Here is a 461,373-nt window from a genome sequence, read left to right as displayed (position 1 = left end):
ACCGCCAAAGGCGTGAGAGCAAAGCGTCTCCGACCGACCAAGAATGGCAGGAGCACGTCGTGGACGGCGACGTCCTAAGGTTACCGGCGACCGAACCTGCGCATCTCAAGCTCAGTCCTCCAGAGGTCCTTGCGGAGGAATACGGAACATGGATGGTTGATGTCGATATCGAGCGGCGTATCGACCATTCGCGCTTCATGGACCGTCGATACCGCTGGCGAATGCCCCGGAGGCTGCGTGTAGTCGCGGCATTCCGCGCCCCGTATAAATTCGGCGATGGTGCCTATGTCGCGGCCCGCGCGACACGCGACGGGCTGCTATCGATACCGGTTCGGTCCGGGCCTTTGCCGAGCATTAGCATTCCATCAGATCACGAGGCCGTCCGCACCGCACTCACCGTTGGCCGGGATTGGGATTGGTCCTGGCGGCGGGATTACCGGGTCGATCAGGTGTGCTACGTCGCCGAACGCTCCGATGCGGGCCAGCATTTCTTCGGCACGTTCGAGTTATTCGGATCGCTCGCCACCGCGCGAATGATTCTGATGAATAGCTACTGGCGGGCTCAGTTCGAACGCCTGGGTGCAACAGACCAGCGGGCGGAAGCCCGGCATGATCAGGTTATGAGCCTGCTGGATAAGCGCCTGCGTGGCAGGGCGGCAGAAGCGGGCACCGTCGAGCATCGACGGGCGCTGGCCAACGCCATCCTTCACGTGGCGGATGCGGAGCGGTCGGTCATCCGCAACCGGTCGTGGGACCAGCTTCTAGTCGATTTCAAACCCACAGTCGATCGCTTTTGTGATGCGCATGCGGGACCTGATGGCGAGGCCGATGCCGAAGAGCGAGACGCTATCTACGAAGATCTACGCGCTTGCGTGCGCTGGATGTGCAAACGCGAGATCTTCCATCAGGGATACGAGTTGAAGTGCCCATCGTGCCTGCACCGAAACTGGTTCGGTATCGGCAGCCTGGCACCGACGATGTCGTGCCAGGTATGCAAGACGGACTTGGCCGCACCGGTCGATACGCCGTGGCAATTCCGTCTTAATGGCTTCATTCGCGACTCCTTGCAACGCCACGGGATTGGCCCGCTATTCTGGGTTCTCTCACGGTTCCAGGATGAAACCAAGGGCGCGTTCTGGTTCGAAGGCCCGATGAGCATCTACTTTGATCAAGACGCCCGCGAGAGGCACAAAGCCGATACGGACGTCGACCTCACCGTTATCCACAGCGGACGGGTGATCATGTGCGAGGCGAAACAATCGGAGCGGGGACTTCAGCAGCCGGCCAAGCTGGCAGCACACATGACGCGCCTGCGCCCCGATGTCGCCTTGATCGCGGTCATGGAGCCACCGTCAGCGGCGTTGAGTGCAAAGTTCGACATTTTTAGCGCCTGCCTGGAGGGCACTGGGATCGAGGCCAGATTATGGACCTTAGATCCGGCCCGCGATTTTGACGACGGGCCGATGTTTTAAGCCGACGACGCATTGCCCGTCGTGGCTATCGCATTGTCGACAGATCTCGTGGGCGCCGCCACCGTCGCTCATCCCGGGCGAACGCGTCTGTTCACTGGTCTGCAAGACAACCTTCGGCGAAAGCACCAGAGCGGGCAAGCGAAACTAAGGAAGTCGCAAGCATTGCGACTCGCCCCGATTACGTTGCAACCATCTAAAGCACAAAGCAGGGGAACGATGAACGAGAAATCCGTACGTCACGACGCCGGTGAGACGCCCGACATCTTGGGGTATCTCGCCCGCGCATGGGACGCTCTATGGGCGTTACGTTTAACTTCAGTGGTCCTCTTTGCCGACGTTTGGCTCGTGTGGCGCACTGGGCGAGGGCTGATTGGGTGGCACGTGCCGGCCATGGATACTTGGCTGCAGGCCGGCGGTGAAATTCTGGCGGCCGGCCTAGCATTCTGTCTGCTCATGTCGCTTGTCGTTCCCTCTGCGGCCCTCGTGCTCGAGAAACTGACCATCGCTTTTGGTGCATCCGTGCCAAACCGTGTTCCCGATACCCACAATGGATACGTGTCGGCCGAAGAGTTGCGCGACTATGCCCACCGTATGAGCGATACCATGGCATTGCAGATCGTCGACGCCCACGTGGCCCATGCCAAAACAGAGAAGCGACACGCTGAGCAGCTTGCGCAGTTGATCCTGGGCCTTATCGCCCTTGGTGCTGCTGACCTGCTGTTCGGCTTGCATAACGATATGCGCTCACTGGTCGGCGCGGTGATCTCGTTTTCGACCGTTACGAAGGTGTCTATCGCGTTGCTTGGATTGGGCGGCGCCAGACTGCTTTATGCGATTTTCCAAACATCATTTGATCCCACGGCGGTCCTCTACCGGCCGGCGGCCGAAGCGTTCGCCAAGAAGCAAAAGGATATTTACGAGCCGTTCGTAAGCCGGCCGCCGCCGTCGGCAAGCTACGTCGGCGGGCTCGGTGGTCTCACAACGGCGAATCGACCGCATGTCTCGCGTGACGCGTCAACGGAATGAAGCCATGGACCTCTACGAGAACACCGTCATCGGCAGCTTCCTTTATGGCCTCGGCCTGGAGGTCGGTGCGCAGTTAGGAACGTCCGTTTTAGTCAGTGGCGTCGATCTACTGCAGCAGACCCCGCTAGACCAGTCGTTGGGCGATCTTTTGATCAAGGCGCCACGTTACTTTCGCCTTATCGAATTCAAGCGTGCAACGAATCAAGAGATGAAAGAACACAAGAAGCTCGCAGATCTGGCGGAGATACTCTGGTGCGAGGAGCGAGCTCGCGAGTTGGTCGCGACCAGCTTCTCGATACACCACATCGTGCACATTTATCATATTGAGGCCGCTGAACGTCGCGTAGAGATACATCTAAGTGAGCGGCCGTATCTCATGGAGGGGCGACAGCATCACTGCACAATTCCCGAGCTGTGCCGTAAGACCGCTGCGACAATGCTCTCGCCGCCAGATGATCCGAGCCCGGACCTATGTGCGCACTACCTTCGGATTCTGCGCTCTCTCCACGAGGGTCCGAAGAAGCCAACCGGTGGCGGCGCCGCCTTGTTAGTAGCGGTACGCGAAGGAATCATCGAATACGCACATCTCGCCGATCTGACTGATATATGGCGAACTCACGAGGAGCTCATCAAATTGCAGGCACGCCATGAACGAACTCGCGACCATTCGACCCACATACCACCTCGCAAAAAAGAAAGAAGCGAACCGACGCCGCCAGAAAGCCCCGAGCAGGAGCGCTGACAGGACCAAACAACAGTATCGGGCTCCGACAACACGCGGATCGGCTGTTGGCCAGTCCAGGATGAACGACACAGATCAATGACAGGGATCAATGGATGAGTAAGTTGAGCTCTAAGGAGGCGAATGCGGGCCGCTTCGTCGATCAGGACGCCGGGGCATCACGCAGCGTCGGCGCCAAGCGCCCGGGCACAAATAAAACCCCATCCGGTCGTCTTTTCCCACGTCGAGAGAAGCTATTGTTCATTGAAGGACAAAATGAATTGCATCCGTCAGCTGCGCCCGCAGTGCCGGCGTTTCAGGTCGCGCTTCAGTTTATTGAGTGGCTGACTAAGTCGTGGGCGTTTCTTGGTAGCGTCGCCTTCGCTCTCTCTGCTTTGTATTTATTCGAGTTCAAGACCGTATACGCAATGCCAGTGGCGATCGTTTCAGCACCCGTGCTGGCGGCATGGCCGATGCTATTCTGTTTCGTGTTCCTGGGCACCACCGCATTGAGCGTCTGCTTGGTGAGTCCGTCCGCCGTGATGTGGGTAGGGATGGATCGGCAGGGGAGGCGATTGATCGACGGTCATCGTTCCGCTAAGGGGAGGCGGCGGTACAACCCGTTTGGAGGCGCCGATCTGGGCCGCTCGTGGCTCGCTGCGCAGTTCATCGGGGTGGGCGCGCTCCTCATTGCTATGTCCATTTACGACGAGCTGCCTACTTATGCACGATGGACGGCATGGGCCCTAGGCATTGGTGGCGTGGCTGCCGCGATCTTCGCGCTCCAAGGCGTGAGGCGACGCGCGAAGATTACCGGTCTCGGTGCCTGGCTGGTCGGCGGCGTTGCATTGTACTGCCTGTTTATCCAGTGCATATGCGCAACCGTGGTCTTCAAATTCGCGTTCTCGCTGGGCCAGCACAATCCCACAATGACAGATACCGCTCGCTGGGCTGCCGGGGTTGCCTGTTCGATGGCTGTCGTTGGCGCGCAGTATTTTGTCGCCACGAGAGTCAAGCACGGGCTTCGTTTAGAGGTACTGCAGCAAGCAGTCTTCATCTGTCTTGCCATGACTGCGATCCCGTTGATCTCGCCACCGTTCGCTGCGCGTTTGCCAGCCAAGCTCTTGCAAGAGCGGGACTTCCATGGAGGCACCTGCGTACGGCTGATCTCTTCGAGCGAGGCCGTCGTAAAGGACTGGGAGGGCATTGCCGGGGATGGCCCGAAGCTTGCCAGTCGCGACCTGGTCTACGTGGCGCAGATGGATGGTTACCAGGCCAAAGTCACGCTCGAGGGGCCTACGACGACTATCCCAGTCAAACAGGTGCGCCGCGTTGAAAGCTGTCTTCCGAACGATCAGGATACGAAGGCTAGGCAAGGAAAGTAGCCAGAGGCTCGCTGTGCGGAACGACACCCTGTATTAAGTACTTGGATGTGTCTTACCTCACTAGGCGACGAGATCTCAATGTGAGACAGAAGTCCTTGGTTCGAGGACAGCGAAAGCTGACTTCTGACACGAGAATTGCTTAGCAGTGGGGTCGGGTTGCTTGACGGCGCATATTTAGCGGCAATCTGTCGAGAATGGCGCACGAAGAGCGTTTGAATAGCGGCCTCGGGACAACCGTAGTGGCCGAAACCTCACATTTAGAGGACGTCCTGAACCGACTTTAGCGATTCACGCACACGACACTTTTGACAATCTTGTGAATTAAGCCAAATGCCAAATTGGACATAATATACATTATGCGAATAAACGAATGTGCCTCGCAGATGATCGTACCGGTGTCTCTTCCTATCGCTACCGGCGTAATTTTGTCCTCAACGGGTTAATTATGATCACGGGCCTTATGGCGGCCTCGAGGGAGATACCGCACTGCCGTTGGACGTGTCATTGGCTGCTGCGCTCCTGCAGCCATTGCTGAGCGAATCCAAGAAGATCCGGATAGCTGAGCTCTGTGTAGTCCAAGCCTGAGGCATCACACAGTGCCGGAAGCTCCGCCGCGAACAATTAGTAGGCGACAAATATCCGTTGATCGCCTGGGATCCCGGTGCGACCGGATTCCTGGGATAGCCAAGTGCGCACGATCCGTGCGAGCGCACGCGGAGAGTCCCCGTGCGCCCGCGTGTCCTGACCGGCGATGTCTGAGAGGCACTTTTGATAGGTAAATCGTTCGCGCTCGAGCACGAGCACGGATCTCGATGTGTACTTCCGCCCCGCGAGCTTCTTACAGCCGATCACGCGGCCGAGTTCAAAGGGCATATTAAATCGCGGCAACTGGTTCGTGTCGTCCAACTCGACGACAGAAATGTCATGAATGCTGTAGGCCGATTCCTTGACGAGGCGAATAATCTTATCAAGACGCACATCGCCGCCGTCGCTGGCTTCTAGCGCCGAACGTGGTCGGAATCCACAGGCTAAGATGCTGAAGACCATGCATTCGAGCAGCGGCCGGTATTCCGTCGAAAAGGGGCAATTGACGAAGACTGAGTCAGGATCAACATCCGTGTTCCGGGCCATTTCCTACTTCTTCCTGGTGCGCGTCGACAGAAGCGAACTCGCAGCAACCAATCGTACGGCCAATGAGCGCTCCGCCTTCGTGAGGCTGCTCCCCTTAATCGGAAAGGACTTCACCGGAAAACTCGCACTGCCCTTCTTAAGAGTCTGGGTCAGATCGCTACCAGCGACGGATTTCGTTGACTTGAAGAAGGTCGAATCCTGCAAGGCCTTTGATGCCTTCGACGCCGCCTTCGCGGATGTCTTCTCGTTCTTGGCCATGATCTTCTCAGTAACCCGCGGTTGTATTTGAACACTGCACTCGCATTTTTGATTCTAGATCGCTAGCGACCCACTCACCAGTAGCCGATGCTGGCGGACATAGCCCTTTTGTCGCAGGAGTTCACCTTTAGATGGCACCAATCGCCCGAATTCGCGCCTGGCAGGCCACGGCCAGTGTCACGGAAGGCGCCCTTTTTCGGCCCATCGGCGGGTCGACCAAAGACCGAGTAATCGTCCTCCCCTGCCCTGTTGGCACAGGAAATCGCGCGAATCTTCCGTGGACGGGCGAAAGTGGCCGGGCTCGACATGCCGGAACGATCAGCGGGCATTCGACGCGAATCGGTACCGCAAGCGACCTTGCCGAAAATGGCACGACGAGTGTGCAGATCCAACAAGCCGGCGGGTGGAAAACCGAACGAATGGTTTCCTATTACATGCGTCAGTCCACAGCGGGCACGCAAACGCCGTGGCAACCCCTCGCTCGTTGTCAGGGAAGCCAGTGGCGGCCGCGATGCCGCCATCAAACAGCACTGATTGATGTTTGCCTGGCTGCTGTATCTCACATTGCTCGCATCTAGTCCTTTGATTTCTTGTTCCCGGACACCCTGTTGCCACCCTTGCGAGAGTACCAACTTCATCCGGCCGAAGCGTGCGTCGACCTTTTGCTCGACGTTCGCCGTGCCCATCTAGGTAAGTGCGGGCAACCTTGTTACAGCGGTTTAGAAACTCTGCGTTTGATGTTCAGCGCAACCGCTCCAGCTTCATGACTTTGATCTCAGCATCCGGCGCGGCCTTTAAAGCCGATTCGCCAAGCGGTAATGATGTCGCAGTCAATCCTGCCTTCGGTACGTCCGGGATCGTTAGCTCATAGAAATCCGTGAACCCGTCTACGAGCTTCACTGCGACGGCAACCGGGGCCTTCATCCGAAGCTTCTGTAGGTCGAAGTCCTGTTTGATTCGTTGCCCACCGTCCGAGAGGGGCTCGATTTTCAGCACCTCGAATTGTCCGCTATTCTGCTTCGTCTGAGCCGAATAGCCCCCCACAAGGTACGCTTCCTGTAGCCCACGTCCCTCGACGATCAAGTAGAGATACCCAGCAGTGGGCGCAACACCGTTGATATCAGTAAAGTACTTCACCGTGAACGGGAGAGTATTCGGAAGCGCCGGGAGAGACATAGTGAGCTCTGCCGACGTTAGGTGAAGACACTGAATTGACTGCGTCTCTAAGCCTTTGGGCTTGCTAGTCATGGTCACGGCATTGACGCGCTTATTCAGCTCATCGCGACATCCGAGTGCTTTTTCTACTATGCCGCTTGAGATTGAACCAGCTTGGTCGAATGCAGCCTCCAACTTCTTTTGATCTGAGTCGGTTAGTCGCTGAGCAGCTTGGGATCTAAGCAACCGCCTGACTGTCTCCCGATATGCTGCGAGGTCCTCAAAAGCGACGATGTACTCTGCAAGATACCTGTTGAATATGCCGAAATCTACCGAGCCGAGTCGCGAGTCCAGCGATGTCATATTGCCCGTTGCATAAGCGATGGGAACGGAGCTTTGCACATTCAATTTCTTGACGTAGTCCTGGATAGCCGCTTTTACCTTCGGAATGTCTGCACTGCTTGTAATCAACTCGTTTAGTGCAGACATCCCTTCGCCACCAAAGCCGTACACGTGAATTTTCAGCGTACCTGTCTGAATGGCCTCCGCCAGTATCTTGGTGTATTCCGCATTGCCTCCTACGCTTGATACGCCGCTGTCAAAGCCTGCCTTCAACGAAGCTTCAATCCTCGATCGCTTGCTTTGGTCGAGGCTATAAACAGAGTAGACAACCGCGATCGATGCGCCACGAGTTTGCTGCCCAACAAATTCTGTTCCACATCGTTCGAAGAATGCGGCAGGGCTACGGGCTAACGCTTCTTTTGCTTGTGCATTGAGCTTCGGGTTGATCAATCTAAATTCACCAAACTCAGTGACGGCCCGCATGGCAAAGTGATAACTGTGCTCGTCGAACTTGAATTCATCTTCAGAAAGGAAGGATGCAGAACCTGAAAAAAAACCGTACCCCCCCGATACCGAGGCGGAGATGTTTACGAATTCGTATAGGTGCTTCCTTGACTCGATTTCGCTCGACTGGAATGAGAACCCAGCGCTGGTCGTGTACGGGCTATCTGGCTTTGGCGCCTGCTTCGTGTCGAAAGCCGTCGTTGCCCACAGGCCGCTGTAATCGATGCAGGGCAAGAATACGCGGCGTGGCTGACGTGCGTCAAAGCCTTCGCCAATGGCGAGCGCCGACCCGGGGCTGATCCTGTAGACCTCGGCCCTTACCGGAACGACCAGCGCAAGAATCATGAGGATTACATAGAAACGTCTATGGCTCATGTCCATTCCCGAATGTCTCTTGCAAGCATTTTGAGAGAGCGGTCGACCGCTCATCTTCAGTTGGAAGATAACGAAGCAAACCCGTGATGTAACCCTTCGACCACTCGCGCGCGCTCTTTATGCTTTTGTGGCCGCTGCACCCGAGCGAGGTGCGAAGTGCGCTCTGGTTATGAACTGCGGTTGGGCTTGCATACCACCCGCCTGAGGTCTTGCTAGTTGACACAAAAACGACCGACTCCACCTTGTAGTTTGGCGGCAAGCCGAAATCAAACCATTGATTCTTGTTATCAGCTGTTAATCCGTTCCCTTGCCCACACGTGACTTCGTACTCCCCGACAGCTGGATCGCGAAATTCCTTTGTCGTCGAAAGCGCTGCATACGCCCGATTGAAGCAGGCAGATATTTGTTCCTCGACAGGGCCGCGCTCACCAAACGCGTCGGAAGCAACGCTTGCGCCGCATAAGGAAATTGCAACGATCACCTGCTTCAGCTCGATAGCTTGCATGTGACTCCCCGTCGAGCCGTAAGTACTAGTCAGTGGCTAAATCTCGATTGATGCCCATAGCTGCTTGATCAAGAAAAAGAATGCTCGCGTCCTCCGTCCGCTTACATGGCTGGATACTGCCATGCGAATCACTGTGACGACGAGAAGGAGAAAACACCATCGGCCAAACGTTGTAGGTGCACTTTTGCGGCCTGCAAAGGGTGTCAGAGACATTAAGCAACATAGGGGGGAGACGCCGCCTGGTCCGATTTCTCGAATGGCGATGCAGATACAACGAATGTCTACCGTCATGAGTTCGGCGTAGGTAGATGCCATCCTTGTGGCGAGTTGCCCCGTGAGGTCGACCGAGTAGCTATCGTATGCATCCAGTTGCAAGTGAGGCGTGAGGCGCTCTGCTCCGCTTTTGAAGGTCCCAAGCTTCCAGCAACCCTATGCTGCGAATCGATAATGTTGGAAGCTTTATCCCTGCGGTAGATCTCCGTAGCTCATTTGCCGAAAGTGCTTATGGCAATTCCGGTTGAGTGTAAACAGCATGATTCAGCCATTTGAGATATACAAAAACGACGTCTCGCTAAGCTAGGCTATTTTGCTAGTGCACATATCGTTGCCCGTGCGGCATCCATAACAGTCCCTTTATTGTGAGCAACTCAAACAACAGCAATGTCGGACGTTGCCAGCACGAGCTTGGTGTCAATACGCGCAGAGTGATGAAGTTGCGGTTAGCGATAGACGCGGCTATCCACCACGTCAACACGGACATAGTTGTGAGCCGATCATGTGCCTGGATCCCGGATTTATATCGAGCTGAGTTCGCCGAGCGCCCTTCTGCGGGGAACGTTCCATGGCAATCTACAACGTCGCGGTTGTCTTGTGGCAATGGGGTCCGGTGGTCACCCCGCGCAGCAAGAGCTGGTACGAAAGCTATTTCTTCAACCAGTTCTACGGTCAGGCCGCCTATTGGCTCAAGCAGTCGGATGGCGACGTCATTCTTGACGGCCAGGTTTTCGATTGGGTAGTGGACAACGCACCGGTGCGTGACTTCTCAGCGCGCGGCGCCACGTCAAAGCTGATCGTCGACCTGATGGAGGGCGCGCATGGGGTCGATCTGACGCCTTATAACTCCATCATCGTAGTACTCGGCCTCGATGCCAGCGTGGCATCCGACGGAGGATCGTGCTCCGTCACCTCGCGTCATGCTCAGCATCACGCGCTGATCATGCGCGCTGGGGACCCGTTCGACTTCGTCTCCCATGAACTGGGCCACGGCATTGTCGGCCCGCCTCACTCCTTTACATGGAACACGGCGTTCCAGGTCTCTGGCGAGGCTCCCGGTGGCTATGGTCATCGCCACTGCATCATGAGTGCAATGGCGTACGGTTGGTTTGCCGAAGCGCGGCACAGCGCGGCGCCGCCGCTCGGGGCCCAGCTGGAGTACCAGACGCTTGGCCCGAGCATAAATGGCGTGACAGCCAACGCCCGGGGATGGATCGACACGCAAAATGTGATGCTGACCTCAGGCTTCGACGGCCAGTTCGAGATTCGCGCGCGTCAGTGGATGGGCCGCGATGCCGCGCTCGCACCACAAGGCCTGCATTTGACGCGTCCGGACGGCAATGACTACGTCATCGAGTTCTACGAGAACAGCGGATGGGACGCAGGCCTCTCGCAGCCCTATCTCATCGTCACGCAGGACAAGGGAGAGATCGCCGACCTCAGATATCCAGGCAAGCATTCCGGCACCTACCTCCGCTCTATCCCGGTGGGACCGTCCTCAGCCGGCGGGCTTGGCGCGGCGATCAACTTGCTGGGGCCGATGGGCGTCATGCCCATCGCCTATGACCCAGTCCGCCACGTCCTTCGGGTCAGGCTCGCCGACAAGGTATTGTCGGGTGGTGTCATCGCCGTGTCTGAAGGCGTCGCCAACCAGGAGAAGGTGACCGGGTCCGGTCACGTGACCTTCAAGCCGGGGGAACGCTTCTGCGTCAGCGGAGACTGGCGTTTCGACTGGATCGAGAACCGTCAGACCGTGACGATCGATGCCACGCATCCCCTGTTTTTACCGGGTTCGAGCGCGAGTTGGGCAATCGACGGGATTGCGCTCGACCCGGCCAAGACCATTCTGGCGCTGACCAAGACGGTCACGGTTCCGGACCCTAAGCTACTGAACCTGACCCAGTCGAGCCCGATCGAGATTGGCTACAAGATAGAGCCGATTCCAAACGGATCGCGACTGACACTGACCAACCGCCCTCAGGACAACAACTACAGTGTTGAGGCGACTGTCACCCTCTCGACCCAAGTGGCGAGCGGGTCGGCAACCCGCACCATCGACTTCACGGGCCGTGACTGCCGCTTTCCTCCCGAGTTCCAGGAACGCTGGTCGACCTGCATGGCGGGATTCCTCCGCAGGAAGCTGCACGATTCGCAGGTCGTAGTGGTGTTCGATCCGTCTCTCATCCACAAGGTCCCTCCGGGTGTCGAGGACGAGCTGGCCGGCTGGCTCGGCGGCCTTGCTCATCGCCTCGAGCGTGGTGATCAGGAAGGCTTCGAGCTGGCGGCGGCGATGCTTCGCCACCGCCTGCGTATGCCCGAGGCCAAGCTGCACATCGTGAAGCGCGACGAGGGTGGCACTTTCCCGCGCATGACCGAGACCATGCCGGAAATCCCGCCTGCCGCTGAGTTTCCGGTGGTCGGGAATGTGAAGCGGGGTGACACTGCCCCCTAGACCAGAGACAAGTCACGGCAGCCCTCGTGGCATATTCTGAAAACCGGGAAGATCAGGCCTGGCTTGTCGACGAGATCCCATACCGCGGCGCAGGCTTGGCATTCCCAAACTTCGGTGCTAGGGCACGTCGGCCGGCTTCCCAGCGCGTCCAGTCGTCACCGTCCTGCAGCGTGGGAATCGTCACCAGCTCGCCCTGGTCGAGGCCGGCCAGCGCTGCATCGACGAGGTCTTCGGCCGTCATCGTGCTTGCGGCTTCTTTCTGCTTGGCATAGCCGGCAACATCCCAGAATTCGGTAGCGGTTGCCGCCGGCAGGACGGTCTGGATCCGCACGCCCTTGTCGGCTAGGTCGCGCTGCAGCGCATGGCCGAAGCTCAGAACGTAGGACTTCGACGCACTGTAGACGCCGTTCAACGCCTCGACCGCAATACCGACGGCCGAGCTGATGTTGATGATCGTGCCGGAAGCTCTGGCGACGAAGGCCGGTGCCACGGTATAGGTCAGGCGGGTCAGCGCCGTGATGTTCAGGGCGATCATCCCTTCCATGGCGTCGACGTTACCGTCGAGTACCGAGGCGATTGAGCCGACGCCGGCGTTGTTCACCAAGACGGTGATGCTCTTGTCGTCGCGAAGAAGGTTCTCGATCTTCGACAGACCGGCCCTGTCGTTGAGATCAGCCGCGACCGTGCTCACCGAACGGCCTGTCTCCGCGGTCAAACGGGTGGATAGCGCATTCAGGCGATCGGCATTGCGGGCCACCAGGATCAGGTCGTAGCCGCGCTTGGCCAGTCGGTCGGCGTAGATAGCACCAATGCCGGCGGATGCGCCGGTGATCAGTGCCGTGCCTTTGGGGGATGGGGTTGAGGAGGTCATGGTCGTCTCTCTTTCAGAGTGTCCGCCCGGCGGAATGTCGGGCTAGGTAGTCATTCTTACCCTGACGCCAAACATCCTCAATGACATAGATGCAATGATTTATGCCACCGTTCCTGAGGAACTCACTTCTCCCTCCATGCGAGTCATATAAAGCTTATTTAAGAAGGGCTAAGGACAACAACCTCAGACAAAGTCCAAATCCATCCCTGCCCTACGCCCATGACGTGTTTGTTATATCTTCAACGTATTGAGTCATCACTGAGTAAGCGGTCATGCACACGGTCGGTCTCGTCGTTTACCCGGGTTTCCAGGCCCTAGGCCTCGCCGTTGCGAGCGTCTTCGAGTACACGAATCTGTTTCGTGGCGAGAAGGTGTATCAGTTCCGCCTGGTGTCTGAGGACGGCGGCCCGGTGATGAGCTCGCAGAGCTTCTCCGTCAATACGGATCGTCTAAGGGACTGGACCTACGACACGCTCATCGTGGCCGGGGACAATCACGGCGACCTCCCCTCTCCCAGCCTTGTGGACTACATGCGCCATGCACCGGAGCACGCCAGGCGTGTCGCCGCGATATGTACCGGTGGGTTCGTGCTGGCCGCAGCCGGCCTGCTCGAGGGGAAGCGCGCAACGACGCACTGGTTTCATGCACAGCAATTCAGGAAGCGGTTTCCCCATGTCCTGCTCGACGAAGATCGCATCTTTGTGGTGGATGGACAGATCTGGACATCGGCGGGCATGACTGCAGGTGTGGATCTTGCCTTGGCCATCGTCGAGAACGATTTCGGCTTGGAGACTGCCCGTACCGTTGCACGTAAGCTCGTGGTGAATCAGCGGCGAGGCGGTGGGCAGTCGCAGTTCTCGGCGCTCCTGGAACTCGACGCGAAGTCGGACCGCGTGAAGATGGCTCTGTCTTATGCCAAAGAGCATCTGCGTGATGATCTTTCAGTTGAGGTGTTGGCCGACATCGCGCGATTGAGCCCGCGCCAGTTCAGTCGAGTCTTTAGCGAAGAGACGGGCCAGTCGCCTGCCAAGGCCATCGAGCGGCTTCGTGTGGAAGCGGCTCGACTCATGATAGAAACGACACGGCACCCCATCGAAGTCATTGCACGCGAGACCGGGTTCGGTGATCGGGAACGCATGCGGCAGGCGTTCCTTCGCGCGTTCGGCCAGCCGCCACAAGCCATACAACGAACCTCTGCAGGATCCGTTCTGGCTCTGTAAACGTCACACGCGCAACCGAAGGCCGAAAACTCGGCACACACCGGGTAGTTTTCCGATGCCTGCGATTGGCGACATAAGGTCGCCAGTGTCGCGGCATCAAAGACGCGTGTCATGAGTCGCACTCTGTAGAACAATCACCCCTTAGGGTAATTGACACCACCACCCTTTACCGCGCAAATACCGAGAACCATTTTCTCGATGTCGTGTCGCTCGTCAATGACACGAACATCTTCGACTCTAGCTAAAAAACGCGACGTAGATCACGGAATACTTCAGGCGAAACACTCTCTAAACACCGCTTTGTCCCCTCCCCTCGCATCAAGTTGAACCGCGCCTGTCCCCACGAGCGCGGCGCACGCGGTAATCATGAATCTGAAACCGAGCGACCTGCCCCTCCTCGTCTCTCTCGATATGTTGCTGGAAGAGCGCAACGTGACGCGTGCCGCCTCGAGGTTGCACGTCAGTCAACCTGCTTTGTCGGCACAGCTGGTTCGCCTTCGCCGGTTGTTCAAGGATCCGCTGCTCATTCCGTCGGAAACCGGCCGCGGCATGGTGCCGACGCCCAAGGCCCAGGAAATGGCTGTCTCGCTCCGGGATGCGCTAGCCCAGCTGGGCACCCTCGCCGATCCGGTCGATTCGTTCGATCCCGCACGCGATGCCGCGATGTTTTGTGTCGGCGGATCATTCAGCGCCATCAGCACGTTCGCCAACCCATTGATCCGTTCGTTCCAGGCACAGGAGAATCGTCAGCTGCGATTGGCTTTCCGCAGCGGTAGCGAGGATGCCGATGTGCTTGCACAGTTCGAGAACGGCGAGATCGACATGCTCCTGGTACCGAACGAACAGGTGCCGCCGTCGTTGAAGACGAAGCAACTGCTGGCCGACGAATTCGTGATGCTTCAGCGCATCGGTCACCCGCGCGGCAACTACGATCTCACGATCGATGAGTATTGCTCGCTGGGACACCTCATCGTTTCCTCATCCGGCCGGATGGAGGGGTTGATGGACGTCCGGCTGAAGGAGTTGAACCGTACGCGGGACGTGCTCGTTTCGGCACCTTACGGGGACACGATCGGTTCGCTGCTTACCACGACCGACCTGGTATGTACGTTGCCACAGAGCATGATCCAGGCGGTAGGCCCCGGTGTGGAAGCGTTTGCCCTGCCCTTCGGCCAACCGAACATGTCCCTCGCCATGGCCTGGCACAGTCGCCTGGACAAACAGCCCGCGCACCGTTGGTTGCGCGACGAGCTGGTCCGCATCAGCGGCCGGCTGCGACCGCCACGTTACACGCACTCTCCTGTTTTCCCCTTTCCTTTGTTGGACCTCACACCCGATGGATACCACTGACCGATTCCTCGATCCGCTCGAGGAGAATGCGCCATGCGGCCCTAACCTGGAGTATGACCCGTCGTTTCTGACCCTGGAGAGCCTCGCTGCACCCGGGGCCGAGCGTGCGATAGGCGACACCGTCAAGCAGGCGGAGGAGCCTGATTGGCGCGAGGTCTCGCGCCAGGCCGAGCAGGTGGCCGAGCGCACGCGGGATATTCGCGTGGCCATCCATTGGGGCAATGCCCGATTGAAGACCGAGGGCTTCATTGCCTGGAGCGCTGCCGTCGGTCTTGTCGCGGACCTGCTGACGCGCTACTGGGACGATGTGCATCCCCGCCTCGACGAGGGTGACCCGATCGAACGGATCAATGCCTTGTCGGCGCTCGCCGCCATTGACGGCACCGTGGGTTATCTACGCACGGCTCCGCTGCTTCGCGCCGAGCGCATAGGTGCGTTTTCCTTGCGTGATCTGCGCTTGCTCAACGGCACGCTCAAGGCTGGCGAAGGTACAGCGGACCTCGCACTCGTGACGCAGGACATCGTGGACGCCGTGGCCCAGCACGTGGATGTCGAGCTCCTCGTGGCCACCGAGACGGCGATCGCCGATGCGCTGGGTCATGTCCGTTCGATCGGGCTGCTCTTTGCCGAACGCACGCCAGGCATGGGACCGGATCTCGATACGCTCGAGCGTGACCTGCGCGACATGGATGCGTTCCTGCGCACGCAGGTGGCGATCAGGGCACCGCAGGCGCTCGTCGCCGAGGGTCTGGATTCCGTAAGCGACGGCGCCCAGGAGACGGGCGAAACGGCAAATTCCGCGACGCGCGGCCCTGTCCGGAATACGGACGACGTGCTGCGCATGCTCGACGAGATCTGCGCGTGGTACGCGCGCAATGAGCCTTCCAGTCCGGTGCCACCGCTGTTGCGTCGTGCCAGCCGCCTGGTCGGCCTGAGCTTCGCCGATCTGTTGCGGACCCTTGCGCCGGGTGGTCTGTCGGAGTTCCAGCAGCTGTCCGGCGACGACGCAGACTAACGTAGGACCGACCAGGTCAACACAGCGGCGGCGAGCAGCACGAGCACGCCGCCGCCGAGCCACCAACGCAGGCCTTTCGCGTGCGTTTGCGACGTGCGCGTGACGGCGCGCCTCATGGGCATCGCACGGATCGTCGTCGCGCTCACTGCCGTCGCCATGCCGCCGGCAGGGCGTCGCAACGTATGCGATCCCGACCCTTCGGAAAGCAGCGCCGACTGCAGCAAGGCGCGGCGACGCTGACGATACTCGGGCGTGTCGATACGCGCCGCACTGTGCGCATCGTTCAGATGCCCCAATTCCCGATTCACCTTCGCTTCCCACGCCATCACGGGATGTCCCTCACCAGGCGGAAGCCGACATCGCGCTCCGCCGACCCGTCGCTTTCGCGTGTGCTCGTGACCGAGCAGGCGTCGGGGCCGCTGCGGTAGCTTCCTCCCCGTACGGCGAGGTCCGTGCCCTTCGTCGTCCATTCCCAGATGCCACCGACCATGTCCACCAGGCCCCACGGATTCGTCACCGCCTTGCTGCTCCACTCGTCACCACGAACGAAGCGGCCAAGGCCCGTCGTTGCCGTGCCGCAGCTCGCGCTGCTGCTATCCCAGTCACTGCCCGCATGCGCGGCCAACAGCCACTCCTCATCCGTCGGCAATCGATAGGTATACGTACTCACTTGCGACAACCAGGCGGCGTAACGACGTGCGAAAGCGACGGGGATGGAACGTGCGGGCTGCGTCGGGATCTGGCCACGGGTGATGGCACAGGTGCGCGTGGCGCGGCAGTACTGGTCCAGGTCGGCTACGGTAATCTCCGTTCGGGTCATGGCGAACGGCTTGCGACCATGCGGTATGACCACCAGCGCGGGACCGTGCGCACCGGCCGAGAAGGTGTCGAAGCATTCGCGCGCGCTGCCGGCGAGGCCACGACGCGCGCAAGGATCGACGTGGGTCGCCACGGCCGGTGTCTCCCGCAGCCGATTCACCACGTTCGCAAGCGAGCCTTCCGGCAACGCCTTCGAGGCTTTCATGGCGGCTTCCATGTCCTTCAGCCCCTCGGGATCGGCGAGCTTCACGGCGTCGACCTGCTTCCGCAGCGCCTCCTGATCCGCGACGGAGGGTACCGGTCCCTTGGCGGCCGTCATGACCGCGAGGGCCAACTGGTAGCGTGTGTTCGCCGCCGTCAGGTCCGGTCTGTCGCCCGTCGCTGCAAGGCCCGCGACCACCTTTTCCGCGGCGTCCTTCCAATGCCCGGCGCTGCACGCCGCGCGCGCTGCATCGAGCGTCGCTTTCGCGAGCAGATTGGCGGGCTCGTCGGTTGGCGTCGGTGTACCTCCGTCAATCCCACGCAACTGCTTATAGCTGTCGATGGCCTTGTCGAAATCGCCGGCGGCGGAGGCCTGGCGCAAGGATTCCAGGCGTGCCGCCCGCTCCGCTTCATGCAACTCGGCCGGCGTATGATCGGGCGCCGCTGCGGTCGCGGCCGCATCGGCCAACTTCAGCTTCAACTCCGGGTTGGCCAGTAGTCGGCTCGAGGGATCGATCGTACGAATCGTCGTCAGGATCGCGGGAACGTCGTCCGTGCCGGTGCCGGTGAGGCGGTTAGCGAGGATGGCCTGGCTCAAACGTGTATCGAGGCGATTGAGTGCTTCGTCGCGTTCACGCGCGACTTCCTCGTGACGACGATCGAGCTTCGGCGCGAACGTCTTCAGCTGCGCGCGCAGGGCGAACACATTCTGTGCCCCGGCGTAATCATAACGTCCCTGCGACGGGTCCCAGCGCGAAGCCAGAAGCCGGACCAGGAAGCCGTCGATGGCATCGGCGCCGTCGACCACGACGTGCCGCCGCTCATCGTTGTCGAGCGCGGCGAGCGCTACACGGACATCGTCCTCGCTTCGGAAGCCATCGACCTGGGCGGGCGCGAAGCGACGGAGCGTATCCGCCATGTGGCGACGCCCCACCTCCAACGACCCGAACCACGTGCCGGCGGCTGCGATGACGACCAGGCCCGCGCTCGCGAGGAGCCACGGTGTTGCCCGCTCACGCCAGCGCCGGCGGCGCAGGCCAGACATCACGGCGCCGATATCGCTGCTGCGCTTCTCCGCGGTGAAGGCAATGGCGTCGACCAAGGCCTTGTACTGCCGCTTGTCGAGTCCTGGCACGGCTGGCGGTCGACGACCGGCTGACATCGCCTCCTCGGCATTCTGCTTATCGAAGGGGTGGCGTCCCGTCAGTAATTCGAAGACCACGCAGGCGAATGCATAGATGTCGTCCGAGGGAGTCGGTGCCTTGCCCTGAAGCATCTCGAGGCTGGCATAGGCAGGGGTCATGGCGCCAAGCGTGCCGGCGTCGAACACCGTGCGGTCGTCCTTGTGCTCCGCGCCAATCTTGCCGGCCCGCGCAATGCCGAAGTCGAAGACCTTCGCCATCCCGGTCGGCGTCACCATTACATTGCCCGGCTTGAAATCGGAATGCACGATCCCCGCGCCATGTGCGCGCACGAGTGCCTCGCCCATGTCGGCGATCAACGGCCACGCCTCATGAAACGGCATGCCGTCGCGTGCCTTCGTGCGGATGAGCGTGCGCAGATCCTGGCCTTCGACGTACTCCATGGTCATGAAGACGTTGGTGCCGTCCTTGTCGAAGTCGTATACCCGTACGATGTGGTCGTTGCCGAGATGTTGTGCGCGCCGCGACTCGCGCTGCAAGGCAATCAGCGCGTCCGGATGTTTGCGGAACTCGTCGTTGAGCACCTTGACGGCCACGTAGGGATCGCGGTCGCGCGCTTCCACTTTTCGCTCGTCGCGGGCGAGATAGACCACGCCCATGCCGCCACGGCCGAGCTCCCGCTCCATGAAAAAGCGGCCCTTGAGCAGGCTACCGATGCCGATGCGCTCACCCTGCGCCATGTCGGCCATGTGCCGCCAGGTGTCGCCGGTGCCCTGGGATGACGAGCCGGTGGCCGTCCCCTCCCCCGCTCGCACGTGTAAGGGCTTGAACACGGTCGCATCGCCGTCGTTATCGGCGTCGCCATGATTGGCATCAGCCTCGGACGCTCCCGTCTTCACAGGCAGGACCCGGGTTTCTTCGTCGCTCGGTTGTTTCATCGCTGCGTTTCCTTAAACGGTTCCAGCCTCACGGCGACCGCTGACACGTTGTCCCGTCCGGCGCGATCGAGCGCGCTTTCCACCAGCGCATCGATTAGGGCCCGCGGGTCGGCGTGGCGACGGCAAAGGAGTTCAATCTCGGCATCGCTGAGTTCCTTGTTGATCCCGTCGGAGCACAGCAGGAAGCAGGCGCCAGGGCGACGCGCGCGCACCGACCAGTCGACGAAGAGTCGCTCTTCGGCACCCACGGCGCGGGTGAGAACGCCCGCCGGTGCACCCGCGTGACCACCGCCGAATTGCGTTTCGTCACTCCGTTCACCGTGAACGTGATCCTGGGTCACCTGATGCAGGCGATCCTCCTGGAAAACGTATCCGCGACTGTCACCCACCCAACCCACGGCCACGAGGTCGCGTGTGTGTACGAGTACGACGACCGTCGAGGCGACGACGTCGACCCGGCGCTCGCGTGCCATCGTGCGAAGGCGATGGTTGATCCGCAACAACTCGTCCTCGATGGCATCCATCGTTGCCGTAATGTCCGTCGACGGGCGTAGCGCGCCGAGTCGCTCGACGATCAGCGCACTGGCGACGTCACCCGCGGCGTGCCCACCGAGACCGTCCGCGACGACCCAGAGGCCGGGGACATCGGCGACGAGGATCGCGTCTTCGTTGTGACGGCGCACATGGCCGGTCTCGGTACGACCGGCGGAAACATAGGGCGGACTCACGCGGTCACCTCGTCGATGTCGATGCCGAGCAGGCGGAGGTAGTCAACGCCGTTGGGCAACCCGGGCAAGGCAACGCCAGGGCTGGTGCGATCACCCCGCCACCACACGCTGCCGATGTGCGGATCGACAATGGGCGGGACGCGTTGCGCCGTCGAGGAAACGGGATCGGGCAGCATCGCCACGAGGGCGTCGAACATGGTCACGTCGATACCCTCGCGTGTGCGTGCCGCCGCGGCGTCGAGGGCGTCGAACCACCGGTCGGCCGGCATGTGGGGCCAACCATTCGTTGCGTGTGGCGGCGATACCGCCAACACCAGGGGATAGACCCTGCCCACGCGATCACGCGACGGCATGACCACGCCCACCCATGGAAGCTGACCACAAACCTCCGTGGCCATCGCGAACCGCCATGGCGGCGACGCGAGGAAGGTCTCCCGCCATCCTTCACCGAGCGCAGCGGACGTCGCGGCGAGCACGGACTGCATCGCGGCATCCCACCGATCGACAAAGCTGGCCGGCAAGCGGCGTTGCACGAAATCCCCGACGTTCGGCAGCTTGCCGTGGAATCCCACCAGGGCGCGCGTCATGCCGGGCACCGGAAACGACGTACGCTGCTGTCGCCGAAGGGGTTGTGCAGGTTCGCCGCTTCGATATCCACGGCTACATGCGCGGCTCCGAAACCGAAGCTCGCGCCGAAACGTGTTTCGGTACGACGCTGCAGCGATGCTGCATCGAGCGCATGGAACCAGCCCCACTCACCGGGGTAATCCAGTGCGGGCAAGGGATTGCCGCTGCTGTCCCACGCACTGATCCGCGTGGTGCCTGGCGTCGGGCCCGGCCAGCGCATCGTCACCGGCGTACCGGCTTCGCCCGCCTTGTACTCGAAGCGCTGCCCGTCGATCTCGATCAGCAGCCGGCTGATGCCGGGTGGCGGCGTGGTGATCGACACCGTGAAGCCCACTTGCGGCGTGGGACCATCGCGGAAATAGGCCTGACGAATCGCGTCGGCGAGCTGTGCCTGGGCGAGCACCGCGCCACCGGCGCGCGCACCGTCCGTATCACGGAAGGTCCACGTGCTGCCGCTGCTGTCCACCGACTTCGATAGCACCTGCTTGAAGAAGGTGTCGAAGCGGCCGTTGTTGCCGAACAGGTCGGCAAAGTTCTGTAGCGGAATGTCGGAGCGACTCTCCGGGGAAAACGGATAGCGGCCCTGGACCAGGCGCGAACAATCGCCTCCCGCCGCCTGCCGGAAGCCGTCGGCGAGCGCGCCGTCCGCGCCCTTGCTGACCAGCGACTGGCTCGCCCCGACCAGGCTACCCAGCCAGGTCGACAACGGCGGTGGCAGCTGCCCGGCCTCCTGCCGCGCGATGGCCAGCGCGGGGTCGGTCTGCCCCAGTCCATCCGTGGTGGGCCGCGAGGTCAGCAGCGTCTTGCTCATCTGGTCCAGCACACCAAGGATTCGATCGAGCGGCGTCGCGCCGGGGGTTCCGTCGGTCAACTGGTTGAGGGTCGCGAAGTGCTCGACGATCGGCGCATCCGGGCGCTGCGTCGCGACCGTCGTCGCTGGTGCATTGCCTTCGGCGACCAGACGGGCGATCTCGCTGCGACTCTTCACCTGATCGGCAACGCGACGTTCCGCCGCAGCAGCGACACGGTCGGCCCCGTCCGAAGGCGCCTGTCGCAGCAGATCCGTGGTGTTGTCACGGACGAGTGCCAGCAGAGCCTTCAACGGTGAACCTGCACCGGCGAGTCGTGCGGCGACGCCGCTGGCCTCTTGCACATTGCTCACCGGCTGCAGCTGAAGATCACCGATGAGGTCATCCCACGCGCGTATGTAATCCGCCACATAAAGTGTCCTCACCTGCGTGGCCAGCGAGGCGCGGCGCACGGGATCGTTCACCTTGACGCCGAACACCCAGTCGTCCTTGGCGAAGGCATCCACGGCCGAGGCAATGCCGCCACTCCCACCGATGCCGGAGGCATTGCCCTCCTGCACCATGGCGGCGAAGACCGGTCGCGTGTACAGCGCCGGCAACGGCTTGGACAACGGCGCACCGCTGCGACGGCGGAATACATTGCCGAGCAACCCCAGCGTGCGATCGAGCCGTACCGGTGCATCCTGGCGGGATTCGCTGTCGAGCTTCAGGCCGCCATAGATCAGCGTCGCCAGGTCGGCGGCGCGCAAGGATGCTCGTGCCGCGTCGACGAGGGCCGCGTCCAGCGGGAACGCCCGCAAGCCATCACGACCATCGAACAGGATGCGGAAATGACCTTCCAGCGCATCGGCCAGGCCATCGTCATCCGGGAACACCTCACGCCAGCGTTCGCGTGCCAGCGACGCGAGGCTGTTCCCATCGCGATGCTCGGGTTGTCCCAGCATCAGGTATCCCTTCAGTGCGTAATAAAGACGCTGGGGATCGCTGGCAGCGTCGCGCACGCCATCACGGAATTGCAGGGCAAGGCCCGGCACCACGCTGGCATTGACCTCGCGGATATGCGCATCGCGCAGCTGGTCGAACAAGGCAAAGCCTTCGAACAGGCCGAAGCGCATCGACAGCGCGTGCTCGCCACGCACCTGCCCGGCCAACTGCTCGGCCCGGCCAAGCACGTCCAGCCGCTGCAGGGCCAGCGCATCGTACTGACGCAGCGACGAGGGAGTCGCTGTGCGCGCATCGTCGGGATAATCGCGCAGCACCTGCCCCACGCTCGCGACGAAGTCGGTATTGCGCGCCGCACTGGTGAACATGCCGACCAGCAAGCCCACTGTAACGATGACGATGGCGGCGATCGCAGCCGCCGCAGCAAGGCGCCGCTGCCGCAAGGTCACCGGGTTGGCGCCGGCGAAACCTGCCTCGGGAAGGATCACTTCCTTGAGCAGGCGTTCGACAAAGAACGTCCGGCGTGGCGAGCGCGACACCGACGCCGTGGCGACATGCATGCCGAAGGAGCGGCTCACGACCGACAACACGCGATCGATCGGTGTCCCCTCCTGGGTGCCTGAGGTCAGGTACATTCCGCGCAGTACGGGCGGGCGACCGTAGGCGTGGGCACCGAAGACGGCTGTACACAAGGGTAAGGCGAGCTCCCGAAGATGCCGAAGCTGCTGGGGAAACGAGAGGATCCGCGCACGCCGACGCACGTCACGCTCCGCGTGCATCCGTGTCACCACGGAGCCATCGATGGCCTCGAGCAAGGCATCGAACTCGTCGCCAACCACGTCGGTCGACGTGCCATCCACACTGCGTGCCTCTGGAAAGGTGACGCCCCACACTTGCGCACGTCCTGCCGCGTCCAGCGTGTCGAAATGGTCGAGGAAGCCGGCGACCAGATCGAGTTTGGTAAACACCAGGTACACCGGCAAGGCGACGCCAAGTCGCGTGCCGATCTCGTCGACGCGCTCGCGCAGGACCTCGGCGTGGCGCTGACGCTCCGCCGGATTCATCGTGAGGAGTTCGGCAACGCTGACGGTGAGGATCACGCCATTGAGTGGACGTCCCCGCCGGTAACGACGCAGCAGCTGGAGGAAAGCATCCCATGCCGACGCATCGACACCGGGATCGGAATCCTGCGTGGTGTACCGACCCGCCGTATCGAGAAAGACGGCCTTGTCGGTAAACCACCAGTCGCATTGGCGCGTACCACCGATGCCAGCCACCGAGCGTTTGCCCGTGCCGGCAAGCAACGGAAACTCGAGGCCGGAGTGTTCAAGCAGGGTGCTCTTGCCCGACCCCGGGGCCCCGATCAACAGATACCAGGGCAGTGCCTCGAGGCTGCCGCCGCCAACGCGCCGTTTGCGCAGCAAGGTAAGCGCCTCGACAAAGCGCGTACGCAGACCCTCGCGTTCAGCCTGGGTGCGCGCCTCGACGTCCCGCCGTGACAGGTCGTCCTGTGCGGCCATCTCCGCACCCATGCACTGGCTGCGACGCCCTGCCAGCCATTGGCGCAGCACAACGACACCGACCCATATCGCAGCAACGATAAGGATGGCCACGATGCGGGCGCCCACCCCAGCCAGGGGCTGATGGTCGCCGATGCCGAGATACGGGCCGCCGAAAGCGATCAACAGCGCGCAGAGAAGGATGCCGATTGCGGCTCGCACCCAGACATGACGAAACACATCGCCGAGGTTTTTCATCCGGCCTCCGGAACGAACAGGATGTCGACGCGACGGTTGCGCGCGCGGTTAGCCGGCAGGTCAGGCGGCGTGGCGACCGGCTGTGACGCGCCGGCACCGCTGGATTCCACGCGTCGCGGGTCGTCCAGATCACGGGAAAGCAAGGCGCTGACATTGCGTGCACGCGCCGCGGAAAGTTCGAAATTGTCCTTGAAGCGTAACGAACGGATCGGCTGGTCGTCGGTGTGACCCACCACGATGACGCGACCGCGCACCTGGTTCAGCGCGTGCGCGACGCGCCCGATCAGGGCTACCTGATCCGCCGCGACATCGGCCCCACCCGACGGAAACATCTCCGCAGCCGCCAGTCGCAGCGTCGCTTGCCCATCCGGCCGCTCATCGACCGACAACGCACCTGCGCGCGTGTCGTCAGCGAGCAACTGGCGGAGGCTGGCCGATGGTGGCTTCGGCGCGGCCGTCGCAGGCAACGGCACGCCATGCAGGCCGATGGTCGCCAGACGCGCGCTGACCGGTTCCGCCGCGCCGTTGAGACGTGTATGCAGGAACACCCAGACGCCGAAGAGAAGGCAGCATGCCGCCAAGCCGGCCATCCACACCGGTACACCGCGACGGGGCTTCAGCGGACGATCGACCCCCTGCCAGCGAGGTGACAAGGCCACGGGTGCCGCCGCGCGATACGCCATGATGCGTCGGTAGACATCCTCGCGGCGGTCGGCAAGTCGCCCCTGGCCACCGGATTCGACGAGGTACTTGCCACCGAAGCCGAGCGCCAGGCAGAGATACATCATCTCCACCAGGTCGATATGACGGACCATGTCCTGGGCCAGGCGATCGAGAATGACGAAGAACTTCTCACCGCCATAGGTTTCGCCGTGAAAGGTGACCAGCAGGGTTTGCCGGCTCCAGCCGGTCTGCTCGCCCCACGGCGAATCCAGCACCGCCTCGTCGATCATCGTGCAGAGCACATAGCGCGCTGCGACAGCAGTCTGCGCATCGATGCCCGCACGTGCGCCCGTGTCTTCAAAGCGGCGCAGGTAGGCTATGGCACGGTCGCGCAACAATGCAGGATCGGGAGCTTCGACGCTGTTGCGAAGCTGCGCTGCGAGCAAGAGCAACGGATTAGCAGCGCGCACGAGCGGATTGCCGCCGGCCGACGGCAACTCCTGCGTCGCGCGAGACAGATCGCGCTCGGCGTCGTGGCGGGGATCGCGTTCGCGTGGCAACGGCGGTGTCTGCGCACGCATGCCGCTCGGTCGCACGATCGTGGCATCGGCCCCTGGCGAGGCATCGAAATCGTCACGCTTCATGCCATCAACTCCTCACCGCCCACAGTTCCAGCGCCAGGCCGTCAAAGCCGTCGCCGAAATGCAGGGCCACGCCGCCCGAGGTGCGCAGCGTCTTCCACATCGGCGAGGCGGTATCGAGTTCGAAGTACTGGTAGCCCGCGTGGAACGGAATCTGCCGCGGCGCGACCGCGAGGGAGGCCACGGCGATGCCTGGCAGCTGCAGGTTGACCAGGTCGCGGATCTTCTCCACCGGGCCGATCTTGGATTGCGACGGCAAGCGACGACGCATCTCCGCTGCGGCGATGTCGGCCTTGGCCGCCAGCACGAAGGACGCCCCGTCCAGCAAACTGCCATCGGCAACGGTGCCGACCCATACGCCGTACTTGCGCTGCTGCAGCGGCACAGGGATGGCCGTCTGCTCCAGGACGGCGCTGAGGCTCAGGCGCAGCGCCGCGATCACGGGCTCGAAACTCTCGCGAAGGCGATCATGACGGTACGGAGGAAACGTCTCGCTGCGTTTTCCTGGCGTGGTGAAGGTCGCCATTTCACCCGCCATGCCCAAGAGCAAGCGGTACAGGTCTTCCGGATGAAGCAAGGGCGCCTCGGCCAGATGCGCCAGTTGCGGTTGGTAGCGATTGACCAGTTGCAACATGAGGAAGTCGGCCAACTCGGCCGTGCTCGTCCGATCGGTACCGCCGACGCGGCCGGCCAGCGCCTCGCCACGCTGGTGCAGCAGGCCAAGCAGTTCGGTGAGGAACAGCGTCAGCCTCTCGGATGCCCGGCATGCCAGCGCACTGGGCACGAAGCCATCGTCCAGCACGACGCGACGGTCCGCCCGGCATTCCACCAGATGAGCGAGGGGAAGGTCGACCAGTCCTTCGCGCGCTTGCACGGCGGCCGTCATCCGGGTGCTCAGACCACCGACTTCGAGCACGACGCTTTCCGTTGTACTTCCGGAGGCATCGCTGACTTCCGTCTCGCGCACAGCGAACCGGGCCAGCTGGCCTGGCGCCTGTGTGGCCGGCCAGAGGCTTTCCGGCTGCGAGGGTGTCCGCAAGGGCAAGCTCAGGTAGATCACCTGATCACGCCAGTTCGTGTCTATCTCCAGGGGCGGCGGCAACGGGTCGCGGTCAGGCATGGAGAATGGCGTCCCGTCGGGAAAGACCCCGCGTGCCCGGCGAATGCCCAGCTTGCCGATCGAGAGCAGATCACGTTCGATCTCCAGTTCGTCGAATCCCCATGGATGCGGTCGCAAGGTCGCTGCGCGCAGTTCCACGTAACGCTCGGTATAGCGGTCTTGTTGCTGCATGTGTTGCGGGCGAAGGAACAAACCCTCGCTCCACACCACCTTGTTGAATGCGGTCATGGTCAGTTCCGGTCAGCGGCCGTCGCGCTTGGCGCGCGCCAGTTGGTCTTCATAGGTCCGGGCGAACTCGTCGCCGAAAAGACGGCGAAAACGTTCTTCGGGATCGGCGGCAAGGCCGTCGAAATGGGCGCGATAGCGTTCCCACGGCCCCTTCGCCGCGCCGAAGCCGAAACGCGGGCGACGCGCCTCGCCGTCCTCGAAACGCGACGGATCGAACTGCGCGATCAGGTCGTCGAAGGCTGCACGCACACCCGCCAGCAAAGCCACCTGGTGCAAACGGATGTCGTCCATCGCATCGGTAATCGCCGCCTCACCGGAGAGAAAGGCATCGTTCGGCGCCGCCAGTACGCGGGCCAGCGCTTCACTACCCGTGGGGGCGAATTTCAGCGGATTGTTTTCCCGACGCTGGATCAGGGTAGCCGGCAGGCGAAAGCCGTTCTTCAATTCGGCGCGTGCACGCAGCACGTCCATCACGCCTTCCAGGACGAGGGTGAAGAGCGATTCGATGTTTGCCGCGACGGGTACCGACGCATGTGGCGGCATTGGTGTCGGCGCAGCTGCGGGTGCGAGCGCTGCAGAAGGCGTAGCTGCAGGTAAGCCTGCAGGAGCCGCCTGGGCTACGGCGGCAGGCGCATGCTCGGACGCTAACGGGGCATCGACGGCCGGAAGCGCGACGCCTTCCTGAAGTACGGCGCCCTCCCGTGTGCTCGGCAAGGTGAACAGGCTACGCGTGCGATCCCAGTTTTCGGGTAGCACGGAGGCTTCCTGCCGGCCCACGATCGGCGCTTCGACGTGCGGTGCAAGGAAGTGGCCGTCCATGGGCGAGGCATGGTTCCAGTGCGCCGAGGGTTCGACATCACGGACAGCCTCGTGAGCGGCAGTCAGTTCACTACCGAACCAAGCCAACGGATCCAGGGACGCGGCGCCGCCAGCGACGCCGGGAATCAATGAGGTCGAGGCGTCGTGCGCCATGGATGGAAGCGACGACGATTCGGCCACCCCAGGCTCCCTGCGCGAGACGCGCAAAGTACGCAAGGTGTTGTCGCGGTCACGACGCGCCGTGGCTTCGGTAACGACCTCCGGCGGCGTCTCCACGGTGACGAGGATCTCGAAGGTATCCAGTTGCAGGCGATCGCCATCACTCAGCGTTACCGGCTCACCGCCACGCAGAGGCATACCGTTCAGAAGCATGCCATTGGTGCTTCGGTCCTCGAGGAAGTAAAGGCCGTTGAGGTGGCGCACGAAGGCATGCTGGCGAGAGACGCCGTGCGCCTGCAGTACCCAGTCGCAGTGTTCGGCGCGGCCGATGCTCAGGTCGTGACCCTCGACTCGCACTGATGTGCGTTCGGATACGTCGCCGGCATGGTCGCCGAGCACCGAGAGCACGAGGCTCGGCGCGGTGGATGAGTTCATGCGGATTCCTCCGGGGGAAGCAGTGCCATCGCCGAGGCGACGAATGCGCGGCTACGCGCATCGAAATCGGGAAAGGTGGACGCCAGGCTCAACAAAGCGGCAGCGGCCACGACGGCCATGAGCTGGGCGGCGACAGGCGCCACCTCCCTGCCCTCGCCGTCGAGAAGGAAGCCTTCCGACCACGCCGCGCTCGCAGCGACCAGCGCGCCGATGCCGACGTAATGGCGCTCGGCAGCAAAAGCCAGCGCACTGCGGCGGCGGGGCTCGCCACGCTCGCGCAGCCACGCCTCGGCAACCAGGAGGCCATCGAGGACATCGCCTTCCGGCGCTTCGGCTCGGACGCATTGGCAAAGCCACGGCACGACGTAGCCACGCGGCATCAGGCGCAGGGCCAAACGCAAGGCGGCACCCATGTCGCCATGGTCAAGCAGCGCGCGCGCCGCTGCCCGCTCGGTCATGTCATCGCTAAGCAGCGCAAGGGCCTGGGCGTCCAGAACCATCTCCCGGGCCGCCGCCGTTATCGTGAAGGGCATAGGCGTCATAGCAGCAACGGCGGCATGCCCTTGAGCACGGCCGGACCCAGCGTGGAAGAGAGCATCAAGGCCGCGCCGGATGTGACGGCGATGGCGGCGGTCGCGTTGACGGTGACGGTGGCGCCTGCGGTGACCGACACGGCGGCGCCGGACGTCAGCGACGTCGCGCCGCCCGAGACCAGGTTGATCGTCGCCGCACCGTTGAGTGCGAGCCTGCTGCCGGTGATCTGGATCTCGCCGGTACGCTTCATCAGGATGCGGGCCAGCCCCGTGACCAGTTCGATCTCCTCACCCGCTTCGATGCGCAGGCGGCGACCGACCTTGAGTGTGTCGTCGCGGCCGATGTCGTGGGAGCGATCGCGCTTGATGGTTTCGGTTTCGTCGCGGTCGATCGTCGTGACGTGATCGTTCTCGGCCTCATGACGAAGATCGCGCTGGGCGTGGAAGAGCAGCTCCTCGGCACCCTTGCGATCTTCGAAGCGGATCTCGTTGGCTTCACCCGATGCGCCTAGAAGGCTGCGGCTGACCACGCCGCTGCGCGTACGGTCCCCGGGCAGCGCGTGGGGTGGCATGTGCTCCTGGTTGTAGACACTGCCCAGGATCAGCGGACGATCCGGATTGCCATCGTGAAAGCCGACGATCACCTCCTGGCCGACGCGCGGGATGAACTGCGCACCCCAGCGCTTGCCCGACCAGCTCGATGCGACGCGCACCGGGCAGGACTGATCCGACTTCGGCTTGGATGACGGATTCCAGAAGAACGTGACCTGCACGCGCCCGGCACTGTCGACCTCGATGTCTTCGTCCGTCTGTCCGTAGACCACGGCGGTCTGCACGCCAGCGATGACCGGCCACGCCGTCGTCTGCTCCGAACGGAAGGGCTGGCGGCTGCGAATCACACGGAAGTGACAGGCGAAGGGTGCTTCGTCCTGGTCCGGTTCGACGCCGCCGCCCTGGTAGTCGACCTCGACCAGGCGCGTTGTCGCGGCCACGACCAGATACTCCTGATTCGCCTCGGCGAGCGGGAAATCCTTAAATCGGAACAAGGCGCCCGTGGTCAGCCCGACGGCGTCGGTCACGCCCGACGACGTTGCCTGGGGCACGTTCAGCGCGTCCGCGCGTACCTGCGCATAGCGCTGTCCGTCCGCCAGCGCCTGGGCGTAGCCGACGGATCCATAGGGGTAGTCGTAGATTTCCAGACCCGATACGCCATGCGCATCGGCGCTGTCCGTGACCTGCTCGTTCGCCAGCAGCGAGGCACGCGGTCGCTGGTAGTCGTAATCGTCCAGCCGCACGCGGGTCGGGTTGACGGTGCGACCGGTGGTCCAGTCGCTGATCGACGCCTTCATCCGGTGGCCCCGCTCGGTAGGCGGTGCATAGGGGATCGTCTCGAAGGTGGCTACCGTCGAGTGCGCCCCCAGGGCATCGGCCAGGACCATGGTGTGGCTTCCTGCCGCGTGCGTAAAGTAGTAGTAGATGCCTTCCTGCTCCATCAGCCGGCTGATGAAGTCGAAGTAGCTCTCGCGATACTGCACGCAGTACTCACGCGGTGAATAGTTCGCCGTGAGGCTGAGCCGGACATCGCCGTAACCAAACTCGGATAACACCTCGCGGACGATCTGCGGCACCGTTTTGTTCTTGTAGATGCGGCAATCCAGGGTCTGCCGCAACAGCCAGGGTTTGGGAACCACGGCGAAGGTGTAGACGGCATACCGCACGTTCTCGATCTGCACGAACGCGCCCTGCTCCGCTTCGGCGACGATGCCGTTGTAGTACCGGACATAGCCCTGTGGCGTCGTCACCGTCACCGTCATCGGGCTGCCGAGAAGCGCACGCAGGTCGACCGAAGCGTTCTTGCTGATCGCTTCGATACGGAAGGTAGACAGGCGCCCGAGTTCTTCGGTCGCGCTCATGTTGGCGAACCGCAGCGTCTCGCCCAGCGTTGACGTCAGCGTGATGGCGTGACTCACGGGTCTTCTCGGTTCGGCGCATCGGCCAGTGAGCGCACCAGCGCGCAGTGGGCCGTGGTATCACCCGTGTAGGAACCGTCCGAAAAATAGCGGATATAGTCGTCGCGGCGCAGCGGACGCCAACCGGGGGCGTACGCGCCGGACGCATCGAAGTACCGTATGTGTTTTGCCGTGTGCTTGTAGGACGTGAAGAGCAAGGCGAACCGGTCGAGATTGACCGTGCGACCGGCACTACCCAGGACGTTCTTGATCGCAGTTTCAACCACGGATGAGCGCGCCGCTTCCGAGGTCAGGGCCACTACGCGGCTCAATTCCGCAGTCATGTGCTTACCACCGCCGCCGCCCGCAAGGAGCGCTCCGTCGAAGTTCGTGCTACCGACGGCGGTGCCCAGGGTTCCCACATGGTTGTAGTCGACGAGGTTGATCCGACCGCCGCCCAGGTCATAGGCGATCAGCTCGAAGTTTGGCGCACGGTAAAAATACCTGCGCGTGGCATTGCCCGAGGCGTACACCACCTCGGTTTCACCCTTGCCTGCCGCGTTCTGGCGGTCGGCAAGACGAAACTCTTTAAGGAACTCGGTGTAGCGCGCGGTGCTCAGAATGATCTGCATCGGGGTGCCTTGTGTTCCTGATCGATTTGCTGCAATGGCCGGTCACGTGGTCTCAGTCGGCGATGGGGATACCGCCGGCACTGGTCAGTCGCTTGACCCAGGCGTTCCGCTTGCTGTCGTAGTCGACCCGCACGGGTGCCACACCGTTGACCGCCGGTCGCGCCAGTGTCATGTCATCGCGTAGCTGGATCAGCCACTTCCCGACGAGTTTTGAAAGCTCCCCGCGGATAAACATGCGGACCTGCTGACAGAGTGCTTCGCGAGCCGCTTCCGTCTTGGGTGCCTCCTTCCGGGAGCTTCCCTTCGCGAAGTTGTTTCGGGCCGTCACGTCCTCACCGGCATTGACCAGATCACGCCACACGGTCATGGGGTTCTCCTTGTCGTCCCGGCCCCATGCCCAGTCAATGACGGCCTGGCTGAAACGGTTGGATTCGCGACCGAACGCCATGGAGTTCCCGTCGTTCGCGATGACTTCCTGGTCGTCCTGGATCCAGTGCATCTCCTTGACGCGGTCGTGCGCCTGCATCTCGACGAGCGTCGCCCAGGACGAGGGGAAGTGACCACGGAGGGCCACGGCGTCCGCGCTGTTCTCCGCGCCACTGGCGGTCGCCGCGATGAAGATCTGTTCCAGGTTCAGTTCGCGCGTGAGCTTCTTGAAGCTCGTCACGACGCAGCCATCGAAGTCGTTGAAGACGTGATTGCCCTTAGGCATGGGTCACGCCCTCCCCTTGCGGGACATCGAGGTCGTCGAACCGGTAGACGAACGTGCCGCCCGAGGCGTCGACCTGTGCGCGTTGCACCTTGTCACCCGCAATGGTCCGCATGAGCAGTTCGCGGCTGACGTCGGGCAACATCGTGTTGGTCAGGATCGCGTCGATCATGCGACCGCCGCTCTCGCTTTCCGTGCACCGGCTGACCACCAGGGCCGTCGCCGCCTCCGTGCACTCGAAAGGCACGCGATAGCGATCTTCGATCCGCCGCTTGATCCGCGATAGCTGCAAGCGGACGATTTCGCCGAGCATCTGCCGGCTGAGCGGGTAATACGGCACGGCCACGAGCCGCCCCAGCAACGCGGGTGGAAAGACATCGAGCAGTGGCGCGCGCAGGGCGGACGCCATCGTCTCGACGTCCGGTACACGCGCCGCGTCGGCACACAGCCGCTCGATCGTCTCCGTTCCCGCGTTCGTCGTCAGGATGATGAGCGTGTTGCGGAAATCGATACGGCGCCCTTCGCCGTCTTCCATGACGCCCTTGTCGAAGACCTGGAAGAAGATCTCATGCACGTCCGGATGGGCCTTCTCGACCTCGTCCAGCAGCACGACCGAGTAAGGCCGGCGACGCACCGCCTCGGTAAGCACCCCGCCTTCCCCGTAACCGACATAGCCGGGCGGCGCGCCCTTGAGCGTGGAGACGGTGTGCGCCTCCTGGAACTCGCTCATGTTGATCGTGATCAGGTTGTGCTCACCGCCGTACAGCGTCTCGGCCAGCGCCAACGCCGTTTCGGTCTTGCCGACACCCGACGTGCCCGCAAGCATGAAGACGCCGATGGGTTTGTCGGGATTGTCCAGGCCCGCGCGCGATGTCTGCACCCGCCTGGCGATCATTTCCATGGCATGGTCCTGCCCGATCACCCGCTGGCCCATCAGGGCCGCCAGGTTCATCACGGTTTCCAGTTCGCTGCGGACCATGCGGCCGACAGGAATGCCGGTCCAGTCGGCGACCACTGAAGCCACCGCTTGCTGGTCGACAGCAGGCAGGATCAACGGCATTTCGCCCTGGCGTTCGGCAAGCGCGGCCTGCAGGATCCGCAGGTCGACGAGCATGTCCTCGCGCCCGCCGCCATCGGTACCGTCGGACCCTGTTTCGCTAGCGTCGCGAAGTCGGGAGCGCAGGTCGAGGATATCCTTGACCAGGTCGCCCTCCTCCGCCCAGTCCTGCTCCAGCCCGGCCAGGCGGTCCGCTTCGGCGTCCAGTGCGGTCTCGACCACGCTCTTGCGCTCGAGCACATCGATGCCTATCGCGCCTTCGCGATCAATGATGGCCTGCTCGGCCTCGAGCGCCTCGATCCGCCGGCGCGCATCGGCGACGCGTGCCGGGACGGCATGGTGACTGACCGCCACCCGCGCGCACGCCGTATCGAGCAGGCTCACGCCCTTGTCCGGGAGCTGACGGGCGGGAATATAGCGATGCGACAATCGCACCGCTGCCTCGATGGCCTCATCGAGCACCTGGACCCCGTGGTGCGCTTCCATCACACCCGCCACCGTTCGCAGCATCAGCACGGCCTTCGCCTCGTCCGGCTCGCCGACCTGCACGGTCTGGAAGCGGCGGGTGAGCGCGGGGTCCTTCTCGATGTGCTTCTTGTACTCGGCCCAGGTCGTCGCGCCGATCGTGCGCAGCGTGCCTCGCGCGAGCGCGGGCTTCAGAAGGTTGGCAGCGTCGCCCGTACCGGCTGCGCCACCGGCACCGACCAGCGTATGCGCCTCGTCGATGAACAGGATGACCGGCGTCGCCGATGCCTGGACTTCGTCGACCACCTGGCGAAGGCGGTTCTCGAACTCGCCCTTCATGCTTGCGCCCGCCTGCAGGAGGCCGACATCCAGCACGCGCAATTCCACCTCGCGAAGCGCAGGCGGCACATCGCCGGCGACGATGCGCTGCGCAAAACCTTCAACCACCGCGGTCTTGCCGACGCCCGCTTCGCCCACCAGCATGGGATTGTTCTGCCGGCGGCGCATGAGGATGTCGACGACCTGGCGAATCTCATCGTCGCGACCGACGACAGGGTCGATCCTGCCCTCGCGCGCCTGCGCAGTGAGGTCGACGGTGTAGCGCTGCAGGCCTTCCCGCTTGCCCATCTGGGCCGGTGCGGGCGAGTCCGCCGACGCCGCGGCATGGCCCATGCGGAACCCATCAGTCGCGGCGAGGCGCTCTTCGCGAGACCCGGCGATCATGCCCGGAAGCTCCTCGACCAGGCCCTCCGCGCGGATCTTCGCGAACTCGTTCGAGATGCCGATCAGCACATGACGCAGGCGACGCGTGCGAACGATGCCGGCGACGAGATAGCCCGTACGCACCTGCGTCTCGCCAAAGCTCAGCGTGGCATAGACCCAGGCGCGCTCGACGGCTTCCTCGATATCGGCGGAGAGGTCGCTCACGGCGCTCGCACCGCCCGGCAGGCGCTCCAGCGCCTCATGAAGATCGCGCGCGAGGCGCGACGGATCGATGCCCACGTGACGGACGATTCGATGGAGATCGGAATCGCCTAGCTGCAGGATCTGCTGCAGCCAGTGCACGAGCTCGACCTCGCGGTGCCCGCGCAGGCGGCAGGCCACCGTGGCGCCTTCGATGGCTTCATAGGCAACGGCGTTGAGCTTGCCGAACAGTGCAGTACGACTGATGTCGGTCACGATGGCATCCTCGATCGATGTGAAACAGAAAGGGGTTGCAGGACGAGGTTGTCGGCGTCGCCAGGACCGGCGAACCGGCCCATCCACGCGGACAAGCCCATCCGGGCGCCGCGTCCGAGATGCGTCAGCGGCACCTCGTCGCGCCGAAGCACCAGTTGGACGTCCCAGTCCAGTGCGTCTCCCACATAGAAACGCACGGCGGCAAGCAACTCGCCGAGGGCTTCACCACCGGGAAGGAAGCGTCGGTAATCGGCAAACGCCATGGGCCCCAGGCGGATACGAAAGCGATGCTGCGCGCTACGCACGGCGGCACCGAGCACCGCCGTCGTACCTAGCCCAGCCATGGCCGTGCCCACACGCAGGCGCCCCTCGTCAGGCAGGGGCAGCCAGGCCACTGCGAATTCCTCGAGCTGCACCTGCACGGCGAAGAAGGCGGCAAGCAAGGCCACGAGGCCTTCGGCATTCCGCGCCTGGGCAACGATGCGCCCGGCCATGTAGCGGCGGAACCGATCGGGCAAGGCATCGCGTCCGGCCAGCGACGGGCTGTCGATGCCCACCAGCGCGCCGAGGAAGTGCGCAAAGGCATCCTCCTCGGGTCGATCCATCTGCACGGTCGGCTGTGCATCGGCCCAGGCGCGGTAGAAGAGGCTGAGCATGCGGTGATGGAACACGTCCGCGAAGGCGGTGAACGTCCGGTCGCGGGCGAGTCGCTCACGCTCCAGCGCGTACTCGGTGAGGTGCAGGGGCAACGCGCCGTTCGGCCCCCACAAGCCCAGCATCAGGCTGTGGATACGCGGCGGCAGGTCTTCAGCGGTCTCGACGCGGTCGATGCTACGCGTTGCAAAAGCCAGCGAAGGCGTATGCGCGAGGCGAACGGGATCGTCCGCCGGACGCACGGAATAACCGAGCCGCGGATGCTCCTTATAGACGCACTCGATTCGCCGCAATGCCCCGAACCAGTCGAACGACGACGGGTCGGCACGCAGCGCCTCGAGCAGCGCTACAGAATCGGGCGCGTGCCGGAACGAGCCGTCCACCGTGCCACCTCATTGCGTTCAAGGGTATGCAGCACCGTCTCGGTGAACGAATTCAGCGAGACGTACCGTGCGAAGAAGTTCTGCATCACCGAGCCGAACAGGAAGGCACCGCTGCCTTCAAAGGCCTGGTCCTCACAGGTCAGGCGAATTTCGAGGCCACGGCCATAGGTCACCGGCCCCGCGATAGGAAGGCGGCGCACGATGGGTGCCGAACGCACCTCGCGCAGCCCCTCGATCAGGCGGCGCGAGGACGCGTCGTACTCATCGCTATAGAGCAGGAGCATCTCGCGCAGCGCAGCCGCGCCATCGTCATGCTCCAGGAGGGAGAGGTAGTTCAGTTGCAGATGGCTGACCAGCTTCCACGCCGCCTGCCCTTCCGCCATCGCCGCGCGCGGGCGCGTCGGCCCCGCCACGCAGCGGATCGACCGCACAGGTGCATCGGTGTCGAGCATCAGGTCCGTGCTGCCCTTCCCCACCGGCATATGCAGCGGCAGGTCGCGGTTGCTGCATAGCAGGCGCATGCCCAGCTGGCGAAGGCTGCTCGGGTAAGGCGCTTCGCGTCCGTCGACCAGCGAAAGAAAGACTTCACCACCCACGTAGCTCGAACGTGGTCCGTCGCGGCGTTGTCGTTGCGATGCCACACGCGGCTCGCGGCGCAGTGTGTAGAACGCCGACGCCGGCTGGTGCCACGTTCGTGCGTTGCCACCGTAGAAGGGGAAGAAGCTCTGCTCGGGCTCCTGGCTGTCGCCGAAGCCCTGTACGTCCTCCACGTCGTAGACTTCGAAGTCCATCGGGCGCGTACGGTCGGCCAGCACGTGATACTCAGCGGCGCCATCGCGAAGATGGATACGATCCGAACGTCGCGGGAAGAGGTTGATCGCCGGCGTGCAGAACAACCGCAGGTACGATGCATCGACTGCTTTTTCAAGGCGCGCTACGGCCCGGTCCAGCCAGACCACGATATCGAAAGTCGTGGCGCTGGAACGGGGAAGCAGAAGGCGCAGGCCGGTAAAGGCGGCAAACTGGAAACGCTGGGGACAGGCAAAGTATTCCTGCAGGAGACGGTATCCGCTGAACGAACGATCGCTCACCGGCAGCAAGGCCTCGGCGTCCGTGAAACCGCGCGGCTCGATGCTGACCTGCCCCGTATGCCGGACAGCATCGCCCGCAACGACGGAGAAACCCATGCCGTTGCCTAGCACCTGCTCGTACAAGAGGCTGGCCAGGTCCCCCGCGCCGGCGAAGAAGACCGGCAGTTCGTCGAACGAAAGCGCGTCCAGTTGAACACCGGCGGCCAGCTTGAAACGGAGGCGCAAGGCTGCGCGCGGGCTGATCCCCGGCGGAACACCCAGTCCCGCCGCCGCGATCGCCGCAGGACTGGACAGATAGCGCGCCTCGTCCAGCGATAACGGCAGAAGGTTCACGGGGTGGGCCGTGCGGTATTCACAGGCTGTGCGCTCACCGAAGCCGATCTGGCTGCGCAGCGCCGTGCCGCGTGACACGAGATGGCCTTCGCCTGGCAGGGTTTCGCCACTATCCGGCGACATCTCGACCACGGTCATCGACGGGACCGGCGCGAGGTACTGGGGATACAGCATCCGCAACAAGTGTTGGGTGAAGACCGGATGCTGCGCATCCATCTTCATCTGCACGCGCGCCGACAGGAAGGCAAAGCCTTCCAGCAGACGCTCCACATAGGGATCCGCACACTCCATGCCATCCATGCCCAGGCGCCCGGCAATCTTGGGATACGCGCTGGCGAACTCCGCGCCCGTTTCACGGACGTGCTGGAGTTCCTGGTTGTAGTAGCGGAGAAGTCTGGGATCCATGGGCTCAGCCGAGGCCGTCGAAAACGCTGAAACGTGCCGTTTCCAGATCGACCTCGGTCTTCAGGTAAAGGTTGAGGGGCAAGGGCTGTGCCCACATCGTCGCTTCGATGCTGAACGACAGCGTCAGACGGTCCATCCGCGCGGTGTCGGCCTTGACGTCCACATGCAACGTGGATGGGTCCAGGCGTGGTTCAAAGGTCGAGATCGCAGCGCGAATCCGCTGGCGTAGCACGTCGATATCGAGCCCGGCGATCGCCGCACCGGTCAGATCCGGAATGCCGTAGTCGAGGACCGAGGTCTCGACATACGGCAACCCGGCCAGCTCGTCCGAGGACCAGTGGCGCGTGCAATTGAACAGCCAGCCCAGGTCGCGCACGACGTACTCGCGTAGACGCGCGGCCGTGATCACACGCTTGTCCCGGCTCTCCTGCGCGACGTGGGGTTCGTCGTCGCGCAGGCGATCCAGCAGCGAGGGCTGCAGTCGCTCCTGGGTGGTCAGCTCGGCCATGCGGAGATCAGGCCGTGCCCTTCACCTGCTGCATGTCGTAGGTGAAGTCCTTGGTGCCACCCGTCGCCTTGCCCTTGTCGTCCTGGGGCTGGAACGAGTACTTGAACTTGCCGAAATGCAGGGTGATGTTTTCCGTCAGGCGCTCGTCGCCGCCGCTGCCGCCGGTCGACACCGAGGTAATCATGACGCCCTCGGTCAGCTCGATGGTCACGAAGTCGGTCTGTTCGCCCGTCGCATTGGTGACGTAGAGCGTGGCGCTGTCGACACGCGCACCGGTGCAGACCGCATTGAGCAGTGCGTTGGAGCAGGAGTCGACGAACTTGGTGATCGTGATGTCCTGTACGTTCGCCTTGCCGCCCGAGGCGTAGCCCGCGCCGGTATGCAGGTTGCCCGAGTTACTCGCGCCCCACGACCAGGCGATGATCGGCACCTGGTCCTTGTGCTTGGCATGGTTGGAAGCACCCTCGATCTTTACCTGACCGGGGCCGAACTTGAGATGCATGTCGAAAGCCATGAACGCTATCCTCATTTGACGCGTAGTAGTGAAGGACTCAGGCGGCCTTGCCGGACGGCAGGCGTGCAACCAGACGCAGCGACACCGTGAGGCCTTCGAGCTGGTAGTGCGGCTTGAGGTAGAACTTGGACGTGTAGTAACCCGGGTTACCCTCCACCTCCTCGACTACTACCTGCGCCGCAGCCAGCGGCTTGCGCGCCTTAGTCTCTTCGTTGGAATTGACCGGGTCGCCGTCCACGTAGTTGAGGATCCAGCGCGTGAGCCAGTCCTGCATCTGTTCGCGGGTGCTGAACGAGCCGATCTTGTCCCGCACGATGCACTTCAGGTAATGGGCGAACCGCGAGCAGGCGAACATGTAAGGCAAGCGTGCGCTCAGTGCCGCGTTGGCGGTCGCATCGGGATCGTCGTACTCCTCCGGGCGGGCCAGCGACTGGGCGCCGATAAAGGCCGCCATATCGGAATTCTTGCGATGCACGACCGGCATCAGGCCCATCTTGTCCAGCTCGGCCGAGCGACGGTCCGTGATGGCGATTTCCGTCGGGCACTTCATGTCGACGCCACCGTCATCGGTCGGGAAGACGTGCGCCGGCAGGTTGTCTACTGTGCCACCCGATTCCACGCCGCGGATACGCGTGCACCAGCCGTACTGCTTGAACGAACGATTGATGTTGACGCCCATCGCATACGCGGCGTTCTGCCAGGTGTACTTGGTGGAGTCGGCGCCACTGGTGTCTTCCTCGAAATCGAACTCGTCGACCGGATCGGTCTTGGCGCCGTAGGGCAGCCTGGAAAGCGTGCGCGGCATGGTCAAGGCCACGTACTTGGCGTCTTCGCTATCACGTAGCGAGCGCCATGCCGCGTAGTCGGGCGTCGAATAGATCTTGGCCAGGTCGCGCGGATTGGCGAGTTCGCTCCAGCCGTCCATACCGAGCAGGCCCGGCGCGGCGGCGGCGATGAACGGCGCATGCGAGGCGGCGGCTACCTGAGCCATGCCGCGAAGCAGCTCGACATCCTGTGGGCCGTGATCGAAGTAATAGTCGCCGATGAGGCAACCGTACGGCTCACCGCCGAGCTGGCCGTATTCCTCTTCGTACACCTTCTTGAAGATCGGGCTCTGGTCCCAGGCCGTGCCCTTGTAGCGCTTGAGCGTGCGACCGAGGTCGTTCTTGGAAAGATTGATCACGCGGATCTTCAGCTGCGGATCCGTCTCGGTGTTGGACACCAGATGGTGCAAGCCGCGCCAGGCACCTTCCAGCTTCTGGAAGTCCGGGTGATGCAGGATCAGGTTGACCTGCTCACTGAGCTTGCGATCGATCTCGGCGATATAGGCGTTGATCGTCTGCGTGACATCGTCGGAAACGATGTCCGAGCGATCCAACACCTGCTCGGCCAGCGTGCGGACGGCCGATTCGACCTCGACACGTGCACGCTCGCTTTTCGGGCGGAATTCCTTGGAAAGCAAGGCGGCGAAGTCGCCACCCTCGGTGGTCTGGACAAGAGCCTCGGCGGCTTGGGTCTGCGTGGTCGCCATGACTCAGTCTTCCTTTGTATCGGTGGTGGCCGAACGCGTCGCGGCAAGCGCCGCGAGCAGCGCGGGATCCTGGATGGCCTGCGCGATCAGCTTCTCCGCACCCGCTTTGCCGTCCAGGTAGGTACCGAGGTTGGCCAGTTGCGTGCGCGCCTCGAGCAGCTTCGCCAGGGGCTCGACGTGGCGGGCGATCGCCGCCGGCGAAAAGTCGTCTAAGTGGCTGAAGAGCATCTCGATGGCCAGGTTGCCCTCGCCCGTCAGCGTATTGGGAACGTTGAACGACACCGTCGGCCGGATCGACTCCAGGCGGTCGTTGAAGTTGTCGACGTCGATCTCGAGCGCCTTGCGCTCTTCCACGGGCGGCAGGTCACCAGCGCTCGCGCCGGAAAGGTCCGACATGACGCCCATGACGAACGGGATGCTCACTTTCTTCTGGGCGCCGTAGAGCTCGACGTCGTATTCGATCTGGACGCGCGGGGCGCGATTACGCGCAATGAACTTCTGGCTGCTCGGCTTGGCCATCGTTTTTTCCTGCGTTTGCAATAGGCATGATGAATCGCAAAGATGAAATGAGTTCATTCCATCAATGGGCGGCAAGTATCGGCCGGCATGCGTTACGGCTGAAATCGTTGCTCGGTATACGAGTCATAAGGAGGAATGATGGGTTCCTGCGGAACTTTGATGCCGTCCACTCGGCCGCGCACCCAACGATGTCGATCTCCAAGCTGCTCAATCGACGTAGGGATGCGGCCCCCTCGCCCGCCCCGGAGAAGCCTCGATGAAGAACCGTCCTCGCACCTATGTTCCGGGCGACGTCCCGGCCATCCGCGTTGGCCGCGCAGCTGCCTTGGCGGCGTCGCTTCTGCTTGGTCTCGCCAGCGGATCGCTACACGCAAAGGGCAGCCCCGGCATGGCGCCGATCGACGCCTACCTGTTGGACCGGACAAAGGAAATCAGCCTGGCCAGGAGCGCCGCCCCCGACGCCATCTCTAAAGATGCGACCATCCTGGTGCTGACGCGTAAGGGCTACGAAACGGCCGTCAAGGGAACCAATGGCTTCGTCTGCTACGTGGGGCGCGGTTTCGGCGGTGCGCCCGATTGGCCCGAGCGGTGGGACCCCAAGATTCTCGCCGCCGCCTGTGACAACCCGCCAGCGGTACCGACGATGACAGCCCTGCTCAAACTACGTACGGCCCTGACGCTTGCGGGTAAGAGCGATGCCGAGGTCATGGATCGCATTAAGGCCGCCCTGCGGACAAAGGAGATTCCGCCGCTCGCTGCCGGTGCCATGTGCTACATGATGTCCAAGGACGCGTACCTGTCTGCGCAGGGCGAACACAACATGGCGCATGTCATGTTTTACGTGCCCACCAAGGACGGCACGACCTGGGGTGCGAACCTGCCGGGCTCACCTGTGATGGGTGGTAACTACTGGTACTTGCTTCCGGGGCATGAGGCTGACGTTGCTGCGCTTCCGGCGATCTCGGTCTTTTTGGTTGCGACAAGTACGTACTCGGATGGGACTGCGGTTGCGCCGCACGCGATGTAAGTCATCTGCCCGTTTCTGCAACCCACGCCAGGGCGTCACCGATCCCGCGTACAAGGAGCCAACGACTCAGCCGAGCCAGGCCACCACTGCCTCGTCGCGTGCCGCCGCGGTCGCGTAGAAGGTGCAAAGCGCGCGGAGATTGTCCTTGATGTAGCGGCGACTGCCATCGCCGTTTGCGGCCCACTCACCCGAGTAGATCTCCGCATCATCAAGGCGCGACAGATCGACGGCAGCGACGATTGCATCAGGGTCGATGTCGCGTAGCTCCTCGGCGATGGCTTTGACGGTCATGGGATCGAGATGTCGCGCAGGGCCGTAGCCGAGGTCATCGCCGAAAGGTTCACCGCCAAAAACGACCTGCGAGAGCAATCCGGGATTTGGCCATGGCTCCCCGTTCAATACGAAGTGGATCGCGTGCCATGCCTTGTCGACATCAAGCTCGCCCTCGGCGCCGGACCCGGTGAACAGATGATCGGCCGACGCGGCATCGGTCATCGCGAGCTGGGCGGTTGCTGGATTGAGGCGGCGAAAGTAACCGATCATCGACATAGGTCATTCTCCACGGGGCGCTTCGTCGCAAATCGCAACGAGGGAAGGCTGCAGCATGGACGCGTCGAGCAACTGCCTTCGTGTCCACAGCTCTGACGCCGCCTTCGGGTATTCCGAGGCTGGCGGCTTCTCGCTGCACGGTAGCATTTACAACCTCCGACGGTGGCATCAGGCTAGATCGGGCCTTCCCGTTATAGTTCCTTGGCAATGGCCGTCAAGGGGCGGCCAGCGGAATCAGGAACATTGCATGGAACGGACTGCTTCGCCCACGGGTGAACACGGCGCTGCTCGCTCAGACAAGGTTTCCGTCGAATCTGTACCGACGGAAGACGCGCTGACCTTTGAATCGCTGAACCGACGTCTCTCTTCCATGCCGGACTACGATACGCCGTCGCCACAGTCGCGGCGGTGGTCGCGCGTCGGTCTGCTCACCGTACTGCTTGCCTACCTGGCAGCCTTTGTCATCCCGAGACTGCCAATCAACGGCGTCTCTCAAACGGCCCTGCTCTTGACAGTCCTTGTGTTCGAAGTAGCAGGATTGGGGGTGAACCTGTGGTTCACGCGTGGAGAGTTTACGAGCCTGATTCGGCCCTTAGAAGACTTTTCAAGGCAGCTTGATCACGACTTCCCCCACCATTTCGAAATTCGCAACTGGCTGCTCTCTCAGCCCGAAGAGAGGCTCGAGAAGTACGCATCCATGGCGGCCTTTCGCAAGGAGCGGTACACACAGAAGCTCCCCATGCTGGCTGGTGCCATTCCCACGCTAGGTGTCATCCCCGTCGTGGTCGCCGTCTATTTCCAGGGGCACCAATTGATCGAGGGCCGGCACTTGTCCTTGATCGATTGGTTTTTTGGCTTCGCACTCCTTTTCTTCTACGTGCTGACCTGGACCTCATCCATAACGAAGAGCCGACTCGAGGCCATGGACATGCACCTTCAGGGCGCCCTGGCCGAGGTAGAGAAGAACACGCAAACACCCGGCGATGCCAAGGAATGACAACAGGGATCCGATCATCTTCCCGAAAAGCTCGACCACTTCGCCCACCAATCAGAAACGCCAATCTACGATAAAGTCCCAGGCGCCCTCACAGCCAACCAGAGACCGCAGTGCATGACTGACGAAAAGAAGATCGAGAACCTCTCCCGTCGAACCTTCGTCACCAGCGCGGCGGTCGCCGCGACCGGGTTGATGATCGTGCCCCGCCATGTCCTCGGTGGGCCCGGCCATACGGCGCCCAGCGATCGACTGAACATCGCCGGCATCGGCGTGGGCGGCATGGGCGCGCACAATATCCGGAATCTGGCCGGCCAAAACATCGTCGCCCTGTGTGACGTCGACTGGGGCTATACCGAGAAGTCCTTCCGCAAGATGTTCGCCGGCATGGCGCAAACCCAGGCCCGGATCGACAAGGCCCCGACGGCCACGAAGCGCCGGGAGCTCCAGGAGGACCTCGTGAACACGAACCTCCTCGCCCGAAAATTCGATTCGATCAAGCGATATACCGACTACCGCCGCATGCTCGAGCAGCAGAATGACATCGACGCAGTCGTCATCGCCACACCAGACCACCTGCATGCGGTGATCGCCAGCGCGGCAATGAGTCTGGGCAAGCACGTGTACCTGCAAAAGCCGCTGACCTGGTCGATCGACGAAGCACGGTATCTGTCCAAGAAGGCCACCGACAATCCGCGGATCGTCACGCAGATGGGCAATCAGGGGCATTCGACCGACGATGCCCGCTTGATCAATGAGTACATCGCGGCGGGAGCGATCGGCGAGGTTCGCGAAGTCCATGTGTGGACAAATCGCCCGCTTGGCTACTGGCCGCAGGGCATTCCACGCCCCCAAGCCCGGCCGAAGCCGGACGACGCGAGCTGGGATCTGGGCGCAGTGACGGATCGCCTTGCCACGGCCATGGCCGGTAATTACCCGATGCCGCAGGGCCTGGCGTGGGATCTCTTCCTGGGCCCCGGCCCGGTCGTCGAATACCACCCCATCTACCATCCGTTCAATTGGCGCGGCTGGGTCGACTGGGGTGTCGGTGCCATTGGCGACATGGGCGCCCATCTGATCGATTCGCCGTTCTGGTCGCTGGACCTTGGCTTTCCGACGTCCGTGGAAACGGTCTCGACGCCGTTCAACAAGGACTCGTACCCCTCGGCGACCATGACCTACTACGACTTCCCGGCGCGCGGCAGCATGCCGCCGGTGCGGCTCACCTGGTACGACGGCGCCCTGCTCCCGCCCGGCCTCGAGGCGTTGGGATCCGAACAGATGAGCAAGGACGGCGGCGTCCTCTACGTCGGTGACAAGGGCAAGCTGATTCACGAGACCTACGGCGCGAACCCGCGGCTGCTGCCACAGTCACTGCACGATGCGGTGGGCACGCCTCCGCGGAAGCTCGCTCGCATCACCACCTCGCATGAAATGAACTGGGTGGAGGCCTGCAAAGGCAAAGCCGAGGCATCGTCGCCCTTCGCATACGGCGCGCGGCTGACCGAGGTCATGCTCCTGGGCATCGTGTCCCTGCGCGCGGGCGGCCGGATCGACTACGACGCGGCCAACATGCGCGTGACCAACAAGCCCGAAGCCAACGCCTTCCTGCGTCGCGACTATCGCGCTGGCTGGTCGCTGCTCTAGGCCGCCGCTCTATCGAGGCCCGGTCGATCCTCGCACGACCAGCTCGGCGGTCAACACCCGCTTGCGCGGGGGTACCTCCGGGTCGTTGAGGATCTCGATCAGCATCGTCATGGCCTCGCGTCCCAGCGCGTTCTTCGGCTGGGAAACGGTGGTCAAGGGTGGTGTGGTGTAGCGGGAAAAACGGATGTCGTCGAAGCCGACCACGGAGACGTCTTCGGGAATGCGCAAGCCACTGGAGATCAGGGCGCGCATGGCGCCGATGGCCATTTCGTCGTTGGCGCAGAACACCGCGCTGAAGGTCCTGCCCTGCGCGCGGAACATCTCGACGGCGCGTTCGCCAGCTTCGATCGAGAAATCACCGACGGCGGTGAGCGCAGGATCGATGGCGATCTTCGCCCGCTTCAGCGCCTTGTGGTAGCCCTGCTCGCGATCGACGCAGATCGGGCTCGACGACGGCCCAGCGATGAAGGCGATATCGCGGTGGCCCAGGGCCACGAGGTAGTCGACCGCCGCTGCCGACGCCGCGACGTTGTCGACATAGACGCTGGAGATGGCGCTGTCCTTGACGTATTCGCAGGCGTTGACGAGCGGCAGGCGCCCGGCCATGGGAATCGCTGGCACGCGATGGAACATCGTAATCATGCCGTCGGCCTGGCGAGCGGCGACCATGTCGGCATAGGCCTGTTCGCGCACGAGATTGCTCTGCGTCTCGCCCAGCAGCACGGAGTATCCGTTCTCGTAGGCGACCTGCTCGATACCTCGGATCACTTCCGAGAAGAACGGATTGGCGATGTCGGGAAGCAGCGCGACGATCAGCCGCGTCCGTGCCGTCCGCAGGTTGCGCGCGAGCGCATTGGGCGTATAGCCGAGGCGTTTGACGACCTCGTAGATGCGCTCCCGCGTATCCTCGCTCACCATTTCCGGTCGTTGCAGTGCACGGGAAACAGTTGCCACTGAAACCTTTGCGACCGCGGCAATTTCCTTCACCGTGCGCACGCGCTCAGGCTGCGGCGCAACATCGGCGCGCTTGCCCTTCCCGCCCTTTGGTTTTGCTTTTGACCCGTCTGAGCTCACGCGTTTTCCATTCCCGCTATGTTGCGGCGCAATGTAATGGATTACATAAAATCGTTGCAGGTCACTTCGCCCGTCTGGTACATATCTTGCCACGTTCGGGGCGGCGCACCCGCAAGTCGCCCGGGGAAAATCACGATTTCGCGCAGATGAAGAGCCCTCGGGCCATATGTCCGCTCGAATGTAATCGAATACATTTTCGGTGGCAGCGACGTCACCGGGGGAAAAACATGGCAAGCCAGTCGATCTCGACAAGCGCCAGGACCACCCATCGATGAGCCTCGGCATGGGACTCGTCGGCCCCGGCTTCATCGCCGCCCATCACCTCGATGCCGTGCGGCGCCTGGGTGACGTCGAGATCGTCGGCATCGCCGGCTCGAGCCTCGACTCCGCCACCCGCCGCGCACGCGAACTCAACGCCGGAAAGGCTTACGCGAATTACCGCGACCTGCTCGCCGATCCCGCCGTGCATGTGGTGCACAACACCACACCCAACTACCTGCATCGCGAGGTGTCGCTGGCTGCGTTGCGCGCGGGCAAGCACGTGATCTCGGACAAGCCCCTGGCCGCCTCGGTGCAGGAAGCCCGCGAGCTCTATGAAGCGGCGCGCGATGCCAACCTCGGTCACGTCGTCACGTTCAACTACCGCGGCTATCCCCTCGTGCAACAGGCACGCGCGATGATCGCCAAGGGCGATATCGGGCAAAGCGTTTTCGTTCACGGCTGCTATCTGCAGGACTGGCTCACCGACGAACGCGCGTACACATGGCGCCTCGATCCGAAGCTGGGCGGTGCCAGTTCCGCGCTCGGGGATATCGGCTCGCACTGGTGCGACCTGGCCGAGCACGTCACCGGCGCGCGCATCACCGCTGTACTGGCCGACCTGCAGACGGTGGTACCCCAACGCGAAGGCGCCGACGGAACGCGACACGACATCACGAGCGAAGACCTCGCCAGCGTGCTGCTCCGCTTCGACAACGGCGTCCGTGGCTGCGTCACCGTTGGCCAGGTGCTGCCCGGCCACAAAAACGATCTCCGCCTGGAGGTCAACGGGCGCGACGGCTCGCTGGCGTGGCGCCAGGAACAGCCCAACGAACTCTGGATCGGTCACCACGCGAAGGCGAACGCGGTGCTCACGCGCGACCCGTCGCTGCTGGACCCTTCCGCTCGCGCTTACGCGCACCTGCCCGCTGGCCATCCCGAAGCCTGGGCAGATGCGTTCCGCAACGTGATCGCTGACGCTTACACGTGGATCCGTAGCGGTGCGAAGCCGGACACGAAACCCGATGCCTTGCCCACGTTCGCCCACGGCTACCGCAACAGCCTGCTGGTGGACGCCATGCTGACGAGTCACGCCGCTGGCGGTGTGTGGCAGACCGTCGACGACCCTCTCGAACCCACACGTACCACGAGGACACGCGGATGAAATGGCGCCTTAGAGTGATGATGCTTTTCGAGTTCGGAATCTGGGGCGCGTGGTACGTCACGGTCGGTACCTGGCTTGGCAAGACGCTGCATTTCACCGGTACGGAAATCGGTGCCGTCGCGGGCACGACCGCCATCGGCGCAATCATCTCGCCGTTGTTCGTGGGGCTACTCGCCGACCGCCTCTTCGATACGCGTCGGGTACTCACCCTGTTGCACCTCCTGGGCGCCGTGCTGCTCGCAGTCGCCTCACAACAGACATCGTTCGTCGGCGTATACGCACCGCTGCTGGCTTACAGCCTCTGCTACATGCCGACCCTGGCCCTGACCGCCTCGCTGGCCATGCGCCATATCAAGGATCCACAGGAAGAATTCGGCGCGATTCGTGTGTTTGGAAGCATTGGCTGGATCGTGGTCGGCTTGATCGTCGGCGCCTGGGGCGTGGAGGCTACGGCATCGCCCCTGCTCCTGGCCGCCGGCCTCTCGGTCGTGATGGCGGGTTACTGCTTCACCCTGCCCCCGACCCCGCCGCTGGCCCGCAACACGCGTTTCGAACTGCGCCATGCACTGCCCCTCGAATCGCTGCACCTGCTGCGTGAGCGCTCGATGGCGGTGTTCGCTCTCGCTTCGTTCCTGATCTGCATCCCGCTTCAGTTCTACTACGCGTTTACCAACCTGTTCCTCAACGAGGCGGGCGTGGTCAACGCTGCCGGCAAGATGACCGGCGGGCAGATGTCCGAGCTGTTCTTCATGCTGCTGATTCCTTGGTTCTTCCGTCGCCTCGGCGTGAAGTGGATGCTCGCCGTCGGCATGCTCGCCTGGGTGGTGCGTTACGGCCTGTTCGCCTTCGGCGCTCCCGGCGAGCTGATGTGGATGCTCTGGCTCGGCATCGTCCTGCATGGCGTCTGCTTCGACTTCTTCTTCGTCGTGGGCCAGATCTACATCGATCGCGAAGCTCCGCCTGCGTTGCGCGCGGCGACGCAGGGTCTCATCACCTTCCTGACCTACGGTCTGGGCATGTTCGTCGGTTCCTGGTTGTCCGGCGCGGTGGTCGAGCACTACACGCGAGCTGATGGGACGCACGACTGGCACGGCATCTGGGTCATTGCCGGCGCCTTCGCAGCCGCCGTCTTCGTCCTCTTCGTCTTGCTCTTCAAGGATCGCAAGGCTGCCGCAGCCGCGACTATCCACTCAGCCGGAACCATCCACTCATGATGAATCGCAGGCAGTTCCTCACGCGTTCCGCGTTGTGCGGCACGGTGCTTGGCCTCGGGCTCGCTGGCCCGGGAAAGCTTCTCGCCGCCGCGGCGAAGGGCAAGGGGCTCGGCATCCAGCTCTACATGGTCCTCGACGCGTACAAGACCGACCCGGTCGGCACGCTCAAGACGCTGAAGTCGATCGGTTACACGGAGATCGAAGCCATCATCACGACGACGGCCGGGACACTTCGTGATCAGCTGAAGGAAGCCGGGCTGGCGTGCCCGAGCCTGCATTTCGACAGCCTCGGCTTCGAGGCGGGCATCGAAGCGGCACACACGCTGGGCGCGAAGTACATCGTCAGCAGCATGCTGCCGTCGATCATGCAGAAAGAAGCGAACAAGGCGGGAGATCCGGGTTATTCGCTCGATGACGCCAAGCGCACCGCCGAATACGCCAATCGTCTGGGCGAAAAGGCCAGCAAGGCCGGCCTCCAGTACGCGTACCACAACCACCACGCCGAGTTCACCGACGTGGGCGGCGGACAGGTGTTCTACGACATCCTCCTGAAAGAGACGGACAAGCATCTCGTCCAGTTCGAGCTCGACTGCGGCTGGGTGTCTGCGGGTGGCAAGAACCCTGCCGATTATTTCAAGGCCAATCCGGGCCGCATCCCCCTGATGCACGCGAAGGATTTCCTGCGCGGCGATCAGAAGGATTACCCGGGTGCCGAACTCGGGCGCGGCAAGCTCGACTACAAACCGATCATGGCGGCCGCCGACTCGTCCGGACTGAAGCACTGCTTCGTCGAACAGGAAGGCCCGTTCGCTCGCATGAGCTCGCTTGACGCCGCGCGCGTCGACTTCGATTACCTGCGTCCGTTGCGCTGAAGGGAAAGCATGGAAAAGAACACATTCGACGCCATTGTCGTGGGCACCGGCGTCAGCGGTGGCTGGGCTGCCAAGGAGCTCACCGAGAAGGGCCTGAAAACGCTCGTGCTCGACCGCGGCCCGATGGTCCAGCACCTCGACTATCCCACGGCCATGAAGGCACCCTGGGAACTGCCGTACGGCGATGAGCCGACGCAGGAAGACCTCGCCCGGTGGCCCAAGCACACGCGTCCGTCCTTCTACGGCATCACCCAGTCCACCAAGCACTGGTTCGCCGATGACATCGACAACCCGTATGAGGAAACCAAGCCCTTCGACTGGTTCCGCGGCTACCACGTCGGCGGACGCTCGCTGATGTGGGGCCGGCAGAGCTATCGCTTCAGCCAGATGGACTTCGAGGCGAACGGCAAGGAGGGTGTGGGCGCGGATTGGCCCATCCGCTACGACGACCTCGCCCCGTGGTACGACCACGTCGAGCATTTCATCGGCGTCAGCGGCAATACCGATCACCTGGCCCAGCTGCCCGACGGCGATTTCCTTCCGCCCATGGAGCTCAACTGCGTCGAGAAGGACTTCCAGGGAAAGCTGGACAGCAAGTTCAATCGCAAACTGATCATTGGCCGCACCGCCAACCTGTCTGCGCCGCTGAAACACGACCAGAGCCCGCAGCGCGGCACCTGCCAGTATCGCAACCTGTGCATGCGTGGCTGTCCGTTCGGTGGCTACTTCAGCAGCAACTCGTCGACCCTGCCCTCCGCCGAGCGCACGGGCAACATGACGATGGTGACCAATGCCATCGTGTACGAGCTGATCTACGACAATGAGAAGGGCAAGGCCACCGGTGTTCGCGTACTCGACGCGGAGACGGGAAAGCAGACCGAGTACTTCGCTCGTGTGATCTTCATGTGCGCGTCCACCTTCGGCACGGCGCATATCCTGATGAACTCGACCTCGAGCCGCTTCCCGAACGGCTTCGGTAACGACAGCGGCGAGCTGGGCCACAACATCATGGACCACCTGTTCGGCACCGGCGCGCGCGCCATGGTCGACGGCCATGAAGACCGCTATTACTCCGGTCGACGCCCTAACGGCTTCTACATTCCCCGCTATCGCAACGTCGGCACGGACAAACAGAAGTACCTGCGCGGTTTCGGCTTCCAGGGCGGCGCGGGCCGCCAGGACTGGACGCGTCTCGTCCAGCAGGAGGCGCTGGGTGAGGAGCTCAAGCGCGCCGCGCAAGAGCCCGGACCGTGGTATGTCTCGATGATGGGCTTCGGCGAGATGCTGCCCTCGCACAAGAACTTCGTGACGCTGGACCGCAACCACAAGGACAAATACGGCCTGCCCGTGCTCAATTTCGATGCCGCGCATCAGGAAAACGAGATCATGATGGGCAAGGCCATCATCGAGGATGCGATGGAGATGCTGACCGGTGCGGGCTACCGGAACGTGAACTCGTTCTCGATGAAGGCCAACGTCGGCGCCGGCATCCATGAAATGGGTACCGCGCGCATGGGTCGCGACCCGAAGACCTCGGTGCTCAACGGCTGGAACCAGGTTCACGCCTGCAAGAACGTTTTCGTGACCGACGGTTCGGCCATGGCGTCATCCGCCTGCCAGAACCCGTCCCTCACGTACATGGCGCTGACCGCACGCGCGGCCAATCACGCCGTGGAAGAACTCAAGCGCGGCAACCTGTGAGGAACTCGCCATGAATCGTCGCGAATGGTTGAAAAACATGTCCGCGCTGGCGATCGGTGCCATCGCCGGCCCGTCATTGCTTGCCGTGTTCGACGCGCACGCCGCATCGCAGAAGCCGGAGGCGAAGCCCCAGTTCTTCAAACCTGCCCAGTACAGCCTGGTCGGCGCCGTATCGGAGATCGTGATTCCGCGCACCGATACACCGGGAGCACTCGATGCAGGCGTACCGTTGTTCATCGACCAGCTCTTCCAGGCCGTCTATAGCAAGGCTGACCAATCGCGTTACCTTGCCGCCATGGCGGCCTTCGACAAGGCGGGCGGCAAGCCCTTCCTGCAGCTCGACGACGCCCAGCGCAAGGCGCTGGTGACCCGGCTGCACGCCGAGGCACTGCGCGTGCCCAAGGGCAGCAAGCCGGCACCGGCAGCCGACTTCGTGCTGATGAGCAAGAAGCTCACCATGCTCGGCTTCTTCCTGTCGCAACCGGGTTGCACGCAGGTGCTTCAATACGATCCCGTGCCGGCTGCGTGGAAGGCCGATATCCCGCTGGCCAAGGCGGGGAATGGCCGAGCCTGGGCCGTCGAAACCGAACTGAAGATCTGACATGAAGACACTCAAGGGTCCGGGCATCTTCCTCGCCCAGTTCGCCTCGGACGAGGCGCCGTTCAACACCCTGCCCGACATCGCGCGCTGGGCCGCGTCGCTCGGCTTCGTCGGTGTACAGATTCCCTCCAACGATCGCCGCCTGTTCGATCTCGAACAAGCTGCGGCGAGCAAGACCTACTGCGACGACATCACCGGCATGCTGGCTGAGCACGGCCTGGCCGTGACCGAGCTGTCCACGCACCTGCAAGGGCAGCTGGTCGCGTCGCACCCCGCGTACGATCGCCTGTTCGACGGCTTTGCGCCGCCGGCCCTTCGTGGGCACACACCCGAGCGTCAGGCATGGGCGGTGCAGCAGCTCAAGCTGGCGGCCACGGCTAGCAAGAACCTCGGCCTGACGTCGCACGCCACGTTCTCGGGCGCCCTGGCTTGGCACCTGTTCTACCCATGGCCGCAGCGCCCAGCGGGACTGATCGAAGAGGCCTTCGCGGAACTCGGTAAGCGTTGGAAACCCATCCTCGATGCGTTCGACGAGGTGGGTGTGGATGTCTGCTACGAACTCCACCCCGGCGAAGACCTGCATGACGGTGCCACCTTCGAGCGCTTCCTCGACGCGGTCGACCATCATCCACGCGCCAACATCCTCTTCGATCCGAGCCACATGGTCCTGCAGCAGATGGACTATCTGCAGTTCATCGACAACTACCACGAGCGTATCCGCGCCTTCCACGTGAAGGACGCCGAGTTCCGTCCCAATGGACGCTCGGGCGTCTATGGCGGCTACCAGGGCTGGATCGATCGCCCCGGGCGTTTCCGCTCGCTTGGCGACGGCCAGATCGATTTCGGGGCGATCTTCAGCAAGCTCGCGCAATACGACTATCCCGGCTGGGCGGTGCTCGAATGGGAATGCTGCATCAAGGATGCGCAGCAGGGCGCGAAGGAAGGCGCACCCTTCATCCGCGACCACATCATCAAAGTCACCGAGCGCGCCTTCGACGATTTCGCGTCGACGGGCAGCGATCGCATGTTCAACCGACAGATCTTGGGGCTCGAATGAACGGAACGGACGACACGACCCATATCGGCCGTCGCAACGCGTTGGGACGCCTGGCCACCGTGGCGGCGATGGCAGGGGCAGCACCCCTGCTCGCCTCCGCTGCAACCTCCGGCGGCAAGGCGACCGCGCCGGTCGCCACGCGTGGACGGCTCAAGCAATCGCTCAGCCGCTGGACCTCGAAGGCGCCGCTTCCCGAGTTGTGCAAACGCCTGAAGGCCATCGGTTTCACGGGCGTCGACCTGCTCTACGCGGACGAATGGTCGGTCGTGACGGATAGCGGGATGGCCGTGTCGATGGGTTACCCGGCCAAGCGGGATAACTTCATCGAATTCGGCTTCAACGATCCCGCGAACCACGCCACGCTGATCAAGGAAATCGAGGCGACCATCCCACTGGCAAAGCGCGCAGGCGTGACCAACGTCATCACCATGTTCGGCAACCGCAAGGCCGGCATCTCCGACCAGCAGGCTGTCGAAAACTGCGTCGCCGGACTGTCGAAGATTGCGCCCTACGCCGCGGAAAACGGCATCACGCTCTGCGTCGAGCTGCTGAACAGCAAGGTGGATCACCACGGCTACCAGGGCGACCACACGGCATTCGGTGTCGCCGTCGCCAAGGGCGTCAATTCACCTGCCGTCAAGCTGCTCTACGACATCTACCACATGCAGATCATGGAAGGCGACGTGATCCGCACCGTCCGCGACAACATCCAGTGGATCGGACATTTCCACACCGGCGGCGTGCCCGGTCGCCACGAGATCGATGGCACGCAGGAACTGAACTATCGCGCCATCGCCACCGCCATCGCGGATCTGAACTACCAGGGCTTCATCGCGCATGAGTTCATGCCGTCGCGCCCGGATCCGTTCGAATCGTTTGCCGAAGCATTCAGGACGTGTACGGTATGACATCTTTCCAGGAGTTCCCATGAAGCGCCCCAAGCCGGCAACCCTCGCTCTCTTCACTCTGGCGATGGTCGGATCGTCATGCGCCTCGGCGCAGGATGATCCGAAGGCCACGGAACAATGGGCACCGGTCCCGAAGGTCGTCGCGCCTGGCGTGAAGGAACAAGCCCCACCCTCCGATGCGATCGTGCTGTTCGATGGTCGCGATCTGGCTGGCTGGGAAGCCTCGAAGGATCACTCTCCGGCCCGCTGGAACGTGCATGACGGTGTGGTCACCGTCGACAAGACCACGGGGAACATCCAGACCCGGCAGCATTTCCGCGATTACCAGCTTCACCTCGAATGGCAGATCCCGAAAGACATCACGGGTGAAGGCCAGGCGCGTGGTAACAGCGGCGTCTTTCTCGCCTCCACGGGCCCGGGCGATGAAGGCTACGAAATCCAGATCATGGATTCGTGGGAGAACAAGACCTACGTCAATGGTCAGGCCGCAAGCGTCTACAAGCAGGCCGCGCCGCTGGTGAACGCGGCACGCCGCCCCGGCGAATGGCAGAGTTACGACATCGTCTGGACGGCGCCCGTGTTTGCCGCCGATGGTTCGGTGAAGTCGCCGGCTTACGTCACGCTGTTCCATAACGGCGTGCTGGTGCAGAACCACACCCAGCTTACCGGCGAGACCTTTTACATCGGCAAGCCGAAGTACAAGCCGTATAGCGATGCGCCGATCAAGCTGCAGGCGCATGGTGACCATTCCCAACCGATCAGCTTCCGGAACATCTGGGTGAGGCCGCTGGATTGATCATTGTCCACGTGGTCTAGACGCTCGCGTCGCTCTGCGAGGCCCGCGCCAATGCCTGAGTATCGATGTACTCACGAATGCTCGTCAGCTTGCCATCTCGAACGGTGATGGCGAAGACCCAATGGTCCTCGAAGGTCTTATTCGTGGCTTTGATCTTTCCCTCGGCCAGGCCGATGACCAGCACGCGATCTCCCTGAGCCACGTATTCGGGAGGCTTCGGATAGGAGGTCTCCACCGCCTCGGAAGCCTTCTTGAGCACGTTGGCTAATCCCGCGTGCCCACGGTGCGTGCCAGCCAGCGGCCAGCCATCACCGGGAATGATCCACTCGATATCTTCGGCGGACAACGCCAGCAAAGCGGGTTCATCGCCGCGACCCATGGCTGCGAAGAAGGCCTTCACAGCCTGGACATTCTCTTGTGTGCTCATCGATATGTCTCCATCGTTCCGGGGGCCAAGTCAGAGTTGAGCCAGGCCACCGTCGACGGCGACTTCGCTGGCAGTCATGAAACTGCTGTCCGACGATGCGAGGAAAGCAGCCGCTGCTGCGATCTCCGATGGATCGGCCATGCGCTGGAGTGGCGTCATCGAGGCGTAGACCTTCTGGCCTTCCTCACCGAGTGCCGCCTTCGCGAGTTCGGTTGCCGTCGCTCCGGGGGACAACACGTTGACCCGGATGCCCGTGCCCTTCAGATCTTCTGCCCATGTGCGTGCGAGATTGCGGACAGCGGCTTTACTGGCGCTATAAGCGCTCATCGTTGGGGCGCCCGTCGTACCCGCGCTCGAGCCGGTCAGGATGATCGAACCACCTTCGCCCATCAGCGGCAATGCTTTCTGGATGGTAAAGATCGTGCCCTTCACATTGGTATCGAAGTGTTCGTCAATGTGCGCAGCGGTGATCTCACCGAGCTTGGCCTGGCTTCCGGCCCCGGCATTGGCGAAGACGATATCGAGGGTTCCGCGCTCCGATTTCACCGCCGCGTAGAGACGGTCGAGGTCTGCCTCATCGGACACCGAGCCCTTCACAGCGCGGGCATGGGGTCCAAGGACGGCTAGCGCGGCGTCGAGCGCATCCTGCCGGCGGCCGTAGATGAAGACAAACGCGCCTTCTTCGACGAAGCGCTTGGCAGCCGCAAGGCCGATGCCCGTAGCGCCGCCGGTGATGACAGCGGTCTTTCCATTCAATCGGTTCATGTTGCGCATCCTCATTAGCGTTGTGTGAAAGCAGCGAACTGCTTGCTTGAGGAAAAGGATGCGGGCCTAATAACCTATCGACAAGTATGCACTTTTTGGTAAGTATCAAAATGACGACACCTCCCGAAATCTGCGACACCGGCTGCGGGCTCAACGCCACGCTCCGCATCATCTCGGGCAAGTGGAAACCACTGATCCTGTTTTTGCTGCGCGACGAGCCGAAACGCTACGGTGAACTCAAGCGCCTGATGCAAGGCGTCAGCGACAAGGTTCTGATCCAACAGTTGAAGGATCTCGAGGCCGATCATGTATTGGCGCGCACCGACTACCAGGAGGTACCGCCACGCGTGGACTACGCCGTGACGCCACTCGGTCGGAGTCTGGCCGAGGCGATCGTCCCGCTGTGCACCTGGGGGACCGAGAACGCGGTGGAAATGGCGAGGATCTTTGCCGAGCGTGACGCTTTGCCATAGCAGGCCCCAAACCTTGGCAAACGCTGGTGTCTTAGCTAACTTTCTCGCGACATACCCGTCTCAAGGAACGACATTGGGCATTCTCGATCGATTCCGACGCATCCTTTCCCAGGACGAATTTGCTGCCCTGGTGCTCCGACGGGCCAAGGTCGTGGCGCGGCATGCATCCGCCAGGTATGACGCCGAGGCGTTCCAGATTCATTTCGAGTTGGCCGAAGGCCGGCCTATGGTCATGAATCTGCACAACGCCTTCCAGGATGCTTTGAGGGGCCCGCGGAAGCAACGCGAGAACGTTGTAGACACGTATCTGGCAAGCCTGACGAACGATCGTCGTGAGGAATCGGTAGGCGAGAGCCTTGCCAGGCTCATGCCCGTCGTACGCGATCCAGCCATGTTCGCCGGCGTGACCCTCTCGGCGCGCCTGTCCGGCGATACCAACCCGGCGACCTCGCCGATCCTGCGTTACTTTTCCGAAGACTTATCCATCGCCTTGGTACTGGACTCCGAGAACGCGACCACGACCGTCAACTCAAAGTCCCTTGCCTCCTGGGGCCTGGATGACGAGGCGGCCTTCGCGCGTGCCTTGAGCAACTTGCGCGACCGGACGAGCGATACCGGCATGGAGCGTCATGGCGGCATATGGATATCCACTTGGCATGACGTTTACGACGCGTCCCGTGCGCTGCTGACCGACATGATCCATCGCCTGCCGGTTCATGGTGAGCCCGTGGCTGTCATTCCTTCCAGAAACCACCTGTTCGTTACCGGGAGCCTCGACGACGCAGGTGTCGCTGCGATAGCGTCGCTCGCCGCCGATGTGCTCGAAGGCGAAACGCGCCCGCTCAGTGGTCAGCTTATCCTCCTCAGAAATGGTGCCTGGACACCATTCAAGGGAAATGTGCCGCCTGATACAGCTCGTCGTTTGAACCTGGCGCGTTACAAACGTCTTGTCGGTACCTACGCCGACCAGAAAGAGCTACTCGAGAAGGTATACGAAAAGGAACTCATCGCTCGCTTCGTCGCAACCTACGAAGCTGTTGAGATCACGGATACCAAGCAATTCGTAGGGTCGGCCCAATGGACTCGTGATGTCGAAACCCTCCTGCCCCGCTGCGATGTGCTCTGGCTATTCTGCGATCGACGAAACGAACTGCTGCATGTCGAGTGGGCTGATGCCGCAGCGCACATCCCCGAATTGGCTACGCCGGTTGAGAACCTCGAGCCTCCGCGCTATTTGCTCACCGACTTTCCCGATGACGCGACCTATGAGGCTTTGAAGCGGCAGGCAGTTCGTGTCCGTGATCTTCAGTGACACGGCGATATGTTGCCCTAGCGGGCGGTCTCAAACGGATGCTCCACCGAAAACGTGCGCGCTGCAACAAGCACCTGACGTAGCTGCTTACCCATCTCGGTCAGCCGGTACTCGACGTGCAGCGACTTTCCGGCGTGCTCGACGCGCTCGACAAGGCCGTCATCGGCAAGTTCGCGAAGATGCTGGGTCAGAACCTTTTGTGAAATGGTTCCGAGGTCGCGTTTCATTTGCAGGGTTCGCATGCATGGATCGGCAAAGAGCCTGAAAAGAATCGGCACTTTCCAACGTCCCTGGATCATGCGAATGACGCGCATCGTGTGTTCAGCCGATCCCCCTGGACCCAGGCACGCGTGACGGGCGTCATCGGAGGTGGGCACCTGAAAGTGCGTAGTTGTCGGATTTGCCATCGGGAGCCACCGTAACGGTATACCTGGATACGAGTTGGGGTTTTCAAGTGGATTTGCAATTAGGCGGAAAGGTCGCGTTGGTGACCGGTAGCAGTAAAGGTCTTGGCGAAGCGATCGTCAGGGGACTGGCCCTGGAAGGTGTGAAGGTCGTTGTCCATGGGCGGGACAGACACCATGCCGAACGAGTCGCTTCCGAGATCGTCGCCTCAGGTGGCAACGCTCATCTTGTCGTAGGAGATCTGACGCTCGACGATCAGGTGCAGATGATCGTCGAAGAGGCCGAACGCCTCGTCGGCCCCATCGACATACTGGTCAACAACGCGGGTGGCTCCGGGGGCGCAAGCGACGGCTGGGCGGCGGCGGCGCCGGTCTCCTGGTTGGCCGGGTATGACAGGAATGTCATGACCGCCCTGCGTATGACGACACGCCTGCTCCCTCACATGAAAACGAAGCGCTGGGGACGTATCGTCAACCTGTCCAGTCTCGCTGCAACGATGGCACCCGCGTCTGCACCGGGATATGCCGCCAGCAAAGCCGCGATGAACGCCATGACCTCGTCTCTGGCGAAAGCCGTCGCGGCCGACGGCATCACCGTCAATGCCATCTCACCCGGCACGATTCACAGTGCCACGCTCGACGAACGATTCCGTGCTGTCGCCGCGGACCGGGGTCTGGCGGAACGCGACGCGCCATGGGAAGACATCGAGCGTGCCGTCCTCCCCTTGTTTGCAAACGTACCGCTTGGTCGCACCGGGCAGCCGGAAGACATCGCACATGCGGTCGCGTTTCTCGTCAGCCCTCTTGCCGGGTACATCACCGGAGCCAACCTGCGCGTCGATGGCGGGCTTTCTCCCGTCGTTTAGACCAGACGACCGGGATCAACGCGCCGACATCGGCGCATCGGACAGCATGGCTTCCGCGAGGTCGAGCATCGCTCGCAAGCGATCCATATGACGCAGGTCCTGGTGATAGCCGACCCATACCTCGCGAGAAGGAGGGCTGTTCGACGTATCGATACGCTGCAGTCCAGCCAGCGCGTCGCCCACCGGTCTTGGCAGCACGGCAACTCCTACGCCGCGCACGCACATTTGCGCCTGGACGGTTCGGCTCGTACTCGTGAAAGCCCGCCGCGATCGCGGGAACCTGTCGAGTAACCATGCCACGTCGGGAAAGTGCGCTTGCGCCGTGTTCATCAGAATGAGCCCGACCGAGGCCGGATCATTCTCGAGTGCGCACACGGTTTCTGCGGACCCGTAGAGACCATAGGGCATCGTCATCAGGCGACGCTGAACGATCTCCGGTTCGCTGAAAGGAACGATACGGAACGCCACGTCAGCATCACGACGCGACAGATCGAGCAGACGGTAGCTGGCGATCACCTCAGGCACGACCGCCGGATGGCGTCGCCCCAACTCGGCCAATACGGGAGCCAGCACGTAGCCGGCGAACCAATCCGCCGACGAGATCCGCAGAATGCCTTCGAGCCGTTCGTGGTTGCCGGCCAGGCGTCTTTCCATCGAAAGCGCCGAATTCTCCATGGACTCCGCAAGTGCCAGGACAGCGTCCCCGGCGTCGGTGAGCACGAGTCCATCCTTCGTTCGTCGAAAGAGCGGCTGCCCTGCTTCGTCTTCGAGCGCCTTTACCCGGCGACCCACGGTCGGATGACTCACGCCCAGGCTACGTGCGGCCTCTCCCAACGATCCGCCGCGAACGGTCGCCAGAAAGATCCGAACGTCACTCCACTCCATGCGCTGGCCGCCCCGTACAAAAATGTACGCTAAATATGCAGGAATGCCAGTTCACAAACAATCCTGTCGATATCACCATGGCGGCCTTCTTTCCACTTTTGGAATCCATCCGCATGAGCATCCTGAAAGAGAAGGTCGCCATCGTCACGGGCGCGTCGAAAGGCATCGGCGCCGGGATCGCCCGCCGCCTGTCTGCTGACGGCGCAAAGGTCGTGGTCAATTACGCATCGAGCAAAGCCGATGCAGACAAGGTCGTCGCCGACATCGAAGCCGCTGGCGGGAAAGCAGTAGCGGTGGGTGCGGACGTCAGCAGCAAGGCGGAGGTCGACGCTCTGGTCAAGGCGGCCATCGATCACTTCGGCCGGCTCGACATCGTGGTGAACAACTCCGGCGTGTACCAGTTCGCCAGCATCGAAGAGACCACGGAAGCGCTTTATCGCAGGCAGTTCGACATCAACGTGCTTGGGCCTCTGTTGGTTTCCAGCGCCGCCGTGCCCCACCTTGGCCAAGGCGGCAGCATCATCAACATCAGCTCGTTCGTCACCCGGGTGCTTCCCGCCGAGAGCGCCATCTACAGCGGCACGAAGGGTGCGCTCGACGCCATCACAGGCGTGCTCTCGCGCGAACTGGGTCCACGCGGCATCCGCGTCAATTCAGTGAATCCCGGCCTGATCGAAACCGAAGGCACGCACTCGGCCGGCGTCATGGGATCGGAGTTCCAGACCTGGAACGAGAGCCAGACACCGCTCGGTCGCATCGGCCAGGTGAAGGACATCGCTTCCATCGTCTCGTTTCTCGCCTCGGACGATGCAGCCTGGGTGACAGGTGAATTGATCCTGGGTTCGGGCGGCATGCGCTGAAGATGAGTTCGAGTCGTCGATGGATGGCGCTGGTGGTGCTGTTGACCGGCACACTGTTGCCTCCGCTGGATTTCTTCATCGTCAACGTGGCGCTGCCGGCCATTCGCAACGACATGCACGCGACACCCGATGTCGCGCAGCTCGTCGTGTCGGTGTATGCGGCTGCGTACGCCGTCACCCTGATCCTGGGTGGTCGTCTCGGCGATCTCTACGGGAGAAAGCGGGCTTTCATGCTGGGCATGCTCGGCTTTGGCATGGCATCGGCGTTGTGCGGTTTTGCGCCATCGACGAACATCCTGGTGGTCGGCCGACTGCTGCAAGGCGTAAGCGCCGCCGTCATGGCGCCTCAGTCGTTGGCGTGCATCCATGCTCTTTTCCCGGCCAGCGAAAAGAATCTGGCATTGAGTCTTTACGGCGCCACGTTCGGGATTGCTTCGGTCGGCGGTCAATTGCTTGGCGGGGTGATGGTATCGACCGACGCTTTCGGCCTCGGTTGGCGCGCCATCTTTCTCATCAACCTTCCCGTCATTCTTTGCGCGATGCCGGCCGCGTTGGCGCTGCTGCGAGAAAGCCGAGCCGAGCGGTCCGAAAGGTTGGACATTCCAGGTGCGGCCTTGCTGGCAGGAGGTCTTCTGATGTTCATCATTCCGCTTATTGAAGGTCGTGAACACCATTGGCCATGGTGGTGCGTTGCGTTGCTTGCCCTGAGCGTGCCGCTACTCGTTGCATTCTGGCACTACGAGAATCGCCTGGAGAACGCAGGTCGCTCACCCCTGGTAAGGCCGTCCCTGCTTCTCGTGCCAGGTTTGCGGCGAACCATGGCGGCCACCTTCTTTTTTTATTTTCTCGCACCGTTTTTCTTGACGTTCGCCGTCTATGAGCAGGTGGGTCTTGGACACGGCCCGCTTGCGGCGAGCCTGGCGATCCTGCCCGTTGGCGTAGGTCTTCTCATTGGCCCGCTGTCCAGCCCCTACGTTGCGCGCCGACTCGGTTCCCACGCCGCCGGATTCGGCATGGGGCTGGAGGTTTGTGGCCTGGTGCTCACCGCGGTGCTGGTCAACATAGGCGCGCCATCCTGGCTTCCGGCGCCCCTTTTAGTGATCGGCGTGGGACAAGGCATCGCGCTGCCGGCACTTGTACGACTCAATGTCGACAAAGTGGATGTGCGCTGGGCAGGTCTTGCCGCAGGACTCGTCAGCGCGACCTTGCAAGTCAGCGCAGCGGTGTCGGTCGCGCTGGTCGGCGGACTGTTCTTCGCCATCGCACCCGACGATCGACACCCAGAAGCCGTCCGGCTTGCCTTCGCTATCGCGGCGCTGGCTATAGCCGCAGCGCTGGCGTTGGCGGCCGTGCTATGTCTGCGACGCCGTGACCACGTCGTTAGCCTGCCTTCCTGACCTTGTTTCCCGGTCGAGCCGTCAGAATGGCGCTCGTTATCAAGTCGAAGAGATGATCGCCCCGCGGCGCGAATCCCGGTTGGCCGACGAGCCAGCCGAGCGCCGACATGAGCGCAAACAGGTCGACCCCATCCATATCGGCGCGAGCCGTTCCCTCCGCCTGAGCGCGTTGCAGTAGTCGCGCGCCCACGGTCCGCAATGCGGTGCTCAAGGCGTGCAGCGCGGAGTCCGGGTCGTCATGCGCGCTCGCCATCAGCTCGCAGACGCCGCTGTAGCTGTGCGTGAAGGCGACCGCCTCGCGAAACCACGACACCAGGGCATCGTCAGGCGAGCTCGACGCCTGGAGTTCGTCCGCCTGCTGCATCAGCACGTCGACATTCATGCGCAGCAAGGCTTCGAACAGAGCTTCCCGTGTCGGGAAGTGACGAAGCAACGTGGCCAATCCCACCTCAGCCCGACGGGCGATGTCCCGCATGGATGCGTCCGCGCCGTGCTCGGCAACGACGTTGGCTGCGACGGCGAGGAGGTGGCTGTAGTTCTTTTTGGCGTCAGCCCGCATGCGTGCACCTTGACAAGTGGATCAGTGATCCACATACAATGAGTCTGCATCCGGATCAGTGATCCAGATTATATGGCGCACCGTAGCACTTAGGGCTTACGGGTGCCAGTCGACTGTCGAGGAGACCCCATGTGAGCACTATCAGCATCATCGGCTCAGGCGGCATGGCCACGGCGATCGCCACGCTCGCCGTCAAGGCCGGACACACCGTCGAGGTGATCACTCGCGATCCCGCCAAGGCATCAGCGCTCGCCGGCAAGCTCCTTGTCGACATCACCAACCCCGTCGCTCCCGACCTCACCCGCTTTGTGACGCCTGGGAACAGTTCCGGCGCACAGGAAATCGCCAAGGCAGCTCCGCCTTCGTCGAAAGCCTCGGACTGCGTCCACTGGACGTCGGGCAACTGCCAATGGCGCGGACGCTGGAGCACCTCTGTCTTCTGTCGTTGGGCCTCATGGCCCACGCGGTCAAGCACACCCGCTTCGCGATCGGCGTCAGTGTTTTCGTCTGAGTAAAGCAGACGTCCCTCTCTCGCATCACATCACCCAAAAGGCTCACGACATGCATGTTCTAGTCACTGGCGGGACCGGCCATATCGGTTCGTACGTTATCCCCGAGCTCATCGCCGCCGGCCACGAGGTGACCACCCTGGTCCGCTCGGACGACTCCGCGGCGGCGGCATCCGCCCTTGGAGCCACGCCGCGGCGTGGAGATATCTCCGATCTCGACGGACTGAAGGCGGCGGCGGCGGAGTCCGATGGCGTTATCCACCTCGCGCACCGTCAGGACCTGCTTCCCTCCGGTGGCATCGACGCTGTGGCCGCTGCCGAGCTGCAGGTGATGCTCGCGTACGGCGAGGCGCTGGCAGGGACCGGAAAGCCGCTGGTCGCGGCAGGCAGCATCGGGTCGCCCGGATGGGAAGACCTGGGCCGGCCAGCGACCGAGGATGATCCGGCTCTTCCCGGTGGCGACAAGTACAAAGGCAGCCTGCGCGTTCGCAACGTCGTGGAGCTCGCGGTGATCGGCCTCGCCGAGCGAGGTGTCCGATCGTCCATCGTGCGTATTCCTCCCATCGCCCACAGCGCGACCGACGCCGCCGGCTTCCTCCCGCTGCTCATCGGGCTCGCGAAGGCAAAGGGTGCCATCGGCTACCCCGGCGACGGCGCGAACCTCTGGCCTGCCGTGCACACGCACGATCTCGCCGTGCTGTTCCGCCTGGCCCTGGAGAAGGGACCGGCCGGCAAGTACTGGCACGGAATCGAGGGCGAAGGCATCCGGTTCCGCGACATCGCGGAGGCCATCGGCCATCGCCTGGGCCTGCCGGCCGTGAGTATTCCCAACGACGTGCTGATGCTGCCGGGATACTTCGGGTTCCTCGCGAATCTGGTCACATTGAACCTGCCTGCGTCCAACCTCGTCACCCGCCAGACCCTAGGCTGGGAGCCCACCCAGCCCGACCTGCTCGCAAACCTGGCCAATGGCCACTATTTCCCGGGAGACAACACATGAGCACGATCAGCATCATTGGCTCTGGCGGCATGGCCGCAGCGATCGGCGGCCGTACGGTCAAAGCCGGCCACACCATCGAGGTGATCAGCCGCGATCGCTCCAAGGCGCACGCACTCGCCACGCAGCTCGACGCGGGAGCGTCTACGGGAACGTACGGTGCGGCGCCGACGGGCGACATCGTCATTCTCGCGGTGCCGTACAGCAGCGCGGCGGCGGTGCTGGCCGACTACGGAGACGCGCTCGACGGCAAGGTGATCATCGACATCACCAATCCGATCTCGTCCGACGCAGCGAGTCTCGTGACACCGAGCGGCAGTTCCGGTGCGCAGGAGATCGCCAAGGCCGCGTCCACCGGTGCGCATGTCGTAAAGGCCTTCAACACTCTCTTCGGTCCCGTGCTCACTCAACGTGGACGTCTCGACGCGTTCTTTGCCGCCGACGATCCGGAGGCGAAGGCGCGCGTCTCGACCTTCATCGAGAGTCTCGGGCTACGTCCACTCGATGTCGGCGGCCTGCACATGGCGGCGACACTCGAGGCGATCGGCCTGATGCTCATCGGCCTGGCCAGGAACGGTGCAGGCAGCTTCGACATCGCCCTTAACGTCGACATCGGCACGGCGTGAATAGCGCGATCTAAAGAACAGCTACGTTTGTCGTCACCCCTGGGCCGTCGGTCGGATGACCATACTTCCGACCTCTACTTCGGGTGGCTGTTCCAGCGCAAAAAGAATCCCGCGAGCGATCGCGTCCGCGGGAATCGCTATGTCGCCCATGCGCCTTTGGATATCCTCTTTCGTCTTGAGGTCCGTGATCGAATCACCGAATCGAGTGGCCACCATGCCCGGCGATATTTCGGTTACGCGCAAATGCGGCCCGGCCTCCTGGCGCAGTGCTTCAGTCAACGTGCGAACGGCGTTCTTCGTGGCTGCATACGGACCCATGGTCGGTAAGATTTTGATACCGGCCGTCGATATGACGTTGATCACATGGCCCCTTTCTTGACGCGCAAACAAGGGCAGCACTGCCGCGATACCGTACAACGTGCCACGAAGGTTGACGTCGATCATGGCGTCCCAGTCGTCCACGCACAGCGCATCGAAACGCGATATCGGGCCAATCCCTGCATTGTTGACGATGGCATCCACCTGACCGAAGTTTTCAACAGCAAAGCTCACCAGCGCCTCGACATCGCTTCGCCGGGTGACATCGGTCACCTTGTAGACAGCCTGCCCGCCTGCCTGGCGCAGCTCCTCCGTCATCGCAGAAAGTGCCTCATCACGCCGCGCACCAAGCGCGACCTTATAGCCGCGACCTGCGAGCAACCGCGCCGTTGCCTGGCCAATTCCGCTACTCGCGCCCGTAATCACCACAACCTTGCTTTCGCTGGACATGGGTGTCTCCTGAGTGGGAGCGGCCATTCTGCTGAGCGACGGGTAGATGGTCTATGCTGCGCAAGCCATGTTTTCGTCGCTATCGTCCAAATCTGCTTCCGATCCCCTGTCCAACGTCCTGGCGTTGCTCGACCTGTCGAGTGTCCGATGCACGCGTCTGGAGGCAGGAGGCGAGTGGTCGCTTAGCCTGCCCGTCCGGGAACGCCTGAAGTTCGTCGCCGTCCTACGCGGAGCGGCATGGATCGTGCTGCCCGACAGTGAGCCGCGTCAGCTCGCTGCAGGTGACACGTTCCTTCTGACCAACACGCCGTATGTGGTGACGAGCGATCCGACTTTGGATCCGCAGGATGGCATTGCCCTCTTTGGAGAGAAAAGCATCCTGCAGCTCGATGGCGATGACACCGTGATGCTGGGGGGCGCATTCACTTTCGCCGACGCGAACGCGCCACGCATGATCGAAGCCCTGCCCGCTTTCATGCACATTCGCGCCAGCTCGCCTGCGGCGGCCGTCTTACGAGATACCTTGGGCCTGTTGAATCGCGAAATGGACCAGTCGAACCTGGGCTCGACCCTGATGATCGAGCGCCTGGGCGATGTCCTGCTCATTCAGGCGCTTCGCGCCTACGTTTCCGATGACGGCGCGGATGCCACCGGCTGGATCGGCGCATTTTCGGATCCCCGGGTCGGGGGCGCGATCAAGCTGATGCACAACGCGGTTCACCATCAGTGGACGGTCGGAGAGCTGGCAGCTGCCATGGCCATGTCGCGTTCGGCGTTCGCCCTGCGCTTTAAATCCATGGTGGGTGTCGCCCCACTCGAGTATCTCCGTCACTGGCGAATGCAGCTCGCCCAACACGCCCTGCACAAAGGTACATGTTCGATCGCGGTGCTTGCTTCGTCCCTTGGCTACGCGTCGGTCAGCGCCTTCGGCAACGCTTACAAGCACGCCTATGGCCATTCACCCAAACGCTCGAAGGCGCACGTCTCGACAAACGATACGGAGTGACGCAACGGCGCAACATCTTGCGCCATCGCGTCACGCTCATACCTTCGTTCAATGTCCAACGGACGGTCTCGGTCATGCTGGCTCTTTGCTTGACTTCACCCGTCCGTGCGCATGATTTCTGGGTCCAACCGAACGCCTATTGGGTACAACCGCAAGCCGTCACGCCACTGACGATCCAGGTCGGTCACGGGCCGGCTCGGCAACGCTCGCCCATTCCCCTGCGCCGGATCGTTCGCTTCGATGCCATCGGACCGAACGGCGCGAGGACCGATTTACGTCGTCTGACGGCCGTTTTCACGGAACCTTTCACACCCTATGACGCCCTTTGGGACACTGTTAAGAGCCGCAACGGAGAATCCCCATGACTGCGTCGGAACAAGCAGATACATCCAAGAGCACCGTGCCCGACACGGCCGCTGACCACGTGGAAAAGCAACCGAAGAAAAAGGAGTCGCCGCAGCAAGAACACGACAACGAAGACCAAGGCTGACCTCAGCGCGACGCGCGTCAAGGGTAAGGCGGATTCCAAACCGTTTCTTGCACGGCTGCTTCATTCGGCTCGTGAGAAACCTAGCGCCCTTCCTGCCGGAGATCTGCCATGACCCAGCGCCGTTTGTTCACCTTGGCCTTAGCCACCGCCGCTCTTTTTCCAGTCGCTGGCGTCGCGTTCGCTCAGACCGCGGCAGCCGACCACCCCATGTCGGCATCGTCGTCGGAGAGCGCGGCGGACACCAACTTCGTCAAAATGGCCAGCGCCGCTGGCCTGGCCGAGGTAAGTCTCGGAAAGATCGGCGCCGAAAAGGGTCAATCCGATGCTGTTAAGACATTCGGACAGACCATGGTCGACGACCACACCAAGGCTGGCGACGAGCTGAAATCGATCGCAAGCGGCAAGTCGATACCGACGGCCACTGCACCGATGCCGGCGGACGTGAAAGCGGCGTCGGCGATCGAGAAGAAAGATGGCGCGGCATTCGATGCCGCGTTCAAGACGAAAATGGTTGCCGACCATGAAAAGGTCATCAAGCTTTTCACGCAGGAATCGACGAGCGGCAAGGACGCGGATTTGAAGGCCTTTGCGACGAAAACGCTGCCGACCCTCAAGCATCACCTCGAGATGGCGAAGGCACTGCCTTCGGCAAAGTAAGGTACGACCAGGACCACGGCGCAACGTCGAGAACCATCAGGTGGGCGGATTCGCCCACCTTTTTTGTGCCTGCGACTACATCAATGTAGGTCCGCTAAAGACACGCTCTTTTTCAGCTAGCATCTTCGCGACTAACGGGACGGCGTCGATACCCCTGCGGTGAGACCCCCTTCTCCCGTTTGAACGCGTTACTGAATGCGCTCTCCGACGAGTATCCCAGCATCTGACCGATCAAACCGACGGACGTCCCTTCTTCACGAAGCGCACGCTCGGCGAGACGCATGCGCCACGCTGTCAGGTACGCCAGCGGTGTGGTACCGGCTAATAACTTGAAGCGAGCCGCAAAGGCGGTGCGAGACATCGATGAGGCCCGCGCGAGCTCATCCAGACCCCATGCCTTTCCCGGCTCGCCGTGCATCATTCGCAGGGCGGCAGCCAGCCTTGGGTCGCTCAAGGCACGGAGCCAGCCGGTCGGTAGTGCATCTGCATTGCCGAGATGTGTCCTGAGGACATGGATGAAAAGGAGCTGAGCCAGCTGAGCAGAGGCGAGCTTCGCCCCGAACGCCGACGAACCGTGTTCTGCGCGTAGTTGCCCGAGTAGCCAGCGAAACACAGCGGCATCAGGCTGATCGGCTGGGACGTGGGCCCAGGGTGGCAGCACGTCGGCGAGGAAGCGGCCGCTCACGGGATCGAGAAGCACGTGGCCGCCGATGTACTCGAAGTCGCTGCCATCGCCGAGCGTCACCTCCGTCTTGCCTGCGCCGCTGAAGACCTCCATGGCATCCTGCGGCGTGCAGATGAGGTTGCTGGCGAGAACGAAGGCACGCGGCGCGGCAAGCAGGCCCACGTCGCCCGGACCGAATTCGACCGGCTCGGGAAGCCCATCGACGATCGCCCAACAACGCCCTTTCACCACCGCGAAGAACTTGATCGATTTAGGCACCGGGAACTGCAATGCCCATGCCCCGCTCGCCCTGAAACCCCCGGTGACCAGCGTCTGGGCTTTTGTGAACTCGAGAATATCGGAGGCGGGATCAGCGATCATGCCTGTACTATCACGCAAGTATTTCGCACTCACAAGCATTCACCGTACAAGGGCACCTGCCTAGACTGCCACCAACCGCAAACAACAGGCTGGGCGTTTACGTGATGCTGAAGAAGAGAAAGCTGGGGTCCCAGGGCCTCGAAGTCGGCGCGATCGGGTTGGGTTGCATGGGCATGAGCCAATCCTACGGGCCAGCCGATGAAGCCGAGTCCATCGCGACGCTGCACCGGGCGATTGAGCTCGGTTGTGATTTTTTCGACACGGCGGAGAACTACGGTCCGTTCACCAACGAGAGCCTGCTCGGCAAGGCCTTCAAGGATCGTCGCGACCAGGTCGTCATCGCCACCAAGTTCGGCTCACGGTTCGATGGCGACACCATCGTCGGTATGGACAGTCGCCCCGAAAACATCGTCCGGGTGGTGGATGGATGCCTTCAAAGGCTGCAGACCGACCACATCGACCTGCTCTACCAGCATCGGCTCGACCGTTCTGTTCCCATAGAAGACGTCGCAGGTGCCGTCGGTCGATTGGTCGAGCGTGGGAAAGTGCGTTTCTTCGGCCTCTCGGAGGTGGGTGTCGCCAATCTCCGCCGCGCGCATGCCGTACATCCGGTCTCGGCCTTGCAGAGTGAGTACTCTCTATGGGAACGCAATCTCGAGCCCGAGATCATCCCTGCCCTGCGTGAACTCGGCATCGGGCTGGTGCCGTTCTGCCCGCTGGGGCGAGGCTTTCTCGCCGGTGGCGTGAAGCGCGCCGAGGCCTACCCGGAAGACGATACCCGTCGTATCGATCCGCGTTACCAGGGTACGAACTACGATGCCAACCTGCAGGCCGCACGCGTGGTTTTCGACATCGCCGCCGAACAGGGCATCACACCGGCGCAAGTCGCACTCGCGTGGTTGCTGTGCAAAGGCGACGACATCGTTCCGATTCCGGGCACCAAGCGCCGCAGCTACCTGGAAGAAAACCTCGTAGCGGCAGATGTCCGGCTCGACGAGGCGGACACGCAACGTATCGACGACGCGCTGGTACCGGGCAGCGTATCGGGCAATCGATACGCCGACTGGATCCTTGCGACCATCGACCGCTGAGGGTTGGATATGCGGCAATCTGGTTCAGAAATAGCGACGTAACGGAAAGGCTCACCAAGACACGTCATCCCGCGAGACCGCACCCTGAGCGAAAGCACGGGAGACGCCCATGGGTACGACGCAGAGACCGAACGAACGCGGCGCGGAAACATTCGGGCCGTTTCCGTTTCCCATAAGCTTCGAGATCGCGGTGGTCCCCGTGACCGACGTCGATCGAGCGAAGCATTTCTATGCCCGGCTCGGCTGGCGTTTCGACATCGACTACACCGATGAACGCGGCTTCCGAGTCGTCCAGTACACGCCGCCGGGCTCGGGTTGCTCGGTAATGTTCGGTGAACGCATGACCACGGCGCAACCCGGCTCGGTGCAGGGTCTGCATCTCGTCGTTAGCGACATCGTGCAAGCCCGAGACGAAATGCTCCGTCGTGGCATCGATGTGAGTGACATCTTCCATGACGCCAACGGCGTCTTCCACCACGCGGGAAAGGAGAACCAGTCATCCGGTCCCAATCCCGACCGGAAGAGTTACGCCTCGTACTTTTCCCTCAGTGACCCGGATGGCAACCAGTGGGTCGTGCAGGAAGTGACCGAGAGACTGACAGGGCCGGTCGCCCTGTCAGACCATCATTTTACCGAGACGCTCGCGGAAGCCACGCGGCGTCCGATGGATCCGGGTTAGTTCGCGACCTTCCTGTCCAGGAAAGAGCGAATCAACGGGACCATCTCGTCCGCCTTGTCTTCGAGCGCGAAGTGGCCCGTCGGCAGCAAATGGAACTCGAGATCGGTGAGATCGCGCTTGTACGGATGTGCACCGTCTGCCGGGAAGATGAAGTCGCGCTCGCCCCAGACAATGATCGCCGGTGGCTGGTGCTTGCGGAACAACGCCTGGACCTGCGGGTACAGCGGTACGTTGCTGCGGTAGTCGTACATCACGTCCATCTGGACATCGGCATTTCCCGGTCGGTCGAGCAAGGCCTGGTCGTGCACCCAGTTGTCCGGCGAGATGCGTGTCTTGTCGTCGACACCGTCCGTGTACTGGAAAATCGTGGTTTCCAGTGAGACCAGCCCGAGCAAGGCATCCCGGCTCTCTTTACGACCGTCGGCCCAATACACCTTGATGGGATCCCAGAACGTCTTGAGGCCTTCCTCGTACGCATTGCCGTTCTGGATGATCAGGCCGGTGATGCGCTCCGGCCCCTTGAGGAAGAGTTGCCAACCGACGGGCGCGCCGTAATCCATGACATACATCGCGAACGACGTAACCTTCAGCTGAGCCAGCAGTTTTTCGACGATGTCGCCAAAGCCCGCGAAGGTATACGCGTAGTGCTTGGGGTCGGGCATGTCGCTCTGGCCGTAGCCCGGATAGTCCGGCGCGATGACGTGGTAGCGATCCGCGAGTGCCGGGATCAGATTCCGGAACATATGGGACGACGTCGGAAATCCGTGCAACAGTAAAACGACTGGGCCGTCGGCGGGACCCGCTTCGCGGTAGAAGATCTTCATGCCATCGATCGTCGCGTACCGGTGGTGCACGACCACGGGGGTGACCTGCGAATTGCTTTCGTTTGTCGAGTTCATTTGCGTGGCTCTCCAGAGGGGAAAGACAGAGGAAGATCAGAACGAAAAGATCTGGTACCCGTCGGCGGCGATCTTCGCGATGCTCGGCAGACCGGACGTACCAGGGACGCTGTTGTCGGTGATCAGATCGAAACCTGCCTTCTCGACCTCTTCGCGGGCCCCGAACACATCGGCGCAACCGCAAGAAACACCAACGATCCGGTCTTCCACGGCTTTGTACAGCGCGTGGATGGGATGCGTCTTGTCGGAAAGCACGCCCGGCCAGCGGGTGCCGGTCCCCTGGAAATAGATGCCGACGTCGGCACCGCTCTGCTTGAAGTCATAGGCGGCTGCCAAGCCGTTGAACATGCGGCCGAGCGCGTCTTCGCCGGCCTTCGGATCGGAAAGAATGATGATGGCTGCTTTCATGTCGCTATCCCTGGGTTGTGTGGAGTAAGGCCATGCTAGGCACCACCGGACACAGGGGGAACGACGCTACGCTCAATTGATCATTGCGCGGCGAGAAAGAGCGGAACTCGAAAGAGCGGAATCTACACGAGGTGCGGATGGGTACGCAGGTGCTCGGCCAGCATGTCGATGAAGTGGCGCACCTTGGAGGAACCGAACTTGCTCTCCCTGTGCAGGATGTGCACCGGCCACGGCGCTTCCTCGTAATCGGCGAGGATGATCTGGAGATCGCCCGAGGCCAGCTCGGCGCCTACCTGATAGGACAGCAAGCGGGCGATTCCCAGGCCCGCGGTGGCGGCAGTGATCGCCGCATCGTTGGACGTCACGGTGAGACGAGGCTTGATGCGCACCATGGTGGGGTCGGCTGCCGCGCCGAACTTCCAGTCCACGCGCGGGGAAATGCCACTGGCGGCGATGATCGTGTGTCGAAGCAGATCGGCCGGGTGATCCGGCGTGCCGTGCCGGGCGAGGTAATCCGGCGAGGCGCAGAGGATGCGGCGCACCTGCCCTACCCGAAGCGCTTTCATGCTGGAATCCGGGAGCGGACCGATGCGCACCGCGACATCGATACCTTCGTCGGTGAGGTTCACCAGGCGATCCAGGAAGTACGCGGAAACATCCACCTCGGGATACGCCTGGAGGAAGCGGACGATGCAGGGCGTGATGAACTCGCGCCCGAACAGCACGGACGCGGTCACCGAGAGATTGCCCTTCGGCGCGGCATTGACACCGGCGGCCGCCTCGTTGGCTTCGGCAATGCTCGCCAGGATGTGGCGCGTATCGTCGAGATATCGCCGCCCGGCTTCGGTCAGCTTGACGTTGCGGGTCGTGCGCGCGAGGAGGTGTACGCCGAGGTCCTGCTCCAGGGTCGCAATGGCTCGCGAGACCGCTGCAGGTGAAAGATCGATGCGGCGCGAGGCCGCGGCGAAGCTTTCCTCTTCGCCGACCGCCACGAACACTTTCATCAGGTGAATCTGATCCACGTGCCGCCTCCGGTCGGGCTGAGCGGCCCTGATAGAGGCGATTGTTGCACCACTCCTGCGCCGGGCGAAATGGTGAAGTGCGCGCCACCGCGTTCCCAGACCTGGGCCGAAAGCGAAGAATGAGCTCATCCCATCCAGGGGTGAGGCCATGACCAGCAAGACACCCTTTCACGAAGGCGAGCGAGCCATCCAGCAGCGGGCGGGCGAGTCGGCGGTTGCCGATCGCAACGTCACGCTCGTCAGCGACACCGTGATCGGTGGCGCGCGCCCGTTCATCGCCAAGCAGTTCATGGTGGTGCTGGGCAGCGTCGACGCGTCCGGCGACGTCTGGGCAAGCGCCCTCTTCGGCCAACCGGGATTCATCCACACCACGGATGGCAGGGCCATCCAGATCGACGTTCCGGAGGGTTCTCGTGATCCGGTCGATCCGCTGTGGACCAACATTGCCTCAGGGCGGGACCTGGGGATGCTGTTCATCGAGCTCGGCTCGCGCCGGCGCTATCGCGTCAACGGCACGGTGAGCCGGATCGATGGCAACGGCATCGACGTTTCCATTCGCGAGGCCTATCCGAACTGTCCCAAGTACATCCAGCGTCGGCATCTGCGTGCCCTGGGTGCATCGGAAGAACCCGCCCAGGCCGCCTACGGCACCGTGCTACGCGGCAATGTGACTCAACTCATCCAGCAGGCGGACACGCTGTTTGTCGCCACTCACCACGTGGAAACCGGGGCCGATGCCTCCCACCGGGGCGGCGGCGCCGGCTTCATCCAGATCGTCGACGAGCAGACGCTGCGCATCCCCGATTATCACGGCAACAGTCTGTTCAACACGCTCGGCAATCTGCAGGCCGACTCGCGCGCGGGCCTCTACATCCCGGACTTCGCCAACGGGCAGTCCCTGCAACTGACCGGCACCGCCACCGTGGAGTGGGACCAGGCCGATCCCGATCGGGTCACTGGCGGCACGGGTCGCTTCTGGGTGTTCCACGTCGCCAAGTGGATCCTCCGCGACGCGATTCCCCGCGCCGAGTGGGAATACCTCGACGCCTCCCCGTTCAATCCGCCCGTGGCCTCCTGAGGAAGCGTTATGGACTATGTCGTTACCGGTGTCGTTCAGCACGGAACGCGGGTGAAGGAATTCCAGATCCGCCACAAGGACGGCAGGTTATTGCCAGCCTGGACCCCGGGGTCGCACATCCTGGTTCGCTTCGTGACCGATGACGGACGCGCGTTCGAGAACCACTACTCGCTCGTCGGCGTGCCGGAACCGTCGGACTCATGGCGCATCGCCGTGCAACTCGACGCAGCAGGCCAAGGCGGCTCGCGCTATCTGCACGAGGCGATGGGACCGGGAAGTGCGGTGGACGTATCGGGTCCCTTCGACAGCTTCCCCCTGACGATGCCGGATAGCCATCCGTCCCCGCGCGTCGTGCTGGTTGCCGGCGGCATCGGCGTCACACCCCTGGTGTCGATGGCGCATGCGCTCGCCGACCGTGAGACTCCGTTCGTCTTTCACTATCTGGCGCACACAGCCGATCGGCTCGCGCTGCTCGATGAGCTTCAGTCGGTAGCGGGCGACTCCTTGGTAACCCACGTATCGACCGTCACGGGTCGTACCCGTCTGGAAGAGGTTCTTGGCCACTACAGCGAGGGGGATCAGGTCTATGCCTGCGGTCCATCCGGGCTGCTCCAGGCACTGGTCATGGCCGGCGAGTCACTGGGATGGCCCAAAGACGCCGTCCACGTCGAAAGCTTCGGGCGGCGTGTCCAGCCTACCGATGCACCGCTGACGGTCGAGCTGGCCCTTTCCGGCACCACCATCGAGGTCGCGCCGGGCACGTCCATCCTGGATGCCCTGATCGCCGCGGACGCGTTCGTTTCCTACGAGTGCAAACGAGGCGAATGCGGCAACTGCTATACGCCGGTGCTGGAGGGAGAACCTCTGCATCGCGACGTCTGCCTGACTCCGGAGCTGCGAACGGCAGGCATGTGCACCTGCGTTTCGTGGGCATCGTCGGGCCGGCTGGTTCTCGAGCTCTAGGGCTCGGCCGCCCCGACGTCGTTGCCTCTCAGACAGCCCGTCGTTCGGGTTCTCTCATGTGGAGAAAGCTGGTCAACGTGTCGCGGCTGGGTGCCATGCCCAGCGATCGGAGGATCTGTCCCACATTCCCGCGGTGGTAGGTGCTGTGCAGCACGACGTGATGAAGTATCTCGTCACGCGTCATGCTTCCGCGGTCGCCATCGGTGAACGTGAATGCCACGACCTCGTCGAGACTCGCTCCTGGCAGGCTCGCCACATAGTCTTCGTACCACCGGTCAATAGCAGCCACCTCGGATCGGAGTGCTTCCAGTGTCGGCTGCTCCGGGGCACTGACGGTAGCCACCGCAGGCGAAGCGCCGGTCAGATGCGCTTTGAACACCTGGTCGACCAGCAAGGCATGGTTCAACAGGCGCAAGCACGCCAGGTGCTCGCTGGGATGGGCATCCGCCCAGCCATCGAGCTTGGTCAACAAGGCATCGTTCGCAAATACTTTCTGGGCGAAGAGTGAGCGCAGAACTGAACTGGGCATGGGATCGTCACCTGGTTGGATCGACTGTTTTATACCGAAACGTATTCGTCGGTCGAGATGACCTTGGCATAGCCAAACGCGAGCGCCGCCATGAAGGCGGCGTGGACCATGTGAGCCGGCACATCGACGCCGTCGAACGACAGATCGCGAGTAGCGCATGCGTCGTGAATCACCGTGGTGGCGTAGCCGAAATCGTCCGACGAACGTGTCACGGCGTCGATGCACATGTGGCTCATGTTCCCGACGACGACCACGTCGGTGACACCGTGTTCGTCGAGATGCGCCTTCAGCCGCGTCTCGCGAAAGGGGTTCATGAAGTGCTTGACGATCAAGACCTCGTCGGGAAGGTTGCGGACGCTTTCGTGAATCTGCACACCGTGAGTGCCCTGGACAAAAAAGGGAGCATCGTCGCTCAGGGAATCATGGCGTACGTGGACAACGAGGTCGCCGTTCTCACGGGCATGATCGATGACGCGCGCGGCATGGCTGGCGGCGGCCTCGACACCCTTCAACTCGAATTTACCGCCGGGGAAATAGTCGTTCTGGATATCGACGACGATGATGGCTTTCTTGCTCATTAGGACGACCTGGTATCAGTGGGAATGTATCGAACACTCCCAGAGCTTGCGGTGAGCCTGACGAAACGAAAGCGCTGCACGACAGAATTGACCGTTGTGCAGGGCGAAATAATCGGCCGGGCCAAGGGCTCGGCGTCGTTGCTATGGCGTGGTACCGCCGATCGGGCTGATGCCGTTGATGCTCCGCGCGACGGCTTCCGCGACCCGAATGCCATCCACCGCTGCAGACAGGATGCCGCCCGCGTAGCCGGCGCCCTCGCCGGCAGGGAACAAGCCACGCGTATTGAGGCTCTGGTAGGCCTCGTTGCGACGGATGCGCACCGGCGACGAGGTGCGCGTCTCCACGCCGGTGAGGATCGCGTCGTGCATCCCGAAGCCCTTTATCTGGCGATCGAACGCCGGCAGCGCTTCGCGGATGGCGTCGATCGCGTACCCGGGGAGGACCGATGCAAGATCGGTCAGGCGCACGCCAGGCTTGTACGACGGCTGCACGCTGCCGAAGTCGGTGGACGGTGTGCCCTTGACGAAATCGCCCACCAGCTGCGCCGGTGCACTGTAGTCGCGGCCGCCGAGTTCGTACGCGCGCGATTCGAGGTCGCGCTGCAAGGCGATGCCCGCCAGCGGGCTACCGCTGTCGTCGAACGCGGCGAAGTCCTCGGGTTCGATACCCACCACGATGGCCGCATTCGCATTGCGCTCGTTGCGCGAGTACTGGCTCATGCCATTGGTCACCACGCGTTCCGGCTCGGACGCCGCCGCGACCACGGTGCCACCGGGACACATGCAGAAGCTGTAGACCGAACGACCGTTCTTGCAGTGGTGTACCAGCTTGTAGTCGGCCGCGCCGAGCAAGGCGTGCCCCGCCTGAGGGCCGAAGCGCGCCTGGTCGATGATCGACTGCGGATGCTCCACGCGAAAGCCGATCGAGAACGGCTTGGCTTCCATGTAGACGCCGCGGTCGTGCAGCATGAAGAACGTGTCGCGAGCGCTATGGCCCACGGCGAGGACGACATGATCGCTCAGCAGCTGTTCGCCGGAGGCCAGGGTCACGCCACGGAGCTGACGTGAACCGTCTTCTGCCGTATCCACCAGCACATCGTCGACGCGTTGCGTGAAGCGAATCTCACCGCCCAGCGCTTCGATCGTCTCGCGCATGGATTCCACCATCGTCACCAGGCGGAAGGTGCCGATGTGCGGCTTGCTGACGTACATGATTTCCTCGGGCGCACCGGCCTTCACGAACTCGGTGAGCACCTTGCGGCCGTGGTGGAGCGGATCGGAAATCTGGCTATACAGCTTGCCGTCGGAGAACGTCCCTGCCCCGCCCTCGCCGAACTGCACGTTCGACTCGGGTTCCAGCTTGCGCTTGCGCCACAGGCCCCAGGTGTCGACGGTACGCTCGCGCACGGCTTTGCCGCGGTCGAGGATGATCGGTCGGTAGCCCATCTGCGCGAGCAGCAGGCCAGCGAACAAACCGCAGGGCCCGAGGCCGATCACGATGGGGCGCTGCGCCAGATCGGCCGGCGCCTGGGCCACGAATTTGTAGCTGGTGTCCGGGGACGGCTGCACATGCTTGTCGTCCGCGTATCGCTTCAGCAGCCCGGCTTCGTCCGCCACCTTCACGTCCAGCGTGTAGATCAGCAGGATGTTGCCGCGCTTGCGCGCATCGTGGCCACGGCGGAACACCGTGAAACCGAGCAATCCGCCCTTGCCCAGCCCCAGCTTGGCGCGGATGGCGGCCTCGATGGCGCCTTCGGCGTGATCGAGCGGGAGCTTGATGTCGGTGAGTCGGATCATGCGGGCGGGTGGTCAGGCAGCGTGGCCGGCCATTTTCGCACGTCTTGACGGTCGGGGGCTCCCAGCCAGGGCGGCCCCCGCCTTGCGCCCATCAATGCTCGTGAACGGCGGCTCCTTTCACCGCGGCGGCGAGCCGCTGTTTCGTCACGGCTTCCGACGGATTGGCATCGCTCCCATAGAACAAGGTGTAGAGCACGTTGGCGTCCGCACCGGGGGGGCCCAGCGTGGTGCCTGCCCAGATCATGCCGGAGTCCTTATACGGCTGTCCGTCCTCGGGATGGGCCCGACTCACCATATCCTTCCAGTCGGAAAGAAAGTCGCGCGGCGAATCGGCGAACGGCTTCGGATGCCGGTTGATGCGTATCGCCGTGTATTTGTCCATGTCCGGCTGGGCGCTCACACCGGCGATACCCAGTGTCGCGTTGCCATCGCGGCCGAGGTAGCCATAGCTGACGGCGAGTTCGCCATTAGCGTCAATGGGCTGTAAATCGGCGCCGTAGGTCAGCGAGAACCCCGCGGGCGCGATCGAAAACCGTTTGCCGTACTCGATGTCGACTTTCGCGGCGGCGAGATCCGCGGGCACCCAGTCACCTTGCTGGAGGAACTCCTTCCAGGCGGCGAAGCTGCCGTCGTAACTGGTCGATACCAGGCCGGTGAGTGTTTCGGTCTGGATCCCGTCCGAGTATCGGGAACGCGATGAGCTCGTCGAAAGAAGAACGATGTAGCCATCGGGCACAGGCAACGAATAGACCTCGAGTACAGCATCGACCGCCGGAACGGGAAACTCGCGATGCTGCCAGCGGCGATGCCACCGGTCGACGAAGACGACGTCGGTGATCGGCGGCCCCAGTGAGGTCATCCTGACTTTCTCGTCGCCGACGTCACGCGTGAATGTCATGGCCTTGAAGATCAGGTCCACGAGGCCGCCTGCGTCTGAGTAGAGCTTCGCCAGGGGCAGATCATCCGGCTTGCGCAGGTGCAAGAAGGCGATTTTCCCCAACGCGCCCGCATCGACGAAGCCATTGCCGGGAAGCGGCGACTTTCCGTGCTGGGGAGTCCAGTAGGTCCACTCGTTATTCGCGCCACGACGCAGGGCCGTGGGATAAGGATCGAGCGGTGCACTGACAGCGAGGATCTTCTTGCTGCCATCCCCCTTGGGGAACAGGTTGGCATCCTCCTTGGCCAAAAGTTCCTTCCACTGAGCGTCGAAGAACGCGTTAGCCTGCGACTGGTACACCTTGGCGAACTCGCCGAAGGCAAGCGGCAGATCGACATGTACACGAAACACCCCATCCTGGACCGCGTCCATGAACATGGCACGACCCGACACGCGCCTTTCCGAGTCCGACGCCTTTGCCGGCGCGTCGAGCACCATACCGATAGGCAGCGCAAAGTTGAGGTTTTCGTTAGGCGACTTGCGAAGTACCACGCCGATCACCTTCGCGTCCTTGTCCAGTAAGGGGCCGCCGCTATTGCCTGGCGACGCCGCCGCCGAGAAGCGAATCCACTTCCACTTACCGTTCTCGTCTTCCGGCGTGTCCGAGGTGTACAGGCCGTCCCGGATGACAACGCCCGTGCCTAGCGCGTTACCGACCGCATAGACCGCCTCGTTGACATGGCTGCCGCGATCGACGGCGAGGGGCTTCACGTCGGGCGCGTCGATCACCGTGAAGACGACGAAGTCCTGTGACAGCGAAAACCCGACGACTTTGTCGATGGCAAAGACTTTGCCGTTCGCATCGCGTAACAACGGCGGCCCCACGCGCCCACCAATACCGTCGAGCACGACGTGGAAGGCCGTGACGAAGCGGTTCTTGCCAATCGCGAAGGCCGTTCCGACCGAATTGTATTTGTCGTTGCGGTACTGGAACGGGAGCTTTTCCAATGGGAGCGGCTTCTCGTAACGCACGGCAGAATCGTCGGGTTTAGCCAGCACCACCTCGAAGGTGGCACCTTTCACCACGGGCAAGTGCGACGCGTCGAGGGTGGCGGCGGAAAGCCCGGGAGCGAACCAGAAGGCTATCGAGAACAGGGTGAGGCAGCAGAGACGTCCGTGAGTTTGCATGCAGTCGCTCGGTGAGTGGCGAGGCTTGAACCGTGGGCGACGATACCGCGTTTACCCACGCCCAACCAGACGGCAGCCGGCACTGCCTCTGCCTTGCCACGCGGCTGCCCTTGTCATGCCTCCAGGCGCTCGCATTTTCCTGCGCTTCGCACGCGTGCTCAGGGCACCTGACGGGTCGGCCGGAACACGATTTCGTTGACGTCCATGTCGTCGGGCTGGTCGACGGCGAAGGCAAGCGCGCGAGCGAACGAGTCGGCGGGAATCGCAATGGCCCGATAGAAATCGTCGAGGCGTGTCTTCATGTCCAACTCGGATGAGCTGCCCGGAAGTTCACTGTCGACGGCACCCGGCGAAATAACGGTGGTCCGGATGTTCCATTCCTTGACCTCCTGCCGAAGGCCTTCCGACAGCGCGCGGACCGCGTGCTTGGTGGCACTGTAAACCGCGCCATTGAGCATGACCTTGTGGCCTGCCGTGGACGATACGTTCACCAGGTGCCCGGACATCTGCCGTTGCATGTGCGGCAGGGCCGCCGCCATGCCATAGAGCACACCCTTGAGATTGACGTCGATGGTCCGGTCCCATTCGTCTATCTTCAGCCGCGCCAGCGGCGACTGCGGCATGATGCCCGCGTTATTGACCATGACGTCGACGCGACCGAACGTCTCCACGGCGGTATCGACGAGGCGCGCCACGTCGGTGGGCGAGGTGACGTCGGTCGCCACGGCTAGTGCACGCTGCCCGTGTGTATTCAGTTCCCTCGCCAGTTCCTGCAGTCGATCGATACGCCGCGCACCCAACACGACCCGCGCGCCCTGCGCTACCAGCAGGCGCGCTGCCGCCAGGCCCAGTCCACTGCTGGCTCCCGTGATGACGATGACCTTCCCAATGATGTTGTCGCTCATAGTGCTCTCCAGTGAATGATTGGGAGCGACTGTAGGAAGGTGGCCATCAACCCGGTAGTGGTTCTGGCATTGCTCCACTAGCAACCTGTGATTGATACTGGTGCCTGCCAATTTCCAGATGCGAGGCGCCAGATGGCCGTCAACGACATGCGTGCGATCGACCTTTTCACGAAGGCGGTGGCATTGGGCAGCATCCGACGAGCGGCGGCGGCCCACGGCATCAGCGCCCAGGCAGCGAGTAAGTCGCTCGCGATGCTGGAGCAACGGCTCGGTGTACGACTGCTGCACCGAACGACGCGCAGCATCGCGCTGACCTCCGAGGGCCAGCAGTTCCTGGAAGGGGCGCAACCCGCGCTGGCTGCCCTGGAGCGTGCCATCGATAGCGTCCGCACGTCCAAAGACGAGATCGCCGGGCCGTTACGCATCGTCGCCCCGCGGTACGGTTTCAAGCCCCTGTTATGGCCACTGATCGACGAGTTCTGCCACCTTCACCCTGCGGTCGAAGCGCATCTGAAGCTCGACGACCGCGTCGGTGACTGGGTGAACGACCGCGCCGACGTCGGCTTTCGCATCGGTTCCGCGCCGGAAGGCGGCGTCGCCGCTCGGCGCCTCTTCGCCATGCAATTGATCGTCTGTGCGGCACCGTCGTACATCGCCGCTCATGGCGCGCCGACGTCGATCGAACAGCTGACCCTGCATCGCTGCAGCGTGCTGCGACATTCGGCCAGCGGTCGCGTCCTGCCCTGGCTGCTGAAGCGAGATGGCGAGGTGATCTCGCTGGATCTCAATCCATCGCTATCGACGAACGATGCCGAGCTGGAGATCGAGGCCGTGTTGTCGGGCCACGCGATCGGCCTGCTGGCAAACCTTTCGGTGGCGCCGCTGATACGCGCGGGGCGGCTCGTTCCCTTGCTCACCGGGCACGTCGCCGACCACATGAGCGTGTACGTCTACTACGGAAGCCGCGCAGCGCAGCCGTCGCGCGTGCGCTCCTTCATCGATCTCGTCGCGGAGCGGCTGGGACACGCTTCGGAACACGTACTCGATGCTCGCGAGCTGGCCGAAGCTCAGACTCGCGGCATTCAGTCGGTCACGCCCACGATGACCGACGCCGCGTCGAAGATGGCAAGTACGTCCACGCCTTCGGCAAGACCAAGCTGCTGAACGCTTTCCTTGGTGATGATCGAGGTGATCGTTCCTCCCCCTTCGATCGCTACCGTCACCTCGGAGTTCACCGCACCCGGATGAATCCGTTCGACCTTGCCGGGAAGCTGGTTCGAAGCGGATAGGCGCCCCTCCCCCGGCAGCCCGAGCATCACCCAGCTCGCCTTGACCAGCGCGATCACAGGTCGCCCTGCCGCCAGGGCAAGACTGTCCGTACTTTCACGGGTGACGGTCGCGATGAGGGTGGTGCCGCCCGTGGTCCGGATGGCGATGCTGTCGTTGACCGCACCCTGCTGGACATGATCGACAACGCCGGCAAGCTGGTTCCTCGCACTGGTTCGCATGGTCAGGTGCCTCAAGAGATGGATGTCGTCGGTCGCCTCGTCGCCGAGCGAGGCCAGATGCTCGACGAACAGGCGGTGGGCCGATTCGATGCTGCGAAAGGAAGCGATCAGGCGCTCGGCTCGCGGGGTAAGTCTCGCCCCGCCACCGCCCTTACCGCCGGTGGCACGTAATACGAGCGGCTCGTCCGCCAGGTTGTTCATGGCCTCGACCGCATCCCAGGCGCCCTTGTAGCTCATCCCCACCGCCTTCGCGGCAGCGGTGATCGACCCGGTGAGTCCCACCTGGGTCAGCAGTTCCACGCGGTCCGGGCCGCCCCAGCGCCGAGCGCCATCGGAGAGCCACAGGGAGCCTTCGTACTGGAGCATGTCGTTACCGATTCGTAGGACGGAGGCAGTCTAGCGCCCCGCACGGGTGCTGCGTCCAAACGGGGCGCAGGAATCTACAGGCCGCCGACGGGATGCCTCTTGTAGCCTCGATCTTTCGCTATATAGTCCACTTTATATTGCAGGGGAGACACCATGAAGAGGCTCGTCCTCGGCGCCGTGGCGCTGCTATGTCCGGTATTTGCCGTCACCGCGCAGGTGGCGAGCGGTCCCACGGCTACCGGCGACACGAAGGACGTCACGACGCTTGGCAGTGTCACCGTCACCGCCCGCCAGCGTGAGGAGAATCTGCAGAAGGTCCCCATGGCCGTCTCGGTGGTCAGCGGCGAATGGCTCGACCGCTCGTACACGGTCAACACCCAGCAGCTCAGCCAGCTCGTCCCTTCCCTTTATTACAACTCCGCCAACCCGCGTAATACGGCGTATACGATTCGCGGCCTGGGCTCGAACACCCTGTCGGTCAGCGCGGCGAACGATGGCATCGAGCCGGGTGTCGGCTTCTATGTCGACGGTGTTTATCACGGCCGTCCCGCGACGGCGGCGTTCGACTTCACCGATATCGATCGCATCGAAGTGCTTCGTGGGCCGCAGGGAACCCTGTTCGGCAAGAACACCACGGCGGGCGCGATCAATATCACCAGCCGTGCGCCGACCTTTACACCGGAGGGAAGCGGCGAGATCTCGTACGGCGACCAGGGCTTTCTGCAGGCAAAGGGTACGGTCTCGGGGCCGCTGACGCAGACCGTCGCGGGCCGCTTCTCAGCGCAGTTCACCGAGAAAGACGGATCCTTGCACAACGTCACCACCGGCAAGGACGAGAACGAGATCAACAACTACGCCTTGCGTGGCCAGCTGTTGTTCAAGCCGGACGACAGCCTGAATGTACGGCTGATCGGCGATGTCTCGAACCTCGATTCGGATTGCTGCACACAGAACTACCTTCGCGTCGGCAGCAGCCTGCGCGGCGCCGCCAGGCAGTTCAATGGCCTTGCCGCCAACCTTCCCGCGCATGGATTCCCGGCGTACGTGCCGCCGAGCCGTAACGTCTACGATCGCTTGACCGACATCGACGCACCGCTGCACATCGATACCCAGGATGGCGGCGTCTCGCTCAATGCCGACTGGAACGTCGGTGCCGTGACGCTGACCTCGATCTCGGCCTGGCGTTACTGGAAATGGGATGTCGCCAACGACCGTGACTACATCGGCGTTCCCATCCAGACGGTCCAGCGCATCCCTTCGCGACAGGACCAGTACAGCCAGGAATTCCGCGTCGCCTCCAACGGTGACGGTCCTTTCAGCTACGTGGGCGGCCTCTACTTCTACACCCAGGAAATCAACGGCAAGCCGATCAGCATTTACGGCCCGGCCGCGACGTACTGGTTGGTCAGCACGACGAGTTTCCCCGGCATGCCCGACGCGCTCGCGGACGGCTACGGCCAGTTCGGCAACTCGCACTACCGGATGAAGAGCTATGCGGCTTTCGGCGAGGCGAACTACAAGCTCACCGATCGTCTGACCGCCACGCTGGGCCTGCGCTATACCTACGAAGACAAGAACGGCACGTATTCAACGACTGTCTCCGGTGGTCTGCCGACGACACCCGGTTCGGTGCAGGACAACGCCAAGCTTTCGCTGTTCCGCCCGCAGAGTTACAGCGCGTCCGATAGCGGTGGCAATCCGTCGGGCCGGGTCAACGTGGCCTATCAGTTCACCGATGCCTTGATGGGCTACGTGAGCTACGCCTACGGTTATAAATCCGGAGGCCTCAACATGTCCGGCCTTCCGCTGGATGCCGCCAACAATCCCGCGCTGGCCACCGCCGTGATCAAGGACGAGATCAACAGGACCTGGGAGACAGGCATCAAGTCAGCATGGTGGGATGGCCGCGCCACGTTCGATCTCGCCGCGTATCACACGGAAGTCGGCAACTACCAGGCCAACGTCACCTCCAGTACCGAAACGGCGGCGTTGCGCACCTACCCGGCGAACATCCCCAAAGTCACGGTGAAAGGCGTCGAGGGCGACTTTGCCGCCCTGCTCTTCACGGGTTTCACCTTGCGCGCGTCCTTTGCATATGCCGATGGCAAGTACACGGACTACCCGAAAGGCCCGTGCCCGCTCGAATGGCAGAACCCGAACGCCGCTGGCGGTTGCCAGCCGCTGAATCCGCCGGCCAACCTGGCCATCAAGACCTCCAATCCGCGGGGCAATCCCGATGTTCCCGGTGCCTATGTACTCACCGGCCTGCCCCTGGCCGGCCTGTCCAAATGGGCGGGATCGATCGGCTTCGATTATGAGCTGCCGATCGGCAACGATGCCTTCCTCGTCCACGCCGATACCAGCGCACGCAGCGGCTATAACTCCGACACAGCCAACTCGATCTACACGAAGATCGCCGGCTATGCGGTCGTCAACGGAAGTATTGGCTACCGCTTCAACGATAATTGGGAAGTCGACGTGTTCGCGCGCAATCTCTTCGACCGGAACTACATCACCGCACTCACGGTCCAGACCGGAAACTCCGGCCTGATCCTGGGTCAGCCCAGCGATCCGAGATTGGTGGGGGTGACGCTACGCGCGCACTTCTAGCATGATGGGCCGACGATGAGCCGGCTCGCGACATGTTCCCACATGCACACAGCGATCCCCCGACGATGCCCCGCTCCGGTGAGCAACCGCACGAGCGTCTCGCTCATGCCCTGCCACTCGCCGGCACGGCCGGACAGGGATATGTCGAGCGACGGGGGATTCCCCTGGCCATCGCCGATGCCGCCGGCCTGCGTTTCGATCCTGACTGGAACGGCCGGGCTGCTGTCCTGTTCGGCATGGTCGACCGCGACGCGCAGCTGGCCTCGGTGCATGGCCGTTACCTGGAAACGGCGCGGGGGCAGGACAAGATGTTCACGATCGGTCCTGGCGGCGGCGTGGCCACCTCGGGCGCCGGCTGGCGTGCCGAGCCACTGATCCTTGTCGAAGGCATCTTCGATCTCCTGTCACTGGCCGTATGCGGGTGGGACGGCATCGCTACCGTAGGGCGCTGGGCACCGTGGCTGCCGGACGTCTGCGCGATGCGCGTCGTGTGGCTTGCCTTCGATGCCAATGCGCCGGGCGAACACGAAGTGATGCATTACATCGAGCGCTTGTCGCGCTCTACCGTTCGTCGTCTGTTACCACCGCCCCATTGCAAGGACTGGAACACGGCGCTGCGCAAGCGCGGGCCATCTGCCCTTGCTCATTGGCTCAACGAAACTATCCAGGCGACAACACGATGAGCGATCCCTCCCGTCCCGAGATTTATGTGAGCACGGACGTCGAAGTCGACGGACCGATTCCTGGACCGCATTCGATGCTGAGCTTTGCATCGGCCGCCTACGCCGCCGACAAGACGCTGCTAGGCACGTTTACGGCAAACCTCGAGTTGCTGCCCGGCGCGCAGGGCCACCCCGACACGCTTGCCTGGTGGGAGCAGCACCCCGACGCCTGGCAGGCAGCGCGCCGCGACCCGCGTTCACCGCAGTCGGTCATGACGGATTACGTCCAATGGCTGGAGGCACTACCGGGATCGCCGGTCTTCGTCGGCTATCCGGCCGCGTTCGACTTCATGTTCGTGTACTGGTACCTGATCCGCTTCGCGGGGCGAAGTCCCTTCAGTTTCTCCGCGCTCGACATGAAAACCATGGCCATGGTTCTGCTCCGCAAGGACTATCGGCGAAGCACGAAAAACGCCATGCCGAAGCGCTGGTTCGACGATCTTCCACACAACCACGTCGCGCTTGACGACGCCATCGAGCAGGGCGCACTGTTTTGCAACATGCTCAGCGAGAGCCGAAGGCGCTGAGACGCGGGGCCTCATGAAACTGCAACTGCCCGCCATGGTTTGCTTCCGCATCACGAGGTACTGCAACGATCGCCCTGCCCGACCGCCTTATCCCGGCGCTGCGTGCAGCAGGGACGCGGGTCAAGCTGAGCTTGCACGGCGACCGTACGCACCATGACGCGGTCGTCGGCCGTGAGGCCTTCGACCTCGCCACGGGGCACCTGCGTTCGCTGCTGGCGGCTGGCATTCCCACCGGGATCCAGACAACGGTCGTCGCCGGCGGTGAATGGGTATTGGACTGGATGGCAGATTTCTGCCTCGCCGAAGGCGTGTCGCAATGGTGTGTGCTGCCTTTCATTCCGCGCGGCAGTGGCTATCGGACGCAGGGCGAATTACGCGGTGCCAGCCAGGCGCGCCTTTGCGAGCTCCGAACGCAATGGCGGCCCAAACTGCGTTAATCTCCGCGCTCACGGAGATAATGGCTAAGGGGAAGGATTGCATGGCTTCACGATCAGTGATGTTGTTGGCACGGACGCTTGTTTCTGCGACTGCCATGGTGGGCCTGGCAGCCCACGCCGCGACGGAATGCGAGCAGAACTACACGGCGACGCCCGCCACGGGCGGCGGCACGGTCCATCAAAGCTTTGTTGGCTTGTACGGGCTGGACAGCAATAAAGCCATGGCCAGTCTCAAGGCCAGCGCAGAGAAGATCCATTTCCAGGCGATAGGCGACACCAAGGTCGCGGCCGATGGCCTGATGACCACGCTGGTGGCGCAGAAGGCGACAACGGCCGCACGCGGCTTTCCTATCGTGCTGATGGTGTCGCCGAAGACCGGCTCGGCCATCATCGCGTTCCAGCTCAAGGAAGGTGTGGTCGCGGCCAATGCGCGAGGCAACGTCTGTTCGTTCTTCGATGCGGCCGACCTGAAGGGTCAATCGGTGAACGCCAGCGCCAAGAAAAGTGCGCAGAACGCGGCCCTGGCCTTGCCCCTGCTCGCCAGGCTCAATGGCGGCATGACGGAAGAACAGTCTGTCGCCGATGCCGTTGCCACCGCTCAGGCGAACGTCACCGGGGTTGCTGCACCAGCAGCCAGCCCCCAGGCATCCTTCGCCAGGAACCCCAATGATCGTGGTGCGGCACCTGACGTGGCCGACGACCGCAAGGTCGTCACACCGAAGTCGACATTCAATTCGGCCGACGTCGACCCCAGCGCGCTTGCCGAAGGAACCGCGACGATCAGCGGCTTCACGTGCGGTCACGTCGCCGGTCAGCAGCAGACCACCCCCAACCAGCCCATCACCTTGTTTCCCTACAGCACGTACCTGAAGCAGTCGATCGACCTGATCGACGCCAATCGCTACAAGGGTGACAAGGTGCGAGTGGATATCGACAAGCGCATCTTCGATACGCGAATCGATGGCAAGACGAATTTCAAGGGCGATTTCAAGTTCACCCGCCTCAAGCCAGGCCGGTACATCATCATGGCGATCTTCCAAGGGGATGCGACGACGACTCGCGCCCATCCCGGAGCATCCTACGAGCCTTCGACGAACACCATGTACACGTGGACGGACTACGAGCAGGTGCAGACACACGCCAAAAGCATTCTGCAAGCCGATGTCACGGTAAAGCAGGATGGCCAGGTGATAGATGGCGTCGTCGTCAAGCCGATGGGCAATGGACGCTTCTTCGTGGTGCTGAGCAGCGTGTGCAAGTTGTACCGCGACTGATCGAAGGCGTCCTAGTTTCGCGTGTGCCGAATCGCCTCGATCGGTGAGGTTCGCGATGCCCGCAAGGCAGGCGTCAATACGGCACCCTGGCCGAGAGCCAGCATGACAATCACACCTAGCACGACATACTTCACGGGAAGGGTGTGCATTTCGAAATGGACGACCATCCACAGATTGAGTGACAGGGCGAGGACGATGCCCAGACCAATGCCGCCCGAGGCAATCAATAGATTCTCGGTCAGGAAGTAATGGAGGATGTCGCGCCGGGTAGCACCGAGTGCTCGGCGCATGCCGATTTGCTGATGGCGTTGCGACACCCAGAAACTCGACAGGCCAACGATACCGGCGGCCGTCGTCACGAGCAGAAGCCCACAGATCGACGTCATCAGCACGGCCATGCCACGATCGACCTTGTACGCCTGCGCGCGAACCGCCTCGAAGGTGCGAATGCCTTCGCCCGGCGGGAACACGCGCATGTTGTCGAGCCTGGTCAGAGCGGCAGGTGCCTCCCGGATCAGCCCCGCAAGCTGCCCTGGCTGGCTCCTGACAAGGTAGTTGCCTGATCCCTCCGAAAGGAGCTGCGGGACCAGGATCGCATCGTCTGAGAAACTCGCTGTGGGCGACGGCGCCTGGAGGCGTTCGACAATGCCGATAACCGTACTCGGCGACGGATGGCTATTTCCGACGTAGATCGGCTTGCCGAGCGCCGAGCCGTCTGGATAGACCTTGTCCGCCAGGGCTTTGGTAATGATGACCTGGGCAGGCGAGGTGATTTTCGACGGATCCATAAATGCGACCTCGTCCTTTCGAAAGTTCCTGCCGGCGATCAATCGCGCGCCCATCGTGGCCAGAGCATGTTCGTCGGTGAAATATTCCGCAGCCAGTGCGATGCGTGCCTCGGCGCCCGGGTCGATGCGAATCCCCTCGGTCGAACTGTGTCCCGACAGCGGATAGGATCCGGCCTGTGTCGCGTCTTCAACGCCCGGCAGTTCGCGAAGGGCTCGAAGATCCGCCTTAGTCAGCGAGGGTATGAGGCTCGCGTCGACGCCGGCCCACCGGTATTGAAGAGTGAGCATGTCGGTCTCGATCATGCCCGTCGGCCGGGACATGCGATCAATGCGCTGTTCGACGATGAAGAAGGCGTTGCAGATAATCGCAAACGTCAGGGAAATCTGCAGGATGATGAGGAGCGTTCCTGCCTTGTGGCGCTTGAGGGCGCTCAGGATAGGTCCGACCTGCAAGCGGCTCACGAAGTCGGTCACCACGTTGGCTTTACCGAAGCAGCACGCCAGGCCGGATAGATCGCTGCCAGAACCGTGGCCAGTACCGCAGCGGCGACCGTCAGCGCGACCAGCGACACATCCCATGTGGCAAGACGTGCAATCGCCGGCTCAAACACCAGGCCGATGCCGGTCATCCCAGCCCCTGTCAACACAAGCCCTAGCATTCCGCCGGCCAATCCGACCATCCCTGCCTCAATGAGAAATTGTTCGTGGATCGCCTTTCGGGGAGCGCCCAGTGCTCGACGAACAGCGATCTCGGGCCCCCGTCGCATGAACTTGGCTAACAACAGCCCCACGGTGTTTACCAGGCAAATGATCAGGAAGCCCAGGGAGATCAGTAGCGAAATTCTCGACTCCGCAGGAACCACCTGCTTGTAGTCGAGCCATTGCATGACATCGCGAAGGCGTGTGTTTGGTGCCCAATGGAAACGCCCTGCCCGCTTCTGTTCCGCAGCGTAGCCGTCGAGATAGCTGCGATAGCCAGCCACGCTTTTTTCATCCGGTAGTTCGACCCAAAACCAGATCCATGTGCAGTCGGATGCGAGCCAGGTGTCCCATCCGCTGTCGGAACTCGTTTTGCAGAGGTTGGCTCCGGCGGTGGGTATCCGGGCGTCGATCGCCGTCGTAAACGGAATGAAGACCTGGGCCGCCTCGCCGAAAGCGCCAAGCATCTTCACATCGTAAAAAAGTGGCTGGGGATTCCAGCTGTCCCGCACGCCAACGATGCGGTAAGTGTGGTGATTGAGCACGAGCGCTTTGCCGACGCTGTTCTCACCGCCAAACAAAGTGTTATTGAGTGACCGGCTGATGACCGCGACCTCGGCATGCGCCTGGTCATCCGCCGACGACCAGGCACTCCCGAACAGGAAAGGTATGTCGAACATGGGAAAGGTGCCCGCGTACGTGGCGTACGTGCTCACCTGAAGAGGCAGGCGTGACTGCGGTGTGGGCATCACCGAAACATCGATCGGATACATGGCGGTCTGGAATCGTGCCCGACGATCCCGCATCAACGCCATCGCGTCGGTGTAGTTCATCATATCCGGCGGCTCGCCATCGTCGCCGGCACTGGCGGTCTGTCCCCAGCTGTCGATCTGCGGAATGAACAGGCGGGACGATTTGGCTGGAATCGGATTCTTCGACGTCGCCCGGAAGACCGCATAGGTCGTCATGGACGAGGCGACACCGATGCCGATGGTTATCACCATCAGTACCGTGAGAAACGGGTTGCGGCGAAGGCTTCGCAGTCCGAGCCTGAAGTGGTAGGCAAGCATGAAATCCCTATCGTCACGCACAAATCGTTGCGTGTGCGGGGACTTTAGCAAGAACCAGACCAACGCCACCTAATACCGATCCACGTGACCTTTGGTGTGTCCGCGGACAATCTTCGCCGGACAGCCGGACAAACGAAGACGCGGCGTCCGAGACGCCGCGTCCTTCCCGGAAGGCCGCTCCGGAAGTGCTCAGTAGTCCCAGTAACCCGGCACCCAACGGAACGCGTCACCGTCGACTGCCACGCGACCGACCGAGGGGAACGACAGGTGCGTCGCTACCAACAGTTCGCCGGTCGCTGCCAGATCGCGGAACAGTCGGAGGCGGACGTTGACCGCTTCTTCGGGATCGTGCTCGAAACCGTTCTGCCAATCCGGGTGATCGAAAGCGACCGGGAACAGAGCGTCGCCGGCGAACGTCAGTGCGTCGCCTCCCGAGGTGACACGAACCACGCAATGGCCGGGCGTGTGACCACCGGTACGGCGGGCCATGACGCCCGGGGCGACCTGGTATTCGTCGTCGAACGCCTGGATCCGGCTGCGATAATCGGCGAGGAACTGCTTCGCGGTCGCCCGAAGCACGTCCGGAATCGGCGACGGCATGACCGTTCGGGAGAAATCGGGCGCTTCCCAGAAAGCCAGTTCGGCGGCTGCCACATGGATGCGCACGTCCGGACGCAGCTTTTCCTTCACGCCTGCGCCGAGCAGGCCGCCCACGTGATCCATATGCAGATGGGTGAGGACGATGTCGGTCAGGGCGTCGAGGGCGATCCCGGCTGCCTGCAGTCGCTTGACCAGCTGTCCGGCGCGCGGGAAGCCCTCGAATTCGCCGCCGAGGCCGGAGTCGACCAGGATCGTTTGTTCACCGCTACGAATAACCACGACGTTCACGGCCCAGTCGAAGGTTTCCGGCAGGAGCCTGTTGTCCAGCCAGGCGGTCCGCCCTGCGGGATCGACATTGGTCGACATCGTCTCGAACCCGATGGGCAGAACGCCATCGCTGATCACCATGACGTCGATCTCGCCGATTCGTACGGCGTAACGCGACGGAACCAGGTCGGCCGATGCGGCTTCGACGGTGTGGGGAAGACTGTGTACTGCGCTCATCTTGCTCTCCTGCTGACCACGGCGTGGGAATGGATGGAGTTCCATCCTAGGTTTCGGCAGGAGGCCCCGGTAGGCATCGGAGGGGGCTCACGATGTTGCCCGCTGCGCACCAATGTTTCGGCTCTCGCGGATGTTTCGTCCTATGCATTAAAGTGCGGCACCACCTAGGGAAAGGAATCACCCATGCGTCGCTATCTGCTGGTGCTCGTTGCCATGTTGTCTGCCCTGCCCGCATTCGCTGCCCACGAGCCGATGTCGGACCCGCCGGTTCGCGTAGGCATCGTCATGTTCGACGGCGTGCAGATCATCGACTTCGCAGGACCTTACGAAGTCTTTGGCAATGCCGGTTTTGGCGTGGTCACGGTGTCGCCGGACGGCAAGCCGGTCACCACGGCGATGGGACTGAAAGTCACGCCGGACGCGAGCTTTGCGAACGCCCCACCGTTCGACGTATTGATGATTCCGGGTGGCGATGTCGCCGACGCGCAGCGTGATCCGCGCATTCTCGACTTCATCCGCCAGCGCTCGGTATCGGCGAAACAAGTGCTTTCGATCTGCACCGGCGCCTTCATCCTCGGCGCCACAGGACTGCTCGATGGTGACAAGGCGACCACGTTCACGCCACGGATCGACGAACTGGCGAAGGCCTTCCCGAAGATCCAGGTGATTCGCGACGTGCGTTGGGCCGATAACGGCAAGCTGGTGACGTCAGCCGGCCTCTCCTCAGGCATCGACGCCGCGCTCCATGTCGTCGCGAAGGTCCGCGGGACCGACGAAGCGCGCACGGTCGCCCTGCGGCTGGAGTACGACTGGAAGCCCGACGGTGGCTTCGTCCGCTCGCGTCTGGCCGATCGTTATCTGACCAAGCAGCAGGTACAGGCCGGTGTCGACTGGCCGAAGGACGCGAAGTTCGACGAGTATGTGTCCGTGGGCGATCTGGACAAGTGGGAGACGCATTACCACGTACAGACGGCGACGCCCGCTGCCGAGATGCTCGACCGTCTCGATGTCGGTGTGCGGAAGACTGGTCTCTGGAAAGCCGCCGGTCCGCATCGCTGGACCAGTCGGCAGGAGAACCGTGACGTCACGCTGAGCTTTGCCACGCGACCGGGTGCGGATGTGTCGCACTACGATCTCGATATGCTGCTGTTAGCCGCTCCAGGTACTACCCAGGCCCGGAAGTAAGCGGCGCGTCCACCGTCGGTAGCACGGCGGTGTTCTGCGAGGCGATGATGCGCCACGTGCCGTCGCGGCGTTGATAGACATGCTTCATGCGGGTCAGCAGCACACCCGGCGATGTGGCGACCGCACCAGGTGGCAAAGCCCGGAAGTGCGTCACGCGTATATCGGTATCGACGATCGCCACGTCCGGATCGAGGAACTGGATGCGCCGCACCGTACTTTCGAAGTGACTGCCCTTGAAGGGGCCCTCCAGCACGGCGGTGTGGCGTTCGCGAATAGCCTCGGCGTTGGGCATCACCCCGCCGAGGATATTGACCAGCTCGCCCTCGGGCCAATACTCATGAGCCCACATGGCGCCATCGCTCGTATTCCACGCGTTCGCCAGACGGTCGAGTGAAGCCCGTAGCGGTTTCTCGGCCAGTGCATCGGCGTGCCCCGGTGTGGCGAAAACCATGGCGCCTGCAGCGGCGATGGAAAACAAGAACCTGCTTGTCATGAGTGATCTCCCGATAACCCGTTGATTACACCCCATCTACCTTACGCCGCTTATCGCGCGCCTTGCGCCTTTCGGCATCGCGGTCGGCGAGGCTTTGCTTGAGCAAGGCACGCGCCATCCAGTGACTGACCTGCACGGCTTGCGTCGCCGACAACCCACGAATGTCGCGCAGCACCAGGATGGCCTCGATACCCGTCGTCAGGGCCAATGCCGACACAAGGCGCGAATAAGCGGCAGGTCCCAGGCGCGTACGCAAAGGATTCACGGCCGCGTCGATCCACTCGACCCGACGTGTGCCCCGAGGGGGCTGCTTGTCGTCCGGCGAATGCAGGACCGTTTCGTGGATCATCGTGCGCAGCAGGGCTTCATTGGCCAGGGCCAGTCGTTGCATCTGTTCGACCAGGGCATCCACGCGCGCTTCGACCGCACCGCTGGTCGTACCGGCAGGGGCGGACTCGAGCGCTGCCTCCATGGCAGGCCGCAAGCCCTCCAGCGCCGCCTCCGTCATGAGCTTCACTTGCGTGGGGAAGTAGCGATACGCCGTGCGCCGGGAAATCGCGGCGGCATCGGCGACTTCCGTCACGGTGGGACGTTGACCTTTCGAAATCATGGCCGCCGCGGTTTCCAGCAGCGCACGACGGGTGCGGAGCTTTTGGCTGCTACGCCCCTTCTCCAGTCCGGCCGCCGAAAAATCGTTCGTTGGGGAGATTGACATGGCGAAACTCTAGCATTAGTGTTTGTGGCACAAGAGTGCCATAAAGACACTAGGTTGTCATAAATGGCAGGAAGCCAGGGCAAGTAACGCCGCGGATCAGTCGGCACAGGGTGGGTTCTCGCTCCGTTGAAATCATTCAGTGGAGAAACATCATGAACGCGAAACTTCGAATGCTGCCGGCAGCGTTGACGCTGATCGGCCTGTGCGCGCTTGCATGCACCTCAGCCGTGACGGCCCACGACTCGGATGACCGAGGCGACTCGAGCGACCTGTCCGGAACGTGGCAGTTCCAGATCACCCTGCGTAATTGCCAATCGGGCGCACCGATCGGCGCGCCATTCCAATCCCTGCTGACCTTCGCGGACGGCGGAACGATGACCGAAACCACGGCCAATTCCATGTTCTACCCCGCTGAGCGTGGTCCGGGACACGGCGTGTGGAGTCGCGGCAAGCACAAGGGCGAGTACACGGCGGCATCCATGGCCTTCATCACGATGAATGGCGCGCTGGTCAAATCGCAGAAGATCAGCCAGACCATCACCATGGGGCCGGGACAGGACAAGCTGGCCGTGCCGAAGGCTACCGTCGAGTTCTTCGATCCGGTGGGGAATTTGTTGCAGACGGCGTGTGCGGTGGCGGTTGCTGAACGCTTCGAGCCGTAGTTTCTGAAAGGTCCCCGTTACGGCAGGACCTCGTGCGCGCCAGCAGCATAGGCTGACGCGCACGAGGTGAGGATCACCGTGGCCGCCGAAGCGGGCCCCGGTCACCTTATCCCTGCGAGGCCTGCAACGCCTTCCCCTCAGACAACCCCGCATCCGCGCGCTCAGCCAACAACGAGCTCGCCAGCTGGATCAGCGACGACAAGCCATTGCCACCCGCGTCGCCACCGCCCAGTGAGATCTTCGGCACGATGGCGATATGTCCGTCGCGAATCGCCTCGGCAAACTGCGCACCCAGCGTATTGATCAGCTGCAAACGAGCACCCTCGCCCGTCAATGCTGCAGACTTCGCCTGGATCGCCTCCGCTTCGGCCTTACCCACCGCGGCGATCGCCGAGGCACGGCCATCACCCTCGGCCGTCAGTCGACGACGTTCGGCGTCCGCGTCGATGCCAATCACGTTCGCACGCTTGGTCGCCTCGACCACGTTCGCGTCACCGACGTTCTTCTTGATATCGATGTGGATCGCCGAGTTGGTCAGCTCCGCCTGGATGTCCGTCTTGGCGCGAGCTTCTCGCAGCGAGCGCTCTTTCACCGCCGACTGCTCCTGCAGTTCGAACGTGGCCACCTGTTCGATGGCCACCTGGCGATCACGCAGCTGGTTCAGAAGCGTATCGATGCGCGTGCCCGACGCGTTTCCGGTGCTTCCATGCGGCGTGCCGATCAGCACCTCCTGCAGTTCCAGGTTATAGGCGGCGAAGCGTTCCATCATCTCGACGCTGGCGACCTGCTGGATATCCGCACGATTCTGGATCAGCTGGATCAGGGTGCGCGTCTGGCCGATGTTCTTGAAATAGGCACTGACCATCGGGTCCAGCGTCTGGTCGACCAGGCGCTTGATGTCACCGAAGCGCTGCACCACCAGCGGTGCCTTGCGGTAGTCGATGTGGACAACCACCGACAGCGGCAGCAGCGGCTCGAAGGCGTCCTTGGTGATCAACGACACCTCGGAAAGGTTCTCGTCGAACTTGTGCACGTTGGTGACCTCCGGCGTCCACTTCAGGATGAAGTTGGTCGTCGGTACCATCTGGATCTTGCCGGCGTAGGTATTGAACGCGTACTTGCCCGGGAGCAAGGGCTCCTTCCACACACCGCGGCACGCACTGTCGACCAGCTCGCCGTGCGAATAGCCCTCGCCCGAGCGATCGGTACCCGTTTTGCCGATATACGAAACGACGACGCCAACGAAGCCGACCGGCACGACGGTCTTGGGGATGAAGTCCACCGTCGCGAACAGACGATTGATGTAATACGTACCCTCCACCAGCACCTGATGCTGGCGACCGCGATTACCGCCGGCGCGCAGGAAGGCGTCGATGTTCTGGAAGTTGTTGTGGAAAGTCTTCTTGTCAGTGGTGTCCTGACCCACACGCGGCGCAACGATTTCGTCCGGCGGCAGCACCGGGCCGTCGTGTACCGTCACTACGCCAAGCATGTCGTTAGCCGTGTCGTCGGCATCGGCCGAAGCTTTCTCGCGACGACCGCCGATGATCACCGGCGAGAAGCCGCCGCGTTCTTTCAACACGCTGCCCATGTGATCGATGGTGCCGCGCTCTTCTTCCGACAGCAGGAGGCCGTGCACGCGCGATGCCGTGATGATGGCGAACTGCGCGACGTTGAACGCATAAGTACCTTCGCGAAGAATCGTGCGTTGTGGGCCCTTCTGGCCGCCCGCACGCAAGAACACGGCGACGTCCTCGATGCCTTCCGAAATCGTGCGACCGAGGGCCTGGCCTTCCTCGAGGTCATGACCGTCGCGCGCAAACACATAACCGATCTCGCCCTGCGGAATGGTCACCAGGTCGACCTTGTGAACGCGATACTGGAACGGGACGAAGTAATGCAAACCACCACGCAATACCGTCGGCTGATAGCCGACCTCGCCATCGAGCGCGATCAGTCCACGACTGACCGAACGGGCACCCCACAGGCGCTCGACCACGCCGACGCGGTCGTTGGGGATGTAGACGATGACATTGGATAAAACGACGAGCACGATCAGTACGACAACGGCGACTGCGATAGCAATAAGCCAGGTCATGGCTGAATGTCCTTGTAGGTAGAAGAGCCCGGCTCATTACCGGGGGATTAACGCGGCACATCAAGAAGCGACACCATCGGAAACAACACGAAACGCGACGCGCAGGCGGCCGACACCGCTGCGCAGCGCAGAGAGAAATGATTCGAGAGGGGTTGGGCTGTCTTCCTTACCCGATCAGGTGGGAGAGCTCGGCCTGTGCATCGATCACGTTACGGCCCATGACGTCGAGTTCCTCGACAATATTCGCCAGCGGCGAATGCGCGGACAGCTGACCAAACAAGATGTAATGCGACCCGACCAGGCCGACGTTCGACAGCGGCATGTTCGGGCCCAGGCGCAGACAAGCCTCGTTGAAACGCAAAGGATCCCGCACCGCATGCTGGTCGCACAGCGGGGTCGTCATGCGAATCTCATAGTCGGTCACCACCAGGTGCACCGGCTGGTCGCCGTAGCTGGCCAGCGCAAGCTCGATCGACGCGGGTGTGGCCTGAAGCCATACGCGTGACAACTGCTGCTGGCGACCGGCGTGCTCCTGCAACGCATCGAACAAACGCTGCGTCGTCCATTTCTGGCTCATGGCCTGCAAATCCATCCCACCGATCAGCTGATCGGTGCGCTCATTGCGGTGATGTTGCAGGAACTCCCTGACCAGTCCCTGCTCGCCCTCGGTCATGTAGATCCTGGGGATCATCATGCCCATCCGTGTCATCCGGTCACGAAACGCTTTCTGGCGTTCCGCTCCAGTACTGACTTGCTTGGTGGGTGGCATAGGTGGACCTGATCCGTCTCTGGATGCTGTTAGGCGTAACGTTAGGCGTAACTTACTCTCGTGCCACGGTGCTACACAATTACAGGTTGCGCTGCAGAGACAGTCCCACCAATGACTTCAGGAGATTCAGTGGGTTAACCAGCTGGAACATACGTCAGCCGGACCACGTCCCCATCGATGATCTCGTTGGCCACCAAGCGGAGTCGCGGCCGAGGGCCTGCAAATAAGGGCTTGCCGTGACCGAGCACGACGGGATGGACATACAGTTGATACTCATCGATCAGACCAAGCTTGCCCAGGCTGTGCGCAAGGTCCGGTCCGGCGACTTCGATGTCTCCGTCAACGTCGGCTTTCAACCTTCTCAACACCGATTCGATGTCGCCAGTCACAAGCGTGGCGCACGGGCCGACCGGGTCCTGCGAGCGCGATACGACCCACTTCGGCCGGCTTCGCCACGCCTCGGCATACTCGCGCTCATCGGCGCTCCACTCCTCCGAATCGTCGTCCCAATAGCGCATCACCTCGTACATGCGGCGGCCGTAAATCATTCCAGCCTGGTCGCGTACCTGCCCGATGAAGTGTCGGAAGAGCGTAGGAGATGGACCGAACGCCTGATGGTCGACGTAACCATCCAGGGACTGGTTCAGGCCGAAGATAAACTTAGCCATGAGAGGCTCCGTGATCCCGAACATATTGCGTGGGTGACACGCGCACATGCCGCGTAAAAGCGACGCTGAACGTGCTCGCTGAGCCGTAGCCGACGCGCTCGGCGATTTCCGTTATACGCCCCTGCCCCTGGCGCAACAGATCCTTGGCCAGCGCCATGCGCCAGGACAACAGATAGTCCATCGGTGTAACACCGACCTCACGGCTGAAGCGCACGAAGAACGTGGTACGCGACAGTGCCGCTTCCTTGGCGAGATCGGCAACCGTCCACGGATGAGACGGCCGCTCGTGCATGAGACGAATGGCAGTCGCAAGACGCGCGTCGGCGAGACCACGTACCAATCCAGGCGACGCGCCCGTACCCGTGGTCAATCGAAACGCTTCGATAAGCAACAATTCGACGAGCCTGGCGAGCACGGCCTCACGCGCGGGACGCTGCTCGCGTGATTCGTCACGCACCAGCTGGACCAGCGTCGCCAGGCGGTCCTGACCACGCACGTGGATCACCTGAGGTAGCAAGGCCACCAGCAAAGCGGCATCCGGTGAGGCGAAGCTGCAATGCCCGACGAGCATGCGCACATCGGGCGGCTGGTCTTCCTCGCCTATCCTGAATTCCCCGCTCGCCAGACACACCGGCGGCGCCGAGTCCACGCCTTCCGGCGGCGGCTCGAGACTGGTCAACGCCACGGTATGGCTGACCGGCACGAGGATGAAGTCACCGGACGACAACACCATCGGCTCACCATCATCGATCGTCACCTGGCACCCGCCCTGCAAGACCACGCAGTAGAAGGGGTCGCCCGGTTCCGACCGGCTCACACGCCAGGGCCCGGCACCGACGACCTGCTTGGAGAACCGGGTCATCGGCTGGAGCAGCGTGACTACTTCGGTGAGCGGGTCGACCAAATCCGTACTCCTGCTAATGGAATTCGGACCTCTGAGTGTAGTGAGTTCCGCCGGCACAGCCTATCGTCTCCTCATTGCACCTGGCAATGAATGGAGCTTCCGGATGAAAACCGTCTTGATTACGGGGTGTTCCTCGGGCTTTGGCCTCGAGATCGCCCGATACTTCCTCGAGCGCGACTGGAACGTGGTGGCAACGATGCGCAGCCCGCGCACCGACCTCCTCCCTGCCTCCGCGCGCCTGCGGATCCTCCCCCTGGATGTCACCAACGAGGCGAGCATTCGCCAGGCTATCGAGGCGGCGGGGCCGATCGACGCGGTCGTGAACAATGCAGGCATCGGTACCGCGGCGCCGGTGGAGCTGCTTTCGATGGACACGGTTCGCGACGTGTTCGAAACCAACACGTTCGGGACGATGGCCGTCACCCAGGCGGTGCTTCCCCAGTTCCGCCAACGCAAGGCGGGCGTCGTCGTCAACGTCACCTCGAGCGTGACCCTCAAGCCCCTGCCCCTGGTGTCGGCTTACCGGGCGAGCAAGGCCGCCGTTAATTCCTTCACCGAGACGCTCGCTGCCGAGGTCGCGGCGTTCGGGATTCGTGCGCACATCGTCTTACCGGGTCGTGCCCCCGATACGCGATTCGGGGAGAACGGACACGGGCGCATGCACGGCTTCGATCACGAGGCGTACGCGCCTATCGCGCAGCAACTGATGTCGAGCCTGACGGATGCGTCGGCGCCGATCACGAAGGTCGAGGACGTCAACGAGGCGGTGTGGCAAGCGGTGACCGATGCCCATGCGCCGTTCCGGATCTATGCCGGTGCCGACGCCAGGGCCTGGGCCGCCGAATAAAGAGTGTGAGAACCAGCTCTGTGTAGGAGCCGATTCATCGGCGATAGGGTGCTCGCGGCAACCTGCCCCGCTGCCGCGGGATCGCCGATGAATCGGCTCCTACAAGAGCTGGCGTGTTCGCGTTAGTGCAAGTCCTTCTTGCAGGCCTGTGTGGAAACGCCGAGCACGGCCGGAAGAACGCGCGGGGTGACGACGATGCGATCGAGGTCGGGCGCGTTGCCGCTGGGGTTGCTGAACTGGAGGGTGTTCTGGCCGGCGTGGAGCGGCACTTCCAGCACCTTCGCCACCGGATCGTCGAAGCTGCTGCCGTTAAGACTCAGCTCCTTTGCACCCGCGCCGTTGATCGAGAGGAAGAACGAGCGAGGGCCTTGGGTAAGGTAGTCGATCTCAAGCTGGTAGACGCCGGCATAGGGAACGGTCACGTTGGTAAACGTCACGTTGTTGGCGCTGCCGCCACCGATGTTTCCCGCCTTGGCCAGACCCGACGAGTAATTGCTGAAGCCCGCGGTGACCGAGCCGCCCAACGTGGCAGCCTCTGCCTCATACGTGGTGCCGCTCGGCAAACGCGCATCACCGCGACCACTGATCACGATGCGATCCAGATCGGGCGGGTAGCTCACGGCGTTGCCGAAGCGGATACGGTTCAACCCCTTCTGGAGACACACCGGAACGGTGCTGCTCGAGGGCAACTGGAAGCTGCTCCCTCCGGAGTTGAAAGTCCGGAACGGGCCGTCGTTGACCTGATACAGGTACGAGCGCAGGCCAAGGGTGAGTGAATCGATCTGCATCAGGTAGGCGCCGCTTTGCGGCGCGTAGACCCCTTCGATGCTGACCGTATTGTTGGCACCAAGCCCCAGGCCGCCGACCTTGTTGTCATTCGAGCAACCGGGGCAGGCATACGATGCCGCGTTACCACTCAGGACGCCCTGCTCCGCCTCATAGCTGGTCGTCGGTGTCGGCGCGACATGGCCCGGCAACGCCTCGACCAGCATCAACTGCGTCCCGTGCGGCGGCAAGACAACCTCGTGTTCACCCACCGAGGGACCTAGCTCCTGATGATTCCACAAGTCACGCATCCGACGCGTACCGGTCAGGCCGACGAGGTTCCACGGAAGCCGGGCGACGGTGGTCGTCGCATTCATATTGGTCAGCGCGAGGTAGTAGCGACCGTTACCCAGATCGCTTACCCAAACGTTGAGATCGCCACCAAGCACCTGTCTGGCGGGTTTGCCGGACTGGTCGACGGCGAGTACTTCATCATTGGTAGCCAGACGCTTGCCGGTCTCGTCCAGTTTCGTCAGATCACCGCCGAGGTACAACGGCGCATTCGCCATCGCCCAGATCGTCATGGCCGAACGCTTTTCGTCGAGGCTCAAGCCGTCAAGGTCGCCGTCCCCGATATCCAGCGTGTCCAGATCGTTCCAGCCGGTCTTCGGCCCCGACGTCTCCTGCCAGGCGGGGAGATCGCGAAAGCGCTTCTCGATGCGCGGCCAGTTGGTTAGTGTGGCGCAGCGACCTTCGCACTCCACGTCATCGTCGATGCGACGCCCGTTCGCGTACGTCGTCCAGACATCCTGGTAGTCCTTGTCGACCTGCCACGATACCGTCAGCCAGATGGGACGACCGGTCTTTGCGATGGCCTTCGACCAGGCGGCCACGTCGTCACGATTGTCGATACTGAGGTCGTCGCTGTACGAGCCCGGGGTGACACCATCGAGCTTGATGAAGTCCACGCCCCAGGAAGCGAACAGGGCGACCACGGAATCCATGTATTCCTGCGCACCTGGCTTCGAAAAATCGATCTTGTAGTGGTACGGCGAGGTTCCCGGGGCACCGAAGGCGTTACCCGCGCGATACGGCACCGCGAGGATATCGGTGATGTGCTGCGGCGTTCCGAGAATAGGCGAATTAGCCTGCACCGCCGGTTGCTCCACACCGGGAATCCAGTAAATACCTGCCTTCTGACCATTGGCGTGGATGTGGTCGATCATCGCCTTGATGTCGGGAAAAGTCGTGGGATCGGGCGTCGGACGCCCGTTGGCGTCGAATCCGCCTTGCCAGCCAGAGTCGAGATTGATGTACGTGTACCCATGCGCTTGCAGTCCCGATGCCTTCAGTGCATCCGACTGCTTGATCATGTTGGCCTGGGTAAGGAAGGCCGAGTCCAGCGTCTGCTGACTGAAGCTGCTCCAGCCCAGGTAAGGCTTCTGACCCACGCCATTCACCTGGGCCGATGCGCTGGCAGCCAGCGAAAGCAATCCGCAGGCAACCGCCGCGTGGATCAGGGAAGGCATGAATCGTCGAAGACGCGAGCGTGGCGGTGTAACAACGCGAGGTGCCGGCGAAGCCGTGTGAAAACGCATGGTGCGACTCTCCCTTGCAGACGAAGGAGACGCCTGTAGTCAGGCGCCTGTCGAAAATCCATAAAGTCCCCGAACCATTCAATTGTAGTATTTAATGATTATATGTTCGCAAGCTGCGGCGCAGCATTCGCAGCCCATGCGTCGATGAACGCTGCAGCACGCACGATTGCCTTGACCTGGTTCTCACTTTCATGGACTCGGCTCTGCAACACTCGCCCGATTCGCACGATCGATTCACCAATTTAGACGTCTAAATTGGACCTTCGTGGGTATCCCAGAGGAGCGCTTCCGATCATGAAGCCCGGCGCACTGCGCATACGTGTTCGTACCCTGCTGGCCGTCGCCAGCCTGACGGTCATGGCCGTCTCCTTCCCCTCGGCTGCCGCCGAACAGACACCTTTGCCCTTACGACAAAGTGACGGCCCGACGGCCATGGCGCGTGCCCGGGTCGCCGCCGATGTGTTGATGAACTCATACGAACCGGACAAAGCCTGGTTTCCCTCCAGTTGGTGGAACTCCGCCGTCGCGCTGCAAACCGTCGGCGACTACATGGAGCGCACCGGCGACCGCCGCTATCTCGGTCAACTGAACAACACCTTCGAGAAAGACAAAGGCGTCTTTCCGGCGGGCGTGCTGTCCGGTGATCCGCTGCTGGGCAATTTCACCAGCCGCGCCATCGACGACTCCGAGTGGTGGGGCCTCACCTGGTTGCAGGCCTATGACCTGACCCGCGACCCGAAGTACCTGAACATGGCCGTGACCATCGCCGATTACGTGAACGGCTATTGGGACACCGGAACCTGTGGCGGCGGCGTCTGGTGGGATGGCGAGCGTACATATAAGAACGCCATCGTCAACGGACTCTGGATCCGTCTCACCGCCGAACTGCACAACCGGATTCCCGGCGACACGCTGTGGCTGGGTCGGTCCAGGACGGCGTGGGCCTGGTTCCAGGGCAGCGGAATGATCAATGCCAACGGCTTGGTCAACGACGGCCTGACCAACGCATGTACCAACAACGGCCAGAACGTGTGGAGTTATAACCAGGGCCTGGCCATCGGCGCCGGACTGGAGTTGTGGCGTGCCACGCGGGATCCGCAGATTCTCAACTCGGTAAGGCGCCTCGCCGATGCCGCGATAGGCCCCGACGCGCTGGTGACCGAGGGTGTCCTCAGCGAAACCTGCGATGCGGCCGATCAGACCTGCGATGACAACGCCAAGCAGTTCAAGGGCATCTTCATGCGTTATTGGACCGACCTCGTCGACACCACGCATGAGCGCCGTTACGCAGCCTTCCTCGACCAGCAGGCCACCAACCTCTGGCAGAACGACCGCGATGCCGCCGGCCGATTCGGCACACGCTGGTCGGGCGCGACCAACGACGACCACCCCAACGTATTCGACTGGCGCACACAGGCAAGCGCCCTCAGCGCCCTGATTGGCGACGTACCGACGCCGACGCCCTTGGCATCCCTGGCGGCGACGCTATCACCGGCGCAACCGGTGGTCATGCCGGCCGCGTCGGGTGTCACCAGCCTTCCCCTCGCGCTTGGCGCCTCGGCGACCGGGTACTTTCCTTTGCTGGCGATCGCTTCCGTCGATGCACCCGCGGGATGGAACGCATCGCCGCGCGCCTCTGTTCTACGCTTGCAGCCTCGTGGCAACGCACTACCTGTCAGCACGACTCAACCGTTGAAAGTCACCGTGCCAGCGGCGGCGACGGATGGGCACCATCTCGTCACCGTCAACTTGCTGGCCGCTGGACTGCGCTTCACGACCCAGGCCGACGTGCTGGTGGCGCACACCATCGATTTCGATACCGGCACCGTGAATGAAAATCCGTGGCTGTTCGATGCCGGCGGGTCGCAGAGCAATGGCGTGCAGAATCGCTTCGCCGATGGCAATGCGCACTTCACCTATCGATTCCCCTTTCCGGCCGACACTACCTCGGCACACGTCACCCTCACCATCGATGCCGAATTCCTGGTGCAGGCCAGCACCGATAACGAGCACTGGACCACCGTGCTGCAAGAATCGCAGCCGGTCACCGATGGCTCGAACAAGGCCGATCGAAACGTCGACCTGACACCGTATCTCGGCGCCGCCGCCGACGGCTCCAAACCGGTTTACCTGAAAGTGTCGGATGCGTTTCCGAACGATGGCTGGGGCGGTCGCGTGTATCACGTGACGGCGAATATCGTCGAATAGGTTGACCAAGGGGCACGCGTGTCAGGGGCAATAACGGCAAGTGGCAACCTTGACACGCCGCCGCAGGCTACGCGGAACCGTTATGCAACAAGGTGCTCACCGCGCCGCGCGGCGCGCCTGTTAAAGCCTGACACCTCTCGGTTGCAACTGGGCTCGACCGAGAGTAGAGCCAACGAGGATTTCCGCACTATCCCATCTTGCTCACCACGAGGGAGAACGTCGATATGAAGATCGTATTCGTTGGCTTGGTTCTGATCGCCGCTGCCGTATCCGCCAACGCCACTGGCACAGGCACCCGCACCGATCTGAATCATGGCCGTAGTAATGCGCCGGTGTGTCCGGATGGGCAAGTCGCGCAGTTCGTCGGTGTCATCAACGGCAAGGCCACCTGGCGCTGCGTGCCTGCCTGATCAAAACACCTCGGGCGACACCGGCCTTTCCGTCGCAACGAGGAAAGGCCTTTTTTATTGAGGCCCCCTAGGCACCCGAACTCTTACGGACGTCGGCCTAGGTAGTCCTACCGGGTCGTGACACGGCGGGCTTCTCTAAGCTGGACGGCAGTCGGCGACACAACGACGCCGTGAGCCAGCAAGGAGTTTCCCCATGCGTCCCTCCCTGTCCGTTCTTCTCGGCCTGTTCGTCCTTACGCTGGCCACCGCCGCGGCCGTGCCGCCGCAAAGCGGATTCCTCGATTCCTACCCGCCCTTGCAGCCGGATGCGCGCCATCCGGGCTCCTTCATCTACCTGGCGCCCGGCGGCAGCTTGAAGGGGCTGACCAAGGTCCAGATCGATCCGATTCTCGTGTGGTATTCCAAGGATTCCACCTACCAGGGTATCGACCCGAACGAACTCTCCGCTGTAACGGAGAACCTGCGTAAAGCGCTGGTCAAGCACCTCGAGCCGACCTATCCCGTGGTCGACACGGCCGGACCCGACGTACTCCACCTGCGCATCGCCATCACCAACGTGATGGCCGAAAAGAAAAAGCGCGGCATCCTCGGCTACACGCCGGTCGGCTTCGTCATCGGCGCCGCGAAGAACGCTGCAACAGCGGGTCCGAACATCAACATCGCCTCGGCGACGCTGGAGGTGGAGCTACTCGACGGCTCCGGCAAACGTATCGCCGTCGCGATCGACCCGCTGCTCGGCGCGGACATCCAGAAAGAAAACCTCACCTGGTCGGACATCGGCAAAGTGCTCGACGCCGCCGGCACACGCCTCAGGGGCCGTATGGACAGCGACAATCTTCACCCATGAGGATCGTCAGTAGTGAGGATCGCCCTTGCTGTATGATAACGATTCTCACTACGACTGGCCCGCACCATGGTCCCCCGCGTTACCCGGTGGCTTGCTGGATTCACCTTCTTTGTTCTTCTTACGACGACATGCCTGGCCGCTGAACCCTATGCGGCCGACGCGCAAACGGCCTGGCGACTGCTCGACTACATCGCCGTGGACTATGCGGGCGCGGTCAACCATGGAGTCGTGTCCAGCCCTGCGGAATACGCCGAGCAGCAGGAATTTGCGGCCACGGTTGCCACCCACATCGCTGCCTTGCCGGAGAAGCCGGGCAAGGCAGCTCTCCTGGCGCAATCAGACGCGCTGAAAGCAGCGATCGCATCGAAGTCGGAACCGAAGGACGTCGCCGACGCCTCGCACCGTCTCGCAGCGGCCCTGCTGGCTGCCTACCCCGTACCCCTGGCGCCCTCGCGCGTCCCGGACTTCGCGCGCGGCGCGCAGCTCTTCCAGCAGAACTGCATGGCATGTCACGGCGCCACTGGTCATGGCGATGGCCCTGCCGCGAAAGCCCTCGCTACCCCGCCCATCGCCTTCACCGACCAGGATCGCGCGCGCGAGCGCAGCGTGTTCTCGCTGTACCAGATCGTGACGCAAGGCGTCGACGGCACGCCGATGCCGAGCTTCGCCAGCCTGTCCGACGATGACCGCTGGTCGCTCGCGCTTTATGTCGGCCACTTTGCCGTCCCCGACCCGGTCGCCGCCGCAGGCGAACAGCGCTGGAAGAACGACGCAGGCACGCACAAGGACGTCCCCGACCTCACCTCGCTCGTCACCACGACACCGGCCGCGCTGGGCAAGCGCATCGGCCAGCAACAAGCCGACGAGATCATGGGCTACCTCCGCCGCCATCCCGAGGCCCTCGCACCGAAGGTCTCGGCGTCGTCGCTGTCCGTCGTTCGCGACAAGCTCAAGGCGAGTCTCGCGGCCTATCGCGAAGGCGACAAACCGGGCGCAAGCACGCTTGCGCTGTCGGCCTACCTGGATGGTTTCGAGCCGATCGAGCCCTTGCTCGGTACCCGCGATAGCACCCTGCTCGAACATATCGAAGGGTCGATGGGCGAATACCGCGCGGCCATTGAACACGGCGCTACCGTCGACGACGTCGCCACCCGCGAACAGGTCCTGAGCAATCTGCTGGACGATGCGGAGACCGCGCTGTCGCCGAATGCCAGCGGCGCGCTTTCCACTTTCATCGGTGCAGCGACCATTCTTCTTCGCGAAGGGCTGGAAGCGCTGCTCATCGTGGTCGCGATGATCGCCTTCCTGCGCAAGGCCGAGCGCATGGAAGTGATGCCGTATGTTCACGCCGGCTGGACCGGCGCACTCGTCGCTGGCTTCCTCACCTGGGTGGTCGCGACGTGGCTGATCGGCATCAGCGGTGCGAGTCGCGAACTGACCGAGGGTTTTGGTTCGGTGTTCGCGGCCGTGGTGCTGCTGTCCATCGGCATCTGGATGCATGGCAAGTCACAAGCCGGCCAGTGGCAGCGCTATATCAAGGCGCGCATGGCGACCGCGCTCTCGGGACGCTCGGCGTGGTTCCTGTTCGGACTGGCCTTCATCGTGGTGTATCGCGAGGTGTTCGAGACGATCCTGTTCTACGCCGCGCTATGGACACCCGGCAGCGGCGCCGCCTTGCTCGCCGGTGCCGCCACCGCATGCGTCGCGCTCGCGATCATTGCCTGGGCCCTGCTCCGCTACAGCCGCATCCTGCCCATCGCCAAGTTCTTCAATTACAGCTCCTGGCTGATGGCGATCCTCACCGTCGTGCTGGCGGGCAAAGGCATCGCCGCCCTGCAGGAGGCCGGCATCGTCGGCATCCGGCCGCTCGGCGGCGTGCCACGGCTCGAGCTGATCGGGCTCTTCCCGACCTGGCAGAGCGTCGGCGCACAGGGCCTCATGGTGGCAGCCGTGATTGCCGGATTCTGGGCAAACCACCGCAAGGCCATGAAAGAAGCGTCCGCCACGCCGCCGCGCTAATCAGTCCGCGACGGCATACGTATAACGCCGGCGTAGCGATGGGCACGCCGGCGGTTTTCCTCCCGGACCTCCGACCGCCACCAATGCCGACGACGCCAACCATGCCGCGGCGTCGAAGGCGCCATGCTTGCCCACCGGCGGTGCATGGATGCCGATGCGATTGAGCGCGTCGCGCAAGACATGCACCTTGCCCATGCGACGCGTCGCCGCCGTGTCGTAGGTAAAGCTGATCGTCGTCGATGCCTCATCGCTGGTCTCGACCATGTGCGGGCTGGTCAGTGGCATATAGACGCCCTCACCCGGCGCTAGCTGGAACACATGCGCGTGCTCGCGGAATTCCTCCCGCCAGCGTGCGTGACTCAGATCGTGCCGTGCGTGGAATGCATCGCGCGTCTCGTCGTCGATCGTCTCTGGATCGTAGGGGTCCCACACGTAGACGGTTTTGGTGCCGGCTACCTGGAGCAGGAGCACGTGACTGCGATCGATGTGGAATGGGGTAACGGTGTGCGCCGAGGCCGAAAAGATCCAGCCCGCGCGATAGTAGACACCCGGGTCCTTGCGTTCGATCTTCGCCTGGATCGGTTCGAAAGCGAGATCGACCAGGGATCGGTACGTGGGGTCGGCCTGGATGTGTCGAAGGAGCACCCAGGCTTTGGCACTCTCGATAGCGCGTAGCGAGTCGACCGCAGATCGACCGCAGGGATACAACGACGCCGCAGCATCGAAATCGGTGCCCGGCGTCACGCCGTCGTTGAAGCTGTACCAGCGGTTGGTGCCGCGACAGCGCTTGCCGAGTTCGACCAGGGCATCGCGCTGTAACAGCGGGTGATCGGTGAACGTGTGCGTCAGCGGAGTGACCCGCCAGGGATCGAAACCATCCCAATCCATCGTGATCATCGGAGGGCTAGAGGGCGTCATGGACTGCCACCTTTTTTGCCTGCGCAACGTGTGCGAGGGGGTTACCTGCCTAGGTCGTTATACCCCTGCAAACACGCGATCTCCGCTCGGCTTTCAGCCTAGGCCGAAAAGACGATAAAGATTCGTAATATCTTGCGATATCAATAACATAGCTTGCGCCCGTCGCGCGAGAAATCATGGACTTACGGCGGCTTCGTGATCGCTTACCGAGAGCTCGTCGTGACGACGTATTGGTCGGCCAACTGCTCCGTCGTAATGGGGATCGCGATGAAATCCGCATCGCCTCGCGCCGCGGGTGGGAGAAACAGAATCACCGCGCCTCCGCCTTGTTTTTCGAGCACATCCAGCGTCTGGACGAACGCGCGAAGCGCGGACCCGGGCAGCCCTCTGACGCCCCATTGATGAGGATCCAGACGGCCTTCGCGCATGATGCGTTCCGCGTGACTCTTGCTGTACAGGAGCGGGATGTGACGCCGAGTGGTCCCAGGCTGCTCCGTCGCGTAATAGCCACCTGTGGTCTTGCCATCGTGCAAGGCCATGACGGTCCAGAACGGCTGGCCCAACGATGTTTCGTCGGGCAGCGATACGATGGACATCTGTTTAGCGAGGAGCGTGCCCATCAGCGGCAGGTCCTGCGGTTGCAGGAGTTCGATGCCGTACTGGCCAGCCAGCGTATCCGCACCGAGTTGGTACCCACCGCGAGAGACGACCACGCCGAGGATGTTGCCGATGTCGTTCAAGCGGAAGGCGAAGTCACCGATACGGCCCTTGTCGACGGGAAGTTTGGTATCCGCACATTCGATCGCTACCCTGTAGCGCACACCGTCGCGATCGAACTCGTAGTACACATCGACCTGATGGAAAGTCCCAGAGTGGCCTTTGATCCGCGCGTTCTGCGCGACCAGCATCCCCTCGCCTTTCTGACTCGCCAGCGCTTGATAAACGTGCCGGACCTCTTCCTCGAACTGGCGCCAATCTTCCACGACATCCCCTGAATTGTGCTGGTTGGCCTGCGGGCAACCACTGGCTTATACGTGGCTCCCGACGCCTCGGCAATATCGCAAGTTATCGCGGAACGCATGTGCACGCGCCCACTCGGCTCAACCGCCTTCGGGCGGCTCCCACAGCTCCACCTTATTTCCCTCGGGGTCCATGACCCAACCGAACTTGCCGTACTCGGACTCGTCGGTTTTCTCGAGCACCCTGCAGCCTTCATCGCGCAGCGCCTGAAGCAAGGCATGCAGATCGGCAACGCGATAGTTGACCATGAAAGGCGCGGTGCTCGGCGCAAACTGGTCGCCATCCGCCTTGCCGATGGACCAGGCCGTCGTTCCGCCCGTGGGCTTGCCTGCGTCATCGGTCCAGTCGAACGCGGCGCCTCCCCAGGGTTTCACGTCGATGCCGAGATGCTTCCTGTACCAGGCAGTCAGCGCAGCTGGATCGCGTGCCTGGAAGAAGATGCCGCCGATACCCGTGACTCGTTTCATGTCGGTCTCCCATCACAACAGTTTCTTGTAGACGATGAATCCGGATTTCTCGGCCACCTTGTCATAGAGAACCATGGCGGTCGTATTCGTCTCGTGGGTCTGCCAGTAAACGCGTCCTGCACCGAGTGCCGTGGCGCGTGCGTAGACTGTTTCGATGAGCGCACGGGCAACACCCTTGCCTCTCGCGCGTTCCGTGGTGAACACGTCCTGCAGATAGCAGTTCGGTTTGATCTGCGTGGTGCTGCGATGCAGGAGGAAGTGGGCGAGTCCGAGCAGCTCGCCGTCTTTCTCGGCCACCAGCGCGTACATCGGCTCGTAGCCGTCGAAGAAGCGCGTCCAGGTCACCTCCGTGATCTCGTCCGGCAGCGCGGTTGCGCCTTCGCGGCCGTAGAACGCGTTATACCCGTCCCACAGGCCCTGCCATGCCGCGCGGTCACCGGGCACGAGCGAACGAACGCTCAGGCGGTCGGGCGAGGATTCGGATGTGTCCACAGAAACTCCGGTTCGAACGTCCTGGGGGAGCCGCTATCGTAGGCTCGGACCGAAAGGCGCGCCAGCACCCGGAAGTCACGGCGCAACCCGGTTACCATCCGGGGTTTCGCGCCCTGGATCGATACCGTGCTGCTTCCCACCTGCTCTCGTGCTGCTGTCGCCGTGCTGGCTGCCGTTGCCCTCTCCGTCGCAGGCGCAAGCCAGGCCAGTGAGGCCTCGGAGCCTGCTGCCGTCGGTCCGGTCGCTGCCAACGGTCTGGCGGCGACGCCACCGATGGGCTGGAACAGCTGGAACCATTTCGCCGGTCGGATCACCGCCGCGGATGTTCGCGCCATGGCCGATGCGATGGCCGCCAATGGCATGCGGGACGCGGGCTATGTCTACGTCAATATCGACGACACCTGGGAAGGCAAGCGCAACGCTGCGGGCGATATCGAGACCAACGACAAATTCGGCGACATGAAGGCACTCGCAGACTACGTGCATGCGCGTGGCATGAAGCTCGGCCTCTATTCGTCGCCCGGCGCGACGACCTGTGCAGGCTTCGTGGGCAGCCATGGGCACGAGGATCAGGACGCCCGCCGCTTTGCTGCCTGGGGCGTGGATTACCTGAAGTACGACTACTGCGGTGCCCGCGATCTTTACCCGGTCACGCAACGTAACCAGGAGATGCTGTTCCGCAAAATGGGTGACGCCCTGCGCAAGGCGGGGCGGCCGGTGGTCTACAGCCTCTCGCAATCGGGTGACTTCGATATCTGGCGATGGGGTCCACAGACCGGCGCCAACCTGTGGCGCACGACACCGGACATCAGCGATACCTGGGAATCGATGTCGCAGCGCGGTTTCCGCCAGCTTGACCTGAGCGCGTGGTCGGGGCCGGGCCATTGGTCGGACCCCGACATGCTGGAGATCGGTAACGGTGGCATGACGGCCGACGAGTACCGGACGCAGATGAGCCTGTGGTCGCTGCTTCCGGCACCCCTGCTTGCCGGTAACGATCTGCGCACGATGGACGCCGCCACCAAGGACATCCTGCTCAATCGCGAAGTGATTGCTGTCGACCAGGATCCGGCCGGGCATCCGGCACGGCGCCTCGAACGCCAGGGCGATGTCGAGGTGCTGGTGCGTGATATGGCCGACGGCTCGATCGTCGTCGGCTTCTTCAATCGCGGTGAATCGACCACCGTTCGCTGGTCGTGGCACAAGCTAGGCGATCGGTTCGCCCATCCCACCGGTGCCCGAGACCTCTGGCATCACGCCGCTATCGATACGCAGCGCCCCTTCGAGGCGACGCTGCCCCGCCACGCGGTGGCGATGGTTCGCATCGCCCCCTGAGGTGTGTCGGCCCAGGAGGCGAGCCTCGTCGCGTCAGGCCGCGCTCTCGGCAGCGATCTGGCGTAGCTGACGCTCGAACTCTTCCGGCGGCTGGCCGCCCGAGATCAGGTACTGGTCGTTGACGATCACGGCCGGTACGCCAGTGATGCCGCGGCTCTGCCACAGCTTCTCGTCGCGACGGACGTCTTCGACGTAGCGGTCCGACTCGAGTACGGCGCGCGCTTCGACCGGATCGAGGCCGACTTTTTCAGCGGCGGCGACCAGGGTGTCGTGGTTGCCCGGATCGGTCTGATCGGTGAAGTTCACGGTGAAGAGCTGGCGCTTCAGCGCATGCTGCTTGCCTTGCGAACCCGCCCAGGCGATCAGGCGATGCGCATCGAACGTGTTGTAGATGCGGCTCGCATCCGAGGTGTTCATGGTGAAGCCGACGGCCGCCGCACGGGCCTTGATGCGTTCGCGGTTGACGCGCGCTTCATCGGCCGGAATGCGGTACTTCGCGACGATGTGTTCGACAGTGTTCTCACCGCCCGGCGCCATGTTCGGATTCAGTTCGAACGGATGAAAGGTGATCTCCGGCTCGATCACATCGTGCAGCTTGTCGAGCGCCTGCTCGAGGCCACCCAGGCCGATCACGCACCACGGGCAAGCGATGTCCGAGACGAAGTCGATTTTCATTTTCTGAGGCATGGGGCGGGAACCTTGGCGATGGGGGTGAGGGCTGCACGGGGCACCCCGGGACGATAGTTCGCTGCAAGATCGCGGCGTTACCGCCTACGTATGATCGAAGTCCAGGGAAATCAATGTCCTCCGACCAGGAACTGCCCGCCATGAGCGCATCCGAATCGCCGCGCCCGCTACCCTTCGACATGACCCTGGAGATCGTGGTCGTCCCCGTCACCGACGTGGATCGCGCGAAGCAGTTCTACGCGAAGCTGGGATGGCGCCTCGACGCCGACTTCCCTGCGCCGGACGGCTTTCGCGTCGTGCAGTTCACGCCGCCGGGATCGGGTTGCTCGGTGATGATGGGTAGCAACATCACAACCGCGTCCCCGGGGTCGGCTCGTGCGCTACACCTTGTCGTGCGGGATCTGGAAGCGGCTCGCGCGGAGCTTGTATCCCGCGGGGTCGATGTGAGCGAGCCGTTCCATGATGCGACCGGCATATTCCACCGCGCCGATGGCTCCCGTGATGTGGCCGGCCCCCATCCCGAGCGGAAGAGCTACGGCTCATTCGCTCGCTTCAACGATCCGGATGGGAACGAGTGGTTCATGCAGGAGATTACGCAGCGTTTGCCGGGGCGCTGAGAAGCGACTTCAGCGTCGCGACGCTTGATCGGGGTCAATGGCGACTTGCCTCACTCAGGCGCCTTGGCCGGCACGAACGGCGACACAGGATCGCTTGCCGGGAACGTCTCTTCCAGGGCCTGATCCTGGTTTTCGCTGGCCTTATCCTTCCGGGCTTTCTTCTCTGCCTCGGTTTCCTGGTGGGAGGGTTGGCCGTGGTCGGGGTGGTTTACGTCCTGTCGGTCGTGGGTCATGGGTGTCTCCTGGTGTCTGGAGGTCCATGAGGCGACGTTTGGGGTGAAGGGAGGGTCGCTGCGACGTCTAGGAGAGCATCGCCGATGAATCGGCTCCCACAGGAGCGCAGGAGCTTCGCCGATGAATCGGCTCCTACCAAAAGCGGGCTGCTAGCTTTTGGCGGCTTTGGCTTGGGTCAGGGCGGTGGCCAGGGCGGCGCGGGAATAGGGCTTGCGCAGGACTTCCACGTCGGTGGGAGCGCCTTTGTCGCCCTGGAGTTGGGCGGTGTAGCCGGAGGCGAGAACGACCGCGACCTTGGGGTAGGTTTCGCGGATCTGGCGGGCGAGATCGAGGCCGTTGATTTCGCCGGGCATGATGACGTCGCTAAAGACCATGTCGATGTCGCTGCGCCGGGCCAGAATGGTTAGCGCCTGGGCGGCGTCGCCGGCTTCCAGCGTCACGTAGCCGAGGGCGCCGAGCATGGCGACCGAGACTTCACGCACGTTGATATCGTCGTCGACGACAAGGACTCGGCCGTCGCCCGCGGCTGGCGCGGCCGTTGCACTCGGCGCGGCGGAGGCGACCTCATCCGTATGCGGCAGGCATAGGTCGATGGTCGTGCCCTGCCCCAGTTCGCTCGTGACGCTGACGAAACCGCCGGACTGGCGCACGAAGCCGTAGACCTGACTGAGTCCCAGCCCCGTACCCTTGCCCATCGCCTTGGTGGTGAAGAACGGGTCGAAGATGCGTGCTGCTGTTTCGGGCGTCATACCGGTGCCGCTGTCACGCACGCGGATCACCACGTAACTACCAGGCTCCGCCGCCATCGCCAGCGCTTCGCGTGGCGTCAGGGTCGTCAGTGAGGTGAGGATCGTGAGGCGACCGCCATGCGGCATGGCATCGCGCGCGTTGATCGCCAGGTTGAGGATCGCGGTTTCCAGTTGGTGTGGATCGCTACGGCAATACCAGCGCCGGGCGGGTTGCGGCAGCTCCAGGGACACCGTTTCACCCAGGGCGCGGCTGAGCAGCGTGGCAAAGCCACGTAACAGATCATCGACACACACCGGCTGCGCCTGCAGATCCTGTCGACGCGAGAACGCCAGCAACTGCTGGTTGAGACTAGCCCCGCGCTCCACACCCGACTTTGCTGCGGCGAAGAAACGTTGCGCCTTGGGGTTATCTTCGGGCAACGCGCTTTCAAGCACGTCGAGGCTTCCGCCGATGACCATCAGCAGATTGTTGAAGTCGTGGGCGATGCCGCCGGTGAGCTGGCCGACCGCTTCCATCTTCTGCGCCTGGCGCAGCTGGGTTTCCATCAGACGGCGTTCGGTCACGTCGCTGACCACGCCCACCAGTCGCGACGGTACACCGTCTCGCTGGTAGGTGCGGCCGATGACGTGCACCCAACGATGCGCGCCACCTTCCACCTTAGGACGCACTCGACGCTCGAAATCCAGCAGGCCCGTCGTCATCGCCTGTTCGAAAGCGGCACGCACCTCGGCTTGCTCGTTCGCCAGGAACGGCAGCGCCAGCGAATCGAGAGTGCGCGCAGCGGCGCCGATATCGTCCAGACCCAGGATCCCCTCGGCCTGACGCGAGATCGTCACCGCTCCCAAGACCAGGTCGATGTCCCAGCTGCCCATACCGGCGGCTTCGAGCGCCACCGCCAGGCGATCTTCCGCGCTGCGTCGCTCGGCCATTTCGCCGGCGAGCTGCGCGTTGGTCGCGGCCAGTTCGTGGCTGCGCTGACGCGCGTGTGTCAGGTCTGTCGCGATGATGCAGATGAGCCGCGGCATGCCTGGCTCGAACGGCAGGTCCACCGCGGACAACGTGACGGGAATGGACTGTCCATCGACGCGATGCAAGGTGACTTCCGCCGCCCTGCCCGCATCGGCACCCGGCGACAACAAGGCTGCCATCACCATCGCATCGGCGCGTTCCAGATACGGCACGACCGATCGCCCGATCATCGACTCACGCGTCAGTCCGAGCAAGGCGGCGAAACGCTGGTTGCAGTACAGCACCACGCCCTCACCGGTCAGGGTGACGGCACCTTCCTGCATGTGCTCGACCAGCACGCGATACGGCCGGTCGGCACTCTCCAACGTGTAGATGCTTGGGCCGTCCGGATGATGGACGACCACGGCGTCGACCTCGCCCCGGCGGATGGCATCCAGGGTTTCTTCCGCCTCACGCAGCCGCTCGAGAAGCTCGCGGCTGGGGAGGTCGTCTTCAGCATGGTCATCAGCGCGCACGATCAATCCTGTTGCGGTAGCCGCGGAGCGAGGTCGAGACCGGCCAGCACCTTGAGCTCATCGGACAGGTCGCCGATGATCCGGCGCAGCGGCTCGGGTAGAACCTTGACCAGGGTCGGCGTGGCGACGATCTGCAGGTCCCGCGTGGTTTCCGGACGCTCGTAGACGTCGATCACCTCGAGTTCGTAGCGGCCGTCGAGATTCTCCTCGCAGATCTTCCGCAGGTTCTCGATCGCGCGCGTCGAGCGCGGCGTGGATCCGGTGATGAACAGCCGCAGCTGGTAGTGCCGCGGATCGCCGGGCGACGAGGTGATCTCGGGAGGGGTCGCCGTCATGGGGTGGATAGCCGCGGACGCATGTCCAGACCGACCAGCACGCGTTCCGCGTTGGACAAGTCACCGATGACTCTTCGTAACGGCGGCGGCAATCGCCTGATCAGCGTGGGCACGGCGACGATCTGGTCACCGGCCGCCAGCTGTGGCGTTACCTGCAGATCGACGACCTCGATGGTGTAGCGGCCGGCGAGATGTTCCTCGCACAGTCGCTTGAGGTTGGCGATGGCAGCCAACGATTTCGGGGTTTGCCCGGCCACGTAAAGGCGCAGGTGGACCTGGCCGTCGTCACCGGGCTGCTCGTCGTCGATCATCGGGATGTCTTCAGCGACGGTCACAGGTCACCTCGCAGGGTCGACATCATGGAGCGGTTGGCGTCACGGTTCGTCGCGTGGACCTCGTCCTGCTCGCTCATGCGGGTGACTTCGGCCTCTTCGCTTTCCAGTTCGGCCTGGAGCTCGGCAATCTGGCGCTCGACGGTGAGGCGCCGGCGTTCGAGTACGCGGCGGCGGCTGGCGACGGCGTCCTGCCTGGCCTGCTCGGCTTCGCGCTCGCGAGCCTCCTGGGCCACGCGTGCCGTACCGGTAAGCACGCCTTCGGGGCCGACATAGATGGGCGCCATCTCGATGCCCTCGTCGGTCAACCGGTATTCGCGCAGCTGCTTGGAGTGGTTCATGCCGCGGGCTTTGAGCAGGGACAACACGCGATTACGCTCGCCATTGGACTCCACGTCGGACAGGGCGATCCAGATGTCCATCAGCGAGGAGACATTACGTTCGCTGTCGCTCATGGAGTCACCCGACGACGAAAGCGAGGTAAAGAGCGCGGTAATGCCCCGGCTCTTGCAGATGTCGGCCAGCCGCAGCAGCGTGGCGTTGACCTCGACCATCGGTCCGCGGAAGGCCGAGATGGGATCGACCACGATGACGGCCGGGTCGAACGTGTCGATGTCCCGGTGCATGCGCGCCAGATGCATCTCGAAGCCGTAAAGGCTCGGGCGAGCCGCTTCGATCTTCAGCAGCCCGGCATCACGGTGACGTTGCAGATCGATGCCCACCGAGCCCATGTTGCGCGTCACCTGCGCGGCGGATTCCTCGAAAGCGAAATACAGGCAGCGTTCGCCGCGCGCGCAGGCGGCATCGATGAACGACGCGGCGAGCGTCGACTTGCCGGTGCCGGCCGAGCCGGACACGAGCACGCTCGAACCACGGTAGTAACCGTGGCGGCCCAGCATGGCATCCAGGCCCGGGACGCCGGCGGAGACCACTTCCTGCGAAACCTCGTGCGCGAGCCCGGCCGAGGTGATCGGCAGCACGGTGACACCCTGCTCGTCGATCAGGAAGGGATATTCGTTGGTGCCGTGCGACGAGCCGCGATACTTGACCACGCGCAAACGACGCGTCGTCACCTGGTCGATCACACGGTTGTCCAGCAGGATCACGCAGTCGGAGACGTATTCCTCGATACCGTAGCGCGTGAGCTGACCTTCGCCGCGCTCGGCCGTCACGATCGCGGTGACGCCCTTGGCCTTCAGGAAGGCGAAGAGGCGCCGCAGTTCCGAACGGAGCGTGGCGGAGTCCTCGAGGCCGGCGAACAGGGCTTCGACCGTGTCGAGGACGACGCGCTTCGCGCCGATCGTGTCGATGGCATGACCCAGGCGCACGAACAGGCCTTCCAGGTCGTAATCGCCTGCCTGCTCGATCTCGCCGCGCTCGATGCGCACATAGTCCACGACCAGCATTTTCTGCTCGACCAGCGCCTCGAGATCGAAACCCAACGACGCGACGTTGGTGGAGAGTTCTTCCTGACGCTCCTCGAAGCTCATGAAGACGCCGGGCTCGCCGTACGTTTCGATGCCCTTGACGAGGAAGGTGATGCCGAAGAGCGTCTTGCCGCAGCCGGCGGCGCCGCACATCAGGGTCGGGCGGCCTTGCGGCAGGCCACCGAAGGTCAGTGCGTCCAGCCCGGAAATGCCGGTGGGCGTCTTTTGCAACGAAGAGGCCTTGGGGGCCCCGTGGTCCTTGAGGGAGACCTGGTCGGTCATGCGATACCTTTCTTTCGCAGGCGGGTGAAAAACGTCGAGGCGCCGTGGCGCCCCGTATGCAAAATGCCGGGAAAGGGTATCCAAACCGCGTGAAGTGGCGGTGATCGGGCGGCATCCCGCCCGCCCCATGCGGGTCTACGGCGTCACGTCTCGGCGGCCTGCCGCGTGTTGCTGCGGTAGATCAGGAACAGCGCGACCGCGAGCAAGGCCATTGCGGCGTAACGCGAGCCGCCCAGCGGAATGACCGGATTGCTCAGCCAGCCGAAGTTATCGATCAACAGGCTCATCAGCAGCTGGCCGCTGATCACCGACACCGTGGCCGCCGCCGTGCCCACCCGAGGCATTGCGAAGACGATGACCAGCATGTAAACGACGCCGAAGAACGCGCCGGTGACCTGCCAACGCGGGGCGGTGAACAGGGTCAGGTCATGCTGCGGCTCGAAGAAAAAAGCGTAGAGGAAGCTCAGCAAGGCGCCGAGCGTGAAGGTGAGCCAGGCGCTTTCAAGCACGCCGACATGGGCGCCAAGCCGGCCGTTGATGGCCGACTGCGCGCACAGGATCGCGCCACTGGCGACGACGACGAGAATCATGAGGATGAGCACGGGGGATTCCTTAGTGGATCAGCCAGAGGGCGGCGAGGATGGCGACGAGCGCGCCCGCGCGATAACCGTCGACGGCGCGCCGCGCGCTGCCGAGCCAGCCGAAGTGATCGATGACGAGACTGGCGGCGACCTGGCCGAAGAGGATGCCGACCATGGTCAGGCCCACACCGATGAACGGGGTGGCGAGGGTGAGCGCGGCCACGTAGAGCGGCCCGAGCACGCCACCGGTGAGCAGCCAGCGAGGCTGCGCGAACATCAGGGCGAGACGCGGGCGGCCGAAGACCAGTCCGAAGGTCAGCAGCAACGACCCCACGGCGAAGATGCCGAGCACGGCCCAGCCGTGACCGACCTCGGTCCCCAGGGGGCCCAACAGACCCGCTTCGACCGACAGGCCCATGCCGGCCAGGACGATCAGCGGGATTAACCAGACGTGTTTCACGCAGTGTGTTCCTTGAGTAGACCCTCCAAGGTTGGGGGACTGCCCATATCGGAACAATTAGGCCAAACTGGAATACATCATTGCTTTTCGGACAACTCGATGCAGCTCAACGCCTTGCGCTACTTCGCCATGGTCGCGGCGACGGGAAGCTTTATCGCGACGGCGCGTCACTTCCGCGTCCCGGCATCGTCGGTGTCCCGGCAGATCGCCGCGCTCGAACGTGAGGTCGGCCAGCAGTTGCTTTACCGGCACACGCGGGCGGTCCGGCTGACCGACGCCGGCGAGCGCTACTACCTCACGGTGCGTGAGGCGCTGGACCTGCTGGACATGGCCGCCGAGCAGGCCGCCGACAAGGACACACAACCCAGGGGCCTGATCCGGGTCAACGCGCCGGTCGCCCTGGGCCGCCTGCACATCGCTCCGCTCTTGAACGATCTGCAGAAGGACTACCCCGACCTTTCCGTGCAGCTCACCCTCACCGATGCCTTTATCGATCCGGTGCAGGAAGGTGCAGATATCACCCTGCGTGTCGGGCGGCTGGAGGACTCCGGCCTCGTTGCGCGCCTGGTCGCGCCACAGCGCTACATCCTCTGCGCGAGCCGCGGTTATCTCGACACCCACGGCGTGCCCGACACCCCCGAACAACTGGTAGCGCACAACTGCCTGGTCTACCGCGGCCAGTGGGGCGCGCAGCGATGGTATTTCCGCCAGCCGGGAGCACCGCACTACGACGCGTATGACGTCACGGGCCGGTTCCAGAGCAACAACGCGGAAACGCTCGTGTCCGCGGCGGAAGCCTCACTGGGCCTCGTGCTTTTCCCGACCTGGCTGTTCCAGGCCGGGAGTTTCCGGAAGGGTCGCCTCGTGAAGCTACTGACCGGTTGGGAAGCGTCCGTCGAAGCGGAGCCACCGGGCATCCATCTGGTATCGCCAGAGAACCGCTCGCGCTCAAGGAAGGTCCGCGTCGTTACCGACTTCCTGCTCGAGCGCATTGGCGCCCCGCCCTATTGGGACCGGGTCTGACAGTCGCGCCAGGCGCTATCTCGTCGGTGGCTCGGCATTCGGACGGCGGCCACCCTCGATGTCCTCGAGCGGCTCGGGTGCGGTCTCGAGTAACGCCTTGTATATCCAGCCGCCTACCGCGCCACCAAGCAACGGCACGACCCAGAACAGCCACAACTGGCCCAACGCCCAACCACCCTGGAACACCGCGACACCCGTGCTCCGTGCTGGGTTGACCGAGGTGTTCGTCACCGGGATGGAGATGAGGTGGATGAGGGTGAGCGCGAGGCCGATCGCCAACGGCGCAAAACCCACAGGCGCACGCTTGTGCGTGACGCCCAGGATGACGATCAGGAAGAACGCCGTGAGCACGAACTCGGCGACAGCCGCGGCGGCGAGCGAGAAGCCGCCGGGCGAGTGTTCACCGTAGCCATTGGTGGCAAAGCCCAGGGCGACATCGAACCTCGGCTTGCCACTGGCGATGACGTAGAGCACACCGCCTGCAGCAATCGCACCGACCAGCTGGGCCACGATGTAAGGAATCACATCCTTCGCCGGGAAACGCCCTCCCGCGAAGACGCCGACAGTCACGGCAGGATTGAAGTGGGCACCTGAGATGTAGCCCACGGCATAGGCCATCGTCAGGACGGTGAGGCCGAAGGCGAGTGCGACACCGGCGAAGCCGATGCCGAGTTCGGGGAAGGCAGCGGCCAGTACCGCACTTCCACAACCTCCGAACACCAACCAGAACGTACCGAGGCATTCGGCGAGTAGACGCTTGGACATGGGACGACTCCTAACGGTGGGGGGTCAGTTGGCATCCATGCTGCGGATGAAAGCCGCGATAGGTTCTTGCGGCACGCGAACCAGACCCTTCGTCGGCATGTCGAGATCGGCGACGAGGCCCAGTGCGAGAACGACCAGGAGAAATACCAGGGTGGTCGCCGTGCGATAACGCCCGCGGAGGTAGCCGATCAGGCCGGCGGCGACGACGCAGTAGAGACCCAACGTGCCGGCCAGGCGTGCAGGCACGTGCGCTTCGGCGGCGGCGGTGCGTTCGCCAGCGATGTCGATCATCTCGTTCGCAGGGCCGAGCAAAAGCGGCGCCAAGGCCGTGGTGCGAACCGGTGCGATATCGGTCGTGAGCTCCGTCCACAGACGCGCCTGGATGGCGTCGGCCTTGTGGAATGCGAGCACGACCTCGCCGGAATCCTCGGCCAGTCCATACGCCAGGCGCGCGACGGCGTACTGCCTCATCAGGTCACGGGCACGATCACGCTGTACCGCCTCCAGCAGATCGAAGCGTAGCCAGGTCGTCCCCATCGCATTCGCCTCGGAAACCACCAGTTCCCGTCGTGTTTCGTAGCGCGCCAGGGCCAGCGAGAAAGTGAATCCGATCAGCAAGGCGAGCAGGCCGAGGACGGCACTCAAGGCGAACTCCGCCTTGCCGTCGTCTTCGCTGATCGTGACGTGGCGTGCGTGGCGGCGATGCAGCGCGTAGCCGATCTCCCGTCCGATCAACATCAGAACCAGCAGACCGAGACTCAGTACCCAAGGGGGTGTCGACGTGAACATGTGCCCACTACCCCGAGTGTGTGTAGATGGCCAAGCTTTGCCCTGTCCCCCGGCGGGCCACCAGCGAAGAACTACTTAGACCCGCGCAGTCCCTGTGCTGTGCGTACAAATACGGAATCGGCCTTAGGTAAGCTTTCGCTTGGTGCCTCGGCCCGGCGCGCCTAGCCTGTCGCCACGACCGGATGCTGGCGCCTGCGCCACCGAGACCCCGATGCGCGCGGGACTGCTCTTCAGCGAAGCCACCCACGTCGAGATGCTGCGACGGCTCCATCTGATCCGCGCCGACGACCGGCGCGAAGCAACACTGCGGGTGGGCGTGGCGGTTGCCGTCGCCTGGTTTCCCTTGCTCGTTCTGTCCCTTTTCGGCGCGGACGGCACGTCCATCCTGCCTTTCCTGAAAGACGCGGCGGTCCATGCCCGCTTCCTCCTTGCCGTTCCCCTCTTCATCGCCGCCGACTATGTCGTGCTGCCTCGCCTGGACTCGATGGCGCAGTACTTCGCCGTCACCAACCTCATTCCACCGTCGAAAATGGCGGAGTACGACGCCCTGCTTGCCAGCAGTCGCCGCCTGAGCACAGGCGTGTGGCCTTCCGGATTCCTGATCGTCGCCGTCTATGCCCTGGTCGCGCTACTCGCGTTCGCGGTGCCGTACGACGTCATTCCCCTCTGGCAACGAGGCACCCTCCCCCTCCAGCTGTCGATGGCAGGTTGGTGGCATCTGGCGATCAGCCTGCCGCTGCTGCTCGGCCTCATCCTTGCGTGGCTGTGGCGCCTCGGCGTCTGGGTGCGCTTTCTGTGGCGCATGGCGCGGATGGGTCTGTATCTGGTCGCGGCGCATCCGGATCAGGCCGGCGGATTGCAGTTTCTCGCGTATTCGCCACGAATCCTTGCCACCCTCGCCCTGCCCATGAGCATCGTGGTGGCCGGCTTGTTGGCCAACAAAGTCATCGCGGGCGCGTCGCCGATCGGGCACGAGACCACGCCGGTGGTCACCGCGGCGGTGATGCTCCTGCTGTTCGGCACGCCGCCACTGGTCTTCACGCGCACGCTGCTCGTTGCCTGGCGTATCGGGGTCTACCGTTACGGCGATCTTGCCGCCCGCGCTGGCGAGGCCTTCGAGGCCCGGTGGTTTGCCGCGGAGCAGAAACTCGACGCCGACCTGCTGGAGCGCCCTGATTTCTCGTCGACCACCGATCTCTACGCCGTGGTGGCGAACGTCTATGCGATGCGTACCGCGATTTACGATATCCAGGGCCTGTTGTCCATTGTCGTTGCAACCGCCCTGCCGTTCGCACCGATCTGGCTTTCCGCCATTCCCTTCTCGACCATCGTCGATCATCTCGTCGGTTCGCTGTTCTGAAGGGATAACACCGCTTACGGTGTCTTTGCGTGCTCCGCCGCACGCTGCACCATGAAACGCTTGATTTCCTCCTCGGACACCTTGCCGCGGTGGGTGGCGTCGATCTCGCTGAAGTACTTCACCGTGGTGGGCATATCGCCCTTTTCAGCTTCGGCCAGCGTCACATAACCGTCCTTGTCGGTATCCGCCCGGATGAACTTTTGGTGGAGCGCCTTGGTCGCCCTGTTGAGCGCCGAACCCGCGCCGTTCTGCGCGAACGCTGGTAGTGACGTGAAGGTCAGCGAGGCTACGACCGCCCATGCAAGGATCGTCACGTGTCGGTTGGTCATGACCATTCTCCGGACTATGGCAAGGGTACGGCGAAGGCAGCCATCAAAAGCCGGCCACCGTAGATCATCATCTGGACCGAGAGCGCCACGGTCAACGATCCGATGATGGTGCCGAATACCTTGAATGGCATCGGCCCGATGCCTCGCATGATCGGGCCGGCCGCGAGCATCGCCAACAGGTGCAGGACAAGCACCAGCACGACGACACCGACCAACCCGAGGGTGCGCTCGGTGCTGTGGCTCGACGCCAATAGCACGATGAAACCTGCCAGGCCATACGGTGTGACGATCATCGGGATCGCGAGACTGAAGGCCGTCGGCGCCGTGGCCCCGATTGGCGCTGTCGTTGCAGAAGCTGGACTCGCGACCGGCTCCGGCGCGTACTGTTCGAGAACCGTCCGCAACGACACGAGAAGGAAGATCAATCCTCCTGCGATCAGCATGGCAGGCAACGAAATCTGCCATTTGTGCTGTAGCGCGAGTCCGACAAATCCGCCGACCAGCACCGTCACCGTGGCCAGGAGGAACGTCTTGAAGGCGAGTTCCCTGCGTGTCGAGGCATCGAACGCATGCATACGGGCGTAGTAGACCGCCGGCGTCTTCAGCGGTGGCCCCATGACGACGAACAGCAAGGTAAACGCTTCGGAGAGACCGAGGATCTGTGTCGCTCGCGGTGGTTCGGTGGCGATCGAGACGACTTCCTGGAGAAACGCGAGAACGGCCATCACGGGAGCTCCGGCGGAACGTCGCGGCTTGGCTTCTCTTCACCCTGCCATGGCCAGCGTCCCTCGACTTCGAGAATGAGCGACCAGCTGAGGAAGGTGCGGATGACGACGAGGAGGCCCAGGGAGATAACACTTTGCACCGAGCTGTCCAGCGCAATGGTTCGCACGATGTCAGCGGCGACAAGAATCTCCAGGCAAAGCAGCAGCGCGCGACCGAGACGCTGCTTGTACTGCGTGTAGTGGGCCGGCGGGTTGGCCACACGCCGGATCAGTCCGACGAGATAGATCGCCGTGGCGGCAATGATGGCAACGATGATAAGGGCCGAGGAAGAGCCCGAGGAAGTCGACTACCCGAACGTGAAGGACTTCCCGGAATTCAAGAAGAAGTATGGGCCTCGCGGCGTCCTGCATTGCTGGGCGGATGGCAAGGGCGGGCAAAAAATCGAGAATACCGGTCCGTTGACGACCAAGCGCATGGAAACCTGCGACGACGAATTCCTTGCCGCCGCTAAGAAGTTCATCAAGGCGGCCCATGACGCCGATGAGCCTTTCTTCGTCTGGTTCAACACCTCGCACATGCATGCGTGGACGCACGTCAAACCGGAGAGCCGTGGTCAGTCAGGCCGTTGGCAGTCCGAGTATCACGACGTGATGATCGATCATGACAAGTGCATCGGCGAGATGCTCGACTTCCTCGACAAGCTCGGCATCGCGGACGACACCTTCGTCAGCTACAGCACGGACAATGGTCCGCATATGAACACGTGGCCTGACGCCGGCACGACGCCTTTCCGCAATGAGAAGAATTCGAGCTGGGAAGGCGCGTACCGCGTCCCCGCCATGGTTCGGTTCCCTGGCAAGATCGCCGCGGGATCGGAATCCAACGAGATCATCAGCCATCTCGACTGGTTTCCCACCATCCTCGCGCTCGCCGGTGAGCCGGATATCAAGGAGAAGCTCAAGAAGGGTCACAAGATCGGCAAGACGACCTTCAAGGTCCATCTGGACGGCTACAACCTGCTTCCCTACCTGACCGGCAAGGAGAAGAAGAGCCCGCGTCCCGGCTTCATCTACTTCACCGATGACGGCGATGTCGCGGCCCTTCGCTACGACAACTGGAAGATCATGTTCATGGAGCAGCGTGTTACCGGCACGTTGAAAATCTGGCAGGACCCGTTCGTCGTCCTGCGTGCGCCCTACATCTTCAACATGCGGATGGACCCCTACGAGAAGGCCCAGATCACCTCCAATACCTTCTACGACTGGATGTTCCGGCACATCTTCCTGCTCGTACCCGCGCAGGCGGTCATTGCCGAATTCCTCGGGACGTTTAAGGAATTCCCGCCCCGACAGAAGGCGGCCAGCTTCAGCCTGGACCAGGTGCTCGAGAAAATGAGGGAGACATCGTCGGGGGCCTGACGTCCGGTCATCCGCACGGCAAGCGAACGGCCCGACTCAGGTTCGGGCTGTTCGGAGGCAAAGAGCCTTCGGTGCCCACCCTCGCTGGGGGGGCTTGAGGCAAAGAGCCTTCGGTGCCCACCCTCGCTGCTCAGACAGGTCCTCCGCGTTCCGTACCGGAAAGGCCGCTAACGCGGCCCGTGTACTTATCCGGCCTGCGGCCGCTCCACTTGTGCGGAACTCGCCTCGAGGGTGGACACCGAAGACTCTTTCCAACCCTGAGGTTCGTGCGGGTCGAGCCGACGAAGCAACGCTGCTTCAGTGGCTGGGTTTTTGCCATCGCGATCGCCATCGCCAAACGGTCAACCCCAGCGCGCCGGTCGAGATGATCCGCGCGAGACCGCGCCACGGCGACGAAGCCGCTCAATGAGCGAGATGTACGCACCACCACGATTGCGGTGACGGCTGGCTTTGGCGGTCACATTCACCAACGGCTCGCCTTCCCGCTGAACGTATCGTCGTGAGAGACCTTGGTGTCCACCCTCGAGGCGAGTTCCGCACAAGTGCAGCGGCCGTAGGCCAGATAAGTACACGGGCCGCATTAGCGGCCTTTCCGGTACGGAACGCGGAGGACCTGTCTGAGCAGCGAGGGTGGGCACCAAGGTCTCCTGCGCGAGACGCCCAAGTGTACGCAGCGACGGCGACGGCGAAGCCGAGCCAGCGCAAAAATACGCGACGCACCCGTTTCTTTCGTCCCGCGCAGAGCAGAACCCTTTATACGCATTTAATTCATATACTTATGACGACTTTCTCACGTGATCGTCATACACCTTGTCGCGGCAAGCGACCGGGAAACCCCGATCAACAGGGCGGAAACGTCATCGACCGCCCCAAGCCCTTCGTGCTACGTTTTTCGCGTGGATCCGAGCCAAGTCGCCGTCCGCCCCGCGGGTGGCATCGCCAAGCCAGGTTTCGAGGGAGCTTCCCGTCATGCCTCTCACGCGTCGCGAGTTTCTCAAAGTCACAGGTCTGGGCCTGGCTGCCGGCAGTCTCGGCATGCTCGGCTTCGGCGCCTCCGGTGTGGCGCAGGCCGCCGCGGTACGACCCTTCAAGCTGGCCCACGCCACCGAGACACGTAACACGTGTACGTACTGCTCGGTCGCCTGCGGCATCCTCATCTACAGCATGGGTGACCGGGCCAAGAATGCCCTCTCCAACATCATCCATATCGAGGGCGATCCCGATCATCCGGTGAACCGCGGCACGCTATGCCCGAAGGGTTCCGCGCTGCTCGATATCGTGCATGCCCCTACCCGCCTGACCGCACCGCGATACCGAAAACCGGGTGGGACCGAGTTCGAGGAAGTCTCCTGGGACTTTGCCCTGGACCGCATCGCCAAGCTGATGAAGGAGGACCGCGACAAGCACTTCATCACGCAGAACGCGGCCGGCACCACCGTCAACCGCTGGACCAGCATGGGCATGCTGGCGGCGTCGGCCTCGTCCAGCGAAACAGCCTTCCTCACCTGGAAGGTCGCCCGCTCCCTCGGCATGGTGGTGTTCGACAACCAGGCGCGCGTCTGACACGGACCGACGGTGGCCAGTCTGGCCCCATCATTCGGTCGTGGTGCGATGACGAACACCTGGCAGGACATCCGTAACGCCAACGTCGTCATCGTCATGGGTGGCAACGCCGCCGAAGCGCATCCCTGCGGTTTCAAGTGGGTGATCGAAGCGAAGATCGAGAACGGCGCGAAGCTCGTCGTGGTCGACCCGCGCTTCACGCGCACGGCCTCGGTCGCGGATTACTACGCCCCGATCCGTCCCGGCACGGACATCGCGTTCCTCAGTGGCGTGATGCATTACCTGCTGGAGAAGGACGCCATCCAGCATGCCTATGTGCGTGCGTATACCAACGCCAGCCTGCTGGTGGCGGACGGCTTTGCCTTCGAGGACGGCCATTTCAGCGGCTTCAACGCGGAAACCAACAGCTACGACAAGGCGACCTGGAACTACGATCTCGACGAACAGGGCTTCGCGAAAGCCGATGACACCTGGCAGAACCCGCGCTGCGTGATCAACCTGCTCAAGCAGCACGTGTCCCGGTACACCCCGGAAATGGTCTCGCGGATCACCGGCACGCCGCAGGACAAGTTCCTCCACGTGTGCGAGCTGATCGCGAGCACGGCGGCGCCGGACAAGGCGATGACCAGCCTGTTCGCGCTGGGCTGGACGCAACACTCGGTCGGCGCACAGAACATCCGTGCGATGGCGATGGTCCAGCTGTTGCTGGGCAATATCGGCGTAGCCGGCGGTGGCATGAACGCGCTGCGCGGGCACTCCAACATCCAGGGCCTGACCGACATCGGCCTGCTGTCCAACCAGATGCCGGGTTACCTGAGCCTGCCGACGGACAAGGAAGCCACCTTCGACGACTACATGAAGACCAAGCTGTTCAAGCCGCTGCGTCCGGGCCAGACCAGCTATTACCAGAACTACGGCAAGTTCGTCGTCAGCCTGCAGAAAGCACTCTGGGGCGATGCGGCGACGAAGGAGAACAACTGGGGTTACGACTGGCTGCCCAAGCTCGACATACCGCTTTACGACATCATCAAGGCCTTCGAGATGATGAACAACGGCCAGATGACGGGCTACATCTGCCAGGGCTTCAATCCGCTGCAAGCCTTCCCGGATCGCGGCAAGATCCGCCGCGGCCTGAGCAAGCTGAAGTTCCTCGTCACCATGGATCCGCTGGACACAGAAACCTCGCGCTTCTGGCAGGATTTCGGCCCGCAGAACCCGGCCAAACCCAGCGAGATACAGACCGAGGTGTTCCAGCTTCCGGTGACGTGCTTTGCCGAGGAGAACGGCTCGCTGGTCAACTCGGCGCGCTGGTTGCAGTGGCACTGGAAAGCCGCCGAGGGCCCGGGCAAGGCGATGTCCGATATCTGGATCATGAGCGGCATCTTCCACCGCCTGCGCGAGATGTATCGCAAAGAAGGTGGCGCCTTCCCCGACCCGATCCTCAACATCAGCTGGAAGTACACCGACCCACGCGCGCCGGATCCCGAAGAGCTGGCGAAGGAAATGAACGGCCGTACCCTGGCCGATCAGACCGACCCGGTCACCAACGCGGTGACCGCCAAGGCCGGGACCCTGCTCGACGGCTTCGGGCAACTCAAGGACGACGGCACCACGGCCTCGGGCTGCTGGATCTTCGCCGGCTCGTTCACCGAGAAGGGCAACCAGATGGCTCGCCGTGACGCCACGGATCCGCGCGAGCAAGGCATCGCGCCGAACTGGGCCTGGGCCTGGCCGGCAAACCGCCGCATCCTCTACAACCGCGCCAGCGCGGACCTGGAAGGCAAGGCCTGGAACCCGAAGAAGCCTGTCGTCGAGTGGAATGGCACGCGCTGGGCCGGCATCGATGTGCCCGACTACATCCCCACAACCAAACCGTCGGACAACGTCGGCCCCTTCATCATGAATGCCGAGGGGCTGGGACGCCTGTTCGCCCTCAACCTCATGGCCGAAGGACCGTTCCCGGAGCACTACGAGCCCTTCGAATCGCCGTCGGAGAACGTGCTGCATCCGAAGGTAAGCAACAACCCGGCGGCGCGCGTGTTTGCCGACGATCGCGCCTCGTTTGGCCATCGCAACGACTTCCCGTACGTCGCGACCACGTACCGCCTCACCGAGCACTTCCACTTCTGGACCAAGCACGCGCTGATCAACGCGATCCTCCAGCCCGAGGAATTCGTCGAGATCGGTGAGGTACTGGCGAAGGAGAAAGGCATCGCGCAGGGCGGCTGGGTCAAGGTCTCGTCCAAGCGCGGCGAGGTGATCTGCAAGGCCTATGTGACCAAGCGCATCAAGCCGCTGACCGTGGACGGCAAGCCGACTCATGTGATCGGCGTGCCCTTGCACTGGGGCTTCACCGGGCAGGCGCGAAAGGGCTATGGCGCCAATACGCTGACTCCGTCGGTCGGTGACGCCAACACGCAGACGCCGGAATTCAAGGCGTTCCTGGTCAATGTCGAACCCACCGCCGCACCGGTCACCTGAGGCGAACGTCATGTCGGATATGCAATCGCAAGACTACATCCGTCGCTCCGCCTCGACGATGACGCCGCCGATGACGCGAAGCCACGAGGACCAGGTGGCGAAGCTGATCGACGTGAGCCGCTGCATCGGCTGCAAGGCCTGCCAGTCCGCGTGCATGGAATGGAACAACCTGCGCCCGGAGATCGGTCACTTCGAAGGCTCCTACGAAAACCCCATGGATCTGGGGCCGAGTGTGTGGACGCTGATGAAGTTCGCCGAGTACGAGAACGAGAAAGGCAATCTCGAATGGCTGATCCGCAAGGACGGCTGCATGCACTGCGAAGACCCCGGATGCCTGAAGGCCTGCCCGGCGCCCGGGGCGATCGTCCAGTACGCCAACGGCATCGTCGACTTCATCAGTGACAAGTGCATCGGCTGCGGGTACTGCATCAAGGGCTGCCCCTTCGATATCCCGCGCGTAAGCAAGACGGATCACAAGTCGTACAAGTGCACGCTGTGCTCGGACCGTGTCGCCGTCGGTCTCGAACCGGCCTGCGTGAAAGCCTGTCCGACTGGCGCCATCATGTTCGGCTCCAAGACCGACATGACGAACTGGGCCGGCGAGCGCATCGAGGACCTGAAGTCGCGCGGCTTCGAGAATGCCGGCCTGTACGATCCACCCGAAGTCGGTGGCACGCACGTGATGTACGTGCTGCACCACGCGGACAAGCCATCGCTGTATTCCGGCCTGCCCGACAAGCCGCGCATCAGTCCAGTCGTCGAACTGTGGAAGGGCGTGATCAAGCCACTGGCCGTGATCGGCATCGCACTGGCTGCCGTGGGCGCCTTCTTCCATTGGGTCACCATCGGTCCGAACGAGGTGACCGAAGCGGACGAAGCCGAGGCCGACCGTGTGTTGCGCGAGGAAGAGAAGGAGGAGTCGACATGACCCGCCCCGATCGTGCCATCACCCGCTACACCACCTTGAACCGCGTCAATCACTGGATCAACGCCGGCTTGTTCATCCTGCTGGTGTTATCCGGGCTGTCGATGTTCCATCCGATCCTGTTCTTCCTGTCCGAGCTGTTCGGCGGTGGCCAGTGGGCGCGTGCGGCGCATCCCTGGTTCGGCGTGTCGCTGGTGATCAGCTGGATCGGCATGATCATCCAGTTCTGGCGATCGAACCTGCCGTCGAAGGATGACATCGCCTGGTCGAAGGCGATCGTCCACGTGGTGAAGAACGACGACGAGCACGTCCCACCGATCGGTCGAAACAACAGCGGACAGAAGCTGGTGTTCTGGTCGATGACGCTGTTGATCCCGGTGCTCTTCGTCACCGGCCTGCTGATCTGGGAAGTCTACTTCGGTGAGGCAACGTCCATCCCCGTGCAGCGCGTGGCCGTACTGATTCATAGCGCGGCGGCGATCTGCGCCATCCTGGTCTGGGTCGTGCACGTCTACGCGGCGATCTGGATCCGCGATTCCGTGCGCAGCATGACCCAGGGGTATGTGACGCCCGGCTGGGCGTGGCACCATCATCGCAAGTGGTTCTATCAACTGGCCGCGAGCCGTCGCGTCAGCAAGACCACGCCCAGGAAGAACCCGTGAAGCAAGCCGAGGCACCACCCGACAAGGCATGGAGCGGCCCCACCCACGCCGGCGTCAAGTCGCCCGCCCCGATCGTCATGCCGGACCTCGCCCGCCGTTTCGTCGTCACGGCGGCACGCCTGGATCACCTCGCTCCCGGTCACCCCATGGAGCCCTGGCTGCGCTTCGTCGCCCGCCTCGCCCGCGCCCAGCACGTCGTCGCCACGACCCTGGCCCCTGCAGCCGCGTTGAGCGCCGAAGACATCGCACGCGCCACGGAAGCACGCCTTCCCCCACTCGCCGCCGACGGCCACCAACGGTCCCCCGTCTGGCGCGACGCCCTGACCCGCCTCCTCGACCACCTTGTTGCGCCCAATGCGTCGGTAGGACCCAATGCACGTATGGGACTCAATGCACCTGTGGGAGCCGATTCATCGGCGATTCCCCCGCAGGGCGACGATCTCCCCCCAGCCACCCTCGCCCTCATAGATACCCTCCGCACCGCCGATCCCACCACCCTCGAAACCCTCGCCACCCACTTCCTCCGCGGCCACATCCCCGCCGCCGACACCGGCGCCACGGTCTTCATCGTCGCCGCCCTGCAGATCTACTTCACCGGCTCCGCGGCGCGCCTGTCCGCCGCCGACCTTCGGCTGCTGCAGGAACGCTCGCTCTGCCCCTGCTGCGGCTCGCCATCCATTGCCGGTGTGATCACCGCCAGCGGCATCATTCCCGGCACGCGTTATCTGCATTGTTCGATGTGCTCGACGGCCTGGAACCACACGCGCACCGTCTGCGTGACCTGCGCCGGCACCCGCAAGCTTTCCCTGCGGGGCATCGAGGACGACGGCGGCGTGGTCAAGGCCGAGGTCTGTGCGGAATGCCACACGTACAGCAAGCTCCTCTACCAACTCCACGACACGCAGCTGGACCCCGTCGCCGACGATCTCGCCTCGTTCGGCCTGGACCTGCTGGTCAGCGAGGAAGGTTTTGCCCGCCATGCGCTCAACCCCTTCCTGCTGACGGGAGACAGCGAGGACGATATCGGGTAAATACTCGGGGCATGGTCGAGCCCGCGTCGCATGCCCTTCGCCACCTTCCCGCCGTCGCCACCGTCCTGGCGACCACCGGTGCCGCCGCCCTGGTCGAACGCCACGGGCGTGTCGCGACCACCGAGGCGATTCGTCAGGTGATCGACGAGGCGCGCCACGCGCTACGAGCCATCCCGGCGGTGGCACCCGGCGCCGATGAACTCGCCGTGCGCGCAGGCGACCTTCTCGCGGCAAAGGCGCCCGGCATGCGACCGCTGTTCAACCTCACCGGGACCGTTCTTCACACCAACCTCGGTCGCGCCGTGCTGGCCGATGCCGCGGTCGACGCGGCGGCGAACGCGATGCGCCATCCCGTCGCCCTCGAATACGACCTCGACAGCGGCTCACGCGGTGAGCGCGACGATCACGTGCGCGGCCTGCTTCGCGAGCTGACCGGTGCCGAGGACGCCACCGTCGTCAACAACAACGCCGCTGCGGTGCTGCTGTGCCTGAACACCTTCGCCCTGCGTCGTGAGGCGATCGTGTCGCGCGGCGAACTCATCGAGATCGGCGGCGCGTTCCGCATGCCTGACATCATGCTGCGTGCCGGTGCCGACATGGTCGAAGTCGGCACGACCAACCGCACGCATGCGGCCGACTATCGCAACGCCTTGAGCGAACGCACCGGGCTCGTGCTCAAGGTGCATACCTCGAACTATCGGATCCAGGGCTTCGTCGCGGAAGTGGGTGCGCGCGAGCTGGCCGGCATCGCGGACGCGGCAGGCGTGCCGCTGCTCAACGACCTCGGCTCGGGCAGCCTTGTCGATCTGTCGCGCTACGGCCTGATGAAGGAACCGACAGTGCGTGAGGCCGTGGCCGAAGGCGCGCGGCTGGTCACGTTCTCCGGCGACAAGCTGCTCGGTGGCCCGCAGGCCGGCTTCATCGTCGGCGACCGCGCCTTGATCGCCGAGATCAACCGCAATCCGCTGAAGCGCGCGCTGCGGGTGGACAAGATCCGGCTGGCGGCGATCGAAGCCACCCTCGCGCTCTACCGCGATCCGGACCGCCTCGCCGAACGACTGCCCACCCTGCGCTATCTCTCCCGGCCCCACGCCGACATCGACGCTCAGGCCCGACGCCTGCTACCCGCCGTCGCGAAGATCGTCGGCACCGCGTTCGCGGTCGACGTCGGCGACTGCCAGAGCCAGATCGGCTCCGGCGCCTTGCCGCTGGATACGCTCGCCAGTGCGGCGCTGCGTCTTCGTCCGCACGGAAGCCAGGAGCTGCTCGACCCCCTGGCCGCCGCCCTGCGTGCGCTGTCGCATCCGGTGATCGGCCGCGTGTCCGAAGGTGCCTTGCTCATGGATCTGCGCTGCCTGGATGAGGCGGACGAAGCCACCTTCCTCGCCGCACTGGGTGAGCTCGACACCACCGCCCTTCTCGCTGCCCGGCCATGATCGTCGGCACGGCTGGTCACGTCGACCACGGCAAGACGTCCCTGGTCAGGGCGCTTACCGGTGTCGATGGCGATCGCCTGAAAGAAGAAAAAGTCCGCGGGATCACGATCGATCTCGGCTTCGCCTACCTGCCACTGGCGGATGATCAGATACTCGGCTTCATCGACGTGCCCGGCCACGAGCGCTTCGTGCATACCATGGTCGCGGGCGCCGCTGGCATCGACATCGCGCTGTTGGTGGTCGCGGCCGACGATGGGGTGATGCCGCAGACGCGCGAGCACCTGGCGATCCTCGACCTGCTCGGCACACGGCGGTCCGTGATCGCGCTGACCAAGATCGACATGGTGACCGCCGAGCGCCTTGCCGAGGTCACAGCGCAGATTCGCGACGTCACGAAGGCAAGTGCCCTGGCGACAGCCGATATCCTGCCTGTCTCGTCGGCCACCGGCGACGGCATCGACGCGCTTCGCGAGCGACTCATGGCCGAGGCACGCTCCCTCGAGGAGCGCAGCCACGCGGGACGCTTCCGCCTCGCCGTCGATCGCGTGTTCACCTTGCCCGGCATCGGCCTGGTGGTCACCGGCATCGTGCTCTCCGGCGTCGTGCATGTGCGTGATGCGGTCACTGTCAGCCCGCCCGGCCTCAACGCGCGTGTGCGATCGCTGCACGCGCAGAACCGGCCGGTGGAGACCGCCCGCGCCGGTGACCGCTGCGCGCTCAACCTGACCGGTGACGGCCTCGCCAAGGATGCGATCCATCGTGGCGACATGGTCGTCGACCCGTTGCTTCATGCACCAACGATGCGACTCGATGCCCGGTTGCACCTGCTCGCGTCGGAGTCGAAGCTGATCGAGCCGTGGTTCGCCGTGCGCTTGCATCACGGCGCCGCTGAAGTCGGCGCGCATGTCGTTCCACTCGAGGGCCAGCATCTGCGCCCCGGCCGGACAGCCGACGTGCAACTCGTGCTGGACCGTCCAATCGCCGCCGCGGTCGGCGACCGCTTCGTGCTGCGCGATGTCTCGGCCCGGCGCACGATGGGTGGCGGCCAGCTGATCGATCTGCGCGCGCCCGAGAGGCATCGACGAACCCCGGTGCGCGAAGCCGAGCGTGCGGCGATGCGCCTCGACGATCCCGAGCGCAGCCTCGCGGCCTTGCTCGACGCCTCCTCGACGGCGCGCGATCTCGATGCGTTCGCTCGCGACCGGGCGTTATCGGCAGCAACACTGGAGGCCGTGATTGCAAGCCTCTCACCGCTGGTCTTCGAGACCGGCGACGCGCGTGTCGCCATCGGGGCGATGTCATGGGCGCATTTCGTCACCGCCGTGATCGAACGTTTGGAAGGCTTCCACACGGCGTACCCCGACCGGCAAGGCATGGCGCGCGAGGGCTTGCGCAAGGTCGTCAAGCCGGAGTTGTCCCCCTCCGCTTTCGCCATGGCCTTGCAGCACGCCGATCTTTCAGGAAGGGTGCGGCTCGATGGTGCGTTCGTTCGCCTCGCCAGCCATGTGATGCAGTTGAGCCCGGCGCACGAGCGCCAGTGGGCCGCTGTCGCGCCTTTGCTCGGCGGTGAGGCACGCTTCCGGCCGCCGCGCGTGCGCGACATCGGCCGCGAGCTGTCGATACCGGAGGCGGACGTTCGGCAGCTGCTGAAGCTCGCCACGCGCATGGGCGATGTGGATGAGATCAGCCACGACCATTTCTTCCTGCGCACGACGGTGCACGAGATGCTGCAGATCGCCGCGGACATCGAGGCCACGGATGTGGAGGGATGGCTGACCGCCGCGCCGTTTCGCGACCGGCTCGATTGCGGCAGGAAGGTGGCCATCCTCATCCTGGAGTTTTTCGACCGTCATGGCGTCATGCTCAAGCGCGGCACGCTGCGAAGGATTCAGCCGCGTTATCTGGATCTTTTCGCCCCGACCACGTAGCGTTCCCCTCCATGGAAGAGCATCGTCCCCGGTGGGGCGTCCGGACTTCAAATCCGGGTGAGGCAGCCAGTCTGTCTCGGGTGGGTTCGACTCCCATGCTCTTCCGCCATCTCGCCGGCCGCGCGTCAGCTGACCTCGATACCCGGGCTCCCCGTCATGACGCTGCCGATGATGCTGGCGCGCGCATAACCCGCGGCCTCGATCATGTCGCGCAGCGCGACGGCGCGTTCCGCCTGGCAAGCCACCAGCAGGCCGCCCGAGGTTTGCGGATCGGTGAGCAGGTCGCGGCGCCACGGGGGCAGCTCGCCAGGCAACGTCACGCCCTCGCCGTAGCTGTCCCAGTTGCGTTTCGATGCGCCAGTAATGAAACCCGCTTCGGCCAGCGCCTTGGCCTGATGGAAGAACGGCACACGGGCCTCGTCGATCGCGATACGCACGCCGCTGCCCCGCGCCATCTCCAGGGCATGGCCGAGCAGCCCGAAGCCGGTGACGTCGGTGATCGCATGCACCTCATCCAGCTTGCCCAGTTCGTGACCCACGCGATTGAGCAGCGTGGTCGACGCGATCAGCTCGTCGTAGGCGTCGGTCGGCAGCACCTGCTTCTTGAACGCGGCGGAATACACACCAACACCGATCGCCTTGGTGAGGATCAGCACGTCGCCTGGTCTCGCGCCGGTGTTCCGGCGAACGTTGGATGGCGAGCAAAGCCCGATCGCCGCCAGTCCGTAGATGGGCTCGGCCGAGTCGATCGAATGCCCGCCCGCGACCGGAATGCCCGCTTCGGCGCAGATCGCTTCGCCGCCGGCGAGGATCGCCCGCACCGTGTCGATTTCGATCTTGCCCAGCGGCATGCCGAGAATCGCCAGGGCCATGATCGGCTTGCCGCCCATGGCATACACATCGGAAAGCGCGTTGGCCGCGGCGATGCGGCCGAAGTCGTGCGGGTCGTCGACCACGGGCATGAAGAAGTCGGTGGTGGCGATGACACAGGTGTTTTCATCGACCTGCCACACCGCGGCATCGTCGCTCGACTCGTTGCCGACGAGCAGTTGCGCGAACGGCATGGCGGCCGGCTTGTCGGCAAGCAATTGCTGGAGCACGGAGGGTGCGAGTTTGCAGCCACATCCGCCGCCATGGGCAAGTTCAGTCAAGCGCGTACAAGTCATGGAAAACTCCACCAAAGTCGCGGTGGCGCGACGGAGGGATTCTGCGGCAGCATAACCATAGACGAATGTCCGGGAGGATGACATGCCTGTCGCTCTGCGTAGTACCCGTACCGTGCGCTGGTCCGTCTTTCTCCTCCTGGCCGTCGCTGGCCTCTTCTACGTAAAGTGGTTCCCCTATTACGGACGCGCCTTCGACGCCGCGTCGCACCATTCCATCGGCAAGTCGATCCTGATGGGCGACGCCTCGAGCGCGCCCGACCCGTCGTGGAGCGCCGCGCTGGGTTATGCCGTCGCTTACGGCAAGGCCATCTGGAAGGCCATGGTCCTGGGCCTGCTGCTGGGCTCGGCCCTTCAGGCCCTGATTCCGGCGAGCTGGGTGCAGCGCGCGCTGGGCAGTTCCAGCTTTGCCGGCACGGTGGCCGGAGGCCTGATGGGCATCCCCGGCATGATGTGCACCTGTTGCGCCGCGCCCGTCGTAGTGGGATTGCGCAAGCAACGTGCGGCGGCCGGACCCTCTGTCGCGTTCTGGCTGGCCAATACGATGTTGAACCCGGCGACCCTGGTGTTCACCGGCTTCGTGCTCGGCTGGAACTGGACCTTGCTGCGTATCGTGTTGAGCGTGCCGATGGTCTTCGGCCTGGGCTATCTGGCGAATCGCTTCGTCACCGACGCCAGCACGGTGCGCGCCACGACGGCGCCTGCCGACCGCGCATCCGACAACCTGGCATCCGACAACGAAGGCCAGTCCCTAACCGAGATCGGTCGCCGGTGGCTCACCGTCTTCGTGCGGATGACCGTGCGCCTGATCCCCGAATACATCGTGATCGTGCTGCTACTCGGTGCCGCACGCGCCTGGATGTTCCCGCACGTGGGGCCGGCCGTCGGTGAGCAGTGGTTCTGGATCCTCGCCCTCGCCGTGGCAGGGATGCTCTTCGTCATTCCGACCGCCGGTGAAGTGCCGATCGTGCAGGCGATGCTGGCCCTTGGCATGGGCGTGGGGCCGGCAGCGGCCCTGCTCTTCACCTTGCCGCCGGTAAGCCTGCCGTCGATGGCGATGCTGGGGCGTTCCCTGCCCCTACGCCTGCTGCTGTCGCTTGCCGCCGCCGTCGTTGCCTTCGGCGTCCTGGCAGGGCTGATTGCCGCAGGCCTCGACATGCGTTGACGATCGTCCACCGATTTACGGTCGTACTTCCACCCACTGACCGCGCCAGTCGGGCGCGTCGAACGGATCCGCAAAATACTGCGTTTCGTGCGCCACCTTGCCGTCGCGGAACTCCATGATGCTCACGGTGAAGGCGCGCTTGCCCTCGTACGTGATGATGTACTCCGTCACCCAGAGGTGCTCCTGCCCGACGATCCGTCGCACCTTGAATCCCGATGGCTTGCCCGGATGGTGGCTGCGAAGTGCCTGGAGGTTGTGACGTCCGTGGATGATCTCTCCCGACTGCGGGTACTCGCAGATGGCGTCTTCGTGATAGATCAGGTGTTCGGCGAACTGATCGCCTGCCGCGGACGCGGCCCAGTGCTCGTCGATCGCCGAGCGGATGTCGAGCTCGTTCATCCCGCACCTCCCAAGACAGAAACGGTCTCGCCCGACGCTAGCACTTTCCCCTCATCGCGGACATCAACCCAAGGTATGGCCTGAAAATGCTCCGCGAGCCGCTATCCGGAGGGATACTGCGACGGTATGTCGAAGAGAACGCCTATATGAAGACCCTCGCCTTACTTGCCGCCGGAATGATCATGGCTTCCCTGGCTCACGCCGATCCGCTTCCCTCCAGCAACGCCACGACGACCTACCATCGTGTCACCGTCGATGGCGTGGGCGTGTTCTACCGCGAGGCCGGACCCAAGGACGCGCCGGTGCTGGTGCTCCTGCACGGCTTTCCCTCGTCGTCGCGCCAGTTCGACAGCCTCATCCCGCTGCTAGCCACGCGCTATCACCTGATCGCACCGGACTATCCCGGGTTCGGCCAGAGCGACGCGCCGGACCCGGCGACGTACACGTACACCTTCGATCATCTGGCCGAGACCACTAACGGGCTGCTCGAACAGCTGGGCCTGAAGAAGTATTCGCTGTACCTGCACGACTACGGCGGCCCGGTGGGCTTCCGCATCATGCTCAAGCATCCCGAGCGCGTGCAGGCACTGATCGTCTCCAACGCGAACGCGTACCAGGAGGGCCTGGGCAAGAAGTGGGCGCTCATCGCCGAGTACTGGAAAGATCCCAGGGCACATCCGGAGGTCTTCGCCAACTTCGTTTCGCAGACGGCCACCGAGCAGCGACACACGGCGGGTAGCTCGCACCCCGAGCGGTACAACCCGGACACCTGGACCGACGAGTTCGCCCACCTGTCGCGCCCCGGCCAGCACGAGATCCAGTCGGCGCTGTTGTACGACTATCGGAACAACGTCGCCTCCTATCCGGCCTGGCAGGCCTGGCTGCGCGAGCACAAGCCACCGACCCTGGTGGTCTGGGGCAAGTACGATCCCTCGTTCATCGGCCCGGGCGGGGACGCCTACCAGCGCGACGTGCCCAAGGCCGAGGTTCATCTGCTGGATGCCGGCCATTTCCCATGGGATGAGAAGGTCGACGAGATCGCTGCCCTGGTCCTCGCTTTCCTGGACCGCCAGCCTCGCTGAACAGGGCATGCAAGCCGGCGCCGGGGAAGCCTCCCGACGCTTATACTATGTGACTCGTTTGTTTCACTACGTACCCAAAAACATGTTGAGAAGTGACCAAGTTCTCGTCACCGTCGGCACGGCCTGCACCCTTTCGGCCGTGGGCTCGACGGAAACCTACCAGGCCCTCGTGGCCCAGTCGGACGAATTCTTTCCCCTCGCCGCGTTCGACGCCGGCCTGGTGGAGATCGACCCCGAGGCGGCCAGCGCCGCCGACGGCATGCGCTGGGCCACCGGCGACCTTGCTGGCGAGCCGGTCACGCTGGAGGAGCTCAAGCGCCTGCACGGCGACGCCCTCCGTGCCAACAGCGGCATCCGGCACGTGCCCGGTGTGCGCGAGCTGGCCCCGCGCGTGGTCACCGATATCGCCGCCCCGCTGCCACACGATCTGGAAACGGTCGGTCTGCGCCGTCTGGCCGGCCTGCGCTACGAGGACATCCGTGGTTCCGGGCTCAAGGACATGCACGGCCTTTTCCAGGACGATCCGCTCCTCAGCCCTTCGCTACAGGCGCAACTCTTTGCCTACGGTGCCCTGGGTGCGCTCGCCGGCCTGCCGCGTCCGCTGTCCGAGCTGGTCCCGAACCCGTTCGACTTCCGCGTCGCCACGGCGACGGCCTTCGGTGGCATGGATGCGCTTGGCCAATGGCTGCGTCCGGATGCGCCGCTGCCCGAAGGCGGCATCCCCAAGGACACCTTCGCGGTGCGCCTTGCTCACTCGCTCGGCTCGCATGGACCGGCACTGGTCTCGACCATGCTCGCGCCGAGCTACAGCATCAGCCGCGTACTGAAGAATCCCGAGCTGCGCGAATCGCTGCGTTCGGACGATATCGGCTACACACGCGTGCCGCAGGCGCCGATGACGGCCGTGGGCGCGTGTGCGTCCAGCCTCATCGCACTGGCCGATATCGCGCCGCAAATGCTGTTCGACTATCCCGGTTTCCACAAGCCGCAGATGGTGCTGCTCACCGCGGCCGATGCCGCCCTGCAGCCGCGTTACGGCATCCTCGAGGCTTTCGGCGGTGGCGCACTCATGACCGGCGACAAGCTGGCCATGAAGAACGCCGCGCATGCCGATGGCAACGTGCGCAGCGTGCACGACTCGCTCGCCCCCTTCGACATCGACGCGGACGGTACCGTGGTCGGCCACGGTGGCTCGGGCTTGCTGGTCACGACGCTCGAGTTCGCCTTGCGCAACCAGCTGGACATCACCTCGATCATCGTCGGCTGGGGCCAGAGTGGCGAAGCCGGCGGCAAGGCGCATTTCGCCGGCGTCGGCTTCGGCGGCGAGAACGCACTGGTCCAGGCACTGGACATGGCCTTCGAAGGCCACGGCTACGGCGTCGACGATTTCCAGTACCTCGCGGCACATGCCACCGGAACGCGCACCAATTCCAAGACGGATCTCGGCACGGCACTCGCGGGCCTGCGTGGTGCCGCGCAGCGCCAGGGCCACACCGATGACTTGCCGCGTCTCTTCGTCGGCACGCCCAAGGCGGTCGGCGACGGTCACACCATGGGCGAGACGGGCCTGAAGGCCATGTCGCAGGCGGTGCAGTTCGTGCTCGGTCGCACCGCGCCGGGCGTGCCCACGCTACGTCGCCTGGATCCGGATCTCGCTGAAATCGCCAGTCACTTCCATCTGCAGGCCGAGCCTTCGCCCGGCAATGCCAATGGCGGCGCGATCTGCGCTACCCAGGGCTTTGGCGGCTACAACGGCGCCGTCGCGCTTCGTTCGGCCACGGCCGAAGCGTTTGCACGCTACCAGTGCGATGCCGATGTGCTGGCCGCCTATCTCGCCGCATGGCCGACCATCCGCAGCGAGCGCGAGAAGCGTGAGCGTGTAGCGCGACGTGGACCGAAGCTGGCCCTGGCGATGGCCGAGAAGCATCGCTGGGCCGGGTTGGACTGACGTCAAGGCACCACGTCCGGCGAATTCGCCGGACGAAACGATGCGTTCATGACATGCCGCGGTACACCGTTCGTCGCTGGGGCAGCCTTGAGCCGTGCCAGTGACGATACATCGTGCTTCAGGTAAGCATCCAGGAAGTAGAGCGTATAGCGGGCAACCCACACATAGCCGGCGCTGCCCTCTTCCCACGTGTATCCCGGTATTTCGTCGTCGACGTAATGCGTAGGCCGACGCTCGAGCATCGAGCTGAACTGCTGATGCGCCATGGCAAACATCTCCACCGTCAGAAGGTCGCCATGCGTCCACGCATTGAGCACGCTCGGCCCGATGTTCTCCGGCGCACTGAGTTGGCTGGCAATGATTTCAAGCGTGATTTCCCCACGGGTGAAAGCCAGCAGTGGAATATGCATCTTCTCGGGATGCACGTAGTCGGCCCGCTTCACCAGTCCCGGGAAGTAACGCATGCTTCCGTCGAGGGCGACGAGCGCGTCGATGCGCTCGTCGCGTGCCGCAGCGAAGAGATCCGCGAGACCGCCCCAGCTGAAAGCGGCGACAGCAATGGCTGACATGTCACTATCGGAAAGCGTCTTCGCATAGTCGATCAGGAAGGAAATATCGCGCGCCTGCGCTTCGATGCCTGGCAGGTCATCGGTCATGTCGAGGGTGTCCGCACCCATGCTCGGGCTAGCGATGACTATGTAGCCGTGGCTTGCGAGGTACTCGCAAATATCCGCATTTTCCCACGACACCGACGAATCACTCGGCGCATAGATGACCACGGGATACCGGCCCTGCGCGGGGCTTGCGTTGCGTATCGCACGTAGGCGCCCATCGAGTGATTCGCCCACACGAGACATCCACTTCGTATGAAGTTCGGGTTCTGAAACCGTCAGCCGCACGTAATCGCCTACGGTCATCGGCGGCGATGTATTCGTCAGGGCCGGATACCAGACCAGCGTCTGTAACGGGCGGCTGTGTGCCTTGCCGAACGCACGCGATGTGTCGCGCAGATCGGCTACACGAAGACCGACAGCAAACCTACCCGGCTCTTCCGCGAACGTGAACGGAGAGCTCTTCGCCATCCCGCTCGCAGCCGTTGCCGGAGCACACATGCCGATCATGATGACAGCAAGCAGGACCTTCCCCATCATGGCAAACACTCCCTTGGTTGCCCGAGTATCGGAGCCTGAGTCCTGGTGTGGACCTGCTGGAAGTCATCCATGACTTCACACACCTTCGATTGACCATGACACGCGTATCGCCGAGGGTTGACGGTATTGCCCCTGTTCCGGCCCATCGCATGCACCGTATCTTCGTACGCCTCGCCCAGACCTGCCTGCTGCTCGTCACACTCGCCGCCACGCCGATTTTTGCCCAGGATGCCGCGACAACCGCCACCCTTTCACCCGCCGACGCGCGCCGTGCGGCGGAGGTGCTGCAGGACGAGCACAAGCGCGCCGAGGCGATCCGCACGCTGCAGGCGATTGCCGCGGGGGCATCGGGGTCCGTCGCCGCTCCGGCAGCGGCATCGTCGACGGCCGTCTCGACCGGCGCCACCGCAGCGACCACCGCTATCCCGCTGCAACAGGACGGACTGATTGCCCGCATGCTTCGCCGCATCGGTCACTGGGAGGACGGACTGGGCAGCCAGCTCGCCCAGCTCCGACGTGTGGCCGGCGCCCTCCCCGATGCCGCCAGGCAGACCGCGAGCAACGTGGCGCATGGCGAGCAGCGCGCCTTGCTGGGTCGGCTGGTACTCGTGCTTGCGCTGGTTTTCTGCCTCGGTCTGGCCAGCGAGGGGGGCCTCCTCCGCCTGCTCGCCCGTCCCCGACGCGGCCTGCTCGCGCACGCGGAAGACGCCGATGCGCGCGCACGTGCCGAGCTCACTCCGTCGCCTGCGCCGCCGTCATCCGGGATGCGTCCCGAAGTGTCCACCGTCTCCGGGGCGGGCGTCCAGCCCGTCGCCGCCGACGTGGCCCTGATACGGACGCAACGCGAAGGTATCGAGCACGTCGAGGCCGTGCCTGTCGAAGCGGGCCAGGGTGCTGCGGGCGGGTCACCCGCCGCCGACCTTCCATCCGATGCTCCTGACGGCACGGCCACCGGCCCCGTGAGGCACGAGCCCACGGATCACTGGCGCACGTTGCGTCATCTTCCCTTCGCCCTGGCGAGCCTTCTGCTGGATATCGTCCCCGTCGCGGTGTTCTTCATCGTGGCCGGCCTGCTGCTGCGCTGGATGAACGACGATCCGCGCATCGACAGCATTGCCAGCGCCTTCATCGACGGCTATGTCACCGCGCGCATCGGCATGTCGCTGCTGCGTCTTCTCGTCTCTCCGGTGGGTCACGGGCTGCGTCTGATTCGGGTCGGCGAACTTACGGCGGGTCAGGTGATCGCCTGGCTTCGCGCCATCCTGATCATAGGAACGGTCGGCTTCGCGCTCGCTAACGCACTCACGCAGCTCGGCGCATCCGACGAGCAGCGTCTTGCCCTGATCAAGGTGATCTCGCTGGCGATGCACATCCTGCTGGTCGTGCTGCTGTTCAAGGTTCGGCGACCCGTGGCGGCGGCGATCGCCGGTGCGCCGACGGACGCCGGCCCCCTCGCCACCTTGAGGCACTGGTTGGCGGAGGTGTGGGCCGTGCTGGCCGCCGTGGTGGTCATGGGCGCCTGGTTCGTCTGGGCGCTCGGTGTCGAGGATGGCTTCCCTAAACTCCTGCACTTCGTCGGCGTCACCGCGGCGGTCGTGATCGGCGCACGCATCGTCGCCGTCCTGGTGCTCGGAGGCGTGAGCCACCTGTTCCAGCCGGCGGCGGACACGGAGGCCGGGAACGCGCACGCACAACGTTATTACCCGCTCGTGCGTGCCATCGTCACGACCCTTCTGGTCGCCTGCTCCGTCATCGCCCTACTCCAGGCCTGGGGTGTGGACGCCCTCGACTGGTTCTCGCGCGGCACGATCGGGCGCAGCCTCGCCTCCGCGATCGTCACGATCCTCGTCGCCGCGACGATCGCCATCCTGGTCTGGGAAGCCGCCAATGCCAGCGTCGAGCGGAGGCTCTCACGCTGGAAGGAGGCGGGCGACATCGTCCGTGCCGCGCGTCTGCGCACCTTGCTGCCGATGCTGCGCACCTGCCTGCTCGTTGCGATCGTGCTGATCGTCGGCCTGACGGTACTCAACCAGATCGGCGTCAACACGACACCGTTGCTGGCGGGCGCAAGCATCATCGGTGTCGCCGTGGGTTTCGGCTCGCAGAAGCTGGTGCAGGATTTCATCACCGGGATCTTCCTGCTGATGGAGAACGCGATGCAGGTCGGCGATACGGTGACGGTCGGCGATGTGTCGGGCACCGTGGAGTACCTGTCGATCCGCACCGTTCGCCTGCGCGGCGGTGACGGCTCGCTCTACATCGTTCCCTTCAGTTCAGTGACCACGGTGAACAACACCAATCGTGGCATCGGCAACGCCGCCATGCGTGTCGCCGTCGCTTACGAGACCGATGTCGCGCGTGCGATCGCCGAACTCAAGGCCATCGGCGCGGGCCTGCGCGCCGATCCGGCGTTCGCGCCGCAGATCCTCGCCGACATGGAAGTCTGGGGCGTGGACGCGGTGGATGGCGGCATGTTCGCGCTGGCCGGACAGATCAGCTGCACGGACAAGGGGCGCTGGGGTGTCCAGCGTGAGCTCAACCGACGCATCCTGGAGCGCTTCCGCGAGGTCGGTATCGTCATATCGAATCCACGTAGCAACCTGCTTCTGGAAGCGAAGCCGGCCGGGCCGGAGCCGGAGCCGGCGTGATTGTGCGATAAGCTCTTGCTCCATGAGCCACGTCGAGCCCGATCCTCGCATGATGCCTAACCGCCACCCCGTTCCCGACGAATGGCGAGCGTTCGGGGTGGTCGACGTGCAGTCCGTCGACCTTGGCTGGAAGCAGCCATCGGTGCCGCCAGCGGTGTTGATTACCTACGATGTCGACGCGTTTGACGTCGAGGCCTTCGGGCGGCTTGGTGTGGCGACGCCGGCGAGTATCGGGCGGAGTGTGACCAAGCGGCAGGCTGAGTTTTTGATGGGGCGGTTGGCTGCGAGAGCGGCTATCGATGGCTTGGTGGGACGAAGGGGCGAACACCCATCGCCGATGAATCGGCTCCAGCAGGGGGCGGATGGGAGCTCGGGTAGCCATGCACGGGATGCGATCGGCATCGGTGCCTCGCGGCAGCCGATCTGGCCTGCGGGCGTGGTCGGCAGCATCTCCCATGCCGGGCGTTACGCGGCGGCCGTGGTCGCAAGGTCGGCTAATGAGGCTGGCATCACGGGGATCGGCATCGACATCGAACAGCGGATCTCTGCGGAGACACGCGAATCGGTCGAAGGGACCGTCGTGACCGACGCCGAGCGATCCTTCCTGCACGGGATGGACAGCGAACTGCCCTACGACATGCTGTTGACCATTGCCTTCTCGGCCAAGGAAAGCTTCTTCAAGGGAAGCTTCGCCAGCGTGGGCACGTATTTCGACTTCGACGCCGTGAATCTGGTAGCACTGGACGTTGCCACCGGGAGCCTCGAACTGGCCCTCACTCGCACGCTCGCACCTACCCTCCCTCAGGGACGTCGATTCACGCTTCGTGCCCAGTGCATCGATGCCGACACCATTCTTACCAGTTTCGTCTGGTAACGGTGGCACGCGGTCCGTCAGGCGCCTCAGGCAGCTCGCCCCAATCGCAAGGACGTGATGCGCAGAAGCACGGCGGCGATGCCGACGGGCCACACGATCCACATCATGCCAACGGCATAGAGCGCGAGCGCAGCGAACAACAGGGCGACAAACACGTATTCGGCAAGCCACGCCCAAGCGCGCCGCCGCGACACGCTCGGCGTGTGGTTCGCAACCAGCGCCGGATACCCCCAGGTAAGCGCAAGCGCGAAATACGTGGCCGACAACACGATGGCGTAAGCCACCATGCCAGCACGTGACGCATCGTCGATGTTGACGAGGAAGAAGCGGACAACCACCGGCAACAGGCCGATCATGCTCAGCAAAAGCAGGTTGAGCCAGGTCGTCGGCGTATCCACCGAATGCAGGTGCGCGAGATTGCGACGATGGGCGACCCACACCGCGGCGATCAACAGGAAGCTCATGAAATAGACGGCCAACGGCATGGCCCATACCTGGAACAAGGTCTTGCCGGCTTCCATCTCCGGATGAAGCTCGACCGCCGACAACGTCAGCGCGATGGCGAACACGCCATCGGACATCATCACCAGCCGATCCAGATGACGAAGCCGCACGCGCTCGTCCGCCTGCCGCAACGATTCCGTATCCATGCCTTCCTCCCCGTGATTAGCCCCGCCCCATCATGCCGCAACAACCATCGCTCTTGTAGGAGGTGCGCGTCCGGTTGCCAGGTTGACGGGTTGCCCGGTGGCTCAATCCGCCAGCCGGAAGAACGCCATCTGCTCGGACAGGCCTTGTGCCAGTTCCAGCGACGTTCGGCTTGCGGCGCTCGCCTCCTCGGCCAACGCCGCATTCCGCTGGGTAGCATCATCCAGCGCGGACACCGCCTGCACGACCTGATCGACACCGGAGGCCTGTTCGTTCGAGGCCGCGGCGATCTCGGCGATGATGGTCGCGACACGTGCGGCACCCTGGTGGATCTCTTCCAGCGAACGACCCGTCGAGCGAACCAGTTCCGCACCGGCCGTGACGCTTTCGCCGGTCTCCGCGGCGAGCTTGCGGATATCGCGCGAGGACGTCGCACTTCGCTGGGCAAGACGGCGCACCTCGGCCGCGACCACGGCGAAGCCCAACCCGTGATCGCCCGCGCGTGCCGCTTCCACGGCGGCGTTCAGGGCGAGGAGATTGGTCTGAAACGCGATCTCGTCGATCAGTCCGGCGATATCCGAGATGCTGCCCGTCGCTGCCTGGATGCGTTGCATGCCCTCCTCCGCCGATCGCGCGACGTCGGCCGCGCGCCTGGCATCCGTATGAAGGTCGCGGGTCATCGTCGAGGCGACGCGGGCACCTTCGGAGTTCTGCCGCACCGAGGCCGCCATCTGCTCCATGGACGCCGCGGTTTCTTCGAGCGAGGCGGCCTGGGACTGTGTGCGTTGGGACAAGTCGTCTACGCCCTGCGAAATCTCGGCGGCGGCCATCGACACGCTCCTGGCTCCCTGGCGAACCTGATCGACCACCGAGGCCAACGTCCTGTCCATGGCACCGAGGGAACGCAGCGTATCGCTCAGTTCGTCGTCGCCACTGACCTCCAGATGGTGATTCAACGCACCCTCGCTGATTTCCGAAGCGAGCTTGCTCGCCACGCGCAGCGGTGCCATGACGGAGCGCAGCAGCAACCAGCCGGCGACGCACAACACGATGAGCCCCGCCGCGGTAATCAGCAGGCTGGTCACGATGGCGCGGCCATGGCGGCCCTGGGCACCGGCGAACTGGTCGCCCGCGGCCTTCTCGTTGAGTGTCACGTTACGCAGGATGGCCGCACTCTCGCGATCGAACGCGGCGGCGAGGTCGTGCAGCGCGAGATCGCTCGCTTCCTTGTGCTTGCCATCGCGGAGCAAGCCGAGCGACTGGGTCATCAGTGGACCCACGGCCTGACGTGCAACCTCGAACTCGTGCGCCGCGCTTTCCTCGTCCGCCGAACGCAGGCTCTCGCTGCGGTAAGACTGCCAGCGCGTGTCGATATCGTGGTCCAGCGTGCCAATGAGGCGCGATGCGCCTTCCGCTGCATCCGCCGTCGCGAACAGCAGCGCACGGCTGACCGCACCACGTTGGGTCGCGATCGCCGCACGGATATGCCCCACCTGCGCCACGGGCAGGAGGTTGCGGTGAAAGGTGGTGTCCAGATCCCCAAAGGTGGCGTTCAGGGCCATCAGGCCCACGCCGCCCAACGCCAGTGCGATCACGAAGCCGACGCTCATGGCGGCGAAAATCTTGCGTCCTACAGTAAATCGCATCGTGCGTTTCTTCCGAGAAAAGGTGATGGGCTATCGGCCCATCACCTTCTTCGTTTAGCCATATCAGCTATGCACGTTTTGCAGGTCTACTTCGGCCGAACCGTCTTGAACGACGCCCGGACCTCGGAAACGAACTCGTCCGGCTGCTCCCAGGCGGCGAAGTGGCCGCCCTTAGGCAGGGTGTTGAAGTGGATGAGCTTGGGGAACGCCTTCACCGCCCAGCTCTTCGGCGCCGCATAGATCTCGTCTGGGAACACGCTCACCGCCACGGGAATGGTGATGTGCTTGGGCTCGAAGAAGGCCAACTTGTTTTCCCAATAGAGCCGGGCCGAGGACACCGCCGTATGCGTCAGCCAGTACAGCGTGACATTGTCGAGGATATCGTCGCGCGATAGCCCTTCGGGCGTGCCATCGAAGACCCGGGTGATCAGCGCGTAGCTGCGCGCATCGTGATCGAGCATCCAGGCAGCCAGGCCAACCGGCGAATCCTCGAGGCCGTACAGCGTCTGCGGACGATTGGTCATCTCCTGCGCATAACCCAGACCGTGCTTGTAAAAGAAATCGAGCATCTCGTACGCATTCTTCTCGTCGGGTGCCAGACCCGCCGGTGCCGGCGCCCCCGCAGCGAGGTCCTTGGCGATATCGTCGGGCACGGTGGCGGGCATGTTGGTGTGGATCGCGAGCAGCTCCGGCGGTGCCTGGACCGCCATCTGTTCGGTCACCGCATCACCCCAGTCACCACCCTGCGCGACGAAGTGCTTGTAGCCCAGGCGCTTCATCAGGACCGTCCACGCGCGTGCGATGTGCTGGGGATCCCAGCCCACGGCCGTCGGTTTGCCCGAGAAGCCGTAGCCCGGCAACGACGGCACGACCACGTCGAAGGCATCCGACGCTTTGCCGCCATGGGCGGTCGGGTTGGCCAACGGATCGATGACTTTCATCTGCTCGATGATCGAGCCTGGCCAGCCGTGCGTGATGATGATCGGCAAGGCGTTCTTGTTTTTCGAGCGCACATGGATGAAGTGGATATCCACGCCATCGATGGTGGTCACGAACTGTGGCAATGCGTTCAACCGGTCCTCGACCTTTCGCCAGTCATAACCGGACTGCCAGTAGTCGGCGAGCTTGCGCAGGGTGGCGATCTGCACACCTTGCGTCGCGTCGGGCACAAGCTCCGGGCTCGGCCAGCTGGTCGCGGCGATGCGTCGGTGCAGATCCTGGAGGGCCTCGTCGGAGAAGTGAATCTTCGGGAAGGGACGGATGGAGGTATCGTCGGCCTGGGGCGCCGTTTGCTGGGGCGATACGCCAGCGGCATGGCTCGGCGTTGGCAGGACGGTACAGATGGCACCGGCGATAACAGCCGCGGTCAGGAACTGCAAACGCGTGGAGCGCATGAATTGCGACGCCATGACGATACCCCTCCGTTGACGATTCGATCTACCTGACAAGGTCCGGACGCCGCGCACGGTGAGGCGCCGCAACGTTCCCGGCAGCCTCACCGATAGACAAACGCCCGTCTTGGAAGCCCCCCGACGGTTTGAACGTGACGATCTTGCGAGGCCCACTCATACCTGCGGATGATTGTCGCGACGAAAAAATCGGCGCTAGAGTGGAGAGCGGGGGGCCGCTGAGGAGGTATCCCATGAAGATTCTGATGGTGCTCACGTCGCACGACACGCTGGGGAACACGGGACGCAAGACCGGCTTCTGGCTCGAGGAATTCGCTGCGCCTTATTACGTGTTCACGGATGCCGGCGTGTCGGTCACGGTGGCATCGCCCAAGGGCGGCCAGCCGCCCATCGATCCGAAGAGTGACGAACCGGACAACCAGACCCCTGCGCAGACGCGTTTCAAGGCCGATCCCGCCGCGCTCAAGGTGCTCGCCAACACGGTGAAGCTGGACAGCGTCTCCGAGAAGGACTTCGATACCATCTTCTATTCGGGCGGCCACGGGCCGATGTGGGATCTCGCCGAGGATCCGGTCTCCATCGCGCTCATCGAATCCTTCTACAACGCGGACAAGCCGGTCGCCACGGTCTGCCACGCACCGGGTGTGTTGCACCACGTGAAGTACAAAGGCGAATCCATCGTCAAGGGAAAGCGCGTAACCGGCTTTACCAATGACGAGGAAGAAGCGGTGGGCCTGACCAAGGTCGTACCCTTTCTGGTCGAGGACGAGTTGCAGCGACTGGGTGGGAAGTTCGAGAAAGTCGCCAACTGGCAGCCCTTCACGATCACCGACGGCCACCTGATCACCGGGCAGAACCCGGCATCGTCGACCGTGACCGCCAAGGCGCTGCTCGCCTTGATGGCCACGTTGCAAAAGGCCTAGCTGCGCACGAACTAGCCGGTGAGGCTTACGGACGCTTCCGTCGTCAGCGACAGGAAGGTAAAGGTCTCCTGCAGGTACAGGCGGACTTCGTTCGCGTCGTGCGAGTCGTAGCCAATGGAGACATCCTGGCCGAGGTGCAGTTCGAAGTCGCCACCGCGCGTCGTGGTGAGCACGCCGCCTTCGATCGCGGGCGCCCAGACGATGCCGCCATCGAGCATCGCATGCAGCTCGCGAAACACGGGGTAACCCTCATCGGTTGCCCCGTTGAGGTCGGCGTACGCCTTGGCGCCGATCGCCAGCCGGTAGGGGCCGTTCACACCGGCGAGGCGCAGTGCGTTCAGGGCCTGGGCGACCGCCACCGGATAAGCCGTCAGGTCGGCCGGCAGGGCGATCGACGCGTTGCTGGAGGTGTTGCGAATACCGGCGATGCCGGCGGCGGCATAGCCGTCGAAGACCGCGCGATCTTCAGCGAAGGCCAGTTGCCGCGCGGCATCCTTCAGCGGCTGCAGGTCCGGATCGTTGGAGCCGCGTGCGACATCGTCCAGATCCTGCCGCGACAACACGAACGGAACGCGCAGTTCGACCATCGCGGCGACCTGACGCTGCCGCGCCTGGATGCCATCGCTGGGTGTGTCGATCGTGCGCGCGTGACCGGTGCCGACACCGGCATAGTCGTAACCCCTGGGGCCGACGACATCGACGATGCGCCGTGCCGCCATGTATTCCTTCAGCGTACGTGTCGCTTCGTCTTCGATCTGCTCCCAGGCGCTGCCGCTGATGGGCGCGAGTTCGCGAAAAAGATTATTCATGGGTGTTCTCCGTCTTTAGCGAACCGATACCGAGTGAACCATCGGATGCGCGAGGTGTGCTGTCTTGTTCGTTCGCATCGCTGCGGCTTGCCGCCTGTTCGGCCGGGGCATCCGGGATGCCGTCGAGGAAGGTCGCCGAGGGCACGAAGAACAGGCTGCCGGTGACCGCCGTGCTGAAGTCGAGCAGGCGATCGTAGTTGCCGGGCGGCTTGCCGACGAACATATTCGTGAGCATCTGTTCCGTCCGTGCTGGCGAGCGCGCATAGCCGATGAAATACGTGCCGAACTCGCCCTTGCCCACCTCGCCGAACGGCATGTTGTCGCGCACGATGTCGAGTTCGACGCCGTCCTCGACGATGGACGTGAGCACGTTGTGTGCGTAGGACGGCTTGACCGCATCGTCCAGCTCGATGTTCGTCTGTTTCTCCCGGCCGATGATGCGCTCCTGCGCTTCGACGGGCACGGCATTCCAGCGTTTGAGGTCATGCAGGTACTTCTGCACGATCACGTAGCTTCCGCCGATGAAGGCGCTATCTTCGTCACCGATGACGGCCGCCTCGATGGCATCGGCATCCTGTGGATTCTCCGTGCCGTCGACAAAGCCGATCAGGTCGCGGTCGTCGAAATACTTGAACCCGTGCACCTCATCGAGCGCCGTGACCGCATCGCCGAGACGCGACATGACCTGTGTGGCGAACTCGAAGCAGAGATCCTCGCGCATGGCGCGAATGTGCAGGAGGATGTCGCCGGGCGTCGAGACCGCGCGATGCACGCCGTTGATTTCCCGGAAGGTATGCAGCTCCGCAGGCCGTGGACCGGCAAACAGGCGGTCCCAGGCTTCCGAGCCAAAGCCCAGGACGCAGCTCAGCCGGCCATCGAGGTCGCGAAACCCGACCGCGCGAAGCAGTCCGGCCAGGTCGCCGCAGAGCGAGCGGACCGCGTCTTCGGCGCTATCGCCCGGATGGATCTTGAGGACGAGGAAGATGGCCGAGCGCGTAAGCGTGGCGACGACGGGTTGCGCAACGACGGTAGCCACGAAGGGCTCCTTTCCACGGAAGGGCATAAAGCGGTCATTCTCGTCCGAGCCCATGCCAACAGACAAGACATTGCGCTGGCAGCAGGGTAGTTTCCACCAAAGTGCGTCACATCCCTATCGCCCCGGAGCATCCCCATGAGTCACCTGCCGCCCTTCGATTACCTGACCTCGTCCGCGCGCTGGTTCGGCACGGAGGGCGCGAAGCTCAACCAGACGGCGCGACGCGTGCTCGAACATGCCACCCGGCGGGTGGCGGTCACCCAGGATATCAACGAACGTATCGACGCCAAGACCACCTACGGGCAGCGCCTCGCGGACAAGGTCGCAGCCTTCGGCGGCTCGTAGACCTTCATCATCGTTTTCGTCGGCATCCTGGTGGCCTGGGTGGTCTTGAACAGCCTGCTGCTTGGCCGCTCCGCCGTCGACCCCTACCCCTACATCTTCCTTAACCTGATGCTGTCCATGCTGGCCGCCTTCCAGGCCCCCGTGATCATGATGAGCCAGAACCGCCAGTCCTCGAAGGACCGCGAGATGGCCGCATACGATTACGAAGTGAACCTCAAGGCCGAGGTAGAGATCCTGGCCCTGCACGAAAAGCTCGATGCGTTGCGCAACGAGCAGGTCATGCAGCTGCTGGCCCAGCAGCAGGCCCAGATCGACCTGCTTACGCGCTTGGTCAAGGAAGGCGGTAAGTAAGGCGCGTCAGCCGTCCATTTCCTCGCAGGCCTGGACCATCGCACCGGGATGCGTCTGGTCGCAGGGCCGGTTGGGAATTACCGGTTCAGTCTTCGGTGCCAGGTGCGTGACGATGTCTGCGCCGACACTCAAGGTCTTGCCGACGGGACAGCGGTCCGCCATGTCGAGCAGGCGCGCCGCTTGTGCTTCATCGAGCGAGCCTTCGATGTAAAGCGCGCGCTCGAAAGTATCGCGCCCGGTGATCGCGTCGCGTCGATGCGTCACCGACACCTGGACATCGGTCAAGGCAAGGCCCTTACGGCGCGCATACAGGCCCAGGGTCATCGCCGTGCAGGCACCCAGGGCGGCACTCAGCAGGTCATACGGTGTCGGCCCCGAGGCGAGGCCGCCCATCGCCAGCGGCTCGTCGACGAAGAACGAAGGGCCCTGGGCGTTCACACGGACCTGGAAGTCACCTTGCCCGGTGGGCTGGACGATGACGGGCTGGGATGTCATGGATGCAACTCCTTTACGACGCCGAGCCGATCGCTTCGAGCCAAAGCGCCACGGCAAAAGCGCCGGGGTCCGCGTGACCCAGCGTGCGCTCGCCGAGATAGGACGAACGGCCCAGTCGCGGCCGCATTTGCCGGGTCGCTTCGACGCCGGCATGCGCCGCCTCGATCGCGGCCCGAAGGATCGCAGGCGCCGCATCGCCGCGCGCGATCGCGGCGTCCATCGCGTCGGCCGCGGGAATCAAAGCATCGAGCATGGTGCGGTCGCCCGCCTTGCCGCCACCCAGGGTCTGCACGCCTTCGATGCCCGCACGGAAGCCCGCCGCCCAGGCCGCCGGTGAGTCGACCTCGTCGCGCTCGGCGAGATGGCTGGCGCCACGCACCACGAAGGCGGCATACAGCGGACCCGACGTGCCACCGAGTTCACGACGCAGGATCGAAGCGAGCGCGTGCAAAGCAGCGGCGGGATGCACCTTGTCGAGATCGGGAAGCGCAGCGTCGACCGCGCGCGCACCACGCGTCAGACTCAGGCCGATGTCGCCATCACCGACGACGGAATCCAGTTCGGTCAAGGTGTGTTCCGCCTTCTGCAACGCAGCAGACACAGCGCGGAGCGACGCAATGAACTGTGCCGGGCGCTCGGATAGCGTCCAGGCCGGCCCTGCCGGCAACGCGGCCTGCGTGGCCGCGCGCGCCTCGACGCTCGGTGCCGTCGTCACCGGATGCGTCGGCGCGCTCCAGGCACCGGCGGTCGCGGGTGCGAGCAGGCGCTCGCTGCGTCCGGCGTCCAGGCGCATCATGCTCAGCGAACAGCCCGGCATTTCCAGCGCGGTGAGGAAGGTGCCGACCTGCACCATCGCCACCTCGACATCTGCCGCGGCCAGCCGCTGGAGCGCGTGGCGAGCGACGATGGCGAGCTCTTGCACGGCCGTGCCGCCGAGGTTGTTGACCAGCAACGCGACGCGTTCGCCGGACCGGAATTTGCCGCGCTCCAGCAAACGGTCGAGCAAGGTGTCGAGCATCGCATCGGCCGTGGCGATGGGGCCGCGCTTGGCGCCGCGTTCGCCATGGATGCCCAGACCGTATTCGACTTCGCTGTCGGAGAGCTCGAAGCCGGGCGTGCCGGCGGCGGGCACGATGCACGCGCCCAGGCCCAGGCCCATGCTGAAGACGGCGTCGATGGCGCCCTGCGCCTCCTGCTTGACCTCGGCGAGCGAAAGGCCCGCCTCGGCGGCGGCACCGGCCACCTTGTGGACGAGCACCGTACCGGCGATACCGCGTCGACCGACCGCGCCATCATCGGTATCCAGCGCGACATCGTCGCCCACCACGACCAGGTCCACGGTCACGCCGGCCGCGCGTGCGAGTTCCGCGGCCAGGCCGAAGTTGAGGCGGTCGCCGGTGTAATTCTTGACGATGAGCAGGACGCCGCCCGGGCCGGCCACGGCGAGGATGGCTGCGAGGACGGCGTCGACGCTGGGCGAGGTGAAGACTTCACCCACCACGGCGGCGGTGAGCATGCCCTGGCCGATATAGCCCGCGTGCGCGGGCTCGTGGCCGGCACCACCGCCGGAAATCAGGGCGACCTTGCCCGCGGCGGCATGCTGCACGTAGTCCCGGCGCAGCACGACGTTGTGACCGGCGATGCGAGTGAGACGGTCGTCGGCGAGCACGAGGCCTTCGACCATCTCGCTGACGACCTGAAGCGGATCGTTGATGAGTTTCTTCACGTGTCGTTCCTCGAGGCAGGTGGACGAACGCGCCTGGCCGGGGCCGGGCTAGTGCCGGGAGTCTCGCATAGATTCACGCGGCCGGCGTTGACCTCTGCGTTTCATCCAAGTGATCATCCATTGATTCCCCAGGGGCAACACTCTCATTCCTTCAGCGGCACTTTCTTGCGTGCGCCGCTTGCAATAAAACATCGAGGTTCATCCACCGTCAGCAGAAGGGAGTTCCATGAAGAGCATCGGGTATCGCACGTTCCTGTTCGGCATCGCCGCCTCCGCCGCCGTGACCCTGTTCGCCAGCGCCATCACGCCCGTACATGCCCAGGGCACGACAGCGAGCATGTTCGGCCAGGGTCCGGCGGGCGGACTGGTGACCGCCAAGAGCTCTACCGGCGCCCAGCGCCACGCCACGATCGGCGACAACGGCCGCTACAAGATCATCCCGATCCCCGTGGGTACCTACACCATCACCCTTGAGAAAGACGGCAAGGTGCTCGATACCCGAAAGAACATCCCGCTGACCGTCGGCAAGGGCGCCGAGATCGACTTCGCCTGCGAAAACGACAAGTGCGCAACCGATAGCTGATCGTTCGATCCCCTGCCATCCTCAGGGCCGCCCGATGTCCGGGCGGCCCTGACCTGAAGTTGCAACATTCGGCCCCTAGGCTCCCGGGATCACCCTGGAGCCGATGTGTCTGCCGAGACCCCACCGAGCTGGGCGCGACTGCTGGCCGACAAGGGGCCTAGCCTCGCCAACTACTTCCTCCGCCGCGTCGCCCATCGCTGGGACGCGCAAGACCTCGTGCAGGAGGTCTATCTCCGCTTGCTACGTTCTGGCGATGCAGGCGCGGGTGCCGTACGGAACCCCGAGGCGTACCTGTTCGCCGTGGCCGCCAACCTGGTCAAGGAGCACGCGCAGATGCAACAGCGCGCACCGATCAGCAGCGAGGGCCTTGAAGAGGTCATCGAGCGGCTCGCCACGCCGTGCCATGCCGGTGCCGATGTCGATCGCACACTGCGCCGCCAGCGACTGGCCACCCTGATCGGCCGTCTTTCACCCAAGTGCCGCGCCGTGCTGGTGATGCACTATCGCGACGACCTCTCTTACAAGGAGATCGGCGAACAGCTTTCGATCTCGTCGAGCATGGTGAAGAAATACATCGTCAAGGGATTGGCCGCATGTCGGCAAGGGATGGCACGTTATGAATAACCTGCGCCTCATCGAAGAAGCGGCGAACTGGTATCTCGACATGCAGCAGTCGCCCGACGATCGCACGCGGGCCCGGTTCATGGGCTGGCTCCGTCACTCGCCGCAGCACGTGGCCGAATACATGGCGATGGCCCAGATGCATGGGGACCTGCGCGCGGCGACGGCAGCGGAGACGATGTCGCTGGGGGATTTGACGGCGCTTGCGGCGAGTGAGAGTTCGGTGGTGGCGCTGCGTGGGCGAGTTGGTGGCGAGCACCCATCGCCGCTGAAGCGGCTCCCACAAGGGGCATCGCCGCTGAAGCGGCTCCCACAGGAAGCATCGTCGCCGATGGAGGTATCGTCGCCGATGGAGACATCCTGGCCGATGGAGGCGGAGGCTTTCCGTGGGAGCCGATTCATCGGCGATGCCCGTCCGCGAAAGCGCCCGTCTCGCATCTGGCGCTGGGCAGCCGCCGCGGCGATGGTCCTTCTCGTCGGTGGCGGCATCACCGCAGCCTGGCCTTCCCCGGATGCTCCAGGCATCCGTTACGCCGCCGGCATCGACGTTCGCGAGGTCACCCTGGACGACGACACCGTCGTGCAACTCTCACCGCAGAGCGCCATGCTCGTTCGTTTCGACGCCGATGCGCGTCATATCGAGCTGCTGCAAGGCCACGCCTCCTTCGACATCGGCAAGGACCCGGCCCGACCCATGAAGGTCACGGTGGGTCGCCAGCAGATCGACGACGTCGGCACCGTGTTCAACGTGGAACGCAGCGAGGAAGCCGCACAGGTCACCGTCGTCAGTGGACAGGTGTCGGTGTGGAACCTGCCCTCGCCGTGGTTTGCGAAGGCACGTGCACGCCTCACCGGCACAGCCGCGCCACGTGATCGCATTGTCGATCTTCGCGGGGGTGAGTCGGCCCGCGTAGACGCGGACGGCCATCTCACCGCCCGCGGCCAGGCTGGCGTGGCGACGGCGACGCAATGGCTTCCCGCCGATATCCGCTTCCACGATGCCACGGTGGCCGAGGTGGCCCGTCGCTTCAATGCGTATGCGACGCGACCGCTGGTCGTCGACGATCCGGAACTCGCGCGAAAGCGCATCAGCGGCGTGTTCCATGCGCGCGATCCGGAGGCCTTCATCGCCTACATCGGCGGCCTGCCCCACGTGCGCATCGACCGCCGCGCGGACCACGTTCGTTTCGTCACCACGGGCAACGTGTCCCGGCTGTAAGAAAAAATTCATCGAATGAGCGGTACCCGACCGGCGGCGCCGGGACTCTTAGATGGGGTCGGACAGCGATGACTGTCCTCCGTGATCCCCCCTCCAAGGTATGTGACGCCATGCGATCTTCGCTCGCCCTCTGCATCGCCCTCGCCATCGCGGGCACCACCTTCGTGCCCATGGACGCCCACGCCGCTACACAGCCCATCGACGCCATGCCACTGGCACAGGCGCTCGATCGCTTCGCGCACGATGCCGGCTGGCAGGTGGTCTACGGCACCGACGTGCCTGACGGCCTGCGCAGCCACGCCGCGCCCGGCGGCATGCCGGCGGCCGCGCAGCTGACTGCCTTGCTGGCCGGCACGGGCATGACCTACCGCTTCGTGACGCCGACCACGGTGACCATCGTGCCGGGAAACGTCGGGGCCGGCCCGACGCCGGCAGCCGCGCCGCTCCCGTCGATCGACACCCGTGACGAGGCACAGAAGCTGGCCCCGGTCAGCGTACACGCCAACGCCGTGGATACACTCGCGCCGAGCGCCGCGCCGCTGGACGCGACCCAGCCGACCTCGGTGATCGACGAGCGTTTCATTCGCGACGGCCTGCGCTTCAACGCCAATTTCGACGACATCATCAAGTACGCACCCAGCGTGACGGTGACCTCGCCCGAAGGTCCCGGCCTTGGCAAGAACGAAGGCATCAGCATCCGCGGCTTCCAGGATGGCCAGTTCAACATCACCTTCGACGGCATTCCGTTCGGCGACGCCAGCGACCTCCACCACACGACCTCGGCGTACTTCAACAACCACGTGCTCGGCCAGGCGGAGATCGACCGCGGCCCGGGCGGTGGCAGCACGCTGGGCAATGCCACTTTCGGCGGTACGGTGGCGCTGCGTTCGCGCGAGCCGTCGGATGAATCCGGCATCACGCCCTACCTCACGCTGGGAAGCTGGAACACGCGCGCCGGTGGCGTGACCGCCGATGAAACGGTGGGCAACACGCGCATCTTCGCCGATATCTCCAAGGAGTCGAGCGATACCTACCTGCAAGGGACCGACGACAAGCGCGACCATGTTTTCGTCAAGACGATCAGCCAACTGGGCGACGTCACCAGCCTGACCTTCGTGACCAGCTATAACCGGGAGCACCAGAACACCGTGCAGGGCGCGACCAAGGACGAGATCGACCGTTACGGCTGGCGTTTCGGGCTCGGCGACGATCCCACCGTGCAGAACTATAAGGGTGCCAACAACGCAGCCTACTATTCCAGCTTCACGTATGTCGGATTGACCAGCCAGGTCGCCGGCTGGGACGTCGACGACAAGGTCTACCTCAATACCTTCGACCATTGGGCGCGCAAGACCTCGGACGCCTCGGATATCGATCCAGCCGATAACGGCGTGACCTTCTACAACGACAAGGGCAAGAAGGTCTCGACCGCGAAGACCGACCTGCCGGGCAAGCTCTCCGACTCCGGCTTCCACGCCTTCGGCAATGTGCTGCGGCTCGGTCGCGACCTCGGCGACGGCACCTTGCTCACCGGCATCTGGCTCGAACGCAGCCTGGATGCGCGCTACCAGTATCCGGTCGACCTGACGACCGGAGCGAAGACAGGCACGAAGTACGGACCGGTCGACAACTACCTGCTCGACGACCGCACCGATACCGTACAGCCCTACCTGCAGTACGACTGGAAGGTCACGGACGCGATCACCGTGAGCCCGGGCGTACGCTATTCGGAAGTCACGCGCAGCATCGATGCGCCGCTCAACAAGGTCTCGCCGCCGGTACCGCTCAGCGCCGAAGCCACCTACCATGCCGCCCTGCCATCGATCAGCGTACACGACCGCCTCAGCGACACGTGGAGCGCCTATGCCCAGGCGGCTGAGGGATTCCTCGCCCCGCCCATCGACGTGATCCAGGTCAACGGCTCGCACAGCCTGCAGCCGGAAAAGACCAGGAACTTCCAGTTGGGCACGGCCTATGCGTCAAGCAAGCTCACCTTCGGCGCCGACGTCTACTACATCGACTTCTCGAACTTCATCACCGAGACCCAGGTCGCCACCGACAACGGCAACGAGAACACCTTCATCAATGGCGGCGGAGCCATCTACAAGGGCGCCGAAGTCGAAGCGACGTTCGCCCTGACACGCGCGTTGAGCGTGTACGGCAATGCCAGCTACAACAAGGCGACCTACAAGAACAGCAGCGTGCAGGTGGCAGGCACGCCCAAGGTCACGGCGGCCCTGGGCTTGCTGTATAGCAACACCAACGGCTACTTCGGCTCATTGATGGGCAAGTTCCTCGGTCACCAGTACGGCCTCGACAACACGACCGATGCCGCCGGCAACATCCAGTTCCTCAACGACCAGCGCATCGCCGGCTACATGAGCGTCGACGCCGCCGCGGGCTACCGCACCGACAAGGGGCCGGCGGGAACGAAGGGCTATTCGATCAGCGTGGACATGAACAACGTCTTCAACGTGCACAAGTTCACCGGCTATGCCGGCACCCAGTCGGTGAGCGGCGATCCGCTCTACTTCGGCCTGCCGGGCCGCGGCATCTTCCTCGATCTTTCGGTGAAGCTATGAAGACCGCGATCGCCCTGTTCGTTTCGCTCGTCGCCGCGGCGGCAGCGCCCTATCCGGCGGCCGCCGCGTCCACGGCGCCGGCCGTGACCACGCAACTCGACATCGTGCTGATGCGTCACGGCGTGCGCTCACCGACCAAGCCCGCGACCTCGTATGCCGCCTACGCCATCGGCGACTGGCCGGTGTGGCCGGTCGCCCCGGGCATGCTCACGCCACATGGCCACGAAGGCATGACCGCCCTGGGCGGTCGCCTCCGGCGCCTGCTGCTCGACGATGGCGTGATGACCAGGGCCTGCCCCGAACCCGACGCACTCGTGGTGATCGGCGACACCACGCCACGCAATCGCGAAAGCGCCGGCGCGCTCCTCCAGGGGGTCACCCCGGGCTGCCGCGGATCGTTCCTTTCGACCGAAGGCGACGCCAACAACCCGCTGTTCCATTTCGCGAAGGACACCACCTCGGGCAAGCCCGACGACGAGGACGACGATGGCGTTCCGGCGGCTCCGTCAGCGCCCCCGGCGCTGGCCGAGCTGCAGGACGTCCTGCTCGGATGCACGCCGGCAACGTGCGAAGGCATCGCGACCAGGGAGCACAAGAAGCGGCTTCTCGATGATCCCGCCCACGTGGCGAAAGCCATGAAGCTCGCCGGCACGCTCAGCGAGAACCTCATGCTCGCCTACGTGGAAGGGATGCCGATGAAGGCGGTCGCCTTCGGCCGCGCGGATGCCGGCGTGCTCGGTCGCCTGATCACGCTGCACAACGCGCAGTTCGCGACAACGAAGAAGGCCATGCCTGCCGCGGCCAATGCGGGTTCCAACCTCGTCGCGCATATCGTTGCGAGTCTGGACGCCGCGCGCGGCGCAACGCCCGACGTCACGCCGCTCTCGACGTCCCACCGCGGCGCCGTCCTGCTGGTCGGCCATGACACCAATCTCGCCAACGTAGCCGGCGTTCTCGGCCTGGACTGGCACGATCCGCGGGTGCCCGACGATTACCCGCCCGGCGGCGCCCTCGTCTTCAGCCTGGTGCAGCGTGGCGACGCGTACGTCATCCGTATTCGCAGCCTGATGCCATCGATGGAAGCGCTCCGCGCCAATCGTTTCGATGACGTCGTCGCGAAGCCCGTTCGCGTGCAGGGCTGCCGGATCATCGGCGAATGCACCATCGACGAGTTCGACGCCCTGGCACGCAAGGCCATCGACCCCACGCGTGTGGCGTCCGCGTTGCCGACCATGGTCGCCACTCAGGGCGAAAACAGGAAATAGACGAAGCAGACGAAGACCGTCAGATGCACCGCCCCTTGCAACAGGTGCGTCCTGGCACTCGAAAAGGTCAGCAAGGAAAGCACCAGCGTCAGCACGAAGAGGATCAGATCCGTGTGTTCGAGCCCGAGGATCACCGGATGATGGGTCATCTGGCCGATCAACAGGATGCCCGGGATGGTCAGCCCGATCGTGGAAAGCACCGAGCCGAGGAAGATGTTCACCGCGCGCTGCAGGTCGTTACGGCTTGCCGCGCGAATCGCCCCCATGCCTTCGGGCAAGGCGACGAGGATCGCCATCGCGAGGCCGCCCATGGCGGCCGGTGCATTCAGCGTCTCGACGACGTAATCGACGGGGATAGCGAGCTGGTCGACGAGAAAGACCACGGGAATCATGTACGCGATGAGCAGCACCGCCGAGGCAACGGGCCCATGGCGGGCCCTCTTTTCCGGGTCGCCATGGCGGGCCGTGGACGCATCCGTCGTGAAGTAGCCCTTCAGGCGTTTTGCCTGCAGGCCAAGGAAGGTGGCATACAGGGTGAGCATGACGACCACGAGAAACATCTGGTGGGCGAGCGGCAACGGCGCGCCCTCCGCTACATGAGTAAACCTCGGCAGCACCAGGCCGAGCACGCCCAGCGGGATGATCAGCCCGAGGTAGGCGTTCGCACCCTGCAGGTTGTAAGCCTGCTCGCGGTGCTTCCAGCCACCCCACAGCAGTGACAGGCCAACCATGCCGTTGAGCACGATCATGGTCACCGAGAACAAGGTGTCCCGGGCCAGCGTCGGATTGTTCGCGCCGTGCAGCATGACCGCCGAGATGCTCATGATCTCGATCGAGGTCACCGCGATGGTGAGCACGAGCGTGCCGATCGGTTCACCCAGATAGCGTGCGAGACGCTCCGCATGCCTCAGCACGGCGAGCGCGGAACCCAGGATGACGACGAACAGCCAGATGAAGACCACGATCAGCCAGGACCGGGACTCGAGACCGGCAAGGAGCGTGTCGTGCATGCCCAGGAACACGGCGCAGGTCGCCACGGTGACGACCAGGAACCACTCCTCTCGCGCAAACGCGACCGGTGTGCTCATGCATGCTCCACGAAGGACGGCAGGCGGACTGTGCCCTAACGTGCCCGACGTCGCGCCGGTTGGCAAGCACGCCCAGTAGAACTACCTAGCCACGGATAGTGGTCCTACGCTCGTCGGGCGCACGCCGCCTGGACGACGATGCAGGCTCCAACAGGAGCCTTCCCATGCGCAAGCCGACCTTCTTCCTGATCCCGGCCCTCGGCCTCGCCCTGACCGTGCCACTCGCTGTCCATGCGCAGCCACAGACACCGGCGCCCGCGTCCAGCGCCCCTGCGGGAGCACTCGAGCTGGTGCGCGAGCAGGAAGTCCAGACAGCCACCGTGGTCGCCATCGACAGGCAGAGCCGCTTCGTCACCTTGCGTGAGGGCAAGGGCGACAAGCACGAGTTCACCATCGAGGCAGGCCCTGAAGTACGCAACTTCGATCAGCTGAAAGTCGGCGATGTGGTGATCGCCACCTACCAGGCGGCCGCCGCACTGGAGCTGCTCCCTGCGGGAAGCGCCTCGACCGGCGTCGTGACGAGCAGCGACGCGGCCCGTGCACCCAAGGGCACGCTACCGGGCGCTGCCGCGCAGCAATCGATCTCGATCACCAGCAAGCTCACTGCGATCGACCTGAAGAAACACACGGTGACGTTGCAGGGTCCCGATGGCAAGCAGCGCCTGATCGAAGTGAAGGACCCGGAACGCCAGGCCCGCATGACGAAGCTGCGGGTCGGCGACCTGGTCCGTATCACGTACGTGGAAGCAGTCGCGATCGACGTGACACCGAAACCTCGCTGAGCCCGTGACGGGCCTCAGCGTGCTTCCGGTGTGTTGACGGGGACCGGGCCGCCCGTGTCGCCAATCAGCGACACGGCATCGAGCAGGCGCTGCTCGCGAACATCGAGCGCGTTCTGCTGGGTGCTGTACAGCGTGGTCTGCGCGGTAACGGCCGTGGTGTAGTCGACCGTGCCGGCCTTGTATTCATTGAAAGCGATCTCGGAACCCCGCGTCGCGTCGCTCACAGCGGCGTCCAGGACCTCGGCCTGCTGCGCAAGTATCCGGATACCAGCCAGATCATCCTCGACGTTCTGCAGCGCGGTGAGCACCGTGCCGCGGTAGTTCGCAACAGCTGACTCATACGATGCGCGTGCCGCGGCGACCTGGCCATGGCGTGCGCCGGCATCGAAGATCGTCTCGCTCACGTCGGCACCGAGCGACCAGACGTGGTTGGCCACGTGCAGCAGCCCGGCAAGCGGTGACTGCGAAAAACCATCTGCGCCGGACAGCGTGATATCCGGATAGTAGGCCGCTATCGCGACGCCGATCGCGGCGTTCTGCGCAGCCATCTCGCGCTCGGCCACGGCGATGTCCGGACGCCGCTGCAACAGCGTAGCGGGCATGCCGACCGGGACGGACGGCAAGGTCGGCAAAGCAGTGCTATGCGGGATATCCAGTTCCTCCGGTGTCTTGCCAACCAGGACGGCGATCGCATGCGCATACCGGGCCCGCGACACGCCCAGCGCGATCAGGCTCGACTGCGCGTTCTCCAGCTGCGTGCGCGCCGTGATGACGTCCGACGGCGGTGTGATCCCGGCCTTGCCCTGGTTGCCGACCACGCGCAGGAATTCCTTGTACGCATCGACCGTGCGAGAGAGCAGATCGATATTGGCATCGGTCACGCGCAGGTCGATCACCGCCGTGGCCAGGGCCACCTGTTCGGTCAGCGTGGCATTGGCGAGCGTCGCCGCACTGGCCTCGGCGGTGGCCTTGTTCTCCTCGACCGTGCGGCGCGTCTTGCCCCAGAAGTCCGGTGCCCAGCTCACATTGCCTTCCAGCGAACCCGCCGTGCGTATGCCTGGATTGACCGACACGGTGTTGCCCGTGCCGTTGCTCGCGCTGCGCTGCTTCGTCGCGGAACCGGTGATGCCGATAGTCGGGAACAAGGCACTACGCGCGATCTGCACCTCGGCCAGCGCCTCCTGGTAATTCGCATCGCTCTGCTTCACCGTCTGGTTGGACACCGACACCATGGGTTCGAGCTGGTCGAGCAGCGGGTCGTGGAACACGGCCCACCAGTCGCCCTTCGGCGCCGCATCGTCCGGCTGGGCCTTGAGCCAGCCCGGCGTTTCCTTATAGGCGACAGGCAGCGCCATCTCCGGCTTTTTGTAATCGGGGCCGACCATGCAACCGTGCAACAACCAGGCGATCGAGGCGACGAGTAGGGTTCGGGAAGTCTTCATAGGGGGGTGCTCGCGTCGACGTGGTTCCATGGCAGGCGGTCGTTCCACCGTGCCAGCCTGGCGCGGAAACCGTCCAGGTAGAGATAGATCACCGGTGTGGTGTAGAGCGTGACGACCTGGCTGAGGATGAGCCCGCCCATCACGGTAATGCCTAGTGGCTGGCGCAACGAGGCGCCCTGCCCGATGCCGATGGCCAGGGGCACGGCGCCGAGCACGGCAGCTGCCGTAGTCATCATGATCGGGCGCAAGCGGATCACCGCCGCGTTGTGGATCGCTTCGCGCGCGTCGAGTCCCTCGTCGCGCTGCAAGTGGATCGCCACGTCGATCATCATGATCGCGTTCTTCTTCACGATGCCGATCAGCAGGATGATGCCGATCATCGCGATGACCGAGAACGGCGTGCCGAAGATCAGCAGCGCAAGCGTCGCACCGATGCCCGCCGATGGCAGGGTCGACAGGATCGTCAACGGATGCACGGTGTTTTCGTAGAGGACGCCGAGCACGATATACACCGCGACCAGCGCGGCGACGACCAGCAAGGGCATCGTCGACATCGACTGCCCGTACACCTGCGCCGCGCCGGCGAAGCTGCCGTGCACCGATGCCGGCAGGCCGATCTGCTGCGATACCTGGCCGATGATGCTCGAGGCCTGGCTCAGCGATCCGCCGGGTGGCAGGTTGAACGAGATCGTCGCCGCGACCAGCCCGTCCTGATGGCTGACCTGGGTGGCCGTGTGGTTGCTCACGTAGCTGGCGATGGCCGGGAATGGCACCAGGGTCTCCGCCGCCGTGCTGTCCGCGCTGCCACTGGAACCGCCGCCCTTGGCGTTGGAGATCGCGTTGGTCAACAGGTTCGCCTCGGCATCGGCGTTCTTCGCATTGGTCGACGTCGAGGCGCCTGATGTCGTACTGGCCACGGTCGTCGCCGTGACACCCTTCACCAACGAACTCGACATCTGCGTCTGTTGTGTACCGCTCGCGTTACCCGCCGAGGTACTGAAACGCATGCGTTCGAGCATCTGCGGGTACTGCCAGTACGATGGCGCGACTTCCATCACGACGTAGTACTGGTTGAGCTCGTTGTAGACCGTGGACACCGTGCGCTGGCCGAACGCGTCGTACAGGCCGGTATCGATCTGATTGGGCGCGAAGCCGTAGCGCGCCGCTGTCGCGCGGTCGAAGTTCACGTAGATCTGCAGGCCATGCTGCTGCAGATCCGAGTTGACGTCGGACAACCGCTCCTTGCTCAAGGCCGCAACCAGCTTCGGCACCCAGGTGAACAAGGTGTCGGGGTCGTCGCTGGTGAGCGTGTACTGGTATTCCGCGGCCGACTGGCGGCCGCCGATGCGCAGGTCCTGCGCGGCCTGCAGGAGCAGCCGGGCGCCCGATACCGCGTTGAGCTTCGGTCGCAGCCGGTCGACCACCTGGGCCGCGGATATCTTGCGCTCCGCCAGCGGCTTCAGCTCGATGAAGACGTTCGCGGTATTCAGGGCACGGCCGCCGGTGAAACCGGCGACGGATGCTACGGCCGGGTCCTTCTGGACGATCGCCTGCAACTGGGCGAGTTTCTTCTCCATCGCCTGAAAGGAGATGCTCTGGTCCGCGATGATCTGCCCCTGCAGGATGCCGTTGTCCTGTTCGGGGAAGAAGGTCGACGGCACGAAGCGGATGAGGAACACGTTGAGCACGATCAGGCCGATCAGGACAAGCGCGACCAGCAAGCGATGATCCAGTGCCGTCGCCAGCGAGCGATCGTAGCCCTGCTTGAAGCGCTCGAACTGACGCTCCGACCAGGCGGCCACCCGACCCGGCTGCCTGGCCGTCCCGCGCGAGCGCAGCACGAAGGCCGCCATGGTCGGCGTGACGGTCAGCGAAATCACCAGCGAGAGCAGGATCGCGATCGACAACGTCACGGCGAACTCGTGGAACAGCAGGCCGACGATGCCGGGCATCAGCAGGATGGGCAGGAAGACCGCGATCAGCGACAGGCTCATGGAGATCACAGTGAAGCTGACTTCGGCGCTGCCGAGCAAGGCCGCCTCGCGCACATCCATGCCTTCGTCCACGTGGCGCACGATATTCTCGAGCACCACCACGGCATCGTCGACGACGAAGCCGGTACCGATCGTGAGGGCCATCAACGACAGGTTGTCGAGGCTGTAACCGAGCAGGTACATCGGACCGAACGTGCCGATGATGGACAGCGGCAAAGCCACCGCCGGGACCAGCACCGCCCGAGGCGATTGCAGGAAGACGAAGACCACGCCGATGACCAGGAGCACGGCGATGAACAGCGTCCGCTCCGTATCGTCCACGGCCGCGTTGACCGACTGCGAGCGATCCACCGCGATACCGACATGCACATCGTGCGGCAAGGTCGCTTCGACATTGGGCAGCACCTTGCGGATCTGCCCGACGGTCCTGACGATGTTGCTGCCCGGCAGCGGGTAGACGATGACGAGCACCGCGTCCTTGCCGTTGTAGAGGCCGGCGTTGCGCAGGTTCTCCGCCGAGTCCTTGACCTCGGCGACATCGCGCAGGAACACCGGGGAGCCCTGGCGATACGCCACCACGATGTCGCGGTACGGCGCCGCCTTGCTGATCTGGTCGTTGGAGAGCACCTCGAAACGCTGGTCGCCCTGGTCGATGTGGCCTTTGGCGCTGTTGGCGTTCGCCGAGCTGAGCGCGGCGCGCACGTCCTCCAGGCCGATGCCGTAGCTGTTGAGCTGATCGGGCTGGAGTTCGACGCGCACCGAGGGCAAGGCGCTGCCACCCAGGGTGATCTGGCCGACGCCATCCACCTGCGACAGCTGCTGCTGGAGGATGGAGTTGGCCGAGTCGTAGAGCTGGGCGCGCGTCAGTGTGGCCGAGGTGAGCGCGAGCACCATGATCGGCGCATCGGATGGGTTGTACTGCCGGTACGTGGGGTTGTTGCGCAGGGTGCTTGGCAGGTCGGCGCGCGCCGCCTGGATCGCCGCCTGGACATCGCGTGCGGCGCCGTTGATATCGCGGCCGAGACCGAACTGGATCACCACCTGGGCCGAGCCGACCGAACTGGACGAGGTCAGCTCGGAGACATCGGCGATCGCGCTCAACCGCCGTTCCAGCGGCGCCGCCACGGTCGAGGCCATGATGTCCGGGCTCGCACCCGCCATGCTCGCCTGCACCACGATGACCGGGAAGGTCACGTTGGGCAGCGGCGCCACGGGCAGGTTGAAGTAACCCAGCGCACCGGACAGCAGGATGGCAACGGCCAGCAAGGTGGTCGCCACCGGTCGCCGGATGAACAGGCCCGGGATACTCATGACTCGTGACCGATCAGCTTCTGCTCGGGTTTCGGCCGGAAGCGCAAGGCCAGCCTGTCGAAGAACAGGTAGATCACCGGCGTAGTGAACAGCGTCAACAACTGGCTCAATGCCAGGCCGCCGATGATCGCCAGACCGAGCGGCCGGCGCAGCTCGGAACCCGTGCCGTTACCCACCAGCATCGGCAAGGCACCGAGCATGGCCGCCAGCGTCGTCATCAGGATGGGGCGGAAGCGCAGCAGCGAGGCCTCGAAAATGGCTTCCGCTGGCGGCTTGCCATGCACACGCTCGGCCTCCAGCGCGAAGTCCACGATCATGATCGCGTTCTTCTTCACGATACCGATGAGCAACACGATACCGATGATGCCGATCACATCCAGGTCGTGACCAGCCACCATCAGGGCCAGCAAGGCGCCGATGCCGGCCGACGGCAGGGTCGAGAGAATGGTCAATGGATGGACGAAACTCTCGTAGAGCACGCCGAGCACGATATAGACCGCGACGAGCGCGGCGATCAGCAGATACACCTCGCTGGACAGCGAATCCTGGAAAGCCTGTGCCGCACCCTGGAACGACGAGGTGACCGACGCCGGCAGGTGCACCGCCTGCTCCGCTGCCGTGATTTCCTTCACCGCCGAACTCAACGAGGCGCCCGCGGTCAGGTTGAACGACACCGTCACCGCCGGGAACTGCGCAAGATGGCTGACCACCAGCGGCGACTTCACGATCTGGATCGCGGCGATACCTTTCAACGGTACCTGCCCGCTGCTCCCCGTCTGGCTGGGAAGGTAGATGTCGCCCAGCGATGCTACCGTCGGCAGGCTTTCCGGCTTGGCCACCAGGATCACGCGGTACTGACCCGACTGCTCGAAGATGGTCGAGACGATGCGTTGTCCCAGCGCGTCATAAAGGGCGTTGTCGATCGTCGCCGGCGTGATGCCGTAGCGCGCGGCGAGCTGGCGATTCACCTCGACGTTCACCGCGAGACCGTCGTTATTGAGATCGCTGGTGACATCGGTGATCGAGTCGATCGTGTGCATGCGCTCGATCAGGGCGGGCACGTACTTGCCTAGTTCCTGCACGGAGGATCCGCGCAGGACGAACTGGTACTGGTTCGGCGATACCGTCGTATCCAGCGTCAGGTCTTGCTCCGGTTGGACGAAAAGGCGGATGCCGGACACGTTCGCGGTCTCGCGTTGCAGGTTGCGGGCGATCTCGGCGGCGCTGGAGGAACGATCGTGCTTGGCCTTGAGGCCGATAAGGAAGCGGCCGTTGTTGAGCGTCTTGTTGGTACCGTCGATGCCGACGTACGAGGTCAGGCCGGTCACGTCGGGATCCTTCAGGATCGCATCGGCCAGTTCGGCCTGCCGCTTGACCATGGCGCTATAGGACACCGAGTTGTCCGCCACGCTGATACCCTCGACCGCGCCCACGTCCTGGGTCGGGAACAGGCCCTTGGGAATGACGACGTAGAGCACGACGGTCAGCGCGACCGTGACCAGGAAGACGATCAGGGTGAGCGTCTGCCTGGCCATGACGAAGCGCAGGCCACGCTCATAAGCCGCCAGCGTCTTGTCGAACAGGCCCTCACTGATCCGTTCGAAGCGACTCGGGTGCCGCTCCGCCTGGGCACGCAGAATGCGCGCACACAGCATGGGTACGAGGGTGAGCGAGACGATGCCCGAGATGACGATGGTCACCGCCAGGGTCACCGCGAATTCGTTGAACAGCCGGCCGATGACGCCACCCATGAAGAGCAACGGGATCAGCACGGCGATCAGCGAGACGGTCAGCGAGACGATGGTGAAGCCGATCTGGCCCGCGCCCTCGAGCGCTGCCTCGAGTGGCGGCATGCCTTCCTCGAGGTAACGCACGATGTTCTCGATCATGACGATGGAGTCGTCGACCACGAAGCCGGTGGCGATGATAAGGGCCATCAGCGAGAGGTTGTCGATGGAGTAACCCAGTTCGTACATCGCGGCCAGCGTGCCGATCAGCGAGACCGGCACCGAGATGCTGGGGATGATCGTCGCCGGAATGTTGCGCAGGAAGACGAAGATCACCAGCACGACGAGCACGATGGCGAGACCGAGTTCGAACGCCGCGTCCGAGACGGACGAACGGATCACACCCGTGCTGTCGGCGACGATCTCGACCTTCATGCCGGCCGGCAGGGTGGACTCCAGCTGCGGCAGCTTCGCCTTGATCTGGTCGACCGTGGCGATCACGTTTGCACCCGGCTGTCGCTGGACGTTCAGCACGATGGCCTGGGTCTTGCCGAACCAGGCGCCCTGCTCCGTGTTCTGCGCCGATTGCGTGACCCGGGCGATATCGCGCAGGTAGACCGGTGCACCGTTCTGGTACGACACCACGGTGGCCAGGTAATCCTTTGGATCACGGATCTGGTCGTTACCGTTGATGGTGTAGTCGAGTTCGGGACCGTCGAAATTACCCTTGGGCTGGCTCACGTTGACGTTGGCCAGCAGCGAGCGCAGGTCATCGATGTTGAGGCCGTACGCTGCCAGCTTCTTCGGATCCGCTTCGACACGAATGGCCGGGACGTTGCCGCCGGCGGGCACGACCAGACCCACACCCGGCACTTCGGCGATCTTCGAGCCGAGGCGGTTATTGGCGACATCCTCCAGCTGCGGCAGCGACATCGATGCCGAAGTCACGGCCAGGGTGAGGATCGGCAGGTCGGCGGGGTTGACCTTGGCGTAGGTCGGTGGCGCGGGAAGGCCGGCAGGCAGCAGGCTGTTCGCGGCGTTGATCGCCTCCTGCACGTTCTGCTCCGCCACGTCGAGGCTGAGCGAGAGATCGAACTGCAGGGTGATGACCGATGCCCCGGCAGAGCTGTTCGAGGTCATCTGCTGGAGGCCCGGAATTTCACCCAGCTGCACTTCCAGCGGCGCCGTCACCGTATTCGCCATCACCGATGGGCTGGCACCGGGGTAGAACGTCTGCACCTGGATCACCGGGTAGTCGACCGCGGGCAGCGAGGACACCGGCAAGAAACGCACGGCCACGAGGCCGACGAGGACGAGCGCGAGCATCAGGAGCGCGGTGGCTACCGGCCTGAGTACGAACAAACGGGAAATATTCATCGGATCGCGTGCCCGCCTTTACGACGCGTGGCGTCGGCGGGGCGCGTCAGCCGTGGACGATCCGGCGGCCGGCTTGGCACCGGCGAGCTTCACCTTCGCCCCATCGGTCAGGCGATCCATGCCGTCGGTCACCACGGTCTGCCCGGCCGTCAGGCCGGTGGCGATCACGGTGAACTTACCGTCGCTGGGACCCAGGATCACCTTGTGCACCGACACGGACTGGTCGGCATTGACCAGGTAGACGAAATCGCCGGGGGCACCGCTCTGCACGGCCGGTGTCGGCACGAGCACGGCCTGCTTCAGCGTATCGACCAGCAGGCGCACGTTGACGAACTCGTTCGGATACAGCGCTTCGTCATCGTTGTCGAAGGTGGCACGCAGCGTCACCGTGCCGGTCGCCGTGGCCATCTGGTTGCCCAGCGCATAGAGCTTGCCGGTGGCGATCTGACGGCTGTTGTCGCTGCTGAAGGCGGTGACGGCGAGCGTCGTATCCGCCGTACCGAAGCGCTTGAGCACGTTGGCCAGCGAGTTCTGCGGCACCGTGAACTGCACCGTGGTCGGCTTCATGGTGGTGATGGTGACGATGCCCGGCGAGGTGGACTGCGTGACGTAGTTGCCCGGGTCGACCAGGCGCAGGCCAACGCGCCCGGATACCGGCGCGACGATATGGCAGTAAGCAAGGTCGAGGTCGAACTGGGCGATGTTCGCCTCGTCCGCCTTCACGGCGGCTTCGTCCTGCTGCACGGTGAACTTCTGGTCGGCGAACGTCTGCTCGGCGATCGACTTCTGTTCGTTCAAGGTGGTGAAGCGTGCGAGGTCGGAGCGTGCCTGCGCGAGTGCCGCTTTGTCTTTCGCCATCTGTGCTTCGGCCTGGCGCTTGTCGATCTCGTACTGGCGCGGATCGATCTGGGCGAGGAACTGGCCTTTCACGACATCCTGGCCTTCCTTGTAGCCGACGTCGGTGAGGTAGCCGCTGAGCTGCGGAAGCACGTTGACCGTGGCCACCGGGGTGACCGTGCCCAATTCATTGAGTATCTCGGGCATGTCGCCGAGGGTGGCCTTCGCCGCGCTTACCAACTGCGGCGGCGTGACGGGCTTCTTCTTGCCGGAACCGCTTATGACGTGAAACAACACCAGGGCGATGATCACGATGGCGACAAGCGAGACGATCAGCAGACGCCGTCCCTTGTGAGGCGGGTGCTGGGCTTGTGTCGCATCACTCATGAATCGATCTCCTGGGTTATCCGTTGCGGCTAGGCAACAGGAACGCGCGAGGTCCGATTACGTTTAACGATTCCGTGAACCGTTTAACCTACGCTCATCCCTGCGACTTCGCAGGATTTCACGACGTAAACCCCTGCGCCGCCCAACCGTTTTCATCATCAGCCCTCCTTCCATACGGTGTCGTGATGAACACGCTGCGCTCGATCTCCCTCGCCCTGCTCATGACCGTCGGCGCCGCCGCCGGCACATCCAGCGCCTCCGCTCAGGTCTACGTCGATGAAGGCGTCGACATCGGTCCGGAGCCCGGCTGTCCCTATGGTTATTACGACTACGCGCCTTATCCTTGTGCGCCCTACGGCTATTACGGGGCCGAATGGTTCGCCGGCGGCATCTTCATCGGTGCGGGCCCCTGGTTCCGTGGCCCACGCGGCTTCCGCGGTCACGTCGATCCACGCTTCGATCCGCGTCGCGGCTACGCCCGTCCCCTGCCCCAGGCGCACGAACGCCCGGCGCCGGGCACGCGCTTCGACCGCATCCCCGACTTCCATGGCGACGAGTGGCACGACGGGCGTGGTGGCGCCGAGCGCGGTGGCGATCATGGTGACGGTCGTCACTGACGCCTGACCGGTCTTCCGCCTCAAGTTCCTGCGATTCCCGCCGTTATCGAGGGGGTTGAACAGGGATGCGAGGCGGAAGGATGACAATATCTTCATTGAGTGCAGCTTCATTGAGTGCGGCGGGTCTGGCCGTCACCGCGTCCCCGCTGCACAACAGCACGACGGCGATGGCATCGACGACGTCGGCTGGCTCGTTGCCCCCCGTCTCGGCCGCATCCGTCGCCGCACCCGCACCCTCGGTCACCGTCACGCTGAGCGGTACGACCGCCGCCGCAGCGCCAGCCGTCTACGGCCTGCCACCGATCAAGGCAGCGCCGGTCTGGCAGGATGCGGGCATCGCCATCACCACGGCGAGCGGACGTAGCATCACGCTCTCCCTGCAAGATGACGGCAGCATCGCCATCGCCACCGACGGAGACGCGCCCCTGAGCGATGCCGAGACGGCAGCCACCGCGAAGCTGTCGACGGCATTCAAGAGCGCGCTGGATGGCATGGCCTCCGCGCCGCCTCGCCTGGACCTGGACGGACTCGCGCAGGTCGACACCCGCATCCTCTCGTCAGTACATCTCGCGGCGCAGGCCGTGAGCGACAACCAGGCCATCCAGACGATCGACTTCCGCGGCGACGCGACGACCCGTGCCGTGAAGATCGAGGGGCTGGCCGGAAAGATCGACGTGAGCGTGGACTTGAGCTCACCAGCCATCGCCGGAAGCAAGACGCAGCAGGCGTCGGCGATCGCCAATGTCCTGAAGCAGTTCGACCAGGCCGCCTCGCGCGGTCACGCGAATCCCGCCTTGATGTCGATGTTCAAGGATGCGTTCACTCAGATGAGCGCGCCGGGTGGCCTCGACACACCGGGCCTCACGCGATCGTCGTCCTGGCTCGACGACACCGACCACGCATTATTGAGCGGCCTGGCGGATTTCACGGCGTCGATCACGCAGACGGCCACCGCACCGAATCCTTATCGATCGAACGAGCACGATGCTTTCTCGTTCCAGACATCGCAGCGCACCCAGGTAACGGGCCGGAATGCCACCGAGCGCGGTATCTCCCAGATCACGACGACACAGCTGCACGCGAGCTTCCACTCGGCGCTGTCGCCCGATGCCCCGCTCAACCTGACCGACGATCCCAAGTCGCAGAACTACTACTTCACGCAGATCGCCGATGACGCGCAGAGCAACCTCAGCATCGGCTACCGGAAGGGCCAGCTCGTCAAAGCCAGCCTCACCCAAACGGCGAACCAGAGCACCGACCGTTTGAAGTACGTCATGGGCCAGAAGGTCGAAGACGTGACCACGCCACTGCGGAAGTCGCAACAGCGCGACCTGCTGCCCCTGCTGCAGGAGATGGAACGGCACCCGCCACAAACGGCCCGGGAGCGCGACGCGCGCACCCGCGATCTCGCCAGCCTGCACGACAGCGTCCTGCTGCGGACCGACCCGGTCTCCCTGGCCTAGCCCGCGCGAGGCATCTAAAAAGAGATGTCTAGAGGGCTATACATTCGAAATTAGTTTCGATATAACTGGCTCACGTGCTGCGACGCAGCACGTTTTGTCACATCAGGGATGTAGCCGGCGCTAGACCGGCTACCGGCACCCACGACCCGGCTCCCGCCGGCGTCAGGGTCGCGCCTTTGGGGGATCTACCTTCGTTTTCATGTCATGCCCGGCCCTGCGGCAGCAGCGACCGTGCGCGCTTACGCCTGAAAAAGTTCGAGGAGAGCGTCGTTCATGTCCAGCAAGACACCCCGTATCCAGCATGCCCTCGCAGCCGCTCTCGCCCTGGCCCTCAGTTCCGGCGCCCTGGCGCAGTCCACCACCGGTAGCCTGTTCGGGCAGGCACCCGCCGCGGCGGGTGAGACGGTCACGGTGACCAGTGACACCGGTCTGAGCCGGGATGTCCCGGTCGACGAGCGCGGTCGTTACTCGGCAGGCCAGCTCCCTCTGGGCACGTATACCGTCAGCCTGAAGGTCGGCGGCAAGGTCGTGGACACCCGGCAGAACATCACGCTCAAGGTCGGCGCCGGCACCGAGGTATCGTTCGTCGCGTCCTCCGCGCAAGCGATGGAAGGAATCACCGTGTCCGCGGCGGCGTTGCCGGGCATCGACGTCTCCACCGTGGACTCGCGCACGGTGGTCACTTCCGAGCAGCTGGCGCGCTTGCCGTTGGGTCGAAATTCCGAAGCCATCGCGCTGCTTGCGCCCGGTGTCGTGAACAACGGCGGCAGTTTCAAGGGCCCGACCGGAAATTCCCTGGTGAGCTTCGGTGGCTCCGCCGCGAGCGAGAACGCGTATTGCGTCAACGGCTTCTCCACGACCGATCCGCTGCGCGGCTTCGGCGGCCTGTCCCTGCCCTACGGTGCGATCGACCAGCAGGAGGTCTATACCGGCGGTTACAGCGCACAGTACGGCCGTTCCGATGGCGGCGTGATCAACGTGGTGGGCAAGCGTGGCACCAACGAATGGCACTTCGGCACCCAGGTGCTCTGGGAGCCGAGCTTCGCCCGCGCCGATCAGCGCAACCGCTATTTCGAAAACGGTCTGCCGGCGTCGCCGAAGGCGGGCCAGCTGTATTCGCCGGACTCGAAGGACTCGTTCAGCAGCACGACGGTCAGCGCTTACGCGGGCGGCCCGTTGATCAAGGACAAACTCTTCATCTTCCTCGCCGGCGAATACGAGCGGCAGCAAGGCAATACCGTGAACCCGGTGAGTGGATTCACCAGCACGAAGCCGTATGTCGACTACCGTTACAACGAGCCGCGCTGGTACGGCAAACTCGACTGGAACATCACCGACAGCAACATCCTCGAGGTCACGGGCGCCTCCGACAAGTACGAAACCTCGGGCACCGTTTATGGTTATGACTACCAGGCACGCACGCGCACGGACCGCATCGGTGGCGACGACAACATCAAGACCGGTGGCGATCTGTGGACGGCCAAGTACACCGGTTACATCACCGACGACCTCACGGTCACCGCGCAGTACGGCAAGCTGAAAAGCGACGACTACGACGCACCGGCCGGCTACGCGCCCGACATCACCTATGTGGATGGACTGACCAACCAGAATCCGGCGTTGAACAACGGTGCGCCGCGCGGCAACAACCAGACCGTCGCCAGCCTCAGTCCGGCCGGGCGTGGCAACCGCACTACCAATACCCGCATCGACATCACCTACAAGATCGGCGACCACACGATCACGGCGGGCATGGACAACCAGACGGCGAAAGCGATCGACCAGGGCACGATCACCTCGGGTCCCGGCGGGTATTCGTGGACGTATGGCCAGGGTGACCCGAATACGCCGATCTCAACCGGCCTGGGTGTGCCCGCCACCGGCGGCTTTCCGAATGGCGCACAGGGCTACTACGTCATCCAGAACATCAACAGCAGCCTGGCCACCGTGCGCTCGACCCAGCGCGCGCAGTACATCGAAGACAAGTGGCAGATCAACGATCGCTGGCTGCTCTCGGTCGGCGTGCGGAACGACCAGTTCGAGAACTTCAACAGCGATGGCGATCCCTTCGTCACCCAGCACAAGCCGCAGTGGGCACCGCGCCTGGGCGCAAGCTGGGATGTGAACGGCGATGCGACCTTCAAGGTCTATGCGAATGCCGGTCGCTACTACCTCGGCCTGCCCTTGAACCCGGCGCTCAATGCGGCCGGCGGCGCGCTGACCACCTCGCAGTACTTCACCTATGGCGGTATCGCCGGCGATGGCACCCCGACCGGATTGCTCGCCATTTCCCCGCCAGTCGCTGCCAACAACACCTTCGGCCAGCTACCCGATCCGTCCACCGTGACCACCAAGGGCCTTAAGTCCGAATACCAGGACGAGTTCATCCTCGGCTTCACCAAGACCCTCGGCACGAAGTGGGTCTACGGTGCGAAGGCGACGCAACGCATCCTGCGCAATGCCATCGATGACTATTGCGATATCGACCTCGTGCTGGCCAAGGCGCAGTCGCTCGGCTACGACGTGACCACCTCGAGCAACCCGGTCAGCTGCTGGTTGTTCAATCCGGGCAAGGCGAACACGTTCAACCTCGTCGACACGTCGGGCAATCACGTCAGCGTGCCGCTGACCAACCAGGAATTCGGCTTCGACCGGCTGAAGCGTCGTTATTACGCGCTCGAATCGTTCCTGGAACATCCCTTCGACGGCACCTGGTATGCGCGGGCTACGTACGTCTTCTCGCGGAGTTACGGCAACACCGAGGGCCAGCTGCGCTCGGACTTGTACCGCGAATCGCGCGGTACAGGCCAGACGGCCGTGTCGACCACCCAGGACTGGGATAACTCGTACATCATGGTCAACACCAATGGTCCGCAGAACAATGACCACAAGCATCAGCTGAAGATCTTCGGCTACTACCAGATCACCCCCGAGTGGCTGGTCAGCGGCAATCTCAGCGTGATCTCCGGCGCACCCAAGCCCTGCCTCGGCTACTTCGGACCGGATCGGGAAGATCCGGCCGGCTACGGCAACAGCTACCACTTCTGCAACGGCCTGCCGTCACCGCCGGGAAGCCACGGTCGCCTGCCCTGGGTGCGCCAGATCGACCTGGGCGCGACCTATCGTCCGGCGTTCGCCGATTCGAAGCTCGCCTTCAACGCGAACATCTTCAACGTCTTCAACGAACAGCGTGTGGTGGGGATTTATCCAAACGGCGAGTCGAGCCCGAATCTGGCCAATCCGCTTTACGGCACACCGACGGCTCGGCAGTTGCCGCGGTATCTGCGGTTGAGTGCGAATTACGATTTCTGAGGCGAGCACCCTGTCGCCGATGAGTCGGCTCCTACACAGAGCCGGTATCAGGCATCGTCGTCGGGGGCCTCGAAAGGCACGTCGTCATCGCGTGCACCGTCGCTGGAATAGGTCTCGTCGCCCGCTTCGTCGTCGGCGTCGCGTTTAGGCGACGCCGGCTTGGGCACATATTCCATGGGCGTCTCGCCACGGCTCTTGCGCAGGTCGTCGATGATGCGTTGGTTGATGCTCTGGAACGGGCTGGTCATCGTCGGCCTCTAAGGCGTTTCATCAATGTCGCGGTGTTCGCGGCGGGATGTGCTCGGTCTCAGCGATCACCGAATCCGGCGCGGCGACAGCCTTGCGCCCGCGCAACTGCCTGGCGGTAAGTGGCAGGCATTCGCCTTTCTCGTTGATCTCGCGAATCGCACAGGCGGCCGGATGCTCGGCCGCGGCGACGTCGTACGCCTCGAGGATCGAGCGCCTGGCCTCGAGGTAGGACGGTCGATCCTTGGAAATCGTGGACATGGCTCGCTACTCCCCGGACGGCAACGACGGGCGCCGCCAAGCGCGAGGCTGCGCCCGTGGCCGTTACCTCCCCGTTAGCCGCGTGGGTACACGGCGTGCACGATGTATTCCTTGCCCTCATCGCGCAGTGGCAGGCTGTCGCCATCGACCGACACCCCATCGAGCAACAGACCCGGCAACTCCCCGTCTCGCGCAGGACGGAGATCGATCGCATAGGTCGATCCGCCAAATCGGTAGCGCAGGCTGTAGCCCGCCCACGAGGCCGGGACACATGGGCGGATGCGTAGCCGCCCTTCCTCAAGACTGAGGCCAAGCAGCGCCTCGATCAGCAAGCGATACATCCAGCCCGCCGAGCCCGTGTACCAGCTCCAGCCTCCACGGCCGACGTGCGGCGGTACGGAATACACGTCCGCGGCGAGCACGTAAGGCTCGATCTTGTAACGCTGGATGGCCTCCGCGTCGCCGGTATGGCTGCCCGGGTTGATCATCCTGGCCAGTTCCCAGGCCCGATCGTGCTTGCCCATGTGTGCGAAGGCCATCGCTGCCCAGACCGCGGCGTGGGTGTACTGGCCGCCGTTCTCGCGCACGCCCGGCACGTATCCCTTGATGTATCCCGGATCCATGGACGAGCGATCGAACGGTGGATCGAGCAGGCGGATCAGGCCGGCGTCTTCCTGCACGAGATGAGCGTCCAGCGACGCCATCGCCTGTGTCCGGCGTTCGTCGCCGGCAACGTCCGAGAGCACCGACCAGCTCTGCGCGATCGCGTCGATCCGGCATTCGTCGTTGCTCGATGAACCCAGTGGCGTACCGTCGTCGAACCAGGCGCGTCGGTACCAGCTGCCATCCCAGGCGTGGGCTTCCAGCGCGAGGGAGAGCTTGGCCACTTCCGCCATGCAGCGCTCGGCGAACGCGACGTCGCCACGCGCACGCGCCGTCACCGAGAACTCGCGCAGCACATGGACGAGGAAGAAGCCGAGCCATACGCTCTCGCCACGGCCCTCCTCGCCCACCTTGTTCATGCCATCGTTCCAGTCGCCGCTGCCCATGAGCGGCAAGCCGTAGCGACCACGCGGCATGGAATGTTCGATGGCACGGACGCAGTGGTCGTAGAGGCTGGCACGGATGCCCGAAGGGCGTGGCAGATCGTAGTACGACTCTTCCCCGGGGCGCAGGGGACGGCCTTCGAGATACTCGATCGATTCGTCCAGCACCGCGCTATCCATGCTCGCATGCACGTAGCGGCTAGTAGCAAGCGGTAGCCACAGGTAGTCGTCCGAGCAGCCTGTACGCACGCCGCGCTCGATGGGCGGGTGCCACCAGTGCAGTACATCGCCTTCGACGAACTGATGCGCCGCGCAGAGCAACAGCTGTGCCCGTGCCATGGCCGGCGCCGCATGTTGCGTGGCCATGGAATCCTGCAACTGGTCGCGGAAACCGACGGCACCGCCGGACTGGTAGTAGCCGCTACGCGCCCACAGGCGACTGGCGATCGTCTGGTACAGGAGCCAGCCGTTCGCCATGGTGTCCATCGCCGGCTCCGGCGTCCTCGCCTGCACCACACCGAGAACATCGCGCCAGTGCGAGCGGACCGCATCCAGCACCTTGGCCGCTGCGCCGTCCTGGCGGAAGCGCTGCACCAGGTTGCGCGCCTCGCCTTCGTTGCCACCCATGCCCAGGCGGATGACCACCTCGCGCGATTCGCCCGGTTCGAGCTGGAAGACGACACGCAACGCGCCGCAGGGATCCAGGCCGGCGCCGACGCGGTTGCTCCAGGCGTGGCGACGCATCGCCAGCGGTGAATCCATCCTGCCGTTTCGGCCGAGGAACTCGGTGCGATCGCCGCCGACCGAACGTTCCCGATCGTTCACGTCGAAGAAGGCGACGCGACCCGGGAAGTCGCTGTTGTAGGCATTGCGGGCGAACAACGCACCGGTGCTCGGATCGACCTCGGTGACCACGTGCATGGCGCTCTTCTCGCGGACGTCGCCCAGCAGCCACTCCACGTAAGCCGTCAGCGAGAGGCGACGCGCCTCGCTGCCCCTGTTGGTCAGGGTGACGACCTGGAACTTCACCGGCGCATCCAGCGCGACGAAGGCTTCCAGCCGCGAGTGCACGCTGTCCTCGTCGTGCTCGAAACTGCTGTAGCCGAAGCCATGCCGCGTCGTATACGTACCGCTACCGCGCATGGGCAGTGGCGTTGGCGACCAGGTGCGACCCGTGGCTTCGTCGCGCACGTAGAGGGCTTCGCCGCTGGCGTCCTCGACCGGGTCGTTCTGCCACGGAGTGAGCCGACAACCGTGCGCGTTCTCGGCCCAGGTATAGGCGCCACCGCTTTCCGAAATCACGCTACCGAAGGACGGATTGGCCAGCACATTGCACCAGGGTGCGGGCGTCTCGGCGCCCGGTTCAAGCACGATGACGTACTCGCTGCCGTCGGCCGAGAAGGCCCCGGTCGGTGGTCTCGCGGCGGCCATCGCAGGGCGCGGCAGGCGCGGCCACGCCGCCGGTTCCGCCGCAGCCGGACGCGACTCCAGGCGATGACGCTCCATCTGCTCGGCCAGCGAGCCCAGGCTATCGACCACCACGATGCGCGCGCTGGCCTCCATCACCAGGCGGTCCTCGTAGGACAGCGGTTGCGCAGCGCGGATGAAGACGCCACCCGGACGGTCGAGCAGGTTCGACTCTGTCCCGGACGCCAGCAAGCCGGTGAGCGCATCGTGCAGCACCTGCCGGTAACCGGTGCTGTCCTCGTTCCAGATGACCAGGTCCACGGCGAGGCCGCGCAACCGCCAGTAAGCGGCCGCGCGAACCAGATCGCGCGCGACGTCGAGACGCGCGATATCGCCGATGCGCAGCAACACGATCGGCAGGTCGCCGGAGACGGCCTGCCCCCAAAGTCCCGATTGACCACGCGTGTTCGCCGCGATGAGCGAGGGTTCGGCACGAAGGGCGAGGTTCGGATAGACCACCGAGGTGGCCATGTGCTCGTAGAGCTGGGCGTCCGCCAGCGTGTTGTTGGCCTGGCGCAGGGACACCTGGCTATGCGTCCATGCCAGATCGAACACACGGTCGGACAGGTGACGATCCCGATACTTTTCGATAAGGCGCATACAGCCATCGCGGGTGTCCGCCACGCCGGTAACGAAGTCCAGCGTCGCCGTCTGCTCCGGATCCAGCGTGATGCGCACCCGGATCGCCACGATGGGATCGAGCACCGCGCCTGCCGTATCCGACAACCGCTCGACGCCGGCATCGAGCGCCTCCGGTTGGGCCGTACTGCGTCCGCGCCCGAGAAAACGGGAGCGGTCGGTTTCATAGGAAATCGCGTCCACGTCGACATCGTGGACGGCGACCAGGTGGCACATCCACGGCGGTTGCTCGTCGGCGGAACGTGGACGGCGGGCACACAGGAGCGCCTGCATCGAAGCCACGATCTCCGTCGTGACAAAGAGTTTGCTGAAAGCGGGGTGCGCCATGTCGCCGTTCGGATCGGTCAGCACCACCTCCGCGTAACTGGTCAGCTCGATGGTCCGTCGCGTGCGCCCGCGATTGGTGACACGGGTGCGGCGCAGTTCGATATCGTCCTCGGGTGACACCACGATTTCGGTGTGGGTCTCAAAGCCACGTTGGCGCACACGAAACTCCGCCCGGGATTCGGAGAAGATCGCTTCGAACAGCTCCGTCCGGCGCGCGACAGGCTGGTAGGCCGTGCTCCACACATCGCCCGACTCCGGATCGCGCAGGTAGCAGAACATGCCGTGGTTATCGCGCGTGATGTCTTCGCGCCAGCGGGTCACCGCCATCGCATCGCGGCGACTGTAGCCGCCACCGGCACTGCTCACCATGACGTGATAGCGACCATTGGAGAGCAGCTGGACGGCGGGACGCGGGCGATCCGGGTCGGTGAACAGGCGCAGGCGCGCCTCCGGTGTCGACGGTGCGGTCGCGTCGTCACCCAGACCGGCAGTATGCAGATACTCCGTCGCACTACGCGGAATGCGCTCCTGCAACAGCAGCGTCGTGGCCATGACGTGTGGATCCGACTCGAACCGCCGTTGCATCGGCTGGCCGAGTAGCAGGTGGTCGATCGACAACAGCGACATACCCTGGTGATGGGCCATGAACGACTGCACCACCACGGCATCCTGTCCCGGCGGCAGGCGCGATGGTGTGTAGTCGACCGCTTCGTACAGACCGAAGCGACCGGCCAATCCGGCTTCCGCGAGTCGGCGCAGGTTACTGGTGGCGGCAGCAGGCGCGACCATCAACGCGAGCACGGTCGCATACGGCGCGACGACAAGATCGTCGCCGAGGCCGCGCTTGAGACCAAGCCCGGGCACGCCGAAGGCACGGTATTGGTACGTCAGGTGCGCATCGACGGCGTTGTAACCGGACTCCGACACACCCCACGGCAAGCCGCGCTGCTTGCCGTATTCGATCTGCCTGGCGACGGCGGCACGGCAGGTCTGGTCGAGCAGGCTGCCCTCGTAGGTCGGCATCACCAGCATGGGCATCAGGTACTCGAACATCGAGCCCGTCCACGACAGCAACACGGGCGATCCCCCCGTCGTGGTCAGCAGGCGACCGAGGGAGAACCAGCTTTCCTGGGGAATCTGGCCCTGGGCGATGGCGACGAAGGTGGTGAGGCGCGCTTCGGAAGCAAGCAGATCGTAGAACGAGGCATCGAGCGTGCGACGCTCGATGTCGTAGCCGATCGACATCAGATGCCGGTTGTCGTCATACAGGAACGCGTGATCCATCACGGCCAGCTCGCCGGCCAGCGCGGCGAGACGGCCGAGCGCCTCGATACGGGCGATGGCCGTGGCGCCGCCGATCTGCAGCAGGGTGGGAATGCCGTCCACCTGCCCTTCCCCGCCCTGCCACTGCGTCGCCTCCGACATCAGGTCCTCGCACTGCGCCGTGAGCAGTGCGAGCCAGAACGCCGTGTCGTCGGACGCCTCGTGCGTGAGTGCCGGCGCCACCGCGTGCAGGCGATCGGCCTGGCGGGTGGCGAAGGCGAGCACGGCATCCATGGAACGGGGTGGCGAATCCATCGAGGCAAGCAGTTCGCTGGACCACGCCGTCAGGCCTGCACGCTCACCGCTGCCGACGTGCTCGATGAGGACGCCGAGCGTATCGCGCAGGCCTTCGATCGTCGCCGCGCGGAACACCGGTTCGGCCGGCATCGCCAGCAAACCGCGCTGCAGCGTCAGCAGATGGCCGGCGAGGTTGCCGCTGTCCACGCTGGATACGTAGAGCGGACGCAATGGTGCGAGCGTTTCGGTGTCGTACCAGTTGTAGAAATGACCGCGGTAGCGCTCGAGCGAATGCATCGTCGCCAGCGTGGCGGCGGTGCGCGTGATGACGCCGCCAAGGCCGAGGTAGCCGAAGTCGTAGGCCGCTACGCTGGCCAGCAGACCCAGGCCCATGTTCGTCGGCGACGTGCGCCGTGCGACACGAAGCTCGGGGGTCATCTGTACGTTGTCCGGCGCCAACCAGTGGTCGTCCGGACCGACATGGGTCTCGAAGAACGCCCAGGTGCGACGTGCCAGCTGGCGGAGAAAGCTTCGGTCGGCGGTACTGGGCACGAACACGTGACTGATATCGGGACGGCTCACCCACCAGGCGAAGACAGGCGAGACGAACCACAGGAAGAGCACCGGCATGGCGATGGCGAGCACCATCGGCCGGTCGATCGCAAGCAGCACGCACAGAACGATCGCGACGGCGGGCCCGGCCCAGAGCGCACGCCAGGGTACGGCGTGCTTGCCCCGTCCACTGCGCTCCACTTCGCTGGACGAGCGCCACTGCAGCAGATGTCGGTGACTGACCACGATGCGCCACAACGAACGGGTGATGGCGTCGATACTCACCCAGGCTTCGTGGGGCAGCCAGGCCATGGAGAACACCAACCGTATCGCGTGCTGCACCGTCGCGACGAGCGAGGCCTGGGCATGTTGTCGCCAACCGATGTCACGCGGCTTGCGTGCGGCTTCCATGAGGGCTTGCAGCAACACCGGCACGAAGGCCATCGACAACACGGCGAGCGTCCAGGTCAGTACCGGATCGACCCACAACCAGCCGGCCGCCAGCAAGGCGAGCGCGGCGGGGGCGACGACACTGCGGCGCAGGTTGTCGAAGATCTTCCAGCGCGACAACGGGCTGAGGTCGTTGCGCCGCCAGCCGTCGCGCGTCGGCACCGTGGGCAGGAGCCAGGGCAGAAGCTGCCAGTCGCCGCGCATCCAGCGATGCCGCCGGATGCTGTCGTCCACATAGCGTTCGGGGTTCTCCTCGAACACGAGCACATCGGTGAGCAGCGCGGTCCGTGCAAAGCAGCCTTCGATCAGGTCATGGCTGAGCACGCGTTCGTCGCGCAGGCGACCGGCCAGCGCATGTTCGAAGGCATCGACGTCATAGATACCCTTGCCGATGAACGACCCTTCGTGGAAGAGATCCTGGTACACATCGGACACGGCGCGGGTATACGGATCGATGCCCGCATCGGCACCGTAGAGACGCGCATAATCCGAACGCGCCTGCGCAGGCAGGCCGATGCCGACGCGTGGCTGCATGATGCCGTAGCCGGCCACCACCAGGCCTCGCGCCTCGTCGAACACCGGACGGTTCAACGGATGATCCATCGCGGCGACCAACAGGTGCGCCGTGTCGCGCGGCAACTGCGTATCGGTGTCCAGCGTGATGACGTAGCGCACGGGTGGCAGGCTACCGATGCGGCCGACGATCAGCGCAAAGCGTTCCGCGCCCTCGCCCCGAAGCAAGCCGTTCAGCGCGGCAAGCTTACCGCGCTTGCGATCCGTACCGATCCAGCGCCGTTCGGTCTCGCTCCACTCGCGCGGACGATGGAACAGGTAAAAGCGATCGATGGCCGGCGAGGGATATTTCGCGTTGAGCGCATCGATACGTTCCCGCGCACGCGAGACGATGGCGTCGTCACCCGGCATGGAAGCCGCATCCGCGTCCATGAAGTCGGTCAGCAGTGCGAAGTGCAGCGCCTCGTCGCGATTGGCGAGAAAGCGCACTTCGAGCGCTTCGGCCACGTCGTCCACATCGTCGGTACTGCCGAGCAGGGTCGGCACCGCCACCATGGTCCGCGCCTCGGCCGGGATGCCCTTGGCGTAATCCATGCGCGGCAGGTGATCCGGCCGGGTGACCAGCACCGCGACCAGGTTGAGCAGGCTCAGGGTCAACTGGCTGGCCACGATCATGGCACCGAAGGCCAGCGCTGCCCGGGCCCAGCCCGAGGCAGGGGCGAGCGTCGCGCTTTCGGCCAGGCCAGTGGTCAGGCCGGCCAGTACCAGGAGGAACGCGGTGAAAGAAAAGGCGAAAGGCGCCCGGTCGAACACACGACGACAACGGGAGGAGAACGATCGCCGTGTGCGTAAGCGGCGCTCGAGCGCAGGCAGGCCCGGGCCGACCAGGTGATAGCCGATGTGCGTGATCGCGCCGTCCCTGGGTTCCCCAGGCTCCGGGCAGCTCGCGGCAAGGGCGGCGCGTGCGGTAGCCACTTCGCCCAGTTGCCCGGCGCGCGCGAGACGCTCGACGGCATGCCGGTAGCGATCGCGGCTGGCGAAGTCCATCGCCGCATAAATCCCCGCCGGATCCTCACGCAGGCAGGCTTCGACCAGGCTGGCGTGTTCGACGAAGTCGCGCCAGTCGACGGTGACCAGCGCGCGCAGGCTGCCGATGCTGTTACCGACGGACACCTGTTGAGCGGCCTGCTGCTGCGACTCCATCTGCACGAGGTAGTCGATGCTTCGGCCGGATTCGGCAAGACGCTGCTCGATCCAGCCCAGCGGCATGGCGAGCGCAGGACCCTGCCCCTGTAGACGCCGCACCAGTTCGGCGACGAAAGGTGCGCTCATCACCGGTGAGGAGCGCGCCATGTCGGCGACGACCAGCACCACGTTCTTCGGATCGTCCGCTGCCATTCGCGTCATCGCGTCGGCCCAGCGCGTTGCGCGACGACGCCTGGACTTGTCGAGCATCACGCGCGCGGCGATGCGCCGGAGGTTCTCGATCAGTGCGAGACGCAGCATGATCGGTATCGCCCACAGCTCGCCCAGTTTCAACGGCACGATGGACTGATAGGCCTGGAGGAATCTCGCCAGTCCGGCGGCATCGATGCGACCGTCGCCGTGCGAGATCACTTCGAGGGCGATGTCGTACACGCGTGGAAGGCCACGCGACGGCCCGTCTTCCAGTTGCACCAACTCGCGGCTGTAGCCCTTGGGGAAGTCCTTGTTGGCGATACGGATGTGTTCTTCGATCAGGTAGAGGTTATCGAGCAACCACTCCCCGGCCGGCGTCGTGCCGGCGCCTCGCCGGCCGGCCGCCATCAGCGCACGGCAAGCCTCGAGGATGACCCGTTCGTTGTCGGCCAGCCTGGGCAGCAGCCAGTCCGCCGAGGGCCGCGTGGCCACGTCGTGGCGCCTCGCGAGCACCAGCCCGTGCGCTTCCATCTGGTCTGCGTTAAAAAGTTCCGCCCGCAGTGCGGGCTCACGCTCCGGACCCGGAGCGTCATGAAGTCGTGCGCGCCTGAACAGCTCTATATCCTGCCCCTTGGGGGTGATGGGATTCGTTTCGCACCGGCCGAGTCTACGCTCTCCGCTAGCGTGCCGTACGGAAGGTGAGGTTCAGGCGAAGCATGCCGGTCAACGGATGATGCGACGCTTTCAACGGCATCACGCCGTGGTAGTTCATACGCGACGGACCGCCCCAGACGACGACGTCGCCATGGACCAGGGGAATCTTCAGCGGCGTGACACCCTTACCCTGCCCGCCGAACTGGAACACGGCGGGCACACCCAGGGACACGGACACGATGGGCTCGGAATCGCGCTTTTCGTTGCGGTCCTGGTGCATGGTCAGCCGCGATCCGGTGTCGTAGCGGTTGACCAGGCACGCGTCCGGCACGAAACCGGGAAACCCGGCCTCGGCCGCCGCTTCCGCGGCCAGGCGCATGAACAAGGCAGGCATCGGCGGCCAGGGCTGGCCGGTTTCGGGATCGATCGCGTCGTAGCGATAACCGCGCCGGTCGCTCACCCAGCCGACGCTGCCGCAGTTGGTCATCGCCACGCTCATGGTGTGGCCACCAGGTGTGATCAGGTGCCGGAACGGCGACACCGCCGCGAGCGCATGGATCGCTTCGACCAGTCGCGCGCCGTCGTCGAGGGCAAAGGCCCGCAGGACCACCGCGCCCGGGCCGAGAGGCTCGTTGCGACGCTCGGTGGCAGGGGCATCGGCGAAAAGGTCCGCAGTCATGCGGCCATTATCCGCGTTTCGTACTACGTAGTTCTACGCATGCCCGCCACGGGGCGAATGCCTAACGTCTGCAGGACGTCCGCTCATCCGCCATGGAGTTCCCCATGTCCGACTGGAACCGTACCCGCCGAGCCCTCGCCGTGCTGCTTCCCGCGGGCATCCTCGGCGCCTCCACCCTGCTCGGATCGGCGCAGGCGACCGTCCTGCCGGCCTCGCGCGTCGCCTCGGATCCCGCCGACGTCACGCTCAACGTAGCCGATCGCCTTGCTGCCATTCGCGAGGGAGTCGCCAGCGAAGCCGAAGGCGCGAGTCCGGTGCGCGGCACCGCCTATCCGCTTCTCGCCTGGATGAACTTCGGGGGTTTCGGCTGGCGCAATGGCGGCTGGCGGAACGGTGGCTGGCGGAACTGGGGCAACGGTTGGCACAACTGGGGTAACGGCTGGCATAACTGGGGCAATGGCGGCTGGCACAACTTCTGGCACAACTGGTGAGCGCCGACACAGCGGCTGAGGGCCGCCCCTGTGTCGATACCGTCGTGCTGCAGCCCACGCCGTTCTGCAATATCGCGTGTCGCTACTGCTACCTGCCAAGCCGCAGCGACACCTCGAAGATGTCGCTCGATACGGTGCGCGCCGTGTTTACCGCCCTGTTCGCCTCCGGCTGGTCCCATCCCTGGCTCACCGTGATCTGGCATGCCGGCGAGCCACTGGTGATGCCCGTGACGTACTACGAAGAGGCATTTGCCCTCGTCGCCGCGTTGACCCCGCCAGGTATCGAGGTACGCCACGCCATCCAGACCAACGGCATGCTGATCGATGCCACCTGGTGCGCCCTCTTCCGTCGCTGGCAGGTCGGCGTCGGCGTGAGCATCGACGGTCCGCGCGAGATTCACGATGCCAACCGGGTGACCCGGCAAGGCCGTGGCACCTTCGACAAAACGGCTGCCGGCATCCGCTGCCTGATCGAGGAAGACATTCCCTTCCACGTCATTTCAGTGCTGTCGACCCGGGCACTGCAGGCGCCGGACGAGATGCTCGCGTTCTATCGGGACGCCGGGATCACCGATGTGTGCTTCAACGTCGAGGAATCCGAAGGCGACCATATCTCCGAACTCTTCGCCGATGGCGGCGCCGAAGCCCGGTTCCGCCAGTTCCTCGGACACTTCTGGCGAAAATCCCGGGAGGCCGCAGGCATTCGTTTCCTGCGCGAGATCGACGGCATGCTCACGCGCATCCTTCGCCCCGACGAAGCCGCAGGCGAGAACTCGCAGGTGCAGCCCTTCGGCATGATCAATGTCGACTGCCACGGCAACGTGTCGAGCTTCTCGCCCGAGCTGCTGGGACTGAAGAACGCCGACTACGGCGACTTCATCGTCGGCAACATCCACACCGACTCGCTCGACGACATGCGCCGGAGCGACGCCATGCGTGCCATGCATCGCGATATCGCCGCCGGCGTCGCCGCCTGTCGAGCGGAGTGTGCGTATTTTTCCGTCTGCGGCGGCGGTTCGCCGATCAACAAGCTGACCGAGAACGGCAGCTTTGCCACGACCCGGACCTCGTTCTGCGACCTGGTCCAGAAGGTACCCACGGACCTGATCCTCGACGCGCTGGACCGGCTCGAGACAGTCCTCGACGACGACATGCTGGTGAGGAGCGCGTCATGAATACTAAGACTCAGCTCGTGTTTTTCATGGCCGTGGGTGGCCTCTTGCTCGCACCACACGGCCTGGCCCTCGGCCAGAGTGCTACCGCCGCGACGTCGAGGGAAACGTCCGCCCCGTCGACGGAACCGCCGGCGTCCGACGAGGAGGCCGCCGACGAGGCCGTCAAACCCCTGTTCAAGGTCAGCAGCGTCGAACTGATGCGCAGCAGCCACTCCCCGGAGCTCGATATCGTGCGCGTCCGCGGCCTGAGCAGTACCGAGAACTGGAGCGACCCGCAGCTCGTCGCCATGTCGCGCGGCCCCTCGGCCGACGGCATGCTCGACCTGCTCTTCGTCGCCCGGGCACCGGACGATGCCTCCAACGCGACGAAGTTCGGGCCGATGGAAGCCATCTTCGTCATCGAACCGGGCCATCCCTACAAGGGCATCCGCGTGCGCAGTGCGACGAATACGGTCAAGCTCACGCAGCTTCCGGGCTACGCCGAAGCACAGGGACGCGAGGTGGATTGCTCCAGTTGCGTAGGCAAGACCTATGTACCCAAGGGCGGCTCGGCCAGCGGCAAGGAGGCGGTACGTGAAGAAGACCTTCCGGCCAGCACGCGCGTGCTGCACGAGAACGACGGCATCCGGACGCTGGACACCGATCCGAACCGCCTGACCCTGATCCTCGGGCCGAACGACCGGATCGTGCAGGCGTTCTGGGATTGACTGGCGGAGAGCATCGCCGCTGAAGCGGCTCCCACATGGAGCGGGGGGCTGCGGTCTCCCGGCCACGGCCCCTTCGTTTCCTGTGGGAGCCGCTTCAGCGGCGATCACGCCGCCTCAGTGCGGCGTATTGCTCATGTAATGGTCGTACTCGTACTGATTCAGGTTGTGATCGTGGTCCAGGTCGGCATCGTCGAAATGCGACTTCAGGCCAGCCAGCGCCGGATATTTCTTCTCGTCGAGTTTGTCGATGTCGTCACGGCTCAGCATCTTCTTGCCGTGCGCGATCGTGGCAAACGACGGATACGTCGGACTGCCATCGGCCATGGATGCCTGGGTGAACATGCCCGCGGTCGCGACGGCCGCGGCGAGCAGGAGTGTGCGAGTGTGTTTCATGGGACCTCCGTACAGATGCGAAAGGACACTGCGTGGCCTCAGGTGCCCGAAGCCTGCAGTGCGGTGACGACGCGCCGGGCGACATCCTCCTCGGGTAGCTTCCGTCCATAGTGGTCGAGGTAGACGCCGTTGGCGCCGACGAGGAACAGCACCGTCGAATGGTCCATCAGGTATCCGCCATCGACCGGCACTTTCTTGAAATAGACGTGGTATTCCTCGGTGACCGCGTCGATCTGCGTCCTCGTGCCGGTCAAGCCGACCACGTCCTTGCCGAAGGCCCTGACATACGCCTGGAGTCGCGCGGGGGTATCGCGTTCAGGGTCGATGGTGACGAAGACCGGCGTGACGGCCTTCCCGCTGGACTGACGCACCGCGGCCGCGATCTTCACCATTTTCGCCAGGTCCACAGGACACACGTCCGGGCACGAGGTGTAGCCGAAATAAAGAAGCAGCGGCCGCCCGGCGAACGATGCCTGCGTCACGGCACGGCCATCCTGATCGGTCAGCTGAAAAGGCCCACCCACGGCCGGTGCGGCGCCGTGGCTCGACGCCGGTAACAGCACGAAAGCCGTGAGAAGGATGGCGAGTGGTCGCATCAGAACGATCCGTTCAAGGTGATCGATACACCGAGCAGGCCCGAGGTCTGGCCGCCCTGGCGTGACCTTCCGCCCGACACGGCGACGTCCACCAGGCCGGTCACGTGATAGACCATGCTGGCCTCGGTGAGGTATTCGTTGCTTTCCGCTCCGCCGCTGGGCGATATCCTCTTGTTCGTATGCGTGAGGCCATAGGCAAAGCGGCCGGCATCGAAGGTAAGCGAGGTGGTCAGGTACTTCGTATCGAAACCCGGCACGCCGTTCTCGTTGTGCACTTTCACGTATTCGACAAAGGGCACCAGGTCCATGTAGCGGCCGGCGAGTGTCGGGCCGAGCTCGGTCGTCGCCACGAAGGGAATCATGTAACGCACGGAGGCGACGCGCATCTGCTCGTTGGCCGCAGCAGGCGATGCCGCGGAGACATCGCCCTTGTGGTTGCTCATGTAACCCACCTGCAACTCGAGGAAGGGGATGGCGGCGGGCGAGCGCCAGTTGACCACCACGGCGGCGTTGTTGAGCTTGCCCGTGTTGGTCGCACCGCCGTCGGAGCGGCGCGCCTGTTGCGATGGGCGCAGGAAGGAACGGCTGAGCACCGAGGTATCGGCGGCATACGCACTGAGGCTTGGCGCGATCGTGCCCCAGTTGTCCGTGTAGAAACGGTACTCGTAGGTACCGCCATTCATCCCACCCAGCGCATAGGGAGCGACGAAATCCGACGTGTACAGGCCAGGCGCGGCGTCCTGCGCGCGACCGAACGGCACGTCGAACTTGCCCAGGCGAAACGACGAGACATAGCCTTGGTGATACCAGTTCACATCGGTGATGTTGAGGCCGGTGCCACCGAGCCAACGGCGCTCGCCGGGACGCGTATCGGTCACCGGACTGATCTCGCTACCCACCCAGATTTCGTCGATCGTCGTCAGCCGGAAGTGCACCGCGGTGGTGATATCGAAGTAGCCGTTGGTGGTGACCGTATGTGGTTGATGTGGGACATCGAGGCTGCTGAAGTCGTACTGGATCGCCGTGCTGTAATCCATGCCGAGCCCGGGATAACGGCCATTGCTGGCCTGCGCCGGGCCCACGATCGCGAGGGCGACGAGGATCCCCGTGGCGGTGGCGCGCCGGCTCATGGCTTGCCCTCGGGTGTCGAGCCAAGCGGACGGCTCGCGTTCGCCGGCGGCGTTAGCGCGGCTCCGCCGGTGTTCCGCAGGTAGACGCACATCTGGTTGTCGCCGTAGATGCCGCCCAGCGGCTCGAGCTTGACCGCCTGCTCGTATTCCTCGGGACGCACGACCTGGATCACCTGCATCATGCCGCCGTCTTCGTGCTCCATGATGTGGCAGTGATAGACGAACTTGCCCAGGATCACCGGGTCGGTGAAGGGAATCAGCACCGTGGTCGAGCCCAGCGCGGGAATGAACACGTTGTCGCGATAGCCGATGAAGTCGACGTCCTTGCCGTTGATCTTCGTCACCTGGAAATCGAGCTGATGGATGTGAAACTGATGAAGCTCCTGGCTGGGATTGACCAGGGTCCATTCTTCGACATCGCCCAGCATCACCGTCGTGTCGACGCGGCCGATGTCGAACTGGCGGCCGTTGATAAAAAAGGCATTCGGATCGGAGTCGGAATCCTGGAAGACGAAGCGACGCCGATGGGCTGGCGCCACCTTGCGCAGGTCGGCAACGGCGGGGTAAGGACTGGTGATCGCGACCGTCTTCATCGGCTCGCCGGATGAGACGAGCGTGCCCAGCACGGCCGCGGCATAGGTATCGCCGGCCGGGCCGGTATTGGCCGACCCCAGCTTCAGCGGATAGGAGCCAGGGGCGGGGCCGGTCACCAGGATGCTTACCCGCGCGGAAGGTCCGATCAGCATCTCGTCGACGCCGATCGGCTTGACCACCGTATCGGCGTCCTGGGAGATCAGCTGCATGTGCACGCCATCGATACGGATGCGGAAATACTGGTTCGCCGCGATGTTGAACAGATGCCAGAGCTGGGTCTCGCCTGGGTGGATGCGGATGATCGGCTGGAACTGGCCGTTGATGGTGCGGATGGACGGCGCACCGGTGACGATTTCGCTGGCCAACGCCCCGGTGAAGGTTTTCTGGAAGTTGCGCAGGACCAGTGCGCGCTCACGCACGGCCTTCAGCTCGGGGAACTGGTCGGTGATGCCGTCAACCAGGATCGGGCCGGCCAGGCCACCAGAGACCTGGTGCTCGGCGCCATCGTGGAAATGGCTGTGGTACCAGTACGGGCCCGGCGAATGATCGTCGGGCAGGCGCAGGACATACTGCCCCTTCTCGTGCGGACCGGTGGTGCGGAAGATGCTGTCACCGTCGTCGAGCGGCGACACCTGCATGCCGTGGAAATGCAGGTTGGTCATCTCGTCCATGCGATTGTCTAGCGTGAGCCGGATCGTTCCGCCGGGACGCGTGCGAATCAATGGCGCGTCGTAGTCGTCGTTGAAGACCAATGAGGTGTAAGGCGTGTTGCCGACCAGGATCTTCGACTTTGCGGCCATGAGGGTGACCGTGGTCACGCCGTTGACGTCGTAGGTGAACTCATGTGGCGGGCGCAAATCGTCCGACGGCGGGTCAGCCAACGCCGCGCCGGCAAGACAGGCCAGCGCGGCCAGGGCGACCGCGCGGAGGGGCCTTCGCCTGATCATCCGTTCAGCGCCGCTCGTTCTCGTTGGCGACATCCGCGGCCAGACGCAGCTCATCGTTGGCCTGTTCCAGCAAGCGCTTCGCGTTCGCCGCATGTCCGCCAAGACGTGAGTCGTTCATCTCCTGCGCATTGCTCACCAGGTGCCACGCCTGCACGATGTTTTCCTGGGCCTGGCGCAGATTGCCGTGCCGGTTTCCTATATCGACCATGGGCCCCTGCTGGGCCTGCGTCGCACAGCCGAAGGCCAGCGCGCCGCCGAGGGCGACACTCCACAGAATCACCTTTCTCATCGCGGAACTCCCCATGCCCTGGCAGACGCCGACGCAGGATACGTCGGTTCCCCTTCCCTGCATGGTGTCGTTCAGGGCGATGACGGTCTTTCGGATATGCATGACGGTTATCCGATTCGAACGGAAGGCATACCTCGGCATTCGTTCTATACCGTCCTTTCGTCCTAAGTAAATCTTCGGCTCACCGCAGGACGCGACAGGCGTAACGTCTTATGCATCGGCGAGACCGGGGGGTCCCAAAGAGGAGGACGGCAACGTGCGCCTGGACGAGACCTCATATGCGCTCGCTCGTGACCTGACCACGACCGCTGTCCACCTCGAAGCCTCCTGGCATGTTCCACCCACCCTCGCCCGGACCGCATCGGACGTGGTTGCCACACGCTGGATAGACCGGCGCGGCTCGGGCACGCAGACAGCAATCACCCCGTTGGATCGCTATGTGGTGCGCGTCTTCCTGAGCGCCACCTCGATGCGGCTGGATGCGGACGGTCGGCCCGTCGTCAGTGGCGCGCTGGCCGCAGGGAGCGTGCACGTCAGCCTGCCGGGACAGGCGCTGACGATGTCGCTCGATGGACCCGGCGACACCCTCCAGTGGTACCTGCCCGCGCCCTTCGTCCACGAAGCCGCCAGGGGCATGGACTGCGTCGCGCTGCTCGATGGGCTGGGCTTCGGCGGCATGTACCGTGACGGCGCGATCGAACAACTGGCGTTCGCCCTGCTCGCCGCCAATACGGGATCGTGCATGCCGGGCACCGCCGGGCATTTCGCCACCGCGGTGCTCAGTCGCCTCTTCCAGCTCGCCAGCGCACCGGCGGTCACGGCGCTCGATCCGGTGAAGCTGGCGATACCACGCTGGCGAATGCAGCGCGTGGACGCGTACATCCGCGAGCACCTCGGCGATCCGATCAGCCTCGCCGCCATCGCTGCCGCAGCGGGACTCTCACCCATGCATTTCGCCGCCCGCTTCCGCATCGCCACCGGACAGCGGCCGCATCACTACATCCTGCGTGCGCGCATCGAACACGCGAAGGCTTTGCTGGCATCCTCGGAACGGCCCGTCGTGGAGGTGGCCGGCGACACCGGCTTTCGCACGCAAGCGCACTTCACCACCATCTTCAAACGTTTCACCGGCGCCACCCCCTGCGCCTGGCGCCGCGAACACGCCCTGGTAGGCACCGCTGCAGGCAGCTCTTCTGTGGGAGCCGATTCATCGGCGAATGGGTGCTAGCCGTAACCCTGCTCTCTGTGGGAGCCGATTCATCGGCGAATGGGTGCTGGCCGTAACCTTGCCCGCTGCCGCGGGATCGCCGATGAATCGGCTCCCACAATCGCCGATGAATCGGCTCCTACACACAGCGTCAGGACGACGGATGCGCCAGCCCCGGCGCTGCCGACACCAAACCGATCAACTCCGACACGCCCAGCCACAAGATCTGCAAACCAATGCAGAAAATGAAGAACGCAAACAAGCGCATCACCACCTGCGTGCCCGCGGTACCCAAGCCGCGCTCGATGCGTTCGGCATAGCGCATGCACAGATAGATGCTCGCGGTGATGATCACCAGGGCGATGAACACCGCGGCGAAATGGATGATCGTGGGCCCCTGGCGCGGCGATCCCGTGCCCAGGGCGATCGCGACGGCGATCGAGCCCGGCCCCACGGTGAGCGGCAGCGTCAAGGGATAGAACGTGGGATCGCGCCGCCCGTGATGATGATCGACGGCGGCGGCCTCATTGTCCTGCTCCTCTTCGACATCGTCGGGTGCATCGAGCAGGCGCCAGCCCGCCATCGCGACGACCAGGCCGCCGGCGACGCGCAGCACCGGAATCGAGATGCCGAAGAAGCCGAGCACGTAGGCACCGACGAGTAACGACGCCAGTAGCAGCGCAAAGCTGTTCACGGCCACCCGGCGTGCCATGTCCGCGCGTTCGGCATCCGTCGCATGGGGCACGATGCTGATCGCCATGAACGCGGACGCCGGCGGATTCACGATGGGAAAAAGACTCGCCACGATCAGCAGCACGGTCTTGGTCAGTTCTTCCCACATGGGGCGCTCCGGGAGAGTGGCAGACGAAGGGGCGGGCACAGTATCCCGTGTTACCGGCGTGTCGAATTGGATCGTATACGCGTGCTGCGACGCAGGATGACAGATTCGTGGCACTTCGATCATCCTCGCCGCCGGTGTGTCAGGGGGCGCATCGCTCATTCATTCAATGCAGGGATATCGATGAATCGCCGACGCATGACGCCGTGTACGAGCGTGCCCGCTCTCCAGCCCCGCCCTCTCGCCCTGGCCTGCGCCGCGGCCCTGCTGCTGTTCTCCGGCAGCAACGCCTTCGCCCAGGAACAGACGCCGTCGCCGGCGGCACCGAAAAATGAGACGCCGTCCACAAAACCGGCAAAAAGCGCCAAGGAGCAGGACAAGCGCGCGGTCAACCCGGATGCCGCGAGCAATCTCGATGCCATCGTGGTCACCGGCATCCAGGGCAGCATCCAGAACTCGCTGAAGGCTAAACAGAGCTCCGACAACATCATCGAAGCGATTTCGGCCGAGGATATCGGCAAGCTGCCCGATAGCAGCATCGCCGAGAGTCTCTCGCGCCTTTCGGGCCTGGCCACGCAACGCGTGGACGGCCGGGCCAACCAGATTTCCATTCGCGGCCTCTCGCCCGATTTCGCCGGAACCACGTTGAACGGTCGCGAGCAGGCCACGATCGGCGAGAACCGTGGCGTGGACTTCGATCAATACCCCTCCGAGCTCATCAGCGGCGCGGCGGTCTACAAGACACCGAATGCCAGCCTGATCGGCCAGGGCCTGTCCGGCACCGTGGACTTGCACACGATCAAGCCACTGGACCTGGCCAACCGTACCTTCGCCGCCAACCTGCGTGGCGAGAGCACGACCAATGGCAGCCTCAACCACGGCAGTGGCGTCGGTGATGCCGGCCACCGCGCCAGCTTCTCGTATATCGACCAGTTCTTCGATCACACCCTGGGCCTGGCAGTGGGTTTTGCGCAGCTGGATTCACCGGTGCAGGAGAAGCAGTACCAGGCCTGGTGGTGGAGCAACAACAACGGCCCCAATGGCGCCGAAGGACAGTGGGGCGCGGCGCATACACCCGGCCTCCCCGACGACGTGCTTTCGCAGGAAGGCGCCCAGTTGCGCGCCAAGTCCGAAAACCAGCTGCGCAACGGCTTGATGACCGTGCTCGAGTGGGCACCCGACGATCATTACCACTCGACCCTCGATCTGTACTACTCCACGTTCGACCAGAAGACGTATCTCAACGGCGCCCAGTGGTCGAGCAGCCCGTATGACAACGTTTCGTATTCCAACATCGGCACGGTGCCGTCCCAGCCCTACCCGATCGTCACCTCGGGCCATATCGATGGGTTGAAAACGGTCCTGCAGAACGAATACACCAAGGAACGCGACAAGCTGTTCTCCGTCGGCTGGAACAACCAGTACGACTTCGGCAACGGCTGGAACGCTACGGCGGACCTGTCTTATTCCAGTGCGAAGAAGCGCTTGCACGATGCTTACCTGTTCGCCGGCCTGCCGGACCAGGCAACCTCGTCGACGGATTTCCAGATACGGCGCGACGAAGGTTTTCCGGACTTCTCGCCGGGCACCGACTGGTCCAACACCTCGGCGGTGAACCTGACCGATCCCAACAACTACGGGTACGACGGCCGCGAGGAATACGACAAGCAACACGATACGATCAAGGCGATCCGACTGGAGATCAGCCATCCCGTGGGCTGGATCTTCAGCGACTTCAACTTCGGCGTGAACTACTCCGATCGCAAGAAGACCAAGCAAGCCGATGTCCTCTTCGCCTGGCTCAACGGCAACGGTTCGACATCGGGGGATTACCTGCCCGGTTTCGCCACGCCGATCGATCCGGGCGCGCTCAGCGGCATCACGAATCTCGGCTATGGCGGCATCCCCGCCATCGTCAACTACGACGTCCTGCAGGCGCTCGACACCCAGTACTACCTCACCGAGCGCAACACCCAGGGCGACTGGAGTCGCAATTACACGGTGCGCGAGAAGGTACCCGTCGTCTACCTCAAGCTGAACATCGATACGATGCTGGGCGACATCCCGCTGCGCGGGAACATGGGCGTGCAGGCCGTACGCACGATCCAGTCGTCCGACGCGCTGCAGACCAACGGCGATACCCTGGTCGGCCGCATCGCCGATGGCACGAACTACAACAAGGTCTTGCCCAGCCTGAACCTGGTCGCCGAACTATCGGACAAGCAGTACCTGCGCTTCGGCCTGGCCAAGACCATGGCCCGCGGCCGCATCGACGACGAGAAGGTCGCCACCTCGGCCGACGTTGCACTGGTCACCGATGGTCCCGCCGCCGGCCAGGTGCTGTGGTCGGGTAGCGGCGGCAACCCGAAGCTCAAACCGTATATCGCTGTCGGAGCGGACCTTTCGTGGGAGAAGTATTTCGGCACGGCGAGCTATGTCGCTGCCGCGGTGTTCAACAAGAACCTGTTGAACTACATCTACAACGAAACCACCCTCGACTACGATTTCTCACGCTACACCAACGACACGCCGACGCTCACCCCGACCAGCACGATCGGCTCGTTCACCCGACCGGAGAATGGCACCGGCGGAAGGATGCAAGGCCTGGAGTTGTCCGGATCGTTCGAGGGTGGCCTGCTGACTCACGCCCTGGACGGCTTCGGCATGCAGGCGAATTTCTCGCTGACCAACAGTTCGCTGCCCGTGAGCGCGGTGTCGACCATTCCCGGCAGTCCGTCCACCCTGCCCGGCTTGTCACGCAAGGTCGCCAACCTCGCCTTCTATTACGAGAAGTACGGCTGGTCGGTGCGTATCGCCGAGCGCTACCGCTCGTCGTTCACCGGCGAGGCGGTGGCCTTGTTCGACCAGCTCGGTTACACCAAGGTCCTGGCGGACAAACAGACCGACTTCCAGCTCGGCTATGCCTTTACCGAGGGTCGATACAACGGGTTTTCGCTGCTGCTGCAGGTGAACAACCTGAGCAACTCGCCGATGAAGACCCAGCAGATTGCCTCGTTACCTAACAACCTGAAGATCGCCCGGCCGCTCGAGTACGACACCTACGGTCGCACCCTGATGTTCGGCATCAACTACAAGCTCTGAACCTGGCTCATCCAGGCCACGGGGTATCCGATGCGGGCTGGCCGAGGTGTTCCTCGGCCGGTCCGGCGCAGGCCCAGCAAGGGACGCCGATCTGGCATCCAACGTCTTCGTCGATGTAAGTCAGCTCACCCACACCCTGGCAGATCGGGCATGGCGGGTCGCCGGGTTCCGCGTGACGGGCGATAGGCATGGCGGCGAGCCTCATGCGGTCTTCGATGTCTCGTTATACGCTCTTGCCATCACAGGCGCGTCGTCACCAGAGGTGCAGCATGCTCAGGCAGTATCCATCTGACCGGCCCACGACACGACCCTCGATTGCCCGTCGCATCATCTGGACGATCGCGGGCGTACTGATTCTCGCGCCGCTCGTCTACATGGCCTCCGCGATCGTCCTCGGCGCCATTCCGGTCAATCGCGACTGGCGGCCTGCCGGCGATGGCGTCACCGTATGGCTCACGACCAATGGCGTGCACGCCGGACTGGCGATGCCGGCCCGGCATCCGCTGATGGACTGGACCACGCTGTTTCCGCCGGTGCACAACGCGCAGCGGAGCGAGGCGGATGCCGATGAATACGTCACCGTGGGCTGGGGCGACCGCACCTTCTTCCTCGACGTGCCCCGCTGGCGCGATCTCACGACATCGACCGCGCTCAAGGCGATCACCGGCCGCGATAGCGCCGCGATGCATGTGGAGTACGGTCCCGCACCGACGAACGATGCCACGGCGGTGAGGCTGGTCGTGACGCCCGAGGCCTATGCACGACTTGTCGCGTATGTGCGTCGCAGCGTCGCCACTGACGAGGCGGGCGCGTCGGTGTGGATCCCGGGCCACCGCTATGACGTGAACGATGCCTTCTACGAAGCCAACGGCCGCTACAGCCTGTTCGTCACATGTAACCAGTGGACACGCGACGCCCTCGCGGAAAGCGGTGTGCGTGCGCCGGTCTGGTCGCCGTTCGACACGGCGCTGTTCTGGCAGCTACGCGACCAGGCCACCCACTAGGCGGACGACTTCCCGGCAAGGGCAGCGACGCGCTCGCGCAACCACCGATGGCCTGCATCGGTCTGCATGCGTGGATGCCACGAGGCGTAGAGGGAAATATCGTGCGTGGGGACAGGGAGCTCGAAGGCATCCAGTCGCCCGGCGAAACGCTGGACGAGCCGCGACGGCATGACCCCGACATAGTCGGTCGCCTCGAGGATGTCGGGCATCAGGTGATATTGCGGCACGGACACAGCCACCTGGCGACGGCGACCGACCTTCTGAAGATAGTCGTCCATGAAGCCGTGGAAGCCACCGCCGTCCAGCGAGACGAGGACGTGGCGCAAGGCGCAATAGGTGTCCAGGTCCGGCGGCGTCGCACCGCGCGGGTGGCCCTTGCGCTGGGCCATGAGATATCGGTCCTCCAGCAGCACACGGGCCTTCATCGCTGGCGGGATCAGACTCTTGATGCTGATGAGCAGGTCCACATCGCCGTTGACCATCAGCGTGCCGATCCGCGCGGGATCCACCGGCCGGAACGCGACGCGGATGCCGGGTCCGACGTGCGCGGCGACCCACGCCACCAGGTCGACACCGAGAATCGCCACGCCGTTGTCGCTCATCGCGATCTGGAAGGCGCGGCTGCTCTGCGCGGGATCGAAGTCGGGCGCGTGGGTGACCACGCGATCGAGGTCGCGGAGTGCGCCCCGCAGCGGATCGCGCAGGCCGACGGCGCGGGCCGTCAGGGTCATGCCGCGCCCGCCTTCCGCCGGCAGCAGCAACGGATCGCCGAACAGCTCGCGAAGGCGTGCGAGCTGGGCGGACAGCGCAGGCTGGCTGAGCTTGAGGCGGCGAGCCGCCCGCGTGACGTTGGCTTCGTCGAGCAGCACGTCCAGTGAGGCGAGGAGGTTCAGGTCGATCCGGGTGATATCCATGGCTTGGATAGCTCGTATGTCTGGCATCGACGTTGATTATAGGTCTGGCGGCCCGACGTAGTGCGCTCCCTTACCGCTGCGGAGCCCCCCATGGCCCGTTTATCTCCTCCCCTGGTGCTGCGCGTGCTCAGCATGTGCAACTTCGCGCTCGGCAGCGCGTCGCTGGCCATCGTCGGCGCCCAGGCCTCGATGGTCAGCGGCGGCATGACCGTCGCCCAGGCCGCCGAGCTGGTCGCTGTCTTCGCCCTGACGTTCTCACTCGGCGCGCCCCTGGCCCAGGTCTTCGTCGGCCACCGGCGGCGACGCGACGTACTGATCGGTGGCCTGCTGATCCTCGCCCTCGGCTCGGTGTTGTGCGCCGTGGCGCCCAGCTACGGATGGCTACTGGCGGCGCGCGTGCTGGCCGGTCTCGGGGCGACCGTGGTCGGCCCGATGGCGTCCTCGATCGGCGCCGGCATCGTCCCGCCCGAACGGCAGGGCCACGCGCTGGCCGTCGTTTTCAGCGGCATCGCCATCGCCAGCGTGCTTTCGGTTCCCCTGGCCATCTCGGCCTCCGCCGCCTTGGGCTGGCGTGTCGTGTTCGTGGGCCTGGCCGTGCTTGCCGGTGCGGCCGCCCTGCTCGTCTGGCTCACCGTGGACGACCAGTCGCGCGGCATCCGGCTGGACCTGCGCCGGCTGTTGAAGGCCTTGACCCATCCGGCGACCGGTACGGGACTGGCCGTGATCTTCTTCCAGGTCTCCGCGTACTTCGTCACCTATACGCTGATCACCGCCCTGCTTCGCGATCGCTTCGGTGCCGACACGGCGACAGCGTCGGGGATCATGTTCGGCTTCGGCATCCTTGGCGTGGCCGGCAACTGGCTCGCGCAGCGCCTGGCACTGCGCTTCGGCGCCAACCGCCTGCTCTATGCCGCGATGGGCACGATGCTGCCGGTGTTCCTGGCCCTGGCCGTCGTCCCGGCCTATTGGTGGGCTCCGGTGCTCCCGCTGCTCGCGTGGGCCCTGGCGCAGGATGTGTTCTATCCCTCGCAGCAGCGCCGCGTGGTCGAGCTGGAGCCGGAGATTCGTGGCCTCGTCCTCGCCCTCAATTCGTCGGGCCTGTTTGCCGGCATCGCGCTCGGCTCGTTCCTTGGCGGCCGCGTCGCCCAGGCCAGTGGCGTCGCCACGCTACCGGTGATCTCCCTGCTGTTGACCGCCCTTGCCCTGACGGCGCTGACGATCTCCCGCCTCGCCGCCCGCAAGCACGCCCATCAGCTGCGATCGATGCGCGCCGCGTAGCAACCGTAGGCCGCGTAATGGACGTGCGCATAGCGCACCGACGACATCGCGAACATGCGCTCGATCGCGTCGTCCAGCACGCTGCCTTCGACGAGCACCGCGCTGGCGATGTGTTCGCGCTCGTCGAATCCGCGGAGTGAAAGCGTACGCGTGCGCAGGACCTCGGGTACCTCGTCGCTCACTTCGCAGGCCTCGGTCGCCCCTTCGCGAATGAAGATGGCGTGGCTCGAGCGATACGGCGACTGCGCAGGCTGATGCGTGTGATTGAGAAGGAGCAAGGCTTCGCCGCGGCGCGCGTTGCGTAACTCGATGCGCTCGGGATAACCCGTGTCGTTCGACGCGACGACGCGGATCACGCCGCGCTTGTCGAGCTGCGCTTCATCCAGGCCGTACAGCGACAGGAAGGGCTTCGGATCGATACCGGTGATGCGGAAGGACATGACGTGGCTCCGTGGTGGGGACGAAGCCATGTTCCGCTGACCCACTGTTGCCCACCATCCGGATCTTGCGTCACGGCGCCGCTTTGCCGTCGCGACGGAACCGCGCCGGTGTCGTCCCCATCACCCGTGCGAACGCCTTGCCAAACGCCGACTCGGAGCGATAGCCGACGCGATCGGCCACGGCGCCCGCCGTGAGCTCGCCGCGACGCAACAGGTCGGCAGCCAGGTGCATGCGCAGGAGCGTCAGCACCTCGTGCGGTGCGACGTTGCCGCGCGCCTCGAAATGGCGCGCGAACGTGGCACGCGACATCGCCGCCTGATCCGCCAGCGACGCCACCGTCCACTCACGCTCGGGCTCGCGCAACATGGCGAGCAAGGCGCGACTGAGCCGGGGATCGACCATCAGCCCGAGCAGGGACGGCGGCATCACGCCGTCGCGCAGCTGGGCGCGCACCGCGAAAACGAACAGCGCCTGGGTCAACGCGGTGACCACCGCCAGCGCGCCCGGTTCCATCCGCGCCACTTCATCGCGAAACATCGTGACGATGCCGGACAGCGCGTCGATGCCGTGTTCGCGACCCAGGCGGATGTGCAGGACCTCGGGCAAGGCGCTGAAGAGCAAGCGGCCCGCGTCCGGCGCGAAGGTGAAGCGACCACACAGCAGGTCGAGGTCGGTGTCGCCTTCGGTGTTGCGTTTGACCCGGAAGGGGCCGGCGTGATCGAGCGAGACAGCGGTCTGGACGTCGCGCCCGCGCAGGTCGTGCACGCGATGGCGGGTGCCCTGCGGCAGGACGAGCAGATCGCCCGCTTCCATCACCACCGTATGTCCGGGCAGTTCCATCGCCGCACTGCCGCCAAGCACGAGATGAAACGGCGCCTCGCCCGGTTCCGCATCGACATGATCGAGGCTGAAGCCGCCGGCCAGTTGGCAACGAAGATCCAGGGCGCCCTGCACCTGGGCCAGCTCGAGCACGCGGGTCAAGGCATCCATGAGACGTTCGCGCCATTGATTGAGTGATATGAGTATTCATCCTCTCAGCCCGGCGAGCAACACTTTCTCCGCCCCTTACGGAGAACCTCGTCCCATGAACGCCACTGCCCGCCACGCCCTCACCACCTTCGTTCGCACCGAACGTCTCGGCCCGAACCTCATGCGCATCGCCATCGCCATCGTCTTCCTGTGGATCGGTGCGCTGAAGTTCGTCCCCTTCGAGGCCGACAGCATCACGCCCTTTGTCGCCAACAGCCCGGTCATGTCGTTCTTCTACAACCATCCGGACGAGTACAAGGCGCACCTGACACACGAAGGCCAACTCGTCCCCGAACAGCGTGAATGGCAGACCGCCAACAACACCTACGGCTTCTCCACCGGCCTGGGTATCGTCGAATGGACCATCGCCCTGCTCGTGCTCTCCTATCCCCTGTCGAAGAAACTCGGACTGCTGGGGGCCTTCCTCTCCTTCGCGACGACCCTGGTCACCCTGTCCTTCCTCTTCACCACACCCGAAGCATGGGTGCCCGCGCTGGGCGATGCACAACACGGCTTTCCCTATCTCTCCGGCGCCGGACGCCTCGTCCTCAAGGACACGATGATGCTGGCGGGTTCGTGGATCATCGGCATCGATGCGGCCAAGGCGATCCTCGCCGGCGATCAGAAGCGATAACCGACGCTCACCCCATACACCCAGGGATCGAGGTGGGCGGTGCCGACACGGGCACCGTCCACCTTCACTTTGGAGTCGATGTCGATCCAGCGCGCGTCGACGGTGAATGTCCAGCGCGCATTCAAAGCGATATCGACGCCGCCGTGCCATGCGATGCCCCACGTGTCACCGAGGCTCACGTTCGTTCCATCCAGGGCGTTATGCCCCTTCGTATCGAAGAAGTGCGTGTAGTTGACGCCGACACCGAGGAACGGCGACACGGTCTGCCCGGCGAGAAAGCGATAGTTCACCCCGACCACGGGTGGCAACTGCTTCACGCCAACCGCGCGCTGCCCGTCGAGGCGAACATCATGCTGGAACGGCAACGCCGCGAGCAGTTCGACGCTCCACGACGGTGTCAGGAGGTATTCGACGCTGACCGAAGGGCGCAGGCTTCGCGTGGTGCTCGACGACAGGCCCGCGAGGTCCCCTGTGTTCGACTTCGGGTCGACCACGTGCGCCCCGACGTGCACGATCCACGGTGATTCCACGCTTTGCGCCACCGCGTTGCCGAGGGGCGCGGCGCAAAGTACGCCGGCGATGATGAGATGTTTGAGGTGTGACACGTCGAACTCCTTGCCTGCTTGCATCGGTCATGACCGGATGCCGACAGGTTAGGAAGTCAACGTGCGAAAGATGCGGAATGTCGTTCTGGCGCGACAATCTGCCCGGCATCGCGCGGCGGCTGCGAAGTCGCTGCTACGACGTCGCCGGCGGTGCGGCAACCACGGACGGCGGCAGGAATTTGTTCTGTGCAAGACGGACGATCGTGCCGACGGTCAACAGCAGCATCACCGCGTTGGTGAAGACGAACAGCACCGGCGCCAGCTCGGCGATCGCACCGGTCAGCCCGCGCAGACTCATGGTCAGGGCACTACCCGATAGCGCCGTGATGCCGAAGCTGAAAGCCCAGTAGCTCGACGCGAACGGTTGCTTCGCGATCCACGGGAACAGGCGGATCATCAGCAGCAGCTGCACGAGGCCATAACCCCACGCCGCCTGCACCATGAGCTCCGGTACGCCCTGTGTGTTGGCCAGCCACGCGACGGCGGCAACGGCCGGCGGTGCGAGCTGGATACCGAGCGTCGGTCGCAGGGGCGGCGGCAAGGGCGGCGCATTGAGCAAGCGGTTGACGATGACCGATTCGAGCGCGAGCCAGCTGAACACGCCGACCCCGAAGAAAAGGATTCCCCATGACGGGAAGCCGAGGATGCCCGCCGACGCGGCGATGATCAGGTTGCCGGCCACCGAAGGCAGGTAGATCACCGGCGTGGTCGTGGAGATGTCGCGATCGCCCTGCAACATGGCGCCGAAGCGCCACAGCGCGAAGACGACCTGCCCCACGCCACCGGTAAGCAGCGCGGCGACGGCCAGGCCGTGCGCATGCGGCGCCAGCACGATGCCCATCAGGGCACCCGACGACGGCACCAGACCAATGAAGCAGCATTGCACCGGATGCCGCGCTTCTTCGATCGCGGCAGCTCGATGCACGAGCCACTTGTAGGCATAGGCAAGGGTGAGCACCGCGCAGACCACGAAGGCGACGGCCATGATGCTTTCGCCGATCGCCGATGGCAGTCCCCACAGACGCGACGCAGTTCGCCAGTTGGCACCCAGCCCGACAAGGCCAAGGACCATGCCGAAGAACGACGCGGGAATGGGACGAGGAAGAGCCATGGAACCCCCTTTGGGTGACCGTGAGACGGACGCGCCAGAACTAGAACGTTTCGAGTATTTCCCCGCGCACGGGGCAGGATCATCATCTTCTCACCGACGACGCAAACCCGTGCCGCCGGCCATTCCTGAGGATCATCCCATGCTTGACTGGCCTGAATATCGCAACGAACTGGGCGCCCGTATTGGTGAAATCGCCAAGCTCAGCCCGGACACCATCAAGGGCTACCAGACTTTGTCCGGGGCAGGCGCCAAGACCAATCACCTCGACGCGAAGACGCGCGAGCTGATCGCCCTGGCGGTTTCCGTCACTACCCGTTGCGATGGCTGTATCACCGTCCACACGGCCGAAGCGCTCAAGCACGGCGCCACGCGCGAAGAGATCGGCGAAGCCCTCGGTGTGGCCGTCGCCCTCAACGCCGGCGCCGCGCTCGTCTACTCCGCAAGAGTGATGGACGCCACCGCAGCCTACTCAAAAGCCTGAGCGACCCTCTGGCTCTCTGTGGGGACCGACTCTTTGTGGGAGCCGACTCTTTGTGGGAGCCGACTCTTTGTGGGGACCGACTCTTTGTGGGAGCCGATTCATCGGCGATGGAGCGTTGCGGCGTCTCCGCTCCGTTGGCTTTTCGCCGATGAATCGGCTCCCACATGACCTTTTCGCCGATGAATCGGCTCCCACATGACTTTTTCGCCGATGAATCGGCTCCCACATGACCTTTACATTCGATCGGGTACGTCGATCGCCAGTAGCGACAACGCTTTCTCCAACACGCGCGACGTCAGCACACACAACGCCAGCCGCGACGCGCGAACCTGCGGATCGGCTTCGGCAAGCACCGGGCATTCCGCATAGAACCGGCTGAAGCGCTGCGCGAGGCCGAACGCATACTCGGCGAGTACGCCCGGCTGCATCACCCGTGCCGACTCCGCCACGTTATCGCCCAGCCCCAGGCAGGCGATGACGAGGGACCGCTCGCTATCCGCGGCCGGCACAGCGAGATCCGCTGCGGTCGCGCCGTTTGCCACGGCGAGGCCATTCGCTGCGGCCGTGCCACCCGCTTTCGCCAACAACGATCGCAAGCGCACACATGCGTATTGCAGGTACGGCCCCGTACGCCCTTCGAAAGCCACCAGCCGCTCGACGTCGAACACGTAGCCCGACAACCGATCGCCCGACAGGTCGGCGAACTTCACCGCGCCAATACCGACGCGCCGGGCCAGCTCGAACCTGCCCGCGTCATTCAGCTCCGCTCCGTAACCGGAGCCCTCGATACGCTCGGCGGCCTTGGCCACGGCGTCCTCGAGGAGATCGGTAAGCCGCGCGACGCCGCCATCGCGCGTCTTGAACGGACGACCGTCGGCACCGTTCACGGTACCGAAGCCGGCGTGGATCAGCTCCACGCCCGGTACGATGCCGGCCTTCGCCGCCGCACGGAACACCTGCTCGAAGTGCAGGGCCTGCCGTTGATCGACGACATACACCACGCGTGCGAGGCCTTCATGCATCGCACGTGCCTCCAGGGTCGCCAGGTCGGTCGTCGCATAGAGCGCGGCGCCATCCCGCTTGGCCAGCAGCAAGGGGGGCACCTCGAACGCGTCCTCCGGGGTGGCAACGTCCACGACCAGCGCACCGTCGCTTTCCCGCGCGATCCCACTGGCACGGAGCCGCTCGACCAGGGGCGTGATCGCATCGCGGACGTCGCTCTCGCCGTCGAGCGCGTCGAACACGACGCCGAGCTCACGGAAGTCTGCCACCTGCGAGGCCAGGCTCAACTCCCGCAGTGCACGCCACAAAGCGAGCAGCCCCGGATCGCCGGCCTGTAGCGCTGCCGTATCCGCACGCGCCTCGGCCATGCGTGCGGGATCGCTGCGACAGGCCGCGGCCGCTTCGGGATACAGGCACTCCAGTTCGTCAAGGCTCACCGGTGCGTTGGCCGGGAAGCCACTCTTCGCGCCCGGTTGAAAGAAAACAAGGGAAGGGTCGCGATGCCGGATGGCCGAGCTCAGCATGCCCATCTGCAGCCCCCAGTCGCCCAGGTGCGCATCGCCGAGGGTGCGCCAACCGAGCGCCGCATGGAGGCGACGCAGGCTCTCGCCAAGCACCAGCGACCGCAGGTGCCCCACATGAAGTGGCTTGGCCACGTTCGGGCCGCCGAAATCGAGGATGACCAGGCGCCCCCGCCCGGTGTCCGGGATGCCGAGGTTCACCTGAGCAGCCATCGCCCGGGCGGACGTTGCCAGGAAGGCCCCGGCCAGGGTCAGGTTGACGAAGCCCGGCCCCGCGACCTCCACCGACGCAAAGATCGGCTGCTGCCTGAGCAGGCCGGCGATATCACCGGCGAGCTCTCGCGGCGGCCGGCCGAGTTCACGCGCCAGGGCCAGCGCGGCATTGCATTGGAAATCGCCGAAATCCGGCCGCGTCGAGGGCTGGGCGCGTGCAAAAGAGGCAGGCAGGCCAAGGGTGGCGAACACGCTGGCGAGCGAGGCGTCGACGTGCGACGCCAGGGACAGGAACATGGACTTCTCCGTAAACGATGGGCACAGGCGCACGCATGAGCGCGCGGCGTCGCGTCAGCGCATCGTTCGTCGTCGGAGCCACCGTGTTGGCATCATGGGTTCGATTTAGCCGGAAAAGGCCAGTCTTCGCAAGCAAGCAACGAATCGATGCGTATGCTCGAAATCAGGTTATTGAAGGAGATGGGTATGACGGCTTCAAAGCGACCCGGTGCGCACACCGTCGTGATCGTCGGTGGTGGTGCGGCGGGTATCGAACTGGCAGCGCGATTGGGCAAACGCGGCGACCTCGACGTCGCCCTGGTCGACCGGGACGCCAGTCACTTCTGGAAGCCGCGCCTGCACGAGCTCGCGGTCGGCCTGCTCGGCGATGGCGAAGAAGCGGTGCCTTACCTGGCGCATGCCCAGTCGCATGGATACCGCTTCGAACCCGGCGCGCTCCAGCGCGTCGACCCGGTGGCGAAAACCATCGCGCTGGACGAGGTCCGCTTTCCACTCACCGACGAAATCATCCTGCCGGCGCGCAGCCTGAGCTACGACACGCTGGTGCTGGCCTTCGGCAGTCGCGTGAACGACTTCGGCACGCCCGGCGTCCTCGAGTATTGCGACATGCTGGACAGCCCGGCCCAGGCGATCGACCTGCGTCGCAAAATCCTGGCGCTGGCGCTACGCACCGCGGGCGATCCCGACAAACGCATCGGCATCGGCATCGTCGGCGCGGGAGCGACCGGCGTGGAACTGGCGGCCGAGCTGCACCACGCGTTCAACGACATGCACCGTTACGGTGGCCTCGATCCCGCCAGCAAGCTGGACATCACCTTGATGGACATGGCCAAGCGCGTCCTGCCCAACGTCGATCCACGCACCTCGGAGTCGGCGGAAAAGATCCTCCGGCGCATGGGCGTGACGCTGCGCACCGGCGTTGGCGTCGACGCGGTCGAAGACGGCGCCTTCCACCTCTCCGATGGCACGAGCGTGCACTGCGATATCCAGGTATGGGCAGCCGGCGTCACCGGCCACGACATGGTCAAGGGCCTCGGGCCCTTCGAACTCTCCAGGGACCGGCGCATTTTGGTCGATGGCCAACTGAAGGCCCAGGGGCTGGCCGACATCTACGCCATGGGCGACTGCGCCTTCGCCACCACGACGCCTGGCGGCCCCAGCGTGCCGCCCACCGCCCAGGCGGCACACCAGCAGGCCACCTACCTCGCCCGCGCCCTGCCCCGGGCCTTTCGGGGCGAGAACGTCAGCGCTTTCGTCTACCACTCCAAAGGCACCCTGGTGTCCCTCGGCTCGCGCCAGGCCACGGGCGAACTGCCTTCCGGGCCCAAGGGCCGATCGATCATCCCCATGCGCGGATGGGTGGCGAAGATGCTCTACGTGTCCTTGCAGCAACTGCACCGCGCCACCCTGCACGGCTGGCCGCGGGCGACGGCGTTATGGCTGGCCGACTGGTTGCGCAACACGACCTTGCCGCCGGTAAAACTTCACTAAGCGAGGCAGAGGCGCGGCGAGCTAACCGCTCGCCGCACGTCCACACGCTCAACGGAAAGATTGACGCGATAACCCACCGCAGCCAAGGCGGCCTCAACCTGCTCCAACTTGGAACTGTGGGTCAAATCCAGCAGACGGTCGATCTGCGGGGCATGCATGCCGAGCCTGCGTGCGAGATCCGACTTACGAAGGCCGTTGGCGCGCATAGCCTCGTAAAGCCCGACTTTTGCCACGTCCAGCGCAGGCAACGAGACCCAATATTCGCCTCGCTTTTTTTCGCTGGCGCGGGGGATCGGCTGACGCCGATCGATGTGATCCTGCAGGATGAGCGCCACCGCATCGATCGACTCGCTCAACGCGTCCTCGATACTTTCACCAATGCTGTTGAAGCCCTGGAGATCCCGGCACGAAGCAACGTACTCGTCACCGTATTTCTTAAGTTTAATTGCGTAGCGCATAGCCACTCCATTGCTGCCCGGCCTCATTTCAGACCGAGATCTTTCAGGATGCTTTTCCGGAGGAGCTCCGGTATCTCCTTGGACCCGTGACTGGGCACGATCGAAGTCCTTCCTTTATATCTGACGAACTGGTGGCTGCCTCGCTGTCGTTCAAAAACAACACCTTGCTGACGCAGCCACCGTATAAATTCACTGTACTTCATCGACTTCCATGCCGTTCGCTGGTGCGCGACAAGCTTACTAACATTAATGTTAGTTTCAACACTTATGTTAGGTGGGTTTGCGTAGGCGTTCACCGCAAGGTTGGGGCCGCCGGCTCCCCATTTCCTCGACCGCCGCTTTCACGCAAGAAGCCGCCCATGTCGCTATAACCAGCGGTGTGCCAGGCGGCCTCACCTCAGGACAGTGACGTGGATCACGTCCGGCCGGCTGCCGAGCCGCTACGTTCCGCTGTCCCCTGCCCAGGAGTCGCGATGCGAGCCGCGCCCTTACCCGACGACGAATCGCGCCGCCTTGAGCGGCTACGCAGCCTGGCCGTGCTGGACACGGCGCCGGAGCCTTTTTTCGACGGTATCGTGCAGGTGGCCTCCCTGGTCACGGGTTCGCCGATCGCCCTGGTCAGCCTGATCGACCACGACCGTCAGTGGTTCAAGGCCCAGGTCGGCTTGGAGGGGGTGACCGAGACACCGCGCGACGTCTCGTTTTGTGCCCACGCGATCCACGACCAGACGCTGTTCGAAGTGCGCGACACCCACCACGACGAGCGCTTTCTCGACAACCCGCTGGTCGAAGCCGATCCCAACATCCGCTTCTACGCCGGCATGCCCATCGCGATGCAGGGCGGATCCGGCGTGGGCACGCTCTGCGTCATCGACCACGTGCCCCGTGAACTGACCGAGACCCAACGCCAGATCCTGACCACCCTTGCCGGCTTGGTCGGCATGGCACTGGAACAGCGCGCGACGGCACTGGAGCGCAGTGCTGCACTGGCTCGCGAGATCGCGCTGGAACGCGACCTCAGGCGCACCGCGCAGGATTGGCAGGCCCGGCTGCGTGCGAGTGAATCCTTCCTCGACCGTACGGGTGCCGTGGCCGGGGCGGCGGTTTCGAAGTCGACCTGGCATCGAACAAGGTGCACTGGTCCGCGCAGACCTGCCGGATCCACGACATGCCACCAGGCTATGAGCCCAACCTCGACGAGGCTTTCTCGTTCTTTCCCGAGAGCGCACGCGAGACCATCCGCGCCGCCGTCGAGCGAGGTATCGCCAGCGGGACGGGCTGGGATGTCGAGCTGCCCCTGCTGACGGCCCGGCACCGTTCGCTCTGGGTGCGCTCGGTCGGCGAGGTCGAGCCACGGGGCGGTCCGGCCAAACGCCTCGTCGGCGCGATCCAGGACACCACCGATCGCCGACGCGCAGTCGCTTCACTGGAAGCCAGCGAGCGCCGTTTCCGCCAGCTGTTTCATTACAGCCTGGGTCTGATCTGCACGCACGACCTCGACGGCATCCTGCTCTCGGTCAATCCCGCCGCGGCGCATTCGCTGGGCTATCCGGTCAACAGCCTGATGGGGCGGCCACTTACCGATTTCATGCGGCCGGAAGTCGTGCCCGCCTTCCATGCGTATCTGCGACGTATCGGCGATGCGGGCAGCGATTCGGGCCGGCTCGAATTGCGCGCGGCCAACGGCGACCTGCGCATCTGGGCATATCACAACGTGCTCGACGACGATGACGACGAGCGCTACGTGCTCGGCCACGCGCAGGACATCACCGAACAGTACCGACAGGAGCGGCAACTGCGCGAATGGTCGTTGAGCGATCCCCTCACCCATTGCTTCAACCGGCGCTACCTGGATCAGCTCGGCGCACTGACGCGTGACGAGACGCTCGGCTGCATCACGGTGGACCTCGATCACTTCAAAGCCATCAACGATACCTACGGCCACCAGCGTGGCGATGACGTGCTGGTCGACATGGCAAGCTTCCTGCGGGCCCGCGTCCGCGACAACGACGCCGTCGTGCGCCTGGGCGGCGACGAGTTTCTACTGGTGTTGCGGAGCGCCAACGAAGCGCACCTGGCCGAGGTGTGCGCACGCTTGCGTAACGAGGCAGACGCCGCTCCTATCGCCTTCACCCTGGGCGCCGCGATGAAGGAAGCCGGCACGCCGCTGGACGCTGCATTAAGCCGCGCCGACGAACGCCTCTACGAGGCACGGGCTCACCGAAAATTGTAGGAGACGCTTCAGCGGCTCGGCTTTGCCTTCGCTCCCTACACTTGGGCGTCTCGCGGGGAGACCTTGGTGCCCACCCTCGCTGCTCAGACAGGTCCTCCGCGTTCCGTAAAGGAAAGGCCGCTGACGCGGCCCGTGTACTTATCTGGCCTACGGCCGCTCCACTTGTGCGGAACTCGCCTCGAGGGTGGACACCAAGGTCTCTCACGACGATACGGTTAGCTCGAAGGCGAGCCGTTGGAGTGGATGTGGCCGCCGAAGCCCTGCCTCGCGCGGACAATCGCGACCAGCGCGCAGAGGTTGGTGCGTTTCGCGATGGCGACGAGCGAGCAGCCGAAGCGGCGTTGCTTCGTCGGCTCGACCCGCATGAACCTCAAGGATGGGAAGAGTCTTCGGTGTCCACCCTCGAGGCGAGTTCCGCACAAGTGGAGCGGCCGTAGGCCAAATAGATGCATGGGCCGCGTTAGCGGCCTTTCCTTTACGGAACGCGGAGGACCTGTCTGAGCAGCGAGGGTGGACACCGAAGGCTCTTTGCCTCAAGCCCCCCAGCGAGGGTGAACACCGAGGACTCTTTGCCTCAAGCCCCCAGCGAAGGTGGGCACCGAAGGCTCTGCGCCTCAGACCTCCACGCAAGTGCGGCCCTGCGGACCGCTCGCCGGGCGGCGGGCGGTCCGTCAGCCGAGACGTTATTTCACCGCGTGCTCGAGCGCTTCGAAGTCTTCCTGCGACAGTTTCAGCGCGGCGCCCTTGACGTTCTCCTCGAGGTGATCGGGACTACCCGTGCCCGGGATGGGCAGGATCACCGGTGAACGCTTGAGCAGCCACGCCAGGGCGACCTGGCCGTCGGTGGCATCGAGTTTCTTGGCGATCTTCGACAGCACCGAGCCCTCTTTCGCCAGCTCGCCGGCGGCAAGCGGGAACCAGGGGATGAAGCCGATGTTGTGCTTGTCCGCATAGTCGACCACGGCCTCGCTCTGGCGGTTGCCGAGGTTGTAGAGGTTCTGCACGGTGGCGACCTTGAAGAACTTCGACGCCGCTTCGATCTGCGCGACATTCACCTCGGACAGGCCGACATGACGAATCAGGCCTTCGTTCTGCATGTCGCGGATGACGCCGAACTGCTCGTCCTGCGGCACCTTCTCATCGACGCGATGCAACTGCCACAGGTCGATGCGTTCCACCCCCAAGCGGCGCAGGCTCATCAGGACGCACTGGCGCAGGTATTCGGGACGGCCGAGCGGCGCCCAGATGTCCGGGCCATGGCGGGTCAGGCCGCCCTTGGTCGCGATGACCAGGCCCTTGTATGGATGCAACACTTCGCGAATCAGGTCCTCACTGACGTACGGACCGTAGCTATCGGCCGTATCGATCAGGTTCACGCCGAGCTCGGGCAGCTTCGCCAGGGTCTCGCGCGCTGCCTTGGGGTTGGCCGGCTCACCCCAGATGCCCTTGCCAGTGATGCGCATGGCACCGAAGCCGAGGCGGTTGACCTCGAGGTCGCCGCCGATCTTGAACGTGCCGCTCGCGGATGCGTTTATGCTTGCCATCGGTAGACTCCGTTACGTTGGGACGAAGGAAAGTCAGACAGACATTGGTACGCCATCGAACGTTTAAAGGGCGTCGCGAAACATCGATGCAAGGACGATCGGCTTCGCAAACGTTTGCGTTCGAGCAAGCTCGAAGCAAGGCGGCGCAAGTCGCGCCTGGTTTTTTCAAACCGCCGGAACGGCGCGGGCTAGAGACGCGCAGCGATCGCGTCGAGCAAACGTCTGACCAGGGCATCGTCGACGGGTTCCCCGGCAAGCGCTTGCTCGATGCGATCGATGTCCGTGGCGATGGACGTCGCGCCCCAGACCAGAGCACCGCCCTTGAGCCGATGAGCGAAGTGAGCGGCACCGGTCAGGTCGCCCACGGCGAGCGAGGTGCGGATGGCGGCGAGGTCCTTCATGCATTCCCTGATGAAGGTCGCATCGATTTCCGATTCCGTGCGCGGCGCCGCGAGGGCTGCCTTGAGGCCTTCCAGTGAGAGCGGCTTGCCCAGCACCGTGTCGATGCCACTCTCTTCGCACCGACGGATATGTGCTTCGCCGTGATTAGCCGAGATGGCGATGAAGCGCGTACGCGGTCCGCCGGCCGTGCGCTCACGCGCACGCAACTCGGCGGCGATATCGTAGCCCTGCATGTCCGGTAGCTCGCAATCGAGCAGGACACCGACATAGCGTCCGGCTTCGAACACATCGATCGCCGCCTGCCCATGGTCCACGGCCTGGGTCGCGTAGCCGATGAACTTCAGCTGCGCGGCGATGATCTGGCGGTTCGCCGGATGATCCTCGACCAGGAGCACGGTGCCGAAGGGCTCGTCCTTGGCCACATCCGGCGGGTCGTCCTCGGCGACCGTCGTGACCGCGGGGACGAGGCTGGTCGGCAGCTCGATGCGGACGGCCGTTCCTACGCCGACCTCACTGGTGAGGTCGAGGCGCCCACCAAGATGGGTGACGATATCCCGACAGATCGCCAGTCCCAGGCCCGTGCCACCGAGTCGGGTGTCGAGGGGACCGTGCGATTGCGCGAACGCGCGGAACAACTCGCGCTGCCGATCCACCGGCACACCGATGCCTGTGTCGAAAACGTCGATCACCAGGCGGCGAATGTGATCGGGTGTCTCTTCCGTACCCTGCCACATGGCGATGCCGACATGCCCCTCGTGCGTGTACTTCACGGCGTTCGCGAGCAGGTTTTCGAGTACCTGGCGCAGGCGTGTCTCGTCGAGCAACAACCAGGGCAAGGGGCCCATGGGAAGGTCGAGCCGAATCGCGAGATCCTTCGCCTCGATCGCCGGACGCTGCGACTCGATGACCTGCCGCGCCACGGCCAGCACATCGCAGGACACCAGATCGGGGGTGAAGCCCTGGACTTCCGAGCGGGTGTAATCGAGTGCACTCTTGAGCAGGGAGCGCAGGTTGCGGCTACTCGCCTGCGCGATCGCCATGAGGTCGCGTTGCGGCCCTTCCAACGGTTGCCGGGCCATCAGGTCGATGGACGAGACCACGGCGTTGACCGCATTACGCACTTCGTGGCTCATCACCGCGAGCAGCATGGTCTTCTGTTGCTCGCCGCGCTGCGAGGCCAGCTGCGCACGACGCATCTGCCAAAGGGCGAAAATCAGGACGAGGACCAGGGCAGCACCCAGCGCGATCTCCCCCTGGTAGACCGAGACGACCTGCGACAATGTCGGCGCACGCAGGTAGGCTGCCTCGAGCCAGCGCTCGATCACGGCCTCGTTCTCGTCGGCCGTGATGCGGCGCATGCCCTTGTCGAGCATGTCGATCAGCTCGGGCTCGTCGGGTTGGACGACCACCCTCACCGTAATCGGTATTTCCGCCACGTCGCCGGCCACGCGCAGGCTGGAAGCATAGTCGCGACGCACGATGGGGTGGTACGCCACGTCCATGCCGATCGCGGCATCCGCGATGCCGCTTTCCACCGCTGCCAGCACTTCGTGGATGTCGTCCAACGGAAGGCGCGTGACCAGCGGATGTTCGCGCTTGAGCCAGCTTTCGTAGGCACCACCGCCCTTGAAGGCCACCGTGTGCCCGTCGAGGTCGCGCATGTCGATCCTGGCCGGCCCCACGGTGCGCGTCACGATCAGGGTGCGGCCCACGTAGAACGGTTTGGACAGCAGGGCTCGGTCACCCAGATCCGCTACCACCATGCGATCGCTGGTCGAAGGCAGCAGGTCGACGCGATGCTCCGTGAACGCTTTGACGGACGCCTCCCAGGAGGCGGTACGCACGGTTTCGAAGCGCACGCCGGTGTGTTCCGCCACCAGCGCGAGGTACTGGCTGACCAGGGGATTGGCTTCCCCGCCACGGATCTCGGCGCCCTGCTGCGGATCGATCGCGATACGCAACACGGGATGCTGCGAGATCCACCGCTCCCGTTCGGGATCTGGCGAATCGGTGGCGGCAGCAGCGGTCACGACGAACGCAGCCAGGCAAAGGGCGATCCATCGCCTCACTTCAATGGCACCTCGCTGTCCGATGCCAGCAGGTAGGCGCGAAGCATGTGCAGTTCGTTGTCCTTGCCGATGTCCAGCTTTCGGTAAGCCGCCGTCTTCTGCGTGCTCACGGTCTTCAGGCTGCGGTTGAACTTGTTGGCGATCTGGGTGACCGACAGGCCTTCGAGCACGCAACGGATCACTTCCCACTCGCGGGGCGAGAGCCGCGCCATCGGATTGTCGGCCAGCCCGCTGACCGTCCCCGGGGGCAGGTATTCGCGACCGGTCATCACCGCGTCGATCGCACGAATGACTTCATCGGGCTCCTGGCTTTTCGCGACGAAACCGTGCGCACCGGCCTGCAAGAGACTGCGGATCACCAGGCGCGAGCCGTGCGCGGAGACAACCAGGATCCTCAGCGCTGGATGCGCTGCACGCAGCAGCTTGATCAGGGCGACACCGTCGATGTCGTCCATAGCCAGCGAGTAATCGATCAGTGCGACATCCACGGGCATGGCTGCCAGCATGGCCCGGAACGGCTGGCTGCTGCCATGGCTGCCAACGATCAGGATCGAAGGAATTTTCTCAAGGTGCGCGATGAGCCCTTTGAGGACGAGCGCATGATCGTCCAGCAAGGCCACGCGCACTGAGCCGGTGTAGGTTCGCGCGGACATGGCTCGATCAGATACACCCTTGTAGTCATATGCCCTGCTTCTTAAGCGGAGCGGGATGAACGATATATCGGTGATCGAGGCTTGTAAACGCTGGTGCCCTGCGAAAAACACCATCGGCCATTCGGCTACCTCCGTAAGCCGTACAGGCAATCCCCGAGTGGATTGCTAACCTCTCATCGCCCGTAAGACGGGCATTGTCGACCACTAAGGGGTAGGAAGCGGTCATGGATACAGTTAGCCGCAGACCGGCCGGCACCGCCGCCTTGCGCGAACCCGTCGCAGCCGACCGGCCGTACGACCCGGCCGAGGGCGCCGCGACCCTGTCATTGGACACGGTGCGAATCGGAATCGTCGGATTGGGCTACGTCGGCCTGCCGCTGGCAGTCGAATTCGGCAAGCGCTACGCAACCCTCGGATTCGACATCAATTCCGGGCGCATCGATGAGCTCCGCCGAGGCCACGACGCCACCCTGGAAGTGGATGGCGACGAACTCGGCGCCTCGCGCCGGTTGCGCTTTTCCTCAGGGATTGAGGACCTCGCCGAATGCGATGTCTACATCGTCACCGTGCCGACGCCGATCGACGACGCGCGCCGCCCTGACCTCACACCCCTGATCCGCGCGAGCGAAACCCTCGGCAAGGTGCTCAAGCGCGGCGACATCGTGGTCTACGAATCGACGGTTTATCCGGGCTGCACCGAGGAAGTCTGCGTGCCGATCCTGGAGAGGGTTTCGGGCCTGGTCTTCAACGAAGATTTTTTCGCCGGCTACAGTCCGGAGCGGATCAACCCGGGCGACAAGGCCCACCGCGTTACGGGAATACTCAAGGTTACCTCCGGGTCGACACCCGCCACGGCCGACTTCGTCGACGCGCTCTACCGTTCGGTGATCACGGCGGGCACGCACCGGGCCAGTTCACTCAAGGTGGCCGAGGCCGCGAAGGTGATCGAGAACACCCAGCGCGACCTCAATATCGCCCTGGTCAACGATCTCGCCATTCTCTTCAACAAGCTCGGCATCGACACCCTCGAGGTGCTCGAAGCCGCCGGCACCAAGTGGAATTTCCTGCCCTTCCGGCCAGGCCTGGTCGGCGGCCATTGCATCAGCGTCGATCCCTACTACCTGACCCATAAGGCACAGCAGGTGGGCCACCATCCCGATGTGATCCTCGCCGGACGACGCACCAACGACGGCATGGGCACGTACATCGCTTCCGAGGTAGTGCGGCTGATGGTGCGCAAGGGCATCAACCCGGTACGCGCCCGCGTGCTCATCCTCGGCCTGGCCTTCAAGGAAAACTGCCCGGACCTGCGCAATACCCGCGTGGTCGACATCATCAACGCCCTCGACACCTATGGCGTGGGCGTCGACGTGCACGACCCCTGGGTGCGCGCGAGCGAGGCCGAGCACGAATACGGCATCACGCCCATGGCCGATCCGGCCCACGCCGCCTACGACGCCGTGGTCGTCGCGGTGGGTCATCGCGAGTTCGTGAGCCTGGGCGCCGCGGGCATCCGTGCCTTCGGCAAACCGGAATCCGTGGTTTACGACGTCAAGTACGTCCTGCCGCGCGACGCCGTGGACGGACGGCTTTGATCGTGGAACAGCCCGCATGAAAGTGCTCGTGACCGGCACGGCCGGCTTCATCGGCTCCCACGTGGCCATGCGCCTGCTCGAGCGTGGCGACGAGGTAATCGGCTTCGACAGTCTTTCCGACTATTACGACGTGGAACTGAAGAAGGCCCGGTTGGCCCGTTTTGCCGACAAGCCAGGCTATACCCATATCCATGCCGATCTTGCCGATCGTGACGCCGTCGAGAACGCCTTCATCACCCACAAGCCGCAACGCGTGGTCAACCTGGCGGCGCAGGCTGGCGTGCGCTACGCCGCCGAGAACCCGCACGTATACATCGCCAGCAATGTCACCGGCTTCCTGCACGTGCTCGAAGGCTGCCGTCGCCATGGCGTCGAACATCTCGTCTTCGCCTCCACCAGCTCGGTCTATGGCGCGGATACACGCATGCCCTTCTCCGAGCACCAGCCGACCGAACACCCGCTGACGCTGTATGCCGCCTCGAAGAAGGCCAACGAACAGATGGCGCACAGTTACGCCCATCTCTACGGCGTTCCCTGCACGGGGCTGCGCTTCTTCACCGTCTACGGCCCGTGGGGTCGCCCGGACATGGCCCTGTTCCTGTTCACCAAGGCCATCCTTGCCGGCGAGCCGATCCAGGTGTTCAACCATGGGCACCACAAGCGCAGTTTCACCTACGTCGACGACATCGTCGAAGGCGTCTTGCGTACGCTGGACCAGATCCCGGAAAAGAACGCGAACTGGTCGGGCGACCGCCCGGATCCCGGATCCAGCGGCGTGGCTCCGTACCGCATCTACAACATCGGCAACGAAAAGCCGGTGGAGCTCATGCAGTACATCCGGGTGCTGGAAAAGTGCCTGAAGAAGACGGCGCGGATGGAAATGCTACCCCTGCAAGCGGGCGACGTGCCCGACACGGAAGCCAACGTCTCCGCGCTGGTGCAGGCCACCGGCTACCTGCCGAAAGTGGACGTCGGCGAAGGCGTCGGCAAGTTCGTCGACTGGTACCGCGGCTACTACCGGGCCTGACAATAAAAATACGCTGGGAGATACCCCGTGATCACCGATTACCTTGACCCGTCGGCACCTTCCGACTATCAGGCGGACCTCTGCGTCATTGGCGCGGGCCCCGCCGGCATCGCCATCGCGCGCGCCTTCCTCGGCACCTCCACCACCGTCTGCCTGATCGAAGGTGGCGGGCTGTCGGGTGAGGATCGAAGCCAGTCGCTGTACGACGGCACGTCAGCCGGCAGCACGCCTTTCGACGCGGGCACCTCGCGCATGCGCGTGTTCGGTGGCAGCTGCACGCTCTGGGGCGGCGGCTGCATTCCCCTGGCCGATTCCGATCTCGAACCTCGCGATTGGGTACCCGACAGTGGCTGGCCCCTACGCTATGCCGATCTCGCCCCGTGGTACGCCAAGGCGCGCGAGTTCTGCCGTATCGATCCCGCGCACGGCTTTGGCCAGGGCACGTTCGAAGGCCCCACGCCGCGGCCGCCGCTCGACCTGGATCCCGAGGCGATGGTCAACTTCATCTTCGCCCGCAGCCCGATCACCTTCGGCGAAGCCTATCGTGACCTGCTCGCCCAGGCACCGAACATCACCGTGCTCTTGCACGCCAACGTGATGGAACTGCGGGCCACCGACAACGCCCGTGCGGTGACCGACGCCACGATCGGTTCGCTCGACGGCCGACGTGGTCGCGTCCGTGCGCGACATTACGTCCTGGCGGCCGGCGGCATCGAGAACGCCCGCATCCTGCTCCTGTCCGATAGCGTGGCGCCGAACGGGCTAGGCAACGACCACGACCTGGTCGGCCGCTACTTCATGGATCATCCCAGGGGCAGCATCGGCAGCATTCGTTCGCCGCAGGCGGATCGGTTGACCCGGCCCTACGAGCGGAGCATCGGCAAGCTGCGTGCGCCTATCGCATCGGAAATCGGCCTCTCGTTCGAGGCACAACGCGAGTACCGGACGCTCAACGCGCGCGTGCATCCCTTCGCCGTCGAAGGCGAGGTGCCGCGTGGCATTCGCGCCCTGCGGGACGTGCGCGCCGCCTTGCGGCCGCCGACACGCGATGAGGCGGCGCTCGTCGAGGCACGCCTGGAGGCAGCCCTGCAGAACGGTCCTGGCGGCGCGATGTCGCTTGCCGTCCCGCAAAACCTCGCGATAAGCGCCTTGCGACTCGGCCTGCATATCGGCGACGTGATCCGCGCCGTGGCGCTCAAGGTCGTCGACAAACCCACCGTGGCCAGCAACCGGGTGGAGCTGGTCGGATTCTTCGAACAAGCGCCCAACCGGGACAGCCGGATCATGCTCGACGACAAACGGGATGCGCTCGGCCTGCGTCGCGTGCGCGTGGACTGGCGGCTCAACGACCTGGACCGGCACACGCATCGCGTCCTCGGCGCGGTCGCGGGCAACCGTCTTGCGCAGACCTGCGCCGGCCAGTTCGCACCCGCTCCATGGACCGTCGACACGCACGCCTCTTCCGATGTGCATGGCACGGCTCACCACATGGGCACGACGCGCATGGCCGAGGATGCGACGCAGGGTGTGGTCGACACGCAGGGCAAGGTCCATGGCGTCGCGAACCTTCATGTCGCGGGAAGCTCGGTGTTTCCCACCGGTGGATGGGCCTTCCCGACCTTTACCTTGATCGCACTCAGCCTCCGACTGGCGGAAGAGTTGCGCGCGCTGCTCGCCATTGTTTGACCGGATGTGTAACACCCTCGATACAGAGGGCGATACACCGATGTATCACGCAGCCGTTTGGCCTAGCCGTGTGCAGCCCGGAAGTGCAATCGACAGGACAGCGCGCACTTCCTAGCCTCCATGTATCGACACGTTCGGACAACGTGCGGAGGGGAACACGATGATCCGTCTTTTCAGACAGCCAATCGTTCGCTGGCTCATCCTGATGGGTGCCTGTGAACTGCTGTTGCTGGCCGCCTCGCTCAACCTGGCGACATACATTCGCTTCGCGCCATCGCCCGACGATCTCGCCGCATCCACGCAGACACTCACCGCACGCGCCGTGATGTTCGCCGCGGTGATCTTCCTCGGCATGGCGGCACTCGGCGAATATCGCTCGACCCTGCGCATGAGCTGGCGCGGCCAGATCGCCCGCCATGCCATCGCCTTCATCCTCGGCGGCCTCACCCTGGTCGTCGGCTACTACGTCATTCCGCAGGCCTATGTCGGCCGCGGCGTGCTCGGCATGGCCTTGCTCATCGCTTTCGTCGCCACGGCGACGTTCCGCGGCCTGTTCATGCGCCTGGTCGAGATGGAATCGTTGAAGCGTCGCGTCGTGGTCCTCGGAGCGGGACAGCGCGCGGCGCAGATCCACAACCGCATGCGCCGTCGCTCCGATCGTCGGGGATTCTGTCTCGTCGGTTACCTCCAGGGGCTGAATGAGACGGTCATGGTGCCGGAAAACCTTTTGCTCACACGCGATGAGTCGCTGGCCCAACTCGCCCGCCGCGAACACCTCAACGAAATCGTCGTCGGCGTGGACGATCGCCGGGGCAGCCTGCCGATGGACGATCTTCTCGCCTGCCGCCAGCTCGGCGTGCAGATCACCGACCTGACGACCTTTGTCGAGCGTGAAGCCGGCCGCGTGCAGCTCACCATGCTCGATCCGTCCTGGCTGGTCTTCTCCGGCGGCTTCAACGCATCGCCGCTGGCGGTGTTCCTCAAGCGTGCCTTCGACATCGCGGCATCGGTCGCGATCGCCCTGCTCTGCTGGCCGATCATGCTCGGCGTGGTGCTGGCGATCCGCGTGGAGTCCGGTCGCGGACAACCGATTTTCTACCGACAGGAGCGTGTCGGCGAGCACGGCCGTCCGTTCTGGCTCTACAAATTCCGCAGCATGCGCGCCGATGCCGAAATGGACGGCATCGCGCGCTGGGCGAAGAGCAACGACGACCGCGTCACGCGCGTCGGCCGGATCTGCCGCAAGCTTCGTTTCGACGAGCTGCCGCAATTGTGGAACGTGGTCCGTGGCGACATGAGCATCGTCGGGCCGCGACCGGAGCGCCCGCAATTCGTGTCGGACCTGGAAACCAAGATTCGCTATTACAACCTGCGTCATAGCATCAAGCCGGGTCTCGCGGGATGGGCCCAGTTGAGCTATCCGTACGGTGCGTCCGAAGAAGACGCCGCCGAGAAGCTCAAGTACGACCTGTTCTACGTGAAGAACCACAATCTCTTTCTCGACATGGTGATCCTGATCGAGACAGTGGAAGTGGTGCTGTTCGGACGCGGCGCGCGTTAAGGCGTGGCGGTCGTGCTGACGGTGGTTTCGGCGGCCGACATGTCCTCATCGTCACTACCACCGACGGGAATCAGCGACCAGGCGATCACGGCGACGATGACCAGCGCGGCCAGCCAGAGCCAGCGCGTGCGCCACGCGCGTAGCGGCGTTTCCTCGAAAGACCCGTTGCGGTCCGACGACTCCGATGCGCCCGAGGCATACGAGGGCACGTCACTCCCGTCATACACCGCGGCATCCGTGCTCGCTTCGGGGACGACGGTCACGCGCGGTGGCGCCACCGCACCGGGCAAACGCCCGTGACGCCGATGGAATTCCATCGCCGCGCTGTATTGTGCCGTCAGCCGTTGAAGGCGTGCGGCGGCGAGCGTGTCGGCACGGCTGCCACGACGACGATCCGGATGCCATGCCGCTACATGCCGACGATAGGCCTGCTTGAATTCCGCCAACGAGCAGCTCGGCTCGAGCCGGAGCTTGCCGTAGAGGTCGATGAAGTCGGTTTCGTCAGCCACCGCACGGCTCCCCTGTGGCGAGCGGCACGGCGTATCGTCGTGCACATCGTCGCTCCGCCAAGCGTGGCCCACGCCCGCACGCCTTGCAAGTACAACTTTTGGAGAACCGCGATGCGCCAGGCACGCCGATACGCCCTCGCCGGTCTCCTCTTCGGAGTGCCGCTCATGACCAGTGCCGCCGCCGACGCCCCGGCACCTTCGCTCGGCGCGCATGTCTTCCTTGGCCAGGGCGAGGGCCTTGGCGTGAGCCCGGCCGTGACACCGGCGATGGAGACGCAGGCCAACGGGAGCGTCTTCGTCATCTTCAATGCCGGTTACAGCAATAATGACGGTTCGCCCGTCGACACCTATGGCAATCGCTGGAAGCCGCTGGGCCATCCCCTCGTCTACGCCGACTACGGCGATCGTTTCGACGTCAGGGCCTACGTTGCCACCGCTGGAAAGGGTGGCCCCGGCCACACCGTATCCATCACCAAGCGCGGCGAACCCAAGGGCGAGCTCTCCCTGCCCTTCGTCGAAGTTCGCAACGCCTCACGTGTGCAAGCTTTCGCACAGAACTACGCCGAGCAGGCACTGGTGGTCGCCAGTGACGAGATCACCGTCGATGGCCCCGCGACCCTGCTGGCGTTCTGGTGGGGCGATGGCGGGGTCAAGCGCATGACGGCAACGCCAGGCGATGGATTCCAGCTCATCGATGCCTTTCTTCAGCTGCCGGACGAGAGCGGCGTGCAGGGTGCCGTCGCCTGGCGACAGGTCGATGCCGCCGGCACCTATCGCGTGCACTGGACCGTTGCTCCCGTGCAAGGTGCGGCGCTATGGATCATGGCAATTCGTTGAGCACACTGTCCGATTCCGGACGTCCGTGAGGACTGACCGATCGCCGACAATGGCGTCGCACGGTGCCTGCCATGAAAAGGCGGACAACATACACACTTACCTTGTCACGACATGTGTCCGAAATCGATCAACGACGCCTACAACCATCGACCTATTTTCTTTGTGATTACATAGAGATAGCTTGATTTCCGACACCCAGGGCCGCGGCGGGTCGATGGAAACGCCACGGAACATGCTAGGAGCAAGGCAGCGTCAGCCTCCGCAAGGATGCCCAGGACTGAACGCGAACGCGCGAGGATGCTTGGATGCGATAGCGCACCTCGCACGCGGCCCCGCGGTGTCGACCCTCGTTCCATATCAGCTGCCGCGAGGGCATTTGCAGCGGCAGTCTTGTCGACCACTAAAAGGACTTTCCATGAGCTCTTACAACGAATTTCCTCTCGCCGAAGGCTTCGTCGCTGAAGTCGGCGCGCCACCTCATAAACTCACCCACGGAACCGTCAGCACGATCAGCGGACCCGGTGTAACCAGCGTCAATGTCTACCCATACACGGGGCTGATCGTAGTCGGCAACAACAACGGCACACCCGTGAGTCACAAGCCGGCGACAGCACGATTCACCCCCCCAAGCCTTTGTTCGGAAGTCCGGCTGGGCTTTCCCGCGAACTCGAGCATCCTGCCCGGCCTGAAAGTAAGCATCTATGACGATTCCGACAAAGTCCTGAGAACCTACGAGGCACCTCATCCGGGCGACGTCTACTATGAAGCAGAGGCCGGGAAGAGCATCAAATTCGTAGAAGTGGAGGCAACCGGGACCTGGGCCCACATCGCGTCCTTGATTTTTTACCGGCGTTGTTGATTTTCTACCCTTGATGGAAGATCCACATGACGTGCGCCCGCCCCCCTCGTGGCGCGGGCGCACTTCTGCCAGCCGGGGCGCCGGCCCTTCGCGCCCTCAGAACGCCACGCGAATCCCCACGTTACCGGCCCAGCCTTGCATGCCGTAACTACCGACGAAATGCCGATACGTGCCTTCGCCGTAAATCTGCACATGCTCGCTCAGCTGGCTGGTTGCACCCGCTGCGGCGCGATAGGCGTTACCCACTCGGCCTGAGCCGAAGCGCTCGGCGACATCCCAGTCGGCATTGGACACATCAGCACTCGGATCGCCATTGCTCGTATGGATCAGATCGAGCGTGGCGTACGGCATGAAGGTGGGGTTCGCCGTGCGCGCGATGCGACCGCCAAGTGTCGTGCTGGTCTGCTTCGCCGTTCCCAGCCTCACGTCGAGGCCATCGCTGTCAGTGAAGTCGCGGAAATTCAGCGACTGGTGCTTCAGCTGGAAGCGCGGTTCGATCGTCCATTCGTGACCCAGGGCGAAGGGCCTGCCCACTTCGACCGACATACTCCAACCGTTGGCGCGAACACGCCCCACGTCGGCACCACGCAGGTCCGTGCCGACATCACCGCGATAGCGGGTGGAAGCCACCACGCCATCGACCCACAACCCGCTGCCGTGCTGCCAGGTGATCCATCCCGACATGCCATTGGCCCGGTACTTCGCCGAGCTGTTGCCGTCCGCGGCCTTGGGCGTCACGCGTGTCGTTCCGTGATCGGCCGCCCAGCCGGCGCGTAGCGTGCTGTTGTCGCCATCGAGCGCGATCAGGCTACCGCCAAGCTGCAACGCGTTTATCTGCTGGTCGAAGTCGTAGCCGTACTGCTGGAATGACAAGTTCGACGAGTAGCGCAACTGACCACCCAGGTAGCGTGCAAAGACCTCGCCACCCAGGGAATCATGCGATGTCCCGGAACGAATCTCACCGAGGCGCTGATGCAGGCCGTCGTTCATCATATCGCCGTAGGTCAGCAAGGCCGCCGGCGCCGAAAGATACGAAGGTAGCTGCGGCACGACGGCGACGCGACCGTTGTCCGGAGGAAGGACGGGGTCGACCGGATCGACGGGATCGACGGGATCCACCGGCTTGACCGGGTCCACCGGACCGCAATCCGTCTGGCAGACGTAGAGACTGCCAAGACGGTAATCCCAGTTGAGCGTACCCGTGGCCAGCGCGTTCTGTGCCTGGTCCGCCTGCCCCGGTCCGAAGGCGTGCAAGGTGTATTGCCACGGACCGGCGGCCACGTAGCCACCGCGCAGAGCGAACGCATCGGCGCGTGAACTACCGGCCACCTGGATCAGTGAAATGCCTTCGTTGGCTTCGACCGCGCCGTTCCCGTTGATATCGGTCAATGCACCCGCACCGGTGGGATTCACGACGATCTCCGTGGTGCCCGTCGTCGTGACATTGCCTTCGATCAGCACGCGATCCGTGGCCTGTGCGGAAAGCGCACCGCCGGCATTCATCTCGGTGTTGAAACCGAAGGACCCGCCGGCACCCGTAAGGTCGCCACGCACCGTCAGGTTCCGAAAGGCAGCCGACGGTGATGCAAATGCGATACGGCCACCGGAGATATCCAGCGAGTCCAGATCCGAGTCACCGCTTACGTTCCAGATCGCTCCGCTACCGACCGAGGCGGCGATCGCACCCGTCGTCGCGCCATTCATCGTCGACCCGTTCAGGAGACGAAACGTCAGCGACGCATTGGTGCCGGCACGGACGTCGCCGATGATCGTACTGGCGTCGACGGTGACATCGCCTGTCGTGGCCGCCACGCGCCCATCGGCCTCGATGGCGATGCCGTTTCCGCCCACCACCTCGCTGCCGTTGAGGATCGAAACCGTTCCGTCGGTAGACTGGTTCCGCAAGGCGTCGAAGATGATCCCACTCGCCGTACGGCCCTCGATCCGCGAAGCGTCGACCACCAGCGAACGTGTCGATGGAAGGCCTTGATTGCCTCCGCGGGAATCCGTGCGGATACGGATGCCGTAGGTCTGACCGGTGACAGTCGACCCCTGGTCCATCGTCACACTACCCCGAAAAATGGCGCCACCGACGCCGGAGGCGCCCGTGCCTTCCACGGTGGTGCCGTGCAGGGCGAGAAGGCCCTGGTTGCCGACACCGAAACCCTCGCTCGCACCCGCGACGTAGCCTCGATTCACTGTGATATTGGCAGGAAGTGCGGTGGCCCTTCCGCCAATGATTTCGATGCCGCGACGTCCCGTGCTGACGATCCGCGCATCGGTGATCGTCGCCGTCGACGCATCCGTGAATTGCAGCGCGTTGGATGCCGAACTGATCGTGGTCGTCTCGCCATTGGCGGAAGGCAGCATGATCAACTTCGATTTGTCGACCACGATGCCGAGGGCCGAAGCGCCCGGCTCCAGGGTCAGTATCGCGCCGTTCAACAGCCTCCAGTCCTCGGCGATATCGGTCGCGCTGACGGTGTGCGCGGTTCCATCGAGGTCGCGGGCGTGCGCGCGCCCCATCGGAAGCACCAAGGCAGCGGCGATGGCCAGCGAGAGCTCGGCACGCGGAAACGGACGACGCAGACGGTTCATGAGCTTGGTCCTTGCAAAGGCGGTAACGAAGTGCGGGCGTTCCTGCCCGCGGGTCCTGTTTCGCTGCCGTGGTCTCTCACCGGGGCGCATACGTAACAGTAGGCGCGTCATTACATTTCATCATCGGCAAAGCGACAATCGGAATAGTCCTAAAAAGCTTTGTCATATGAGAAAACAGGACATCGCTCGACGCCAGATACGTCGCGTCCCACGCGATACGTATCCCGCGATAGGGACGCCCTATTGACTTGCGTCGTCCGGAATCGGACACCGAAAGCGTCCGTTTCCGGACAGCGATGCCTACAACCTTTGTCTTATATGCGCGTCGTTTTTGGCAGAGTAACGTCGTCCTGCAAGCACTCTGGCATGAAGCCTCCTGGCCGCTATCGGTCAGGTCACAACGCAAGGAGCCCCGACCATGGATAAGGCAAGCAAGCCGCGCCGCTACGCGGCCGTACGTCGCTCATCCGCAGCGACGCCGTTGAATCGTCGTTTCTCGGCCTTCGGCAACGCACCGCTGGAAGATCCGCCGTACCCCGACAAGCTCGTATTCGCCGCCGATCAACTCGCGCCGGCCCATCCGACCAAACCAGACAACCTGCTCCTTGCATCCGTCAAGGACGCCCCGATCACCTTGACGGTGGCGCTTCCGGACAACGTGTCCTATACCGACACGATCGAGATCGAGCTCAATGGCACGGGCACGGGCAAGGAAATCTTGCTGGATCCGTTCCTCGGGCCGCCGGAAACCGATATCACGGTAACGATCGCTCCGGAGGACCATGGTCCATTGCCGGAAGGACGCGTCGACATCAACTACGTGGTTCATTTTCACTCGGGCCTGGGCGATACACAGCACGGTCCCGCAGGACAGTTCTACACGACCGACTACACCAAGCCGGGCCTTCCCTTCCTCGGCCAACTGGTATTCTCGGACGATGTCAACGCCAACGGCGTGACCGAAGCCGCCCTACTCGGCACAGGTGCCGACGCCTATCTTCCCGCTCGTGTTCCTGGCTACACGGGCCTGGATCCCGACGGTGGCGATACCATCACGGGAATGGTCGGCGCCTTGCAGGAAACCGTCGATGCGATTCCTGTCGGCCCTGGCGAACTCGAACTGCATTTCAAGCGCGACTTCATCGTCCAGCTCGACGATGGCGCGATTCAGTTCTCTTACTTCGTCACGGACCGCGCAGGGAATATCTCCGACCCGGCCAAAGCTGTCGTCCTCCAGGTCCTGCTGAAAGACGCGATCGGCGACCTGTCGACGCCTTCCGTACCGGCCTACGACGATGACGACGACAGCGCTGGCGTTGCCAAGCTCATCGACGAAGCCGATGCACGCGCCGTGGGGGGACTCAACGTCGTCATCCCCGCCAACGGCAACATCAAGGCAGGTGACACCATCATGGTCGCCTGGGGTGCCATCGAGGTCGGCCCGTCGAGCATTGCCGATCCCGCGGGCGATCCGCTGGCGACCATCGGCGTACCTTATGCCGCGATCAGCGATGCGTGGAATACCGAAAGCGGCGGCGCGGACAAGATCCAGACGCTGGACGTGAGCTATCGCATCCTGCGCAACGGCATTTCGGCGGGGACACCGGACACGCCGGCCACCGTTCAGGTCAACCTTCATCAGGCCGGCGGCGAAGACCCCGATCCGGAGACGCCTGAAAACGAGAATCTCGGTACGCCGTCGCTCCTCAGCGCCAGTGGGCAGAGCAACCTTGTGCCGCCCGCTGACTTCGAGAAGGATGCCACGCTGACGGTGCCCTGGTTCCGCACGGACGCCCCAACACTCGCCGCCTTCATCGCGGGTGACGTGGTGACGCTGCGCTACGGCGCCACCGATCTGGCGCCGCGTACGATCACGGCCCAGGACGTGACCGACGCAAAGAACCTTACCGTGACGCTAGCTTCGGCGACCATCGTGGGCGAGGGGTCCGGACCCGCCATTCCCTTGCAGTTCTCCGTCACGCGAACGCTCGCAGCCGGGGGGCCGAACACGTCCACCTCGCCAATCCAGCCCGTGAAGGTGAGCGGCGTCGACGAACTGCCGGGCGGAGGCCAGCCATTGGTGGCCCTGAAGGTGCCCGAAGCGGAGGGTGTGGACCCGGATCCGACCCGACCTGACCGACTTATCATCGGCCGCGCTCAAGGTAAGGACGGTACGAATTTCGTGATTCCGGCGTACGTCAACCAGAATCCAGGCGACGTGATCAACGTAAGCATGGTTGTCTATCGCCCCTTCTACTACATCGGCGGTCATCCAGGCGATCTACCGGCCAACGGCGGTGGGGCGCGTGATCTGGTGCTCGACGGCATCCACCCGACGGACGCCACCTCGGACACGATCGTTCATGTCACCGAGGCACAGCTGATGCATTACGAGTTCCCGACCCAACCTCTGCACGGTCATATCGTGTACGGCGTAGTAGGTGCGGCAAGGCCCGATGTCATGGTGACGTCGGACGTGCAACTACTCGATATCGATCCACGCGGCACCTGAAAGGAAGCATCCCATGACAAGGAAGTCCCGGGGTACCACCGGCACGAACGAGCTGGACGCCGTACTGCAATTTCCGTCCGCCAACGTAATGGCGCCGATTCCGGTCGGCGCTGTCGCGGACTACCTCCTTCTGGCGGCGGTCCGCGATCAGGACATTGTCCTCACGCTCCCGTTCCCTGATGCCGGATCGCCGGGCGATACCATCCAGTTGCTCGTGGATGGGCAGCCCGCCGGCGGTGAAGTAGCGATCGGGGCCTACTTTCCCGACAAGGACATTCCTATCCCCTTGCCAGCGACCGCGCGCGTGACGGAGGGCTTGCACGCACTCAACTACAAGCTGTTGTATCGATCGGGCGCGGGTAACGACTACGATCTCGGACCCGCAGGCCAGCAGTTCATCGTCGACTACACATCACCCGCGGGTGCGCTGCCGCAGGCACCGGCATTCGCACCGGACGTAGTCGCCGACGGAGTCACGCCGGAGCGGCTGACCACGGATGCCGACGGCAACGAATACCTCCCGGGCCGGGTCCACAGCTATTTCGGCCAGGCCGCCGGCGACACCCTGACCGGCTACATCGACAGCGCCGTAGCTACCCTTCCCATCGAGGTTGCCGTCGGCGGCGAAGGCATCGATGTCCAGCTGCGCTATACGCGGGCGGCGCTCGACCTGGCGACGGACGGTCGTCACGACTTCACCTACGATATCGTCGATCGCGCCGGCAATCGCTCCGTGCGCTCCGTGGCAACCCCGCTGCTCGTGCGCATGCATGAACTCATACCCGACGTGCTGCCGCCACGCGTCCCCGCCGCCAGCGACGGTCTGCTCAATCACGCTGACATCCATGACTCACTGGGTGCGGTCGTGGAAATTCCACCGAATGCGCTCGTACTGCCCGGGGATGTGGTCATCGTCACCTGGGGCGCCTACGAAGCCGCGCCGAGAACAGTGGCCGCCGGCGACATCGGCAACGACCCTCTCGTTACGATCGTCGTGCCATACGCCGACGTCTACGCCACCTGGTTCGCCGCCAGTGCTGGCGCCGATATGCGCGTGTTGACGAATGTGAGCTATCGCATCATGCGCGGCGGCGTTCTGGCCGGCGAGCCGAAAGCGCCGACCGCTGTCGTCGTCAACCTTTCGTCGGCGGGCGGCGTCGACCCGGATCCGGAAACACCGGAGAACGAGGCGCTCTACCCGCCGACCATTTATTCGTCCAGTGGCAACGCGAACTTCATCCCGATCGCGGATCAGCAAGTGGACGGCTTCGTCGAGATTGCCTGGACGCGCGTTGTCGACGGTGAAAAGGTTTTCGCCATCGGCGACATCGTGACGGTCCTCTACGGCACGACCACGCTTGCGTCATACACGGTCACGGCGGCCGACATGACCGCGGCGAAACCCTTGCGGTTGATCCTGCCAGTCGCGGCGATCGCCGCGGAAGGCGTGGGCGTCATCAAGACCTCGTACACCATCGAGCGCCGCCTGGCAGCGGGAGGCGCCAACATCGCGATCAGTCCGCCACAATCGGTCACCGTCGAGGACGAAGCCGACCTGCCTGGCAATGGCGAACTCGCCGAGGGTTTTTTCCCCGAGATGAACGTACATCTCACCCTCGGCCCCGCGGAAATCAGCAACGGTACCGCGTTCGTCGGTGACTATACGGGCCGGCGAGCAGGCGACACCATTCGTTTCGAATTTCGCTTCGTCGAAGGAAATTTTCACTCGCCGGCCGAAACGCCGATCGATGCGCGCTACCACAGCGGGATACTCACCCTGGCCGCCGATGACGATCCCGTGGAATATCTGATTGCGGAGGAGTTCCTCAACTACCGCGAACAACCGCCGGAACAGATGCATATCCACGGCACGTATCACGTGCGCCGGGGCATGGGTTCCGAGGTGCACTCGCCTGATTCGAGGGTGCTTCTCGACTGCCGTGGAGCCGCGCCACCGTTCAGTATCGATCGGACGCCGGTGGAGATCATCGGCACCGCCGCCTTCACCCGCGAGGCCGTCAACGGCACCCCTCCGTATACGTATGTGTCGAGCGATCCCGCCATCGTTGCCGTGCCGGACGAGCATGCAGGCCTCATCAAGGGTGTCGCCGATGGCAGCGCCACCATCATGGCAAGCGACACCGCCGCCGGCGGCGACGCGTACCACGTGATCGTCGTAGGCAATCTGCCTTTCACCATCGATGGTGCGCCTGTCACCGTCACGGGCATCGACACGTTCACTCGCGAGGCAAAAGGAGGGGTACCACCTTATACCTATGTATCGAACGCATCCGACGTGGTTGCGGTGCCCGATCGCTTCCTGGGGATCATCCAAGGCGTAGCCGATGGCAGCGCCACGATCACCGCGCATGACAGGCGCGCTGAAAGCGGCACCTATGACGTCACCGTGGTCGGCAATACGCCCTTCTCCTTCGACAACTCGTCAGTGCAGATTATCCGGACCGCCACCTTCACCCGGCATGCAACCGGTGGCACGCCGCCCTATACCTATGCGTCGAGCACGCCGGACGTTGTCAGGGTTCCGGATCCGGGTCAGGGCCTGATCCAGGGTGTAACGGATGGCCTGGCCGTGATCACCGCGCGCGACAGTGCACACGGCTTCGGCACGTACACGGCTACCGTGGTCGGCAATACACCGTTCTCCGTCGACACGTCGCCGGTACAGATCATTGGAACGAACACCTTCACCCGTCGCGCCTTTGGCGGCATACCGCCATACATCTACTCGTCGGACACACCGAGCGTGGTGAAGGTACCAGACCCCGATCAACCGATCGTCCAGGGCGTTTCCGATGGCAACGCATTCATCAGCGTGCGCGATCAAGACCAGGGCAGCGGCTTCTATCACGTGACGGTCATCGGCAACACGCCCTTCGCCATAGACCCTCGTACTGTCACGATCGTTGGCACCGGAACGGCTACACGCAGTGCTTCGGGCGGGGTACCTCCTTATACCTACGTCTCGAGCGCGCCAGGCGTTGCCATGGTTCCGAACACGGGCCAGGGCATCGTTCGCGGCGTGAGCGATGGCGAAGCCATCATCACCGCACGCGACACCAGGGATGGTGAAGGTAGCTATCAAGTCACCGTGGTGGGCAACACGCCATTCACCATCGATACGACGCCAGCGACACTGATCGGCACCGGCTCGCTCACACGAGATGCCTCCGGTGGCGTGCCTCCTTATACCTACGTCTCGAGCGCGCCAGGCGTTGCCATGGTTCCGAACGCGGGCCAGGGCGTCGTTCGCGGCGCGAGCGATGGCGAAGCCATCATCACCGCGCGCGACACCAGGGATGGTGAAGGTAGCTATCAAGTCACCGTGGTGGGCAACACGCCATTCGCCATCGATACGACGCCAGCGACACTGATCGGCACCGGCTCGCTCACACGAGATGCCTCCGGTGGCGTGCCTCCTTATACCTACGTCTCGAGCGCGCCAGGCGTTGCCATGGTTCCGAACGCGGGCCAGGGCGTCGTTCGCGGCGCGAGCGATGGCGAAGCCATCATCACCGCGCGCGACACCAGGGATGGTGAAGGTAGCTATCAAGTCACCGTGGTGGGCAACACGCCATTCGCCATCGATACGACGCCAGCGACACTGATCGGCTCCGGCTCGCTCACACGAGATGCCTCCGGTGGCGTGCCTCCTTATACCTACGTCTCGAGCGCGCCAGGCGTTGCCACGGTTCCGAATGCGGGCCAGGGCGTCGTTCGCGGCGCGAGCGATGGCGAGGCCATCATCACCGCGCGCGACACCAGGGATGGTGAAGGTAGCTATCAAGTCACCGTGGTGGGCAACACGCCATTCACTATCGATACGACACCGGTGACACTGATCGGCACCGGCTCGCTCACACGAAATGCCTCCGGTGGCGTCCCGCCCTATTCCTACGTCTCGAATGCACCTGGCGTGGTCAAGGTGCCGGACGTCAACCAGGGCCTGATCCAGGGCGTGACCGACGGAAAAGCGTTCATTACCGCGAGCGATACGGACGGTGGCGTCAAGTCCTACGAGGTCACCGTCACCGACGATACGCCTCCCTTCACCATCGATACGACACCGGTGACACTGACCGGCACCGGCTCGCTCACACGAAATGCCTCCGGTGGCGTGCCTCCCTATTCCTACGTCTCGAATGCACCTGGCGTGGTCAAGGTGCCGAACGTCAACCAGGGCCTGATCCAGGGCGTGACCGACGGAAAAGCGTTCATTACCGCGAGCGATACGGACGGTGGCGTCAAGTCCTACGAGGTCACCGTCACCGGCAATACGCCTCCCTTCACCATCGATACGACACCGGTGACACTGACCGGCACCGGCTCACTCACACGAAATGCCTCCGGTGGCGTGCCTCCCTATTCCTACGTCTCGAATGCACCTCGCGTGGTCAAGGTGCCGAACGTCAACCAGGGCCTGATCCAGGGCGTGACCGACGGAAGCGCGAGAATCACCGCCAGCGACACGGCGGGCGGCATGAAGTCCTACGAGGTCACCGTCACCGGCAATATGCCTCCCTTCACCATCGATACGACACCGGTGACACTGACCGGCACCGGCTCGCTCACACGAAATGCCTCCGGTGGCGTGCCTCCCTATTCCTACGTCTCGAATGCACCTGGCGTGGTCAAGGTGCCGAACATCAACCAGGGTCTGATCCGGGGCGTGACCGACGGAAGCGCGAGAATCACCGCCAGCGACACGGCGGGCGGCATCAAGTCCTACGATGTCACCGTCACCGGCAATACACCTCCCTTTACCATCGATACGACACCAGTGACCCTGGACGTCGGTGAGACGCAACGGCGACAGGCCAGTGGTGGGACGCCTCCCTATAGCTACACCTCCAACAAACCCACCGTCGCCACCGTCAACGCCTCGACTGGCCTGGTGACGGCCAGGACAGCCGGCGCAGCCGACATCACCGCCAGCGACGGCAACGACTCAGGCTCGTATCGAGTCACGGTCAAGGCTGTTGCGCCGCCCCTTTACATCGACCCGTCGATGATGAGGCTGGAGGTTGGCGAGCGCGACAAGCGCCAGGCCACCGGCGGCAGGCCGCCTTATACCTACTCATCGAACGACCTGAACATCGTCGCCGTCGGCACCGACGGGGGCACACTCGGCCTCGGCGCCGGGTCGGCGAAGATCACGGTACGCGACACGAGCAACACACCTGGAGGCAGCAAGTCCTACGACGTCACCGTTACCGCCAAGACACCGTTCACCATCGACACGACACCGGTGACACTGAGCGGCACCGCCTCGTTCACCCGAAATGCTTCCGGTGGTGTGCTGCCGTATCGCTACGTATCCAACGCACCGAACGTGGTCAAAGTGCCGGACGCCGGCAAGGGCCAGATACAGGCCGCTTCCGACGGAGTCGCGACGATCACCGCCAGCGACAGCGCTACCGGCAACAAGTCCTACAATGTCACTGTCTCCGGCAATACTCCGCCACTGACGATCGATACGACGCCTGTCAACCTTCCCGGGCCCATTTATCGCGGACCGGCGCTCGTCCTCAATCCACCACCGGGTGCCTTCGTCGTGCGCCAGGCCTCCGGGGGTCGTCCGCCGTACCGCTACAGTGCGGACAACAAAAACATCGTCGACGTCGATGCCACGACGGGTCGTGTGATCGCGCGGGGCAAGGGAACCACATGGGTGCGCGTCACCGACAATTCCAGCCAACAACGCGCCTACCAGGTGACGGTAGACAAGGTAGCGATGTTTTTCGGCACGGGAGTCTTCAGCACATATACCCAGTGCAGGAAAGCAGCGGAAGCACAGGGAGGACGCCTGCCCAACCTGAGCGAGTGGGCTGCCTTGCGTGCTTGCTACAACGGCGTACCTGGCTTCGGCAATCGCGTTGCCTGGGCAACGGATTCGGCGGGTATCGGCAAGCGCTGGGGCATTCAACCGGACAGCGGCACCACCGTTGTGTTGATCGACTTCGGCATCGGCGGCAGCACCGCTGACGGCTTCGCATGGAAGTAGTCGCTGAAACGCGAACAATCAAACCATCCACACATGCCACCAAGGAACGGTACCCATGTCTTCCAACACGATCTCCGCGACACAAACCACCCTGCCACCTGCCAGCATCGGCACCGCGCGCGATGGCGGACTGGGTTACTACGACCTGTTCGATCGCACCGAGTCCACCTATATCGAGGTTGGTCCGCTTGTCAGCGCCAAGCCCAATGACACCGTCACGGTGTTCTGGGCTGGCTCGGCGGTGAAGTTGCACTCGATCACGCTCGAGGATCTGAACCAGGGCGCCTTTCCCATCGCGGTACTCAACGGCAGGATCGCCGATGCCGGCGATGGCGACAAGGTGCTCAGCTACACCGCGACCTACACCCAGGGTGGCGGCGAAGAGGATTCGGACCCCGTGCTCATCAAGGTCAAGCGGACGGTGCCCGGTGGCCTGGATCCGCATCCGGGCACGCCGGACATCAACGAGAACCTGTCGGCGGCTGCCGTGACGCCCAACCCGGTACCTGTCGATGCAACCCAGGTCACGATCATCGCACCGCTGTGGATCAATCCCGCCCTGGGCGATGTCATGGTCGTGGCCTGGAACGGGGCCAACTTCTTCGCGCCGTCGCTCACGCAGCCGTTTCCTGAAGCCGTCAGCGTGACCCTCACTGCCGCCGAAATCCTCGACGCCGGTGTCGGCCCCGCCGTGCCGGTGACCTGGGGCGTGCACGATGTCGTCGCCAACTGGTCCGGCTGGGCGCCGGAGACCGTCGTCGACGTGCGCCTGGAAGATCCCGGCCTGTTTCTCGCCCCGCACGTGGGCGACAAGGACGTGCCGTGGACCCAGATCGATCTGGCCGCGCTGGGCAGCGCGGATCTCGTCGTCTTCACGCCTGACTACGAGGGCGCGGTCGCCGGCGATCAGGTGATCGTGCACACGCACGGCATCGCCTTCGATGGCCAAACGCATACTTACGACAGCCCGGCACAGACCATGCCCGAGCCCGGGTACGGACTGACCTTCACCGTGCCTAACGCCACCGCCGTCGCGCTCGCCGGCGGCACGCTGCGCGTGTGGTACACCGTCGAAGGCAGACCCGTTCCCGAATCCCACAGCGTCTGGCTGCCGGTGCTCGGCCAGGCGGTGGGCGATCTTCCCGCGCCGGTGATCGCCGAAGCCGTCGACAGCGACGGCGACGGCACCGTCGACCAGCTCGATCCGGACGCCGCCAACCCCGCCCACGTCACCATCGATTACCCGGGCATGCTCGCCTTCGACACCGTGACCCTGATCTGGGATGGCCGCGCCGCCAACGGCACACCCGTGCACTACGAGATTGACCGGCAGATCAGCAGCGTCGCGCCGTTGACGGTGCTTGTCACCCAGGCCGAGATCCTGAAGTTCCTCGACGGCCATGCGGACGTCTATTACCGCGTCGTGCCCTTCAGTGCTCGCGGCAAGGCCTTCGCGCGGGCACTCGCCGCGCGCGAGTCAGTGCGACTGCCCTTGCGTATCCGGCATGTCGGTGTCGAGCAACCGCTGCCGGTGCCCACCGTGGACGAAGTGGTGAACGGCTTTCTCGATCCGGCCGCCGAACAGGCGACCTTGCGTGCACCGCTCTATCCGGGCATCGCCAAGGGCGACGAGATCACCTACAGCTGGGTAGGCAGCGTGTCCACCCGTACGCAGATCTACAAGGTCGCCGATGCGACCAAGCCGCCGCCCGACTACGCCGATCGTGCCTTCATCACGCAGAACACGGGAGGCAACGTCGTCGTCAGCTATAGCGTGAAGCGGTTGGGTGTCGATCCGGCGGTACCGTCCGAGACGGCGGCGTTTCGTATCGATATGGCGGAGGCAACAGAGACCTTTGAAGCAACGGCTCTTGGCGATATCTATCCCAGACTCGAGACCGAAACGATGGTCATCACCGCGAATGCTCTAAATGACACTTCCACGATCACCCAGTGGAACGGCTCGAGTCCTTATATTTCAGGACATTGCGTACATGTCAATACGGCATACCTGCATCCAGGCGACGCACCGTTGACAATGGCACTTAAAATCCCGTCCAAAGAGGTATCCATGGGCGCGTCGGGCCATCCCAATTTGCCATGCAAACTGCAAGCGTTCAGCGGTCTCGGCGGCACCCTGGTGGACGAGGTCGATTTACCAACGGCACCTGCCCGCTTGACGTTGCGTTGGAACGGAAAGGACCGCATCGACCTGATTCGTTTGGTTCCCATCGTGAATTCACCCGTCGGCGTTTTTGCGTCGCTGGACAACATCAAGATGAAAGCATGACGCGGTCGGCTGAGTGCAAGACGATCGCATCGCGCTTTCGTTGAGCAGCAACTAGCGTTGACAAGTCGCCGCATAAAGGCCCCGCGCTGCTGAGCGGGGCCTTTCCTTTTCCTCTCCGGGCCCTCGCCCCTCGGCCATTTGCCCACCCCGGCTAGCGCGCCAGTTGTATATGCCGTCCCCCACCTGGGGGCTATAAAGATTCCACAGCCGCGACGGGGTCATCCTGCCCCGCTCGCGTGAAGGGGGATCGCATGAAAGCCGAAGGCACGGCACGCTGGATGAGGGATGACAGGGGCCATACGGTGAGCCGCCGCGACGCGCGATGCGCTTCGCCGGGTTTACCTGTTGCCGCCTCTTCCTTTCGGCCTATGCCTTCGTGCTCTCCCCACGGGTACGAGGCAGCACGATGAACGACGTATTTACCACCGCACGGCACGACAACGGGACCGTCCACGGGCGTTTCAGCGCTGTGGCGAAAGCCTGCGCGGAGCGGATCGCCGTCGCGTCCGACCTGTCGAGCCTCACCTACGCCGAACTCGACGCACGCAGCGATGCCGTCGCCGGCGCGCTGGCCGCCGCTGGCGTGGAACCGGGTAGTTACGTCGCCTTGCTGATGGAGCGTTCGGTCGAAGCGATCGTGGCGGTGTTCGGGGTGTTGAAGGCCGGTGCGGCCTATCTGCCTATCGATACGCGCTGGCCGGCCGAGCGGGTGGCGTTTGCGCTGCGGGATGCGGATGTGGCGGCGGTGGTGGTGGATGAGGGACTCGACCTCTCTGTCGAGGACGTTCCGGTGTTTACGGTGGCGGGGTTGGGGGAGTTTGGCGAGCACCCATCGCCGCTGAAGCGGCTCCCACAGGAGCAAGTGGTTCAGCAGGGTTCCGGTGGCGATCTGGCTTATGCGATGTATACGTCGGGGTCGACGGGGACGCCCAAGGGTGTGGAGATTCGGCATGCGTCGATTCTTCGTCTTGTCCTCAAGTCGGACTTCATCGACTTCGATGCGCCTAAAGTTCTGCATGCGGCGCCGCTGGGCTTCGATGCGTCGACACTGGAAATCTTCGCACCGTTGCTCAATGGCGGTACCTGCGTGGTGTATCGCGAGCGCGTGCCGACCGGTTGCGGTATCGCGCTTGCCGTGGAGCGTCACGGTGCGGAGATCGCCTGGATTACGGCGGCACTGTTCAATGCCATCGTCGACGACGACGCGACCCATCTCTCCGGCCTGCGCGTGATCCTCACCGGCGGCGAAGCGTTGTCGGTACCCCACGTACGCAAGGCATACGCCGCCCTACCTGCCACGCTACTGATGAACGGCTATGGCCCGACCGAATGCACGACGTTCGCGACGACGTATCGCATCCCGCGCGAACTTCCCGACGAACTCCACGCGATTCCCATCGGCATGCCGATCGGTGAGACCTCGCTGCACGTGCTTGACGAGGCCGGGAACGAAGTCACCGCCGGCGAGACAGGCGAACTGTACATTGGTGGCACGGGCGTCGCACGGGGCTACCTCAACCGCCCCGAACTCACCGCCGAGCGCTTCGTCGCCGGGGGTTCGCGTTATCGCACCGGCGATCTGGTGCACTGGCTTCCCGATGGCAATCTCGCCTTCGTCGGTCGCGTCGACGGCCAGGTGAAGATCCGCGGTTACCGCATCGAGACCGGCGAGATCGACATCGCGCTGCGCGCCCTGCCCGGCGTGACCGCGGCCGCGGTGATCGCGCGTGAAGACACGCCGGGCCAGAAGCGTCTCGTCGCCTACTATGTCGCCCAGAACGCCGCGGTGACTGCGCGCGGCTTGCGCGACGCGCTCGCCCTGACTCTTCCCGAATACATGCTCCCGGTGGCGTGGATGCGCCTCGACGCGCTCCCGGTGAACGACAACGGCAAGCTCGATCGCCGCGCCCTGCCGGCACCCACCCGTGCCCGCCCCGAGTTGGCCGCGCCCTTCGTCGCACCACGCGGCGACATCGAGACACGCCTCTGCGCCATCTTCGCCGACACGCTGGACCTGGATGCCGTCGGCCGCGACGATAACTTCTTCGACCTCGGCGGCAGCTCTCTTCTTGCAACGCGCGCCATGACTCGCGTGCACGAGGAACTGTCGCCGACCCCATCCCTGGTCGGCTTCTTCGCCGAGCCGACACCGGCTGCCGTCGCGGCCACGATCGAAGGTCGTGCCACCCGTCAGGCCCTGGCAGGACGCTTGTCGGGTGGCACGCCGCACGCCGGCGAGCCGGTGGCGATCATCGCCATGGCCGGTCGTTTCCCTGGTGCGCCCGACGTCGAGACTTTCTGGGACAACCTCTGCGCAGGGCGCGAATCGATCCGCTTCTTCGCCCCGGGCGAACTGGACCCGGCGGTGAGCCAGACGGATCGGGACGATCCCGGCTACGTCGCCGCGCGCGGCGTGATCGACGATGTCGAACAGTTCGACGCCAGCTTCTTCGGCATGTCGCCGCGCGAGGCCGAGCTGACCGATCCGCAGCAGCGCCTGTTCCTGGAGCTGTGCTGGGAGTGCCTCGAGCGCGGCGGCTATGTGCCGGACGCCCAGGACACGCCAGTGGGCGTGTTTGGCGGCATGCACAACGCCACCTATTTCCAGAAGCACATCAACGGCCGTCCCGACCTCATCGACAAGCTCGGCGCCTTCCAGGTGATGCTCGGCAACGAGAAGGATTACCTGGCCACGCGCGTCGCGCACAAGCTCAACCTGACCGGCCCGGCGATCAGCGTGAATACGGCCTGTTCCACCTCGCTGGTCGCTATTGCCCAGGCCTTCGACGCCCTGCGCGCCGGACGCTGCAGCATGGCGCTCGCCGGTGGCTCGTCGATCTCCTGCCCGCCGAACAGCGGTTACGTGGCGCAGGAAGGATCGATGCTGTCACCCGATGGGCATACGCGCACGTTCGACGCCAACGCACAGGGCACCGTGTTCAGCGACGGCGCCGCCGTGGTGTTGCTCAAGCGACTTTCCGATGCGCTGCGCGATGGCGATCCGATCTACTCGGTGATTCGCGGCGTCGCCGTCAACAACGATGGTGGCGTCAAGGCGAGTTTCACCGCGCCGAATGCCGCGGGACAGGCGGCCGTCATCACGATGGCCCTGGACGATGCTGGCGTTTCCCCGCGCGACATCTCCTACGTCGAGGCGCATGGCACCGCCACCCCGCTCGGCGACCCGATCGAACTGGAAGGCCTGACCCAGGCGTTTCGTCAAGGCACCACCGACAAGGGTTTCTGCGCCCTGGGCTCGCTGAAGAGCAATGTCGGCCATCTCGTGATGGCAGCCGGCGCCGCGAGCGTGATCAAGACCTCGCTGGCCCTTTGCGAGCGTCGGCTTCCGCCATCCCTGCACTTCACCGCCGCCAACCCGCGGCTCAATCTTGCCGATTCGCCGTTCATCGTGAACGACACGCTGCGTCCGTGGCAGACCGCCGGCGGTCCACTGCGCGCCGGCGTGAGCTCGTTCGGTGTCGGCGGCACGAACGCCCACGTGATTCTCGAGGAGGCACCGGAACGCACACCGTCCGATGTCGCCAGCGGCCCGCAGTTGCTGCTGCTCTCCGCCCGCACGCCCACCGCGCTCGGCCACGCCGCTGCACGGCTTGCCGATCATCTCGCCGCGCATCCGGACGGCAACCTGGCCGACACCGCGTGGACGCTCGCTCGCGGCCGCAAGGCCTTCGTGCAGCGCAGCCACGTTGTCGCTGTTTCCACTAACGATGCGATGTCGAAGCTTCGCGATATCGCCGCAGCCGCCATGTGCCGTGCCTGCGCCACGCCGGCGCCGGGCCTGGTCTTCCTCTTCCCGGGACAGGGCTCGCAGTACGCCGGCATGGGCCGCGAGCTGCACGCGACGGAGCCCGCATTCCGCGCTGCTCTCGACGAGGTGGCCGCTGCCTTGCGCGACGTACTGGGCTTCGATCTGCGCGAGAAGATGTTCACCGGCGACGCCGATGCCCTCAAGGCGACCGAGCTGACCCAACCGGCCACCTTCGCCCTGGAATATGCGCTCGCCCAGCTGTGGATGAGCCTCGGCGTGCAACCTGTCGCGATGATCGGCCATAGCGTCGGCGAATTCGCCGCCGCGGCACTCGCCGGCGTCATGTCACTGGCTGACGCAGCCCGGCTCGTCGCCCGCCGTGGCCGCCTGATGCAGGCGCTTCCTGCGGGGTCCATGCTCTCCGTTCGCCTGGGCGCCGCCGAACTGCGCGCGCGCCTGCCGGACACGCTTTCCCTGGCCGCCGAGAACGCGCCGAACGCCAGCGTCGTCTCCGGTGACACGGATGCCGTCGAGGCCTTCCAGGCGATCCTCGAGGCCGAGGGCGTCGCCTGTCGCGTCCTCCACACCTCGCACGCCTTCCACTCGGCGATGATGGATCCCGCGCTGGAGGCGTTCCGTGCCGAAGTAGCCGCCGTGCCGCTCGCCACGCCACGCATCCGCATCGTCTCCACGCTGACCGGACTGCCGCTGACCGACGAGGAAGCCATCTCGCCGGACTACTGGGCACAGCACATGCGTCACACCGTGCGGTTCTCGCCGGCGCTGCAACACACGCTGGACGACGGCACGCACGCCTTCCTCGAAGTCGGCCCGCGTCCCAGTCTCGCCCTGCTCGCCCGCCAGCACTCGCAGAGCCGTGGTCGCACGATCGTCGCCTCACTCGGTGACGGTCCCGCCGACGAGCGCAGCGCGTGGCTCGGGGCTGCCGGTGCACTGTGGTCTGCCGGCGTCGCGATCGACACCGACGCATTCGACCACCGGGAGAACCGGCGTCACGTGCGCCTGCCTACCTATCCCTTCGAGCGCAAGCGGCATTGGATCGAGGCACGCCTGCCGGCGTCCGTGACGCCGATCGCCGCCGCCCTTTCTCCTGCTTCTCCCGTCGTTCCGGAGCCCCTCATGCCGATGCCTTCCGCCCCCACCAGCAACGCCCGTCCGCAGCGCCTCGTCGGCGAGCTCCTCGCCCTCTTCGAGGATGTTTCGGGTACCGAGCTCGAAGGTGTCGATCCGGGAGCCCATTTCGTGGAGCTGGGCCTGGACTCGCTGTCGCTCACCCAGGTGGCGCTGCAGCTGCAAAAGACCTACGCATTGAAGATCACCTTCCGCGAACTGATGGACGGCTGCTCGTCGTTCGAACGGCTCGCGGCGCACATCGATCGCCTGTTGCCGGCTGAAGCCCAGCCGGTGGCGCCCGTGGCCGCGGCCGTCGCCGCGCCTGTCACGGCGGCGGCGCCCATGCCGATGGCCATGGGCGGCGGGCTGGTCCAGGACGTGATCGCGCAGCAAATGCAGATCATGCGGGAACAGCTGGCGTTGCTGGCGGGAGCCGCCGCTCCCGCATCACCTGCTTCTGTGGGAGCCGCTCCTGTGGGAGCCGCTTCAGCGGCGATAGCCAGTTCGCCGCAAGCTCCCATCGCCGCTGAAGCGGCTCCCACACAGAGCTCTAGCCCCACACAGGGCCAGGCGGCCGGAACGGACGAAGAGGCCGCGCTGGCCCACACCACTTACGACGTCAAGAAGGCCTTCGGCGCCATCGCGCGTATCCACCATGGCGCGACCGAACTCACCGGGCGGCAGCGCGCGCGCCTGGACGCCTTCATGCGCCGCTACATCGAGCGCACGAAGACCTCCAAGGCCTATACCGAGGAACACCGTGGTCACCTCGCCGACCCGCGCGTGGTCAACGGCTTCCGTCCCCTGCTGAAGGAAATCGTCTACCAGATCGTGATCGAGCGTTCCAAGGGCCCGAAAGTCTGGGACCTCGACGGCAACGGCTATGTCGACGCCCTGAACGGCTTCGGCATGAACCTGTTCGGCTGGCAGCCTGATTTCGTCCTCGACGCCGTGCGCAAGCAGCTCGACGCCGGGTACGAAATCGGCCCCCAGCATCCGCTGGCGGGCGTCGTCGCGAAGCAGGTCTGCGACCTCACCGGTTTCGACCGCGCCGCTTTGTGCAACACGGGTTCCGAGGCGGTCATGGGCTGTGTGCGCGTCGCGCGCACCGTCACCGGTCGCGACACCCTGGTGATCTTCACCGGTTCGTACCACGGCATCTTCGACGAAGTGATCGTGCGCGGCACGAAGAAGCTGAAGTCCGTGCCGGCCGCGCCGGGCATCCTGCGCAACACCTCCGAGCATGTGCTCGTGCTCGACTACGGCACGCCCGAGTCGCTGCAGATCATCCGTGAGCGCGCGTCGGAGATCGCCGCCGTCCTGGTCGAGCCGGTTCAGAGCCGTCGCCCCGACTTCCAGCCGGTGGAGTTCCTGCAGGAACTGCGTGCGATCACCGAGGAAGCCGGCTCCCTGCTGATCTTCGACGAAGTGGTCACCGGCTTCCGCGCGCACCCGCGGGGCGCCCAGGCCGTGCTCGGCATCGACGCGGACATGGCTTCGTATGGCAAGGTCGTCGGCGGTGGCTTCCCGATCGGGGTCATCGCCGGCAAGCGCCGCTTCATGGACGCGCTCGACGGCGGTCACTGGCGCTTCGGCGACGATTCCACGCCGACCGTCGGCGTGACCTATTTCGCCGGCACCTTCGTCCGCCACCCGCTCGCCCTGGCCGCGGCACACGCCGTGCTCACGCATCTCACCAACGAGGGCGGCCAACTGCAGGCCACACTGAACGCCAAGGTCACCGCCATGGCCGGGGAACTCAACGCGTTCTGCGTCAGCGTCGGTGCGCCGATCCACGTGGTGCACTTCGCCTCGGTGTGGAAGACCACCTTCACCGAGGATCACCCGCTGCAGGACCTGCTCTTCGCCATGATGCGCAGCCGCGGCATCCATATCCTCGACAACTTCCCCTGCTTCTTCACCACGTCGCACAGCGAGGCGGATTTCGCCGCCATCGTCGCCGCGTTCCGTGAATCGATTCTTGAAATGCAGGAAGCCGAATTCCTGCCGCGCCGCCGCGAGACGGCCTCCTTCGATGCCGAGCGTCCGCCCATGCCGGGTGCGCGCCTGGGCAAGGATCCCGAAGGTCGTCCCGCGTGGTTCGTTCCCAACCCGGATGCGCCGGGCAAGTACCTGAGGGTCACCGCATGATGCCGAACGAGCTGGCCGCCGCCACAGCGGTCGACTATGACCCCTTCGCCGGTACGCCGCTGTCGCGGCTCGTGCCGACCACGGAGCCCCAACGCGAGGTGTGGCTGGCATCCCGGCTGGAGCCGGAAGCCTCGCTGGCATACAACGAAGCGGTGTCGATCAACCTCAAGGGCTCGCTCGACGTGCCGGCTCTCGAATCCGCCCTGCAGGCGATCGTCGATCGTCACGAGGCGCTACGGGCCACGTTCAGCGGTGACGGCGAAAACCTCTTCATCGCCGAACACACCACGCTGCCGATCGCCTTCCACGATCTCTCGCTGCTCGCGCCCTTCGAGAGCGACGCCAGGATCATGAACGCGTTCCACCGCATCGTCACCACACCGTTCGATCTCGAGCACGGCCCGCTGGTGCGCGCGGAAGTCTTCCGCCTCGCCGCGGACCGTCACCTGCTTACCCTTGCCGCGCACCACATCGTCTGCGACGGCTGGTCGTTCGGCGTGATCGTGCGCGATCTCGCCGCCCTTTACGCGCAGGGCACGGGACAGGGCGCAGGCCCTGCCCCCGCCGGCGCGTTCTCGAACTTCGCGTTGGCCGAGGCTGCGCACGCCGGCACCGGGGCGGCCCGCGAGGACGAACAGTACTGGCTCGGCCGGTTCGCCGGCTCCGCGCCCGTGCTCGACCTCCCCACGGACCGTTCCCGCCCCCGCCGTCGGTCGTTCACCTCACGGCGCGAAGACCGCACGCTGGACCCGACCGATGTCGCCGCGATCAAGCGCCTGGGCGCGGCGCATGGCGCGAGTTTCTACGCCACGCTGCTGACCGCCTTCGCCGTCCTGCTCCGCCGTATCGCGGGGCAGGACGACGTCGTCATCGGCATGCCTTCCGCAGGCCAGGCGGCGGAAGGCCATGACACCCTGGTCGGCCATTGCGTCAACGTCCTGCCCTTGCGGACCCAGGTCGACGACACAGCCACCTTCGCGCAGCTCCTCGGCACGGTGCGCAACGACCTCCTCGATGCCTTCGATCACCAACGCTATACGCTGGGCAGCCTGCTCGCCCGCCTGTCGATCGCGCGCGATCCCTCGCGCCTGCCCCTGGTCACCGTGCTGTTCAACCTCGATGCGCAACTCGACGAGAGCACGGTGACGTTCCCGGGCCTGCGCTTCGACGTGGAAGCCGTGCCGCGCGCGTACGAGAACTTCGAACTCTTCATCAACGCCGTGCAGGTCGATGGCGCCTTGCGCCTGGAATGCCAGTACAACGCCGACCTGTTCGATGGCGCGACGATCCAGGGCTGGCTCGACGCGTATGCGATGCTCCTTCGCCAGGCAGCGCTCGACCCGACTGCCGCGGCCGTGGCGCTGCCGATCGTTTCCGACGCGGTGTACCGCGAACTGGCCGCGCTGCAACCCGCGCCGACGCCGTTCCCGGAACTGCGCCTCGCGCACGAGTTCTTCGAACAACAGGTGGACCGCGCACCCGAGCGTTCGGCCGTCCGTCACGCCGACCGTTCGCTCAGCTACGCCGCGCTGGAGTCACGCTCCAACCGTGTCGCCAACGCCTTGCGCGATCGTGGCATCGGTCACGGCGACCTGGTCGGACTGTCGCTGTCGCGCGGACTGGACATGGTCGCTGGCGTGCTCGGCGTGCTCAAGTCCGGTGCCGGCTACGTCCCACTGGACCCGACCTTCCCTGCCGACCGCCTCACCTTCATGGCCGAAGACGCCGCCCTGGCGGCCCTCGTCATCGACGACAGCGCACCACTGGCCTTTCCCTTCGATCCGACGCGCGTGCTTTCGCTCGCCAGCGATGAAGTGGTCCACGCCTCGTTCGACCGCCCGGAGCGCAACCGCAAGGCGGCGACACCCGACTCGGTCGCCTATGTGATCTTCACCTCCGGCTCGACCGGTCGCCCGAAGGGCGTGCGGGTGCCGCACCGCGCCGCGGCCAACTTCCTGACCAGCATGCAGCGCGTGCCCGGCATCGCGCCGGACGATCGGCTGGTCGCGGTGACCACGCTCTCGTTCGACATCGCTTTCATGGAGCTGATGCTCCCGCTGACCAGCGGCGCCGAAATCGTCGTTGCCGGTCGTGACGATGTGCGCGACGGCGGCCAGCTGCGCCGGCTGATCGAAGACGTGGATGCGACGATGATGCAGGCCACGCCGGCCGGATGGCGTCTGCTCGTCGATGCCGGGTGGCACGGTCGTCCGGCATTCCGCGCCGTCTCCGGCGGTGAGCCGCTGCCGGTCGACCTGGCCGAAGCCCTGCTCGATCGCTGCGGTGAAGTGTGGAACGGCTACGGCCCGACCGAAACGACGGTCTATTCGACCTACTGGCGCGTGTCCGACCCGCGCGAGGGCATCTACATCGGTCGTCCCATCGCGAACACCACCGTGCATATCCTCGACGAGCGCGGCAACCATTGCCCACTCGGCATTCCCGGCGAAATCCACATCGGCGGCGCCGGTGTCACGCTCGGCTATCTCGACCGTCCGCAGCTCACCGCCGAACGTTTCATTCCCGATCCCTGGTCGGAAACCCCGGATTCGCGCATGTATCGCACGGGCGATCGCGGCCGCTGGCTGGCCAACGGCATGATCGAGCACCTCGGCCGCCTGGATTTCCAGGTGAAGGTGCGCGGCTATCGCATCGAGCCCGGCGAGATCGAAAGCGTGATCGCCGATAGCCCCGACGTCGGTCGTGCCGTCGTCATCGCGCGCGAAGACCGCCCCGGCGACGTGCGTCTGGTGGCCTACGTGGTGGGTCGCGACGGGGCGACGGTCAGCGAGGAGACGTTGCGCTCGCGCCTGCGTTCACGACTGCCCGACTACATGATCCCGCAGCACATCCTCACACTCGACGCCATCCCCCTGATGCCTAACGGCAAGATCGACCGCAAGGCGCTGCCGCCGCCGATCGCACACTCCGTGGCGACGCCCGGCGAGCGCATGGCGCCACGCAACGAGGACGAGCGTCGCGTCGCCGCCGCCATGGAGGCGGTACTCAGCCTGCCCGATCTCGACGTACGCGACGACTTCTTCGCGCTGGGTGGCCACAGCCTGCTGGCCGCACAGCTGACGGCCCGGCTCAATCGCGAATTCGACGTCACGCTGTCGTTCCGCACGCTGTTCGACGCGCCCACCATCGAACAGCTCGCTGCCGCGATCGGCTCGCAGGTCGCCAGCGGCAGCGCGCCGGCCGCCGCTCCGATCGATCACCGCGCCGAGCAGGATCACGCGCCGCTGTCGCTCATGCAGCGCCGCCTCTGGGCGCTCGAACGCATGCATCCCGGCCGCGTCACCTATAACGCGCCGTCGGCGCATCGCCTGCGCGGCCGGCTCGACGAACACGCCTTCGACATGGCGTTCCAGGCACTGATCCAGCGGCAGCCGAGCATGCGCACCGCGTTCCGCGACGTCGGCCAGGACATCGCCCAGGTCGTCTCGTCGCAGCTGGCGTATCCGTTGTTCCCGGCCGAAGACCTCTCCGACCTGCCCGCCGAGGAGCGCGAGGCGCGCCTGATGCAGCGCCTGCAGGAACTCACCGACACGCCGTTCGACCTGGGTAGCGCGCCGTTGTTCAGCGCGCGCATGTTCCGTCTCTCCGCCGACGAACACGCCTTCTTCTTCATGCCGCACCACATCATCTGGGACGGCTGGTCGTTCGACATCCTCTACAACGAACTCTCGGCGCTGTATCGCGCCTTCGTCGCCGGGCTGCCTTCGCCGCTTGCCGCCCTACCGGTGACCTATGGCGATTTCGCCGAGTGGCATTCACACTGGCTGGAGTCCCCGGCCTTCCAGTCGCAACTCGGCTTCTGGCGCGAGCGCCTTGCCCAGATGGGCGATGTGCGTGCCCTGCCGACGGATCATCCGCGCCGCCCCGGCATGTCCGGACTGGGTCGCACCGAGTGGATCCGCGTCTCCCGCGATGACACCGATGCGATGCACGAGGTGGCAAAGCAGGCCGACGCCACGCTCAACATGACCTTGCTCGCGCTGTACTACGCCATGCTGTCGAGCTCGGCAGGCCAGCACGAACTGGTCGTCGGCACGCCGGTGCGCGGCCGCAACCAGACCGAGGTCGAGTCGGTCATGGGTTACTTCAACAACCTGTTGCCGCTGCATGTAAGCGTCGACCCCGCGTTGTCCTTCCTCGAATTCGTACGCCACGTCAAGCGCACTGCCATTGAAGCCTTCGGCCACCCGGATGTGCCGCTGGAATACCTGCAGCGCGAGCTGAAGGTCGGCCACGGCGCCGGCGCCACGCTTTACCAGGCACTTTTCTCGTTCCAGGACGCGCGGCAGCGTTCGGTCGACTGGGGTGGCCTGGCGCACGAACAGATCCTTCTGTTCCAGAGCGCCGCGACGGAGGACCTCGGTCTGTGGTTCCTCGAGAGCAACGCCGGCATGGTGGGTGGCGTGACCTATAACGCCGACCTTCTCCAGGCCAGCACTGCGCGCCTCATGCGCGAGCGCTATCTCGACATGATGAAGCGTGTCGCCGCCGATCCCTCGCTCTCGGTGGGTTCGCTCACGGCGGCAACGCCCGCCGAACGGGAGAAGATGCGCGGCTGGAACGCCACGGGTAGTGACGCCCACCTGCCGCTCGACCTCTACGCGATGGTGGAGGCCCGCGCGAAGCTCGCGCCGGACGCGCCCGCCGTCGTCCACGGACCGCGCACCACCAGCTACGTCGCCTTGCTGCGCCGCGCGCTGCGCATGGCGATCCTGCTGCGCGATCGCGGCGCGCTGGCGGGCAGCGTCGTCGGCCTCTGTGTCGACCCCGGCTCGGACCGTCTCGCCGGTCTCCTTGCGATTGCCCACACCGGCAGCACGGCCTTGTTACTGGATCGTGCCGACCCCGCCGCGCGCCTGCGCGACATCGTGGCGGACGCGCGCATGACCGTGATGATCGGCGACATCGCACTGGAAGCCACGCTGGACTGGCCGCGCGCCTGCGCGCTCTGGCTCGACGCGGACCACGCCGAAATCGATGGCGTGCTTCTGGACGACGTGCCGGTCGGCGCCTATCCCGAACCCGATGCCGCGGCCATCGCCTTCCACGTACCGGGGCCCGACGGCAATGCCCGTGGCGCCTCGCTGTCCCATCGCTCGCTGACCAACACCGTCGAAGGCCTGGTCAAGGCACTCGACCTGCGTGCCGACCAGCGCATCGGTGGCGACGCGATGGCGAACGATCCCTTGTCGATCATCGAGCCCCTGCTCGCCCTGGCCGTCGGCGCCTCATGCGTGGTGGCGGAGCCACAGGATCTTGCACGGGGCGAACTCACCCCACTGGACCGGTTCATCGCCACACCGGAAACCTGGCACGCGCTGCTCGAGCAGGGCTGGGCCGGTGCCCCGACGTTGGAGGCCGCCATCGTCGGTGGCACGCCCACGCCGGAACTGGCCATGCGCATCAGCGAGCGTACCGCCGGCCTGTGGACGCTGTTCGGTGACGCCTTGTCGGCGCCCGTCGCCACCTGCGGCCGTGTGGACGCTGCGATCGATGCGCTGCATGAAGGGCGGCCGCTGGCCAACAGCGAAATCTGGATGCTCGACGACGACGGCGAGCCTTCCCCGATCGGCGCGACCGGCGAAGTCGCCATCGCCGGCCGCGGCCTCGCGATGCCGTTCGGCACGCGCGCGCTGGCCGATCGCCAGCCGGGCGACGATCGCCTCGTCCGCACCGGCTATCGCGGCCGCTGGCTTGCCGATGGCGTGGTCCAGGTGCTCGACCGTGACGATCGCCGCATTCGCCGCCACGGCCTCGACATCGAGCCCACCGCCATCGAGACCCTGCTGCTCGCCCAGCCCGGCATCATCCGGGCGCTCGCGGTAGCACGCACCGGTCACGCCGGCGACCAGCGCATCGACGCCTATGCCGTCGCGACGCCAGGTTGCCAGCCCGACGTGGAAGGTGTGCGTGCCGCACTCGCCACCCACCTGCCCGCGTGGTCGATGCCAGCCAGCCTGACCTTGCTCGACGCCATGCCGCTGCTGACGACGGGGGAGCCGGACGTCGCCGCGCTGCCGCTGCCGACGGAGCAGCATGCCGGCCAGGGCACGCCGAGCAGCGACGAGCCGCATACGGAAAGTGAGCGCCTGCTCGCGGCGGTATGGCAGGAGCTCCTGGGCATGTGCCGGGTCCGCACCAGCGACAATTTCTTCGACGTCGGCGGTCACTCCCTGCTCGCCGTCGACATGGCCATGCGCGTGCAGAAACTCACGGGCGTGCAACTGAACCTGCTCGATATCGCCAACGGCACGCTCGGCACGCTCGCCGCGGATCTCGCCCTGGCTTCGCCAGCGGCACCTGCCACATCGAAACGTGGCCTGTTCAGTCGCCTGCTCGGGCGAGGTTGACACGATGGCACCGGGGGGAACGCCATGATCTCGCACCTTGCCTGGCTCGCCTGCTGGACGTCGGCCCTGTTGCTGGTCCATGTCTTCGTCGGCTATCCCGTGCTCGTCTGGCTGCAGGCACGCCTTCGTCCTCAGCCGGTAGCGCGTCACGCGATCCTGCCGACGGTGAGCATCGTGATCGCCGTGCACGACGGTGCGGGCTTCATCCGCGCGAAGCTGGCCAGCCTGCAGGCGCTGGATTATCCGGCCGAACTCATCGATATCGTGATTGCCTGCGATGGCTGTCACGACAGCACGGTGACGACGGCGCGACGCTCCACCGACCCGCGCTTGACCGTGCTGGATTTCCCGAATCGTCGCGGCAAGGCCGCCTGCCTCAACGACGCGGTGGCCCTGACGCGCGGTGAGGTGTTGTTGTTCACCGACGTCCGCCAGAAGCTTTCGCCCACCGCGCTGACCGAACTGGTCGCCAACCTCGCCGACCCCACGGTGGGCGCGGTCGGTGGTGAACTCCATATGGAGAACCTGCGTACGGGCTTCGCCCAGGGCGTCGATTTCTACTGGCGCTACGAGAAAGGCATCCGCCACGCGGAGAGCCGCTCCGGCTCCACCATCGGCGTGAGCGGCGCGCTCTATGCGATGCGCCGCCGCCTGTTCCAGCCGATCCCTCCGGGCACCGTCCTCGATGACGTACTCGTACCCATGCGCGTGGCCGCGCAAGGCAAGCGCGTGGTCTTCGAGCCCCGCGCCATGGCCTGGGACCAGCCCTCGCAAGTGCCCGAAGACGAGCGTCGCCGCAAGATCCGTACGCTGGCTGGCAACTACCAGCTGATCCAGCTCGCGCCCTGGCTGCTCCTGCCGTGGCGCAACCCGCTGTGGTTGCGTTTCGTCAGCCACAAGCTCCTTCGCCTGTGTGCACCGTGGCTCATCCTCACCCTGACCCTGAGCAGCGGCGTGTTGTTCACGCGCCATCCGATGTATGCGGTCGCGTTCTGCTGTCTTGTCGCCGGTGCGCTGATGGTCGGCCTGGCTCGCCTGCGTCCGACGCTCGGTCGCCTGTTGCCCTTGCGTATTGCCCTCGCGTTCTTCTACCTCAACCTCTTCGCGGCCCAGGCCCTGCTCGCCTTCGCCCGCAATCGAAGGCTGCACCTATGGTGATCGACATGAACGATGGCGCTCCAGGCATCCGTGGCCGTCTCGGCGAGCTGTGTTATTCCAGCGGCCTGCTGCATTCGCTGCAGCGGGTGCGTGCATGGTGGCAGCGCGACCTGCGCATCCTCGCCTACCACCGCATCATGCCGCTGCCCGATCCGGACACCTACGAGTTCGACCTCGAACTGATCAGCACGCCGCCGGACCAGTTCCGCGAGCAGATGCTACGCATCCGCAAGTACTTCAGGCCCATGCGCCTGACCGATGTCGTCGCCGCGCTGGACGCCGGTGAAGCACTGCCGCCGGACACCGTGGCCGTCACCTTCGACGACGGTTACGACGACAACTACCGGATCGCCGCACCGATCCTCGACGAGCTCGGCGTGCCGGCGACCTTCTTCGTTTCCACCGGCCATATCGATAGCGGCAGGCCGTATGCGTACGACTGGCTGGTCCACATGATCCTGGTGACCCGCGCGCCGCGCCTCGTGCTACCCGAGCTGCAGATCGACGTGGCGCTGCCCGCCGACCGCGCCTCGCGCCGGCGCATCGCCGGCAGCGTCCTGCTGAAGATGAAATGGCTGGACGCCCTCGGCCAGACCGCCATGACCGAGCGTCTGGAAGCGGAGTGGAACATGCCCGCGGCCAGCGCCCGGCCGGTCGATTGCCGCCCGATGACCTGGGACCAGGCGCGGGAGATGGAAGCCGCCGGTCTGGAGTTCGGCTCCCACGGTGTCCACCACCGCATGCTCGCGCGCCTGCCGCAAGACGAGATGGAACGGGAAATCCGCGAATCCAAGACCACGCTCGACCGCGAGCTGCGCCATCCCTCGATCCTCATGTCCTACCCCGTGGGCGGCGACCGCGCGTATAACGAGGCCGTCATCGCGGCAACGCGCAACGCGGGCTTCAAGCTCGGCTGCAGTTACATCTGCGGGACCAATGCCGAGCCGTCGGTGAACCGTTACGCGCTCAACCGCCTGCCGGTGGAGAGCAACATGGGTCCGGGCTGGTTCGCCGCCATGCTCGCCCTGCCACAGCTGATGAGCTATCCCACGGCGGCGCATGAAGCGAACGGCCCTAAGGATCACGCATGTTCCCCCTGATCCTCATCTATGTGGTGCTCACGATCATCCGGCCGCAGGATTACCTGCCGGGCCTGGAAAACGTGCCCGTGCTTCCCGCCGTGCTGCTACTCGCGTTTGGCTCGTGGCTGTTCTCGAATGCGAAGACCTTCGCAGCGCCGCAGTTCCTGATCCTTCCCGCCTTCCTCGTGATCCTGATGATTTCGCAGGTCACCAATGGATGGACGGGCGGCGCGATCGACGAACTCGCACGCTTCGGCCCGGTCGTGATCGCGTTCTTCGTCTTCGGTGCGGCCTGTAACACGCAGCGGCGCGTGCGCATTGCCATGGGCGTCTTCGTCGCCTGCGCGGCGGTGCTGGCCCTGCACGGCGTGGAACAGTCTCGCCTGGGCACCGGCTGGACCGGCATCCCGCTGAGCGAAGGCGGCCGAATCCAGTACGTCGGTATATTCAACGACCCGAACGACCTCGGCCTGCTCTTCGCCGCCTGCCTGCCGATGGCGGTTTTCCTCGGCCGTCGCGGCGCCGGCATGACGCGTCCGGTCTGGCTCGGCTGCGCCATGCTGCTGCTCTACGGCATCGTACTGACCAACTCGCGCGGCGCGCTGCTCGCCGTGCTGATCATCGCCGGATGCTATGTGTGGTATCGCAAGGGCGTCGTGATCGCGGGACTGCTCGGCGTGCTTGGGCTGACCGCGATGAAGCTGGTGTCCTCACGCATGGACGAGCTGGACGCCGGTGAAGAATCCGCTGCGGGGCGCGTCGACGCCTGGTACGCGGGACTGGAAATGTTCCGTGACAACCCTGCCTTCGGCGTCGGTGCCGGCAACTTCACCGAATACAACGAACTGACCGCGCACAATTCCTTCGTGTTGGTCCTGGCCGAGACGGGCTTCGTCGGCTTCGTCACCTGGCTGGCCTTCGTCGGTTACGGCTTCTGGATGATGCTGACGATCATCCGCCATGTGCGCGTACCCGGACACGATCCGGCCATCGAGGCGGAATGGGCGATGGAAAAGCAGATGGCGCTGACCCTGCTGCTGTCGCTGTGCGGACTGTTTGCCGCCGCCTTCTTCCTCAGCCGAAGCTACATGGTGGTGCTGTACCTGATCGCCGCGATGGTCGCGGGCCACTACATCGGCGCACGCAAGCGCTGGCCGGAACTGCCCTTCTTCCGCCTCTCCGATGGCGGATGGCGCTGGGTACCCGCCGCCGCAGGCAGTGTCGCCGCCCTCTTCGTTCTCGTCGCCGTCCTGCTGAGAACCGTATGAGCCTCTACGAGTCAGCGCTGCGCAACGTCATCTGGCCCGCCTACGAAGGCGGCCTGCGCCGGCGTGAGACGCCGACGTACATGCGTCGGTACGAGAGCGACCAATGGCTCAGCCGCGAGCGGATCGAGGCGCTGCAGTTCGAGCGCCTGCAGCGTTTGCTCGAATGGTGTTATCGGGAGGTGCCGTATTACCGCGAACGCTGGTCTGCGCTCGGCATCGCACCGCGCGACATCCGCAGCATGGACGACTTTGCGCAATTGCCGGTGCTGACTAAGGCCGAGATCCGCAACCATGCCAACGACCTGACAGCCACGTCGTTGAAGGACGGCCTCGGCTACAAAGCCACGGGCGGCTCGACGGGCGAGCCCCTGCGCTTCGGCTTCACCCGCGAGAGCAACGACCGTCGCGTCGCGGTGATGTGGCGTGGGTACGGCTGGGCAGGCTCGCGCATGGGCCGCCGTACACTGTTCCTGTGGGGTGGGCCGGTCGGCAACCCCAGTGCTGGCCATCGGCTGAAGGATCGCCTGTACAACGCCGTGTTCGCCCGCAAGCTGCTCAACAGCTTCGAGATGACCGAGACCAACCTCGCCAGCTACGCCGATGCCATCGATGCGTATCGGCCCGAAGTCATCGTGAGCTACGTGGGGCCGCTGGTCCGCCTGGCCGAGTGGCTGCTGGCCAATAACCGTCGCGTCGCCGCGCCCGCATCCATCATCGGCGCCGCGGAAGCCCTGCATCCCTTCCAGCGCGAGATCATCGAGCGCGCGTTCGGTGCACCGGCCTTCAACACCTATGGCTGCCGCGAATTCATGCTCATCGCCTCCGAATGCGAGCACCGCAACGGGCTGCACGTGAACGCCGATCACCTGGTGGTGGAAACGCTGGACGCCAACGGCCATCCGACGCATGCGGGCAGCGGCGAGATCGCCATCACCGACCTCTTCAACGACGGCATGCCGTTCATCCGTTACGTCAACGGGGATATGGCCACCCACGCCGGTGGCGAGCCCTGCCCCTGTGGCCGAGGCCTGCCCAGACTCGCCTCGGTGGACGGACGCAAGCTCGACGCCATCCGCACGCCGGCCGGCCACGTGCTGCCGGGCGAATTCTTCCCGCACATGCTCAAGGATGTGCCGGGCCTGACCCGTTTCCAGCTCGTGCAGCGTCGCCTCGACCGGCTCGACCTGTCGATCGTCCGCGGCGATGCATTCGACGATGCCTCCCTCGAGTACATCCGCCGTGAGGTGGCCAAGGTGCTCGGTGAAAGCGCCGAACTGCATTGCCACTTCGTCGACGATATTCCACTGACACGAAGCGGCAAGCTGCGCGTCACCGTCTCGGAGCTGACCTCGTGAACATCACGCACTTCGTCGAGAACCTCAATCGGGGCGGTCTCGAGCGCATGGTGCTCGACCTGGTGACCGAGCAGCACCGCCTCGGCCACAAGGTCCAGGTGATCTGCCTGTTCGAACGCGGTTCGCTGGCCGGCGAGCTGGACGCACTCGGCATTCCCGTCCACGCCTGCCACAAGCGGCGCGGCTTCGATCTGCGCGCCATCGGCCGCGCACGCGGCTACATGACGGCCCACCGGCCCGAAGTGCTGCACACGCATAACGCGGTCGCGCACTACCAGGCCGTGCTCGCCTCGGCCGGCATGGGTATCAGGCAGGTGGTGAACACCCGTCACGGCATGGGTGGCCAGCAGAAGCCCGGCCGTCGCGAGTGGTTGTTCCGCCGTGCCATGAAGGCCACCGATGCGGTGGTCGCCGTCTGCGAAGCCGCACGCCGCGATGCGGTGCATCGTGGCATCGTGCCGGCGGCGAAGGCCTGCGTGGTGCCGAACGGCATCGTCCTCGGCGGCTTCGAGCTGGCCTCGGACACGATGCACGAACGGCTCACCCGCATGCTCAACCTGCCCACCGGCACGCGCATCATCGGCACGGTGGGTCGGCTGAACTGGGCGAAAGACCAGGCCAGCCTCATCCGCGCGTTCCGCCAGGTGCACGAAAGTCGCCCGGATACCGCCCTCGTCCTGGTCGGCGATGGCGAACTGCGCGACACGCTGCGTGCCTGCGCCTTCGACGAAGGCGTCGCCGGCAGCGTGCACTTCCTCGGCGACCGTAACGATGTGCGCCAGTTGCTCCAGGGTTTCGACCTGTTCGTGCTCTCCTCGGTCACCGAGGGCTACTCGATGGCCCTGCTCGAGGCCTGCGCCACGGGCCTGCCCATCGTCGCCACGGATGTCGGCGGGAATGCCGAGATCGTCCGCGACGACGCCACCGGCCGCCTCGTCCCGCCCGCCGACGCGCCCGCCCTCGCCAGCGCTATCCTGGGGTTGCTCCACGAGTCCCAGCGCGCCTCGTCGTTCGGCCGGGCAGCGCGCCAGTGGGTCGAGGCCCACGGCTCGCTCGAGGCTATGGCGACGCGGTATGGAAAGCTCTATTTCGGCGACATGGAGGCAGCATCGTGAAGATCCTGATCCTGACCAACCTGTTCCCGACGCCGTGGGATCCGCGTCGCGGCACCTTCAATCGCCAACAATTCCAGCGCCTGGCCGAGCGCCACGAGGTCGACGTGCTCACCGCCGTCGATTTCCGCGAGCGCATGGCGGGAGCCCACGGCAGCGTGTACGTCCCCGGCGTGCGCCGCGACCACTTCACCTTCTACCACCCGCCGGGCATGGGACGCTTCCTCAACGCCTTCTGCTTTTTCGCCAGCGTGATGTGGCAGCGCGGCCGCGAATTGCGTGCGGCGCGCTACGACGTGCTGCTGGCCAGCTGGGCGTTTCCCGACGCGGTCGCCGGCGCCTGGGTGGCGCGACTGCTAGGCATTCCCTACGTGGTCAAGGTGCATGGCAGCGATCTCAACGTGCAGGCCGAGGCGCGCCTGCGCCGGCCGCAGATCCGCGCCGCGTTGCGTGGCGCCGGCGCCGTGATCGCAGTCAGCAAGGCACTCGCGCGCAAGGCCGTGGAGCTGGGCGCACCCGCCGAACGCGTGGAGGCGATCTACAACGGCGTCGACACCCGTGTCTTCCACCGTGGCGACCGCACCGCGGCGCGCGAACGGCTAGGCCTTCCGGCCGACGTGCCCATCGTGCTCTACGCCGGTAACCTCAAAGCCACCAAGGGCTGTCACGACCTTATCGAAGCTTTCCCCATGCTGGTAAAACGCCACCACGATGCACGGCTGATCTACGTTGGCGAAGGTCCGTCGCGAGCGAACCTCGAGGACCGCGCCGCCTCGCTTTGCTGCGCGCCCGGCGTCCGCTTCGAAGGCGCCGTCGACCACGCGGCGCTCGCCGACTGGTTCCGCGCGGCGGACGTGCTCTGCCTGCCCAGTCACAACGAAGGCGTGCCCAACGTCGTGCTCGAGGCCATGGCCTGCGGCACACCGGTGGTGGCGACCGCCGTCGGCGGCATTCCCGAAGTGCTGCCTGAAACGGCAGGCATCCTGGTTCCCCCCCACCAACCACACGAACTGGGCACCGCCCTGGTCGAAGCGTTCGAGCGCCATTTCGATCCCATCGTGATCGCCGCGCATGCGGCCACCTTCCGTTGGGACGAGAACATCGACCGCCTGGAGCACACGCTCCATCGCGTAGCCGCCGGCGAACCGGCCCATCTTGGCGCCAACGCATGAACTGGAAACTGAAAAAGCACGACCTGCTCGGCCTGCTGCCGGAAGCGCTGGTGCTCACGCGCACGCGCGACCGCGACCTTCGCTACCTGAGTTTCGACGACGGCCCGGATCCCGAACACACGCCGAAGCTGCTCGACACCCTGGCACGGCACAACGTGAAGGCGAGCTTTTTCCTGGTCGGCGAGAAGATCGAGCAGTACCCGGAAATCGTGCAGCGCATCGTCGCCGACGGGCACATGATCGGTAACCACTCGTACAGCCATTGGTCGTTCCGCAACATGAACCTGCGCAAGCAGCTCGACGAGGTCTATCGGACCGACGCCCTGCTACGCCTGTTCGACAACCGTCCGCACCATCGCATGCGGCCGCCGCATGGTTATGTCGGTGCCAAGCTTCTCCTGCATTTCGCCCGGCGCAAGCGCAGCTTTATCTACTGGTCGTACGACAGCCTCGACTACCAGGACCGGCCGATCGAGGCGCTCATCTCGCGCTTGCGGGACGATCCGCCCTCCGCTGGCGACATCGTGCTGATGCACGACGACAGCGACAAGGCAGCCGAGGCACTCGACGTGCTTCTGCCCGAATGGCTCGACCAGGGCATTCGTTTCGGCGCCCTCCCCGGCAACGCGCCTTGAAGATCCTCTACCACCACCGGACGCGTGGGCGCCACGTGGAGGGTGTGCATATCCGCGGGATCGTGCATGCGCTGCGCGACCTGGGCCACGATGTCTCGGTGATGTCGTTCCCCGGCGCGGATCCGGAACGCGAAGTGCCCGAAGCCGCAGGTGGTAGCGGCGGACGCGGACGGCTGGCCAGCTTCGTCACGAAGCTGCCCGGCATCGTCTTCGAGATGTTCGAACTGCTCTACAACCTCGTCACCCTGGTTCGGATGACCCAGGCCTGGCGCACCCAGGCGCCGAGGCTGATCTACGAGCGCTATTCCCTGTTCCTCTTCGCCACCGTCTGGCTGGCCCGTCGCCGGGGCATCCCGCTGGTCCTGGAGATCAACGACTCCGCGCTGGTCCACCGTGTGCGGCCGCTGACCATGAAAGGTCTGGCACGGCGTATCGAAGGTTGGTGCCTGCGCCATGCGACCGGCCTGGTCTTCATTTCCACGTATTTCCGCGATGAAGCCGTCGCGGCCTACGGCCAGATTGCTCCCTCGGTGATCTCGCCGAACGCCGTGGACCTGTCGCGATTCGACCCCGCCCGCTTCGACCGCGAAACGCTGCGCCGCGAGCGCGGCCTCAGCGAACGAACGGTGTGCGGGCATATCGGCGCCTTTGCCCACTGGCACGGCGTGGACGACTTCGTCGAAGCCATCGCGAACCGGCTGCACGACGTGCCGGAACTGGCGCTGGTCTTCGTCGGTGACGGCAAGACCTTGCCAGCGGTGCGGGCGCTCGTCGCCGAGCGCGGCCTGAGCGATCGCGTCCTCCTGCCGGGTCGCGTGCCCCACGAAGACGTCGCCAGCTGGATCGCCTGCATGGACTATGCCGTGTTGCCGAATTCCAATCATTACGGCTCTCCCATGAAACTGTTCGAGTTCATGGGCATGGGCGTTCCCATGGTTGCACCGGATTACGCACCGGTCGCCGAGGTGATCGCCGATGGCCACACGGGCTGGCTGTTCCCGCGTGGCGATGCCGCCGCCTGCGTCGAGCGCGTGCTCGAACTGGCCCGGCTGACCGATGAGCGCAGGCGCGTGGGTCATGCCGCGCGTGACTACATCGCCAGCGAGCGGCAATGGCGCAACAACGCCGAACAGCTGCTCACCCTGGTGCCCGCCGGAGCCGTCGCGTGATCGTCGTCGCCCTGATCGTCCTGTTCGTCCTCGCCTTCGCCGCCGCGGTGACGGTGGCGATCCGTGCGCGCAACATGCAGTACTGGTTGTGGGGCTACCTGACCCGGCCGAAGCCGCCCAAGGTGTCGGGTCCCGTCCACGTCATGTTCTGCTTCGTCGACCATTTCGAGCCGAACTGGGGTCGCGTGGACATGGATACCCAGCGTCGGCGCGTGGACCGCTGGTGCACGGACTATCGCGCGCTCGCTTCGCGTCATCGCGACGCCGACGGCCGGGTGCCCCAGCACAGCTTCTTCTATCCGGAAGAGGAATACGTCGAGGAGCATCTCGACAAGATCGAGTCGCTCTGCGCGGACGGTTATGGCGAGATCGAGATCCACCTCCACCACGACAACGACACGCCGGACAACTTCGTCGCCACCATCGACCGCTTCAACCGGCTCCTGCACGAAAAGCACCATGCCTTGCCGCGCGATCCGGTCACGGGCCAGCTGCGCTTCGCCTTCATCCACGGCAACTGGTGCCTGGACAACTCGCGCGCCGATGGACGCTGGTGCGGCATCAATAACGAACTGATCCTGCTCCGCGAGCTCGGCTGCTATGCCGACTTCACCCTGCCCTCGGCACCCAGCGACACGCAGACGCGGATGTCGAACGCCATTTACTACGCCACCGACGATCCGCATAAGTGCAAGTCGCACGACACCGGCGTACGCATGCGGGTGGGCGGCAAGCCATCGGGCGACCTGCTGATCATCCAGGGCGTGCTCGGCCTGAACTGGAAGAGCCGTCGTTTCGGCATCATCCCGCGCATCGAGAACTCGGACATCCGCCGCGGCTCGCCGCCCACGCCCTCGCGCGTGGACCAATGGGTACGTACCGGCATCCACGTCGAAGGCCGGCCGGAATGGATCTTCATCAAGATCCACACCCATGGCACCCAGGAAGGCGACATGGACACGCTCCTGGGCCAGCCCGTCGACGCGATGCACGACCACCTCGAATCCACCTACAACGACGGCCGCGACTACGTCCTCCATTACGTCAGCGCCCGCGAGATGTACAACATCGCCAAAGCCGCCGAAGCCGGCATGACCGGCGATCCCGGCCGCTACCGCGATTTCGAGCTACCCAAGCCCGGCAGCAGCGGGAAACCCGATCCGGCGGCAGCCGCCCCTGTGGGAGCCGCTTCAGCGGCGAAACCAGACCCCCTCACGACACCCGGCTAAGAGGCGGTACACCGCTGCATTCCCCGGCAGGGGAAACACCCCAATCACACACGCCCCCGCATCATCCAGTCTCCCGACAGGAGGCACCCATGTCTTCATCCTTCGATACCAGAGACGACGACAACGGCGACGGCGACCTGACCGACCTCCTCGGCGAAATACGCGTCCTGTTGCCAGCTGCGCAGCTACTCTCCGGCTTCCTCATCGCCGTTCCCTTCGCGCCGGGGTTTTCCCGGCTGGTCGGCTCCGAGCAGCACATCTTCCTGGCCACCTTCGTCTTCTCGCTGATCAGCCTGGTGATGCTCAGCGGGCCGGCGATCCAGCACCGCCTGATTCGCCCGCTACGCGATCGCGAGCAGTTCAAGGTGATTGCGGGGCGCCAGGTGCTGGCCGGGGCGGTGGCACTCGCCGTCGCCCTCGTGCTCGTCACCCAACTCGTCCTCTCTGCCGTCATGGGCGACACTCTTGGCAACATCGCGGCGGCCGCGCTTGGAACGCTGATTGCCGTGGTCTGGTGGTTCCTGCCCTGGTGGCTACGTGGCAAGGGTCACGTCTGACGCAAGGCGCCGAGGCACGCACCAAAGACGATCCCCGCGCCGCTTCCGAGCACCACCACGCCCGGTAATGCCAACGACCCGCTCCACTGCTCGGGCGCGCTGAACGCCTCGAACATGACGATCCCCAGCACGGCGACGGACAGAAAGGTGACTACCCATAGTCCATACGCCAGCGCTTCGCCGAGAGAGGCGTACTTCAGGAAACCGATCAGGCTCGCCAGGAATGCCGCGGCTCCGATGACGGGAGCACAACGAACGCCTTCGTCACCGACGCACAGCAGCAACGAGCCACCAACCTGCGCCGAACCAAAGCGCAGCAGGACCGGCAGCGTGGCGAATAGCAGGGCCGTCCAGGGAGCCGGATGGCGCCTCGAGAGGGCGGCCGACACGGCGGCGAGTAACCAGTTCTTTCCGTTCATGGGCCGGGAGACTAGAGGTCCCCCGGCCCATGGGCTATCGGATTATTCTGAAAAACGCAGCGGTTTCTCCTCGATGCCATCGGGCCCCGCCGCGGCCAGCCAGTCGTAAAGCACCGGCAGCAGGATCAAGGTCAGCAAGGTCGAGCTGATGAGCCCGCCGACCACGACGGTCGCAAGCGGTCGCTGTGTCTCGGCGCCTACCCCGGTTGAGAGCAACATGGGAAGCAGGCCGAGAATCGCCACGCTCGCCGTCATCAACACCGGCCGCAGCCGCTGGGCCGTACCCGACAGCACGGCGTCACGAACCGACAATCCCGCGGCCCGCCTTCCGTTGAGGAAGCTCACCAGGACGATCCCGTTCAGCATCGCCACGCCGAAGACGGCGATGAAGCCGATCGCCGACGGCACCGACAGGTACTGCCCCGTGATGAACAGCCCTACGACACCGCCGATGATGGCGAACGGCACGTTTGCCAGGACCAGTACCGCATGTCGCGCGGAATGGAACGCCGTGTACAGCAACACGAAGATGAAGAAGATCGTGACCGGAACAATCAGGGCCAGGCGCGTCAAGGCACGTTGCTGGTTCTCGAACGCACCACCCCATGCCGTGTACGAACCCGCAGGCAGCGTGACGTTCGCTGCGATCTTCGCCTCCGCCTCGCGCACGAAACCGTCGATATCGCGGCCACGCACGTCCATCTGGATCACCGCGTAGCGACGCAGGGCTTCACGCCGGATGAAGGAGTAACCCTCGGCCTCGCGCACCTTCGCAACCTGCGACAGTTGCACCAGGGCTCCTCCCGGCGTGCGCAGCGGAATGCGCTCGATCGCCGATAGCGACGCCTTGCTCGCATCATCCAGACGCACGCTGATGTCGAAACGGCGCACCCCATCGAGCAATGCACCCACCGGTTCACCACCGATGCCGTTGCGCACGACCGTCAGCACGTCGTCCGCATTCAGGCCATAGCGGGCAAGTGCGTCGCGATCCACCTCGATGCGTATCTGCGGCTTGCCGACGTTTGCCTCGAGCGACAGGTCGGCCACGCCCGGCACGGTGGCCAGCACGTCCTTCAGTTGCGCACTAACGCGGTCGAGCTGGTCGAGATCGTCACCGTAGATCTTGAGCGCAAGAGTGGCACGGACGCCGGAGATCAGCTCCTCGATACGCATCTGGATCGGCTGCGTATAGCTGACGACGGCCGTGGGGAGGGCATCGGTCAACGCCTCCTGCATCTCCGCTTCGATGGTCTCGAGTGTTTGCCCGTCGCGCCATGCCGAGCGAGGCTTTAGCGGCGTATATACCTCCATATAGTTCACGTCCGCCGTCTCGCCCTTCTCTGCCCGGCCGATCATCGCCAGCGTGGTTTCCACCTCGGGAAACGTCGCCTGGATGCGTTCGGCGACGCGTTTGGACAAGGCGATGGATTCGTCCAGCGACGCGGAAGGAATCGAGGTGATCCGCCACATGATCGCGCCCTCACGGAGGTTGGGCATGAACTCCTTGCCCAGGAACGGAAACAAGGCCACCGCCGCGATCAGCGCAGCCACGGCGATACCGACAACCAAGCGACGTCTTGCCAGCGACCATGCCAAGGCCCGGCCATAACCACGCTTGAGCACGGCGACCAGCCGCGTGTCCCTCTCTTCCTTCGGCTTCAGCAGAAGTGCTGCCAACACCGGGACGAGGGTCAACGACAGCAGGAGGGATCCGCCCATCGCGAAGGCGATGTTGAAGGCCATCGGCTTGAACATCTTCCCTTCCAGCCCCTGCAGACTGAACAACGGCAGGAACACAACGATGATGATCAGGATGGCGAAGGCGACGGGCTGTGCCACCTCACGCGCCGCCGCCAGCACGGCCGCCGTGCGGTCGACGGGCACACCGCTCGCCCCCCGCTCCGCCATGATGCGAAAGGCGTTCTCGACCATGACAACGGCACCGTCGACCATCATGCCGATGCCGATGGCCAGACCCGCCAGCGACATGAGGTTGGCCGACAGTCCTGCCCAGCCCATGCCGATGAAAGCGATAAGCATGGCCAACGGCAAGGTCACGACCACGATCAGGGCGCTGCGCAGCTCTCCAAGGAACAGGAACAGCACGATGGCCACCAGGAGCGAGCCCTCCACCAGGGCGCGCACGGCCGTGCCCACCGCCGCGTCGACCAGATCCGTGCGTTCGTAAACCGGCTTGACCAGGACACCCGGCGGCAGCGCCTTCTTCACCGTGTCCAGCTTGTCCTTGACCGCCTCGACCACACTGCGCGCGTTCTCGTCGATCCGGGCGAGCGCCTGACCCATGACGACTTCCTTGCCATCGCGGGTGACGGCACCGGTGCGCGGCGCTCCCGCTTCCACGACGCTCGCCACGTCACGCACGTAGACCGGTGTACCGTCCGAACTCTTCAGCACGATGTTGCCGATGTCCGACGCGTTTCGGACCAGCCCGAGTCCGCGGACCAGGTACTGCTCCCGACCCACGTCGATGACGTTGCCACCGACTTGCGCATTGTTGGCGTCCAGTGCCTGTATCACCTCCCTGAAACCAAGCCCGTGCGCGATCAGGCGCATGGGATCGATACGTACCTGGAACTGCTTCTCCTGGCCGCCCCAGGAGCTCACGTCGTCCACTCCGGGCGCGGTACGCAGGGCCAGACGCAGTGTCCAGTCCTGCAGCGCACGCAGGTCCATGTCGGAGGGTGCGTCCTTCGACGTGTCGTCAGCGCGCTCGACGGTATACCAGAACACCTGACCGAGGCCGGATGTGTTCGGGCCCATCTCCGGCTTGCCGTAGCCTGCCGGCAAGCGCTCGCCCACCTGTTGCAAGCGCTCGTTGACGAGCTGGCGCGCGAACCAGACATCCATGTCGTCGTCGAAGTAGACCGATACGTAGGACAGTCCGAACAGGCTCACCGAACGGATATCGGCGACCTTGGGCAACCCCGCGAGTGCCGACTCCACGGGCGTGGTGAGTAGCAGCTCCACGTCTTCAGCGGCCAGGCCGGGCGCTTCCGAATACACATTCACCTGTACCGGGGTGACGTCGGGAAAGGCGTCGATGGGCAACTGGCGCAAGGCCTGTACGCCGAGGAAGGCGATACTGGCAAAGGCCAAAATCACCAACAATTTGTACTTGAGCGAGAGTTCGACCAGACGTTCGAGCATCAGTCCTCTCCCAGTTCCGAGCGCAGGATCCGTGCCTTCAGTGCGAAGGCTCCTTCGCGCACGTAGGCCGTACCCTCGGTAACGCCCTGCCGGATCTCCGTCCAGCCGCCTCGCGTCTCGCCCACCTCCACCGGCACGGCGTCGAAGCGACCGGCGCCATTGCCCTGGACGAACAAGGTGGTCTGGTTGCGCAACAGCAACACGGCCTCGGCCGGCACGGCCAGTCGCGGGGTCGTCTCGCCCACGGCGATCCGTGTCTCGACCAGCTCACCGGGATGCAGGAGGTCATCTGGGTTGGCGACCTGCACGCGCAGATCGGTGCGCCGCGTCGTCTCGTCGGTCTGGTGGGAGCGTCCGACCATCTTGCCGGGCAACTCGCGGCCATGGGCAAGCACGGTAACGGCAGCGCCATCGTGGACGCGTTCGGCATCGGAAGGCGACAACCGAGCCTCCACCCATACGCTGTCTTCCGTCACCACGGTGAACAACACGCGGCCCGCTTCGACGCGCTCGCCGACCATGAAGGCATCCGTCACGATCCGGCCCGCGCTTGGCGCGATGAGCTCGAAGTCACCGTTCGCCGCCGCCGAGCCTCGCCGCAATACATTGCCGACCTGGCCATCGGTCAGGCCATACGCACGCAGCCTGGCCCGAGCCTGGTCGCGCTGGACGAGCGCCTCACCGTAGCGTCGTGCGGAAACGGCCTGGGGCCCGAGCGACGACACGCGCTGCCAATCCTGGCTGGCGACGATGAGCTGACCCTGCGTCTCCGCCACCTCCACGCTGGACAGCACGATGAGCGGCTGGCCCTTCGTCACGACATCGCCAAGGCGAGCCTTGCGCGTGACGACCTGCGACGCGACGCGCGGCGACACCAGCACCGTCGCATACGCATCCATCTTCACTTCGCCCGGCGCCTTCAATTCCTCGCCCATCCGCCGCCTGCCCAAGGTGTCGACGACGATTCCCGCCACCTTCATCGCCCGCGCATCCAACACCAGCGCACCGCTCGTTGTGGGAGCCGCTTCAGCGGCGATGCTGTCCGCCAGAACCAGCAGCAACGCCGCAACATGAACATGTATCGTTTTCATCGGCCACTCTCCCCCAAAGACCCATCGATCCAGTCATCGAGCCGACCCGCCGCAGCGAGATAATCGAACCACGCCAGCCAGAGCTGCATCTGCAACGCGAGGCCGGACTGCGCCGTATCGAGGCTCTGGTTGAGCTGCACGAGGTAGTCGGGCGTACTCAATTCGCTCGCCTGCCACAGCCGTTCGAGACCATCGGCCCGTGCATCGAAGCCATCCGCGCCATCGACGCGACTGTCGCGCAGTCCTTCGCTCACGAGTCGCAGCGATTCGTACGTCAACCTCGCCTGCTCCAGCGCGGCATCCGCTTCCATCCGTGCCGTGCGTTGCGCCGCCGTGGCCGCGTCCGCGTCGGCCATCGCCGCGGCGACATCGGCACGCCCGTTGTTTGCGATGGGCAACGGCATGCTGACGGCAATCCCGACGACCTGATCGGTCCGCGCGCCACTACGTACCCGCCCGCCGGTGAGGCTCAACGTCGGATCGGGGCGACGCGCACGATCGGCAACGGCGATCGCTGCCTGCGCGCGTGCCTGCTCCGCCGTGGCCAGACGCATCCCGGGCCGTTCGTCGACCCGGCGGGGAACAGCGATACCCGCCGGTGGCGGCATCCCGTCGATCGGTGCGGGCAGCGAGGTCCCCTGCCCCAACGCAGCAAGCAGGCCCAGGGAACTGGCCTCCTGCCCCGCCAGGGTTGCCTGCCGTATGTGCGCGTCCGCCAGGGCTAGCGCGGCGAGATCCCGCTCGGACGTCGCGATGTCGCCTACGGAAAGACGACGCGCGGCAAGTTCGTCGAAACGCTGCATGAGGGCGACGCGTCGCCTACCCAGGGCACTTTGCCGTGCCGTCCAGGTCGCCGACGTCCAGGCCTTCAGCCAGCGCGAGGCGACATCGCGCCACTGGAGTTCACGCTGGGCCTGCGCCGTGCGCACGGCCGCATCGCTCTCGACGATGCGGGAACGTCGCTTGCCGGAGAGGTCCAGTGGCAAGCTGACGCCGATCGTTCGTCGATCGACGTCGGCGTTCTCGCCCTCGACGGCAAGCGATGGGTTGTAAAGCGGAAGCGCCGCGGCACGGGAACGGGCCCTGGCAGCTTCCACCGTCGCGTCGGCCGCTTCGACTTGCGGGCTGCTGTCGCGCAGCCGAAGCAAGGCATCGCGCACGGCGGGCGGCGCCTTCGTTACGGGGACCCCGGCGACGGCAGGCAGCGAAACGGCGGCGGTGAAAAGGCAAAGACACACAACGCCCCAGGGCGCGTGATGCAGGTATGACATGAGAATTTCCTGAAAACGATCACGAATCGACGCGACCGCTCAGACGAGCGGACGTCGGGCATCGAGAGGTTTTCAGGCGATCGGGGGGCGCTGTGGCGGAACGGCCGGCGAGTCTGGCGCATCGCGCCGCACGTCCAGCAGGAGGATCCCGCCCGGCGCAATCACGTGAAAGGTCAATGCGTCGGGCAAGGTGCAGGGCTGCACGGCAAAGTAGTGGGCATGCAGGCAGACATGGGTTTCCGCCTCGTCGCCGTCGCCATCGCGGTGCGGTTCATCGGCATCCCAGGCGACCGACTGCGCCGACAGGGTCTCGTGCTGCGCATCCACCGCGTGCATCACCCAACGCGGTATGCCCCCCGCTACAACGAGCAGCAGGACGACCATCGCCAGCGCACGAAACGACACCGGATGGCGGCAGAGCAAGCGGCGGATGGTAGGAAGGATGCGCATGAGCGCAAAGAATCGCATGTCCCGCGGTCGATGCAAAGGCGCACCGCTACGTCGATCCGTACCGGACTAAGGCGTGCGCCCTGCCGACTTCTTCCGTGCCCTGTCCTGACGAACGCGATGAATACCCTGGTACAACCACCGGACAGGCCCGTAGGCACGGAACCCTGCGGTGGCTCGCGTCGCACGCACGACATACAGCGATCCACAGGCTTCGCTACGGCTGGCCAGTACGCGTTTGTACTGGTTATCGCCGTAGCCGAAGCTGATCCGCACGCCGGGGAAACGGTCGATCAGGGCGCGGATCGCCTGGAAGGTCGCGACCGAGCCGATGCCTACCTTGGCGACCTCCTCGTCGTAGCCGAGGTCGTCAACCAGATAGGTGCCGCCGAGCAGGTAGCCATGCACATAGGCCAGTGGCCTGCCCTCTTTCACGACCACGTGACCGATCAACTGCCCGGCCGCGGCGAGACGCATGAACAGCGCGACGCGTTCGGGTGCTTCCCAGTCGGTCGGCAGGTCCGCGTGGTGCCAGGTACGTGCGTAAACCTCGTTCATCAGGCGGCAGTAGGTCGGCATGTCTTCCGGACGATCGAACGTCTGCAAGGCCGCGTCGCCGCCGAGCTTGCGATACGCGCGTCCGACGCGCTGCGTGAGGTCGCCTCGCTTCTTCGCATCGAATCCCGACAGCCACATCTCCGACGACGCCTGCGGCTCGATCGACCACTGCACCTGGTCGAGCAGGTGCGCAGCGACGATGCGGAATCCGCCACCGCGTGACAGCGCCTCGGCGAAGCCATTCGGCAGTTCGGCCTCCTGGATCCGAACAACGCTGACGTCGTTGTCGCCCATCAACTGGCGGGTCACCACCAAGGCAACGGTTTCACGATCCGCCTCTGCGGCCACGATGCCCGAGCCGAGCAGGCGCAGCGCCGCACCGCGATACAGACGCAGACGGCGGCCGGCCAGGTCGAGCCGCGCCGTGTGAATGATCGCCAGCAAGGGCGCGTAGCCGGCAATGTGCCCGACGCTGTCACGCACCACGATCACGTGCGGCACCGTGCCGTCGTGCCGGCTCTCGACTTCGTAGGCGATCCAGTCCGGATGCTGCACGATGCCACTCGCCGCACCGGGAAGCTCCGCGACGGCCGCCAGCTCGTCGCGCATGGCACGCAATTCGTCGACCGTATGCAGGATCACGCTCAGGTAGGTCATGGACTGGCCTTCGCCGCGGGCGGCTGGACAACGTTGAGGGCGCGAATGAACAGACGGCCTGGTGGGCCGAGGCGACGGCTGATGCCGGCCATCAGCAGCAGGTCGTCACTCGTCCAGTAACGGACGACGACACTCATCGGTGCATAGATCGCCGTGAACACGAACGCGCCGACGAAAAAGCCCAGCCGGGACGGCGTAGCCACGGTGACGGCCCACGCCGCGGCAGTCGCCACGAGACCGACTGCGAAGAGGCGCGCCATGGCCGCCACCGGGAGCGCTCCGCTGGTCGCCTTGCGCAGGTAGTGGATGGCCAGGGCCATTTCGACGATGCGCGTGGCAGCGTACGTCACCACCGCTCCCGCAAGACCGAACGTGGGAATCAGCGCGATGCCGAACACCGCGTTGGCGACTACCGAGACACTGGCGATGCGGATGCGATCGTCCTGGCGGTCCACCACGGTCTGGAACGCCGCGATGCCATTGCCGATCAACAACAGGCCGCCGAGGACCAGGGTCGCCTCGATCGCGGGAATCGCGTCGATATAACGGTTGCCGTACATGAGTCTGACGATCTCGGGCGTGGTCACCAGGCCGAGGCCGGCGATGGCGATGCCCACCGCCCAATAGAACCGGGTCGCTTCGGAAAGGAAGCGCGCCGCGCGCGCCGTGCCGCTTTCGCCGAAGGTCTTCGCCATGTAAGGCAGCAAGGTCGAGGTAAGGCCCACCGAGAACAGCTGCACGGCGCCACGGGTCAAGGTGCCGGCGATCGCGAAGTAGCCCACCGCGACCGACCCCGAGAAGGTATTCAGCAGGAAGACCTCGATCGTGCCGACGCGGAACGACCCCATCAGTACCAGCACCGCCGTGAGCTTGAGATGCCGATTGACCCGCGCATTCGTCGCCGGCGGAATCGGGCCGGACGCGAACGGCCGGCAGTAGTGCCGGAACGACAGACGGTTGATCAGGTTGAGCAGCAGGCAGGCAACAGCGAACAGGGCGACGAAGGTGATCAGGTCCGCGTGCCATACCATGGCGCCGAGGACGAACAGCATGCCGACGATACCGGCCGCCACCGTGGCAATCGCTTCCGGCTCGAAGCGCTCCTGGCCCTTGCCGATGGCGACGAGTACCGCGTAGTTCGACTTGGCCACGACGGCGATCACGACCAGACCGACGATCGGTAGAAACGACGTGCCCCATTCCGCGGGACTGACGATCAGGGCGATCAACGCGAACAGACTGATCACGAGCAGCGAGCTGAGGGTCTGGATGCGCGAGAAACGCGCGGCCAGGCTCGACGCGAGGTCGGGATCGCCCATGCCGTCGGCTTCAGCGATAAACTTGGTCGACGAGGTGGTTAGCGCATGGTTGGAACAGACGATCAGCCAACCGCACAGCCACACGGTGAACGCGTAGCGACCGAAGTCCGCCGGCCCGAGGGAGCGAGCGATCCATACGCTCATCAGCAGGCCGAGCGCGTATTCGATATACGTCGACACCGTGACGATACCGATGCTGCGCAAGACGGCGACGCGGCGGTTCATGGCGCGCTACCGGATGCGTTCGCCGCATGCGCCAGGCCGGCACCGGCTGGCTGCTTCATCATCCACTGCGCCACGCCGGCGCCGCGATTATTCCAGTTGAAGCGACGCAAGGTGTCCGAAATGGACGCGCAAGAGTCACTGTACGACGATGCAATCGCCGCGAAGCGTTTTTTCAGCGCCGCGGCCTTCACCGGATCTTTCTCAAAGTAATACGCCGCGGCCACAGCGAGCCCGAGCTCCACGGTGTGCCCGTCGCTGTACCAGCCTTCCGACTCCTGGATCTTGGTCAAGGCCTCGGTCTTCGCCTTGGACGAGGACCAGTACCAGGCGATCTGTCCGCCCCCGCCGGAACAGCCGTTACGCCAGTCGTGCGGATTGACCAACAGGGACGGGTCGATCCAGCCGTAGCGCTCCAGATAGCCGCCGAAGGCCGTCAGCATCGGCGGAATACGTGCGTCCCCCGTCACCAGCCACGCGTGCCACAAGCCGTCGACGATGTTCTCGCTCATCCACGGCGAAGCACCACGTACGTCGTCCTTGCCGCCGCGATCGTTCTCGTGGATGTTCCAGCTGTTCCGCCAGGAGCCGTCGTCGCCAAGGCCATCGGGATTGGCGCGCTGGTGCTCGCTCAGCCAGCCGACGCGCGCTTCGATTCGCTCGCGGTAACGTGCGTCACCGGTGAGTTCGAAGGCGGCCACCGTTTCGATCAGGCCGAGACCGGCAAGGCGTTCGGTGAAGTAGTCGTCGGCGTGTTTGTACGGCCCTGGCGCGCCGTTCCAGCCGCCACTGGCCCACAGGTCGGCCATCTTCCCGACCGTCGCCGCATCGTGCATCGAATCGTCGCCAGTGAGTGCGACGGCGAGCAGGATCGGTTCGATGTAAACGTATTTGACGTCGCAGGGCTTCTCGTCCGGCAGCCAGCCGCCACCGCAGCTCGGGCTCTCCGGTGCGCCATCGCGCTTGATGCCTGCCATGTACCAGCGGTAGCTCGCTTCGGCCGCCTCGAGGTAATCGGCGCGACCCGTCCGCACATAGGCCTTGAACAGGGTCGACGGCCGATCGAACAACCACGCCGTGGTGTCCTTGACCGGCAGTGCCGCCGCCCATTTGAACTGGGCGTCGACGTATCGGGCATAAGGCTCGTCGTGCGCGGCAACCGATTGCGGGCCGGCGATCAGGGACGCGGTGAGCCACTCCGGCGTCAGCGTGCCGATGGCAGCCAGACGATTCTTGATCAGCCCCCGCGCGTATGGCCACGCCGGAAGTTCCGCCGTGCGCGCCTCGCCCAGAGCGAAGTAGTACGTGCCCGGCGCCGCCATGAACTCCGCGCGCACGGCGCGCAGGCTGCCGTCCCGGTCGTGCCAGGTGAGCATGCGCGTGACCGACGCAGGCACCTCCTTCCCATGGCTGTCGAGAATGCGCAGGTGACCCGTGTCGCGAAGAACGCCCGGCGGTAACGGAATTCCCACCGACAAGGGAAGCTCGTCACCCTGCCCGGCGACGCGCTTCACCTCGATACGCTGCGCGGCGACCATGCTGGCATCGGCCGACCGCGCGCCTTCCGAGGCCAGCGACGCGGCCAGGGCAAGCAGGCAGCCGATCACGAACAGCACATGGCGAGCCTGTCTGGACACGGCAGCCGACACGCCAGCCTGCATGGCGTCGCCATCGCGCGATGCGCGCCTGCGCCGGCGCAACGACAGGTGCGACGACATGCTCATGCCACGGACGCGGTGGGCAGGTTCGCGCCAGCCAGGTGGTACTCCCAGGTCAGCGCGGTGCGCACGATGAAGTCGAGGTCGTCGTAACGTGGTGTCCAGCCGAGCTCCTGTCGCAGGCGATCGCTGCAGGCGATCAGCTTGGGAATATCGCCCGGGCGCCTTGGCAGTTCGATCACGTTGAGCGCGTGGCCTCCGACGCGAGCCACCGCATCGACGACTTCGCGAACGCTGTAGCCATGGCCGTAACCACAGTTGAGCGTCAACGACGCGCCGCCATCGCGCAGATGATCCAGGGCGCGCAAGTGCGCGGCCGCCAGATCCTCCACATGGATATAGTCGCGCACGCCGGTGCCGTCGGGTGTGTCGTAGTCGGTACCGTAGATCGACACCGAACGACGCTTGCCGACCGCGTGCTCGCAGGCCACCTTGATCAGAAGGGTCGCTTCCGGTGTCGAATGGCCGATCCGACCCAACGGGTCGCAGCCGGCGACGTTGAAATACCGCAGGATCACATGGCGCACGGCACCGGTCGCCGACCAGTCACGCAACATCGTTTCCGACATCAGCTTGGACGTGCCGTAAGGGTTGATCGGCCGCGTCTGGGTGTTCTCGTCGGCCACACCCGCGTCGGTCGTGCCGTAAACGGCTGCCGTCGATGAGAAGATGAACTTGTCCACACCGGCCTGCGCGCAGCAGGCCAGCAGGTTACGCGTGTTGCAGGTGTTGTTGCCGTAATACTTGAGCGGATCGCTCATGGATTCCGGCACCACCGTATGCGCAGCGAAGTGAAGTACGGCGTCGACCTGGTACGTCTCCAGGGTCCGCGAGACGAGGTCGCAATCGCCGACATTGCCCTCGACGAAGGCCGCGCCACGCACGGCTTCTCGAAAACCGGTGGAGAGGTTGTCGATCACCACCACGCGATCGCCGCGGGCGACGAGTTGCTGCACCGTGTGGCTGCCGATATAACCCGCGCCGCCGGTGACCAGGACCGTGTTCATGAATGCCTCCCGGCGCTTGCCGGCGGGAAGTTGCGTGAGAGCCAGCCACCGATGCCATCGAGCAGGCGCGCACGATCGCCGGTGAGAATGTAGGTGTGATCGGTCTCCGCGGCGTAGCGCGTGGTCACGGCCGGATGGCTCATCACCTTGCCGAAGCACTCGCGAAACTGCCGCGCGTGATTGAAGTAATTGCTGATGCCCCCGGAATAGACCAGGTAAAGCTTCATGCCCCGGTTCACCATGCCGGTGAAATCCGCAATCACTTCCTCGCGAGGGGCCGGCGCCACGGCAAAAATGGGCTGGGCCTCCGCCTTGGGCGCGGCGGGTTGACTGCCGGTGCGTTGCATCAACCGACGCGCCCAACGCGCCGGATCGACCAGGCGCGGCAAGTAATGCCGAAGCTTGTAGCCCAGCGTGCGATACGCGTAGCCATCGAGGAAGACGGCACCCGACACGCGGGGATCGGTAGCAGCGACCACGTGCGCATTCTGCGCACCGGAACACAGCCCGACCAGGACAAAGCGCTCGCAGCCCGCGCGCTCGGCCAGCAGTTTCATGGCGTCGTCGACATCGCTACAGACCGCCTGCGTCCGTGTCTGCTGCCCGCCACTGGCGGCACTGTCGCCGAGTGTCGACAGATCGAAGCGCAGGGTCGGATAGCCGGCCGCGTTGAGCTGGCGAGTCAATTCCACATGCAGGCGAAACGGGCCGATGCGATGTACCAGGCCGGCGTTGAGCACGATCACGCCTGTCTCGCCGGCCGGCCCCTGGGGGATACCGGCGATACCGACCAGATGTCGGGCGCGACCAAAACGATGGGCTTCCTCGCGCATCATGCGACCTCCTTCAGGCGGCCCGTCACCGCCTGGATGAGCGGATGCGAAAGAATCGCGCTCTCCAACCGTTCGAGGTCATCCCATGGTGTCGGCGGCACGATCGTCGCCACCTTGCCGCGGTGGGAAACGATCCGTTCCCAATGCGACGCCGGTGACGCCGCCGTGGAATCGAGCACCAGGGTGGGCACATGGGCCGTGCCCACGCGCAGTGCGGAAAGCTGGCGGCGAAGCGTCTCGCCGATGTCGAAGCCCAGCCATTGTTCGGCCACGTCGCTGTGGCTGCGCGGCCGGGTGAAGCGACCGGCGTCCTCGCGCAAGGCGGCCTGCATGGCGTCCAGAGCAGCCACGTACTGATCGCCATCGAGCACCGGATCCCAGGCGATCACCTCGCTGAAGCGCGCCTGTGCCGCAGCGGACAAGGCGACGCTGCCACCCAGCCGCGCGCCGAAGGCGACGATACGGTCGACGCCGGCGCGTCGGCGAAGCTCCGCGGCCGCCATCGCCGCGTCGCTCACGCAGCGCTCCCAATCCACCTCGGCACTGTCGCCGGCGGAGTCACCGGTACCGTTATAGTCGAAACGAAGCACAGCCATGCCCTGCTCGGCCAGCGACTGCGCCAGTTGCCGGTAGAGCCGGTGGCAGCGAATCAGGTCCTGCCCCAGCGGCGGGCACATCAGGATGGCGCGTCGCGCCGGCACGGACGGCGTGTGGTACATGCCGAACAGACCGGCATCCGGGCCAAAGAAGAACGGCATGTCAGCATCCAGACGCATCGTTATCTCCGGTAGACCACGCCGATGAAGAATTCGGTTTCTCGATAGCTCTGGCCCACCGCGTCGCTGGTCCGGCGCTCGCGCGCCACCGACGCATGCCAGGTCCAGTGCCGATTCACCTGCTGACCCAGGTCCAGGCCCAGGCGAACGGTCTTGTCGGTGCGGTCGAAACTGTCGTACTTGGTGCGGTCGTAAGTCCCGAACCCGGTGAGCGTGAGTGTCGGCTTGAGTCGGTAGCTCACGCCGGCGCTGACACCCTTGCCGGTCTGATTGAAGGTGTTGTCATCGAGGTAGCGAAGCTGGCTGTATGACGGCGATACCGTCACGCCCAGGCGCGGCTGCTGCCACACCCAGGTCGCCTCGAAGCGTTTTTCCTTGTACACGTCCGAGCCGATGACGGCGCTGCCGACACCGATGCCCGTCGACGAACCGCGACCGAGTCCGCCCGTGTTCGCGAAAGGATCGATCGCTTCAGTGCGATTGGCCGAGGCCCCGCTGGCGGCGAACAGTCCCGGGGTCGTGATGATGTCTTGCGCGGCGTCCGCGTACTGGTAGATACCCGCGACGCTCAGCGAGTTCTCGGTCGAGGGCTGCCAGCCGATCTGTATCCGCGCCAGCGGCGCAGTCGCATTACGGCCCTGGTCGAAGCTCAGGCGCGTGCCGCCGAGCAGGATGTCCGCGTCGAAATGCGCCAGGTTGCTCGTGTAACGCAGGTAAGCCTCCTTGCGATCGTAATTCTCGCTGGAGGGCTGCTTATCGAAGTCCACCCGCTGGAACTCGACATTGCCCGACAGTGTGTCGGTCGGGTTCAGATCGCGATACAGCCGAAGCGCGGCAAGGCCACGCGTCGAATCGAACTCGTCCACCTTCGAGGCGTAGCTGTCGATGTAACGCAGCTCCACCTGGGCGCGCGTGGCATCGCCGAAGCGCATGCGGAAGGTCGGTCCGAACAGAACGACGTTGGTCTGCTGCTCGTTATTCGGGGAATTCGCCGACAGCTGATCCACCGGCTGCACACCCGCATAGTCCTCGAGGGAAAAGTCCAGGCGTTCGGGTATCGCCGTCCAGTTGGCCTGGGCCGCCAACTGGGTCTGGGTCTGCGAATCGAAATCGTTTTGCAGGTACTTTCGGTACTCGAGCGTACCGGCCACGTTGGCCTGGAAGGTCGAGCCGAACTGGGTGTACTGGAAGGTCGTGCCGGGGGTGAAGACGGTCTCGCTGATCGGCCGATCGGACGACAACGCGATATTGTTGCTGTGTTCCAGTCCTGCATAGAGCGTGTAGTCGAAGGTACCCGCGAGCGCCATGGTGGGTGCCGACGCGAGCCCGATCACGATCGCACGGGCGAGCCTTGTCGATGCCGGCATGTTCCCTCCCTTAGCCCCTGTGTCCGTGGAACGCCTGCCGGTCGTTCCACGCGAGCGTCGTCCTTACGGCGACTGATTGAAAACCACGCCCGCGAGCTTGGCGGGATCGAAATTGGCGACGGCCTGGTTGATCGAGGCCGGCGTGTCCCGCCCATAGCCCGCGACGATGACGACGAAGTCGGCGAGATCCGCGAGGATGCGTGCATCCGGCGAGCCCTTGACCGGTGGGCCATCGAGGAAGAGGTAGCGGTCGGGATAGCGACAGCGCAGCGAGTCGAGCACCGCGCGCATCCGGAACGAGGAGAAATACTCGCCGCTGTTTTCGCGCGATTTGCCCGCCGGAATCAGGCGCAGGCGCGGCACCCCCGTGTGGTACATGATCGACGCGATGCCGCGCGAGGGATGTTCGAGGAAGTCGATGAGCCCACCGGTCCGCGGCTCGATTCCCAACGCCTTGTGCTGGTTCGGATAACGCAGGTTGCAGTCCATCAACAGGCTGGTCTTGGCCTCGTCGAAGGCGAAGGCCGCTGCCAGGTTGCGGGTGACGAAGCTGCCGCCCGAACGTGGGCTCACGGCCACCACGAGCGTGATGAAGTTGCTCTCGCCGGCCATCTCGAGCAGCCGTGTGCGGATACCGCGGAAGGCATCCGACTGCTGCCGCACGGACTCCTCGCGATGGATCAGGCGCTTGCGCTCGCAGTCGATCGGCGCCAGTGCGCCAGCCTCCTCACGCATCCGCGCGATCGAGTGGTTGGGGGTCGCATGCGCGTCACCGTGGTGGGGATCGCCATGATGGTCGGAGAGCATGTCGCTGAATTCGGTGTTGTTCGCGGCCATTTTGTTCATGTCAGCCCTTCATCCTCATCCAGAACAGCAGCAGGTACACCGCACCGACGCCGGCGACGATCAGGCCGAGCACCATGTTTTGCAGGTGGTCGCGCCGACGGTCACGTGGCGTCGGGTAGAACGGAATCGACGCGAGTACCGGGAAACCCGTCGCGCGCTCGAGCTGACCGACCGAGCGGACGCGTGGATCGAAGCGAGCCACCGCGAAGAGCAGGCCGAAGGGGATAGCCAGGGAAAGCGCCAACCCGGCCAGGCCGAAGTGCATGAAGCGGAGGCCCGACGGCACCAGCGGCATGACCGCCGGGTTCTGCACGAGGAAGGTCAGGCCTCGCTGCTCGGCGTCCAGGTTCATCGACACGCGGGCGTTCTCACGACGTTTCAGGAGGTCCTGGTAGACATCGCGATTGACGTTGTAGTCGCGGGTGAGCTCGGCGATGACATTTTCCGAACTGGCAATACGCTTGCTGCGTTCGAGTTCGGACTGGAGCATGGATTCGCTGGCGCCCACCCGGGCTGCGCTGGCGGCGGCATCGCCGCGGACGGCGGACAGCTGCAGACGCATCTGCTGGTACACCGGGTTCATCGTCGTCGAATGATCGATCGGCATCGGGCCGCCTGCCGCGCGCTGCGCATCGGCCGTCTGTGCCTGCTTGCGGACGTCTTCGATCTGGTGGCGCAGGCGGATCACGTCGGGGTAGTCGTCGGTGTAGTTGAGCAGCAGCTTGTCCAGCTGGCCCTGCAGATCGCCCAGCTGCGTCGTATAGATGCCACCCACCGTCTGCACCGCGTTGACCTCGGACTCGCCGTTGATCTGCGAGGCGAGCGCCGCGGCTTGCGACTGCTTCTGCATGTAATCCATGCGATTGTTTTCGATCTGCGTACGCAGCTGGCTGATTCGCGAGCTGGTTTCCACATCGTTGCCCGGACGCGCATCGGCGTTGGCGTCGCGGTATGCCTTGAGCTTGCCCTCGGCATCGGTCAGCTTGCCGCGATACGCCTCGACCTGGCTGTTGATGAACTCGTAGGCCTCGCGACTTTCGCGCTGCTTGGACGCCAGGCTTTCGCTGATGAACAGCTGGCCGAACGCACGCGTGACTTCGAAAGCGCGCTTTGGATCCGAGTCGAAATAGGTGATCGTGATCAGGTTTTCGCGGTTGTTGATGATCTTGGTGCGGCCCTTGATCCCTTCGATGATCTTGTCGCGCTCAAGCGCCGTCGGGCTGTTCGCCAGCCAGCCTCCGCCACGCAGCACCTCGTCGAGTACGCGACGGCTGAAGATCACGTCGCGGGCGATGCCGGCACGGTTCTTGTTACCCGTGGCCGATGCGGCGCCTTCCATCAGCGGCGTGATGATGCTGCTTTCCTCGGCGAGGATCGTCGTCGATGCCTCGTATTTCTTCGGCCAGACCATGCCGACGCCGAGAGCGAGCAAGGCGATCACCGCGAAGATCACGCCCATCGCCACGCGACGCCTGCGTGCTTCACCGATCAGTGCGGGCAGGATGCCCGTGAAAGGAACAAGTTCCCCGCTCATCACATACCCCTGTCAGAAAGCGCGCTGCGGTACCGTAATCACGTCGCCGGGCTGTACCGGGTAATTGTTCTTCAGGTCGCCCTGCTGCAGGATCTTCTGCAGTTGCACGGCATAGGCCTGGGTCGAGCCGCCCTCGTTGCGCCGATAGAGTTCGGTGCGGTCGGGTGCGGCGAATTCCGTCGTGCCACCGGCGGCAAGCACGGCATCGAGCACGGTCATGCCCTGCCGATACGGGATCGAGATCGGACTGCGCACGGCACCGGTCACCCGGACGCGGGACAGGTACTCATGGCTGCGCAGTGCCGTGAGGATCACGGCGACCTGCGGGTCGCGGATGTATTGCGCGAGCTTCTGCTGGATCTCCGCACCGACCTGATCGGTGGTGCGTCCACCGGCGGCGATATCGCCCACCAGGGGTACGGTGACCTTGCCATCGGGTCGTACCGGCACGCTGACACTGAGGTCCGGGTTATGCCAGACCGTCACCTGCAACTGGTCGTCGACACCGATCAGATAGGCATCGACCACCGGACTGGCGGCGTCCATCTTCGGCGGTGCCGAGGTAATTCCGCCTGTCGCGCATGCCGTCAGCATGACGGTGGCGACGAGTGTCGCGACGCGGTTCCAACGCTTGATCATGACACTTGCCCCTGTGACTTCGCTCGGTCGGTATCGTCGGGTCGATAGGGGTCCACGTCCATTCCAACAGCCCGCCTATGCCATTCGACCGACGCGCTTAAGCTTGCGAAGTGCGCCATGCTTTGCTCCCGCGCGAAACGAGGACGACAGGCTTTGGCGATAGCGACGGACATCGTCGGACGACTGACCCATCCTGCGGTCCAGGCACTTCTGCTGGCAGTCCTGTCGACGGCCCTCGTGCTATGGCGGCGGCCCCGCATGGCCGTACTGTCCGCGACGATCGCCCTGGCCTGGATCTGGGTCGCCTCCACGCCGGCGCTCGCCCTGTCCCTGCGCGAGGGACTGGCGACGGCAACCGCCCCCTCCCCGCCACACGCCGACGCGATCGTCGTACTCGGGGGCGGCAAGCTGCCCGTGTCCGACTGGTCGCGGACCACCACACGTGCCGGCCGCGGGCTGACTCTCTGGCGTGACGGCCTTGCACCGGTACTGCTCGTCTCGGGCAGCGATCAGGCCGACGAGCTGGCGCGGGGATTTGCCCTGTCAGGTGTCCCCGACGTCGACCTGCGCGTGGAAGGCAGCAGCGTGAATACCCACGAGAACGCACGCAATTCAGCCGTCATCCTCAAGGCCGATGGCCTGTCCGATGTACTTCTGGTCACCTCGGCGATTCATATGCGCCGCGCCGCCGGCTCGTTCCGGCACGAGGGCATCGCCGTGACGCCCGTGGCGGCGGATGACGGCCACGCCAGGCTCGTCGACGCCCCCGCGTGGCTACCGCGGCGCGACGCCCTGACCCTCACCGCCCGTTGCCTGCGCGAATACCTCGCCCTCTGGGTCTACCACCGCCGCGGCTGGATCTAATAGAAACATGTAAGAGCCGATTCATCGGCGATGGATACATGTGGGAGCCGATTCATAGGCGAATGGTAAATAAACCGCTGCCCAGCAGCGCTCCACCCAGGTTGCTTGCCTCGCCCCCCCACACCGAACCAAGAGCATCGCCGATAAATCGGCTCCCACACCAGCGGTCAAAGCGCAGCGACAATCCCCAGCTGCTTCAGCACCACCTGCTCCCACACCCCATCCAGGTCGCCATCCGCCAGCATGTCGTAGGCGTTGCGGCCGGAGAACGCTCTTTGCGGCATAACCAGCCAACGGGCCGCCCGATGACGGTCGCCCACGCACGACACGACCAGCTGGGCCAGCGGGGGGTGGTGACTCTCCAGGGCATCCAGGGCCTGCTCGATCACCGCCTCGCGGGCGTCGTGCAAGCGCGTCAGCTCCGAGGCCAGCTCGGCATAGGTAGGTGCTTTCATCGACATGGTGCGGCTCCCCGAAGGCTATGGGGGAACGCTAGCGTTGCCGGCCGGCGCCACGCTTGTACGCCTATGAGGCGACTTCTAGGGATCGCCGGTTTCGATCTGGAGCGAGGTTTTGCCGTCACGACGTACCAGGCCGGGGCCGAACTGGACGACTTTCGCGTCCTTCAGCACGACGGTGTAGTCCTTATGGGAGAACGAGAATCGTCCCGGACGGCGGTCGATCCAGCTCATCACCTCGAAACCGACCATGTTCCGGTCCGAATCGGGCGGGCCCAGGTGGTCGATCACTTCGTCCCGAGGGGTGCCGACTTCCAGTCGGGCAATCTTCGAGGACATCCCCGCGCAACCGGCCAGGCCGGCCGTCAGCAGGGCCACGGCGATCGCTCGTTTCATCCTCACTCCCGTCCAGGTGCGGCACCGCCGGATGGTAGCGCACTGGCGCAAAACCGTGCGACTCCCATGCCGGGAATGCCGTTTATGGGCTGCCGCTCAGCGGTGGACCGTCGATGCCGCCGCCGGCGCGACCATCGGCGATGCTGCCTGGCCAACCGGACGCCCGTGCGGGTCCAGCGTATGGCCCTGGGCATCGACATCGTGCGTATTGGCGTTCTGCACGCGCTGCGTCACTCCGGGACGACCGGGCTTGACAGGAGCCAGGCCGCGCTCGGTGGCTCCGGCGTCCGACGCGGGCTGCACCGGCATGGCCGCCGGGTTGGCCTGTCCCGGCATCGGTGCGGCGGCGGGGTTCGTCCCCGGTGTCGCGGCCGGCGCGGATGTCGGAACCGACTGGCCGATGGCCGCCGACGAGAGAAACAACAGGGCCGAAAGACAGGAAGATCGCAGATGCATCGAAGGCTCCGGGCGCATCGCGGGAGCGACGCTCATGGCGGCCACGCTAGCCCGGCGGATGTGAAGCCTTCGCGTCCCTGCTAGGCTGATCCGATCCCATTCCGGAGACATCCGATGCTGCTTGCCCTCGCTTTTGCCCTCGCCGCCGACAGCGGTTTCGACGCCCGCGTCCAGGCCGCCAAGGCGCTGGAAAAGAACGCCGAGGGCAAGGCCTGGCAGGGCGCGTTGTGGGACAAGATCGGCAACCCGGCCACGGATGCGCTCAAGGACTGCATCGCCAGCAACAGCCCGGCGGACAAGACGCCCTTCACCATCGTTGCGACGATCGACGCGAAGGGCCGCTCCAGCGACGTGGCAGTCCAGCCGGAAACCCCGGTGGCGAAATGCTTCACCGGCCAGTTTGCCGTCTGGACCCTCCCGCCGCCGCCGAAGAAGCCGGCGCCCTACCCGTTCGAGATCGACGTCTCGATGGGCAAGTAAGTCAGTTCAGCTGATCCGGATGCGGGCCCATGCGGTTGCCCGCATCCAGCGCATCGATCGCCTTCATCTCGTCCGCCGACAGCTCGAAATCGAACACGTCGATGTTGGCCTTGATGCGTTCGGGCGTGACCGACTTCGGGATCACCATGTGCCCGAGTTGCACATGCCAGCGAATGACCACCTGGGCCGGCGTCTTTCCGTGCTTCTTGCCGATCGCAATAAGCGCTTCGTTCTTCAGCAGATCGCCGCCCTGGCCGAGCGGGCTCCACGATTCGGTGATGATCTTCAGCTTGGTGTTCGCCGCGACGACATCATTCTGGGCGAAGTCCGGGTGCAGTTCGATCTGGTTGACCACCGGCACCACACCGGTTTCCTTCACCAGGCGCTCGAGATGCGCCGGCTGGAAATTGGACACGCCGATCGAGCGGATACGGCCTTCGTCGCGCAGACGAATGAACGCCTTCCAGGTATCGATGTAGAGATCGCGCTTGGGCGTCGGCCAGTGGATCAGGTACATGTCGACGTAGTCGGTGCCCAGCTTTGCCAGGCTGGCGTCGAAGGCCTTCAGCGTGCTGTCGAAGCCCTGCTCGGCATTCCACAGCTTGGTCGTGAGAAAGATATCGCCACGTGCGACGCCGGAGCGCTCGATACCCTGGCGCACGCCCGCTTCGTTCTTGTAGATCGCCGCGGTATCCAGCGAGCGATAGCCTGCGGCCAACGCACTGGCGACGGCATCGGCGGTTTCGCCGTCGGGAATCTGGAAAACACCGAAGCCGAGCTGCGGAGCCTTGTTGCCATCGTTGAGGTCGAGGACCGGAACGGAAGAAGTCATGCCTTTGTCTCCTGCGGGGAACCGCCGGTAATGATGCCGGACGGCCCCGCATTCAAGGCGTGATGGCTCAGTCGCCGCGCGCGGCGTAGTGCGTTTCGACGTAGTTATCGAGAATGCCGACGAACTCGTCGGCGATGTTATCGCCGCGCAGGGTCATCGCTTTTTCACCGTCGATGAACACCGGTGCGGACGGTGCCTCGCCGTTGCCGGGCAACGAAATGCCGATGTTCGCGTGCTTGGATTCACCCGGGCCGTTGACGATGCAGCCCATCACCGCGAGGGTGAGGTTTTCCACACCGTCGTACTTCACCCGCCACACCGGCATCTGCTCACGCACATGCTCCTGCACGGTCTTGGCCAGTTCCTGGAAGAACTCGCTGGTGGTACGACCACAACCCGGACACGCGGTGACGAGTGGCGTAAAGGCACGCAGGCCCATGGTCTGCAGCAACTCCTGCGCCACGATGACTTCGGCCGTGCGCGACTGGCCCGGCTCCGGCGTCAGCGAGATGCGGATGGTGTCGCCGATGCCTTCCTGGAGCAGCACGCCCAGCGCCGCGCTGGAGGCCGTGATGCCCTTGGAACCCATGCCGGCTTCGGTCAGCCCGAGGTGCAGCGCGTAGTCGGCGCGGCGGGCGAGATCGCGATACACGGCAATCAGCTCCTGCACGCCGGAGACCTTGCAGGAGAGAATGATGCGGTTGCGTGCAAGGCCGAGGTCTTCCGCGCGCGCCGCCGAATCCAGCGCCGAACGGATCAGGGCCTCGCGTGCCACGTGGCCGGCATCCCACGGATTGGCGCGGGTCGCATTCTCGTCCATCAGGGAAGCGACCATGCTCTGGTCCAGCGAGCCCCAGTTCGCACCGATGCGCACCGGCTTGTCGTAGCGGATCGCCATCTCGATGATCGAGGCGAACTGGGCGTCCTTCTTCTTGCCGAACCCGACATTGCCCGGATTGATCCGGTACTTCGCCAGTGCCTCGGCGCAGGCCGGCTCGCCTTCCAGCAGCTGGTGGCCGTTGTAGTGGAAGTCGCCGATCAGCGGCACCGAGACGCCCATCATGTCCAGGCGTTCGCGGATGCGCGGCACGGCCGCGGCGGCGGCCGGGGTGTTCACCGTGATGCGGACCATCTCCGACCCCGCGCGGGCCAGCTCGGCGACCTGCTTGGCGGTCGAGACGGGGTCCTCGGTGTCCGTATTCGTCATGGACTGGACGACGATGGGCGCACTGCCACCCACCTGGACACGGTCGACGATCACACCCGTGCTGGGGCGGCGGGACGCGGCTTCCGCGGGACGCGGGCGGCTATGGAGGTCTTCGGTCATAGCCGCGCATTTTAGCGCATTGCCATGACCGCCCGCAGACTAGCGCGGCAGCCGATTTTGGTAGGAGCCGATTCATCGGCGAATGGGTGCTCGCGGGAAACTGGCCCCTGTGGGAGCCGATTCATCGGCGAACGGGCGCTCGCGGGAAACTGGCCCCTGTGGGAGCCGATTCATCGGCGAATGGGTGCTCGCGGGAAACTGGCCCCTGTGGGAGCCGATTCATCGGCGAATGGGTGCTCGCGGGAAACTGGCCCGCTGCCGCGGGATCGCCGATAAATCGGCTCCCACAAAAATCGGCTCCTACCCGAGTCCGGGAGGGCGGCGCAGGGCGGCCTGCACGAGCCGCCGCTCCAACCTTTCCCGCCACGAGGCGGGCCTGGTCAGCCCCATCCGCTCCAGCGCTTCCGCCTCGCCGGCCACCGCCCGACCCGGGGCAAGGGCCGCCCGCACCAGGGCGCCCTTCCCCGCATCCCGCAGCCAGCTCAGCGCCGGCAGCAACTGCTGCTCCACCTCGGTAAAGTCGGACCCGAACGGGAACGGCGCCAGCAGGCCACGCCGACGCATCGGCTCGAGCGCCCTCGCCAGCCCTTCGGGCGTATGCGAACGCCAGCCCTCCGGCACACGGAAATCCGCCCGCAGCTTGCCGGCCTTCTTCGCCTCCGCCGCCAGCCCATCGACGAACCGCGCATCCGCGATCGAGAGCATCGCTTCCACGCAAGCCTCATCGGACAGGCCGCGCAGGTCGGCCACCCCGTACTCGGTGACGAAGACATCGCGCAGATGTCGAGGAATGGTCGTATGCCCATAGCCGAAGCGGATATTCGACACCGCGCGGGCGCCCTTGCCGCGCGTCGCCCGTAACAGCAGGATCGACCGCCCGCCGGCAATCTCGTGCGCCATCGCCACGAAGTTGTACTGACCGCCCACGCCGCTCACGACGCGCCCGTCGTCGAGGCCGTCCGAGACAGCGGCACCGAACAGCGTCGCCATCATGCAGGTGTTGAAGAAGCGCGCCCCTCGTCGCTGCAAGGCGGCCAGCGGCTGGTGATCCCCGTAGAGATGGTTGACGTTGGACACACGGCACATGTCGATCGCATCCGGATCGTCGATCTCCGAGCGGTGCATCCAGGCGTACAGCTCACGCGAACCGAGCAGGAAGGCGCCACGAAGGTAATGGCCGCCGGTGGTCCCCACCTCCTCGCCCGCCGCGGCGCGCCGCTCGACGGCGATGTCGTCGTAAGCGCGTCGGCGCAGGATGCCCGCGCGCTGCAGGTGCATGAAGCCATCCATGACCATCTCGCTGGCCCCGTACAGCCCGCGCAGGAAGGTGTCGCCGCCGCCCCAGGCGGCCAGGTAGCGGCGCGTCGCACCGGTTTCGTCCAGCGCGGTCAAACCCTCGTGCCACGACGCGTTCTGCTCATGGCGCAGCAAGATCGCGCGAACCAAGGCATCCGACAGCGCGCCGATACCGATCTGCAGCGTCCCTTCGTCCACGACCAACGCGCTGGCGTGCATCCCCAGCGCGAACTCGGCCGGCTCGATCGGCGAGCGTGGCAGGGCGAAGAGCGGCGGCGACACCGGCGGCATCACCAACCGGTCGAACATGTCCTCCGGCGCTTCGGCGTGGCCACTCACATAGGGCATGTCCGGATGTGCTACCGCGACACACAGCGGCTTGGGCATACCGGCCCGCGCCACGTTATCCAGGAAGTCGAAGCTCAGGTCAGGATTGGACGAAAGGCTGATCCGGCCGTCGCGCACGGCCACCAGCTGGACCAACACATTGATCTGGCGGGCCACCAGATCTCGGGCGACATGCGTGTAGTTCTGGCTGATGTAGTCGCGCTGGGCGGCCGACGAATCCAGCAACGCACCGGACTGCATATAGAACTCATGGACGTGCACGTTCGATGGCAGCGCGTCGCGCGCCTGGACCAGCGCGTATTCCAGGTCTTCGTAAGCCGGGCCGAAATGACGCTCGATGAAGGGAGCCGCGAAACGCGCCGCCAGACCCTTGCCCGGAGACGGCCGCGTCAACGAAAGCGCCGTGAAGATCGTCAACGAACGATCGTCCCGCCCCTGCACCGCGCGGTAGAGCGCATTGAGCAAGCCGTGGGGCTTGCCCAGGCCGAGCGGCGCCGCGATACGGGGGTGCCCGCCGGCGTGCGCGATGATCGCCTCGACGGCGGCGGCAGTGTCGTTGTCACACGGAATCGATGCCATGCGGGCGATCATGCCAGATGCCGATACACTCGCCCCCCATGAACGTACGTCACCGCAGCACCGGATTTTCCAACCGCCTGTTCGCCGAGCAGGCGCTGAGCCGAAGCGCCGGCGCGCCACTGATCGGCGGCAACGCGGTCGAACTGCTGATCGACGCGCGTGCTCATTTCGACGCGTGGCTGGCCGCGATCGCGGCCGCGAAGCGCCATGTGTTCCTCGAGAACTACATCATCCGTGACGACAGCATCGGCCAGGCCTTCCGTGCGGCCCTGATCGAGCGGGCCCGGGCCGGCGTCTTCGTCGCCGTCATCGGCGACTGGGTCGGCTGCCTCGGCCAGTCACGCGCCTCGTTCTGGAACGACCTCCGCGCCGCGGGCGGTCAGGTGCGGATCTACAACCCGCCGCGCCTTGGCAGCTCCTTCGGCTGGGTCAGCCGCGATCACCGCAAGGTACTCGTCGTCGACGGTGAGGTGGGCTTTCTCTCCGGCGTCTGCCTGAGCGAGAAGTGGCTGGGCGACCCGGGGCGGGACGTGCCGCCATGGCGTGACACCGGCGTCGTGATCCGCGGCCCGGCCGTGGCGGAAATCGAACATGCTTTCGCCGACAGCTGGCAACAGGTGGGTGAGCCGCTACCCGACGACGAACGCGTGCGACCGACCGCCGAGGCCAGGGATGCCGGCAGCGTGTCGCTGCGCCTGATCGCCACACAGCCCAGCACGGCCGGCATGTACCGACTGGACCAGATGGTCGCCGCCATGGCGACAAAGACCTTGTGGCTCACCGATGCCTATTTCGTCGGCGTCGCACCCTATGTGCAAGCGCTGGCCGCGGCCGCGCGCGATGGCGTGGACGTGCGCCTCCTTGTCCCGGGCAGCAGCGATATCCCGATGGTCGCCGGCATGTCGCGCTCGGGCTATCGCCCGCTGCTGAAGGCCGGTATCCGCGTGTTCGAATGGAACGGTTCGATGCTGCACGCGAAGACGGCCGTGGCCGACGGCCGCTGGGCCCGCGTCGGTTCGTCCAATCTCAACATCGCCAGCTGGCTGAGCAATCGCGAGATCGACGTAGCAATCGAGGACAACGGCTTCGCCGGGAAGCTCGAGGCGCAATACGAGGCCGACCTCGAAAACGCCACGGAAATCCTCTTGCGCGGGCGTCGTCGTCGCTCCGGCAACGAGCGGATGCGCAGCCGCGCGCCACGCCCTCCGCGGCCACGACACACCGGCGGCAGCTCCAGTCGCGCGGCAGCCGGCGCGCTGCGCCTGGCCAACACCGTCGGCGCGGCCCTGACCGAACATCGCGTGCTTGGCGATACGGAAACCGGCCCGTTGCTCGCCGGTGCACTCACGGCGATCGTGCTGACCGTCGTCGCCATCCTGTGGCCGGCCGTGATCGCCTGGCCGCTAGCGCTGATCGGCGCCTGGTTTGCGGTGAACCTCTCGGTAAGCTGGTGGACGCTACGGTCGAAACGCAAGCGCTCCGCACCCGATGAGAACAGGTAGGAGCCGATTCATCGGCGATCTCGCAACATGTGGGAGCCGATTCATCGGCGAAAAGCCAACGGAGCGGCGACGCTGTAACAGCCATCGCCGATAAATCGGCTCCCACAAGGACCGGCCGGGTCCTACAGAGATCAGTCCAATCAGCCGCGAGGCTTGAAATGCAGCGGCTGCGCCTCGGTCTTCACGGGCGGCGTCGGCCCGCAGCTCCCGCAGGAGCCGCAGCCGTCGCCGCAGCTCCCGGTCGCAGCAGCAGGCTGCACGCGCCGGCCAAGCGAACGCACCACGGCTGACCGACCTTCATGATTGAGGCTGGCCGACACCCGCGCCATCACGCGGGTGGACGTCTTCGGCAGCAGTTTGCGGAAAGCCACGTACGCGGCGGCGATCACGACGAGCGCGATGATCACGCCCTGGACGATATCGAACGTGCTCATGAGAGCGCCCTCGCAATCTGGTACGTGGCGAGCGAGGCGAGATAGGCCAGGCCGAACAGATAGCCGGCCGCGATCGCGACGTTACGCCAGGAATTGGTTTCGCGGCGGATCACCGCCAGCGTCGACATGCACTGCGGCGCGAATACGTACCACGCGAGCAGCGACAGCGCGGTGGCCAGCGACCACTGGTGCGAGATCAGCGGACCGAGCTGTGAGGCGACGGCATCGTCGCTGCCCGACATGGCATAGACCGTACCGAGCGCAGCCACCGCCACCTCGCGTGCGGCGAGGCCCGGCACCAGGGCGACGCAGATCTGCCAGTTGAAGCCGATCGGCGCGAACACGTATTCCAGCAGTCGCCCCAGGCGACCGGCGATGCTGTAATCGATCGCCGGCTGCGTCGCACCCGCCGGTGCGCCGGGGAAGGTGGAGAGGAACCACAACAGCACGGTGAGCGCGAGGATGATGCCGCCGACGCGCTTGAGGAAGATCATCGCGCGTTCCCACAGGCCCAGCGCGATGTCGCGCACGTTCGGCAGGCGGTACGACGGCAGCTCCATGATCAACGCGTGCTCGCTCTTGTCCTTGCGCAGGCGCTTCATCACGAAGGCGACGCCGAGCGCGCTGAAGATGCCGGCGAAGTACAGGGTGAACAGCACCACGCCCTGCAGGTTGAACACGCCCCACACCGCACGATCCGGGATGAAGGCTGCGATCAGCAGCGTGTACACCGGCAACCGCGCCGAGCAAGTCATCAGCGGCGCGACGAGGATCGTGGTCAGGCGATCGCGTGGATCCTGGATGCTGCGCGTGGCCATGATGCCGGGAATGGCACAGGCGAAGCTCGACAGCAGCGGAATGAACGCCCTGCCCGTCAGGCCGACGCGGAACATCATCTTGTCGAGCAGGAAGGCGGCACGAGGCAGGTAGCCTGACTCCTCGAGCACCAGGATGAAGAGGAACAGGATCAGGATCTGCGGCAGGAACACCAGCACCGCGCCGAGGCCGGCGAAGACGCCATCGTTGAGCAGGCTGTGCAGCGCACTGTCGCCGGGCAGGAATCCCGTGACCCAGGCACCGAGACCGGTGATCCCGGCCTGGATGCCGTCCATCACCGGCTGCGCCCAGGAGAACACCGCCTGGAAGATGAAGAACATCAAGGTGGCGAGGATCAGCAGGCCGAACACCGGATGCAGTGCCCAGCGATCGATGGCGTCGTCGATGGCCGAGGTATCCCGCGGCAGGGTCACCGTCTCGGCCAGGATCGAGCGCACTTCGGCGTGCAGTTGCTCGATGCTGGCGCTGTCGACGGCGGCGGGCACGATCTCCGGAATGGAGGCATCGATGCGTTCGATCAGCGCCTGCGCACCTCCGCGCTTGATCGCGATGGTCTCGACCACGGGCACGCCGAGCCGGCGGGACAGGGCCTCGACATCGATGACCATGCCGCGACGGCGCGCGGCATCCATCATGTTCAGGGCCAGCACGACGGGGCGGCCCAGGCGACGGACTTCGAGCACGAAGCGCAGGTGCAGGCGGAGATTGGTCGCGTCCGCGACACAGACGATCAGGTCGGGCGCGGCTTCACCCGGATAGCGACCGTGGCAGACATCGCGCGTGATCGCTTCGTCGGGGCTGGTCGCATCGAAACTGTAGGCACCCGGCAGGTCGAGCACCTGCAACGTGCGCCCGGACGGGGCCGTAAAGCGACCCTCCTTGCGCTCGACCGTGACGCCGGCGTAGTTGGCGACCTTCTGACGACCGCCGGTAAGCTGGTTGAACAGCGCGGTCTTGCCGCAGTTCGGATTGCCGACCAGGGCGATGCGCATCGACGTGGCGCTCATGCGACGCCGTCCACGGACACGTCGACCCGCGCCGCTTCGGTCTTGCGCAGGGCGAACCGCGTCGAGCCGATCTGGATCAGGAGAGGATCGCCGCCGAGCGGGCCACGGGCCACCAGGCGTACCGGTTCACCCGAAACGAAGCCGAGATCGCGCAGGCGTTGGGCGATCGGATCGGCGGGATGGGCATCGGTTACGGTCTGGACCACGGCATGTGCACCTTTCGGCGCGTCTGAGAGGCGCACTGGGCTTACTCAAATAAGAACTGTTCGCATTATATGCCTTTAGGTTATGGCCTGCACATGAAGCAAGAAATCGCCGATAGCAACCTGACAGCAACGACATGGCACACCGTATGATCGCCGCCTACGCATTCCGGAGAGACCGATGTCCGCCGTCGAACTGATCCGCGAGGGTTCCCTCGCCCGCCTGGTCATGAACCGCCCCGAAGTCCACAACGCCTTCGACGACGGCCTGATTGCCGACCTGACCGCCGCGCTGGATGGGATCGAAGCCGATGACGGCATTCTCGCCGTGGTCCTGACCGGCGCGGGGGCGAGCTTCTCGGCGGGCGCCGACCTCAACTGGATGCGCGGCATGGCCAGCGCCAGCGAGGCGGACAACCGCGCGGATTCGCTGCGGCTGGCCACCCTGATGCGCCGCCTGCAGTTTCTTTCCAAGCCGACCGTGGCCCGGGTCAATGGCGCGGCCTTCGGCGGCGGCGTGGGTCTGGTGGCCTGCTGCGACATCGCCGTCGCCAGCGAGGGGGCGAAGTTCGCCCTGTCCGAGGTGAAGCTCGGCCTGGTACCGGCGGTGATCTCGCCGTATGTCATCGCCGCCATCGGCCTGCGCCAGGCACGTCGCCTGTTCATCACCGGCGAGATCTTCGGCAGTGCCGCGGCCCTGGCGATGGGTCTGGTCCACGAGACGGTGCCGGCCGTAGAACTCGATGCCGCCGTCGATCGCGTCGTCGGCCTGCTGGGCAAGGGCGGCCCGATCGCCCAGCACGAGGCCAAGCAGCTGGCGCTCGGCATGGGTGGGATGGACGTCGAGGCCATGCAGGCGGTCGATGCGACCAATGCCGCCCTGATCGCCCGCCTTCGCGTGTCCACCGAGGGTCAAGAAGGCCTCACCGCCTTTCTCGACAAGACCCAGCCGTCCTGGATGCGTTGATCGTCGCGCTTTTGTAGGAGCCGATTTATCGGCGATCCCGCGGCAGCGGGCCAGCCTTTTGTGGGAGCCGATTTATCGGCGATTGGGTGTCCGGCTTCACCGCTCCGTTGGCTTTTCGCCGATGAATCGGCTCCCACATGTCCTCAATTCGCCGATAAATCGGCTCCTACACAAGCCAAAGAACCTCAGCCGAGGACCTTCGGCAGGTCCTTGCCGATCTTCTCCGGGGTATCCGTCGGCGCGTAGCGCTCGACGACCTGCCCGTCGCGGTCGATCAGGAACTTGGTGAAGTTCCACTTGATGCCTTCGGTGCCGAGCAGGCCCTTCTTTTCGGCCTTCATCCAGCGGTATAGCGGGTGCGCGTTGTCGCCGTTTACCTCGATCTTCGAGAACATCGGGAAGCTCACGTCGTAAGTGAGCGAACAGAAGTTGCGGATCTCGGCCTCATCGCCCGGTTCCTGATGGCCGAACTGATCGCAGGGAAAGCCAAGCACCTCGAAGCCCTGTCCGGCGAACTGCTTCTGCAACTCCTCCAGGCCCTTGTACTGCGGCGTGAAGCCGCACTTGGACGCGACGTTAACCACCAGCAGCGCCTTGCCGCGGTACTCGGCGAGCGACCGTTCGTTGCCGTCGATGTCGCGGGCGGAAAAATCGTAGATGGCAGTCATGCGCGTCTCCCTACGTGGTTGGAATGCCCGGAGTCTACCCCCGTGGCGCCGGCCGTGGCGCGGCTTGGGCTACCATGAGCGCTTTCGTCCCATCCGGAACCCCCGTGATCCGTTTCGCCGCCGCTTCCAAGTCCTATCGGGTCGACGGAGCACTCGTTCCCGCCCTCGAGCCCGTCGATCTGGTGATCGAGCGCGGTGAAGTCTTCGGCATCATCGGCCACTCGGGCGCCGGCAAGTCGACCATGCTGCGCCTGATCAACCTGCTGGAACGGCCGAGTGCCGGCCGCATCTTCATCGAAGACCGCGACGTCACCGATGCCCAGGGCAGCGAACTGCGCAAGCTACGCGCCGGCATCGGCATGATCTTCCAGCACTTCAACCTGCTCTCGTCGCGCAGCGTGGCCGACAACGTCGCCTTTCCGCTGCGTATCCAGGGGGGCGTCTCCGAGGGCGAGATCACCGCTCGCGTCGACGAACTGCTCGAACTGGTCGGCCTGACCGCGCATGCGCGGAAGTATCCGGCCCAGCTGTCCGGCGGCCAGAAACAGCGCGTCGGTATCGCACGCGCGCTGGCCAGCCGGCCGTCCATCCTGCTTTGTGACGAAGCCACCAGCGCGCTCGATCCGCAGACCACCGCGTCCGTGCTGGAGCTGCTCGCGGATATCAACCGTCGCCTCGGCCTGACCATCGTCCTCATCACGCACGAGATGGACGTGATCCGCCGCGTCTGCGACCGGGTCGCGGTCCTCGAGGCCGGCCAGGTGGTCGAGATGGGCGCCGTGGCCGATGTCTTCCTGCATCCGCAACACCCGACGACGCGTCGCTTCGTCGCCGAGGCCGATCACCGCGAAGGCCACGGCCCCGAGTTCTCGGGTGTCGCCGGCCGCCTGTTTCGTCTCTCGTTCCGCGGCGAAGCCACGTATTCGCCGGTGCTCTCGAACGTCGTCCGTGACACGGGTGTCGAGTACAACCTGCTGTCGGGTCGCGTCGACCGCATCAAGGACACCCCGTACGGGCAACTCACCCTGGCCATGAACGGCGAACGCGTCGAGGATGCGCTCGCGCAGATCCGCAACGCCGGTGTCGATATCGAAGAGGTGGCCCGATGAGCCCCATGCAGACGCTTTTCCCCAACATCGACTGGGCCGAAATCGGCCAGGCCTGCATCGACACCCTGCTGATGCTCGGCGGTTCGCTACTGTTCACCGTGGTGCTCGGCCTGCCGCTGGGCATCTGGCTGTTCCTCACCGCGCGCGGGCAACTGCATGCGAAGCCGAAGCTCTACGGCGTGCTGTCGCTGGTCGTCAACGTGTTGCGCTCGGTGCCCTTCATCATCCTGATGATCCTGCTGATCCCGGTGACCAAGGCGATCACTGGCGTGAGCATCGGCATCCGCGGCGCCATCGTCCCCCTGGTGATCGGTGCGGCTCCCTTCCTTGCCCGACTGGTGGAGACCGCGCTGCGCGAGGTCGATCGCGGCGTGATCGAGGCCAGCCAGGCCATGGGTGCGACCACCCGCCAGATCGTGACGCGCGTGCTCCTGCCCGAGGCCCGGCCTGGCCTGATTGCCGGTGCCACGGTCACCGCCGTCGCCCTGGTCGGCTATACGGCCATGGGCGGCATCGTCGGCGCCGGCGGTCTCGGCGCGCTGGCCTACCAGTACGGCTATAACGGCTACAAACCCGATTACATGCTTGTCACCGTGGCCCTGCTGGTCGTCCTCGTGCAGATCCTGCAATCGCTCGGCGATCGCCTGGTAACCCGCTATAGCCGTCGCTGAACGGCAGCGGGGCCGCCTTTGCATCCGGCGGTATGGACGTCTATGCTGGCGCACCGCAACATAAGCCACGGACGCCTCCATGAAGAAGTACCTGCTCCCCCTCGCCGCCGCCCTCGCCATCCTCGTGGCGGGCTGTTCGCAGGGTGATGGCGGCAGCAAGGACGGCTCCGCCGAGGCGACGCTCACGATCGCAGCCACGCCCGTGCCGCACGCCGAGATCCTCAAGGAGATCAAGCCGCTGCTGGCCAAGCAGGGCGTGAACCTCGATATCAAGGTATTCACCGACTACGTGCAGCCGAACATGCAGGTCGCGCAGAAGCAGATCGACGTCAACTTCTTCCAGACCGAGCCCTACCTCGACGCGTTCAACAAGGAACGCGGCACCGACCTGGTCAAGGTCGTCGGCGTGCACATCGAGCCGTTCGGCGCGTACTCGCGCAAGTTCAAGTCCATCGACCAGCTGCCCGACGGCGCCAACGTCGTGATCCCGAACGATCCGAGCAACAACAGCCGCGCACTGCTGTTGCTGGCCAAGCATGGCCTGATCACGCTGAAGAATCCGAACGACCGCCTGGCCACGCTCAAGGACGTCGCGACCAACCCGAAGAACCTCAAGTTCCGTGAGCTCGAGGCGGCGATGCTGCCGCGCGTGCTCGACGAAGTCGACCTTGCGCTGATCAACACCAACTACGCCCTCGCCGCCGGCATGAATCCGGTGAAGGACGCCCTGTTGATCGAAGACAAGGATTCGCCGTACGTGAACTTCCTCGTCTCGCGTCCGGACAACAAGGACGACCCGCGCGTGCAGAAGCTCGCCGCCGCCCTCACCTCGCCCGAGGTGAAGGCGTTCATCGAGAAGAACTACGCCGGTGCGGTGTTGCCGGCGTTCTGAGCCGGCAAGCCGAACACCTTGCGCAGGTAGGACACGTACTCCAGATCGTCGCTCATGTTCTTGCCCGGTGAGTCGGACAGCTTCGCCACCGGCTGGCCGTTGCAGCGGGTCATCTTGATCACGATGTTGAGCGGCGTCGGCCCGACGTCGTTCGTCAGGTTGGTGCCCACGCCGAAGGAAAGCTGGCAACGGCCTTCGAAGTGCGAGTACAGGTCCATCACCCGCGGAACGTCGAGGCCGTCACTGAAAACGAGGGTCTTCGAACGCGGGTCGACACGATTGTGCACATAGTGCGCAAGCACCCGGTCACCCCAGACGAAGGGATCGCCCGAATCGTGTCGCGCGCCATCGAACAACTTGCAGAAGTACATGTCGAAGTCGCGCAGGAAGGCGTCGAGACCGTAGACGTCCGATAGTGCGATACCGAGATCGCCACGGTATTCGCGGGCCCAGGCTTCGAGCGCCGCGGTTTGCGAATCGCGCAGGCGCGGCCCCAGCGACTGGAAAGCCTGCAGGTATTCATGCGCCATGCTGCCGATCGGCACCAACCCCTGGCGCATCGCAAACCAGACATTGCTGGTGCCGGCCAGATGGGTACCCCATTCGGCCTTCATGATCTGCAGTGCCTCGTCGTGCCAGGCACGCGAGAAACGCCGACGTGTACCGTAATCCGCGATGCGTACGCGTTCGAAGCCCTTCGTATCGCGCAGCAGGGCAATCTTGGCGCGCAGGCGCGCCCTGCCCTCGTCGAGATCGGCGTCGGGATGATTCGCCGCGAAATAGAGCTCGTTGACGATCGCCAGCAGCGGCACCTCGAACATGATCGTGTGCAGCCACGGACCGGTGATTACGATGTCGATCTCGCCGGCGTGCTCGGTCGACGGGGCAATCGTCACGTAGCGGGCGTTGAGATGGAACAGGCCAAGGAAGTCGACGAAGTCGCTGTCGATGAAACGCAGGGTGCGCAGGTAGGCCAGTTCATCGTCCGCGAAACGCAGCGAGCAGAGATGGTCGAGTTCCTCGCGGATGCGCGTCACCAGCGGCACCAGATCCACGCCGGGCGTGCGACAACGGAAACGGTATTCCACCTGCGCCGCCGGATACTGGTGCAGCACCACCTGCATCATCGTGAACTTGTAGAGGTCGGTATCGAGCAGCGACTGGATGATCATGCGCTGGCACCCGTCAAACCGATTTGCTTGTTCACCGCGTCGATGAACGGCTGCGTGCCGGGCCAGGCGGTGATCCGGCCAAGCTTCTTGCCACGATGGAACAGGAAGAAGGCCGGGATGCCGTGGAGACCGAAGCGCGTGCCCATCGTCGGATCGTCGTAGACGTTGTCATGCAGCCAGCGCACCTCGGGCCAGACGAAACGCTCGCTGGTCAGCAGGATCTGGCGCTTGGCGATATCGCAGTTGGGGCAGTCGCGGCCCCATAGGAAAAGGATGGTGATGCGGTTGTCGTCCACCGCGAGATCGGCATCGAGATCCGCATTGACGACACGCGTCATCGGAAAGCGTTCGAAGAACTCGGGGACAGTGGTGTCGGCCATGGGGAAATCCGTGATCGTGTCGAGGTCCCGACATGGGGCCGCGCAGGCGATAAACCGAGGGTACCGCGACAAAGCGCCATCTGCCCTTCGAGGCGGTATGCTGGTCCAGCCAGGATCAAGGAAGACCGCGACATGACGCTAAGACACCATCGAACCGTGGTCATCGCTGTCGCCCTGGCGTTGTTCGCGGCCAGTCTTTTCTTGCCTGCTGAGACCTTTATCACTCACGTTGCGCCCGATCATACCGCTGGCCGCATTGAGACGATGCCCGGTTGGTTCTGCGCAGGCTTTGGTTGGATTGGCGTCATTTTCCTTCAACCCGCCGCCATGGGCTGGCTGGCCAACATTTCATTCTTCGCCGCGATTTTCAGCTACGCCGAGGGTCGGCATGTTCGGTCGATGATCCTGAGTGGCATATCGATTCTCATCGCTGTCGTTTTCTTTCGCGTATCGGTGTCCGACCCCATGCCCGTGTTGTTCACCGGCCAGGCCGACGTGATGAATCGACCCAGGGCACTCATTGGTTTCTACGTCTGGATCGCGGCCTTCGCTACATTCTTCCTGGCATCCTGGTTCTCGGTGTCGAAACTTGTGTGGCCAATACATACGCCGACCGCTGACGGATGAATTGACATCGTGAGAGCGCCGCGACACCTTGTCGCCTCGTCATGCCCTAAGGATCCCGCCGTGCGTCTGCTGACCGGATTGCTGTTCGCCCTCTGCGCGACCCCGAGCCACGCCGCCACGCTGAGCGTGGATACAGGGCATGGCACGCGCACGCTGACGACCGAGCAGCTTCTCGCGCGCCCCGATGCACGCGATATCTCCGTGCCGGGCGACGTCGCCTACCACCGCAGCATGCGCTACCGCGCGGTGCCGATGAAAGCCCTCCTGGAGGGCGTCGCTGCCGCATCGCATCTGCAGTTCACGGCGAAGGACGGCTTCACAGCAGAGATTCCGGCAAGCCTCATCTTCGATGCTCATGGGGCCGAAGCGTGGCTGGCCGTCGAACCGACCGGCAAATCCTGGCCTGTCCTCGGCGACGGCAAACCGAGTGCCGGGCCGTTCTACCTGGTCTGGCTGCATCCGGAAGCCGGTCACGTCGGCCCTGAGCAATGGCCCTATCAGGTCGCGACGATCAAGGTCCTCGGCGATCCGGCCTCGCGCTTCCCGGCCATGCAGCCCGCCGCCGACCTGCCGAAGGATGCGCCGGCGCGACGGGGTTTCGCCGTGTTCCAGCGCAACTGCATCACCTGCCACACCCTCAACGGGCAAGGCGATGCGAAGCTCGGTCCTGACCTCAACATTCCGCACAGTCCCACCGAGTATCTGCGCGACGACATGCTGCGCACCCTGGTCCGCAATCCTCAGGACATGCGCCACTGGCCCCAGGCGAAGATGCCCGGCTTCGACCGGCAAACGCTCTCGGACTCCGACCTCGACGACCTCGCCGCCTACCTCAAACACATGGCCACCCGAAAAGCCCACTGACCGGCCTTGGGGGACTGACCAGCCTTGGGTGGGTGCCTTTGTGGGAGCCGCTTCAGCGGCGATAGGGTGCTCGCGATAACCTCGCCCGCTGCCGCGGGATCGCCGATAAATCGGCTCCCACAGGGGACAGCACAGGGACAGCACAGGGGACAGCAAAGGGGACAGCAAAGGGGACAGCGCCGGCTCCTACCGAGCCAGGGCCTTCAGCTGCCGGGTGCGCTCGTCGGGCGTCAGCTTCGCCAGGGCCGCCACCTTCGCGAAAAACGTCGGCCAAGCCCGCCCCGACTGCTCGAACAGCGTCGCGAACGACGCGGTCCACGTATCGTAAAGCCCGAACGGGAGCAGTGAGGCGTTGTTCAACGGCCGCGCCATCCAGCGGTCATAGCGATGGTCGCCGCCCGCCTCACCCGCGCGCCAGACCAGATACCGCCCACGAAAATCCTCGAACTCCTCGGCCTTGGCGACGCGCTTGGCATCGTCCGCCCAGGGCTGCGCATAGATCGCCTTCAGCCGGTCGCGTAACGCGAGCACCTGGCCGGTAAACGCATGATCGAGCGCATCGCCCTTCGCGTCGGGCGGTGGCAGCTGTCGCGCCTGCCGCCACTCGCGCACACCTTCCTGCTCGACGAAGCTCGCGTATGACTCGTTGAACGACGAATCGTCCTTGACGTAGATCTTCTGGTGCGCGAGTTCGTGAAAGATCGTGCCGACGAGTTCGTCGTCGTCCCAACGCATCATGCTGCTGAGGATGGGATCGGCGAACCAGCCCAGGGTCGAGTACGCCGGTACTTCGCCCACGGCGACGTCATGGCCGAGCGCTCGCTCACGGCCCGCTTCACGATCGGCGAGATCCTTGCGAAAAAAGCCCCTGTAAGCCACGCAGCCCGCGATAGGAAAGCAGTGCGTCACGGCGGCCACGGAAAGCTCGGGCGTGGCAAACACGTTCCACGCCACCCACGGCCGGTCCAGTTGCACGTAGTAGGTGTAGCTGCGGTTATCCGGCAGATCGAGACGGGCCGAGGCAAAGCGACGTGCCTCGATCGCGAGCTCCAGTCGCTGACGGGTCGTGTCCGGGGTCTTCGGATCGGCCACGACCTTGTCGATGGAGCGGCGCTGCGCGAGCAGCGCCGCCTGGCCATGGGTCACGTGCGCGTAGTAGCCGAGTGAGCGGCAACCGGCAAGGACGGTGATCAGGGCGAACAGGGCATAGCGCATGCCTGCATTGTGCCTGCAACGCGTGCCCTACCCCTCCTCAGTCGTTCGAGCCGCCCGTCATCGACTGCAAGACACCGTCGCGACGAATCAGACCGTGCATCAGGGCCGCCCCCATGTGCGCGAGGAAGGTCAGGAAGAACAACCAGGCGAGATAACGGTGCGCTTCCCGCAGCCACGCGTACAAGGCCGGACCCGCCGGCAGGATGGGTGGCAGCTGGAAGCCGGACCACAGCGTCACCGGGAAGTTACCCGCCGAAAGCATGCCCCAGCCGATCAGGGGCATGAGGATCATCAGGCCGTAGAGCATCCAGTGCGAGCCATGCGCAGCGAGCTTCTGCCACTCGGGCATGTCCGCCGGCAGCGGCGGCGCCTTGTGCGTGAGGCGGAAGCCGAGTCGGATCAGGGCGAGGATGAAGATCGTGATGCCCAGCGGCCGGTGGATGGACAGCAGCCAGGCATGCTTCGCCTCGACGCTGGTGACCATGCCCGCACCCACGAACAGCATCGTGAGGACCATGATCGACATCAGCCAGTGCAAGACACGGGCGAAGGGGTGGAACGTGTCGACGCGGCTCATCGCTGATCCTCCTTCGGGTGGGCGGTACCGGGGAGATGCCCTTCCTCACCGGTGCGACGCAGATAGGACACCGCATAGGCCGCCGAACGGGCGACGATGATGGGGTCGCCGGAAATCTCGATACCGTGCGGCAGGATCGTCGGATCGTAATTGACGTCGCGGCAGGGGCCATTCGCCTGAGGCTGCGCGCTATCGATCACGACCACACCCGCGTCGATCGTCTGCCGGTCGTCCGGCCACGCCTTCGTGGCGTCGTCGACCGGGTCGCCAGGCGCGGCGAGGATCATCTGCAGGTGCCAGCGCACAGGCCCCTGGGCCAGGCGCCGGGTCAGGTCGGCATCGAGGTAGTCGGTGTCGCCCGCCGCGGGTCCACCGTCGCCGGCGACCGGCGTTTCGGGCACGACCTTCCAGCGGACGGCATGACGCTCGCCGTTCGCGTCGCGTAGGTAGAACGCGTTGATGCTCTGGTAGGTCTCGTCGACGTAGCTGGGCGCCGGCTTCGCCGTCTTGATCCAGCCAAGGAAGGGACCGGTTTCCGGATGGCTCATGAAGAAGGCCTTGGCCTTGTCCGGATTCGGCTTGCCGGTGGCCGGATCCGGGCTCGTCGCCACGGTCAGGTCATAGAACGCCTGCGGCGTGGAGACCGGGAACACCGGCATCGCGTTCATGCCCGTGCGCCACTGCTCGCCATCGGCAAGATCGAATCGCAGGGCGAAGCTGCGGATCGGTACGCTGCTGTCGGCGGCGTAGGGGTTACCACCCGGCAACGCCAGGCGCCCCACGACCGGTGTGCGACCACTGGCGAACAACGGCGACGACGAATACTTGGCCAGCGCACCGCTGGCCTCGAAGTAACCACCGACGCAGATGCCCTTCGCATGGTTCCGGCGATAGCCGGGATGTTCGCCGCTACTGGCCTGTAGCGCATCGACGACACGCTTCGGGGTGAGGCGCGACGGCGTCAGCCACCCGCCCACATAGGCAAAGGCCGCGGCGGCGGCTACGACGACAAGGCCTATCAGTGCCCAGCGCCCGGCCACATTGGCCGGCGGGGGTCGCTTCTTGGGTTCTTGCATGGTCCTGCTCCTTCTCGCGGGATCGCGTTTCCAGTGTGGGACGTACGTCCACGACTTTTATTCCATTCCGGGGGAATATTTCCTCCCGAACGGCGTCTGATAGTGATGGACCGTGATGGAACGCCCAGGTGAAGAGGCCCGGCATGCCCGATCCGCGAATCGATGAAGCCCTCAGACCGATGCTGCCGCGTTTGCGGCGCTTCGCGCTGTGGCTTGCTCGTGACCCCTTCGCGGCGGACGATCTGGTTCAGTCGACGGTCGAGCGCGCCCTCTCGAAATGGGCGTCTCGCCGTGAAGACGAGAGTCTGCGCGCCTGGCTGTTTGCGATCTTGTACCGCCTGTTCCTGGATGGAAAGCGCCGCGCCACCCGTTATGCCCGGTTCCTCGGCAGCTTGCACGAGGACGAGCCGACCTGGCCCTCGGCCGAACGCGTCGCCATCGCCAACTCCACGCTGGCCGCCTTCGCCAGCCTGCCGGTGGAACAGCGCAGCCTGTTGCTCTGGATCACGGTCGAGGGCATGAGCTACCAGGAAGTGGCCGACATTCTCGAGATCCCCATCGGCACCGTCATGTCCCGTCTCTCCCGCGCCCGCCGCGCCCTGCGCCTGCTCGGCGAGGGCGGCAGTACCGAAGCCCCTCCCCTGCGACTGCTGAAATGAACACCACGCCTCCCAGCGAACACGACATCCACGCCTACGTCGACGGCCACCTCGACGGTGTACGTCGTGGCGAAGTGGAGCGTTACCTCAGCCGCCACGCCGAGCACGCCGAGGAAGTGCACGCATGGCGCCAGGATGCCCAGCAACTGCGCACCCTGCTGGCTGGGGATCTCGGTACGGCGCCCTCCCTCGAGGCTGCCCTGGACCCGGTCGTCATCCGCAACCGGCGGCACCATCGTCGCGTAAGCCGGGTGGCGATGGCCGCTGGCCTGGTCCTGTGCCTGGCGCTGGGCGGTATCGGTGGCTGGGCCGCACGCGGCATGGGCACCGGCGCCATCGCGCCGATGGCGGACGCCATGCAGGCCTACCAGCTCCTCGCCGTGGATCACGGCGTGGGCATGGACATCACCACCGGCAATGAAGGCGATCTGCGTGCCTGGCTGGCCGGACGCGTCGGTGCCACCGTGCACCTGCCCGATCTCGCCGACGCCGGCTTCCGTCCCATGGGCGGCCGGCTCTTCGCCACCGACCAGGGGCCGGCGGCGATGGTCCTCTACGACGACGGCAACGGCCATACGGTGAGTTTCTACGTGCGGCCGCCGGGAGCGGCCCGGCGCCTGCTACCCCGCGGCGAGCGCGAGGACAACGGCCTGCTGGCGAATTACTGGTCCGACGGCTGGCATAACTACGCCGTTGTCGCGCTGGCCGACGCGGCCGGCCGGGCCGCCGCACAGCGCGTCGTCACAAGAGCCATCTAGGCATCGCCCGCGCTGTTGTGGGAGCCGATTCATCGGCGATTAGCGTTGCAGCGTCACCGCTCCGTTGGCTTTTCGCCGCTGAAGCGGCTCCCACATGTTCTTAAAAGGGTCAGCGCTCGTGCAGCTCGCCCGAGTGCAGCTCCAGCGTCCGGTCCATGCGACCGGCCAGGCGCGTGTCGTGGGTTACCAGCACGAAGCTCGTGCCGATCTCGTGGTTGAGCTCGACCATCAGCTCGTACACCGCCGCGGCGTTCGCCTCGTCCAGGTTGCCCGTCGGCTCATCGCCGAGCACGCAGGCCGGGCGTGTCACCAGCGCACGCGCCACGGCGCAGCGTTGACGCTCGCCACCGGACATCTCGGCCGGGCGATGACGCAGCCGAGCGCTCAGGCCGACGCGATCGAGCAAGGCCGTCGCCTCTTTCTGCGCCTGCGCGATGGAAACGCCGCGAATGAGCAGCGGCATGCACACGTTCTCCAGGGCGGTGAACTCGGGCAGCAGATGGTGGAACTGGTAGATGAAGCCGAGCGAGCGATTGCGCTCGCGACCGCGTTCGGCATCCGACAACTCGGACAGCACGCGACCGTTGACCTCGACCTTGCCGGCCGTCAGCGTATCCAGGCCACCGATGATGTGCAGCAGGGTCGACTTGCCCGAGCCGGACGCGCCGACAATCGACATGGTCTCGCCGCGACGCAGGGCGAAATTCACATTGGAAAGCACGCCTGTACGCAGGTCGCCTTCCTCGTAGACCTTGGCGACGCCGGTGGCGCGCAGGACGATGTCGTCGTTCGTCTTATTCATAACGGAGCGCCTGGGCGGGCTGCGTGCGCGAGGCACGCCACGCCGGATACAGCGTAGCCAGCAGGGAGAAGATGAAGGTCACCAGCACCACCCAGCCCACGTCGGACCAGAGCAGCTGACTCGGCAATTCGCTGATGTAGTAGACGTCCGGCGAGAGGAAGGTCTGCCCGGTGACGTGCTCGATCCACTTCACGATGGCCGGCAAGTTGAACGAGAGCAGTCCACCCAGGAGCACGCCGAAGCCGATACCGACCACACCGACCAGGATGCCCTGGACCATGAACATGCCCATGATGCTGCGCGGCGTGGAACCCAGCGTACGCAGGATCGCGATATCGGCCTGCTTGTCGGTCACCAGCATCATCAGCATGGAAATGAGGTTGATCACGGCGACCAGGATGATCAGCGACAGGATGACGAACATCACCGTCTTCTCCATGTCGATCGCACGGAAGAAGTTGGCGTGCGTGTCCATCCAGGTTTCGACGCGATAAGCCTGGCCCAGCTTGTTCACCAGCTGCTGGGCGACCGGCCACGCCTGGCGCATGTCGTCGAGCTTGATGCGGATACCGGTCGGGCCTTCGAGGCCATTGAGGCGCTCGGCGTCGGGCATGGAAACCAGCGCGAGGTTCGCGTCGTACTCCTGCATGCCCAGCTCGAAGATACCGCTCACCGTGAAGCTGCGCAGCTTCGGCACCGCACCCATGGGCGTGGCCGTGAACTGCGGCACGACGACGGTGAGCTTGTCACCGACGTTGACGCCCAGCGTGAGGGCCAGCTCGCGGCCCAGGATGATCTTCCAGCTGCGGTCCGTGAGATCGGCCATCTTGCCTTCGACCATGTGCTTGTCGAGGTCGGAGACATTCGGCTCCATCGACGGCACCACGCCGCGGATCAGCGCACCGCTGGGGCGCTTGGCCTGCAGGAAGGCCTGGGTTTCGACGTACGGCGCGGCGCCGAGCACATGCTTGGTGCCCTCGGCCGTTTTCACCGCGGTCTGCCAGTTCTGCACGGTATCGTCGATACCGGACACGGTGACGTGCGACACGGCGCCGAGAATGCGCGTGCGCAGTTCGCTGTCGAAACCGTTCATCACCGACATCACGGTGATCAGCGCCGTGACGCTGATCGCGATGCAGACGATCGACACCGTGGAGATGAACGAGATGAACTGGTTGCGACGCTTGGCGCGCGTGTAGCGCAGTCCGATGAAGAGTTCGAGGGGTCTGAACATACCTGTCGATCGCAGCCTGTAAGAAGGGAGCCCGCCACGAAAGGCATGCACCGCGCGGCAGAGTGCCCGATGCCGCCGGTTCCGGCAAGCTGGCGGCCTCAGCGCGCCGCCGGGAGCCGGGCCCTGAGGACGCGCAAGTGGTCCGCATCGGTGTTGTCGGGAAGCAGGGCCACATGCCCTGCCCGGCCATTCCAGCGAAAATGCAGGAAGACCGAGGTTCCGACCACGCGCGAGGCCACGAGTTCGGCCGGATACGTGCGTCCCGAGCGCTCCCTGACCGTCCAGAGACCGTCGAACGCCCAATCCAGCTGATTCAGGACCGGACTGCGACCATGCGCCGCACGCACGAGCCCGACGGCGGCAATGAGGCCGGCCAGGGCCAAGCGAGCTATCCAGGGCAGCGAGGTGAACAAGGGGGCGATGGTCGCGAGTGCGACGATCAAAAGTACGAAACGACTCAAACGGGCCGAAGGCCTGACGTCAAAGCTGATGCCGTGCGCGGATCTCATCGATGATCGCCTGCCAGTCGTCGCGAGGGGCGGTGGCATGACCCATCACCCAATCCCAGAGATCGGGATCCTGCACGTCCAGCAGTTCGTCGAATGCCATCCGCTTCGCCTCATCGGCGTCGGCGTAACGCTCGTCCAGCCAGCCCCCAAACAGGCGATCGAGCTCGCGCGTCCCACGGCGGGTACGCCAACGTAGTCGCTTGAGGCGGGCTTCTTCCATACCGTAAGGCTCTAAAACGCTCATTGTAGGAGCCGATGAATCGGCTCCTACCTGTTCTTATCAGGCCGAGCGACGCTGCACGATCAGCTTCTTGATCTCCGCGATCGCCTTGGCCGGGTTGAGACCCTTCGGGCAGGTCCGCGCGCAGTTCATGATCGTGTGGCAACGGTAGAGCTTGAACGGATCTTCGAGATCGTCCAGGCGGTTACCGGTGTCTTCGTCACGGCTGTCGACGATCCAGCGGTAAGCCTGCAGGAGGATCGCCGGACCGAGGTAACGGTCGCCGTTCCACCAATAGCTCGGGCACGAGGTGGAGCAGCACGCGCAGAGGATGCACTCGTAGAGACCGTCGAGCTTCTTGCGGTCTTCCGGCGACTGCAGGCGCTCCTTGTCGGCCGGCGCCGGGCTCTGCGTACGCATCCACGGCTTGATCGACGCGAACTGCGCGTAGAAATGCGTGAGGTCGGGCACCAGGTCCTTCACCACCGGCATGTGCGGCAGCGGGTAGATGGCGACCGTCCCACTGCTGCACTCGTCGATCGCACGGGTGCAGGCCAGGGTGTTCGTGCCGTCGATGTTCATCGCGCACGATCCGCAGATGCCTTCACGGCACGAGCGGCGCAGCGAGAGCGTCGAGTCGATCTCATTCTTGATCTTCAGCAGGGCGTCGAGAACCATCGGGCCGCACGTATCGAGATCCACTTCGTACGTGTCGGTGCGCGGATTCTGGCCGTCGTCCGGCGTCCAGCGATAGACCTTGAAGGTGCGCACGTTCTTCGCGCCCTTCGCCGGGAAATGCTTGCCGGCCTGGATCTTGGAATTCTTGGGTAGCGTGAACTCTGCCACGATTGCCTCTCCGGTCCGGTATCAGTAAACGCGCTTTTTCGGCGGTACGACTTCAACGTCGTCCGTCAGGGTGTACATATGCACCGGGCGGAAGTCGAAGCTGGACTTGCCTGCTTCGTCGATCCACACCAGCGTGTGCTTCTGCCAGTCGTGGTCGTCGCGATCCGGGAAATCTTCGCGGGCATGCGCGCCGCGGCTTTCCGGGCGCTGTTCCGCCGAATGCATCGTGGCCACCGCCTGCGCGAGCAGGTTGGACAGTTCCAGTGTTTCGATCAGGTCGGAGTTCCAGACCATCGAACGATCGCTGACCTTGACCTGGGCGAACGAGGAATAGACCTCGGAGATCTTCGCCTTGCCTTCCTTCAGCGTCTCGCCCGTGCGGAACACCGCGGCGTCCGACTGCATCGTCATCTGCATTTCGGCGCGGATGTCGGCGGTCGGCTTGCTGCCATCGGCGTGACGCAAGGCGTCGAAGCGGGCCAGGATCTTGTCCAGCGCATTGGCCGGGAGATCCTTGTGCGGCGTGCCCGTGGTGATCAGCTCGGCGCAACGATGCGACACGGCGCGACCGAACACGACCAGGTCGAGCAGCGAGTTCGAGCCCAGGCGGTTCGCACCGTGGACCGACACGCAGGCCGCTTCGCCAATGGCGAACAGGCCCGGCACGATCGAATCCGGATCGTCGTCGCGCTTGGTCACGACTTCGCCGTGATAGTTGGTCGGGATGCCGCCCATGTTGTAGTGGACCGTCGGCAGGACCGGGATCGGCTCCTTGGTCACGTCGACGCCGGCGAAGATGCGTGCCGACTCGGCGATACCCGGGAGACGCTCGTTGATGACCTCGGGACCGAGGTGCATCAGGTTGAGGTGGATGTGGTCCTTCTTCGGGCCCACACCGCGACCTTCGCGGATCTCGATGGTCATCGCGCGGCTCACGACGTCGCGCGAGGCGAGGTCCTTCGCGTTCGGCGCGTAGCGCTCCATGAAGCGCTCACCCTCGGAGTTGGTCAGGTAGCCACCTTCACCGCGGACACCCTCGGTGATCAGGCAACCCGCGCCGTAGATACCGGTCGGGTGGAACTGCACGAACTCCATGTCCTGCAGCGGCAGGCCGGAGCGCAGCACCATGCCGCCACCGTCGCCCGTGCAGGTGTGCGCCGAGGTCGCGCTGAAGTAGGCGCGGCCGTAGCCACCCGTCGCCATGACCACGGCGTGGCCGCGGAACAGGTGCAGGGTGCCTTCGTTCATGTCGAGGGCGAGCACGCCCACGCACTTGCCATCCTCGAACACGAGGTCGATGGCGAAGTATTCGATGAAGAACGTGGCGTCGTGCGCCAGGGCCTGCTGGTAGAGCGTATGCAGGATGGCGTGACCGGTACGATCGGCCGCGGCGCAGGTGCGCTGCGCGGTGCCCTGGCCGTAATGCGTGGTCATGCCGCCGAACGGACGCTGGTAGATCTTGCCTTCCTCGGTACGCGAGAACGGCACGCCGTAGTGTTCCAGCTCGATGATGGCCGGAATGGCCTCACGGCACATGTATTCGATCGCGTCCTGGTCGCCGAGCCAGTCGGAGCCCTTGATCGTGTCGTAGAAGTGATAACGCCAGTCGTCCTCGCCCATGTTGCCGAGCGCGGCGGAAATACCACCCTGCGCAGCAACGGTATGCGAACGGGTCGGGAAGACCTTGGTGATGCACGCGGCCTTGAGGCCCTTCTCGGCCAGGCCGAACGTGGCACGCAGGCCTGCGCCACCGGCGCCGACCACGATCACGTCGTACTTGTGTTGTTGAATCTTATAGGATTCCATCGATCAGCTTCCGAGCGCGATGCGCAGCACGGCCAGCACGCCCATGAGCGCGGCGAGTACGGCGATGAACTTGATGAGCACCAGCGAGGCCACTTCGAGCCAGCGGGTGTGGACGTAGTCTTCGATCACCACCTGCAGGCCGAGCACGGCGTGCTTGAACATGGTGATGACGAGAGCGATGAGCAGCACCGCGTTCCAGGGCTTCGCGATGGTCGCGCGTGCCGTGGCGTAATCGGTGTGCATCAGGCCGAGCACGGTGATGACGAACCACAAGGTCAGGAAGACCAGGGCGAGCGCCGTGATCCGCTGGGTCATCCAGTGGCCAACGCCTTCCTTCGCCGAGCCCAGGCCGCGTGCGCGGGCGAGCGGGTTACGCAGGTCCTTGCTCATGCGTGGCCTCCGGTCAGTACATAGGCCCAGACGGCGACCGTGAGCACGATGGAGACGATGATCGCCATCCAGCTCGAACGGACGAACGACTCGATCGCGTAACCCTTGCCGGTGTCCTGGACCAGGTGACGGATGCCGTTGCACAGGTGGTAGAAGAAGGCCAGGGTCCAGCCGATCATGACGATCGTGCCGAGGAGGCTGGTGGCGCAGGCGGTAAAGGTCGCGAAGGCGTCCTGACCGGCAGCGAGGGCAGCGAGGCCCCATACGATGAGCAGGCTACCGACGGCGAGGATGATGCCGGTGGCACGATGCAGGATGGAGGAAGCCATCTGCACTTGCCACTTGTAGACCTGAAGATGCGGTGAGAGCGGTCGTCCCGTTTGTGCCATGGCGGCTATCCTGGATTGGAATCGCTGATGCCCGACGGTCTCCCTCGCCTTCCGATCCTCAGAAGTCGATGCAGCGTCCGTTCTTTTCCCAGTCGCCGTAACGCGTTGGGTCCAATGGCGCTTTCTCGACCCCTGGCGCGCCGTTCGTGGGGACGACCGGCGTGACGAGCGGTTTCGCCGGAGCGGAATCGTTCGCGTCTTTGGGTTCGGAGGAATTGTCGGACATGGTTATAAAGCCCCAAAAGCGTAATACCTGTGCCCCGGCAGCACAACCTTCACGATCATGAAGAGGGTTGGTTTGCCCTTGGGCCGACCGTATATCTTACGCCTCCGCCCTGCCTTGCGCCTCCCCATGCCGAGCCGTACCACTCGCAGCATCACCCTGACCGGCCCCGACGCGGCCTCCTTCGCCAATGCCCAGTTCAGCAGCGATGTCCTCGCGCTGGCTCCCGGCCGGTGGCAATGGAGCGGCTGGCTCGACCCCAAGGGCCGGGTCCGCGCCTTGCTCCAGATTGCCCGCCCCGAGGACGAGCGCTTCGTCGCGTTTCCCCGTGGCGGCGACGGCGAAGCGATCGCGAACGACCTGCGTCGTTTCGTCTTTCGATCCAAGGTGAAGATCGTCGTATCCGGCGTACTGCATACGAACGACGGCGATGCGCTCGACGATTCACACGCCATCGAAGATGCGAGTGGTGCGATCATTTTCGGCGAAGGCGACGCGTCGCTGCGTTACAGCAACGCGACGAATGCAACGACCGACGCATGGCACGCACGACACATCGAGAAAGGTTACGCATGGTTGCCCGACGCAACGATCGACACGTTGTTACCACCTGCGCTCTCGATGGAACGCCTGAGTGCCGTCTCGTTCAATAAAGGTTGTTTCCCCGGCCAGGAAATCGCTGCACGCCTGCATCATCTCGGCGGTCACAAGAAGCATCTGCATGCCGTTACAAGCGATCGCGCACTCGTTGAAGGAGATTCACTGCGCATTGACGGCAAAGCTGTTGGCACCGTATTGATGTGCAACACATCAACAGCGAGGCCTATATCGCTTGTCGTATTGGATGATGCGGTGGTACAGGCGGACACTCTTGAAATCGAAGGCATGCGTCTGCACATCGTTTCGACGTTCGATGCATGAGTTCTGCAAGCACGTTCGTAAAATAAAGTTCTACGGTGTGTGTGAGTAAAAGCTGAACCGTACCGCGCACGCACTTGCCAAATTTGCATCCCGCTACTAGGCTCCGCCGATCCATTTCAGTGTCCGTGGTGTTGCGCCACGGTTACACCCGCGACGATCCGTCGATGATGACGGTTCTGGCGCGACCCGGTCAGACCACCGACCGGAGCACGAAACGCGCGCACCTTCTCACTGCGCGTCGTAAGCCGACGGAGCCGCCGCCCATTGCGCGATGCCGCTCCCTTTCGGTGCACCCCCATTACCGGACGGCTCCGGACAGCCGTTTAGTACAGTCACAGTGTGTGACGCCCGACTCGTTCGCCTAACAGATTCACAGCGAATGTCCTCGGTTGGTCCAGGTAGTAACGGCCTGCCCGCCCGTCTACCGCTCATACGTCCCCCATGGCTCTTTCCAAAGAATGCCGCAAGTGACGGAAAAGCTCGTTGGAGGCAGATACACATGAAACTTTCCGCTTTGCTATGGATGGCGTCCGTCCTTCCTAGCCACCTCGCTGACCAGACGTGCCTGGCGACGACGGTTTATCTCGAAGCACGCAGTGAACCCACCATCGGCCAGTACGCCGTGGCGGAAGTCGCCCTACGGCGCCGCGATCGCGGCATGGGCGGCGACAAGGTGTGTGCAGTCGTCTCGGCGCCACGCCAGTTCGCAATCACGACGACGCCGAAGGATTTCGAGATCACCGATCTCGTATCGTGGACCAAGGCGTGGAAAATCGCCGGCGACTCCCTCAATAACTGGAGCCTGCCAAAGAGCGAACGCCTGGTTTATGTTCCACAGGCCGATCATTTCGCGACCGTAGCCGTCGCGCCGAGCTGGTCCGCCAGCCGCATCGTTCGCAAGATCGGTGACCACGCTTTCTACGCCGTCAACTGACGTAAGCGAAAGAAAAGCGCGGGGAGAAGGAATCCAGGCGGGCAGCTTGGGATTCCCGGGAAAAGGGGCCCTCGGATGAGGGCTTTTTTTTGCCTATTTTTAAGACCTGGAGCCCGATGCACTGCTCTCTGTGGGAGCCGATTCATCGGCGATAGGCGCTCGCCACAGGTCCCAGACATGCGAAAAAACCCACAAAAAAGGCCAGCTACGTAGCTGGCCTTTTTTGTTTAGACGTCTAGACGTCCGGCAAAAGCGTTCGCCGATGAATCGGCTCCTACAGAAGCCGAGACTACCTGCGGTAGACGTGATCACCCTGGATGACGACGTAATCACCGCGACGCAGCTGCGGGTCTTCCCGCTGCGTCACCGTCGCCACGCGCCCGTCGTCCAGGCGGATGCGCACGCGGAACGCCACCTCGTCCGCACCGTTGCGCTTGCCCACGGCATTACCGACGAAGCCACCTGCCACGGCACCACCGACGGTCGCGGCGGTGCGGCCGTCACCGTGACCGACCGTATTGCCCAGCAAGCCGCCGGCTACCGCACCGATCACGGCACCCAGTGGCGACGAGTCACGTTGCGTGTAGACCTGCTCCACATCGCTCACCGTGCCGCACTGGTCGCAGCCTCGCGGCGGGCCCGAATACACCACGCGATCCTGTTGGTAGACCCGCCGCGGCGGCTCGTAGCACGCCGTCAACGACAGGGTGGCCACGGCAGCGGCGACGAGGCCGGACTTACGGACGAGATTGTGCATGGGTGACGTCCTGGTGGATGTGGTTATCAACGTGCGTCGGAAACGACGGAAACGCCTTCCTGGACCTCGACGCGATCGCCCGGATCGTGATCCATGCGTACCGAGCGGGTCACGCCGTTGTATTCGTAGCGGACGTCATAGGCGACGACCTTGTCACCGCTGGTGCCCTGCACGGTTTCACACTTGCGCACCGTGCTGGTTGTCGTATTCGACTCCTGACGGTTTTGCTGGATCTCGTGGCCGGCGTAGCCGCCACCGACCGCACCCGCCACCGTGGCGAGCGTGCGGCCCTTGCCGTGGCCGATCTGGTTACCCAGCAGGCCGCCGGCGACCGCACCAATGGCCGTACCGGCGATCTGGTGCTGGTCCTTGACCGGCACATGGCGGGTCACCACCTCGTCGTGGCACTGGCGCTGTGCCGCGGAAGCCGCCTCACGCACCGGATCCACGCTGACCACGCGGCCATATTTCGGGCCAGCCGGCTCAGGCGGCGGCGCTGCAGCGGCGTTGAGCGCGGCGGTGCCGGGGCTCTGGGCATTGGCCACATCGGCGTTCGCATCGCGATTGCAGGCGGAAAGGCTCAACACAAGGGCCGCGCCCAAACTCGCATTCAGGACGGAAATCTTCAACCTGCTCATAACCCTACTCTCCTAACAAAGGTCGGCGACTCGATGGCGCGACAGCACCATCACCCGGAAGTCGCCTCGGTTCACATTTGACAGTCGTTAAACTGAACGACGCCTTAGACTCAAGCCTACAACCCCACCGGCCGCTGACTGACATGCTCGATCTGGTAGACACCCACGCGCATCTGGACGACCGCTCGTTCGACGGCGACCGCAGCGCGATGTTCGGACGGGCCAGCGAGGCTGGCGTGCGGCGCTGGATCGTACCGGCGATCGACCGGGGAAACTGGGAAGCCATCGAGGTTTTGTGTGCATCGCGTGAAGGCGCCTTTCCCGCCTATGGGCTTCACCCGTTGATGACAGACGCGCACCGCGAGGAGCATCTGGCCGAATTGCCGGCCTGGCTTGAGGGCCATGGCGCGGTGGCCGTCGGCGAGATCGGGCTGGATTTCTACGTCGAGGGGCTGGATCCCGCGCGGCAAAGGGACGTGTTCGTCCGCCAACTCGGGATCGCGCGTGAGCACGACCTGCCTGTCATCGTGCATGCGCGGCGCGCTTTTGAAGAAACGATCCATACCTTGCGTCGCTTCAAGGGCTTGCGCGGTGTGGTGCACAGTTTTTCCGGCAGCGAAGAGCAGGCGCGACAGTTGTTCGATCTCGGCTTCCACCTCGGCATCGGCGGTCCGGTGACCTACGAACGCGCCAACCGCATCCGCCGCGTGGTCGCGGCGATGCCCCTTGAATGGCTGCTGCTGGAAACCGACGCACCCGACCAGCCCTGCGCTCACCATCGCGGCGAACGAAACGAACCGGCCTTCATGACCGACGTGCTCGAGACGATCGTCTCGTTGCGCGGCGAATCCGCCGAGGCTATCGCTACGGCCACCACGGCGAACGCGATCAAGCTCTTCAAGCTCTAACGGCCCGAGCCCCCTGTGGGAGCCGCTTCAGCGGCGATAACCAGTCCGCCGCACCACTCATCGCCGCTGAAGCGGCTCCCACATTTACCATTCGCCGCTGAAGCGGCTCCCACAAGGGCACATTGCGCCGAGCCCGGACTGCTTGCTAACCTGATAGTTTACCAGCGAACTATTAGCCAGCGAAATGTCGAGTCTCAAACCCTGTGTCGATGCCCTTTACGAGGGTGTCGACCGCGTCGCGCAAAGCGTTCCCGGCGTACCCCGATCCGAGGTCTTCCTCGTCCGCTTGCTGATGCTGACGGCGGGCGCGCTGCTGCGCGAGTTCGAGCACAAGCTCAAGCCCTACGGCATGAACGACAGCGACTTCCGCACTCTGATGATGCTTTACAGCAGCGAGGACGGCAGTGCGACGCCCGGCGAGCTCTGCGCCCTGGCCGAGCAGAAGCCGACCAACATGACGCGCATCGCCAACGCGCTGGCCAAGAAGGACCTGATCTCTCGGTCGCATGCCACCCACGACCGCCGCCAGGTCTTGCTCCGGATCACCCCGGCCGGCCGCCGCTTCGTCAACAAGATGCTCCCGCCGATGTTCCCGCCCCTGGTGGAGAACTTCGCCTGCTTCAGCTCCGCCGAGCGCAAGACCTTCGAAAAACTCTTGAAGAAGCTGGCCCTGCACATCGACCGCACGGTCGACACGGACGACACACCATGACACCTGCCCTGCTCCGCCCGGCCTTGCTCGCGGCCGCGGTCGCCACGCTGCTCGCGGCCTGCCACATCCCGGCGAAGATCGACCGGCCCGCGCTTCGCGACGAGGCACCGCTCGCCGGTCTCGTCACCGATCAGCGCCCGGGCTGGCCAGCCGCCGCATGGTGGCGCGCCTATGGCGACCCGCAGCTCGATACCCTGATGGACATGGCCCTGCGCGGTGCGCCGGACCTCGCTCAGGCGAAGACGCGCGTGGACACCGCCCAGCAGAACATCCGTGTGGCCGCCGCACAGGCCGGACTGCGGGTGGATGGCAGCGCGCAGGTGACACGCCAGAGGATGAGTGAGCACGGCCTGATTCCCGCGCAGTTTCTCGGTTTCACCTGGTACAACCAGGCCGATCTCGGCGTCCAGGTGAGCTACGATTTCGACTGGTGGGGAAAGAAACGCTTCGCCCTCGAGTCCGCGATCGACAGCGCGCGCGCTGCGGAAGCCGAGCGCTCGGCATCGTCGCTGGCCATCCAGGCCGTCGTCGCCGATACCTATTTCGGCTGGCTCGCCGACATGTCGCGCGTCGCCCTCGCCGATCGGCTCATCGCGGCACGCCAGCGCGCACTACGCATCGCCGAACTGCGCGTCAAGCAAGGCGTCGATGTACCGGACACCGCGCAGCAGGCACGCGCCGAACTCTCCGCCGCGAAGCAGCAGCGCGTCGCACTCCAGGGTTCGGCGGACATCCGTCGTGCCTCGATCGCGACCCTCGTCGGCGTGTCGCCCGCCGCCCTGCCCGCCCTCACGCGGCGACCGTTGCCCACGGTATCGCCCGGCCTTCCCGCCAACGTCGGCGCCGACCTGATGGCACGCCGCCCGGATATCGCGGCGAGCCGCTGGCAGGTGGAAGCGGCAGTCCGGCAGACCGATGCCGCGCGGGCACAGTTCTTCCCCGACGTGAGCCTCTCGGCCATGGCTGGGCTGTCGAGTATCGACCTGGACAAGTTCTTCACCACGGGCAGCCGGGTGTTCTCGCTGACGCCGGCGCTGCATCTTCCGATCTTCGAAGGCGGTGCGCTGGAAGCCAATCACGGCGTCACCCAGGCCCAGCTCGGTGCCGCCGTCGCCCAGTACAACGCCACCGTCGCGTCGGCCGCGCGTGATGTCGCCACGCAGGCCCTCGGCGCGCAGCAGCTCGCCGGCCGTCGTGTGCAGCAGGCGGAGCAGATCGACGCCGCCAACATCCTTCTCGCCAGCGCGAAAGCGCGTGCGGCGCGAGGCGTACGCGATGACCGCGAGTCGCTCGCAACCGAGGCCAGCCTCATCCAGCAACAGGACATGGACGCGGACCTGCAAGGCCAGGCGCTGTCGACCGATGTTGCCCTGATCAAATCCCTCGGCGGCGGATACCGCGCCGAAAACCCCGATTCCAACGGAGCCAAGAGCCCATGAGCGCCACCACGACCGATACGCCGCGCAGCCAGGACGACAGCGGCAACGCGCCCAAGGACAAGGGTAAGCGGAACCGGGCGCTGCTCATCGCGGTGCTCGTCTTCGGCCTCGCCGCCCTCGCATGGTTCCTGCTCTGGCTGTTCGTGTTCTCCAAGCGCGAGACCACCGACGACGCCTATGTCGGCGGTAACCAGGTGGGCATCTCCGCCCAGGTGCCGGGCATCGTCATCGGCGTCTACGCCGACGACACCCAGCGCGTGAATGCCGGCCAGGTGCTGGTGAAGCTCGACCCCACCGATGGCGATGTCGCCCTGCGCAAGGCCAGCAGCGCCCTCGCCCAGGCCGTGCGCCAGGTACGCCAGCAGACCCAGTCCGCCGCCAGCGCCGATGCCGCGCTCGGTACGCGCCGCCAGGACCTCAAGCGTGCCCAGGACGACCTCAAGCGCCGCATTCCGCTGCTCGCCGAAAAGGCCGTGGCGCCCGAAGAAGTGCAGCATGCACGCGATGCCGTCGACACCGCGCAGTCCGCGCTCGAATCCGCGCAACGTCAGGCCGACGCCTCGCGGGCCCTGGTCGACGGCAGCGACGTGGCATCGAACCCCGCCGTGGAACAGGCACGTGCCGGCTTCCGCCAGGCCTGGATCGCCGCGCAGCGCAACGCCATCGTCGCGCCCATCGACGGTTATGTCGCGCTGCGCAGCGTGCAGGTCGGTAACAGCGTACAGCCCGGCCAGCCACTGATGACCGTCGTGCCACTGCACGATCTGTGGGTGGACGCGAACTTCAAGGAAAGCCAGTTGCGCCACGTGCGTATCGGCCAGCCGGCGAAGATCGAAGCCGACATCTACGGCGGTGGCACCGAGTACCACGGCAAGGTGGTCGGTCTCGGCGCCGGCACGGGTAGCGCGTTCTCGCTGCTTCCCGCGCAGAACGCCACCGGCAACTGGATCAAGGTCGTGCAGCGCATTCCCGTGCGCATTGCGCTCGACCCGAAGGATCTCGACAAGCATCCGCTGCGCATCGGTCTTTCCACGGCGGTGACCGTCGACATCACCGACGATAAGGGCGATGTCCTCGCACCGTCGCCCTCGACGACACCCGTCGCGCAGACCAGCGTTTATGACGATGTAGCCGCCAAGGCCGATGCCGCCGCGGACGTGATCGTGCGCAAGAACCTTGGAGCGAGCGTGCCTTGAGCGACGCCACCGCCCTCCCCGACGCCACACCGGCGAACGGCCTCAAGCCGATCCAGGGCGCGACACTCGTCCTGTTGACGATCGCCGTCGCGTTCTCCACGTTCATGGAGATCCTCGACACGACGATCGTCAACGTGGCCGTGCCGCATATCGCCGGCAGCCTCGGCGTGAGCTCGAGCGAGGGTACCTGGGCGATCAGCTCGTACTCGCTGGCCAGCGCGATCATGCAGCCGCTGACGGGCTGGCTGGCCAAGCGCTTCGGCGAAGTGAAGACCTTTGTCTTCTCGGTGATGCTGTTCGTGCTGTTCTCGATGCTGTGCGGCCTCGCGACCAGCATGCCGATGCTGGTGGTTTTCCGCCTGCTGCAGGGTGCGGGCTCAGGACCGATGGTCGCCTTGTCGCTGTCGCTGCTGCTGTCGAGCTATCCGAAAACCAAGCAAGGCATGGCGCTGGCGATGTGGGCGATGACCGTGGTGGTCGCGCCGATCTTCGGTCCGATTCTCGGTGGTTACCTCACGGACAACTTCTCGTGGCCGTGGATCTTCTACATCAACGTGCCCGTGGGCGCGTTGGCCGGCGTGATTACCTGGACCATCCTGCGCGAGCGCGAAACGAAGATCGTCCGCGCACCGATCGATACGGTGGGACTGGCGTTGCTGGTCATCGGTATCGGCTCGCTGCAGTTCATGCTCGACAACGGCAACGACCATGACTGGTTCGCCTCACCCCTGATCCTCACGCTCGGCCTGATCGCCCTGGTCGCCCTGGTCTTCCTGGTGATCTGGGAACTGACCGCGAAACATCCGGTGGTCGATCTGTCGCTGTTCGGCCGGCGCAACTTCGCGATCGGCGTAACTGCCCTGTCGCTGGGCATGCTCGCCTTCTTCGGCATCAACGTCGTGTTTCCGCTGTGGCTGCAGACCACGCTCGGCTACACCTCGACCTGGGCCGGCCTCGCCACGGCGCCCGTGGGCATTCTCGCCTTCATCGTCTCGCCCTTCATCGGCAAGAACATCCAGCGACTGGAACTGCGCGCGGTGGTGACCTTCGCCTTCATGGTCTTCGCCTTCACCTCGTTCTGGTTCGCCGGCTTCAACAGCGGGGCCTCGTTCGCCGCCCTGGTGCTCCCGCGTTTCATCATGGGCATTGCCATCGCCTGCTTCTTCATCCCGCTCAACCAGATCTTCCTGTCCGGCCTCAACCCGGACCAGATCGCCGGCGCGTCGGGCCTGGCCAACTTCTGTCGCACCCTGGCCTCCAGTGTCTCCACGGCGCTCACGGTGACGCTCTGGCAGCACCGGGGCGAAGCCCACCACGCCTCGCTGACCGAGTACGTGACCCAGGCCGCGCCGGCCACCACGGCTTACACGGACAAGCTCGCCACCCTGGGCATCCATGGCAAGCCGTCGCTGGCGGTGGTCGACCAGATCCTCACTCGCGAGGCCCTGACCCTGGCCGTCAACGACGTCTTCTTCGGCTGTGCCGTCCTGTTCCTCGCCCTCATCCCGATTCTTTGGCTGGCCAGGCCGCCGTTTGGAAATGCCGGTGGTGCCGCGGCACATTAAATTGCCGTTATCTGGATCGATTGAAAAACAGGATGTGAAATCCGAAAACGATTACGCCCCCTTTCGGCAACTGGTGCGGCGCAATACCTCGTGGTAGCTTTCGCCGCATGGCACAAACCCTACGCATCATTAAGAAGTATCCGAACCGCCGTCTCTATGACACGGAGATCTCGAGCTACATCACGCTGGAGGAAGTCCGCCAGCTGGTGCTCGATGGGGAGAACTTCGAAGTCCGTGACGCCAAGTCGGGCGAGGATCTGACGCGCTCCGTCCTTCTGCAGATCATTGCGGAGCACGAGGAGCATGGTCAGCCGATGCTCTCCCCGCAGTTGCTGTCGCACATCATCCGCTTCTACGGCGACTCGCTGCAGGGCTTCATGGGGCCGTATCTGGAGCGCAGCCTGCAGGTCTTCCTCGACCAGCAACAGCAGTTCCGTACGCAGCTGAACAGCCTGATGGGCCAGACGCCTTGGTCGATGCTCAACGAGATGACTGAGCGCAACCTCGACGTATGGAAGTCGATGCAGCGCGGCTTCCTCGATGCGGCCACGGCGAAGCCGGCCGAACCTGTCACGCGGACCACCCGCCCGACGGGCAAGAAAGCCAGCTAATCCTGACGCTGCGCCGCGGGCTTGCCCCCAGCGGCGCTGCGGCGCACGATGCGCTGCCCTGCAATATCGCGCCCCCGAAACCAGGCCGCCCATGCCCCGTAACGACATCGCCGTGGTCGGCGCCGGATTGGTCGGCGCCCTGGTCGCCACCTTGCTCACCCAACGCGGTTTTCGCGTCACGGTTTACGAGAAGCGCTCCGACCCTCGCCGCGCCGGCTTCCAGGGCGGTCGATCGATCAACCTCGCCCTGGCCGAACGCGGCCTGCACGCCCTGCGGGCGACGGGCCTGGCCGATAAGGTGCTCGAACAGGCCGTCATGATGCGCGGCCGCATGGTCCATGACCCCGCCGGCCACAGCGGCCTGCAGCGCTACGGCGTGGACGATTCGGAAGTCATCTGGTCGGTCTCGCGAGGCGGCCTGAACACCCTCATGCTCGACGCCGCCGAAGCGGCCGGAGCGACGGTCCACTTCGACCAGGGCCTGGCCTCGGCCGACCTCGACGCCGGCACGCTCACCCTGAGCGACCCGCAGGGCAAGCTGCGCACGGTCGATGCGCCAGTGGTGATCGGCGCCGATGGCGCGGGCTCCGCCCTGCGCGCGGCGATGCACCTGCACTCGCCTCTGGGCGAGCGCATCGAGGAGCTCGGCCACGGCTACAAAGAGCTTGAAATCCCGCCGCGCGCGGACGCCTCCGGCCCCTTCGCGATCGAGCGCAACGCCTTGCACATCTGGCCGCGCGGGCACTACATGTGCATCGCCTTGCCGAACCGCGAAGGCAGCTTCACGGTCACCCTGTTCCTGCCTAATGAAGGCGAGCACCCGAGCTTTCGCAGCATCGCGGGCGCCGGCGCCGCCGAGGCCTTCTTCCGCACCGATTTTCCCGATGCACTGGCCCTGATGCCGGAGTTCGCGACCGACTGGGCCGCCCATCCTGTCGGCACGCTGGCCACGCTGTACCTGGATCGCTGGCATATCGGCGGTCGCGCGCTCCTGATCGGCGATGCCGCGCACGCCATGGTGCCGTTCCATGGCCAGGGCATGAATTGCGGGTTCGAAGATGCGGCCGACCTCGCCGACCTTTTCGCCGCGCAGCCGGATGATGCCGCAGCGGTCTTCGCCGCGTTCGAGCAACGACGCAAGCCGAATGCCGATGCCATCGCGCGCATGGCGCTGGAAAACTACGTGGAGATGCGAGATTCCGTCGCGGATCCGCACTACCTGCGCAAACGCGAACTCGGCGGATTGCTGGCCGAGCGCTCGCCGACGCACTACCTGCCGCGGTATCGCATGGTGACCTTTACGCATCTGCCGTATCGGTATGCACTGGAGCGTGGGCAGGCTCAGGATGTGCTGGTGGAACAACTATTGAAGGGGCACGAGTCGGTGACGGACGTCGATCTCGATGCCGCGGTGCGGACGCTGGAGGCTACGTTGCCGCCGTTGCCTGCGCAGGCGTTTGAGCGGGGGTGAGGGGTCGGAACAGACCTTCTCGCTAGCACCCTTCGCCGATGAATCGGCTCCTACCTAGAGCGCTCTTCGACTCGATGATTTCTTCGCCCGACAACATCGCCTTGCTTGAAGCGCGAGCCTTGTGCTTCCTGCGCCAGGACGAGCCGGTGTTCGGGCCGATCGACTTTGCCTTGCATGGCGGCGAGATCGCCCTGGTCGAGGGTGATAACGGCAGCGGCAAGACGACGCTGATGCGCGTGCTCACCGGCATGCTTCGACCCGGCGAGGGTGAGGTGCTACTCGACGGGGCCCCCTTCTCCCTCGATACCGTGGCCGGTGCCGTGGTCTTCCTGGGTCATCACCTCGGCCTCAAGGTCGACATGACGCCGCGCGAGAACCTGCATCTCGCGGCCGGCCTGTACGGCCGGCGCAAGGGAACCGACGAAAGCGCCGTGCTCCGCGAGGTCGGCCTGGCCGGTTACGAAGACGAGCCCGTGCGCCAGCTCTCGGCCGGACAGAAGAAGCGTGCCGCCCTCGCGCGCCTGCTCCTGCTGCCGGCTCGCGTGTGGCTGCTCGACGAGCCCTACGCCAATCTCGATCGCGACGGCATCGCGCTGGTGAATCGCCTGCTCGAGCAACACGCCGCGCGTGGCGGTGCCGCCCTGGTGACCAGCCACGGCGCGGTCAGCTTCGCGGGCGGCGAGCCGCGTCGCATCCGGTTGCACGCATGACGCCCGGTACCACGTACGCCGCCTGCGCCGCCCTGCTGCGACGCGACCTCACGCTGGCCTGGCGGCGGCGTGGCGATATCGCCATGCCCGTGCTTTACGCAGTGATCGTCACCACCCTGTTCCCGTTTGCAATCGGCCCGGAGCCGGCCCTGCTCGCCCGCATCGCGGGTGGCGTGGTGTTCGTCATCGTGCTGCTCGCCATCCTGCTTTCGCTGGACCATCTGTTCCGCGGCGACATCGAGGATGGCTCGATGGAGCTGCTCATGTTGGCTCCGCAGCCGCTTGCCCTGTTGGTCGGCATGAAAATCCTCGCGCACTGGATCACGTCGTCCTTGCCGCTGATCGTCGTCGCACCGGTCCTCGCCAGCATGCTGAAGTTGCCGCCGGAGGCGATGCCGGTGCTGGTCATCGCACTGCTGCTGTCGACACCGCTCCTGTGCCTGCTCGGCGCGGTATTGGTTGCGCTGACGGCCGGGTCCAGACGCTCTGGTATGCTTCTGGCGCTCATGTTGTTGCCGCTGTGCGTACCGGTCGTGATCTTCGCCGCCGGTGCTCTGGCCGCCGCGCAGGAGGGTTTGCCCTGGGTCGCGCCGATCGCCTGGCTGGGCGCTGGCCTTGCCATGGCGCTCGTCCTCGCACCACTGGCCTGCGCCGCCGCGCTTCGCATCGCCATGGACACATGAACGCACGCAACCGTGGGGGCCGATTCGCGGACTCACGGTGTCCGAACGCATGGTTGACAGGTAACGATGGCTAACTGGGTTCCCCTCTGGCTTCACCGCCTCGGCTCGCCGCCGGTGTTCTACCGGTTCGCCGGTGCCGTGCGCCCGTGGGCGTTCGGCCTGGCGCTGCTGCTCGGCGCCGTCGCGCTGTACGGCGGCCTCGTGCTGGCACCGGCGGATTACCAGCAGGGCGATGCCTACCGGATCATCTTCATCCACGTTCCCAGTGCCTGGATGAGTCTGTTCATCTACGGCGCGATGGCGGTCGCCGCCTTTATCGGCCTCGTCTGGCGGATCAAGATCGCCGAGGTCGTGGCGATGGAATCCGCGCCGGTCGGCGCCGCCTTCACCCTGATCACCCTGGTGACCGGTTCGCTCTGGGGCAAGCCCATGTGGGGCACCTGGTGGACCTGGGATGCCCGCCTCACCTCCGAGCTGGTGCTGCTCTTCATCTACCTGGGCATCATCGGCCTGTATCACTCGTTCGAAGATCGTCGCCAGGGCGCTCGCGCTGCCGCCTTCCTAGTTTTGGTCGGCGCGGTAAACGTGCCTATCGTGCATTTCTCGGTGAACTGGTGGAACACGCTGCACCAGGGCTCGACCGTGCGCCTGCTCGGCCCGTCGCATATCGAGGCGAGCATGCTCTGGCCCCTGCTGACCATGATGGCCGCGACCAAGTGCTACTACGTGGCCAGCCTGTTTGCGCGCGTGCGCGCCGACCTCATCGCCTCCGAAGGTGGCAAGGCCTGGGTGCGCGACATCGCACTCGGCCAGCCCGGGAACGACACCGCATGAGCCAGTTCCTCGCCATGGGCGGTTACGGTTCTTACGTGTGGACCGCGTTCGCCACCTTCCTCATCGTCCTCCTCATCGACACGCTGGCCCCGTTGGCCCGGCGCCGCCGCAACCTGCGCGAACTTCGCGCACGGCTCGCGCGCCAGGAAAACCGCCGCCGTCCCGGAACCCCGCCAAGCAATGAATCCAACGCGTAAACGTCGCCTCGCCATCGTGATCTCCGTCATCGCCGCCGCTGTCGTGGCGATCGGCCTGACCGTGTTCGCATTGCAGCGGAACATGAGTTACCTGTTCACCCCGAGCCAGGTGCAGGAAGGCCAGGCCACGCAGTACACGAGCTTCCGTCTCGGCGGCATGGTCAAGGCCGGCTCCATCCAGCGCGCCACCAGCAGCTTGCGCGTGAGCTTCATCGTGATCGATGCCGACGGCGCCATGCCCGTGGAGTACACCGGCATCCTTCCCGACCTGTTCCGCGACAACCAGTCGGTGATCGCCACCGGTCGCATGGACAGCGGGCGTTTCATCGCCAGCGAGGTCCTCGCCAAGCATGACGAGAACTACATGCCCAAGGAGCTCAAGGACGCCATGGCCAAGGCCCACCAGAACAAGAAGATCGACGACACCGCGATGAAGGACACCCCGAAGTGATCCCCGAGCTCGGCCAGTTCGCCCTTGTCCTCGCGCTGCTCCTCGCCATCGCGCAGGGCGTGCTGCCGATCGTCGGCGCCTGGCGCAACAACGCCGCGCTGATCGCCATCGCGCGTCCCGCCGCCGCCGGCCAGGGCGTGTTCGTCTTCGCCGCGATGGCGATCCTGATCTACGCGTTTCTGACCTACGACTTCTCGGTGGCCTATGTCGCCGACAACTCGAACCTCGCCCTGCCCTGGTACTACCGCATCACCGCGGTGTGGGGCGCGCACGAAGGCTCGATGCTGCTCTGGGTTTTCATCCTCAATGTGTGGTCGGTGGCGCTGGCCGCCCTCAGCCGCCAGTTGCCGCCGGCCTTCCTCGCCCGCGTGCTGGGCGTGCTCGGCCTGATCGGCGTCGGTTTCCTCGCCTTCATCCTGTTCACCTCCAACCCCTTCCTGCGCGAGCTGCCGATGCCCGCCGATGGCGGCGACCTCAACCCAGTGCTCCAGGACCCGGGCATGACCTTCCACCCGCCCGTGCTCTACATGGGCTACGTGGGCTTCTCGGTCGCCTTCGCATTCTCGATCGCTGCCTTGCTCGGCGGCGGCATGGAGCAGGTCTGGGTACGCTGGGCACGACCGTGGACCAACGTCGCGTGGGCGTTCCTGACCCTGGGTATCGTCGCCGGCAGCTGGTGGGCGTATGCCGAGCTCGGCTGGGGCGGCTGGTGGTTCTGGGATCCGGTCGAGAACGCCTCGTTCATGCCGTGGCTGGTCGGTGTCGCCTTGATTCATGCGCAGGCCGTGACCGAAAAGCGCGGCTCGTTGCCCGCCTGGACCATCCTGCTTTCGTTGTTCGCGTTCTCGCTGTCGCTGCTCGGCACCTTCCTGGTCCGCTCGGGCGTGCTGACCTCGGTCCACGCCTTCGCGTCCGATCCGCGTCGCGGCCTGTACATCCTCGGTTTCCTGATCATCGTCATCGGCGGTTCGTTGCTGCTGTATGCGATCCGCGCGCCGAAGGTCGCCACCGGCAAACCCTTCGCGCCGTTGTCCCGCGAGACCGGGATCATGGTGGCTAACCTGCTCTTCACCACGGCCGCTGCCATGGTGCTGCTCGGCACGTTGTTCCCGCTGATCGGCGATGCGCTGAACCTCGGTCGCGTCTCCGTCGGGCCGCCTTACTTCGGCTTCCTGTTCGTGCTGCTGATGGCGCCCGCGGTGCTGCTGCTACCGTTCGGGCCGTATCTGCGCTGGGGCCGGGCCGAAGGCAGTCAGCTGACGACCGTCGCCCTGCGCGCCGGCATCGCCGCGATCATCTGCGCCATCGTCGCCGCCTTCTTCGCCCAAGGCCACCTGCGCGCGATCGCCGGTATCGCCGGCGCGGTGTGGGTGGCGGCCGGTACCTTGTCGTACGTGATCAAGCGTTGGCGCGAGATGCCGCGCGGTCGTCGCTTCCCGGCCGAGATGGCCGGCATGCTGCTCGCGCATACGGGCGTCGCGATCTTCCTTATCGGCGTGATGTTGTCGGAATCGCTGAGCGTCGAGCGCGATGTACGTCTCGAGCCCGGCCAGACGGAATCCGTCGGCGGCTACGATTTCCGTTTCGACGGTGTCGAGGAAACCACGGGACCGAACTGGCGCGCCGACGAAGGCATCGTTGCGATCCTGCGCGACGGCAAGACACTCGCGACGATGCATCCGCAAAAGCGCACGTATTCGCGCGGCCAGGTGCAGACCGAATCCGCGATCGATGCGGGCCTGTTCCGCGATATCTACGTCGCCCTCGGTGAGCCGATGGAAGCGACCAACGTGAAGGGCGCATGGGCCTTGCGCCTGTATCACAAACCGTTCGTGCGCTGGATATGGCTGGGTGGCCTCTTCATGATGGCGGGCGGCTTCCTCGCGGCCGGCGAACGTCGCTTCCGCGCCAAGCGGGCGCCATCGACCGAAACCCCGACGACGGTCGTCGTGCCGCCGAAGGCATCGCTCGCATGAGTCGCCTCCTGCCCTTGTTCGGCTTCCTCGTGCTGGTCGGCCTGTTCGGCTTCGGTATCTGGTGGAACACGCAACACGACCAGCACGAGATCGTCTCGCCGCTGATCGACAAGCCCGCGCCGGCATTCGCCCTGCCCGTCCTCGACGACGCAGGCCGCACGGTCAGCAAGGCGTCGCTGCTGGGCAAGCCCTACTTCCTCAACGTGTTCGCCAGCTGGTGCATCGAGTGCGTGCACGAGCATCCGCTGCTGATGACCGAGGTGAAGCAGCTCGGCCTGCCCCTCGTCGGCTTCAACTACAAGGACGATCCGCAGGCAGCGACGGCATGGCTCGCCGAGCACGGCAATCCCTTCGACGTCATCGTCGCCGATCGCGAAGGCCGTAGTGCCATCGACTTCGGCGTGTACGCGGCTCCGGAGACCTTCCTCGTCGATGCCAAGGGCGTCATCCGCTACAAACGCATCGGGCCCATCACGCCCGAGGTGATCGACCGGGAAATCCGTCCGGCGCTGGCCGCACTGGCCAAGGAAGCGCCGTGATGCGCAGCTGGCTGCTGATGCTCGTCTTGCTCGTGCTGCCTGCGCTGGGTGCTGCCCAGGCCATCCAGCCCCTGCCGTTCCGCGATCATGCGGAGGAAGTTCGCTTCCAGCATCTCAGCGCCGAACTGCGTTGCCCGATGTGCCAGAACGAGACCCTTGCCGACTCCAATGCGCCTATCGCGCATGACCTTCGTCGCCAGGTGTTCGAGATGATCCAGGCGGGCAAGAGCGACGACGAGATCAAGGCCTTCCTCGTCGACCGCTATTCGCAGTTCGTGCTCTACAAACCACCGGTCGAACCGAGCACCTGGCTGCTCTGGTTCGGACCGCTCGTCCTGCTTGCCATCGGCGCCATCGTTGTTGCCGTGCAAGTGCGACGTCGCGCCCGTCAGGCACCTGCCGACACGACGCCGATCAACGACACCGGGGATGATTGGTGACTTACGCGTTCTATCTCGCCGCCGGGGCCATGCTGGCCCTTGCGCTGGCCCTGCTCCTGGTTCCGATCGTTCGCCATGGCCGTCGCCACGGTCGCTCGCGCGGTGTGTTCGTCCTGCTGCTCGCCATCGCCATCGTCGTGCCGCTCGCCAGCGTCGGCCTCTACGCGCTGGTCGGTACGCCGTCGACGCTCGGTGGCGTCGAGCCGGCGAAGGAAATGGACGTCGGCGAGGCTATCACCGCCCTGCGCGCGCGCCTGAAGGAGCATCCCGACGACGCCCAGGGCTGGCTCCTGCTCGGCCAGACCTTCACCATGCTCAAGCAGCCGGCCGACGCGCGCGATGCCTTCGACGGCGCCCTCAAGGCCGATCCGACCAACGGTGCGGCGATGGTCGGCTGGGCCGAGGCGGATTCGCTGATCCGCGACGATCACCGCATCGAAGGGCGCGCGCTCGATCTGCTCCAGGCCGCCGTCGCCGCCAATCCGCAGAACCAACGCGCCTTGTGGCTGCTCGGTATCAGTCAGTTCCAGCACGAGAAGTACGTCGAGGCGTCCGCGACATGGAAGACCCTCCAGCCGATGCTCGATCCCGATTCGAACGTGGCCCACGCCGTCGCCGAACAGATCGCACAGGCCGACAAGCGCGCGGCAGCCGGCGCAGGCAAGTAAGCGCGATACCCGTCACCCGTGGCACCATGACGGGTATCGAGTGAAGGATCTTTCCATGGGCGACGCACGCCGCTACCACGCGCTTTCCTCGCCGTTCCGCATGAAGCGCGGCGGCCAACTCCACGGCGCACGTGTCGCCTACGAAACCTGGGGCACGCTCGATGCCGCACGTGGTAACGCCGTGCTGATCCTCACCGGCCTTTCGCCGAGCGCGCATGCCGCCGCCAACCTCGAGGACCCGACACCCGGCTGGTGGGACGACATGATCGGTCCCGGCAAGGCCTTCGACACCGATCGCTACTTTGTCATCTGCGTGAATTCGCTCGGCAGCGACAAGGGCTCGACCTGTCCCGCGTCGGTCGACCCGGCGACGGGCGAGGCGTATCGGTTGACCTTCCCCGAACTCTCGCTGGAAGACGTCGCCAACGCCGCCCACGAAGCCGTGACCGGGCTCGGTATCACCGAGCTGACCTGCCTGGTCGGTTGTTCGATGGGCGGCATGAGCGCACTGGCGTACATGCTGTTGCACCCGGGCTCGGCGCGCACCCACCTGAGCGTCGACACGGCACCGCAGGCCCAGCCTTTCGCCATCGCCATCCGTTCGCTGCAGCGCGAGGCGATCCGCCTGGATCCCCACTGGAACGAAGGCCGCTACGACGACGAACGCTGGCCGGAGCACGGCATGAGCATCGCTCGCAAGCTGGGCGTCATCACGTATCGCTCGGCGATGGAGTGGAACGGGCGTTTCGCCCGCATCCGTCTGGACCCGGACCAGCGCGAGGAGAACGAGCCGTTCGGCTTCGAGTTCCAGGTCGAGTCGTACCTCGAAGGACACGCGCGGCGCTTCAATCGCCAGTTCGACCCGAACAGCTACCTCTACCTGTCGCGCGCCAGCGACTGGTTCGACATCTCCGAATACGGCGACGGCGACGTGATGCGCGGCCTGGGCCGGATCCAGGTCGAACGCGCCATGGTCATCGGCGTGAGCACCGACATCCTGTTCCCGCTGGAGCAGCAGGAAACCATCGCCAAAGGGCTGGAAGCGGCCGGCGCCAAGGTGGAATTCGTCGCCCTCGATTCCCCCCAGGGCCACGACGCCTTCCTCGTCGACATCGAGAACTACAGCCGGGCCATCGGCGGCTTTCTCGGCTCGCTTTGACCCCTCTGCTATCATTGGGACCGAACGGCGTCCCCACGCCACCGCCTTCCAGAGGTTCCAGCCATGATCACGGTCGACTTTCCGGGCAGCCGCAAGCTCATCGATGCCATCGATGCCTCGGTGGCCCAGGCAAGCACTCCGGCGATCACCGACGCCCTGCGCAACGCGCTGTGTCGACTGATCCGCTCCGAAGAAGTGAAGCTGCCCGAGTGCGTCTTCGAAATGGCCGGCGACCACTACGCCCGCCGCGAGCTCTACCGCAGCGACGACCATGGCTACAGCGTCATCGCCATGACCTGGGGTCCGGGCCAGGGCACGCTCATCCACGATCACAGCGGCATGTGGTGCGTCGAAGGCGTCTGGGCAGGTTCGCTCGAGATCGTCCAGTACGAATTGGGTGAACACGAGGCCGAGCGCTACCACTTCCGCCCCGTCGGCTCGATCCAGGCAGGCCCCGGCTCGGCCGGCAGCCTCATCCCGCCGCACGAGTACCACACCATCCGCAATCCCAGCGAGGATTCGGTCGCGGTCAGCCTGCACATCTATTCGGGCCGCATGACCCAGTGCGCCGTGTTCAAACCCGAAGGCGACGATTGGTACCAGCGTACCGAACGCCAGCTGGGTCTCGACCAGGTCCACTGATTCACGCATAATGCGTGGCCCCATGCCGAAATGGCGGAACCGGTAGACGCGGCGGACTCAAAATCCGTTTGTAGTGATACAGTGAGGGTTCGAGTCCCTCTTTCGGCACCAAACAAGAAAAACATGGCATTCCATGCCAGCGGCAGGACCGCAGAGAACCCGCCCATCCGGCGGGTTTTTGTTGTCTGATTACCCGTAGCGTCCCGACGCCGAACTCAGAACGCTCCGGCCACGGCCGACGGCCTTTTCATATCATCAGCCGCACGTTTACAAGGATGCGATTCCATGGCTGTCCAAGTTCACGGTAAGGCACGCAGAAATGCCGTGAGGATGCTCCTTTCCTTTGCACTTTCCACGTTTCTCATGGGCTCAGGCAGTGCTCAGGCCGCCGAGAGCCAAGGCACCACTGTCTTCCTGAGGTTCCCGGTGAAGCAAGCGAAGGCGTTTGGCCCCATCGACAGCATCCATGTAGAGGTCGCCTGCAGCTGGATCTCCGGACTGAAGAACGTCCCCGATCTCTATGGCATCCAGATGGGATACGACATGCCCACAGTCAACATGTTCGACGCCGACCCTCGTCTTGGTGCCGCTGCTGTTGGACTCGCCGCATGGGATGGAGTCATCGGGGTTCGTATCCCGCCCGATGCCGACTCAAGGTCGTGCTTCAAGGTGACCGTCTCAGTCGGAGGCAGGTCGGGGAAATTCGAGACGTGGACGGGGCGACAGTTAGGATTGCCCTGACGTCGGGCGGCCCCGCTGAGGTCACCGTTCACTAGAACAGTGATGGGCAGTAACGCCGGAAGCCGTCTGGGTTATTTCTGGGTTACTGCTTCGGTTCTTGGTTAGTAGACCGCTGCGCCAGCGTCGATGACGAATCCGACGTCGTTAGCCCTGCACCACGTTTGCAACTCGTTGTGCAGCACAGGCCACAGGCGCTTCGCCCACCAAGGGGCCTTGTCGGCCCATGCCTGTTCAGTAGGAAGGTAGGCTGTGGCCGTCCCCATGGTCAGGTCCAGGACGAATGAGCCAGCCGGCCCGGTGCAGACCAATTCTTCTTTCCACTTAGGTTGAAAGGTGAAAACCGCCATCGTCGTCCTGAGGATTTGAGGGGCAGCCGACAGTAAGCAACAGTGAAATACTGTTGAGAACGAGCGGTATCAGAGGCCCATATCACCACTCCTCATCCACGGTCATGGGTTTGGTGAAGGGTGCATGCGGCGTCCATACAGACCTATCGAAGTCTAAGACCCTGTCCATCAGTGGTCGTATAGGATTCGGCCACGCCGCACCAAGAGCGGTTGACTCTGCCAGAGACTCTTGAACCGCCTTCGGACTTATCGCCTGAGTATCGAGCATTTCATAGCTGGCCGACATCGCCTTGTGCAGGCGAGCTACGAACACACGCGGATTCCTTACCTTGCCTCGACTCAGCCACCGGCGGTAACCGTAAAGCAAGGGCATCGAGGCGAGATTCAGCAGGTAGCCGATGCCGTAGATCGCGAGCGCCCACCATAAGCCCGTGACGACCGCACCGCTGACGTTCGAATATATCAGGACGATCACAAGCAGAATGGGCGCGACCGTAAACCACCATAGCTTGAGCAGGATGACCTTGGCCCGGGACTTAGTGCGTATGGCCTCCAGCGCCGACAAGTTTCCCTTCGTCCGCTCGTACGCATCGCTGGCGGACAGGTCATAGAGAGAAGCATTGACCCAAATCTGAGACTTCATCTGCTCGCCGAACGACACGACTTCCTGCGCCATCATGGCGTCCACCAGCAGCCAATCGAGACGCGGGTGACGGAGCCAACGAACCGCCAGGTATCTATCAGCGCAGGCCGCCAAACTATCCTTGTCGATTTGAAAATAGTCCGTTTGGTCGACGCCTGAGAGGAACACTAGGGCCACGTTACGATGCCTCCATAGCCAGCGAGGCGGCTTCGCGTCCCCGGAAGCCTCGGGCCACCGTCCCTCCATGTGCCAGGGGCGCCAGCTTTCGTACAGACAACCGAGCAGTTGAAGCAGGACATTGTCGGCCTCAACGATGCAGTCTCCGATGTTCGTCCCAGACGCCAGAGCGTGGCTTTGGCAGAGCGGAGCAAGTTCGGCCCGCCATCGCTTCATCTCCAACTCAACAGCAGGCTCTATAGCCGCTGAGGCGCAAAGAGGCGACGAACCGTCCACCCACGCGATGCATGCCAGTTGTACACGGGCCTCGTCCACTTCCATTCCTCCCCTACGGCTCACCCCGAGCCAATCTTAGGTCATAGGCTCACATGGCCTTATCGCTTGCACTCCACTTTGAGGGTTTTCCGGTTAAAGCCTGGTTCTTCCGAAACGGTCCGGTAACCGTTCGGGCATTCCTTGGCCGCCCGGTCGTAACATATGGAGAACGACAAGCCAGACCCGCACTGGACCATGACGATGGCGTCGCCGTGTTCGTCGGAAATCCGGGTGGCGGTGGAACACCCGGCGAGGGCAACAAAGTCAGCAGCCAAGAAGGCCCTCACCGGACAGGCGCCACGATGACCAACCCGGTATTCGCCTGGTTCTGCCGGACCACGCCAGGGCCGTACTGGACTACCCGGTCGTTCTTCAGCAAGACCTGATAGTCAGCCCGGTCCCACGACCACCCGCTCATGAGCCGATCCTTGTAGGTGAGCACCTGATAGCCATCCTGCTCGCTGAAGCCGTCAGGGCGACCCATCTGCTTCTCCACGGTCTGCCGGTCCATCCCGGCATCCAGGCGACGCATCTTTTCCCCAGTCGCACACCCAGCCAGCAGCAGCGACACGACGCCCGCGCAAATTACCTTGCGCATGATCCATCCTCCCCAGTGACTCACCCCAGGATTATTTTAGGCTCATCTACGCAAGCGCGTTTGCGAGTAACTTTGGGAGTAATAGCTGGGTCAAACTGCTGCAAACGTTGGGCACCAACCACCTGCGGCTCCCTCTTTCGCAACAGACTGCAACATCTGAAGCGGAAGTCGCCGTTTTCGATTGTTCTCAATGAACCCGCCCAGTCGGCGGTTTTTTTGTTCCCCGCGTCACGCGTCCGGGGGCATTCCCACGGCAGCTGGCGCAACGCCTGGCCAAGTATGCGGCTAGACGTCCACAACCTTTGCGCTACCGGCGACGTAGGATGCTCGTTTGATCAATCACCGCCCACTAGAGGGACCACGTGACATCGACCGATCACGAGTGCAGTTGCCGCACGCAGCACCCCAAGACCATCGCCCGTGTCGATACCCATAACGCGGGATTGGAAGAGTTCGACCGTGCATGTAAAAGATTCGACGATATCTTGGAGAAGATGCGTCACCTTCCAACGAAGCGTTTCGTGAACCTGTTGGGGTGCATCTGGCTCGCCGCATTGTTTGCCGCCACGGCCGCCATCCACATTACGGTTCTTCATATCGCCACCCAGCACGATGCCGCGGCAGCCGTCGGCGCCTCCAGAGGAAAATAGGCGCCGACAAGCCCAAAATATCCGTGCCTCAGGACAGAAAACCACCATCGACCGTCAGGCTGGCACCTGTAGTAAAACGAGCCTCCGGACCGGCAAGGTAAGCGACCAGCGCCGCCACCTCGTCGGCCTTGCCCATCCGACCCAACGGAATCAGCGGCAAGACCAGGTCTTCGACATAGGCAGGATTCATATCCGTGGCGATGGGACCTGGCTGCACGTTGTTGACGGTGATGCCGCGTGGACCGAGGTCTCGCGCGAAGCCGCGCGTCATCGACTTGATCGCACCTTTCGAGGCGCTGTAGATCGCCGTGCCTGGGAAGCCGCTGCGGTCGGCGACGATGCTGCCCACGGTGATCACACTGCCACCCTCGCCCATGTGCTTCACCGCTGCTCGCGTACCTGCATAGACAGCGCGCACGTTGACAGCGAAGACACGGTCGAACTCCTCGACCGGCAGATCGTCGATCGGACCGTGGGTAATCACGCCGGCGTTGTTGACGAGGATGTCGAGCCGCCCATGCCGAGCCGCCGCTGCATCGACCGCGGTCCCCAGGGCGTTCGCATCGGCACTGTCGGCCCGGACCGCGGCCGCATGACCACCCGCCGCGGCTACGTCGGCGAGGAGCGCGTCAGCCGCCGCTGACGCCGACGCGTAAGTGAACGTGACTGTGGCACCTTGCAAGGCAAGTCGGCGGACGATGGCAGCACCGATGCCACGGGACCCACCGGTGACGAAGGCGATCTTGCCCTCAAGCGGACGTGTGTTCATAAGCTTCTCCAGTTATGGATTAATCGATCAATTAAAGGTCAGAAAAAAGCGAGGTATGACCCTCGCGCCGGGAGCTGGCCGACCAGCAACACCCCAATCATAACAAATAACGGACTGATCATTCCACAACTTGATTCAGAAAGGCACCAGCGCCCGTAACGCGACACCCACGATCCCATGCAAGACCGCCCGCGAAGCACCGCCACGAGCCGCGACCTTCAGGCCCGACAGTGTCGCCAGCAGGAACTGCGCGGCAGCGGCCGGATCGAGGTCCGCGGCCAGCTCCCCTCTTTCGACGCCGTCACGAAGCCGGCTCTCGAAGGCCAGCAGGGTACGGTGACCGACCGCGTCCGTCACCGCGCGAACGTCGGGCTCCGAGGTGCCGAATTCCGTGACGGCATGGATGCCCAGGCAAGCTGGCGCGGCACCGGAAACAGCGTCGTCCACGAAGCCTAGCAGTGCGCGTTCGATACCTTCGAGCACGGCGTCGCTGGCAAACATGGCTGACAGCGTCGCGCCGGTGCTGTCGTCCGAGTAACGGCGCAGCGCTTCGAGGTACAGGCGCCGTTTGTCGCCGAACGTGTCGTACAAGCTCTGCCGCCCGATCTTCATGGCTTCCAGCAACATCGGGGTGGATGTGCCCTCGAACCCGTGGGCAGCGAAGACCTCGATCGCCCGCTGGAGCGCCGTGTCGCGGTCGAATTCACGTGGACGTGCCATGCCTGTCACTTCTGGATCGAAAAGTCCACAAAATCTTAGCACGAGCATGGTCCGGGACCGCCGTAGCGGCTAGACTTCAGGAATGAGTGACGCCGGGGCCACGCTGCAAGAAGACATCGATGCGTCGATCGAAGCGATATCTCGCCTGCCGGTCGTGCCACGCATCCTCGATGCCGTGGTCCGCGCCACCGGCATGCGCTTCGCCGCCGTCGCCCGGGTGACGGAGAACCGCTGGACGGCCTGTGCCGTTCGCGACGACCTCGGCTTCGGCCTGAAACCGGGCGAGGACCTCGTTCTCGAAACCACCATCTGCAACGACATCCGTTCGCACCCCCAGCCCGTGGTGTTCGGTCACGCCAGCGAACACCCGATCTACTCGAAGCATCACACGCCGAAACACTACGGGCTGGAGAGCTACGCCTCGGTACCCATCTTCACGGTGGCCGGCGAGTTTTTCGGCACCCTGTGCGCCATCGATTCGCGCCCGGTGGCCCTCGACGAAGAGCAACTCGCCACGGAGATGGTTCTCTATGGCGAGCTGATCGCCACCCAGATGGCCCTCGAAGGCCGCGTCGAACACGCCGAGCGTGCACTGCGCACCTCGGTCGACGAAGGCGTGCTGCGCGAGCAGTTCCTCGCCGTAGTCGGCCATGACCTGCGCAGCCCCTTGCAGGCGGCCGGCATGGCAGCCGAAGCCCTGTCAGGCATGGACCTGCCGCCGCGAGCCGGACGCCTCGCCAGCGTGGTCACCGCCAGCACCAAGCGCATGGCCGACCTGATCGACGACATCATGGATTTCGCCCGCGCACGCCTGGCCTCGGGCATTCCGGTCGCCCAACTGGACCAGGGCAACCTGGGCGCCCTGATCGGCCGCGTCGTGTCCGAGGTAGCCGCCGCGCATCCCGCCGTACGGATTGCCTGCGACGTGCATGTCCCGGACGCACTTCGCTTCGATCCGGTGCGCCTGCAACAGCTGTTCGCCAACCTGCTCAACAACGCCGTCGCACACGGCGATACGCGTCACCCCATCCGCGTCGACGGGCATGTCGAGGACGATCACATCGTGCTGGCGGTGACCAACTTCGGCACGCCGATCGACCCGGCGACCCAGGGCATGCTCTTCCAGCCGTTCTATCGGCCTGAGAGCGCGACGCCACGTCCTGGCCTCGGCCTGGGGCTGTATATCGCCTCGGAGATCGCGCGTGCCCACGACGGCACGCTCACAGTATGTTCGAGCACGGACGACGGTACCTGCTTCACGCTGCGCCTGCCCCTCGCGGGCACCTGAGATTCAGCGCGCCGCGCTCGCCGTCGGGTATTCGGTGGTGGTCTCGAACTCCGCGTAAGGCTGCCCACTCTCGGCGAGGCTCGCGAGGGGAAGTCGTTCGGCAACGCCCATCAGGCGCGCGCGAAGTACGCTGACCTCACGCAACTTCTCGGATGCCGCAAATGAATATTGATCGGTCATTTCGAAGGCGGCGACGACGTTGCCGTCTTCGCTTCGCATGATCCAGGGGCGGCGAGCCGTGATCAGGCCCGCGCGCTGCATCGCCTCGTAGATCTCCAGCAGAATCGAAACAACCAGATCGGTGCGGCCCGGAAAAGGCCGATAGCCAACGATGATGGAGGTAGACACGTGCGGACCTCATGGCGTTGGAGAGGCGACACCGCATTTGTAACCAGTAACGGGTCGGCGTCAAGCGTTACATGGAGCGGTTTCGGCAAACCTTCGCGACCGGCGTCACAGCTCGCGAACCACACGGAATCCAACGCGTGCGCTACGCAGATCGGCCTCCGCTCCCTGCCGGTAGGCGGAGCGCACCATGTCCGGCGCACTTCCCCAGGAACCGCCACGGATCACGCGCCGCGAACACCCTGGATTGACCCAGGCTTCGGCCGTGCGCGGCGCGCGGATGTAGTTGTCGTGCCAGCAGTCGCCAACCCATTCGGACACGTTGCCACCCATGTCGTACAACCCGAACGGATTCGGCGTGAAGCTCATCACCGGTGCCGGCCCCCAGTAGCTGTCCTTGTAGCCGCCGAACGCATTGCTCCAGCGCCGGCCCGAACCGGAGCGGTCATTGCCGCCGGTGAGGTTCTCCACCCGCGAGGTGGGATTGTCGTTACCCCACCAGTAGCGCGTGGTGCTGCCGGCGCGCAGGGCGTATTCGAATTCGGCCTCACTGGCGAGGCGGTACTTCTTGCCTGTGCGTTGCGACAGCCAGTCCGCGTAAGACTTGGCATCGTTCCAGGAAACGTTGATCACGGGCAGACGCTCCTGCCCGGGTTTGCCGGCGTAGTCGTCCTGCCAGGTCGCTGTCGCATCGTCACGCAGGCCGCCGCTTTGTTCGTCGTAGACGCTGCCACCGCCCAGGGATTGCGACTGCGGAACGTAGCCACTCGACCGGACGAAGTCGCGGAACTGGCCGATCGTCACGGCGCTGCGCCCCATGCCGACGCCCTTGTCGATCTGGACCTCGTGTGCGGGTGCCTCGTTCGTGTCGTGGCCTCGCTCGCCGTCCGGCGACCCCATCATGAAGTGTCCGGTCGGCAGGACGACGAGGGCCGGGGCCTGCCCGGTCGAGTCGACGAAGCGATCGGCGAAGACCTGGCCTGGTTTGTAGCTCGCGTAGAGACGGGCATTGGTCACCCGCTCGTTGAAATCGTCGATACCGGCCAGGTCGGGACTGATCTGCTGCGCCTTGGTCGCCAGTTGCTGGGCCAGCTCGAGATTGCCCGCGTCCAGCGCGGAACGCGCCTGGGCGAGCATCGCCGAGCCGCTCTGCCGGCGCATGCCCTCGATGCGACCACGCGTGTCCTGCAGCCCTTGCGATTCGGGCAGGATGGACGCCGCCTCGGCCAGCGCGGCATCCGCTGCCGTGAAATCGTTCTGGGCGACGGCGGCCAGTGCCTTGTCGAGCACCACACGCTGGACCTGGATGATGCCCTGCTCCGCGACGGCATTGTCCGGATCCAGCTGGAGCACATCGCGATACGTGTCCAGCGCGCTGTCACCTTGGGGTCGGTCCGCCTTGCCTTCCTGGAGCTGGCTGGCGGCCTTGCCCAGCATCGGCCGCACCTTGTCGAGGAGGGCCAGCTTCTCCTGCAGGGGCCCGACTTCGGAGGCGCTGGCTGGCAAGGCCTTCAGCGCGGCCAGTGCGTCGCGGGCGGCATCCGCGTCGCCCAGGGCAATGTCCTGCTCGATTTCCGCCGCGAGCCGCGCACGCACCTCGTCCATGCCGCCCAGGGCCCGCTGGCTGTCGGCCTTCTGCTTGAGCACGGCCATGAACATCGTGGCGGCGCTGTCCTTGCCACCCACAAGGCGATCCGCCTGCAAGGCCTTGTCCGCGCGATCGAGCACGGCGGTCAGCTCGGGAGAATCCGGGGTCTTCTGCGCCGGGAGTGCGACTTCATCGGTTTTTTCACGGCGGCGTGCGGCGATCACCGAAGCAGGCGCGAGCATGATGGGCGGCCCCGCGTCGATTTCCGACACGATGGCCCCCGGTGCCGCCTGCGGACGCTGATCGAAGCCCATCGTCGTGGGCTGCCCGCGCAGCGGTGAGCGGGCCGTATTCTGGCCTGGCTCCACGTGCAGCAACTGCGGAAAGAAGTGATAGAACAAGGCGAAACCGAGCACGGCCACACCCAGAGCTCCGCCAATGGCGCGCTGTCGGCGGACGGTTTCGGTGTTCGGCATGGTGGGCTGTTCCGTGCGGGCCTGCTATCGTGCGCTGCCACCTTAGAGAATCGCGTGCGGCAGGGCAACACGAACGTCGCGCGCGCGCCATGCATGCACAAGGAAGCAGGAATGACATCGAGCGACCTCGCTCCCGCCGCACCGTGGATCGACAACCACGACGAACTGGCCACGTGGCTGGCCCCCGTCGGCCCGACCGACGTCGTTGGCCTCGATACCGAGTTCATGCGGCGCAACACCTTCTATCCACAACTCGCCCTGCTCCAGCTGGCCCACGACGGCCGCTATGCCCTGATCGACCCGGTGGCGTTCCCGCTCGGTGACGTGCTCCGCCCGACGTTCGCCGATAACCCCGTGGTTACGGTGATGCACAGCGCCGGCGAAGATCTCGAAGCCATGTCGCCGTTCCTGCCCGACGGTCCGCGCACCTTGTTCGACACGCAGATCGCCGCAGCCTTCGTCGGCATGGGCCTGGGCATCAGCTACCGTGCGCTGGTCGCCGAGCTGGTCGGTGCCGAACTGGACAAGGGCGAGACGCGTAGCGACTGGCTGCAGCGCCCACTGACCGAATCGCAGAAGCTCTACGCGACGCTCGATGTGGTCCACCTGCATCCCGTGCACGCCATTCTGAGTGAACGCCTGGTCGAGCGCGATCGCGCTGCCTGGCACGCCGAGGATTGCGCTCGCATGAAGCGCCGGGCGAGCGAGCGCGAAGGCGATCCGCAGCCGCAGCGCAGCTTCAAGAGTGCCGCGGATTGGACGCCGGAGAAGCAGGCCCTGCTACGCCGTGTGCTGCGCTGGCGCGAACGCAGCGCGCGCGAACTCGACAAGCCACGCTCCTGGTTGCTCGAAGACGCGCAGGCCCTCGACCTCACCAGCAGCCTGCCCCGCGATGCCGCGAATCTCGACGAGCGCGTACGGGGTACCCGTGCCCTGCGTGCGCCGCAGCGCAAGGAGCTGTTCGATCTGCTCCAGCGTCCGCTTGAAGCCCATGAAATCGAGTCGACCGCGTCGGTCGTCGGTCACCCCGTGGGTGACGCCAAGCGCGCCATCAACGAAATGCGTAGCGTGATCGACCTGCTCGCCACGCAGCTCGACCTGCCGCCCGGTCTGCTCTGCTCGCGCCGGTCGATGGAGGAATACGTGATGACGGGCGTATGGCCCGAGGCCCTCGAAGGCTGGCGCCGCGGCGTTCTCCACGAGCGCCTCGCCGGCCTGCTACCCGGCTAGCCCATCCTCACCGCCGAATAAAAAAAGGTCGGTCCCTTACGGGCCCGACCTCTTTTTTATCTGCGAATCGCCACTCTGGTAGGAGCCGATTTAGTTGAACGACGCGCCGAACGTGATCATGAACGCACGCGGCTGCAGCAAGCCGTAGGTCGGCGAGCTGGTGTACAGCGAACCCTGCGCGGTCGCGAGGAACTGCGCCGAGCTGACATACGAGAACGCCTTGCGATCGGTCAGGTTGCTCACGTTGACCTTGATGTACGGGGTCTTCAGGGCATCCCAGTCGCTGAAGCGATAGCCACCGGCCAGGTTGAACTGCGTAAAGCCGCCGACGCGCTCGGTGTTGAGGTAATCACCGTACAGCGAGCTGGTGACGCGAGCCGACAACGTTGCCCAGATATGCGAGCTGTCGTCGTAGCCGATGCTCACGTTGCCGATGTTGCGGGCGGTATCCGGCATGGTCTTGCCATTGGCCGGGTAGATGCCGTCGCCGCCGCCGTCAATGTTGCCGACGATCTTGGCCTGGGTGTACGTGTACGAGGCATACGCCGTCCAGTCCTGGCTCAGCTTGTAGCTGGCTTCGGAGCTGAAGCCCTGCATGTGCATGCGCTTGATCGACGTGTAGTACGTGTAACCGGTGGTCTCGTCGAACGCGCTTTCCTGCTTGTTGTTGTAGTTGCTGCGGTAGACGTCGGCACTGACCGAGAGCGCGTCACCGTAGAAACGCCAGCCGAGATCCGTGTTCCACGCCGTTTCCGGCGCATTCGCGGCCTGCTGGTTCGCCAGCGAGTTCAACAACAGCACGGTGTTCGGCGGCGCGCGGAAGGTCTTGCCGCTGCCGAGGTAGAACTGGTTCTGTTCGTCCATCTGGAACTTGACGCCAGCGGTCGGCAATACCTTGTGCCAGTTCTTGTCGACGTCGGTGGTGAACTGCTGCTTCGTTGCCGCACCGGCGATCGAGCCCGGGTATTCCTGCGCGAAGCCCGTGCGGTTCGTCCACAGGTAGCTCACGCCCGCGGTGAAGGTCCAGTAATCGTTCGGCGTCCAGTTGTCGGTGACGAAGCCCTTCTTGATCTCGGTATTCGTGTACTCGTTGTAGACCTTCTGGCCGAGGCCGCTGTTCGGATAAAGCACGAAGGCGTCGTCGCCCCAGATCGAGGCCGGCGTGCCCTGGTTGTTCACCAGGCCGTAGAGGTCAGACTGGCTCTTGCGCGAACGCTCGTACCACACGCCGTATTCGAGGCTGTTGTCCTGGCCTAGGTCCTGGTTGAACTTGGCGATGATGCCCGGACGATAGGTCAGCGCGGCGGAGTACGAATAGACGACGCCCTTGTCGTTCGCGTTGACGACGCCGTTGTTGTTGACGTCCTGGTTGGCGTAGCCGAAGCGGTCCGCACCGGTCGGGCTCTCGTTCACCGTCGCACCGGCACCGCCGCCGCCATTGCCGTACCAGAAGTAAGGCACGACGGAGAGGCGCAGGCTGTCGCTGAACTTGAACTCGCCGTCGAGGCTGGCCATGTAGCTCTTGAACGGGTTGGTGCGCAGGCCGTAGTAGTACGTGTTGTTGTTGATCGCGGCGGTCGAGCTACCCGGCATCCAGGTGTTCAGATAGTCGTAGTGGTAGCCGTTCTGCGCCACCTGGGCCTTGGTCAGCGAACGATAGTTGATGTTGTTTTCGCGGTTGTACTGCAGGGAAGCGCTGATCGAGTTGTTATCGTCGATCGTCCAGACCGACTTGCCGTCGACCTTGGTCACTTCCATGTCGCCCGGGCCACGCCACTTGTCGGCGGTGTTCCGCGAGTACGAGATCCACGAACGTACTGGACCGGTATCGCCGGTGTTGAGGCGGATGAACGTGCGACGGTAATCGTTGTTACCAAGGCTCTGGGTGAAATCCACGCCGGCCTTGTGCGAGGGATCGATCGTCGCCCAGCCGATGTGACCACCGCTGGCGCCGGAATCGGGCATGTCGATATCCGGGATGCCCTGGAGCACCGTGATGTCGCCCATGTTCTCGCTGTCGCCGTATTCGGTCGCGTACACGGAGTAGCTGCCCGAGTCGGTGATCGGCGCGCCGTTGAGCGTCATGCCGATGTCCGACGAGTCGAAGCCGCGAATCGAGTAGTGGCCGTTGGCCAGGCCCGTGACGTCATCCGTCGCGGCATTCACACCCGGGATCGAGCCGATCATCTGGGTGAAGTTCGCGCCCGGCGATGCCTTGACGATGGCGTCGCGCGTGATCGTCGAAACCGCCTTGGCGGCCGTCTGCACCGACATCAGGCCAGCGCCGAGGGTCAGGCTCGATGCCTGCACCTGCACACTGCTCATCTGCTGCACGCGACGGGTGTCGTTGGACGTCGTCGTGTTCGAGGTGCTCGAAGCGCTGCGCTGCGCGGGCGCCTGTGTCGTCGTCGAGGTATCGGCCTGGCCCGTTGCATCCTGTGCCCAGACCGAAGCGGCGGTCATCGAAAAGACAACGGCAATCGCCATGGAGAGGTGGTTTCTTTTCACTGGAGTTTCCTGAGTTACAAGGGTTGAATCGTTGTCCGCAGTTAACCGGTCGACACTATCTTTCGATAATCGAAGGCTTATGCGATTTTTACTGTCATTTCCGCGCAATACTTGCTGTCATACGCAAGTTCACACGCTTTCCCTGGGCATAAAAAAGCCCAGTCGACGTTGACCGGGCGAATATTGCGAAATCGGTTTTTAATTACGAGCAATCGCGAGAAATAATGCCTTTCTACTCACTTCCCCAGAATATTCTCATGCGTATTTTACAGGATATTTACAAGGACGCTATTAGCTCGGATCACTCGCGTGATTAATGCCCTGGCTCAGCGCGTCGTGCGCTCCTCACCTTTGAAGGCGATCAGAAACTCGTCGGACGACACGTAGTCGGAAACCGCGCGCAAAGCGGCTGCCGCTTCGCTGCCCAGAACCCTGTCGACCTGGGCGTTGGCGACGGCCCAATGCGTCAGCGCCCGATGCAACAGATCCGTCCCTTCGGTGGTCAGCCTGGCGCGCTTGGCGCGTTTGTCCGAGGCATCCGGAAACAGCTCGACCAGACCGTCCCTGATCAATGGCCGTAGCGCATGGGTCACCGCGGATATCTGCAGCGCGAGCTTCGTTGCGAGGTCCTGCAAGGTGGGCACCTGTCCTTCGTTGGCGGCGGCAAGACGCTCGATCTCCGCCAACAGTCCAATCTGGGTTGCCTTCAGCCCAACCGGCGCGAGCGCCTCGTCGTAGAGGCTCCCGAGGCGTCGTCCAGCCCGCCTGACGGCCGTATTCGTGCAAGCGATGGCAAGGAAGGCGCTCAGGTCCGCGGCGGCCTTATTCGTCTCAGTGGGGCTCGCAGCTTTTTTTAGCGATTTCGGCATGACGTAAGGATCGTTGAGCACTGAAGCATTGACAAGGCGCCATCCTACGCCTATAAGGTTGAGCCCTCAACATACTGCTTGAGCCCTCAACTTAGATACGTGGAATTATGAACATGTCCTCTTCCAGGAAAACCGCTGTCGTCACGGGCGCGTCGTCGGGTATCGGTGCCGTCTACGCCCAACGCCTGGCCGCCCGTGGCTACGACCTCGTCCTCGTCGCCCGTCGTGCGGATCGCCTTGCCGCCCTCGCCGAACAGCTCACCAAGGCCCACGGTGTCGACGTCCGGGTCCTTGCCGCCGACCTCGAAAAGGATGCGGACGTCGCCCGGGTGGAAACCCTGCTCAAGGAAGACAGCAGCGTAGCCATGCTGGTCAACAACGCGGGCCTCGCCCGACTTCGTCCCCTGCTCGAGACATCCGCGGACGATGCACACTCGCAGGTGGCCCTGAACATCACCGCGCTCACGCGCCTGACGCAGGCCATCCTGCCGGCGTTCGTCGCACGTAATGCCGGCACCCTCATCAACGTGGCCTCGGTGCTCGCGGTGCATTCGCTGCCCATCAGCGCCGTCTACAGCGGCAGCAAGGCCTACGTATTCGCCTTTACCCGCGGCCTGCAGGATGAGCTGGAGACGACGGGTGTCACGGTCCAACTGGTGCTCCCGGCCGCCACGGCGACCGAGATCTGGTCGGAGGAGGTCTCGGGCATCCCGCTTTCCGCCCTCCGGAAGGAATCCATCATGAGTGCCGAGGACATGGTCGACGCCGCGCTCACCGGGCTGGACAACGGTGAAACCATCACCTGGCCGTCCGTTGCCGACGAAGGTCTGTGGACGGCGTACGACGCCGCGCGCTCCTCTTTGTTCGCAGCGACGCAAACCGGCATGCCTGCGCCGCGCTACCTCGAGGCATAACGCCTGCTAACATCGTAACGACACGCTCCACCTTTCGTCGTCAACAGAACCGCGCCTTGTGCCGATGGCGCAAGGCGCTTTTCGTGAAACCTCATCGATTGGGCGACATCGCGGCCTTCGTGGCCGTCGTAAAAGCGGGAAGCCTCACCGGCGCCACAGCGTCGCTCGAGCTGACACGCTCGGCTATCGGCAAGAGCATCGTCCGCCTGGAAACCCAGCTCGGTGTACGCCTGCTCAACCGCACCACGCGCCGACTGAGCCTGACCGACGAAGGCGCCGTGGTCTACGCGCGCTGGCGACAGATCCTGGACGAGCTGGAAGACGTGGACGCCACCATGGCGCTCCGCCGTAGCGAGCCCACTGGCACCCTGAAATTCCTGATGCCACCGACGTTCGGGCAACGTCATGTCCTGCCCGTGCTCAACGACTACCTCAGGCAATGGCCAGGACTTCGTGCGGAGCTCTGGTTCACCGATCGCTTCGTCGACCTGGTCGAGGACGGCTTCGACCTGGCGATACGGATCGGTGCGCCCAAGGAAGATTCGCAAATGCTCACGCGCACCGTGGCATGGCGGCAATTCATCGTCTGCGCGTCGCCCGATTACCTGGCGAAGCGCGGCACGCCGCAGACACCACACGAGCTCATCGATCACGACACGATCATGTACGCCGTCGGCGAACAACCGCGGCCGTGGCGCCTCCACACGGACGACGGTCCCCATGCGTACGAGGGGCCCGCACGCCTGGACATCGACAGCTATGAAGTCATGCGCGAACTGGCCCTGGCCGGGTTCGGCCTGACCTTCCTGCCCAACTACCTTCTTGCCGACGAATTGCGCGCCGGAACGCTCGTCGAAGTGCTCCGCGACCATCGACCGCCGCCCGATCCCATCCGGCTGGTGTATCCGAGCAGGCGCCACCTCGCGCCTCGCACCCGCGCATTCATCGACCTGCTCGCACAGCGCTGGGAATCCGCGGCGCCCTGGGACGACTGACCGTCGCCGACACTTCGCTATTGGGGATTCGCAGGCCCGGATGAAGGTCGTCTGAGGTGGTATATCCGGCGTGCGCATCGGCAGACACTGCCGCATCGCAACTTCCCGGCACCCCACGCCATGAAAACCTCCATCCCTGCCACGCGCCCCAACCTTCTGATGACGTGCACGCTTTTCGCCGCGATCCTGGTGGCCGGCTGCCATGCCACCACCGACGCACGGTGGACGACGGCCAACGACACCGTCTATCGCTGGGAGCACGCCATGCCGACCTTGCCCGTGGAGGTTCGCGGCCAGCTACCCAACGTCTCCAACGCGCAGATGGCCCAGGCTATCCCTCGTGCACTTCCCGCTCGTCAGCCAGCCGACCAGACCGCTGCGCGACTCGTCGTCGATGCCGGCAGCGACCTTGCGCCAGCCAACGACGCGTATTGCGCAGCCGCGGCGCCCGCACCGATCGGCACGACCTCCCGTACGCCCCTGGCACTCACCCTGGCGCTCTGCGACGGAACGCGTCTGGTTGCCTCATCGCGTTCGCAGGTCGCCCCCGGCAAGACCAACGTCGACGACCTCCCCCGCCAGATCGACCACCTGAAGAACCTGATGCTCATCGGGATCGACGAGAGCCCCGCCCAGTACGTCCACATCCAGGGCTGACGCGCGGCGTTTTCGATCACTCGATAAGGGGACGGCGTTGATCGCCTTAAACAAACCCTGGCTTGCCGACTTTCTCGCGGGAGAGCGGCAGGCCTGGATCTTCGTGTTCAAGTGTCTGCTCGCGTTCTATATCGCCGCCTGGCTGGCGATGCTGCTTCAGCTCGAACAACCGGCGACGTCGATGGTCACGGTAGGCCTGGTGATGCACCCGCAAAGCGGTATGGTGCGCGCGAAGGGCTTCTATCGCGCGATCGGCAACGTCGCCGGAAGCCTCTGCGCGCTCGTGCTCATCGCGGCGTTCGCCCAGCAGCGCGAGTTGTTCCTTCTCGCGCTGTCCTTGTGGGTCGCTGGCTGCGCGGGCGGCGCGATGAAGTACCGCAACTTCATGTCTTACGGGTTCGTACTGTCGGGCTACACCGCGGCGATCGTGGCGCTTCCAGCGATCAGTGACCCCTACAACGTGTTCGACGCCGCGATGATGCGCGTGAGCGAGGTCCTGCTCGGCGTGATCGTGGCGGGCGTGGTCAGCGACGTGATCTTCCCCGATCGGCTCGGTGACGTCCTTCGCCGCAGCAGGCGCGGACACTTCGCGCAGTTCGTCGCGATGGCCAGTGAGCCCCTGGATGGCTCGACGCCTCGTTCCCGGATGGAACGCGCGCACTTGCAGTTCGTCCGTTCGGCGGTACAGATCGAGGACCTCAGGTCGTCGGTCGTCTTCGAAGACCCGGACACGCGCGCGCACAGCCGTCGCATGCAATTGCACAACCTGCGGTACATGGCTGCCGCGACGACGTTCCAGTCGATCTATCACCTGATCGACCGCCTGCGCCGACAGAGTCACCCAGATACGGCGGACGCGCTCGTCCGACTTTATGACCCGATCGGGGAGGCACTCTCTGCAGGTCCGACCGACGCGCCCGAACCCAAGGCGCTGGCCGAACGAATCGCCGCGTGCGAAGCGCTGCTGCCGGCGTTGGCGAGCGAGGTGCGCAACGCTTTTCGGAACGACCTGGACCTGCAGATGGAGTTCGACGGTGGGGCCACGCTGGTTCGCCGGTTCGCGAGCGAGTTGCACGACCTCATCATGCTTGAAGCCACCCTGCGCAAACCTCAGGGACGCCTTGTGGACGGTGTCGAGCATGTGGGTTTCAAGCGGTCCAACGATCACGTCGCGCCCTTGATCACCGCGCTACGAGGCTTTCTCGCACTGGCCGTACTGAGTCTGTTCTGGATCGACACCAGCTGGGCCTCCGGTCCCAGTGCGCTGCTGACCGCCTCGTATTTCTGCGGTTTGCTGGCCACCTCGCCCTCGCCGGTATCCGCCGCGATCAACATCTCGATCGGCTACGCGCTCGGTATGTCCGCGGCCTTCATCGTGGCGTTCTGCCTGATGCCGGGCAGCGATGGCTTCACCATGCTGATCCTGGCGTCCCTGCCCCTGATGGCGATCGGCCCGTATCTGCTCACACGCAACGCGACCCTTCCAGGCATGGGCACCGGCTACGTGATGAGCTTCGCAGGCATCCTCGCCCTGAAGAACCCGATGGTCTACAACCCCGAACAGTTCCTCAACGATGCGATCGCGTCGTGGTTCGGCGTGGTCGCCTGTGGCGTCGCGTTCATGCTCATTCCCACGGTCATCGGGACGGCATGGCTGCGTCGTCGCCAGCTGCGAAAACTGCGGCAGCAGGTCACCTTCGCCGCCTCATCGCCCCTGGCCGGCCTGCTCTACGAGACCGAAAGCGCCAATCGCGATCTCCTCCACCAGATCGTCCAGCACACCCGATCCGATAGCGACGAGATGCGACACCTGCTGACCTGGGACCTCGCCGTCCACGAATGCGTGCGCGCGATTATCGAATTGCGACAGGACATGCAGCACGCCGAGCTTCCCCCGCCTCTGAAGGACATCATGCAGCGTTCCGTCGATGCCCTTGCCGAACTCTACGACGCACCGGATGCGCAGCGCTGGCAGGAGGCCGACCGGACCGTCGGGCATGCGATCACGTTGACCGCCCAGGCATTGCCGCGGGCCCAGGCGAGTTGTCGTCCGCCCCTGGCCCATCTGCTGCAGCTTCGCGCGGCGCTTCGCGACGACGAATCCGCCCTCGCTCCATTCATCGCCCGACACCCGGAGCCCGCGCATGCCACGTGAAGTCGATTTCGCCGGCGCGACCGTCCCCGGCCTCCTGCTGGTGTACCTCGGCTGCCTGCTCGTGCAGTGGGTCATCGACACGGTCGCCGGGCGCTACGGCCTGTATCGCCATGTCTGGCATCCGCCCCTGTTCCGGGTCGCCCTGTTCGCCTGCCTGTTCAGTGCGATCGGTCTGCTGTTGTATCCCTGAGTACCCCGATGAAGCCCGCTCTCCAGTCATTGCTCCGCCTCGGCCTCACCGCCGCCATCGTGATCCTCTCCTTGTTCCTCGGGCGCGGTTTGTGGAATCACTACATGTATTCCCCGTGGACGCGCGATGCGCGCATGCGCGCCGAGGTGGTACGCATCGCGCCGGATGTCTCCGGCCTCGTCATCCGCGTTGCGGTGGTCGACAACCAGGAAGTCAGGAAGGGCGAAGTCCTGTACGAGATCGATCCCGCGCGCTTCCGCTTCGCCTTGCAACAGGCCGAGGCCAGCCTTACCGCCGCCAAGGCCAACGCCCGTGCCGCCGGCGCCAATATCGATGCCGTGCTCGCCAGCGCCGAGGCACGGAAGACCGAGTACGACATGCGCCAGGAGCAGGCCACGCGTCGCCAGGCCCTGGCGGATGTCGTACCCAAGGAGGAGCGAAACAACGCGAAGTCGGTTGCCGATTCGGCGATGGCCGCTTGGCACGAGGCCCAGGCCAGCGGTCACCAGGCCGGCGCCGCGCGTGAACAGGCCCTGGCCGCCGTCGCCCTCGCGCAAGTGGCTACCGACACCGCGAAGCTGGATCTGGAACGGACCCAGGTGCGCGCACCGGTCGACGGCTACGTGACCAACCTCACTGTACGGACCGGCGACTACGCCGCCAGCGGCAACGCGTCCATGGCGCTGATCGACCGGCACGGTTATTACGTCTATGGCTACTTCGAAGAAACCAAGCTGCCACGTCTGCACGTGGGCGATCCGGTCGACATTCGGCTCATGAGCGGCGGCGCCCACGTCGGTGGTCGCATCACGGGCTTTGCCCGCGGCATCACCGACCGCGACAACCCGACCGGAAGCGACCTCCTGGCCGACGTGAATCCCACATTCACCTGGGTGCGCCTGGCGCAACGCGTGCCCGTACGCATCGCCATCGACGAGGCCAGCGTGCCACGAGGTGTGATCCTGGCCGCCGGCATGACCGCCACGGTCACAGCAAGCCCCCTGTAGGAGCCGATTCATCGGCGATCCCGCGACAGCGGGCCCGCTCACGTCTTGGTTGCGACATCCCAAGTGCCACCCTTGGCGACACCAAAAACCCCTGCTAAGATCAGCAGCTAGTGGGGCCTTAGCTCAGCCGGGAGAGCGCGTCGTTCGCAATGACGAGGTCGGGGGTTCGATCCCCCCAGGCTCCACCACTTATCGAACACACTGAAGCCTCGAAGACCGCCGGTCCTCGAGGTTTTTTTGTGGCCGAGGTGGAGCAGCTCTTTGTAAGAGCAGCTCTTTGTGGGAGCCGATTCATCGGCGATAGCCAGGTCGCGGCAAGCCCCATCGCCGGCATAGCCGGCTCCTACACAGAGCGGCTCAGCCCCGGCAACCTGCCAGGAGATCGAGCTGCGGCTCGTACACCGTCGTGCGCGTATCGAAGAAACCCAGCAACGTATGGAACACGTTGTCCTGGCTCGCTGGCTGCGTGCGCCGCTGCGCCATGCAATCCAGGCGTACTCCCGCATCACGCACCCAGCCCGGTGACAGCCACAACAACATCGGGATGTGCTTCTGCTGGCTGGGCGCCTTGTCCCAGTCCGCGCCGTGCAGATAGATGTCGTTCTCGCCCAGCGATTCGCCGTGGTCGGAGAGGTACATCATCGCGCTGTCGGTCTCGGGGTCCGCCTTGAGTGCATCGACGACCTCACCGAGGATGTGGTCGGTGTAGAGGATCGTGTTGTCGTAACTGGCAACCGCCTGGGCATAGGTGCAGGTCTGCACCTCGGCGGTATCGCAGCCCGGCTTGAACGCATTGAAGGCCGCCGGATAACGCTGGAAATACGCCGGTCCATGGCTGCCCTTGATGTGCAACACCAGCAACGCGGGCGAGCGCATCTTCGCCAGGCGCGCCGGCAGGTCGGCGATCAGCACGTCGTCCTGGCAACCGTTGGCATCGCACAGGCCGTCGATCCTCGCAGCCGTGAGGTCGTCGTTAGGCACGCGCAGGCAGACGTCCTTGCAGCCCTCGTCGTTGTCGCGCCAGTACACGTCCACGCCAGCATGCTGCAGGACATCCAGCGCATTCCAGTGTGCCTTGGCCACCGGCTTGTCGAACTTCGCACGGGTCATGTTCGAGAACATGCACGGAACCGATACCGTGGTTGCCGTGCCGCACGACCACGCGTCGCTGAAGTAGATGGCGCCCGCCCGTTTCATCTCGGGATTGGTCTCGCGTGCATAGCCCTGCAACGACTGGTTCTCCGCTCGCGCCGTCTCGCCCACCACGAAGACGACGACACGCTTGCGGGCTGCCATGGCCGCATTGGGCGCCAGCGCGGCATCCGTACCGATCGGCGTCATCGTCTTCTTCGGACGGAAGACGTCGCGCTGCAGGTAGTGGAATGTGCCACTCAGCGCTGCATACGGATTGAACACCTCGTACATCGGGCGGTGATTGCGCTCGAAGTAAACGTAGTTACGGCCGGTGAGCAGGGGCGGCACGAGCAACAGCGCGGCAGCACCAACCACGATGGCCGTACGCCAGCGCAGACTCCGCCACGTCGGCATGAAACGAACAGGTACCAGCAGGACAAGAATGGCTGGCAATACGCCGAACAGCGCGATCCAGCCGACGGACGCGGTGGTGATCAGCGCCATCGCTTCGGCACGCGTCGTCTCGAAAATGCTCTGGATGATTTCTTCGTTCAGGCGTGCACCGAACGTCTGCTCGTAATACGCGCTCGCCGCCGAGACCAGGATCAGCAGGGCGAGCAAGCCCTTGCCGATCCGCGGCCACAGGGCCAACGCGAGGGTCAGGACGAGGTTGCCGATCAACCGACAATAAACGGTCACACTCAGGGCCCAGAATCCGGGCAACCCCTGGGAAGCCGCCAGGGCCTCGTGCACCTCGGGCCACAGGGTGCGATTGAGTGCGACGAGAATATAAACGGCAACGATAGCGCCCAGCGCCCAGGCGGGCAGCGCCCACTTCGCACGGCCTGACGCCGGGCGGTCTTGAATGATCATCCAGCATCCTGTGCGGCTCGACACGATCGCGAGCCCTTTGAAGCCGTGAAATCTACAGTAGAGCTGTCGTTGGCTCAAACGGACGCTGGCGGACCTCAGGCCGTACTAAGCTTGCGCTAAGCCGCCGGCGCCTCTGCGTGCCGGGCGAACATATCCACGAGGCTCCCGGGAGTCCCGCCGCCGAACATCAGCTCGCTCAATGCCTTTGCCTCGGTAGCCGCGACAGCGCTTCGGGGAAACAATGCCGTCTCGTACGCCAGGAGCGCCGCCTCGACATCGTCGGGACGGGCGGCCAGCGCCTTGCCCAGTTCCGCGCCGTCATACATGGCCAGATTGGCCCCCTCGCCCGACGGCATCATCAAGTGCGCCGCATCGCCGATCAGCGTCACCCCGGGAATACGGGGCCAACGATGCTCGCTGGGGAGTGCGTGGATCGGACGGGGCACCGGCGCCGTGTCGCTCCCGGTGACGAGCGCCTTCAACGGCGGCGCCCAGTCATCGAACTCTTTCGCGACCGCCGCCAGGGCTAGCGTCGCGTCGTCGAAGTCGATGCCGGCGAGCCAACTTTCCGGCTTGCTCAACGCCACGTAGGTATGCAGCACGGCGTCGGGCTCGCGGTGGGCCAGGATCCCCTTCCCCGGTGCCAGTGCGAAGAACGCACCGCCGCCCACGGCTTGCGCGCTCGCCGCGTGACGAACATCGGCATCGTGCAGGTAGGTCTCGACGAACGATATGCCGACGTACGCGGGCCTCGCATCCGACAGCAGGCGACGCACCTTCGACCACGCGCCATCGGCACCCACCAGCAGATCGGTCGTTGCGGTCGAGCCGTCGTCGAAGGTGAGTACGTGCCGGCCGCCACCGAGCGGCGACACCGATACGAGTTTATGGCCCCAGCGAATGCTTCCGGCGGGAAGCGACTCGATGAGTACGCGACGTAACCCGCCTCTGGGCACCTCGGGTCGACCGCCCGTCCCATCGTCCGGCTGGTCGAAAAGAAGCCGCCCATCCTTGTCGAATCCCCGGGTGGCCTGCCCTCCGGGGTGAATGAGCGAAAGGAATTCGTCGAACACGCCAGCCGCCTTGAGAGCCACCTGCCCGTTTTCCCGATGGATATCGAGCATCCCTCCCTGCGCCCGCGCGTCGGGCGACGCCTCCGCTTCGTACACCGTCGCAGGGATGCCGTGTACGTGGAGGACGCGTGCGAGGGTCAAGCCGCCGAGGCCGGCTCCGACGATAGCGATGGAAGATGTCATCGAGATTCCTGAGTTATCGGCGTCGCTGGAACGCCATTCCAGTAGATTGGAACATCGTTCCATTTCTGTCAACATGGAGCATGGCCAAGAAACCCCCTGCTCCACCCAGGCGTGAAGGATCGCTTTCGCGGGACCGCATCATCGAAGCGGCGATCGTGCTGCTCGACGAAGCCGGCGAAAGCGGACTGACCTTCCGCGCCCTCGCCGAACGACTCGTCACCGGTCCTGGTGCGATCTACTGGCATATCGCCAACAAGGGCGAGCTCCTCATCGCTGCCTGTGATGCCATCGTCGCTCGCGCGATGAGCGAGGCGCGGCTCGATGCATCACCCGAAGCCTCCATTCGCGCGATCGCCCTGGGCATGTTCGACGCTATCGACGAGCATCCGTGGGTCGGTTCGGCGCTCACTCATGCGCCAGGTCAGTTGCCGGCGGTGCGCCTCCTCGAGCGACTGGGCCGGTCACTTCGTGAGCTGGGTGTGCGACGGGAACGCGAATGGACGACCGTATCCGCCTTGCTGAGCTACGTCCTTGGCGTCGGCGCGCAGAACGCAGCGAACCGACAGTTCGCCTTTGCCGAAGGACTCGAGCGGGATAGCTTTCTCGCCTCGGTGTCGACCGCATGGTCCGAACTCGATGCCGCGGAATATCCTTTCGCCCGCAGTATCGCCGCTCAACTGAGCGATCACGACGATCGCGAGGACTTCCTCGCAGGTATCGACCTCATTCTCGGCGGCATCCACGCGCTGACATAGCCATTCATCTGCCAGCCAGCTACCAAGCTCGATTCCGCGTAGCCTTTCGCCGTCCCCGTTGTCGGTAGACCGTCCCATGACTGATCCTCTGCATCCGCCCCATGATCGGGCGGCGCTTCCGCTCGCCCCCGCTTTGGACCCTGCACTCGCGCAGGCTCACATGCCAAGCCGATTGCCCCGACTTCGCAGGCGACTGGTCGCCTCGACGTTGATCGCCATGGCGCTTGCGGCCGTCGTCGCGGTGATCGCTTACGGGCTGACGCGACTCATCGCCCTGGTCACGCAAGTGGCTTTCTTCGGGCGGTGGAGCACGGCGTGGGTGAGTCCTGCCGTCAACCAGCGCGGCGTTTGGGTGATCGTCATTCCCTTGATCGGCGGTCTCATCGTCGGCCTGATGGCGCGATGGGGTTCTCGTGCCATCCGCGGACACGGTATTCCCGAGGCGATGGAGCAAGTGCTCACCAATGAAAGTCGCATTGCCGCGCGCATGATCTGGCTGAAGCCCTTGTCCTCGGCGGTGGCGATCGGCACCGGCGGCCCCTTCGGTGCGGAAGGACCGATCATCGCAACGGGCGGCGCGCTCGGATCCTATGTCGGGCAGCTGCTTCCCGTGACGGCCGACGAGCGCAAGACCTTGCTCGCGGCCGGCGCCGCCGCCGGCATGGCGGCGATCTTCGCGGCGCCCCTGGCGGCCGTGCTACTGAGCATCGAGCTGCTGCTGTTCGAGCGTCGTGCACGATCGCTCGTGCCGGTGGCGATGGCTGCGGCGACGGGCGCAGCGGTGCGCTTCGCGCTCGAAGGACCCGGACCGGTGTTTCCCATGGCCGCCCTGGCGCCGGCTTCGTTCGTCGCCTTGTCGTTCTATACGCTACTGGGCCTCGTCTTCGGCGTGGCAGGCGTGGCGGTGACCCGCCTTGTCTATGGCCTGGAAGATGCCTTCGAGAAGCTGCCGATCCATTGGATGTGGTGGCCCGCGATCGGCGGACTCGCGGTCGGACTTGTCGGCTACCTCGTGCCTTCGACCCTCGGCGTAGGCTACGAGAACATCGTCGCCGTCATCGGCGGCCACCTGACCGTGGGCGCGCTGGCGATCCTTGCTTTGGCCAAGCTGGTGTCATGGTCGATCGCGCTGGGCAGCGGGACATCCGGCGGCACACTCGCGCCACTGTTCACCATCGGCGGCGCGCTGGGCGGCCTGCTCGGCGTCTGCCTGGCCCACTGGCCGATCACCCAGGTCGACCCGCGCATGGCCGCACTGATCGGCATGGCGGCGCTGTTCGCCAGTGCCTCGCGCGCCATGTTGACGGCTGCCGTCTTCGTTTTCGAAACCACCATGCAGCCACATGCCTTGCTGCCCCTCTTGGCGGCGTGCGTCGCGGCCTATCTGGTCTCGGGACTGATGATGAAGCACACGATCATGACCGAGAAGATCGCGCGGCGCGGTGTCCATGTGCCGACCGACCTCGTCGCGGACCACGCACCCTCACACACGGCACCCCATTGATCGAACGTCAGCGCTCGTCGCGCTCTCGCGCCAGGGCGTGCGTGCGCTCGACAAAATCCGCCTGCAACGGCGTCGGCATCCAGTCGCGCCGGCGCGTCAGCGCGATACGCCGGCGCAGCTCCTTGCCCAGGTCGCCGATCTCGGTCAGCGTGCCCGCGCGATACTCGAAAAGAAACTGATCCCGTGACACCAGGGTGAGCCAGTCCCCCTGCAGCAAGAGACCTCGCGTGACCAGCACCGAACCGCATTCGATACGCAGCCGTGGCGGTGCCACGCCACGGCTGGTGAAGATCTGTTCCCACTTGTTCCGCAGCGGAATGCCAGGTGCTGAAACCACCCACGGGTAGGCCAGCAGATCGGAGAGTTCCAGCTGTTTCTTGTCGCGTAAAGGATGGTCCGCGCGGGCGACTACGACAGGATCGTCATCGAACAGTTCTTCCTGCACCACATCGCGGTGGGGCGCCGGATCGCGGCGAGCGCCGATGATGAGATCAAGATCGCCCTGGCGCAGGCCGGCGAGCAGGTCACGATACGGTGCCTCGACGACTTTCACGGCCGCCGAGACATGCGCCGTGGTGAATCGCGCAAGCAGGTCGGAGAAGAAGATGGCGCGAGCGCTGGGCAGGATGCCTACCGTCACGCGGCCGGCGTCGTCGGTATTCATCGCCCGGATTTCTTCCAGGCCGGCGCGCAATTCCGAAAGCATCAGGCGCGCAAAGCGCACGAAGCGACTTGCTACATCGGTAGGCCGCACGATGCGTCCCACGCGAACGAAAAGATCGGTGCCGAGAATATCCTGCAGTTCGCGTACGGCACGATGCACGGCAGGCTGCGATAAGCCCGTCAACTCCGATGCCTGCACATAGCTGCTGTTGCCCTCGACGGCAATGAGCGCTCGCAGCTGCACCATGGTCACGCGCCGTTCGATGTGCGGCAGCGGTGCCAGACGTGCGGAGCGTCGTACCAGGCGCCCACCATGGGCGAGGTAGTGCAGCGCACGATCGATGCGAAGCATCATCGTGCGCCCGGCGACCGTCGCCGAAACACCGCCTGGCTGCCTGTCCAGCAGGCGCTCACCGAGCACACGCTCCATCTTCGCCACCGCCTGCGCCAAAGCTGGCTGGGACAGGCTGACCTCACGCGCCGCGGCGCTCATGCTGCCCGAGCGGCCCGTGACCAGCAGGGCATCCAGGTGTCTCAGGTTCAGCTGGAAGATCTCATTCACGAGCAATCAATCGCATTTGCTTATAGCCCGATCATAAAACGAAATGGCAAAGCGCGCACTGGGCGGTCACCGTAGAGCCATCCGCCGCTACCGAAAACGGGCATGTCTACAGTCAATACCAAACTCGAAAGGCCCGCCAAGGCACTTATCGACGCGCTCGCCGCCCTCGGCGTGGCCACGATCCACGAGGCACAGGGCCGCAAGGGCCTCATGGCGACGCGCCTTCGCCCGATCTATGCCGGCGCCCGCGTTGCCGGTTCGGCGGTAACGGTTTCCCTGCCTCCCGGCGACAACTGGATGCTGCATGTCGCCATCGAACAACTCCAGGACGGCGACCTGCTTATCGTGGCGCCGACGAGCGACTGCAGCGACGGCTACTTCGGCGACCTGCTCGCCACCTCGGCGATGGCCCGCGGATGTCGCGGTCTCGTTATCGATGCCGGGGTCCGCGATGTTCGTGACCTCACCGCCATGGGCTTTCCGGTCTGGTCGAAGGCGATTTCCGCGCAGGGCACGGTGAAGGAAACCCTGGGATCGGTGAACGTGCCGCTGGTCTGTGGCAATGCTTATGTGCGTCCCGGCGACATCGTCGTGGCCGATGACGATGGCGTCTGCGTGGTTCGTCATGAAGAAGCCGATGACGTCCTCGCGAAGAGTGTGGAGCGCGAAGCCCGCGAAGCGCAGGTCCGCGAGCGACTGAAAAAGGGCGAGCTCGGACTGGATATCTACGCCATGCGCGAGCGCCTTGCGTCCAAGGGACTCGTTTACTCCCCTATTCACGACCAATAAGAATCCCCATGACGATCTTCGATACACACACGCATGTGATCGCTCCCGATACCACCCTGTACCCGACCGACCCGATCGGTGGCCATCAGTCCGAGTGGTCGCAGAAGCGTCCCGCGGATGCGGCGGGCCTGCTCGCGGCGATCGATGGCGCCGGCATCGCCAAGGCGGTCGTCGTACAGGCTTCGACGGTGTATGGCCACGACAACCGCTACGTGGTCGATACCGTACGCGCCCATCCATCGCGTTTCGTCGGCGTCTACTCGATCGATGCGCTCGCGCCCGATGCCGTCCAGCGAATCGATCACTGGCAGTCGGAAGGGCTTTCGGGTTTCCGCCTGTTCACCACCGGCAGCACCATGCCCGGGCAATCGGACTGGCTCGGTCACAAGGATTCCTTTCCGGCCTGGGCACATGCCGAAAAGCGCGGCATTCCCGTCTGCCTGCAGATGACGATGGAGGGGCTCCCTGCCCTGCGCGCGCTATTGGAACGTTTTCCGACGGTGCGGGTATTGCTTGACCATTGCGCGCGGCCGGACCTTTCCGACGGCGCACCGTTTGCGGCAGCCCGGGCATTGTTCGACATCGCGACCTTCCCGGGCGTGTACCTCAAGCTCACCAACCGCACGCTTGCGGCGGCCACTGTCGGCAAGTCGACGCCCCGCGCCTTCCTGGAACGCACGATCGAGACCTTCGGTGCGGGACGGATTGCCTGGGGTTCCAACTTCCCGGCGGCCGAGGGCTCGCTACCGACCCTTGTCGCCACCGCCCACGACGCGCTTGCCAGCCTCTCGCCGCAAGATCGGGCCCTGATCTTCAGCGGCACGGCGGCAGCCATCTATCCGGTGCTGTCGGAGGGTGGCAAGCATGTCTGAGCCGAGCACGATGCGCACCGTGCTTGCCACGTCGGCGCTGACCACGCCGATCAAGAGCGGTGCGCTGACCAGCCCCCGCGTGAGCTTCGACTTTGTCGACGTGTCGCCGGTGCACAAAGCTTTCGCACCGATGGTGCGCGACCAGGCGTTCGATATCTCGGAGCTGGCGATCGTCACCGGCCTGCAGGCGATCGCTTTTGGCCGACCGATCATCCTGCTGCCCGCCGTGGTGGCGTCGCGCTTCCAGCGCGGCTGCCTGATCACCCGGCGCGTCGGTGGTGTGACACCCGACCAACTGGCCGGCCGTCGCATCGGCGTGCGCTCCTATACACAGACCACGGGTATGTGGGTGCGCGCGCAGCTTACCGAAGATTATGGGCTGGCGACCCGCGCCATGCGGTGGCTGACGCGCGATGCCGCCCACGTGGAGCAGTACCGGGACCCGGATTTCATCGAGCACGCCGATGCGGACCTGAGCCTTCTCGACCTCCTGCGTGAGGGCACGATCGACGCGGCCATCCTGGGTAACGACTTGCCCAAGGACGAGGAGTTCGTGCCGGTCATCGCCGATGCCGCTGTAAAGGACAAGGCCTGGTACGAGAAGCACGGCTTCGTGCCGATCAACCACGTGGTCGCGGCGAGCGTGGCTGCCAGCCAGCGCGATCCCGCCGCCTTGCGCGAGGCCTACCGCCTTCTGGTCGTGTCGAAGGCGACACTGCATGGTGAGAGCGGCGAACCGTCACCCTACGCCTTCGGTTTCGACACGTTGCGCGGGCCGGTCGACACCATCGTCGACGCCTGCGTCGAGCAAGGCCTGCTGCCCCGCCGACTGAGCTTTGACGAAGTGTTCGGCCCGGCGCACGCCATACTCGACGGCATGGCCGAATGAACAGCGAAAAGACGCCCTGATGATCAAGACGACCCTCAACATCGCGCCAGCGCCACTGAAGGCGCAACGCCCCTTCTACCAGGACCTCACGTTCCAGGTGGTGGCGGGCATGGTGCTGGGCGTACTCCTGGGTGCGCTGGCGCCAGACATCGGCAAGCAGCTCAAGCCGCTCGGCGACATCTTCATCCGCCTGATCCAGATGGTCGTCGGCCTGATCATCTTCTGCACGGTCACCCACGGCATCGCCAGCGTGCGCGACCTGGGCAAGGTGGCGCGCATCGCGATCAAGGCGATGGTGTACTTCGAGGTGGTCACCAGTATCGCGCTGGTGCTGGGGCTGGTGACGATCAACCTGCTCAAGCCCGGCGTGGGCATGCACATCGATCCCGCCCTGCTTCATACCGGCGTCACCACGGCCAAGGATGGCGCGGCAGCGGTGCCCACCGGCGCCGGCGATTTCCTGGTCAACCTGGTGCCCAACTCCGCGATCGAGGCCTTCGCCAAGGGCGATATCCTGCAGATCCTGGTGTTCTCCGTACTCTTCGCCTGCGGCCTGGCGTCGCTCGGCGAAAAGGCCCAGCCGGTACTGCATGTGGTGGATACAGTGCAGTCCGCCTTGTTCTGGATCATCCGTCAGGTGATGAAGATCGCGCCGATCGCGGCCTTCGGCGCCATCGCCTTTACCGTCGCCCAGTTCGGCCTCGCCACGCTGCTGCCGTTGGGTGCGCTGATCCTCGAGTTCCTGCTCACCTGCGTGCTGTTCTTCGCGCTGGTACTCGCACCGATCTCGGCTTACGCCGGATTCAACCTGCTCAAGCTGATGCGTTACTTCCGCGAAGAACTCGTCCTGGTGCTGGGCACGAGCTCATCGGAAAGCGTCTTTCCACAGCTCACCGCGAAGCTCACCCGGCTCGGCGTCAATGAATCGGTCGTCGGCATGGTCCTGCCTACCGCTTATAGCTTCAATCACGACGGCACCTGCCTGTATTTCGCCGCCGTGGCGGTGTTCCTGGCCCAGGCCACGGGGACCGCGCTCGGCTGGGAACAGCAGCTGGGCCTGCTCGCCATCCTGCTGCTCACGTCGAAGGGAGGTGCCGGCGTTTCCGGCTCCGCTATCGCCGTGCTTACCCTGACCCTGGCTGCCACCAAAACGATTCCGGTGAACAGCATCGCCCTGATCCTGGGCATCCACCGGATCCTCTCGGCCATGTTCGTGTTCACCAACATCGCAGGCAATTGCGTCGCCACCGTGGTCGTCGGTCATTGGGAGAAGGCCGTCAACCGCGAAACACTCAGGCAGGAACTGGATACGGGTTACCAACCCGCCTGATCTGCCACATCGTCCGTACTACATGCCTCGCGAAGTCCCTCGACTCCGCGATCGGGGAGGGATTGCTCAAATGAATCGCACGAGTTACATCGCCACCGCGCTTTGCAGCCTTGCTGCCGCGCTCACGCCAGCACTGGCCTTCGCCCAGAACGTGCCTGCCATCGCCCCTGCGTCGAGTTCATCGGCACCAGACACGACCGATCCCGGCTCGGCAGGCAGGGCCGTGACGCCGAAGGAAGGCTCCAAAGGCCCGTTCGCGGACGTCGGAACCGCCCTGAGAGACAAGGGCATCAAGCTGCGCAGCGCGCTGATCGACCAGTACGCGAACAACACCACCGGTGGCATTTACCAGGGCCATAGCAATGTCGGCCAGTTCAACATCGGCGCCGATTTCGACCTGGACAAGATGATCGGCCTGAGCGGCGGCTCGTTCCACTTCACGGTGTACCGCGACTACGGCGAAAGCCTCAACAAGTACGTCACCGGCACCTTCACCAAACAGCAGTACATCTACAAGAACGAGTTCTACCGCTGGCACCTCGGCCTGTTCGCCTACGAGCAGAAGCTGCTCGACGATAAGCTCGACATCACCGCCGGCCGCCTCGGCACCACGACGTATTACGGTCATCTGGTGACCAACTGCCAGTTCGAGTCCGCCGACACCTGCGGCGAGCCGCGCATCCTCGTGTCCGAGGCCGGTTTCAGCCTGCTCCCGTCGGCGACCTGGGGCCTGAACATCAAGGCCCGGCCGACGCCGCACACGTATATCGAAACCGGTGTCTTCGAAGTCAATCCGACGACATCGGCCAGCAATGGCCTGGATTTTTCGGTCGGCAGCGCTACCGGCGTCACCGTGCCGGTGGAATGGGCCTGGCAAAAGACCGATCCAACGACGACCCGTTTCCCGTTTGAACTCAAGGTTGGCGCCTTCCTGAGTACAGCGCCGCTCACCGACCCGTACTTCAACACGGCAGGACGCTCGAAGGCGCTGTTCGGCGGCACGGCCCGCACGGTGAACAGCAGCCGCGATGGTGTCTACATCATGGGCGACCGTGTCATCTGGCGGCCGAACGATGCGAGCACGCGGAGTTTCAACGTGTTCGGCGGCATCGTCCAGCAGCTCGACGAAGCGGAGATCATGCGCCAGCAGGTGTATGCCGGCTTCGTCTGGACCGCACCGTTTGCCAGCAGGCCGACCGATACGTTCAACTTCTCGATTTCCGAGTTCCAACTCACGCCACGTGAGCGCGAGTTCCTCCGCGACGCACGCGCCAAGAAGGGCGGCCACGGCACCAACGCCGAACACCAGACGGCTTACGAGCTGACCTACGGCTGGCGCGTGGCACGCGGCCTCGAGCTGATGCCGAGCCTGCAGTACATCGTGCATCCGGACAACTCGAGCATCACCAATACCGCGATCTTCCCGAAAAACATGTTCGTCTACGGCGTGAGTCTCAAGATGGATCTGGGCTACATGCTCGGCTTCGACAAGACCGCCGGCGGCGACTGACCCCTCCCCTACGAACGGATCCCCTCATGACGAAGAACACAGCATTGGTAGTCAGCGCGCACTCGGCCGATTTCGTCTGGCGCGCCGGTGGCGCGATCGCGCTGCATGCCGCGGCCGGCTGGGACGTGACCGTCGTCTGCCTCTCGTACGGCGAGCGCGGCGAATCGGCCAAACTCTGGCGCAAGCCCGGCATGACGCTGGAGAAGGTCAAGTCGGAGCGTCAGGTCGAAGCGGAGAACGCCGCGCGACACCTCGGCGTGGCGGATATCCAGTTCTGGGACCTCGGCGACTACCCCATCACCCTGGGCAAGGACGTGCTGTTCCGGTTGGCGGACCTCTACCGCGCCGTACGGCCGAGCTGGGTCATGACGCACTCGCGCCTCGACCCCTACAACGCCGACCATGTGGCGGTGAGCGCCTTCGCCCAGGAGGCGCGCATCGTGGCGCAGGCCCACGGCCACGACCCCGCGACTCCGGTGATCGGCGCACCGCCCGTCTATCTCTTCGAGCCCCACCAGCCCGAACAGTGCAGCTGGAAGCCGGACACGATTCTCAACATCACCGATGCCTGGGACAAGAAGCGCGCCGCCATCGAGTGCATGCAGGGCCAGGAGCACCTGTGGGAGTACTACACGCGGGTGGCGCTGCAGCGCGGTGTCCAGGGCGGCCGCAACTCGGGCACGCCGATGACGTATGGCGAGGCCTATGAGTCGGTGTTTCCGGCCGTGGTCACCACGTTGGGGTAGAGTTTGATTTAATGGTCTGCCGACCGACCGACGAAGGAACGCCGTGAATACCCCTGTCCTGGCTGCCGATCCGCTGGTTCATCCGGTCAGCGACGCTGTCCGCTCCGATATCGTCGAACGGCTTTCGACGATCGAGAGCGAACATGGCGTGCGCGTCCTTTACGCCTGCGAATCGGGTAGCCGCGGGTGGGGCTTCGCCTCGCCCGACAGTGACTATGACGTCCGGTTCATCTATGTCGCACCGTTGTCCCATTACCTTTCGGTCACGCCACACCGTGACGTGATCGAACTGCCGATTTCCGACGAGCTGGACATCAACGGCTGGGACCTGCGCAAGGCACTGGGCCTGCTGAAGCGAGGCAACGCCACGTTGATCGAATGGCTGGATTCCCCGGTGGTCTATCGCGCGGATGCGCTTTTCCTTCAGGAGGTTCGGCGGGTCGCTCGCGATACACACCAGGCCGAGCGCTCCTTCCTTCATTACCTGCACATGGCCAGGAAGAACTACCGCGATTACCTGCGCGGTGACATGGTCAGGCTGAAGAAGTACCTCTACGTCCTTCGGCCGCTGCTCGCGGCGCTCTGGATCGAACAGGGCCGAGGCACCGCGCCGATGCCCTTCCAGCAGTTGGTCGACACGATCGTCACCGGCCCGGCGCTTCGCCTTGCCATCGACAAGCTTCTCGTCATCAAGCGAGCGGCGATGGAGAGCGAGCAAGCCACGCCGATGCCGGCCATCAACGCCTTCGTGGAACGTGAACTCGAGCGCCTCGCCAACGTGTCGCCCGTGGAAAAACACGCCATGGATTTCGCGCTGCTGGACACGCTGTTACGGGAGACCGTGATCCGATGTGATCCCACGATGTCGTGAGCCTGGTCCGATATCACGGCTGTCTCACAGATAGCTAAGCCACCACCTCTTGTGCGTGGCCCGGTATCGCGCATAAGCCTTGGCCATCGGATACAGCACGACAAGCACGGCAAGCCACACGGCGTACGTACCCCAAAGCGACAATCCCCACCCATCCGCACGCAGCCGTGACGGATCGCTCAGGGTGCCGATAAAGTGCGCCGCCGGCACACCGTAGAACTGCGCGATGATCACCGCGAAGGTGTGGGCGAGATAGATATGCAGCAGGTACGAGAGCATCGGCGTACGGCCGAATGCAAGGAACGGTTTTAACAGCCACGCCGGGGCACGCCCCAGCGCGAGGCCGATCAGCGTCGATATCCCGAGCGTGACCAGGACGTAGTCCAGCGAGGGCGGGTACTTCGCCACGGACATCACGGCCAATGGGGTCAAGGACGCATCGGCGGGCACGGTCCACGGCCGCGGATCGCCGTAGAGGTTCGGCAGGCGCAGCACGAAGAACAGCAAAAGTGCCCCGATCGCCAGTAGCGCGAGCGTCCGGCTTCGGTGCGACGGCTCCATCAGGTAGATACCACCGATCCCATAGCCGACACACATCACACCGAACCAGGGCAGCACCGGATAGGCGATGAAACCGAACGGCAGCACACCCGGTTGCATGAGCAGATGCCATGGCAGGCCCCAGGCACCGAGCGTGGCGGCGTCGACGCCGTCGAACAGGTTGTGCCCCGCCACCAGCACGATGCCCAGACCGAGCACCACGCGCCGCGGCAGGTGAACTACTGCGGACATCAGCACCATGCTCAGGCCGATCGCATAGATCACCTGCAGGAAGATCGCCGGACGAAAATCGAAACCGAAGTCGACCACGGTGATTTCGAGGAAGATCAGCCACAGGCCACGGGTGAGCAGGAACCGCGAAAGCGGCCACCCGGTCTTGCCACGATGCGCCTGCAGGAAGATGGATACACCCGAAAGAAGAACGAAGGTCGGCGCGCAGAGATGGGTGACCCATCGTGTCAGGAACAGGGCGACCGAGGTCTTGTCCAGATCCAGCGGATCGAACAGAAAGGCCTGGCGATTGACGAAGTCGCGCGTATGGTCGAGGACCATGAGTGCGATGACCAGCCCGCGCAGCGCGTCGATGAAGTCCAGTCGTGGCAGCGGTGCTGCTGCTGGCGTCTGTGTTTGCTGTTCCACCATCACGAGTGACCTCGGGATCCGACTCAACCGGCCCTTTGTAGCGCCTTCCCCACCCGCCGTGAATCGGTGCAATGGCCTAGGCCAGCTGGCGGCGCACGCTTATCGCTGGGCCGCAAACCGCTGGCGATAGGCTCCCGGGCTCGTTCCGAGTTTGCGCCGGAAGTGATGGCGCATCGTCGTCGCGGAGCCAAGGCCGGTCTGCCCGGCGATCAGCTCGATCGACAGCGTCGAGGCTTCGAGCAGTTCGCGGGCGCGATCGACACGCAAGGCCGTCAACCAGTCCGCCGGCGTCGTGCCCGTGGAGGCCTTGAAGCGACGGATGAAGGAGCGCTCGCTCATCGCGGCCATGGCGGCAAGCGTGGCCAGCGGCAGATCGTCGGCAAGGCGACGGCGCATCGCGTCCATCACGGGGCCAAGCAGATCGCGCTCACGGCTGGCCACGGGCCGCTCGACGAACTGGGCCTGGCCGCCGTCCCGGTGAGGCGGGATGACCAGGCGCCGCGCCACGTGGTTGGCGATAGCAGGGCCCCGATCACGCCGGACCAGATGCAGGCAGAGGTCGAGACCGGCCGCACTACCCGCCGAGGTGAGCACCTGCCCCTCGTCGACATAGAGCACACCCGGATCGACTTCGATGGCCGGGTATCTCTCGCGCATCGCCTCCGCGTAGCGCCAGTGGGTCGTGGCACGGCGTCCGTCGAGCAAGCCCGTCGCCGCGAGCACGAACGACCCCGAGCAGATCGAGAGCAGGCGCGCGCCGCGGGCATGGGCGCGACGAAGTGCATCCAGCACGACCGAAGGCACCGCCTCGTCGACACCCTTCCAACCGGGAATAACGATGGTCCCGGCCGCGTCGAGACGATCGAGATTCCCATCGGGCCGGACCCGGACACCGTGCTGACCGCGGATATCGCCGCCTTCCACCGCACAGGTCTCGAAGCGATACCAGTCGTCGCCCAGTTCCGGCCGGGCCAGGCCGAAGACCTCGGCGGCACTGGCGAACTCGAACATGCACAGGCCGTCGTAGAGCAGTGCGACGACGAGCGCGTTCGGCGGACCGGGCTGACTTGTCATGATTTGATCGCATGATGGCGTTCTCGCCACTATGCCGGTCGGCGGCGATCGGGACAATGGCTTGCACATCCACCGCCACGAGAGCCGTCATGTCCAACGCCGTCGTCCGTGTTCCCGCTGCCGCCTCCGATCTCGCCGTCGCCCGCTTCGAGTCCGAACTCGCGTTTGAAACCGATTGCTGGGACACGCACGAGGCGCTCGCCAGTGACCATCCTGGGTTCGTGCTGCTCGATGTCCGCAGCCCGGCCCTGTTCGCCAGGGGCCACGTGCCCGGAGCGATCAACCTGCCGCACGGCAAGATCATCGCGTCACGCATGGCGGCGTGGCCCGGGTCGACGCTGTTCGTGACGTATTGCGCCGGCCCGCATTGCAACGGCGCCGCTCGTGCTGCGGCGAAGCTGGCTCGTCTCGGACGCCCCGTGAAGATCATGGCCGGTGGCATGACCGGATGGATGGACGAGGGTTTCGAGGTCACGCGGGAAGCTGAATACACCGCGTGAGTCCTACACAAAACGTCAACACGAAATAGCCAGACTTGCCGATTATGAGCATCGTCATCGGCAGGTCCCACGGATGAGCACGGATGCATCGTTGATGCATTCGTTGCTCGAATATGCGTTCTTCTACCCATGGATCATGTCGCTGCTCTGGATGAGCGGCGGGCTGGTCTACTTCTTCCGCATCGAGCGCCGTAAAGGCGATCGCGAAAGCCCACCCCAGCTCGACCACTACCCGTTCGTCACCCTCATCGTGCCGTGCTTCAACGAGGGCGAGCAGGTGCGCGAGACCATTGCGCACCTCGCCAGCCAGCGCTGGCCCGACTTTGAAATCATCGCGGTGAACGACGGTTCCGGCGACGACACCGGGCCCCTCCTCGATGCCCTGATGCGCGAGCAACCACGCTTGCGTGTCCTCCACCTGGAGACCAACCAGGGCAAGGCCATGGCCTTGCGTGCCGCCGCGCTTGCGGCCCATGGCGAATACATCGTCTGTGTCGACGGCGATGCCCTGCTCGATGACTACGCCACGCACTGGCTGGTCTGGCAGCTCCTGCGCAACGTCCGTGTCGGTGCCGTGACCGGCAACCCGCGTATCCGCAATCGCTCGACCCTGCTGGGCAAACTGCAGGTGGGCGAGTTCTCGTCGATCATTGGCCTGATAAAGCGCGCGCAGAGTGTCTACGGAAGGATCTTCACGGTGTCGGGCGTGATCGCCGCGTTTCGCCGGAGCGCCCTGCACGACATCGGTTACTGGCACACCGACATGGTCACCGAAGACATCGACGTGAGCTGGCGGCTGCATATGAACGCATGGGAAGTCCGCTACGAGCCTAACGCCCTGTGCTGGATACTTATGCCGGAGACCTTGCGCGGCCTATGGCGGCAGCGCCTGCGCTGGGCGCAGGGCGGCTCCGAAGTCCTCCTGCGATATGCCCGCAACCTCCTGCGCTGGCGGCACCGCCGCATGTGGCCGCTGGCCATCGAATACCTGCTCAGCCTGGTCTGGTCGTACGTCATGGCCGCGATCATCGTGCTGTGGGCCGTCGGCAAGCTCGTCGATGTGCCGCCCCCCTTCCACGTCGAATCGCTGTTCCCGCAATGGCACGGCGTGGTCCTCGGGATCACCTGCCTGACCCAATTCATGCTCAGCCTGCTGGTGGATCGTCGCTACGAGACGAAGATCGGTCGCAACTACTACTGGATGATCTGGTACCCGCTGGCTTACTGGATGCTCAACACCGTCACCTCGATCGTCGCCCTGCCCCGTGCCGCCATGCGCCGCCATGGACAGAGCGCCACGTGGGTCAGTCCGGACCGGGGCATCACATGAAAGCCGAAGCGATCGTCATCGACCAACCCGAGCGCCAGTCACTGCCACGGCGCGCACTGTACGGCGTGCTCACCGTGCTCGCCTGGCTGCTCTGGGGCCTGCTCTGGCTGCCTGCGCTGCACCGGGTGGCCCGCGCGCTGGACATCCCGGTGCACGTCGAACGCTGGATACCCCGTGTCGTCCTCAGCAGCACACGCGAGCTGGTCGACATCGTTTGGCTGGCGCCGCTGAGCCTGCTGGTGTTCCTCGCCTGGTCGCTCTACGAGGGAAGACGTAAACAGGGAGGGCGCCAGCGTCGCCGCAAGGCCGGCGCGGTATCGCTGCCCGCTGCGGCGGAATCGCTGGGCACATCGACCGCCGAGGCGCTTCGCATCCAGGACAGTCGCCGCGCCGTATTAAGCATCGACGACGACGGGCACATCGGCGTGAAGACATCCGACACGGGTACCCGCGCGTCGCAAGCCTGAACGCCGTTCTTCGAACCGCCAGAAAAATGTGACGCGCATCACATGTGGCACGGTGCTTGCCTTTACGATGGCGGGCTTCTTTAAACCTCCGTTGCCGGGAATGAATATCCGGCACGATCGAGACAGGTCATGTTGTCGGGATGGGATCAACTTTGATGATTTTTCAGCGGGACATCCGCATGCCGCGCGCCAGGCTCTGCCTTGCGCTGCTCCTGGCCCTGCATGGGCCTGTGGCACAGGCTGCGGCACCCCCCGAGCGCGATGCGCTCATCGCCAAGGTTCGCCAGGAGCGTGACCAGGGTCATCGGATCGAGGCCTTGGCCCACTGCCAGGCCCTCCTCGCCCGCTGGCCGGATGACCATGAGGCGCAGACGCTCAACGTCACTTTATTGACGGAAATGGGCGCAACGACGCGCGCCAGGGAACTGGCGTCGACGTTGCAGCCGCCACAGAGCCAGACGGACAAGGCGCGCCTTGAGGCTGACCATGTCGCGCGCGAAACCCGCTGGGCCATGGGCGAGCCGGCCGACATGCGGGCGCCATATGCCGAAGCGGACCGCGCCGTTGCCGACGCGCGGCGCCTGGCCGACGATCCTCTGCTGCCCGCCGACATGCGTCAGCGGGAGCAGTTCGACCTCATCGTCGCGCTCGACCAGGCCGGCCTTACCGGCGAGGCGGCGCAGCGCTACGACGCCCTTCATGCGCAAGGCGTCACCCTTCCCGCGTACGCCGAGCGAAACGCCGCAGATGCCCTCCTTGCGCGGCGGCGGCCCGCCGAAGCCGCACGACTTTACGAAGACAGCATCGCGAAGGACCCCGGTCCTTACGACGATGCCGAGATCGATCCGCGCATCGGGCTGATGTACGCCTATCTGGAGTCGGGCGAAACCGCGAAGGCTCTCGCCACGATCGATACCCTCGCCGCAAAGGAGCAGCCCTGGGTCCGCGTACCCGGCATCCGCCTGCCGATCCAGAACCCGCGCAAGTTCGATGCCGAATCCGCCGCGATCTCCGCGCGCAGCATCGTCGACATGCAAGCCGACGCGTATGCACGCATCGTCCCGCTCAGCCGTGAAGCACCCGCCGAGTCGAACATCCGCCGCCAGCTCGGCATGGTGGAACTGGCGCGTGGCTGGCCGCGGCGCGCCCAGGACGACCTGGCCATCGCCGATACCTTGAACCCGCGCGATGTCGACTCCTACCTCGATGCGGCCGACACCCAGCGTGCGCTTCACGATTACGAAGGGATCGACGAAAACCTTGCGGAAGCCAAGGTCGTGGGCAACCGCACCGATCGCGTGGACCGCGCCGTGCAATCGTGGGAGCGCGAACGTGGCTGGCAATTCGATATCAGCCAGGAGAACGGCAAGGGCTCCAGCCCCGACTATGGTGACCGTGACAGTGCGACCGTGGCTACGATCGCAAGCCCCTTGATCGACGATCACTGGCGCGTGCTCGCGCTCGGTCGCTACTCCACGGCCGACCTGCCCGAAGGCGATGTCCGCCGCACACGCTTCGGCCTGGGCGTGCGCGGTTATGCGCGTGGCCTCGAGGTCTACGTGCAGGCCCTTCCCGCGGCAGACCGCTACGTCGGCAAGACGGCGATCGAAGCCGGTTTCGACTGGTCACTGAGCGATCACTGGGCGATCGCTGCCGACTTCAGCACGGCCGGCGAAGACACGCCGCTGCGCGCGCAGTACTACGGCATCTCGGCCAAGACGATCGACACCGCCGTGACCTGGCGTGCCAGCGAGCTGACCCAGGCGCGCCTGGGCCTGTCGCGCGACGATTTCAGCGATGGCAACAAGCGCACCGGCTGGCTCGCCGCCTTCACGCAACGGGTGTATACCGCCCCCAACCTCGCCTTCGATGGCGGCGTGGAACTGGGCGGCTCGATGAACACGCAGACCGATCGCCCGTACTTCAATCCCCGCCGCGACAACAGCTACGCCCTGACCGGACGTCTGCAGAACCTGCTCGGCCAGTTCTACGAGCGTCAGGTCACCCAGCGCATCGACGTCGCCGTCGGCCAGTACGCCGAACAAGGCTACGCCACCGACTGGATGGCCAGCATCCGCTACGGCCAGATCTTCCAGCCGCGCGCGGGTATCCGCCTGGGCTGGGGCATCGGCTGGCACAACCAACCCTACGATGGCCGCCGCGAACATCGCGTCGTCCTCGACCTTACCCTGCACTGGGGAGAATGAGAGTCATGCGTTCGCTGTTGTTCCTGCTAGCCCTGCTCGGGCTCGCGCTCCCCGCTTTCGCGCAGACCGTCACGCCCGTGCGGCCTTCGCTGATCGTGCTCGCGTATCACGACGTTCGCGACGACGTCGGCCTCCGCGCCGACCGCGATCCCGATGCCACCAGCACCGACCACCTGATTTCGCACTTCGACTGGCTCAAAGCCAACGGCTACAACATGGTCAGCCTGCAGCAGGTTGTCGATGCGAGCCACGGCGGCGCGGCGCTGCCGGCCAATGCTGTCCTGCTCACCTTCGACGATGGTCTGGAAAGCTTCTATACGCGTGTCTGGCCGCTGTTGCGCGCCTACAACTACCCGGCGGTAGCCGCCATCGTCGGCTCCTGGATCGACCTGCCCGCCGGCAAGCGCATGCCTTATAACGGTTCCGACTGCGATCGCGACTGCTTCCTCACCTGGGACCAGGTGTCCGAGATGCACAAGGGCGGACTGGTGGAATTCGCGTCGCACTCCTGGGGCTTGCACGAGGGGACCAACGGCAACCCGCAGGGCAACCTGCTGCCCGCGGCAGCCTCGCTGCGCTACGACGACAAGGCGCACGTCTACGAGGACGAGGCACAGTACCGCGCGCGCATCGGAGCCGACCTGCAGCACAGTGCCGACGAAATCGCCGCGCATACGGGCGTTCGCCCGCGCGCCGTTGCGTGGCCTTACGGAGCCTATACCCGCGTCGGGCGCCAGGTGGCGGCCGAGCACGGCATGCCGGTGACCTTCAGCCTGGGCGACCGCCTGCCCACGCTCGAAGTCGGCAAGACCATTCCGCGTCTGCTGGTCAGCGGCAATATCACGGCGAACCGCCTGGGCTGGCTCCTGCGTCACCTGGATCGCATCGAGCCCACGCGTGCCGTGCAGGTCGACCTCGACTACGTCTACGACCCGGATCCGGCCCAGCAGGATCGCAACCTTTCCAAACTGCTCGACCGCATCAAGCGTCTGCATCCGAGCCAGGTCTGGCTGCAGGCGTACGCGGACCCCGATGGCGACGGCGTTGCGGATGCGGTGTACTTCCCGAACCGCCACCTGCCGATGCGGGCCGACCTGTTCTCGCGGGTGTCCTGGCAGCTGCGCACCCGCGCCGGCGTACGCGTTTACGCGTGGATGCCCGTGCTCGCTTTCCGTTTTCCGGACGGCAAGGATCTTCCTTCGCTCGCCGGCGAGCCGAAACCCGGCGGCGACCACTTCCGGCTGGCACCCTACGACCCGAAGGTTCGCGCCATGATCGGCGACGTCTACGAAGATCTCGCCATGCATGCCGATACGGCAGGTGTGCTGTTCTCCGACGATGCCTATATCCGCGACACCGACCACCTCGGCCCGTGGGCGAAGAACACACCGGCACAGAACACCCAGGCCTTGATCGACTTCACGCTGGAGCTGTCCGAGCGCATGCAGAAGTGGCGCCCGCAGCTACGCACGGCACGCAACCTGTACGCCCTCCCCGTCCTGCAGCCGAATGCGGAAGCCTGGACGGCGCAGAGCCTTCCCGCCTTTCTCAAGGCCTATGACATGACGGCACTGATGGCGATGCCCCAGCTGGACCAGCAATCGGATCGCATCGGCTGGTACAAGCACCTGGCCGCGCAGGTCGGGGCGGTGCCGAACGGCTTCGATCGCACCCTGTTCGAATTCGCGACGCGGAACTGGCGCACCCATACCCCGATCAACGACAGCGATCTGGCGCAGCGCCTGCGCACGGTGCAGGCCGCCGGTGCACGGCACATCGGCTATTACCCGGACGACTTCCTGCACGACCACCCGGACCTCGAAACCATCCGGCCGTTCATCTCGGCATCCGATTACCCCTACCCGGAGCCGACCCGATGAACGGCGGCATTCTCCACGTCCTGCTGGAATTCGCGTTCTTCTATCCGCTGGTGATGTCACTCATCTGGATGACCGGCGGTGTGATCTATTTCATGCGCTGGGAACGTAACGAGCCGGTGCGCGTGAAGCCGCCCGCGCTAGAGTCCTACCCGATGGTCACCCTCGTGGTGCCCTGCCATAACGAAGGCGAACAGGTTCGCGAGACCATCGCGCACCTGGCCTCCCAGCAGTACCCGAACTTCGAGATCATCGCGATCAACGACGGTTCGACCGACGACACGGGCGCCCAGCTCGATCAGCTGATGGACCAGTACCCGAAGCTTCGGGTGATCCATATGGCGAGCAACCAGGGCAAGGCCATGGGCCTGCGCGCCGCCGCCCTTGCCTCGAACGCGGACTTCCTGGTCTGCGTCGATGGCGACGCTTTGCTCGACGACTACGCCACTCACTGGTTGCTCTCGCACATGCTGGACAGCCCCCGCGTGGCCGCGGTGACCGGCAATCCACGTATCCGTAACCGCTCCACCCTGCTGGGCAAGCTGCAGGTCGGCGAGTTCTCGTCGATCATCGGCCTGATCAAGCGGGCGCAACGTGTCTACGGCCGCATCTTCACGGTATCCGGCGTGATCGCCGCCTTCCGCAAGAGCGCCCTGCACGATGTCGGCTACTGGAACACCGACATGGTCACCGAGGACATCGACATCAGCTGGCGTCTGCAAATGCGCCATTGGGAAATCCGCTACGAACCGAATGCGCTTTGCTGGATCCTGATGCCCGAGACGCTGCGCGGCTTGTGGAAGCAACGCCTGCGCTGGGCCCAGGGTGGTTCCGAAGTGCTGCTGCGCTATACGAAGAAGCTGTTTGCCTGGCGCCAGCGTCGCATGTGGCCGGTGGCCATCGAGTACGTCATGAGCCTGGTCTGGTCGTACACCATGGCGATCATCGTCACCCTGTGGGTGCTCGGCCACCTGATCGACCTGCCGCCCTCGCTCTACATCGCGACGCTGTTGCCGCAGTGGCATGGCGTGGTCCTGGGGGCGATCTGCCTGCTGCAGTTCCTGATCAGCCTCCTGGTCGATCGCCGCTATGAAACGCGCATCGGCCGCAATTACTACTGGATGATCTGGTACCCACTGGTGTACTGGATCCTCAACACGGCGACCTCGATCGTCGCGATGCCCAAGGCGCTGATGAAGCGCAAGGGCACGCGGGCGGTATGGGTCAGCCCGGACAGGGGACTTCGATGAAAGCCGAAGCAATCATGATCCAGCGGCCCGAACGCCAGTCGTCGATGCAGAAAGCGATGTTCGGCATCGTCACCATCGTCGCCTGGCTTTTCTGGGCCTTCCTCTGGCTACCGCTGATCACCCTGGGCGCCTGGGCCTTTGGCGTTCGCAGTGCCTGGCTGCAGCTTTACGTGCTGGAACCGTCCCACAAGGAAGGCGACCTCAGCGTCGTGCTGATCGCCGCCATCATCTGCGCACTGGTCTTCAGTGCCTGGGCCGGCTACAACCGCGCGCGCTTCGCCGGCAAGCAGAAGCGTCGTGGTAACAACCCCGTCGGCGTCGAAGCCACGGCCCGCGTGATCGGCGCGAGCACCGAGGATGCCGTCAGCATCCAGGCACATCGGCGTGCCGTGGTGAGCGTGAGCGACGCAGGATTCATGACGGTCGACCAGGTCCGCTAAACCGGCTTTTGGCAGGAGCCGATTCATCGGCGATCCCGCGGCAGCGGGCAAGCTTGCCGCGAGCACTCTTTCGCCGATGAATCGGCTCCTACCACAGCCCGAACCCTACAGTAGCGCGAAGATACCGAAGGCCGGGTCAGGCGAGATCCACTGTTGATCGACCCGCCAGCCACCCGCTTCGGCAAGCCGTGCAAACGACGCCGGTGTGAACTTGTGCGAGTTCTCGGTGTGGATGGACTCACCGGCGGCGAACCGGAAGTGCTGGCCAGCCACCGTGACCTGCTGGGCCCGGCGACTTACCAGATGCATCTCGATGCGCTCGCGCTGCGCATTCCAGACAGCGCGGTGCTCGAAGGCCTGCGGATCGAAGTCACCACCCAGCTCGCGATTGATCCTCACCAGCACATTGCGATTGAACGCGGCCGTCACACCCTCGGCGTCGTCGTAAGCGGCAATCAGTGTGTCGATCGGCTTGACCTGATCGGCACCAACGATGAAGTGGGCATCCGGTCCAAGACGTTCGCGCACGGACCGCAACAGCGCGATCGCTTCCTCCGCGACGAAGTTGCCGATCGTCGAACCCGGGAAGAACGCCACAACCGGCCGTCCCGCCAGGGCTTCTGGGACATGGATCGCCTGGGTGAAGTCACCGACCACCGGGTGCACCTCCAACGCCGGGTAAGCCGAGCGCAACCGTTCGACGGCGCCGTTGAGCGCATCGACGCTGATATCCACCGGAACGTACGCCGAAATCTGCGGAGCCGCGTCGAGCAGCACGCGCGTCTTGTCGCTCGCGCCACTGCCCAGTTCGAGCAGCACGGCGCCCTCGGGAATCGTCGCCGCCAGCGCCGGTGCGATGTCATGCAACAGCGCGGTTTCGGTCCGCGTCGGGTAGTACTCCGGCGTGACACAGATCGCTTCGAACAGGGCCGATCCGGCCGCATCGTAGAAATACTTCGGCGAGAACGCTTTCGGCGACGCGGACAACCCCGCGAGGGTGTCGCGCAGGAAGGTCAGGCGGTCGTCGTCGGGCGAGTGGCCGACGTCCCGGGCCAGGCGCAGGCCGGCGAACATCCAGCGCTGGCCCGGGCGGTAGAAGTTCCGGTACGAGGGGCGGGCGTGGTGCGGCGGCGTCACGCTGGCGCCACCGCGAAGCACCATCTGCCCGCTCATGAACTTGCCGTTGTATTCGCCGACGGCATCGTCCGTCGCGCGGAAACCGGGATACGGCGAATAGGCGCTGGCGGTCCACTGCCAGGCCACATCGGCGACCTGGTCCAGGTCGGTGCGCGTGCGCACGGCATGCTCCCACTCCGCCTCGACCGGCAGACGCGCGCCGGCCCAGCGCGCGAAGGCTTCCGCTTCGTAGTAGCTGATATGGCTCACGGCGGCATCGGGGTCGACCGGCCTCCAGCCGCCCGGCGTCATATGCGACCAGACGTCGTCCTCGCGGCGCCAGTACAGCGGTGCTTCCCAGCCCTCTTCCTGACGCTGCGCCCAGCCGTCCGACAGCCAGAGGTCCGCACGGCGGTAGCCGCCCAGCGCCATGAAGGCCAGCCACTGCCCATTGGTGACGAGACGGTCGGCGATCTCGAACGGCTCCAGCCACACCGTGTGCCGGGGACCTTCATTGTCGAACGCGAACGGCTCATCGACGGCGCCGATACGCACGGGGCCGCCTCCGACGCGACGGAATCGTCCCGCGGGACCGGGGGCCTGCGACGGCCACGCCGGATCGACTGCGGGCTTGAGCGGTGACTGGGCGAACAGGTGCTGCATGTCCATCACCAGCAGTTCCTGGTGCTGCTCCTCGTGGGCGAAACCCAGGTGCAGCAGCGCTTCCAGTTCCGCCGGGGGCTGGTCCTGCAGGAAGGCACGCATGTGCGTGTCCACGTGGTGGCGATAGGCCATCACCTGCGCCACTGACGGGCGGGTGAGCAGGCCACGCAGCGGCCGCGGATGTCGCGGGCCGACAGCCTCGTAATACGAATTGAAGAGGTAGCCGAAATCCGCATCGAACACCTGGTAACCCGGCACGTTTGGTCCGAGCAGGAAGGTTTCGAAAAACCAGGTGGTGTGTGCGAGATGCCACTTGGCGGGGCTGGCATCGGGCATGGACTGGACAACCATGTCTTCGGCGTCCAGCGAGGCGATCAGCGCCTCGGTGCGCGCGCGCACGGCCTCGTAGCGGGCCAGGAGCGAGTCGCCGGTGTGACATCGCGTCGCCGCCGCGCCTTCGCCGGAACGAAGGGCAGCGGCGCCTGGCGCCCAGGTGGTATCGACGATGGCTTGCATGTGTCAGGTTCCCTGCGCTGGCGAATCAGCCCGGCGTGTGCTCGATGCTGACCCGGTCCGGGTAAAAAGCGAGATGGTCGCGAATCGTCGCGACGGCATCGTAAGGCGTCTCATAGGTCCAGATCGCGTTGATCGCGTGCTCGGCGTTGCCGGGCAGACTGAAATACGACGCCTCCCCTTTATAAGGGCAGTAGGAGTGGTGTTCGGTCTTGGTCAGCGCCGCCATGTCGGCGTCCGCACGAGGAATGTAGAACACCGCCGGATAGGTCGATTCTTTCAGAGTCAACGCGTTGCGTGTATCGGCGATCACACGGTCGCCATCACGTACGACGACGCGCCCCCCGGTGGGGGTGACCGTGATCGGATGGTCGGGGCCTGGGATACGAACGGGACGGGACGACATGGCACTCTCCTAACAGTGCGGTGCAAGCCACACATCGTGCGACCACGGGATGCCGATTCCAAGGCGACAATCCGGAATAGGTGACATTACCCCCAGGCAAAGCTGGCCGGATTGGACGTTTCTGACGGCCTTGTCTCAACGGCGCATGCCGCGCCAGCCGCGCTCTAGAGCGGCTTGGCGAATCGGTAATGGGCCACCAGCCATTCCTGCCCGCCGGCGTAACCGAACAGTTCGGCACAGGCCATCCAGAACATCCGCCAGCGCTGGAACCAGAGTCCAGCCGCGTTGCCGTACGTCCCTTGCAGCACTTTCATGATTTCTTCACGGGCCATGTCCTGGTTCACCAGCCAATGGTTGGCCGTGCGCTCGTAGTGCGTGCCATCGACATGCCAGCGATGTTCGATGCGCAGATCCTTCTGGAACCACAGCAAGGTATCCGACGCCGGCATCAGGCCGCCGGTGAAGAAGTGGCGACCCATCCAGTCGTCCTCGCCTTCGGTCTCGAACGGATACATGAGGGTCCGGTGGGCGAAAATGTGGACGAACAGCTTGCCACCCGGACGCAACCACCGCGCGATACGCGAGAGCAGTGTTTCGTAATTCCGCATGTGCTCGAACATCTCTACCGACACGCAGCGGTCGAACTGGCCGGCCCCCAGTTCGAGGGCATTCGCATCCGCGGTGATCACATTGACATTGTGGATGCCGCGCGCCGAGCAGCTGGCTTCGATGTGTCGACGCTGGCTGGCGGAATTGGATACCGCGGTGATCCGCGATCGCGGATAACGCTGGGCCATCCACAGGGTCAGCGAACCCCAGCCGCAACCCAGCTCGAGGATCGACTGGTCGTCGGCGAGTTCGGCACGTTCGGCGTACAGCGCGAGCATCGCCTCCTCGGCTTCGGCCAGCGATTCGGCGCCGGTCGGGTAATAACAGCCCGAATACTTCAGGCGCGGCCCGAGGCACAGTTCGAAGAACCGCGGGGGTAGCTCATAGTGCTGCCCATTGGCCGCATCCGTGTGGATCGCGACCTCGCTGTGTTTCAGTCCCTCGATACGCCCCTGATAGCGCGCGGCGACGGCAGCCAGGCCGCCGGCACCTTCCTCGACCAGGCGCTTCGCACACAAGCGACGGATACCGGCGCGGAGCAACGCGTCGGGGACCAGACCGCGCTCGGCAAGGCCGAGCAGGCCGCGCGAGGCCTGATCTTCACGGGCATACGAAGCGGGACTGACGACGGTGTTCATGGGTTATCGCTCTCATGTTTCGGGAACCACGGAAAGAACATCGGGGTGTCGCGCTGGTAACGCCGGTAGGCCTCGCCACGCGAGCGCAAGGCTTGCGTCTCGGTGTAAGGCACGCCACTGACGAAACGCAGGAACAGGAACATCACCAGCGGTCCGCTCCAGGCCAGCCACCACAGCGGCGAACCGATCGCCAGGACGACGTAGGCAAACCAATGCAGCCATTCGAAGAAGTAGTTCGGGTGGCGTGAGTACCGCCAGAAGCCGGTGCGGCAGGTCTTGCCCTGGTTGCCGGGATCGGCGCGGAATACCGCCAGCTGCCGGTCGGCGAGGGACTCGCCGCCGACACTGAGCAGCCAGATCGCGACGGCAAACCCGATGGCCGTCGTCGAGACGAACGGGTTCGCAGCCACCGCGAGGAAGGGCACGGCGAAGACGCCGACAAGGAAGGCCTGGAACTGGAAGAAGCCGAAGAACTTCAGCTGGCTGCCGTGCCAGTGCGCGCGTAGCGCACGATAGCGTCCGTCTTCCGCTTCGCCTGCCACGCGATGCCACAGATGCAGGGCCAGGCGAAGCCCCCAGAGGCCACCGAGGACAGCCATCACCACGCGCGTCGCAGGCGCGCCCGCACCGACGAGCGCGGCGAGCACGGCGGAGCCGCCGACGCCGGCCGACCACAGCACGTCCACGATGCCCGCGTTGCTCCGACGGCGCTGCCAGGCCCAGCCCGCCGTCATCATCCAGGCGGTGGCCAGCCAGATAACCAGCAAGGTGTTCAGCGTGCTCATGCAGGCGTCCTCGCGAGCGACCATCGGTGATTCAATGCCGCGAGCAAGGGCATCGCCACGGCCCAGCCCACGCCGAGTACGGCGAGGGCACGCCACTCCGGTACGTGGAAGGTCAGTGCGTCCCAGCCACGTGCGGCGCCCGCATAAGCCAGGGGTCCACCGATGCCACCGAGCAACACGGCAAGCAGTGGCCGCGTACCCAGGGCGCGCAAGGGACCGCTCAGCGTCAACGAAAAACAGGCCCAGAGGCCGAGGATCCACACGGGCGCGCCACCGCCGGGTACCGCAGGCGAGGCAGCGGCGTAGTCGGCCAGATGCAGGCCGCGTACAAGACCGTCGATGACGACGCCACAGACCAGGGCGACGGCGAGTACCTGCGAGGCACTGCGACGTTGCGTGGTCACGCCAAGCTGCCAGACGACGAAGGCGAGCGCCGCCAGCACCCCGGGCCAGGGCTGGCCGCGCCCGGCGAAGATGACCGCGACGAACCAGACCGCCTGGTAGCCGATAAGACTGGTCCAGGTGGCGATCATCCCGGCACGGCCCCGTGCAGCGGCTTTTCCATCAGCAGATGCGACACACCGATGGAGCGCTCACGGAAACCACCCTCGCAATAGGCCAGGTAGAACTCCCACGAGCGGATGAAGCGTTCGTCGAAGCCCTGCCCGCGCACCTGGCCGAGACTGCCGAGGAATCTCTCGCGCCACGCCTCGAGCGTCCGCGCGTAGGAGAGGCCGAAGTCCTCCAGGCGCACCAGCGCAAGATCCGTCACGCGCGTCTTGGCCGCCAGCATGGCCTGGATCGACGGAATGAAGCTGCCCGGAAAAACATGGCGCTTGATGAAATCGACCGAGGCCAGTGCCTGGGCGTAACGGTGGTCTTCGATCGTGATCGCCTGCACGAGCGCCCGGCCGCCCGGACGAAGCAAGCTGCCGAGTTTGGCGAAATAGGTATCGAGGTAACGTGCACCAATCGCCTCGATCATCTCGATCGACACCAGCTTGTCGTAGGTCCCGACCAGGTCGCGGTAGTCTTCCAGAAGCAGGGTTACGCGATCGTCCAGACCAGCCTCCTCGACGCGTGACGCAGCCAGCGCATGCTGTTCGCGCGAGATCGTCGTGGTGGTGACGTGGCAACCGTAATGGCGGGCGGCATGCACGGCGAATCCGCCCCAACCCGTACCGATTTCAATGACCCGGTCGCCAGGCTTCAGGTCCAGCCATTGGCAGACACGGTCGAGCTTGCGCGTCGAGGCGAGTGCGAGCGTGTCGTCCTCACCCTCCCACAGCGCGGACGAATACATCAGGTCCGGCGAGAGGAACAGGCCGAAGAAATCGTTGCCGAGATCGTAATGCGCGGCGATATTGCGGCGACTGCCTTCGCGCGTGTTCCGCCGCAAGGCATGCCATCCCTTCATCGCCAGGCCACCCAGACGCGCCAGCCCGGATTCCATGCCATCGAGAAGATCGCGGTTGCGTACGAGCAGGCGGATCAGGCCCACCAGGTCGTCGCAACGCCACAGACCATCCATGAAGGCCTCCCCTGCGCCGACGCTGCCATTGGCGGCAACGGCCCGATAGAACGCGAGGTCATCGACCTGCACGTGCACGACCAGCTCCGGGTGGGTTTCGGCCACCTGTCCCAGCTCCACGCGCCCCAGGGGATCGTCGAGGATCAGTCGGCCATGGCGCATGCCCTGCATTCGCGCCAGCAACATGCGGCGCAGGAAATGCCGGTCTCGCGAGGCAGGCACGGCGTCTCCGTTCCCGAGGATGGCGTTCATGGCGTTCTCACCGGATGATCGTGAATGGGGTTGCGTTTGAGCCACAGGCGAAGCGCTTCAAAGTGGATGGCGCCGACGACCTTGGCCGTCATCAGCGGATAACGCCACAACACGCGCGCCAGCGAAGCGCTGGTGAGTTCGCGGCGTTGCAACGACAGATGGGCGTCGAACTCGCGAACGCCGTCACGCAACACGTCCATATGCACGCGAAGCCGCTCGCCCGGACAGGTGAAGCGCCAGCGGTACTCGCGCTCCATCGGCATGAAGGGCGAGACGTGGAAGGCCTTGGGAAAGGTCTGGTCGACGACGTGCCCGTTCATGTCTCCATCCACACGAAGCACATAGCTATGCCGCTCTCGCCAGGGCGTGTTGGTGATCTCGGCGACCACGCAGTCGAGTGTCGTGCCGTCCGCCTGGTAGCAGTAGTAGAACGTCACGGGGTTGAAGACGATGCCCGCGTAGCGCGCATGGGTGAGTACGCGAACCGGTCCGGCCGGGCGATAACCCAGCGAGGCGCCCGCACGGTCGCGCACCGCTTCCGCCAACGAGCGTTCGGGCGGACCGAGATAATCCGAACGCCGGAACTCGGCGAGGTTGCGCCCCGTCGCCGACCACAGCCAGCGCCCGGCGAATACCCGCTCGACTTCGTCCAGGTCGAGATAGAGCTGGGCCATGCGGTAGCGGAATGCGTGATCGTGCGGCGCGTGACGGTGATGTGTCACGACACCTTCGTAGACCGCGCTGGCGAAGCGTTCGCTCATGCGACCACCGTGCCCCGCACGGCCAACCCGCGTTCGAAATCGCGCGCGAGCTCCACGGCGCTGCGCATGCCATCCTCATGGAAGCCCCAGCCCCAATACGCACCGGCGAACCATGCACGGCGCCGCCCCTGGATCTCGGACTTGCGCATCTGCGCGGCGACCGAGGCATGCGTGTAGACCGGGTGCTGGTAGCTCATGCGCCGGAGAATGCGCTGTGGATCGATGGCGTTGGTGCGGTTGAGCGTGACCACGAAGGGCTCGGGGGAATCGAAGCCTTGCAGCAGGTTCATGCAATAGCTGACCGTGCATGCGTCACCCGGGTCGGCAGGGATGAAGGCGTTCCACGCCGCCCACGCCTTGTGCGATCGCGGCAGCAGCGAAGCATCCGTATGCAGGACGGTATCGTTCGCCTGGTAGGTCATCGCACCGAGGATCGAGCGCTCGACTCCGTCGGCGTCGGCCAGCAACGCCAGCGCCTGGTCGCTGTGGCAGGCGAGCACCACCTCATCGAAGGCATAGGTGCCAGCATGCGTGACCAGATCGACGCCGTCTTCATGACGGCGCACCGCGACGACCGGCGTATTCAGACGCTCGGTCACCGACCAGCGGGCGCGCATCGCATCCACGTAGCGTCGCGATCCGCCGCTCACCACACGCCACTCCGGTCGCCCGGAAAGACTCAGCATCTGGTGGTTGGCCATGAACTGCACGAGATAGCGAGCAGGAAAACCGAGCACGGCCGCCGATGGCGACGACCAGAGCGCCGAGGCCATCGGCACGAGATGCTCGTCGCGAAAGGCGGCGCCATAGCCTCCACGCTCCAGGTACTCGCCCAGGCTCGGACCGTCGCCGGTCTCGTCGAGCAAACGCGGAGCCTCGCGGTAGAAGCGCATCAGATCGCGGATCATGCCGAGGAAACGCGGCGATATCAGGTTGAGGCGCTGGCAGAACAAAGTATCCAGATTGGCGGCGTTGTACTCGAGGCCGCTGGCCTGGTTACGCACCGAAAAGCTCATGGTCGTCGGCTGCGTCGCGACGCCGAGTTCATCGAACAACGCCGACAGCAAGGGGTAGTGGGCACGGTTGTGCACGATGAAACCCGTATCGACCGTGTAATGTCGATCACCCATCGCGACGGCGTGCGTATGGGTGTGTCCACCCGGGTAGTCGTTGGCTTCGAACAGGGTCACCGCATGCTTGCGCGAGAGCAACCACGCCGACGCCAGCCCCGCGATGCCTGAACCGATCACGGCGATGCGCATGTTCACCTCTTCGCCTTCGCCGCGACCCAGGCCGGAATCGGCTTGAGGTCGTGCACCAGGCCCAGCCATGCCATCACGCGCAAGCCATAGTAGGTCAGGTCGATTTCCCACCAGCGGAAGCCCTGGCGCACCGTACCCGGAAAGAAATGGTGGTTGTTGTGCCAGCCCTCACCAAACGTCAGCAGCGCGAGCCAGACGTTGTTGCGGCTGTCATCGTCGGTATCGAAACGACGGCGGCCGAAGCGATGCGCCAGCGAGTTGATCGTCACCGTGGCGTGGAACAGCACGGTCGTGGAAATGAAGAATCCCCACACCAGCATTTGCCAACCGGTCGTGCCCAGACCCGGCGCCACGTGCTCGAGGACCTTGCCGAGGCCGAACAGCGCGATGGCGAGCAACACCGGGATGGCCGTGTCGAAGCGGTCCAGCCAGCGAAGTTCCGGATAATTCGCCAGGTCGGGCACACGCGCCATCTCGGTGCGAAAGCCGTTCGGTGTGAGGAACCAGCCGACATGACTCCACAGGAAACCGTGGACAGCCGGCGAATGCGGATCCAGCAGCGTGTCGGTATGCCGATGATGATGACGATGGTGCGCCGCCCACCACAGCGGACCGCGTTGTACGCAGCTCGCGCCGATCAGGGCGAAGACGAACTGCACCGGACGCGAGGTACGGAACGTGCGATGCGAGAAGTAGCGGTGATAAAAAGCCGTCAGGGAGAACATCCGCACGGCGTACAGCGCCAGGGCGACCCAGAGGGCCACCGGTGAGACACCCGTCCAGATCGCACCGAAGCAGGCCAGGTGCATGACCACGAAGGGCGAGGCGCGGAGCCAGTCGATGCGATCGCCCCGTGCCGTGTCGACCGGTGCGGCCGTGGACGTGTCGAACCACCGGCGCAGGGTACCGACGCGGTGCGCCACTGGCGGCGACTCTGGCGTGGCGTTGGGGTGGACGTTCATGCGGACTCCCGTGGCGTTCCCTTACCTATACGGGGCGGCGCGGGTCACGGATGCACGAACATGGCCTAGATGCTGCAGCGGCCGTCGAGTTTCGCCGCCAGCGCCTGCTCCACGGCGACGTCCGCCAGGTTGCCTTCACGTTTGTCCGGCGGGAATTCGATGCGCACCTGGCGCAGCTTTCCGTTCTCGCCCCGGATCGAGCCCATGCCCTCGAAGCGGCGCAAGAGGCGGTCGGCCGTGGTGTAACTGAGCACGACCGTCGGCGCGGCGAAGGCATACCAGGCGTCGAGCTTCATCGTCATGCGCCTCACCCCGCCGCTGGTTTCGCCGTCGATCAGGCGCACGTTGTAGAAGGCGAAACGCGCCGGCAGCAGGAATGGGATGCCGTCGCGGCGCTTGCCGACGCTGTCCCAATGGGTGCGCACGTAGACATCGAAACCGGCGTCGATCACGCCGTCCCTCTTGTCCGGCAACGGCTTGGCCACTTCGCTCGCCGCGCCACGCTTGGCATATACGCTGCGGCTGCCACCGTTCGAGCGCACGCCTTCCGCGTCGCCATTGCGCGCGTCGACGAAACTGAAATCCGGGCCGATCACCGTGTTCCCACCTTCCAGGACCTTGCGCGCGAAGGCCTTGCCATCGGGACACTGGTACTGCACCACCTGACGTGCAACGCCGACGGTGTGGACTTCGCGATAGAGCAACTGCCCGCTATCGGGCGCATACGCGTCGCCGACGAAGCGTTCCGTGGCGGCGGGGGCGGCACCGCTGGCCAGGCAGGCGGCAGCGGCGAAGGGGACGATCGGGGCGGATGAAAGAAGCCTCACGGATAAGTCGTCCTCGGAAGGGATGGCGACAGTGGATACGAGCCCGCGTGAAGAGCGGATGCGGATCGCGACGTGCAGACCGTGGTCATGCTATAGATCGCCCCGCCCCGATCCATCGAACGACCGTATAAGGACCCACGCATGCCAGCCACCAGCCCCGCCGAGCGCGACGAGCTGAATCGACTGTTGCAACGTACCGCGGACGAAGACCAGCGCGCCTTCGAAGAGCTGTACCGGCGTACATCGTCGCGCTTGTTCGGCGTCTGCCTGCGGCTGATGGGCGATCGCGACGAGGCCGAGGAAGTGCTCCAGGAAGCGTTCGTCACCGTCTGGAAGCGTGCGCGGAGTTTCGACGCGAAGCTGTCCAGCGCGATCACCTGGCTGGTGACGGTCGCCCGGAACAAGGCCATCGACCGCCTGCGCCAGCGTCCCGACCTGCGTCCGGTCGAGGTGGATTGGGAAACCCTCGTCGACGAGGGCCCCGGCCCCGCACACGGCGCCGAGAGCGACGAGGAGTACCGCAACCTGCAGGCCTGCCTGGCCGAACTGGAAACCCAGCAACGTCGTTCGATCCGTGAAGCCTTTTTCGGCGGCGCTACGTATAACGAGTTGGCGGAACGTGCAAAGGTGCCCCTCGGCACCATGAAAAGCTGGATTCGTCGTGGTCTCCTGCAACTCAGGGCATGCCTCAATCCATGAACAGCAGCTTCGAATCCGACAAGGACAACCTGCGCTACGCCGAGTACGCGCTCGGCCTGCTCGACGCCGATGCGCGAGCCGCCGTGGCACGGGAAGTCCAGAGCAATCCCGAGGCCGCCGCGGCGGTTGCGCTGTGGCAGCGACACTTCACACCCCTGGCCATGGAAGTCACCGACGTGGCGCCACCTGCCCATGTCTGGGCCGGCATTCGTCGCCGTCTCGCCTTCGATAAGGCAGCGACGGTTAGCGGGACCTCGCGTTCGCGCGCCAGCGCCTGGGACAGTCTGGGACTGTGGCGTTGGATCGGCGTCGGTGCCACGGCAGTCGCGGCGTGCCTGATCGTGGTCACCCTGAACCGGCCGGTCGCGCCGTCCGTCGCCGTCCACCCCTCGGTCCTCATGGTCTCGACGATCGCCGGCGACAACGGCGTCGCGGGCTGGACCGCCACGATGGACATCGACCGCTCCGAACTCCTCGTCGTGCCGGCGAGCCCCGCCGCCGTCGCCGCGGACCGCAACACCGAACTGTGGCTGATCCCGGCAGGCGGCGCCCCGATCTCGGTCGGCGTCTTCCCGCCCGGCGATCCCAAGCGCTTCCACCTGGACAAGGCCCTCCTCGACCGCCTCGGCCCGACAGCGGCGCTTGCCGTGTCGCTGGAGCCTGTCGGTGGCTCGCCCACCGGGCAGCCGACCGGACCGGTCATTGCCAAGGGCGCTATTCGGGCTGCCTGATAGGGGCATCGCCGCTGAAGCGGCTCCCACAAGGACGTGAGGCCCCTGGTGGCGCCGCTTTGTGTAGGAGCCGATTCATCGGCGATAGGGTGCTTGCATTACCCCTCCCAGCCCTCATAATGAGCAAGCACTCACTTATTATCGACCCGCCATGGCCCGCCTCAAGAGCGAAGAAAAACGCAACGCTATCCTCGCTGCCGCCGCCCAGGGCGTGGCCGAGCGGGGTGTCGGCGCGCCGACATCGCTCATCGCGAAACTGGCAGGCGTGGCCGAAGGCTCGATCTTCACCTACTTCGCCGACAAGGACCTGCTGCTGAATGCGCTCTACCTGAGCGCGAAAAGCAGCCTGCGCGAGACGATGTACGAGGGCTATCCCTCGCGAGCGCCGATCGAAGAGCGCTTCGAGCACGTCTGGAACCGCTACCTCGACTGGGGCATGGCCGAACCTGCCCTGCGCATCGCCATGGCCCAGCTCACGGTGTCCGAACGGATCACGGCCGACACGCGCGCGGAAGGCGAGCGGGTCTTCGGTGACATCGCCGGCCTCTTCAACGAGGGCATGGCGTCGGGCGCCCTCCGCCAGGGGCAACCCATCGGCTTCATGGCCGGGATCATCACCGCCGTGGCCGAAACCACCATGCACTTCATGGCGCAAAACCCGGCCCAGGCCGCCGACTATCGACGTGCCGGCTTCGAAGCCATCTGGCGTGCGATCGGCTCGGGCTGACACGCGCCTTTTATCTGCCCACTTAACCGAGTGTGTACTCACTCACTATAACGAGGATGTCCCCATGTCACAGGTCTGGCTCATTTCAGGAAGTGGCGCCGGTCTCGGTCGCGATATCGCCGAAGCCGCGCTCACCGCAGGTCATCGCGTGGTCGCTACCGCGCGACGCGTCGAAACGCTCGACGCGCTTCGCACCCGCTTTCCCGACACGCTCAAAGTCACCTCGCTCGACGTGGCCGACGAAGCCGCGTGCATCGACGCCGTGCGCTTCACGCTGGACGCCTTCGGCCAGCTGGATGTCCTGGTCAACAACGCCGGCTACGGTCAGCTCGTGCCCTTCGAGCAGATGTCCTCGGCCGACTATCGCGCACAGATCGAGACCAACCTGTTCGGCGTGGTGAATCTCACGCGCGCCGCCGTCCGTTCGATGCGCGAGCGTCGCAGCGGGCGCGTCATCAACGTGTCCTCGGTCGGCGGACGAATCGGTACGCCCGGCATGTCGGCCTACCAGGCAGCGAAATGGGCGGTCGGTGGACTCTCCGAAGTACTCGCCGCCGAACTCGGTGCACTCGGTGTGCATGTCACGGCGATCGAGCCGGGCGGCATGCGCACCGACTGGGCGCGCCGTGCGGGTGCCGATCTTCCGTCCTTCCTGCCTGACTACGAGGCCAGCGTCGGCGCCCTGCGGAACATGCTCTCCGGCTACGCCGGCAACGAAACAGGCGATCCGGTGCGCGTCGCCGAGGTCGTGCTCCGCCTCGCCGCGCATCCGCGTCCGCCGGTACGACTGCTCCTGGGCAGCGACGCAGCGACCTTCGCTGGCCAGGTCGAGCAGGCCCGCCGCGAAACCGACCAGCGCTGGGCCGAGGTCAGCCGTTCGACCGACATCGGTGCCGGCGCCATGCCCGCCTTCCCGGCCTACTGAGGACACCGGCATGAGAATCCTGCTGTTCGGTGCCACCGGTATGGTCGGCCAGGGCGTCTTGCGCGAATGCCTGCTCGCATCCGACGTCGACGAGGTCGTCGCCATCGGGCGATCGCCGAGCGGCGCCAGCCATCCCAAACTGAAGGACCTGGTCCAGGCCGATCTGTTCGATTACCGCGCCATCGAGGACAGGCTCGGCGGTTTCGATGCCTGCTTCTTCTGCATCGGCGTGACGTCGTTTCGCATGGACGAGGCGACCTATACGCATCTGACCTACGACATGACCCTCGCCGCCGCGTCCACGCTCGCCCGGCTCAATCCGGCGATGACCTTCGTCTATGTCTCCGGTGCCGGAGCCGATAGCAGCGAATCCGGCAAAGTCATGTGGGCTCGCATCCGTGGGCGCACGGAAAACACCTTGGCCCGGTTGCCGTTCAAACGCGTCCACGCCATTCGGCCGGGCGCCATCCAGCCCATGAACGGCGCCCGGTCGCGCACGCGCGCCTACCGGATGATCTATCCGCTGATGGCCCCTATCCTGCCGATTTTCCGGGCGCTCATGCCGTACAGCGTGGCGACGACCGAGACGGTGGGGCGTGCGCTGCTCGCACTGGCCCGGCACGGCTATGCAAAGACCGTCCTCGAAACCCGCGACATCGAGGAGGTGGTGCGGAGCGGCGCCTGACCTTCACATTTGTGGTGTCCCAAACCGTAAAATCCGGCGCAATGAAACTCAACTTCCTGCTCCGCCCGCCGATATGATCTATGCGTTGCAGGTCGGGGGAGGCACGCCATGAAAGCATTCATCGCCGCGGCCGCCATCGTCGCGGTTCACGCAGCCGCGCTGGCGGTCCTGCCCGCCAGCGGCATGGCACTCTCGTATACGTTTTTCTTCTCCGTGGCCGCCCTTGCCATGTTCAGTGCATGGCGGGCCTGGATGCGTTCGGGCACGCCCCGTGACCACCGCTGGTGGCTCCTGCTTGCCAGCCTCGGGTTGTGGACGATCGGCATGTCGTTGTCGGCACGACAGAACTACGTGCTCGACAATTCGAACCCGGCGCCCGGCGACAGCATGTTCTTCTACATCCTGTATGTCCTGCCGGTGCTCGTCGCCGTCTCCTCCGCACCCGTCGCGGCGCGAAAGAAATGGGCCATGGCGATCGACCTCGTCCTGGCTGGCCTGCTCGGCGTGCTGTTCTACATCCGTACCTTTTCCATCGTGACGCTCGAAGGCGCGATAGGCCCGCAGCAGGCAGTCGACGTGGCCTACATGCTCGACTTCGAAAACGTCTGCCTGGCCGTTGCCGCCCTGCTGCGCTTCGTCGCCACCGATCGCGCCGACGACCACGCGTTCTTCCGCGCGGTCATGGCCTTTTTCGTCGTCTACGCGATATCCGGTTACTCGTACAACCACTACGTCGCGCTCAACGGCCATCCTGACTTCGGCACTTCCTCCTGGGACGCCCTGCTCGACCTGCCCTTCCTCGCGCTGTTCATCGTCACCATGACGAGGCAGCCGCAACGCCACTGGCATCCGCCGGTGTACCTGATCCGCTTCGTGCAGAGTGCGAGCCCGACCTTCCTCGCCATGAGCGTGCTCGGTTTCGGCCTGATGGTGATCCCGGTCTATCCGTCGCTCGGTATCGGCGGCGCCATCGCCGCCGTGATCGGCATCGGCCTGCGCGGCACGCTGGCGCAGGTCGATCTGGTCGAGGAGGAATTTCGCCTCTCGCGCAGCCGCGACGAATTGCAGGGCCTGGTCTTCACCGACAGCCTTACCGGGCTGGCCAACCGCCGCGCGCTGGACGAGCGGCTCCTGCGTGAGTGGCACCGCCCTGCCCAGCGCGAGCCGATCGCCCTGCTCATGGTCGACGTGGACTTCTTCAAGGAATACAACGACCGCTATGGCCATCTCGCCGGCGACGATTGCCTGCGCGCACTCGCCTCGGTGCTGTCTGGTCGCGGCCTGCGCGCCGGCGACTTCATCGCCCGCTTCGGCGGCGAGGAGTTCGCGGTGATCGCGCCGGGCACCCGCCTCGCCGACGCCGTGGCCCTGGCCGAAGACCTCCGTGCCCAGGTCGAAGCGCAAGGCATCGTGCATCCGCTGAGCCCGTTCGGCGTGCTGACCATCACGATCGGCGTGGCCACCCTGCTGGCCAATGCCAACGGCGGTCCGCTGGACCTGCTCAATGCCGCCGATCGCGCGCTCTACCGTGCGAAGAACGCCGGCCGCAACCGCATCGGTGCGCAGGGAGATGCTCGCCTGGAACCCTCGCGCGCTTCTTGAGCGAAATGCGTCGCCGTGCGTCGCGGTGCGTCGCAAGAGCCGGCGGGTGCCACCCTCGGGGCCACGATGAGGTTGGTTGAAGGGAGAGCGCAAACGCGACGCGCACGCGCAACGCAGTGCTTTGCTGTGGGAGCCGCTTCAGCGGCGAACCCTCAGCGCATCGAGCAAGCGAGCGAGGCCGAGTGGCGAAGAGGCGAGCGGTGAAGCGCCAGCACGATTCAACGCAAGGCCTCCTTCGCGATCGCGACGCTGAGGGTTCGCCGGCAACAGCCGGCTCCCACATAAGGCCAGCGTCACAAACCTCGCGGTGCATTCGATCATGCGAGCGTTGGCTCGACCCCACCCCACCTCAGTCTTCGGAAGAGCCGGCGGGTATCGCCCTCGGGGCCGGTAGCGCAGGCGAGGCGTCCCACCGGATAAAGCCCGAAGGGGGCTGGCCAGGACGGCCAGCCGTTTTCGCGAGACAGGATGTCGAGTCGGAAACCGCCGGTGGGGCGCCGACCCGGCCCGTAGGGCAATAAAGAAACGGCCGCGATTCGCGGCCCTTCCTTCGCGGGTCGCCGGAGCGTGGCCCCGAGGGCGATACCCGCCGGCTCTTGCGACGCAGCGCAAACGCGAAGCCGAAGCCGAGCCCCCCCCAAACACCCACGAAAATAAATTTAACCCCTTTCCCCAACACCCACGTTTCATCTGCATGTCCCCCACGAGGTCACGCACGATGAATACGCTACGCATCACCCTGCCCCTGCTGTTTGCCGGCCTCGTCGTCGCGGCGGGTAGCGCCGCCTCCGATGGATCGTCTCGCCGGCACATCGCCGCCGAGCCAGCGGTCGTCAACGACGCACCCTGCGAACAGGTCGGACGCAGCTACGGGCCCGGTCGCCCGCTGCCGATACCGATGGCCGTGGCGGCGAAATCGAGTTCGCGGGCACCCGTTGCCGTATCCGCACCGGCACCTGCCGCCCCGCCGGCTCCGATGCCCTTAGCCGTCGCGGAAGCCGATGCCACCGCCAGCGCATCGCCGACGGTCGCCGCACCGGTGATGTCCAGGATCCAGCGGGCGCCCGTACCCATGGGCGGCATCATGGGCCCCATGCTGCCGGCGCAGTACGCGACCGATCGCGACAACTACAAGCATCGCGACGCCAATGCCGTGCACCTGGCCGCCACCGATCCGGTGTCGACCTTCAGCATCGACGTGGATACCGGCTCCTATACCAACATTCGCCACATGCTCAACGAAGGTCGCCTGCCGCCGGCCGATGCCGTGCGAACGGAAGAGTTCATCAACTACTTCGACTACGGCTATGCGCCGCCGGTGGATCGCTCGCGGCCGTTCAGCGTGACCACCGAACTGGCGCCCGCGCCGTGGAACAGCAACCGCCAGCTGCTGATGGTCGGCATTCAGGGTTACAAGGTCCCGGTCAGCGAGATCCCCGCGGCGAACCTGGTCTTCCTCGTCGACGTCTCCGGGTCGATGGATGAACCGGACAAGCTGCCCTTGCTGAAGGCGTCGCTGAAACAGATCGTGCCCAAGCTCCGCGCGCAGGATCGCGTTTCGCTGGTGACCTATGCCGGTGCCACGTGCGTGGCGCTGCCGTCGACGCCAGGCGACCGGCACGCGACGATCACGGCCGCCATCGATGCGCTCGGCGCAGGCGGTTCCACGAATGGCGCCGCGGGCATCGACCTCGCTTACGCGCAGGCCATGAAGGGCTATATCAAGGGCGGCGTGAATCGCGTCATCCTCGCGACCGACGGCGATTTCAACGTCGGCACGACCGGTGTGCAGGCGCTCAAGGATCGCATCGCCGAGAAGCGCAAGAGCGGTGTGGCATTGACGACGCTCGGTTTCGGCGAAGGCAACTACAACGACGAAATGGCCGTGGAGCTTGCCGATGTCGGCAATGGAAGCCATCACTACATCGACAGTCTCGATGAGGGACGCCGCGTGCTGGTCGACGAGATGTCGGCCACGCTGATGACCATCGCGAAGGACGTGAAGATCCAGGTCGAGTTCAATCCTGGGGTGGTCGCCGAATACCGCCTGATCGGCTATGAGAAGCGCGTACTTGCCCGCGAGGACTTCAATAACGATGCCGTCGATGCGGGTGAGATCGGTGCCGGCGCGAATGTCACCGCGCTCTACGAGATCACGCTCAAGGGTGCGCCCGGTGCACGCGTGGATCCCCTGCGCTACGGCAAGGATGCACCCGTCGAGGCGAAGGGTAACGAACTGGCCTTCCTCCGCCTGCGCTACAAGGCACCCGAGGGTGGTGCCAGCCAGCTGATCGAGGAGCCGCTGTCGGCACACGTCGCCGCGGCACCCAGCGAACGGCTGCGCTTTGCCGCCGCCGCGGCTGCGTTCGCCGAAAACCTGCGTGGCGGAAAGTATGTCGACGACTTCGGTTACGACAAGGTCGCGGCGCTGGCGCACGGTGCGCTCGGCAAGGACGAGGGTGGTTATCGGGCGGGCATGGCGAGACTGGCGGCGCTGGCCGGCGGGATGCAGACCGAGCAGCCGGTGGCGGGGGCTTTCATTCGCTGAGGCGAGAAGCTGGCTGACTGAGGCGAGCACCCTTCGCCGATGAATCGGCTCCTACCCGAAGGCGGCGTTGCTGCCCTTGTAGGAGCCGATTCATCGGCGATCCACCGGAGCGAACAACCTGCCCATCGCCCAAACCCCCGTGAATGCCTTACCCTCCCCGGCCATGGATGCTCCCCTGGCCGACGATGGCGGACTCATGCTCGCCTGGGCGGGCGGGGACGCGGCTGCCTTTGCCGAGCTTTACGCGCGGCACAAGGGTCCCCTCTACCGGTTCCTGTTGAAAACGGTGAAGGATCGCGCGATCGCCGACGAGCTCTTCCAGGAAACCTGGAGTCGTGTGATCGCGGCGCGTCAGCGTTATCGTGTCGAAGCGAAGTTCAGCACGTGGCTGCTGCAGATCGCACACAACCTGGCGATCGACAGTTTCCGCAAGCAACGCCCGCAGGCCGGTGCGGAGGAAGCCGAAGCGGTGTTTGCAAACCAGGCCGCACCCGAACGCGAACAACCCGAGCACGCGCTGTCGGATTTCGAACTGCGTCGGCGCATGCAACGTGCCATCGAGAGCCTGCCGGACGAACAGCGCACCGCCTTCGTGCTACGCATGGAGAACGAACTTTCCCTGGAGGACATCGCCGCCGTCACCGGCGTAGGACGCGAAACCGCGAAATCGCGACTTCGCTACGCCATGGCCCGGATCCGCGAACTCGTTGCCGAATGACATGACCCAGATCACGCCCCCACCCATCGACGACGACCTGCCCGACGAACGCGAGCTCGCGGCGCTGTACGCGCGCTTGCCGAAGACCGAGCCGGACGCGTCGCTCGATGCCGCCGTGCTTGCCGCGGCGACCCGGGCGATGCCGGTGAAGCGTCGTCCGCGCTGGCCTGTCGCCGTGGCATCCGCCGCCGTGCTCGTCCTCGCCGTCGGGGTGGCCTGGCAGGTGCGCGAGCTGCCGCCGCCTGCAACGTCGACCATCCCGATGGCTGCCACGCCGGCTACGGTCAAAAGCCCAACGACGGATAGCCTGGACGGGCGCGCGGCGGAGAGCATCGCCGCTGAAGCGGCTCCCACAGGAGAGCTGAGCAAGCCCCGCGATGCGGGAGCCCAGGCATCTCGTGCAGGCGCCGCTGCGATGAATGCAGGCGCCGCTTCGGCTCGTGTGGGAGCCGATTCATCGGCGATTCCCGCGCAGCGGGCTGCGTCACACCGCGCCGTCTCCCCCGCCGCGACCACGCATGTTCGCCTCAACGTGTCCGCCCCACCTTCCGTCACCGAACCCGTCGCGGCACCGGTGGCACTCGCTCCAGCGGCTCCGGCCGCTCCTCCGGAACCGTACGCACCACCCGCACCGCCAGCCCCACCCGCACCTGCGGCGGCCGCCGAGGCCGAGGCCGCGATCGTGTCGGCCGCACCCGTACCCGCACCGGCTCCGCAGCGATTAGATGCCACCGCACCTGCGCCATCGTCATTGCCGCAGCACGACGACAAAGCCGCGCCGGCTCCCTCGGGCATGCTCATGCGCAAGACGGTTCCCACCGCTCTTGGCCCAGACGACCGTGTCGGCGAGATCCGCCGCCTGCTCGACCGCGGCGATCGCGCGCAGGCGCTGCGCGAACTGACCGACCTGCGGCGACGCTACCCGGACTACGACCTGCCCCAAGATCTGCGCGACCTGAACCCTTGAACGCTCCGCTGGAAACCCTCGCGTCGCCGTGGCGGCACGAGGAAGACATTCGTAAGAGCCGCTTCCTCGCCCAGGCGGCGCCGGTCGGCAGTGCGGCGGAGGCGCTCGCCTTCGTCGAGGCCGTGGGCGACGCGACCGCCACGCATAACTGCTGGGCCTACCGCATCGGCGACGCCTACCGGTTCAACGACGATGGCGAGCCCGGCGGTACCGCCGGGCGCCCGATGCTGCAAGCCATCGATGGCCAGGGCTGCGATCGCGTGGTCGTCGTGGTCACGCGCTGGTACGGCGGCATCAAGCTCGGTGCCGGGGGACTTGCCCGGGCCTATGGCGGCACCGCGGCAGAATGCCTCAGGCTCGCGCCGCGCGTCGCCATCGTCGCCATGGGTCGGTTATTCGTGCACTGCGACTTTGCCGACATCGCGCTCTTTACCGCGCGGATCCGCGAGATGGACGCTACCATCGAGCAGGAAACCTTCGTCGCCGATGGTGCGGAACTGACCGTGCTGGCCCCGCTGGATCGCCTCGACGCCATCGCCGCGCGGCTGGTCGATCTGAGCCGGGGGCGCATCCAGCCGCGCCGGATCGATTGAATACTGCACCGGGTGGCCCCATCCGTTGGCAAATGACCAGAGCAACGAGCCGCGCATGACCGTAGAACGCAGGGAGAAGTCACGGAACATCGGCGCATTGCGCAATCTCTGGCCCTTCCTCAGGCCGCACAAGAACCTGGCCATCGGCTGGCTGTTCTTCCTCGGTATCTCATCGGGCTCGTCGCTGCTGCTGCCGGTCGCCCTGCGCCACATCATCGACAAGGGCTTCCTTGCCTCGAACCTGGCGACGATCAACGGGACCTTCCTGGCGCTGTTCGGCCTCGCCGTGGTCCTCGCGCTCGCCACCGCCGCGCGCTACTTCTTCATTGCCTTGCTGGGCGAACGTTCGCTCGCCGCGCTGCGCAGCGCGCTTTATCGGCATGTCATCCACCTGGATGTCGGCTTCTACGAGAGCACGCGCGTGGGCGAACTCACCTCGCGCCTGGGCACCGACACCGAACTGGTGCAGACCCTGGTCGGCTCCGGCATCTCGGTGGCACTGCGCAGCACCGTGATGCTGATCGGCTCGGCCGCCGCCATGGCCTGGACCAGTCCGCGCCTGGCCGGCCTCACCGCCCTGGTGATTCCCGCCGTCATGCTGCCGATCCTCATCTTCGGCCGCCGTGTCCAGAAGCTGTCCCGTCACAGCCAGGACCGTCTCGCCGATGCCGCCGCCGTCGCCAACGAAACGCTCAACGCCGCGCAGACCGTGAAGGCCTATGCGCGTGAGCCGATCGAGAGCCGCCGCTACGCGAACGCCATCGCCCTCGCGCTGGCCACGGCACGTCGTCGCATCGGTATGCGCTCGATGCTGACCGCCGCGGTGATCGTCCTGATCTTCGGCGCCATCACCCTCGTGCTCTGGGCGGGTGCCCGCGATGTCATCGCCGGCGAGCTCGCACCCGGCGTGCTGACCCAGTTCGTCGTCTACGCCATCTTCGCCGCCGGCTCCGTCGCCGGCCTGTCGGAGGTCTGGGGCGATGTGCTGCAGGCCGCGGGTGCGATGGAACGTATCGGCGAGCTGTTCGCCGAGAAAGCGACCATCGCCACCCCGGATGCGCCCGATCCGCTACCGCAGCCGGTGACCGGCGCGCTGCGCTTCGACCAGGTGGAATTTCGCTATCCGTCGCGACCCGACGTCGCCGCGCTGTCCGGCTTCGATCTGCAGATCGCCCCCGGAGAAACCGTCGCCCTCGTTGGCCCGTCAGGCGCCGGCAAGAGCACGGTCTTCAGCCTGCTGCTGCGCTTCCACGATCCGGTCGCCGGTTCGATCCGCTTCGACGGCGTCGAACTGCGTGCGCTGGCGCTGCCCGAATTGCGCGGCGCCATCGCCCTCGTACCGCAGGAAACGGTGATCTTCGGCGGTAGCGCCGCGGACAACATCCGTTTCGGCCGCGAGGACGCCAGCGACGAGGAAGTACGCGAGGCCGCGCGCCTGGCCGAAGCCGATGGCTTCATCCAGGCCCTGCCGGAAGGCTACGATGCCATGCTCGGCGAGCGTGGCGTGCGCCTTTCCGGGGGGCAGAAGCAACGCGTCGCCATCGCCCGCGCCATCCTGCGCGACGCGCCGCTGCTCCTGCTCGACGAGGCCACCTCGGCCCTCGACGCCCAGTCGGAAGCCGCCATCCAGCACGCCCTGGAGCGACTGGAGAAGGGTCGTACCACCCTGGTCATCGCCCATCGCCTGGCCACGGTGCAGCGCGCCGACCGCATCGTCGTCATGGACGGCGGCCGGATCGTCGCCCAGGGCACGCACGAGGCCTTGCTGCGTGAAGGCGGTCTCTACGCCGAACTGGCCAGGTTGCAGTTCGTCGCCTGACCGTTTGTTTTCGTCGCGTTGACGACTCGCCGCCTACCGTGCGGCGATGGACAGCGATCTGCTTCTTCCTCGCCCCGAAGGCCTCTATTGCCCGGCGGGCGACTTCTTCATCGACCCCATGCTTCCCGTGCCCCGTGCTGTGGTTACGCATGCCCATGGCGACCACGCACGGGCGGGCAGCGAGCTGTATCACGTGGCGAGCGCCGGCCTCGGGCTGATGCGCGAGCGATTGGGGGCGACCGCGACGATCCGTGACTACGCTTACGGCGAGTCGTTCACCCTGGGCGACACGCGCCTGTCGTTGCATCCGTCCGGCCACGTGCTCGGCGCGGCACAGTTGCGCATCGAAGGTCGCGACCTGGTAGCTGTCGTCTCCGGCGACTACAAACGCGATCCCGATCCTACCTGCGTCCCGTTCGAACCCGTGCCCTGCGACGTCTTCGTCACCGAGTCGACCTTCGGCCTGCCGATTTACCGCTGGCCGCCGATGCACACGGTGATTGGCGAGATGCTCGCCTGGCTGGATGAATGTGCCGAACGCGCTGTTCCCGCCGTCCTGTTCTGCTATGCGCTCGGCAAGGCCCAGCGCATTCTGGCCGAGCTTGCCGCGCGCACCGATCGCACCGTGCATCTGCACGGCGCGATGCTGCGTCTGGTCGAGGCGTATCGCGAGGCCGGCGTGCGCATGGTTCCCACGCAACCGGTGAGCGAGTCTGCGCGCGGCAAGGATTTTGCGGGCGAGCTGATCATGGCGCCGCCCTCGGCAGCGGGATCGCCCTGGATGCGTCGCTTCGCGAAAGCGTCCACGGGATTCGCATCGGGATGGATGCAGGTGCGCGGCGCACGACGTCGACGCGGCTACGATCGGGGCTTCATCGTCTCGGACCACGCGGACTGGCCGGGCCTGCTGCAAAGCGTGCGCGACTGCGGCGCCAAGCGGATCTACGTGACCCACGGCGATGGCGAAGCGCTCATCCGCCATCTGCGCGAAACCGGCCACGACGCACGACCGCTCCGCTCCCTGGGCGGCTCCGCGGTCGACGTGCGCGACAGCGAGGAAGGCGACTGATGCGCCGTTTCGCCGCGCTGTTCGAGGCGCTCGACCGCACCGCCTCGACCTCGGCCAAGCGCGATGCAATGGCCGCCTATTTCAGGGACGCACCGCCCGTCGACGCCGCATGGGCGGTCTACGTTCTCAGCGGCGGCAAGCTGAAGCGCACGGCGACGTCGACCGAGCTTCGCCTCGCGCTCGCGGCGGAGACCGGTTACGCCGACTGGCTGATCGACGACTGTTACGCCCATGTCGGCGATCTGGCCGAGACCGTCGCACTGATGTTGCCCACACCGGAGGACGCCACCGACGACACGCCACTGCACGTGTGGATGGAGGCGCGATTGCCATCGCTCGGCAAGCTGGAGTCCGCCGAACGCATGGGCTTGCTTCGCGAGTGGTGGCTTACGCTTCCCCGCGACCAGCTCTTCCTCGTCAACAAGCTGCTGACCGGCTCACTGCGCGTGGGCGTGTCGCACCGGCTGGTCGTGCAGGCGATCGCGCAATGGTCCTCGTTGCCCACGGATCTGATCGCCCATCGCCTGACCGGTACATGGAAGCCCGGCGCCGCGGCCTTCGAGGCGCTCGCCGGACCCGAGCGTGCCGACGAACACGCCGGCGAACGGCCTTACCCGTTCTTTCTCGCGTCGCCACTGGAGCACGACATCGCCAGCCTCGGCGAGCGTGCGGACTGGCTGGCCGAATGGAAGTGGGACGGCATCCGCGCGCAGCTGATGCGGCGCGACGGCGGCGTGCTGATCTGGTCGCGCGGCGAGGAACGCCTCGATGGTCGATTCCCTGAGCTCGAACGGGCGGCGCTGAATCTGCCCGACGGTTGCGTCCTCGACGGCGAAATTCTCGCCTGGGCACCTGAGGGTGATCGTCCCCTGCCCTTCGCTGCCCTGCAGAAGCGCATCGGCAAGCTGAAGCCGGGAGCGAAGCTGCTTGCCGATACACCGGTGCGCCTGATGGTTTACGACCTGCTCGAGCTCGACGGCATCGATCTGCGTGAGCAACCTCTGCGTGTCCGGCGAGCCGCGCTCGAACGCCTCGTCGACGGGCACGGACCGACGGTAATGATCTCACCCGTTGTCACCGGCGAACACTGGGATGCGCTTGCAGCCGTCCGTACCGAGTCGCGCGAGCGACAGACCGAAGGCCTGATGCTGAAGCGTCTGGACTCGCCGTACCGCGTCGGTCGCAAACGCGGCGACTGGTGGAAGTGGAAGGTCGATCCCTACACCGTGGACGCCGTGCTGCTCTACGCCCAACCGGGCCACGGTCGTCGCTCGGGCCTGTTCACCGACTACACCTTCGGCGTGTGGGATGGCGAAGCACTGGTCCCCGTGGCCAAGGCGTATTCCGGCCTGGATGACGACGAGATCGGCCGCCTCGACCGCTGGATCCGTGCGCACACCATCGATCGCTTCGGCCCGGTCCGCTCGGTGGAACCGACCCACGTCTTCGAACTCGCCTTCGAAGCCATCCAGGCCTCGGGCCGCCACAAGGCCGGCGTGGCCGTGCGCTTCCCGCGCATCCTCCGCTGGCGAACCGACCTCGCGATACGCGATGCCGACAAACTCGACGACCTCCGCCGCCTGGCGACGGGCTGAGGCCCGCCTGGTCGCCTGGTTCGCCGCGCAGGAGCGGCGGCCCGCGGCGTTCCAACGCGCAGCATGGCGTGCCTGGGCCGAGGGCAGGAATGGCCTCATCCACGCACCGACCGGCACGGGCAAGACCCTCGCCGCTGCGGGCGGACCGCTTATCGACGCACTGCTGCGTCCGCAAACCGGTCTGCAACTGATCTGGATCACGCCCTTGCGTTCGCTCGCCACCGATACGGCGCAGCACCTCACGGCGGCCGTCGAGGCCATGGAGCTGCCGTGGCGCGTGCTAAGGCGCACGGGCGACAGCGGCAGCGCCGAGCGCGCCAGGTTGCGCCGGGGCGCGTGCGAGCTGTTGGTCACGACACCGGAAAGCCTCGCCTTGCTGCTCAGCTATCCGGATGCACGCGAGCGCTTCGCCAACCTGCGCGGCATCGTCGTCGACGAGTGGCACGAGCTCATCGGCAACAAACGCGGCACCTTGCTCCAGCTCGGGCTCGCACGCCTGCACCGCTGGCTGCCAGCGCTGCGAACCTGGGGTCTGTCGGCCACGCTCGGCAACCTGGACGAAGCGCTGCACGCGCTCGCCGGTGACGGCGTGCTCATCGGCGGTACGTCGCGCAAAAAAACCCATATCGACACGGCCCTGCCTGACGGCGGCGAACGCTTTCCGTGGGCCGGGCATCTGGGCCTGTCCCAGCTTCCCCGCGTGCTCGACGCCGTCCTCGCGGCACGGACCAGCCTGGTCTTCGCGAATACCCGCTCGCAAGCCGAGCTCTGGCACGAGGCACTGGCTTCCGTGTGGCCCGGACCGCCGGAGACGCTCGCACTGCATCATGGGTCGATCGATCCGAAGCTTCGTTTTGCAACGGAAGAAAACCTGCGCCTGGGCACGCTGCGCTGCGTGGTCGCCACCTCGAGCCTCGATCTCGGCGTGGATTTCTCCAGCGTGGAACAGGTGCTCCAGGTCGGCAGTCCGAAGAGCATCGCGCGCCTGTTGCAGCGGGCGGGCCGAAGCGGCCACCAGCCCGGCATGCCCTCGCGCATTCTTTGCGTGCCGACCCATCTGCTCGAGCTGGCCGAGATCGCCGCGGCTCGTCGCGCCTTGTCCGAAGACCATCTCGAACCGCGCCACCCGATGCGCGGTTGTCTGGATGTCCTCGCGCAGCATCTGCTGACGATGGCGCTTGGCGGCGGCTTCATCGCGGACGATGCGTATTCCGAGGTCACGTCGTCACTTGCTTATGCGCAGCTTCCACGCGAGCGTTTCGATGCCGTGCTCGCCTACCTGCGTACGGGCGGGACGGCGCTGGCAAGTTACCCCGAATACCAGAAGCTCGTCCTGACCGATGGTCGTTACCACGTCGACAGCGGACGCATCGCGCGCATGCACCGCTTGTCGATCGGAACGATCACCTCCGATGGCAGCCTGCAGGTTCGTTACATGAAAGGCGCGCGACTGGGCACGGTCGAAGAAAGTTTCCTGTCGCGACTTCGCCCGGGCGATCGCTTCCTGTTCGCCGGCCGAAACCTCGAACTCGTGCGCATCCGCGACATGACCGCCTACGTACGCGCTGCGCCGAACCGTCGCGGGGGCGTGCCTCGCTGGATGGGCGGCAAGCTTCCCTTATCAGGCGAACTCTCCGACGAGCTACGCCGCACGTTGGCCGAAGGCGTGCCGCGCAGCGCCGAAATGCGCACGCTTGCTCCCTTACTGGCCATCCAGCGTAGCCGATCGGCGATCCCCGCTCTCGACGAAACGCTGTGCGAGCGGACCCGCACACGCGAAGGCGACTACCTGTTCCTGTTCCCGTTTGCCGGCCGCCTTGCCCACGAGGGACTCGCCGCCGTGCTGGCCTACCGACTCGCTCGCATCCATCCGGGCGACTACGGGTACGCGGTGAACGACTACGGCCTGACCCTCACGGCCGCGCGCATGCCGCCGCTGGACGCTGAAGCCATGCGGCAACTGCTGCATCCGGCACGCTTGCGCACGGACATCCTGGCCAGCGTCAACCTCACCGAACTGGCCAGGCGACAATTCCGCGAGATTGCGCGCGTGGCCGGACTCGTCTTCAACGGCTATCCCGCAGCAGGCAAAACGATGCGCCAACTGCAGGCATCGAGCGGTCTTCTGTTCGACGTACTGCGTCGGCACGACCCGACCCATCCCCTGCTCTGGCAAGCCGAACGGGAGGTACTCGACCAGCAGCTCGACTACACGCGACTGCGCGCGTGCCTGCTCCGCGTCGCGCGCTCACGCCTGCTCTGGCGCGAGCCGAAGCGGCTCAGTCCCCTGGCCTTTCCGCTCTGGGTCGAACGCCTGCGTGGTGGCATCGCCACCGACGACTGGAAAAGCCGCGTCGAACGCATGCGATCCACCCTCGAAGCGGATGCGGACACATGATGACCCACGACGTCATCGTCGCCGGCGAGCGCCTGACGCTGCACGTGCAGCGTGCGATTCACTGGGCGGCACGACGCACCGTGCTCGTGTCGGACGTGCACTTCGGCAAGGGCGCGGTGTTCCGTCGCGCCGGGATTGCCGTGCCCAGTGGCGACACCGAGGACGACCTTGCGCGACTCGACGACCTGATTCGCGAATTCGCCCCGGAACGTCTCGTCGTGCTCGGCGACCTCGTGCACGGCGCGGCCACGGAACGCAGCGACTGGGTCGAGCGTGTGCGGGCATGGCGCCGCTCCCACCCGCATCTCGACGTGCTGCTGATCGCCGGCAACCACGATCGCCACTTCGACGTGCGTTCGCTGGGCATCGAGGTCGTGCCGGACAGGCTCGACGTCGCACCCTTCGTTCTCTCGCACCATCCGTCCCCGCACGCCGGGGCATACACGCTGGCGGGTCACGTCCATCCAGGCGTTGTCGTCCGCGACGGCTGGCGACGGCATCGTCTGCCCGCTTTCGTCTTCGATCACGATGTCGGCATGTTGCCCGCGTTCGGTACGCTCACCGGGCTCTTCGAGATCGCCGCCGCACCAGGTCGCAAGATCGTCGCCGTCACCCCTGCGGGCCTTGTTCCTGTCGGCTCGCAAGGGCATCGTCGATGAATCGGCTCCTACCGGGTCGAGCCCGGATCAACTCAGCGCCGCCACCAACGCACGGACCGTGTCTTCATCGGTGCGGATCTCGCCGCCACCCATGCCGAGGTCGTCGGAGGGCGTACGCCGCATTCCGGACGGCAGCCGGCGCTTGGCCGAGGCATGAAACTCCCGCGCCCGCGTCATGTTGCGCAAGGCGGCGACGTTGTCAGGCTCGATACCCGCCCCCGGCATCACAACGATGCGACCACCCGCCTGCGCCACCAGGCGTGCGATCGACGACGCACCGGCCACGGCGCTCGGCATGCCGCCCGAGGTGAGCACACGTTCGAAGCCAAGTTCGATCACCGTTTCCAGGGCCGCCACGCGGTCGGATACCAGATCGAACGCACGATGAAAGGTCACGCCCATGGCGCCGGCCGCCTGCACGAAGAGCTGGCAGGCTTCCGCATCGACCTCGCCTTCGGCGGTGAGCGCGCCGACGACGACCCCGTCGCAGCCAAGATCGGCGCAGTGCGCGATGTCGTCGAGCATCGCTTCGATTTCAGCGTTCTCGTAGAGGAAGTTTCCCGACCGCGGTCGTACGAGGACGTAGAGCGGGATATCCAGTCCCTCGCGGGCCAGCGCGATCGTCCCATGCGACGGCGTCACGCCACCCTCGTCCAGGCTTGCACACAGTTCGACACGGCCCGCCCCGCCCGCCTGCGCGGCAAACGCGGACGCGATCGAGTTCGCAGCGACTTCCAGCAAGGCCATGATCAATACGTGCTCTTGCCGGGAATCAGGGTGTCCTGCTTCTTCGCATCGCACACGGCGTACGAGAAGCCGGACTGGATCGCCCACGCACCGACGTTGCCTTTCTTGTCCATGGCAAGGAAGCCGACCTGGAGGTCCTTAGCCTCCGGCTTGCGCCGGAGAATACGTTCGACGGCCTCGCGGCAGGCGTCCTCCGGTGAACGCCCCTGACGCATGAGCTCGACGACCAGGAAGCTGCCCACGTTGCGGATCACCTCCTCGCCGACACCGGTCGAGGTCGCCCCGCCAATCTCGTTGTCGACGTAAAGTCCTGCACCGATGATCGGACTGTCACCGACGCGACCGTGGATTTTCCAGGCCATGCCGCTCGTCGTGCAGGCACCGGACAGATTGCCCTTGGCATCGATCGCCAGCATGCCGATGGTGTCGTGGTTGCTCGCGTCACCCGGCGTCCCACCAGGGCCCGCGTTATAAGTCTTGACCTCGCTATTGGCCGACGGCTTGTATTTGGCCGTCTTCAGCCATTCGTGCCACGCCTTGTCCGAATCGGGAGTCAGCAACGCTTCGCGAGGAAAGCCCTGCTCGATGGCGAACTGCGTGGCGCCGTCACCGGCGAGCAAGACGTGCGGGGTGCGTTCCATGACCCGGCGCGCCACGGAGATCGGATGAGCGATGTGCTCCATCGCCGCCACCGCGCCGCAATTGCCATGCTCGTCCATGATGCTCGCGTCCAGCGTCACCTTGCCGTCGCGATCGGGATAACCGGCACGACCGACGCTGTGATTGCGCAGATCCGCTTCCGGAACGCGTGCACCCTGCTCCACCGCATCCAGTGCGCGGCCGCCACCCGCCAGGACTTTCCAGGCCGCCTGGTTCGCGGCGACACCGAAGTCCCAGGTCGAACAGACGCGCGGAATCATCCCGCCCGAAGCGGTCGATGATGCACCCTTGGCGAAACCCTTAGTGGTCAACGCCAGACTGGAAGCGATCGTCGCCCCCTGAAGGAAACGCCTGCGATCCATGGACAACCTCGTTCGTCGGCGCACCGTTTGCGCCCTCTCCGATGGTCGCATGCGGCACCTGTGGCGTGCCACTGCGCCGCCCGTGCTGCACCGCCCGAGCCCGGGTCTGGACGGAACGCGACAAGGTGGCGCCCAGGATCGTCATCATCGCCAACACCGCGAGGACGAAGAAAAGGACCGAGCCGCGGCGTGAGCGGCGTCGCCGTCTCACGATGTTTTCTCCGGCCGCGATACGACGCGGCTGTAGTGCCTGCCATCGCGCATCGTCAGCGTGATCTCGATCGCACGTGCGCCGGCCCCATGCCTCTGCTGAAAGGGTTGGCGCTCGACGAGACCGTCGGTGTCGGGCAGGTCGGCGACGACCTCGAGGTGGATGACGCCTTGCACGTATGTCTGGCATGCCGTGTCACAGCGTCTGAGTTCATCTGCCACCAGCCAACCTATCGAACCGGCCAGCAAGACGGGCGTGTTGTATTCCCTCGCCATCGTCTTTTGCGGACAGTCCCTCGCCTCGGTGCACATGTGCCATGCCGCCGCCGCTTCCAGGTCGCGCACGATGGCGGCGAGAGCCAACCGAGCCCTGTCCTCGTCGCGGCTCATGACGAGATGTCGCCTCGCAGCACTCCCTGCCGCCACGAGCGACACCGTGGCGGCCGCTGCGACGATCGACGCCACGGCGAGACCCACCATCAACTCGACCAGACTGAAGCCATCGCCCCTCACGGTTTGACAGGCCACGCCAGCAGCTCCTGCCCCTGCCAGCGAATCCGGATGACACACGCGGCACCCGCTTCGCAGTGAACATCGCCATCCGCGCCCGGTCCGAGCTGTTTCGACAAGGCGTCGTGGAACCGCCGCATGTCATCGCCGGCCAGGGCGACCGGGTCGCATCCGCGTACGCACGCTGCTGCCTCCGACGAGAGCGTGTAGCCGCCCGCGGTCACGCCATCCGCATTGACCCGCATACGCGCCTTCAGGTCGTTGGCCGTCGCTTCCGCGGCCAGCCATCGGGACACCCGCGCATCGGTAGCCAGTGCCTGCACCAACCACGCTCCCGTCGCCGCGCTGCCGATCGCGAAGACCGACATGGCAACGAGGGATTCCACCAGTGATGAGCCGCGGCTATGCATGGGTCCACGTTCGCGCGGCGACGCATGGCTTGATGCCCGGCCTTTCACCAGCCTTCGTCAGGCCAGATGCAGGCCTCATGAGCGCCAAGCGCCAGACCGCACGTAAGCCAGCAGCCTGCCGCCCACGGATAGCTTCCACGGCCACGGACGGGCCTGGATTATATATACAGTTTACCTGTACAGTTTTTCTGTATTCATGATAAGGTCCGCCCATGGCAAGCTCATCCCCTCCGTCCGACACCCCCTCGCTGGCGTCGCTGGCGGCCGAACTACGCATCTCCGGCGGCAAACTGGTGCGGCGGCTGCGGGAGCAATCCCATCCCGGCGATTTCACGTCGTCGCAGAAGTCTGTCCTGCTTCGCCTCGACCGTGACGGGCCGGCCACCGTGTCGGCGCTGGCGCGTGCGGAGGGGGTGCGCCCGCAATCGATGCGCATGACGGTGGCGGGGCTCGAAGCCATGAAAGCCATCACCGGCAAGCCCGACCCCACCGACGGACGACAAACCCTCGTCGACCTCACACCCACTTTTCGCAAGACCCTCAAGGCAAGCCGGGCCGCCAAAGAAGACTGGCTGGTCCGTGCCCTTCAGACCCAACTGTCGCCCGCCGAACAACGCGAGCTCGCGGCTGCCGTCCGTCTGTTGCAACGACTCACCGACTTTTGAGGCCCTCGCGGCCCCTCCCAGGAACTGATATGGCCATCCCCTTGCTCTCCTGCTTCTTCGGCGGTGCCTTGCTTGGCAACGCCGTACCGCACTTCGTCAGCGGCGTGATGGGCCGCCCCTTCCAGACGCCGTTCGCAAAGCCACCGGGTCAGGGACTGTCCTCATCGACCGTGAATGTTCTCTGGGGCTTCTTCAACCTCGTGATGGGCTACCTGCTCGTTTGCCGCGTCGCCGCTTTCGACGGAAAGGACATGGGCGAGGTCATCGCGCTCGGCCTCGGCGTGCTTGCGATCGCACTGTTTGCCGCCCGGCACTTCGGTCGCTTCCATGGTGGAAACACGCCGGACCGATCGTGACTCCGCCTGCGACAGGCATGTTCCGATCGCTGAGGCACCCCAACTACCGCATCTGGGCCGCCGGCGCCGTGGTCTCGAACATCGGTACGTGGATGCAGCGCACGGCGCAGGACTGGCTGGTGCTGACCCGTCTCACCCATCACAGCGCATCCGCGGTGGGAACGGTCATGGCGCTGCAGTTCGGGCCACAGCTGCTGTTGTTGCCGTGGACCGGGTTCGCTGCCGACCACTACGACCAGCGGAAGCTGTTGATGGCGACGCAGGCCACCATGGCGGCCCTCGCGCTGACGCTCGGCCTGCTGACCGTCAGCGGACTCGTCCAGTTGTGGCACGTCTATATCTTCGCCTTCCTGTTCGGCTGCGCGGCAGCGTTCGATGCTCCCGTGCGCCAGACCTTCGTGGCGGAACTGGTGGGCGACGCCGACCTGCATAATGCTGTCGCACTCAACTCGACCTCGTTCAACGCGGCGCGAATGATCGGACCGGCGGTCGCTGGATTGGTCATCGCATCGGTCGGCATGGGCTGGGCGTTCCTGTTCAACGGGGCCAGCTTCGTCGCTGTGCTGGGTTCGCTTTTCCTGCTCCGCCTCAACGGTCATCAAGGCAGGGCGCGAGCCCATCGGACCAAAGGCAGCCTCATGGGCGGCCTGCACTATGTGTGGTCCCGACCCGACCTCAAGGCGATCCTGGTCATGCTCTTCCTGATCGGCACCTTCGGCCTGAATTTCCCGATCTTCATCTCGACCATGGCCGTCGGCGTGTTCCATACCGACGCACGCGGCTACGGCCTGCTGTCATCGATCATGGCCATCGGCACCCTGTCCGGCGCCCTCCTCGCCGCCGGCCGTGGCCGGCCGCGCTTTGCCTCCCTGCTTGTCGGGTCCGGTGTCTTCGGACTCGGCTGCGCACTGGCCGCTCTCGCCCCCACCTACTGGCTCTTCGCCGCCGCGCTGGTGCTCATCGGCGTCGCCGCCCTGACCCTGACCAACACGACCAACAGCCTCATGCAGCTCTCCACCGAGCCCGCCATGCGCGGACGCGTCATGGCTTTGCGCGTCGGCGTCGCTCTGGGCGGAACACCGATCGGCGCCCCGATCGTCGGCTGGGTGGCCGATCATCTAGGTCCTCGCTGGGGCCTCGCCGTAGGCGCAGCTTCCGGGGTCGCTGCCGCCGGCGTGGCTATCTATGCCATGACCCGGTCAGTTCATGCGACGCCTTCCAAGTCGCCATAGAAGAGCTGGCGAGCGAAAAAAACCCCGCATTCGCATGCGGGGTTTTTCGAGGCAACACTGTCGCGACGGTTAGGCCGCGATTTCGACGCCCGAAGCCTGCGCGCCCTTCGGGCCCGTCGTAACTTCGAATTTTACGCGCTGGCCTTCCTGCAGGCTGCGAAAGCCCTTGGAGTTGATCGCAGAAAAGTGGACGAACACGTCCTCCCCACCGTCCTCAGGCGCGATGAAACCGAAACCCTTGGCGTCGTTGAACCACTTGACCGTACCGAAACGCATGCGGAAACCTCTGGACATGGAATTGGAAGCGCCCCTGCGTTGGCGAGGCGTTCCCCATGGATCCCCTGTGCCTGCCCCCGCGGCGCAGGCGAAGTATCGACATATGTGAAGGCAAAGCGCAACTACGACAATTTCCCGGTCGATCGCCGAAGATCAGGCTCCGGCAAGCAGACGGCCGAGGATCGGCGGGACGTTGGCCGTGGCAGCGGCGAGGTGCGCAAAGATCTCCTCGATGCTTATTTCGGCCTCGTCGCCCGCACCCGCGGCGTAATTGGCAACCAGGGCAAGACAGGCGAACTCGAGGTCCAGTTCGCGTGCCAGCACCGCCTCGGGCATACCGGTCATCCCGACCAGGTCGCAGCCGTCGCGCTTCATCCGCGCAATTTCGGCACGCGTCTCCAGGCGTGGTCCCTGGGTGATCCCATGGCATCCGCCGTCGATGATCGGCAAGCCTTCGGCCCGGGCCGCGGCGAGAATCGCCTGGCGCAGGCTCTCGGTATAGGGCTCGCTGAAATCGATATGGCGAACTTCCGCCCCTTCGACGTCATTGAAGCTGGTGTACCGACCATGCGTGTAGTCGATGATCTGGTCCGGCACGACGAGGGCGCGCGGCCCCATGTCGTCACGAATGCCACCGACCGCATTGACCGCGACGATGCGACGGGCGCCAAGCGAGTGCAGCGCCCAGAGGTTGGCCCGGTAATTGACCCGATGCGGCGGCACCGTGTGGCTCTCGCCGTGACGCGCCAGGAAAGCCAGGCGCTTGCCGCGGAAGTCGCCCGTGACGACATCACCCGAGGCCGGACCGAACGGCGTTTCCACCGCATGCCGCTCGGCATTTTCGAGTCCTTCGAACTGATAGAGGCCGCTGCCACCGATGACAGCCAGATCGATCGACATGGCCTCAGTCCTTCAGCGCGTAGATGGCCGGCAGGTTTCGGGCCTGCTCGTGATAATCCATGCCATAGCCGAACACGTAGCGGTCCGGCAGGTCGACACCGTTGAAGTCGGCTTCGATACCGTGGGCGCGGCGATCGTGCTGCTTGGTGCAGAGCACGGCGAGAAGAACGCGCTTCGCGCCCATCTCCTGGCAGGCATCGCGCACGGCCTTCAGGGTGTGGCCTTCATCGAGGATGTCGTCGACGAGGACCACCGTCCGGTCCTTCAGCGGAACTTCCGGGCGACGCAGCCAGTGCAGGTCGCTACCGCTGGTCTGGCCGCGATAGCGGGTCGCGTGCACGTAGTCGAACTCGAGGTCGGTGCGGATGGCGAAGGCGAGCTGGCCGGCGAAGATCAGCGCACCGTGCATCACGGTGAGGAACACGGGACGCTCGCCGTCGAGGGCGGCGTCGATCTCGCGACCCATGCGGGCGATTTCGGTATCGAGCTGTTCGCGGGTGAACAGGACCTCGGAGTGCGCGAGCGCATAGTCGAGCGAAGCGGTGGCAGTCATGGGTAGGTTACGGCTCCAAAGCGGTCACGCGCGCGATGAAACGATCGCGCTGGGGATTGTCGACGAGTCCTTCCCAGGTCGAGCCGATCGTCCCGCGCAACGGGATGATCCGCTCGGCGAGCGACGGACGACGGTCCTTGACCGCCGCGATCGCCTCGGGAACGACGTCGGGAAAACAGGCGAGCACGAGATCGCAGCCCGCATCGAGGTTGGCGCCGACGCGCGCGGCGATGCCGCCGACGCTGCCGGCTGCCGCCATGCTGATGTCGTCGCCGAAGACGCAGCCACGGAAACCGAGCTCGCCACGAAGGATCTCTTCGATCCATACGTGCGAGTAACCCGCGGGCTGATCGTCGATGGCCGTGTATTTCACGTGGGCCGCCATCACCGCTTCGGCATGCGCGTCGATACCGGCGACGAAGGGCAGCAGGTCCGTGCCCAGGATGTCGTTCTTGCTACGCGTATCCACGGCGATGGATTCGTGGGTGTCCTCCTTGACCGAACCGTGGCCCGGGTAGTGCTTGAGCACGGCAGCCATGCCGCCCAGGTGCATGCCACGAACGTAAGCCTGGGTCAGCTCCGCGGCGATCACCGGATCGGCGTGGAAGGCACGGTCGCCGATGGCGGCGCTGCCGCGATCGAGGTCAGCCACCGGTGCAAAGCTGAAATCGACGCCGATCGCGCGCATTTCGCTGGCCATGATCCAGGCGTGCTCTTCGGCGCGGTTGATCGCCTCATACGGCACCGTGTCGTAGAGCTTGCCGATGGAGGCCAGCGGCGGCAGGCGGGTAAAGCCGTCGCGGAAACGCTGCACCCGGCCGCCTTCCTGGTCGACACAGATAAGGAAATCCTCGCCCGCGACCTCGCGAACGGCCTCGATCATGGCGGTGATCTGCTCACGGGAGGCGAAGTTGCGCGAGAACAGGATGACGCCCGAGACCCCATGCGCGGTGAGTCGTCCGCGCTCGTGGGCGGCCAGTTCGGTGCCGGACAGACCGATGATCAGCATGCTGAGACCTCCTTCCCTTCCCGCTCGGCCGTCGACCAGAGCGCATACGGCCGGTCGATCAGGTTGACGTTGTAGTAGCGCACATGATCGCTCACCTCGAGGCCGAGCCACGCCGGTGTCGGGTACGACGCGTCGGCATGGGACAGCTCCACCTCGGCAACGACGAGCCCCGCGTTCTCGCCGAGGAATTCGTCGATCTCGAAGTGTGTACCGTCGAGCATGACATGGTGACGAATCTTCTCCAGCGCCCCGTCGGAGAGATCGGCCAGCAGGCGCTCGGCGTCGGTCACGGGAATCGGATACTCGAACTCCTGGCGCGATATCCCCAGGGTGGCCGACTTGATGTTCAACCACGCCAGTTCGCCGGAGATGCGCACGCGCACCGAGCACTTCACCACGCCCGCCTGGATCGCCGCCGAACCGGACAGGTAACCCTGTGCGATGCGCTCGCTACGCACCACGATCGCGCGCCATTCATCGTTGGCGAGCAGAAACTTGCGTTCGATCTCGATACCCATGGGTTTCCCGTTGACTCAGCCGCGCTCGAACAGCGCGATGGATTCCACGTGCGCGGTGTGCGGAAACATGTCCATCACCCCTGCCGACACCAGTTTGAAACCGTGCTTCTGGACGAGGATACCGGCGTCGCGCGCCAGCGACCCGGGATGACACGATACGTAGACGATGCGATGGGTGCCTTTACGCGGCAGGTACTCCAGCACCTTGTCCGCACCGGCGCGCGGCGGGTCGAGCAGGATCTTGTCCCAGCGTTCGCTGGCCCACGGCGCCGAACGCTGGTCCTCGAACAGGTTGGCGACACGGAACGAGGCATTGGCCAGTCCGTTACGTGCCGCATTGGCCGCTGCACGCTCGACCAGGCCGTGCTCGCCTTCCACGCCGACCACCTCGGCCGCATGACGCGCCATCGGCAGGGTGAAGTTACCCAGTCCACAGAACAGGTCGAGCACCCGGTCCGCCGGTTGCAGATCGAGCAGCTCCATGCTTCGCGCGAGCATGCGCGTGTTCATGCCCGCATTGACCTGGACGAAATCCAGCGGCAGGAATTCCAGCTCGACGTTGTCGGCAGGGACGGTAAAAGCCAGGCGCGGAGCCTCCGGCCAGAGCGGATGGACGCTGCTCGCGTTGCCGGGCTGCAAATAGATGGCGAAGCCGTGCTCGCGACCGAAGGCCACGAGGGTGGCGCGATCACGCTCGGACAAGGGCGCAACATGGCGAAAGACCAAGGCCACGGTGTCGTCACCCGCGGCGAACTCGATCTGCGGGATGTCGCGCGCCGCCTCCATGCCGCTGACCAGGTTGGCCAGCAGGCCGACCTTGGGCCCGAGCGCCGGATGGATCACCTCGCAGTGCTCGATATCGGCGACCAGGCGCGGATTGGATTCCTCGCGGAAACCGACCAGCACGCGATCCATCTTCGCCACGTAACGCACGGAGAACCGGCCCTTGCGACGATACGCCCAGGGCTGGTCGGACAGCGGCGGCAGCCACCTCGCGGGCATGACCTTGCCGATGCGTTCGAAATTCTCGGCCAGGACGCGCTGCTTGGCGGCGATCTGCGCCTCGGGATCCATATGCTGAAGCGAGCAGCCACTGCACAGGCCGAAGTGCCGGCACTTCGGCTCGACACGATGCGGCGAGGCTTCGATCACGCTGACGAGTTCGGCATCGTCGTAATTGCGATGGCGCTTGACGTACCGGAACGCGACACGTTCGCCCGGCAACGCGCCAGATACGAAGGTGGCCTTGTTGTCGATGCGGGCGACTCCCCGGACATCGTGGGTGAGGTCGGTGATGGTGGCTTCGAGTTCGGTCATGCGCTCAAAAACGTAAAGCCCGGACGACGAGGGTCCGGGCTGGCTGGGAGGACGCGCCGCACGGATGGCGGCGAGCGTTCCTGGCGATTGCCTATTTGCGCTTCCAGGCGCCGGAGGCGTCCTGATAATACCAGCCCGGCGGCGAGCGCTGGACCCAGCCCTCGGCGAAGGTCTTGCGGATCTGCGCCTCCCATTCGGGGTGACCGTTGGCCCGGGCGATCTCCCGGTAAAGCGCGTCGCGGTCGCTGTTTTCCTCGTCGACGATGGCGTTGGCCTGCGAGCGCTGGTCCAGCGGCAACGAGCCGGCATCGCGCACGACGACCTGCCCGTTGGCGGTAAATCCCACGGCGCCGCTATTGAACAAAGCCTTGAGCTGACCACCGAAGCGCGCCGTCATGCGCACACGGATGGCATCCGTCTGCGGCGTGCTGATCTGGATGTTGGGCGCATCGGCGGCCTGGGCCGCGGGAATCACCAGATCGAGCAGGGAGGCGGACGGCTGCTTTCCAGGTACCGGCTTGGCCGGTGTGGCCGCGCCCGAACCCTGGGCAGCCGGTGCGACACCGCTGTCGTCGAGCACGTTGCCGATGAACTGGTCGGCAGCTTTCTGCGCCGCCGCCTCGGGGAAGTACACGTTGATGGTGACGCACCCGACCAGGGCGATCGCCGCAGATGTCATGATTCCAATCAGTGCCTTACGCATCATTGCTAACTCCCTTTCGAATCATCATCGTATCACCGGTCCGCCACCTTCCGTGGCCGCCTGCAGGCGCCTGACCAGGGTCGGCCAGTCGACCTCACGCTGGTGACCCACCACCGTGAGGCGCGGCAAACCGCTACCTTCGACGATAGTGTAGCCATCCTTCGCATTGCCCAGCCCGCCCATCGAGCAGACATCGCCCTTGAGCACGCAGGTCAACCCGATGCGCTTGTAGCCAAATGTCTTGAAGATCTTCAGCACCGTGCCCTGGAGGCCGCCAGCGATACCCCCGCCACCCACCGCGGTGAGGTTATTGACGGCCTTCTGGCTGATCCGGCCACCGTCGTTCGCGGTGAAGGTGGACTTGAAGGCCGCGGGTTTCCAGGCAACGAGGCGGAGATCGTCCAGCGCGCCATCGAGCCGTCCCGTGATGCTGCCGAAATCAAACACCGAAGTCAGCAGCGCCAGATCGAGCTGGCGGAGGGCGATATTGCCGGTCAGAACCGGAGCATTGCCAAAGGGTTGCGAGACAGTCATGCGGGTGATGTCAACAAAGCCGTCGAAGACGTTGAGCGACAGGCCACCGCCCATCTCCACGCGATCGTCGACATAGCGCATCGACGGGATGGCCCCTCCGATCGTTCCTTTGAACTCGGGCCAGCCCAGTGCGCGGCAAAGCGCCCCCATGTCGATCTGGGTCAATGCCAGCGAGGTCTGCAAGCGCTCGCCGCTCGCGGCCGCCGGCTTGAAGGACAGGCTCTGCACGCGGAGCTGTCCGTCGAGTACCGGGACGACCAATGGCTTCTCCAGCGCCAACGTGCCACCACGGCTCCGCCAGTTCGCTTCGGCGGCACCATTCGGGATCTGGTACACCTGAAGCGCACGCCAGCCGAGCTTGGTAACCGGGCGATCCTCCGTCGCACTCCAGTCCAACGCCCCATGCAGGCCCGTGACACCGAGACGACCCTGGGCAACCGCTAGGTCCAGGCCGCTGGTCTGCAGGGCGAACGCGGTCAGGCCGCCGGCATTCATCCCCACCTGACCACTGACCTCGCCCGCCCCCAGCAGCCCGTCGATGCCAAGAGTACGAAGCCAGCCCTTGCCGTAGCGATCGTAAGCGGCGGGAAGACGGGCGTTGAAGCGGTCCAGTTGCAGTTGCGTCAGGTCGCCGTTCGCGTTGAAGGCCAGCTCGCCCTCGAGTTGCAGGGCATCCGGATCGGTGAGACGCAGACGCGGTATCGCCAGGCTACCCTTCTGCGAACGCGTTGCCAGCGAAAGCTGCACGGCGTGCGAGGGCAGGCTTGCATAGAGCGGGCCGAGCAGAAGCTCGCCGCCGCGCAGGCTGGCATCGAGGTCGATCGACGCACTGCCGGCGCGACTGCCGAGGCCCAGCCTTCCGCTCGCCGACAGCTTTTGCCCGGCTAGCTTGCCGCCTGGACTGTCGAAGCCCATCCCGTCGAAGGCGAACTGGCCGGCGGCCTGCATGCCGTCGTCGAGCAGGTCGAGCGCAAGATCCGCATCCACGCGGCCGGTGGTCGTATGCCCCGACCACACGGTGGACAGAAGACCGTTGAGCCATCCGGCGGGCAGATCCTTCAAGGTGATCTGGGCATGGGTGGTCTGATCGATCGGCAGGGCGATCCTGGCGCTCGCCTTGTCCTGGGTGATCGAGAGTTCGAGTGTATTGGCCGAGTCGTCGGCCACCATATGCAGTCGCGCATTGGTGAGCGCGCCGCCGGGGGCGCCCTTCAGACGAAGCGCGCCCTCGAAAACCCAACGCCCGACCTCGTCGCGATTCAGCGCGCCGTCGAGGGTGACACCCAGCTTTCGCCACCCCATCGCGGGTATGTCGGCCTGATTGGCTGACAGCGTCAGCTGCAATCCTTGTCCGTCCGGTGCCGAATTTATGTCGGCCTGCATCCCGCTCATGCCCACCCCGGGCAGCAGCACGCTATCGGCGCCAAGGGAAACGCCCGCGCGAACGCGTCCGGCCCCAGCGAACAAGGCGCAGGCGACAAGAACGAGGACGAAGGTGCGGGTTGATACGGCGAGCATGCTCGGCCATTCTGCCAAACTCAGATGAACAACACGGAACGTTGCATGCCGGACCGCCATTTTTTTCAGATACTCGTCGCCGATGACGACCCTTCGACGCGGGCATTTCTCCGCGGCGCGTTGGCCGCCATGGGCTATGTCGTCACGCTGGTCGAGGACGGAGCGCAGGCGCTAAGCCTCGCTCGCACGACGCGATTCGACGCCATCCTGCTCGATTGCCGCATGCCGTCAGGCGGCGCCGTCGATGTCCTCGTCGCGCTCCACGCGGATCCTGACGCCGCTTCGCGCCACGCCGTGGCGATGGCAACCAGCGCCGAGGTGCCCACCACCCTGCGCCAAAGCCTCATCGAAGCAGGCTTCGCGTGCGTCATCGAGAAGCCCTGCGGAATCGCCTCGCTTGCCAATGCCCTGACGGCGACCCTTGGCGTCGATCGTGACGAGCACGTCCTCGACGACCACGAAGCCATGCTCGCGACCGGCGATCTGACCACCATGCACGCCTTGCGCAGCCTGTTTCGTGAGGAGTTGCTTCAGCTCGCGCCCGAGCTGGCATCCCTGGCGAACGCCCCCGCGACCCTGGTCGACCGCCTGCATCGGCTGCGCTCGGCCTGCGGATTCTGCGGTGCGACGCGGCTGGCCGCCCAGGCAAAAGCCCTGCAACATCATGTCATCGAAACACGATGGGCCTCCCCGCCCGCCCTGCTCCGCTTCCGCTCGGAACTCGAACTCGCGCTTACCGCTTTAGCGTAGGACGCGCCAGGCCTTGAGCTCGCCGCCGCCAAGGTGGAAGGTGATCACGAGCCGCATCATGCGGCGCAGCGAAGAGAGCCCAGCGGTATCCGGCGCCGTATCCGCCGCCAGCGCAAGCAGGTCGGCGCCACGGATGGCTCGCTGGTCGCCAACGCGCCCCGGAAGCACGCCCGATTCGGGATCGTAGAAATAGACGAGCGCCGGATCCACGGGCGAGCCGTCGATGGCGTCGATGTCGAGCTGAAGCCCGTAACCGAGGGCATCGAGCATGTCGCGCTCGAATCGGCGCAACGTCCAGGCCAGCGGCTCACCCGCGGCCATGCGCCTCAGCGTGCTGTCGTAGAACGCGAACAGCTCGGGGTTGCCGTCCTGCCGACCGGTCAGGCGGACGACAAGCTCATTGAGGTAGAGCCCGGCGAGACCGGCATCGCCGGTCAGGCGAAGCACAGGCCCCGAGGGCTCGGCGCTACGCAGCGTCGCGAGCTCCCCCTTCATCAGAAGATCGAGCTCGACGCGCTGAAAGGGCTCGAGCTGGGCCCGCTGCGTACGCGCGCCCTCCCGCCGGACACCACGCGCGACCACGCCGATACGGCCATGATCGCGGGTGAGGCATTCGGCGAGCATCGAGGTTTCCCGGTACGGCCGGGCATGCAGGATGAAGGCGGGCTGTTGTTCGACGCGCATCTGGGCTCGCGCCTGGCGGCTTATTCGTAGCCGAAACGCTTGAGCAGGTTCTCGTCGTCGGCCCAGCCTTCGCGTACCTTGACCCAAAGCTTGAGGAACACCTTACGCTCGAACATGGTCTCCATCGCCTTGCGCGCCGACGTGCCGATCGCTTTCAGCTGGGCACCACCTTCGCCGATCACGATCGCCTTCTGGCCGTCACGCTCGACCCAGATCACCGCGTGCACTTCGGCGATACCGTCGGGACGATCCTGGAAGGCCTCGATCTCGACGGTGGTGGCGTACGGCAGTTCCTGGTTGAGGCGCAGCATGAGCTGCTCGCGAACCATTTCCGAGGCGAGGAAGCGCTCGCTGCGATCGGTGATTTCATCCTCGGCGTAGACTGCCGGCTGTTCCGGCAGACGCTTGAGAATGCCTTTTTCCAGGCCTTCGAGGCCCTTCGACTTCAGCGCGCTGACGTAGTAGACATCGTCGAACTGATGCTTCTGCATGAGATCGGCGACGAACGGCAGCATGGCCGTCTTGTCCTTCTGCAGGTCCACCTTGTTGATAGCCAGAAGTTTCGGCACGTCCGGCTGCTCGGCGAGCGCGGCGTACATGGCGGCGTCTTCGTCGGTCCAGCGGCCTGCCTCGATCACCTGAACCGCCAGGTTCACCTCGGAGATGGCCGCGCGAGCCGCCCGGTTGAGGCTGCGGTTCATCGCGCGCTTGCCACCCCGGTGCAGGCCGGGCGTGTCCACGTAGAGGATCTGCCCCTCGGGCTTGGTGGAAATGCCGAGGATGCGGTGACGCGTCGTCTGCGGACGATGGCTGACAATGCTCAGGCGCACGCCGATCATGGCGTTGAGCAGGGTGGACTTGCCTACGTTCGGGCGACCCAGCAGGGCAACATAGCCACAGCGGAAGTCGTCGTCGACGAGCGTGTCGTGTGCTTCGGGGATATCGATGTCGTTCATGATTTCTTTTCCAGCAAGCGGCGCAGCACCGTTTCGGCAGCGTCCTGTTCGGCGGCGCGCCGGCTGCCCCCGCGTCCTTCGACGCGAATCGGTTCCGGTTCGTCGATCGTACAGCTGACGTCGAAGATCTTGGCGTGATCTTCGCCGTAACTGTCGGTTAATTCATAAATGGGGAGGGGAAGCCCCCTTCCCTGCAGCCATTCCTGCAGCCGCGTCTTGGCATCCTTGCTGGATCGCTTGATTTCCGCCACGCGCGGCGTGAACAGGCGGCGCACCACCTGACGACAGGCGTCGTAGCCGTCGTCGAAGTAGACGGCGGCGACCAGGGCCTCGAAGGCATCGGCAAGGATGGAGTCGCGACGAAAACCGCCGCTCTTCAACTCGCCGGGCCCGAGTTTCAGGTCGTCACCGAGCTCGAGCTCGCGCCCGATGACGGCAAGGGCCTGGCCATTGACCAGCTGTGCGCGAAGGCGGGAAAGCTCGCCTTCGCTGGCATGGGGGTGCGCCTCGAACAACAGTTCGGCAACGAGGGCGCCCAGCAAGGCATCGCCCAGGAATTCCATCCGCTCGTTATTGGGCTTCCCGGCACTCCGATGAGTCAAGGCCAGGGTCGCGAGACCGGGATCACGAAAGCGGTAAGGAAATTCCACGAAACCTCATTGCCCGACGGCACTTTTGAGCGGCACCGACTTCTCGAAATGGAGCAGGAAGGCGATGTTGTAGATGAACGGAACGACTTTGTCGTAAGCGACGCGCAGGTTGGCCTGGTTGCCCAGGCGCTGGATGGTGACGTCCTTGGGCTTGATCGTCGAATCGTCGACGTACTGGAAGCTCATCTTGAACGCGAGATGGCGTCGCGCCTGTTCGATGTCTTCGTTGCCGCCTTCAGTCGACATCTGGTTGAGCGCTTTGACCACGCCCATGTATTCGATATAGGACGGCACCAGCTTCATCGCCATGAAGGCGAAGAAGCCAACGATGGCCAGCATGATGACGAACCCGATAAGGGTAATACCCGACTGCCTGGATTTCATGTTCCTGTCCCCGCCGCGCTAAGCGGCTCCCCTGTTCAAGACTTTAAATGCCGACGGGGCGCGCAAGGCGCCCCGCAGCGGAGATTACCTTGTCCGGGGCGTACCGCAACGCCTTGCAGCGTGACGGACACCACCGTTCCGTCAGTGGATGACCTTGCCCATCCTGGAAAAGTCGAGCCAGCCATTCCCGGGACCGCGCCAGGCGAGCCAGACGAAGAACGCCTTGCCGACCAGGTTGGACTCGGGCATGCAGCCCCACCAGCGGCTGTCGGTGCTGTTCATCCGGTTGTCGCCCATGACGATGTAGCAGCCCTTGGGCACTTCCGACGGCACCGACGCATTGGGGATGTCCTGCGGCATGTTGTAGGCCGGAGTCAGGGCGATCGTGTGGTTGATGCTGCCCAGGTGCTCGGTGTAGAGCTTGGAGCCATAAGTCATCAGCAGGCGATCTTCGACCCGGGTCATGCTGCCCTTGAACGGACCGATCTCGTCGGCTCCCACGCGCTCGCCGTTGATGTACAGCTCGCTGCCGCGGGTTTCGATGCGGTCGCCCGGCAGGCCGATCACCCGCTTGATCCAGTTCTCGCTGGGCACCGGGGCGTGCGGATCCTGGCAAGTGATGTCGCCACTGCGGATCGTCTTGCCGCTTTCGTCCTGGCAGACATAACCCGGGAAGCGGAACACGACCACGTCGCCACGACGGGGCTCGCCGTTCTCGACCAGCTTGTTGTTGAAAGCCGGCATGCGCAGGCCGTAAGCGAATTTGTTGACCAGAATGAAGTCGCCCACATCCAGCGTCGGCATCATCGAGCCCGACGGGATACGGAACGGCTCGGCCACGAACGAGCGCAGCAGGAGCACGACCAGGATCACCGGAAACAGTGAGCGGGCCCAGTCGACCGGCCACGGCTCGGGCTGCTCGGCTCCCAAGGCTTCGGCGCGGGCGCGACGCGCCTTGACCAGGAAAAGGCGATCGAACAGCCAGACCACGCCGAGCAGGACGGTCAGAGCCAGGAGAATCGCCGAAAAATCAAATGCCGCCATACCATCTCCATCAGTCGTGTCGAGGGGCCTTGCGGCCCGGTCCGGCGCATCCGGCGCCGGCTTTCCATGTTTCGCTTACTTGTCCTGCCTCAGCACGGCAAGGAAGGCTTCCTGGGGAATTTCCACGCTGCCCACCTGCTTCATGCGCTTCTTGCCTTCCTTCTGCTTTTCGAGAAGCTTCTTCTTTCGCGAGACGTCGCCGCCATAGCACTTGGCGAGGACGTTCTTGCGCAGTGCCTTGACCGTCGATCGCGCGATCACCGCCGCGCCGACCGCGGCCTGGATGGCCACGTCGAACTGCTGGCGAGGGATCAGATCCTTCATCCGCTCGACAAGTTCCCGGCCGCGACGGTCGGCGTGCGAACGATGCACGATCAGGCTGAGCGCGTCCACGCGATCGCCGTTGATCAGGATATCGACACGGACGAACGGGCCCGGATCGAACCGCTCGAGGTGGTAATCCATCGAGGCATAGCCACGGGACACCGACTTCAGGCGATCGAAGAAGTCGAGCACCACCTCAGCCAACGGCAACTCGTAGGTCACCTGCACCTGGGTCGCCAGGTACTGGATGGAGCGCTGCACGCCGCGCTTCTCTTCGCACAGCTTGATGACGTTGCCGACGTAGTCACCCGGGGTGAGGATGGTGGCAACGATGATCGGTTCGCGGATTTCCACGATCTGCTGCGGTGGCGGAAGCTTGGCCGGGTTGTCCATCTGCAGGACCGTGCCGTCCGTCTTGGCCACCTCGTAGACCACGGTCGGTGCCGTGGTAATGAGGTTGAGATCGTACTCGCGCTCCAGACGCTCCTGCACGATCTCCATGTGGAGCATGCCGAGGAAGCCGCAGCGGAAGCCGAAACCCATCGCCTCGGAGCTTTCCGGCTCGAAGAACATCGCGGCGTCGTTGAGGCGCAGCTTGTCCAGCGCCTCGCGCAGGGCCGGGTAATCGTCGGCCGACACGGGGAACAGGCCAGCGAACACGCGCGGCTTCATCACCTGGAAGCCAGCCAGCGGCTCCGATGCGGGCTTGCCCGAATGCGTCAGCGTGTCGCCGACGGGCGCGCCATGAACGTCCTTGATCGATGCATTGATCCAGCCCACCTCGCCTGCGCCGAGGCGGTCGAGCTTCTTGCGCTTGGGGGTGAACACGCCGACGTCGTCGACCAGATGCGTACGGCCCGTCGACATGACCAGGATCTTGTCGCCCGGACGGATCTCGCCCTGCATCACGCGCACCAGCGACACGACGCCCAGGTAGTTGTCGAACCAGGAGTCGATGATCAACGCCTGGAGCTTGTCGGTGTTGCCCGCCTTCGGCGCCGGAATGCGATGAATGATCGCCTCGAGCACCTCGATGACGTTCTGGCCGGTCTTGGCGCTGACCGGGATCGCGTCCGTGGCGTCCAGGCCGATCACGGCCTCGATCTCGGCCTTGGCTTTCTCGACATCCGCCGTGGGCAGGTCGATTTTGTTGATGACCGGAATGACCTCCAGGCCCTGTTCGATCGCCGTATAGCAGTTGGCGACCGACTGCGCTTCGACACCCTGCGCAGCATCGACCACCAGCAGTGCGCCTTCGCAGGCGGACAGTGAGCGACTCACCTCATAGGAGAAGTCGACATGCCCCGGGGTATCGATGAAATTGAGCTGGTAGGTCTTGCCGTCGCGCGCCGTGTACGGCAGCGAGACCGACTGCGCCTTGATGGTGATGCCGCGCTCACGCTCGATCGGATTGTTGTCGAGGACCTGCGCTTCCATTTCGCGCTCGGTCAGACCCCCGCACAACTGAATGATACGGTCGGCCAGGGTCGACTTGCCGTGGTCGATATGGGCAATGATGGAGAAGTTGCGGATAAGTTCCATGGAGCGCCGTGGTCACGTTCACCATCGCTCGCGGCGCGAACGACGCGCGCCAGCCCTCGGGACCAGCGCGAATCAAGCATTATCGCATGGAAGGCCACCCACCGCCGACCGGCAGGTGGCGCTGTGTTCGTCAGCGATCGCTGGGGACCGTAACACCGACGAATCGCGTGGAGTCCTCTCGACGGACCAAAAGCATCGCGGTATCGCCGGACGCGATGCTCCTGGCGGCGTCCCGGAACGCCGCGGCGCTGCCGACCCGTTTCTGGTTGACCATGAGGATGACGTCCCCAGGCCGCAGTCCGGTATTCGCTGCGGCCGGACCCGACACCTTGCTGACCACCACGCCTTCGCCGGCCTTGAGGCCGAGTTCCGACCGTGTCGACGCGTCGATATCCTGCACGGCAAGGCCCAGGGCAGCGGCCGATCCGCCACCTGCCCCATCCTCGCCTTGTGCAGCCGAGGCCAGCGCCGCCTTGTCGCGTGGCAATTCACCGACCTTGACCTCGACCGACTGCTTCTTGTGGTCGCGGAGGAATTCCACCCTGGCCGTTGAACCGGGCCGGGTGATGGCCACCAGTGGCGGAAGGTCCGGGGCCTGGGTGACTGGCGTGCCGTTGAAAGACAGGATCACGTCGCCCTGCTTCAAACCGGCCTTGTCGGCGCCACTGCCCGGGGTGACCTGGGCGACGAGCGCGCCGTTGGAATCGGGCAGCGCGAGGTTCTTCACGAAGGGGTCCACGGGCTGCACGGTCACGCCCAGCATGCCACGCGAGACATACCCCTTCTCCTTGATCTGCTGGACGACGTTCATCGCCACGTCGATGGGGATCGAGAACGACAAGCCCTGGTAGCCACCGGAGGTGGAGTAGATCTGCGAGTTCACGCCGATCACCTGACCCTGCAGGTTGAACAACGGACCACCGGAATTGCCCCGGTTGATCGGGACATCGGTCTGGATGAACGAGGTGTAGGGCTGGTCGCTACTGCCCAGGTTTCGCCCGACTGCACTGATGATGCCGTGGGTCACGGTGGCGTCGAGGCCGAAGGGAGAGCCGATCGCCAGGGCCCACTGGCCGCGCTTCACACTGCGCGAGTCGCCGATGGTGACGGCGGGCAAGGCACTGGCATCGACCTTGAGCAGGGCGATGTCGTACTGCGGATCCTTGCCAACCACCCGGGCCGTGAACGTTCGACGGTCCTGCAGGCGAATCTTGACCTCATCGGCGTCGTCGACGACATGATCGTTGGTGAGGATGTAGCCATCGGCGGAGATGATGAAGCCGGAGCCCAGCGAGGTCTGCTCGGGTGGCTGCACGGGTGCCCCCGGCATGCCGAAGAAGCGGCGCAACAGCTCCTCCTGATCGTCCTGCCCGGCACGGCCGCCTTTCGCCTTTTTGTGGGCGCCTGTCGTCCTGGCCTCGACATGGACGACCGCCGGGGCGTTCTTCTCCACGACGGTGGTGAAATCGGGCAGGCTCTGCGCTTGCGCGCCCGCCGTCGCCAGGACCAGTGCGCCGCCCAGCAGAGCGCGTGAATTCAACCAACCCATCCTCTTTCCTCCTTGTCAAAGCCACGGTTGCCCGTGCGTCGGGACGACCGCACGGATGGTTACGAATCAGGGATCGGGCGCGCCGGGGACGGTCGGCGCGCCAGGGTGACGCCGCGGCTCAGCGAGCCTGCGGCGCCGTGACCGGCTGCACATAACGGCTGCCGTCGGGACGGGTCAGCAGCATGTAGCCATTGCCTTCCGGGGCATCCGCGGCCCGGGCACGATGAATCTGGTACGGCGTGGAACGGGGAAGATAGGTCACACCACCCTCGCTCGAACTGTCGAATGCCGCCTTCTGGGTGAACTGGGACGCCATGTTGCTACCGGCGAGCCACTGCGGCGCCACCGGGGCGGCCGCAGGTTCCGGCGTGGCCTCGGCCACCTGGATATCGCCGGCGACCGGCACCTCGTGAGCGATCTCGGGTGCGCCGGAGCGATTACCTGCCGGCTGCGAGAGCATCAGCGCGGCGACGGCCACGCTGGCAGCGATGGCACCACCCGCCGACCAGTGCAGCCAACGACGACGCGGTGCGACGCCGGCAACCACCGACGCATTGCCTTCAGCCTCGATGGCCGCCATGACCCGATCGACGAAGTCATGCGAAACCGGCGGCATCGCTTCACCGCGCAGCCCTTCACGACCTGCGTGATATCGCGACCAGACGTCGGCGAGACCCTGATCGGCCTCCAGACGACGCAACAGGAAGCGGATTTCCTCCCGCGACAGCTCTCCGTCCATGCCGGCGGAGAGAATTTCACGATTGGCTTCACTCATGGATTGTGATCCTCGCGGTCGGAAAGAAGCGGCCGCAGTTTTTCGTCGATGGCTTCACGAGCCCTGAAGATACGCGATCGAACCGTGCCGATAGGACAGTTCATGATGGCGGCGATTTCGTCGTAACTCTTGCCGTCCACCTCGCGTAGGGTAATCGCGACCCGAAGCTCTTCAGGTAGGGCTTGGACAGTGGAAAATACGGTTTGTTCCACCTGTTCCCGCATCAACTCGCGTTCCGGGGTGGCGCTGTCGTGCATGCGCGTGGCGCCGGGCACGTAAACCGCGTCGTCCACATCGATATCCCCGGTGGGTGGGCGTCGGCCCATCGCCACCAGGTGGTTTTTCGCCGTATTCACGGCGATCTTGTAAAGCCAGGTGTAGAAAGCGCTTTCGCCGCGGAACGACCCGAGGGCGCGCCAGGCGCGCACAAAGGCTTCCTGGGCGATGTCCTCGCATTCGGTCCAGTCGTGCACATAGCGCGAGATCAACGCGATCACCTTGTGCCGGTACTTCCGCACAAGCAGGTCGAACGCGCGGCGATCTCCTTGCTGCACACGCTCGACAAGTGCTTGATCCAGTTCGTTTTCGCCCATCCGGGCCGTCTCCTCACATCATTCGGGGCCAGTCGCGGGCGCAGCTGAGACAAGCGCAGACCGGGCAAGTTCACTGCCCGGCCAACCGATCGTCCCGTGAAAATATGCGCAACCCGGCCTGAACCTCAAGTTCGACCCGGGCGATCAGGCGGTGACAGGCGCCCTGCCCTCGGTAATCACGCGCTCGCGCTCGGCCAGCAGCTTGTCGAAAGCCACCACCGGCAGCGGGCGGCAGAACAGGTAGCCCTGCAGCTCGTCGCAGCCGTTCGCCCGGAGGAACTGCAGGTGCTGCTCGATTTCCACGCCTTCGGCCACCACGCCGCGCTTGAGCCGGTGGGCCATGTCGATCGTCGCCCGGACGATGGCTTCGTCGTCGGGGTCCACGCCGATGTTGCGCACAAAGCTCTGGTCGATCTTGATCCGGTCGGCCGGCAGCCGGCGAAGGTAATCGAGGGAGGCCGCGCCGGTGCCAAAATCGTCGATAGCGATGTGGCAACCCATGGCGTGCAAGGCATCGAGCGTCTCGACCAGGTGCGGCACGGTCTTCACGCTAATGCTCTCAGTGACTTCGAGTTCGAGGCAGTTGGGGTCGAGGCCGGTGTCGGACAGGGCGGTGGTCACGACTTCGGCAAGGTTCTGCTGCATGAGCTGCACCGCCGAAAGGTTCACGCCCAGGCGCAAGCCCAGGCCGTAGGTGTCTTCCCAGGCCTTGGCCTGGGCGCAGGCGGTACGCAGCACCCACTCCCCGATCGGCACGATCAGGCCGCTGGCCTCGGCCAGCGGGATGAAGAACGCCGGGCTGATCATGCCCAGCTCGGGGTGTTCCCAGCGCACCAGCGCTTCCATGCCGACGATGTCTTCGGTGACCGCGTTGACCTGGGGCTGGTAGAACACCCGCAGCTCGTCGTTCTTCACCGCGTGGCGCAGGCGCGCCTTCAAGGCTACGTGCTGCTGCTGCGACGCGTCCGTGTTGGCCGCGTAGATCTGGTAGTTGTTCCGGCCGAGGCTCTTCGCACCGTACATGGCTTCGTCCGCATGCCGGAGCAACAGCTCGCCTTCCGTCGCATCGTCGGGGAAGAAGGAAATGCCGACCGAGACCGTGGCCTGCAGTTCCGAACCGTCGTCGAGACCGAGCGGAATCTCCATGGCCTGGACCACTTTCTCGGCAATGCGCAGCACGTCGTCGCGCTTGATGATGTGACGCAGGATCATCGTGAACTCGTCACCGGCGTAACGGGCGACCGTGTCGGAAGCACGGACGCTGGCGCGAAGCCGCTTCGCCACCGCGGTCAGCACCTGGTCGCCCACGGCATGACCGAGCGTGTCGTTGATGCTCTTGAAGCGATCGAGGTCGACCAGCAAGGTCGCGAAGCATTCGCCCGTCCGCTCGGCTTCCCGGATCGTCGTATCCAGGCGATCGTTGAACAGCAGGCGATTGGGCAACGCGGTAAGCATGTCCACGAGACCCCGCGCGCGGCCTTGCTCGCGTGCGCGCCGCAGTTCCAGCGCCGAGGCGAAGCGTGCCGCCGCCGCACGCAAGGCCGGCTCGAGCACGCGGCCATCGCTGGCGGAGCGGCGGCGCCCCGCCAGCAATGCGCCGAGCACGTTGCGGCGCTCGTCGAGCAGGGGCAGGAACGCATAGGAGCGCAAGCCGAGCGAATCGACCAGGGGATCCGCCACCGGTGCGCCGGAGGCGGCGCCAAGGTGCGAAAGCGTCTCGCCACCCAGGCAGGTTTTCAGCAACGGCAGATCGGCCGCGTCGGGCCACTCGACCAGGCCCGGACCGTTCCAGATGCGCGTCAGCACTTCCGGCCCGAACTCGCTCTCCGGCAGGGCCGACCAGACGGCGACCACGTCGAGTTCCAGCGCGTCGGCCAGCATGGCCCCCGCCTCGCCCATACCCTCATCGTCGCTGGGACAGGCGTCGAGGACGGACAGCAAGGACAACGCCCGACCTGCCATCTCGACGGCCCGAAGGTCGCGGAAGGCGACGGCGATGCGATGGGCGCCGCGATCGACGAGGTGGCGCACATCGATCTCACCGGCGATGTCGCTGCCGTCGAGCCGACGCAAGGTACACGACATGCCGTCCCCATCGGGGACCGGCCAGGCCAAGCCTCCCTCCATCGTGAACAGGTCGGTGAGCAACCGACCATGGACGGGACCGTCGCCACTCATCAGTCGATTCATGGCGCCGCCGCTCTCGATGACGCAGCCCTCGGGCGTGGACGCGACCACCCAGGCGGCACCTGCCTCGAACGCGAAGCGATAGTCCAGCCCACTCGGCTCGCTCGGAACGACGGGCGTGTCGCTACCGATCGCCGCGCGCACGCGCTGAGCCAGCTCGGCCGCGATAGCGTTTTCGCGCAACCAGTCGGCACTGTCGTCCGGGGCCACCCCGGGTGCCTCGCCAACGACGTAGACCACGGGCAACTGCGAATAGGCGGCGGAACCACGAAGGATGCGCAGACCCTGAGCCATGTCCGCCGTGCCATCCGCACCGATCACGGCCACGTGCAGTGGTGGCGCGTCGGCCAGCAAGGCTTCGAGCTGCGCCGCATCGCGGGCACTCAGCAGGACGAAATCGCCGTCCGCGTCGAGCGCGTCGAACACCGCGCGACGCACGTCGCGGCGTGGTGTGAAGATCAGTACGCCGCTGGGCACCGCACCCGACATGTGCGCGCTCAAACGACCCACCGGCCGTCGCGCAGGCGGGGTGCGGCGGAGCGCGCACGCCAGTCCGCGTCCACACGGATGATGTCGTCCTCGAAGGTCGCAAGCAGGGTCGGGCTCGCCCCCATCAGCACCACCCGGCGCACATGACCGGTCTGGGCACGCGCCAGTTGCCGTAAAAGTGCACCGTCGGTCGCGCTGGGCGGTCCCGGCGGCATGTCCAGCAGATAGACGCCGAAGTGCAGGCTCTGCGAGATATAGCGCAAGGCATCGCCCAGTCTCGTGCATCCGGGCACACGCATCTGCGCGTCGCGCAGGCTGGCCAGTCCTTCCGCGTGGCGCCACAGGTACACGGCCTGCCCCGTCCGCCGCGCGACCAGACGGAACTGGTCGATCAGCTGGTGGGTATCCCCGGCCTGCAACGCGACCAAGGGCCCCGACGCGGACAGAATGCGGTCGAAGACATCGGTTCCTACATGGGAGTCGGCGGGCATGGGCGACACATCGGCGGCAGTGGCGCGAAGTATCGATCCAATACGGGGCCGTACGCTAGGGACCGGACACCATACGCGGGGGTATCTCGCATTCGGCACGGCAGGAAGGTATGGTGATGCGCTTATTCGCCAGCGTACGACCCGCCATGTTCGAAGGACTCCGATTCAAGCACTGGAAGACCAACGTGGGCGACGACGGTATCGTCGTGCTCACTTTCGACCGCGAGGGCGCGAGCGCCAACGCGCTGTCGCGAGAGGCCCTCGATGAACTCGACACGATCGTCGAGCGCCTGGCCATTGAAAACCCGCGAGGGGTCGTCATTCACTCCGCCAAGCCTTCGGGCTTTGCCGTCGGCGCCGATATTCGAGAATTCGTCGAGTACGCGCAGACCGGCACGGTGCTCGCCAACATCGAGAACGGCCAGCGGGTCTTCGAGAACCTCGCCCGACTGTCCTGCCCGACGGTAGCCGCGATCCACGGCGCCTGCATGGGCGGCGGCACCGAACTCGCCCTTGCTTGTCGCCAACGCATCGCCGTGGACGACGATGCCACGAAGATCGGCCTGCCCGAGGTCATGCTCGGCATCCATCCGGGCTGGGGCGGCACCGCTCGCCTGCCGCGCCTGATCGGCGCGCCTGACGCGTTGCCAGCCATGCTCACCGGCAAGCCGTTCAACGCGCGTCGGGCCAAGGCTGTCGGCCTGGTCGACCGACTGGCACGCGCGGACGAACTGCTCGCCGAAGCCCGCCACCTGATCAAGCGCCCTCACCAGCGTCCTTTCGCGCAGCGCGCGAAGGCCTGGGCCACTAACACCCTGCCGGCGCGCGCGATCCTCGCCCCCATGGTGCGCAAGCAGACCGCGGCCAAGGTGCGCAAGGAACACTACCCCGCTCCATTCGCCCTGATCGATACCTGGGCGCGCGGCGGCTCCAGCATCCAGCAACGGCTCAAACTCGAAGCGAAGTCGGTGGCGAAGCTGGCCACCACGCCGACGGCACGCAACCTCATTCGTATTTTCTTCCTGCAGGAACGCCTGAAAGGCCTCGGCGGCGGCACCGACCACGGCATCAAGCACGTGCATGTCGTCGGCGCGGGCACCATGGGGGGCGACATCGCCGCGTGGTCCGCTCTCAAGGGCTTCGACGTGACCTTGCAGGACCGCGAACTGCGCTTTATCGAACCCGCGATCAAACGTGCCCGCACGTTGTTCGAAAAGAAGCTCAAGGCGTCAGCCAAGGTCGATGCTGCCGTGGGTCGCCTGCGCGCGGACGTCGACGGCAAGGGCGTTGCCGAGGCGGACCTCGCGATCGAAGCGATCTTCGAGAATCCGGAAGCCAAGCACGCGCTGTACGCAGCCATCGAGCCGCAGTTCCAGGCGGACGAGATCCTCGCCAGCAACACGTCCTCGATTCCGCTCGATGAACTGCGTCAGGGCCTGAAAGCGCCGCAGCGATTCCTCGGCCTGCACTTCTTCAATCCCGTGGCGCAAATGCCGCTGGTCGAGGTCGTGCGTCACGACGCGCTCGACCCAGCCATCGAGAAGCGCGCCCTCGCGTTCTGCAAGGCCATCGGCAAGCTGCCAGTGCCGGTGAAGGGCACGCCGGGCTTCCTGGTCAACCGCATCCTCATGCCGTACCTGATGGAAGCGATGCGCCTCTACAACGAAGGCGTGCCGGGTCCGGTGCTCGATCGCGAAGCAAAGAAGTTCGGCATGCCGATGGGCCCGATCGAACTGGCCGATACCGTCGGCCTCGACGTATGCGCTTCGGTCGGCAAGGAGCTCGCGCCGTTCCTCGGCCTGGAGATCCCGCACGGCCTGGAAGAAAAGATCGCCGCGAACAAGCGCGGCAAGAAGGATGGCGAAGGCCTGTACGTGTGGAAGGAAGGCAAGGCGGACAAGCCCGACGTGGATCCCGACTATGTGCCGCCGGCCGACATCCAGGACCGCATGATCCTGCCGATGGTCAACGAAGCGATCGCCTGCCTTGCCGAAGGCGTGGTCGACGATGCCGACCTGCTCGACGCAGGCGTGATCTTCGGTACCGGCTTCGCACCGTTCCGCGGCGGCCCGATCCAGTACGTGCGCACGGAAGGCGTCGCCGCCGTGCGTGAGCGCCTGGCGAAGCTGGAAGCGAAGCACGGTGTGCGCTTCGCGAAGAAGGAAGGCTGGGACAACCCGGAACTGACGTTGTCCCCGGCGTAGAAGCATCGCCGATGAATCGGCTCCCACAAAAAGCCCCGGCAGGTCCGGGGCTTTTTGCTTCTTGCATTCGGGGCCTGTTGCATTCGAGGCCTGCCTCGCAGGCGCTCGCTTCGTGCGGGAGCCGCTTCAGCGGCGATCCGTGCGTCAGCGCGGCACGCCCCTCACCACATCAAATCGTCCGGCACCCCATCGTCCGACTCGCTCACCGCGTTCGGATCGACCAGTAGCGCAATGAACTCCGGCGCCAATTCCTGCAGCTCCGAGATGACCCCCTTGTCGACGACAAGATAGCGACCACCCTGCTGCACGACGCCCAGTTCGCCCGCGTTGATCGCGACCAACTGGGCCGCATCCACGTGGACGCGGCGGATCTTCTCGCCATAAGGGAAATGACGAACCTGATCGGCATCGGCGAGGTTCAGGGCCTTCCCCTTCAGGAGTTCTTCGACCTTGCGCTTCCTCTCCTTGCGCAACCGGGCCTGCTCGGCCGCCTCGGCCTCGAGACGGCGACGCTCGGTCGCATCGGTCTGCGCGCGGATGGCGTAGGCCTTGGCCAGGTCGATCTCGCCGTCCGTACGCGGCGGACGAGGCTGTCCACCCGCACCGGGCTTACCGCCCTGCTGCGGTCGGCCACCACCCTGGGGCCGGTTGCCCTGCGGCGGACGGCCGCCTTGCTGGGGCTTGCCACCCTGCTGCGGCCGACCACCCTGTGCGGGCTTCGCACCCTGACGCGGATTGTTGCCCGCGTACGGCTGGCCGCTGCCGGCGGATGTCCGGCCGCCCTTGGCAGCATCGGAACTCGCTTGCCGCGGCGGTGCGGACGTCCTTTTTTCTTCGCGGACCTCCTTGACGAGGCCGCTCTTCAGTAACTGGTCGCGCAGGGACTCTGCCATGATCGATAAGGCTCGTTCGGTTATTCAGTAATGCGGCGGCGGGGGCTCGTTGGCGTTGTCGCTGCCAAGTCCCGCACGCATGTTCATGAGGTCGGAACGCAGGTCGCGCAACGCCCTCTCCAGTCGATCCAGTCGTCGGGCTATCTCGGTGTCTGCCGATGACAGCCCGTTGACCGTATCGTCGATGAAGGCGAGACGCATCTCGAGCTCCATCATGCGATCGTCCGTCTCAGTCATCGTGACGTCCCACCAGGCTGCGGCCGCGGCCGATGCCGTAATAGGCGATGCCGGCTTCCTCGACCGTGGCCGGATCGTACAGATTCCGGCCGTCGAAGATCACCGGGATCGTCAGCAGCGATTTGACGCGCGCGAAGTCCGGGGCACGGAACGCCTTCCACTCGGTGACGATCATCAACGCATCGGCACCGTCGATCGCCTCGTACGGACGATCGACCAGGCGCAGATCGTCACGCTCCCCGTAAATGCGGCGGGTTTCATCCGCCGCCTCCGGATCGAAGGCCCTTACCCGGGCACCCGCCTCCCACAGCTGCTCCATCAGGCGACGACTCGACGCCTCGCGCATGTCGTCCGTGTTCGGCTTGAAGGCGAGCCCCCAGAGCGCGATGGTCCGCCCTTTCAGTTCGCCGCCGAAGTGACGCGACAGGAGCGCGAACAGACGGGACTTCTGCGAGTTGTTCACCGCTTCCACGGCGTCGAGCAGCCGGGCGTCGTAACCGACCGCGTGCGCCGTGCGCGCCAGCGCCTGCACATCCTTCGGGAAACACGAGCCACCGTAGCCGGCACCGGGATAAATGAAGTGATAGCCGATGCGCGGGTCCGCGCCGATGCCCTGGCGCACGAGCTCCACGTCCGCGCCGACATGCTCGGCGATGTTCGCGATCTCGTTCATGAAACTGATCTTGGTCGCGAGCATGGCGTTGGCGGCGTACTTGGTCAGCTCAGCCGAGCGCTCGTCCATCACCACCATGCGATCGTGATTGCGGTTGAATGGCGCATACAGCTTGCGCAGCACGGCGATCGCTTTGGGGCTCGACGCACCGACGATGATCCGGTCCGGACGCATGCAGTCTTCGACCGCATCGCCTTCCTTCAGGAATTCGGGATTGGAGACCACGTCGAAGGGAATCTCGACACCTCGCGCCTGCAACCGCGCGGACACGGCTCCGCGTACACGATCGGCCGTGCCGACCGGAACGGTCGACTTGTTCACCACGACCGTATAGCGGTCAATGTTGTCGCCAATGGTTTTCGCGACGGCAAGCACATACTGGAGATCCGCACTGCCGTCTTCGTCCGGCGGTGTGCCGACAGCGATGAAGACCACCTCACCGTGGCCCACGGCGGGGACGGCATCGGTGGTGAAATCCAGGCGCCCGTCCCCGTGATTGCGGACGACCATCGGCTCCAGGCCCGGCTCGTAGATCGGGATGTCGCCGGCTTTCAGGCGATCGACCTTGCCTGCATCCACATCCACGCAGACGACATGGTTGCCCATCTCCGCAAGGCAGGTGCCGGTGACGAGACCGACGTAGCCGGTGCCGAAGATCGTGACTTTCATGGAACTCCCAGGGACATCAGGACCTGCTGTCGTAACGGTCGATTGTAGTCCCGGCTGGCAGCCAGGCAAAGAAAAAGGGCGCGGATCGCTCCGCGCCCTTTATTTTCTTACAGGTGCCGCGTGGGCTTACTTGCCGCCCGGAGCGCCGGCGCCCGGACCACCCGGACCCTGGCCGGCAGGAGCCGGACCGGTCTTGAGCAGCTCGACGTCGAAGATGATCGTCGCATTCGGCGGGAAGCCGTTTTCCGGCTTGGCGCCGTAAGCGATGTTCGACGGGATGAAGAGCTTGTACTTGCCGCCGGTCTGCATCAGCTGCAGGCCTTCGCGGAAGCCCGGAATCACCGCCTGGAGCGGGATCGAAGCCGGACCGGCAGGCTGATGGTCAGCCGACGCGTCGAACTTCTCGCCGTTCACGAACGTACCGGTGTAGTTGATCGAGACCATGTCGTTCGGGCCCGGACGTGCGCCGGTACCTGCCTGGACAACCTGGTACTGCAGGCCCGATGCCGTGACCTTCACGCCAGCGGCGCTCTTGTTCTTGGCCAGGAAAGCATCGCCTTCCGACTTGTTCTGGGCTGCAACCTTGTTGTACTCGGCTTCGGCCTTGACCTTCAGCTGGGCCACGAAGGCTTCGCGGACCGTCTTGGCTTCGGCTTCGGTCATGGTCGGCTTCTGGCCGGACAGAGCAGCCTGCAGGGCCTTGGCGACCGTAGCGGCATCCACTTCTTTCGCGACGAGCGGCGGCAGCGAGCTGGCAAGGTCCCAACCCACGACGTAGCTGGCCTTCTGCTTATCAACGGTGCCCGCACCAGCAGCAGCCGGCTTGGCTGCCTGGGCGGATGCGCCCGCGGCAGTACCCAGCGCAACCGCCAGGGCGACGGCCGTCATCGTGGGACGCAAAAATTGCTTCATTCGGTATTCCCTCTCTTGGAAAGATTCGGCGACGCCGCCGGTACACCTCCATGTGGAGGCGGAAACGCCATTGTGCGGTGGTTCGCGCCTTGCTTGCAATGACGTGGCGAGAGACAAGGTTTCACATGAAAAGTTCAGCAGCCTTTCAACGGAATGACGATTCGGTCACTCATCGTGTCCCGAACCGGGTTTTTCCAGGGTGTCCCGCAGGGCCGCCTGCAGGCGCGCGTGCACCTGTACCAGTACCCGCCAGAGCAGCCACACCAGGCCGATGCCGATCAGGACCAGCACCCCGGCGACCTCCCGCGGGGGCAGGATGGTGGACGCCAGGGCAGCCACGAGGAGGCCGAGGATCAACATCGCCACCACCGGGATGATGCGCCCGAGAACGGAGCGAATCCGGAAGGTGCGGCTGCCGAACCTGTCCGGAATGCTCAGCTCGGCCAGCAACATGCCCAGCGCCCCGGCCTTGCGGTAGGCCGCAACCACCATGGGCAGGGACATCAGCGCGGCGAACGACCAGGCCAGGCTCCGTCGCACCGTGGCGTCATCACTGAGCACGTCGACATGGAGGAAGCCGCGACGGTAGGCGAAGGCGACGATGACGAATACCGCGATCACCAGCATCATGTTGATGATCACGTGCCAGACCAGCCGGCGGATCATCTTCATCACGATGGCACCCTGCCCCTGCAGGCCGAGGTTCCCCATCCATTCGGTATAGGCACCGAACACGCCCGTGACGCGGGTGGGCAAGGCCCGGCCCAGGAAACTCGCCAGAGGATCGGAGGCGCGGATCAGATAGGGGGTGAGGAATGTGGTGATGGCCGACACCGCCACTGCCACCGGGTAAAGGAATTTACTGGTCACCTCGAGGGTGAGACCCAGTGACGCGATCACGAACGAGAATTCGCCGATCTGCGCCAGACCCATGCCCACGCGCAGCGATGTGCGGCCATCGTTGCCGGCGACGAAACTGCCGAAACTGCAGGTCACCACCTTGCCCACGACCACGGCGATGGTCACGATGGTGATCGGCCAGGCGTATTCCACGAGCAGTGCGGGGTCGATCAACATGCCGATGGCGACGAAGAAGATCGCGCTGAACATGTCGCGCACCGGCATGATGATCCGCTCGATGCGTGCCACGCTGTCCGATTCGGCCACGATCGCGCCGATCATGAAGGCACCCAGCGCCACGCTGTAGCCCATTTCGGTGACCAGCAGGCAGAAGCCGAAGCAGATGCCCAGCACGGCAATCAGCAGCACGTCGTTGCGGCTGACCCGCGCGATGTAGTCGACCACACGCGGCACCAGCAGCAGCCCCACCACCAGGGACACGGCCATGAACAGGCCGAGCCGGCCGATCGCCGCAAATGCCTGGCTCGCCTCCAGGCCGCCTGTACTGGCGATACCCGTGAGCAGGGCCATCAGGACGATGGCGAGCAGATCCTCCACGATGAGGATGCCGAACATCAGCTGGGCGAAGCGCTCACGCTTCAGGCCGAGGTCCTCGAGCGCCTTCATGATGATCGTGGTCGAGGAGATCGAGAGCATGGCGCCGAGGAAGATCGCGTCCATCGCCGACCAGCCGAAGAACCGGCCGATCTCGTAGCCGATCCACACCATCAGCACGATTTCGGCGAACGCCGCGACCAGCGCGGCGCCACCGACGGCGCGCAGCTTCTTCAGGCTGAACTCCAGGCCGAGCGCGAACAGCAGCAGGATCATGCCCAGTTCGGACAAGGTACGAATGGTTTCTTCATCGTGAATGAAGATCACCGGCAGCGTATGCGGCCCGATCAGCAGCCCCGCGATGATGTAACCGAGTACCACCGGCTGCCTCAGTCGCTGGAAGATCACGGTCGTCAGGCCGGCAACGAGCATCACCGTTGCCAGATCCTGGATGAAAACGATGCCGTGCATGCCTGCCCCTGTGTGTGCGAAGGGACAGGTTAGCGCGTGCGCAGGAACATGCGTACGGAATACGCGTCGACACTCACGCGCTCATCGTCACGCAAGTGCGCGCCAGCGTTCGTCATTCTCGAATTCGTGAAAATAATTTAAAAAAAACTGTAACGAATGCTTGACGAATTAGCGGGTCGGACGTAATCTTTGCGGCTTCCAGCAGGGGGCCATAGCTCAGCTGGGAGAGCGCCTGCATGGCATGCAGGAGGTCGCCGGTTCGATCCCGGCTGGCTCCACCAACTTCTAAGACGTCCCCATCGTCTAGAGGCCTAGGACATCACCCTTTCACGGTGGCGACCGGGGTTCGAATCCCCGTGGGGACGCCACTTTCTGGTCCGCCAGAGAGTGTTAAGGACGAAGAAGTTGGAAATGTTGGAAAGCTGGAACGTAAGTGTGGAGCGGTAGTTCAGTCGGTTAGAATGCTGGCCTGTCACGCCGGAGGTCGCGGGTTCGAGTCCCGTCCGCTCCGCCATTACTTCCAAAAAGAATCCCGCCATCTGGCGGGTTTTTTTTTGCTTCCATCTGGCCCGCTGCCGCGGGATCGCCGATGAATCGGCTCCCACAACGAGCGATTTAGTCGGTTTTGGTGTCGTCAAGACGCTCGAGCGTGCCGATCGAATGGCCCTGCTCGGCGAGGAATTCCAGCCAGCGGCTGAGGAATCCATTCATGCGCAGACGATGCTGGAGCACCGTATTCGCCGGCGGAAAGGGCCCGAGCACCTGCCAGAGCTTGCGCCCCGGGTGACAGTGCATGGCTTCGGCCACATGCGCATCGGTGTACATGCGCAACTGGGCCGATGGCGAAGGCTGCCCGGTAGTCTCGTCGACGAAGTCGTACGTGAGCTCGAGTTCCAGCGTGTAAGGGTGCTTTTCCTGCACGTCCAGGCGCACTTTCAGGCCGTCGTCCACGTCGGAGATGTAACGGCCCGGCGCCAGCCGCTGCGGCGCGAACAACCGTGCCAGCCGATGATAGTTCTCCGCATACAGCCCCATCAGGAAGCCGAAGCGTCCGGGGAGGAAGGCGGATGGGCGTTCGATGACGGCGGTCATGTCGGGCGAGGTTCTCCGTAAGGCTGTCTAGTACATGTGACGTTCGATGCCGAGGTACTCGAAAATCTTGCTCGAAATCTCCTCGATGGACGTATGCGTGGTGTTGAGGACCGGAATGTTTTCCCGCCGCATAAGGCGGTCGGCCTGCTCCAGCTCCCAGCGACACTGTTTCAGGGTCGCATATCGACTGCCCGGGCGCCGCTGCTCGCGGATCTGCGCAAGGCGGTTCGGGTCGATGGTCAGGCCGAAAAGGCGGCTTCGATAGGGGCGGAGACGGGTTGGCAGCTCCAGCTTGTCCAGGTCGTCGTCCGTGAGCGGATAGTTGGCGGCACAAACGCCGTAATGCAAGGCCATGTAGAGGCAGGTAGGCGTCTTTCCGGAGCGGGAAACGCCCACGAGGACCAGGTCCGATTCGTTGTAGTCGACGTCCAGGCCGTCGTCGTGCGCCAGGGCGTAGTTGGTGGCGTTGATACGCGCCTCGTAGCGCTCGAAGTCCACCAGGCCGTGTGACCGATTGACCGCACCCGACTGCTTGGTGCCCAGTTCGGCCTCCAGCGGGTCGATAAAGGGGGCGAACACGTCCAGCATCAGCGCGCCGCTGCCGGCGACGATGTCGCAGAGGGCGCGGGAGGTCATGGTGTTGACGACGATCGGCCGCTGGCCGTCCTGGGCGTACTTGGTCTTGATGCGCAGGGACGCCGCCTCGGCTTTCTGCGGGTTATCGATGAACGGCAGGCGGTGGGTGTCGAACTGGACCCCCTCGAACTGGGCCAGCATGCTGTTCCCGATGGTTTCGGCGGTGATGCCGGTGGAATCGGAAATGAAGAAGACGGTACGGCGCATCGGGGGGTTTCCCAGCGGTTGGTCCATGGACAAACCTTAGCGCAAGACGCCGCCATAACAAGCGACCCCGCATGATCCCTGAACGTTTGTGCATCGCGCCTTGTTTCTGCGGTGACAGGGACACGACAATGCGCGGATTTTCTAGCGTGGCCCGCCGCCATACCGACGAACCGATGTGAGGACTTTCCTTTGAGCGACCTGGTACTTTGGCTCGACGCGCTGCGCATGACCGACCTGGGCAAGGTGGGCGGCAAGAATGCCTCCCTTGGCGAGATGATCGGCAACCTGGCGAAACTGGGCGTATCCGTGCCGGGTGGCTTCGCCACCACGGCCGACGCCTTCCAGACCTACCTTGAAAAGAGCGGCCTCGCCAAGCGCATCCAGGAACGCCTGGCCACGCTGGACGTGGACGATGTCGACGAACTGGTCCGCGGTGGCAAGGAGATCCGCGGCTGGATCGTCGATACCGCCCTGCCCGCCGACCTCGAACAGGCCATCCGCGACGCCTACATCAAGCTGTGCAAGGATGCCGGCGCCGATGACATCGCCGTGGCCGTGCGCTCGTCCGCCACAGCGGAAGACCTGCCCGACGCCTCGTTCGCCGGACAGCAGGAAACCTTCCTCAACGTGGTCGGCATCGACGACGTGCTGCACAAGGTGAAGGAAGTCTTCGCCTCGCTCTACAACGACCGTGCCATCGCCTATCGCGTGCACCAGGGGTTCAAGCACGAGGACGTCTTCCTGTCCGCAGGCGTGCAGCTGATGGTCCGTTCGGACGTCGGCGCCTCCGGCGTACTGTTCACCCTCGACACCGAATCCGGTTTCCGCGACGTCGTCTTCGTCACCGGCTCCTATGGCCTGGGCGAAATGGTGGTCCAGGGCGCCGTCAATCCGGACGAGTTCTACGTGTTCAAGCCCACCCTGCGTGACGGCAAGCCGGCCGTGCTTCGTCGCAGCCTCGGCGCCAAGCAGCAGCGCATGGTCTATTCCAACGAGCCCGGCGAGCGCGTTCGCATCGAGGAAACCCCGGCCGAGCTGCGTCACCGCTTCTGCATCGTCGACGCCGATGTCGAGGAACTGTCCCGCCAGGCCCTGATCATCGAGAAGCACTACGGCCGCCCGATGGATATCGAGTGGGCGAAGGACGGCAATACCGGCAAGCTCTACATCGTCCAGGCACGCCCGGAAACGGTGAAGTCGCGTGGCACCACGACCACGCTCGAGCGCTTCCAGCTCAACGAAAAGAGCAAGGTGCTGACCGAAGGCCGTGCCATCGGCCAGAAGATCGGTTCCGGCAAGGCGCGTGTGATCCGCTCGCTGGCCGACATGAACAAAGTGCAGCCGGGCGACGTGCTCGTGGCCGACATGACCGATCCCGATTGGGAGCCGGTGATGAAGCGCGCCGCGGCGATCGTGACCAATCGCGGCGGACGCACCTGCCACGCGGCAATCATCGCCCGTGAGCTCGGCGTGCCGGCCGTGGTCGGTTGCGGCAACGCACTGGAGACGATTCCGGACGGTGCCGAAGTCACCGTATCCTGCGCCGAAGGCGACACCGGCACGATCTACGAGGGTCTGCTCAAGTTCGATCGCATCACCGCCGACCTCGGCGCGATGCCCGAAGCCCCGCTGAAAATCATGATGAACGTGGCCAACCCGGAGCGCGCCTTCGATTTCGGCATGCTGCCGAACGCCGGCATCGGCCTGGCCCGCCTGGAAATGATCATCGCCAGCCACATCGGCGTGCATCCGAAGGCCTTGCTCGAATACGCCAAGCAGGACCCGGAAACCAAGGCACGCATCGATGCGCGCATTTCCGGCTACAAGGATCCGGTCTCGTTCTATGTCGATCGCCTCGCGGAAGGCATCTCCACCATCGCCGCCTCGGTGTACCCGAAACCGGTGATCGTGCGCCTGTCCGACTTCAAGTCGAACGAATACGCCGGCCTGCTCGGCGGTTCGCGCTACGAGCCGCACGAAGAAAACCCGATGATCGGTTACCGCGGCGCGAGCCGTTACGTCGATCCGGGCTTTGCCGACTCCTTCGCACTCGAGTGCAAGGCGGCCAAGTACGTGCGTGAAACGATGGGCTTCACCAACGTATGGATCATGATTCCCTTCGTGCGCACGCTGGACGAAGGCCGCAAGGTGATCGAGGTGCTGCGCAAGAACGGCCTCGTGCAGGGCGAAAACGACCTCAAGGTCATCATGATGTGCGAGGTCCCCTCCAACGCCCTGATGGCCGACGAGTTCCTCGACATCTTCGACGGCTTCTCGATCGGTTCCAACGATCTCACCCAGCTCACCCTCGGCCTGGATCGCGATTCGAGCATCGTCGCCAACCTGTTCGACGAGCGCGATCCGGCCGTGAAGAAGCTGCTTTCGATGGCGATCAGCACGGCTCGCGCCAAGGGCAAGTACATCGGCATCTGCGGCCAGGGACCGTCCGACCACCCGGATCTCGCCGAGTGGCTGATGGAGCAAGGCATCGAGTCGGTATCGCTCAACCCGGATACCGTTGTCGACACCTGGCTGCGCCTGGCGAAGAAAAAAGCCGGCTGAAAGAAGGCTCCTACGAGGCTGAACGCCTGGTAGGAGCCGATTTATCGGCTCCTACAACAGCGGGTACTACATGTGCACGGTAACGCCCGCCGCGCGATAACGCGCCACCACGGCCGCCTCCGTATCCGAAGCGACCACCAGATGCGAAATACCCGTGATCGGCGCCGTGTGATGCGTCGCCGACGCTACCAGCTTGTCGGGCGTAGCGATGGCAACGGTCTCGCCGCTCGCCTCGATGATCGCCTGCTTGAACACCGTCTCTTCCTCGTCGTAGGTCCATAGCCCACGCTGAGGATCGATCGCACAAACCCCCGGGAAACACAGGTCCGCGCGAATGTCCTGGGCCTGGCGCACCGTGCGCGAGCCGATCGCACCGCCGATCGCAGGATCGAGCTTGCCGCCGAGCAAGATCACGTCGAAGCCCGGCCGACCCAGCACCGCCAGCGCGACATCGGGCGCATTGGTCACCACGGTCAGGTCGCTGTGATCGGGCAGCATCTTTGCCAGCACCGTGTTGGTGGAACCGGCATCGATGAAGAGGATCTGTCCTGTGCCGATGAGGCCAAGTGCCGTTCGCGCCAGCGCGCGCTTCAGTTCGGTGCGCTCGGCGTGGCGCTCGCCCAGGGGCGGTATGTTCACGGCAAGCAGGGCGCCGCCGTAGACACGGCGACACAAGCCCTGCGCAGCGAGGTCGCGCAGGTCACGGCGGATCGAATCTTCCGAGACACGGAACTCCTGAGCGAGATCCGCCGCGATGACCTTGCCATCGCGTTGCAGGCGCTCGAGGATCAGCTGCTGCCGCTCGCGCGGCAGCGTCGTATCCGGCACGTTCATTTAGGCAGGAACCCGAGCTTGATCAGTTCGGCACGCAGTTGGGCTGGCGTATGAAAATGAATGCCGTGGATTCCGAGGGCTTCGGCGGCCTCGACATTGACCTTGTTGTCATCGATGAAGATGGCGCACGTCGGATCGATGTCGTAGCGCTCGAGCAGGGTTTCGTAGAGCTTCGGATTCGGCTTGATCATGCCCTCCTCGCCCGACACCACGATGCCATCGAAGCAATCGAAGAAGGCATATCGCTGGCGTGCGATCGGAAAGGTCTCGTGCGACCAGTTGGTCAACCCATACAAGGGATGCCCCGCGTCCTTGAGCTCGCGCAGGATATGCAGGCTATCGTCGATGGGACCGCCAAGCGTCTCTTCCCAACGATGCTGGTAAGCGGCGATCAGGTCGGCCTGGGTGGGATGCTCGGCGCTCAGCAAACGAACGGCTTCCTCCCACGACCGGCCGGCATCCTGCTGCAGGTTCCATTCCGGCGTGGTCACTTCAGCGAGGAAGCGTTCCATGCCGGCTTCGTCGTCGCCGAACAGCTTGCTGTAGAGATAGCGGGGATTCCAGTCGACGAGCACGCCGCCGAAATCGAAGATGACTACATTGCGTTTGGAATGCATGCCTGACTCCTTGATCAGCGACGCGCAATGGATGCGCAGAGGGATACCACGATGAGCAGGCCCGCGACGCCGGCCAGGGCGACCGACAGCGTGCTGGCCTTGGCGACGAACCCGATGACCGCCGGCCCGGCGAGCATGCCGGCGTAACCCAGCGAGGTCACCGTGGCGATGGCGATGCTGGGCGATGTCCGGGGCAGCCGGCCGGCGGCACTGAACAGTACGGGCACGATGTTCGAGGCACCGATGCCAACCATGGCGAAACCAAGCAGGGCAACGGGCCCCCAAGGCAGCGCCGTAGCGAGGAAAAAGCCAGCAGCGGCGATCAGGCTACCGAAACGAACGATGTTGACCGGGCCAAAGGCGGCGGTGATGCGGTCGCCAAGCAGTCGTCCCACGGCCATGGCCACCGAGAACGCCGCGTAACCCAGGCCGGCCACCGATGGCTCGAAACCGCGCGAAAAGCGCAGGAACACGGCGCTCCAGTCGAGCATGGCGCCTTCGGCAAGGAACACCACCATGCACAGGAAACCGAGAAGGAAGACGGCAGCACCTGGCAGCCGGAACGGTGCGTGGGGCTCACCGGAGCCATCGTCGTGACGGACGAGGAAGTGCCTCCACTGCGTGGCGACGATGGCCAGTAACAGGATCGATACCGCGATCGCGCTACCTGTCAGGGGCGACCCCGTGTGCAACAAGGCCGCCATGCCAGCCGAACCGGCCAGTCCGCCCACGCTGAACAAACCGTGGAAACCGGACATCATCGGCCTGCCCTGCTGCTTCTCGACATCCACCGCGTGTGCATTCATCGCCACGTCGACCACACCCAGCGAGGCGCCGAAGAACAGCAAGGCCGCGCCCAGCCACCAGACGCTCGGTGCAAGGGTCAGTAACGGCAGTGCCAGGCAAACCAGCAAACCACTCACGCCGATCACGTCGCGGTGGCCGAAGCGATGGCTCAGGAAACCCGCCAGGGGCATGGCGATCACCGCACCGAAACCCATGCATAGCAGCACGAGGCCAAGCGTCGCGTCATCGAGGGCCAGGCGCGCCTTGGCATAAGGCACCATCGGTGCCCAGCTGGCCATGCCTATACCGGAAAGTAGAAAGATCAAACGGGTAGCGCGTACGGGATTCATGCAGATTCCGGGGACAAGGAATATGCATCAATGTACGTAAACATGCACAAACGTGCAACAAGAAATGCACGAATGGCGTCGCACCGGTCCCAAGGCGACGCTAGACCCAGTGAAAACCCTTGGCCATCAGGGCAGCCATACCCACGGCGACCGTGATAATCGCGCCGAACAGGAGGCGGAAATCCGTGCGGGCCTGGTAGCGGACGTCGCGGAATTCGGAACGGACGTCCTTCTGAAAGTCGCGCATCTCGCCTTTGAAATCACGCACCTCGGTACGCAGGCCACGAAGATCATCCTGAATATGCCGGGTGGTGGCCTCCAGCTGGGTAAGTCTATGTTCCATGGCGGCATCCTGCGTTGAGGATGGGGAGCATGCAAGCTGCCTGCATCCCGCGGGCTGAGGGGGAGATGTCGCGCTGGAGGCAGGGATGGCACTCATGGCAGTTCTCTGGGCCGCTCAGGCGGCTTATCCCGGGGTTTGTCCATGCTTGACCTAATCACACCCCATCTCTAGATGCCTCTGCCCTCGCCTTTGCGTAGGGGGAAACCGTACTGAGATAGGGCGACACACCCTTGAGACATCCCGTAATCGAAACTCCCCCCTTGCACCGCTTCCTCAGCATGTGTACAAATGTACGCATGTCGACACCTACCCTTACCGAGCGTCAGCAAAAGACCCTTTCCTTCCTGCAGGAATACCTGCAGACGCAGGGGCTTCCGCCGACACTGCGCGAGATCGCCGATGCCCTGGGCTTTTCCAGCCACAGCTCGGCACAGGCCTGCGTCGAGTCCCTGGTCCGCAAGGGCGTGCTGGAGCGCTCCCCGCAGCACCGCGGCCTGCGCCTGCCCGCCGGCCTGGCATCGAGCCTTCGTGGCCCTGCCGCCAACGAGCTGCCGCTGATCGGTCGCGTCGCCGCCGGTTCGCCCATCCTCGCCGAGGAAAACATCGAATCGCAACTGGAAGTCGACCCCGCGCTGTTCCGCCCGCGCGCCGACTACCTCCTGCGTGTCGTCGGCCTGAGCATGCGCGATGCCGGCATCCTGGATGGCGACCTGCTCGCCGTGCACAAGACGGCTGTCGCTACCGACGGCCAGATCGTCGTCGCGCGGCTGGATGACGAAGTCACCGTGAAACGCCTCAAGCACGACCGCAACCGCCTTCTGTTACTGCCTGAAAATCCCGACTTCGAGCCGATCGAAGTCGACCCCCGTCGCCACGCGTTCGCCATCGAAGGGCGTTACGTCGGCATCATTCGCAGGACCTGACCATGAACGCCATCGCTTCCCCGAATCTCGCTCAGGTGCTCGACCATCCCGGTATCTGGCGGCGTTCCGCCGATCGTCAGCCGCGCGTCCGCGCGCTGTCCACGGGCTGGACCTCGCTCGATGCGAAACTGCCCGGCGGCGGCTGGCCGCAGGGCGCGCTCAGCGAAATCCTGTTCGAGCACGACGGCCTGGGCGAACTGGACCTGGTCATGCCGGCGCTCGCCGCACTGACCCAGGAACACCGCCGGGTGATCTTCGTGGCGCCGCCTTATCTTCCGTATGCCCCCGCGCTCGCCGCCGCCGGTGTCGACCTGCGCTTCCTGCATGAAATCCATGCCGGCAGCACGGAGGCCGCATGGAGCATGGAACAGTGCCTGCGCTCGGGTTGCTGCGGCGCCGTGGTCGGCTGGCTGCCGGACATCGATTACCGCAGCCTGCGGCGCCTCCAACTGGCCGCCGAAACCGGCGACGCCTGCGCCATGATTTTCCGGCCGGCCACGCATGCCGAGCAGAACAGCCCGGCCGCGCTCCGTCTCAAGGTCAGCAACAGTGACGAGGCCACCTATGTGGATGTCCTCAAGTCGCGCGGTCTGCTGACCACCACCGCTCCGCTGCTGCGCATGCGGGCCTGATGGATCCCGTCATGACGCCGCGTTCCACACGCCGTCATGACGGACGCTCCGTCGTCGCCCCTCTTACGCAGCCATGCTTTGGGCCTGCCTCCGTTTTCCCGGCCTGGCGTTCTCCGCCGCCTTCGCCGCGACACCGGAGGCAGGCCCCTCCGCTCTCCTCGACGGCCACGCGCGCCAGCGCCTGATCGCCGCCGCCAATGAAGAAGCCGCGTCCCTGGGCGTACGCCGCGGGCAGAGCGTCGCCGCCGCGCGGGCGCTGTGCCCGGCCCTCGATGTACGCCCACGCGACCGCGACGCGGAAACCCGCCTGCTCGCCGGGATAGCGGCCTGGTGTTACCAGTTCAGTGGCCACGTCAGCCTGGCACCGCCCCAGGCGATCCTGATGGAAGTCGGGGCCAGCCTGCGCCTGTTCGATGGCTGGCCGGTACTCGCCGAACGCCTTCGTAGCGGCCTGCTCGAACAGGGGCATCCGCACACCATGGCAGCCACGCCCTTCGCTTCCGCCTCGTGGATTTTCGCCGCGAGTGCGGATGGCATGGTGCTGCCGGAACGCGACGGCGTGCTGCGCATGCTGGCTGCATTGCCTCTGGGCCAAAGCGGTCTTTCCGCCAGCATGGTGAAGTCGCTGCAAGCGATGGGCTTCCGCCGCCTGGAAGACATCTTCCGCCTGCCCCGTCCCGAATTGACCCGGCGCATCGGCCGCGACGGCGTCGCCTGGCTCGATCGCATCCGTGGCCAGTCGGCGCATGCCCTGCCCGCCTGGCAGCCACCGGCGAATTTCCAGCAGCGAATCGAATTCGACAGCGAACTCGATGGCAGTCAGCCCTTGCTGTTCCCCTTGCGTCGCCTGACCCGCGAACTGGCCAACCTGCTTGCGGCACGCGACGGCGGCGTGCAGCGCTTCACCCTGACACTCGAACACGCCCGCGGCGAGAGCACCCGTATCGTCGTCGCCATGGCTGCGCCCCAGCGCGAAGCCGAGCGTCTTTTCGAACTGGCACGCACCCGCCTCGAGCGGGCCACGCTACCGTCACCGGCGCGGGCAATCGAACTCGTCGCCGACGAGTTGCCGGTCTTCCGGCCACCCCTGCGCGACCTGTTCGAACCCGTTCGTGGTGATGGGCTCGACTGGCCCACCCTGGACGAGCGACTGCGTGCGCGCCTGGGCGACGCGGCGTTGCGGCAGATCGCGCTGGTCGCCGACCATCGACCCGAGCGTGCCATGCGCTATGGCACGCCCGGCCCTGTCGTTTCCTTGCCGCGTCGGCGCCGCCCCCTCTGGCTGCTGCCTCGTCCCCTGCCGATGCGGCCGGATCCGGTTGCCGTCCTTGCGGGCCCCGAGCGCATCGAAAGCGGCTGGTGGGACGGCGCCGACGCGCGTCGCGATTACTACATCGTGCGCACCGCGGAAGGACAGCAGGCGTGGGCCTACCTGCCACCCGGCACCCTCGACGGCTGGATGCTGCACGGCTGGTTCGCCTGAGCTCCCATGCATCCCTTCGAACTACCGCCTCCCGCCAACGACGGGGATGTCCCTGCCCCCGCCTATGCCGAACTGCATGCATTGAGTGACTTCAGTTTCCAGCGTGGCGCGTCCAACGCGCGCGAACTGTTCGAACGTGCGAAGGACATCGGGTACGACGCCCTGGCCATGACCGACGAGTGCTCCCTTTCCGGCATCGTGCGAGCCCTGGAGGCGTCGCTGGAAACCGGCCTTCCCCTGATCGTCGGCAGCGAGTTCCGCCTCGATGATGGCACCGTCCTGGTGCTGCTGGTGGAGAACCAGGCGGGCTACGCCGAGCTATGCCGGCTCATCACCCTGGCCCGTCGGCGCGCCCGCAAAGGCCACTATGAAGTACGCCGAACGGACTTCGAGCCGATGGCCGAAGGCCTCTGCGTGCTGTGGATCCCCGGCCCCCTGGCCGCCACCGATGCCGCCTTGCACGACGACCGCGCGCGCTGGGTGGCCACCCATTTCAGTGGCCGCGCATGGCTTGCCGTGGAGCTGCATCGAAGCCAGCATGACGATGTCGAACTATCCGCCCTGCGCGAACTCGGCGCACGTCATGCGCTGCCTTGTGTCGCCGCCGGCGATGTCCATATGCACCTGCGCCGGCGCCGCGTCCTGCAGGACGTGATGACGGCGATCCGCCTCAATCGTCCCGTCGCCGATGCGGGTCATGCCCTGTTTCCCAACGGAGAGCGCCACCTGCGCCGGCGCGAGACCCTCGCACGCATCTATCCCGCTGACCTCATTGCCGAGACACTCATCGTGGCCGCGCGCTGCACCGGTTTCGACATCCGCAAGATCAACTACGTCTACCCCCGCGAACTGGTGCCCGAAGGCATGGACGCGCCGGCCTACCTGCGTCAGCTCACCTATGCCGGCGCCGCCACGCGCTGGCCCGAGGGCATCCCCGAAAAGCTGGTCGAACGCATCGAGACGGAGCTGATGCTCGTCGGCAAGATGCAATACGAGGCCTTCTTCCTCACCGTGCAGGACATCGTGCGATTCGCCCGCTCACGCGACATCCTCTGCCAGGGGCGCGGCTCGGCCGCGAACTCCGTGGTCTGCTTCTGCCTGGGCATCACCGAGGTCAATCCGGCGCAGACCTCCACCCTGTTCGAGCGTTTCATTTCCATCGAGCGCGACGAACCGCCGGATATCGACGTCGATTTCGAGCATGAACGCCGCGAGGAAGTACTGCAGTACGTCTTCAACAAATACGGGCGCGAACGCGCCGCGCTCGCCGCCACCGTGATCAGCTACCGGCGCAAGAGCGCCGCCCGCGACATCGGTCGCGCGCTCGGGCTGTCCGAAGACCAGCTCGACCAGTTGAGTCATGCCTACTCACATGCCCATGGCGACGTGCCGATCACCGTACGCCTGCAGGAGCGTGGCTTCGACATCACCAGCCGGACCATCCGCCAGCTGGTCGTGCTGGTGGAGGAACTCAACGGCATGCCCCGGCACCTTTCGCAGCATGTGGGTGGCTTCGTCATTTCCGACACGCCGCTGCATTACCTCGTTCCCGTCGAGAACGCGGCGATGGACGATCGCACGATCATCCAGTGGGACAAAGACGACCTCGAAACGATGAAGCTGCTCAAGGTGGATTGCCTGGCCTTGGGCATGCTCACCTGCATGCGCAAGGCGATCGACCTGCTGCGCCTTCACGGTGGCAAGGATTACCGCCGTCTCGCCGATATCCCCATGGAAGATGGACCTACTTACGACATGATCCAGAATGCCGACACCGTCGGCGTTTTCCAGATCGAATCGCGCGCGCAGATGTCCATGCTGCCGCGACTGAAACCGACGTGCTATTACGACCTCGTCATCCAGGTGGCGATCGTTCGGCCCGGCCCCATCCAGGGCGGCATGGTCCATCCCTACCTGCAGCGGCGAAAGCTTCACCCCAGCGAGATCGTCTACGAACATGACGTGCGGCCCGTGCTGGAGCGCACGCTCGGCGTGCCGATCTTCCAGGAGCAGGTCATGGCGCTCCTGCAGGTCGTCGCGAAATTCACGGCCGGCGAATCGGACGAATTGCGCCGCTCCATGGCGGCGTGGAAGCGCCGTGGCGGGCTGGAGAAATTCGAGCCGAAGATTCGCCGCAACATGGCGGAGAACCTGTACTCACCCGAATTCACCCAGCAGATCATCGACCAGATCAAGGGCTTCGGCAGTTACGGTTTTCCCGAATCGCATGCGGCCGGCTTCGCCCTGATCGCCTATGCCTCTTCTTTCATGAAATGCCACCATCCGGCGATCTTCACCTGCGCGCTGCTCAACAGCCAGCCGATGGGTTTCTATGCACCGGCGCAACTGGTTGCCGACCTGCGTCGGCATGGCGTGGAAGTACGTCCGCCGGATGTCACCAGCAGCGACTGGGACTGCACGCTGGAGCCTTTGCCAGGGAAAGCTGGGGCGATCAAGACCACGCCCTTCGCCCTGCGCCTGGGGCTGCGTCTTATCGGCGGCCTCTCTGCCGATCTCGGCACACGGATCGTCACCGCACGCACGGCAGCACCCTTCCGCGACCTGGCCGATCTCGCCCGGCGCGCCGGAATGAACCGCTTCGAGCGCGAACGCCTGGCCGACGCGGGCGCCTTGCGCGTCCTCAGCGGCCATCGCCATCGGGCACGCTGGGAGAGCTCCGGCATCGAGCGCACGCTGCCCTTGCTCGATAACGTCGCCGAGGAACGCCCCACCCTGCGACCGCCCACGCTCGCGGAAAATGTCTTCGCCGACTACGCCACCCAGGGCCTCTCGCTCGCCGCGCATCCACTCGGCCTGATTCGCAAGAACTTGCAGGCCAGGCGTGTGCGACGCGCCAGCGACCTCGAAAACACGCGCAACGGAGCCTGGCTGCGCCATGCCGGCCTGGTCACGGTGCGCCAGCGTCCACAGACCGCCAGCGGTATCACCTTCGTCACGCTGGAAGACGAAACCGGCCAGGTCAACGTGATCGTGCGACCCAAGGTGGCCGAAGCCTGTCGCCAGGCACTGCTCGATGCGGTGCTCCTCGCGGTCGATGGGCAGTGGCAATCGATCGATGGCGTGCGCCATCTGATAGCGAATCGTCTTCACGATTTCAGTGACCTGCTTCCGTCTTTGGGCTCGGTCTCGCGCGACTTTCATTGACGGGCGTCGCGCTCACCCGCCGCGTCTCACGCCGTCACTTAACGAACGCTAATTTTCACCTGAACGAACGCCTAGGAAATGCTGCGTTGCAAGAGCAACGTTCATCGAAAAAGGGATAGCTTCTGCACCACGCACTCAGTCCGGGTTACCGGTGAGCGATGCCTACGCGCCGGGTATCGCAATGTTCCTATCGGCGCCACAAGTTCCAGGAGCTACGTCATGCGCAACACGAAACTGATCCTCGCGATGCTGGCTGGTTGTACCGTCATGAGCGGCGCGGCCTTCGCGCAGGATGCCGCCCAGAAAGCCGACAAGAGTGCCACGCCCACGCAGACGAGCAGCGATGCGATGAAGTCGGGCACCTCCGACACGTCGGCCACGTCCTCGGACAGCTCGATGAAGTCCGGTGACGCCATGAAGTCGGACGGCGCCATGAAGTCCGATGGCAGCATGAAGTCGACCCACAAGAAGGCGCACAAGAAGGCGGCCACTGGCGACACTGCGGCTCCGGCCAAGTCGTCCTCGTCGGGCATGTAATGCCAGGCGCATGAACGAAAAAACCCGGCGCCGCGAGGCGCCGGGTTTTTTAATGCGCGAATCCGACGCTCAATCCTCTTCGGGCAACACGCTGATTTCTTCATCGCCAAACTTGACCAACTGGCCAGCGCGGACCTTATGCGTCTTACGCAGCTCGACGACACCGTCGACCGTCACCAGGCCATCGGCGACGAAACGCTTGCCTTCGCCACCGCTTCCGGCGAGGCCGGCAAGCTTCAGCAGCAGGTTGAGTTCGACGTAGTCGCCTTCGAGGCGGAATTCATGAAACGACATGATGGGCGGCTTTCGGTTGATCGGGTCCACCATTAGAGCGCAATTCGGCCGCCGATGTTGAGGAGCATGAAATCGTCCTCCGTCAGGCCCGCCTCGGCCAGGGCCTCGCCGAGCAGCCGGGGCGGCTCGTCCAGTTGGTCATCGGCCAGCTCGAACACACCCCAGTGAATCGCGATGGAGCGCTTGCAGCCGACATCCCGATGCAGTTGCACGGCCTGTGCGGGGTCGACATGCTGCCCCTGCATGAACCAGCGAGGAGCATAGGCCCCGATAGGAATGGCCGCCAGATCGATCGGACCCGCCCGGCGACCGATCTCGGCAAGCTTGTCGGAATAGCCCGTATCGCCCGCGAACCAGAAACGAAAGCCCTGATGATCCATGACCCAACCGCCCCAGAGTGAGCGGTTACGGTCCCACAAGGTTCGCGCGCTCCAGTGACGCGCCGGCACGAAGGTGAACATCGCACCCCGGACCTCGGTGCTCGCCCACCAGTCCAGCTCACGCACGTTGCCGATACCGGCCTTGTCGAACCAGCGCTTCAAGCCGAGAGGCACGAGGAAAACAGCCTGGGGAAAGCGCCGGGCGAGCGCATGCACGGTCGCGCTGTCGAGATGGTCGTAGTGGTTGTGCGAAATGACCACCACATCGATGGCGGGCAGGCCAGCCACGTCGACGGGAGTCATCGTGCGGCGCGCGGGGCCGGCGAACGAGAGCGGCGAGGCACGTTGCCCAAGCACGGGATCGGTGAGGACGGTAAGACCCTGGTGTCGGACCAGGACGGTCGCGTGGCCAAGCCACCACGCTGCATCCTGGTTGCCACTGACATCCGCGGCCTGGCACCAGCGTCGGGCGAAGGCTTCGTAGCCGGCCTCGGGTGGACGGGGGAGCTGCTGCTCCTTACGCTCCTTGCGCCAGCGTTTCAGGCCGCCGGGCGGCCGAATTTCCGGTTCAAGGTTGCGGAATCCTTCCGGCGTATGGTGTTCCTTCGAACGGTCGAAGTACGGGTTCGTCCAGGGCATGCTCAACCTTGAGAGGGCAACGGGTCGAAGAAGACCTGCGGCCCGTTGCCTGCCCGTTCAAGGCTCAGTCGACGTCGATCCGACGTATCTGGGCGAGCCAGTCCTCGAGGTTGTAATAGTTGCTGACCCGCAGGATCCTGCTGTCGGCGATCTCGAAGAAGGCGCCTCCAGCCAGTGCATACGACTGCCCCTGGGCTAGGGGCAGTCCTTCGTCGGTGGCCCTGTACACGCCGTGGATCATGTATTCCGCGGCGCCCCGGCTGCCCGTGTCGTTTGTCATCACGACCACGTTTTTCAACTGCTCGTCATAGCTCACGGTCGTTCGCTTGAGGAAGGCCGCAAAGCGCTCTCGCCCGACTTCACGGCCGCTCTGGTTGAGGTCATGAATGACGTTCTCGTCCAACAAGGCCAGCATGCCTGGCCAGTCAGCGCGGTTGAACGCCTCGTGGTAGCGGCGGATCAGGTCGATCGATGCATTCATCGGCAAGCTCAATAAATAATGACGGAGCGGATGGCCTTGCCCTCGTGCATGAGGTCGAAGGCGCGATTGATGTCTTCCAGCCCCATCGTATACGTGATCATCGGGTCGATCTTGATCTCACCACCCATGTATCGATCGACATAACCGGGCAACTGGCTGCGCCCCTTCACGCCGCCGAACGCGGAACCGCGCCAGACGCGCCCGGTCACCAGCTGGAACGGGCGCGTGCGAATCTCCTGGCCGGCACCCGCGACGCCGATGATGATCGATTCGCCCCAGCCCTTGTGGCAGCACTCGAGCGCGGCGCGCATCACCTCGACGCTGCCGATGCACTCGAACGAATAGTCGACGCCGCCATCGGTCAGATCGACGATGACCTGCTGGATCGGGGTATCCGGGTAGTCGCGCGGATTGATGCAGTCGGTGGCGCCCAGCATCTTCGCCATCTCGAACTTCGACGGATTGGTGTCGACGACGATGATGCGCGACGCCTTGGCCATCACCGCGCCCTGCACGACCGACAAGCCGATACCGCCCATGCCGAAGACCGCCACGGTCGAACCCGGCTCTACCTTGGCCGTGTTCAGCACGGCGCCAATCCCCGTGGTGATCCCACAGCCGAGGAGGCAGACCTTCTCCAGCGGCGCTTCCTTGCTGATCTTCGCCAGGGAAATCTCCGGCAGCACCGTGTACTCGCTGAAGGTGCTCGTACCCATGTAGTGAAGCAAGGACTTGCCACCCAGCGAGAAACGCGAGGTACCGTCCGGCATCAGGCCCTTGCCCTGGGTGAGGCGGATCTTCTGGCAGAGATTCGTCTTGCCCGACAGGCAGAACTTGCACTCGCCGCATTCGGGCGTATAGAGCGGTATGACGTGGTCGCCAGGCTTGAGCGACGTCACGCCCTCACCGACCTCTTCCACGATGCCACCGCCTTCATGGCCGAGGATGACCGGGAAGGCGCCCTCCGGGTCGTCGCCCGACAACGTGTAGGCGTCGGTGTGGCACACACCGGTAGCCACGATGCGCACGAGGACTTCGCCCGCCTTCGGACCCTGAACATCGATTTCTTCGATGGAGAGCGGCTTTCCGGCCTCCCAGGCAACGGCGGCGCGAGATTTCATGGTGGAACTCCTCGTACAAAAGCGGTCAAACCGGCCCTGGGCCGGGGGGATTGTCGATTCTAGCTGAACGAACGCTCACGCCCTACGTGGCGACACGCTCGCCCCTGAGTTAAACTTGGGTTAACAGATGGGGCGCAAACGGCGAACGAAAGGGCACAGCAAGAAACCCGTAACACCGCCGCAACCGCCCGGATGTATTTTTTTTTGAACCTTTTGCTTACACCCGCTGTCCAAGCTTTTAACGCTTGAAGGCCCTTGTAAAGCCAGAGGGCGCCCATAGAAAGGGCTGCATAGGAAACTGGTTAGTACAGAAATTAAGCCCGGACGGGGCGTGACGAAAGACTAGCGAGCCTATTGTTCACCAAACGAAACGGACCAGTCGCTCAGCGCCTCACTACCGGCCTGAAGCCGCGCAAGGTCCACGCCACGCCAGAGACCGGCGGCGCGGCGTCAGACGATTGATTACCGGTCCCGTTAAAGACTGGGAGAGACGATATGAATGAGCTTCGCAACGACTACGGTATTTCGACCTTCGAATTCTCCAATGGCTACCTCGCCGCCGACACGGCCGGCATGGACCTGTTCGGCGGCGAAATGGACGGCTATGACTGGCTCGGCGAAGTCGCCAGCCGTCTGAGCGGCGACGCTCTCTGATCGACGGGCCCGCAGCACGCGGGCCCCATGACGATCAGGATGCCTTCCTTGCCCTGGTCCGCGCCGCCTTCTTGGCGGCGGCTTTCCTTCCCGTAGCACCCTTGGTATGCGCCGCCTTCTTCGCGGCGGTCGAGCGGCTGCTCGCCGTGCGTCTGGACGCGCTTTTCTTCGCCTGCGCCGATAAGGCCCGCTTCGACACGGCCGCCGTTCCTTCACGCTTCAACGCCTTGGTCGTCGCCCGCTTGCGTGCGGTGGATTTCTTCGCCGCGGTCCCGGACGAGCGCTTTCGCGTTGCGGGCTTGGTGTCCTGAGCCGCCTTTTTCTTTGTCGCCGCACTGGCGGTCTTCGCGGGTCTGGCCTTCACGCCATCCCGCCTCGCCTTCGACAGGCCGATGGCGATCGCCTGTTTTGCCGACCGCACACCGTGCTTGCCCTCGCGCACATGGTCGATCTCTTCCTTGACGTATTCGCCGGCCTGGGTGTTTGCCGATTTTCCCTCGCGCTTATCCTTCCGTGCCCTGGCAGTGGTCTGTTTCTCAGGCATGACTGGGAGTCCTCCGGATTCAGGGGATGCGAATATCCAGCGCCTCGGGCGCCGGCGGCTTGGGGACGCCATCGTCTTCCGGATCGTCGGGATGCGGGGGACGCTCCTGGGGACGATCCCGCATCGGATCGGTACCAGGGGTCTCCGGCCTGGGATCCTTCGGCTTTTCTTCCGGGATCACCGGTGAAGTGCCAGGCGTTTCCGGAACGGGGGGACTTTGCATCGGCATCGCATCAGGGTCCGGGGATGTCGTCGGTTCACGAGACTGCGCGGCACGATGTGATGCATTTGTCAGCCCGATGTCACGCCAGATTGAACACCTGGGCGACCAGCCAGAGATTGGCTGCCGAAATCACGGCGAAAAGAAACCATGCCGAGCACGACACGAGGCGACTGTTGGCAAACACGCCCATGAGCCGGCGATCGTCGGTGAAGCGGATCAGCGGATACATGGCGAATGGCAGCTGGAGGCTCAGGACCACTTGGCTGGCCACGAGCAAAGCGCCGATCGCACGATCGCCCATCGTCACCACGCCAATGAAGGCCGGGATGATGGCCAGCCCTCGCGTGATCAGCCGCCGCTGCCAGCAGGGAAGCTTCATCTGCAGGAAACCGTCCATGATCACCTGCCCGGCGATCGTCCCGGTAAAGGTCGAACTCTGACCGGAGGCGAACAGACCGATCGCGAAGGCCAGGGCGGCGACGGTGCTTCCGGCGATCGGCGCCAGCAGCTGGTACGCATCGGAGATGTCCGCCACGTCGGTACGCCCGGTGCGATGGAAGGCGGAGGCGGCCACGATGAGGATCGACGCGTTGATGAGCAGCGCCAGCCCCAGCGAGGCGACCGTGTCGACCCGCGTGAGCCGGATCGCCGCACGTTTGCCCTCGTCGCCCGACACGGCGCGCGTCTGCACGATGGAGGAGTGCAGGTAGAGGTTGTGCGGCATGATCGTCGCGCCGAGGATGCCGATGGCCAGGTATAGCGGCTCGCGCGACGACAAGGCGTGCAATGACGGAACGAAGCCCGCCGCTACCGCCGCCCAGTCCGGTCCAAGCAGGAACAGCTGGACCACGAAACAGACGCCGATCGTGCCGACCAGACCGAGGATGATCGCTTCCACCCGGCGAAACCCCTGCCCTTGCAGGCCGAGCACGATGAAGGTGTCCAGGGCCGTCAACGCCACACCGACAGGCAGGGACACGTTGAACAGCAGCTTGAAGGCCAGTGCACTGCCCAGCACTTCGGCCAGGTCGCAGGAAATGATCGATATCTCCGCAAGCACCCACTGCACCCGGCCCACCGCCTTCGGATAACGCTCGCTGGACAACCGCGCGAGATCCTTGCGCGTGGCGATACCGAGCCGCGCCGCCAGGCACTGCAGGAGGATGGCCGCGAGGCTGGAAAGCAGGACCACGAAGAGCAGCCGGTAACCGAAGCGCGAGCCGGCCTCGATGTCCGTCGCCCAGTTGCCCGGATCCATGTAACCCACGGATACGAGCAGGCCGGGCCCAGCGAAACGTGCGGCCTTCTTCCACCACGGCAGTTCCGCGGGGACCACGATCGAGCCGGCGACCTCGGAGGGACAGAACGGCGCGGTCGCCGTCTTAGGTAAGGAAAACATGGGCGTCATGCTAACCAAAGAGCGCCGCGTCGTATGCACCTGAAGACGACGCCCATTGCACGTGCGTGGCCCCACGGTGTGATCTTTCCATCGGAGAGACCACCATGCCGCTGAAAGCACTGGGACTGAACTGCACGCTGTCGCCGTCGCCCAAACCGTCGTCGACCCAGAAACTGCTCGACCAGCTGCTGGACGGCTTGAGCAAGCACGGCGTTGGAACCGACAGCCAGCGCGTGGTGGACCTGAATATCAAACCCGGCGTGAAGCACGACGAGGGCGCGGGAGACGACTGGCCCGGGCTGCGCGAGCGGATGATGGCGGCCGACATCCTGGTGATCGCTACGCCGATCTGGATGGGGCAGCCATCCAGCGTCTCCAAGCGCGTGCTCGAGCGCATGGATGCGATTCTCGGTGACATCGGAGACGACGGCCGTTACCCCACGTTTGGCAAGGTCGCCATCGTGGGCGTAGTGGGTAACGAGGACGGTGCGCACCACGTGACCGCCGAGCTGTACCAGGCGCTGGCGGACGTCGGTTTCACCATCCCCGCGGGAAGTTCGGCTTACTGGGTGGGCGAAGCGATGAGTGATACCAATTACATCGACCTCAAGAAGACACCGGAGAAAGTCGCCAGCACCATCGCCACCCTCACCACCAACGCGGCACACCTGGCGAAGATCCTGAAGGCGTCGAACTATCCTGCGCCACCTTGAACGAGTGAATGCCAGCGCACGAACGTTTCACGCGTCTGTAATGCCGTAACCGCTTAGATCGATCCCGCTGCGAATCGCGCAGAGTCTGGTGAGGAACTCGAACATGGACAAGAATCGCACCGAAGGCACGAAACACGAAGTCAAAGGCGCCGTGAAGGAAGTGGTGGGCAAGGTCACGGGCAATCACGCCAAGGAAGCCGCGGGCAACATCGAAAAGAATGCCGGCAAGGTCCAGAAGGAAGTAGGCAAGGCAGCGGACAAGGCACGTGATTCCGATCGTCATCATTGATCTGGCTGCGCGGGAGACCATCGCGGGCTCCCGCGCCCCCTGACCATGTCCCTGCGCCGCTGGTTCGACCTCGCGACCAAGTCCGTCCGCACTGCGATCGACGGCTTTACGGACGACGAGTTGATGACCCGGGCCGCGGCGCTTTCCTTTTATTCGGCCCTGTCCTTCGCCCCCCTGCTGGTGCTCCTGTTGTGGGTATTGGCGGCGCTCCGGCCGGAATGGCAGAACGACCTTGTCGACAGCCTGACCAGCGTGATCGGCGCGCAAGGCGCCGGAGCCGTCAAGCTGGTTATCGACAACGCCCAGCAACGTCCCCACCTGGGCAACGTGGTCGGTCTCATCGGCCTGATCATCACGCTGTTCAGCGCGTCGGCCGTATTCACCCAACTCCAGTCGACCCTCAATCGTGTGTGGAAGCTACGAGCCAAACCGGGTGAAGCCGTGGTCGGATGGCTGCGTACGCGCGCCCGCGCTTTCGGGTTGCTCGTCGGCATCGCCTTCCTGCTGATCATCTCGTTTGTCATCAATGGCCTGATCAAGGCCATGATTCCGGGCGATACCACGGCCTGGCAACTCACCGAGGCGATCATCTCCTTTGTCGTTTTCGCCGTCGCCTTCGGTGCCATGTACCGCGTGCTTCCCGATGCGCAGATCGCGTGGAAGGACGCGACACGCGGAGGCATCCTCACGGCAGTCCTGTTCGCCGCGGGTAAGTTCGTCATCGGTCTTTATATCGAACACGCATCCGTTGGCGGCGCGTATGGTCCGGCCGGCGCCATCGTCGTCCTGCTCACGTGGGTGTACTACGCGTCGATCATCGTGCTGCTCGGCGCCGAACTCACGCGCGGGCTCGCTGTGGCGCGTGGCGCGAAAATCAGGCCCGCCGAGCACGCCGAAAGCTTTGCCGACGAGGTCACACCGTCGCGGCCACGCGAGCAGACCTGAGCATGCGAGTGCGCAGGGCGCGATTGGCCGGCTCCGACAGGTATCGAGACACGAGCCAGCCGAGCAGCCAGCACAGGCCGATCGCGGGCAGGTACCAGAGCCAGCCCCTTGCCGTGTCGGTCCCCGTCATCCTGGCCACGCCCACCAGCGAGAACACCACGAACATGTGCGTGAGATAGATTTCATAGCTCGCCTGCCCCATCGATCGAAGCCACGCGGTACCGGGTAGCGCACGGCCTCCTTCGGGCGCGGCGAGTATCAGGCATACCGCCCCACCGATCAGCACGAGCAGATAACCCTCGTGGACCGCATGCCACAGCCAGCCTCCCGAGAACATCACCACGAGCAGTGCCAGCACGCCGATGCCCGCGAGGCAGCGCCGGGTCGGTGGCGAAAGCGCGCCGCGGCGCGCGAGGAACAGCGCGGCGAGCACGCCGGCCGCGATGGCCCCCATCCCCGGCAGATAGGCTTTCTCCTGCCAGATTTCGTTGTTTACGATGGCAGCGCGGGTAAAGGGCACCGAGACCACCAGCAAGAGCAACAGCGGGACGATCCACCGCGTCCTGCCCAGGCCCAGACAAACCAGCGGAAAGCCGAGATAGAAGACTTCTTCGATCGAGAGCGACCAGAGCACGTCCCACCCGCCAGGCAACCAACCCGTATGCCCCTCATAGACGTTCAAGGTAAAGGTCAGCGCGGACAGCGTGGCACCGGCTGGCGATTGTCGGGTCTCGTCGATCACGTAGTTGGGCACACCTGACACGTGACAGACCAGCAGGAGCCCGATGAGGCCGACGAGACAGGGCACGATGCGCGCCGCGCGGCGAACGTAGAAGCCGCGCCAGTCGATGGTCGCGAGGCTGCCGTCACGCTCCAGCGTGTGGCGGGTGATCAGGAAGCCGGATATCGCGAAAAACAGGAAGACGGCTTCGTAGCCGTTGAAGATCAGCCCCTTCAGGACGAGCGCCGGTACCCAGGCCACGGCTTCCGTCTTATGTAACGGAAGCCGCAGGCCCAGGTGGTGGATCACGACAAGGACGATACTGAGCCCGCGCAGCGTGTCGATACCGGGGCTGCGCGGCAAGGTCGATCGGGACATGGTCACTTCCGCAGGGGATCACGGAAGCTTATACGACAGTACGCCCCAGTTTGGCGCGGGTGAGATCGGGAACGGGTCAGGTGCAACCGCGCACGAGGAAGATCAGGATAAGGACGGGAATCGGCACGCCCAGAACCCAAAGAAGGATGTAACCGATACCGCCACGCTGCTTGTCCGCGACGGGGGTGATGTTTTTCTCTTCCATTGCACGATGCTCCGGGGGTGGATTGGGTACGGAGATTCGGCTGCTCGACGTGCACCGCATGTGACAACCGCGCTACGACGGATTTCGCAACGACGCGGCCTTCGCAACTCGTGCATTATTCGTGACGGGCCACCATCAGGAAGGACGTCCCATGACCCTGCTCCGCCCCACCCTGCTCGCTCTTGCCCTGGCCGGAGCCACCGGCTACGCCAACGCCGCCGTCGTGATACGCGGGGCACGCGTCATCGACGGCACAGGCGCCCCGCCGCGCGAGGACGTCACCATGGTGATCGACGGCGACCACATTTCACTCATGGGGCCAGGGCTGCGCGCCAAGATGCCGGCAGGCACGCAGGTCATCGACTACACAGGCAAAACCATCATTCCCGGGCTGGTGTCCGACCACGGGCACATCGGATCGGTGGATGGCACCAAGAGCGGTCTTCCCGCGCTCTACACGCGCGACAACAGCTTGCGCCAGTTACGCCAGTGGCGGGCCTACGGTGTCACTACCGTGACCTCGCTCGGCGTGAACAATCCCGACGTCTTCTATCCCCTGCGTGCCGACCTCCATGCCGGCAAAGCAGACGGGGCCGATCTGTTCGGTGCCGACCGCGGGATCGGCGTACCCAACGGCGCACCGCCGGCCAAGATGATGCAGGCAGGACCGAGCCAGCTCGATCGGCCCACCACGGCGGAAGAAGCCCGTGCCGATGTGGACGCGGCCGCAGCGCGTGGGACGGACCTCGTCAAGATCTGGCTGGACGATTTCAACGGCAGCCTGCCCGTCAAGATGAAGCCGGAGATCTGGCACGCCGTGATCGACGAAGCCCATGCGAAGCACCTCCGCGTGGCCGCGCACGTCTACTACCTGGACGATGCGCGCCAGTTGGTCGATGCGGGGGTGGACATCCTCGCCCACGGCGTTCGCGACAAGCTTGTGGACCAGGGCTTCATCGACGCGATGAAACAGCACGGCACCTGGTACATCGCCACGCTCGACCTCAACGAAGCCGCGTTCGTCTATGCACGTCATCCCGGGTGGATGGACCAGCCGTTCTTTCAGCATGCGGTGCAGCCCGATCTCGCCCGTCAGTTCGCCGACGGTGCCTGGCGCGACAAGGTGAACAACGATGGCTCGACGCCGGTCAACGAAGAGGCGTTGCAGGTAAACCTGAAGAACCTCAAGACCCTCCACGATGCCGGGGCGAACATAGGTTTTGGTACGGACGCCGGGGCCATGCCCTTGCGCATTCCCGGCTTTGCCGAGCATCGCGAACTGGCACTCATGGTCGATGCCGGCCTGACCCCGCTGCAGGCTATCCACATCGCGACACAGAGCGCCGCGCAACTGCTCGGCCTGGACGACCGTGGCGTGCTCGCCAACGGCAAGCGAGCCGACTTCATCGTGCTCGACAAAGACCCCTCCTCCAACATCGAAGCGACCACGACGATCGATGCGGTGTGGCAACGCGGTCGCCAGGTGGCGGGCCGCGTCGACGCCTTCAAGCCCTGAGTCGGCGATGACCGGCGGCCGCGAAAAGATATGGGCGATCTCGCGCGACCTGTACGTCGTGCTCGGTCGCGACGGCCGTTACCGCGACACCAATCCCGCCTGGCAAAGCGAGCTGGGTTACGAAGACTCCGAACTGGTGGGCCTCGACTTCGAGCAACTGGTCCACCCCGACGACCTGGACCGCGCACGCGATGCCGTCAGCCAGATGGTCGATGGCGAAGTCGTCGAAGACCTCGAGTTACGCCTGCGCGCGAAAGATGGCAACTACCGATGGTTCGCATGGACCTGCGTCCCGGACCGCGACGTGGTCTACGGCATGGGCCGCGACACCCAGCGCCGGCGGGACATCGATGAGCAACAACGGCATGCGCAGAAGCTGGAGGCGCTCGGTCGCCTCACCGGCGGCATCGCGCACGATTTCAACAACATCCTGGGCGGGATCGGCGGCGCGATCGAGGTCGTCGCCGAACGGCTGGACAGCGGCCGCACCGACGGCACCCGACGCCTCCTCGACGCTGCCAGCGGCGCGGTGAAACGCGCCGCTGGCCTGACCCACCGACTGCTCGCCTACGCCCGGCAGCAAGCCCTGTCACTGTCTGACGTGGACGCCAATGGCCTCGTCAGGGAGCTCAACCTCCTGCTGCGCCCGCTCATAGGCGAACAGGTGACGCTCGACTTGCGCATGCACGAAGGCCTGTGGCGCACCCTGTCCGACGCCAGCCAGCTCGAGAGCGCCGTGCTCAATCTTGCGATCAACGCACGAGACGCGATGCCGACAGGCGGGCGACTGACCATCCAGACGCGCAACGTTTCCGATACCGACATCGGCAGGGGGCGCCGCGATTACGTCGTGATCGCGGTCACCGATACGGGCACCGGCATGTCGTCGAGCGTGGTCGAGAAAGCCTTCGATCCGTTCTTTACGACCAAGGCGATCGGCCAGGGTACGGGGCTCGGACTGTCGATGGTGGACGGCTTCGCACGACAGACCGGCGGGCGCGCCATCATCGAATCGACACCGGGTCGCGGCAGTACCGTGAGCCTCTGGTTGCCGCGCCATGTCGGCGAGAACGCCGCCACCCACGCCCATGTGGACGCCGCCATGGTGCGCGGCCGAGGCCAGCGCGTGCTGCTGGTCGAAGACGAAGAGATGCTGCGCGCGATTGCGCGGGAAGTGCTCGAAGAAGCCGGCTACCAGGTGCGCGATTGCGCCGACGGTCAGGAAGCGCTTCGCCTGATCGACGCCGGGCCACCGCCCGACCTCCTGGTGACCGATATCGGCCTGCCCGGCATGGACGGCCACCAGCTCGCGCTAGCCGTTCGCGAAAGCTTGCGGACCCTTCCCGTCCTTTTCGTCACCGGCTACGCCTGGGACGCGTTCGCGGATTCGCCGACGTTGCCGGAAGGAACCGCCATGCTGAGCAAGCCGTTCTCCGTCCATGCCCTCATCGATGCCGTGGCCGACCTGCTCGGCGCGACCCGCGCGTAGCATGCGCGTTCGCGCGGTGCCGATCGTCAGGCGGGCTCGACTTCACCCGACGAGACCACCGCGGCGTCATGCGACGAAGCGGCGCGCTGCATGGCAACCAGGAAATCGACGCCATAACGCATGACGAACGGCGCCACCGTGCCGGGCATGAAGCCATCGGGCCAGGGTGCGGCGTTGCTATCGGTGTCTTCGACGACGGGTGTGCTGACTTGCGTGACTCGACGTGCCATGGCCTTGACGGCCCCCTTTTGGTGTTCCCCCGTCGCTCTTACTAAGGCAAAACCACGGCAAGGTCAATGGGTGGGGCATCTGCGGCAAAACGGCGCAGCGGGATGACCTTACCCACCGCCCCCCATGACGCGGCCTAAAATACAGCTGCGCTCCCTGAGTGCCGGAGGTTACCCGTGTCGACTGCATCAGCCCTTGCCAGCCAGTTCACCGCCGCGCGTCGGCCGTCCATCTGCTGCAATGCGTCCTGCCGCCACGCCGCCGTCTGCGAAGCCACCCAGGGGGGTGATCCCACCCTGCTCGACATGCGCCAGGTGGTCGAGCGCGTCGGTCCTTTCTCCGAAGGCGATCGGCTGGTCCAGCCCGATGCACCTCACCGTGCCGCCTTCGCCGTGCTCAGTGGCCTGGCAAAGACCGTCGGCGACGGACGCGTGCTCGCCTTTCACCTGCCCGGCGAACTCTTCGCCCTCGACGTACCCCGTACCCAGACGCACAGCGCGTCGGTAGTGGCCGTCGGCAAAACATGGTTCTGCCGATTTCCCCGCACCGCCACCGACGCACTGTGCGAACACAGTGAAGCGATCGCCGCCCATCTACGCGCCCTGCGCCGGCGCGAGCGCGCATTCACCCGCCGCGCCACCGACGGTTCCGCCGCCGAGCGCGTGAAGTCGTTCCTGCTCGAGCTACTCGATCGCCGTCGCCGCGTGGAAGGTATCGGCAGCGGCTTCATCCCGCTGCCGATGTCGCGCGACGATATCGGTTCGTACCTTGGCATGAGTGCGGCCACGGTGACCCGTATGCTGGCGAGGTTGCGAAGCGAGGGATCCATCGCCATCCGTGCGGATGGCGTGGATGTGCTTCAGGAAGCATCCCTGCGCGGCTGATCGTTACAGCTTCACCCGAACACCGACCGTAAAGAACCGCCCGACGACGCCATTCTGCGCATAGGTCGGGTTGTAGTTCAGTGCCGCGTAGTTCAACGGGTCGAACGGCGCCTTCTTGTCGAACGCGTTCATGACCGAACCCGTGATCGCTATCTTGTCCGTAAGGTCGTAGCGGCCGGTCAGGTCGAAGTCGGTGAACGAGGCCATCCGGCAATTCGCCGGGAAGTTTTCGCCCGTATCCGTATTGGTCGAGAAGCAGCCGTCCGTCACGTCGGGCGCGGTCAGCTTCAGGCCGCTGGTGTAGTACAGCGTGCCGGTGATCGTCGCCTTGCCGAACGTGATGCTGTTCGCCCACGAGCCGCGATAACGCGGCGTACCCGCACCCGACGACACGCCATACGGACCATGCGTGCCGACGAAATCGAGCGTGGTGCCGTCTTCGAGGGTCAGCTTCCAGCTGATGATCTTGGTCAGGTTGATCTCGCTGGTGAAGCGCGTGTTCTCGTTGAAGCTGTAGCCCGCCTTGAGATCGAGATCGATGCCCTGGGTTTTCAGGGAGTTCTGGTTCACCCACGGCGCCGCCACGACCAGCGGCCGCGGCAGTGC

At 64.6% G+C, this 461,373-nt stretch carries 412 protein-coding genes, 6 tRNA genes and 1 pseudogene (2 of these 419 cut by a window edge); 204 read left to right on the top strand and 215 right to left on the bottom strand.

The annotated features are described in order from the left end of the window. From BJI69_RS18110 to BJI69_RS18095, 4 genes are all read left to right on the top strand, one after another. On the top strand, positions 1-1,472 hold the 3' portion of the coding sequence (locus BJI69_RS18110; RefSeq protein ID WP_046967698.1) for a hypothetical protein. The gene continues 1,093 nt to the left of window position 1, outside the view; the window shows 1,472 of its 2,565 coding nt (coding positions 1,094-2,565); its start codon lies off the left edge, out of view; it ends in the stop codon at positions 1,470-1,472. 216 nt (positions 1,473-1,688) lie between these two features. After that, positions 1,689-2,498: a hypothetical protein gene (locus BJI69_RS18105; protein WP_046977656.1), complete on the top strand. Its 810-nt coding sequence runs from the start codon at positions 1,689-1,691 to the stop codon at positions 2,496-2,498. A 4-nt stretch (positions 2,499-2,502) separates the two neighbouring features. Continuing rightward, positions 2,503-3,240 (top strand): hypothetical protein, encoded by a 738-nt coding sequence (locus BJI69_RS18100; RefSeq protein WP_052767187.1) that lies wholly within the window; start codon positions 2,503-2,505, stop codon positions 3,238-3,240. Between the two features lie 95 nt (positions 3,241-3,335). Further along, positions 3,336-4,604 (top strand): hypothetical protein, encoded by a 1,269-nt coding sequence (locus tag BJI69_RS18095; protein WP_125903108.1) that lies wholly within the window; start codon positions 3,336-3,338, stop codon positions 4,602-4,604. 621 nt (positions 4,605-5,225) lie between these two features. Here BJI69_RS18095 and BJI69_RS18090 read toward each other — a convergent pair. Beyond that, on the bottom strand, positions 5,226-5,735 hold the full coding sequence (locus BJI69_RS18090; RefSeq protein WP_046967817.1) for a hypothetical protein: 510 nt from the start codon (positions 5,733-5,735) through the stop codon (positions 5,226-5,228). Between BJI69_RS18090 and BJI69_RS22560 the strand changes: the two genes are divergently transcribed. Continuing rightward, complete coding sequence (locus BJI69_RS22560; protein ID WP_046967701.1) at positions 5,722-6,024, top strand: NUDIX hydrolase; 303 nt, start codon at positions 5,722-5,724, stop codon at positions 6,022-6,024. The genes BJI69_RS18090 and BJI69_RS22560 overlap by 14 nt on opposite strands. 710 nt (positions 6,025-6,734) lie before the next feature. On the opposite strand, the gene BJI69_RS18080 is transcribed toward BJI69_RS22560, so the two are convergent. Further along, a complete protein-coding gene (locus BJI69_RS18080; RefSeq protein ID WP_071925031.1) occupies positions 6,735-8,369 on the bottom strand; it encodes a hypothetical protein in 1,635 nt (544 codons plus the stop codon). Then, the gene (locus BJI69_RS22365) at positions 8,359-8,874 is read right to left on the bottom strand and encodes a hypothetical protein (RefSeq protein WP_125903105.1); all 516 of its coding nucleotides are present in this window, start codon (positions 8,872-8,874) and stop codon (positions 8,359-8,361) included. Before BJI69_RS22365 ends, BJI69_RS18080 begins: the two co-directional genes overlap by 11 nt. An 841-nt stretch (positions 8,875-9,715) precedes the next feature. On the opposite strand from BJI69_RS22365, the gene BJI69_RS18075 reads away from it, so the two are divergent. Next, positions 9,716-11,599 carry a hypothetical protein gene (locus BJI69_RS18075; RefSeq protein ID WP_046967703.1) on the top strand — a complete coding sequence of 628 codons (1,884 nt, stop codon included), beginning with the start codon at positions 9,716-9,718 and terminating at the stop codon, positions 11,597-11,599. Between the two features lie 52 nt (positions 11,600-11,651). On the opposite strand, the gene BJI69_RS18070 is transcribed toward BJI69_RS18075, so the two are convergent. Beyond that, the gene (locus tag BJI69_RS18070) at positions 11,652-12,470 is read right to left on the bottom strand and encodes an SDR family NAD(P)-dependent oxidoreductase (protein ID WP_046967704.1); all 819 of its coding nucleotides are present in this window, start codon (positions 12,468-12,470) and stop codon (positions 11,652-11,654) included. Between the two features lie 272 nt (positions 12,471-12,742). Between BJI69_RS18070 and BJI69_RS18065 the strand changes: the two genes are divergently transcribed. The 3 genes from BJI69_RS18065 (at position 12,743) to tssA (ending at position 16,055) form a co-directional block, all read left to right on the top strand. Beyond that, positions 12,743-13,690, top strand: a complete 948-nt coding sequence (locus tag BJI69_RS18065) for a GlxA family transcriptional regulator (protein WP_046967705.1) — start codon at positions 12,743-12,745, stop codon at positions 13,688-13,690. Positions 13,691-14,056: 366 nt separating this feature from the next. Continuing rightward, positions 14,057-15,040: a LysR family transcriptional regulator gene (locus BJI69_RS18060; RefSeq protein ID WP_052767188.1), complete on the top strand. Its 984-nt coding sequence runs from the start codon at positions 14,057-14,059 to the stop codon at positions 15,038-15,040. Further along, on the top strand, positions 15,027-16,055 hold the full coding sequence (tssA, locus tag BJI69_RS18055) for a type VI secretion system protein TssA (protein WP_046967706.1): 1,029 nt from the start codon (positions 15,027-15,029) through the stop codon (positions 16,053-16,055). The genes BJI69_RS18060 and tssA overlap by 14 nt, the downstream gene beginning before the upstream one ends. Here tssA and BJI69_RS18050 read toward each other — a convergent pair. The 19 genes from BJI69_RS18050 to tssB are packed head-to-tail and all read right to left on the bottom strand — an operon-like array spanning position 16,052 to position 40,545. Beyond that, positions 16,052-16,363, bottom strand: coding sequence for a hypothetical protein (locus BJI69_RS18050; RefSeq protein ID WP_125903104.1), 312 nt, complete (start codon positions 16,361-16,363; stop codon positions 16,052-16,054). The two genes, tssA and BJI69_RS18050, sit on opposite strands and share 4 nt — an antisense overlap. Positions 16,364-16,380: 17 nt before the next feature. Beyond that, the gene (locus tag BJI69_RS18045; protein ID WP_046967708.1) at positions 16,381-19,155 is read right to left on the bottom strand and encodes a bifunctional serine/threonine-protein kinase/formylglycine-generating enzyme family protein; all 2,775 of its coding nucleotides are present in this window, start codon (positions 19,153-19,155) and stop codon (positions 16,381-16,383) included. Then, positions 19,152-19,883, bottom strand: coding sequence for a PP2C family protein-serine/threonine phosphatase (locus BJI69_RS18040; RefSeq protein ID WP_046967709.1), 732 nt, complete (start codon positions 19,881-19,883; stop codon positions 19,152-19,154). Before BJI69_RS18040 ends, BJI69_RS18045 begins: the two co-directional genes overlap by 4 nt. Further along, positions 19,880-20,470: a type VI secretion system-associated protein TagF gene (gene tagF, locus BJI69_RS18035; protein WP_046967710.1), complete on the bottom strand. Its 591-nt coding sequence runs from the start codon at positions 20,468-20,470 to the stop codon at positions 19,880-19,882. The genes BJI69_RS18040 and tagF overlap by 4 nt, the downstream gene beginning before the upstream one ends. After that, entirely contained in the window at positions 20,467-24,018 is a 3,552-nt protein-coding gene (gene tssM / locus BJI69_RS18030) for a type VI secretion system membrane subunit TssM (protein WP_046978460.1), read from the bottom strand. The genes tagF and tssM overlap by 4 nt, the downstream gene beginning before the upstream one ends. Next, positions 24,015-25,325 carry a type IVB secretion system protein IcmH/DotU gene (gene icmH, locus BJI69_RS18025; RefSeq protein WP_046967712.1) on the bottom strand — a complete coding sequence of 437 codons (1,311 nt, stop codon included), beginning with the start codon at positions 25,323-25,325 and terminating at the stop codon, positions 24,015-24,017. Before icmH ends, tssM begins: the two co-directional genes overlap by 4 nt. Positions 25,326-25,329: 4 nt before the next feature. Continuing rightward, a complete protein-coding gene (gene tssK, locus BJI69_RS18020; protein WP_046967713.1) occupies positions 25,330-26,670 on the bottom strand; it encodes a type VI secretion system baseplate subunit TssK in 1,341 nt (446 codons plus the stop codon). A 12-nt stretch (positions 26,671-26,682) separates the two neighbouring features. After that, positions 26,683-28,083: a type VI secretion system-associated FHA domain protein TagH gene (gene tagH, locus BJI69_RS18015; protein ID WP_046978457.1), complete on the bottom strand. Its 1,401-nt coding sequence runs from the start codon at positions 28,081-28,083 to the stop codon at positions 26,683-26,685. Further along, positions 28,080-28,583 (bottom strand): DUF6931 family protein, encoded by a 504-nt coding sequence (locus BJI69_RS18010; protein ID WP_052767189.1) that lies wholly within the window; start codon positions 28,581-28,583, stop codon positions 28,080-28,082. The genes tagH and BJI69_RS18010 overlap by 4 nt, the downstream gene beginning before the upstream one ends. A gap of 38 nt (positions 28,584-28,621) precedes the next feature. Next, positions 28,622-30,586, bottom strand: coding sequence for a type VI secretion system Vgr family protein (locus tag BJI69_RS18005; RefSeq protein WP_046967716.1), 1,965 nt, complete (start codon positions 30,584-30,586; stop codon positions 28,622-28,624). Then, complete coding sequence (locus tag BJI69_RS18000) at positions 30,583-31,197, bottom strand: hypothetical protein (RefSeq protein ID WP_052767190.1); 615 nt, start codon at positions 31,195-31,197, stop codon at positions 30,583-30,585. Before BJI69_RS18000 ends, BJI69_RS18005 begins: the two co-directional genes overlap by 4 nt. Before the next feature lie 52 nt (positions 31,198-31,249). Next, a complete protein-coding gene (locus tag BJI69_RS17995) occupies positions 31,250-31,909 on the bottom strand; it encodes a hypothetical protein (RefSeq protein ID WP_046967717.1) in 660 nt (219 codons plus the stop codon). Further along, a complete protein-coding gene (gene tssH / locus BJI69_RS17990) occupies positions 31,902-34,607 on the bottom strand; it encodes a type VI secretion system ATPase TssH (protein ID WP_046967718.1) in 2,706 nt (901 codons plus the stop codon). The genes BJI69_RS17995 and tssH overlap by 8 nt, the downstream gene beginning before the upstream one ends. Then, entirely contained in the window at positions 34,604-35,644 is a 1,041-nt protein-coding gene (tssG, locus tag BJI69_RS17985; RefSeq protein ID WP_046967719.1) for a type VI secretion system baseplate subunit TssG, read from the bottom strand. The genes tssH and tssG overlap by 4 nt, the downstream gene beginning before the upstream one ends. Beyond that, complete coding sequence (tssF, locus tag BJI69_RS17980; RefSeq protein ID WP_046967720.1) at positions 35,608-37,473, bottom strand: type VI secretion system baseplate subunit TssF; 1,866 nt, start codon at positions 37,471-37,473, stop codon at positions 35,608-35,610. The genes tssG and tssF overlap by 37 nt, the downstream gene beginning before the upstream one ends. 4 nt (positions 37,474-37,477) lie before the next feature. After that, complete coding sequence (tssE, locus tag BJI69_RS17975) at positions 37,478-37,981, bottom strand: type VI secretion system baseplate subunit TssE (RefSeq protein ID WP_046967721.1); 504 nt, start codon at positions 37,979-37,981, stop codon at positions 37,478-37,480. Between the two features lie 7 nt (positions 37,982-37,988). Then, on the bottom strand, positions 37,989-38,495 hold the full coding sequence (locus tag BJI69_RS17970; protein WP_046967722.1) for an Hcp family type VI secretion system effector: 507 nt from the start codon (positions 38,493-38,495) through the stop codon (positions 37,989-37,991). 37 nt (positions 38,496-38,532) lie between these two features. After that, positions 38,533-40,026, bottom strand: coding sequence for a type VI secretion system contractile sheath large subunit (gene tssC, locus BJI69_RS17965; RefSeq protein WP_046967723.1), 1,494 nt, complete (start codon positions 40,024-40,026; stop codon positions 38,533-38,535). Between the two features lie 3 nt (positions 40,027-40,029). Continuing rightward, positions 40,030-40,545, bottom strand: coding sequence for a type VI secretion system contractile sheath small subunit (gene tssB, locus BJI69_RS17960; protein ID WP_046967724.1), 516 nt, complete (start codon positions 40,543-40,545; stop codon positions 40,030-40,032). 256 nt (positions 40,546-40,801) lie between these two features. Here tssB and BJI69_RS17955 point away from each other — a divergent pair, with 256 nt between their 5' ends. Then, a complete protein-coding gene (locus tag BJI69_RS17955; RefSeq protein ID WP_052767191.1) occupies positions 40,802-41,572 on the top strand; it encodes a hypothetical protein in 771 nt (256 codons plus the stop codon). A gap of 66 nt (positions 41,573-41,638) precedes the next feature. Here BJI69_RS17955 and BJI69_RS17950 read toward each other — a convergent pair whose 3' ends face one another. Further along, positions 41,639-42,121 (bottom strand): YfbM family protein, encoded by a 483-nt coding sequence (locus BJI69_RS17950; protein WP_052767192.1) that lies wholly within the window; start codon positions 42,119-42,121, stop codon positions 41,639-41,641. Positions 42,122-42,368: 247 nt separating this feature from the next. On the opposite strand from BJI69_RS17950, the gene BJI69_RS17945 reads away from it, so the two are divergent. Together BJI69_RS17945 and BJI69_RS17940 are read left to right on the top strand one after the other, a co-directional pair. After that, positions 42,369-43,118, top strand: a complete 750-nt coding sequence (locus tag BJI69_RS17945) for a hypothetical protein (RefSeq protein ID WP_046967725.1) — start codon at positions 42,369-42,371, stop codon at positions 43,116-43,118. Between the two features lie 114 nt (positions 43,119-43,232). Further along, complete coding sequence (locus tag BJI69_RS17940) at positions 43,233-44,762, top strand: Gfo/Idh/MocA family protein (RefSeq protein ID WP_046967726.1); 1,530 nt, start codon at positions 43,233-43,235, stop codon at positions 44,760-44,762. A 9-nt stretch (positions 44,763-44,771) separates the two neighbouring features. Here BJI69_RS17940 and BJI69_RS17935 read toward each other — a convergent pair whose 3' ends face one another. Beyond that, positions 44,772-45,716, bottom strand: a complete 945-nt coding sequence (locus BJI69_RS17935; protein ID WP_244890693.1) for a LacI family DNA-binding transcriptional regulator — start codon at positions 45,714-45,716, stop codon at positions 44,772-44,774. Between the two features lie 391 nt (positions 45,717-46,107). Here BJI69_RS17935 and BJI69_RS17930 point away from each other — a divergent pair, with 391 nt between their 5' ends. From BJI69_RS17930 to BJI69_RS17895, 8 genes are read left to right on the top strand one after another with little or no spacing between them, the layout of a single operon-like run. Continuing rightward, on the top strand, positions 46,108-47,259 hold the full coding sequence (locus tag BJI69_RS17930) for a Gfo/Idh/MocA family protein (protein WP_244465268.1): 1,152 nt from the start codon (positions 46,108-46,110) through the stop codon (positions 47,257-47,259). Further along, positions 47,256-48,473 (top strand): nucleoside permease, encoded by a 1,218-nt coding sequence (locus tag BJI69_RS17925; protein WP_071925029.1) that lies wholly within the window; start codon positions 47,256-47,258, stop codon positions 48,471-48,473. The genes BJI69_RS17930 and BJI69_RS17925 overlap by 4 nt, the downstream gene beginning before the upstream one ends. Beyond that, the gene (locus BJI69_RS17920; protein ID WP_046967729.1) at positions 48,470-49,345 is read left to right on the top strand and encodes a sugar phosphate isomerase/epimerase family protein; all 876 of its coding nucleotides are present in this window, start codon (positions 48,470-48,472) and stop codon (positions 49,343-49,345) included. The genes BJI69_RS17925 and BJI69_RS17920 overlap by 4 nt, the downstream gene beginning before the upstream one ends. Positions 49,346-49,354: 9 nt before the next feature. Beyond that, on the top strand, positions 49,355-51,046 hold the full coding sequence (locus tag BJI69_RS17915; protein ID WP_046967730.1) for a GMC oxidoreductase: 1,692 nt from the start codon (positions 49,355-49,357) through the stop codon (positions 51,044-51,046). Between the two features lie 10 nt (positions 51,047-51,056). Continuing rightward, positions 51,057-51,647, top strand: coding sequence for a gluconate 2-dehydrogenase subunit 3 family protein (locus tag BJI69_RS17910; RefSeq protein WP_046967731.1), 591 nt, complete (start codon positions 51,057-51,059; stop codon positions 51,645-51,647). A gap of 1 nt (position 51,648) precedes the next feature. Next, positions 51,649-52,704: a sugar phosphate isomerase/epimerase family protein gene (locus BJI69_RS17905; protein WP_046967732.1), complete on the top strand. Its 1,056-nt coding sequence runs from the start codon at positions 51,649-51,651 to the stop codon at positions 52,702-52,704. After that, positions 52,701-53,612, top strand: a complete 912-nt coding sequence (locus tag BJI69_RS17900; RefSeq protein ID WP_046967733.1) for a hydroxypyruvate isomerase family protein — start codon at positions 52,701-52,703, stop codon at positions 53,610-53,612. Before BJI69_RS17905 ends, BJI69_RS17900 begins: the two co-directional genes overlap by 4 nt. A gap of 19 nt (positions 53,613-53,631) precedes the next feature. Next, a complete protein-coding gene (locus BJI69_RS17895) occupies positions 53,632-54,408 on the top strand; it encodes a 3-keto-disaccharide hydrolase (protein WP_046967734.1) in 777 nt (258 codons plus the stop codon). A 16-nt stretch (positions 54,409-54,424) separates the two neighbouring features. Here the strand turns inward: BJI69_RS17895 and BJI69_RS17890 are convergent, their stop codons facing one another. After that, complete coding sequence (locus tag BJI69_RS17890; protein ID WP_046967735.1) at positions 54,425-54,835, bottom strand: nuclear transport factor 2 family protein; 411 nt, start codon at positions 54,833-54,835, stop codon at positions 54,425-54,427. Positions 54,836-54,865: 30 nt separating this feature from the next. Beyond that, entirely contained in the window at positions 54,866-55,600 is a 735-nt protein-coding gene (locus BJI69_RS17885) for an SDR family NAD(P)-dependent oxidoreductase (protein ID WP_046967736.1), read from the bottom strand. Between the two features lie 110 nt (positions 55,601-55,710). Here BJI69_RS17885 and BJI69_RS17880 point away from each other — a divergent pair, with 110 nt between their 5' ends. Together BJI69_RS17880 and BJI69_RS17875 are read left to right on the top strand one after the other, a co-directional pair. Continuing rightward, a complete protein-coding gene (locus BJI69_RS17880) occupies positions 55,711-56,073 on the top strand; it encodes a winged helix-turn-helix transcriptional regulator (protein ID WP_046967823.1) in 363 nt (120 codons plus the stop codon). A gap of 73 nt (positions 56,074-56,146) precedes the next feature. After that, a complete protein-coding gene (locus BJI69_RS17875; protein ID WP_046967737.1) occupies positions 56,147-57,385 on the top strand; it encodes a DUF1444 domain-containing protein in 1,239 nt (412 codons plus the stop codon). Between the two features lie 17 nt (positions 57,386-57,402). On the opposite strand, the gene BJI69_RS17870 is transcribed toward BJI69_RS17875, so the two are convergent. Further along, positions 57,403-57,699 carry a winged helix-turn-helix transcriptional regulator gene (locus BJI69_RS17870; protein WP_211258501.1) on the bottom strand — a complete coding sequence of 99 codons (297 nt, stop codon included), beginning with the start codon at positions 57,697-57,699 and terminating at the stop codon, positions 57,403-57,405. Positions 57,700-57,872: 173 nt separating this feature from the next. Here BJI69_RS17870 and BJI69_RS17865 point away from each other — a divergent pair, with 173 nt between their 5' ends. After that, the gene (locus tag BJI69_RS17865; protein WP_211258502.1) at positions 57,873-58,655 is read left to right on the top strand and encodes an SDR family NAD(P)-dependent oxidoreductase; all 783 of its coding nucleotides are present in this window, start codon (positions 57,873-57,875) and stop codon (positions 58,653-58,655) included. A 15-nt stretch (positions 58,656-58,670) separates the two neighbouring features. On the opposite strand, the gene BJI69_RS17860 is transcribed toward BJI69_RS17865, so the two are convergent. Continuing rightward, on the bottom strand, positions 58,671-59,540 hold the full coding sequence (locus tag BJI69_RS17860; RefSeq protein ID WP_046967740.1) for a LysR family transcriptional regulator: 870 nt from the start codon (positions 59,538-59,540) through the stop codon (positions 58,671-58,673). A 113-nt stretch (positions 59,541-59,653) separates the two neighbouring features. Here BJI69_RS17860 and BJI69_RS17855 point away from each other — a divergent pair, with 113 nt between their 5' ends. Together BJI69_RS17855 and BJI69_RS17850 are read left to right on the top strand one after the other, a co-directional pair. Beyond that, positions 59,654-60,400 carry a glucose 1-dehydrogenase gene (locus BJI69_RS17855; RefSeq protein ID WP_046967824.1) on the top strand — a complete coding sequence of 249 codons (747 nt, stop codon included), beginning with the start codon at positions 59,654-59,656 and terminating at the stop codon, positions 60,398-60,400. Between the two features lie 23 nt (positions 60,401-60,423). Continuing rightward, positions 60,424-61,797, top strand: coding sequence for an MFS transporter (locus tag BJI69_RS17850; protein WP_219811404.1), 1,374 nt, complete (start codon positions 60,424-60,426; stop codon positions 61,795-61,797). Here the strand turns inward: BJI69_RS17850 and BJI69_RS17845 are convergent. Continuing rightward, positions 61,781-62,356, bottom strand: a complete 576-nt coding sequence (locus tag BJI69_RS17845; protein ID WP_046967742.1) for a TetR/AcrR family transcriptional regulator — start codon at positions 62,354-62,356, stop codon at positions 61,781-61,783. The genes BJI69_RS17850 and BJI69_RS17845 overlap by 17 nt on opposite strands. A gap of 131 nt (positions 62,357-62,487) precedes the next feature. Between BJI69_RS17845 and BJI69_RS17840 the strand changes: the two genes are divergently transcribed. Genes BJI69_RS17840 through BJI69_RS17830 form a run of 3 tightly spaced genes read left to right on the top strand, consistent with a single transcriptional unit; the run spans position 62,488 to position 64,488 of the window. Beyond that, positions 62,488-62,871, top strand: a complete 384-nt coding sequence (locus BJI69_RS17840) for an NAD(P)-binding domain-containing protein (protein WP_211258504.1) — start codon at positions 62,488-62,490, stop codon at positions 62,869-62,871. Between the two features lie 46 nt (positions 62,872-62,917). Next, positions 62,918-63,865: an SDR family oxidoreductase gene (locus BJI69_RS17835; protein ID WP_046967744.1), complete on the top strand. Its 948-nt coding sequence runs from the start codon at positions 62,918-62,920 to the stop codon at positions 63,863-63,865. Further along, positions 63,862-64,488, top strand: coding sequence for an NADPH-dependent F420 reductase (locus BJI69_RS17830; RefSeq protein ID WP_046967745.1), 627 nt, complete (start codon positions 63,862-63,864; stop codon positions 64,486-64,488). The genes BJI69_RS17835 and BJI69_RS17830 overlap by 4 nt, the downstream gene beginning before the upstream one ends. A 33-nt stretch (positions 64,489-64,521) precedes the next feature. Here the strand turns inward: BJI69_RS17830 and BJI69_RS17825 are convergent, their stop codons facing one another. Further along, positions 64,522-65,256, bottom strand: a complete 735-nt coding sequence (locus BJI69_RS17825) for an SDR family oxidoreductase (protein ID WP_046967746.1) — start codon at positions 65,254-65,256, stop codon at positions 64,522-64,524. 67 nt (positions 65,257-65,323) lie between these two features. Between BJI69_RS17825 and BJI69_RS17820 the strand changes: the two genes are divergently transcribed. The 3 genes from BJI69_RS17820 (at position 65,324) to BJI69_RS17815 (ending at position 67,409) form a co-directional block, all read left to right on the top strand. Further along, entirely contained in the window at positions 65,324-66,262 is a 939-nt protein-coding gene (locus BJI69_RS17820) for an AraC family transcriptional regulator (protein ID WP_052767201.1), read from the top strand. 361 nt (positions 66,263-66,623) lie between these two features. Next, complete coding sequence (locus BJI69_RS23080; RefSeq protein ID WP_280136193.1) at positions 66,624-66,752, top strand: hypothetical protein; 129 nt, start codon at positions 66,624-66,626, stop codon at positions 66,750-66,752. A gap of 108 nt (positions 66,753-66,860) precedes the next feature. Beyond that, entirely contained in the window at positions 66,861-67,409 is a 549-nt protein-coding gene (locus BJI69_RS17815) for a DUF4142 domain-containing protein (protein WP_046967748.1), read from the top strand. A 112-nt stretch (positions 67,410-67,521) separates the two neighbouring features. Here the strand turns inward: BJI69_RS17815 and BJI69_RS17810 are convergent, their stop codons facing one another. Then, the gene (locus BJI69_RS17810; RefSeq protein ID WP_046967749.1) at positions 67,522-68,454 is read right to left on the bottom strand and encodes an AraC family transcriptional regulator; all 933 of its coding nucleotides are present in this window, start codon (positions 68,452-68,454) and stop codon (positions 67,522-67,524) included. A gap of 107 nt (positions 68,455-68,561) precedes the next feature. On the opposite strand from BJI69_RS17810, the gene BJI69_RS17805 reads away from it, so the two are divergent. Continuing rightward, on the top strand, positions 68,562-69,545 hold the full coding sequence (locus BJI69_RS17805) for an aldo/keto reductase (RefSeq protein WP_211258508.1): 984 nt from the start codon (positions 68,562-68,564) through the stop codon (positions 69,543-69,545). 199 nt (positions 69,546-69,744) lie between these two features. Further along, positions 69,745-70,224, top strand: coding sequence for a VOC family protein (locus BJI69_RS17800; protein ID WP_211258505.1), 480 nt, complete (start codon positions 69,745-69,747; stop codon positions 70,222-70,224). Here the strand turns inward: BJI69_RS17800 and BJI69_RS17795 are convergent. The 3 genes from BJI69_RS17795 to BJI69_RS17785 form a co-directional block, all read right to left on the bottom strand. Next, the gene (locus tag BJI69_RS17795) at positions 70,221-71,123 is read right to left on the bottom strand and encodes an alpha/beta fold hydrolase (protein ID WP_046967751.1); all 903 of its coding nucleotides are present in this window, start codon (positions 71,121-71,123) and stop codon (positions 70,221-70,223) included. The genes BJI69_RS17800 and BJI69_RS17795 overlap by 4 nt on opposite strands. Positions 71,124-71,159: 36 nt before the next feature. Continuing rightward, on the bottom strand, positions 71,160-71,531 hold the full coding sequence (locus tag BJI69_RS17790; protein ID WP_046967752.1) for a DsrE family protein: 372 nt from the start codon (positions 71,529-71,531) through the stop codon (positions 71,160-71,162). Between the two features lie 122 nt (positions 71,532-71,653). Then, a complete protein-coding gene (locus BJI69_RS17785; RefSeq protein ID WP_046967753.1) occupies positions 71,654-72,553 on the bottom strand; it encodes a LysR family transcriptional regulator in 900 nt (299 codons plus the stop codon). A 148-nt stretch (positions 72,554-72,701) separates the two neighbouring features. On the opposite strand from BJI69_RS17785, the gene BJI69_RS17780 reads away from it, so the two are divergent. After that, positions 72,702-73,631: a pyridoxamine 5'-phosphate oxidase family protein gene (locus BJI69_RS17780; RefSeq protein WP_046967754.1), complete on the top strand. Its 930-nt coding sequence runs from the start codon at positions 72,702-72,704 to the stop codon at positions 73,629-73,631. A gap of 9 nt (positions 73,632-73,640) precedes the next feature. Next, positions 73,641-74,594: a PDR/VanB family oxidoreductase gene (locus BJI69_RS17775; RefSeq protein WP_046967755.1), complete on the top strand. Its 954-nt coding sequence runs from the start codon at positions 73,641-73,643 to the stop codon at positions 74,592-74,594. A 28-nt stretch (positions 74,595-74,622) separates the two neighbouring features. Here the strand turns inward: BJI69_RS17775 and BJI69_RS17770 are convergent, their stop codons facing one another. The 5 genes from BJI69_RS17770 to BJI69_RS17750 form a co-directional block, all read right to left on the bottom strand. Continuing rightward, positions 74,623-75,123 carry a DinB family protein gene (locus BJI69_RS17770; RefSeq protein ID WP_046967756.1) on the bottom strand — a complete coding sequence of 167 codons (501 nt, stop codon included), beginning with the start codon at positions 75,121-75,123 and terminating at the stop codon, positions 74,623-74,625. Between the two features lie 29 nt (positions 75,124-75,152). Beyond that, the gene (locus BJI69_RS17765) at positions 75,153-75,701 is read right to left on the bottom strand and encodes a cysteine hydrolase family protein (RefSeq protein ID WP_046967757.1); all 549 of its coding nucleotides are present in this window, start codon (positions 75,699-75,701) and stop codon (positions 75,153-75,155) included. Positions 75,702-75,842: 141 nt separating this feature from the next. After that, positions 75,843-77,498, bottom strand: coding sequence for an NAD(P)/FAD-dependent oxidoreductase (locus BJI69_RS17760; protein ID WP_046967758.1), 1,656 nt, complete (start codon positions 77,496-77,498; stop codon positions 75,843-75,845). A 91-nt stretch (positions 77,499-77,589) separates the two neighbouring features. Beyond that, the gene (locus BJI69_RS17755) at positions 77,590-79,563 is read right to left on the bottom strand and encodes a S1 family peptidase (protein ID WP_046967759.1); all 1,974 of its coding nucleotides are present in this window, start codon (positions 79,561-79,563) and stop codon (positions 77,590-77,592) included. A 158-nt stretch (positions 79,564-79,721) separates the two neighbouring features. Further along, positions 79,722-80,468, bottom strand: a complete 747-nt coding sequence (locus BJI69_RS17750) for an SDR family oxidoreductase (RefSeq protein WP_046967760.1) — start codon at positions 80,466-80,468, stop codon at positions 79,722-79,724. A 132-nt stretch (positions 80,469-80,600) separates the two neighbouring features. Here BJI69_RS17750 and BJI69_RS17745 point away from each other — a divergent pair, with 132 nt between their 5' ends. Beyond that, positions 80,601-81,632, top strand: a complete 1,032-nt coding sequence (locus BJI69_RS17745) for a LysR family transcriptional regulator (RefSeq protein ID WP_078023301.1) — start codon at positions 80,601-80,603, stop codon at positions 81,630-81,632. Here the strand turns inward: BJI69_RS17745 and BJI69_RS17740 are convergent. Beyond that, the gene (locus BJI69_RS17740) at positions 81,551-82,342 is read right to left on the bottom strand and encodes a TOBE domain-containing protein (protein WP_046967761.1); all 792 of its coding nucleotides are present in this window, start codon (positions 82,340-82,342) and stop codon (positions 81,551-81,553) included. The genes BJI69_RS17745 and BJI69_RS17740 overlap by 82 nt on opposite strands. 153 nt (positions 82,343-82,495) lie before the next feature. Here BJI69_RS17740 and BJI69_RS17735 point away from each other — a divergent pair, with 153 nt between their 5' ends. From BJI69_RS17735 to BJI69_RS17715, 5 genes are all read left to right on the top strand, one after another. Then, positions 82,496-84,952, top strand: coding sequence for a TonB-dependent receptor (locus BJI69_RS17735; RefSeq protein WP_046967762.1), 2,457 nt, complete (start codon positions 82,496-82,498; stop codon positions 84,950-84,952). A 65-nt stretch (positions 84,953-85,017) separates the two neighbouring features. Then, positions 85,018-85,635, top strand: a complete 618-nt coding sequence (locus BJI69_RS17730; protein ID WP_071925028.1) for a toprim domain-containing protein — start codon at positions 85,018-85,020, stop codon at positions 85,633-85,635. Then, positions 85,632-86,201, top strand: coding sequence for a 3'-5' exonuclease family protein (locus tag BJI69_RS17725; RefSeq protein WP_052767194.1), 570 nt, complete (start codon positions 85,632-85,634; stop codon positions 86,199-86,201). Before BJI69_RS17730 ends, BJI69_RS17725 begins: the two co-directional genes overlap by 4 nt. A gap of 131 nt (positions 86,202-86,332) precedes the next feature. Further along, complete coding sequence (locus BJI69_RS17720) at positions 86,333-86,638, top strand: hypothetical protein (RefSeq protein ID WP_046967764.1); 306 nt, start codon at positions 86,333-86,335, stop codon at positions 86,636-86,638. Continuing rightward, positions 86,599-87,912: a hypothetical protein gene (locus BJI69_RS17715; protein WP_125903103.1), complete on the top strand. Its 1,314-nt coding sequence runs from the start codon at positions 86,599-86,601 to the stop codon at positions 87,910-87,912. The genes BJI69_RS17720 and BJI69_RS17715 overlap by 40 nt, the downstream gene beginning before the upstream one ends. 11 nt (positions 87,913-87,923) lie before the next feature. On the opposite strand, the gene BJI69_RS17710 is transcribed toward BJI69_RS17715, so the two are convergent. The 3 genes from BJI69_RS17710 to BJI69_RS17700 all read right to left on the bottom strand — a co-directional run bounded on the left by BJI69_RS17710 (position 87,924) and on the right by BJI69_RS17700 (position 91,573). Beyond that, positions 87,924-89,177 carry an ABC transporter permease gene (locus tag BJI69_RS17710; protein WP_244465269.1) on the bottom strand — a complete coding sequence of 418 codons (1,254 nt, stop codon included), beginning with the start codon at positions 89,175-89,177 and terminating at the stop codon, positions 87,924-87,926. After that, positions 89,171-90,469, bottom strand: coding sequence for an ABC transporter permease (locus BJI69_RS17705; protein ID WP_046967766.1), 1,299 nt, complete (start codon positions 90,467-90,469; stop codon positions 89,171-89,173). Before BJI69_RS17705 ends, BJI69_RS17710 begins: the two co-directional genes overlap by 7 nt. 189 nt (positions 90,470-90,658) lie before the next feature. Next, complete coding sequence (locus BJI69_RS17700) at positions 90,659-91,573, bottom strand: MBL fold metallo-hydrolase (protein WP_046967767.1); 915 nt, start codon at positions 91,571-91,573, stop codon at positions 90,659-90,661. Between the two features lie 183 nt (positions 91,574-91,756). On the opposite strand from BJI69_RS17700, the gene BJI69_RS17695 reads away from it, so the two are divergent. Next, on the top strand, positions 91,757-92,758 hold the full coding sequence (locus BJI69_RS17695) for a DJ-1/PfpI family protein (protein WP_052767195.1): 1,002 nt from the start codon (positions 91,757-91,759) through the stop codon (positions 92,756-92,758). On the opposite strand, the gene BJI69_RS17690 is transcribed toward BJI69_RS17695, so the two are convergent. Both BJI69_RS17690 and BJI69_RS17685 read right to left on the bottom strand, forming a co-directional pair. Further along, positions 92,739-93,251, bottom strand: a complete 513-nt coding sequence (locus BJI69_RS17690) for an SgcJ/EcaC family oxidoreductase (RefSeq protein WP_052767196.1) — start codon at positions 93,249-93,251, stop codon at positions 92,739-92,741. The two genes, BJI69_RS17695 and BJI69_RS17690, sit on opposite strands and share 20 nt — an antisense overlap. A gap of 25 nt (positions 93,252-93,276) precedes the next feature. Beyond that, entirely contained in the window at positions 93,277-93,966 is a 690-nt protein-coding gene (locus BJI69_RS17685) for a TetR/AcrR family transcriptional regulator (RefSeq protein ID WP_046967768.1), read from the bottom strand. A gap of 152 nt (positions 93,967-94,118) precedes the next feature. Here BJI69_RS17685 and BJI69_RS17680 point away from each other — a divergent pair, with 152 nt between their 5' ends. After that, complete coding sequence (locus BJI69_RS17680; RefSeq protein ID WP_071925027.1) at positions 94,119-94,628, top strand: hypothetical protein; 510 nt, start codon at positions 94,119-94,121, stop codon at positions 94,626-94,628. A gap of 106 nt (positions 94,629-94,734) precedes the next feature. On the opposite strand, the gene BJI69_RS17675 is transcribed toward BJI69_RS17680, so the two are convergent. The 4 genes from BJI69_RS17675 to BJI69_RS17660 all read right to left on the bottom strand — a co-directional run bounded on the left by BJI69_RS17675 (position 94,735) and on the right by BJI69_RS17660 (position 99,067). Further along, positions 94,735-96,726, bottom strand: a complete 1,992-nt coding sequence (locus BJI69_RS17675) for an SPFH domain-containing protein (RefSeq protein ID WP_046967770.1) — start codon at positions 96,724-96,726, stop codon at positions 94,735-94,737. Between the two features lie 166 nt (positions 96,727-96,892). Next, positions 96,893-97,495, bottom strand: a complete 603-nt coding sequence (locus BJI69_RS17670) for a YjfI family protein (RefSeq protein WP_078023292.1) — start codon at positions 97,493-97,495, stop codon at positions 96,893-96,895. A gap of 134 nt (positions 97,496-97,629) precedes the next feature. After that, complete coding sequence (locus tag BJI69_RS17665) at positions 97,630-98,163, bottom strand: dihydrofolate reductase family protein (protein ID WP_046967771.1); 534 nt, start codon at positions 98,161-98,163, stop codon at positions 97,630-97,632. Beyond that, positions 98,156-99,067, bottom strand: a complete 912-nt coding sequence (locus BJI69_RS17660) for an AraC family transcriptional regulator (RefSeq protein WP_046967772.1) — start codon at positions 99,065-99,067, stop codon at positions 98,156-98,158. The genes BJI69_RS17665 and BJI69_RS17660 overlap by 8 nt, the downstream gene beginning before the upstream one ends. A 103-nt stretch (positions 99,068-99,170) precedes the next feature. On the opposite strand from BJI69_RS17660, the gene BJI69_RS17655 reads away from it, so the two are divergent. Then, positions 99,171-99,914 (top strand): SDR family oxidoreductase, encoded by a 744-nt coding sequence (locus BJI69_RS17655; RefSeq protein ID WP_046967773.1) that lies wholly within the window; start codon positions 99,171-99,173, stop codon positions 99,912-99,914. Between the two features lie 122 nt (positions 99,915-100,036). On the opposite strand, the gene BJI69_RS17650 is transcribed toward BJI69_RS17655, so the two are convergent. Next, a complete protein-coding gene (locus BJI69_RS17650) occupies positions 100,037-102,208 on the bottom strand; it encodes an alpha-galactosidase D (RefSeq protein ID WP_125903102.1) in 2,172 nt (723 codons plus the stop codon). 363 nt (positions 102,209-102,571) lie between these two features. Here BJI69_RS17650 and BJI69_RS17645 point away from each other — a divergent pair, with 363 nt between their 5' ends. From BJI69_RS17645 to BJI69_RS17630, 4 genes are all read left to right on the top strand, one after another. Then, positions 102,572-104,485 carry a glycoside hydrolase family 76 protein gene (locus BJI69_RS17645; protein ID WP_046967775.1) on the top strand — a complete coding sequence of 638 codons (1,914 nt, stop codon included), beginning with the start codon at positions 102,572-102,574 and terminating at the stop codon, positions 104,483-104,485. A 224-nt stretch (positions 104,486-104,709) separates the two neighbouring features. Further along, the gene (locus tag BJI69_RS17640) at positions 104,710-104,895 is read left to right on the top strand and encodes a hypothetical protein (protein WP_046967776.1); all 186 of its coding nucleotides are present in this window, start codon (positions 104,710-104,712) and stop codon (positions 104,893-104,895) included. Between the two features lie 193 nt (positions 104,896-105,088). Next, a complete protein-coding gene (locus BJI69_RS17635; protein ID WP_046967777.1) occupies positions 105,089-105,742 on the top strand; it encodes a DUF3313 domain-containing protein in 654 nt (217 codons plus the stop codon). Between the two features lie 66 nt (positions 105,743-105,808). After that, the gene (locus tag BJI69_RS17630; RefSeq protein WP_078023288.1) at positions 105,809-107,761 is read left to right on the top strand and encodes a cytochrome c/FTR1 family iron permease; all 1,953 of its coding nucleotides are present in this window, start codon (positions 105,809-105,811) and stop codon (positions 107,759-107,761) included. Here the strand turns inward: BJI69_RS17630 and BJI69_RS17625 are convergent, their stop codons facing one another. The 4 genes from BJI69_RS17625 to BJI69_RS17610 form a co-directional block, all read right to left on the bottom strand. After that, positions 107,762-108,679: a cupin-like domain-containing protein gene (locus BJI69_RS17625; RefSeq protein WP_125903101.1), complete on the bottom strand. Its 918-nt coding sequence runs from the start codon at positions 108,677-108,679 to the stop codon at positions 107,762-107,764. Positions 108,680-108,882: 203 nt separating this feature from the next. Further along, complete coding sequence (locus BJI69_RS17620) at positions 108,883-109,662, bottom strand: restriction endonuclease (RefSeq protein WP_052767198.1); 780 nt, start codon at positions 109,660-109,662, stop codon at positions 108,883-108,885. A 117-nt stretch (positions 109,663-109,779) separates the two neighbouring features. After that, on the bottom strand, positions 109,780-110,166 hold the full coding sequence (locus tag BJI69_RS17615) for a VOC family protein (RefSeq protein WP_046967779.1): 387 nt from the start codon (positions 110,164-110,166) through the stop codon (positions 109,780-109,782). 12 nt (positions 110,167-110,178) lie between these two features. Continuing rightward, complete coding sequence (locus tag BJI69_RS17610; protein ID WP_125903100.1) at positions 110,179-110,658, bottom strand: GNAT family N-acetyltransferase; 480 nt, start codon at positions 110,656-110,658, stop codon at positions 110,179-110,181. A 126-nt stretch (positions 110,659-110,784) separates the two neighbouring features. Here BJI69_RS17610 and BJI69_RS17605 point away from each other — a divergent pair, with 126 nt between their 5' ends. After that, a complete protein-coding gene (locus tag BJI69_RS17605; RefSeq protein WP_244465270.1) occupies positions 110,785-111,993 on the top strand; it encodes a glycoside hydrolase family 27 protein in 1,209 nt (402 codons plus the stop codon). A 33-nt stretch (positions 111,994-112,026) separates the two neighbouring features. Here BJI69_RS17605 and BJI69_RS17600 read toward each other — a convergent pair whose 3' ends face one another. After that, positions 112,027-112,680: a DsbA family oxidoreductase gene (locus BJI69_RS17600; RefSeq protein ID WP_046967780.1), complete on the bottom strand. Its 654-nt coding sequence runs from the start codon at positions 112,678-112,680 to the stop codon at positions 112,027-112,029. Positions 112,681-112,820: 140 nt separating this feature from the next. On the opposite strand from BJI69_RS17600, the gene BJI69_RS17595 reads away from it, so the two are divergent. After that, complete coding sequence (locus BJI69_RS17595; protein ID WP_046967781.1) at positions 112,821-113,297, top strand: VOC family protein; 477 nt, start codon at positions 112,821-112,823, stop codon at positions 113,295-113,297. Positions 113,298-113,347: 50 nt separating this feature from the next. Here BJI69_RS17595 and BJI69_RS17590 read toward each other — a convergent pair whose 3' ends face one another. From BJI69_RS17590 to BJI69_RS17560, 7 genes are all read right to left on the bottom strand, one after another. Then, positions 113,348-113,530: a hypothetical protein gene (locus BJI69_RS17590; protein ID WP_046967782.1), complete on the bottom strand. Its 183-nt coding sequence runs from the start codon at positions 113,528-113,530 to the stop codon at positions 113,348-113,350. Positions 113,531-113,680: 150 nt separating this feature from the next. Continuing rightward, the gene (locus BJI69_RS17585) at positions 113,681-115,765 is read right to left on the bottom strand and encodes a hybrid sensor histidine kinase/response regulator (protein WP_052767199.1); all 2,085 of its coding nucleotides are present in this window, start codon (positions 115,763-115,765) and stop codon (positions 113,681-113,683) included. Positions 115,766-115,767: 2 nt separating this feature from the next. Further along, positions 115,768-116,100, bottom strand: coding sequence for a circadian clock KaiB family protein (locus BJI69_RS17580; protein ID WP_046980629.1), 333 nt, complete (start codon positions 116,098-116,100; stop codon positions 115,768-115,770). After that, on the bottom strand, positions 116,097-116,435 hold the full coding sequence (locus BJI69_RS17575) for a circadian clock KaiB family protein (RefSeq protein WP_219811403.1): 339 nt from the start codon (positions 116,433-116,435) through the stop codon (positions 116,097-116,099). The genes BJI69_RS17580 and BJI69_RS17575 overlap by 4 nt, the downstream gene beginning before the upstream one ends. Next, positions 116,432-118,141: a circadian clock protein KaiC gene (gene kaiC / locus BJI69_RS17570; protein ID WP_046968955.1), complete on the bottom strand. Its 1,710-nt coding sequence runs from the start codon at positions 118,139-118,141 to the stop codon at positions 116,432-116,434. The genes BJI69_RS17575 and kaiC overlap by 4 nt, the downstream gene beginning before the upstream one ends. A gap of 143 nt (positions 118,142-118,284) precedes the next feature. Then, positions 118,285-118,743 carry a DMT family transporter gene (locus BJI69_RS17565; RefSeq protein WP_046968956.1) on the bottom strand — a complete coding sequence of 153 codons (459 nt, stop codon included), beginning with the start codon at positions 118,741-118,743 and terminating at the stop codon, positions 118,285-118,287. 10 nt (positions 118,744-118,753) lie between these two features. Further along, positions 118,754-119,182 (bottom strand): DMT family transporter, encoded by a 429-nt coding sequence (locus BJI69_RS17560; protein ID WP_046968957.1) that lies wholly within the window; start codon positions 119,180-119,182, stop codon positions 118,754-118,756. 99 nt (positions 119,183-119,281) lie between these two features. Here BJI69_RS17560 and BJI69_RS17555 point away from each other — a divergent pair, with 99 nt between their 5' ends. Continuing rightward, entirely contained in the window at positions 119,282-120,205 is a 924-nt protein-coding gene (locus BJI69_RS17555; protein WP_046968958.1) for a LysR family transcriptional regulator, read from the top strand. A 15-nt stretch (positions 120,206-120,220) separates the two neighbouring features. Here BJI69_RS17555 and aqpZ read toward each other — a convergent pair whose 3' ends face one another. Together aqpZ and BJI69_RS17545 are read right to left on the bottom strand one after the other, a co-directional pair. After that, positions 120,221-120,970: an aquaporin Z gene (gene aqpZ, locus BJI69_RS17550; protein WP_046968959.1), complete on the bottom strand. Its 750-nt coding sequence runs from the start codon at positions 120,968-120,970 to the stop codon at positions 120,221-120,223. Between the two features lie 24 nt (positions 120,971-120,994). After that, a complete protein-coding gene (locus tag BJI69_RS17545) occupies positions 120,995-121,759 on the bottom strand; it encodes a bestrophin-like domain (RefSeq protein ID WP_125903099.1) in 765 nt (254 codons plus the stop codon). A gap of 211 nt (positions 121,760-121,970) precedes the next feature. Between BJI69_RS17545 and BJI69_RS17540 the strand changes: the two genes are divergently transcribed. Then, positions 121,971-123,119 carry a hypothetical protein gene (locus BJI69_RS17540; protein ID WP_052767312.1) on the top strand — a complete coding sequence of 383 codons (1,149 nt, stop codon included), beginning with the start codon at positions 121,971-121,973 and terminating at the stop codon, positions 123,117-123,119. A 14-nt stretch (positions 123,120-123,133) separates the two neighbouring features. On the opposite strand, the gene BJI69_RS17535 is transcribed toward BJI69_RS17540, so the two are convergent. The 3 genes from BJI69_RS17535 to BJI69_RS17525 are packed head-to-tail and all read right to left on the bottom strand — an operon-like array spanning position 123,134 to position 124,433. After that, positions 123,134-123,448, bottom strand: coding sequence for an EF-hand domain-containing protein (locus BJI69_RS17535; protein WP_052767313.1), 315 nt, complete (start codon positions 123,446-123,448; stop codon positions 123,134-123,136). Positions 123,449-123,462: 14 nt separating this feature from the next. Further along, entirely contained in the window at positions 123,463-124,173 is a 711-nt protein-coding gene (locus tag BJI69_RS17530) for a MarC family protein (RefSeq protein ID WP_046968961.1), read from the bottom strand. Then, positions 124,173-124,433, bottom strand: a complete 261-nt coding sequence (locus tag BJI69_RS17525; RefSeq protein ID WP_052767314.1) for a DUF1622 domain-containing protein — start codon at positions 124,431-124,433, stop codon at positions 124,173-124,175. Before BJI69_RS17525 ends, BJI69_RS17530 begins: the two co-directional genes overlap by 1 nt. 43 nt (positions 124,434-124,476) lie before the next feature. Here BJI69_RS17525 and BJI69_RS17520 point away from each other — a divergent pair, with 43 nt between their 5' ends. The 8 genes from BJI69_RS17520 (at position 124,477) to BJI69_RS17485 (ending at position 135,727) form a co-directional block, all read left to right on the top strand. Continuing rightward, positions 124,477-125,592: a sulfatase-like hydrolase/transferase gene (locus BJI69_RS17520; protein WP_244465321.1), complete on the top strand. Its 1,116-nt coding sequence runs from the start codon at positions 124,477-124,479 to the stop codon at positions 125,590-125,592. Between the two features lie 969 nt (positions 125,593-126,561). Beyond that, positions 126,562-129,636: a formate dehydrogenase-N subunit alpha gene (gene fdnG, locus BJI69_RS17515; protein ID WP_154670754.1), complete on the top strand. Its 3,075-nt coding sequence runs from the start codon at positions 126,562-126,564 to the stop codon at positions 129,634-129,636. 10 nt (positions 129,637-129,646) lie between these two features. Beyond that, positions 129,647-130,564 (top strand): formate dehydrogenase subunit beta, encoded by a 918-nt coding sequence (fdxH, locus tag BJI69_RS17510; RefSeq protein WP_181016725.1) that lies wholly within the window; start codon positions 129,647-129,649, stop codon positions 130,562-130,564. Beyond that, on the top strand, positions 130,561-131,223 hold the full coding sequence (locus BJI69_RS17505; protein ID WP_046968968.1) for a formate dehydrogenase subunit gamma: 663 nt from the start codon (positions 130,561-130,563) through the stop codon (positions 131,221-131,223). The genes fdxH and BJI69_RS17505 overlap by 4 nt, the downstream gene beginning before the upstream one ends. After that, positions 131,220-132,254 (top strand): formate dehydrogenase accessory protein FdhE, encoded by a 1,035-nt coding sequence (locus tag BJI69_RS17500; protein WP_071925024.1) that lies wholly within the window; start codon positions 131,220-131,222, stop codon positions 132,252-132,254. The genes BJI69_RS17505 and BJI69_RS17500 overlap by 4 nt, the downstream gene beginning before the upstream one ends. 11 nt (positions 132,255-132,265) lie before the next feature. Then, positions 132,266-133,690 (top strand): L-seryl-tRNA(Sec) selenium transferase, encoded by a 1,425-nt coding sequence (selA, locus tag BJI69_RS17495; protein WP_046969284.1) that lies wholly within the window; start codon positions 132,266-132,268, stop codon positions 133,688-133,690. Beyond that, positions 133,687-135,618, top strand: a complete 1,932-nt coding sequence (gene selB, locus BJI69_RS17490) for a selenocysteine-specific translation elongation factor (RefSeq protein WP_046969285.1) — start codon at positions 133,687-133,689, stop codon at positions 135,616-135,618. Before selA ends, selB begins: the two co-directional genes overlap by 4 nt. Positions 135,619-135,631: 13 nt before the next feature. Beyond that, positions 135,632-135,727, top strand: a tRNA-Sec gene (locus BJI69_RS17485). A 16-nt stretch (positions 135,728-135,743) separates the two neighbouring features. On the opposite strand, the gene selD is transcribed toward BJI69_RS17485, so the two are convergent. Then, complete coding sequence (selD, locus tag BJI69_RS17480) at positions 135,744-136,784, bottom strand: selenide, water dikinase SelD (protein WP_046969286.1); 1,041 nt, start codon at positions 136,782-136,784, stop codon at positions 135,744-135,746. Positions 136,785-136,866: 82 nt separating this feature from the next. On the opposite strand from selD, the gene BJI69_RS17475 reads away from it, so the two are divergent. Beyond that, positions 136,867-137,946: a permease gene (locus tag BJI69_RS17475; RefSeq protein ID WP_046969287.1), complete on the top strand. Its 1,080-nt coding sequence runs from the start codon at positions 136,867-136,869 to the stop codon at positions 137,944-137,946. Between the two features lie 15 nt (positions 137,947-137,961). On the opposite strand, the gene BJI69_RS17470 is transcribed toward BJI69_RS17475, so the two are convergent. Next, positions 137,962-138,345 carry a nuclear transport factor 2-like protein gene (locus BJI69_RS17470; RefSeq protein WP_046969288.1) on the bottom strand — a complete coding sequence of 128 codons (384 nt, stop codon included), beginning with the start codon at positions 138,343-138,345 and terminating at the stop codon, positions 137,962-137,964. Between the two features lie 182 nt (positions 138,346-138,527). Between BJI69_RS17470 and BJI69_RS17465 the strand changes: the two genes are divergently transcribed. Together BJI69_RS17465 and BJI69_RS17460 are read left to right on the top strand one after the other, a co-directional pair. Beyond that, positions 138,528-139,427 (top strand): alpha/beta fold hydrolase, encoded by a 900-nt coding sequence (locus tag BJI69_RS17465; RefSeq protein WP_211258540.1) that lies wholly within the window; start codon positions 138,528-138,530, stop codon positions 139,425-139,427. Between the two features lie 82 nt (positions 139,428-139,509). Continuing rightward, on the top strand, positions 139,510-141,375 hold the full coding sequence (locus tag BJI69_RS17460; protein ID WP_046969290.1) for a beta-ketoacyl-[acyl-carrier-protein] synthase family protein: 1,866 nt from the start codon (positions 139,510-139,512) through the stop codon (positions 141,373-141,375). Positions 141,376-141,377: 2 nt separating this feature from the next. Here BJI69_RS17460 and BJI69_RS17455 read toward each other — a convergent pair whose 3' ends face one another. Further along, complete coding sequence (locus tag BJI69_RS17455; RefSeq protein WP_052767348.1) at positions 141,378-142,526, bottom strand: alpha/beta hydrolase; 1,149 nt, start codon at positions 142,524-142,526, stop codon at positions 141,378-141,380. Positions 142,527-142,675: 149 nt separating this feature from the next. Between BJI69_RS17455 and BJI69_RS17450 the strand changes: the two genes are divergently transcribed. Then, positions 142,676-145,174 (top strand): mechanosensitive ion channel domain-containing protein, encoded by a 2,499-nt coding sequence (locus BJI69_RS17450; RefSeq protein ID WP_046969291.1) that lies wholly within the window; start codon positions 142,676-142,678, stop codon positions 145,172-145,174. A gap of 49 nt (positions 145,175-145,223) precedes the next feature. Continuing rightward, positions 145,224-146,048, top strand: coding sequence for a 4'-phosphopantetheinyl transferase family protein (locus BJI69_RS17445; protein WP_052767349.1), 825 nt, complete (start codon positions 145,224-145,226; stop codon positions 146,046-146,048). 26 nt (positions 146,049-146,074) lie between these two features. Here the strand turns inward: BJI69_RS17445 and BJI69_RS17440 are convergent, their stop codons facing one another. The 3 genes from BJI69_RS17440 to BJI69_RS17430 form a co-directional block, all read right to left on the bottom strand. Beyond that, complete coding sequence (locus tag BJI69_RS17440) at positions 146,075-146,698, bottom strand: TMEM175 family protein (protein ID WP_052767350.1); 624 nt, start codon at positions 146,696-146,698, stop codon at positions 146,075-146,077. 102 nt (positions 146,699-146,800) lie between these two features. Then, on the bottom strand, positions 146,801-148,342 hold the full coding sequence (locus BJI69_RS17435; RefSeq protein ID WP_071925023.1) for a methyl-accepting chemotaxis protein: 1,542 nt from the start codon (positions 148,340-148,342) through the stop codon (positions 146,801-146,803). An 86-nt stretch (positions 148,343-148,428) separates the two neighbouring features. Continuing rightward, complete coding sequence (locus BJI69_RS17430; RefSeq protein WP_046969292.1) at positions 148,429-149,751, bottom strand: epoxide hydrolase family protein; 1,323 nt, start codon at positions 149,749-149,751, stop codon at positions 148,429-148,431. A 233-nt stretch (positions 149,752-149,984) separates the two neighbouring features. On the opposite strand from BJI69_RS17430, the gene BJI69_RS17425 reads away from it, so the two are divergent. Next, complete coding sequence (locus BJI69_RS17425) at positions 149,985-150,674, top strand: type 1 glutamine amidotransferase domain-containing protein (protein WP_046969293.1); 690 nt, start codon at positions 149,985-149,987, stop codon at positions 150,672-150,674. Between the two features lie 11 nt (positions 150,675-150,685). Here BJI69_RS17425 and BJI69_RS17420 read toward each other — a convergent pair whose 3' ends face one another. After that, complete coding sequence (locus BJI69_RS17420; RefSeq protein ID WP_046969294.1) at positions 150,686-151,483, bottom strand: family 1 encapsulin nanocompartment shell protein; 798 nt, start codon at positions 151,481-151,483, stop codon at positions 150,686-150,688. Beyond that, on the bottom strand, positions 151,476-152,519 hold the full coding sequence (locus BJI69_RS17415; RefSeq protein ID WP_046969321.1) for a Dyp-type peroxidase: 1,044 nt from the start codon (positions 152,517-152,519) through the stop codon (positions 151,476-151,478). The genes BJI69_RS17420 and BJI69_RS17415 overlap by 8 nt, the downstream gene beginning before the upstream one ends. 135 nt (positions 152,520-152,654) lie before the next feature. Here BJI69_RS17415 and BJI69_RS22770 point away from each other — a divergent pair, with 135 nt between their 5' ends. After that, positions 152,655-152,864: a hypothetical protein gene (locus BJI69_RS22770; protein ID WP_211258541.1), complete on the top strand. Its 210-nt coding sequence runs from the start codon at positions 152,655-152,657 to the stop codon at positions 152,862-152,864. Positions 152,865-152,894: 30 nt separating this feature from the next. Then, entirely contained in the window at positions 152,895-153,215 is a 321-nt protein-coding gene (locus tag BJI69_RS22765; protein ID WP_219811402.1) for a DUF1003 domain-containing protein, read from the top strand. Positions 153,216-153,221: 6 nt separating this feature from the next. Here the strand turns inward: BJI69_RS22765 and BJI69_RS17405 are convergent, their stop codons facing one another. Both BJI69_RS17405 and dhaL read right to left on the bottom strand, forming a co-directional pair. Beyond that, positions 153,222-153,710: an OsmC family protein gene (locus BJI69_RS17405; protein WP_046969295.1), complete on the bottom strand. Its 489-nt coding sequence runs from the start codon at positions 153,708-153,710 to the stop codon at positions 153,222-153,224. Between the two features lie 13 nt (positions 153,711-153,723). After that, positions 153,724-155,436 carry a dihydroxyacetone kinase subunit DhaL gene (gene dhaL, locus BJI69_RS17400; RefSeq protein WP_046969296.1) on the bottom strand — a complete coding sequence of 571 codons (1,713 nt, stop codon included), beginning with the start codon at positions 155,434-155,436 and terminating at the stop codon, positions 153,724-153,726. A 226-nt stretch (positions 155,437-155,662) separates the two neighbouring features. Here dhaL and BJI69_RS17395 point away from each other — a divergent pair, with 226 nt between their 5' ends. The 5 genes from BJI69_RS17395 to BJI69_RS17375 all read left to right on the top strand — a co-directional run bounded on the left by BJI69_RS17395 (position 155,663) and on the right by BJI69_RS17375 (position 161,706). Further along, on the top strand, positions 155,663-156,019 hold the full coding sequence (locus tag BJI69_RS17395; protein ID WP_052767352.1) for a carboxypeptidase-like regulatory domain-containing protein: 357 nt from the start codon (positions 155,663-155,665) through the stop codon (positions 156,017-156,019). Between the two features lie 105 nt (positions 156,020-156,124). Further along, positions 156,125-156,643 (top strand): RNA polymerase sigma factor, encoded by a 519-nt coding sequence (locus BJI69_RS17390; RefSeq protein WP_046969297.1) that lies wholly within the window; start codon positions 156,125-156,127, stop codon positions 156,641-156,643. Further along, positions 156,636-157,859 carry a FecR family protein gene (locus BJI69_RS17385; protein ID WP_046969298.1) on the top strand — a complete coding sequence of 408 codons (1,224 nt, stop codon included), beginning with the start codon at positions 156,636-156,638 and terminating at the stop codon, positions 157,857-157,859. The genes BJI69_RS17390 and BJI69_RS17385 overlap by 8 nt, the downstream gene beginning before the upstream one ends. A gap of 110 nt (positions 157,860-157,969) precedes the next feature. Beyond that, a complete protein-coding gene (locus tag BJI69_RS17380; RefSeq protein WP_046969299.1) occupies positions 157,970-160,441 on the top strand; it encodes a TonB-dependent receptor in 2,472 nt (823 codons plus the stop codon). Continuing rightward, a complete protein-coding gene (locus tag BJI69_RS17375; protein WP_046969300.1) occupies positions 160,438-161,706 on the top strand; it encodes a histidine phosphatase family protein in 1,269 nt (422 codons plus the stop codon). Before BJI69_RS17380 ends, BJI69_RS17375 begins: the two co-directional genes overlap by 4 nt. Here BJI69_RS17375 and BJI69_RS17370 read toward each other — a convergent pair. Then, positions 161,685-162,794 carry a calcium:cation antiporter gene (locus BJI69_RS17370; RefSeq protein ID WP_046969301.1) on the bottom strand — a complete coding sequence of 370 codons (1,110 nt, stop codon included), beginning with the start codon at positions 162,792-162,794 and terminating at the stop codon, positions 161,685-161,687. The two genes, BJI69_RS17375 and BJI69_RS17370, sit on opposite strands and share 22 nt — an antisense overlap. A 164-nt stretch (positions 162,795-162,958) precedes the next feature. On the opposite strand from BJI69_RS17370, the gene BJI69_RS17365 reads away from it, so the two are divergent. Continuing rightward, positions 162,959-163,576 carry a hypothetical protein gene (locus BJI69_RS17365; RefSeq protein WP_052767353.1) on the top strand — a complete coding sequence of 206 codons (618 nt, stop codon included), beginning with the start codon at positions 162,959-162,961 and terminating at the stop codon, positions 163,574-163,576. A gap of 14 nt (positions 163,577-163,590) precedes the next feature. On the opposite strand, the gene BJI69_RS17360 is transcribed toward BJI69_RS17365, so the two are convergent. The 4 genes from BJI69_RS17360 to BJI69_RS17345 are packed head-to-tail and all read right to left on the bottom strand — an operon-like array spanning position 163,591 to position 172,651. After that, the gene (locus tag BJI69_RS17360; protein WP_046969302.1) at positions 163,591-165,018 is read right to left on the bottom strand and encodes an efflux transporter outer membrane subunit; all 1,428 of its coding nucleotides are present in this window, start codon (positions 165,016-165,018) and stop codon (positions 163,591-163,593) included. Then, positions 165,015-168,323: an efflux RND transporter permease subunit gene (locus tag BJI69_RS17355; protein WP_046969303.1), complete on the bottom strand. Its 3,309-nt coding sequence runs from the start codon at positions 168,321-168,323 to the stop codon at positions 165,015-165,017. The genes BJI69_RS17360 and BJI69_RS17355 overlap by 4 nt, the downstream gene beginning before the upstream one ends. After that, positions 168,320-171,427: an efflux RND transporter permease subunit gene (locus BJI69_RS17350; protein WP_046969304.1), complete on the bottom strand. Its 3,108-nt coding sequence runs from the start codon at positions 171,425-171,427 to the stop codon at positions 168,320-168,322. Before BJI69_RS17350 ends, BJI69_RS17355 begins: the two co-directional genes overlap by 4 nt. Before the next feature lie 18 nt (positions 171,428-171,445). Continuing rightward, positions 171,446-172,651: an efflux RND transporter periplasmic adaptor subunit gene (locus tag BJI69_RS17345; protein WP_046969305.1), complete on the bottom strand. Its 1,206-nt coding sequence runs from the start codon at positions 172,649-172,651 to the stop codon at positions 171,446-171,448. Between the two features lie 185 nt (positions 172,652-172,836). On the opposite strand from BJI69_RS17345, the gene BJI69_RS17340 reads away from it, so the two are divergent. The 3 genes from BJI69_RS17340 to BJI69_RS17330 all read left to right on the top strand — a co-directional run bounded on the left by BJI69_RS17340 (position 172,837) and on the right by BJI69_RS17330 (position 178,043). After that, positions 172,837-173,268 carry a hypothetical protein gene (locus tag BJI69_RS17340; protein WP_046969306.1) on the top strand — a complete coding sequence of 144 codons (432 nt, stop codon included), beginning with the start codon at positions 172,837-172,839 and terminating at the stop codon, positions 173,266-173,268. A 95-nt stretch (positions 173,269-173,363) separates the two neighbouring features. Then, positions 173,364-174,731: a hypothetical protein gene (locus tag BJI69_RS17335; protein ID WP_125903097.1), complete on the top strand. Its 1,368-nt coding sequence runs from the start codon at positions 173,364-173,366 to the stop codon at positions 174,729-174,731. Between the two features lie 273 nt (positions 174,732-175,004). After that, positions 175,005-178,043: a TonB-dependent receptor gene (locus tag BJI69_RS17330; protein WP_046969307.1), complete on the top strand. Its 3,039-nt coding sequence runs from the start codon at positions 175,005-175,007 to the stop codon at positions 178,041-178,043. Positions 178,044-178,090: 47 nt separating this feature from the next. Here the strand turns inward: BJI69_RS17330 and BJI69_RS17325 are convergent, their stop codons facing one another. The 4 genes from BJI69_RS17325 to alkB form a co-directional block, all read right to left on the bottom strand. Next, positions 178,091-178,291 carry a hypothetical protein gene (locus BJI69_RS17325; RefSeq protein ID WP_046969308.1) on the bottom strand — a complete coding sequence of 67 codons (201 nt, stop codon included), beginning with the start codon at positions 178,289-178,291 and terminating at the stop codon, positions 178,091-178,093. Positions 178,292-178,313: 22 nt separating this feature from the next. Beyond that, positions 178,314-178,550 carry a hypothetical protein gene (locus BJI69_RS17320; protein ID WP_046969309.1) on the bottom strand — a complete coding sequence of 79 codons (237 nt, stop codon included), beginning with the start codon at positions 178,548-178,550 and terminating at the stop codon, positions 178,314-178,316. A 74-nt stretch (positions 178,551-178,624) separates the two neighbouring features. Continuing rightward, a complete protein-coding gene (locus tag BJI69_RS17315; protein WP_125903096.1) occupies positions 178,625-187,033 on the bottom strand; it encodes a GH36-type glycosyl hydrolase domain-containing protein in 8,409 nt (2,802 codons plus the stop codon). A 148-nt stretch (positions 187,034-187,181) separates the two neighbouring features. After that, entirely contained in the window at positions 187,182-187,835 is a 654-nt protein-coding gene (gene alkB, locus BJI69_RS17310; protein WP_046969311.1) for a DNA oxidative demethylase AlkB, read from the bottom strand. Positions 187,836-187,939: 104 nt separating this feature from the next. Here alkB and grrA point away from each other — a divergent pair, with 104 nt between their 5' ends. The 3 genes from grrA to BJI69_RS17295 are packed head-to-tail and all read left to right on the top strand — an operon-like array spanning position 187,940 to position 190,208. Beyond that, positions 187,940-188,326, top strand: a complete 387-nt coding sequence (grrA, locus tag BJI69_RS17305) for a GrrA/OscA1 family cyclophane-containing rSAM-modified RiPP (RefSeq protein WP_046969312.1) — start codon at positions 187,940-187,942, stop codon at positions 188,324-188,326. After that, positions 188,323-189,501, top strand: a complete 1,179-nt coding sequence (gene grrM, locus BJI69_RS17300) for a cyclophane-forming radical SAM/SPASM peptide maturase GrrM/OscB (protein WP_052767357.1) — start codon at positions 188,323-188,325, stop codon at positions 189,499-189,501. Before grrA ends, grrM begins: the two co-directional genes overlap by 4 nt. After that, positions 189,498-190,208 carry a hypothetical protein gene (locus BJI69_RS17295; RefSeq protein WP_046969314.1) on the top strand — a complete coding sequence of 237 codons (711 nt, stop codon included), beginning with the start codon at positions 189,498-189,500 and terminating at the stop codon, positions 190,206-190,208. The genes grrM and BJI69_RS17295 overlap by 4 nt, the downstream gene beginning before the upstream one ends. Positions 190,209-190,322: 114 nt before the next feature. Here the strand turns inward: BJI69_RS17295 and BJI69_RS17290 are convergent, their stop codons facing one another. From BJI69_RS17290 to BJI69_RS22360, 5 genes are read right to left on the bottom strand one after another with little or no spacing between them, the layout of a single operon-like run. Beyond that, positions 190,323-190,601 carry a hypothetical protein gene (locus tag BJI69_RS17290; RefSeq protein WP_046969315.1) on the bottom strand — a complete coding sequence of 93 codons (279 nt, stop codon included), beginning with the start codon at positions 190,599-190,601 and terminating at the stop codon, positions 190,323-190,325. A 38-nt stretch (positions 190,602-190,639) separates the two neighbouring features. Next, positions 190,640-191,197 (bottom strand): SCO family protein, encoded by a 558-nt coding sequence (locus tag BJI69_RS17285; RefSeq protein ID WP_052767358.1) that lies wholly within the window; start codon positions 191,195-191,197, stop codon positions 190,640-190,642. Beyond that, positions 191,197-192,327 (bottom strand): hypothetical protein, encoded by a 1,131-nt coding sequence (locus tag BJI69_RS17280; RefSeq protein WP_046969316.1) that lies wholly within the window; start codon positions 192,325-192,327, stop codon positions 191,197-191,199. The genes BJI69_RS17285 and BJI69_RS17280 overlap by 1 nt, the downstream gene beginning before the upstream one ends. Then, on the bottom strand, positions 192,324-193,868 hold the full coding sequence (locus BJI69_RS17275; RefSeq protein WP_071925022.1) for a multicopper oxidase family protein: 1,545 nt from the start codon (positions 193,866-193,868) through the stop codon (positions 192,324-192,326). The genes BJI69_RS17280 and BJI69_RS17275 overlap by 4 nt, the downstream gene beginning before the upstream one ends. 4 nt (positions 193,869-193,872) lie before the next feature. Continuing rightward, the gene (locus BJI69_RS22360; protein ID WP_052767359.1) at positions 193,873-194,259 is read right to left on the bottom strand and encodes a hypothetical protein; all 387 of its coding nucleotides are present in this window, start codon (positions 194,257-194,259) and stop codon (positions 193,873-193,875) included. 154 nt (positions 194,260-194,413) lie between these two features. On the opposite strand from BJI69_RS22360, the gene BJI69_RS17265 reads away from it, so the two are divergent. Next, complete coding sequence (locus BJI69_RS17265) at positions 194,414-195,385, top strand: helix-turn-helix domain-containing protein (protein WP_071925021.1); 972 nt, start codon at positions 194,414-194,416, stop codon at positions 195,383-195,385. A 130-nt stretch (positions 195,386-195,515) separates the two neighbouring features. Here the strand turns inward: BJI69_RS17265 and BJI69_RS17260 are convergent, their stop codons facing one another. Then, the gene (locus BJI69_RS17260) at positions 195,516-196,205 is read right to left on the bottom strand and encodes a MarC family protein (RefSeq protein ID WP_071925020.1); all 690 of its coding nucleotides are present in this window, start codon (positions 196,203-196,205) and stop codon (positions 195,516-195,518) included. 180 nt (positions 196,206-196,385) lie between these two features. On the opposite strand from BJI69_RS17260, the gene BJI69_RS17255 reads away from it, so the two are divergent. Both BJI69_RS17255 and BJI69_RS17250 read left to right on the top strand, forming a co-directional pair. Further along, positions 196,386-199,304 (top strand): TonB-dependent receptor, encoded by a 2,919-nt coding sequence (locus BJI69_RS17255; protein ID WP_071925019.1) that lies wholly within the window; start codon positions 196,386-196,388, stop codon positions 199,302-199,304. Between the two features lie 269 nt (positions 199,305-199,573). After that, positions 199,574-200,308, top strand: a complete 735-nt coding sequence (locus tag BJI69_RS17250; RefSeq protein ID WP_181016723.1) for a TIGR02117 family protein — start codon at positions 199,574-199,576, stop codon at positions 200,306-200,308. On the opposite strand, the gene BJI69_RS17245 is transcribed toward BJI69_RS17250, so the two are convergent. Continuing rightward, the gene (locus BJI69_RS17245) at positions 200,305-201,222 is read right to left on the bottom strand and encodes a LysR family transcriptional regulator (RefSeq protein ID WP_071925018.1); all 918 of its coding nucleotides are present in this window, start codon (positions 201,220-201,222) and stop codon (positions 200,305-200,307) included. The two genes, BJI69_RS17250 and BJI69_RS17245, sit on opposite strands and share 4 nt — an antisense overlap. A gap of 90 nt (positions 201,223-201,312) precedes the next feature. Here BJI69_RS17245 and BJI69_RS17240 point away from each other — a divergent pair, with 90 nt between their 5' ends. After that, positions 201,313-202,500 (top strand): MFS transporter, encoded by a 1,188-nt coding sequence (locus tag BJI69_RS17240; RefSeq protein ID WP_078023274.1) that lies wholly within the window; start codon positions 201,313-201,315, stop codon positions 202,498-202,500. Here the strand turns inward: BJI69_RS17240 and BJI69_RS17235 are convergent. Both BJI69_RS17235 and BJI69_RS17230 read right to left on the bottom strand, forming a co-directional pair. Then, entirely contained in the window at positions 202,473-202,940 is a 468-nt protein-coding gene (locus BJI69_RS17235; protein WP_046969632.1) for a DUF1203 domain-containing protein, read from the bottom strand. The genes BJI69_RS17240 and BJI69_RS17235 overlap by 28 nt on opposite strands. A 70-nt stretch (positions 202,941-203,010) precedes the next feature. Beyond that, positions 203,011-203,931: an AraC family transcriptional regulator gene (locus tag BJI69_RS17230; protein ID WP_046969633.1), complete on the bottom strand. Its 921-nt coding sequence runs from the start codon at positions 203,929-203,931 to the stop codon at positions 203,011-203,013. Positions 203,932-204,025: 94 nt separating this feature from the next. Between BJI69_RS17230 and rclC the strand changes: the two genes are divergently transcribed. Further along, positions 204,026-204,604 (top strand): reactive chlorine resistance membrane protein RclC, encoded by a 579-nt coding sequence (gene rclC / locus BJI69_RS17225; protein ID WP_071925016.1) that lies wholly within the window; start codon positions 204,026-204,028, stop codon positions 204,602-204,604. Here the strand turns inward: rclC and BJI69_RS17220 are convergent. Both BJI69_RS17220 and tehA read right to left on the bottom strand, forming a co-directional pair. Beyond that, entirely contained in the window at positions 204,592-205,209 is a 618-nt protein-coding gene (locus BJI69_RS17220) for an OmpW/AlkL family protein (RefSeq protein ID WP_244890692.1), read from the bottom strand. The genes rclC and BJI69_RS17220 overlap by 13 nt on opposite strands. A gap of 133 nt (positions 205,210-205,342) precedes the next feature. After that, positions 205,343-206,320, bottom strand: a complete 978-nt coding sequence (tehA, locus tag BJI69_RS17215; RefSeq protein ID WP_071925014.1) for a dicarboxylate transporter/tellurite-resistance protein TehA — start codon at positions 206,318-206,320, stop codon at positions 205,343-205,345. A gap of 139 nt (positions 206,321-206,459) precedes the next feature. On the opposite strand from tehA, the gene BJI69_RS17210 reads away from it, so the two are divergent. Next, on the top strand, positions 206,460-206,801 hold the full coding sequence (locus BJI69_RS17210; protein WP_071925013.1) for a carboxymuconolactone decarboxylase family protein: 342 nt from the start codon (positions 206,460-206,462) through the stop codon (positions 206,799-206,801). A gap of 233 nt (positions 206,802-207,034) precedes the next feature. Here the strand turns inward: BJI69_RS17210 and argS are convergent, their stop codons facing one another. After that, a complete protein-coding gene (gene argS, locus BJI69_RS17205; protein WP_071925012.1) occupies positions 207,035-208,834 on the bottom strand; it encodes an arginine--tRNA ligase in 1,800 nt (599 codons plus the stop codon). 186 nt (positions 208,835-209,020) lie between these two features. On the opposite strand from argS, the gene BJI69_RS17200 reads away from it, so the two are divergent. Beyond that, positions 209,021-210,325 (top strand): NAD(P)/FAD-dependent oxidoreductase, encoded by a 1,305-nt coding sequence (locus BJI69_RS17200; RefSeq protein WP_125903094.1) that lies wholly within the window; start codon positions 209,021-209,023, stop codon positions 210,323-210,325. Here the strand turns inward: BJI69_RS17200 and BJI69_RS17195 are convergent. Together BJI69_RS17195 and BJI69_RS17190 are read right to left on the bottom strand one after the other, a co-directional pair. Continuing rightward, the gene (locus BJI69_RS17195; protein WP_046967840.1) at positions 210,322-210,783 is read right to left on the bottom strand and encodes a type II toxin-antitoxin system HicB family antitoxin; all 462 of its coding nucleotides are present in this window, start codon (positions 210,781-210,783) and stop codon (positions 210,322-210,324) included. The two genes, BJI69_RS17200 and BJI69_RS17195, sit on opposite strands and share 4 nt — an antisense overlap. 23 nt (positions 210,784-210,806) lie before the next feature. Further along, positions 210,807-210,986 (bottom strand): type II toxin-antitoxin system HicA family toxin, encoded by a 180-nt coding sequence (locus BJI69_RS17190; protein WP_071925011.1) that lies wholly within the window; start codon positions 210,984-210,986, stop codon positions 210,807-210,809. Positions 210,987-211,256: 270 nt separating this feature from the next. Here BJI69_RS17190 and BJI69_RS17185 point away from each other — a divergent pair. After that, positions 211,257-213,016 (top strand): annotated as a pseudogene (locus BJI69_RS17185) (sensor domain-containing diguanylate cyclase). Between the two features lie 215 nt (positions 213,017-213,231). Here the strand turns inward: BJI69_RS17185 and BJI69_RS22555 are convergent. The 4 genes from BJI69_RS22555 to BJI69_RS17170 form a co-directional block, all read right to left on the bottom strand. Next, a complete protein-coding gene (locus BJI69_RS22555; protein ID WP_154670753.1) occupies positions 213,232-213,381 on the bottom strand; it encodes a hypothetical protein in 150 nt (49 codons plus the stop codon). A gap of 318 nt (positions 213,382-213,699) precedes the next feature. Then, entirely contained in the window at positions 213,700-214,560 is an 861-nt protein-coding gene (locus tag BJI69_RS17180) for an aldo/keto reductase (RefSeq protein ID WP_046969665.1), read from the bottom strand. 188 nt (positions 214,561-214,748) lie between these two features. After that, positions 214,749-217,031 carry an ATP-binding protein gene (locus BJI69_RS17175; RefSeq protein ID WP_071925010.1) on the bottom strand — a complete coding sequence of 761 codons (2,283 nt, stop codon included), beginning with the start codon at positions 217,029-217,031 and terminating at the stop codon, positions 214,749-214,751. Then, positions 217,028-217,684: a response regulator gene (locus BJI69_RS17170; protein WP_046969663.1), complete on the bottom strand. Its 657-nt coding sequence runs from the start codon at positions 217,682-217,684 to the stop codon at positions 217,028-217,030. Before BJI69_RS17170 ends, BJI69_RS17175 begins: the two co-directional genes overlap by 4 nt. Before the next feature lie 326 nt (positions 217,685-218,010). Here BJI69_RS17170 and tviB point away from each other — a divergent pair, with 326 nt between their 5' ends. The 4 genes from tviB (at position 218,011) to BJI69_RS17150 (ending at position 223,553) form a co-directional block, all read left to right on the top strand. Continuing rightward, complete coding sequence (gene tviB / locus BJI69_RS17165) at positions 218,011-219,279, top strand: Vi polysaccharide biosynthesis UDP-N-acetylglucosamine C-6 dehydrogenase TviB (RefSeq protein WP_244890723.1); 1,269 nt, start codon at positions 218,011-218,013, stop codon at positions 219,277-219,279. Positions 219,280-219,295: 16 nt separating this feature from the next. Beyond that, the gene (locus BJI69_RS17160) at positions 219,296-220,306 is read left to right on the top strand and encodes an NAD-dependent epimerase (protein WP_046969662.1); all 1,011 of its coding nucleotides are present in this window, start codon (positions 219,296-219,298) and stop codon (positions 220,304-220,306) included. Positions 220,307-220,333: 27 nt separating this feature from the next. Further along, positions 220,334-221,992 carry a GMC oxidoreductase gene (locus BJI69_RS17155; protein ID WP_046969661.1) on the top strand — a complete coding sequence of 553 codons (1,659 nt, stop codon included), beginning with the start codon at positions 220,334-220,336 and terminating at the stop codon, positions 221,990-221,992. A gap of 160 nt (positions 221,993-222,152) precedes the next feature. Further along, entirely contained in the window at positions 222,153-223,553 is a 1,401-nt protein-coding gene (locus BJI69_RS17150) for a TIGR03013 family XrtA/PEP-CTERM system glycosyltransferase (RefSeq protein ID WP_046981187.1), read from the top strand. Here the strand turns inward: BJI69_RS17150 and BJI69_RS17145 are convergent. Beyond that, complete coding sequence (locus tag BJI69_RS17145; protein ID WP_071925009.1) at positions 223,550-224,062, bottom strand: J domain-containing protein; 513 nt, start codon at positions 224,060-224,062, stop codon at positions 223,550-223,552. The genes BJI69_RS17150 and BJI69_RS17145 overlap by 4 nt on opposite strands. A gap of 165 nt (positions 224,063-224,227) precedes the next feature. Between BJI69_RS17145 and BJI69_RS17140 the strand changes: the two genes are divergently transcribed. Together BJI69_RS17140 and BJI69_RS17135 are read left to right on the top strand one after the other, a co-directional pair. Then, entirely contained in the window at positions 224,228-224,899 is a 672-nt protein-coding gene (locus tag BJI69_RS17140; RefSeq protein ID WP_125903093.1) for a hypothetical protein, read from the top strand. Between the two features lie 415 nt (positions 224,900-225,314). Next, a complete protein-coding gene (locus BJI69_RS17135; RefSeq protein WP_046969657.1) occupies positions 225,315-225,758 on the top strand; it encodes a hypothetical protein in 444 nt (147 codons plus the stop codon). 96 nt (positions 225,759-225,854) lie between these two features. Here the strand turns inward: BJI69_RS17135 and BJI69_RS17130 are convergent, their stop codons facing one another. After that, complete coding sequence (locus BJI69_RS17130) at positions 225,855-228,356, bottom strand: autotransporter family protein (RefSeq protein WP_046969656.1); 2,502 nt, start codon at positions 228,354-228,356, stop codon at positions 225,855-225,857. Between the two features lie 418 nt (positions 228,357-228,774). Here BJI69_RS17130 and BJI69_RS17125 point away from each other — a divergent pair, with 418 nt between their 5' ends. The 15 genes from BJI69_RS17125 to BJI69_RS17055 all read left to right on the top strand — a co-directional run bounded on the left by BJI69_RS17125 (position 228,775) and on the right by BJI69_RS17055 (position 263,342). Next, positions 228,775-230,868, top strand: coding sequence for a hypothetical protein (locus tag BJI69_RS17125; RefSeq protein WP_046969655.1), 2,094 nt, complete (start codon positions 228,775-228,777; stop codon positions 230,866-230,868). A gap of 13 nt (positions 230,869-230,881) precedes the next feature. Beyond that, a complete protein-coding gene (locus BJI69_RS17120) occupies positions 230,882-236,890 on the top strand; it encodes an Ig-like domain-containing protein (protein WP_071925008.1) in 6,009 nt (2,002 codons plus the stop codon). Between the two features lie 55 nt (positions 236,891-236,945). Continuing rightward, positions 236,946-239,180: a hypothetical protein gene (locus BJI69_RS17115; protein WP_046966681.1), complete on the top strand. Its 2,235-nt coding sequence runs from the start codon at positions 236,946-236,948 to the stop codon at positions 239,178-239,180. Between the two features lie 406 nt (positions 239,181-239,586). After that, positions 239,587-246,234: a type I polyketide synthase gene (locus BJI69_RS17110; protein ID WP_052767066.1), complete on the top strand. Its 6,648-nt coding sequence runs from the start codon at positions 239,587-239,589 to the stop codon at positions 246,232-246,234. Beyond that, positions 246,231-252,605: a non-ribosomal peptide synthetase gene (locus BJI69_RS17105; protein WP_052767065.1), complete on the top strand. Its 6,375-nt coding sequence runs from the start codon at positions 246,231-246,233 to the stop codon at positions 252,603-252,605. Before BJI69_RS17110 ends, BJI69_RS17105 begins: the two co-directional genes overlap by 4 nt. A gap of 24 nt (positions 252,606-252,629) precedes the next feature. Then, positions 252,630-253,763 carry a glycosyltransferase family 2 protein gene (locus BJI69_RS17100; RefSeq protein WP_046966680.1) on the top strand — a complete coding sequence of 378 codons (1,134 nt, stop codon included), beginning with the start codon at positions 252,630-252,632 and terminating at the stop codon, positions 253,761-253,763. 5 nt (positions 253,764-253,768) lie between these two features. Then, entirely contained in the window at positions 253,769-254,863 is a 1,095-nt protein-coding gene (locus tag BJI69_RS17095) for a polysaccharide deacetylase family protein (RefSeq protein ID WP_244465224.1), read from the top strand. Further along, positions 254,851-256,113 (top strand): O-antigen ligase family protein, encoded by a 1,263-nt coding sequence (locus BJI69_RS17090; protein ID WP_046966678.1) that lies wholly within the window; start codon positions 254,851-254,853, stop codon positions 256,111-256,113. The genes BJI69_RS17095 and BJI69_RS17090 overlap by 13 nt, the downstream gene beginning before the upstream one ends. After that, positions 256,110-257,468 (top strand): phenylacetate--CoA ligase family protein, encoded by a 1,359-nt coding sequence (locus BJI69_RS17085; protein WP_046966677.1) that lies wholly within the window; start codon positions 256,110-256,112, stop codon positions 257,466-257,468. The genes BJI69_RS17090 and BJI69_RS17085 overlap by 4 nt, the downstream gene beginning before the upstream one ends. Then, complete coding sequence (locus BJI69_RS17080; protein ID WP_046966676.1) at positions 257,465-258,583, top strand: glycosyltransferase; 1,119 nt, start codon at positions 257,465-257,467, stop codon at positions 258,581-258,583. The genes BJI69_RS17085 and BJI69_RS17080 overlap by 4 nt, the downstream gene beginning before the upstream one ends. After that, positions 258,580-259,752, top strand: coding sequence for a glycosyltransferase family 4 protein (locus tag BJI69_RS17075; RefSeq protein ID WP_046966675.1), 1,173 nt, complete (start codon positions 258,580-258,582; stop codon positions 259,750-259,752). The genes BJI69_RS17080 and BJI69_RS17075 overlap by 4 nt, the downstream gene beginning before the upstream one ends. Continuing rightward, complete coding sequence (locus tag BJI69_RS17070; protein WP_046966674.1) at positions 259,749-260,387, top strand: polysaccharide deacetylase family protein; 639 nt, start codon at positions 259,749-259,751, stop codon at positions 260,385-260,387. Before BJI69_RS17075 ends, BJI69_RS17070 begins: the two co-directional genes overlap by 4 nt. Beyond that, positions 260,384-261,556 (top strand): glycosyltransferase family 4 protein, encoded by a 1,173-nt coding sequence (locus BJI69_RS17065; protein WP_046966673.1) that lies wholly within the window; start codon positions 260,384-260,386, stop codon positions 261,554-261,556. Before BJI69_RS17070 ends, BJI69_RS17065 begins: the two co-directional genes overlap by 4 nt. Continuing rightward, entirely contained in the window at positions 261,553-262,785 is a 1,233-nt protein-coding gene (locus BJI69_RS17060; RefSeq protein ID WP_244465223.1) for a hypothetical protein, read from the top strand. The genes BJI69_RS17065 and BJI69_RS17060 overlap by 4 nt, the downstream gene beginning before the upstream one ends. Before the next feature lie 89 nt (positions 262,786-262,874). Beyond that, complete coding sequence (locus BJI69_RS17055; RefSeq protein ID WP_046966672.1) at positions 262,875-263,342, top strand: DUF6328 family protein; 468 nt, start codon at positions 262,875-262,877, stop codon at positions 263,340-263,342. Here BJI69_RS17055 and BJI69_RS17050 read toward each other — a convergent pair. The 15 genes from BJI69_RS17050 to BJI69_RS16980 form a co-directional block, all read right to left on the bottom strand. Beyond that, the gene (locus BJI69_RS17050; RefSeq protein WP_046966671.1) at positions 263,333-263,761 is read right to left on the bottom strand and encodes a hypothetical protein; all 429 of its coding nucleotides are present in this window, start codon (positions 263,759-263,761) and stop codon (positions 263,333-263,335) included. The genes BJI69_RS17055 and BJI69_RS17050 overlap by 10 nt on opposite strands. Positions 263,762-263,803: 42 nt before the next feature. Then, a complete protein-coding gene (locus BJI69_RS17045) occupies positions 263,804-266,932 on the bottom strand; it encodes an efflux RND transporter permease subunit (protein WP_046966670.1) in 3,129 nt (1,042 codons plus the stop codon). Beyond that, on the bottom strand, positions 266,932-268,023 hold the full coding sequence (locus tag BJI69_RS17040) for an efflux RND transporter periplasmic adaptor subunit (protein ID WP_046966669.1): 1,092 nt from the start codon (positions 268,021-268,023) through the stop codon (positions 266,932-266,934). Before BJI69_RS17040 ends, BJI69_RS17045 begins: the two co-directional genes overlap by 1 nt. Continuing rightward, positions 268,020-269,294, bottom strand: a complete 1,275-nt coding sequence (locus tag BJI69_RS17035; protein ID WP_078023263.1) for a TolC family protein — start codon at positions 269,292-269,294, stop codon at positions 268,020-268,022. Before BJI69_RS17035 ends, BJI69_RS17040 begins: the two co-directional genes overlap by 4 nt. A 72-nt stretch (positions 269,295-269,366) precedes the next feature. Further along, the gene (locus BJI69_RS17030) at positions 269,367-269,744 is read right to left on the bottom strand and encodes a hypothetical protein (protein WP_125903092.1); all 378 of its coding nucleotides are present in this window, start codon (positions 269,742-269,744) and stop codon (positions 269,367-269,369) included. A gap of 66 nt (positions 269,745-269,810) precedes the next feature. After that, entirely contained in the window at positions 269,811-270,956 is a 1,146-nt protein-coding gene (locus tag BJI69_RS17025; RefSeq protein WP_046966667.1) for a GNAT family N-acetyltransferase, read from the bottom strand. Then, a complete protein-coding gene (locus tag BJI69_RS17020) occupies positions 270,953-272,500 on the bottom strand; it encodes an oligosaccharide flippase family protein (RefSeq protein WP_046966666.1) in 1,548 nt (515 codons plus the stop codon). The genes BJI69_RS17025 and BJI69_RS17020 overlap by 4 nt, the downstream gene beginning before the upstream one ends. Beyond that, a complete protein-coding gene (locus BJI69_RS17015; protein WP_125903091.1) occupies positions 272,497-274,221 on the bottom strand; it encodes a hypothetical protein in 1,725 nt (574 codons plus the stop codon). The genes BJI69_RS17020 and BJI69_RS17015 overlap by 4 nt, the downstream gene beginning before the upstream one ends. Next, positions 274,218-275,222, bottom strand: coding sequence for a UDP-glucose 4-epimerase GalE (gene galE, locus BJI69_RS17010; RefSeq protein ID WP_046966665.1), 1,005 nt, complete (start codon positions 275,220-275,222; stop codon positions 274,218-274,220). Before galE ends, BJI69_RS17015 begins: the two co-directional genes overlap by 4 nt. Then, positions 275,219-276,055: a dienelactone hydrolase family protein gene (locus BJI69_RS17005; protein WP_046966696.1), complete on the bottom strand. Its 837-nt coding sequence runs from the start codon at positions 276,053-276,055 to the stop codon at positions 275,219-275,221. Before BJI69_RS17005 ends, galE begins: the two co-directional genes overlap by 4 nt. Next, a complete protein-coding gene (locus BJI69_RS17000) occupies positions 276,055-276,831 on the bottom strand; it encodes a serine aminopeptidase domain-containing protein (RefSeq protein WP_052767063.1) in 777 nt (258 codons plus the stop codon). Before BJI69_RS17000 ends, BJI69_RS17005 begins: the two co-directional genes overlap by 1 nt. 2 nt (positions 276,832-276,833) lie before the next feature. Beyond that, positions 276,834-278,198 (bottom strand): outer membrane beta-barrel protein, encoded by a 1,365-nt coding sequence (locus tag BJI69_RS16995; protein ID WP_046966664.1) that lies wholly within the window; start codon positions 278,196-278,198, stop codon positions 276,834-276,836. A 63-nt stretch (positions 278,199-278,261) separates the two neighbouring features. Next, on the bottom strand, positions 278,262-279,044 hold the full coding sequence (locus BJI69_RS16990) for a P-loop NTPase family protein (protein WP_244465221.1): 783 nt from the start codon (positions 279,042-279,044) through the stop codon (positions 278,262-278,264). A 1-nt stretch (position 279,045) separates the two neighbouring features. Beyond that, positions 279,046-280,503, bottom strand: coding sequence for an XrtA system polysaccharide chain length determinant (locus BJI69_RS16985; protein WP_425477400.1), 1,458 nt, complete (start codon positions 280,501-280,503; stop codon positions 279,046-279,048). Positions 280,504-280,590: 87 nt separating this feature from the next. Next, positions 280,591-281,217: an XrtA/PEP-CTERM system exopolysaccharide export protein gene (locus tag BJI69_RS16980; protein WP_071925007.1), complete on the bottom strand. Its 627-nt coding sequence runs from the start codon at positions 281,215-281,217 to the stop codon at positions 280,591-280,593. A gap of 258 nt (positions 281,218-281,475) precedes the next feature. Between BJI69_RS16980 and BJI69_RS16975 the strand changes: the two genes are divergently transcribed. Next, positions 281,476-282,081 (top strand): YdcF family protein, encoded by a 606-nt coding sequence (locus BJI69_RS16975; RefSeq protein WP_162200967.1) that lies wholly within the window; start codon positions 281,476-281,478, stop codon positions 282,079-282,081. Between the two features lie 167 nt (positions 282,082-282,248). On the opposite strand, the gene BJI69_RS16970 is transcribed toward BJI69_RS16975, so the two are convergent. From BJI69_RS16970 to BJI69_RS16960, 3 genes are all read right to left on the bottom strand, one after another. Next, positions 282,249-282,542 carry an antitoxin Xre/MbcA/ParS toxin-binding domain-containing protein gene (locus BJI69_RS16970; protein ID WP_052767062.1) on the bottom strand — a complete coding sequence of 98 codons (294 nt, stop codon included), beginning with the start codon at positions 282,540-282,542 and terminating at the stop codon, positions 282,249-282,251. Positions 282,543-282,620: 78 nt separating this feature from the next. After that, positions 282,621-282,935, bottom strand: coding sequence for a hypothetical protein (locus BJI69_RS16965; protein ID WP_046966661.1), 315 nt, complete (start codon positions 282,933-282,935; stop codon positions 282,621-282,623). 96 nt (positions 282,936-283,031) lie between these two features. Further along, entirely contained in the window at positions 283,032-283,391 is a 360-nt protein-coding gene (locus BJI69_RS16960; protein ID WP_046966660.1) for a hypothetical protein, read from the bottom strand. A 114-nt stretch (positions 283,392-283,505) separates the two neighbouring features. Between BJI69_RS16960 and BJI69_RS16955 the strand changes: the two genes are divergently transcribed. Next, the gene (locus tag BJI69_RS16955; RefSeq protein WP_046966659.1) at positions 283,506-283,871 is read left to right on the top strand and encodes a hypothetical protein; all 366 of its coding nucleotides are present in this window, start codon (positions 283,506-283,508) and stop codon (positions 283,869-283,871) included. Between the two features lies 1 nt (position 283,872). Here the strand turns inward: BJI69_RS16955 and BJI69_RS16950 are convergent, their stop codons facing one another. The 3 genes from BJI69_RS16950 to BJI69_RS16940 all read right to left on the bottom strand — a co-directional run bounded on the left by BJI69_RS16950 (position 283,873) and on the right by BJI69_RS16940 (position 288,253). After that, entirely contained in the window at positions 283,873-284,703 is an 831-nt protein-coding gene (locus BJI69_RS16950) for an aldo/keto reductase (RefSeq protein WP_046966658.1), read from the bottom strand. Between the two features lie 67 nt (positions 284,704-284,770). Then, positions 284,771-286,030, bottom strand: coding sequence for a flavodoxin-dependent (E)-4-hydroxy-3-methylbut-2-enyl-diphosphate synthase (ispG, locus tag BJI69_RS16945; protein WP_046966657.1), 1,260 nt, complete (start codon positions 286,028-286,030; stop codon positions 284,771-284,773). 300 nt (positions 286,031-286,330) lie between these two features. Further along, complete coding sequence (locus BJI69_RS16940) at positions 286,331-288,253, bottom strand: acetyl-CoA hydrolase/transferase C-terminal domain-containing protein (RefSeq protein ID WP_181016722.1); 1,923 nt, start codon at positions 288,251-288,253, stop codon at positions 286,331-286,333. Between the two features lie 38 nt (positions 288,254-288,291). On the opposite strand from BJI69_RS16940, the gene BJI69_RS16935 reads away from it, so the two are divergent. Then, positions 288,292-289,755: a phospholipase D-like domain-containing protein gene (locus BJI69_RS16935; protein ID WP_046966655.1), complete on the top strand. Its 1,464-nt coding sequence runs from the start codon at positions 288,292-288,294 to the stop codon at positions 289,753-289,755. A 140-nt stretch (positions 289,756-289,895) separates the two neighbouring features. On the opposite strand, the gene BJI69_RS16930 is transcribed toward BJI69_RS16935, so the two are convergent. Genes BJI69_RS16930 through BJI69_RS16920 form a run of 3 tightly spaced genes read right to left on the bottom strand, consistent with a single transcriptional unit; the run spans position 289,896 to position 292,275 of the window. Next, positions 289,896-290,189 carry a DUF6587 family protein gene (locus BJI69_RS16930; RefSeq protein WP_046966654.1) on the bottom strand — a complete coding sequence of 98 codons (294 nt, stop codon included), beginning with the start codon at positions 290,187-290,189 and terminating at the stop codon, positions 289,896-289,898. Further along, entirely contained in the window at positions 290,186-292,033 is a 1,848-nt protein-coding gene (gene feoB, locus BJI69_RS16925; protein ID WP_046966653.1) for a ferrous iron transporter B, read from the bottom strand. Before feoB ends, BJI69_RS16930 begins: the two co-directional genes overlap by 4 nt. Next, positions 292,030-292,275 (bottom strand): FeoA family protein, encoded by a 246-nt coding sequence (locus tag BJI69_RS16920; RefSeq protein ID WP_046966652.1) that lies wholly within the window; start codon positions 292,273-292,275, stop codon positions 292,030-292,032. The genes feoB and BJI69_RS16920 overlap by 4 nt, the downstream gene beginning before the upstream one ends. 142 nt (positions 292,276-292,417) lie before the next feature. Between BJI69_RS16920 and BJI69_RS16915 the strand changes: the two genes are divergently transcribed. Next, the gene (locus BJI69_RS16915; protein WP_046966651.1) at positions 292,418-293,203 is read left to right on the top strand and encodes an enoyl-CoA hydratase-related protein; all 786 of its coding nucleotides are present in this window, start codon (positions 292,418-292,420) and stop codon (positions 293,201-293,203) included. Positions 293,204-293,388: 185 nt separating this feature from the next. Here the strand turns inward: BJI69_RS16915 and BJI69_RS16910 are convergent, their stop codons facing one another. Then, positions 293,389-293,871 carry a glutathione peroxidase gene (locus tag BJI69_RS16910; RefSeq protein WP_046966650.1) on the bottom strand — a complete coding sequence of 161 codons (483 nt, stop codon included), beginning with the start codon at positions 293,869-293,871 and terminating at the stop codon, positions 293,389-293,391. Positions 293,872-293,975: 104 nt separating this feature from the next. On the opposite strand from BJI69_RS16910, the gene BJI69_RS16905 reads away from it, so the two are divergent. The 3 genes from BJI69_RS16905 to BJI69_RS16895 all read left to right on the top strand — a co-directional run bounded on the left by BJI69_RS16905 (position 293,976) and on the right by BJI69_RS16895 (position 296,543). Further along, entirely contained in the window at positions 293,976-294,980 is a 1,005-nt protein-coding gene (locus tag BJI69_RS16905; protein WP_046966649.1) for a methionine ABC transporter ATP-binding protein, read from the top strand. After that, complete coding sequence (locus BJI69_RS16900) at positions 294,977-295,651, top strand: methionine ABC transporter permease (protein WP_046966648.1); 675 nt, start codon at positions 294,977-294,979, stop codon at positions 295,649-295,651. The genes BJI69_RS16905 and BJI69_RS16900 overlap by 4 nt, the downstream gene beginning before the upstream one ends. 79 nt (positions 295,652-295,730) lie before the next feature. Then, the gene (locus tag BJI69_RS16895; protein WP_046966647.1) at positions 295,731-296,543 is read left to right on the top strand and encodes a MetQ/NlpA family ABC transporter substrate-binding protein; all 813 of its coding nucleotides are present in this window, start codon (positions 295,731-295,733) and stop codon (positions 296,541-296,543) included. Here BJI69_RS16895 and pncB read toward each other — a convergent pair. Next, a complete protein-coding gene (gene pncB / locus BJI69_RS16890; RefSeq protein WP_046966646.1) occupies positions 296,513-297,715 on the bottom strand; it encodes a nicotinate phosphoribosyltransferase in 1,203 nt (400 codons plus the stop codon). The genes BJI69_RS16895 and pncB overlap by 31 nt on opposite strands. Continuing rightward, entirely contained in the window at positions 297,712-298,095 is a 384-nt protein-coding gene (locus BJI69_RS16885) for a thioredoxin family protein (protein WP_052767061.1), read from the bottom strand. Before BJI69_RS16885 ends, pncB begins: the two co-directional genes overlap by 4 nt. Positions 298,096-298,227: 132 nt before the next feature. On the opposite strand from BJI69_RS16885, the gene BJI69_RS16880 reads away from it, so the two are divergent. After that, positions 298,228-298,722, top strand: coding sequence for a hypothetical protein (locus BJI69_RS16880; protein WP_046966645.1), 495 nt, complete (start codon positions 298,228-298,230; stop codon positions 298,720-298,722). 60 nt (positions 298,723-298,782) lie between these two features. Further along, positions 298,783-299,586: a cytochrome c gene (locus tag BJI69_RS16875; protein ID WP_046966644.1), complete on the top strand. Its 804-nt coding sequence runs from the start codon at positions 298,783-298,785 to the stop codon at positions 299,584-299,586. A 186-nt stretch (positions 299,587-299,772) separates the two neighbouring features. Here BJI69_RS16875 and BJI69_RS16870 read toward each other — a convergent pair whose 3' ends face one another. The 3 genes from BJI69_RS16870 to BJI69_RS16860 are packed head-to-tail and all read right to left on the bottom strand — an operon-like array spanning position 299,773 to position 302,454. Beyond that, a complete protein-coding gene (locus BJI69_RS16870) occupies positions 299,773-300,801 on the bottom strand; it encodes an aminopeptidase (protein ID WP_046966643.1) in 1,029 nt (342 codons plus the stop codon). 37 nt (positions 300,802-300,838) lie between these two features. Beyond that, positions 300,839-301,378 carry a cytochrome b gene (locus tag BJI69_RS16865; RefSeq protein ID WP_046966642.1) on the bottom strand — a complete coding sequence of 180 codons (540 nt, stop codon included), beginning with the start codon at positions 301,376-301,378 and terminating at the stop codon, positions 300,839-300,841. Next, entirely contained in the window at positions 301,375-302,454 is a 1,080-nt protein-coding gene (locus tag BJI69_RS16860; protein WP_046966641.1) for a catalase family peroxidase, read from the bottom strand. Before BJI69_RS16860 ends, BJI69_RS16865 begins: the two co-directional genes overlap by 4 nt. Positions 302,455-302,597: 143 nt before the next feature. Between BJI69_RS16860 and BJI69_RS16855 the strand changes: the two genes are divergently transcribed. Both BJI69_RS16855 and BJI69_RS16850 read left to right on the top strand, forming a co-directional pair. Continuing rightward, the gene (locus tag BJI69_RS16855; RefSeq protein ID WP_046966640.1) at positions 302,598-303,113 is read left to right on the top strand and encodes an RNA polymerase sigma factor; all 516 of its coding nucleotides are present in this window, start codon (positions 302,598-302,600) and stop codon (positions 303,111-303,113) included. Then, on the top strand, positions 303,110-303,871 hold the full coding sequence (locus BJI69_RS16850) for an anti-sigma factor family protein (RefSeq protein ID WP_046966639.1): 762 nt from the start codon (positions 303,110-303,112) through the stop codon (positions 303,869-303,871). Before BJI69_RS16855 ends, BJI69_RS16850 begins: the two co-directional genes overlap by 4 nt. A gap of 109 nt (positions 303,872-303,980) precedes the next feature. Here the strand turns inward: BJI69_RS16850 and lolD are convergent, their stop codons facing one another. The 9 genes from lolD to BJI69_RS16805 form a co-directional block, all read right to left on the bottom strand. Further along, positions 303,981-304,673, bottom strand: coding sequence for a lipoprotein-releasing ABC transporter ATP-binding protein LolD (lolD, locus tag BJI69_RS16845; RefSeq protein ID WP_046966638.1), 693 nt, complete (start codon positions 304,671-304,673; stop codon positions 303,981-303,983). Further along, positions 304,666-305,907 carry a lipoprotein-releasing ABC transporter permease subunit gene (locus tag BJI69_RS16840; RefSeq protein ID WP_046966637.1) on the bottom strand — a complete coding sequence of 414 codons (1,242 nt, stop codon included), beginning with the start codon at positions 305,905-305,907 and terminating at the stop codon, positions 304,666-304,668. Before BJI69_RS16840 ends, lolD begins: the two co-directional genes overlap by 8 nt. Before the next feature lie 98 nt (positions 305,908-306,005). Further along, positions 306,006-306,368, bottom strand: a complete 363-nt coding sequence (locus BJI69_RS16835; RefSeq protein WP_046966636.1) for a hypothetical protein — start codon at positions 306,366-306,368, stop codon at positions 306,006-306,008. 19 nt (positions 306,369-306,387) lie between these two features. Beyond that, complete coding sequence (locus BJI69_RS16830; protein WP_046966635.1) at positions 306,388-306,636, bottom strand: FAD assembly factor SdhE; 249 nt, start codon at positions 306,634-306,636, stop codon at positions 306,388-306,390. A gap of 60 nt (positions 306,637-306,696) precedes the next feature. Beyond that, the gene (locus BJI69_RS16825) at positions 306,697-307,482 is read right to left on the bottom strand and encodes a succinate dehydrogenase iron-sulfur subunit (protein WP_046966634.1); all 786 of its coding nucleotides are present in this window, start codon (positions 307,480-307,482) and stop codon (positions 306,697-306,699) included. Between the two features lie 21 nt (positions 307,483-307,503). Then, entirely contained in the window at positions 307,504-309,288 is a 1,785-nt protein-coding gene (sdhA, locus tag BJI69_RS16820) for a succinate dehydrogenase flavoprotein subunit (RefSeq protein ID WP_046966633.1), read from the bottom strand. 3 nt (positions 309,289-309,291) lie between these two features. Continuing rightward, on the bottom strand, positions 309,292-309,678 hold the full coding sequence (sdhD, locus tag BJI69_RS16815) for a succinate dehydrogenase, hydrophobic membrane anchor protein (protein WP_046966632.1): 387 nt from the start codon (positions 309,676-309,678) through the stop codon (positions 309,292-309,294). Beyond that, positions 309,675-310,067: a succinate dehydrogenase, cytochrome b556 subunit gene (gene sdhC, locus BJI69_RS16810; RefSeq protein ID WP_046966631.1), complete on the bottom strand. Its 393-nt coding sequence runs from the start codon at positions 310,065-310,067 to the stop codon at positions 309,675-309,677. Before sdhC ends, sdhD begins: the two co-directional genes overlap by 4 nt. Positions 310,068-310,125: 58 nt before the next feature. Further along, positions 310,126-310,293, bottom strand: a complete 168-nt coding sequence (locus BJI69_RS16805; RefSeq protein WP_071925006.1) for a DUF1674 domain-containing protein — start codon at positions 310,291-310,293, stop codon at positions 310,126-310,128. Between the two features lie 126 nt (positions 310,294-310,419). Here BJI69_RS16805 and ygfZ point away from each other — a divergent pair, with 126 nt between their 5' ends. Both ygfZ and BJI69_RS16795 read left to right on the top strand, forming a co-directional pair. Next, on the top strand, positions 310,420-311,211 hold the full coding sequence (ygfZ, locus tag BJI69_RS16800; RefSeq protein ID WP_046966630.1) for a CAF17-like 4Fe-4S cluster assembly/insertion protein YgfZ: 792 nt from the start codon (positions 310,420-310,422) through the stop codon (positions 311,209-311,211). 499 nt (positions 311,212-311,710) lie between these two features. Continuing rightward, positions 311,711-312,145: a cell wall hydrolase gene (locus BJI69_RS16795; RefSeq protein WP_046966629.1), complete on the top strand. Its 435-nt coding sequence runs from the start codon at positions 311,711-311,713 to the stop codon at positions 312,143-312,145. 289 nt (positions 312,146-312,434) lie between these two features. Here the strand turns inward: BJI69_RS16795 and BJI69_RS23075 are convergent, their stop codons facing one another. Together BJI69_RS23075 and BJI69_RS16785 are read right to left on the bottom strand one after the other, a co-directional pair. Next, a complete protein-coding gene (locus tag BJI69_RS23075; protein WP_046966628.1) occupies positions 312,435-312,902 on the bottom strand; it encodes an outer membrane lipoprotein in 468 nt (155 codons plus the stop codon). Between the two features lie 26 nt (positions 312,903-312,928). After that, complete coding sequence (locus BJI69_RS16785) at positions 312,929-313,540, bottom strand: glycine zipper 2TM domain-containing protein (protein ID WP_046966627.1); 612 nt, start codon at positions 313,538-313,540, stop codon at positions 312,929-312,931. Between the two features lie 143 nt (positions 313,541-313,683). Here BJI69_RS16785 and BJI69_RS16780 point away from each other — a divergent pair, with 143 nt between their 5' ends. The 20 genes from BJI69_RS16780 to BJI69_RS16685 all read left to right on the top strand — a co-directional run bounded on the left by BJI69_RS16780 (position 313,684) and on the right by BJI69_RS16685 (position 330,482). Next, positions 313,684-314,448, top strand: a complete 765-nt coding sequence (locus BJI69_RS16780) for a TatD family hydrolase (protein WP_046966626.1) — start codon at positions 313,684-313,686, stop codon at positions 314,446-314,448. 184 nt (positions 314,449-314,632) lie between these two features. After that, the gene (locus BJI69_RS16775) at positions 314,633-315,160 is read left to right on the top strand and encodes a MarR family winged helix-turn-helix transcriptional regulator (RefSeq protein ID WP_046966625.1); all 528 of its coding nucleotides are present in this window, start codon (positions 314,633-314,635) and stop codon (positions 315,158-315,160) included. Further along, on the top strand, positions 315,157-316,599 hold the full coding sequence (locus BJI69_RS16770; RefSeq protein ID WP_046966624.1) for an efflux transporter outer membrane subunit: 1,443 nt from the start codon (positions 315,157-315,159) through the stop codon (positions 316,597-316,599). The genes BJI69_RS16775 and BJI69_RS16770 overlap by 4 nt, the downstream gene beginning before the upstream one ends. After that, positions 316,596-317,795: an HlyD/EmrA/EmrK family protein gene (locus BJI69_RS16765; protein WP_046966623.1), complete on the top strand. Its 1,200-nt coding sequence runs from the start codon at positions 316,596-316,598 to the stop codon at positions 317,793-317,795. Before BJI69_RS16770 ends, BJI69_RS16765 begins: the two co-directional genes overlap by 4 nt. Next, positions 317,792-319,360, top strand: a complete 1,569-nt coding sequence (locus BJI69_RS16760; RefSeq protein ID WP_046966622.1) for a DHA2 family efflux MFS transporter permease subunit — start codon at positions 317,792-317,794, stop codon at positions 319,358-319,360. The genes BJI69_RS16765 and BJI69_RS16760 overlap by 4 nt, the downstream gene beginning before the upstream one ends. 107 nt (positions 319,361-319,467) lie before the next feature. After that, positions 319,468-319,971 (top strand): polyhydroxyalkanoate synthesis repressor PhaR, encoded by a 504-nt coding sequence (phaR, locus tag BJI69_RS16755; RefSeq protein ID WP_046966621.1) that lies wholly within the window; start codon positions 319,468-319,470, stop codon positions 319,969-319,971. A 91-nt stretch (positions 319,972-320,062) separates the two neighbouring features. Further along, positions 320,063-321,442 carry an FAD-dependent oxidoreductase gene (locus BJI69_RS16750; protein WP_046966620.1) on the top strand — a complete coding sequence of 460 codons (1,380 nt, stop codon included), beginning with the start codon at positions 320,063-320,065 and terminating at the stop codon, positions 321,440-321,442. 74 nt (positions 321,443-321,516) lie between these two features. After that, positions 321,517-322,152, top strand: a complete 636-nt coding sequence (gene ccmA, locus BJI69_RS16745; RefSeq protein ID WP_046966619.1) for a cytochrome c biogenesis heme-transporting ATPase CcmA — start codon at positions 321,517-321,519, stop codon at positions 322,150-322,152. After that, positions 322,149-322,835, top strand: a complete 687-nt coding sequence (gene ccmB / locus BJI69_RS16740) for a heme exporter protein CcmB (protein WP_046966618.1) — start codon at positions 322,149-322,151, stop codon at positions 322,833-322,835. Before ccmA ends, ccmB begins: the two co-directional genes overlap by 4 nt. A 66-nt stretch (positions 322,836-322,901) precedes the next feature. Further along, positions 322,902-323,669: a heme ABC transporter permease gene (locus BJI69_RS16735; protein WP_046966617.1), complete on the top strand. Its 768-nt coding sequence runs from the start codon at positions 322,902-322,904 to the stop codon at positions 323,667-323,669. Continuing rightward, positions 323,666-323,866, top strand: coding sequence for a heme exporter protein CcmD (gene ccmD / locus BJI69_RS16730; protein WP_046966616.1), 201 nt, complete (start codon positions 323,666-323,668; stop codon positions 323,864-323,866). The genes BJI69_RS16735 and ccmD overlap by 4 nt, the downstream gene beginning before the upstream one ends. Then, a complete protein-coding gene (gene ccmE / locus BJI69_RS16725) occupies positions 323,850-324,317 on the top strand; it encodes a cytochrome c maturation protein CcmE (protein WP_046966615.1) in 468 nt (155 codons plus the stop codon). The genes ccmD and ccmE overlap by 17 nt, the downstream gene beginning before the upstream one ends. After that, positions 324,314-326,293, top strand: coding sequence for a heme lyase CcmF/NrfE family subunit (locus tag BJI69_RS16720; protein ID WP_046966614.1), 1,980 nt, complete (start codon positions 324,314-324,316; stop codon positions 326,291-326,293). The genes ccmE and BJI69_RS16720 overlap by 4 nt, the downstream gene beginning before the upstream one ends. Continuing rightward, positions 326,290-326,832: a DsbE family thiol:disulfide interchange protein gene (locus BJI69_RS16715; RefSeq protein WP_046966613.1), complete on the top strand. Its 543-nt coding sequence runs from the start codon at positions 326,290-326,292 to the stop codon at positions 326,830-326,832. Before BJI69_RS16720 ends, BJI69_RS16715 begins: the two co-directional genes overlap by 4 nt. Further along, entirely contained in the window at positions 326,832-327,272 is a 441-nt protein-coding gene (locus BJI69_RS16710) for a cytochrome c-type biogenesis protein (RefSeq protein ID WP_169749262.1), read from the top strand. Before BJI69_RS16715 ends, BJI69_RS16710 begins: the two co-directional genes overlap by 1 nt. After that, entirely contained in the window at positions 327,269-327,940 is a 672-nt protein-coding gene (locus BJI69_RS16705) for a tetratricopeptide repeat protein (protein WP_053057127.1), read from the top strand. The genes BJI69_RS16710 and BJI69_RS16705 overlap by 4 nt, the downstream gene beginning before the upstream one ends. A gap of 55 nt (positions 327,941-327,995) precedes the next feature. After that, positions 327,996-329,099, top strand: a complete 1,104-nt coding sequence (metX, locus tag BJI69_RS16700; protein ID WP_046966612.1) for a homoserine O-acetyltransferase MetX — start codon at positions 327,996-327,998, stop codon at positions 329,097-329,099. 63 nt (positions 329,100-329,162) lie between these two features. After that, positions 329,163-329,741, top strand: a complete 579-nt coding sequence (locus tag BJI69_RS16695) for a cysteine dioxygenase family protein (protein WP_046966611.1) — start codon at positions 329,163-329,165, stop codon at positions 329,739-329,741. A 24-nt stretch (positions 329,742-329,765) separates the two neighbouring features. Then, positions 329,766-329,852: transfer RNA gene (locus BJI69_RS16690), tRNA-Leu, on the top strand. A 174-nt stretch (positions 329,853-330,026) separates the two neighbouring features. Beyond that, positions 330,027-330,482, top strand: a complete 456-nt coding sequence (locus tag BJI69_RS16685; protein ID WP_046966610.1) for a hypothetical protein — start codon at positions 330,027-330,029, stop codon at positions 330,480-330,482. Between the two features lie 429 nt (positions 330,483-330,911). Here BJI69_RS16685 and BJI69_RS16675 read toward each other — a convergent pair whose 3' ends face one another. Then, complete coding sequence (locus tag BJI69_RS16675; protein ID WP_125903089.1) at positions 330,912-331,649, bottom strand: hypothetical protein; 738 nt, start codon at positions 331,647-331,649, stop codon at positions 330,912-330,914. Between the two features lie 598 nt (positions 331,650-332,247). Then, the gene (locus tag BJI69_RS16665) at positions 332,248-332,562 is read right to left on the bottom strand and encodes a hypothetical protein (RefSeq protein WP_052767059.1); all 315 of its coding nucleotides are present in this window, start codon (positions 332,560-332,562) and stop codon (positions 332,248-332,250) included. A gap of 362 nt (positions 332,563-332,924) precedes the next feature. Between BJI69_RS16665 and BJI69_RS16660 the strand changes: the two genes are divergently transcribed. Then, the gene (locus BJI69_RS16660; protein ID WP_046966607.1) at positions 332,925-333,212 is read left to right on the top strand and encodes a hypothetical protein; all 288 of its coding nucleotides are present in this window, start codon (positions 332,925-332,927) and stop codon (positions 333,210-333,212) included. A gap of 28 nt (positions 333,213-333,240) precedes the next feature. Here the strand turns inward: BJI69_RS16660 and BJI69_RS16655 are convergent, their stop codons facing one another. Continuing rightward, entirely contained in the window at positions 333,241-333,981 is a 741-nt protein-coding gene (locus BJI69_RS16655; RefSeq protein ID WP_046966606.1) for a 3-oxoacyl-ACP reductase family protein, read from the bottom strand. A gap of 135 nt (positions 333,982-334,116) precedes the next feature. After that, positions 334,117-334,701, bottom strand: coding sequence for a TetR/AcrR family transcriptional regulator (locus BJI69_RS16650; protein ID WP_046966605.1), 585 nt, complete (start codon positions 334,699-334,701; stop codon positions 334,117-334,119). Positions 334,702-334,783: 82 nt separating this feature from the next. Here BJI69_RS16650 and BJI69_RS16645 point away from each other — a divergent pair, with 82 nt between their 5' ends. Beyond that, complete coding sequence (locus BJI69_RS16645; RefSeq protein ID WP_046966604.1) at positions 334,784-335,989, top strand: GAF domain-containing sensor histidine kinase; 1,206 nt, start codon at positions 334,784-334,786, stop codon at positions 335,987-335,989. 3 nt (positions 335,990-335,992) lie between these two features. On the opposite strand, the gene BJI69_RS16640 is transcribed toward BJI69_RS16645, so the two are convergent. Both BJI69_RS16640 and BJI69_RS16635 read right to left on the bottom strand, forming a co-directional pair. After that, positions 335,993-336,337, bottom strand: a complete 345-nt coding sequence (locus BJI69_RS16640) for a hypothetical protein (RefSeq protein ID WP_046966603.1) — start codon at positions 336,335-336,337, stop codon at positions 335,993-335,995. A gap of 105 nt (positions 336,338-336,442) precedes the next feature. Continuing rightward, positions 336,443-338,398: a formylglycine-generating enzyme family protein gene (locus tag BJI69_RS16635; protein WP_046966602.1), complete on the bottom strand. Its 1,956-nt coding sequence runs from the start codon at positions 338,396-338,398 to the stop codon at positions 336,443-336,445. Positions 338,399-338,509: 111 nt separating this feature from the next. Here BJI69_RS16635 and rnd point away from each other — a divergent pair, with 111 nt between their 5' ends. Next, the gene (gene rnd, locus BJI69_RS16630) at positions 338,510-339,628 is read left to right on the top strand and encodes a ribonuclease D (protein ID WP_046966601.1); all 1,119 of its coding nucleotides are present in this window, start codon (positions 338,510-338,512) and stop codon (positions 339,626-339,628) included. 90 nt (positions 339,629-339,718) lie between these two features. Here rnd and BJI69_RS16625 read toward each other — a convergent pair whose 3' ends face one another. Continuing rightward, positions 339,719-342,136: a TonB-dependent receptor gene (locus tag BJI69_RS16625; RefSeq protein WP_046966600.1), complete on the bottom strand. Its 2,418-nt coding sequence runs from the start codon at positions 342,134-342,136 to the stop codon at positions 339,719-339,721. A gap of 326 nt (positions 342,137-342,462) precedes the next feature. Beyond that, positions 342,463-343,005 (bottom strand): MarR family winged helix-turn-helix transcriptional regulator, encoded by a 543-nt coding sequence (locus BJI69_RS16620; protein WP_052767058.1) that lies wholly within the window; start codon positions 343,003-343,005, stop codon positions 342,463-342,465. 113 nt (positions 343,006-343,118) lie between these two features. On the opposite strand from BJI69_RS16620, the gene BJI69_RS16615 reads away from it, so the two are divergent. The 7 genes from BJI69_RS16615 (at position 343,119) to BJI69_RS16585 (ending at position 349,111) form a co-directional block, all read left to right on the top strand. Continuing rightward, positions 343,119-343,919, top strand: a complete 801-nt coding sequence (locus BJI69_RS16615; protein WP_211258463.1) for an SDR family NAD(P)-dependent oxidoreductase — start codon at positions 343,119-343,121, stop codon at positions 343,917-343,919. An 83-nt stretch (positions 343,920-344,002) separates the two neighbouring features. After that, a complete protein-coding gene (locus tag BJI69_RS16610; protein WP_046966598.1) occupies positions 344,003-344,914 on the top strand; it encodes a LysR family transcriptional regulator in 912 nt (303 codons plus the stop codon). A gap of 120 nt (positions 344,915-345,034) precedes the next feature. Beyond that, on the top strand, positions 345,035-345,571 hold the full coding sequence (locus tag BJI69_RS16605) for a hypothetical protein (RefSeq protein WP_046966597.1): 537 nt from the start codon (positions 345,035-345,037) through the stop codon (positions 345,569-345,571). A gap of 37 nt (positions 345,572-345,608) precedes the next feature. Continuing rightward, positions 345,609-347,726, top strand: coding sequence for an FUSC family protein (locus BJI69_RS16600; RefSeq protein WP_046966596.1), 2,118 nt, complete (start codon positions 345,609-345,611; stop codon positions 347,724-347,726). Continuing rightward, positions 347,716-347,916 carry a DUF1656 domain-containing protein gene (locus BJI69_RS16595; protein WP_046966595.1) on the top strand — a complete coding sequence of 67 codons (201 nt, stop codon included), beginning with the start codon at positions 347,716-347,718 and terminating at the stop codon, positions 347,914-347,916. Before BJI69_RS16600 ends, BJI69_RS16595 begins: the two co-directional genes overlap by 11 nt. Positions 347,917-347,924: 8 nt before the next feature. Beyond that, on the top strand, positions 347,925-348,923 hold the full coding sequence (locus tag BJI69_RS16590) for an HlyD family secretion protein (protein ID WP_046966594.1): 999 nt from the start codon (positions 347,925-347,927) through the stop codon (positions 348,921-348,923). Between the two features lie 112 nt (positions 348,924-349,035). After that, positions 349,036-349,111: transfer RNA gene (locus tag BJI69_RS16585), tRNA-Ala, on the top strand. A 169-nt stretch (positions 349,112-349,280) separates the two neighbouring features. On the opposite strand, the gene BJI69_RS16580 is transcribed toward BJI69_RS16585, so the two are convergent. Continuing rightward, a complete protein-coding gene (locus BJI69_RS16580; protein ID WP_052767057.1) occupies positions 349,281-350,930 on the bottom strand; it encodes a phosphoethanolamine transferase in 1,650 nt (549 codons plus the stop codon). Positions 350,931-351,046: 116 nt separating this feature from the next. Beyond that, complete coding sequence (locus BJI69_RS16575; RefSeq protein ID WP_046966593.1) at positions 351,047-352,186, bottom strand: FAD-dependent oxidoreductase; 1,140 nt, start codon at positions 352,184-352,186, stop codon at positions 351,047-351,049. An 80-nt stretch (positions 352,187-352,266) separates the two neighbouring features. On the opposite strand from BJI69_RS16575, the gene BJI69_RS16570 reads away from it, so the two are divergent. Continuing rightward, the gene (locus BJI69_RS16570) at positions 352,267-352,941 is read left to right on the top strand and encodes a TetR/AcrR family transcriptional regulator (RefSeq protein ID WP_046966592.1); all 675 of its coding nucleotides are present in this window, start codon (positions 352,267-352,269) and stop codon (positions 352,939-352,941) included. Between the two features lie 160 nt (positions 352,942-353,101). Beyond that, positions 353,102-354,445: a chloride channel protein gene (locus BJI69_RS16565; RefSeq protein WP_078023255.1), complete on the top strand. Its 1,344-nt coding sequence runs from the start codon at positions 353,102-353,104 to the stop codon at positions 354,443-354,445. A gap of 7 nt (positions 354,446-354,452) precedes the next feature. Here BJI69_RS16565 and BJI69_RS16560 read toward each other — a convergent pair whose 3' ends face one another. Further along, positions 354,453-355,670: a LysR family transcriptional regulator gene (locus BJI69_RS16560; protein ID WP_052767056.1), complete on the bottom strand. Its 1,218-nt coding sequence runs from the start codon at positions 355,668-355,670 to the stop codon at positions 354,453-354,455. Between the two features lie 102 nt (positions 355,671-355,772). On the opposite strand from BJI69_RS16560, the gene BJI69_RS16555 reads away from it, so the two are divergent. From BJI69_RS16555 to BJI69_RS16525, 7 genes are all read left to right on the top strand, one after another. Beyond that, complete coding sequence (locus tag BJI69_RS16555) at positions 355,773-356,459, top strand: 4-carboxy-4-hydroxy-2-oxoadipate aldolase/oxaloacetate decarboxylase (protein WP_046966590.1); 687 nt, start codon at positions 355,773-355,775, stop codon at positions 356,457-356,459. A gap of 8 nt (positions 356,460-356,467) precedes the next feature. Continuing rightward, complete coding sequence (locus BJI69_RS16550) at positions 356,468-357,331, top strand: amidohydrolase family protein (protein WP_046966589.1); 864 nt, start codon at positions 356,468-356,470, stop codon at positions 357,329-357,331. Continuing rightward, positions 357,324-358,220, top strand: a complete 897-nt coding sequence (locus tag BJI69_RS16545) for a hypothetical protein (protein WP_052767055.1) — start codon at positions 357,324-357,326, stop codon at positions 358,218-358,220. The genes BJI69_RS16550 and BJI69_RS16545 overlap by 8 nt, the downstream gene beginning before the upstream one ends. A 19-nt stretch (positions 358,221-358,239) precedes the next feature. Further along, complete coding sequence (locus tag BJI69_RS16540) at positions 358,240-359,550, top strand: cation:dicarboxylate symporter family transporter (RefSeq protein ID WP_046966587.1); 1,311 nt, start codon at positions 358,240-358,242, stop codon at positions 359,548-359,550. Positions 359,551-359,620: 70 nt separating this feature from the next. Continuing rightward, complete coding sequence (locus BJI69_RS16535) at positions 359,621-361,060, top strand: carbohydrate porin (RefSeq protein WP_046966586.1); 1,440 nt, start codon at positions 359,621-359,623, stop codon at positions 361,058-361,060. Positions 361,061-361,086: 26 nt separating this feature from the next. Next, positions 361,087-361,806, top strand: coding sequence for a PIG-L deacetylase family protein (locus BJI69_RS16530; protein WP_046966585.1), 720 nt, complete (start codon positions 361,087-361,089; stop codon positions 361,804-361,806). A 43-nt stretch (positions 361,807-361,849) separates the two neighbouring features. After that, a complete protein-coding gene (locus tag BJI69_RS16525) occupies positions 361,850-362,677 on the top strand; it encodes a nucleotidyltransferase domain-containing protein (RefSeq protein ID WP_046966584.1) in 828 nt (275 codons plus the stop codon). Between the two features lie 24 nt (positions 362,678-362,701). Here BJI69_RS16525 and BJI69_RS16520 read toward each other — a convergent pair whose 3' ends face one another. After that, positions 362,702-363,880, bottom strand: a complete 1,179-nt coding sequence (locus tag BJI69_RS16520) for an acetyltransferase domain-containing protein (RefSeq protein ID WP_046966583.1) — start codon at positions 363,878-363,880, stop codon at positions 362,702-362,704. 99 nt (positions 363,881-363,979) lie between these two features. Beyond that, the gene (gene ftrA / locus BJI69_RS16515; protein ID WP_046966582.1) at positions 363,980-364,954 is read right to left on the bottom strand and encodes a transcriptional regulator FtrA; all 975 of its coding nucleotides are present in this window, start codon (positions 364,952-364,954) and stop codon (positions 363,980-363,982) included. A gap of 89 nt (positions 364,955-365,043) precedes the next feature. On the opposite strand from ftrA, the gene BJI69_RS16510 reads away from it, so the two are divergent. The 7 genes from BJI69_RS16510 (at position 365,044) to pgaD (BJI69_RS16480) (ending at position 373,025) form a co-directional block, all read left to right on the top strand. Next, entirely contained in the window at positions 365,044-365,454 is a 411-nt protein-coding gene (locus BJI69_RS16510; RefSeq protein WP_125903088.1) for a rhodanese-like domain-containing protein, read from the top strand. A gap of 94 nt (positions 365,455-365,548) precedes the next feature. Next, entirely contained in the window at positions 365,549-366,784 is a 1,236-nt protein-coding gene (gene pgaC / locus BJI69_RS16505) for a poly-beta-1,6-N-acetyl-D-glucosamine synthase (RefSeq protein WP_244465220.1), read from the top strand. After that, positions 366,781-367,251 (top strand): poly-beta-1,6-N-acetyl-D-glucosamine biosynthesis protein PgaD, encoded by a 471-nt coding sequence (gene pgaD / locus BJI69_RS16500; protein ID WP_046966579.1) that lies wholly within the window; start codon positions 366,781-366,783, stop codon positions 367,249-367,251. The genes pgaC (BJI69_RS16505) and pgaD (BJI69_RS16500) overlap by 4 nt, the downstream gene beginning before the upstream one ends. Positions 367,252-367,406: 155 nt before the next feature. After that, positions 367,407-369,458, top strand: a complete 2,052-nt coding sequence (gene pgaA / locus BJI69_RS16495; protein WP_052767054.1) for a poly-beta-1,6 N-acetyl-D-glucosamine export porin PgaA — start codon at positions 367,407-367,409, stop codon at positions 369,456-369,458. A 5-nt stretch (positions 369,459-369,463) separates the two neighbouring features. Beyond that, on the top strand, positions 369,464-371,338 hold the full coding sequence (pgaB, locus tag BJI69_RS16490; RefSeq protein WP_244465219.1) for a poly-beta-1,6-N-acetyl-D-glucosamine N-deacetylase PgaB: 1,875 nt from the start codon (positions 369,464-369,466) through the stop codon (positions 371,336-371,338). Then, the gene (gene pgaC / locus BJI69_RS16485) at positions 371,335-372,585 is read left to right on the top strand and encodes a poly-beta-1,6-N-acetyl-D-glucosamine synthase (RefSeq protein WP_046966576.1); all 1,251 of its coding nucleotides are present in this window, start codon (positions 371,335-371,337) and stop codon (positions 372,583-372,585) included. Before pgaB ends, pgaC (BJI69_RS16485) begins: the two co-directional genes overlap by 4 nt. Continuing rightward, positions 372,582-373,025: a poly-beta-1,6-N-acetyl-D-glucosamine biosynthesis protein PgaD gene (gene pgaD, locus BJI69_RS16480; protein ID WP_046966575.1), complete on the top strand. Its 444-nt coding sequence runs from the start codon at positions 372,582-372,584 to the stop codon at positions 373,023-373,025. The genes pgaC (BJI69_RS16485) and pgaD (BJI69_RS16480) overlap by 4 nt, the downstream gene beginning before the upstream one ends. Before the next feature lie 105 nt (positions 373,026-373,130). Here pgaD (BJI69_RS16480) and egtB read toward each other — a convergent pair whose 3' ends face one another. The 10 genes from egtB to BJI69_RS16430 form a co-directional block, all read right to left on the bottom strand. After that, positions 373,131-375,320: an ergothioneine biosynthesis protein EgtB gene (gene egtB / locus BJI69_RS23095; protein ID WP_078023247.1), complete on the bottom strand. Its 2,190-nt coding sequence runs from the start codon at positions 375,318-375,320 to the stop codon at positions 373,131-373,133. 25 nt (positions 375,321-375,345) lie between these two features. Then, positions 375,346-375,723: a DUF427 domain-containing protein gene (locus tag BJI69_RS16470; RefSeq protein ID WP_046966574.1), complete on the bottom strand. Its 378-nt coding sequence runs from the start codon at positions 375,721-375,723 to the stop codon at positions 375,346-375,348. Positions 375,724-375,887: 164 nt separating this feature from the next. Continuing rightward, positions 375,888-376,970 (bottom strand): SAM-dependent methyltransferase, encoded by a 1,083-nt coding sequence (locus tag BJI69_RS16465; RefSeq protein ID WP_046966573.1) that lies wholly within the window; start codon positions 376,968-376,970, stop codon positions 375,888-375,890. Next, a complete protein-coding gene (locus BJI69_RS16460; RefSeq protein ID WP_425476859.1) occupies positions 376,967-377,746 on the bottom strand; it encodes a DUF1295 domain-containing protein in 780 nt (259 codons plus the stop codon). The genes BJI69_RS16465 and BJI69_RS16460 overlap by 4 nt, the downstream gene beginning before the upstream one ends. Before the next feature lie 5 nt (positions 377,747-377,751). Continuing rightward, on the bottom strand, positions 377,752-378,288 hold the full coding sequence (locus BJI69_RS16455; RefSeq protein ID WP_046966572.1) for a DUF2878 domain-containing protein: 537 nt from the start codon (positions 378,286-378,288) through the stop codon (positions 377,752-377,754). After that, positions 378,285-379,538 carry an SAM-dependent methyltransferase gene (locus BJI69_RS16450; RefSeq protein WP_046966571.1) on the bottom strand — a complete coding sequence of 418 codons (1,254 nt, stop codon included), beginning with the start codon at positions 379,536-379,538 and terminating at the stop codon, positions 378,285-378,287. The genes BJI69_RS16455 and BJI69_RS16450 overlap by 4 nt, the downstream gene beginning before the upstream one ends. Continuing rightward, the gene (locus BJI69_RS16445; RefSeq protein ID WP_046966570.1) at positions 379,535-380,299 is read right to left on the bottom strand and encodes a DUF1365 domain-containing protein; all 765 of its coding nucleotides are present in this window, start codon (positions 380,297-380,299) and stop codon (positions 379,535-379,537) included. The genes BJI69_RS16450 and BJI69_RS16445 overlap by 4 nt, the downstream gene beginning before the upstream one ends. Further along, positions 380,296-381,561 (bottom strand): NAD(P)/FAD-dependent oxidoreductase, encoded by a 1,266-nt coding sequence (locus tag BJI69_RS16440; protein WP_046966569.1) that lies wholly within the window; start codon positions 381,559-381,561, stop codon positions 380,296-380,298. The genes BJI69_RS16445 and BJI69_RS16440 overlap by 4 nt, the downstream gene beginning before the upstream one ends. A 2-nt stretch (positions 381,562-381,563) precedes the next feature. Beyond that, positions 381,564-382,463 carry an acyl-CoA desaturase gene (locus tag BJI69_RS16435; RefSeq protein WP_425476858.1) on the bottom strand — a complete coding sequence of 300 codons (900 nt, stop codon included), beginning with the start codon at positions 382,461-382,463 and terminating at the stop codon, positions 381,564-381,566. 125 nt (positions 382,464-382,588) lie between these two features. Beyond that, a complete protein-coding gene (locus tag BJI69_RS16430) occupies positions 382,589-383,350 on the bottom strand; it encodes a hypothetical protein (RefSeq protein ID WP_046966567.1) in 762 nt (253 codons plus the stop codon). A gap of 141 nt (positions 383,351-383,491) precedes the next feature. Between BJI69_RS16430 and BJI69_RS16425 the strand changes: the two genes are divergently transcribed. From BJI69_RS16425 to pdeM, 15 genes are all read left to right on the top strand, one after another. Next, positions 383,492-384,049, top strand: a complete 558-nt coding sequence (locus tag BJI69_RS16425; RefSeq protein ID WP_046966566.1) for a sigma-70 family RNA polymerase sigma factor — start codon at positions 383,492-383,494, stop codon at positions 384,047-384,049. Further along, positions 384,046-384,780, top strand: coding sequence for an anti-sigma factor (locus BJI69_RS16420; protein WP_046966565.1), 735 nt, complete (start codon positions 384,046-384,048; stop codon positions 384,778-384,780). Before BJI69_RS16425 ends, BJI69_RS16420 begins: the two co-directional genes overlap by 4 nt. A gap of 151 nt (positions 384,781-384,931) precedes the next feature. Next, the gene (locus BJI69_RS16415; RefSeq protein ID WP_046966564.1) at positions 384,932-385,507 is read left to right on the top strand and encodes a TetR/AcrR family transcriptional regulator; all 576 of its coding nucleotides are present in this window, start codon (positions 384,932-384,934) and stop codon (positions 385,505-385,507) included. 64 nt (positions 385,508-385,571) lie between these two features. Further along, complete coding sequence (locus tag BJI69_RS16410) at positions 385,572-386,432, top strand: SDR family NAD(P)-dependent oxidoreductase (RefSeq protein WP_046966563.1); 861 nt, start codon at positions 385,572-385,574, stop codon at positions 386,430-386,432. Positions 386,433-386,442: 10 nt separating this feature from the next. Beyond that, positions 386,443-387,117, top strand: coding sequence for an NAD(P)H-binding protein (locus tag BJI69_RS16405; protein ID WP_046966562.1), 675 nt, complete (start codon positions 386,443-386,445; stop codon positions 387,115-387,117). Between the two features lie 108 nt (positions 387,118-387,225). Beyond that, positions 387,226-388,719: a GGDEF domain-containing protein gene (locus BJI69_RS16400; protein ID WP_046966561.1), complete on the top strand. Its 1,494-nt coding sequence runs from the start codon at positions 387,226-387,228 to the stop codon at positions 388,717-388,719. A gap of 718 nt (positions 388,720-389,437) precedes the next feature. After that, the gene (locus BJI69_RS16395) at positions 389,438-391,267 is read left to right on the top strand and encodes a vWA domain-containing protein (RefSeq protein WP_078023245.1); all 1,830 of its coding nucleotides are present in this window, start codon (positions 389,438-389,440) and stop codon (positions 391,265-391,267) included. A gap of 163 nt (positions 391,268-391,430) precedes the next feature. Continuing rightward, a complete protein-coding gene (locus tag BJI69_RS16390) occupies positions 391,431-391,985 on the top strand; it encodes an RNA polymerase sigma factor (protein ID WP_046966817.1) in 555 nt (184 codons plus the stop codon). A gap of 1 nt (position 391,986) precedes the next feature. Further along, the gene (locus tag BJI69_RS16385; RefSeq protein ID WP_046966816.1) at positions 391,987-392,952 is read left to right on the top strand and encodes a hypothetical protein; all 966 of its coding nucleotides are present in this window, start codon (positions 391,987-391,989) and stop codon (positions 392,950-392,952) included. After that, complete coding sequence (locus tag BJI69_RS16380; protein WP_046966815.1) at positions 392,949-393,545, top strand: IMPACT family protein; 597 nt, start codon at positions 392,949-392,951, stop codon at positions 393,543-393,545. Before BJI69_RS16385 ends, BJI69_RS16380 begins: the two co-directional genes overlap by 4 nt. 55 nt (positions 393,546-393,600) lie before the next feature. After that, positions 393,601-395,364, top strand: coding sequence for an ABC transporter transmembrane domain-containing protein (locus BJI69_RS16375; RefSeq protein ID WP_046966814.1), 1,764 nt, complete (start codon positions 393,601-393,603; stop codon positions 395,362-395,364). Between the two features lie 46 nt (positions 395,365-395,410). Next, positions 395,411-396,433: a ligase-associated DNA damage response exonuclease gene (locus tag BJI69_RS16370; RefSeq protein WP_046966813.1), complete on the top strand. Its 1,023-nt coding sequence runs from the start codon at positions 395,411-395,413 to the stop codon at positions 396,431-396,433. Further along, entirely contained in the window at positions 396,433-398,028 is a 1,596-nt protein-coding gene (locus tag BJI69_RS16365; protein ID WP_046966812.1) for an ATP-dependent DNA ligase, read from the top strand. The genes BJI69_RS16370 and BJI69_RS16365 overlap by 1 nt, the downstream gene beginning before the upstream one ends. After that, positions 397,985-400,426: a ligase-associated DNA damage response DEXH box helicase gene (locus BJI69_RS16360; RefSeq protein WP_046966811.1), complete on the top strand. Its 2,442-nt coding sequence runs from the start codon at positions 397,985-397,987 to the stop codon at positions 400,424-400,426. Before BJI69_RS16365 ends, BJI69_RS16360 begins: the two co-directional genes overlap by 44 nt. Continuing rightward, on the top strand, positions 400,423-401,085 hold the full coding sequence (gene pdeM / locus BJI69_RS16355) for a ligase-associated DNA damage response endonuclease PdeM (RefSeq protein ID WP_052767081.1): 663 nt from the start codon (positions 400,423-400,425) through the stop codon (positions 401,083-401,085). The genes BJI69_RS16360 and pdeM overlap by 4 nt, the downstream gene beginning before the upstream one ends. A 27-nt stretch (positions 401,086-401,112) precedes the next feature. On the opposite strand, the gene BJI69_RS16350 is transcribed toward pdeM, so the two are convergent. The 4 genes from BJI69_RS16350 to BJI69_RS16330 all read right to left on the bottom strand — a co-directional run bounded on the left by BJI69_RS16350 (position 401,113) and on the right by BJI69_RS16330 (position 403,960). Further along, positions 401,113-401,832, bottom strand: coding sequence for a copper homeostasis protein CutC (locus BJI69_RS16350; protein WP_046966810.1), 720 nt, complete (start codon positions 401,830-401,832; stop codon positions 401,113-401,115). A gap of 2 nt (positions 401,833-401,834) precedes the next feature. Continuing rightward, positions 401,835-402,854, bottom strand: a complete 1,020-nt coding sequence (locus tag BJI69_RS16345) for a glycosylasparaginase (RefSeq protein ID WP_046966809.1) — start codon at positions 402,852-402,854, stop codon at positions 401,835-401,837. A gap of 207 nt (positions 402,855-403,061) precedes the next feature. Then, positions 403,062-403,592: a prepilin-type N-terminal cleavage/methylation domain-containing protein gene (locus BJI69_RS16335; protein WP_125903087.1), complete on the bottom strand. Its 531-nt coding sequence runs from the start codon at positions 403,590-403,592 to the stop codon at positions 403,062-403,064. After that, the gene (locus BJI69_RS16330; RefSeq protein ID WP_162200968.1) at positions 403,574-403,960 is read right to left on the bottom strand and encodes a hypothetical protein; all 387 of its coding nucleotides are present in this window, start codon (positions 403,958-403,960) and stop codon (positions 403,574-403,576) included. Before BJI69_RS16330 ends, BJI69_RS16335 begins: the two co-directional genes overlap by 19 nt. A gap of 236 nt (positions 403,961-404,196) precedes the next feature. Here BJI69_RS16330 and BJI69_RS16325 point away from each other — a divergent pair, with 236 nt between their 5' ends. From BJI69_RS16325 to BJI69_RS16315, 3 genes are read left to right on the top strand one after another with little or no spacing between them, the layout of a single operon-like run. Beyond that, complete coding sequence (locus BJI69_RS16325) at positions 404,197-404,649, top strand: MarR family winged helix-turn-helix transcriptional regulator (protein WP_046966805.1); 453 nt, start codon at positions 404,197-404,199, stop codon at positions 404,647-404,649. A 29-nt stretch (positions 404,650-404,678) separates the two neighbouring features. Then, entirely contained in the window at positions 404,679-405,005 is a 327-nt protein-coding gene (locus tag BJI69_RS16320) for a hypothetical protein (RefSeq protein ID WP_046966804.1), read from the top strand. A 17-nt stretch (positions 405,006-405,022) separates the two neighbouring features. Further along, positions 405,023-406,237 carry an MFS transporter gene (locus BJI69_RS16315; protein WP_046966803.1) on the top strand — a complete coding sequence of 405 codons (1,215 nt, stop codon included), beginning with the start codon at positions 405,023-405,025 and terminating at the stop codon, positions 406,235-406,237. A 69-nt stretch (positions 406,238-406,306) separates the two neighbouring features. On the opposite strand, the gene BJI69_RS16310 is transcribed toward BJI69_RS16315, so the two are convergent. From BJI69_RS16310 to BJI69_RS16275, 8 genes are all read right to left on the bottom strand, one after another. Beyond that, entirely contained in the window at positions 406,307-406,513 is a 207-nt protein-coding gene (locus tag BJI69_RS16310; protein ID WP_036117760.1) for a cold-shock protein, read from the bottom strand. Between the two features lie 153 nt (positions 406,514-406,666). After that, the gene (locus BJI69_RS16305) at positions 406,667-407,413 is read right to left on the bottom strand and encodes an S-methyl-5'-thioinosine phosphorylase (protein ID WP_046966802.1); all 747 of its coding nucleotides are present in this window, start codon (positions 407,411-407,413) and stop codon (positions 406,667-406,669) included. Positions 407,414-407,417: 4 nt separating this feature from the next. Then, positions 407,418-407,966 (bottom strand): hypoxanthine-guanine phosphoribosyltransferase, encoded by a 549-nt coding sequence (locus BJI69_RS16300; protein ID WP_046966801.1) that lies wholly within the window; start codon positions 407,964-407,966, stop codon positions 407,418-407,420. Positions 407,967-407,973: 7 nt separating this feature from the next. Continuing rightward, positions 407,974-408,975 (bottom strand): beta-N-acetylhexosaminidase, encoded by a 1,002-nt coding sequence (gene nagZ, locus BJI69_RS16295; protein WP_046966800.1) that lies wholly within the window; start codon positions 408,973-408,975, stop codon positions 407,974-407,976. Beyond that, positions 408,969-409,493 carry a CYTH domain-containing protein gene (locus BJI69_RS16290; protein WP_046966799.1) on the bottom strand — a complete coding sequence of 175 codons (525 nt, stop codon included), beginning with the start codon at positions 409,491-409,493 and terminating at the stop codon, positions 408,969-408,971. Before BJI69_RS16290 ends, nagZ begins: the two co-directional genes overlap by 7 nt. Positions 409,494-409,508: 15 nt before the next feature. Next, positions 409,509-410,810 (bottom strand): 23S rRNA (uracil(1939)-C(5))-methyltransferase RlmD, encoded by a 1,302-nt coding sequence (gene rlmD, locus BJI69_RS16285; protein ID WP_046966798.1) that lies wholly within the window; start codon positions 410,808-410,810, stop codon positions 409,509-409,511. 91 nt (positions 410,811-410,901) lie between these two features. Then, the gene (locus BJI69_RS16280) at positions 410,902-411,489 is read right to left on the bottom strand and encodes a YdbL family probable chaperone protein (protein WP_342016337.1); all 588 of its coding nucleotides are present in this window, start codon (positions 411,487-411,489) and stop codon (positions 410,902-410,904) included. 48 nt (positions 411,490-411,537) lie between these two features. Beyond that, entirely contained in the window at positions 411,538-413,565 is a 2,028-nt protein-coding gene (locus BJI69_RS16275) for a translocation/assembly module TamB domain-containing protein (RefSeq protein WP_052767082.1), read from the bottom strand. A 45-nt stretch (positions 413,566-413,610) separates the two neighbouring features. Here BJI69_RS16275 and BJI69_RS16270 point away from each other — a divergent pair, with 45 nt between their 5' ends. Next, positions 413,611-414,315, top strand: coding sequence for a response regulator (locus tag BJI69_RS16270; protein WP_046966797.1), 705 nt, complete (start codon positions 413,611-413,613; stop codon positions 414,313-414,315). On the opposite strand, the gene recO is transcribed toward BJI69_RS16270, so the two are convergent. The 11 genes from recO to BJI69_RS16215 all read right to left on the bottom strand — a co-directional run bounded on the left by recO (position 414,307) and on the right by BJI69_RS16215 (position 425,983). Continuing rightward, on the bottom strand, positions 414,307-414,999 hold the full coding sequence (recO, locus tag BJI69_RS16265; protein ID WP_046966796.1) for a DNA repair protein RecO: 693 nt from the start codon (positions 414,997-414,999) through the stop codon (positions 414,307-414,309). The two genes, BJI69_RS16270 and recO, sit on opposite strands and share 9 nt — an antisense overlap. A 20-nt stretch (positions 415,000-415,019) precedes the next feature. Beyond that, entirely contained in the window at positions 415,020-415,955 is a 936-nt protein-coding gene (gene era / locus BJI69_RS16260; protein WP_046966795.1) for a GTPase Era, read from the bottom strand. Further along, positions 415,952-416,605, bottom strand: a complete 654-nt coding sequence (rnc, locus tag BJI69_RS16255) for a ribonuclease III (RefSeq protein WP_046966794.1) — start codon at positions 416,603-416,605, stop codon at positions 415,952-415,954. Before rnc ends, era begins: the two co-directional genes overlap by 4 nt. Before the next feature lie 6 nt (positions 416,606-416,611). After that, positions 416,612-416,989: a DUF4845 domain-containing protein gene (locus tag BJI69_RS16250; protein WP_046966793.1), complete on the bottom strand. Its 378-nt coding sequence runs from the start codon at positions 416,987-416,989 to the stop codon at positions 416,612-416,614. 141 nt (positions 416,990-417,130) lie between these two features. Further along, a complete protein-coding gene (lepB, locus tag BJI69_RS16245; protein WP_046966792.1) occupies positions 417,131-418,033 on the bottom strand; it encodes a signal peptidase I in 903 nt (300 codons plus the stop codon). 75 nt (positions 418,034-418,108) lie between these two features. After that, positions 418,109-419,899: a translation elongation factor 4 gene (lepA, locus tag BJI69_RS16240; protein WP_046966791.1), complete on the bottom strand. Its 1,791-nt coding sequence runs from the start codon at positions 419,897-419,899 to the stop codon at positions 418,109-418,111. 130 nt (positions 419,900-420,029) lie between these two features. After that, a complete protein-coding gene (locus tag BJI69_RS16235) occupies positions 420,030-421,439 on the bottom strand; it encodes a Do family serine endopeptidase (protein ID WP_244465227.1) in 1,410 nt (469 codons plus the stop codon). 127 nt (positions 421,440-421,566) lie between these two features. Beyond that, positions 421,567-422,223, bottom strand: a complete 657-nt coding sequence (locus BJI69_RS16230) for a sigma-E factor negative regulatory protein (protein ID WP_046966789.1) — start codon at positions 422,221-422,223, stop codon at positions 421,567-421,569. Continuing rightward, a complete protein-coding gene (rpoE, locus tag BJI69_RS16225) occupies positions 422,220-422,816 on the bottom strand; it encodes an RNA polymerase sigma factor RpoE (RefSeq protein WP_046966788.1) in 597 nt (198 codons plus the stop codon). The genes BJI69_RS16230 and rpoE overlap by 4 nt, the downstream gene beginning before the upstream one ends. A gap of 144 nt (positions 422,817-422,960) precedes the next feature. Further along, complete coding sequence (locus BJI69_RS16220; RefSeq protein ID WP_342016336.1) at positions 422,961-425,504, bottom strand: putative bifunctional diguanylate cyclase/phosphodiesterase; 2,544 nt, start codon at positions 425,502-425,504, stop codon at positions 422,961-422,963. Further along, a complete protein-coding gene (locus tag BJI69_RS16215; protein WP_046966787.1) occupies positions 425,501-425,983 on the bottom strand; it encodes a hypothetical protein in 483 nt (160 codons plus the stop codon). Before BJI69_RS16215 ends, BJI69_RS16220 begins: the two co-directional genes overlap by 4 nt. Positions 425,984-426,129: 146 nt before the next feature. Between BJI69_RS16215 and BJI69_RS16210 the strand changes: the two genes are divergently transcribed. Continuing rightward, on the top strand, positions 426,130-428,187 hold the full coding sequence (locus BJI69_RS16210; RefSeq protein ID WP_046966835.1) for a 3-hydroxyacyl-CoA dehydrogenase NAD-binding domain-containing protein: 2,058 nt from the start codon (positions 426,130-426,132) through the stop codon (positions 428,185-428,187). A gap of 161 nt (positions 428,188-428,348) precedes the next feature. Here BJI69_RS16210 and BJI69_RS16205 read toward each other — a convergent pair whose 3' ends face one another. From BJI69_RS16205 to BJI69_RS16185, 5 genes are all read right to left on the bottom strand, one after another. Beyond that, positions 428,349-429,080 carry a DUF2058 family protein gene (locus BJI69_RS16205; protein WP_046966786.1) on the bottom strand — a complete coding sequence of 244 codons (732 nt, stop codon included), beginning with the start codon at positions 429,078-429,080 and terminating at the stop codon, positions 428,349-428,351. Between the two features lie 24 nt (positions 429,081-429,104). Further along, complete coding sequence (locus BJI69_RS16200) at positions 429,105-429,317, bottom strand: SlyX family protein (protein ID WP_046966785.1); 213 nt, start codon at positions 429,315-429,317, stop codon at positions 429,105-429,107. Next, on the bottom strand, positions 429,310-430,659 hold the full coding sequence (locus tag BJI69_RS16195) for a UDP-glucose dehydrogenase family protein (protein WP_046966784.1): 1,350 nt from the start codon (positions 430,657-430,659) through the stop codon (positions 429,310-429,312). The genes BJI69_RS16200 and BJI69_RS16195 overlap by 8 nt, the downstream gene beginning before the upstream one ends. 126 nt (positions 430,660-430,785) lie before the next feature. Next, the gene (locus BJI69_RS16190) at positions 430,786-431,571 is read right to left on the bottom strand and encodes an FKBP-type peptidyl-prolyl cis-trans isomerase (protein ID WP_046966783.1); all 786 of its coding nucleotides are present in this window, start codon (positions 431,569-431,571) and stop codon (positions 430,786-430,788) included. A 165-nt stretch (positions 431,572-431,736) separates the two neighbouring features. Further along, positions 431,737-433,497, bottom strand: a complete 1,761-nt coding sequence (locus BJI69_RS16185) for a cation:proton antiporter (protein WP_046966782.1) — start codon at positions 433,495-433,497, stop codon at positions 431,737-431,739. 205 nt (positions 433,498-433,702) lie between these two features. On the opposite strand from BJI69_RS16185, the gene BJI69_RS16180 reads away from it, so the two are divergent. The 3 genes from BJI69_RS16180 (at position 433,703) to BJI69_RS16170 (ending at position 434,011) form a co-directional block, all read left to right on the top strand. After that, positions 433,703-433,778, top strand: a tRNA-Ala gene (locus BJI69_RS16180). Between the two features lie 11 nt (positions 433,779-433,789). Further along, positions 433,790-433,865: transfer RNA gene (locus tag BJI69_RS16175), tRNA-Glu, on the top strand. A gap of 69 nt (positions 433,866-433,934) precedes the next feature. Further along, positions 433,935-434,011, top strand: a tRNA-Asp gene (locus BJI69_RS16170). Between the two features lie 101 nt (positions 434,012-434,112). On the opposite strand, the gene BJI69_RS16165 is transcribed toward BJI69_RS16170, so the two are convergent. Together BJI69_RS16165 and ppsR are read right to left on the bottom strand one after the other, a co-directional pair. After that, entirely contained in the window at positions 434,113-434,589 is a 477-nt protein-coding gene (locus BJI69_RS16165; protein WP_046966781.1) for a DUF1249 domain-containing protein, read from the bottom strand. 27 nt (positions 434,590-434,616) lie between these two features. Next, entirely contained in the window at positions 434,617-435,432 is an 816-nt protein-coding gene (gene ppsR / locus BJI69_RS16160) for a posphoenolpyruvate synthetase regulatory kinase/phosphorylase PpsR (protein ID WP_046966780.1), read from the bottom strand. A 189-nt stretch (positions 435,433-435,621) separates the two neighbouring features. Between ppsR and ppsA the strand changes: the two genes are divergently transcribed. Beyond that, positions 435,622-437,994, top strand: a complete 2,373-nt coding sequence (ppsA, locus tag BJI69_RS16155; protein WP_046966779.1) for a phosphoenolpyruvate synthase — start codon at positions 435,622-435,624, stop codon at positions 437,992-437,994. A 66-nt stretch (positions 437,995-438,060) separates the two neighbouring features. Here ppsA and BJI69_RS16150 read toward each other — a convergent pair whose 3' ends face one another. From BJI69_RS16150 to BJI69_RS16135, 4 genes are all read right to left on the bottom strand, one after another. Continuing rightward, on the bottom strand, positions 438,061-438,828 hold the full coding sequence (locus tag BJI69_RS16150) for a DeoR/GlpR family DNA-binding transcription regulator (RefSeq protein WP_046966778.1): 768 nt from the start codon (positions 438,826-438,828) through the stop codon (positions 438,061-438,063). Continuing rightward, positions 438,825-439,445: an HAD family hydrolase gene (locus BJI69_RS16145; RefSeq protein WP_046966777.1), complete on the bottom strand. Its 621-nt coding sequence runs from the start codon at positions 439,443-439,445 to the stop codon at positions 438,825-438,827. Before BJI69_RS16145 ends, BJI69_RS16150 begins: the two co-directional genes overlap by 4 nt. Before the next feature lie 14 nt (positions 439,446-439,459). Continuing rightward, positions 439,460-440,581 carry an MFS transporter gene (locus tag BJI69_RS16140; RefSeq protein ID WP_046966776.1) on the bottom strand — a complete coding sequence of 374 codons (1,122 nt, stop codon included), beginning with the start codon at positions 440,579-440,581 and terminating at the stop codon, positions 439,460-439,462. Positions 440,582-440,681: 100 nt separating this feature from the next. Beyond that, positions 440,682-440,924, bottom strand: a complete 243-nt coding sequence (locus tag BJI69_RS16135; RefSeq protein ID WP_046966775.1) for a hypothetical protein — start codon at positions 440,922-440,924, stop codon at positions 440,682-440,684. A gap of 296 nt (positions 440,925-441,220) precedes the next feature. On the opposite strand from BJI69_RS16135, the gene lexA reads away from it, so the two are divergent. The 5 genes from lexA (at position 441,221) to BJI69_RS16110 (ending at position 447,664) form a co-directional block, all read left to right on the top strand. Continuing rightward, positions 441,221-441,847 carry a transcriptional repressor LexA gene (gene lexA, locus BJI69_RS16130; RefSeq protein WP_046966774.1) on the top strand — a complete coding sequence of 209 codons (627 nt, stop codon included), beginning with the start codon at positions 441,221-441,223 and terminating at the stop codon, positions 441,845-441,847. Between the two features lie 2 nt (positions 441,848-441,849). Continuing rightward, positions 441,850-442,479 carry a translesion DNA synthesis-associated protein ImuA gene (gene imuA / locus BJI69_RS16125; RefSeq protein ID WP_046966773.1) on the top strand — a complete coding sequence of 210 codons (630 nt, stop codon included), beginning with the start codon at positions 441,850-441,852 and terminating at the stop codon, positions 442,477-442,479. A 73-nt stretch (positions 442,480-442,552) separates the two neighbouring features. After that, entirely contained in the window at positions 442,553-443,962 is a 1,410-nt protein-coding gene (locus tag BJI69_RS16120; RefSeq protein ID WP_046966772.1) for a Y-family DNA polymerase, read from the top strand. Between the two features lie 6 nt (positions 443,963-443,968). Continuing rightward, the gene (locus BJI69_RS16115) at positions 443,969-447,127 is read left to right on the top strand and encodes an error-prone DNA polymerase (protein WP_046966771.1); all 3,159 of its coding nucleotides are present in this window, start codon (positions 443,969-443,971) and stop codon (positions 447,125-447,127) included. 219 nt (positions 447,128-447,346) lie between these two features. Then, entirely contained in the window at positions 447,347-447,664 is a 318-nt protein-coding gene (locus BJI69_RS16110; protein WP_046966770.1) for a hypothetical protein, read from the top strand. A gap of 69 nt (positions 447,665-447,733) precedes the next feature. Here the strand turns inward: BJI69_RS16110 and BJI69_RS16105 are convergent, their stop codons facing one another. The 4 genes from BJI69_RS16105 to BJI69_RS16090 all read right to left on the bottom strand — a co-directional run bounded on the left by BJI69_RS16105 (position 447,734) and on the right by BJI69_RS16090 (position 450,579). After that, the gene (locus BJI69_RS16105) at positions 447,734-447,958 is read right to left on the bottom strand and encodes an RNA-binding S4 domain-containing protein (protein ID WP_046966834.1); all 225 of its coding nucleotides are present in this window, start codon (positions 447,956-447,958) and stop codon (positions 447,734-447,736) included. 32 nt (positions 447,959-447,990) lie between these two features. Further along, entirely contained in the window at positions 447,991-448,977 is a 987-nt protein-coding gene (locus BJI69_RS16100) for an MBL fold metallo-hydrolase (protein WP_046966769.1), read from the bottom strand. A gap of 64 nt (positions 448,978-449,041) precedes the next feature. Further along, positions 449,042-449,458 (bottom strand): ketosteroid isomerase-related protein, encoded by a 417-nt coding sequence (locus BJI69_RS16095; protein ID WP_046966768.1) that lies wholly within the window; start codon positions 449,456-449,458, stop codon positions 449,042-449,044. 8 nt (positions 449,459-449,466) lie between these two features. Further along, a complete protein-coding gene (locus tag BJI69_RS16090) occupies positions 449,467-450,579 on the bottom strand; it encodes an S-(hydroxymethyl)glutathione dehydrogenase/class III alcohol dehydrogenase (RefSeq protein ID WP_046966767.1) in 1,113 nt (370 codons plus the stop codon). 495 nt (positions 450,580-451,074) lie between these two features. On the opposite strand from BJI69_RS16090, the gene BJI69_RS22550 reads away from it, so the two are divergent. Next, positions 451,075-451,233, top strand: a complete 159-nt coding sequence (locus BJI69_RS22550) for a hypothetical protein (RefSeq protein ID WP_154670752.1) — start codon at positions 451,075-451,077, stop codon at positions 451,231-451,233. 34 nt (positions 451,234-451,267) lie between these two features. Here the strand turns inward: BJI69_RS22550 and BJI69_RS16085 are convergent, their stop codons facing one another. Further along, positions 451,268-451,777, bottom strand: a complete 510-nt coding sequence (locus BJI69_RS16085) for a DUF6496 domain-containing protein (RefSeq protein ID WP_071925005.1) — start codon at positions 451,775-451,777, stop codon at positions 451,268-451,270. Positions 451,778-452,079: 302 nt separating this feature from the next. After that, positions 452,080-453,399 carry an Nramp family divalent metal transporter gene (locus BJI69_RS16080; RefSeq protein ID WP_078023515.1) on the bottom strand — a complete coding sequence of 440 codons (1,320 nt, stop codon included), beginning with the start codon at positions 453,397-453,399 and terminating at the stop codon, positions 452,080-452,082. 104 nt (positions 453,400-453,503) lie between these two features. Between BJI69_RS16080 and BJI69_RS16075 the strand changes: the two genes are divergently transcribed. From BJI69_RS16075 to BJI69_RS16065, 3 genes are all read left to right on the top strand, one after another. Beyond that, positions 453,504-454,112 (top strand): flavodoxin family protein, encoded by a 609-nt coding sequence (locus BJI69_RS16075; protein WP_046966765.1) that lies wholly within the window; start codon positions 453,504-453,506, stop codon positions 454,110-454,112. 103 nt (positions 454,113-454,215) lie between these two features. Beyond that, positions 454,216-454,401, top strand: a complete 186-nt coding sequence (locus tag BJI69_RS16070) for a CsbD family protein (RefSeq protein ID WP_046966764.1) — start codon at positions 454,216-454,218, stop codon at positions 454,399-454,401. A gap of 45 nt (positions 454,402-454,446) precedes the next feature. Further along, positions 454,447-455,346, top strand: coding sequence for a YihY/virulence factor BrkB family protein (locus BJI69_RS16065; protein ID WP_046966763.1), 900 nt, complete (start codon positions 454,447-454,449; stop codon positions 455,344-455,346). Here the strand turns inward: BJI69_RS16065 and BJI69_RS16060 are convergent. Together BJI69_RS16060 and BJI69_RS23070 are read right to left on the bottom strand one after the other, a co-directional pair. Then, a complete protein-coding gene (locus BJI69_RS16060; protein ID WP_046966762.1) occupies positions 455,315-456,445 on the bottom strand; it encodes an acyltransferase family protein in 1,131 nt (376 codons plus the stop codon). The genes BJI69_RS16065 and BJI69_RS16060 overlap by 32 nt on opposite strands. A 76-nt stretch (positions 456,446-456,521) precedes the next feature. Beyond that, positions 456,522-456,650 (bottom strand): hypothetical protein, encoded by a 129-nt coding sequence (locus tag BJI69_RS23070; protein WP_280136186.1) that lies wholly within the window; start codon positions 456,648-456,650, stop codon positions 456,522-456,524. Between the two features lie 151 nt (positions 456,651-456,801). Here BJI69_RS23070 and BJI69_RS16055 point away from each other — a divergent pair, with 151 nt between their 5' ends. After that, positions 456,802-458,166, top strand: a complete 1,365-nt coding sequence (locus BJI69_RS16055) for an amidohydrolase family protein (protein ID WP_052767079.1) — start codon at positions 456,802-456,804, stop codon at positions 458,164-458,166. 7 nt (positions 458,167-458,173) lie between these two features. After that, positions 458,174-459,655, top strand: a complete 1,482-nt coding sequence (locus tag BJI69_RS16050; RefSeq protein WP_052767078.1) for an ATP-binding protein — start codon at positions 458,174-458,176, stop codon at positions 459,653-459,655. Between the two features lie 26 nt (positions 459,656-459,681). On the opposite strand, the gene BJI69_RS16045 is transcribed toward BJI69_RS16050, so the two are convergent. Next, on the bottom strand, positions 459,682-459,885 hold the full coding sequence (locus tag BJI69_RS16045; protein WP_046966761.1) for a hypothetical protein: 204 nt from the start codon (positions 459,883-459,885) through the stop codon (positions 459,682-459,684). 174 nt (positions 459,886-460,059) lie between these two features. Between BJI69_RS16045 and BJI69_RS16040 the strand changes: the two genes are divergently transcribed. Further along, positions 460,060-460,767 (top strand): Crp/Fnr family transcriptional regulator, encoded by a 708-nt coding sequence (locus BJI69_RS16040; RefSeq protein WP_046966760.1) that lies wholly within the window; start codon positions 460,060-460,062, stop codon positions 460,765-460,767. A 3-nt stretch (positions 460,768-460,770) separates the two neighbouring features. On the opposite strand, the gene BJI69_RS16035 is transcribed toward BJI69_RS16040, so the two are convergent. Continuing rightward, positions 460,771-461,373, bottom strand: the 3' end of a protein-coding gene (locus tag BJI69_RS16035; protein ID WP_125903085.1) for a TonB-dependent receptor plug domain-containing protein. It continues 2,268 nt past the right edge of the window; only the last 603 of its 2,871 coding nucleotides appear in the window; its start codon lies off the right edge, out of view; its stop codon occupies positions 460,771-460,773.

This window comes from Luteibacter rhizovicinus DSM 16549 (assembly GCF_001887595.1).
In the GTDB taxonomy this organism is placed as follows: Bacteria; Pseudomonadota; Gammaproteobacteria; order Xanthomonadales; family Rhodanobacteraceae; genus Luteibacter; species Luteibacter rhizovicinus.
This window is presented reverse-complemented; position numbering and strand designations above follow the sequence as displayed.

What these genes read in the sequence shown, in the direction of transcription:
- BJI69_RS18105 (WP_046977656.1), top strand. Translation starts at nt 1,689, where the DNA reads ATGAACGAGAAATCCGTACGTCACGACGCCGGTGAGACGCCCGACATC.
- BJI69_RS18100 (WP_052767187.1), top strand. Translation starts at nt 2,503, where the DNA reads ATGGACCTCTACGAGAACACCGTCATCGGCAGCTTCCTTTATGGCCTC.
- BJI69_RS18095 (WP_125903108.1), top strand. Translation starts at nt 3,336, where the DNA reads ATGAGTAAGTTGAGCTCTAAGGAGGCGAATGCGGGCCGCTTCGTCGAT.
- BJI69_RS18090 (WP_046967817.1), bottom strand. Translation starts at nt 5,735, where the DNA reads ATGGCCCGGAACACGGATGTTGATCCTGACTCAGTCTTCGTCAATTGC.
- BJI69_RS18080 (WP_071925031.1), bottom strand. Translation starts at nt 8,369, where the DNA reads ATGAGCCATAGACGTTTCTATGTAATCCTCATGATTCTTGCGCTGGTC.
- BJI69_RS22365 (WP_125903105.1), bottom strand. Translation starts at nt 8,874, where the DNA reads ATGCAAGCTATCGAGCTGAAGCAGGTGATCGTTGCAATTTCCTTATGC.
- BJI69_RS18075 (WP_046967703.1), top strand. Translation starts at nt 9,716, where the DNA reads ATGGCAATCTACAACGTCGCGGTTGTCTTGTGGCAATGGGGTCCGGTG.
- BJI69_RS18070 (WP_046967704.1), bottom strand. Translation starts at nt 12,470, where the DNA reads ATGACCTCCTCAACCCCATCCCCCAAAGGCACGGCACTGATCACCGGC.
- BJI69_RS18065 (WP_046967705.1), top strand. Translation starts at nt 12,743, where the DNA reads ATGCACACGGTCGGTCTCGTCGTTTACCCGGGTTTCCAGGCCCTAGGC.
- BJI69_RS18060 (WP_052767188.1), top strand. Translation starts at nt 14,057, where the DNA reads ATGAATCTGAAACCGAGCGACCTGCCCCTCCTCGTCTCTCTCGATATG.
- tssA (WP_046967706.1), top strand. Translation starts at nt 15,027, where the DNA reads ATGGATACCACTGACCGATTCCTCGATCCGCTCGAGGAGAATGCGCCA.
- BJI69_RS18045 (WP_046967708.1), bottom strand. Translation starts at nt 19,155, where the DNA reads ATGAAACAACCGAGCGACGAAGAAACCCGGGTCCTGCCTGTGAAGACG.
- tagF (WP_046967710.1), bottom strand. Translation starts at nt 20,470, where the DNA reads ATGACGCGCGCCCTGGTGGGATTCCACGGCAAGCTGCCGAACGTCGGG.
- tssM (WP_046978460.1), bottom strand. Translation starts at nt 24,018, where the DNA reads ATGAAAAACCTCGGCGATGTGTTTCGTCATGTCTGGGTGCGAGCCGCA.
- icmH (WP_046967712.1), bottom strand. Translation starts at nt 25,325, where the DNA reads ATGAAGCGTGACGATTTCGATGCCTCGCCAGGGGCCGATGCCACGATC.
- tssK (WP_046967713.1), bottom strand. Translation starts at nt 26,670, where the DNA reads ATGACCGCATTCAACAAGGTGGTGTGGAGCGAGGGTTTGTTCCTTCGC.
- tagH (WP_046978457.1), bottom strand. Translation starts at nt 28,083, where the DNA reads ATGAACTCATCCACCGCGCCGAGCCTCGTGCTCTCGGTGCTCGGCGAC.
- BJI69_RS18010 (WP_052767189.1), bottom strand. Translation starts at nt 28,583, where the DNA reads ATGGTTCTGGACGCCCAGGCCCTTGCGCTGCTTAGCGATGACATGACC.
- BJI69_RS18000 (WP_052767190.1), bottom strand. Translation starts at nt 31,197, where the DNA reads ATGCAGATCATTCTGAGCACCGCGCGCTACACCGAGTTCCTTAAAGAG.
- BJI69_RS17995 (WP_046967717.1), bottom strand. Translation starts at nt 31,909, where the DNA reads ATGCCTAAGGGCAATCACGTCTTCAACGACTTCGATGGCTGCGTCGTG.
- tssF (WP_046967720.1), bottom strand. Translation starts at nt 37,473, where the DNA reads ATGGATCCCAGACTTCTCCGCTACTACAACCAGGAACTCCAGCACGTC.
- tssE (WP_046967721.1), bottom strand. Translation starts at nt 37,981, where the DNA reads ATGGCCGAGCTGACCACCCAGGAGCGACTGCAGCCCTCGCTGCTGGAT.
- BJI69_RS17970 (WP_046967722.1), bottom strand. Translation starts at nt 38,495, where the DNA reads ATGGCTTTCGACATGCATCTCAAGTTCGGCCCCGGTCAGGTAAAGATC.
- tssC (WP_046967723.1), bottom strand. Translation starts at nt 40,026, where the DNA reads ATGGCGACCACGCAGACCCAAGCCGCCGAGGCTCTTGTCCAGACCACC.
- tssB (WP_046967724.1), bottom strand. Translation starts at nt 40,545, where the DNA reads ATGGCCAAGCCGAGCAGCCAGAAGTTCATTGCGCGTAATCGCGCCCCG.
- BJI69_RS17955 (WP_052767191.1), top strand. Translation starts at nt 40,802, where the DNA reads ATGAAGAACCGTCCTCGCACCTATGTTCCGGGCGACGTCCCGGCCATC.
- BJI69_RS17950 (WP_052767192.1), bottom strand. Translation starts at nt 42,121, where the DNA reads ATGTCGATGATCGGTTACTTTCGCCGCCTCAATCCAGCAACCGCCCAG.
- BJI69_RS17945 (WP_046967725.1), top strand. Translation starts at nt 42,369, where the DNA reads ATGGAACGGACTGCTTCGCCCACGGGTGAACACGGCGCTGCTCGCTCA.
- BJI69_RS17940 (WP_046967726.1), top strand. Translation starts at nt 43,233, where the DNA reads ATGACTGACGAAAAGAAGATCGAGAACCTCTCCCGTCGAACCTTCGTC.
- BJI69_RS17930 (WP_244465268.1), top strand. Translation starts at nt 46,108, where the DNA reads ATGAGCCTCGGCATGGGACTCGTCGGCCCCGGCTTCATCGCCGCCCAT.
- BJI69_RS17925 (WP_071925029.1), top strand. Translation starts at nt 47,256, where the DNA reads ATGAAATGGCGCCTTAGAGTGATGATGCTTTTCGAGTTCGGAATCTGG.
- BJI69_RS17920 (WP_046967729.1), top strand. Translation starts at nt 48,470, where the DNA reads ATGATGAATCGCAGGCAGTTCCTCACGCGTTCCGCGTTGTGCGGCACG.
- BJI69_RS17915 (WP_046967730.1), top strand. Translation starts at nt 49,355, where the DNA reads ATGGAAAAGAACACATTCGACGCCATTGTCGTGGGCACCGGCGTCAGC.
- BJI69_RS17910 (WP_046967731.1), top strand. Translation starts at nt 51,057, where the DNA reads ATGAATCGTCGCGAATGGTTGAAAAACATGTCCGCGCTGGCGATCGGT.
- BJI69_RS17905 (WP_046967732.1), top strand. Translation starts at nt 51,649, where the DNA reads ATGAAGACACTCAAGGGTCCGGGCATCTTCCTCGCCCAGTTCGCCTCG.
- BJI69_RS17900 (WP_046967733.1), top strand. Translation starts at nt 52,701, where the DNA reads ATGAACGGAACGGACGACACGACCCATATCGGCCGTCGCAACGCGTTG.
- BJI69_RS17895 (WP_046967734.1), top strand. Translation starts at nt 53,632, where the DNA reads ATGAAGCGCCCCAAGCCGGCAACCCTCGCTCTCTTCACTCTGGCGATG.
- BJI69_RS17890 (WP_046967735.1), bottom strand. Translation starts at nt 54,835, where the DNA reads ATGAGCACACAAGAGAATGTCCAGGCTGTGAAGGCCTTCTTCGCAGCC.
- BJI69_RS17885 (WP_046967736.1), bottom strand. Translation starts at nt 55,600, where the DNA reads ATGAACCGATTGAATGGAAAGACCGCTGTCATCACCGGCGGCGCTACG.
- BJI69_RS17880 (WP_046967823.1), top strand. Translation starts at nt 55,711, where the DNA reads ATGACGACACCTCCCGAAATCTGCGACACCGGCTGCGGGCTCAACGCC.
- BJI69_RS17870 (WP_211258501.1), bottom strand. Translation starts at nt 57,699, where the DNA reads ATGCGCGTCATTCGCATGATCCAGGGACGTTGGAAAGTGCCGATTCTT.
- BJI69_RS17860 (WP_046967740.1), bottom strand. Translation starts at nt 59,540, where the DNA reads ATGGAGTGGAGTGACGTTCGGATCTTTCTGGCGACCGTTCGCGGCGGA.
- BJI69_RS17855 (WP_046967824.1), top strand. Translation starts at nt 59,654, where the DNA reads ATGAGCATCCTGAAAGAGAAGGTCGCCATCGTCACGGGCGCGTCGAAA.
- BJI69_RS17850 (WP_219811404.1), top strand. Translation starts at nt 60,424, where the DNA reads ATGGCGCTGGTGGTGCTGTTGACCGGCACACTGTTGCCTCCGCTGGAT.
- BJI69_RS17845 (WP_046967742.1), bottom strand. Translation starts at nt 62,356, where the DNA reads ATGCGGGCTGACGCCAAAAAGAACTACAGCCACCTCCTCGCCGTCGCA.
- BJI69_RS17835 (WP_046967744.1), top strand. Translation starts at nt 62,918, where the DNA reads ATGCATGTTCTAGTCACTGGCGGGACCGGCCATATCGGTTCGTACGTT.
- BJI69_RS17830 (WP_046967745.1), top strand. Translation starts at nt 63,862, where the DNA reads ATGAGCACGATCAGCATCATTGGCTCTGGCGGCATGGCCGCAGCGATC.
- BJI69_RS17825 (WP_046967746.1), bottom strand. Translation starts at nt 65,256, where the DNA reads ATGTCCAGCGAAAGCAAGGTTGTGGTGATTACGGGCGCGAGTAGCGGA.
- BJI69_RS17820 (WP_052767201.1), top strand. Translation starts at nt 65,324, where the DNA reads ATGTTTTCGTCGCTATCGTCCAAATCTGCTTCCGATCCCCTGTCCAAC.
- BJI69_RS23080 (WP_280136193.1), top strand. Translation starts at nt 66,624, where the DNA reads ATGACTGCGTCGGAACAAGCAGATACATCCAAGAGCACCGTGCCCGAC.
- BJI69_RS17815 (WP_046967748.1), top strand. Translation starts at nt 66,861, where the DNA reads ATGACCCAGCGCCGTTTGTTCACCTTGGCCTTAGCCACCGCCGCTCTT.
- BJI69_RS17810 (WP_046967749.1), bottom strand. Translation starts at nt 68,454, where the DNA reads ATGATCGCTGATCCCGCCTCCGATATTCTCGAGTTCACAAAAGCCCAG.
- BJI69_RS17795 (WP_046967751.1), bottom strand. Translation starts at nt 71,123, where the DNA reads ATGAACTCGACAAACGAAAGCAATTCGCAGGTCACCCCCGTGGTCGTG.
- BJI69_RS17790 (WP_046967752.1), bottom strand. Translation starts at nt 71,531, where the DNA reads ATGAAAGCAGCCATCATCATTCTTTCCGATCCGAAGGCCGGCGAAGAC.
- BJI69_RS17780 (WP_046967754.1), top strand. Translation starts at nt 72,702, where the DNA reads ATGACCAGCAAGACACCCTTTCACGAAGGCGAGCGAGCCATCCAGCAG.
- BJI69_RS17775 (WP_046967755.1), top strand. Translation starts at nt 73,641, where the DNA reads ATGGACTATGTCGTTACCGGTGTCGTTCAGCACGGAACGCGGGTGAAG.
- BJI69_RS17770 (WP_046967756.1), bottom strand. Translation starts at nt 75,123, where the DNA reads ATGCCCAGTTCAGTTCTGCGCTCACTCTTCGCCCAGAAAGTATTTGCG.
- BJI69_RS17765 (WP_046967757.1), bottom strand. Translation starts at nt 75,701, where the DNA reads ATGAGCAAGAAAGCCATCATCGTCGTCGATATCCAGAACGACTATTTC.
- BJI69_RS17760 (WP_046967758.1), bottom strand. Translation starts at nt 77,498, where the DNA reads ATGATCCGACTCACCGACATCAAGCTCCCGCTCGATCACGCCGAAGGC.
- BJI69_RS17755 (WP_046967759.1), bottom strand. Translation starts at nt 79,563, where the DNA reads ATGCAAACTCACGGACGTCTCTGCTGCCTCACCCTGTTCTCGATAGCC.
- BJI69_RS17750 (WP_046967760.1), bottom strand. Translation starts at nt 80,468, where the DNA reads ATGAGCGACAACATCATTGGGAAGGTCATCGTCATCACGGGAGCCAGC.
- BJI69_RS17745 (WP_078023301.1), top strand. Translation starts at nt 80,601, where the DNA reads ATGGCCGTCAACGACATGCGTGCGATCGACCTTTTCACGAAGGCGGTG.
- BJI69_RS17740 (WP_046967761.1), bottom strand. Translation starts at nt 82,342, where the DNA reads ATGCTCCAGTACGAAGGCTCCCTGTGGCTCTCCGATGGCGCTCGGCGC.
- BJI69_RS17735 (WP_046967762.1), top strand. Translation starts at nt 82,496, where the DNA reads ATGAAGAGGCTCGTCCTCGGCGCCGTGGCGCTGCTATGTCCGGTATTT.
- BJI69_RS17730 (WP_071925028.1), top strand. Translation starts at nt 85,018, where the DNA reads ATGCCCCGCTCCGGTGAGCAACCGCACGAGCGTCTCGCTCATGCCCTG.
- BJI69_RS17725 (WP_052767194.1), top strand. Translation starts at nt 85,632, where the DNA reads ATGAGCGATCCCTCCCGTCCCGAGATTTATGTGAGCACGGACGTCGAA.
- BJI69_RS17705 (WP_046967766.1), bottom strand. Translation starts at nt 90,469, where the DNA reads ATGCTTGCCTACCACTTCAGGCTCGGACTGCGAAGCCTTCGCCGCAAC.
- BJI69_RS17700 (WP_046967767.1), bottom strand. Translation starts at nt 91,573, where the DNA reads ATGAGCGCAGTACACAGTCTTCCCCACACCGTCGAAGCCGCATCGGCC.
- BJI69_RS17695 (WP_052767195.1), top strand. Translation starts at nt 91,757, where the DNA reads ATGCGTCGCTATCTGCTGGTGCTCGTTGCCATGTTGTCTGCCCTGCCC.
- BJI69_RS17690 (WP_052767196.1), bottom strand. Translation starts at nt 93,251, where the DNA reads ATGACAAGCAGGTTCTTGTTTTCCATCGCCGCTGCAGGCGCCATGGTT.
- BJI69_RS17685 (WP_046967768.1), bottom strand. Translation starts at nt 93,966, where the DNA reads ATGTCAATCTCCCCAACGAACGATTTTTCGGCGGCCGGACTGGAGAAG.
- BJI69_RS17680 (WP_071925027.1), top strand. Translation starts at nt 94,119, where the DNA reads ATGAACGCGAAACTTCGAATGCTGCCGGCAGCGTTGACGCTGATCGGC.
- BJI69_RS17675 (WP_046967770.1), bottom strand. Translation starts at nt 96,726, where the DNA reads ATGACCTGGCTTATTGCTATCGCAGTCGCCGTTGTCGTACTGATCGTG.
- BJI69_RS17670 (WP_078023292.1), bottom strand. Translation starts at nt 97,495, where the DNA reads ATGCCACCCACCAAGCAAGTCAGTACTGGAGCGGAACGCCAGAAAGCG.
- BJI69_RS17665 (WP_046967771.1), bottom strand. Translation starts at nt 98,163, where the DNA reads ATGGCTAAGTTTATCTTCGGCCTGAACCAGTCCCTGGATGGTTACGTC.
- BJI69_RS17655 (WP_046967773.1), top strand. Translation starts at nt 99,171, where the DNA reads ATGAAAACCGTCTTGATTACGGGGTGTTCCTCGGGCTTTGGCCTCGAG.
- BJI69_RS17650 (WP_125903102.1), bottom strand. Translation starts at nt 102,208, where the DNA reads ATGCCTTCCCTGATCCACGCGGCGGTTGCCTGCGGATTGCTTTCGCTG.
- BJI69_RS17645 (WP_046967775.1), top strand. Translation starts at nt 102,572, where the DNA reads ATGAAGCCCGGCGCACTGCGCATACGTGTTCGTACCCTGCTGGCCGTC.
- BJI69_RS17640 (WP_046967776.1), top strand. Translation starts at nt 104,710, where the DNA reads ATGAAGATCGTATTCGTTGGCTTGGTTCTGATCGCCGCTGCCGTATCC.
- BJI69_RS17635 (WP_046967777.1), top strand. Translation starts at nt 105,089, where the DNA reads ATGCGTCCCTCCCTGTCCGTTCTTCTCGGCCTGTTCGTCCTTACGCTG.
- BJI69_RS17630 (WP_078023288.1), top strand. Translation starts at nt 105,809, where the DNA reads ATGGTCCCCCGCGTTACCCGGTGGCTTGCTGGATTCACCTTCTTTGTT.
- BJI69_RS17625 (WP_125903101.1), bottom strand. Translation starts at nt 108,679, where the DNA reads ATGACGCCCTCTAGCCCTCCGATGATCACGATGGATTGGGATGGTTTC.
- BJI69_RS17615 (WP_046967779.1), bottom strand. Translation starts at nt 110,166, where the DNA reads ATGAAACGAGTCACGGGTATCGGCGGCATCTTCTTCCAGGCACGCGAT.
- BJI69_RS17600 (WP_046967780.1), bottom strand. Translation starts at nt 112,680, where the DNA reads ATGCCTCAGAAAATGAAAATCGACTTCGTCTCGGACATCGCTTGCCCG.
- BJI69_RS17595 (WP_046967781.1), top strand. Translation starts at nt 112,821, where the DNA reads ATGAGCGCATCCGAATCGCCGCGCCCGCTACCCTTCGACATGACCCTG.
- BJI69_RS17590 (WP_046967782.1), bottom strand. Translation starts at nt 113,530, where the DNA reads ATGACCCACGACCGACAGGACGTAAACCACCCCGACCACGGCCAACCC.
- BJI69_RS17580 (WP_046980629.1), bottom strand. Translation starts at nt 116,100, where the DNA reads ATGACGGCGACCCCTCCCGAGATCACCTCGTCGCCCGGCGATCCGCGG.
- kaiC (WP_046968955.1), bottom strand. Translation starts at nt 118,141, where the DNA reads ATGACCGACCAGGTCTCCCTCAAGGACCACGGGGCCCCCAAGGCCTCT.
- BJI69_RS17555 (WP_046968958.1), top strand. Translation starts at nt 119,282, where the DNA reads ATGCAGCTCAACGCCTTGCGCTACTTCGCCATGGTCGCGGCGACGGGA.
- aqpZ (WP_046968959.1), bottom strand. Translation starts at nt 120,970, where the DNA reads ATGTCCAAGCGTCTACTCGCCGAATGCCTCGGTACGTTCTGGTTGGTG.
- BJI69_RS17545 (WP_125903099.1), bottom strand. Translation starts at nt 121,759, where the DNA reads ATGTTCACGTCGACACCCCCTTGGGTACTGAGTCTCGGTCTGCTGGTT.
- BJI69_RS17540 (WP_052767312.1), top strand. Translation starts at nt 121,971, where the DNA reads ATGCGCGCGGGACTGCTCTTCAGCGAAGCCACCCACGTCGAGATGCTG.
- BJI69_RS17535 (WP_052767313.1), bottom strand. Translation starts at nt 123,448, where the DNA reads ATGACCAACCGACACGTGACGATCCTTGCATGGGCGGTCGTAGCCTCG.
- BJI69_RS17530 (WP_046968961.1), bottom strand. Translation starts at nt 124,173, where the DNA reads ATGGCCGTTCTCGCGTTTCTCCAGGAAGTCGTCTCGATCGCCACCGAA.
- BJI69_RS17520 (WP_244465321.1), top strand. Translation starts at nt 124,477, where the DNA reads ATGGCAACGATGATAAGGGCCGAGGAAGAGCCCGAGGAAGTCGACTAC.
- fdxH (WP_181016725.1), top strand. Translation starts at nt 129,647, where the DNA reads ATGTCGGATATGCAATCGCAAGACTACATCCGTCGCTCCGCCTCGACG.
- BJI69_RS17505 (WP_046968968.1), top strand. Translation starts at nt 130,561, where the DNA reads ATGACCCGCCCCGATCGTGCCATCACCCGCTACACCACCTTGAACCGC.
- selA (WP_046969284.1), top strand. Translation starts at nt 132,266, where the DNA reads ATGGTCGAGCCCGCGTCGCATGCCCTTCGCCACCTTCCCGCCGTCGCC.
- selB (WP_046969285.1), top strand. Translation starts at nt 133,687, where the DNA reads ATGATCGTCGGCACGGCTGGTCACGTCGACCACGGCAAGACGTCCCTG.
- selD (WP_046969286.1), bottom strand. Translation starts at nt 136,784, where the DNA reads ATGACTTGTACGCGCTTGACTGAACTTGCCCATGGCGGCGGATGTGGC.
- BJI69_RS17475 (WP_046969287.1), top strand. Translation starts at nt 136,867, where the DNA reads ATGCCTGTCGCTCTGCGTAGTACCCGTACCGTGCGCTGGTCCGTCTTT.
- BJI69_RS17470 (WP_046969288.1), bottom strand. Translation starts at nt 138,345, where the DNA reads ATGAACGAGCTCGACATCCGCTCGGCGATCGACGAGCACTGGGCCGCG.
- BJI69_RS17465 (WP_211258540.1), top strand. Translation starts at nt 138,528, where the DNA reads ATGGCTTCCCTGGCTCACGCCGATCCGCTTCCCTCCAGCAACGCCACG.
- BJI69_RS17460 (WP_046969290.1), top strand. Translation starts at nt 139,510, where the DNA reads ATGTTGAGAAGTGACCAAGTTCTCGTCACCGTCGGCACGGCCTGCACC.
- BJI69_RS17455 (WP_052767348.1), bottom strand. Translation starts at nt 142,526, where the DNA reads ATGATGGGGAAGGTCCTGCTTGCTGTCATCATGATCGGCATGTGTGCT.
- BJI69_RS17450 (WP_046969291.1), top strand. Translation starts at nt 142,676, where the DNA reads ATGCACCGTATCTTCGTACGCCTCGCCCAGACCTGCCTGCTGCTCGTC.
- BJI69_RS17445 (WP_052767349.1), top strand. Translation starts at nt 145,224, where the DNA reads ATGATGCCTAACCGCCACCCCGTTCCCGACGAATGGCGAGCGTTCGGG.
- BJI69_RS17440 (WP_052767350.1), bottom strand. Translation starts at nt 146,698, where the DNA reads ATGGATACGGAATCGTTGCGGCAGGCGGACGAGCGCGTGCGGCTTCGT.
- BJI69_RS17435 (WP_071925023.1), bottom strand. Translation starts at nt 148,342, where the DNA reads ATGCGATTTACTGTAGGACGCAAGATTTTCGCCGCCATGAGCGTCGGC.
- BJI69_RS17430 (WP_046969292.1), bottom strand. Translation starts at nt 149,751, where the DNA reads ATGGCGTCGCAATTCATGCGCTCCACGCGTTTGCAGTTCCTGACCGCG.
- BJI69_RS17425 (WP_046969293.1), top strand. Translation starts at nt 149,985, where the DNA reads ATGAAGATTCTGATGGTGCTCACGTCGCACGACACGCTGGGGAACACG.
- BJI69_RS17420 (WP_046969294.1), bottom strand. Translation starts at nt 151,483, where the DNA reads ATGAATAATCTTTTTCGCGAACTCGCGCCCATCAGCGGCAGCGCCTGG.
- BJI69_RS22770 (WP_211258541.1), top strand. Translation starts at nt 152,655, where the DNA reads ATGAGTCACCTGCCGCCCTTCGATTACCTGACCTCGTCCGCGCGCTGG.
- BJI69_RS17405 (WP_046969295.1), bottom strand. Translation starts at nt 153,710, where the DNA reads ATGACATCCCAGCCCGTCATCGTCCAGCCCACCGGGCAAGGTGACTTC.
- BJI69_RS17395 (WP_052767352.1), top strand. Translation starts at nt 155,663, where the DNA reads ATGAAGAGCATCGGGTATCGCACGTTCCTGTTCGGCATCGCCGCCTCC.
- BJI69_RS17385 (WP_046969298.1), top strand. Translation starts at nt 156,636, where the DNA reads ATGAATAACCTGCGCCTCATCGAAGAAGCGGCGAACTGGTATCTCGAC.
- BJI69_RS17380 (WP_046969299.1), top strand. Translation starts at nt 157,970, where the DNA reads ATGCGATCTTCGCTCGCCCTCTGCATCGCCCTCGCCATCGCGGGCACC.
- BJI69_RS17375 (WP_046969300.1), top strand. Translation starts at nt 160,438, where the DNA reads ATGAAGACCGCGATCGCCCTGTTCGTTTCGCTCGTCGCCGCGGCGGCA.
- BJI69_RS17370 (WP_046969301.1), bottom strand. Translation starts at nt 162,794, where the DNA reads ATGAGCACACCGGTCGCGTTTGCGCGAGAGGAGTGGTTCCTGGTCGTC.
- BJI69_RS17365 (WP_052767353.1), top strand. Translation starts at nt 162,959, where the DNA reads ATGCGCAAGCCGACCTTCTTCCTGATCCCGGCCCTCGGCCTCGCCCTG.
- BJI69_RS17360 (WP_046969302.1), bottom strand. Translation starts at nt 165,018, where the DNA reads ATGAAGACTTCCCGAACCCTACTCGTCGCCTCGATCGCCTGGTTGTTG.
- BJI69_RS17355 (WP_046969303.1), bottom strand. Translation starts at nt 168,323, where the DNA reads ATGAGTATCCCGGGCCTGTTCATCCGGCGACCGGTGGCGACCACCTTG.
- BJI69_RS17350 (WP_046969304.1), bottom strand. Translation starts at nt 171,427, where the DNA reads ATGAATATTTCCCGTTTGTTCGTACTCAGGCCGGTAGCCACCGCGCTC.
- BJI69_RS17345 (WP_046969305.1), bottom strand. Translation starts at nt 172,651, where the DNA reads ATGAGTGATGCGACACAAGCCCAGCACCCGCCTCACAAGGGACGGCGT.
- BJI69_RS17340 (WP_046969306.1), top strand. Translation starts at nt 172,837, where the DNA reads ATGAACACGCTGCGCTCGATCTCCCTCGCCCTGCTCATGACCGTCGGC.
- BJI69_RS17330 (WP_046969307.1), top strand. Translation starts at nt 175,005, where the DNA reads ATGTCCAGCAAGACACCCCGTATCCAGCATGCCCTCGCAGCCGCTCTC.
- BJI69_RS17325 (WP_046969308.1), bottom strand. Translation starts at nt 178,291, where the DNA reads ATGACCAGCCCGTTCCAGAGCATCAACCAACGCATCATCGACGACCTG.
- BJI69_RS17320 (WP_046969309.1), bottom strand. Translation starts at nt 178,550, where the DNA reads ATGTCCACGATTTCCAAGGATCGACCGTCCTACCTCGAGGCCAGGCGC.
- BJI69_RS17315 (WP_125903096.1), bottom strand. Translation starts at nt 187,033, where the DNA reads ATGGAAGCGCACGGGCTGGTGCTCGCGAGGCGCCACGACGTGGCCACG.
- alkB (WP_046969311.1), bottom strand. Translation starts at nt 187,835, where the DNA reads ATGACTGCGGACCTTTTCGCCGATGCCCCTGCCACCGAGCGTCGCAAC.
- grrA (WP_046969312.1), top strand. Translation starts at nt 187,940, where the DNA reads ATGTCCGACTGGAACCGTACCCGCCGAGCCCTCGCCGTGCTGCTTCCC.
- BJI69_RS17295 (WP_046969314.1), top strand. Translation starts at nt 189,498, where the DNA reads ATGAATACTAAGACTCAGCTCGTGTTTTTCATGGCCGTGGGTGGCCTC.
- BJI69_RS17290 (WP_046969315.1), bottom strand. Translation starts at nt 190,601, where the DNA reads ATGAAACACACTCGCACACTCCTGCTCGCCGCGGCCGTCGCGACCGCG.
- BJI69_RS17285 (WP_052767358.1), bottom strand. Translation starts at nt 191,197, where the DNA reads ATGCGACCACTCGCCATCCTTCTCACGGCTTTCGTGCTGTTACCGGCG.
- BJI69_RS17280 (WP_046969316.1), bottom strand. Translation starts at nt 192,327, where the DNA reads ATGAGCCGGCGCGCCACCGCCACGGGGATCCTCGTCGCCCTCGCGATC.
- BJI69_RS17275 (WP_071925022.1), bottom strand. Translation starts at nt 193,868, where the DNA reads ATGATCAGGCGAAGGCCCCTCCGCGCGGTCGCCCTGGCCGCGCTGGCC.
- BJI69_RS22360 (WP_052767359.1), bottom strand. Translation starts at nt 194,259, where the DNA reads ATGCATATCCGAAAGACCGTCATCGCCCTGAACGACACCATGCAGGGA.
- BJI69_RS17260 (WP_071925020.1), bottom strand. Translation starts at nt 196,205, where the DNA reads ATGTGGGAAGAACTGACCAAGACCGTGCTGCTGATCGTGGCGAGTCTT.
- BJI69_RS17255 (WP_071925019.1), top strand. Translation starts at nt 196,386, where the DNA reads ATGAATCGCCGACGCATGACGCCGTGTACGAGCGTGCCCGCTCTCCAG.
- BJI69_RS17250 (WP_181016723.1), top strand. Translation starts at nt 199,574, where the DNA reads ATGCTCAGGCAGTATCCATCTGACCGGCCCACGACACGACCCTCGATT.
- BJI69_RS17245 (WP_071925018.1), bottom strand. Translation starts at nt 201,222, where the DNA reads ATGGATATCACCCGGATCGACCTGAACCTCCTCGCCTCACTGGACGTG.
- BJI69_RS17240 (WP_078023274.1), top strand. Translation starts at nt 201,313, where the DNA reads ATGGCCCGTTTATCTCCTCCCCTGGTGCTGCGCGTGCTCAGCATGTGC.
- BJI69_RS17235 (WP_046969632.1), bottom strand. Translation starts at nt 202,940, where the DNA reads ATGTCCTTCCGCATCACCGGTATCGATCCGAAGCCCTTCCTGTCGCTG.
- BJI69_RS17230 (WP_046969633.1), bottom strand. Translation starts at nt 203,931, where the DNA reads ATGGATGCCTTGACCCGCGTGCTCGAGCTGGCCCAGGTGCAGGGCGCC.
- rclC (WP_071925016.1), top strand. Translation starts at nt 204,026, where the DNA reads ATGAACGCCACTGCCCGCCACGCCCTCACCACCTTCGTTCGCACCGAA.
- tehA (WP_071925014.1), bottom strand. Translation starts at nt 206,320, where the DNA reads ATGGCTCTTCCTCGTCCCATTCCCGCGTCGTTCTTCGGCATGGTCCTT.
- BJI69_RS17210 (WP_071925013.1), top strand. Translation starts at nt 206,460, where the DNA reads ATGCTTGACTGGCCTGAATATCGCAACGAACTGGGCGCCCGTATTGGT.
- argS (WP_071925012.1), bottom strand. Translation starts at nt 208,834, where the DNA reads ATGTTCCTGTCCCTGGCGTCGCACGTCGACGCCTCGCTCGCCAGCGTG.
- BJI69_RS17200 (WP_125903094.1), top strand. Translation starts at nt 209,021, where the DNA reads ATGACGGCTTCAAAGCGACCCGGTGCGCACACCGTCGTGATCGTCGGT.
- BJI69_RS17195 (WP_046967840.1), bottom strand. Translation starts at nt 210,783, where the DNA reads ATGCGCTACGCAATTAAACTTAAGAAATACGGTGACGAGTACGTTGCT.
- BJI69_RS17190 (WP_071925011.1), bottom strand. Translation starts at nt 210,986, where the DNA reads ATGAAGTACAGTGAATTTATACGGTGGCTGCGTCAGCAAGGTGTTGTT.
- BJI69_RS22555 (WP_154670753.1), bottom strand. Translation starts at nt 213,381, where the DNA reads ATGCGGGTCGAGCCGACGAAGCAACGCCGCTTCGGCTGCTCGCTCGTC.
- BJI69_RS17180 (WP_046969665.1), bottom strand. Translation starts at nt 214,560, where the DNA reads ATGGCAAGCATAAACGCATCCGCGAGCGGCACGTTCAAGATCGGCGGC.
- BJI69_RS17170 (WP_046969663.1), bottom strand. Translation starts at nt 217,684, where the DNA reads ATGTCCGCGCGAACCTACACCGGCTCAGTGCGCGTGGCCTTGCTGGAC.
- BJI69_RS17160 (WP_046969662.1), top strand. Translation starts at nt 219,296, where the DNA reads ATGAAAGTGCTCGTGACCGGCACGGCCGGCTTCATCGGCTCCCACGTG.
- BJI69_RS17150 (WP_046981187.1), top strand. Translation starts at nt 222,153, where the DNA reads ATGATCCGTCTTTTCAGACAGCCAATCGTTCGCTGGCTCATCCTGATG.
- BJI69_RS17140 (WP_125903093.1), top strand. Translation starts at nt 224,228, where the DNA reads ATGACCAGTGCCGCCGCCGACGCCCCGGCACCTTCGCTCGGCGCGCAT.
- BJI69_RS17135 (WP_046969657.1), top strand. Translation starts at nt 225,315, where the DNA reads ATGAGCTCTTACAACGAATTTCCTCTCGCCGAAGGCTTCGTCGCTGAA.
- BJI69_RS17130 (WP_046969656.1), bottom strand. Translation starts at nt 228,356, where the DNA reads ATGAACCGTCTGCGTCGTCCGTTTCCGCGTGCCGAGCTCTCGCTGGCC.
- BJI69_RS17125 (WP_046969655.1), top strand. Translation starts at nt 228,775, where the DNA reads ATGGATAAGGCAAGCAAGCCGCGCCGCTACGCGGCCGTACGTCGCTCA.
- BJI69_RS17120 (WP_071925008.1), top strand. Translation starts at nt 230,882, where the DNA reads ATGACAAGGAAGTCCCGGGGTACCACCGGCACGAACGAGCTGGACGCC.
- BJI69_RS17115 (WP_046966681.1), top strand. Translation starts at nt 236,946, where the DNA reads ATGTCTTCCAACACGATCTCCGCGACACAAACCACCCTGCCACCTGCC.
- BJI69_RS17110 (WP_052767066.1), top strand. Translation starts at nt 239,587, where the DNA reads ATGAACGACGTATTTACCACCGCACGGCACGACAACGGGACCGTCCAC.
- BJI69_RS17105 (WP_052767065.1), top strand. Translation starts at nt 246,231, where the DNA reads ATGATGCCGAACGAGCTGGCCGCCGCCACAGCGGTCGACTATGACCCC.
- BJI69_RS17100 (WP_046966680.1), top strand. Translation starts at nt 252,630, where the DNA reads ATGATCTCGCACCTTGCCTGGCTCGCCTGCTGGACGTCGGCCCTGTTG.
- BJI69_RS17095 (WP_244465224.1), top strand. Translation starts at nt 253,769, where the DNA reads ATGAACGATGGCGCTCCAGGCATCCGTGGCCGTCTCGGCGAGCTGTGT.
- BJI69_RS17090 (WP_046966678.1), top strand. Translation starts at nt 254,851, where the DNA reads ATGTTCCCCCTGATCCTCATCTATGTGGTGCTCACGATCATCCGGCCG.
- BJI69_RS17085 (WP_046966677.1), top strand. Translation starts at nt 256,110, where the DNA reads ATGAGCCTCTACGAGTCAGCGCTGCGCAACGTCATCTGGCCCGCCTAC.
- BJI69_RS17070 (WP_046966674.1), top strand. Translation starts at nt 259,749, where the DNA reads ATGAACTGGAAACTGAAAAAGCACGACCTGCTCGGCCTGCTGCCGGAA.
- BJI69_RS17055 (WP_046966672.1), top strand. Translation starts at nt 262,875, where the DNA reads ATGTCTTCATCCTTCGATACCAGAGACGACGACAACGGCGACGGCGAC.
- BJI69_RS17050 (WP_046966671.1), bottom strand. Translation starts at nt 263,761, where the DNA reads ATGAACGGAAAGAACTGGTTACTCGCCGCCGTGTCGGCCGCCCTCTCG.
- BJI69_RS17045 (WP_046966670.1), bottom strand. Translation starts at nt 266,932, where the DNA reads ATGCTCGAACGTCTGGTCGAACTCTCGCTCAAGTACAAATTGTTGGTG.
- BJI69_RS17040 (WP_046966669.1), bottom strand. Translation starts at nt 268,023, where the DNA reads ATGAAAACGATACATGTTCATGTTGCGGCGTTGCTGCTGGTTCTGGCG.
- BJI69_RS17035 (WP_078023263.1), bottom strand. Translation starts at nt 269,294, where the DNA reads ATGTCATACCTGCATCACGCGCCCTGGGGCGTTGTGTGTCTTTGCCTT.
- BJI69_RS17030 (WP_125903092.1), bottom strand. Translation starts at nt 269,744, where the DNA reads ATGCGCATCCTTCCTACCATCCGCCGCTTGCTCTGCCGCCATCCGGTG.
- BJI69_RS17025 (WP_046966667.1), bottom strand. Translation starts at nt 270,956, where the DNA reads ATGACCTACCTGAGCGTGATCCTGCATACGGTCGACGAATTGCGTGCC.
- BJI69_RS17020 (WP_046966666.1), bottom strand. Translation starts at nt 272,500, where the DNA reads ATGAACCGCCGCGTCGCCGTCTTGCGCAGCATCGGTATCGTCACGGTG.
- BJI69_RS17015 (WP_125903091.1), bottom strand. Translation starts at nt 274,221, where the DNA reads ATGAGCATGTCGTCGCACCTGTCGTTGCGCCGGCGCAGGCGCGCATCG.
- galE (WP_046966665.1), bottom strand. Translation starts at nt 275,222, where the DNA reads ATGAACACGGTCCTGGTCACCGGCGGCGCGGGTTATATCGGCAGCCAC.
- BJI69_RS17005 (WP_046966696.1), bottom strand. Translation starts at nt 276,055, where the DNA reads ATGCGCGAGGAAGCCCATCGTTTTGGTCGCGCCCGACATCTGGTCGGT.
- BJI69_RS17000 (WP_052767063.1), bottom strand. Translation starts at nt 276,831, where the DNA reads ATGCGTCTGGATGCTGACATGCCGTTCTTCTTTGGCCCGGATGCCGGT.
- BJI69_RS16995 (WP_046966664.1), bottom strand. Translation starts at nt 278,198, where the DNA reads ATGCCGGCATCGACAAGGCTCGCCCGTGCGATCGTGATCGGGCTCGCG.
- BJI69_RS16990 (WP_244465221.1), bottom strand. Translation starts at nt 279,044, where the DNA reads ATGAACAAAATGGCCGCGAACAACACCGAATTCAGCGACATGCTCTCC.
- BJI69_RS16985 (WP_425477400.1), bottom strand. Translation starts at nt 280,503, where the DNA reads ATGGGCGTGATCTTCGCGGTGATCGCCTTGCTCGCTCTCGGCGTCGGC.
- BJI69_RS16980 (WP_071925007.1), bottom strand. Translation starts at nt 281,217, where the DNA reads ATGATCAAGCGTTGGAACCGCGTCGCGACACTCGTCGCCACCGTCATG.
- BJI69_RS16975 (WP_162200967.1), top strand. Translation starts at nt 281,476, where the DNA reads ATGGCCGTACTGTCCGCGACGATCGCCCTGGCCTGGATCTGGGTCGCC.
- BJI69_RS16970 (WP_052767062.1), bottom strand. Translation starts at nt 282,542, where the DNA reads ATGTCGATGAAAGCACCTACCTATGCCGAGCTGGCCTCGGAGCTGACG.
- BJI69_RS16965 (WP_046966661.1), bottom strand. Translation starts at nt 282,935, where the DNA reads ATGAAACGAGCGATCGCCGTGGCCCTGCTGACGGCCGGCCTGGCCGGT.
- BJI69_RS16960 (WP_046966660.1), bottom strand. Translation starts at nt 283,391, where the DNA reads ATGCATCTGCGATCTTCCTGTCTTTCGGCCCTGTTGTTTCTCTCGTCG.
- BJI69_RS16955 (WP_046966659.1), top strand. Translation starts at nt 283,506, where the DNA reads ATGCTGCTTGCCCTCGCTTTTGCCCTCGCCGCCGACAGCGGTTTCGAC.
- BJI69_RS16950 (WP_046966658.1), bottom strand. Translation starts at nt 284,703, where the DNA reads ATGACTTCTTCCGTTCCGGTCCTCGACCTCAACGATGGCAACAAGGCT.
- ispG (WP_046966657.1), bottom strand. Translation starts at nt 286,030, where the DNA reads ATGACCGAAGACCTCCATAGCCGCCCGCGTCCCGCGGAAGCCGCGTCC.
- BJI69_RS16940 (WP_181016722.1), bottom strand. Translation starts at nt 288,253, where the DNA reads ATGGCATCGATTCCGTGTGACAACGACACTGCCGCCGCCGTCGAGGCG.
- BJI69_RS16935 (WP_046966655.1), top strand. Translation starts at nt 288,292, where the DNA reads ATGAACGTACGTCACCGCAGCACCGGATTTTCCAACCGCCTGTTCGCC.
- BJI69_RS16930 (WP_046966654.1), bottom strand. Translation starts at nt 290,189, where the DNA reads ATGAGCACGTTCGATATCGTCCAGGGCGTGATCATCGCGCTCGTCGTG.
- feoB (WP_046966653.1), bottom strand. Translation starts at nt 292,033, where the DNA reads ATGAGCGCCACGTCGATGCGCATCGCCCTGGTCGGCAATCCGAACTGC.
- BJI69_RS16915 (WP_046966651.1), top strand. Translation starts at nt 292,418, where the DNA reads ATGTCCGCCGTCGAACTGATCCGCGAGGGTTCCCTCGCCCGCCTGGTC.
- BJI69_RS16910 (WP_046966650.1), bottom strand. Translation starts at nt 293,871, where the DNA reads ATGACTGCCATCTACGATTTTTCCGCCCGCGACATCGACGGCAACGAA.
- BJI69_RS16900 (WP_046966648.1), top strand. Translation starts at nt 294,977, where the DNA reads ATGAGCCCCATGCAGACGCTTTTCCCCAACATCGACTGGGCCGAAATC.
- BJI69_RS16895 (WP_046966647.1), top strand. Translation starts at nt 295,731, where the DNA reads ATGAAGAAGTACCTGCTCCCCCTCGCCGCCGCCCTCGCCATCCTCGTG.
- pncB (WP_046966646.1), bottom strand. Translation starts at nt 297,715, where the DNA reads ATGATCATCCAGTCGCTGCTCGATACCGACCTCTACAAGTTCACGATG.
- BJI69_RS16885 (WP_052767061.1), bottom strand. Translation starts at nt 298,095, where the DNA reads ATGGCCGACACCACTGTCCCCGAGTTCTTCGAACGCTTTCCGATGACG.
- BJI69_RS16880 (WP_046966645.1), top strand. Translation starts at nt 298,228, where the DNA reads ATGACGCTAAGACACCATCGAACCGTGGTCATCGCTGTCGCCCTGGCG.
- BJI69_RS16870 (WP_046966643.1), bottom strand. Translation starts at nt 300,801, where the DNA reads ATGCGCTATGCCCTGTTCGCCCTGATCACCGTCCTTGCCGGTTGCCGC.
- BJI69_RS16865 (WP_046966642.1), bottom strand. Translation starts at nt 301,378, where the DNA reads ATGAGCCGCGTCGACACGTTCCACCCCTTCGCCCGTGTCTTGCACTGG.
- BJI69_RS16860 (WP_046966641.1), bottom strand. Translation starts at nt 302,454, where the DNA reads ATGCAAGAACCCAAGAAGCGACCCCCGCCGGCCAATGTGGCCGGGCGC.
- BJI69_RS16855 (WP_046966640.1), top strand. Translation starts at nt 302,598, where the DNA reads ATGCCCGATCCGCGAATCGATGAAGCCCTCAGACCGATGCTGCCGCGT.
- BJI69_RS16850 (WP_046966639.1), top strand. Translation starts at nt 303,110, where the DNA reads ATGAACACCACGCCTCCCAGCGAACACGACATCCACGCCTACGTCGAC.
- lolD (WP_046966638.1), bottom strand. Translation starts at nt 304,673, where the DNA reads ATGAATAAGACGAACGACGACATCGTCCTGCGCGCCACCGGCGTCGCC.
- BJI69_RS16840 (WP_046966637.1), bottom strand. Translation starts at nt 305,907, where the DNA reads ATGTTCAGACCCCTCGAACTCTTCATCGGACTGCGCTACACGCGCGCC.
- BJI69_RS16830 (WP_046966635.1), bottom strand. Translation starts at nt 306,636, where the DNA reads ATGGAAGAAGCCCGCCTCAAGCGACTACGTTGGCGTACCCGCCGTGGG.
- sdhA (WP_046966633.1), bottom strand. Translation starts at nt 309,288, where the DNA reads ATGGAATCCTATAAGATTCAACAACACAAGTACGACGTGATCGTGGTC.
- sdhD (WP_046966632.1), bottom strand. Translation starts at nt 309,678, where the DNA reads ATGAGCAAGGACCTGCGTAACCCGCTCGCCCGCGCACGCGGCCTGGGC.
- sdhC (WP_046966631.1), bottom strand. Translation starts at nt 310,067, where the DNA reads ATGGCACAAACGGGACGACCGCTCTCACCGCATCTTCAGGTCTACAAG.
- BJI69_RS16805 (WP_071925006.1), bottom strand. Translation starts at nt 310,293, where the DNA reads ATGTCCGACAATTCCTCCGAACCCAAAGACGCGAACGATTCCGCTCCG.
- ygfZ (WP_046966630.1), top strand. Translation starts at nt 310,420, where the DNA reads ATGCCGAGCCGTACCACTCGCAGCATCACCCTGACCGGCCCCGACGCG.
- BJI69_RS16795 (WP_046966629.1), top strand. Translation starts at nt 311,711, where the DNA reads ATGAAACTTTCCGCTTTGCTATGGATGGCGTCCGTCCTTCCTAGCCAC.
- BJI69_RS23075 (WP_046966628.1), bottom strand. Translation starts at nt 312,902, where the DNA reads ATGCACAATCTCGTCCGTAAGTCCGGCCTCGTCGCCGCTGCCGTGGCC.
- BJI69_RS16785 (WP_046966627.1), bottom strand. Translation starts at nt 313,540, where the DNA reads ATGAGCAGGTTGAAGATTTCCGTCCTGAATGCGAGTTTGGGCGCGGCC.
- BJI69_RS16780 (WP_046966626.1), top strand. Translation starts at nt 313,684, where the DNA reads ATGCTCGATCTGGTAGACACCCACGCGCATCTGGACGACCGCTCGTTC.
- BJI69_RS16775 (WP_046966625.1), top strand. Translation starts at nt 314,633, where the DNA reads ATGTCGAGTCTCAAACCCTGTGTCGATGCCCTTTACGAGGGTGTCGAC.
- BJI69_RS16770 (WP_046966624.1), top strand. Translation starts at nt 315,157, where the DNA reads ATGACACCTGCCCTGCTCCGCCCGGCCTTGCTCGCGGCCGCGGTCGCC.
- BJI69_RS16765 (WP_046966623.1), top strand. Translation starts at nt 316,596, where the DNA reads ATGAGCGCCACCACGACCGATACGCCGCGCAGCCAGGACGACAGCGGC.
- phaR (WP_046966621.1), top strand. Translation starts at nt 319,468, where the DNA reads ATGGCACAAACCCTACGCATCATTAAGAAGTATCCGAACCGCCGTCTC.
- BJI69_RS16750 (WP_046966620.1), top strand. Translation starts at nt 320,063, where the DNA reads ATGCCCCGTAACGACATCGCCGTGGTCGGCGCCGGATTGGTCGGCGCC.
- ccmA (WP_046966619.1), top strand. Translation starts at nt 321,517, where the DNA reads ATGATTTCTTCGCCCGACAACATCGCCTTGCTTGAAGCGCGAGCCTTG.
- ccmB (WP_046966618.1), top strand. Translation starts at nt 322,149, where the DNA reads ATGACGCCCGGTACCACGTACGCCGCCTGCGCCGCCCTGCTGCGACGC.
- BJI69_RS16735 (WP_046966617.1), top strand. Translation starts at nt 322,902, where the DNA reads ATGGCTAACTGGGTTCCCCTCTGGCTTCACCGCCTCGGCTCGCCGCCG.
- ccmD (WP_046966616.1), top strand. Translation starts at nt 323,666, where the DNA reads ATGAGCCAGTTCCTCGCCATGGGCGGTTACGGTTCTTACGTGTGGACC.
- ccmE (WP_046966615.1), top strand. Translation starts at nt 323,850, where the DNA reads ATGAATCCAACGCGTAAACGTCGCCTCGCCATCGTGATCTCCGTCATC.
- BJI69_RS16715 (WP_046966613.1), top strand. Translation starts at nt 326,290, where the DNA reads ATGAGTCGCCTCCTGCCCTTGTTCGGCTTCCTCGTGCTGGTCGGCCTG.
- BJI69_RS16710 (WP_169749262.1), top strand. Translation starts at nt 326,832, where the DNA reads ATGCGCAGCTGGCTGCTGATGCTCGTCTTGCTCGTGCTGCCTGCGCTG.
- metX (WP_046966612.1), top strand. Translation starts at nt 327,996, where the DNA reads ATGGGCGACGCACGCCGCTACCACGCGCTTTCCTCGCCGTTCCGCATG.
- BJI69_RS16695 (WP_046966611.1), top strand. Translation starts at nt 329,163, where the DNA reads ATGATCACGGTCGACTTTCCGGGCAGCCGCAAGCTCATCGATGCCATC.
- BJI69_RS16685 (WP_046966610.1), top strand. Translation starts at nt 330,027, where the DNA reads ATGGCTGTCCAAGTTCACGGTAAGGCACGCAGAAATGCCGTGAGGATG.
- BJI69_RS16665 (WP_052767059.1), bottom strand. Translation starts at nt 332,562, where the DNA reads ATGCGCAAGGTAATTTGCGCGGGCGTCGTGTCGCTGCTGCTGGCTGGG.
- BJI69_RS16655 (WP_046966606.1), bottom strand. Translation starts at nt 333,981, where the DNA reads ATGAACACACGTCCGCTTGAGGGCAAGATCGCCTTCGTCACCGGTGGG.
- BJI69_RS16650 (WP_046966605.1), bottom strand. Translation starts at nt 334,701, where the DNA reads ATGGCACGTCCACGTGAATTCGACCGCGACACGGCGCTCCAGCGGGCG.
- BJI69_RS16645 (WP_046966604.1), top strand. Translation starts at nt 334,784, where the DNA reads ATGAGTGACGCCGGGGCCACGCTGCAAGAAGACATCGATGCGTCGATC.
- BJI69_RS16635 (WP_046966602.1), bottom strand. Translation starts at nt 338,398, where the DNA reads ATGCCGAACACCGAAACCGTCCGCCGACAGCGCGCCATTGGCGGAGCT.
- rnd (WP_046966601.1), top strand. Translation starts at nt 338,510, where the DNA reads ATGACATCGAGCGACCTCGCTCCCGCCGCACCGTGGATCGACAACCAC.
- BJI69_RS16620 (WP_052767058.1), bottom strand. Translation starts at nt 343,005, where the DNA reads ATGCCGAAATCGCTAAAAAAAGCTGCGAGCCCCACTGAGACGAATAAG.
- BJI69_RS16615 (WP_211258463.1), top strand. Translation starts at nt 343,119, where the DNA reads ATGTCCTCTTCCAGGAAAACCGCTGTCGTCACGGGCGCGTCGTCGGGT.
- BJI69_RS16605 (WP_046966597.1), top strand. Translation starts at nt 345,035, where the DNA reads ATGAAAACCTCCATCCCTGCCACGCGCCCCAACCTTCTGATGACGTGC.
- BJI69_RS16595 (WP_046966595.1), top strand. Translation starts at nt 347,716, where the DNA reads ATGCCACGTGAAGTCGATTTCGCCGGCGCGACCGTCCCCGGCCTCCTG.
- BJI69_RS16590 (WP_046966594.1), top strand. Translation starts at nt 347,925, where the DNA reads ATGAAGCCCGCTCTCCAGTCATTGCTCCGCCTCGGCCTCACCGCCGCC.
- BJI69_RS16580 (WP_052767057.1), bottom strand. Translation starts at nt 350,930, where the DNA reads ATGATCATTCAAGACCGCCCGGCGTCAGGCCGTGCGAAGTGGGCGCTG.
- BJI69_RS16575 (WP_046966593.1), bottom strand. Translation starts at nt 352,186, where the DNA reads ATGACATCTTCCATCGCTATCGTCGGAGCCGGCCTCGGCGGCTTGACC.
- BJI69_RS16570 (WP_046966592.1), top strand. Translation starts at nt 352,267, where the DNA reads ATGGCCAAGAAACCCCCTGCTCCACCCAGGCGTGAAGGATCGCTTTCG.
- BJI69_RS16565 (WP_078023255.1), top strand. Translation starts at nt 353,102, where the DNA reads ATGCCAAGCCGATTGCCCCGACTTCGCAGGCGACTGGTCGCCTCGACG.
- BJI69_RS16555 (WP_046966590.1), top strand. Translation starts at nt 355,773, where the DNA reads ATGTCTACAGTCAATACCAAACTCGAAAGGCCCGCCAAGGCACTTATC.
- BJI69_RS16550 (WP_046966589.1), top strand. Translation starts at nt 356,468, where the DNA reads ATGACGATCTTCGATACACACACGCATGTGATCGCTCCCGATACCACC.
- BJI69_RS16545 (WP_052767055.1), top strand. Translation starts at nt 357,324, where the DNA reads ATGTCTGAGCCGAGCACGATGCGCACCGTGCTTGCCACGTCGGCGCTG.
- BJI69_RS16540 (WP_046966587.1), top strand. Translation starts at nt 358,240, where the DNA reads ATGATCAAGACGACCCTCAACATCGCGCCAGCGCCACTGAAGGCGCAA.
- BJI69_RS16535 (WP_046966586.1), top strand. Translation starts at nt 359,621, where the DNA reads ATGAATCGCACGAGTTACATCGCCACCGCGCTTTGCAGCCTTGCTGCC.
- BJI69_RS16530 (WP_046966585.1), top strand. Translation starts at nt 361,087, where the DNA reads ATGACGAAGAACACAGCATTGGTAGTCAGCGCGCACTCGGCCGATTTC.
- BJI69_RS16520 (WP_046966583.1), bottom strand. Translation starts at nt 363,880, where the DNA reads ATGGTGGAACAGCAAACACAGACGCCAGCAGCAGCACCGCTGCCACGA.
- ftrA (WP_046966582.1), bottom strand. Translation starts at nt 364,954, where the DNA reads ATGACAAGTCAGCCCGGTCCGCCGAACGCGCTCGTCGTCGCACTGCTC.
- BJI69_RS16510 (WP_125903088.1), top strand. Translation starts at nt 365,044, where the DNA reads ATGTCCAACGCCGTCGTCCGTGTTCCCGCTGCCGCCTCCGATCTCGCC.
- pgaC (WP_244465220.1), top strand. Translation starts at nt 365,549, where the DNA reads ATGCATTCGTTGCTCGAATATGCGTTCTTCTACCCATGGATCATGTCG.
- pgaD (WP_046966579.1), top strand. Translation starts at nt 366,781, where the DNA reads ATGAAAGCCGAAGCGATCGTCATCGACCAACCCGAGCGCCAGTCACTG.
- pgaA (WP_052767054.1), top strand. Translation starts at nt 367,407, where the DNA reads ATGATTTTTCAGCGGGACATCCGCATGCCGCGCGCCAGGCTCTGCCTT.
- pgaB (WP_244465219.1), top strand. Translation starts at nt 369,464, where the DNA reads ATGCGTTCGCTGTTGTTCCTGCTAGCCCTGCTCGGGCTCGCGCTCCCC.
- pgaC (WP_046966576.1), top strand. Translation starts at nt 371,335, where the DNA reads ATGAACGGCGGCATTCTCCACGTCCTGCTGGAATTCGCGTTCTTCTAT.
- pgaD (WP_046966575.1), top strand. Translation starts at nt 372,582, where the DNA reads ATGAAAGCCGAAGCAATCATGATCCAGCGGCCCGAACGCCAGTCGTCG.
- egtB (WP_078023247.1), bottom strand. Translation starts at nt 375,320, where the DNA reads ATGCAAGCCATCGTCGATACCACCTGGGCGCCAGGCGCCGCTGCCCTT.
- BJI69_RS16470 (WP_046966574.1), bottom strand. Translation starts at nt 375,723, where the DNA reads ATGTCGTCCCGTCCCGTTCGTATCCCAGGCCCCGACCATCCGATCACG.
- BJI69_RS16465 (WP_046966573.1), bottom strand. Translation starts at nt 376,970, where the DNA reads ATGAACACCGTCGTCAGTCCCGCTTCGTATGCCCGTGAAGATCAGGCC.
- BJI69_RS16455 (WP_046966572.1), bottom strand. Translation starts at nt 378,288, where the DNA reads ATGATCGCCACCTGGACCAGTCTTATCGGCTACCAGGCGGTCTGGTTC.
- BJI69_RS16450 (WP_046966571.1), bottom strand. Translation starts at nt 379,538, where the DNA reads ATGAACGCCATCCTCGGGAACGGAGACGCCGTGCCTGCCTCGCGAGAC.
- BJI69_RS16445 (WP_046966570.1), bottom strand. Translation starts at nt 380,299, where the DNA reads ATGAGCGAACGCTTCGCCAGCGCGGTCTACGAAGGTGTCGTGACACAT.
- BJI69_RS16440 (WP_046966569.1), bottom strand. Translation starts at nt 381,561, where the DNA reads ATGCGCATCGCCGTGATCGGTTCAGGCATCGCGGGGCTGGCGTCGGCG.
- BJI69_RS16425 (WP_046966566.1), top strand. Translation starts at nt 383,492, where the DNA reads ATGCCAGCCACCAGCCCCGCCGAGCGCGACGAGCTGAATCGACTGTTG.
- BJI69_RS16420 (WP_046966565.1), top strand. Translation starts at nt 384,046, where the DNA reads ATGAACAGCAGCTTCGAATCCGACAAGGACAACCTGCGCTACGCCGAG.
- BJI69_RS16415 (WP_046966564.1), top strand. Translation starts at nt 384,932, where the DNA reads ATGGCCCGCCTCAAGAGCGAAGAAAAACGCAACGCTATCCTCGCTGCC.
- BJI69_RS16410 (WP_046966563.1), top strand. Translation starts at nt 385,572, where the DNA reads ATGTCACAGGTCTGGCTCATTTCAGGAAGTGGCGCCGGTCTCGGTCGC.
- BJI69_RS16405 (WP_046966562.1), top strand. Translation starts at nt 386,443, where the DNA reads ATGAGAATCCTGCTGTTCGGTGCCACCGGTATGGTCGGCCAGGGCGTC.
- BJI69_RS16400 (WP_046966561.1), top strand. Translation starts at nt 387,226, where the DNA reads ATGAAAGCATTCATCGCCGCGGCCGCCATCGTCGCGGTTCACGCAGCC.
- BJI69_RS16395 (WP_078023245.1), top strand. Translation starts at nt 389,438, where the DNA reads ATGAATACGCTACGCATCACCCTGCCCCTGCTGTTTGCCGGCCTCGTC.
- BJI69_RS16390 (WP_046966817.1), top strand. Translation starts at nt 391,431, where the DNA reads ATGGATGCTCCCCTGGCCGACGATGGCGGACTCATGCTCGCCTGGGCG.
- BJI69_RS16385 (WP_046966816.1), top strand. Translation starts at nt 391,987, where the DNA reads ATGACCCAGATCACGCCCCCACCCATCGACGACGACCTGCCCGACGAA.
- BJI69_RS16375 (WP_046966814.1), top strand. Translation starts at nt 393,601, where the DNA reads ATGACCGTAGAACGCAGGGAGAAGTCACGGAACATCGGCGCATTGCGC.
- BJI69_RS16370 (WP_046966813.1), top strand. Translation starts at nt 395,411, where the DNA reads ATGGACAGCGATCTGCTTCTTCCTCGCCCCGAAGGCCTCTATTGCCCG.
- BJI69_RS16365 (WP_046966812.1), top strand. Translation starts at nt 396,433, where the DNA reads ATGCGCCGTTTCGCCGCGCTGTTCGAGGCGCTCGACCGCACCGCCTCG.
- BJI69_RS16360 (WP_046966811.1), top strand. Translation starts at nt 397,985, where the DNA reads ATGCCGACAAACTCGACGACCTCCGCCGCCTGGCGACGGGCTGAGGCC.
- pdeM (WP_052767081.1), top strand. Translation starts at nt 400,423, where the DNA reads ATGATGACCCACGACGTCATCGTCGCCGGCGAGCGCCTGACGCTGCAC.
- BJI69_RS16350 (WP_046966810.1), bottom strand. Translation starts at nt 401,832, where the DNA reads ATGGCCTTGCTGGAAGTCGCTGCGAACTCGATCGCGTCCGCGTTTGCC.
- BJI69_RS16345 (WP_046966809.1), bottom strand. Translation starts at nt 402,854, where the DNA reads ATGGATCGCAGGCGTTTCCTTCAGGGGGCGACGATCGCTTCCAGTCTG.
- BJI69_RS16325 (WP_046966805.1), top strand. Translation starts at nt 404,197, where the DNA reads ATGGCAAGCTCATCCCCTCCGTCCGACACCCCCTCGCTGGCGTCGCTG.
- BJI69_RS16320 (WP_046966804.1), top strand. Translation starts at nt 404,679, where the DNA reads ATGGCCATCCCCTTGCTCTCCTGCTTCTTCGGCGGTGCCTTGCTTGGC.
- BJI69_RS16315 (WP_046966803.1), top strand. Translation starts at nt 405,023, where the DNA reads ATGTTCCGATCGCTGAGGCACCCCAACTACCGCATCTGGGCCGCCGGC.
- BJI69_RS16310 (WP_036117760.1), bottom strand. Translation starts at nt 406,513, where the DNA reads ATGCGTTTCGGTACGGTCAAGTGGTTCAACGACGCCAAGGGTTTCGGT.
- BJI69_RS16305 (WP_046966802.1), bottom strand. Translation starts at nt 407,413, where the DNA reads ATGTCGATCGATCTGGCTGTCATCGGTGGCAGCGGCCTCTATCAGTTC.
- BJI69_RS16300 (WP_046966801.1), bottom strand. Translation starts at nt 407,966, where the DNA reads ATGACTGCCACCGCTTCGCTCGACTATGCGCTCGCGCACTCCGAGGTC.
- nagZ (WP_046966800.1), bottom strand. Translation starts at nt 408,975, where the DNA reads ATGCTGATCATCGGTCTGTCCGGCACCGAACTGGCCGCCCACGAGCGC.
- BJI69_RS16290 (WP_046966799.1), bottom strand. Translation starts at nt 409,493, where the DNA reads ATGGGTATCGAGATCGAACGCAAGTTTCTGCTCGCCAACGATGAATGG.
- rlmD (WP_046966798.1), bottom strand. Translation starts at nt 410,810, where the DNA reads ATGACCGAACTCGAAGCCACCATCACCGACCTCACCCACGATGTCCGG.
- BJI69_RS16280 (WP_342016337.1), bottom strand. Translation starts at nt 411,489, where the DNA reads ATGACATCTGCGGCGATCGCCCTGGTCGGGTGCGTCACCATCAACGTG.
- BJI69_RS16275 (WP_052767082.1), bottom strand. Translation starts at nt 413,565, where the DNA reads ATGCTCGCCGTATCAACCCGCACCTTCGTCCTCGTTCTTGTCGCCTGC.
- BJI69_RS16270 (WP_046966797.1), top strand. Translation starts at nt 413,611, where the DNA reads ATGCCGGACCGCCATTTTTTTCAGATACTCGTCGCCGATGACGACCCT.
- recO (WP_046966796.1), bottom strand. Translation starts at nt 414,999, where the DNA reads ATGCGCGTCGAACAACAGCCCGCCTTCATCCTGCATGCCCGGCCGTAC.
- era (WP_046966795.1), bottom strand. Translation starts at nt 415,955, where the DNA reads ATGAACGACATCGATATCCCCGAAGCACACGACACGCTCGTCGACGAC.
- BJI69_RS16250 (WP_046966793.1), bottom strand. Translation starts at nt 416,989, where the DNA reads ATGAAATCCAGGCAGTCGGGTATTACCCTTATCGGGTTCGTCATCATG.
- lepB (WP_046966792.1), bottom strand. Translation starts at nt 418,033, where the DNA reads ATGGCGGCATTTGATTTTTCGGCGATTCTCCTGGCTCTGACCGTCCTG.
- lepA (WP_046966791.1), bottom strand. Translation starts at nt 419,899, where the DNA reads ATGGAACTTATCCGCAACTTCTCCATCATTGCCCATATCGACCACGGC.
- BJI69_RS16230 (WP_046966789.1), bottom strand. Translation starts at nt 422,223, where the DNA reads ATGAGTGAAGCCAATCGTGAAATTCTCTCCGCCGGCATGGACGGAGAG.
- rpoE (WP_046966788.1), bottom strand. Translation starts at nt 422,816, where the DNA reads ATGGGCGAAAACGAACTGGATCAAGCACTTGTCGAGCGTGTGCAGCAA.
- BJI69_RS16215 (WP_046966787.1), bottom strand. Translation starts at nt 425,983, where the DNA reads ATGCCCGCCGACTCCCATGTAGGAACCGATGTCTTCGACCGCATTCTG.
- BJI69_RS16210 (WP_046966835.1), top strand. Translation starts at nt 426,130, where the DNA reads ATGTTCGAAGGACTCCGATTCAAGCACTGGAAGACCAACGTGGGCGAC.
- BJI69_RS16205 (WP_046966786.1), bottom strand. Translation starts at nt 429,080, where the DNA reads ATGGCAGAGTCCCTGCGCGACCAGTTACTGAAGAGCGGCCTCGTCAAG.
- BJI69_RS16200 (WP_046966785.1), bottom strand. Translation starts at nt 429,317, where the DNA reads ATGACTGAGACGGACGATCGCATGATGGAGCTCGAGATGCGTCTCGCC.
- BJI69_RS16195 (WP_046966784.1), bottom strand. Translation starts at nt 430,659, where the DNA reads ATGAAAGTCACGATCTTCGGCACCGGCTACGTCGGTCTCGTCACCGGC.
- BJI69_RS16190 (WP_046966783.1), bottom strand. Translation starts at nt 431,571, where the DNA reads ATGAAGCAATTTTTGCGTCCCACGATGACGGCCGTCGCCCTGGCGGTT.
- BJI69_RS16185 (WP_046966782.1), bottom strand. Translation starts at nt 433,497, where the DNA reads ATGCACGGCATCGTTTTCATCCAGGATCTGGCAACGGTGATGCTCGTT.
- BJI69_RS16165 (WP_046966781.1), bottom strand. Translation starts at nt 434,589, where the DNA reads ATGACCGCCGTCATCGAACGCCCATCCGCCTTCCTCCCCGGACGCTTC.
- ppsR (WP_046966780.1), bottom strand. Translation starts at nt 435,432, where the DNA reads ATGCGCCGTACCGTCTTCTTCATTTCCGATTCCACCGGCATCACCGCC.
- BJI69_RS16150 (WP_046966778.1), bottom strand. Translation starts at nt 438,828, where the DNA reads ATGAACGTGCCGGATACGACGCTGCCGCGCGAGCGGCAGCAGCTGATC.
- BJI69_RS16145 (WP_046966777.1), bottom strand. Translation starts at nt 439,445, where the DNA reads ATGCATTCCAAACGCAATGTAGTCATCTTCGATTTCGGCGGCGTGCTC.
- BJI69_RS16140 (WP_046966776.1), bottom strand. Translation starts at nt 440,581, where the DNA reads ATGAATCCCGTACGCGCTACCCGTTTGATCTTTCTACTTTCCGGTATA.
- BJI69_RS16135 (WP_046966775.1), bottom strand. Translation starts at nt 440,924, where the DNA reads ATGGAACATAGACTTACCCAGCTGGAGGCCACCACCCGGCATATTCAG.
- lexA (WP_046966774.1), top strand. Translation starts at nt 441,221, where the DNA reads ATGTCGACACCTACCCTTACCGAGCGTCAGCAAAAGACCCTTTCCTTC.
- imuA (WP_046966773.1), top strand. Translation starts at nt 441,850, where the DNA reads ATGAACGCCATCGCTTCCCCGAATCTCGCTCAGGTGCTCGACCATCCC.
- BJI69_RS16120 (WP_046966772.1), top strand. Translation starts at nt 442,553, where the DNA reads ATGCTTTGGGCCTGCCTCCGTTTTCCCGGCCTGGCGTTCTCCGCCGCC.
- BJI69_RS16115 (WP_046966771.1), top strand. Translation starts at nt 443,969, where the DNA reads ATGCATCCCTTCGAACTACCGCCTCCCGCCAACGACGGGGATGTCCCT.
- BJI69_RS16110 (WP_046966770.1), top strand. Translation starts at nt 447,347, where the DNA reads ATGCGCAACACGAAACTGATCCTCGCGATGCTGGCTGGTTGTACCGTC.
- BJI69_RS16105 (WP_046966834.1), bottom strand. Translation starts at nt 447,958, where the DNA reads ATGTCGTTTCATGAATTCCGCCTCGAAGGCGACTACGTCGAACTCAAC.
- BJI69_RS16100 (WP_046966769.1), bottom strand. Translation starts at nt 448,977, where the DNA reads ATGCCCTGGACGAACCCGTACTTCGACCGTTCGAAGGAACACCATACG.
- BJI69_RS16095 (WP_046966768.1), bottom strand. Translation starts at nt 449,458, where the DNA reads ATGAATGCATCGATCGACCTGATCCGCCGCTACCACGAGGCGTTCAAC.
- BJI69_RS16090 (WP_046966767.1), bottom strand. Translation starts at nt 450,579, where the DNA reads ATGAAATCTCGCGCCGCCGTTGCCTGGGAGGCCGGAAAGCCGCTCTCC.
- BJI69_RS22550 (WP_154670752.1), top strand. Translation starts at nt 451,075, where the DNA reads ATGAATGAGCTTCGCAACGACTACGGTATTTCGACCTTCGAATTCTCC.
- BJI69_RS16085 (WP_071925005.1), bottom strand. Translation starts at nt 451,777, where the DNA reads ATGCCTGAGAAACAGACCACTGCCAGGGCACGGAAGGATAAGCGCGAG.
- BJI69_RS16080 (WP_078023515.1), bottom strand. Translation starts at nt 453,399, where the DNA reads ATGTTTTCCTTACCTAAGACGGCGACCGCGCCGTTCTGTCCCTCCGAG.
- BJI69_RS16075 (WP_046966765.1), top strand. Translation starts at nt 453,504, where the DNA reads ATGCCGCTGAAAGCACTGGGACTGAACTGCACGCTGTCGCCGTCGCCC.
- BJI69_RS16070 (WP_046966764.1), top strand. Translation starts at nt 454,216, where the DNA reads ATGGACAAGAATCGCACCGAAGGCACGAAACACGAAGTCAAAGGCGCC.
- BJI69_RS16065 (WP_046966763.1), top strand. Translation starts at nt 454,447, where the DNA reads ATGTCCCTGCGCCGCTGGTTCGACCTCGCGACCAAGTCCGTCCGCACT.
- BJI69_RS16060 (WP_046966762.1), bottom strand. Translation starts at nt 456,445, where the DNA reads ATGTCCCGATCGACCTTGCCGCGCAGCCCCGGTATCGACACGCTGCGC.
- BJI69_RS23070 (WP_280136186.1), bottom strand. Translation starts at nt 456,650, where the DNA reads ATGGAAGAGAAAAACATCACCCCCGTCGCGGACAAGCAGCGTGGCGGT.
- BJI69_RS16055 (WP_052767079.1), top strand. Translation starts at nt 456,802, where the DNA reads ATGACCCTGCTCCGCCCCACCCTGCTCGCTCTTGCCCTGGCCGGAGCC.
- BJI69_RS16050 (WP_052767078.1), top strand. Translation starts at nt 458,174, where the DNA reads ATGACCGGCGGCCGCGAAAAGATATGGGCGATCTCGCGCGACCTGTAC.
- BJI69_RS16045 (WP_046966761.1), bottom strand. Translation starts at nt 459,885, where the DNA reads ATGGCACGTCGAGTCACGCAAGTCAGCACACCCGTCGTCGAAGACACC.